General features: G+C 35.3%; 319 protein-coding genes, 26 tRNA genes, 9 rRNA genes, 1 other RNA gene, 5 pseudogenes, 3 riboswitches and 1 other annotated feature (2 of these 364 only partly in view). Of the genes and pseudogenes, 66 read left to right on the top strand and 294 right to left on the bottom strand.

Translation table 11 applies throughout. The features are described 5' to 3' along the window. The 6 genes from ACVPPR_RS03165 to ACVPPR_RS03140 all read right to left on the bottom strand — a co-directional run. Nucleotides 1–566, bottom strand: a 23S ribosomal RNA gene (locus ACVPPR_RS03165) (it extends 2,354 nt beyond the left edge of the window). Between the two features lie 141 nt (nt 567–707). Beyond that, nucleotides 708–780, bottom strand: a tRNA-Ala gene (locus ACVPPR_RS03160). 27 nt (nt 781–807) lie between these two features. Continuing rightward, nucleotides 808–882 (bottom strand) — tRNA-Ile (locus ACVPPR_RS03155). Nucleotides 883–960: 78 nt separating this feature from the next. Beyond that, nucleotides 961–2,521: ribosomal RNA gene (locus tag ACVPPR_RS03150) — 16S ribosomal RNA — on the bottom strand. The 16S and 23S rRNA genes sit together here with 2 tRNA genes alongside, the layout of an rRNA operon. A gap of 321 nt (nt 2,522–2,842) precedes the next feature. Next, on the bottom strand, nt 2,843–3,250 hold the full coding sequence (locus tag ACVPPR_RS03145) for a CvfD/Ygs/GSP13 family RNA-binding post-transcriptional regulator (protein ID WP_462297050.1): 408 nt from the start codon (nt 3,248–3,250) through the stop codon (nt 2,843–2,845). Nucleotides 3,251–3,301: 51 nt separating this feature from the next. Further along, nucleotides 3,302–3,886: a peptidylprolyl isomerase gene (locus ACVPPR_RS03140; RefSeq protein ID WP_462297051.1), complete on the bottom strand. Its 585-nt coding sequence runs from the start codon at nt 3,884–3,886 to the stop codon at nt 3,302–3,304. A gap of 131 nt (nt 3,887–4,017) precedes the next feature. Here ACVPPR_RS03140 and ACVPPR_RS03135 point away from each other — a divergent pair, with 131 nt between their 5' ends. Both ACVPPR_RS03135 and ACVPPR_RS03130 read left to right on the top strand, forming a co-directional pair. Continuing rightward, the gene (locus ACVPPR_RS03135; RefSeq protein ID WP_462304626.1) at nt 4,018–5,001 is read left to right on the top strand and encodes an NAD(P)/FAD-dependent oxidoreductase; all 984 of its coding nucleotides are present in this window, start codon (nt 4,018–4,020) and stop codon (nt 4,999–5,001) included. A gap of 33 nt (nt 5,002–5,034) precedes the next feature. Further along, a complete protein-coding gene (locus tag ACVPPR_RS03130; RefSeq protein ID WP_462297152.1) occupies nt 5,035–5,673 on the top strand; it encodes a VTT domain-containing protein in 639 nt (212 codons plus the stop codon). 78 nt (nt 5,674–5,751) lie between these two features. Here ACVPPR_RS03130 and ACVPPR_RS03125 read toward each other — a convergent pair whose 3' ends face one another. From ACVPPR_RS03125 to ccpA, 18 genes are all read right to left on the bottom strand, one after another. Then, nucleotides 5,752–6,993, bottom strand: a complete 1,242-nt coding sequence (locus ACVPPR_RS03125; protein WP_462303914.1) for an ISL3 family transposase — start codon at nt 6,991–6,993, stop codon at nt 5,752–5,754. A 172-nt stretch (nt 6,994–7,165) separates the two neighbouring features. Beyond that, nucleotides 7,166–7,798, bottom strand: coding sequence for a TIGR01906 family membrane protein (locus ACVPPR_RS03120; protein ID WP_462304625.1), 633 nt, complete (start codon nt 7,796–7,798; stop codon nt 7,166–7,168). After that, on the bottom strand, nt 7,782–8,567 hold the full coding sequence (locus ACVPPR_RS03115) for a TIGR01457 family HAD-type hydrolase (RefSeq protein ID WP_462297054.1): 786 nt from the start codon (nt 8,565–8,567) through the stop codon (nt 7,782–7,784). The genes ACVPPR_RS03120 and ACVPPR_RS03115 overlap by 17 nt, the downstream gene beginning before the upstream one ends. 23 nt (nt 8,568–8,590) lie before the next feature. Beyond that, the gene (locus tag ACVPPR_RS03110; RefSeq protein ID WP_462304624.1) at nt 8,591–9,217 is read right to left on the bottom strand and encodes a YutD family protein; all 627 of its coding nucleotides are present in this window, start codon (nt 9,215–9,217) and stop codon (nt 8,591–8,593) included. 37 nt (nt 9,218–9,254) lie between these two features. After that, nucleotides 9,255–10,625, bottom strand: a complete 1,371-nt coding sequence (locus ACVPPR_RS03105; protein ID WP_462304623.1) for a bifunctional metallophosphatase/5'-nucleotidase — start codon at nt 10,623–10,625, stop codon at nt 9,255–9,257. Between the two features lie 3 nt (nt 10,626–10,628). Beyond that, a complete protein-coding gene (locus ACVPPR_RS03100; RefSeq protein WP_462304622.1) occupies nt 10,629–11,240 on the bottom strand; it encodes a metallophosphoesterase in 612 nt (203 codons plus the stop codon). A gap of 91 nt (nt 11,241–11,331) precedes the next feature. Next, entirely contained in the window at nt 11,332–12,705 is a 1,374-nt protein-coding gene (locus ACVPPR_RS03095; protein ID WP_462304621.1) for an amino acid permease, read from the bottom strand. 105 nt (nt 12,706–12,810) lie between these two features. Continuing rightward, nucleotides 12,811–13,827 carry a class I SAM-dependent methyltransferase gene (locus ACVPPR_RS03090; protein WP_462304620.1) on the bottom strand — a complete coding sequence of 339 codons (1,017 nt, stop codon included), beginning with the start codon at nt 13,825–13,827 and terminating at the stop codon, nt 12,811–12,813. 78 nt (nt 13,828–13,905) lie between these two features. Further along, nucleotides 13,906–14,202, bottom strand: a complete 297-nt coding sequence (locus ACVPPR_RS03085) for a hypothetical protein (protein WP_462297060.1) — start codon at nt 14,200–14,202, stop codon at nt 13,906–13,908. Further along, complete coding sequence (locus ACVPPR_RS03080; protein WP_462304619.1) at nt 14,189–14,560, bottom strand: competence type IV pilus minor pilin ComGF; 372 nt, start codon at nt 14,558–14,560, stop codon at nt 14,189–14,191. Before ACVPPR_RS03080 ends, ACVPPR_RS03085 begins: the two co-directional genes overlap by 14 nt. A 62-nt stretch (nt 14,561–14,622) precedes the next feature. Continuing rightward, complete coding sequence (locus ACVPPR_RS03075) at nt 14,623–14,910, bottom strand: hypothetical protein (RefSeq protein ID WP_462297062.1); 288 nt, start codon at nt 14,908–14,910, stop codon at nt 14,623–14,625. Between the two features lies 1 nt (nt 14,911). Continuing rightward, entirely contained in the window at nt 14,912–15,346 is a 435-nt protein-coding gene (locus ACVPPR_RS03070) for a hypothetical protein (RefSeq protein WP_462304618.1), read from the bottom strand. Next, complete coding sequence (comGC, locus tag ACVPPR_RS03065) at nt 15,324–15,638, bottom strand: competence type IV pilus major pilin ComGC (protein ID WP_462297064.1); 315 nt, start codon at nt 15,636–15,638, stop codon at nt 15,324–15,326. Before comGC ends, ACVPPR_RS03070 begins: the two co-directional genes overlap by 23 nt. Next, a complete protein-coding gene (gene comGB, locus ACVPPR_RS03060; RefSeq protein ID WP_462304617.1) occupies nt 15,635–16,696 on the bottom strand; it encodes a competence type IV pilus assembly protein ComGB in 1,062 nt (353 codons plus the stop codon). The genes comGC and comGB overlap by 4 nt, the downstream gene beginning before the upstream one ends. After that, the gene (gene comGA, locus ACVPPR_RS03055; RefSeq protein WP_462304616.1) at nt 16,638–17,618 is read right to left on the bottom strand and encodes a competence type IV pilus ATPase ComGA; all 981 of its coding nucleotides are present in this window, start codon (nt 17,616–17,618) and stop codon (nt 16,638–16,640) included. The genes comGB and comGA overlap by 59 nt, the downstream gene beginning before the upstream one ends. A 116-nt stretch (nt 17,619–17,734) precedes the next feature. Then, nucleotides 17,735–18,469 (bottom strand): YebC/PmpR family DNA-binding transcriptional regulator, encoded by a 735-nt coding sequence (locus ACVPPR_RS03050; protein ID WP_462304615.1) that lies wholly within the window; start codon nt 18,467–18,469, stop codon nt 17,735–17,737. A 108-nt stretch (nt 18,470–18,577) separates the two neighbouring features. After that, nucleotides 18,578–19,081 carry a VanZ family protein gene (locus ACVPPR_RS03045; RefSeq protein WP_462304614.1) on the bottom strand — a complete coding sequence of 168 codons (504 nt, stop codon included), beginning with the start codon at nt 19,079–19,081 and terminating at the stop codon, nt 18,578–18,580. A 75-nt stretch (nt 19,082–19,156) separates the two neighbouring features. Then, nucleotides 19,157–20,158 (bottom strand): catabolite control protein A, encoded by a 1,002-nt coding sequence (gene ccpA, locus ACVPPR_RS03040; protein WP_462297069.1) that lies wholly within the window; start codon nt 20,156–20,158, stop codon nt 19,157–19,159. Between the two features lie 206 nt (nt 20,159–20,364). Between ccpA and ACVPPR_RS03035 the strand changes: the two genes are divergently transcribed. Continuing rightward, nucleotides 20,365–21,468, top strand: coding sequence for a M24 family metallopeptidase (locus tag ACVPPR_RS03035; protein WP_462297070.1), 1,104 nt, complete (start codon nt 20,365–20,367; stop codon nt 21,466–21,468). A gap of 50 nt (nt 21,469–21,518) precedes the next feature. Here the strand turns inward: ACVPPR_RS03035 and ACVPPR_RS03030 are convergent, their stop codons facing one another. Both ACVPPR_RS03030 and ACVPPR_RS03025 read right to left on the bottom strand, forming a co-directional pair. Then, nucleotides 21,519–22,028, bottom strand: coding sequence for a hypothetical protein (locus ACVPPR_RS03030; RefSeq protein WP_462304613.1), 510 nt, complete (start codon nt 22,026–22,028; stop codon nt 21,519–21,521). Between the two features lie 17 nt (nt 22,029–22,045). After that, on the bottom strand, nt 22,046–22,444 hold the full coding sequence (locus tag ACVPPR_RS03025) for a DUF948 domain-containing protein (protein WP_462297072.1): 399 nt from the start codon (nt 22,442–22,444) through the stop codon (nt 22,046–22,048). 190 nt (nt 22,445–22,634) lie between these two features. Here ACVPPR_RS03025 and ACVPPR_RS03020 point away from each other — a divergent pair, with 190 nt between their 5' ends. Continuing rightward, the gene (locus ACVPPR_RS03020) at nt 22,635–23,546 is read left to right on the top strand and encodes a mechanosensitive ion channel family protein (RefSeq protein ID WP_462304612.1); all 912 of its coding nucleotides are present in this window, start codon (nt 22,635–22,637) and stop codon (nt 23,544–23,546) included. A 54-nt stretch (nt 23,547–23,600) separates the two neighbouring features. Here the strand turns inward: ACVPPR_RS03020 and ACVPPR_RS03015 are convergent, their stop codons facing one another. From ACVPPR_RS03015 to cbpB, 3 genes are read right to left on the bottom strand one after another with little or no spacing between them, the layout of a single operon-like run. Then, nucleotides 23,601–24,746: an N-acetyldiaminopimelate deacetylase gene (locus ACVPPR_RS03015; protein WP_462304793.1), complete on the bottom strand. Its 1,146-nt coding sequence runs from the start codon at nt 24,744–24,746 to the stop codon at nt 23,601–23,603. 27 nt (nt 24,747–24,773) lie between these two features. Beyond that, complete coding sequence (gene dapD, locus ACVPPR_RS03010) at nt 24,774–25,481, bottom strand: 2,3,4,5-tetrahydropyridine-2,6-dicarboxylate N-acetyltransferase (RefSeq protein ID WP_462304611.1); 708 nt, start codon at nt 25,479–25,481, stop codon at nt 24,774–24,776. Between the two features lie 12 nt (nt 25,482–25,493). Then, nucleotides 25,494–25,979, bottom strand: a complete 486-nt coding sequence (gene cbpB / locus ACVPPR_RS03005; RefSeq protein ID WP_462297075.1) for a cyclic-di-AMP-binding protein CbpB — start codon at nt 25,977–25,979, stop codon at nt 25,494–25,496. 166 nt (nt 25,980–26,145) lie between these two features. Here cbpB and ACVPPR_RS03000 point away from each other — a divergent pair, with 166 nt between their 5' ends. Next, nucleotides 26,146–26,877, top strand: a complete 732-nt coding sequence (locus ACVPPR_RS03000; RefSeq protein WP_462304610.1) for an MIP/aquaporin family protein — start codon at nt 26,146–26,148, stop codon at nt 26,875–26,877. A gap of 55 nt (nt 26,878–26,932) precedes the next feature. On the opposite strand, the gene ACVPPR_RS02995 is transcribed toward ACVPPR_RS03000, so the two are convergent. Genes ACVPPR_RS02995 through racE form a run of 3 tightly spaced genes read right to left on the bottom strand, consistent with a single transcriptional unit; the run spans nt 26,933 to nt 29,508 of the window. Next, a complete protein-coding gene (locus ACVPPR_RS02995; protein ID WP_462304609.1) occupies nt 26,933–27,451 on the bottom strand; it encodes a metallophosphoesterase in 519 nt (172 codons plus the stop codon). Nucleotide 27,452: 1 nt separating this feature from the next. Then, nucleotides 27,453–28,697, bottom strand: a complete 1,245-nt coding sequence (locus ACVPPR_RS02990; RefSeq protein WP_462304608.1) for an XTP/dITP diphosphatase — start codon at nt 28,695–28,697, stop codon at nt 27,453–27,455. 1 nt (nt 28,698) lies between these two features. Beyond that, nucleotides 28,699–29,508 (bottom strand): glutamate racemase, encoded by an 810-nt coding sequence (racE, locus tag ACVPPR_RS02985; protein WP_462304607.1) that lies wholly within the window; start codon nt 29,506–29,508, stop codon nt 28,699–28,701. 161 nt (nt 29,509–29,669) lie between these two features. Here racE and ACVPPR_RS02980 point away from each other — a divergent pair, with 161 nt between their 5' ends. Continuing rightward, nucleotides 29,670–30,158, top strand: coding sequence for a YslB family protein (locus ACVPPR_RS02980; protein WP_462297080.1), 489 nt, complete (start codon nt 29,670–29,672; stop codon nt 30,156–30,158). A 229-nt stretch (nt 30,159–30,387) separates the two neighbouring features. On the opposite strand, the gene trxA is transcribed toward ACVPPR_RS02980, so the two are convergent. The 33 genes from trxA to ACVPPR_RS02815 all read right to left on the bottom strand — a co-directional run bounded on the left by trxA (nt 30,388) and on the right by ACVPPR_RS02815 (nt 67,095). Beyond that, complete coding sequence (gene trxA / locus ACVPPR_RS02975; protein ID WP_462297081.1) at nt 30,388–30,699, bottom strand: thioredoxin; 312 nt, start codon at nt 30,697–30,699, stop codon at nt 30,388–30,390. A gap of 84 nt (nt 30,700–30,783) precedes the next feature. Continuing rightward, on the bottom strand, nt 30,784–33,141 hold the full coding sequence (locus ACVPPR_RS02970; RefSeq protein ID WP_462304606.1) for an endonuclease MutS2: 2,358 nt from the start codon (nt 33,139–33,141) through the stop codon (nt 30,784–30,786). Nucleotides 33,142–33,160: 19 nt separating this feature from the next. After that, complete coding sequence (locus ACVPPR_RS02965; RefSeq protein ID WP_462304605.1) at nt 33,161–33,685, bottom strand: CvpA family protein; 525 nt, start codon at nt 33,683–33,685, stop codon at nt 33,161–33,163. A 4-nt stretch (nt 33,686–33,689) separates the two neighbouring features. Beyond that, on the bottom strand, nt 33,690–33,944 hold the full coding sequence (gene zapA, locus ACVPPR_RS02960; protein WP_462297084.1) for a cell division protein ZapA: 255 nt from the start codon (nt 33,942–33,944) through the stop codon (nt 33,690–33,692). A 144-nt stretch (nt 33,945–34,088) separates the two neighbouring features. After that, entirely contained in the window at nt 34,089–34,382 is a 294-nt protein-coding gene (locus tag ACVPPR_RS02955) for a DUF1292 domain-containing protein (RefSeq protein ID WP_462297085.1), read from the bottom strand. Between the two features lie 14 nt (nt 34,383–34,396). Continuing rightward, nucleotides 34,397–34,831, bottom strand: a complete 435-nt coding sequence (ruvX, locus tag ACVPPR_RS02950) for a Holliday junction resolvase RuvX (RefSeq protein WP_462297086.1) — start codon at nt 34,829–34,831, stop codon at nt 34,397–34,399. 8 nt (nt 34,832–34,839) lie between these two features. Next, entirely contained in the window at nt 34,840–35,100 is a 261-nt protein-coding gene (locus tag ACVPPR_RS02945) for an IreB family regulatory phosphoprotein (RefSeq protein ID WP_462297088.1), read from the bottom strand. A 147-nt stretch (nt 35,101–35,247) separates the two neighbouring features. Beyond that, nucleotides 35,248–37,905, bottom strand: a complete 2,658-nt coding sequence (alaS, locus tag ACVPPR_RS02940; protein WP_462304604.1) for an alanine--tRNA ligase — start codon at nt 37,903–37,905, stop codon at nt 35,248–35,250. Between the two features lie 275 nt (nt 37,906–38,180). Next, entirely contained in the window at nt 38,181–39,506 is a 1,326-nt protein-coding gene (locus ACVPPR_RS02935; protein ID WP_462297091.1) for a DEAD/DEAH box helicase, read from the bottom strand. A gap of 1 nt (nt 39,507) precedes the next feature. Beyond that, nucleotides 39,508–40,461 carry a DHH family phosphoesterase gene (locus ACVPPR_RS02930; RefSeq protein WP_462304603.1) on the bottom strand — a complete coding sequence of 318 codons (954 nt, stop codon included), beginning with the start codon at nt 40,459–40,461 and terminating at the stop codon, nt 39,508–39,510. A gap of 15 nt (nt 40,462–40,476) precedes the next feature. After that, entirely contained in the window at nt 40,477–41,157 is a 681-nt protein-coding gene (locus ACVPPR_RS02925; RefSeq protein ID WP_462304602.1) for a metal-dependent hydrolase, read from the bottom strand. 61 nt (nt 41,158–41,218) lie between these two features. Beyond that, nucleotides 41,219–42,361 carry a DNA polymerase IV gene (gene dinB / locus ACVPPR_RS02920; RefSeq protein ID WP_462304601.1) on the bottom strand — a complete coding sequence of 381 codons (1,143 nt, stop codon included), beginning with the start codon at nt 42,359–42,361 and terminating at the stop codon, nt 41,219–41,221. Between the two features lie 141 nt (nt 42,362–42,502). Beyond that, entirely contained in the window at nt 42,503–43,990 is a 1,488-nt protein-coding gene (gene zwf, locus ACVPPR_RS02915; RefSeq protein WP_462304792.1) for a glucose-6-phosphate dehydrogenase, read from the bottom strand. Between the two features lie 168 nt (nt 43,991–44,158). After that, entirely contained in the window at nt 44,159–44,518 is a 360-nt protein-coding gene (gene yajC / locus ACVPPR_RS02910; protein WP_462297097.1) for a preprotein translocase subunit YajC, read from the bottom strand. An 84-nt stretch (nt 44,519–44,602) separates the two neighbouring features. Continuing rightward, complete coding sequence (tgt, locus tag ACVPPR_RS02905; protein WP_462304600.1) at nt 44,603–45,748, bottom strand: tRNA guanosine(34) transglycosylase Tgt; 1,146 nt, start codon at nt 45,746–45,748, stop codon at nt 44,603–44,605. 16 nt (nt 45,749–45,764) lie between these two features. Next, the gene (gene queA, locus ACVPPR_RS02900; protein ID WP_462304599.1) at nt 45,765–46,805 is read right to left on the bottom strand and encodes a tRNA preQ1(34) S-adenosylmethionine ribosyltransferase-isomerase QueA; all 1,041 of its coding nucleotides are present in this window, start codon (nt 46,803–46,805) and stop codon (nt 45,765–45,767) included. Nucleotides 46,806–46,822: 17 nt separating this feature from the next. Further along, entirely contained in the window at nt 46,823–47,839 is a 1,017-nt protein-coding gene (ruvB, locus tag ACVPPR_RS02895) for a Holliday junction branch migration DNA helicase RuvB (protein ID WP_462297101.1), read from the bottom strand. Nucleotides 47,840–47,854: 15 nt separating this feature from the next. Next, nucleotides 47,855–48,469 carry a Holliday junction branch migration protein RuvA gene (gene ruvA / locus ACVPPR_RS02890; RefSeq protein ID WP_462297102.1) on the bottom strand — a complete coding sequence of 205 codons (615 nt, stop codon included), beginning with the start codon at nt 48,467–48,469 and terminating at the stop codon, nt 47,855–47,857. Nucleotides 48,470–48,605: 136 nt separating this feature from the next. Beyond that, complete coding sequence (mutL, locus tag ACVPPR_RS02885; protein WP_462304598.1) at nt 48,606–50,585, bottom strand: DNA mismatch repair endonuclease MutL; 1,980 nt, start codon at nt 50,583–50,585, stop codon at nt 48,606–48,608. Nucleotides 50,586–50,601: 16 nt separating this feature from the next. Beyond that, nucleotides 50,602–53,181: a DNA mismatch repair protein MutS gene (mutS, locus tag ACVPPR_RS02880; protein ID WP_462304597.1), complete on the bottom strand. Its 2,580-nt coding sequence runs from the start codon at nt 53,179–53,181 to the stop codon at nt 50,602–50,604. Between the two features lie 27 nt (nt 53,182–53,208). Next, nucleotides 53,209–54,009 carry a TIGR00282 family metallophosphoesterase gene (locus tag ACVPPR_RS02875; RefSeq protein WP_462297106.1) on the bottom strand — a complete coding sequence of 267 codons (801 nt, stop codon included), beginning with the start codon at nt 54,007–54,009 and terminating at the stop codon, nt 53,209–53,211. A gap of 129 nt (nt 54,010–54,138) precedes the next feature. Continuing rightward, nucleotides 54,139–55,713 (bottom strand): ribonuclease Y, encoded by a 1,575-nt coding sequence (gene rny, locus ACVPPR_RS02870; RefSeq protein WP_462297108.1) that lies wholly within the window; start codon nt 55,711–55,713, stop codon nt 54,139–54,141. Nucleotides 55,714–55,867: 154 nt separating this feature from the next. Further along, on the bottom strand, nt 55,868–57,112 hold the full coding sequence (locus ACVPPR_RS02865; RefSeq protein ID WP_462304596.1) for a competence/damage-inducible protein A: 1,245 nt from the start codon (nt 57,110–57,112) through the stop codon (nt 55,868–55,870). A 63-nt stretch (nt 57,113–57,175) separates the two neighbouring features. Further along, on the bottom strand, nt 57,176–57,763 hold the full coding sequence (pgsA, locus tag ACVPPR_RS02860) for a CDP-diacylglycerol--glycerol-3-phosphate 3-phosphatidyltransferase (protein ID WP_462297111.1): 588 nt from the start codon (nt 57,761–57,763) through the stop codon (nt 57,176–57,178). Between the two features lie 59 nt (nt 57,764–57,822). Next, complete coding sequence (locus ACVPPR_RS02855; RefSeq protein WP_462304595.1) at nt 57,823–58,680, bottom strand: helix-turn-helix domain-containing protein; 858 nt, start codon at nt 58,678–58,680, stop codon at nt 57,823–57,825. 88 nt (nt 58,681–58,768) lie between these two features. Continuing rightward, nucleotides 58,769–59,491 carry an elongation factor P 5-aminopentanone reductase gene (ymfI, locus tag ACVPPR_RS02850; RefSeq protein WP_462304594.1) on the bottom strand — a complete coding sequence of 241 codons (723 nt, stop codon included), beginning with the start codon at nt 59,489–59,491 and terminating at the stop codon, nt 58,769–58,771. Then, nucleotides 59,492–60,796, bottom strand: a complete 1,305-nt coding sequence (gene yfmH / locus ACVPPR_RS02845) for an EF-P 5-aminopentanol modification-associated protein YfmH (protein WP_462304593.1) — start codon at nt 60,794–60,796, stop codon at nt 59,492–59,494. Beyond that, nucleotides 60,796–62,049, bottom strand: coding sequence for an EF-P 5-aminopentanol modification-associated protein YfmF (gene yfmF, locus ACVPPR_RS02840; protein ID WP_462304592.1), 1,254 nt, complete (start codon nt 62,047–62,049; stop codon nt 60,796–60,798). Before yfmF ends, yfmH begins: the two co-directional genes overlap by 1 nt. Nucleotides 62,050–62,167: 118 nt before the next feature. Further along, nucleotides 62,168–64,444 carry a DNA translocase FtsK gene (locus tag ACVPPR_RS02835; RefSeq protein WP_462297118.1) on the bottom strand — a complete coding sequence of 759 codons (2,277 nt, stop codon included), beginning with the start codon at nt 64,442–64,444 and terminating at the stop codon, nt 62,168–62,170. 112 nt (nt 64,445–64,556) lie between these two features. Continuing rightward, on the bottom strand, nt 64,557–64,862 hold the full coding sequence (locus tag ACVPPR_RS02830) for a DUF1033 family protein (protein WP_462304591.1): 306 nt from the start codon (nt 64,860–64,862) through the stop codon (nt 64,557–64,559). A gap of 120 nt (nt 64,863–64,982) precedes the next feature. Next, nucleotides 64,983–65,495, bottom strand: coding sequence for a tRNA (uridine(34)/cytosine(34)/5-carboxymethylaminomethyluridine(34)-2'-O)-methyltransferase TrmL (gene trmL / locus ACVPPR_RS02825; protein WP_462297122.1), 513 nt, complete (start codon nt 65,493–65,495; stop codon nt 64,983–64,985). A gap of 196 nt (nt 65,496–65,691) precedes the next feature. Next, on the bottom strand, nt 65,692–66,546 hold the full coding sequence (locus ACVPPR_RS02820) for a methyltransferase domain-containing protein (protein WP_462304590.1): 855 nt from the start codon (nt 66,544–66,546) through the stop codon (nt 65,692–65,694). A gap of 36 nt (nt 66,547–66,582) precedes the next feature. Beyond that, complete coding sequence (locus ACVPPR_RS02815) at nt 66,583–67,095, bottom strand: aminoacyl-tRNA deacylase (RefSeq protein WP_462297158.1); 513 nt, start codon at nt 67,093–67,095, stop codon at nt 66,583–66,585. A 175-nt stretch (nt 67,096–67,270) separates the two neighbouring features. On the opposite strand from ACVPPR_RS02815, the gene guaC reads away from it, so the two are divergent. Next, complete coding sequence (gene guaC / locus ACVPPR_RS02810; protein WP_462297126.1) at nt 67,271–68,248, top strand: GMP reductase; 978 nt, start codon at nt 67,271–67,273, stop codon at nt 68,246–68,248. Nucleotides 68,249–68,279: 31 nt separating this feature from the next. Here the strand turns inward: guaC and ACVPPR_RS02805 are convergent, their stop codons facing one another. Further along, nucleotides 68,280–69,470 (bottom strand): AI-2E family transporter, encoded by a 1,191-nt coding sequence (locus tag ACVPPR_RS02805; RefSeq protein WP_462297127.1) that lies wholly within the window; start codon nt 69,468–69,470, stop codon nt 68,280–68,282. 14 nt (nt 69,471–69,484) lie between these two features. Beyond that, nucleotides 69,485–69,838, bottom strand: a complete 354-nt coding sequence (locus ACVPPR_RS02800) for a PTS glucitol/sorbitol transporter subunit IIA (protein ID WP_462304589.1) — start codon at nt 69,836–69,838, stop codon at nt 69,485–69,487. Nucleotides 69,839–69,962: 124 nt separating this feature from the next. On the opposite strand from ACVPPR_RS02800, the gene ACVPPR_RS02795 reads away from it, so the two are divergent. Beyond that, nucleotides 69,963–70,988: a lactonase family protein gene (locus ACVPPR_RS02795; protein ID WP_462304588.1), complete on the top strand. Its 1,026-nt coding sequence runs from the start codon at nt 69,963–69,965 to the stop codon at nt 70,986–70,988. Nucleotides 70,989–71,000: 12 nt separating this feature from the next. After that, entirely contained in the window at nt 71,001–71,639 is a 639-nt protein-coding gene (locus ACVPPR_RS02790; RefSeq protein ID WP_462297130.1) for a copper homeostasis protein CutC, read from the top strand. 60 nt (nt 71,640–71,699) lie between these two features. Here the strand turns inward: ACVPPR_RS02790 and mgtE are convergent, their stop codons facing one another. Genes mgtE through ACVPPR_RS02770 form a run of 4 tightly spaced genes read right to left on the bottom strand, consistent with a single transcriptional unit; the run spans nt 71,700 to nt 75,451 of the window. Beyond that, on the bottom strand, nt 71,700–73,067 hold the full coding sequence (mgtE, locus tag ACVPPR_RS02785) for a magnesium transporter (RefSeq protein WP_462297160.1): 1,368 nt from the start codon (nt 73,065–73,067) through the stop codon (nt 71,700–71,702). Nucleotides 73,068–73,084: 17 nt separating this feature from the next. Beyond that, a complete protein-coding gene (locus tag ACVPPR_RS02780) occupies nt 73,085–73,984 on the bottom strand; it encodes an RluA family pseudouridine synthase (RefSeq protein WP_462304791.1) in 900 nt (299 codons plus the stop codon). Continuing rightward, entirely contained in the window at nt 73,968–74,771 is an 804-nt protein-coding gene (locus tag ACVPPR_RS02775) for an NAD kinase (protein ID WP_462297131.1), read from the bottom strand. Before ACVPPR_RS02775 ends, ACVPPR_RS02780 begins: the two co-directional genes overlap by 17 nt. A gap of 32 nt (nt 74,772–74,803) precedes the next feature. After that, nucleotides 74,804–75,451, bottom strand: coding sequence for a GTP pyrophosphokinase (locus ACVPPR_RS02770; RefSeq protein ID WP_462297163.1), 648 nt, complete (start codon nt 75,449–75,451; stop codon nt 74,804–74,806). Between the two features lie 245 nt (nt 75,452–75,696). On the opposite strand from ACVPPR_RS02770, the gene ACVPPR_RS02765 reads away from it, so the two are divergent. After that, on the top strand, nt 75,697–76,317 hold the full coding sequence (locus ACVPPR_RS02765; protein ID WP_462297133.1) for a DsbA family protein: 621 nt from the start codon (nt 75,697–75,699) through the stop codon (nt 76,315–76,317). A gap of 48 nt (nt 76,318–76,365) precedes the next feature. Here the strand turns inward: ACVPPR_RS02765 and pepF are convergent, their stop codons facing one another. The 5 genes from pepF to ACVPPR_RS02740 form a co-directional block, all read right to left on the bottom strand. Beyond that, nucleotides 76,366–78,189: an oligoendopeptidase F gene (gene pepF / locus ACVPPR_RS02760; protein WP_462304587.1), complete on the bottom strand. Its 1,824-nt coding sequence runs from the start codon at nt 78,187–78,189 to the stop codon at nt 76,366–76,368. A gap of 48 nt (nt 78,190–78,237) precedes the next feature. Beyond that, nucleotides 78,238–79,380 (bottom strand): competence protein CoiA, encoded by a 1,143-nt coding sequence (locus ACVPPR_RS02755; RefSeq protein ID WP_462304586.1) that lies wholly within the window; start codon nt 79,378–79,380, stop codon nt 78,238–78,240. 68 nt (nt 79,381–79,448) lie between these two features. Then, entirely contained in the window at nt 79,449–80,126 is a 678-nt protein-coding gene (locus tag ACVPPR_RS02750) for an adaptor protein MecA (protein ID WP_462304585.1), read from the bottom strand. 165 nt (nt 80,127–80,291) lie between these two features. Next, nucleotides 80,292–80,690, bottom strand: coding sequence for a transcriptional regulator SpxA (gene spxA, locus ACVPPR_RS02745; RefSeq protein WP_462297139.1), 399 nt, complete (start codon nt 80,688–80,690; stop codon nt 80,292–80,294). A gap of 392 nt (nt 80,691–81,082) precedes the next feature. Continuing rightward, entirely contained in the window at nt 81,083–81,820 is a 738-nt protein-coding gene (locus tag ACVPPR_RS02740) for an MBL fold metallo-hydrolase (RefSeq protein ID WP_462304584.1), read from the bottom strand. Between the two features lie 92 nt (nt 81,821–81,912). Between ACVPPR_RS02740 and ACVPPR_RS02735 the strand changes: the two genes are divergently transcribed. Continuing rightward, nucleotides 81,913–82,422 (top strand): antibiotic biosynthesis monooxygenase, encoded by a 510-nt coding sequence (locus ACVPPR_RS02735; protein ID WP_462304583.1) that lies wholly within the window; start codon nt 81,913–81,915, stop codon nt 82,420–82,422. A gap of 27 nt (nt 82,423–82,449) precedes the next feature. Here ACVPPR_RS02735 and ACVPPR_RS02730 read toward each other — a convergent pair whose 3' ends face one another. Both ACVPPR_RS02730 and ACVPPR_RS02725 read right to left on the bottom strand, forming a co-directional pair. Beyond that, the gene (locus ACVPPR_RS02730; RefSeq protein ID WP_462304582.1) at nt 82,450–84,483 is read right to left on the bottom strand and encodes an ABC transporter permease; all 2,034 of its coding nucleotides are present in this window, start codon (nt 84,481–84,483) and stop codon (nt 82,450–82,452) included. Continuing rightward, the gene (locus ACVPPR_RS02725) at nt 84,480–85,235 is read right to left on the bottom strand and encodes an ABC transporter ATP-binding protein (RefSeq protein WP_462297165.1); all 756 of its coding nucleotides are present in this window, start codon (nt 85,233–85,235) and stop codon (nt 84,480–84,482) included. Before ACVPPR_RS02725 ends, ACVPPR_RS02730 begins: the two co-directional genes overlap by 4 nt. Nucleotides 85,236–85,376: 141 nt before the next feature. Here ACVPPR_RS02725 and ACVPPR_RS02720 point away from each other — a divergent pair, with 141 nt between their 5' ends. Next, a complete protein-coding gene (locus ACVPPR_RS02720; RefSeq protein WP_462297146.1) occupies nt 85,377–86,051 on the top strand; it encodes a response regulator transcription factor in 675 nt (224 codons plus the stop codon). A 9-nt stretch (nt 86,052–86,060) separates the two neighbouring features. Continuing rightward, nucleotides 86,061–87,107: a sensor histidine kinase gene (locus tag ACVPPR_RS02715; RefSeq protein WP_462304581.1), complete on the top strand. Its 1,047-nt coding sequence runs from the start codon at nt 86,061–86,063 to the stop codon at nt 87,105–87,107. A 49-nt stretch (nt 87,108–87,156) separates the two neighbouring features. On the opposite strand, the gene nrdG is transcribed toward ACVPPR_RS02715, so the two are convergent. Both nrdG and nrdD read right to left on the bottom strand, forming a co-directional pair. Beyond that, on the bottom strand, nt 87,157–87,744 hold the full coding sequence (gene nrdG, locus ACVPPR_RS02710; RefSeq protein WP_462304580.1) for an anaerobic ribonucleoside-triphosphate reductase activating protein: 588 nt from the start codon (nt 87,742–87,744) through the stop codon (nt 87,157–87,159). Beyond that, entirely contained in the window at nt 87,722–89,896 is a 2,175-nt protein-coding gene (gene nrdD / locus ACVPPR_RS02705) for an anaerobic ribonucleoside-triphosphate reductase (protein WP_462304579.1), read from the bottom strand. Before nrdD ends, nrdG begins: the two co-directional genes overlap by 23 nt. Before the next feature lie 226 nt (nt 89,897–90,122). Between nrdD and ACVPPR_RS02700 the strand changes: the two genes are divergently transcribed. Beyond that, on the top strand, nt 90,123–90,335 hold the full coding sequence (locus ACVPPR_RS02700) for a tyrosine-type recombinase/integrase (RefSeq protein WP_462304578.1): 213 nt from the start codon (nt 90,123–90,125) through the stop codon (nt 90,333–90,335). A gap of 249 nt (nt 90,336–90,584) precedes the next feature. Here ACVPPR_RS02700 and ACVPPR_RS02695 read toward each other — a convergent pair. The 32 genes from ACVPPR_RS02695 to ACVPPR_RS02540 all read right to left on the bottom strand — a co-directional run bounded on the left by ACVPPR_RS02695 (nt 90,585) and on the right by ACVPPR_RS02540 (nt 109,088). Next, a tRNA-Leu gene (locus tag ACVPPR_RS02695) sits at nt 90,585–90,668 on the bottom strand. Nucleotides 90,669–90,679: 11 nt separating this feature from the next. Continuing rightward, nucleotides 90,680–90,750: transfer RNA gene (locus ACVPPR_RS02690), tRNA-Cys, on the bottom strand. Between the two features lie 56 nt (nt 90,751–90,806). After that, nucleotides 90,807–90,879 (bottom strand) — tRNA-His (locus tag ACVPPR_RS02685). 12 nt (nt 90,880–90,891) lie between these two features. Next, nucleotides 90,892–90,965, bottom strand: a tRNA-Trp gene (locus ACVPPR_RS02680). An 8-nt stretch (nt 90,966–90,973) separates the two neighbouring features. Then, nucleotides 90,974–91,054 (bottom strand) — tRNA-Tyr (locus ACVPPR_RS02675). Between the two features lie 7 nt (nt 91,055–91,061). After that, nucleotides 91,062–91,134, bottom strand: a tRNA-Phe gene (locus tag ACVPPR_RS02670). A 6-nt stretch (nt 91,135–91,140) separates the two neighbouring features. Next, nucleotides 91,141–91,213 (bottom strand) — tRNA-Asp (locus ACVPPR_RS02665). Between the two features lie 2 nt (nt 91,214–91,215). Beyond that, nucleotides 91,216–91,289: transfer RNA gene (locus ACVPPR_RS02660), tRNA-Met, on the bottom strand. A gap of 14 nt (nt 91,290–91,303) precedes the next feature. Then, a tRNA-Ser gene (locus tag ACVPPR_RS02655) sits at nt 91,304–91,393 on the bottom strand. A gap of 35 nt (nt 91,394–91,428) precedes the next feature. Beyond that, nucleotides 91,429–91,502 (bottom strand) — tRNA-Ile (locus ACVPPR_RS02650). A 19-nt stretch (nt 91,503–91,521) separates the two neighbouring features. Further along, nucleotides 91,522–91,595, bottom strand: a tRNA-Met gene (locus ACVPPR_RS02645). 32 nt (nt 91,596–91,627) lie between these two features. Then, a tRNA-Pro gene (locus ACVPPR_RS02640) sits at nt 91,628–91,701 on the bottom strand. 6 nt (nt 91,702–91,707) lie between these two features. After that, nucleotides 91,708–91,781: transfer RNA gene (locus ACVPPR_RS02635), tRNA-Arg, on the bottom strand. A gap of 14 nt (nt 91,782–91,795) precedes the next feature. Then, a tRNA-Leu gene (locus tag ACVPPR_RS02630) sits at nt 91,796–91,884 on the bottom strand. 11 nt (nt 91,885–91,895) lie between these two features. Then, nucleotides 91,896–91,967 (bottom strand) — tRNA-Gly (locus tag ACVPPR_RS02625). Nucleotides 91,968–91,982: 15 nt separating this feature from the next. Then, a tRNA-Thr gene (locus tag ACVPPR_RS02620) sits at nt 91,983–92,058 on the bottom strand. Nucleotides 92,059–92,072: 14 nt separating this feature from the next. After that, nucleotides 92,073–92,154, bottom strand: a tRNA-Leu gene (locus tag ACVPPR_RS02615). A gap of 19 nt (nt 92,155–92,173) precedes the next feature. Next, a tRNA-Lys gene (locus ACVPPR_RS02610) sits at nt 92,174–92,246 on the bottom strand. Between the two features lie 3 nt (nt 92,247–92,249). Then, nucleotides 92,250–92,322, bottom strand: a tRNA-Val gene (locus ACVPPR_RS02605). A gap of 14 nt (nt 92,323–92,336) precedes the next feature. Beyond that, nucleotides 92,337–92,452, bottom strand: a 5S ribosomal RNA gene (gene rrf, locus ACVPPR_RS02600). Between the two features lie 85 nt (nt 92,453–92,537). Further along, nucleotides 92,538–95,457 (bottom strand): 23S ribosomal RNA (locus ACVPPR_RS02595). A 191-nt stretch (nt 95,458–95,648) separates the two neighbouring features. Beyond that, nucleotides 95,649–97,209: ribosomal RNA gene (locus tag ACVPPR_RS02590) — 16S ribosomal RNA — on the bottom strand. Between the two features lie 369 nt (nt 97,210–97,578). Then, entirely contained in the window at nt 97,579–98,916 is a 1,338-nt protein-coding gene (locus ACVPPR_RS02585; protein ID WP_462297249.1) for a sensor histidine kinase, read from the bottom strand. Further along, nucleotides 98,913–99,614: a response regulator transcription factor gene (locus tag ACVPPR_RS02580; RefSeq protein WP_462304577.1), complete on the bottom strand. Its 702-nt coding sequence runs from the start codon at nt 99,612–99,614 to the stop codon at nt 98,913–98,915. Before ACVPPR_RS02580 ends, ACVPPR_RS02585 begins: the two co-directional genes overlap by 4 nt. Nucleotides 99,615–99,636: 22 nt before the next feature. Beyond that, on the bottom strand, nt 99,637–100,818 hold the full coding sequence (locus ACVPPR_RS02575; protein WP_462304576.1) for a PDZ domain-containing protein: 1,182 nt from the start codon (nt 100,816–100,818) through the stop codon (nt 99,637–99,639). 87 nt (nt 100,819–100,905) lie between these two features. Then, entirely contained in the window at nt 100,906–101,793 is an 888-nt protein-coding gene (gene ftsX, locus ACVPPR_RS02570) for a permease-like cell division protein FtsX (RefSeq protein WP_462297252.1), read from the bottom strand. Continuing rightward, nucleotides 101,774–102,469 carry a cell division ATP-binding protein FtsE gene (gene ftsE / locus ACVPPR_RS02565; protein WP_462304575.1) on the bottom strand — a complete coding sequence of 232 codons (696 nt, stop codon included), beginning with the start codon at nt 102,467–102,469 and terminating at the stop codon, nt 101,774–101,776. The genes ftsX and ftsE overlap by 20 nt, the downstream gene beginning before the upstream one ends. Nucleotides 102,470–102,565: 96 nt before the next feature. After that, a protein-coding gene (gene prfB / locus ACVPPR_RS02560; RefSeq protein WP_462304574.1) for a peptide chain release factor 2 occupies nt 102,566–103,682 on the bottom strand; the annotation gives its coding sequence in 2 pieces (ribosomal slippage) (nt 102,566–103,609 and nt 103,611–103,682; 1,116 coding nt in all). A gap of 93 nt (nt 103,683–103,775) precedes the next feature. Then, on the bottom strand, nt 103,776–106,139 hold the full coding sequence (gene secA / locus ACVPPR_RS02555) for a preprotein translocase subunit SecA (protein ID WP_462297255.1): 2,364 nt from the start codon (nt 106,137–106,139) through the stop codon (nt 103,776–103,778). A 151-nt stretch (nt 106,140–106,290) separates the two neighbouring features. Next, nucleotides 106,291–106,854, bottom strand: a complete 564-nt coding sequence (gene hpf, locus ACVPPR_RS02550; RefSeq protein WP_462304573.1) for a ribosome hibernation-promoting factor, HPF/YfiA family — start codon at nt 106,852–106,854, stop codon at nt 106,291–106,293. A gap of 210 nt (nt 106,855–107,064) precedes the next feature. Further along, nucleotides 107,065–107,745, bottom strand: a complete 681-nt coding sequence (locus ACVPPR_RS02545; protein WP_462304572.1) for a ComF family protein — start codon at nt 107,743–107,745, stop codon at nt 107,065–107,067. Then, nucleotides 107,742–109,088 (bottom strand): DEAD/DEAH box helicase, encoded by a 1,347-nt coding sequence (locus tag ACVPPR_RS02540; protein WP_462304571.1) that lies wholly within the window; start codon nt 109,086–109,088, stop codon nt 107,742–107,744. The genes ACVPPR_RS02545 and ACVPPR_RS02540 overlap by 4 nt, the downstream gene beginning before the upstream one ends. Before the next feature lie 29 nt (nt 109,089–109,117). On the opposite strand from ACVPPR_RS02540, the gene ACVPPR_RS02535 reads away from it, so the two are divergent. Beyond that, nucleotides 109,118–109,753 carry a YigZ family protein gene (locus ACVPPR_RS02535; protein WP_462304570.1) on the top strand — a complete coding sequence of 212 codons (636 nt, stop codon included), beginning with the start codon at nt 109,118–109,120 and terminating at the stop codon, nt 109,751–109,753. A 36-nt stretch (nt 109,754–109,789) separates the two neighbouring features. On the opposite strand, the gene ACVPPR_RS02530 is transcribed toward ACVPPR_RS02535, so the two are convergent. From ACVPPR_RS02530 to groES, 4 genes are all read right to left on the bottom strand, one after another. Then, complete coding sequence (locus ACVPPR_RS02530; protein ID WP_462297260.1) at nt 109,790–110,875, bottom strand: glycosyltransferase family 4 protein; 1,086 nt, start codon at nt 110,873–110,875, stop codon at nt 109,790–109,792. Between the two features lie 109 nt (nt 110,876–110,984). Continuing rightward, a complete protein-coding gene (locus tag ACVPPR_RS02525; protein WP_462304569.1) occupies nt 110,985–112,814 on the bottom strand; it encodes an APC family permease in 1,830 nt (609 codons plus the stop codon). A 249-nt stretch (nt 112,815–113,063) separates the two neighbouring features. Then, nucleotides 113,064–114,689, bottom strand: coding sequence for a chaperonin GroEL (gene groL / locus ACVPPR_RS02520; RefSeq protein WP_462297262.1), 1,626 nt, complete (start codon nt 114,687–114,689; stop codon nt 113,064–113,066). Between the two features lie 36 nt (nt 114,690–114,725). Then, nucleotides 114,726–115,010: a co-chaperone GroES gene (groES, locus tag ACVPPR_RS02515; RefSeq protein WP_462297263.1), complete on the bottom strand. Its 285-nt coding sequence runs from the start codon at nt 115,008–115,010 to the stop codon at nt 114,726–114,728. Nucleotides 115,011–115,235: 225 nt separating this feature from the next. Between groES and ACVPPR_RS02510 the strand changes: the two genes are divergently transcribed. From ACVPPR_RS02510 to cytX, 6 genes are all read left to right on the top strand, one after another. Beyond that, nucleotides 115,236–115,874, top strand: coding sequence for a lysostaphin resistance A-like protein (locus ACVPPR_RS02510; protein WP_462304568.1), 639 nt, complete (start codon nt 115,236–115,238; stop codon nt 115,872–115,874). 21 nt (nt 115,875–115,895) lie between these two features. Continuing rightward, nucleotides 115,896–117,833, top strand: coding sequence for an ABC-F family ATP-binding cassette domain-containing protein (locus ACVPPR_RS02505; RefSeq protein WP_462304567.1), 1,938 nt, complete (start codon nt 115,896–115,898; stop codon nt 117,831–117,833). Between the two features lie 78 nt (nt 117,834–117,911). Continuing rightward, nucleotides 117,912–118,018, top strand: a riboswitch (TPP riboswitch). A 57-nt stretch (nt 118,019–118,075) separates the two neighbouring features. After that, nucleotides 118,076–118,867 carry a hydroxyethylthiazole kinase gene (thiM, locus tag ACVPPR_RS02500; protein WP_462304566.1) on the top strand — a complete coding sequence of 264 codons (792 nt, stop codon included), beginning with the start codon at nt 118,076–118,078 and terminating at the stop codon, nt 118,865–118,867. Nucleotides 118,868–118,872: 5 nt separating this feature from the next. Beyond that, complete coding sequence (gene thiD / locus ACVPPR_RS02495; RefSeq protein ID WP_462304565.1) at nt 118,873–119,694, top strand: bifunctional hydroxymethylpyrimidine kinase/phosphomethylpyrimidine kinase; 822 nt, start codon at nt 118,873–118,875, stop codon at nt 119,692–119,694. Beyond that, the gene (gene thiE, locus ACVPPR_RS02490; protein ID WP_462304564.1) at nt 119,681–120,340 is read left to right on the top strand and encodes a thiamine phosphate synthase; all 660 of its coding nucleotides are present in this window, start codon (nt 119,681–119,683) and stop codon (nt 120,338–120,340) included. Before thiD ends, thiE begins: the two co-directional genes overlap by 14 nt. A gap of 1 nt (nt 120,341) precedes the next feature. Beyond that, complete coding sequence (gene cytX, locus ACVPPR_RS02485; protein ID WP_462304563.1) at nt 120,342–121,529, top strand: putative hydroxymethylpyrimidine transporter CytX; 1,188 nt, start codon at nt 120,342–120,344, stop codon at nt 121,527–121,529. A 42-nt stretch (nt 121,530–121,571) separates the two neighbouring features. Here the strand turns inward: cytX and tsaD are convergent, their stop codons facing one another. The 6 genes from tsaD to brnQ all read right to left on the bottom strand — a co-directional run bounded on the left by tsaD (nt 121,572) and on the right by brnQ (nt 127,256). Then, nucleotides 121,572–122,600, bottom strand: a complete 1,029-nt coding sequence (gene tsaD / locus ACVPPR_RS02480; protein WP_462297270.1) for a tRNA (adenosine(37)-N6)-threonylcarbamoyltransferase complex transferase subunit TsaD — start codon at nt 122,598–122,600, stop codon at nt 121,572–121,574. 31 nt (nt 122,601–122,631) lie between these two features. Next, a complete protein-coding gene (gene rimI / locus ACVPPR_RS02475; protein WP_462297271.1) occupies nt 122,632–123,198 on the bottom strand; it encodes a ribosomal protein S18-alanine N-acetyltransferase in 567 nt (188 codons plus the stop codon). Next, a complete protein-coding gene (gene tsaB / locus ACVPPR_RS02470) occupies nt 123,182–123,904 on the bottom strand; it encodes a tRNA (adenosine(37)-N6)-threonylcarbamoyltransferase complex dimerization subunit type 1 TsaB (protein ID WP_462297272.1) in 723 nt (240 codons plus the stop codon). Before tsaB ends, rimI begins: the two co-directional genes overlap by 17 nt. A gap of 125 nt (nt 123,905–124,029) precedes the next feature. Next, entirely contained in the window at nt 124,030–125,019 is a 990-nt protein-coding gene (gene galE / locus ACVPPR_RS02465) for a UDP-glucose 4-epimerase GalE (protein ID WP_462297273.1), read from the bottom strand. Nucleotides 125,020–125,172: 153 nt separating this feature from the next. Beyond that, a complete protein-coding gene (locus tag ACVPPR_RS02460; RefSeq protein WP_462304562.1) occupies nt 125,173–125,694 on the bottom strand; it encodes a folate family ECF transporter S component in 522 nt (173 codons plus the stop codon). Nucleotides 125,695–125,734: 40 nt separating this feature from the next. Next, nucleotides 125,735–125,833: riboswitch (THF riboswitch) on the bottom strand. A 61-nt stretch (nt 125,834–125,894) separates the two neighbouring features. Further along, nucleotides 125,895–127,256, bottom strand: a complete 1,362-nt coding sequence (gene brnQ / locus ACVPPR_RS02455; RefSeq protein WP_462304561.1) for a branched-chain amino acid transport system II carrier protein — start codon at nt 127,254–127,256, stop codon at nt 125,895–125,897. A gap of 94 nt (nt 127,257–127,350) precedes the next feature. Between brnQ and ACVPPR_RS02450 the strand changes: the two genes are divergently transcribed. Then, complete coding sequence (locus tag ACVPPR_RS02450; RefSeq protein WP_462297276.1) at nt 127,351–128,328, top strand: asparaginase; 978 nt, start codon at nt 127,351–127,353, stop codon at nt 128,326–128,328. Nucleotides 128,329–128,555: 227 nt separating this feature from the next. On the opposite strand, the gene ACVPPR_RS02445 is transcribed toward ACVPPR_RS02450, so the two are convergent. The 14 genes from ACVPPR_RS02445 to ACVPPR_RS02380 all read right to left on the bottom strand — a co-directional run bounded on the left by ACVPPR_RS02445 (nt 128,556) and on the right by ACVPPR_RS02380 (nt 137,544). Then, on the bottom strand, nt 128,556–128,936 hold the full coding sequence (locus ACVPPR_RS02445) for a hypothetical protein (RefSeq protein WP_462304560.1): 381 nt from the start codon (nt 128,934–128,936) through the stop codon (nt 128,556–128,558). Between the two features lie 145 nt (nt 128,937–129,081). After that, nucleotides 129,082–129,837: an acyl-[acyl-carrier-protein] thioesterase gene (locus ACVPPR_RS02440; protein ID WP_462297278.1), complete on the bottom strand. Its 756-nt coding sequence runs from the start codon at nt 129,835–129,837 to the stop codon at nt 129,082–129,084. A gap of 12 nt (nt 129,838–129,849) precedes the next feature. Further along, nucleotides 129,850–130,731 (bottom strand): 16S rRNA (cytidine(1402)-2'-O)-methyltransferase, encoded by an 882-nt coding sequence (gene rsmI, locus ACVPPR_RS02435; RefSeq protein ID WP_462304559.1) that lies wholly within the window; start codon nt 130,729–130,731, stop codon nt 129,850–129,852. Then, nucleotides 130,728–131,084 (bottom strand): DNA replication initiation control protein YabA, encoded by a 357-nt coding sequence (locus ACVPPR_RS02430; protein WP_462297280.1) that lies wholly within the window; start codon nt 131,082–131,084, stop codon nt 130,728–130,730. Before ACVPPR_RS02430 ends, rsmI begins: the two co-directional genes overlap by 4 nt. Nucleotides 131,085–131,106: 22 nt before the next feature. After that, on the bottom strand, nt 131,107–132,114 hold the full coding sequence (gene holB, locus ACVPPR_RS02425; RefSeq protein WP_462304558.1) for a DNA polymerase III subunit delta': 1,008 nt from the start codon (nt 132,112–132,114) through the stop codon (nt 131,107–131,109). Between the two features lie 12 nt (nt 132,115–132,126). After that, nucleotides 132,127–132,456, bottom strand: coding sequence for a cyclic-di-AMP receptor (locus ACVPPR_RS02420; protein ID WP_462297282.1), 330 nt, complete (start codon nt 132,454–132,456; stop codon nt 132,127–132,129). 19 nt (nt 132,457–132,475) lie between these two features. Further along, nucleotides 132,476–133,117, bottom strand: coding sequence for a dTMP kinase (gene tmk, locus ACVPPR_RS02415; RefSeq protein ID WP_462304557.1), 642 nt, complete (start codon nt 133,115–133,117; stop codon nt 132,476–132,478). 163 nt (nt 133,118–133,280) lie between these two features. Then, nucleotides 133,281–133,523, bottom strand: coding sequence for a YaaL family protein (locus ACVPPR_RS02410; RefSeq protein ID WP_462297284.1), 243 nt, complete (start codon nt 133,521–133,523; stop codon nt 133,281–133,283). Between the two features lie 15 nt (nt 133,524–133,538). Continuing rightward, nucleotides 133,539–134,138 (bottom strand): recombination mediator RecR, encoded by a 600-nt coding sequence (gene recR / locus ACVPPR_RS02405; protein WP_409021522.1) that lies wholly within the window; start codon nt 134,136–134,138, stop codon nt 133,539–133,541. Nucleotides 134,139–134,165: 27 nt separating this feature from the next. Further along, nucleotides 134,166–134,480, bottom strand: coding sequence for a YbaB/EbfC family nucleoid-associated protein (locus ACVPPR_RS02400; RefSeq protein ID WP_462297285.1), 315 nt, complete (start codon nt 134,478–134,480; stop codon nt 134,166–134,168). A 17-nt stretch (nt 134,481–134,497) separates the two neighbouring features. Continuing rightward, nucleotides 134,498–136,225 carry a DNA polymerase III subunit gamma/tau gene (gene dnaX, locus ACVPPR_RS02395; protein WP_462304556.1) on the bottom strand — a complete coding sequence of 576 codons (1,728 nt, stop codon included), beginning with the start codon at nt 136,223–136,225 and terminating at the stop codon, nt 134,498–134,500. An 87-nt stretch (nt 136,226–136,312) separates the two neighbouring features. Beyond that, nucleotides 136,313–136,399, bottom strand: an RNA gene (ffs, locus tag ACVPPR_RS02390) — signal recognition particle sRNA small type. 41 nt (nt 136,400–136,440) lie between these two features. Then, nucleotides 136,441–136,941, bottom strand: a complete 501-nt coding sequence (tadA, locus tag ACVPPR_RS02385; RefSeq protein WP_462297287.1) for a tRNA adenosine(34) deaminase TadA — start codon at nt 136,939–136,941, stop codon at nt 136,441–136,443. Then, on the bottom strand, nt 136,942–137,544 hold the full coding sequence (locus ACVPPR_RS02380; RefSeq protein WP_462304555.1) for a class I SAM-dependent methyltransferase: 603 nt from the start codon (nt 137,542–137,544) through the stop codon (nt 136,942–136,944). Nucleotides 137,545–137,755: 211 nt separating this feature from the next. Between ACVPPR_RS02380 and nrdH the strand changes: the two genes are divergently transcribed. Genes nrdH through nrdF form a run of 4 tightly spaced genes read left to right on the top strand, consistent with a single transcriptional unit; the run spans nt 137,756 to nt 141,529 of the window. Next, on the top strand, nt 137,756–137,986 hold the full coding sequence (nrdH, locus tag ACVPPR_RS02375) for a glutaredoxin-like protein NrdH (RefSeq protein WP_462297289.1): 231 nt from the start codon (nt 137,756–137,758) through the stop codon (nt 137,984–137,986). Next, on the top strand, nt 137,986–138,366 hold the full coding sequence (gene nrdI / locus ACVPPR_RS02370; protein WP_462297290.1) for a class Ib ribonucleoside-diphosphate reductase assembly flavoprotein NrdI: 381 nt from the start codon (nt 137,986–137,988) through the stop codon (nt 138,364–138,366). The genes nrdH and nrdI overlap by 1 nt, the downstream gene beginning before the upstream one ends. Beyond that, the gene (gene nrdE, locus ACVPPR_RS02365) at nt 138,344–140,515 is read left to right on the top strand and encodes a class 1b ribonucleoside-diphosphate reductase subunit alpha (protein WP_462304790.1); all 2,172 of its coding nucleotides are present in this window, start codon (nt 138,344–138,346) and stop codon (nt 140,513–140,515) included. Before nrdI ends, nrdE begins: the two co-directional genes overlap by 23 nt. A gap of 21 nt (nt 140,516–140,536) precedes the next feature. Beyond that, the gene (gene nrdF, locus ACVPPR_RS02360; RefSeq protein WP_462297291.1) at nt 140,537–141,529 is read left to right on the top strand and encodes a class 1b ribonucleoside-diphosphate reductase subunit beta; all 993 of its coding nucleotides are present in this window, start codon (nt 140,537–140,539) and stop codon (nt 141,527–141,529) included. Between the two features lie 313 nt (nt 141,530–141,842). Here the strand turns inward: nrdF and ACVPPR_RS02355 are convergent, their stop codons facing one another. The 8 genes and pseudogenes from ACVPPR_RS02355 to mprF all read right to left on the bottom strand — a co-directional run bounded on the left by ACVPPR_RS02355 (nt 141,843) and on the right by mprF (nt 148,906). Further along, entirely contained in the window at nt 141,843–142,142 is a 300-nt protein-coding gene (locus tag ACVPPR_RS02355; RefSeq protein ID WP_462304554.1) for a hypothetical protein, read from the bottom strand. Then, complete coding sequence (locus tag ACVPPR_RS02350; protein ID WP_462297293.1) at nt 142,135–142,395, bottom strand: DUF2089 family protein; 261 nt, start codon at nt 142,393–142,395, stop codon at nt 142,135–142,137. Before ACVPPR_RS02350 ends, ACVPPR_RS02355 begins: the two co-directional genes overlap by 8 nt. 287 nt (nt 142,396–142,682) lie before the next feature. Beyond that, nucleotides 142,683–142,787, bottom strand: a pseudogene (locus tag ACVPPR_RS02345) (IS982 family transposase); the annotation flags it as partial. Nucleotides 142,788–142,884: 97 nt separating this feature from the next. Continuing rightward, a complete protein-coding gene (locus tag ACVPPR_RS02340; RefSeq protein ID WP_462304553.1) occupies nt 142,885–143,292 on the bottom strand; it encodes a hypothetical protein in 408 nt (135 codons plus the stop codon). 22 nt (nt 143,293–143,314) lie between these two features. Further along, nucleotides 143,315–143,851: a DUF1648 domain-containing protein gene (locus tag ACVPPR_RS02335; RefSeq protein ID WP_462304552.1), complete on the bottom strand. Its 537-nt coding sequence runs from the start codon at nt 143,849–143,851 to the stop codon at nt 143,315–143,317. After that, on the bottom strand, nt 143,841–144,119 hold the full coding sequence (locus ACVPPR_RS02330; protein ID WP_462304551.1) for an autorepressor SdpR family transcription factor: 279 nt from the start codon (nt 144,117–144,119) through the stop codon (nt 143,841–143,843). The genes ACVPPR_RS02335 and ACVPPR_RS02330 overlap by 11 nt, the downstream gene beginning before the upstream one ends. A gap of 417 nt (nt 144,120–144,536) precedes the next feature. Next, the gene (locus tag ACVPPR_RS02325; protein ID WP_462297297.1) at nt 144,537–145,880 is read right to left on the bottom strand and encodes a hemolysin family protein; all 1,344 of its coding nucleotides are present in this window, start codon (nt 145,878–145,880) and stop codon (nt 144,537–144,539) included. 416 nt (nt 145,881–146,296) lie between these two features. After that, nucleotides 146,297–148,906 (bottom strand): bifunctional lysylphosphatidylglycerol flippase/synthetase MprF, encoded by a 2,610-nt coding sequence (mprF, locus tag ACVPPR_RS02320; RefSeq protein ID WP_462304550.1) that lies wholly within the window; start codon nt 148,904–148,906, stop codon nt 146,297–146,299. 346 nt (nt 148,907–149,252) lie between these two features. On the opposite strand from mprF, the gene ACVPPR_RS02315 reads away from it, so the two are divergent. After that, the gene (locus ACVPPR_RS02315) at nt 149,253–149,960 is read left to right on the top strand and encodes a LytR/AlgR family response regulator transcription factor (protein ID WP_462304549.1); all 708 of its coding nucleotides are present in this window, start codon (nt 149,253–149,255) and stop codon (nt 149,958–149,960) included. After that, nucleotides 149,960–151,243, top strand: coding sequence for a sensor histidine kinase (locus ACVPPR_RS02310; RefSeq protein ID WP_462304548.1), 1,284 nt, complete (start codon nt 149,960–149,962; stop codon nt 151,241–151,243). Before ACVPPR_RS02315 ends, ACVPPR_RS02310 begins: the two co-directional genes overlap by 1 nt. Nucleotides 151,244–151,284: 41 nt before the next feature. On the opposite strand, the gene ACVPPR_RS02305 is transcribed toward ACVPPR_RS02310, so the two are convergent. Genes ACVPPR_RS02305 through ACVPPR_RS02275 form a run of 7 tightly spaced genes read right to left on the bottom strand, consistent with a single transcriptional unit; the run spans nt 151,285 to nt 157,363 of the window. After that, on the bottom strand, nt 151,285–152,142 hold the full coding sequence (locus ACVPPR_RS02305) for a lysostaphin resistance A-like protein (RefSeq protein ID WP_462304547.1): 858 nt from the start codon (nt 152,140–152,142) through the stop codon (nt 151,285–151,287). A gap of 45 nt (nt 152,143–152,187) precedes the next feature. Then, the gene (locus ACVPPR_RS02300; RefSeq protein ID WP_462304546.1) at nt 152,188–152,889 is read right to left on the bottom strand and encodes an ABC transporter permease; all 702 of its coding nucleotides are present in this window, start codon (nt 152,887–152,889) and stop codon (nt 152,188–152,190) included. Between the two features lie 25 nt (nt 152,890–152,914). Then, nucleotides 152,915–153,634, bottom strand: a complete 720-nt coding sequence (locus tag ACVPPR_RS02295) for an ATP-binding cassette domain-containing protein (RefSeq protein WP_462304545.1) — start codon at nt 153,632–153,634, stop codon at nt 152,915–152,917. A 6-nt stretch (nt 153,635–153,640) separates the two neighbouring features. Further along, nucleotides 153,641–154,411, bottom strand: coding sequence for an ABC transporter permease (locus ACVPPR_RS02290; protein WP_462304544.1), 771 nt, complete (start codon nt 154,409–154,411; stop codon nt 153,641–153,643). Beyond that, complete coding sequence (locus tag ACVPPR_RS02285) at nt 154,398–155,327, bottom strand: ABC transporter ATP-binding protein (RefSeq protein ID WP_462304543.1); 930 nt, start codon at nt 155,325–155,327, stop codon at nt 154,398–154,400. Before ACVPPR_RS02285 ends, ACVPPR_RS02290 begins: the two co-directional genes overlap by 14 nt. 25 nt (nt 155,328–155,352) lie before the next feature. Further along, complete coding sequence (locus ACVPPR_RS02280) at nt 155,353–156,228, bottom strand: hypothetical protein (protein WP_462304542.1); 876 nt, start codon at nt 156,226–156,228, stop codon at nt 155,353–155,355. Further along, entirely contained in the window at nt 156,221–157,363 is a 1,143-nt protein-coding gene (locus ACVPPR_RS02275; RefSeq protein WP_462304541.1) for a ThiF family adenylyltransferase, read from the bottom strand. Before ACVPPR_RS02275 ends, ACVPPR_RS02280 begins: the two co-directional genes overlap by 8 nt. Nucleotides 157,364–158,107: 744 nt before the next feature. Between ACVPPR_RS02275 and ACVPPR_RS02270 the strand changes: the two genes are divergently transcribed. Together ACVPPR_RS02270 and ACVPPR_RS02265 are read left to right on the top strand one after the other, a co-directional pair. Beyond that, on the top strand, nt 158,108–158,917 hold the full coding sequence (locus ACVPPR_RS02270) for a transposase (protein ID WP_462304540.1): 810 nt from the start codon (nt 158,108–158,110) through the stop codon (nt 158,915–158,917). Between the two features lie 14 nt (nt 158,918–158,931). Next, the gene (locus ACVPPR_RS02265; RefSeq protein WP_462304539.1) at nt 158,932–159,345 is read left to right on the top strand and encodes a transposase; all 414 of its coding nucleotides are present in this window, start codon (nt 158,932–158,934) and stop codon (nt 159,343–159,345) included. Here ACVPPR_RS02265 and ACVPPR_RS02260 read toward each other — a convergent pair. From ACVPPR_RS02260 to ACVPPR_RS02170, 19 genes are all read right to left on the bottom strand, one after another. Further along, the gene (locus ACVPPR_RS02260; RefSeq protein ID WP_462304538.1) at nt 159,316–159,693 is read right to left on the bottom strand and encodes a hypothetical protein; all 378 of its coding nucleotides are present in this window, start codon (nt 159,691–159,693) and stop codon (nt 159,316–159,318) included. The genes ACVPPR_RS02265 and ACVPPR_RS02260 overlap by 30 nt on opposite strands. 110 nt (nt 159,694–159,803) lie before the next feature. Beyond that, nucleotides 159,804–160,376: a TMEM175 family protein gene (locus ACVPPR_RS02255; RefSeq protein WP_462304537.1), complete on the bottom strand. Its 573-nt coding sequence runs from the start codon at nt 160,374–160,376 to the stop codon at nt 159,804–159,806. A 253-nt stretch (nt 160,377–160,629) separates the two neighbouring features. Further along, on the bottom strand, nt 160,630–160,998 hold the full coding sequence (gene rplL / locus ACVPPR_RS02250; RefSeq protein ID WP_462297299.1) for a 50S ribosomal protein L7/L12: 369 nt from the start codon (nt 160,996–160,998) through the stop codon (nt 160,630–160,632). A gap of 69 nt (nt 160,999–161,067) precedes the next feature. Next, nucleotides 161,068–161,574 (bottom strand): 50S ribosomal protein L10, encoded by a 507-nt coding sequence (gene rplJ / locus ACVPPR_RS02245; protein WP_462297300.1) that lies wholly within the window; start codon nt 161,572–161,574, stop codon nt 161,068–161,070. Nucleotides 161,575–161,608: 34 nt separating this feature from the next. Next, nucleotides 161,609–161,724 (bottom strand) — a sequence feature (ribosomal protein L10 leader region). A 63-nt stretch (nt 161,725–161,787) separates the two neighbouring features. Then, nucleotides 161,788–162,471: a 50S ribosomal protein L1 gene (gene rplA / locus ACVPPR_RS02240; protein WP_462297301.1), complete on the bottom strand. Its 684-nt coding sequence runs from the start codon at nt 162,469–162,471 to the stop codon at nt 161,788–161,790. 106 nt (nt 162,472–162,577) lie between these two features. Then, nucleotides 162,578–163,003: a 50S ribosomal protein L11 gene (rplK, locus tag ACVPPR_RS02235; RefSeq protein WP_409021537.1), complete on the bottom strand. Its 426-nt coding sequence runs from the start codon at nt 163,001–163,003 to the stop codon at nt 162,578–162,580. Between the two features lie 113 nt (nt 163,004–163,116). After that, the gene (locus tag ACVPPR_RS02230; protein WP_462304536.1) at nt 163,117–163,974 is read right to left on the bottom strand and encodes an alpha/beta hydrolase; all 858 of its coding nucleotides are present in this window, start codon (nt 163,972–163,974) and stop codon (nt 163,117–163,119) included. Nucleotides 163,975–164,001: 27 nt separating this feature from the next. Then, nucleotides 164,002–164,553 (bottom strand): transcription termination/antitermination protein NusG, encoded by a 552-nt coding sequence (gene nusG, locus ACVPPR_RS02225; protein WP_462297335.1) that lies wholly within the window; start codon nt 164,551–164,553, stop codon nt 164,002–164,004. Between the two features lie 115 nt (nt 164,554–164,668). After that, on the bottom strand, nt 164,669–164,848 hold the full coding sequence (secE, locus tag ACVPPR_RS02220; protein WP_462297303.1) for a preprotein translocase subunit SecE: 180 nt from the start codon (nt 164,846–164,848) through the stop codon (nt 164,669–164,671). 10 nt (nt 164,849–164,858) lie between these two features. Continuing rightward, nucleotides 164,859–165,008, bottom strand: a complete 150-nt coding sequence (gene rpmG / locus ACVPPR_RS02215; protein ID WP_057974231.1) for a 50S ribosomal protein L33 — start codon at nt 165,006–165,008, stop codon at nt 164,859–164,861. Between the two features lie 122 nt (nt 165,009–165,130). Then, on the bottom strand, nt 165,131–165,766 hold the full coding sequence (locus tag ACVPPR_RS02210) for an RNA polymerase sigma factor (RefSeq protein ID WP_462297304.1): 636 nt from the start codon (nt 165,764–165,766) through the stop codon (nt 165,131–165,133). Nucleotides 165,767–165,807: 41 nt separating this feature from the next. Then, nucleotides 165,808–166,332 (bottom strand): NYN domain-containing protein, encoded by a 525-nt coding sequence (locus ACVPPR_RS02205; protein ID WP_462297305.1) that lies wholly within the window; start codon nt 166,330–166,332, stop codon nt 165,808–165,810. A 2-nt stretch (nt 166,333–166,334) separates the two neighbouring features. Then, nucleotides 166,335–167,093: a 23S rRNA (guanosine(2251)-2'-O)-methyltransferase RlmB gene (gene rlmB / locus ACVPPR_RS02200; RefSeq protein ID WP_462297306.1), complete on the bottom strand. Its 759-nt coding sequence runs from the start codon at nt 167,091–167,093 to the stop codon at nt 166,335–166,337. Continuing rightward, entirely contained in the window at nt 167,074–167,496 is a 423-nt protein-coding gene (locus ACVPPR_RS02195) for a Mini-ribonuclease 3 (RefSeq protein ID WP_462297307.1), read from the bottom strand. The genes rlmB and ACVPPR_RS02195 overlap by 20 nt, the downstream gene beginning before the upstream one ends. Next, nucleotides 167,496–168,905 (bottom strand): cysteine--tRNA ligase, encoded by a 1,410-nt coding sequence (gene cysS / locus ACVPPR_RS02190; RefSeq protein ID WP_462304789.1) that lies wholly within the window; start codon nt 168,903–168,905, stop codon nt 167,496–167,498. The genes ACVPPR_RS02195 and cysS overlap by 1 nt, the downstream gene beginning before the upstream one ends. A 256-nt stretch (nt 168,906–169,161) precedes the next feature. Further along, nucleotides 169,162–170,655 carry a glutamate--tRNA ligase gene (gene gltX, locus ACVPPR_RS02185; protein WP_462304535.1) on the bottom strand — a complete coding sequence of 498 codons (1,494 nt, stop codon included), beginning with the start codon at nt 170,653–170,655 and terminating at the stop codon, nt 169,162–169,164. A 128-nt stretch (nt 170,656–170,783) separates the two neighbouring features. After that, on the bottom strand, nt 170,784–171,896 hold the full coding sequence (locus ACVPPR_RS02180; RefSeq protein WP_462297309.1) for a PIN domain-containing protein: 1,113 nt from the start codon (nt 171,894–171,896) through the stop codon (nt 170,784–170,786). Between the two features lie 15 nt (nt 171,897–171,911). Then, a complete protein-coding gene (gene radA / locus ACVPPR_RS02175; protein WP_462304534.1) occupies nt 171,912–173,282 on the bottom strand; it encodes a DNA repair protein RadA in 1,371 nt (456 codons plus the stop codon). Nucleotides 173,283–173,381: 99 nt separating this feature from the next. Next, nucleotides 173,382–173,918 (bottom strand): dCTP deaminase/dUTPase family protein, encoded by a 537-nt coding sequence (locus ACVPPR_RS02170; protein ID WP_462304533.1) that lies wholly within the window; start codon nt 173,916–173,918, stop codon nt 173,382–173,384. A gap of 134 nt (nt 173,919–174,052) precedes the next feature. Between ACVPPR_RS02170 and ACVPPR_RS02165 the strand changes: the two genes are divergently transcribed. The 3 genes from ACVPPR_RS02165 to ACVPPR_RS02155 all read left to right on the top strand — a co-directional run bounded on the left by ACVPPR_RS02165 (nt 174,053) and on the right by ACVPPR_RS02155 (nt 176,553). Then, on the top strand, nt 174,053–174,337 hold the full coding sequence (locus ACVPPR_RS02165) for a GNAT family N-acetyltransferase (RefSeq protein WP_462297312.1): 285 nt from the start codon (nt 174,053–174,055) through the stop codon (nt 174,335–174,337). A gap of 20 nt (nt 174,338–174,357) precedes the next feature. Beyond that, the gene (gene rpiA, locus ACVPPR_RS02160; protein ID WP_462304532.1) at nt 174,358–175,059 is read left to right on the top strand and encodes a ribose-5-phosphate isomerase RpiA; all 702 of its coding nucleotides are present in this window, start codon (nt 174,358–174,360) and stop codon (nt 175,057–175,059) included. 159 nt (nt 175,060–175,218) lie between these two features. Beyond that, a complete protein-coding gene (locus ACVPPR_RS02155) occupies nt 175,219–176,553 on the top strand; it encodes a C1 family peptidase (RefSeq protein ID WP_462297314.1) in 1,335 nt (444 codons plus the stop codon). Between the two features lie 33 nt (nt 176,554–176,586). Here ACVPPR_RS02155 and ACVPPR_RS02150 read toward each other — a convergent pair whose 3' ends face one another. Next, entirely contained in the window at nt 176,587–177,270 is a 684-nt protein-coding gene (locus ACVPPR_RS02150; RefSeq protein ID WP_462297315.1) for a 2,3-bisphosphoglycerate-dependent phosphoglycerate mutase, read from the bottom strand. 92 nt (nt 177,271–177,362) lie between these two features. Then, nucleotides 177,363–178,682, bottom strand: a complete 1,320-nt coding sequence (locus ACVPPR_RS02145) for a C40 family peptidase (RefSeq protein WP_462304531.1) — start codon at nt 178,680–178,682, stop codon at nt 177,363–177,365. Between the two features lie 436 nt (nt 178,683–179,118). On the opposite strand from ACVPPR_RS02145, the gene ACVPPR_RS02140 reads away from it, so the two are divergent. Beyond that, a complete protein-coding gene (locus tag ACVPPR_RS02140) occupies nt 179,119–180,153 on the top strand; it encodes an LCP family glycopolymer transferase (RefSeq protein ID WP_462304530.1) in 1,035 nt (344 codons plus the stop codon). A gap of 53 nt (nt 180,154–180,206) precedes the next feature. On the opposite strand, the gene accA is transcribed toward ACVPPR_RS02140, so the two are convergent. The 12 genes from accA to ACVPPR_RS02080 all read right to left on the bottom strand — a co-directional run bounded on the left by accA (nt 180,207) and on the right by ACVPPR_RS02080 (nt 193,143). Beyond that, a complete protein-coding gene (gene accA / locus ACVPPR_RS02135; protein WP_462297318.1) occupies nt 180,207–180,971 on the bottom strand; it encodes a carboxyltransferase subunit alpha in 765 nt (254 codons plus the stop codon). A gap of 12 nt (nt 180,972–180,983) precedes the next feature. After that, the gene (locus ACVPPR_RS02130) at nt 180,984–181,766 is read right to left on the bottom strand and encodes an acetyl-CoA carboxylase carboxyltransferase subunit beta (protein WP_462304529.1); all 783 of its coding nucleotides are present in this window, start codon (nt 181,764–181,766) and stop codon (nt 180,984–180,986) included. Between the two features lie 13 nt (nt 181,767–181,779). Further along, entirely contained in the window at nt 181,780–183,069 is a 1,290-nt protein-coding gene (locus ACVPPR_RS02125; protein WP_462304528.1) for an acetyl-CoA carboxylase biotin carboxylase subunit, read from the bottom strand. Nucleotides 183,070–183,078: 9 nt separating this feature from the next. Next, nucleotides 183,079–183,465 (bottom strand): acetyl-CoA carboxylase biotin carboxyl carrier protein, encoded by a 387-nt coding sequence (locus ACVPPR_RS02120; protein WP_462297321.1) that lies wholly within the window; start codon nt 183,463–183,465, stop codon nt 183,079–183,081. A 15-nt stretch (nt 183,466–183,480) separates the two neighbouring features. After that, a complete protein-coding gene (locus ACVPPR_RS02115) occupies nt 183,481–184,467 on the bottom strand; it encodes a beta-ketoacyl-ACP synthase III (RefSeq protein WP_462304527.1) in 987 nt (328 codons plus the stop codon). Between the two features lie 179 nt (nt 184,468–184,646). Then, nucleotides 184,647–184,731, bottom strand: a tRNA-Leu gene (locus ACVPPR_RS02110). A 60-nt stretch (nt 184,732–184,791) separates the two neighbouring features. Continuing rightward, the gene (locus ACVPPR_RS02105; RefSeq protein ID WP_462304526.1) at nt 184,792–185,244 is read right to left on the bottom strand and encodes a SprT family protein; all 453 of its coding nucleotides are present in this window, start codon (nt 185,242–185,244) and stop codon (nt 184,792–184,794) included. A gap of 1 nt (nt 185,245) precedes the next feature. Continuing rightward, nucleotides 185,246–187,420: a Tex family protein gene (locus ACVPPR_RS02100; RefSeq protein ID WP_462304525.1), complete on the bottom strand. Its 2,175-nt coding sequence runs from the start codon at nt 187,418–187,420 to the stop codon at nt 185,246–185,248. Nucleotides 187,421–187,517: 97 nt separating this feature from the next. Then, a complete protein-coding gene (locus ACVPPR_RS02095; protein ID WP_462297325.1) occupies nt 187,518–187,958 on the bottom strand; it encodes a hypothetical protein in 441 nt (146 codons plus the stop codon). Between the two features lie 15 nt (nt 187,959–187,973). Continuing rightward, entirely contained in the window at nt 187,974–190,628 is a 2,655-nt protein-coding gene (locus ACVPPR_RS02090; RefSeq protein WP_462304524.1) for a cation-translocating P-type ATPase, read from the bottom strand. A gap of 206 nt (nt 190,629–190,834) precedes the next feature. Beyond that, nucleotides 190,835–191,662, bottom strand: a complete 828-nt coding sequence (gene nadE / locus ACVPPR_RS02085; protein ID WP_462304523.1) for an ammonia-dependent NAD(+) synthetase — start codon at nt 191,660–191,662, stop codon at nt 190,835–190,837. Between the two features lie 17 nt (nt 191,663–191,679). After that, nucleotides 191,680–193,143: a nicotinate phosphoribosyltransferase gene (locus ACVPPR_RS02080; protein WP_462297328.1), complete on the bottom strand. Its 1,464-nt coding sequence runs from the start codon at nt 193,141–193,143 to the stop codon at nt 191,680–191,682. A 151-nt stretch (nt 193,144–193,294) separates the two neighbouring features. Between ACVPPR_RS02080 and ACVPPR_RS02075 the strand changes: the two genes are divergently transcribed. Beyond that, a complete protein-coding gene (locus ACVPPR_RS02075) occupies nt 193,295–194,041 on the top strand; it encodes a WecB/TagA/CpsF family glycosyltransferase (RefSeq protein WP_462304522.1) in 747 nt (248 codons plus the stop codon). A gap of 39 nt (nt 194,042–194,080) precedes the next feature. On the opposite strand, the gene ACVPPR_RS02070 is transcribed toward ACVPPR_RS02075, so the two are convergent. The 14 genes from ACVPPR_RS02070 to ACVPPR_RS02005 all read right to left on the bottom strand — a co-directional run bounded on the left by ACVPPR_RS02070 (nt 194,081) and on the right by ACVPPR_RS02005 (nt 206,362). Next, nucleotides 194,081–195,310 carry a NupC/NupG family nucleoside CNT transporter gene (locus ACVPPR_RS02070; protein ID WP_462304521.1) on the bottom strand — a complete coding sequence of 410 codons (1,230 nt, stop codon included), beginning with the start codon at nt 195,308–195,310 and terminating at the stop codon, nt 194,081–194,083. Between the two features lie 156 nt (nt 195,311–195,466). Continuing rightward, the gene (locus ACVPPR_RS02065) at nt 195,467–196,168 is read right to left on the bottom strand and encodes a GntR family transcriptional regulator (protein WP_462297331.1); all 702 of its coding nucleotides are present in this window, start codon (nt 196,166–196,168) and stop codon (nt 195,467–195,469) included. A gap of 25 nt (nt 196,169–196,193) precedes the next feature. Further along, complete coding sequence (nagA, locus tag ACVPPR_RS02060) at nt 196,194–197,321, bottom strand: N-acetylglucosamine-6-phosphate deacetylase (protein ID WP_462304520.1); 1,128 nt, start codon at nt 197,319–197,321, stop codon at nt 196,194–196,196. 74 nt (nt 197,322–197,395) lie between these two features. Then, complete coding sequence (proC, locus tag ACVPPR_RS02055; RefSeq protein WP_462304519.1) at nt 197,396–198,193, bottom strand: pyrroline-5-carboxylate reductase; 798 nt, start codon at nt 198,191–198,193, stop codon at nt 197,396–197,398. Between the two features lie 115 nt (nt 198,194–198,308). Then, a tRNA-Gln gene (locus ACVPPR_RS02050) sits at nt 198,309–198,380 on the bottom strand. Nucleotides 198,381–198,391: 11 nt separating this feature from the next. Further along, nucleotides 198,392–198,475: transfer RNA gene (locus ACVPPR_RS02045), tRNA-Tyr, on the bottom strand. A 66-nt stretch (nt 198,476–198,541) separates the two neighbouring features. After that, nucleotides 198,542–199,366: a metallophosphoesterase gene (locus ACVPPR_RS02040; protein ID WP_462304518.1), complete on the bottom strand. Its 825-nt coding sequence runs from the start codon at nt 199,364–199,366 to the stop codon at nt 198,542–198,544. 61 nt (nt 199,367–199,427) lie between these two features. After that, nucleotides 199,428–200,891, bottom strand: a complete 1,464-nt coding sequence (locus ACVPPR_RS02035; RefSeq protein WP_462296825.1) for a peptide MFS transporter — start codon at nt 200,889–200,891, stop codon at nt 199,428–199,430. Nucleotides 200,892–201,122: 231 nt separating this feature from the next. After that, a 5S ribosomal RNA gene (gene rrf / locus ACVPPR_RS02030) occupies nt 201,123–201,238 on the bottom strand. Nucleotides 201,239–201,282: 44 nt separating this feature from the next. Next, nucleotides 201,283–201,355, bottom strand: a tRNA-Thr gene (locus ACVPPR_RS02025). Between the two features lie 5 nt (nt 201,356–201,360). Then, nucleotides 201,361–201,432 (bottom strand) — tRNA-Glu (locus ACVPPR_RS02020). Nucleotides 201,433–201,489: 57 nt separating this feature from the next. Beyond that, a 5S ribosomal RNA gene (gene rrf, locus ACVPPR_RS02015) occupies nt 201,490–201,605 on the bottom strand. Nucleotides 201,606–201,690: 85 nt separating this feature from the next. Then, nucleotides 201,691–204,610, bottom strand: a 23S ribosomal RNA gene (locus ACVPPR_RS02010). Nucleotides 204,611–204,801: 191 nt separating this feature from the next. Continuing rightward, nucleotides 204,802–206,362, bottom strand: a 16S ribosomal RNA gene (locus tag ACVPPR_RS02005). Nucleotides 206,363–206,981: 619 nt separating this feature from the next. Between ACVPPR_RS02005 and ACVPPR_RS02000 the strand changes: the two genes are divergently transcribed. Together ACVPPR_RS02000 and ACVPPR_RS01995 are read left to right on the top strand one after the other, a co-directional pair. Then, the gene (locus ACVPPR_RS02000; protein WP_462296865.1) at nt 206,982–207,290 is read left to right on the top strand and encodes a transposase family protein; all 309 of its coding nucleotides are present in this window, start codon (nt 206,982–206,984) and stop codon (nt 207,288–207,290) included. A gap of 36 nt (nt 207,291–207,326) precedes the next feature. Further along, nucleotides 207,327–208,112 (top strand): annotated as a pseudogene (locus tag ACVPPR_RS01995) (ISL3 family transposase). 85 nt (nt 208,113–208,197) lie between these two features. Here the strand turns inward: ACVPPR_RS01995 and lysS are convergent. From lysS to pth, 12 genes are all read right to left on the bottom strand, one after another. Next, nucleotides 208,198–209,697, bottom strand: coding sequence for a lysine--tRNA ligase (gene lysS, locus ACVPPR_RS01990; protein WP_462298369.1), 1,500 nt, complete (start codon nt 209,695–209,697; stop codon nt 208,198–208,200). A 71-nt stretch (nt 209,698–209,768) separates the two neighbouring features. Beyond that, a complete protein-coding gene (dusB, locus tag ACVPPR_RS01985) occupies nt 209,769–210,779 on the bottom strand; it encodes a tRNA dihydrouridine synthase DusB (RefSeq protein WP_462298367.1) in 1,011 nt (336 codons plus the stop codon). Between the two features lie 77 nt (nt 210,780–210,856). Further along, complete coding sequence (gene hslO, locus ACVPPR_RS01980; protein WP_462304517.1) at nt 210,857–211,741, bottom strand: Hsp33 family molecular chaperone HslO; 885 nt, start codon at nt 211,739–211,741, stop codon at nt 210,857–210,859. A gap of 75 nt (nt 211,742–211,816) precedes the next feature. Beyond that, nucleotides 211,817–213,892 (bottom strand): ATP-dependent zinc metalloprotease FtsH, encoded by a 2,076-nt coding sequence (gene ftsH, locus ACVPPR_RS01975; protein ID WP_462304516.1) that lies wholly within the window; start codon nt 213,890–213,892, stop codon nt 211,817–211,819. A gap of 93 nt (nt 213,893–213,985) precedes the next feature. After that, nucleotides 213,986–214,525: a hypoxanthine phosphoribosyltransferase gene (gene hpt, locus ACVPPR_RS01970; protein WP_462298362.1), complete on the bottom strand. Its 540-nt coding sequence runs from the start codon at nt 214,523–214,525 to the stop codon at nt 213,986–213,988. Between the two features lie 5 nt (nt 214,526–214,530). Next, a complete protein-coding gene (gene tilS, locus ACVPPR_RS01965) occupies nt 214,531–215,898 on the bottom strand; it encodes a tRNA lysidine(34) synthetase TilS (protein WP_462304515.1) in 1,368 nt (455 codons plus the stop codon). A 75-nt stretch (nt 215,899–215,973) separates the two neighbouring features. Further along, nucleotides 215,974–216,453, bottom strand: coding sequence for a S1 domain-containing RNA-binding protein (locus ACVPPR_RS01960; RefSeq protein ID WP_462298358.1), 480 nt, complete (start codon nt 216,451–216,453; stop codon nt 215,974–215,976). A 73-nt stretch (nt 216,454–216,526) separates the two neighbouring features. Beyond that, nucleotides 216,527–216,913, bottom strand: a complete 387-nt coding sequence (locus ACVPPR_RS01955) for an FtsB family cell division protein (protein WP_462298356.1) — start codon at nt 216,911–216,913, stop codon at nt 216,527–216,529. Nucleotides 216,914–216,958: 45 nt separating this feature from the next. Beyond that, nucleotides 216,959–217,225 carry an RNA-binding S4 domain-containing protein gene (locus tag ACVPPR_RS01950; RefSeq protein WP_462298354.1) on the bottom strand — a complete coding sequence of 89 codons (267 nt, stop codon included), beginning with the start codon at nt 217,223–217,225 and terminating at the stop codon, nt 216,959–216,961. A gap of 17 nt (nt 217,226–217,242) precedes the next feature. Next, nucleotides 217,243–218,811 (bottom strand): putative polysaccharide biosynthesis protein, encoded by a 1,569-nt coding sequence (locus ACVPPR_RS01945; RefSeq protein ID WP_462304514.1) that lies wholly within the window; start codon nt 218,809–218,811, stop codon nt 217,243–217,245. 21 nt (nt 218,812–218,832) lie between these two features. Continuing rightward, nucleotides 218,833–222,354 carry a transcription-repair coupling factor gene (gene mfd / locus ACVPPR_RS01940; protein WP_462304513.1) on the bottom strand — a complete coding sequence of 1,174 codons (3,522 nt, stop codon included), beginning with the start codon at nt 222,352–222,354 and terminating at the stop codon, nt 218,833–218,835. 36 nt (nt 222,355–222,390) lie between these two features. Then, entirely contained in the window at nt 222,391–222,954 is a 564-nt protein-coding gene (pth, locus tag ACVPPR_RS01935; RefSeq protein ID WP_462304512.1) for an aminoacyl-tRNA hydrolase, read from the bottom strand. A 209-nt stretch (nt 222,955–223,163) separates the two neighbouring features. Between pth and ACVPPR_RS01930 the strand changes: the two genes are divergently transcribed. Both ACVPPR_RS01930 and cbpA read left to right on the top strand, forming a co-directional pair. Beyond that, the gene (locus tag ACVPPR_RS01930; protein ID WP_462304511.1) at nt 223,164–224,126 is read left to right on the top strand and encodes an L-lactate dehydrogenase; all 963 of its coding nucleotides are present in this window, start codon (nt 223,164–223,166) and stop codon (nt 224,124–224,126) included. A gap of 151 nt (nt 224,127–224,277) precedes the next feature. Beyond that, nucleotides 224,278–224,913, top strand: coding sequence for a cyclic di-AMP binding protein CbpA (cbpA, locus tag ACVPPR_RS01925; RefSeq protein WP_462298345.1), 636 nt, complete (start codon nt 224,278–224,280; stop codon nt 224,911–224,913). Nucleotides 224,914–224,944: 31 nt separating this feature from the next. Here the strand turns inward: cbpA and ACVPPR_RS01920 are convergent, their stop codons facing one another. The 11 genes from ACVPPR_RS01920 to ACVPPR_RS01870 all read right to left on the bottom strand — a co-directional run bounded on the left by ACVPPR_RS01920 (nt 224,945) and on the right by ACVPPR_RS01870 (nt 234,578). Further along, nucleotides 224,945–225,445, bottom strand: a complete 501-nt coding sequence (locus ACVPPR_RS01920) for a QueT transporter family protein (RefSeq protein WP_462298344.1) — start codon at nt 225,443–225,445, stop codon at nt 224,945–224,947. A gap of 13 nt (nt 225,446–225,458) precedes the next feature. Then, nucleotides 225,459–225,503, bottom strand: a riboswitch (PreQ1 riboswitch). Nucleotides 225,504–225,526: 23 nt separating this feature from the next. Further along, nucleotides 225,527–225,898 carry a type II toxin-antitoxin system PemK/MazF family toxin gene (locus tag ACVPPR_RS01915; protein ID WP_462304510.1) on the bottom strand — a complete coding sequence of 124 codons (372 nt, stop codon included), beginning with the start codon at nt 225,896–225,898 and terminating at the stop codon, nt 225,527–225,529. Between the two features lie 14 nt (nt 225,899–225,912). Then, complete coding sequence (locus ACVPPR_RS01910; protein ID WP_462298341.1) at nt 225,913–226,149, bottom strand: hypothetical protein; 237 nt, start codon at nt 226,147–226,149, stop codon at nt 225,913–225,915. Between the two features lie 64 nt (nt 226,150–226,213). Further along, on the bottom strand, nt 226,214–227,335 hold the full coding sequence (alr, locus tag ACVPPR_RS01905) for an alanine racemase (protein WP_462304509.1): 1,122 nt from the start codon (nt 227,333–227,335) through the stop codon (nt 226,214–226,216). An 11-nt stretch (nt 227,336–227,346) separates the two neighbouring features. After that, complete coding sequence (acpS, locus tag ACVPPR_RS01900) at nt 227,347–227,706, bottom strand: holo-ACP synthase (protein ID WP_462304508.1); 360 nt, start codon at nt 227,704–227,706, stop codon at nt 227,347–227,349. A gap of 202 nt (nt 227,707–227,908) precedes the next feature. Continuing rightward, entirely contained in the window at nt 227,909–229,552 is a 1,644-nt protein-coding gene (locus tag ACVPPR_RS01895; protein WP_462304507.1) for a DEAD/DEAH box helicase, read from the bottom strand. Nucleotides 229,553–229,714: 162 nt separating this feature from the next. Continuing rightward, nucleotides 229,715–231,091 (bottom strand): UDP-N-acetylmuramoyl-tripeptide--D-alanyl-D-alanine ligase, encoded by a 1,377-nt coding sequence (locus ACVPPR_RS01890; protein ID WP_462304506.1) that lies wholly within the window; start codon nt 231,089–231,091, stop codon nt 229,715–229,717. Between the two features lie 33 nt (nt 231,092–231,124). Beyond that, nucleotides 231,125–232,189, bottom strand: coding sequence for a D-alanine--D-alanine ligase family protein (locus ACVPPR_RS01885; RefSeq protein ID WP_462304505.1), 1,065 nt, complete (start codon nt 232,187–232,189; stop codon nt 231,125–231,127). A 91-nt stretch (nt 232,190–232,280) separates the two neighbouring features. Beyond that, nucleotides 232,281–233,069 carry a hypothetical protein gene (locus ACVPPR_RS01880; RefSeq protein ID WP_462304504.1) on the bottom strand — a complete coding sequence of 263 codons (789 nt, stop codon included), beginning with the start codon at nt 233,067–233,069 and terminating at the stop codon, nt 232,281–232,283. A 37-nt stretch (nt 233,070–233,106) separates the two neighbouring features. Continuing rightward, nucleotides 233,107–234,003 (bottom strand): zinc metalloprotease HtpX, encoded by an 897-nt coding sequence (htpX, locus tag ACVPPR_RS01875; protein WP_462298328.1) that lies wholly within the window; start codon nt 234,001–234,003, stop codon nt 233,107–233,109. Nucleotides 234,004–234,020: 17 nt separating this feature from the next. Next, nucleotides 234,021–234,578, bottom strand: coding sequence for a LemA family protein (locus ACVPPR_RS01870; RefSeq protein ID WP_462304503.1), 558 nt, complete (start codon nt 234,576–234,578; stop codon nt 234,021–234,023). Between the two features lie 188 nt (nt 234,579–234,766). Between ACVPPR_RS01870 and ACVPPR_RS01865 the strand changes: the two genes are divergently transcribed. Next, nucleotides 234,767–235,234 carry a low molecular weight protein-tyrosine-phosphatase gene (locus tag ACVPPR_RS01865; RefSeq protein WP_462304502.1) on the top strand — a complete coding sequence of 156 codons (468 nt, stop codon included), beginning with the start codon at nt 234,767–234,769 and terminating at the stop codon, nt 235,232–235,234. Between the two features lie 37 nt (nt 235,235–235,271). On the opposite strand, the gene ACVPPR_RS01860 is transcribed toward ACVPPR_RS01865, so the two are convergent. Then, nucleotides 235,272–235,985, bottom strand: a complete 714-nt coding sequence (locus ACVPPR_RS01860; protein ID WP_462298322.1) for a class A sortase — start codon at nt 235,983–235,985, stop codon at nt 235,272–235,274. A 101-nt stretch (nt 235,986–236,086) separates the two neighbouring features. Here ACVPPR_RS01860 and ACVPPR_RS01855 point away from each other — a divergent pair, with 101 nt between their 5' ends. Then, entirely contained in the window at nt 236,087–237,322 is a 1,236-nt protein-coding gene (locus tag ACVPPR_RS01855) for a multidrug efflux MFS transporter (RefSeq protein ID WP_462304501.1), read from the top strand. Nucleotides 237,323–237,409: 87 nt separating this feature from the next. On the opposite strand, the gene ACVPPR_RS01850 is transcribed toward ACVPPR_RS01855, so the two are convergent. The 6 genes and pseudogenes from ACVPPR_RS01850 to ACVPPR_RS01825 all read right to left on the bottom strand — a co-directional run bounded on the left by ACVPPR_RS01850 (nt 237,410) and on the right by ACVPPR_RS01825 (nt 243,831). Beyond that, nucleotides 237,410–237,673, bottom strand: a complete 264-nt coding sequence (locus tag ACVPPR_RS01850) for a type B 50S ribosomal protein L31 (protein ID WP_409021601.1) — start codon at nt 237,671–237,673, stop codon at nt 237,410–237,412. Between the two features lie 106 nt (nt 237,674–237,779). Beyond that, nucleotides 237,780–239,045 (bottom strand): transcription termination factor Rho, encoded by a 1,266-nt coding sequence (gene rho, locus ACVPPR_RS01845; protein WP_462298320.1) that lies wholly within the window; start codon nt 239,043–239,045, stop codon nt 237,780–237,782. 8 nt (nt 239,046–239,053) lie between these two features. Beyond that, nucleotides 239,054–240,319 (bottom strand): annotated as a pseudogene (locus ACVPPR_RS01840) (UDP-N-acetylglucosamine 1-carboxyvinyltransferase). Between the two features lie 122 nt (nt 240,320–240,441). Further along, the gene (locus ACVPPR_RS01835) at nt 240,442–241,320 is read right to left on the bottom strand and encodes an RluA family pseudouridine synthase (protein WP_462304500.1); all 879 of its coding nucleotides are present in this window, start codon (nt 241,318–241,320) and stop codon (nt 240,442–240,444) included. Nucleotides 241,321–241,582: 262 nt separating this feature from the next. Then, nucleotides 241,583–243,064: a helix-turn-helix domain-containing protein gene (locus ACVPPR_RS01830; RefSeq protein WP_462304499.1), complete on the bottom strand. Its 1,482-nt coding sequence runs from the start codon at nt 243,062–243,064 to the stop codon at nt 241,583–241,585. A gap of 218 nt (nt 243,065–243,282) precedes the next feature. After that, complete coding sequence (locus ACVPPR_RS01825) at nt 243,283–243,831, bottom strand: TetR/AcrR family transcriptional regulator (RefSeq protein WP_462304498.1); 549 nt, start codon at nt 243,829–243,831, stop codon at nt 243,283–243,285. Nucleotides 243,832–243,952: 121 nt separating this feature from the next. Here ACVPPR_RS01825 and ACVPPR_RS01820 point away from each other — a divergent pair, with 121 nt between their 5' ends. Next, the gene (locus ACVPPR_RS01820; protein ID WP_462304497.1) at nt 243,953–244,954 is read left to right on the top strand and encodes an NADP-dependent oxidoreductase; all 1,002 of its coding nucleotides are present in this window, start codon (nt 243,953–243,955) and stop codon (nt 244,952–244,954) included. A 31-nt stretch (nt 244,955–244,985) separates the two neighbouring features. After that, nucleotides 244,986–245,828, top strand: coding sequence for an alpha/beta fold hydrolase (locus ACVPPR_RS01815; protein WP_462304496.1), 843 nt, complete (start codon nt 244,986–244,988; stop codon nt 245,826–245,828). Nucleotides 245,829–245,911: 83 nt separating this feature from the next. Here the strand turns inward: ACVPPR_RS01815 and galT are convergent, their stop codons facing one another. Both galT and ACVPPR_RS01805 read right to left on the bottom strand, forming a co-directional pair. Beyond that, nucleotides 245,912–247,396, bottom strand: coding sequence for a UDP-glucose--hexose-1-phosphate uridylyltransferase (gene galT, locus ACVPPR_RS01810; RefSeq protein ID WP_462304495.1), 1,485 nt, complete (start codon nt 247,394–247,396; stop codon nt 245,912–245,914). A 24-nt stretch (nt 247,397–247,420) separates the two neighbouring features. Beyond that, on the bottom strand, nt 247,421–248,587 hold the full coding sequence (locus ACVPPR_RS01805; RefSeq protein ID WP_462304494.1) for a galactokinase: 1,167 nt from the start codon (nt 248,585–248,587) through the stop codon (nt 247,421–247,423). Nucleotides 248,588–248,715: 128 nt separating this feature from the next. On the opposite strand from ACVPPR_RS01805, the gene ACVPPR_RS01800 reads away from it, so the two are divergent. Then, entirely contained in the window at nt 248,716–249,708 is a 993-nt protein-coding gene (locus tag ACVPPR_RS01800; protein WP_462304493.1) for a LacI family DNA-binding transcriptional regulator, read from the top strand. 43 nt (nt 249,709–249,751) lie between these two features. Here ACVPPR_RS01800 and ACVPPR_RS01795 read toward each other — a convergent pair whose 3' ends face one another. From ACVPPR_RS01795 to ACVPPR_RS01775, 5 genes are all read right to left on the bottom strand, one after another. Further along, nucleotides 249,752–250,609: a hypothetical protein gene (locus tag ACVPPR_RS01795; protein ID WP_462304492.1), complete on the bottom strand. Its 858-nt coding sequence runs from the start codon at nt 250,607–250,609 to the stop codon at nt 249,752–249,754. 155 nt (nt 250,610–250,764) lie between these two features. Continuing rightward, nucleotides 250,765–252,225, bottom strand: a complete 1,461-nt coding sequence (locus ACVPPR_RS01790; protein WP_462304491.1) for a glycoside hydrolase family 1 protein — start codon at nt 252,223–252,225, stop codon at nt 250,765–250,767. Nucleotides 252,226–252,236: 11 nt separating this feature from the next. Beyond that, entirely contained in the window at nt 252,237–254,036 is a 1,800-nt protein-coding gene (locus tag ACVPPR_RS01785) for a beta-glucoside-specific PTS transporter subunit IIABC (RefSeq protein ID WP_462298297.1), read from the bottom strand. A gap of 152 nt (nt 254,037–254,188) precedes the next feature. Beyond that, complete coding sequence (locus ACVPPR_RS01780) at nt 254,189–255,940, bottom strand: BglG family transcription antiterminator (protein WP_462304490.1); 1,752 nt, start codon at nt 255,938–255,940, stop codon at nt 254,189–254,191. A 115-nt stretch (nt 255,941–256,055) separates the two neighbouring features. Continuing rightward, a complete protein-coding gene (locus ACVPPR_RS01775) occupies nt 256,056–257,546 on the bottom strand; it encodes a glycoside hydrolase family 1 protein (protein ID WP_462304489.1) in 1,491 nt (496 codons plus the stop codon). A gap of 190 nt (nt 257,547–257,736) precedes the next feature. On the opposite strand from ACVPPR_RS01775, the gene ACVPPR_RS01770 reads away from it, so the two are divergent. Beyond that, nucleotides 257,737–258,561, top strand: coding sequence for a helix-turn-helix domain-containing protein (locus ACVPPR_RS01770; RefSeq protein WP_462304488.1), 825 nt, complete (start codon nt 257,737–257,739; stop codon nt 258,559–258,561). Between the two features lie 76 nt (nt 258,562–258,637). Further along, the gene (locus ACVPPR_RS01765) at nt 258,638–259,054 is read left to right on the top strand and encodes an SRPBCC family protein (RefSeq protein ID WP_462304487.1); all 417 of its coding nucleotides are present in this window, start codon (nt 258,638–258,640) and stop codon (nt 259,052–259,054) included. A gap of 64 nt (nt 259,055–259,118) precedes the next feature. Here ACVPPR_RS01765 and ACVPPR_RS01760 read toward each other — a convergent pair whose 3' ends face one another. Next, on the bottom strand, nt 259,119–259,838 hold the full coding sequence (locus ACVPPR_RS01760) for a GntR family transcriptional regulator (RefSeq protein ID WP_462304788.1): 720 nt from the start codon (nt 259,836–259,838) through the stop codon (nt 259,119–259,121). A gap of 161 nt (nt 259,839–259,999) precedes the next feature. On the opposite strand from ACVPPR_RS01760, the gene ACVPPR_RS01755 reads away from it, so the two are divergent. Genes ACVPPR_RS01755 through ACVPPR_RS01745 form a run of 3 tightly spaced genes read left to right on the top strand, consistent with a single transcriptional unit; the run spans nt 260,000 to nt 265,327 of the window. After that, complete coding sequence (locus ACVPPR_RS01755; protein ID WP_462304486.1) at nt 260,000–261,349, top strand: PTS sugar transporter subunit IIC; 1,350 nt, start codon at nt 260,000–260,002, stop codon at nt 261,347–261,349. 36 nt (nt 261,350–261,385) lie between these two features. Then, nucleotides 261,386–264,019 (top strand): glycoside hydrolase family 38 N-terminal domain-containing protein, encoded by a 2,634-nt coding sequence (locus ACVPPR_RS01750; protein ID WP_462304485.1) that lies wholly within the window; start codon nt 261,386–261,388, stop codon nt 264,017–264,019. A 30-nt stretch (nt 264,020–264,049) separates the two neighbouring features. After that, entirely contained in the window at nt 264,050–265,327 is a 1,278-nt protein-coding gene (locus ACVPPR_RS01745) for a glycoside hydrolase family 125 protein (protein ID WP_462304484.1), read from the top strand. Nucleotides 265,328–265,380: 53 nt separating this feature from the next. Here the strand turns inward: ACVPPR_RS01745 and ACVPPR_RS01740 are convergent, their stop codons facing one another. Genes ACVPPR_RS01740 through ACVPPR_RS01730 form a run of 3 tightly spaced genes read right to left on the bottom strand, consistent with a single transcriptional unit; the run spans nt 265,381 to nt 269,019 of the window. Beyond that, nucleotides 265,381–266,643: a PTS sugar transporter subunit IIC gene (locus ACVPPR_RS01740; protein ID WP_462304483.1), complete on the bottom strand. Its 1,263-nt coding sequence runs from the start codon at nt 266,641–266,643 to the stop codon at nt 265,381–265,383. 11 nt (nt 266,644–266,654) lie between these two features. Continuing rightward, the gene (locus ACVPPR_RS01735; protein WP_462304482.1) at nt 266,655–267,617 is read right to left on the bottom strand and encodes a type I phosphomannose isomerase catalytic subunit; all 963 of its coding nucleotides are present in this window, start codon (nt 267,615–267,617) and stop codon (nt 266,655–266,657) included. After that, a complete protein-coding gene (locus ACVPPR_RS01730; protein WP_462304481.1) occupies nt 267,610–269,019 on the bottom strand; it encodes a glycoside hydrolase family 1 protein in 1,410 nt (469 codons plus the stop codon). The genes ACVPPR_RS01735 and ACVPPR_RS01730 overlap by 8 nt, the downstream gene beginning before the upstream one ends. 198 nt (nt 269,020–269,217) lie before the next feature. Here ACVPPR_RS01730 and ACVPPR_RS01725 point away from each other — a divergent pair, with 198 nt between their 5' ends. Both ACVPPR_RS01725 and ACVPPR_RS01720 read left to right on the top strand, forming a co-directional pair. After that, the gene (locus tag ACVPPR_RS01725; protein ID WP_462304480.1) at nt 269,218–269,919 is read left to right on the top strand and encodes a GntR family transcriptional regulator; all 702 of its coding nucleotides are present in this window, start codon (nt 269,218–269,220) and stop codon (nt 269,917–269,919) included. An 18-nt stretch (nt 269,920–269,937) separates the two neighbouring features. After that, a complete protein-coding gene (locus tag ACVPPR_RS01720) occupies nt 269,938–270,606 on the top strand; it encodes a ribulose-phosphate 3-epimerase (RefSeq protein WP_462304479.1) in 669 nt (222 codons plus the stop codon). 74 nt (nt 270,607–270,680) lie between these two features. On the opposite strand, the gene ACVPPR_RS01715 is transcribed toward ACVPPR_RS01720, so the two are convergent. The 3 genes from ACVPPR_RS01715 to ACVPPR_RS01705 form a co-directional block, all read right to left on the bottom strand. Next, on the bottom strand, nt 270,681–271,586 hold the full coding sequence (locus tag ACVPPR_RS01715) for a hypothetical protein (RefSeq protein ID WP_462304478.1): 906 nt from the start codon (nt 271,584–271,586) through the stop codon (nt 270,681–270,683). A 111-nt stretch (nt 271,587–271,697) separates the two neighbouring features. Next, on the bottom strand, nt 271,698–273,104 hold the full coding sequence (locus ACVPPR_RS01710) for a C69 family dipeptidase (protein ID WP_462298284.1): 1,407 nt from the start codon (nt 273,102–273,104) through the stop codon (nt 271,698–271,700). Between the two features lie 114 nt (nt 273,105–273,218). After that, entirely contained in the window at nt 273,219–274,271 is a 1,053-nt protein-coding gene (locus ACVPPR_RS01705) for a hypothetical protein (RefSeq protein WP_462304477.1), read from the bottom strand. A 217-nt stretch (nt 274,272–274,488) separates the two neighbouring features. On the opposite strand from ACVPPR_RS01705, the pseudogene ACVPPR_RS01700 reads away from it, so the two are divergent. Then, nucleotides 274,489–275,049, top strand: a pseudogene (locus ACVPPR_RS01700) (IS30 family transposase); the annotation flags it as partial. 129 nt (nt 275,050–275,178) lie between these two features. On the opposite strand, the gene ACVPPR_RS01695 reads toward ACVPPR_RS01700, so the two are convergent. From ACVPPR_RS01695 to ACVPPR_RS01645, 11 genes are all read right to left on the bottom strand, one after another. Then, nucleotides 275,179–275,337: a hypothetical protein gene (locus ACVPPR_RS01695; protein WP_462298281.1), complete on the bottom strand. Its 159-nt coding sequence runs from the start codon at nt 275,335–275,337 to the stop codon at nt 275,179–275,181. A 1-nt stretch (nt 275,338) separates the two neighbouring features. Then, nucleotides 275,339–275,671 (bottom strand): hypothetical protein, encoded by a 333-nt coding sequence (locus tag ACVPPR_RS01690; protein ID WP_462304476.1) that lies wholly within the window; start codon nt 275,669–275,671, stop codon nt 275,339–275,341. Next, nucleotides 275,664–276,266: a DUF1700 domain-containing protein gene (locus ACVPPR_RS01685; protein ID WP_462304475.1), complete on the bottom strand. Its 603-nt coding sequence runs from the start codon at nt 276,264–276,266 to the stop codon at nt 275,664–275,666. Before ACVPPR_RS01685 ends, ACVPPR_RS01690 begins: the two co-directional genes overlap by 8 nt. Next, nucleotides 276,266–276,574, bottom strand: coding sequence for a PadR family transcriptional regulator (locus ACVPPR_RS01680; protein WP_462304474.1), 309 nt, complete (start codon nt 276,572–276,574; stop codon nt 276,266–276,268). Before ACVPPR_RS01680 ends, ACVPPR_RS01685 begins: the two co-directional genes overlap by 1 nt. Before the next feature lie 134 nt (nt 276,575–276,708). Then, nucleotides 276,709–277,416: a hypothetical protein gene (locus tag ACVPPR_RS01675; RefSeq protein ID WP_462304473.1), complete on the bottom strand. Its 708-nt coding sequence runs from the start codon at nt 277,414–277,416 to the stop codon at nt 276,709–276,711. Then, a complete protein-coding gene (locus ACVPPR_RS01670) occupies nt 277,409–278,281 on the bottom strand; it encodes an ATP-binding cassette domain-containing protein (protein WP_462304472.1) in 873 nt (290 codons plus the stop codon). Before ACVPPR_RS01670 ends, ACVPPR_RS01675 begins: the two co-directional genes overlap by 8 nt. Further along, nucleotides 278,274–278,645 carry a GntR family transcriptional regulator gene (locus ACVPPR_RS01665; RefSeq protein WP_462298274.1) on the bottom strand — a complete coding sequence of 124 codons (372 nt, stop codon included), beginning with the start codon at nt 278,643–278,645 and terminating at the stop codon, nt 278,274–278,276. Before ACVPPR_RS01665 ends, ACVPPR_RS01670 begins: the two co-directional genes overlap by 8 nt. 153 nt (nt 278,646–278,798) lie before the next feature. Further along, nucleotides 278,799–279,932 carry a low temperature requirement protein A gene (locus ACVPPR_RS01660; RefSeq protein WP_462298273.1) on the bottom strand — a complete coding sequence of 378 codons (1,134 nt, stop codon included), beginning with the start codon at nt 279,930–279,932 and terminating at the stop codon, nt 278,799–278,801. A gap of 22 nt (nt 279,933–279,954) precedes the next feature. Then, nucleotides 279,955–280,377 carry a GNAT family N-acetyltransferase gene (locus ACVPPR_RS01655; protein WP_462304471.1) on the bottom strand — a complete coding sequence of 141 codons (423 nt, stop codon included), beginning with the start codon at nt 280,375–280,377 and terminating at the stop codon, nt 279,955–279,957. Then, nucleotides 280,358–281,167: a hypothetical protein gene (locus ACVPPR_RS01650; protein ID WP_462304470.1), complete on the bottom strand. Its 810-nt coding sequence runs from the start codon at nt 281,165–281,167 to the stop codon at nt 280,358–280,360. Before ACVPPR_RS01650 ends, ACVPPR_RS01655 begins: the two co-directional genes overlap by 20 nt. Nucleotides 281,168–281,188: 21 nt before the next feature. Next, the gene (locus tag ACVPPR_RS01645) at nt 281,189–281,965 is read right to left on the bottom strand and encodes a hypothetical protein (RefSeq protein ID WP_462304469.1); all 777 of its coding nucleotides are present in this window, start codon (nt 281,963–281,965) and stop codon (nt 281,189–281,191) included. A gap of 170 nt (nt 281,966–282,135) precedes the next feature. Here ACVPPR_RS01645 and ACVPPR_RS01640 point away from each other — a divergent pair, with 170 nt between their 5' ends. From ACVPPR_RS01640 to ACVPPR_RS01630, 3 genes are read left to right on the top strand one after another with little or no spacing between them, the layout of a single operon-like run. Beyond that, entirely contained in the window at nt 282,136–282,453 is a 318-nt protein-coding gene (locus ACVPPR_RS01640; protein WP_462298268.1) for a PadR family transcriptional regulator, read from the top strand. Next, nucleotides 282,443–282,973 (top strand): DUF1700 domain-containing protein, encoded by a 531-nt coding sequence (locus ACVPPR_RS01635; protein WP_462304468.1) that lies wholly within the window; start codon nt 282,443–282,445, stop codon nt 282,971–282,973. Before ACVPPR_RS01640 ends, ACVPPR_RS01635 begins: the two co-directional genes overlap by 11 nt. A gap of 12 nt (nt 282,974–282,985) precedes the next feature. Beyond that, nucleotides 282,986–283,675 carry an ATP-binding cassette domain-containing protein gene (locus ACVPPR_RS01630; protein WP_462304467.1) on the top strand — a complete coding sequence of 230 codons (690 nt, stop codon included), beginning with the start codon at nt 282,986–282,988 and terminating at the stop codon, nt 283,673–283,675. 842 nt (nt 283,676–284,517) lie between these two features. On the opposite strand, the gene ACVPPR_RS01625 is transcribed toward ACVPPR_RS01630, so the two are convergent. From ACVPPR_RS01625 to ACVPPR_RS01615, 3 genes are all read right to left on the bottom strand, one after another. After that, a complete protein-coding gene (locus tag ACVPPR_RS01625) occupies nt 284,518–285,675 on the bottom strand; it encodes a hypothetical protein (RefSeq protein WP_462304466.1) in 1,158 nt (385 codons plus the stop codon). Continuing rightward, entirely contained in the window at nt 285,675–286,286 is a 612-nt protein-coding gene (locus ACVPPR_RS01620) for an ATP-binding cassette domain-containing protein (protein WP_462304465.1), read from the bottom strand. The genes ACVPPR_RS01625 and ACVPPR_RS01620 overlap by 1 nt, the downstream gene beginning before the upstream one ends. Nucleotides 286,287–286,370: 84 nt before the next feature. Beyond that, the gene (locus ACVPPR_RS01615; protein WP_462304464.1) at nt 286,371–286,721 is read right to left on the bottom strand and encodes a DUF1516 family protein; all 351 of its coding nucleotides are present in this window, start codon (nt 286,719–286,721) and stop codon (nt 286,371–286,373) included. Nucleotides 286,722–287,082: 361 nt separating this feature from the next. On the opposite strand from ACVPPR_RS01615, the gene ACVPPR_RS01610 reads away from it, so the two are divergent. Further along, nucleotides 287,083–288,351: an ISL3 family transposase gene (locus ACVPPR_RS01610; protein WP_462296923.1), complete on the top strand. Its 1,269-nt coding sequence runs from the start codon at nt 287,083–287,085 to the stop codon at nt 288,349–288,351. 169 nt (nt 288,352–288,520) lie between these two features. On the opposite strand, the gene ACVPPR_RS01605 is transcribed toward ACVPPR_RS01610, so the two are convergent. The 5 genes from ACVPPR_RS01605 to ACVPPR_RS01585 all read right to left on the bottom strand — a co-directional run bounded on the left by ACVPPR_RS01605 (nt 288,521) and on the right by ACVPPR_RS01585 (nt 295,104). Further along, the gene (locus ACVPPR_RS01605; RefSeq protein WP_462304076.1) at nt 288,521–289,762 is read right to left on the bottom strand and encodes an ISL3 family transposase; all 1,242 of its coding nucleotides are present in this window, start codon (nt 289,760–289,762) and stop codon (nt 288,521–288,523) included. Between the two features lie 167 nt (nt 289,763–289,929). Then, a complete protein-coding gene (gene guaA / locus ACVPPR_RS01600; protein WP_462304787.1) occupies nt 289,930–291,471 on the bottom strand; it encodes a glutamine-hydrolyzing GMP synthase in 1,542 nt (513 codons plus the stop codon). Between the two features lie 133 nt (nt 291,472–291,604). Continuing rightward, nucleotides 291,605–292,525 (bottom strand): type I pantothenate kinase, encoded by a 921-nt coding sequence (gene coaA / locus ACVPPR_RS01595; protein ID WP_462298243.1) that lies wholly within the window; start codon nt 292,523–292,525, stop codon nt 291,605–291,607. Between the two features lie 62 nt (nt 292,526–292,587). After that, nucleotides 292,588–294,879: an RNA polymerase recycling motor HelD gene (helD, locus tag ACVPPR_RS01590; protein ID WP_462304463.1), complete on the bottom strand. Its 2,292-nt coding sequence runs from the start codon at nt 294,877–294,879 to the stop codon at nt 292,588–292,590. Nucleotides 294,880–294,966: 87 nt separating this feature from the next. After that, a complete protein-coding gene (locus ACVPPR_RS01585) occupies nt 294,967–295,104 on the bottom strand; it encodes a hypothetical protein (RefSeq protein ID WP_462304462.1) in 138 nt (45 codons plus the stop codon). Nucleotides 295,105–295,281: 177 nt separating this feature from the next. Here ACVPPR_RS01585 and ACVPPR_RS01580 point away from each other — a divergent pair, with 177 nt between their 5' ends. The 3 genes and pseudogenes from ACVPPR_RS01580 (at nt 295,282) to ACVPPR_RS01570 (ending at nt 297,380) form a co-directional block, all read left to right on the top strand. Beyond that, the gene (locus tag ACVPPR_RS01580) at nt 295,282–295,935 is read left to right on the top strand and encodes a VTT domain-containing protein (RefSeq protein ID WP_462304461.1); all 654 of its coding nucleotides are present in this window, start codon (nt 295,282–295,284) and stop codon (nt 295,933–295,935) included. 149 nt (nt 295,936–296,084) lie between these two features. Then, nucleotides 296,085–296,543, top strand: a pseudogene (locus ACVPPR_RS01575) (ISL3 family transposase); the annotation flags it as partial. Between the two features lie 174 nt (nt 296,544–296,717). Further along, nucleotides 296,718–297,380, top strand: a complete 663-nt coding sequence (locus tag ACVPPR_RS01570; RefSeq protein WP_462298235.1) for a histidine phosphatase family protein — start codon at nt 296,718–296,720, stop codon at nt 297,378–297,380. Nucleotides 297,381–297,584: 204 nt separating this feature from the next. On the opposite strand, the gene ACVPPR_RS01565 is transcribed toward ACVPPR_RS01570, so the two are convergent. From ACVPPR_RS01565 to ACVPPR_RS01535, 7 genes are all read right to left on the bottom strand, one after another. Beyond that, a complete protein-coding gene (locus ACVPPR_RS01565) occupies nt 297,585–298,535 on the bottom strand; it encodes a transketolase family protein (RefSeq protein ID WP_462304460.1) in 951 nt (316 codons plus the stop codon). After that, nucleotides 298,535–299,395, bottom strand: a complete 861-nt coding sequence (locus ACVPPR_RS01560; RefSeq protein WP_462304459.1) for a transketolase — start codon at nt 299,393–299,395, stop codon at nt 298,535–298,537. Before ACVPPR_RS01560 ends, ACVPPR_RS01565 begins: the two co-directional genes overlap by 1 nt. A gap of 31 nt (nt 299,396–299,426) precedes the next feature. Further along, nucleotides 299,427–300,791, bottom strand: coding sequence for a PTS ascorbate transporter subunit IIC (locus tag ACVPPR_RS01555; RefSeq protein WP_462304458.1), 1,365 nt, complete (start codon nt 300,789–300,791; stop codon nt 299,427–299,429). A 66-nt stretch (nt 300,792–300,857) separates the two neighbouring features. Continuing rightward, complete coding sequence (locus tag ACVPPR_RS01550) at nt 300,858–301,139, bottom strand: PTS sugar transporter subunit IIB (RefSeq protein WP_462304786.1); 282 nt, start codon at nt 301,137–301,139, stop codon at nt 300,858–300,860. Beyond that, complete coding sequence (locus tag ACVPPR_RS01545; RefSeq protein WP_462304457.1) at nt 301,139–303,190, bottom strand: BglG family transcription antiterminator; 2,052 nt, start codon at nt 303,188–303,190, stop codon at nt 301,139–301,141. The genes ACVPPR_RS01550 and ACVPPR_RS01545 overlap by 1 nt, the downstream gene beginning before the upstream one ends. A gap of 296 nt (nt 303,191–303,486) precedes the next feature. Then, nucleotides 303,487–303,678 (bottom strand): hypothetical protein, encoded by a 192-nt coding sequence (locus tag ACVPPR_RS01540; protein WP_462304456.1) that lies wholly within the window; start codon nt 303,676–303,678, stop codon nt 303,487–303,489. 321 nt (nt 303,679–303,999) lie between these two features. Next, on the bottom strand, nt 304,000–304,731 hold the full coding sequence (locus tag ACVPPR_RS01535; RefSeq protein WP_462298233.1) for a deoxynucleoside kinase: 732 nt from the start codon (nt 304,729–304,731) through the stop codon (nt 304,000–304,002). A gap of 271 nt (nt 304,732–305,002) precedes the next feature. Between ACVPPR_RS01535 and ACVPPR_RS01530 the strand changes: the two genes are divergently transcribed. Next, nucleotides 305,003–305,671 carry a histidine phosphatase family protein gene (locus ACVPPR_RS01530; protein ID WP_462304455.1) on the top strand — a complete coding sequence of 223 codons (669 nt, stop codon included), beginning with the start codon at nt 305,003–305,005 and terminating at the stop codon, nt 305,669–305,671. A gap of 58 nt (nt 305,672–305,729) precedes the next feature. Here ACVPPR_RS01530 and ACVPPR_RS01525 read toward each other — a convergent pair whose 3' ends face one another. Continuing rightward, a complete protein-coding gene (locus ACVPPR_RS01525) occupies nt 305,730–307,529 on the bottom strand; it encodes an FtsX-like permease family protein (RefSeq protein ID WP_462304454.1) in 1,800 nt (599 codons plus the stop codon). 23 nt (nt 307,530–307,552) lie between these two features. Next, on the bottom strand, nt 307,553–308,308 hold the full coding sequence (locus tag ACVPPR_RS01520) for an ABC transporter ATP-binding protein (RefSeq protein WP_462304453.1): 756 nt from the start codon (nt 308,306–308,308) through the stop codon (nt 307,553–307,555). A 220-nt stretch (nt 308,309–308,528) separates the two neighbouring features. Here ACVPPR_RS01520 and ACVPPR_RS01515 point away from each other — a divergent pair, with 220 nt between their 5' ends. After that, entirely contained in the window at nt 308,529–309,971 is a 1,443-nt protein-coding gene (locus ACVPPR_RS01515; RefSeq protein ID WP_462304452.1) for an APC family permease, read from the top strand. Nucleotides 309,972–310,028: 57 nt separating this feature from the next. Here the strand turns inward: ACVPPR_RS01515 and ACVPPR_RS01510 are convergent, their stop codons facing one another. From ACVPPR_RS01510 to ACVPPR_RS01485, 6 genes are all read right to left on the bottom strand, one after another. Continuing rightward, nucleotides 310,029–310,376, bottom strand: coding sequence for a hypothetical protein (locus tag ACVPPR_RS01510; protein WP_462298225.1), 348 nt, complete (start codon nt 310,374–310,376; stop codon nt 310,029–310,031). Between the two features lie 403 nt (nt 310,377–310,779). Then, nucleotides 310,780–311,739: an ABC transporter ATP-binding protein gene (locus ACVPPR_RS01505; protein WP_462298221.1), complete on the bottom strand. Its 960-nt coding sequence runs from the start codon at nt 311,737–311,739 to the stop codon at nt 310,780–310,782. 16 nt (nt 311,740–311,755) lie between these two features. Then, nucleotides 311,756–312,823, bottom strand: a complete 1,068-nt coding sequence (locus ACVPPR_RS01500) for an ABC transporter ATP-binding protein (RefSeq protein WP_462304451.1) — start codon at nt 312,821–312,823, stop codon at nt 311,756–311,758. Between the two features lie 10 nt (nt 312,824–312,833). Next, nucleotides 312,834–313,859: an oligopeptide ABC transporter permease gene (gene opp3C, locus ACVPPR_RS01495; protein WP_462298217.1), complete on the bottom strand. Its 1,026-nt coding sequence runs from the start codon at nt 313,857–313,859 to the stop codon at nt 312,834–312,836. Nucleotides 313,860–313,861: 2 nt separating this feature from the next. After that, nucleotides 313,862–314,791 (bottom strand): oligopeptide ABC transporter permease, encoded by a 930-nt coding sequence (opp3b, locus tag ACVPPR_RS01490; protein WP_462304450.1) that lies wholly within the window; start codon nt 314,789–314,791, stop codon nt 313,862–313,864. A gap of 99 nt (nt 314,792–314,890) precedes the next feature. Beyond that, entirely contained in the window at nt 314,891–316,537 is a 1,647-nt protein-coding gene (locus tag ACVPPR_RS01485; protein ID WP_462304449.1) for a peptide ABC transporter substrate-binding protein, read from the bottom strand. Nucleotides 316,538–316,849: 312 nt separating this feature from the next. Between ACVPPR_RS01485 and hflX the strand changes: the two genes are divergently transcribed. Continuing rightward, entirely contained in the window at nt 316,850–318,121 is a 1,272-nt protein-coding gene (gene hflX / locus ACVPPR_RS01480; protein WP_462304448.1) for a GTPase HflX, read from the top strand. Between the two features lie 146 nt (nt 318,122–318,267). Next, nucleotides 318,268–319,599: an APC family permease gene (locus ACVPPR_RS01475; RefSeq protein WP_462304785.1), complete on the top strand. Its 1,332-nt coding sequence runs from the start codon at nt 318,268–318,270 to the stop codon at nt 319,597–319,599. 75 nt (nt 319,600–319,674) lie between these two features. On the opposite strand, the gene ACVPPR_RS01470 is transcribed toward ACVPPR_RS01475, so the two are convergent. The 8 genes from ACVPPR_RS01470 to ACVPPR_RS01435 form a co-directional block, all read right to left on the bottom strand. Continuing rightward, nucleotides 319,675–320,328, bottom strand: coding sequence for an amino acid ABC transporter permease (locus ACVPPR_RS01470; protein ID WP_462298210.1), 654 nt, complete (start codon nt 320,326–320,328; stop codon nt 319,675–319,677). A gap of 17 nt (nt 320,329–320,345) precedes the next feature. Further along, nucleotides 320,346–320,984 carry an amino acid ABC transporter permease gene (locus ACVPPR_RS01465; protein WP_462298208.1) on the bottom strand — a complete coding sequence of 213 codons (639 nt, stop codon included), beginning with the start codon at nt 320,982–320,984 and terminating at the stop codon, nt 320,346–320,348. After that, the gene (locus tag ACVPPR_RS01460; RefSeq protein ID WP_462298207.1) at nt 320,981–321,808 is read right to left on the bottom strand and encodes a glutamate ABC transporter substrate-binding protein; all 828 of its coding nucleotides are present in this window, start codon (nt 321,806–321,808) and stop codon (nt 320,981–320,983) included. The genes ACVPPR_RS01465 and ACVPPR_RS01460 overlap by 4 nt, the downstream gene beginning before the upstream one ends. A 33-nt stretch (nt 321,809–321,841) precedes the next feature. Next, nucleotides 321,842–322,579: an amino acid ABC transporter ATP-binding protein gene (locus tag ACVPPR_RS01455; protein ID WP_462298205.1), complete on the bottom strand. Its 738-nt coding sequence runs from the start codon at nt 322,577–322,579 to the stop codon at nt 321,842–321,844. A gap of 155 nt (nt 322,580–322,734) precedes the next feature. Next, nucleotides 322,735–323,547 (bottom strand): DUF6681 family protein, encoded by an 813-nt coding sequence (locus ACVPPR_RS01450; RefSeq protein ID WP_462304447.1) that lies wholly within the window; start codon nt 323,545–323,547, stop codon nt 322,735–322,737. Nucleotides 323,548–323,564: 17 nt separating this feature from the next. Beyond that, on the bottom strand, nt 323,565–324,038 hold the full coding sequence (locus tag ACVPPR_RS01445; protein WP_462304446.1) for a hypothetical protein: 474 nt from the start codon (nt 324,036–324,038) through the stop codon (nt 323,565–323,567). A 69-nt stretch (nt 324,039–324,107) separates the two neighbouring features. Further along, nucleotides 324,108–324,548 carry a Fur family transcriptional regulator gene (locus ACVPPR_RS01440; RefSeq protein WP_462304445.1) on the bottom strand — a complete coding sequence of 147 codons (441 nt, stop codon included), beginning with the start codon at nt 324,546–324,548 and terminating at the stop codon, nt 324,108–324,110. Nucleotides 324,549–324,626: 78 nt separating this feature from the next. Next, the gene (locus ACVPPR_RS01435; RefSeq protein WP_462304444.1) at nt 324,627–325,184 is read right to left on the bottom strand and encodes a guanylate kinase; all 558 of its coding nucleotides are present in this window, start codon (nt 325,182–325,184) and stop codon (nt 324,627–324,629) included. 168 nt (nt 325,185–325,352) lie between these two features. Between ACVPPR_RS01435 and ACVPPR_RS01430 the strand changes: the two genes are divergently transcribed. Beyond that, nucleotides 325,353–325,532, top strand: coding sequence for a hypothetical protein (locus ACVPPR_RS01430; protein ID WP_409021673.1), 180 nt, complete (start codon nt 325,353–325,355; stop codon nt 325,530–325,532). A gap of 49 nt (nt 325,533–325,581) precedes the next feature. Here the strand turns inward: ACVPPR_RS01430 and ACVPPR_RS01425 are convergent, their stop codons facing one another. From ACVPPR_RS01425 to ACVPPR_RS01400, 6 genes are all read right to left on the bottom strand, one after another. After that, entirely contained in the window at nt 325,582–326,124 is a 543-nt protein-coding gene (locus ACVPPR_RS01425; protein WP_462298195.1) for an ECF transporter S component, read from the bottom strand. Between the two features lies 1 nt (nt 326,125). After that, the gene (locus ACVPPR_RS01420) at nt 326,126–326,965 is read right to left on the bottom strand and encodes a pyridoxamine kinase (RefSeq protein WP_462304443.1); all 840 of its coding nucleotides are present in this window, start codon (nt 326,963–326,965) and stop codon (nt 326,126–326,128) included. A 125-nt stretch (nt 326,966–327,090) separates the two neighbouring features. Further along, a complete protein-coding gene (locus ACVPPR_RS01415) occupies nt 327,091–328,257 on the bottom strand; it encodes a cation:proton antiporter (RefSeq protein WP_462304442.1) in 1,167 nt (388 codons plus the stop codon). 108 nt (nt 328,258–328,365) lie between these two features. Continuing rightward, a complete protein-coding gene (locus ACVPPR_RS01410) occupies nt 328,366–329,037 on the bottom strand; it encodes an MIP/aquaporin family protein (protein ID WP_462298191.1) in 672 nt (223 codons plus the stop codon). A gap of 60 nt (nt 329,038–329,097) precedes the next feature. Then, nucleotides 329,098–329,850, bottom strand: a complete 753-nt coding sequence (locus tag ACVPPR_RS01405) for a YibE/F family protein (RefSeq protein WP_462304441.1) — start codon at nt 329,848–329,850, stop codon at nt 329,098–329,100. Beyond that, nucleotides 329,847–330,950, bottom strand: coding sequence for a YibE/F family protein (locus ACVPPR_RS01400; RefSeq protein ID WP_462304440.1), 1,104 nt, complete (start codon nt 330,948–330,950; stop codon nt 329,847–329,849). The genes ACVPPR_RS01405 and ACVPPR_RS01400 overlap by 4 nt, the downstream gene beginning before the upstream one ends. A 178-nt stretch (nt 330,951–331,128) precedes the next feature. On the opposite strand from ACVPPR_RS01400, the gene ACVPPR_RS01395 reads away from it, so the two are divergent. Further along, nucleotides 331,129–333,537 (top strand): Xaa-Pro dipeptidyl-peptidase, encoded by a 2,409-nt coding sequence (locus ACVPPR_RS01395; protein ID WP_462304439.1) that lies wholly within the window; start codon nt 331,129–331,131, stop codon nt 333,535–333,537. A 49-nt stretch (nt 333,538–333,586) separates the two neighbouring features. On the opposite strand, the gene ACVPPR_RS01390 is transcribed toward ACVPPR_RS01395, so the two are convergent. From ACVPPR_RS01390 to ACVPPR_RS01380, 3 genes are all read right to left on the bottom strand, one after another. Further along, the gene (locus ACVPPR_RS01390) at nt 333,587–334,528 is read right to left on the bottom strand and encodes a hypothetical protein (protein ID WP_462304438.1); all 942 of its coding nucleotides are present in this window, start codon (nt 334,526–334,528) and stop codon (nt 333,587–333,589) included. Between the two features lie 89 nt (nt 334,529–334,617). Next, entirely contained in the window at nt 334,618–335,154 is a 537-nt protein-coding gene (locus ACVPPR_RS01385; RefSeq protein ID WP_462304437.1) for a biotin transporter BioY, read from the bottom strand. Continuing rightward, entirely contained in the window at nt 335,141–336,133 is a 993-nt protein-coding gene (locus ACVPPR_RS01380) for a biotin--[acetyl-CoA-carboxylase] ligase (protein WP_462304436.1), read from the bottom strand. The genes ACVPPR_RS01385 and ACVPPR_RS01380 overlap by 14 nt, the downstream gene beginning before the upstream one ends. Before the next feature lie 135 nt (nt 336,134–336,268). On the opposite strand from ACVPPR_RS01380, the gene ACVPPR_RS01375 reads away from it, so the two are divergent. Then, nucleotides 336,269–337,174: a proline iminopeptidase-family hydrolase gene (locus ACVPPR_RS01375; protein ID WP_462304435.1), complete on the top strand. Its 906-nt coding sequence runs from the start codon at nt 336,269–336,271 to the stop codon at nt 337,172–337,174. 93 nt (nt 337,175–337,267) lie between these two features. On the opposite strand, the gene ACVPPR_RS01370 is transcribed toward ACVPPR_RS01375, so the two are convergent. Next, nucleotides 337,268–339,143: the 3' end of an isopeptide-forming domain-containing fimbrial protein gene (locus ACVPPR_RS01370; protein ID WP_462304434.1), read on the bottom strand. It continues 4,079 nt past the right edge of the window; 1,876 of the gene's 5,955 nt are visible here — the last part of the coding sequence; the start codon falls outside the window, past its right edge; the stop codon is at nt 337,268–337,270.

The raw sequence follows: 339,143 nt of genomic DNA, 5'->3' as shown, positions 1-339,143 counted from the left end.
CACATGGTTTCAGGAACTATTTCACTCCCCTTCCGGGGTGCTTTTCACCTTTCCCTCACGGTACTGGTTCACTATCGGTCACTAGGGAGTATTTAGCCTTGGGAGATGGTCCTCCCGGATTCCGACGGAATTTCTCGTGTTCCGCCGTACTCAGGATACTGCTCTGAGAGATTTTCATTTAGCGTACGGGGCTATCACCCTCTACGGCGAGTCTTCCCAGACTCTTCTGCTATAAAAATCTTTGGTAACTCAAATGAGCAGTCCTACAACCCCAAGAAGCAAGCTTCTTGGTTTGGGCTCTTCCCTGTTCGCTCGCCGCTACTTAGGGAATCGATTTTTCTTTCTATTCCTGCAGGTAATTAGATGTTTCAGTTCCCTGCGTTTACCTCTATATAACCTATGTATTCAGTTAATAGTAACAGTCGATTAAAACTGCTGGGTTCCCCCATTCGGAAATCTCCGGATCAAAGCTTACTTACAGCTCCCCGAAGCATATCGGTGTTAGTCCCGTCCTTCATCGGCTCCTAGTGCCAAGGCATTCACCATGCGCCCTTGATAACTTAACCTAACTTTACATAAAGCAAAGTGGTTTTGTTAAGAACTACGTTCTTAACTAATAAAACGCGGTGTTTCTCGGCTTATTGCTTAAAAATTTAATAAATATTATCTAGTTTTCAAAGAACAAATTCGACAATTAAAATTGTCAATGGAGCCTAACGGGATCGAACCGATGACCTCCTGCGTGCAAGGCAGGCGCTCTCCCAGCTGAGCTAAGGCCCCATAATGGGTATTTTATTAATTGGTAAATGGGCCTAAATGGACTCGAACCATCGACCTCACGCTTATCAGGCGTGCGCTCTAAACCAGCTGAGCTATAGGCCCGTAAACGCTTTTGAGAGTGAATCTCTCAAAACTAAACAAATTTTCGACAAGTGTGTAGGTTTCCGTAATATTCCTTAGAAAGGAGGTGATCCAGCCGCAGGTTCTCCTACGGCTACCTTGTTACGACTTCACCCTAATCATCTGTCCCACCTTAGACGGCTGGCTCCTAAAAGGTTACCTCACCGGCTTTGGGTGTTACAAACTCTCATGGTGTGACGGGCGGTGTGTACAAGGCCCGGGAACGTATTCACCGCGGCATTCTGATCCGCGATTACTAGCGATTCCAACTTCATGTAGGCGAGTTGCAGCCTACAATCCGAACTGAGAACGGCTTTAAGAGATTAGCTTAACCTCGCGGTCTCGCAACTCGTTGTACCGTCCATTGTAGCACGTGTGTAGCCCAGGTCATAAGGGGCATGATGATTTGACGTCATCCCCACCTTCCTCCGGTTTGTCACCGGCAGTCTCATTAGAGTGCCCAACTTAATGCTGGCAACTAATAATAAGGGTTGCGCTCGTTGCGGGACTTAACCCAACATCTCACGACACGAGCTGACGACAACCATGCACCACCTGTCATTCTGTCCCCGAAGGGAACGGCCTATCTCTAGGTTTGTCAGAAGATGTCAAGACCTGGTAAGGTTCTTCGCGTTGCTTCGAATTAAACCACATGCTCCACCGCTTGTGCGGGCCCCCGTCAATTCCTTTGAGTTTCAACCTTGCGGTCGTACTCCCCAGGCGGAGTGCTTAATGCGTTAGCTGCAGCACTGAAGGGCGGAAACCCTCCAACACTTAGCACTCATCGTTTACGGCATGGACTACCAGGGTATCTAATCCTGTTTGCTACCCATGCTTTCGAACCTCAGCGTCAGTTACAGACCAGAGAGCCGCTTTCGCCACTGGTGTTCTACCATATATCTACGCATTTCACCGCTACACATGGTGTTCCACTCTCCTCTTCTGCACTCAAGTTATCCAGTTTCCAATGCATTTCTTCGGTTGAGCCGAAGGCTTTCACATCAGACTTAAAAAACCGCCTGCGTTCGCTTTACGCCCAATAAATCCGGATAACGCTTGCCACCTACGTATTACCGCGGCTGCTGGCACGTAGTTAGCCGTGGCTTTCTGGTTAGATACCGTCACTAGGTAAACAGTTACTCTTACCTACATTCTTCTCTAACAACAGAGCTTTACGATCCGAAAACCTTCTTCACTCACGCGGCGTTGCTCCATCAGACTTTCGTCCATTGTGGAAGATTCCCTACTGCTGCCTCCCGTAGGAGTTTGGGCCGTGTCTCAGTCCCAATGTGGCCGATCACCCTCTCAGGTCGGCTACGTATCATTGCCTTGGTGGGCCTTTACCTCACCAACTAGCTAATACGCCGCGGGTCCATCCAAAAGTGACAGCTTACGCCGTCTTTCATTATCAAACCATGCGGTTTAACAAATTATGCGGTATTAGCACCTGTTTCCAAGTGTTATCCCCCTCTTTTGGGCAGGTTACCCACGTGTTACTCACCCGTTCGCCACTCAATACCTTCGGTGAGTGCAAGCACTCGGTGAAGATATTGCGTTCGACTTGCATGTATTAGGCACGCCGCCAGCGTTCATCCTGAGCCAGGATCAAACTCTCATATAAAAATTTGATTGCTCTTATTGTTTTGTTGCTTTTTAAAACTAGCGAATTGACTTCGCAAATGTTTGCTCTTAACTCTTAGTTAAGAGACCCTACACATTTGATTTGTCGAAAATTTGTTCAGTTTTCAAAGATCTACTTGGTTGCTTTTGACAACTTTTACATCATATCAACCACGTCATGATTTGTCAAGATTTATTTTGAATAAATATTCATTTTGTCTCGCCGTATCAATCAGCTTTATTAATATACCATCTGGTATATCTCATGTCAATACTTTATTTATAATATTCATTGTCGCCTTAACAGCACTTATTTAATATATCAGCTTTCTTTTTCCTGGTCAAGCTTATTTCTTTTAATATCATCTAATTGCTGATCAATCCATAAGTCTATTTTGTCATCAATTGCTTTAAATCCAGTATCTACAGACCTATTTGTCCAATAATATTTATGTGCTATCTTAACCCCAAAGCTTTTAAAATCATTATTTATTCTATCTAAGTCTCTAATTGAAAAACTCATTTTACCGTTATATTCATCAATATCAATAATTTTAACCGTAATTTGTTCATTGATTTTTAAATAATTTAATATGTTATCCACATAACCATTATGACATTCCGAAATATGAATCAATCCCTGGACACCTTCCGAAATAGTTACAAAAGCCCCATATGGTTGAATACCTGTTACAATTCCTGATATTTCTTGCCCAATTCTATATTTCATTAAAACTCCTTTCAATAAATCGTGACAAAATAAAAAGGATTTTCATCCTCTTTATTTTGTTACTATCATATCTTTAATTACAATTGGTTCAATTGGTTTATCTTGCATAGCTGTTTTTGCATTTGCAATCTTGTCAACAACTTCCATTCCATTGATTACTTGTCCAAATACCGTATGATGAAAATCTAACCAAGGTGTTCCACCATTTCTATATTCTTCAATTGCTTCTTCGGGATACTTTGCATCCTTCAATTGAGTAATCATTTGTTCAGGAACATTTGAATTTTGAACAATGAAAAACTGACTACCATTTGTTGCTGGGCCCGAATTAGCCATTGATAAAGCTCCTCGTAAATTAAATAATTCTGGTGAGAACTCATCCTCAAACGAATTACCCCAAATACTTTCGCCACCCATTCCAGATCCAGTTGGATCTCCAGATTGAATCATAAAATCAGAAATCACTCGGTGAAAAATAACATCTTTATAGTAACCTTGTTCTGAAAGTCCCATAAAATTTTCTACCGTCTTAGGTGCTTGTTCAGGAAATAATTGAATTGTAATATCCCCATAATTTGTAACCATTTTAACTTTTGGTCCAACTACATGTTCTAAGTCTAATTGTGGATATGCCATAATTGTTGTTCCTCCTCTTCAAACTTTAATAATTTCATTGTACCCAACTTCACTCCATTTTACTATTACTTTATATTTTTTATGCGTTATACTACTATAATGTTATTAAGAAAGATTGTTAGGAGACAATTATGACAACAAATGAAATATTTGATATTACTATTATTGGTGCTGGTCCAATTGGGCTGTTCGCCTCAACCTACGCTCATATGCGGCAAGCTAAAACACAAATTATCGAAAGCCTCCCTACTGTTGGTGGACAAGTCGATACATTATATCCCGCAAAAAAAATCTATGATATTGCCGGATTTCCCAGTATATCTGGTGAACATTTAATTAAACAGCTCTCGGATCAAACAGCCGAATTCAATCCTGATATTAAATTAAATGAAACAGTCTTACATTTTGAAAAAGAAAATGATCTTTTCAAAATTCAAACTTCCAAACGAATTACATATAGTAGAACAATTATTATAACTGCTGGAATTGGGTCCTTTCAGCCCCGTAAATTAAAAGTTCCTACTGCATCCGCTTTGGAAAATGAATTTTTATTTTACAATATTAGTGACCTTTCAAAATTTGCTCATAAAACAATTGCAATTGCCGGTGGTGGTGACTCTGCTATCGACTGGGCAAATGAATTAGTTCCAATTACAAATCAGATTCATATGATTCATCGTCGGCCTAATTTTAGGGCATTGGAATATAGCGTCACAAAATTACAAAAAACTGATACTATTTTTGAAACGCCCTTTGTTATTGAATCACTTACTAAAAAAGATGGACGTCTTGCAATTTCATTGAAACATTCTAAAGATAATATTAATAAAACAATAACTGTTGATAATTTACTTGTGAATTATGGCTATTTATCCGATAATAAACTTATTCAAACATGGGGATTAGACATGGCTAAAAAACTAATTTCAGTAAATTCTGAAATGGCTACTTCAATTCCCGGTGTTTTTGCTGCAGGAGATATTGTCTCATATCCAGGCAAAGTAGCCCTGATTGCTGCGGGCTTTGGTGAAGCACCAACCGCTGTAACTAGTGCCTTAAGCTTCATTAATCCGAAGACCCATCGAACTATTCACAGTACTCAGCTAATAAAATAAAGAATTAAAGGGGTATTTATAATTATGTCCGTCATAAACTTCTTCATAGATTTTGTTTTACATATCGATACACACCTAATCAGCATTGTTCACAACTTTGGTAACTGGACCTATCTCATTTTATTCCTTATTATTTTTATTGAGACTGGTGCCGTCATTCTACCTTTCTTGCCAGGTGACTCACTTTTGTTTGCGGCCAGTGCCTTAGCCGCCAATCCAATTTATCATTTAAATATTTGGATATTCGTAGGACTTTTTATCATGGCTGCCTACACGGGCGACTCATTAAACTTTTTTATCGGTAAAAAAGTAGGAAGTTCCATTTCAGACCATCCCATGTTCAGTAAGTTAATTAGCCAGGATAGCCTTGATAGAACAGAACAATTCTTTAACAAACACGGTGGCCCAGCTATTATTTTAGCCAGATTTATGCCAATTATCCGTACGTTTGCCCCATTCATTGTTGGTGGTAGTGGGTTTAAATATTCTCGCTTCCTACATTTCAGTCTAATTGGTGGTTTCGCATGGGTATCCGTCTGTTGTGCTGCTGGATTTTTCTTTGGTAATATTGCAGTCGTTCAAGAACATTTTTCTTTTGTCGTACTAGGTATTATATTGATTTCATTAATTCCAGCTGTATTCAGTGGCCTAAAGGCAAAATTTAGTAAATAAAAATGGCTCTTCGTCAACTGTTGTTGGTGAAATTGTCATTGAGAAATCTGTTATTTGATAACAGGTTTCTTTTTTTGCTTAAAATTTAATTGTACTCAAAATACGTAAACGATACTGGCTAAAATTTTTAAACCCATAAGCATTGCGCTTAATTACTTTTAGTTTATTGTTAAGTCCTTCTAAAGGACCGTTAGAATAGGGATATCGTAGCGCATTTTTTAAATAATCTGGTTGTTTCATGAGTGATACAGTTACCTTTTGAAATTGTTCTGAAACGCCTTTGGCGTTAGTTAACTGATAATTAAGTTTTGACCAATCTTTATTACGGATGGCAGTTAAGCTATTTTGAAGACAATCATAGGTATTAGCTAAGATTGGATCAATAGCTAGTAGATTTTGAATTAGATCTGTTTCAGTTTGCCATTCTTTGAAGTAAGACCAATGACGAAAATTCTTATAATTTAATTGGCTCATTGGTTTTAATAACAATTTCCAATATCGTTTTAATTGTTTGTAGGATTGGGAACTTACTGTAAGTTTTTTCATAACTTGAATTCTAGTTTGATTGAAAGCTCTAGTCATAGATTGAACAATATGAAATCGATCATATACAACAATGGCATTAGGAAACAACGTTTCAGCTAGTTTAGGATAGGTATAATTCATATCTGTCACAATTATTTTGACGTTATCACGTGCAGTTTTAACATAACGATTAAAGTGTTTGGTAATCTGATAGATGGTTCGTGCCTCGATTAAATCAATTAATTCGTGAGTTTTGGCATCCATATATTCAAAGCTTAAGGCATCTTTTGTTGTTTTAATCTCATCGAAAAGAAGAACTTCTGGTAAATAATTTAAATTCACTTTGAAATCATGTTTGGTTAAAGCAAGCACACGACTAACGTAGTTAGTCGAAGTAGCGAGTTCTTTTGCGATATGGGTCATAGAACTCGTTTCTTTTAATTTTTCAATACATGCTTTACGGCAGTTAAGTGAAATGGAACAATGTTTTGTTGTGAGTGTTGTTTGTGCCAAAAAGTAACCGTGGCATGTTTTACAGTGGAAATTTTGTTTGCGTAATTTAAGAATAATAGTCCGTTCAAATGAACGAGGTAAGCGAACCGAAACAGTTCGCCAACCATAATTAATAATCTGATTGGTATTGATAACGCCACATTTTTGGCAAGCTTTAGGACGATAATTTAAAGTACCATAAATAAAAATAGTACTATCAGAATCAGACTGAATAGCTAAATTATTATCAATTATAATATTTGGGTCTTCTATTCCAAGTAAAACTTTAGTATGATTAATCATGAGGGAACCTCTTTCTTTTGGGCTGGCTGGCCATTAAAGGAAACGAAGTTCCCTTTTTTGTATTATTATATAAAAAAATTGCCGCCAGTGATAGATTTTCTATCACCAACAACAAATATTGTAGAGCCATAAAAATACGAGAATTGTGGGCTAACTCACAGTTCTCGTATTTTTATTTACTCTTCTTTATTTCTTTTTTTCCAATAAACATGCCTAAAAAGAAGCATAACTCAATTAGACAAAAAACTAATAAGAAACAAATCATAAAAAAATTTTCGGGTAATGCCAAAATAATAGGATCCAGTTGCGGATTAAATATCCAATCATTATTTCTAAACATCAGTTCATGAAACAATATAAAATAATGTTCAAAATTAAAAAACAATAAAAAAACACTTAGAAAAGGAATAGTCGCCGCCATCTGAAATGGTCTAATCAATTTCCATAGTTCCTTTTGCTTGATCATTTGGCGAATAAACAGGATCGCGATAAATCCAAAGATTAAAAAACAGGCATAATTAAACTGAAATAATTGTTTAACATCATGGTAATGCTCCATGCCATTGTATGATGATGGTAGCGTCATTTGTAATTTATTGACCCACGGATAATTAAAATAACTTAATAAACTTTTATAATCAGCTATTAATCCTGTCTGAGGTAACCCAACCAATTTTTCTAGATGTGATGTTTTCACAAAAATTTTATAAATAAATGTGCTGTTAATCACAATTATAATAGAAAAAGAGACAATCGCCAGGTATAAACTTAGCCACTGTCCCGTTTTTTTAATGCGCTCTATCATTATCAAAGTCCCAATCATCAAGTGAATCTATTTGAATAGTTGGTTTAATTGGTTTTGATGCCACTAATGCTTTCGTTGAAACACCTGTATAAACTAACATTGTATCAACACCAAAATTAATTCCAGCCATAATATCTGTCATATAGTTATCACCAACCATCACAACTTCATTTTTCTCTAAGCCCAATCTTAATAATGCTTCTTTCATAATAATTGTTTCTGGTTTACCAATATACGTCGCCTTTTGTTGCGTTGTACACTCAACCATCCGCACCAATGATCCAGCTCCAGGAAGAAGCCCACGTTCATTCGGGATATTAGTATCAGCATTCGTTCCGATAAATTTAGCACCACGCTTAATAGCCAATGTAGCCATTTCAAATTTGTGGTATGTGACATCAGAATCCAATCCCACGACCACGTAATCAGGTGTTGCTTCTTCAACCGTGAAATTTTTATCCATAATTGCTTGTTTTAAGCCATGTTCCCCAATAATATAGACACTTCTTTTATCGTGATCTAATGCTTCTAAATAGTCTGCAGTTGCAAGCGCCGCCGTATAAACTTCTTTTTCTGTCACGTGTATATCAAAATTATTGGCCAAATTAGCAACAACATCCACTGGCATTTTAGTTGTATTATTAGTCACAAACAAAAATGGTATTTTCCGAGCTTGCAAAGAATCAATGAATCTTTTTGCAGCTGCAATTTTTTCTTTGCCCCGATAGATTGTGCCATCTAAATCAATCATATAACCTTTATATGCCATTATTATTACCTTCTTTATTAAATTTAAGATTTATCTTTTTGTCTGATTACAAATTCATGTTTTTTTGTACGCTTTGGTATTGGTTTTACTACCGATTTTGAAACAGATTTTTTTGATTTAACTGGTTTAGGTTTGTTTAATTGTACTTTTGGTTTCTTATTTTTAATTTGATATTTTTTTTCAGCTGTATGTGCTTGTGCCGCTGGTTTTCTTCTTTTCTTAATTGGTTTAACTGTTTTTTTACGCTCTTTAGGATTAGAAATTGGTTCGGGCTTTTGAATTTCCAAATTATGTAAAACAAAATAAGAACATCCAAAATTACAGTATTCATACAAATAGTCTTCAAGTGTATCAATACATTGTGATCGATAGGCCTTTTTATTTTCAGTCTTATAAAACCCTCTTAATCGAAGTTGATCATATCCCCAATCCCCAACGATATAATCATATTTTGTTAAAATTTGACTGAATCTTTCAGTTAATTTTTCTATTTCAAAGCCATCTCTATAATTGGTAACAAGATCATATGGACGGTTATCGATTAACACTCTAGTCTCGCTCTGACGAACAACGTCGCTTGCATAAGCTTTAATTTTTTCTGCTTTTATAGCAAGCTGTTGTTCTCTTTTTTCTTTTTGTGCTTGATTCAACTCTCAAACCTCCTTTTACTACTTTAGTCATACTTCATTATACAGAAAATTCCGCTTTTAAATAGTCTCCAACGTAATCTCTTAAAAATTTCTTGCCATTTATTGAGATTTCTCCCGTTATTTCTATAGTCGGAAAGAACGGAATATACATAAAATGATCAACCGTTACGATGGTATAATGCGCGTCAGGATTAATCTTTTGACCATGATAAATTAATTCACCGTCTACTTCTACTAGTCCATCAATGATAACAGCACCAAATAATTGACCTCTAAAACCCATCCCTTTGATTGGAAATTTTTTGAGAAAGGGTCTATTTTTTTTAATTTCCTGAACCAACCGCCATAAATTATAGCCCGTTAATTTAACAGTAATAACCCGCATTGGATGTGGTAAGGCCTGATGTAAATCATTTCTAGTCACAACACCCTTTTGTAAATCTTTCAAAAGTAGCCCACCGTTTAGCATTGCAATATCTGTTTTTGTAGCTGCTTCAATGGCTTTTAACGTTGTTTGCATCAGTGTTGAATTTTCAGTCCATGATGCCTTTAAATCTTCAGGTAATTTTGCGATAACTTCTGAACTTAAAATTTTCTCGCCGCGTGCTCTATAATCTGTAATCTCAGATTGATCGCTAATAATTTCGGGCAGGCTTTCGGTTTTAATCACTTTAGCAGATTTTTTTACAATCTTATGATTCTCAAGTTCAATTGAAACTTCACCAATGTACATCCCCCATTTACCTGCGGCGGCCAATAATGATTGGTTTATATTTTCGCCAAATTCTAATAAATGATGGGTATGGCTGCCTAATATAATAGCTATCTGTGGGTATTTTTGAGCCACTTTTCTATCTACACCCAGTCCTAAATGTGACAATAAGACAATAACGTCCACATTATTCGTCAATTTTTTTAAAAGTGCTGGCAGAACAGTATCTATCCGATTGGCTTCCCAACCATTCATTTCATATGACATTGGAAATGGTGCAGTTAGTGCAATGACGCCAATTTTAGTACCAGCCATCGTTTCAATAATCTTATATTCATTCGCCCATGAAGGTCGGCTGCTAATTTCTTCGTCCACCACATTATCAATAATGACATCAAATTTTGCATCATCATATAAATGTTGTAACTGTTCTCGAGAATTACCAATGCCTTCGTTGTTACCAATTGTGACCGCATCATAATCTACTGCGTTCATTAATTCAATATTTGCTTTACCATTTGTTGCTTCAGATAACGGATGAACACGATCAATGGCATCTCCAATATCAAAAGTTAAGACAGTTTGATTTTGTTTTTCAAGTTTTATTTTTTCTGCTTGTAAAAACCGTCTCATTTTAGGCCAATTTTCTAAATGTGAATGCATATCATTTGTATGCAAAATCGTTATTTTTTCCATTAATTAATCCGCCTCATTCTGCTTTTTTAATGCATCTTTTTTACCATTAATCATAACTTCAATTTCATTCATCGTGAATGGTGCACCAAACTTTTTCTTATTTTTTAAATAACTACTTTCCGGCGAATCAATGCCAACATTAATGTTAGTCTCAGAATTCACACTATAATGATGGATATGACCGTGTAAATTAATACTGTTGTTTGTAATTCCCAACATCATAGGATAATGCGTCAAAAATAGTTGGTGATGATTCATTTTCAATAAAATACCAACATCATGAAATACAAATTTAGGCCTATCGTTGATTAAAATATTTTGTTTTTTTATATAATTAATAACTGAACGATTATCATGATTCCCTTTTATAAAGGTAATTCGACCATTCAATTGCATTAAAAGTTGAAAAATGGCATCATTTCCACCAGAATTAGCCATCAACACTGCAATATCTCCAAGATGATAAACTAAATCATTGTCGGTAACCACTTCATTCCAATTATTAATAATTGCTTGATCCATCTCATCAATATTTTTGAACGGTCTTGGTGCAAAATCACTGTTCCCAAGCAATTTTCCATGCATAAAATGTGTATCCGCTGTAAAAAATACCATAACCTTTCACCCTCTTCTTAACCATTTTATAATTTATATCCCAAATATACAAAAAAAGACCTTAACAAGTACTCGGTCTTCCAGTCAAACTTTAATTTGAAAATTTCATTTGAACACTTTTAATAACATATAACACGATTAACCAACCAATTGAAGCAATTAGTGCGATTAATGTGTCAGCTTTTAAACATAATACAATACCTACAAAAGCAAGAAATGCCAAAATTAAGTAATTTGTAATGGGAAAAAGAGGCATTTTAAACGTTAATGTTGCTTCCGCTTTTTCTAATTTAATTTTTCGTCGATATTTCAAATGTGCGATTACAATTGCGCCCCAAATGAACAAGAAACATGTCGTTGCAATACTTGAGATAAATGTAAACACAGATGCTGACATAAACATATTCAGCACAACTGAAATTGCAATCACAATTGTCGAAAATTTCAGTGCAAATGCCGGAACTTGATTATGTGATAATGTGCTAATTTTTTTAGAGAATTTATTTTTCTTATTGTAATTCAAGGAGAATAACATTCTGCCCGTACTGAATAAAGAGCCATTACAAGCGGATGCAGCAGCCGTAATAACAACGACATTAATAATACTAGCAGCCGATTTTATACCAATATTTTCAAATACTTGAACAAATGGACTTTGAGATTCTGAAATCATATTCCAAGGATAAATGGCAATGATTGCCAGCAATGAACCCATATAAAATAAAATAATTCTTAATGGTATTTCATTAATTGCCTCAGGAATAACCTTCATTGGATTTTCAGTTTCTGCAGCTGTTAATCCCACCATCTCAATACCCACAAAACTAAATAACACCATCTGGAATGATAGAATAAAGCCTTTAATTCCTTGGGGGAAAAAGCCACCATGACTGACTAAATTCGTCAAACTAGCATGTCCAGCTGTCGTTTTAAAATTCACGGCAACCATATAAATACCCACACAAATCAATGCAATTATAGCAACAATTTTAATAAGGGCGAACCAAAATTCTGTTTCGCCGAACAATCCTACCGTAACTAAATTGATTCCCAAAAGAATGAGTAACATTATCATACCGGGAATCCATTGCGGTAAGTTAGGAAACCAAAACTTCATATACAAACCAACTGCGGTAATTTCTGACATTGCAATTGTTACCCAGCAAATCCAATAAGTCCAGCCAGCTATAAAGCCTACTTTTTCACCTAAATATTCATAAATAAAATCAATAAACGAATGTGAATTCACATTTGATAATAAAAGTTCACCCAGCGAACGCATTAAAAGAAAACATGCAATCCCTGTAATGAGATAGGCTAGCAAAATAGATGGCCCAGCCAAATGAATAGATTGACCTGCTCCCAAGAATAATCCAGTCCCTATTGTTCCACCAATTGCGATTAGTTGAACATGACGGCTTTTTAATCCTCTAGAATGGTACTCGTCTGAACTTTTTTCTGTCATTGTTATTCAACTCCCTCTATGTAATTAGATAAATTATACACGACGTTTACCCATATCCAAAGAAAAATTTTAATAACAAAAAAGTAACTCACAATATGAGTTACTTTATTTGTTGTTAAAATTTGTTTGAATCCACTTATCTAGTGTCTTAACAAAACCTTGAAACTGCTCTTCATCTTTTAATGATGGAAAATCACCTAATAATACTTCATCAACTTGTGCACTATTGTTCCCGTGCTTTTGCAAAATTAAAATTGATTTACGTGAATTAGCTGAACTAAATAATTCAACTGGCAAATTAAGCATCCCTTGAAGATAGGCATTAGCCTGAATATAAGTTAATAATTTTTTAGCTTCTTCTGTTTCAAATAAGCCTGTTGGTACTAGATAGACCCCAAAGCCACCTTCATTCAAATAATTAATTGATTGTTCAATTAATAAGTGATGAACATATGAATGGCCTTCAGTCGCATGCGTAGCAAAATGAGTGACTCTTTCATCTAATGGATAATAACCAATCGGCAAGTCTGCTATAACGACGTCCGATTTTTTTACAATTAAATCATCAATTGCATCTTGGTGAAATAATTCAAGGTTCAGCCGTTGTAATTGACCGCTTAGTCCAGCAATTGATAGCATGGTGTCATCGTTATCAACACCATATGCTTTAGAAATTTTAAAGTGATCTGCAGTCATTTGATTTAAAACAGTTGTCAATAAATTACCTGAACCAACTGTAATATCCAATAGACTAAACGTTTTCTTTGAATTCATTAATTTTTCTAAAACAAATGCAGCCAAAAAGCCAATCGTGTCTGGCGTCATTTGATGATTAGGCTGAATTCTTTCTTTTCTTGTTGCTTTTAGTAAAATTAATTGCACAACTTTGCGTACATCTTCTGATGATAGCGTATCTAAATTCATTTTTTTATAAATTTGATTCAATAACTTTATATCTTGTTCGTTCGGTAACCCATCTTCTACATGCGTTGATTTATTGTCTAACAAATTATTGCTAGTCTCAATAAACGCATCCAAATAAGTGATTTCCAAACTTTTTTGTAAAATGTCAATTGTCTCGCTAATTTGATTAAAGTTCATTTCAATTTCTTCTAATGACATAAAATCACTCCTTGAATTTATTTACTCGTTTCAGTTTAACGATTTTCAATTCTCAATTCAAGTCAAGTTGCTTTTTTATCATTTTTCAGAAAAAGAATATTGGTTGCCATTCCTTAAAGTCACTCGATAAGTTTCTTTTTGGCATTCAACCACACCTAAATTATAGTCGTACTTTTCATTTGATTTTTTAGATTTTTGATTTAAAATAGTCATATTTTTCATCGTTTCTGCTTGATTATAATGACATATCTTTTGATAACTAGCAATTTTAGTATGAAAATATAATAACTGACCAAGTAATAAAATAATCATCATCATTAAACAAAATATGGCTGATACAACTAAATGTCCCTTCAATAATTTATTTTTGCGCATCTTGGTCCTTCTTTTCCATTGGAATTACCAATTTTAAAGTCCTATTTTGACGTTCTTGTTTAATTTTCAAGAATAAAATAGGCTCGTCATATTCAATTGAAAATGACTTTACATGATATAAAATGGGCACATGGCCTCCAGAAAACCCAACAAATTGAATCATTTCATCATGCTGACTCAGATAGTAACGCGCCCCTGTTTTGTCATTTTTCATTGAAATTGTATATTTACCCACATCTATTATCTTTAGATTTAGCTGATCTGATTCTAATAATCCGATGCATTGCTGTAATGAAAACTCACTATTCCCGGTGTTTTCTTGATATTGGTTCGCGCATATCTTCCAGCATGTCGTCATCAGACTAAGCGAAATGACAAAAATACCTAAAGCGACGATTGTTTCTAATAGTGAGAAACCTTTCAATTTAATTTAACACTGACTAATTCAGCCCCAGATTTAATTCGAATTTCAGATTTAGTCGCACTCTGTAACTCACCATCAACTATTTTGGCCAAATCGCCTGTTGGCTTAATTCTTAATAATTGACTAACTTCTCTTAAATTTCGCGTAGTCGTTACTTTATGATTCCAAGTATCTTCTTGTTTGCGTAATGTATGATTCGTTTGAACATATAGTCCAAATCCTGATGCCACAATTGTTAACGTCATAATAGCATCAGCTAGCACAATTCCTGACATTTTTCGCATTTTAATCCCCGTCCTTTCTAATAAATTGACCCCATCCAATTTGAAAAACCAATTTTTGATTTCTGTTTGGTAATGTTGATTTAAAATTAACTGTTTTCCCAGTAATTTGGCCACTTTTACTTATTTTTATGCTGACCCTTTTTTTAACGGTCACCGTCTCTGGATAATCTAATTTAATTTTTCCAGTTCCATTAATAATGGTCATTTTGTCATCATTAAAATTAATGACACTAGGTAATTTATTCATAGGTGCCTCGACTACTGCACTTTGCCAAAGCTGTTCAAAACTTTGCCAAAATTGTTTTTCTTTAGCTGTCGCCAATACTTGATCCATCGGCCCCATTAAAAGCAAACCGCATGCACTGGTAACTGCTAATGTTATAAGCATCTCAAATAAAGTAAATGCTTCAAATCTATTTTTCAGTTTTAACGACATTATTTGAAATAACAATATGATTTGATTGTGCTTCCTTTTCTTGCTTTTCAGTTAAATATTTTTCTGAAACTAAATCAGCAAAATTAATAGATTTATTGTGTGTTTCATTCTCATACAAATCAACTTGGGTTTGAACAACACTCACTAATGCTTCATCATTCACACGCTTGGCACTGGTTCTCTGATGCCCAATATTAGGTAATATAATTAACATTAAAAGTGAAATAATAAAAAGTACACATAACATTTCAACAAGCGTAAACGCCTTTAATTTTTTCTTATTTTTTTTCATTGAATTTCCTCCATAGTTTGATACATAGGTAACAGAATCGTTAAATATAAACCAACAATACAAGCCGCTACAATAATAAATGCGATTGGCTGAACATAAATCATGATTTTTTCAACAGATGACTCAAATTTTCGATAAGTTAATTCAGAATACATCAATAATTCCTGACTCATAACATCTAGCGTGTTGCCTTTTGCGATAAATATTGTTAATTCTTTTGGAAATAACGGATTTTTATCAATCAATTGTTTCGTATTACCACCATTTCCAAAATGGCGTGTTAATTGATTTCCCAACTGATACAGTAGCGATTTTTGATCGAATTGATTTAAGTAATCACATATTTCATTCAAGTTCAGTCCACTTGCTAAAAGTAGACCCAAATTAAAAGTTAAATAATAATGACAATAATCCCGATAAATTTTACCAATTATTGGCACCTGGCAATACCAAACATGTCGATTCATCGTACTTTGCTTTGAAACACGTACTGCAGTCTTAATCATGTAACAGACAATTAGACCCACAAAAATTGCGACGATACTTTTCAATAAAATTAGTTTAATACCAGAATTAGCTGGCGTACTTCCTAATTCACTATAATTAATTTCGGGTAAAATGAATCGTTGGATGCCAATATATAAAGCAACCAATAAACCCATCAAAATCATTGGATATTGCAGAAGCTGCTTTAATTGTCTCTTTTGTTTTACTCTGACTGCCATCAATTTACCCAGCTGTCCAATACTTTTATTTAATCCGCCATATTTTTCAGAAATCATAATTTGATAGTATGAACTTCTTGAAATATAGGGTTTAATCCCCGCTGAAAAAGGTTTCCCTTGCCTTAACTTTGCTTCAATTTTTTTAATATCTAACTGACCTGTCGAAAATAATCTTGTTGTTGTGGCTAAGGCTTGTCTCAGCGAAAATCCGGAATCTAGTAAATCTGCCAGGACTTCGAAAAATTCACTTTGTTTTTTAATTGCCCACTGTCGTCTATTGGTAACGATTTGCTGTTTCAGTCGTAATAATGTTGTTTTTAATACATTGATCAAGATTTTTATGCCACCTTTCCAAAGATGTTGCTTGATTAGATGTTTTTTCAAAAACTGTCTGCAGATGCTGACCCGCTAATATATCAAACAGAACTCCTTCTTTTCCTTGTGTTGTTTCAATTAGTCGTTGATAACTAACTGCCCGCAATGATTCAGTCAAATCCTTGCGACTAATACCGAGATTTTCAAGTCGCTTAATTGTTCCTTCCGCGTTTCTGGCATGCACCGTACTCAAAATTAAATGACCACTCATTGCTGCTTTAATGGCTGCATTAGCGGTTAACTCATCCCTAATTTCACCAATAATAAAAATGTCAGGATGATGTCTCAAGCCAACTTTCATTAATTCTGCATAAGTCATATTGGCTTTATCATTAACCTGCAACTGAATAAAATTAGGGTTGAGAATTTCAACAGGATCCTCAATGGTTAAAATGGTTCTTTGTTTCTGTATTATTTCGGCTAATTGATACATAGTTGTCGTTTTCCCTGAACCCATTGGACCTGAAAATAAAATTAACCCACTAGATTCGCATAAATCTGCTAACTGTTGAAATTGTTTGGGCAAAAGTCGGAATGCTGCCCCCTCAGTCTCTGAATAAATAAACCGAATAACAATTGATTCTCGACCTAAAAAATCGCCGACGCTTGAAATTCTACAGTTTACTTGTTCGAGTCCTACCTGCCACTGAAAAGCACCAAACTGAGGTCGTCTTGTTTCACTCAAAATCATATTTGCCTTAAATTTAAGAAAATTATTCATTTGCATCATCTTTTTTTCTGAACATGCATCAAGATTATAATACTTATTTAACACCCGATACTTGACCCAACACCCTTTAGCATTTGGAATGATATATAAATCACTTGCCCTATTTTCGACGCAAATTTTAAAAATAGCATCCATTTCTGTTTCAATCATTTCACTACTCCTCCTCTCCTTATATTGAAATACGCAAAAAAAGCCAGAATATTTAAATTCTGACTTTTTTTGCGTATTTTATTTTTTGACCATTTAATCGTTATTTTTAATACACTTTATTCTTCGTTTGATAAATCACCAGCATGGAATACTTCTGAAACATCATCATCGTCTTCCAATGCATCAATCATGTGATGGAATTGTTCAATTTTATCTTCAGGAACTGGTACAAGATTTTGAGGAACCATGACCAATTCGAATACATCTAATTTGTATCCTTTACCTTCTAATGAAGCACGGACTTCTGGTAAATCTTTAGAATCTGTGTAAATTTCAAATAATTCTTCTGATGTTTTTAAATCTTCAGCACCAGCATCAATAACGTCCTCGAACATTGTATCTTCATCAGTATCCAAGTCTTCACGAGAAATAACAATATATCCTTTACGATCAAACATGTAGTTAACTGAACCAGTTTCACCTAAGTTCCCACCATTACGGGTAAACGCAATACGAACTTCTGAAGCAGTCCGATTACGATTATCTGTCAATGTATGAACTAAAATAGCGACACCACCTGGTGCATAACCTTCATATGTGATTTCTTCATAATCTGCACCCTCTGAACCAGATGCTTTATCAATGGCACGTTTAATATTATCTTTAGGCATATTTGCAGCTTTAGCTTTATCAAGCATTAAGCGTAATGAGGGGTTCGAATCGGGATCAGGACCACCACTTTTTGCAGCCATGTAAATTTCTCTCGATAATTTTTGGAATATTTTACCACGCTTAGCATCTTGTGCATTTTTACGACCTTGGATGTTATTCCATTTTGAATGTCCTGACATAATTCCCTACCTCTTTCCGAAATGTTTCTGAATTTTTACTTTTAACCGTTTACTATAGTATCAAAATAACCATCTAATATCAACATGATTCGCGCAAAACAGCCTAATTTAGTTCTTTTGAGCCTTTCTACGTTGATAAAGTGTCAAAATTAATAGTGTCAATAAGACACCTATTGTTGCACCTATCGTATCAAGCACAACATCTTGAACTAAAGGCGTTCTTCCACCTGTGAGACTTTGATGAAATTCATCAAGTGATGCATAAACTGCTGCACAGGCAACTGCAATCAAGCCACTATAACGCCATTTTTTAATTTTATTTTTCAATCCTAAAAATAAAAAACTAGCCATAAGGAAATACGTTGTAAAGTGAGCACCCTTCCGAATAAAAAACTCCACTAATTTGAAGTAACCAACATTTTGAAAACTTTCATCTTCTCCCGCATAATTAAATGAAATATGCGATATCAAATTTTCAAACGGTTTATTAGCTAGATATTTTTCGAGGAAAGGAATCGACGTCTGCTGTTTATAAGTTTCTGATGAACTAATAAACAGAATGATAATAATTAATATTGCTAAAATAAAGTAAATATTGTTTTTATTTTTCATAAAAATTCCATCCAATTCTAATAAAAAAACTTGATTTACCCCAAATGAAATTTGGAAAATCAAGTTTTTATTAAATTATTTTGTTGAAGAACGTTTAATTAATCCATATGGTAATTGAATTGTTTTTTCACTAACTTCTTCTTTATCCATTAATTTTGTTAATAATCTCATTGATACAGCCCCTAAATCATATAAAGGTTGTGTAATTGACGATAATTTAGGTCGAACAATTTCAGTTAATTTTGAATCATTACTTGTAATAATTTCAAAATCTTCTGGTACTTGTAACCCAGCATCTCTGGCACCGTTCAAGACCCCAACAGCTAACTCATCGTCACCAACAAAAGCTGCAGTTGCATGACTTGAAGCAATTGCTGGCCATAATGTTTCACCAGCACGATAAGAATAATCCGTTTCAAAAATCAATTCTTTATCAAATTTTAGTCCTGCTTTTTCCAAAGCCATCTTGTAGCCTTTAAGACGATATTCACCATTAATCGGTTCATCCATTGAACCTGAAACGAAAGCAATACGTTTATTTCCATTATTAATCAAATCAGTCACTGATTCCATAACAGCTGCAACGTAATCAATATTTACACTACCTAATTCTCCAGTAGGATCAACTGATCCTGAAAGAACAACTGGTGTGCGACTTCTCTTAAGTTCAGCACGTAACTCATCCGTAATTTTATTACCCATGAAAATAATACCATCAACTTGTTTTGCTAATAATGTGTTTAAAACTTGCACTTCTTTTTGACCATTTTGATCAGAATTAGCTAAAATAATATTATATTTATACATTGTTGCAACATCATCAATTCCACGAGCTAATGATGAAAAGTAAATATTAGTCACATCAGGAATAATAACCCCAACTGTTGTCGTTTTCTTACTTGCCAATCCTCTGGCAACCGCATTAGGTCTGTAATCAAGACGATCAATGACTTCTAAAACTTTCTTTCTTGTTGCAGGTTTAACATTTGGGTTACCGTTAACCACACGTGAAACGGTAGCCATTGAAACAGCTGCTTCTCTTGCTACATCATAAATTGTAATTGTTTGTTTATCCATTAGTATTATTCCCTCTCATTACTTAAATATCAAGTTTTCATTCCGTTTTCAAGCACTAGAATAATTTAGCAAATTTTCAAGACAATTGCAAGCGTTTTTACCTTATTTTCATGAAAATAAATTTTATTTAATGAAAATCCCGATGTTTCTGCGTTATTCCTGACTTATGTTATAATGCAGTATACTATTGTAAAGGGAGAGATTTCATGTCACATATTGCATCTTTACAACAATGGCTTGCCAATAATGGTACAGACATTGCTTATATCAACGACCCTATGAGTATCCAATATTTTACCGGTTTTGAAAGTGATCCTATTGAGCGTGTTTTAGCACTCTTTGTATTCCCTGACCAAGACCCATTCTTATTTACACCAGCTCTTGAAGTTGAAGCTGCCAAAGATACTGGCTGGAAATATCCAGTCTATGGCTACCTTGACCATGAAGATGCCTTTGCAATCATTCAAGGTGAAATTAATAAACGTCAGAATTCACCAAAAAAATGGGCTATTGAAAAAGGTAGCTTAACTGTTGAACGTTATGACGCTATCCGTCGTATTTTCCCAAGTGCAGAATTCGTTGCTGATGCAACAGGCTTCATTGAAACCCTCAAAGTCATTAAAACACCCGACGAGATTGAAAAATTAAAAGTCGCCGGAAAATGGGCAGATGTTGCTTTTGAAGTTGGCTTCAAGGCCCTTCAAGAAAATAGAACTGAACAAGATATTGTTGCTGAAATTGAATACGCAATGATGAAACAAGGTGTCATGCACATGAGTTTTGATACAATTGTGCAAAGTGGCAAAAATGCTGCAGAACCTCATGGCTTTGCAAAAAAAGATTTGATTCAACCAAATGCCTTAACCTTGTTCGATTTAGGGGTTATCTCAGACGGTTATATTTCAGATGCTAGTCGTACCGTTGCTTTTGGTAAACCAAATGAAAAATCATTAGAAATTCATAAAGTTTGTCTTGAAGCTCAATTAACAGCACAAGCTGCCGCTAAACCCGGTATGATTGCTGAAGATTTAGATAAAATTGCTCGCGATATCATTGTTAAAGCTGGTTATGGTGACTACTTTATTCATCGACTAGGTCATGGTATGGGTCAAAGTGAACATGAATTCCCTTCAATTATGGAAGGGAATAAAATGGAACTTAAACCTGGTATGTGCTTCTCAATTGAACCGGGCATCTACATCCCAGGCGTTGCCGGTGTCCGTATTGAGGACTGTGTTCATATAACTGAAAATGGTAACGAAGCCTTCACATTTACACCAAAAACATTACAAACAATTGAACTTCATTAATCAAAAAAGACTCATTACAAATTGTAATGAGTCTTTTTCATCGCTATTTTCTATTTTTCGCCTGTCCATCCATCTGGATAAATTGTTTCAGCTTTTCCTTCTGCTTCATCGGCATCTTTAGCTTCACCAAATGCACTTTTACTATCAACATAAATATCTTCATCAGCTAAGTCTGAAAAATCATCTGTTAAATCAGTCATTTGTTCAAAAATACCGTCTGATTCCATAGCTAATTTATTTTTTAAATCATTTTTTGCTTTAATTAATGCCTCTTTAGCATTCACATAAGCATCTTGACTCATGATTAAATCACTTTTTTCAGAAATTTTATCACTCAGGTTATTTTTTATTTCATCCAAATTACTCAATCTACCTTTTAAATCATCGCTAGCATCTTCAGCGTAAGCTTTATACTCTAACACAAGATCGCGTGCATCCAAGGCTTTTTCTTCGATTTGATTTTTAATATCTTGTTTCGTTTTTTCAGAAACCAATTTAGAAGCCACGTATGCGGCAACCCCACCTGTAATTGCTAATCCTAATAAGAATTTTTTTGACATATTAAACCCTCCCTGACTTAAACTTTTCTATTTTTATAAAAATCAAATGCTTTTTTACCAACGTTAATGAAAGCTGATGAATTTCTGGCTTTTTTTGATGTCGATGAAACGTGCGATACCAAATCACGACTTGCATCATTCAAATCAGATACACTCTCACTTAAGTCAGCAACTGCTTGAAATAACGGATCAATCGTTGCCACTTTACCATTCACATCATCTAATAAAACATTTGATTTCACGAGTATACTTTCAACTTCTCCTGACAACCCATCAACATCATCAGTAATAGCTGAAATGCTTTTATTAACTTCTCCTAGTGTTCGCATCATTCGCATCAAAACGAATATAATAAATAGAACTAAAACCGCGAAAGCAATAGCGGCAATTAATCCTGCAATTTGTCCACCTGTCATAATAATTCCTCCTGTCTAAATCTAAAACTTATTTACTATATGTACAATAATACAAAATCTACTTATAGAATAGCATTCGAGCCTCTAAACTGCAATCGATAACATGCGCCTTTTCAGTATTTAAATTACACATTGCGTCATATGTTTGCTATGATAATACCAATAAATAAATTTAGGGGTGAGTAAAATTTTGAACAATCTTTTTTTAGAACACTTCTCAAAAAATAACTTGATTTTAGGTACCTTAACAAAGACTGTTACAAAACAAAGTAACTTTCTTTCGCGTTACATCGCTAACATTAATTGGGATTCAATTATTAGCCATTTAGTTGAACTAGCATCCTCACTTATTTTTTTCTCTTTCTTATTTATTCTCATTAATTGGATTGGAAAAAAAATTATTCGTCGCACTTTTACTCGATATCGAGAATCCGATAAATACTCGACAAATAGAGTTAGAACGATCAATTCATTAACATCAAATCTGTTTCATTACGTGATGTTATTCTTCTATTTCTACGCTATTCTTTCCGTACTTGGCGTTCCCGTAGGCACTTTAATCGCCGGTGCCGGAATTTTAAGTGTGGCTTTAGGCCTTGGTGCACAGGGATTTGTAACAGATGTCGTAACTGGCTTCTTTATTCTTTTAGAACAACAATTTGATGTCGGTGATATCGTTAGAATTGATACTATCGAAGGCCCTATCGTAGCCGTTGGATTACGGACAACTCAAATTGAAGATTATGATGGTATTTTACATTTTGTTCCAAATCGAAATATCACAATTGTCAGCAATTTATCACGCAACAATATGCGAGCAGTCATTGATATCAGAATTGATGTCGCCGATGACGTTGATAAAATTACTCAAATCGTCCAAAGTGTTAATGAAAAATTAGTCCCACTTCATCCAGAAATTAAAGATGGTCCAAATATTTTAGGCTTGGTGGACCTTGGAAAAGGAAATTTAGTCTTTAGAGTCGTTGTGTTCACTCTGAATGGGGAACAAGCACCTATCCAACGAACATTCCTAGCTGGTTACCTGACAGCGCTAAATGAAGCTCATATGCACATTTTAAATTCACCTATTACACTTAACTAAAAATGACCCAATTATGAGACACTTCTGAAGTGTTCGTAATTGAGTCATTTTTAGTTATTTAGCTATTTGTTGATTTCTATCCGTTAAAAAGTGAGTCATTGCAAGAACCCCTGCATCAATAGCAGATTCTTTTGGCGCCAGAAATTCAGAGTGAAGTGAATAAGGACTATCCACACCCAACCAAAACATAGTTCCAGGTATTTTTGACAATAAAAACCCAAAATCTTCGCCGGTCATTGCTGGCTGGGTTTCCACAAATGAAACTTCTGGGTCATTTTTCATAAAATTAATAAAGTTTTCAGTCTTGTTTTCATCATTTTCAACTGGTAAATAACCACCTTGAATTAAATTCAACTCTACTTCGCAACCGTACGTTAATGCGACACCTTCACAAATTATTTTTACTCGTTTTTGAATTAATACATTCATTTCTTGTGTTAATGCCCGAATTGTCCCGTTAATTTGTGCTTCACCAGCAATCACATTACCGGTAGTTCCTGCGGTAAATTGGCCTAACGTAACGACTCCAGATTGAATGGGGTCAACATTTCGACTGACAATTGTTTGCAATTGAGTCACTAACTGTGCCCCCGCAACAACCATATCGTTAGCTTGATGCGGATAGGCAGCATGCCCACTTTTACCCGTTAAATGCGCATGAATTTCACATGTTCCTGCAAATAAAGTGCCTAATCGCGTTCCAATTGTCCCAGCAGGTAACTGCGGATTATCATGAAAAGCATAAATCTCATCAGGCATCCACTCATCTAATAAGCCACTCTCATAGAGGCGTTTACCGCCACTAGCATTTTCTTCAGCTGGTTGAAAAATAAACGTCATATTTGCTGCCGGTTGATTTTCTGAAAAGTAATTCAGAATTCCTAATGCAACTGTCATATGAATATCATGTCCACAGGCATGCATTCTGCCCTCATTTCGTGATGCAAATGGCAGCCCAGTCTTCTCAGCAACTGGTAGCCCATCAATATCAGTTCGATATCCAATCGTATAATGCCCCGTCGAACCCGATAATCGCACTAAAATACCAGTTTCAACCGTTTTAATTGTCATAAAATCTTGATTGAATTTTGAAATTAAGTTCAATAAATAGGCTTGAGTTTCAAATTCTTCTAATCCAATTTCTGGAATCTGATGTAAATCCCGTCTAATTTTAATTAGTTCTTCAGTTGTTAAACTCATTTCCATCTATACCTCTCTAATTCATCTCTAGATATTACGTAACTCTGCTAAAATTTCTGTTTTATCTTTTGTTTTATCATCAATATCTTTAATTTTTTTGGCGGGCATCCCGACAACTACTGTATAAGGCGCAACATCTTTAGTCACAACAGCGCCAGCACCAACAACGGCACCTTTACCAACACGAACACCTTCAAGAACAACAACATTACCACCGATTAAAACATCATCTTCAATAATAACGGGTGTCGCTGAAGGTGGTTCAACAACTCCGGCAAGGACTGTTCCGGCACCAATATGACAGTTATCCCCAACAATTGCACGGCCACCTAGAACAGCACCCATATCAATCATTGTACCCTTACCAATTTCTGCACCAATATTAATGATAGCACCCATCATAATAACAGCATTGTCTCCAATTAAAACTTGGTCGCGAATCACTGCACCTGGTTCAATTCGAGCATTAAATTTTTTCAAATCCAATAATGGAACAGCTGAATTGCGTGTTTCATTTTCAATATGAGAACTTGTAATTTTTGATGTTGCCTTTAGGAAAGGTTCAACATCTGCCCAATCCCCAAATAAAACACCCGCTTTGTCATTTAAGTAGTCTTCAATTGTATCTGGTACTTTAATCCCTGCTAAATCACCTTTAACATAGACTTTCACTGGTGTTTTCTTTTTTGAATTACTAATAAAATTAATAATTTCGTGTGCATCTAAAGTTGCCATAATCATTCTCCTCTATATTTTAGTTTCTTTGTTTTCATTTTCTTGAACCGTATAATTTTTCTCAAATTCATGAGCAATATGATTCATACTTTTCATGAATTCACGTCGTGTCACGATTCCCGTAAAACTACCATCGCTAGCAACAACTGATAAAAAAGGATGATCAACAAGTAAATGTAAGACCATTTCAATATCATAAGGATCTTGAATAGTTGGGACATCCGTTTCCATAACATCTTTAACACAGATTTCATGTAACCGGCTGACGTCCAATTCATCCAGTCCTAACATTGTCTCAGTAATCATGGCTAAGGATAACAATCCCTTAAACTTATAGTCATTATCTAAAACCGGAATTTTAGCATAACGCACTTTTGTTAAAACTAATAATGCATGATCCAGAAAATTATTTTCTTGCACATTTGCAACAATTTCGGCTGGAATTAAAAAGTGTTCCTGGTTTTCGGATAACATTTTTTCAATAGACTTAGCTATCATTCAATAGATCCTCCTTCCAATCTTTTAGTACACTCTCTATTTTATAATAGATTGAACTCAGACACTAATTTTTTTCCAAAATTACTGCAATTATTAATAAATATTTACATTTGCTAACAATATTGGTATCATAATAAATATTGTCATCAAAAAATAGGAGGATACGATGGATTATTCATTAGCAACAAGATTGGCAGCAGAATTTATTGGAACAGCCATTATGGTCATTTTAGGTAACGGTTCAGTTGCCAACGTTGAACTTGGACAAACAAAAGGACATGGTAGTGATTGGGCTTTAATCGCCTTTGGTTACGGATTTGGTGTTATGATTCCCGCCTTAATTTTCGGTAGTATCTCAGGAAATCATATTAACCCTGCTTTCACATTAGGTTTAGCCGCTTCTGGTTTATTCCCATGGAGTGAAGTCCTTCCTTATATATCAGTACAATTGTTAGGTGCATTTGTTGGACAAGCCATTATCGTCGCAGCTTACAAACCTTACTATGATCAAACAACTGATCCTGATCGTATTTTAGGAACTTTCTCAACTATTGATGCCGCTCAAAGTAAATTAAATGGTTTCATTAATGAATTTATTGGTACTTTTATTTTAGTATTTGGTGCCGTTGGTATTACAAAAGCCCCATTCTTCGCTGATAACCTTGGAACAGCTAATATGGGTGTCGGATTCTTAGTTCTTGTATTAGTTGCCTCATTAGGTGGCGCAACTGGTCCAGCCTTGAACCCAGCACGTGATATTGCACCTCGTTTATTACATCAGCTATTACCTCTTAAAAATAAAGGAACGTCACAATGGAGTTACAGTTGGGTGCCAGTTGTTGCCCCAATTACAGCCGGAATTTGCGCAGTCTTCTTATATAAAACACTTTTCATGTAAACCTAAAAAGGTAATCTCAAAATGACAATATCATTTGAGATTACCTTTTTTTATTTTAGCGTTTAAATTCAAAAGTTAATTCAGGTACCATTTTATGTTGTCGCGTAAAATATGAAACATGAATAACTTTCTTATTTGTTTCGACAATTGCGTATGTTCCCCCAAGGTCACGATACTTTCCTCTAGGTAAACTAATGCTTCCAGGATTTAAAAGCAGCATTCCATCAGCCATTTCACACCCTAATTCATGCGTATGTCCAAAAAATGCAAATTTTGCGTGCTTAGCTTGTGCTTTTAATTTTAACGTCAACAAGCCTGTCTTCACACCTGTTAAATGCCCATGTGAGACATAAATTGTTTCATCGTTCACAACTTTAACTAATTCTTCAGGAAAATTCATATCAAAATCCATATTTCCAATAACGGCATTAAACTCATTAAAAAGAGTATCATCTGCCTCTAACTCTGAGTCACCACAATGAAAAAAGGCATCAACTTGATTTTGATTATGGTCCAAAATAGACTCTAATATATCACGATCTCCGTGACTATCACTCACAACTAAACATTTCATCCTACTTTTCCCACCAATCATTAAATTCTGCCATTAAATTAACTGTTGCACGACCACGATGACTGATTTCATTTTTTTCATCTTCAGTTAATTCAGCCATTGATCTGTCCAACTCAGGGACATAAAAAAGGGGATCATAACCAAACCCGTTATCTCCACGTGGAATTCCCAGAATCAAACCAGACACCTCACCATCCACAACCAGTGACTCACTACCAGGTTTTGCAAAAACTAAGGTTGTATGAAAAGTTGCTGTTCGTTGGTCTCTGGGAACATCCGTCAATTCATGTAATAGTTTCGCATTATTAGCGGCATCATCATGATCTCCAGCAAATCGAGCAGAAAAAATACCTGGTCGTCCATCTAAAGCATCTACCATCAAGCCCGAATCATCAGCTAGGACAGGCAGTTGCGTCAAATTTGAAATCGTCTCAGCTTTTAATCTAGCATTTTCTTCAAATGTTGTTCCCGTCTCTTCAACATCTGGTAATTCAGGATAATCTAATAACGTTGTAATTTTAAAACCTAATGGATTGAAAAAGCGTTTAAATTCAATTGCTTTTCCCTCATTTTTAGTTGCGATTAATATCACATCTTTTTGATTTTCAATATGCTCGTTTTGAATCATTATCGTCTGCTTTTGTGAAGAACCCATTAATTCTGATAATCCTTCCATTGCACCACCCAAGAGTTGTGTTAATTTATCACCAAGTAAATCAGCATTTGATTTCTCAAAACTTAGTTGTAAGAAAGCACCTGCTTCATTCTGGACAATGACTAAATGACTGTCCGCTTTTAATTCTTCTTCATTAGTTAAATCAGCAAATAATTCAAAGCCAATAAAGCCCACATTAATCGCTGAAAATGGGCTTAGCTTAGAGCCCTTACCACTCTGTAACATTAAATTTTGAATAGCAACGTAACTCGCATTAATCACTGCTGCAACAACATCCCCATCCGCTTGTATAAGCTGAACTTGTACTTCAAATCCGTTTTCCAACAATGGTTCTGCTAAGGCTATTTTAAGGGATGCGGATATTAAGCCACTATTAATATCCGATTGGGTCCCTAACCATTGACTAATTTCCACTTTTAAAATCCCTACGTCAGGTGTTTCGTTAACTAAAATTGTCACCTTAGTACGGCCAAGTTGGTAGTCAATCGCACTATCAACTTGTTTAAGATTTAATTTTTTAATTGAGACCGGTCTTACTTCTAAATTATCTCTATTCTCATATTTACGCATACTAGTCCTCTTGCCCTAAATGGATTGTTTTAGCGTTAATATTCTCTAAACCTAACCAGCCCGATGCAATTTCGTTAAAATCGCTCGAATCACCAGTTGTATAAAATTCATGTTCAGGTTTTCCGTCACGTTTCGCTGCAATATTAAAATAATCTAAGATTGTTGAAACATCATTAACCGTTTCAGCACCTGAATCAATCAACGTCACGTTATCCCCGACAGCCTTTTGAATAAACGGTCTGAGTAAGGGATAATGGGTACAACCCATAACCAAAGTATCAATATTTTTATCATCAAAGAAAGCCAATGTTTCATTAACAACTCGTTCAGCAATTTCTGATTCATATTGATCACTTTCGACAATTGGTACAAATTTGGGGCAAGGTAAACTGGTCACAAATAAATCAGGATTTTTTTCATGCAATGTATTTTTATAGGCACTACTTTTAATTGTTCCTTCTGTACCAATCACACCAACGCGCTGATTTTTAGATGATTTAATTGCAGCCCTACTCCCAGGCTTTATCACACCAATGACTGGAATCGCTAATTTTTCTCGTAAATCATCCAATGCAGCAGCCGTTGCTGTATTACAAGCAATCACTAACATTTTTATACCTTTACTCAACAAGAAAGAAGTCATCTCCCAAGTAAATTCTAAAACTTGTTCTGAAGGCCTAGGTCCGTATGGCATTCTAGCCGTATCACCTAAATAGTAAATTTTTTCATTGGGTAATTGTTTAAGCGCTTCTTTCACAACGGTTAGCCCACCAACCCCTGAATCGATAAATCCAATTGCTTGATTATTCATTATTATGACCTCTTTTTCAATTACTTATTACTCTTAATTATGACTTGTCTTTACTTAAAATTCAAGTCTAGTCGTTTATCTTTGATTTCTAAAAAATAATATCATCTAATCTCAAATAACGGTATAATGATTACATATAACATATTTAGAGGGAGATTCATATGAAGTCAAATCTAATCGAAAATCTATTATCTGCTGATACAAATGAACTGTTTGCATATGAACTTTTACGTGATAGTTTACTACCAGAAGTTATTGGCACAGATTCAACAATTTTATACTGGGCTGGTAAAAAAATGGCCCGTAATATTAATTTAGCCAACATTACGGATCTTGTGATCTTTTTTGAAAAAGCAAACTGGGGTAAGCTCGAAATTGTTAAAGGAAAAAAAGATAAACAAACATGGTTGCTCTCTGGTGATAGTGTTACTTTCAGACAGAATCAAGTGGAATCAGCAGATTTTAATCTTGAAGCTGGCTTCATTGCTGAAACGATTCAAATTCAAAGTGGCTTTACATCAGAAACGATTATTGAAAATCAAAATAATAAATCTGGTATCTCAATCATTGTTCAAACTGATTTAAAAGATCCTAACTCAGCTGAACCAACAAATCAATTTCATTTTGAATCACCAACTGAAAACGATTAAATTTTAACAATAACAGATAGCAAAAAACTAAATAAAGACCAAATACCGTTTTTTATGGGTATTTGGTCTTTATTTGTGTTTACATTATAAGACATTTCATTTCTTATCCACTTAGTCATAAAGCACCCTTTATATAATTTTGAAAAATTAATAGCCCTAAGGTTCAATGATCATTTGATAGCTATCAAAATAACTAAAAAGAAGACTGAAAAATTCAGTCTTCTTTAGCTTAAATATATTGTGCTAAAACTTCTTTAACTTGATCTTTTGAGTGATAACCGACGATTGTATCAACAACTTCGCCATCTTTTTTTATCATTAACGTTGGAATACTCATGATACCAAAAGATTGTGCCGTTGCAGGATTTTTATCAATATCCATTTTTGAAAATTTGACCGTATCGCCCATTTCTTGCTCTAACTCTTCAATTGCTGGAGATTGCATCCGACAAGGACCACACCAGGTTGCCCAAAAATCAGTTAATGTAACACCAGAATCGGTCACTGTTTCAAATTCTTTATCTGTAATTGCTTGTACCATTTGAATTCCTCCTTTATTACTTCTATAAATAGCATATCAGAGAAGTCGATACTGTGCCACATATTTGCTTACGAAAAGTAAACTTTATTTAAAGTGGACAATTGTTGCGCCATTACCGCCTGCATTAGGTGCCGCAAATTCAAATGATTTAATGTGTCGATTAGATTTTAAATAATCTGTTATCCCGGTTCTCAGTGCGCCAGTCCCCTTACCATGAACAATCGTAACGGAAGCATACCCAGCAAGTAACACGGAATCAATATATTGATCAACTTGGCTCATTGCATCATCATAACGTTGACCACGAAGATCAAGTGATGCTGAAACACTGGTTGAAGCTGCATTTTTAAAGACAGTGCGATCTTTTTTATCACTTTCAATGTGAACTTTTTGAAGGTCATCTTCGCTAATTTTCATTTTTAAAATGCCAAGTTGAACTTCCCATTCAGTTTTACTCATCTTTTTAACCAAGACACCTTGTTGCCCATATGTTTTGACTAAAACATCATCATTTACATGAAATTCTTGCTTATTTTTAGCACGTCGTAACACTTTATTTTTCTTTAAGGCATCCGTTGGTTGATGCATTTGTGATAATTGTGATTTTGCATCAATTAATTCATGTTCCTTAATCGCCTGTCCTTGAACCATTTGCATTTGACGAATTTCTTTGATAATTTTATCCGCATTCGTTTCAGCATCTGATACAATTTCATTCGCTTTTTCTTTTGCTTTATTCGTCATTGATTCTCTTTGCGTCACAAACTCGCCATATTCTTTAGCAAGATCATCATGCAATTTTGTTGATTCTTCTAGTTGTGTCTTCAAAGCCAAAGCTTCATCTTCTGCTTCTTTGCGTTTACTCATTAAATCTGAAATCATTTCATTTAAATCTTGACTGTCCTGATCTGTCAGGCTTTGTGCTTGATCAACAACAGCCGAATCTAATCCAATTTTACGAGAAATATCAAATGCATTACTACGACCAGGAATACCAATTAATAATCGATACGTTGGTTGTAGCGTTTCACTGTCAAATTCCATACTGGCATTGATTGTGCCAGCACGGTTGAATCCATAGGCTTTCAACTCAGGATAATGCGTTGTCGCAACTGTATAACTCCCTTTTGCACCAACAGCATCTAAAATCGAAATAGCTAAAGTAGCACCTTCTTGCGGATCCGTCCCAGCACCCAATTCATCAAATAAAACTAATGAACGTTCATTGATATTGGCTAATATAGAGACAATATTCGTCATATGTGCAGAAAATGTACTTAAACTTTGTTCAATAGATTGTTCATCCCCAATATCTGCAAAGATATCTTCGAAAATACCAATCCGACTACCTTCATTTGTAGGAATATTCAACCCAGACTGACCCATCATTTGGATTAATCCCAATGTTTTCAAGGTAATTGTTTTACCACCCGTATTTGGCCCAGTTACAACAATCGCTTGATAGTCTTTACCTAACATAATATCATTGGCAACCACTTTTTTTTCATCTAATAAAGGATGACGTGCTTGTCTTAAAAAAATATCATTTTCGACACTAATCGTTGGTTCTGTTGCCTTAATTGAGCTCGCATATTGTGCTTTTGCGTTGACGAAATCAAAATGGCCCAAAATATACGCATTTTCCAAAATTTCAGCCGTAAAAGGCGCCAGTAGTTCAGATAATTCTGCCAAAATGCGACGTTCTTCATCTGCTTGCGCAAGTTGCTGTTCACGTAAATGGTTATTCATTTCAACAATTGCTTGCGGTTCAATAAACAATGTTTGTCCTGTTGCACTTTGATCATGAACAGCACCACCAAATTGGCCACGATATTCAGCCTTAACAGGAATGACATAACGTTCATTTCTAATAGTAATCAACGTCTCACTTAAATATTTAGCACTTTTTCCACGTGTAAATTCTTGTAATTTTGCTCTAATAGCACTCTCTGAACGCAAAATATTTTGTCGAATACTATGCAATACTGGCGACGCCTCATCAGTAATATGACCATCATTTTCAATAGCTTGATTCAAGCTACGACTAATTTCAGGTAAGCTTTCAAGTTTCTCTATCCAATCATATAATCGCGTTAATTCAATTTCAGAATCATCTAAATCTTTGAAAAACAGTTTTACTTCATTTGTTGTTCGCAACACGCGACCAACTGCGGCTAATTCTTTACCATTCAAAGAAGCCCCCATATCAAGGCGTTTCATATGTGGTTTAACATTGACCAATTGTGGTAATGGAATACCACCACGTAACCGTAATATTTTTACGGCATCTTGCGTTTCATCTAACTCTTTTTGTATTTTTTCAAGGTCAGCCATCGGCTTCAATGCATTAACCTCATCTTGACCAGACTCAGTTGATATAAATACTTGAATTTGTTGCTTAACTTTTTGATATTCTAATGTTTTTAACCCTTTTTCGTTCATCTCTTAATCCTCCCAACAATTAATCCTTGGATTCATTTGTCACAATCATTTTTTTGGCCATTGTTGGCGTATTCGTTAATATTTTTTGAGCAACAACCGATTCTGAAACAGCTGCATTAATTTTTTCATTCGGCCAAACGGATAGAATGGTTAACCCAATAAAAATAAAAATGAACATCAACACAACCGATAAAAGGCCACCAATTAATGAATTTACTTGATGAATAATCGGTAATTTTGTGATTGAATTGATGACTCTAATGATACTTCTAACGAGTATGCCACCTACAAAGAATAAAACAGCAAATACAATCATCAAATAGAAATTAGTTTGAAGATGATTCGTAATCGTTGTATTATCTGTTGTTGAAAATTTTGGAAAATACCCACCAAGCCAATTAGTAACAGGACTTGTTAAAATACGAGCAAATAAATAGATAGCCACAAAGCCAACTATTCTCAAAAGGGTCAACACTAATCCTTTTTTATAACCACTGAAAAAGGATACGATTAATAAAAAAATAACGACTAAAGAAACGATCATAATATTACTCCTTTACTTGTGCTTCACCATTAATGCTATTTAATTTTTCTTGTAATTTAATTTGATCAGAGACCGCATTAATTGCTACTAACATTGCAGCCTGTTCATCATCAATTTCAGGTAGCATATCTTTCACTGATTGAAATTCATTTTTTACTAATGTTGCTACGGCGTCCATATGCAAGTCTGATTCCGATCCAACAATTGTATACATTTTTTTACCAATTTTTGTTTTATATCTATTTTTTGGTTTTTCCAACGAACACCCTCCTCACATTTAATCATTTAAAAATAATTTTACCACGAATACCGCAAAAGAGATATGCGTATCGCGGTACTAGCTGTATAATCTTAAGCAAAATAAAAAAGTTAAACCAATTGGTTCAACTTTTCAAATAACATCCTATTGCATACTTTCGTCTGAAAGGAAGGTATTTAAAACTTCTTCAACCATGTCCCATTCAGCATCATCTTCGATTGGTTCTAAATCACTTTCAGTTGCTTCACCGTTTTCATTAGGATTAAATGAGTAAGCTTGAATTTCAACTTCCTCATCAGCTTCTGAGCCAAGCGGATAAAGCATAATATATGATTTATTGTAATCTTCAGAATTAAATGTGAATAAAACTTCAAAAAGCGTTTCGTTACCATCATCATCTACTAATGTAATTTGTTGATTTTCTTCTTCGTTATCCATGTTGTGACCTCACTTTATTCTTTAGTTAATTTGCCTTTACCATCTAAATAGTTCTGTAAAATCAGGCTTGCAGCAACTTTATCAATAACTTTTTTTCTTTTTTTTCTTGATGTATCAGCCTGTTCAACAAGCATACGTTCTGCCTCAACTGTTGTCAACCGTTCATCTTGAAAATCGATTGGTAGGTCAAAAGTTTCAACCAATAACTCACCATACTTCTGTGCAGCTTCAGCACGGGGACCTAATGAGTTGTTCATATTTTTAGGTAATCCAAGCACAAATCCAGTCACTTCATACTCTGCGACCAATTCTTTAACGCGCTCAATTCCAAACTCACTTCTGTCCTCATTGATCCGAATAATCTCAACGCCTTGGGCAGTCCATCCTAACAAATCACTCATTGAAACGCCAACCGTTCTTGAACCAACATCCAAGCCCATTAATCTCATTTAGTTGCCTACTTTTCTTCTGTATTTAAGTAATTTTTAACTAACTCTTCAACAATTTCATCACGTTCATATTTTCTAATTAAGTTACGTGCATCATTAAATCTAGGAATATATGCGGGATCGCCTGATAACAAATAGCCAACAATCTGGTTAATAGGATTATACCCTTTTTCTTCCAGTGCTTGGTACACAGTTACCAAAGTATCATGGACATCTTTTTTATTATTTTCGTCGAAATTGAAGAACATTGTTTTATCTAATGAACTCATAAAGCGACACCCCCGTCTATTTATTACGTTACCTCTATTCTACTAAAAAAAAGCCCATCCGACAATCAAAATAGGCTGATGTAATCAAGCCGTAATATAACAAAAAAGTATTTGTCTATTCAATATAGATAAATACTCCTTTAATTTTTATTTTGTTTGATTTTCTAACCAATTTGTTGCTTCTTTAATTGCAGCAGCTAGACCTGCTGGATTTTTACCACCAGCTTGGGCTAAATCTGGTCGGCCACCACCGCCACCACCAACTAATGGTGCAATTGTCTTAATTAAATCACCGGCTTTTAAGCCTGATTTAATTCCAGCAGCACTAACAGCTGTGATTAAATTAACTTTACCATCATCACTCGTCGTTCCGATAGCTAAAACATCTGATAATTCTTGCGTTTTCCATTGATCAGCAAGTTGACGCAATTGAGACATCCCTGAAACAGAGACTTGTGCCGCAATCAACGTTTTACCATTAATTTCTTGTTTATTCTTAAAAACATCCCCAGCTTGTTGGCTGGCAATTTTATCTTCAAAAGCCTGAATTTGTTGTTCACTTGCCTTCAAAGCACTTTGTAAGTGTTTAATCTTTTTAGGCACTTCTACAACTTTGTTCGTTTTCACTTGTTGCGCAACTGCTTCCAAAAGCTCACTACGTCCATTTAAGAAGTCAAATGCTTCTTTAGACGTTACTGCTTCAATACGACGAACACCTGCACCAACACCAGATTCAGAAATGATTTTAAATAAGCCAATTTCACTGGTATTTGAAACATGCGTTCCACCACAGAATTCAATTGAATAGTCGCCAATTTTAACAACACGCACTACTTTTCCATATTTTTCTGAGAATAACGCAATCGCGCCCATCTTCTTAGCAGATTCAATATCTGTTTCAACCGTTTCGACAGCTAATTCAGCCCAAATTTTGTCATTAACAATTTTTTCAACTTGTTCTAACTGTTTTTCAGACACGGAACCAACATTTGTAAAATCAAAACGGAGATAAGTAGGTTCAACTAATGAGCCTGCTTGATGCGTATGTTCCCCCAAAACATCTCTTAATGCTTGATCAAGTAAATGCGTAGCGGTATGATTTTTTTCAACTTTTTTATGAAAATCTCGGTTAATTTCTAACTTAACCAATTGCTCTTTTTTCATTGGTGCAAGAACTTTAATTGCATGTAAATTTTGGCCATTTGGTGCATGTTGTACATCTTCTACTTCAGCAATCACATGACCTTCAGCGTCTTTAACAGTTCCTTTATCTGCAACTTGTCCACCCATTTCAGCATAAAAAGGTGTTTTAGAGAAAATAACCTGTGCATTATCACCTGGTTTGATAGCATCAACTAACGCGTTATCCACAATTAAATCAACAATTTTGGCATCGTCAACACTAAATTGTGTATAACCGACGTATTCGCTTACTGTTTTAATGTCTGTTAACAGGCCATTTTGAACACCCATTGATTTAGCGTTACCACGCGCAGCACGTGCCCGATCCTTCTGCTGTTTCATTTCAGCATCAAAGCCTGCTTGATCCACAGATAGCCCTTCATCTTCAGCGTATTCTTTTGTTAATTCAAATGGAAACCCATAAGTATCATATAACTTGAAGACACCGGCACCAGATAATTCTGATTTATGTTCTTCTTTCGTCGTTAAAATTAGGTTGTTCAATAACTGTAATCCGTCTTTTAATGTTTCATTGAAACGTTCTTCTTCAGAACGAACAATTTTAGAAATGTACTCAGATTGTTCCAAAACTTCTGGATAATAATCTTTCATTATATTTCCAACAACGGGCACAAGTTGTGTCAAAAATGAGCCTTCTATCCCTAATTTTTGTCCATGCATAACTGCACGACGAATTAAGCGACGGATAACATAACCACGTCCCTCATTTGAAGGTAAAGCACCATCACCAATTGCGAATGCAATGGCACGAGCATGGTCTGCAATAACTTTAAATGAAATATCATCTTGTGCGTTATCATCATACTTTTTATTATCACTCATTTTTTCAGTCGCATCAATTAATGGCAAAAATAAATCTGTTTCAAAGTTAGTTTTGGCATTTTGGAAAATCGAGACAACACGTTCTAAGCCCATCCCCGTATCAATATTTTGATGAGGTAGTGGTTCATACGTATTTTCAGGGGTGTGGTTAAACTCAGAGAAGACAATATTCCAGACTTCTAAATAGCGTTCATTTTCACCACCAGGATAATTCTCAGGATCATCTTCAGCCAAATTGTTAAAACTTTGTCCACGATCATAAAAAATTTCTGTATCTGGGCCACTAGGTCCTTGACCAATATCCCAAAAATTATCTTCAACTTCTACAAGATGATCTTTTGGTAATTTAACTTCTTCTAGCCAAATACGCTTTGCTTCTAAATCTTTTGGGTAAACGGTAACGTATAATTTTTCAGGATCAAATGCAAACCATTTATCACTTGTCAATAATTCCCAAGCCCAATTAATTGCTTCTGGTTTAAAGTAATCACCAATTGAAAAATTACCCAACATTTCAAATAAGGTATGATGACGCGCTGTTTTACCTACATTTTCAATATCATTTGTTCGAATACTTTTTTGAGCATTCGTTATTCTAGGATTTTCTGGTACAACTGATCCATCAAAATATTTTTTCAAAGTTGCAACGCCGGAATTAATCCAAAGTAAGGTTGGATCATCTACGGGTAGCAATGAGGCGCTAGGTTCAATTGTATGGCCTTTTTCTTTAAAGAAATCTAAATACATTTGGCGAATTTCAGTACTTGTCATTTTTTTCATAAGTGTGACTTCCCTTCTATTTTTAAGCAAAAAACACCGCTGCGAGTAAGGACGCTTATAGCGCGGTACCACCTTACTTGCAACGATGTTTTAGTCGTTTACCTCTTAAGCTCGATAACGTTGAGTAGACGCCATTCTTTTCATTCACATCACAAGGTAGCTTTTTTAAATAATCATTTCTCTCAGCAAATGAAATGTTTCTGTTAGGCTATTTAAAATTATCCTTGTTTCTAATAAAAATTATATTGAAACCAACTCAAATTGTCAAATTTTGCTTACGATTCTTTACGATTTTGCTTTCTATTAACGCGACGATCCATTTGATCTTTACGTTTGATTGCTTTTTGGATCTTTTTCTTATATCCAGGTTTACGTTTTTTCTTCTCTTTTTTAACCATTCCTTTAATCACAGGAGCTAAAGGATTTTTTGCTTGTTTACGATTTTCACGACGATTACGATCATAAGAATCAACGATTTCGCCTTTTTTAATATCTTTAGGCGCAAATTTAATACCCATTGCTTCTAATTCAGCAATTTTATTTTCTTCATTTGGTCCATACAATGTCATGGCAATCCCACTTAGGCCATTACGGCCAGTACGACCAACACGGTGAATAAAGAATTCCAAATCGTTTGGAATATCATCATTGATAACGTGTGAGACCCCTTCAATATCAATGCCTCGAGCAGCTAAATCAGTTGCTACAACGTATTGATAATCCAAGTTCTGAACTTCTTTCATCACACGTTTACGTTCACGAGCTGGCACGTCACCATGAATCTTGGCAACTTTTAAATCCTTACTACGTAAATAATCAACAATCTCATCCACTCGCGTTTTTGTATTCGCAAAAATAAGCGCAATATAAGGTTGACCCATCGTAATTAATTGATAAATAATTTCATTACGATCATGACTCTTTGTTGGAATAATCCAATTTTCAATGGTATCACTAATCACTGACTTAGCCGCAATTTCTTCGACAACTGGATTCTTCATGTATTTCTTTAAGAATGGTTGTAATTTTTGCGGAATCGTTGCTGAAAAGACCATCATTTGAAGATCAGAAGGTAATGCAGATGCAATTTGATCTGTTTCTTTTAAGAAACCTAAATCAAGAGTCATATCTGCTTCATCCACAACTAAAGTTGATGCATTATGAATATCTAAAGCATTACTACTCATTAAATCGGCAATACGTCCTGGTGTCCCAATAACAATTTGTGGCTGTCTTCTGCTTAGTTTATCAATTTGACGTTGTTTATCCGTTCCACCAACATAATTTTGAATATGAATGGGTTCAGGACTAAATTCTGCCAATTGTTTAGCAGCTTCATAAATTTGGTAAGCAAGTTCACGACTTGGTGTTGTGATAACTGCTTGAACCGTGTTGTTTGATACATCAATTTGGTTAAAAATTGGTAATAAGAAAGTATGTGTTTTACCACTACCTGTTTGAGATTGTCCCACAACGCTTTTTCCCTTTAAAATAACGGGAATCAAACGTTGCTGAACTTCTGTTGGTACATCGAAATGAATGGCTTCAATCGCTTTTAAAAGATACGATTGCAGTCCAAAATTTTTAAAATTTTCTGGCATCTTATTCTCCCGTATATGTTCTAGCTAAATCATCAAGTGATTTAACTATTTCTTCGTACTCTGCTTGGTCTTTGGCTCTTGCACCACTGGCCATGGGATGTCCACCGCCATCATGTGCTTTTGCTAATTGGTTGATTACTGGCCCTTTTGAGCGTAATCGAACACGGTAGCTACCATCCTTTTGCTGTACAAAAATTGCCCAGCATTGAACTTCAATTATTTTACCTGGTAACGGTACAATTTGAGATGAACCAGCATCGCCCAACTCTATTGAATCAAGATAGTCATGCGTTAATATCACGTATGCAGCCTTATGCTCTGTAATCACTAAATTATCATAGACATATCCTGATAATTTAGCGACACCCGCCGTAATATTATCCATCTTTTGGTTAATTTTAGTTGTTGAAAAATTATGTGTCATTAACTCAGAAACAACTTGCATCGTATGTGCTGTCGTTGCTGAATACATAAAACGACCCGTATCACCAACAATGCCAGCATATAACATTCTAGCTGCATCATCAGTAACCGTTAAGCCGCCATCAACTTGGTCAACTAAATCCATAACTAATTCGGAACTACTTGATGCATTGGTTTTTACCCAAACTAAGTCCCCATACACATCCTCATTTGGATGATGATCTAATTTAATCAGATAAGCACCTGATGTATAGCGATCATCTTCAATTCTTGGCCGATTAGCTGTATCGATGACAATTACAAGTGCCTCTTGATACGTTTCATCAGGAATTTCATCCTGATGACTAATCCATGCTAATCCAGCTGAAGGGGTTCCCACTTGATACACCTTTTTATCAGGAAAACTAGCACGAATAATTGCTGCTAGACCTGATTGAGAGCCAATTGCATCAGGGTCCGGACTTTGATGTCGATGAATAATAATCGTCTCAAACTGTTTGATTTTCTTTAAAATTTCTAGCTCAATTTTCACTTAAACGACTCCTTCTTAAAACTCGAATGGCACATCAATCTCGGGAATAATCCCAACACCATCATTCAATAATTGAACAAATTCAACAGGGTCTTGTTCAATCCTGACAAACGTATTGTAATGTATTGGGACAACTTTTTTTGCTTGAACGAATTCAGCTGCAATTGCTGCATCTTCTATCCCCATTGTGTATGAGTCACCAATAGGTAAAAATGCTAAATCAACAGGTTGCATGTGATTAACTAATTTCATGTCTGAAAATAAAGCGGTATCTCCGGCATGGTAAAGAACCTTACCATCAACATGCAATTCAAATCCTGCAGCAACACCTAATGTTCTAGGCTTCCCGTTGATTACGAGTGCAGCAGTATGCCACGCAGGGACAAGCTTCACTGAACCAAATGGTAGTTTAAGTTGCCCACCAAAATTCAAAGGTTCAACAGTTAAGCCTTCTCCTTTAAAATAAGTCGCTAAATCAGTAATTGCAATTACCGTAGCGTTTGATTTTTTAGCCAATTCAATTGTATCACCAACGTGGTCCGCATGTGCATGCGTCACCAAAATATAGTCTGGATTTAATTCTTCAACAGTCGTTTTAACTAATGGATTATCTTTAATAAATGGATCAATTAAAATCGTTATCTTGTCATTAGTAAGAATTTGAACACTTGATTGTCCAAGCCATGTTATTTTCATAATTAATTAGTCTTCTTTCGTTTCCAAAGCTGCTCTTAAGTATAACGGTTATTGTGGGCAATTACAAAGACTGATTTGGCACTTTTTTTTCAAATAATGGTAGCTTCATATTCTCAAAACCTATCGGTGCTAAATTTGTCATTGTTAAGCCAAGTAATCGAATCCCTTTTTCTGCACCCAAAATTTCGTCAAAAATCTGTCGGCCATAAAAATAAATGGTTGGTGCATCATTACGGATAAATTCATCGAGCGTTAATCTTTTAGTGAGCGTCGTAAAATCTTGATAGCGAACTTTAATAACTAATGTCTTGCCATGCTTTTGCTGCTTGTTCAAGGTTTCAGAAACCAAATGTGCAATAGTTCTAAGTTGCGTTTCAACCTCATCAGTTGTCATTAAGAGCTTGCCATATGTTCGTTCACTACCAATTGATTTTCGCTCTCGTTGCCACTCAACGGGCCGGTCATCCACGCCACGTACCCTTTTATATAAGAAATAACCTAATTTACCAAATTGTTGAATTAATTCAACTTCGGATTTTTCTAACAATTCTTTTCCAGTAAGAATCCCTTGATCAATCATTTTAGGTGCCGTTTTTTTCCCGACACCTCTAAATTTGCCAATTGGTAATTCAGATAAAAACGGAATGACATCTTCAGGCAGAATTAACGTCATACCTGCCGGTTTATTATAGTCTGATGCTAATTTAGCCAAAAATTTATTGTATGAAACACCTGTTGAACAGGTTAAACGTAATTTTTGATAGATTTCTCTTTGAATCATGTGTGCTGCTTGGATAGCGCTTTTTAGCCCCTTTTTATTTTGTGTAATATCAAGGTAAGCTTCATCAAAGGCAATTGGCTCAATCATTTCGGTATATTCATGAAATATTGCATGGAGTTGACTTGAAACTTCTTTGTATAAAGTAAAATTAGGTGATTGAAAAATGGCCTTAGGACAAATCTCATAGGCTTCTTGAGCTGCCATTGCGGAATGAATTCCTAGTTTTCTTGCCTCATAGTTTGCCGTAGCTACGACGCCACGACCACCATTTTTTCTTGGATCATGGGCGATAACTAATGGCTTTCCAATAAATTCAGGGTGTTCACGTTCTTCAATTGAGGCATAAAAAGCATCCATATCAACATGGATAATTTTCCTTTTTAATAATTTTTCGTCTATTGTAATACCGTTTAATTCAGCCATTAGTCTCACCCCTTTCTTAGTCCATTTTACACGAACGCACGTTCTTTTTCAATCTGATTATTTTTTATTATCTATCCACTAGTTTCAACCCCACCATATAAAAAAATAACGCCTCGATTAACATCGAAACGTTACCTCATTTTATTTTTTAGGATTATATATCCAGTAATTACCATCATCTGTCAACAATTTTTCTGATGCATCTGGTCCCATTGAACCACTCTTGTAATTAGGGAAAACAGATTTATCATCGTCATTATTGTGCCATGTATCTAAAATCACATCAGCAATATTCCATGCCTTAGCAACTTCATTCCAATGGGCAAAATTAATTGCGTTACCATTCAATGCATCCAAAATTAATTTTTCGTATGCTTCTGGTGTATTTGCTTTGGTTTCAGGTGAATTAACATAATCTAAATTAGTTTTATTTGTATTAAACCCTTGACCAATTTCTTTCGTATTAATCGTCAATCTAAAGCGTTCATCGGGTTCAACCGTAATGGTTAAGACATCTTTACCTAAATGTTCATGTTCAGCACCTGTTCCAAAAATATTTTTTTCAACATTTTTAAAGACAATATTGATTTCAGTATTTTTTTCAACAAGTCGTTTACCACTTCGAACATAAACGGGGACACCCGCCCAACGATCATTATCAATTGTCAAACGACCAGCAATAAATGTTTCAATCATTGAATCAGGGGCAATTTGTTCTTCATCGCGATAAGCTTTTTCAGTTCCAGCTTCATCAGCATCGTATTGGCCACGTACAAAGTTTGCATCAACTTCATCGGGTTTTAAAATATGAATTGCTTTCAAAGCCTTCAATTTTTCTTTACGAATTTCTGACGCAATAAACTCTTTTGGCATGTCCATCGTTAACAATGAAACAACTTGCATAATATGATTTTGGAACATATCACGCATAGCACCACTCGTTTCATAGTAACCACCACGTTCTTCAACACCCAATGATTCACTCAATGTCAATTGGATATTATCGATATACTGATTATTCCACAACGTTTGCGTAATAATATTACCAAAACGAATAGCTGGAATGTTTTGAATCATTTCTTTACCTAAGTAATGATCAATTCTAAATATTTGATCTTCTTTAAATGTGTTCCTAATTTCATCATTCAGGTCTTTGGCACTGTCAAAATCATGACCAAATGGTTTTTCAATAATTAAACGATTAAAGCCATTTTCAGTCACTAAATGTTGTGAGCCTAAATGAGTTGCAATTGTCCCGAAAAATTGAGGCGACATTGCTAAGTAAAACATCCGGTTACCTTCAATTTGATATTTAGCATCAAGTTTGTCAGCTAATTTTTTCAAAGTTACATAGTGTGCAACGTCAGTAACATCATGTGATTGATAATAAAAATGTGATGCAAAATCAGCTATTTTAACTTTATCTTCACTAATATCAATCAATGATTCAGTGACAACATTTTGATAAAAATCATCAGTCCAAGGACGTCGTGCCGTTCCAATAACAGCAAAATTATCATCCAAAAAGCCTTTTTCAAATAACTTAAAAAGAGAGGGGTACAATTTACGTTTTGCTAAGTCACCAGTACCACCAAATATAATAAACAATGCTTTTTGTTGCGTTTCTATCATTTCACACCACTCTCATTTCTTGAGGTCTCAGTCCTCTTTATTAATATCTAATTTAATAGTTTAAGTTTACATTTTATTAGTAAAATAAACAAGAATCTTGGACTTAAAAGACCCAATAAAAAAAGTATTAACTCTGATTACCTCAAAGTTAATACTTGAAAATGATTATTTTTCATCTGAAGAAAATTTATCTTCTTCAACAGTTGCTTCAACAGCAGCATCACTAGTTGTTGTTTCTTCTTTAGCGATATGATCTACTTCAACTGTCTTTGGCATAACACGTGCAATTGCTGAACGTTCGAATGTTAAGAAAATACCATCACAATCAAGCGTAACAGTTTTTGCTTCTTCATCAAAACTATCAATAACACCATGTAAACGACCAATAGTGACAACAGCATCCCCAGGTTTTAATTGGTTCATCATTTCTTGTTGTTTTTGTTGTTGTTTTTTTTGTGGACGAATCATCATGAAATACATCAAGACGAATAAAGCCACAATCATCAAAATACTAGTATATTGCATTAATTAGCCACCTCTATTTTCTTTTTTCTTACTAGACAAGGGTATCAAACTTTTTGACCGAACGCCATACCTATTCAAAAGAATTTAAAAATTCTTAGGATTTTTATCGTAAAATCCATATTGTTCGAAAAATGCTTCACGAAATTCCAATAAATTATCATCCATAATAGCTTGACGAACATCTGCCATCAAATGTGTTAAGAAATATAAATTATGGTAACTCGTTAAACGAATTCCAAACGTTTCATTTGCTTTAATCAAATGACGTAAATAAGCACGCGTATAATTTTTACATGTATAACAATCACAGTTTTCATCTAATGGTCTAAAATCACGTTCATATTTAGCATTTTTAACAACCACACGACCCATTGAAGTCATGGTTGTCCCATTTCTAGCAATCCGTGTTGGTAGTACACAATCGAACATATCAATGCCACGTAATACCCCATCAATCAAGGCATCAGCTGAGCCAACACCCATTAAATAACGTGGTTTGTCTTCTGGTAATAAAGGCGTCGTAAAATCTAAGACACGATTCATTTCAGCTTTTGATTCACCCACAGATAACCCACCAATTGAATAACCAGGAAAATCCATCGAAACTAAATCACGTGCACTACGTTCTCTTAAATTACGATGACCTCCACCTTGAACAATTCCAAACAAGGCTTGTTCTTTAGGATTTAAATGAGCTTTAAGACCACGTTCAGCCCAGCGACTCGTCCGATCAACTGATTTACTAATATAATCGTAACTTTCCATAAATGGAGGACACTCATCAAAACTCATCATAATATCAGCACCCAAAGCATTTTCAATGTGAATTGCTTTTTCTGGTGATAAGAATAATTTTTCACCATTTAAATGGCTTCTAAACTTAACACCTTCTTCACTAATATCACGCATTTTAGCTAATGAAAAGACTTGAAAGCCACCTGAATCAGTCAAAATACCCTTGTCCCAATTCATGAATTTGTGTAATCCACCGGCTTCTTGCACAATGTCTTCGCCAGGTCGTAACCATAAATGATACGTATTAGATAAAATAATATTAGCCCCTAATTCATCTAATTCTTCAGGCGCCATTGATTTAACTGAAGCCAATGTCCCAACGGGCATAAACATGGGTGTCGGAAATGTGCCATGAGGGGTAATAATTTCACCAAGTCTGGCACCAGTTCGTTTATCTTTTTTAATTAAACGATACTTAATTGCTGGTTCTACCATTTATTAATTCTCCATTCTATTTAATGTACATTGCATCGCCAAAACTAAAGAATCGATATTTAGCCTCAACCGCATGCTTGTACGCATTTAAAATATTTTCTCGTCCTGTAAATGCCGCAACTAACATAACTAATGTTGATTTTGGTAAATGGAAATTAGTGATAAATCCTTCAACAACTTTAAAGTTATATCCAGGTTTAATGAAAATTTCAGTCCAACCACTATCAGCTTGAATAGCGCCATCAAATTTTGACCCAACGGTCTCAAGTGTTCGGATTGATGTTGTTCCGGTTGCGATAATTTTACCACCTGACTTGCGGACATCATTCAACGTTTTAGCAGCATCTTCTGTTAACCGATAAAATTCACTATGCATTTTATGATCCATAATATTCGTTTCACTAACGGGTCTAAAGGTCCCTAATCCAACGTGCAAGGTTAAATAGACGAGGTGGACACCTTTAGCTTCAATCTTCTCTAATAGATCTGTTGTAAAATGTAATCCAGCTGTTGGTGCAGCCGCTGAGCCAACTTCTTTTGAATAAACCGTCTGATACATCTCTTGGTCTTCAAGCGTTTCTTTAATGTACGGTGGTAACGGCATTTCACCAAGTTCATTCAGAATCTCCATAAAAATACCCTGATAAGTAAATTGAATCATACGACCGCCATGTTCTAATTCTTTGGTAATCGTTGCCGTTAAGCGACCATCCCCAAAACTAATGATAGAACCGACTCTCATTTTCTTGGCAGGTTTCACCAATGTTTCCCAATTGTCGCCGTCAGTATTATTCAAAAGTAACACTTCAATATGACCACCCGTATCAGGTCTAATCCCATGAATCCTAGCTGGCATAACCCGTGAATCATTCATAACAAGCGCATCCCCAGCATGCAATTGATCAATCACATTATAGAAATAATCATCTTTCATTTCGCCTGTCTCATGATCCAAAACTAACATCCGCGATGCATCCCGTTTTTCTAATGGCGTTTGCGCAATTAATTCTTGTGGTAACTCATAATCAAAATCTTCTGTACTTAATTGTTTAGTCAAAATAGCGTCACCCTTCTCTATTTATTCTCGTCAAAATCATAAGGTCGATTTAAATGTTCATAGGCTTCCATTGTTGCGACTCGACCTCTCGGTGTTCGTTTGATAAACCCAATTTGCATTAAATAAGGTTCAACCATCTCTGCAATCGTTTCTGTTTCTTCACCAATATTAGCTGCCAACGTGCTTAAGCCAACGGGACCTCCCTGATAGAAGTCAATCATGGTTTCTAACAATTTTCGATCCGTTTCATCTAGTCCACGATTGTCCACAGCTAATAAATTCAGCGCATGGTCAGCTGTTGCTTGATTAATTTCACTTTGGTCGGCAACTTCTGCAAAATCACGAACTCGTTTTAATAAACGGTTCGCAATTCGTGGCGTTCCACGTGAGCGACGAGCTAATTCATGCGCACCACTTTCTTCAATTTTGGTATTGAAGATATCCGCTGAACGAATCACAATTTCTTGTAAATCAGACTGATTATAATAAGCCATGTGTTCAACAATCCCAAAACGATCTCGTAAAGGCGCTGATAAAAGCCCTGCTCGAGTGGTTGCCCCAATCAAGGTAAATGGAGGTAATGGAAAATGGACGGGATGGGCAGTTGGTCCTTGCCCAACAACAATATCCACAAAAAAATCTTCCATCGCTGAGTACAACATTTCCTCAACCATTTTGGGTAGACGATGAATTTCATCAATAAATAAAACATCCCCGGGTTGCAATTCGTTTAAAAGTGCAACAAGATCCCCTGCTTTTTCAATCGCTGGTCCACTCGTTGTCTTAATTGTCACTTGCATTTCGTTAGCAATGACCATCGCAAGTGTTGTCTTTCCTAAACCAGGTGGGCCATAAAGCAACACATGATCAAGCGCTTCTTCACGTTGTCTAGCAGCCTGAATATAGACGCTTAGTTCATTTTTAACTTTATCTTGACCGATGTATTGTGATAAAAATTGGGGGCGAAGCGACTTTTCAATGGATTCTTCTTGATTGTCTTCTGGTTCGTTTGAAACAATCCGTTGTTCTGTCATCTTATCGACCTCCTTTTATTTTTTCATTAATAATTTTAAACCTTCTCTAAGATAAGCATCTGTTGAGTCAGCTTCAAATGATTCCAAATTCTTACTAATCGCTTTAATCTCACGTTGAGAATACCCCAAAGCTGATAAAGCTTCAAGACTTTCTTTCAAGAATGGTGACGCTTGTAATGGAATAAAGTCTAGCGATTGTTGGCCTGGCATTGTCGTTACCTGTCCTTCAATATCATCTAATTTCCCTTTTAAATCAAGCACAATTTGTTGTGCCGTTTTTTTACCAACGCCTGGAAATTTAATTAAATAACTGACATCTTCCGTATTAATCGCATTCACTAACCCACGATGATCATCATTTGCTAAAATTGCGAGCGCACTTTTAGGCCCAATTCCTGAAACATTTAGTAATTTTTCGAATAATTTTTTTTCATCCAAATCATAAAAACCAAATAGTGTCATATCATTTTCACGAATGGCCTGATAGACGAAAACTTTAACCGCTTTTTCGGCATCCTCTTGGTATCTAAATGGATTCGCAGCAAAAATTTGATAGCCAATTCCATTCACTTCTAAAACAAGATAAAAAGGCGTTACCGCCGTTATTTGACCTATAAAATATTCATACATTTCGTTTACCCACTTTTCCTAATCTACATGAATCTGCTCTTAGTATTGTACCATAGACCACCCATTTATACAGACGCATCTGTTCTCACAAAAAAATCAATTATCACCAAATATTTGGCAATAATTGACTCTAATTCTAACCTTCATGACCCGTTTGATGAGACTCTTGAATACGTTTAAAGAAGTGTTCCATATCTTGATTGGAAAAATGAACCAAAACAGGTCGTCCATGTGGACAGTTAAATGGATTTTCAACATTTTTCAGATTTTCAATCAACGCTTTAGCTTGTCGATCATCGAGATGATGATTGGCCTTAATTGCTCGCTTACAGCTCATCATAATAGCTGCTTTTTCTCTAAAGTCAGCAACCGATAACTTCCCATCAGCAAGTAAATAATCAACCATTTCTCTGATTGTACTTTCTTCTTGACCCTCTTTGAACCAAGTTGGATGTTGTCGAATAATAAAACTATTTTGCCCAAAAGGTTCAAGAATCAGACCCACTTTTTCCAATATCTCAGCATGTTCCGTAATAATCATGGCCTCACTTGTCGTATATTCCAGAACGATGGGCACCAATAAATTTTGTAAATCATTGGAAACTTCACCAATTTGTTTACGATAAAACTCATAATTAATCCGTTCTTGCGCAGCATGCTGATCTAAAATGTACAAGCCATCTTCTGATTCCGTAAATAAATAGGTCCCATGCATTTGTCCAATATACTTTAAATCAGGAAATCGCTGTTCACTTTTTTTCGTTATAAATGCTTCTTCATTAATTGTTGATTGTTCAGCCACTGGGTCTTCAATCTGCTCATCAGCTGAAAATGGCGCTACATTCGATTCGTTGGCATATCGCGTTTCAAAATCATTAACGCGTTTTGAATCCAATTGTTCAGCTACTTGAATTGAAATAGGTTCGACAGCTTCTGCCATCTGGTTCAAATCCTCGCTGACAGCAACATCAACCTTAGGACTAACTACTACTGCGACTGGCGTCTGCACTGGCAAGCTAGATTTGGCTTGATATTTACTTGATGCTTCATTTAAGTCAAATTGTAATTGATCCGTGTCTATTTTTTCACGTTTCTTTGAACTTAAATTTTCCAATGCCTCTGGAATCAAGTTTTCTTTAGCAATTCGTTCATAAATAATTTTTGTAATAAGCTCCGTTAACTCTGGTTCTTTACTCAATCGAACTTCTTGTTTAGTTGGATGCACATTCACATCAACCAGCAAAGGGTCTAATTGAATATTCAAAACTGTAATGGGGTAGCGACCCACCATCAATTTTGACCCATAACCTTTGATAATGGCTTTATTCAAATTAACATTTTTAACATATCGACCATTAATTAAAATCGAAATAAAGTGACGTCCAGCACGAGTTAATTCTGGCAATGACGTATAGCCACTGACTTTAAAATCTAAATCATGCCCACTAAATGCAAGCATTTGGCGCGCACTTTTAACCCCATAAATAGCAGAAATGGTCTGTTGTAACTGTCCATTACCGGTTGTTTTCAGTAATTCTTTACCATCATGAGTTAAAGAAAATGAAATACTCGTGTGACTCATTGCCAACCGATTCATCATGTCACTAATAACTGACATTTCTGTTTGCAATGATTTAACATATTTTAACCGAGCAGGTGTATTAAAAAATAAGTCAGAGACGGTCATTTCCGTTCCTCTTCGACTAGCTGACGCTTTTTCATCAACTATCTCACCACCATTTACGGCAATCAAAGCACCAGACTGCCCTTCTACGGCTGTATTTAAGGTCACTTTAGCAACTGACGCAATACTAGGTAAAGCTTCACCACGGAAACCTAACGTCCTAATTTTAAATAAATCTTCTCTTGTCGTAATTTTACTGGTGGCATGTCGTTTGAATGCATTCTCGACCTGAGAGGCTTCGATGCCATCACCGTTATCAATTACCTTAATTGATTTAAGTCCAGCTTCCTCAACCATGACATCAATTTGCGTACTATTCGCATCAATCGCATTTTCAACTAATTCTTTCACAACAGATGCAGGTCTTTCAACCACTTCACCAGCCGCAATTTGGTCCGCTAAAATTGTAGGTAGTTCAATTATTTTCGCCATTTAATCACCTTCAGCTCTATTTGTTCAATTTTTCTTGCCAATCATATAAGACGTTCATGATATCTCTTGGCGTCATATTCATCAAGTTAAGTGCTTTAAGCTCATCCATAACCGCTGATTGCTCTTTTGAGAAGCCTTCAGCAGAAAACAAGGAGAGTTGCCCCTCATCTTCATTAATCGTCGATGGCGCCTCTGGTTCAACATCAACTTGCTGATTTTTCAATTCTAAATCAGCTAATATTAACGTTGCTCGACTCAATAATTCTGGTGGCATCCCCGCTAATTTAGCAACGTGAATCCCATAAGATTTATCTGCAGCGCCTTCTTGAATTTTGTGTAAGAAAACCAATTCGCCATTTTTCTCAATAGCACCGACATGGACATTTTTCAAAGAAGTAACTGTTTCTTCAAGCACTGTTAATTCATGATAATGCGTTGAAAAAAGGGTCTTAGCGTGAACATGTTTATCTACATACTCAATAATCGCTTGCGCAAGCGCCATCCCGTCATACGTTGCCGTCCCTCGACCGAGCTCATCGAATAAAATTAAACTATTTTCAGTCGCATTTTCGATTGCTTGATTGGCTTCTTTCATTTCAACCATAAACGTACTTTGTCCTGAAATTAAATCATCAGCTGCACCAATTCGTGTAAAAATTTGATCAAAGATTGGCATTTTAGCCGCTTCCGCAGGCACAAAACAGCCAATCTGAGCCATTACAACCGTTAAAGCTAACTGTCGCATGTACGTACTTTTACCGGACATATTAGGTCCCGTAATTAATAAGATATCCAGTGTTTCCGGCATCTTCACATCATTTGGAATGTAACTTTGTTTCCCCATCACTTTTTCGACAACCGGATGCCAGCCAGCCGTAATAGCCAGTTGATGACCTTCTTTTAATAATTGTGGTTTCACAAAATGAGACTCTTCACTGACAACAGCAAAACTTTGTAAGACATCTAAAGTCGCAATTCCTTGAGCTAATAGCTGTAAGCGCTCAATCGATTTTTTAACCGTTTCTCTAATTTCAACAAATAATTTATACTCTAAATCAACGGCTTTACTTTCAGCACCTAAAATAATACTTTCACGTTCTTTTAGTTCAGGAGTAATGTAGCGTTCAGCATTAGTTAACGTCTGTTTACGTTCATATCTATCCTTTGGCACTTGGGCAATATTAGACTTAGTCACTTCAATAAAATAACCAAAAACACGATTAAATCCAATTTTAAGATTTTTAATTCCTGTCAATTGACGTTCGTTAGCTTCCATTTCAGCTAGCCATTGTTTCCCATTTTTCATAGCATCTTGATAGACATCCAATTGATCATGATAGCCTGCTTTAATTAAATGCCCGTCGGTAACCGACAATGGCGGTTCATCAACAATGGCCCGTTCAATCAAATTAGCAACATCATCAACTGGATCTAATTTATCAATCACATCAGAAAAGGTACCATCATTAATTTCATCTAACACATATTTAATTTTTGGGACTTGTCTGAGCGATAATTTAAGTTGGACTAAGTCACGCCCATTAACGCTACCAAAAGCGACACGTCCTGCCAATCTTTCCAAATCATAAACTTTGACCAACTCTTCTTGTAACGTGCTTCGTTCAAAATAATGATTAATTAATAAATCAACTTTATTTTGACGATCCAAAATTTCAGCATAATTAATCAACGGTCTGTCAATCCACTGTTTAAGTAATCGACCACCCATCGCTGTTTTCGTCTCATCTAGCAACCATAATAAAGTCCCTTGTTTTTTACCCGTTCGGATATTTTGCATTAATTCTAAATTGTATTTTGAATAATGATCCATTTTCAAGAAGAACTCAGGTTCATAATGAACGGCTTTTTGTAAATGATCTAAACTTCTTTTTTGAGTCACCGAAAGATAGGTCAATAAATCAGTAACCACCGCAATTTCCAGAGAATCCGTTAGCTCTTGAACAGCATAACTTGATTCAGCACGGTTCTCACCAACTTCTTGCTTTGAAAGCATAATATTTAATTTTCCCAAAGTTTCAATTGTTTCATCAGATAAACTATTATTAATAACAATTTCTTTCGTTCTTAAACTCATTAATTCGTTAATTAAATTATCTAAATTACTCAAGCGACTCGTTTTTAATTCACCTGTTGATAAATCAACGTAAGCAAAGCCAAAGACACCTGCTTCTTCAATTACAGCCGTTAAATAGTTATTTTCTTTAGACTCATTCACACCATTATCCATCGTTGTTCCTGGTGTCACAAGCTGAACAACTTCACGTTTAACCATTCCTTGAGCTAATTTAGGATCTTCAACCTGTTCACAAATAGCGACTTTGTACCCTTTTTCAACCAAAATATCGATATAATTTTGAGCAGCATGATGGGGCACACCACACATTGGAATCGGATCGTCTGCTTTTTTATTCCGCGTTGTTAGCGTTAATTCAAGCAGTTGTGAGCCTTTAATGGCATCGTCATAAAATAATTCATAAAAATCACCAAGACGGTAAAACAAAAAAGCATCAGGATACTGTGCTTTAATGTCAAAATATTGAATCATCATTGGTGTCTGTTTTGTTTTTTGCGGCATAGTTTGAGATGCCTCCTATATTCTAATTTAGTCCATGAAGGGATGATCATCATTAATTAAAACAGGGAAAATTTTCTTTGCATGTCCCGTTTTGTCATCAATATCAATCACACAAGCAGATAATGTTTGACGCCCTGTTTCATCTACTTCAAAACGTGTAGGCATTTGTGATAAGAAACGTCCAATAACATTTTCACGTTTCATCCCTAAAATACCATCATAAGGTCCTGTCATACCAACATCTGACATGAACGCAGTCCCTTTAGGTAACACACGTGCATCATTTGTTGGGACATGGGTATGCGTGCCAACCACAGCTGAAACTTGTCCATCTAAGAACCAAGCAATCGCTTCTTTTTCACTCGTTGTTTCTGCATGAAAATCAATGAAAATAAAATCAGTTTCTTTTTTTACGTCTTCCAAAATATCTTGGACAACCGCAAATGGATCATCTGAAGGTGTCATGAAAACACGTCCCTGTAGATCAATCACAGCCAATTTTTGTTGGTTAATATTAATAATTGTATGACCAATTCCGGGAACTTGATTTGCTGAAAAGTTTGCCGGTCTAATGAGCTTTTTCGCACTACCAATAAAATCCTGAATATCTCGGTTATCCCAAGTATGATTACCCATTGTAACCACATCAGCACCTGATTGAAGAAAGGCTTTATAAACAGATTCATTAATACCACGGCCTTTTGTTGCATTTTCACCATTTACAATAGTCGCTTGTGGATGAAATTTTCTTTTTAATTTTGGTAAATACTCTTTAATCATTTGTTGGCCTGAATCGCCAACCACATCTCCGACAAATAATAAACGCATGGTTGTCCTCTTTTCTTATATATAGACCTAGTTTACCATTTTTTCATTTTAATAGACATGCGATTAAAAGGGTTACTAGCCAAAAAGTGGTGATTTAAGAAATTAATCTTAAATCACCACCATTTTTATTTATTTTGCGTACTCAATTGCTCTTGTTTCTCGAACAACAGTCACCTTAATGTGCCCTGGATATTCGAGTTCATCTTCAATTCTATTTTTAATATCTCTAGCTAAAACAGTTGCTTGAATATCATTAACTTCATTTGGCGTGACAATAACACGTACTTCACGACCAGCTTGAATAGCATAACTCTTCTGAACACCCTTAAATTCATGGGTAATATCTTCGAGTTTTTCAAGTCTATGAATATAATTTTCTAATGATTCACTTCGTGCACCCGGTCTTGCGGCTGAAACAGCATCAGCTGCTGCCACAAGAATAGCAATCGTATATTTAGCTTCAACATCACCATGATGTGAGGCAATGGTGTTAATCACAACATCATTTTCTTTATACTTCTTAGCTAATTCAAGACCAATTTCCACATGTGAACCATCAACTTCATGATCAACTGCTTTTCCAATATCATGTAATAATCCTGCGCGTTTTGCTAATGTCACATCTTCACCCAATTCAGCGGCTAACACACCTGCTATCTTGGCAACTTCAATAGAATGGGTCAATACATTTTGCCCATAACTTGTTCGATAATTCAATCGACCAATTGTTTTAATTAAGTCTGGATGAATTGTATGAAGTCCGAGATCAAAGGTTGTTTGTTCACCCAATTCACGAATCTTCTCATCCATTTCTTTACGTGATTTTTCAACCATTTCTTCGATTCGTGCCGGATGAATCCGACCATCTTGAATTAATTTTTCAAGGGTCATTTTGGCAATTTCACGACGAACTGGATCAAACCCACTTAAAACGACTGCTTCAGGCGTATCATCGATAATTAAATCAATCCCCGTTAAGGTCTCTAATGTTCGAATATTACGTCCTTCACGGCCAATGATACGACCCTTCATTTCATCATTTGGCAAGGTAACTAATGAAACAGTTGTTTCAGAAACCATGTCAGCTGCACTTCTTTGAATAGCTTGAGCAACTAAATCTTTAGCATTACGATCAGCTTCTGATTTAGCTTGCTTGTCACTTTCCTTAATCATGACAGCTCGTTCATGACTCAATGATTCTTTGGTATCGTCCATAATAATGGTTTGTGCTTGTGTTTGTGTTAGAGAAGCAACTCTTTCAAGTTCTTCTTGTTGTGCCTGAATAAGTGAAGTAGCTTCTTGTTGTTTTGTGTCAATCAGTTTTTGGTCAGACGTTACTTTTTTCTCTTTATTCTCTAGCGTTTGTTCGCGTTTATCTAGTGCGCCATCTTTACGATCTAAAGTTTCTTCACGTTGAATCACTCGATTTTCTTGCTTTTGAATCTCTGAACGTCGTTCCTTTAACTCATTGTCTATTTTATCACGATAACTTTGACTTTCTTCTTTAGCTTCTAGAACAGCTTCTTTTTTTTGAGTCTCAGCATCTTTCTTTGCACTTTGTAAAATACCTTCAGCCGTATGTGTTGCGACATCAAGTGTTTTTTCGAAATTTGACTTTCTATATGCAATTCCAATAAAAATTCCAACAACTAAAGCGATAATAGCGATGATAGCGATGATTAATACGGTTATTATAACTCCCATACAATTCCACCTCCGCATCATCAAATAATGATTAATTTAGCTAATCATAAATTTTTAGATGTTTTTTATTTTGTTCATATACACTTTAGTATTTTACGGTTAATTGCCCCCCGCTGTCAACAACAATCCATTTTCATTTTTAATAATTCACTCATTAATTTGCCAGAATTTCATCGAATATCCATTTAAGCCCGCTTAAAACACTTCTTTGTCTAATTGTTTCTCGATTACCAGCAAAATGAAATTGTTTTGCCATAACAGGATTTCCTTTGACAGCTAGTCCAATCCAAACCGTTCCGACTTTTTGGCCTTCAAGCTCGTCTGGACCTGCAACGCCAGTAAATGAAATTGCAATATCTGTTTTCATTTTACGTTGCGTTTGAGTCGCCATTTGCTTTGCAATTTCTTGGCTAACAACACCATCTTTTTCAATATCTGCAGCTTGAACACCTAAGAGTTCTGTTTTAGCTGCATCCGCATAAGTCACAAATCCACCAGGATAAATAGTTGAAACACCTGGTATTTCTGCCAATGTACTTTGAAATAAGCCTGCTGTTAAACTTTCTGCCGCAGAAACCGATAGCTTCTTTTCAATTAATTTAGTGACAACCACATTTTGTAAAGAATTCTGATCCCCATAGCCATAAAAATAGTCACCAACTCTAGATAAGACACGCTTTTCCATTTCGTTAATTAATTTTTCAGTCGATTGACCTTCCGCACCACTTGCCGTAATTCGTAAAGTGACTTCATTTGTTTTAGCATAAGGCGCAATTGTAGGATTTGTTTGTGATTCTATTATATCTTGCAATTCTGTCACTAATTTTGACTCACCTATTCCAAAGAAACGTAACACCTTTGATTCAAGATGATTATTCAAGTTGTATTCCCTCTCTAACAAAGGCACAACCTCTCTATTAAACATGGTTTTTAATTCCTTAGGTGGTCCGGGTAAAAGTAGAAAATCGCATGCAGCACCTTTATAAAAATCACCAACAGCCATACCAGCATGATTTTTAATTGGTTCTGATTTATCAATGTATAGCGCTTGTAATTTATTATTTTCAGTCATTTGTCGACCTGTTTGCGCAAAGTGTTCTTCAATTTTCGTCATGGCTTCAGTGTCTTCAATTAATGTTTCATTCAAAAACTTAGCGACCATTTGTTTCGTTAAATCATCTTCTGTTGGTCCAAGTCCTCCAGAAAGGATAACTAAATCATTACGTTTAGAAGCCATTTCAATGGCCTCTAGCATTCGTTCTTCATTATCACCAACAACTGTCTGGTAAAAGACATTAACGCCCAAATCAGCTAATTTTTCAGCCAAAAAAGCACTATTCGTATTCACAATTTGTCCTAATAATATTTCTGTTCCAACTGCAATTATCTCTGCATGCATGATGTTGCCTCCTAGTTTTAATTAAAAAAGACTAAAACCTTAATCGTTTTAGTCTAACTATTTTTATTTTTCAAATGAATCTGAGAAAATCGCTCTGTTTTGAACAAAGTAATCGATACCTGAATAAATGGTAAAGAATAAGCAAATATAGAGGAGAATTGCAGCCATTGGCACATTGATTGCTGCAAATAGAACATTATTTAAGAATAATAAAATAATGGCAAGCATTTGCGTTGTCGTTTTGATTTTACCTGGCATAGCAGCAGCCAGTACCTGTCCGTCGTTTTCAACAATAATCAAGCGTAAACCAGTCACAGCAAGTTCACGACATACAATAATTGCAGCAACCCATGAAGGCACTTGATTAAAGGCAACCAGGATAATAAATGCCGTCATCACAAGCATTTTATCTGCTAACGGATCAGCAAATTTACCAAAATTAGAAACTAAATGTTGACGACGTGCAATTTGACCGTCTAAAAAATCAGTTAATGAAGCGGCCGCAAAGATAATAGCGCCAACTAAATGTGTCACTTGAATCTGAGTGCCAACCCAAGTAACTGTTCCCCAATCAAGTGGGAGTAGTAACACCAACATAAAGATTGGAATAAGTATAATTCGCACAACCGTTAATTTATTTGGTAAATTCATCATTGATCCCCTTTTAAAAAATTGTCAACAACACGATATCTGTTGTTGACAATTTTGGCTTATTTAATATTTATAGTAACCGTTCTAACTTGTAAGGTTGCATTAGTTTTCATAAAATCAAGTGTTTTGCCATTAATTGTAATTTTCATGGCTGGTGCATTCCCAAAACTAAAGACAACTGCCTTTACCCCTGCTGGAATAGTTACATTAGCACTTGCGTCTGACACAAGTGTTGCTTGCCATAACTGTGTACCATCGGCTGTCACAGAACTCCATGCAGCACTACCAGAAGCCGTCAACTTAATTTTAGAAGTTGTTGGTGCATTTTCCATTGTATAAACACTGTTTGTACCAGAATCTGAAACATACGTTAATTTTTGTGTTTTCTTTACTTTCTTAGAAGAACTTGAGCTTGTTTTTGCTGACTCAGAACTTGACTGTTTAGCTTTGGCCTTTGAATCTGTTGATACAGACACTTTAGAGCTTGAGCTTTCAATTTGAGTATCTGTGTTTTTATTGTTCAACGTCACGCCATAAATGGTTCCTAAAATACCTAATACAATTACAACAATAATAATGGTTGGTAAGTATGACATAAACTTGTCAATCTTGCCGTCCTTAGGCATTTTAGCAGATTTTTCAGACCGTGATGCCTGTTCCTTTGCAACCATTTTTTCTTGCGCATCAGGAAGTGTTTCATTGAATTCTTTTAGTAAGTCATCAGCATCCAAATCAACGGTTTCCGCATACTGTTTAACAAATGCACGCACATAAAAATCTCCTGGTAAATCAGAAAATTTTTCATCTTCAATTGCAATCAAATAACGTTTTTGAATTTTCGTCATTTGTTGTAAATCATCTATCGTATAGCCTTTATTTATTCTTGCTTCTTGTAATGTTTTTCCAATTTCACTCATGTCTAATTCTCCACTTGATTTAATAGTTAACCTTCTAAATATTAGTATAACATAGTCAGTATAAGCAATTTATTAAAATTTTATTATTTTATTTCAACCATCCGCCAGAGACATAGATTGTTTGACCGGTGAGGTATCCTGCCTCTTTAGCCAACAATTGTTTTACCCAAAATCCAATTTCTTCGGGGTGAGCAAAGCGTCCCATGGGAATGTCACTTGAAATGGCTTCCCTTGCCTCTTCAGAGAATTGCTGATTCATTTTTGTATCAACCGCACCTGGTGCCACAACATTAACTGTGATCCCTAATGAAGCAACTTCCTTACTATATGCACTTGAAAAAGACGACAGCGCACCTTTGACCGTACTGTATAACACTTCCATCGGGCTACCAACGCCACCATAAATCGAACCAATAAAAACAATTCGACCAAAGTGATTTTGGGCTAACTTCGATTCCAATTGCTGAATAACTGCCAATGGTGTTTGTACTTGCATTTTCATCATTTTATCTAAATCAGCCATTGGGGCTTCATTAAATAAATGATACGAGGTTGTCCCCTCAGCAAATATTAAAGCATCAACGGAAAACAACTGCGAAGTAACGGTTTCAATATCATCCGCAGTCATGTCATATTGCAGCGTCAAAAAATCTTGCTTTGGATATTTTTGTGCGAGCTCTTGTGTCAATTTCGTCATGGCTTCTTCATTTCGATAATAATGCAACGTCAATGACCAACCAACATCAGCCAATTGTCGTGCAATCATTTGTCCAATATCACCAGACGCACCGAAAATAACTGCCCAACTCATTTATTTATCCTCTTTAGCCATAATTTGGTAAACACTCATGGCTTCAGAACGAATAAAGTCTTTAGCACCTTGTCGAACTTGATCCAACGTCATATTTTCAATAATTGGTGCTCTATCAAAGACAGTTGCATCAGCAAACAAGTCACCATCATATTGATTTGCAATACTTTCAAGCGAATTCATTGATTGAATTGATTGTCCTAACATTTCACGTTTAGCCAATTCAAACTGTTCATCAGCATCAGAAAGATAATCCGCTGCATTTTCTAAAATATGAATAATAGCATCTGATAATTTTTGTGGATCGTCAGTATCGCCACTAATGCTGGCAAAATGAAAGCCACGTTCAATTTCAAATTCATAACCAAATGAATCATCTAATATACCTTCATCATATAATTTCATATATTGCGGTGCCGTATCACCAAATAGAAGATAAAGAAGCATATGAATTGTTTCCTTATACTTCAAGCCATCACGACCTTCTGGTACGTCATCTAACCCTTTAATCCCCACGATTGTTTTAGCACGTTGGATAGTCATTTCAGCTGCACGATATGGCATAATATCCGAACCGTCAACTTGAATTTCAGGAATTGCTCGTTTAATTGATTCTGCTGCTTCTGGAAAACTTTTACGACTTTGATTAGCTTTAATTAAGGCTAATGTCTCTTCGGGATCCACATTACCAACAATAAATAAGTTCATATTGCTTGGATGATAAAAAGTTTCGTAACATTTATATAAATCATCTGCAGTAATCTTATCAATCGATTCAACGGTTCCTGCAATGTCACTACTGACAGGATGATTAGGATAAAGGTTACCCAAAATACCAAAGTATAAGCGCCAGTTAGGATCATCATCGTACATTTGAATTTCTTGTCCAATAATGCCTTTTTCTTTTTCAACCGTTTCAGGTGTGAAGTAAGGATCTTGTACAAAATCTAATAACGTTTCAATGTTTTCAGGAACATGATTAGCACTTGAGAATAAGTAGCTTGTACGTGTAAAACTCGTAAAGGCATTTGCACTAGCACCATATTCACCAAACAAATCAAAAGCATCATGATCCGCTTTTTCAAACATTTTATGTTCCAAGAAATGTGCAATACCGTCTGGCACATGCACCATGTCTTCTTCACCGATTGGAACGAAGACACTATCTACTGAACCATAATTAGTCGTAAAAATACCGTAAGTTTTATGAAATCCCTTACGAGGTAAAATATTTACTTTTAGCCCATTTTCTAACGTTTCTGTATACAATATTTCGTCAAACTGCGGATATTCTAATGATTGCATTACTTGATTTCTCCATTCAAAAAGAAGATTGCTTGTAACTTTACATCACGAGCGATGGCTTGAACGGCAGCTTTATCCACGCTATTAATGCCGTCTATCCATTCCGTTGTACTGACTTTTGTCTGTGTCAATTGATCAACCATCGATTGGTTGATTAATGCCATTTGTGAGTCAAGGCTACTTTGAAATTGATTAATCATCGTCATTTTTGTTTTATTTAATAACTCATCACTGATATCGCCAGCAATAATGTCATCTAATTGTTGTTGAACAATTTCGATAACTTTGTCTTTGTTTTGCGATTCAATCCCTGTTTGTACGGTTAAGATTCCTCTAAAAGTATCTAATGAGCTGCTTGCATAATAGGCCAAACTAGCTTTTTCACGGACATTTACAAATAATTTAGCTAATGGTGACCCACCAAAAACGCCATTAAAAATAAGGCCTGCATAATAACTGTTTTCTCTATAATAAACTGGCAATTGGTACGCCATATTTAATTTACCTTGAGTTACTGCTTGCGTTTCCGTTTTAGTCACAACTTCTTTGATTTCTTGGTGATAAAAAATAGGAATCATTTCAAATTCTCTAGGTGTAAATGGTAACAGGTTAACGGTTTCTTCAGTTTGCGCTTCATCCAATTCACCAAGCACAAAAATATCAATGCGGTTAGTTGCCAACATTTGTTTGTAATAATCAAATAAGCTTGTTGCCGTTATCTTTTCGATAGCTTCAACAGTGCCGTAACTTGGAACAGCTTGATCATTTTGGAAATAAAGTTTTTGTAATTCTAATCCAGCGTATGATTGTTTGTCATCACTAATACTTCTGATTGACATCATCAAATTTTCTTTTTGACGTTTAAATGTTTCTTCATCAAAATGACCATCTGTCACCATTGGATTAAAAATAATTTCTTTAATAAAATCAAAAATTTCTTTTAAACTATCTATTTTATGTTCTAAAAATTTATCATTTACGCCGTTAAAAATTAAACTAATAACATGGTAGTTTCCTTTTTTGCTAACGGTAATACCAAAACTTGCACCATAAAGTTCTGATAATTTTTCTGATAATTTTTGTTGAGACGGGTATTTTTCACTACTAATCTCTAATAAGTTAGCTAATAGCATACGTTCTGCTGAATTTTTTTCTGATAAAGGTGCAACAAAGTTAATCACAATTCTATTTGTTTTAAATTGATTATTTTCAATAACGGTTAAGTTAATCCCAGTTTTTAATTGTTTACGCACAAAAATGTGCCTCCTTTTAATCGGACGTTCTTCTACTATAATAATTGAAAGACTAATGAAACACAAATTTAATTATTTCGTAACAAGCTGTCTAAAATAAGCAAAAAAACTGATGACCCTAATTTGGGCTATCAGTTTCTTCGTTTATTAAAACTTTACGTGGCTTACTTCCTTCTGGTGGTCCAACAATTCCTTTAGCTTCCATCTCATCAACAATTCTAGCGGCTCGATTATAGCCAATTCTAAATCGTCTTTGTAACATAGAGACACTGCAAGATTGCTCATGTGCGACTAATTTAACAGCATCACCATATAATTCATCTTCTGAATCAGCAGATGCCCCTGAACTGGCCGTTTCTTCATCTGTCACAATCATTGTTTCATCGTATTGAGGGTCTTGTTGTTCTTTAATGAATGAAATAACACTTTCAACATCTTTATCTGAAATATACGCATCTTGTACACGGATAGGTTTGTTCATCCCCATTGGTAAGAACAGCATATCCCCACGTCCTAAGAGTTTTTCAGCCCCATTACTATCAATAATTGTTCTCGAATCAATCCCACTTGAAACAGCAAAAGCCATTCGTGATGGCACATTCGCTTTAATTAATCCCGTAATAACATCAACAGATGGCCGTTGTGTTGCCAAAATCATATGAATGCCAGCAGCTCTAGCCATTTGCGCCAAACGAATAATAGCATCTTCAACTTCATTTGAAGCAACCATCATCAAATCTGCCAATTCATCAACAATAACAACAATATAAGGTAACGTGGCCCTTTTCTGCCCGTCCTGCTCATTTTCTTGTATAATCATTTGATTATATCCTGAAATATTCCGTTGACTAGCATCCGCAAATAACTCATAACGTCTTTCCATTTCAGAAACAACTTTATGTAAAGCCCGTGATGCTTTCTTAGGATTAGTCACAACAGGCGTTAATAAATGGGGAATACCATTATAAACACCCAATTCAACTTTTTTAGGATCAATCAACATGAACTTAACCTGATTTGGTTTCGTGTTCATTAATAAACTCGTGATAATCCCGTTAATTGCGACTGATTTACCACTCCCTGTTGATCCAGCAATCAGTAAATGGGGCATTGTTGTTAAGTCTGCTGTCACTAATTGACCTGAAACATCCCGACCTAAAGGAACCTCAAGCACTTTGTCTGGTTTGGGATTCTTTTGTTGAGATTCAACAACATCCCTAAATGACACCATCGAAATTTTAGTATTGGGGACTTCAATCCCAATTAGTGCTTTACCAGGAATTGGGGCTTCAATTCGAATATCTTTAGCAGCAAGTGCCAAGGCTAAATCATCCGCCAAATTGACAATTTTGCTAACTTTCACACCAATTGCCGGATGCAATTCGTATTCGGTAACCGATGGCCCTAAACTCACACTTTTAATCTCGACGTCAACACCGAAGCTTTCAAACGTTTGTTTCAATATTTTGGTGTTTTTTTCAATTGTTTTATATTCACTACTTTGGTCTTCTTTTGGAATCTTGGTCAATAACGTTACTGGTGGCAACTGATAATCTTCATTATCATCAGCCATCCCGTTAGACACCAAAGGTTCATTATCAGATTCGACTATTTCTGAATCTGGTTCTTGTTGTGTAATAATTGGCGGTTGATCAATCGTCACTTCTGGTTCAATTTTTACTTTCTCAACTTTAGGTACCTGATCAGCTAATGGTTTTGGTTTGTCATCAACCTGATTCTCTTTTTCTTCCTGTCGTTCTTCTTTAAAATTATCAATTGCCACTTTAGTCCGGCGTAAGCCTTCTCTTGACCATGCAACAATGACATTAAAGTAACGATGTACCGTATACATGACTTCTGAAAAAGATAAATCAAAAATAATAAATAAGCCCGCTAAAATGAAAAGTGTGCTCACAATATAGGTTCCTGCTTGTGACACTAAAAAGTATGATAATTGGTATAAACTCGCCCCAATCATCCCGCCACCAACAGTTGAATTAACTGAGGACTGTTTAAAGTCAGACACAAGCGTCTGCCATGTGTATTGAATAAATTGACTATGTACAGATGAATGGCCGACAAACCAGGCTTCAAAGAAGACTAAGACGCCAATGTATAGCACAACGCCTCCCCAACTAATTCGTTTTTTAAATTTTGGTTCTTTACCCATAATCATTAAATAACTGCCATACACACCAAGAATTAATAACGCAAATTGATACGTATTTCCAACAAATAAGCGAAAGACGTTAGCGAATAAGTTCCCCAAATATCCCAGCGTTAGGACGCCAAGAATCCCAAATAATAAAAATATGACACCAATTATATTTTTAGAAAATTTGTATTGAACTGTTTTTTTGGTTGTTCTTTTTTTTGTTTTCTTTTTTTGAGCCAAAACAGTTCCTCCTTCTGTTAAAATGAATACTCAATTATACCATATCTTAGCTGGCCTACGTGGTTACCATTCAATCATTGACAGAAAAAAAGAGCTAATAACATAAGCGTTACTAACTCTCTGTTTCTGCAACTATTTCTTTACCATCTTTCACTAACAATAACCCTTGATATAATTGCAAGTCATCGCCACAATCTGAACAAAAATCTTTTTGTTCATCATCCCAAAAAGCTGTTAAATAGTGACGTTTACTTTTTTGATACTTAAATTCATCTGTAAACGTGCTCGACTGCTTTTCAAAAAATGCAACTGCATCATCCATTGAATCAAAATCAATGGTCTTTTGAATATGTGTTTTCCAATCATCGAAAAACCACCAAGGTTCATCGAATCCAAACATTGTTATTACTTGAAACAAACTAAATCACCCTCCCATTTTTACAAAATCATTATTAGCATAAACTTTTGGCCCTTTTTCTAACCCAAAATTAAGTATAGCTTATTTATGAATTTATAGTCTATAAAATGCTCAAGCTAGTTATTTCAACTTATCATTTTCATACGTATGTGTCTTATCAAGGTTTGGAAAATCTTGCTGTCTCAACGTTTCATAAATCACAATAGCAGCTGAATTAGACAAGTTTAAGGCACGAATATGTGTATCATCTTGTGGAATCCGAATAGCTTTTTCTTCGTTTTGACGCATAAAGTTTTCGGGTAGTCCCGTCGTTTCTTTACCAAATAAAAAGTAGTAATCTTTATTCACATCAGAATAATCAACTTGTGAATAAGTTTGTGGCGCAAATTTAGAAACCAAAAAAAGTTGTTTTTGATCTGGAACAGATGCCAAAAAATCCTGTAAGTTTTTATGGTACGTTATTTTCACTTTATCCCAATAATCTAAGCCTGCACGTTTTAAATATTTGTCGTCAGTTGAAAATCCTAGGGGTTCAATTAAATGTAGTTCAGTATCTGTTCCAGCACAAGTTCTCGCAATATTTCCTGTATTAGCAGGCATAAGTGGTTCAAAGAGCGCAATATGATTCGTCAAAATTAACATCCTTCCAAAAGGTTTTATTATTTTTAGGCAACAAAAAAACGCATCATTTCGGTGTGGGCACGGCGAAAAGATACGTTAATGAAGACCAATTTCCAGGAACTGACAACATCGTCGACAATTCCTAAACAACCGAATTCGTATATTCATAATAACACAGCATTTTTTACGTTACAACACCTAGTCTGACTTATTTTTTACGATATTTCAATAAGGTGACATCAACCGTAATTTGTTTCAAAGGATTTTCTTTTGCTTTAGCTTGATTATCTGATGTAGCACCCCAATGTAACGGCGTCATTTCAAGTAAAGCTGGAAATAAACCTTCCGGAATATCAAATTGATAGCTAATTGTGATTTGTTCAGAATCAGGATAATTTTCTTTAAATAGATTCAAAACTTTTTCGTTACTGTAACTTCTATTATGACTTTCTTCGTTATATAAAAGTTCACGTAACTCAACTAAATAATTTGAATTTGGGATGATTTTTAATAATTGTCCATCATCTTTCAAGACACGATCAAATTCCGCATAGGCAGACGGTGAAAAGATATCAATAATTGTCGAAAATGACTGATTATTAAATGGTAATTTTGCCAAATCAGCAATGCAATAAAAAGCGTCTGTCTCTTGCTGCGTGGCATAATTAATCGCATCTTTTGAAATATCAAATCCAACGTAAGTATCTTCCGCATTTTGACGGGTCACTTCAATATCGTGAAGTGGCGTCCCCTCTCCACAGCCTACATCCATGATTGTTTCTTTCTCATCAGAAAGTTGTTCAAGAATTTTGTCAGTGATTGGCCTAAATAACCCAGCCTGTAATAACTGTCGTCTTGCTAACCACATATCTAATTCATAATCACTTTTAACCCCATGATTCAAGAAAAAAAGGGTTCCTTTTTTTGATAGATCAATCTGGTGATTTTCAGGACAAAACATCGTCTGTCCCTCTACTTTGTTATAAGGTTGTAAGCAAACGGGACATCTAAACAACGCGATTTTATTTTTTAAAAAAACGGCACTTTTCTCAATTTTTTTCAATATACACTTATTCCTTTTTATCGTTTTAATAGCTACTTATTTTTCAATATTAATGTACTGACCTTTAACTAAAGCCACAAGTTCTTCACGTTTTACGCCAACAGACCGGCCGACTTTACCAGCTGAAACCCATATTTTATCAAATTCCTGAATACGTTCATCAAAATAGATAGGAAATCCTTTTCGGACATTAATGCCAATTGGGGTATTCGCACCATGGACATAGCCCGTAATATTAATTAGATTTTTATTGTCCGCTAAGTGTAATTGCTTTTCATTCAATTCACGCGCAACCAATTTCAAATCAATCTCAAACGTAATCGGTAAACAGACAACCACGTAATCTTTGTCGCCCTTACTTCCTTGTAAAACAATTGTTTTTAAAATACTGCGTTCATCGGTGCCAAGTTCTTTAGCTTCTTTACTTGAATCCATTTGTCGACCACCCAAGAAATCAAAAGTATAACTCTCAAATTCAATATGGTGTTGATCTAAAATACGTTCATCATTTGTTTTTTTTACTTTTTCTTTTTTTACGATGATAATCACTCCCAAAATAATTATAGCACGCCACCTATTATTTCACGTATTCTTATTTAATTTTCGATTAATTTCGTAAATAGGTTGACTTACGTCCCTCAATAGCGTAAATTATCCTTTGGTTACTGATATTAATTTAAAAATATAAAAAATAGTTCGTGTTTATAAGAAATGAGGAGACATTATGCCAGTTTTTGATTATGAAGATATTCAGCTTGTCCCTAATAAATGTATCGTTAACAGCCGTTCTGAGGTCGACACGTCTGTCCAATTCGGCCCTCGTCGTTTTAAATTGCCTGTTGTACCTGCAAATATGCAGACCATTATTGATGAACCATTGGCAGAATGGTTAGCAGCAAATGACTACTTCTACGTCATGCACCGTTTCGATGAAGCCAGTCGCCTACCCTTTGTTAAAAAAATGCACGAAAAAGGTTTATTTGCTTCTATCAGTGTCGGGGTTAAACCTAGAGAATGGCAATTGATTGAAGAACTTGCTGAAGCTAAGTTAATTCCAGAATATATTACAATTGATGTGGCACATGGTCACGCACAAAGTGTTATTGATTTAATCCACCATATTAAAAAATGGCTACCAGAATCATTCTTAATCGCTGGGAACGTCGGAACACCAGAAGGCGTTAGAGAACTTGAAAATGCCGGTGCTGATGCCACTAAAGTCGGCATTGGACCTGGAAAAGTCTGCATTACTAAAATTAAAACTGGCTTTGGTACTGGGGGTTGGCAATTAGCTGCTCTCCGCTTATGTGCTAAGGCAGCCAGTAAACCCATTATCACGGATGGTGGGATAAGAACACATGGCGATATCGCTAAATCAGTTAGATTCGGTGCTTCAATGTGTATGATTGGTTCACTCTTCGCTGGTCACAAACAAAGTCCTGGTGAGTTAATTGAAAAAGACGGTCATTTATTCAAAAGTTATTTTGGTTCAGCTTCTGAATACCAAAAAGGCAGTCACACGAACGTTGAAGGTAAAAAAATGTTGGTGCCTTTCAAAGGTGATATCCACGAAACTTTAATCGAAATGCAACAAGATTTACAATCTTCAATTTCTTATGCCGGTGGAAACAAACTTTCCGCTCTTGAAAAAGTTGATTATGTTATCGTTAAAAATTCAATTTTTAATGGCGACACATTATAAACCAAAAAAAGTTAGACAAAATAAAATTTGTCTAACTTTTTTCTTTATCTTCATTTGTTTTTGTAGATTCTGATTCAACATATAAGCCAGAATTTTCTTTATACGATGCAAAAAGTCGTGTCACAATAACTTTAAGAATCGCATATCCGGGGATTCCAAAAATGACCCCAACTAACCCAAAAACACGTCCAGATCCCAATAGAACAATTAAAATGGTCACAGGATGAATCGCCAAGCTACTACCCAAAATTAATGGTGAAATTAATCTTGCCTCAATAGTTTGCTCAATAGCAAAGACAATAATAACTTTCACTAGCATAATCGGTGACACTACTGCAGCAATCACAAGTGCTGGGACCATCGCTAAAAATGAACCCAAATAAGGAATTAAATTTAAGAATCCCGCTAAAATACCTAACGTTAAAGCAAATTTAAGTCCAACAACTGAGAATCCAATTACAAATAACACAGCTACAAAGAAAGCAACCGTTAATTGACCTCGGATATATTGACTCACTTGTAAATTAATTTCATCTAATAAGTCGATGGTTGCTTTTCGATACCTAACTGGAAAAAACTTCGCTAAATAACCAGGCAACTGATGACCATCTTTTAATAAATAGAACAAGATAAAAGGTGCTGTCACCAATCCAATAATGAACGTTGTCACAGTTCCAACGACACTACCTAACGAACCAACAGTTGAACTAACAACTGAACTGGCTTTTTTAGAAATGGTTCCCACAATATCTGCATTTATCTTTTCAATTGAATTTTTAATCGTATCGAATAAAGACGACGACATAATCGTATTGGTTTGATGAGTAATATTTGACCAATAAGTTGGCCAATTTTTAATAATACTCATTGTTTGCGTCTGAACAGCTGGGATTAAAACCACAATCCCCCATGCCAAAAGTCCAGCCATGACTAGAAAAATGAGCGTAATCAGCAAACTCCGATTCATTTTAAAATGTGCTTCACAAAAATCAATTAGCGGTGAAAGCAAATAGTATAAGACACCGGCTAACACAATTGGAAAACCGACAATACTTAGTAACTCACCAACCGGCGCAAAAATCCAAGCGACCTTTGCCAACATAAAGATAATCAACAAACTTAATAAAATAATTGATAGAACACTAACCGTCTTATTATTGACAACCCATTTCCAAAACCATGAGTGTTGTGCGGTCGATTTGTTATTTTCATTTGGGAGCATTCAAATCTACTCCTTTATTTATATGTGATTGTACTACCAACTTTAAAATCTGGTAATACGTGCGGTGTTAAATAAATACCGTTAGGTTGTGGATGTTCCGGAATAGCCATAAAGAATAATGTGGCATGACCAACTGATTTAAAATTGCTATCAACTAGTTCTCCAGCAAAATCTATCTTGTAAGTCTGATCATCAATCTGCATCTCATCCCCCGTTTTTGGCGAACTCATTTCTTGACCCACTTCAAACGATTGGATCACGGAGACTTGTCTTAAATCATCTGTTGCACTCTGATTAAAAAGAATAACAATAGGTTCCTTCTTCGAGATGGCATCTTTTCCAATTTCTTCAATTCTTGCTTTAATCATAATCTATCGTCTCCTTATCCCTTTTAGTTAACTACAATTATAGCATAGTCCCTCGTATAAATAATAACGTTTACAAAGAAATATGATATAATATTGACAATATAATAAGGAGGTTTTTGTAACTATGAAAGAATCAATTCTATTTGGTACCTATACAAAAAAAACAAGTACTGGTATCTACCGTGCACAATTAGATACCGTTGAAAAACAAGTTTCTAACGTGACACCTTACATTAAAGTTGATAATCCAACTTATCTCACAATATCTGATAAGAACACTTTATACACCGTTTCAAAAAGAGCTGGTTTAGGTGGTCTTTCTGCCTTTAACCTTGCGTCAGATGAACCAGTCTTTTTAAATGACGTTTCAGCTGAAGGTGCCCCACCTGCTTATGTTGCTGTTGATAATGCACGTCAATTAGTTTACAGTTCAAACTACCATAAAGGCCTTATTTCAATTTCTAAAATTGAAGCTGATGGCTCACTGTCACTCATTAGTGAAACGGCAAATGAAGGTCATGGTCCAAAACCTGAACAAACAAGTTCCCACATTCACTTCACTGATTTAACACCAGATAATCGTTTAGTTGTTTGTGATCTTGGAACTGACCAAGTGTTAACTTTTGACGTTACAGATAATGGTGCTATCAAACAAGTGGCAGAGTATCGCTCAGAACCTGGTTTTGGTTCTCGTCATATTGTTTTCCATAAAAATGGTCAATTAGCCTACTTAGCTGGTGAACTTTCAAGTGAAGTTTCATTACTTAGTTACAACCAAGAAGATGGCTCATTTAAAGAAATTCAAACATTATCTTCTATCCCTGCTGACTGGGATGCCCATAATGGCATTGCTGCTATCCGTATTTCTAAAGATAGCCGTTTCTTATATGTATCTAATCGTGGAAACAACTCAATTGCTTGTTATTCACTTGCCGATGATGGCAAAATGACCCTTATCCAATTGATTTCAACTGAAGGAGATTTCCCTCGTGATTTCAGTTTGAACAAGTCGGAACAATTTTTGGTTGTTGCCAACCAAAATACTGATAATGCAACTCTATTTGAACGTGATGCCGCATCTGGTATGTTAACTTTAATTCAAAAAGAGATTGCCGTTCCAGAATCAGTTTGCGTTTATTTTGAAAATTAGGAGAAATTAAATTTGTTAATTAAAGAAGTTGCAGTTGAAAATTTTACCGATATTCCAAAACAATTTGCTGCCGGAGCTAACCGCTTTGAGCTTTGTGATAATCTTGCTGTTGGTGGTACAACCGTCAGTAAAGGGGTTATGTCAGAGGCAATGCACTATGCTCAGGATAATCAAATACCCGTCATGGCAATGATTCGTCCTCGTGGTGGCAATTTTGTCTACAACGACACTGAGTTGAAAATAATGGAAGCCGATTTATTTCAGGCACAACAACTTGGCGTTGATGGTGTTGTCTTCGGTGCATTAACTCCCGATAACCAATTAGATATCGACGCAATGGAATTTTTAATTGCGGCAAGTGGCGGGATGCAAATCACCTTCCACATGGCTTTCGATGAAATTCCAAATGAATCACAACTCAATGCATTAGCTTGGTTAGCCGAACATGATATTGATCGTGTCTTAACTCACGGTGGCTCACTTGATAAGCCCATTGAAGAAACATTACCTCATCTACAAGAAATTATTGATTGGTCAAACGGTCTCATTAAAATTATCCCAGGTGGTGGTATTACCACTGATAATGTTGAGGCAATTGCTGATAAATTAAATGTTAAAGAACTTCACGGTACAAAAATTGTTTTAAAATAGCATGTTAAAAAGGTTCCAACACTTCAAATTTGAAGTTGCTGGAACCTTTTTAATACCTAATTAACTGGCGATAAAAAACTTTAAGAAGACTTGTGCAATACTAAAATAAATCAGAACAGACGTTAAATCACTCAATGTTGAGATAAAGGGGCCAGACGCAACAGCTGGATCAACCCCAATTTTATCCATTAAAATCGGAATAAAGCTCCCTGCTAAATTAGCAACGGTAATTGCACACATCATAGCGAGTCCAATTACCATCCCCAAAACAAAGTTACCTTTCCAAATACCAACAATTAAAGTAACCGCGATTCCTGTCACTACACCTATCACTAGTCCAGTGAAAACTTCACTGACAATAAGTCGCAATAAACTTTGTTCTTCATCATCTTTCACAGCCAAACGACGAACGGCAACAGCTAGACTTTGTGTCCCGGCGTTTCCGGCCGTCCCTGTGATTAATGAAATAAAAACGGCTAAAATACTTGCCTCGCTCAGTAATCCTTCAAAATGACTAACCAAACTTGCCGTTGACATCCCTAAGAATAACAACGTTATCAACCATGGTAACCGTTTTGACGCTGCTTTAAATGGGTTTTCTGTTTGTTCTTCAGTATCAACACCGGCCAAACCAGAGTAATCTTCAGCCGATTCTTCATCAATAACATCAATAATATCATCAACTGTTATGACCCCAATTAATTGCTCATCGTAATTTGTCACTGGCATTGCCAAAAAGTTATAATCACGAATCATCTTGGCAACATCCTCTTGATCGTCATCTGCTTTAACAGACATAACCGGTGTCGTCATAATATCACCAATTAACGCATCTTCATCACTCGTCAATAAATTACGTAAGGTCACAATTCCCATCAATCGTTGATCATCATTAACCACATAATCATAGTAAATGGTTTCCGCTTTGCTCGCTTCTTCTCTCAAAACGTGCATCGCCGAATTAACCGTTTGGTTAGACACAATTGACGCAAAATCAGTCGACATAATAGCCCCGGCTGTCTTATCTTCATAATGCAGTAAGCCTTTGATTTCATTAGCCTTATCTTTATCCATCAAGCCTAAATATCTAGCTAATTTATGCTTATCTAATTGCCCCAATAAATCGACTTCATTATCGGTATACATATTATCTAGCAACTCAGCCACGTATTTTAAGGGCATCTCATCGAAATATTTAACAACTTCTTCTGGGTCATCTTCGATAGCATCAAACGTATCACTTAATTCCTTAGGGGTTAAATAATGATAGATTTTTTGTCGTTGCTCTTTATCAAGCATTGTAAAAATTTCAGCTTGCTCATAAACATGCAAATCTGTAAATTCATTACGAAAATTATATTGCTGATTTTTTTTAAGTGACTCAATAATTTCTTCAGTTTTTATTTGGTTATATGCTTCTGTATCCACCATAATGAATACCTCGTTTATTTTTTATTTATAAATTTTTGCATGTCTAATGCGAGTGAGCTCTGAACCTTTACCAGCTTATGCGTAAAGGGATGATAAAACTCAATTTCACTACAATGCAATGCTTGTCGTTGCATTGGCATAGTAATATGCCCACCATATAAGGTATCGCCGACTAACGGGTGTCCTACTGACGCAAAATGAACACGAATTTGGTGGGTTCTTCCCGTATGCAATTGGATTTTATATTGTCCAATAGTTTGATTAGTCTTCTCCAACCAGTATTCAGTCGAAGCCGTTTGACTCTCTTCCCCGTGACCAACTTGTCGTTTAATAAAGGACTCTGGATCACGTTGAATTGGCCCATCAATAATCCCATGCTTGTACTCTAATTGCCCTTCAACAAATGCCGTATAGAACTTTTTAATTTGGTGATTCTGTAATTGCTGATCCAGTAAAGCATGCGCAAATCGATGCTTCGCAAATAGTACCAAGCCACTTGTATCACGATCAAGGCGCGTCGCAATATGTGGCACAAACTCATTTAGGTGTCGATTCTGATAATAACCTGCAACCCGATTAATCAACGTATCCTCTGAATGTAAGAATGATGGAATTGACGCGACATGGGCTGGTTTATTAAGAATCAAGAAATCGCGATCTTCAAATACGACATCAATTGGAACAAATGATTTTTTCAATTCATTTTTATTTTTTTCAGCTGGTAACACAATACTGACTTTATCATTTGTCTGAATAAAATCGATTGCCCACTGCTCATTATCGTTAACTAACAGCTTGCCGCCACGATATTTTAGCGTCGCCAATAAACGTCTAGACACACCTTCACTTTTCAAAAACGTCTTGACTTTTTGTGGAGATGTCCCCGTGTATTGCCAATCAATCTGCATAATCACTGCCAATGAATGCTTCGTTCACACGTTTCCAAAAATCATTGTGTCGGTATTTAGCAAAATAGATTCGTTCCTTGGCTATTTTATATTTAATTGCCTTAATTTGTCTATTATGATAAATTTCTTGGTCAATACTGAAAACAAAGTCACTACTTTGAGTTGGTTTAAGGGTAATCCAATCATTTGATGCCACAATAACGGGGGAACTCAGCGTTCTGAACACGCGGTTATTGATAGAAGCAATTTCTGCCATTTGAAGAGATTCTAGTCTTGGGTGAATCACCGCTCCACCAACCGATTTATTGTAAGCCGTTGACCCAGTTGGTGTCGAGATACATAAGCCATCTCCACGGAATTTTTCAAATAACTGGCCACCAATATAGACGTCCGTTACCATCGTATTATTAATCCGCTTTAATGTGGATTCGTTCAAAGCCAGAAATTTTTCTGATTGCGCATCAAAATAGTCCACTTTAACATCTAACAGTGGATAACTAATGGCTTGTTTATTATCTGATTGTAAACTAATAACTAAATCATCAATTTCATCATCTCGCCAATCTGTATAAAAGCCTAGATGGCCTGTATGTACACCCACAAATCTGATATTTTCAAGATTTTGTTGGTAATGTCTGAAGGCGGACAGGAGCGTCCCATCTCCACCAACTGTTATCACAATATCAGGATTATCATTATCGATTGGCACGTGTGCATCTGTTAGTTTTTGGTAAAGCTCTTGCCCAACCGTTTGCGATTTTTTCCCATCATTTTCAAAAATAGCAACTTTCATCTATACCCCTCTTTTCTGACACACTTAGCTCACTATTTATCTTCTTGCTCTTGATTCTTGTTCAGGCCTTTACCATAAAATAAATGTTGTGCTTCTTGAATTTCTTCTCTAATTTCAGACATTTCAGTATCTAATTTAAAAGCGGCCTCTGCTGCTCGTTCCAAGCGTGCATTCAATTGGATTGGGAATTCTCCCTGATATTTATAATTTAAAGAATGTTCAATGGTTGCCCAAAAATTCATAGCTAATGTTCGAATTTGAATTTCAACTAAGACATTTTTTTCACCATTAATCATTTGAACTGGGTACTTAAGTACCACATGGTATGAGCGGTAACCACTCGCTTTTTTGTTCGTGATATAATCACGCTCTTCTACAACAGTCATATCATTTCGCGCACGTAATAAATCGACAACTTGATAAATATCGTCAACAAATTGACACATAATTCGAATCCCTGCAATATCTTGCATATCCGTTTCAAGACGTTCTTCAGAAATTTGACGGCGTTCAATTTTTTCTAGAATACTATCAACTGTTTTAACCCGACTTGTCACGAATTCAATTGGTGAATGTTGACCAATGCCAGTAAACTGTTTTCGCAGTCCACGCATTTTAATTTTCATTTCTGAAACGGCCTGTTCATAAGGTCTAAAGAAATATTTCCAATCTTCTACCATTTTCATCACTCTATTCTATTTATCAATTTACTCATTTCATTTTAGCATAATTCAAGCAATCGGGACGAATTTGACCTCACAATATTAAAAAACAATGAATGAATGATCCGTAATAAGTGTTTATAATTGAAAAAAAAATATATATTGGTAAAGTAAGAATAGTTATTAAAACGGAAACAGACAGAACCCCACCCCACACTCGACAAAAAATTTTAAATTTAATCAATTAATTTGGAGGAATACTCTTGTTAGAAATCTATTTATTTGTTAACCCGTTAGGTACAAAATGTTTCAAATCTGAACAAAAAGTTTTGGATTATATTAATGTTTCCTCGAAAGAGGTCTCTTTCCAATTTATCCCTATGTTGAATATGCAAACAATTAACAATGTTATGGTTGAAAAAAATCTCGATACACGTGACTTAGCACTTCGTAATGACTTATTTGAATCTATTTATCAAGCTACACTCAATTACAAAGCCGCTCTTTTTCAAGGTAAGAAACGGGGTCGTGCCTTCCTAATGACTATTCAAGAATCCATAGTTCAAGATAATAACTGTTATTCAGAAGAACTTGTTCGCCAAGTTGCCGATGAAGTTGGTCTAAATTGGGATATGTTTGCCGAAGATCGTTATTCTGATTTAGCCAAACAATCATTTAAAAATGATCAAAAAATGGCTAATGAAATGAATGTTACCATGCATCCCACCATTGTTATCAACAATATCGATGGCCTTGATTGTGGCGTTTCATTTCCAGATGCCGACTTAGTCACTATCTCAGATGTTTGTAACGGTCATTTCAATACGCAAAATGGCTTACAACAAAATAATGTCGCACCATCAAATCAATTACGTGTCCTATAACAAAAACAGACGTTGCCTAGTTTAACCAACTAAGTAGCGTCTGTTTTTTTAATCTTCTGTTCCTATTTCAGCTAATAGTGCCTCTAATTCATTCAATCTTGTTTCAAAAACAGTAAATGCCTTAACTAAATAATCTGGTTTAGTCATATCGACACCCGCTTTTTTCATCACGTCAATTGGAAAATCTGAGCTACCCGCTTTTAAATAAGCTAAATAATTATCTAATGCACCTGGTTTACCACTTGTAATTCCTTCTGACAAAGTTGTTGCTGCAGCAAACCCTGTTGCATATTGGTAAACATAGTAATTGTAATAGAAATGTGGAATTCTTGACCATTCCATTGCAATTTCTGGATCACGTTCTAAACTGTCACCGTAATATCTCTGATTTAAATCAGCATAATAAGCAGATAATTTATCAGCCGTTAAGGGATGTCCGGCTGCATCTTCTTCATGAATCCAATGTTCAAATTCCGCAAATTGTGTTTGACGGAAGATGGTGCCTTTAAAACCGTCTAAGTAATAATTAAGTAAAAATGCCCGAACTTTAGGATCCGTTTGCGTTTTTAATAAATAATGCGTTAACGTATTTTCATTTGTTGTTGAAGCAATCTCCGCTAAGAATATGGGATAATCACCATACAAATATGGTTGATTATGGTGCGTATAGTAACTATGAATACTATGTCCCATCTCATGCACAAGTGTGTATAAGTTATTCACATTATTTTGCCAATTTAGTAACATATATGGCGCTGTATCATACATTCCTGAAGAATAGGCCCCACTTCTTTTTCCTTGGTTCTCAACAACATCAATCCAGCGCCCATCAAAGGCTTCTTGAACATGACTTAAATAATCAGGACCCATTTTATCTAAAGCTTTTAATGCTTCATCTTTGGCTTCATTATAGGTGTAACTCAATGCGGGTTCGCCAGTAATAGGTGTATATAAATCGTAAGAATGCAAGCTTTCAACTTTCAAAATTTTCTTACGTAATGCAACATAACGGTGTAACAAAGGCAAGTTTTTATTCACTTGCTCAACCAAGGTATGATAAACAATTTCAGGGATTTGGTTATTTGATAATGAGGCATCCCTAGCATTTTTATAATGTCTAATCGACGCACTATAATTATGCACTTTGACATGGCTTGAAAGTGTTGACGCCAAAGTATTTTGAAATTGACCGTAAACCTCGTACAATTTTTTAAAAGCCTGTTCTCTAACATCTCGGTTAGTTGACTCTAGAAGAACACCATAAACACCTTGTGATAATTGTATATCGTTTCCCTGTTCATCTTGAACAACTGGAAATTTTAAATCAGCATTATTCAATACTTCGAACGTTTTAGATGATGCACCAAAAATATCACTTGCACCCGCTAATAACGTTTCTTCAGCATGAGAAAGAACATGATCTTTTTCCAACAATAAGCTATCAAAAAAATGACGATAGCGACTTAATTCCTGATTATTAGCAAGAAAATCTTTTAAAGTTTCCTTTGGAATTGCAATAATTTCAGGTTCGACCCATGAAATAGCAGCTGAAACTTTAGCGGCCAATGCACTGGCTCTAGCATTCAAAGCTTGATACGTTGCGTTGCCAGTATCCTGATCATTTTTTAAATTAGCGTAAACATACACTTTTTCAAGCATGCGTTCGAGATTAAAAACAGTTTCCAACCCTTGCAACATGGTCTCACTATCTTGGCTTAACGTTCCTTGAAGGTCAGCGATACTCCGAATAGAAGCTTCAACCTGCTTATAATCTTCTTCAAATAATAAATCGGAACTGTAAATTTTTTGGACATCCCACGTTAGTTTTTCTGGTACGTCTTCACGTTTTGGTAATTGCTTAGCTGTTGTCATAAAATCCCTCCGATTATCATTTATTTACTCCTATAAGATATCATATTTTCAGTTAATTTTTTTAATAAACGCACGGTTTAATCGTAAATTTTCTTTTTTTAGCAACGCATCTTCAGTCCATCTGATTTGATTGTTAATCCGATAGTTTTTGGTTCCACTAATTGCGCTTAAAATTTGGTTTTCTAATAAACATTGCAAATAAGCTTGATTAACTTGTTCAATAGCTAGCTGACTAACAAGTGGCATTGCAAAAAATACGTTTGTCGCTATTTGTTGTGCTTCAAACAAGCATTCAAGGGCCTCTTTAGAAATTAGTTTAGTCGTCTCTTTTTGTAACTCTAAAACCACTCGAATTCGCCAAAAAATATCTGCATGTCGGTAGATTGGTGGCAGCCGTACACAACTCAAACAACATGCTGGAAACCCCATGAAATAATACCGTTGCCTGTAACAAAAATCAATTTGATCCTTCAAATAAGGATTTAAATAGTGACAATTTTTCTCCAATTTCGTCAATTGTCCAAGTAATTCTGACTGTGACAACGCTAACCCCTCATTTCTCTGGTTAGCTCGAATAAATACCATCAATGTCGTTGCATCGTTAACTACCTTTGTACGGTAACGAATACCCTGACAATTTTCAAAGCATAATTCATAATTTAAAATGAGACACTGCCGCTCAGCATCAAGAAATACTAAAAAATAGCCAATGTTTTTGTGAAAGTTGATAAACATCGCTTGTTGTTGCGTTAATCTTTGGTTCAGCATATGTCGCTTACCTAAAATCCAAAAAACACGGTAACCATATTTTTTGTACCCCTTAGTCCTTTTAGTAAAAGAACTAAGCGATAATGGACTACATTGGTACTCTATCACCAACTGACTATTTCTTAAAGTAACCAACACATCTGGCCTTTGTTTTAACTCGGGTAAATATTCTTCAATTTCAGCTTTTTTATGTCGTTTTTCTGCCCAGACTTTAATCAAATTTTTCCCAGTGACATGTGAGTTCGTCTCACCCTCTGAAAAAAAGTGACATGATTTTTTATAATGAGCAAAATGGGCTTGCTTTTGCGGCCCTTGCTTAAAGATGACGCGTTCTCCGCATCCAGGACAAAAATAAGTCTCATTTTGCTTAACATCTCTCGCACAAACTAATTCATCTTGGTGTTTCTTCTTTGCAAATATCATTTAAATTGCTCCTCGTTACAATTTAAATACGCAAAAAAAAACAAATCAACCGAAATCGGTCGATTTGCTTATTTAAAATATTTTCTTGCTTCCGAAAGAGCATCATCTGACATAATTTTTTTGCCACGTTCTTCCATGAATGACCCTGTTGAAGTAACAGACTGTGCATATTCTAATGCTACAGCAATATCATTTTCGATTGTTTCTTTAGTTGTATTGTCTTTGTCAAAAATTAATTCCAAGAAATACTTACCTTGCACTTTAAATAAATTACTTTGTGCACTAGTTGGTCTAAATATTTTGGCTAGTTGAATAAAATCTTCAAAATCACCAAATTCTACTGTTCTCGTTTGGGCTGCTTTTTGATAACCTGATCCCTTAATAGTCCCTTTTACTTCATCGTCATTATCTTCAATTTCAGATAATCTGTCTTTTATAAAACTACCTAAATCGTCATCCTCTGTTAAATCAGAGATATTTATTTCTTTAGGATCTTGCATATTTTCTGGTTTACCACGACTAATAAACAACTCTAGTCCATCACGATTAGGTAAAACTTGGAATGTCACTGCTTCATTATTTTCAAATTCATGTTCTGTATCTACTTCACGTAAAATACTGTAAAAGAAATCTTCAATCTGAGTCCTGTTTCCTAATAAATCTAAAATAGTAATACCTCTTTTAGATAAATCCTCATCTTCTACCAAAACACGAATTGTATTTTCATTTATTTTTTCCATTTTCATTGCTTATCACCTATCTTCCTGATACCTCGACCTTAATTTTAGCCAAAATATCCTATTTGTAAAGTATTTTAGTCTAAATAAAAAAATCCAGGAACGCTTATTCCTGAATTTTACCATGTTGCCTGATTAAAGGCTAATGTTCCAACGTTATTATTTTTAATTTAATTAAAATCCAGCAAGTAATTGTGCTTTTTGTAATTCCAAAGCACGTACATCTCTTGGTAAGAAACGACGAATTTCATCTTCATTGTACCCAACTTGTAGTCGCTTTTCATCTAAAATAATAGGACGACGTAACAAACCAGGGTTTGTTTGAATTAATGAAAATAATTCTTGAAGTGGTAAATCATCTAAATCCATATCTAATTCTTGATAAACTTTTGATCGTTTAGAAATAACCTCTTCTGTACCATTTTCAGTCATTCGCAAAATTGTTTTAATTTCATCAATGTTGAGAGGCTCAGAAAATATATTACGTTCTTGAAAGGGGATATTATTCTCCTTAAGCCATGCACGTGCTTTTCGACATGATGTACAACTTGGTGAAGTATATAAAGTTACCATATGCGCTCTCTCCTTTTAATAAAAAAATTATCAATTCCTATAAATATATTATAACTTATTATCAGAGCAATTGCTATCATTTTATTAAAAAAATTTACTTATTAACGCACTTATTAATCAGTAAATTTTCTAGTTTTTGCATAATTAAAGGCATTTATATTAATGCAGGTATATATTAAATGTTATTATTTATAAAAATCATTATAAATATTTTATGGATGTTATTATTTACAATATCTAAATAGACGATTTTTTGATCCTTATTATTTCAAAACACTTACTAAAAGTACGTAAACAAGCCTTAAACGCCCACTTATAAGCACCTTGTTATTTTATATTTATTTGGTTAAAAAAAGATACATTGTTAAATTTTTTTAGCAATATGTATGCGATTACACAGTTAGTCTCAAATACTTTTTCGCAAGTAAAACAGTTATGTTATTACCTGCCGTTACTTTAGCTTGCTCTTTTAATAATTCATGCGACCCATTTGCTGGTAAATGAGTTAATAACAATTTTTTAGCATGATTTAAACGAGCAAATTTGCCAGATTCAGCTGCCGTCATATGCCATTTTTTACCTAATTTATCATCGAAGAAATTAGTATCAGTCATTAATAAATCTGCATTTTGACTCATTTCATTTAATTTCTCATCGTATGCCGTATCCGCCGTAAAGACAAGTACCTTCCCCGTCGATCGTTCTGTAATTCTCATCGCATAAGCTGGTACTGGATGAATGGTTTCTAAAAACTCAAAATCAAAGGGTCCAATTGCCACAACATCTTTATTTTTGTAACCAATCCCAATCGTCGCATCCGTCCAAGTTAATTTTTGAAAAGCTTCTTGATCAATTGCTGGTCCATAAATGGGCAGTGGTTGTGTCACTTGATCCCGATTAATCTGCCAATCATATTGTAAAACGCCAATATCGGCAATATGGTCCTGATGATAATGAGATAAAACAACCGCATCTAACTTCAAAGGATCTAATTTTTGTTCCAAGCTGAGCATTGCCCCACTTCCGCAGTCCAATAATAACTGAAACCCATCACTTTGAATTAAATATGAACTTGTTCCAACTGCATGTGCTGGATAGCCTCCATAGAACCCTAAAATTGTCAACTCCATTATTAATCATCCTTCCCGTCGCTTTTGAATTTATTATACCCTTTTTTTAGACTATACTTAATAAGGAATTAAAACAGATTGGAGATGTATTTTTGTTAAATCATATATACACAGCACTAGGCGCAGAATATTTTTTAAAGTCTATTATCAGAAACAACCCATCTCGATCATTTATCTTACTCAATCCAACAATTAAGTACAATAATGCCTACCTATTAGACACGTCAGACGATACTTCCATTTTCTATTCTGGATTAGACTTTCGCGTTAACTATCATGTAGGCGCCGATTCATGGCGGGGTTTTTATCATTTTCAATATATCACTTTAAGTGATGAAGAAAGCAAAGTTTATTTAGCACAATTACAAAATTTTATCAACGAACGAACACGCCCTACTGGCATGACCGCTTACTACACTTTGCAATCCCTATCTAAAAGCTATAATTACGTCCTTTTGACAATTTGGGAGCATCAATCTGATATGCTTAATTGGCATAAAAGTGAGGCTTATAAGCAAATAAAAGCTTCCGAAAACGACTTTCAAAATACACCTGTCAACGCAACCTACTCTGTTAATAAATTTATCAATATAAAAGGTTAAGTTACTTTTTTAGTAACTTAACCTTTTTTAGTCCCTACTATTAATAATTCGGTTCAAACCATATACGGTAATTAAAAATAGCCCACCGTACATCGCATAAAATGTTCCCCAGAAAAAAATAATAACATTCATATTAGGGTGTGCAAATAAAGCAACGTAAATATTAAACGTAAAAACAGCTTCAATGGATCCCAATATCACTGGAATTAAAAATAAACTTATGGTTTGTTGAAAAATAATGCGTTTAATTTCTTGATGTGTCACACCTAAACTTTGCATCAATGAATACGTCTTTTTATTTTGTCTAAGGTCTATCATTTGCTGCAACATGATAATGCTGCAAGTTGCGAGTACTAAAATAATACTAATAAAACACGTTACATAAATGAAAAAACCAATTAGTTCATTTACATTTTCCGCAACTTGATTTCTCACACCTAGATTTTGATAATAATAATGTGCTTTCTGTTTTGAAAAAGTGTATCGCGTATCTGCTAGCGTCTTGCCAGTCTGTTGTAGATACGTTTGTTCTTTTGCTTCATCATCCAATTTATGGCCAAAATCGTTTCCCGATTGCACAAATGTCTGATAATTTTTAATATTAATAGCCGTCAAATTATATTGCCTATCACTTTTAACATTTCGATAAACAGTGTCTTTGACAATTAATAAATTACTGGCAAAATGCATTGCACCATATGGAAATGTACTTAAATAACTTTTAATCTTCAACTGATTCAATGATTTTTGCTTAAACTGAATGGTTTGATTGTCCTTATTAATTTGATATCGCGCCAATTTGTATAAAATCATAATTGATTCGTTTGATTTAATTTGAATGGGTTTTAGCCCACTTTGAATTTTACGGATACGATTATAATCTGTTTCCGACATTATTGTCACCGGAATAACCTTTTGTTTACTTCGATTTTCCGTCTTCAATTGAATTCTGCTTTTCATTGGGACAATTTTAAAATGCCCACTAACTTGTTGTTTCACTTTTAATTTATTTTGTTTCAATACTTTTTGTACCATTGCTAACTCATGCCCATCTGCAATAAAATGTGCTGGCGCTACTTGATCAATCGTTTTTTCCGAATATGAATACAAGGTAGCCATCCCAATAAACGCTGACAACGAAAACATAATTAACAAGGTCATTAAACTCAACATCAGTGTATTTTGTCTTAAGCTAACTTGTAAATTTGAAAAAGTTAGTAGTCTTCCACCTCGATACATAAACCGTCGCCATTTTTGCAATAAATGCAGCAAAACGGGTATCAGACAATAGAAAATAAGCAGTGTGCCTAAAATAACCATCACATCGATAGCCACTACAGCCAACAAATAATCATTTCTACGCAGCCAGACATTAAAAATGGAACCAAGTTCTTCAAAGTTCACCGCCATAAATAACGGTATACTCATCAAAAAGATGCTGAACACTGCCATGAATAATTTGAATGGTCCAAAACGCTTATTACTGGTATTATCATCATGTTTAAATAAAGAAATGAGCTGTTTACGATAAATCGCACTTGCATTAATAATCGACATAATTAGAAATATTATATTAAAAATGAACACGGTATTAACTAAACTTCGCCAAGATACAATAATATTTGTATCTGCCCTAATAAGCATCGCTCTCAATAAAATCATGGCAAATAATTTAGAAAAAATCGCACCCACTGCTAATCCAATGACCAATGAAATATTTCCTAAAATTAAATTTTCGATGAATAACATTAAGGCTATTTGACTTTTTTTGACGCCTAGAAGATGGTAAACCGCAATCTCTTTTTCTCGCCGTTTAGCAACGAAAAAGTTAGTATAGGCCATAAAACAAGCAATAAAAATTAAAATTAGAATGCTGCTAATCTGTAAAGTAACTGAAATTGGTAACTCTACTCGTGCATTTTGTGTTAATTCTTTATTAAATGACATCGATAAAAATGAAAAATAGACGGTTACTGCTATTGAACTAGCAATGATATAAATCAAATAATCCCAAAAACTACGTCGAACACTTTTAAGCACAATATTGGCTAATGGTTTCATTGTTCGCCTCCACCAATGGCTGCTTGCATATCAATTATTTTTTGAAAGAAAGCTTTTCTAGAACCATCACGCCTAATCTCAGCAAAAATATGACCATCTTTGATAAAAATAATTCGTTTACAATAACTCGCTGTAAAGGCATCATGAGTAACCATCATCAGGGTCATTTCTTGTGTCTCATTCACGTACGTTAAATATTTCAAAAGCTCGGTTGCCGCTTTTGAATCCAAGCTACCCGTTGGTTCATCTGCAAATAACATCTTAGGCGCTGTAATAATTGCCCTGGCAACTGCCACTCTCTGCTGTTGACCAATCGAAATTTCATTTGGAAAACGGTCTAAAATGGTATTCAGATTTAGCACAGTTGAAATGTCAGCAAGTTTTAACTCAATTGCTTCCATTTTTAATTTATCTAATGCGAGTGGCAAAATAATATTTTCTTTAATTGTTAAAGAATTTAGTAAATTAAAATCCTGAAAAATGAAACCTAGATTTTGTCTTCTAAATTTAGATAATTCTTGTTCGTTATACTCTGTAACGTCTTGATTATCTATTCTGATATGCCCAAAAGTTGGCTTATCAATCGTTGACATTATATTTAGCAAAGTGGTCTTCCCTGCACCAGAAGGTCCCATAATACCTACAAATTCTCCCGAATCAATCACAAATGAAATGTTATCAATTGCAGTCGATCGATTAAACTTCATGCCATAAATTTTCTTCACATGATCTACTTCAATGAATGTCATAATTTCAGTCCCCCGTTACTCAATATTATACCTAACTATGAATCAATTACGCCAATCTTTATTTACGATAGCCAGCTATTTGAATTTATCGTTTAAAAACGGTATTGTAATGTAAATAGACTACTAACTTAAAGGGGTGACAATATGTTTAGCATAATGATTGTTGAAGATGACAAAACAATTGCCGATATTACGGCAGATAGCTTAGCAAAATGGCGATTTGAGCCAATTTTAATTGACGATTTCAGTCAAATTGATGTTGAATTTATTGAAAAAAAACCACACTTAATCTTATTAGATATTAATTTACCAGAATTTGATGGTTTTTACTGGTGTCAAAAAATCCGTGAAACGTCAAATGTACCTATTATATTCATCTCAAGTCGCAATACCAATATGGATATGGTGATGGCAATGAATATGGGTGGGGATGATTTTGTCAACAAACCTTACTCAATGGAAGTTTTAGTTGCCAAAATTTCTGCCTTATTACGTCGGACTTATAATTATGCAGAAATGGGTCCAGAAGCACTAGAACATAATGGTCTTTTTTTGAATTTACAAAATGGGTCTGCAAAATACAACGATGACACAATCGATTTATCAAAAAATGAATATCAATTACTTCAATATATGATGCGCCAAACAGGAAAAGTTATCAGTCGCGAAAAATTACTTCGTGAACTTTGGGAAGATGAACATTTTGTTGACGATAATACGTTAACCGTTAATATCAACCGTTTACGTAAAAAAATTGCACACGCTGGATTACCCGACTTCATTGAAACAAGGGTTGGTCAAGGTTATATCATCCCTTAGGAGGCACTTATGACATTTTTTAAATACCTTTCAGATAAAATCGTCTCGATTATATTTTTCATGCTAGATATCCTATTAATCAACCTTGTATTATGGTTCGATCCTTTCCATAATATCATTTTGTCTTCATTATTATATCTAGATATTTTGATGTTAATCACATCAACTGTTTTTATCGTAATCCGTTACTGGGTTGACCGTCAATGGTATCAAAAATTTAGTTTACCAACTGACCTTTCAACAACAAACTTATCACTGCCCATTACTGATGCGCATTCAAATGAACAACAGTTATACCAAAGTTACATCAATGCCCTATTAAGCAGTCATCAAACGCAATTAAATGATGTCTTGTCCAAACAGCAAGAACAAGAAGACTTCTTAAACGCATGGATTCATGATATCAAAGTCCCACTAACTGCCATTCAGTTGCTAATTGAAACATCAGATGGTCAACTTTCTGAAAAACAAGTGATGCAAACTGAAATTGAATTAAAAAAAATTGAGAATTTTGTTGAACAAGTCATTTACTATTCTCGTCTAGACAGTTTTTCAAATGATTATTTAATCCAAGATTATTCGCTGAAAAAAATTATCCATCACGTTGTTCGAGACAACATGAATTTATTTTTTTCAAAACATATTAGCTTCACTTTTGAGAGTGATGACAGCTCCGTCTTAACCGATTCAAAATGGTTACGTTTCATTTTAAATCAAGTCATTACTAATTCACTAAAATATACGCCTGATAACGGTAAAATTACCGTATTTATTTCAAACAACACAAAAGAAACACTATTATCTATTAAAGATACCGGAATTGGTATTCCAAAAGTTGATTTAGCCCGCGTTTTTGATAAAGGATTTACCGGAGACAATGGCCGTAAATACAATCAAAATGCAACCGGATTAGGTCTTTATCTAGCAAATAATCTAAGTCAAAAATTGGGTCATCGTTTAGAGATTGACTCCTCGATCGATCAAGGCACAACTGTAAAAATAATTTTTCCTAAACTAACTTATTATAATGATGAAACGGGCGATATTTTCCGCTAAAAAAGTCTGTTGTGACAACTCTTATGGAGGTTGTCATAACAGACTTTTTTTATCTTAATAACTTATCCCAGAGAATAACTTCCCCGGTAGCTAATGATTTTTGAACATCAATAATTCTTTGATTTGAACTTCCTCTAAATTGTAAGGTCAAATCTTTTTTTGCTAACTCAAATCGACCATCAACCAAAATATCAATTTTTGACAGCAACTCAAGCTTATCTTCAGATTCAAGCATTAATTCATCCCAAGTATAGCCAGTCCAAGACCAAACATCTTTCGTCCATCCATAAGTAGCACGAATACGGTCTACCAAGCCCAAACAAACCTGTGTATTAACAAAAGGCTCACCACCAAGCAACGTTAACCCTTGGCAATAATCTTCACTTAAGTCTGTAATAATTTGATTTTCAAGATTTTCCGTATAAGGCGTCCCATATCTAAAATTCTGAGCCGCTTTATTATAGCAACCAGGACAGGCAAATAAACAGCCACTAACATATAAACTACACCGCACACCTTCGCCATCTACAAAATTAAATGGCTTATATGATGCAATATATTGTTGACTTAAATCACTGGCCAACCATTCTTTGGGTGCTGGATTTCGTGGAGCCCTAACTCTCTTTTGTCGTTCCATTCTCAACCATTCCTAAACTCATATTTTTAACACGAGAAGCAATTTCTTTATGGCGACCATGAACCATTGGACGCTGTTGTGGATTACCTAAATAACCACATGTTCGCTTAACAACATCACAAGTTTTAGGATCATGGTTCTGACATTTAGGACATTCAAAACCACGTTCAGTCGGATTAAATTCGCCATCAAAGCCACATTTATAACAATGATCAATTGGCGTATTTGTTCCCAAATAACCAATTTTATCGTAAGCCCAATCCCAAACAGCTTCCAAAGCTTTAGGATTTTGACGTAAATTAGGATATTCACAATAATGAATAAAACCACCTGACGCATATTTAGGATATGCCATCTCAAACGTCAATTTTTCAAATGGTGTTGGATTTTTTCTAACATCATAATGGAAACTATTTGTATAATATTCTTTTTCCGTAATATCTTTAATTTTACCAAATTTTTCAGTATCCAAAACACAAAAACGATCCGTTAAAGATTCACTAGGCGTTGAATAAACACTAAAATGATAATCATATTCATCTGACCAATCACTACAATAAGCTTTAAGACGCTTAACAATATCGACTGTAAAGTTATGAGCCTCTTCATTTTTTTCCCACTCAGGTCCAAAAAAGACAGTTCCAACCTCATACAATCCGATATAACCTAACGAAATAGTTGCACGGCGATGCTTAAATAAATCATCAACATTACCATCTGGCTTCAATCTTTTGCCAAAAGCACCGTGTTGATATAAAATTGGCGCATTCTCAGGAATAGCTTCTTTGACACGGTTAACCTTAAAAACTAATGCTTCTTTACAAATCTGCATTCTTTCTTTAAAAATATCCCAGAATAAATCAATATCACCAGCAGATTCTAAAGCAATTCGTGGCAAATTAACGGTCACAACACCCAAATTCATACGACCAGAATTAACTTCATTACCTTCTTCATCTTTCCAACCTTGTAGGAAGCTACGACAACCCATAGGCACCTTAAAACTACCCGTAAGCTCTTTTATCTTGTCATACATCAAGATATCAGGATACATTCGTTTCGTAGCACAGTCGACAGCCAGTGCCTTAATATCATAATTAGGATCACCCGGTTTCAAATTTAACTCTTTTTTAATTGTAAACACTAACTTAGGAAAAATAGCGGTCCGATGCTCACGACCAAGCCCTTTAATTCTAATTTTTAAAATGGCAATTTGAATTTCACGTTCAATCCAACTTTCACCTAATCCAAAACCTAATGTCGTAAATGGCGTTTGGCCCTGAGAAGAAAATAAAGTATTGATTTCATATTCTAATCCTTGCATGGCATCATAAATATCTTTGCTCGTTTTAATTTTGGCAAATGCCGTCTGCTTACTAGGATTGTCAATCCATTCTTTTGCATCCACTAAATGTTTTTGATAATTTAATTCAGCAAATGGTGCTAATAACTCATCCACTCGATCTGCAGAACACCCACCGTATTGGCTTGAAGCCACATTAGCAATAATCTGTGCCATTTGAGCAGTGGCCGTCTGAATTGAATGTGGACTTTCAACCTCAGCATTTCCTATTTTAAACCCATTCGTTAGCATTTCTTTAAAATCAATTAGGCAACAATTTGTCATAGGACTCCAGGGCGTATAATCTAAATCGTGATAATGAATTGAACCACGTAAATGGGCTTTAGCAATTGATTCAGGCATTAATCTTAGACCTAAAGTTTTACCAACTGTCCCCGCAGTTAAATCGCGTTGCGTATTAAAAACGTTACTATCTTTATTAGCATTTTCATGAATAATTGAATCATCTTTATTTAATAATTTGTTCAAACGTCCTGCTGGATCAGTTTGCTCAAGCCAATGTAACTCATCTTGCTTTCTATACTCTTGGTAGGCATATAGTGCATCAGTGTAATCCAATGTACGATATGTATCAGCGACCAAATTAGACATTGTTTGTGCATCAATTTTTCGATAGCTCTCAAGTTTGCTTAATAATAACGACTTAAATTTTTCTTGTGCTTGTGAATTATCTAACCCTTTCATTGTGCTACTCATAACTTTACGCAATGAAAATAAAACCTTTCGGCCATCACGTTTTACAAATATGTTAGGTACTTTTGTATTCAATGTTATCTCAATATTTTTCATAAGTCGATTTCCTTTTCTTCAAGCGAATAAATACATACTACTTTATTATTCTCCTCAAAACAACAATATATAGTGTACAACAAAATATTAAAATCTATATATTGTCTAAAAAGATTTCTTACTTTTTACGAATCTACACTGTTTTTGCCAATTATTAACATTTAAAAAAGTCTAAAACTTAAATTAGTCTTCTATAATCAACAATTACGTTCACTTTATAATTTTTTTGGAAATTAATAAAACGAAAGTAACCTTTCACAGCTTACGTCATTCACACATATCGTATCTACTCGCTAATGGAGTAGACACCCAATATATCTCTGAACGATCTGGACATGATTCAATAGCTACTACCCTTAAGACTTATTCACACATTCTTAGTCGAGCTAAAAAAGAACAAGTTGCAAAGACAATATCACTATTTGAAGAAATCTGTTAAATCAAGCTTTTTCATTGTTTTAGTTCGATACCGTAAAGACCCTAATAACGCAAATACAGACCGATATAATAGCTTTTTGCTGTTGTCCCTATGGCATATATACCGTAAATCATGGTACTTACAAACTTAAAAGGGACAACAAAAGTTCAACAATCTATAATTCTATATCATTTCCTATAATTTAGGGTACAAAAAAAGCCTATATAATAGGCTTTCATGTTTTATAATACTCTCTATAATGCTTAATAATACCGGTGATCGGGGTCGAACCGATACTCCATTGCTGGAACTGGATTTTGAGTCCAGCGCGTCTGCCAATTCCGCCACACCGGCATAATCGTGTAAGGCGGTAACCGGATTTGAACCGGTGATGAAGGTTTTGCAGACCTCTGCCTTACCACTTGGCTATACCGCCATATTAATTAGTGATGTCTAGACTTAAATCATCACCTGATATAACCCTTTATAAAGGGCGATATGTGGGAATCGAACCCACGCGTGCCGGAGCCACAATCCGGTGCGTTAACCACTTCGCCAATATCGCCAAAACAAAAAATGGCAGGGGTAGTAGGAATTGAACCCACACTGACGGTTTTGGAGACCGTAGTTCTACCTTTAAACTATACCCCTATAAAAAATGGAAGAGAGTGGATTCGAACCACCGAACCCGAAGGAGCGGATTTACAGTCCGCCGCGTTTAGCCTCTTCGCTACTCTTCCAAAAAAATGGCGCAGGACAGAATCGAACTGCCGACACATGGAGCTTCAATCCATTGCTCTACCAACTGAGCTACTGAGCCATTAAACGGTCCTAACCGGATTTGAACCGGTGATCTTCCGCGTGACAGGCGGACGTAATAACCCCTATACCATAGGACCAATTGCGGGAGTAGGATTTGGACCTACGACCTTCGGGTTATGAGCCCGACGAGCTACCAGACTGCTCCATCCCGCGATAATATTAAAAAAAGGAGGATAAGAGATTCGAACTCTTGCGTGGTTTGACCCACCTGACGGTTTTCAAGACCGTTCCCTTCAGCCAGACTTGGGTAATCCTCCATAAACAAATATCTACTTGAATCATCTACAAGTAATGGACCTTGTAGGACTCGAACCTACGACCGGGCGGTTATGAGCCGTCTGCTCTAACCAACTGAGCTAAAGGTCCAAGCTTCTTACGTAGAAAATAGCGGTGAAGGGGATCGAACCCCTGACCTCCCGGGTATGAACCGGACGCTCTAGCCAGCTGAGCTACGCCGCCATGAAATAATAATAAATTTTGGAATTTATTAATCGGGAAAACAGGATTCGAACCTGCGACCCCCTGGTCCCAAACCAGGTGCTCTACCAAGCTGAGCCATTTCCCGAAAATATGCACCCAGTAGGAGTCGAACCTACAACCTTCTGATTCGTAGTCAGACACTCTATCCAGTTGCGCTATGGGTGCATTAAAACAATAAATGGTGCCGAGGACCGGAATCGAACCGGTACGGTGATCACTCACCGCAGGATTTTAAGTCCTGTGCGTCTGCCAGTTCCGCCACCCCGGCATTTATTGAAAAGCGGAAGACGGGATTCGAACCCGCGACCCCCACCTTGGCAAGGTGATGCTCTACCACTGAGCTACTTCCGCAAAAAAATTAAAAAATGGTGCCGACTAGACGATTCGAACGCCCGACCCCCTGATTACAAATCAGGTGCTCTACCAACTGAGCTAAGTCGGCATAATTGAAAATGATGCGGGTGAAGGGACTTGAACCCCCACGTCTTACGACGCTAGATCCTAAATCTAGTGCGTCTGCCAATTCCGCCACACCCGCAAAAATGTGGAATTGAAAATGAGCCGTGACAGGCTCGAACTGTCGACCCTCTGATTAAAAGTCAGATGCTCTACCAACTGAGCTAACGGCTCAAATGGAGGTTACAGGGCTTGAACCTGTGACCCTCTGCTTGTAAGGCAGACGCTCTCCCAACTGAGCTAAACCTCCAAATAATAAAAAAAGCATGGCAACGTCCTACCCTCGCAGGGGGCGACCCCCAACTACTCTTGGCGCTAAGAAGCTTAACTTCTGTGTTCGACATGGGAACAGGTGTATCCTTCTTGCTATCGCCACCACACTCTTTTTTTGAGAAAACTTATTCTCTCAAAACTAGCTAATATTTATCATTGATTTTTAAGCCGTACACCGATACACATCACTTTGTGGTTAAGTCCTCGACCGATTAGTATTGGTCCGCTCCATACATCACTGTACTTCCACTTCCAACCTATCTACCTGATAATCTTTCAGGGGTCTTACTTCCATAAAGGAATGGGAAATCTAATCTCGAGGTGAGCTTCACACTTAGATGCTTTCAGCGTTTATCTCATCCATACATAGCTACCCAGCGATGCCCTTGGCAGAACAACTGGTACACCAGAGGTATGTCCATCCCGGTCCTCTCGTACTAAGGACAGCTCCTCTCAAATTTCCTACGCCCGCGACGGATAGGGACCGAACTGTCTCACGACGTTCTGAACCCAGCTCGCGTACCGCTTTAATGGGCGAACAGCCCAACCCTTGGGACCGACTACAGCCCCAGGATGCGATGAGCCGACATCGAGGTGCCAAACCTCCCCGTCGATGTGGACTCTTGGGGGAGATAAGCCTGTTATCCCCAGGGTAGCTTTTATCCGTTGAGCGATGGCCCTTCCATACGGAACCACCGGATCACTAAGCCCGACTTTCGTCCCTGCTCGACCTGTAAGTCTCGCAGTCAAGCTCCCTTGTGCCTTTACACTCTGCGAATGATTTCCAACCATTCTGAGGGAACCTTTGGGCGCCTCCGTTACCTTTTAGGAGGCGACCGCCCCAGTCAAACTGCCCACCTGACACTGTCTCCCACCACGATTAGTGGCGAGGGTTAGAGTGTTCATACAACGAGGGTAGTATCCCACCAATGCCTCCTCCGAAACTAGCGTTCCGGTCTCTACGGCTCCTACCTATCCTGTACAAGTTATACAAACACTCAATATCAAGCTACAGTAAAGCTCCATGGGGTCTTTCCGTCCTGTCGCGGGTAACCCGCATCTTCACGGGTATTATAATTTCACCGAGTCTCTCGTTGAGACAGTGCCCAAATCGTTACGCCTTTCGTGCGGGTCGGAACTTACCCGACAAGGAATTTCGCTACCTTAGGACCGTTATAGTTACGGCCGCCGTTTACTGGGGCTTCAATTCTGGGCTTCGCCGAAGCTAACTCATCCTCTTAACCTTCCAGCACCGGGCAGGCGTCAGCCCCTATACGTCATCTTACGATTTTGCAGAAACCTGTGTTTTTGATAAACAGTCGTTTGGGCCTATTCACTGCGGCTGACCTTTCGGTCAGCACCCCTTCTCCCGAAGTTACGGGGTCATTTTGCCGAGTTCCTTAACGAGAGTTCTCTCGCACACCTTAGGATACTCTCCTCGACTACCTGTGTCGGTTTGCGGTACGGGTAGTTATATTCTAACTAGAAGCTTTTCTTGGCAGTGTGACATCAGTTACTTCGCTACTTAATTTCGCTCCCCATCACAACTTGTCCTTAAAGTTAAGCATTTAACTCAACTTCAAACTTGTTGCTTGGACGCACATATCCATCAGTGCGCTTTCTTAGCCTGCTGCGTCCCTCCATCGTTCAAACAAATATAACTAGTACAGGAATCTCAACCTGTTATCCATCGTCTACGCCTCTCGGCCTCGACTTAGGTCCCGACTAACCCTGGGAGGACGAGCCTTCCCCAGGAAACCTTAGTCATTCGGTGGACAGGATTCTCACCTGTCTTTCGCTACTCATACCGGCATTCTCACTTCTAAGCGCTCCACTAGTCCTTACGGTCTAGCTTCGTTGCCCTTAGAACGCTCTCCTACCACGGAACCCTAATGGGTTCCATCCACAATTTCGGTAACATGTTTAGCCCCGGTACATTTTCGGCGCAGAATCACTCGACTAGTGAGCTATTACGCACTCTTTAAATGGTGGCTGCTTCTGAGCCAACATCCTAGTTGTCTATGCAATTCCACATCCTTTTCCACTTAACATGTATTTTGGGACCTTAATTGGTGGTCTGGGCTGTTTCCCTTTCGACTACGGATCTTATCACTCGCAGTCTGACTCCCGGATATAAATCAATGGCATTCGGAGTTTATCTGAATTCAGTAACCCTAGATGGGCCCCTAGTCCAAACAGTGGCTCTACCTCCATGATTCTTAATTCCGAGGCTAGCCCTAAAGCTATTTCGGAGAGAACCAGCTATCTCCAAGTTCGTTTGGAATTTCTCCGCTACCCACACCTCATCTCAGCATTTTTCAACATACATGAGTTCGGTCCTCCAGTGCGTTTTACCGCACCTTCAACCTGGACATGGGTAGGTCACTTGGTTTCGGGTCTACGTCTACTTACTATGGCGCCCTATTCAGACTCGCTTTCGCTACGGCTCCGTCTTATCAACTTAACCTCGCAAGCAAACGTAACTCGCCGGTTCATTCTACAAAAGGCACGCTATCACCCATTAACGGGCTCTAACTATTTGTAGGCACATGGTTTCAGGAACTATTTCACTCCCCTTCCGGGGTGCTTTTCACCTTTCCCTCACGGTACTGGTTCACTATCGGTCACTAGGGAGTATTTAGCCTTGGGAGATGGTCCTCCCGGATTCCGACGGAATTTCTCGTGTTCCGCCGTACTCAGGATACTGCTCTGAGAGATTTTCATTTAGCGTACGGGGCTATCACCCTCTACGGCGAGTCTTCCCAGACTCTTCTGCTATAAAAATCTTTGGTAACTCAAATGAGCAGTCCTACAACCCCAAGAAGCAAGCTTCTTGGTTTGGGCTCTTCCCTGTTCGCTCGCCGCTACTTAGGGAATCGATTTTTCTTTCTATTCCTGCAGGTAATTAGATGTTTCAGTTCCCTGCGTTTACCTCTATATAACCTATGTATTCAGTTAATAGTAACAGTCGATTAAAACTGCTGGGTTCCCCCATTCGGAAATCTCCGGATCAAAGCTTACTTACAGCTCCCCGAAGCATATCGGTGTTAGTCCCGTCCTTCATCGGCTCCTAGTGCCAAGGCATTCACCATGCGCCCTTGATAACTTAACCTAACTTTACATAAAGCAAAGTGGTTTTGTTAAGAACTACGTTCTTAACTAATAAAACGCGGTGTTTCTCGGCTTATTGCTTAAAAATTTAATAAATATTATCTAGTTTTCAAAGAACAAATTTTTGAGAGTAAACCCCTCAAAACTAAACAAATTTTCGACAAGTGTGTAGGTTTCCGTAATATTCCTTAGAAAGGAGGTGATCCAGCCGCAGGTTCTCCTACGGCTACCTTGTTACGACTTCACCCTAATCATCTGTCCCACCTTAGACGGCTGGCTCCTAAAAGGTTACCTCACCGGCTTTGGGTGTTACAAACTCTCATGGTGTGACGGGCGGTGTGTACAAGGCCCGGGAACGTATTCACCGCGGCATTCTGATCCGCGATTACTAGCGATTCCAACTTCATGTAGGCGAGTTGCAGCCTACAATCCGAACTGAGAACGGCTTTAAGAGATTAGCTTAACCTCGCGGTCTCGCAACTCGTTGTACCGTCCATTGTAGCACGTGTGTAGCCCAGGTCATAAGGGGCATGATGATTTGACGTCATCCCCACCTTCCTCCGGTTTGTCACCGGCAGTCTCATTAGAGTGCCCAACTTAATGCTGGCAACTAATAATAAGGGTTGCGCTCGTTGCGGGACTTAACCCAACATCTCACGACACGAGCTGACGACAACCATGCACCACCTGTCATTCTGTCCCCGAAGGGAACGGCCTATCTCTAGGTTTGTCAGAAGATGTCAAGACCTGGTAAGGTTCTTCGCGTTGCTTCGAATTAAACCACATGCTCCACCGCTTGTGCGGGCCCCCGTCAATTCCTTTGAGTTTCAACCTTGCGGTCGTACTCCCCAGGCGGAGTGCTTAATGCGTTAGCTGCAGCACTGAAGGGCGGAAACCCTCCAACACTTAGCACTCATCGTTTACGGCATGGACTACCAGGGTATCTAATCCTGTTTGCTACCCATGCTTTCGAACCTCAGCGTCAGTTACAGACCAGAGAGCCGCTTTCGCCACTGGTGTTCTACCATATATCTACGCATTTCACCGCTACACATGGTGTTCCACTCTCCTCTTCTGCACTCAAGTTATCCAGTTTCCAATGCATTTCTTCGGTTGAGCCGAAGGCTTTCACATCAGACTTAAAAAACCGCCTGCGTTCGCTTTACGCCCAATAAATCCGGATAACGCTTGCCACCTACGTATTACCGCGGCTGCTGGCACGTAGTTAGCCGTGGCTTTCTGGTTAGATACCGTCACTAGGTAAACAGTTACTCTTACCTACATTCTTCTCTAACAACAGAGCTTTACGATCCGAAAACCTTCTTCACTCACGCGGCGTTGCTCCATCAGACTTTCGTCCATTGTGGAAGATTCCCTACTGCTGCCTCCCGTAGGAGTTTGGGCCGTGTCTCAGTCCCAATGTGGCCGATCACCCTCTCAGGTCGGCTACGTATCATTGCCTTGGTGGGCCTTTACCTCACCAACTAGCTAATACGCCGCGGGTCCATCCAAAAGTGACAGCTTACGCCGTCTTTCATTATCAAACCATGCGGTTTAACAAATTATGCGGTATTAGCACCTGTTTCCAAGTGTTATCCCCCTCTTTTGGGCAGGTTACCCACGTGTTACTCACCCGTTCGCCACTCAATACCTTCGGTGAGTGCAAGCACTCGGTGAAGATATTGCGTTCGACTTGCATGTATTAGGCACGCCGCCAGCGTTCATCCTGAGCCAGGATCAAACTCTCATATAAAAATTTGATTGCTCTTATTGTTTTGTTGCTTTTTAAAACTAGCGAATTGACTTCGCAAATGTTTGCTCTTAACTCTTAGTTAAGAGACCCTACACATTTGATTTGTCGAAAATTTGTTCAGTTTTCAAAGATCTACTTGGTTGCTTTTGACAACTTTTATATCATATCAACCACGTCATGATTTGTCAAGATTTATTTTGAATAAATATTCATTTCATCTCGCCGTATCAATCAGCTTTATTAATATACCATCTGGTATATCTCATGTCAATACTTTATTTATAATATTCATTGTCACCTTAACAGCACTTATTTAATATATCAGCTTTCTTTTTCCTGGTCAAGCTTATTTTTAAATATCCTTTAAATTTACAAATAAACAGTAATTTGAGTCCCGCCACCTTTTACATCCTCAACATTAATTTTGCCACCAATCGATGTCACCAATTCCTGCACAATAGCAAGGCCAAGACCATTACCCTCTATTTGTTTATTTCTAGATGGGTCAACCCTGTAGAAACGTTCAAATATTCTCTTTTTATCTTCATTTGAAATACCAATACCTGTATCTGACACTGAAATAAAAATTTTTGACTCTCTTATACCTGCTTGAATTACTACAAAACCTTTATCTAAATTATATTTAACAGCATTTTGTAACAAGTTTTCTATAATAGTTACTATTTTACTTTTATCAAACTCAATAAAAAGATCTTTCTCCATCTTTTTCTCTACTGTTAAATTTTTATTTTTAATTTTGTTACTCAATAACTCTAACTCATGATCTATTACGGCTCCTAAATCGAAAGATGAAATAGCTTCTTCCTTTTTTTTGCCTTTTGCCAATTTCAATATTTCTTGAATCAACGCTTCTAACTTTTCACTTTCATCATAAATAATAGTCAAAAATTTATTAGCTGTTTCAGGATCCACAGGTCCTGCTAACAGCGTTTCCGTGAAACCTTTTATTGCAGTAACTGGTGTTTTTAATTCATGACTAACATTACCAACAAACTCGTTTTGCATTCTTTCAAGCTGCTTCAACTCTGTTATATCATACAAAATAACAATCACTTGAAATTCTAAATTTTCATTTTCAACGTATACAACTGTAACATCTACTACCCTATTGGTATTTTCAATCTCGATTTCGCCCCGTTGTTTTTCCCTCGATTTGATTGTCTTTTCAACTAATCGACTTAATTGATATGTTTTAATATCATCAATATATGAATGTCGCTGATCACGAACATGATGTCCCAAAAAGGTATCCATTGTCTTGTTTGCCATTAAAACTTGTCTCTTATGATCAATTTGCATAATTCCAACTGTTAAATGTTCAATTAAATGCAAATAATTTTTATTTTGAATTTGGTAACGGACATTTCTTTCCTTTTGATAACTTTCAACGCGATTAACCGCTTTTGATAGTTCAAAATTCGGACTATCTGAATCCAATAATACGTGAAAAGAGGTTCCTTGATTTACTAAACTATCTAGTCTACTAGCCATTAATCTTGATTCAGCTTTTAATTTTGATACTATTTTATAAGCTATGAACATCTCAACAAGGCTCAAGACAACTACCCCGCTGACCCCTGTTTTATTGAAAAAGTGCCCCGTTGTACACCATAGTAGTGTCATACCAAATATTGCATTCATCACTACTATTAAGATTGCCATTATACTTTTCATTTTTCGATTCATTTGTTTCCCTCAAATTTATATCCAAATCCGCGAACCGTTTTTAAATATGCTGGTTTTTTTGCATCCACTTCCAATTTTTCACGCAAATGACTGACATGCATATCAATCATCCTCGTTTGTCCTTCATAATCATATCCCCAGACACCACTTAATAATTTTTCACGACTCAAGACACGTCCTGTTCGTTTAACAAAATACACCAAAAGTTCAAATTCTTTTGGCGTCAATGCTACTTTTTCATCATTTTTGTAAACTGAATAATTAGATAAATCAACTTTGAAATCTTTAAATTCTTTAGTTTCATTAACATCCTGTTCACTTCCTGATGATTCTTGTTCGGTACGTCTCAAAATAGCTTTAATTCTTGCCACTACCTCTCTTGGACTGAACGGTTTGGTCATATAATCATCTGCACCAATTTCTAAACCAATGATTTTATTCAATTCATCATCTTTAGCCGTCAGAATAATTATTGGTGTCTTTACTTTTTCTTGTCTTAACTTTTTAGTCACCTCAATACCATCGTAACCCGGTAACATTAAATCCAAAATAATAAAATCAAAATTTCGTTCTGTTGCCTTTTTAAACGCACTTGGCCCATCTGTCGCCACTTGGACTTCATAATTTGCATTTTCTAAATTGTACGTTAACAATGTAACAATTGCTGGTTCATCATCCACAACTAAAATCTTTTTCATTATTTATTTCCCCCGCTTAGCATTATTTAATTAAGACCAACCCTATTTCATATGGTGAATCTGAAAAAATAGCACTCTCTGTTATTTTTGTATCCCCACTAAACGTTTTAATTTTTAATCGACAATATGTTGGACTACTTTCTAAGGCATTATACAAGTCGTCTTCAGTTTTAACATCAATCCCATTACATTGAATGACGACATCGCCCACGTCAACATCCATTTTAGCTGCTGGGGTATTAGGTCGCACTCCTACAATTAAAATACCCTCACCAGATTCCACAAACCATTTTTCTTGTTGATTATCATGACGTTTAACCATGTAGCGACTAACAAGATACGTTATCAATAAAACGATTAACCCGATTTCCCCAATAATTGGTAAAAATACCGATACTATCGTTAAACAAACGCCCAAAAGTGATAAATATAAGTATTGCTTTTTTATCAAATTAAGGGCTATTTTTGGCAATTCTTTATACACTTGCAACGATAATCCAATAATTAATGGCAATATCATCACACCATAATCCGTACCTGCAATATGGATTATAGGCCACCAAGAAAGAGCACTATAGAATTGGTTTCCCGGTATTAAAACAACAAGTGGCACAAGATACAACTCTTTCATTTTAAACGACGATATATTTCGACCTCGTTTCCCAACTTGCGTATTGGGCGACAATTGTCTATTTCTGAATAAATAAAGCGCAGCTCCAGTAATAAACAACATTAGTGTGCCCAACATAAGGATTCCCGTTAAAAACTCTGGTCGAAATTTCTCACGCCCAACTATTATGAAATCAATCGGTTGCAGTTTAGTGGCACTGTATATTAGTCCAGATATAAGAAATAGTGGGAAAATAGTATCAACTAGCGGATACCATAAAAGTCCAAAAATCATTAAAATGGCATAGATAATTACCCAATTAATGGGTACCATGATGCCTAAGCCAAATAGTATTATTGAGCCTACTACTCCAAAAAGCAGTCCTACTTTGATGGCATGACGTCCCTCATAAAAATCGCTATCAACTGCTGTTCTAAATGTCTGTCTCTCTTTTTTTATTCTTTGTATGTAAACAATGTAGATTAATACAATTGTTAACCAGGCCGTTGGTTGCATGAAAAAGGCCCCTACTATTTTAAGTGCTGCCATGAATCCACCCATTTTCTTTAAGATATAGTAATTATAGTATATCATGCTTTATTACGATTCAAAAAGATAATCAAAATAGCAAAAAAGGACTGCTTTCTGCTTTCAGCAGACCTCAGTCCTTCAAAATTTTAATTAAATTTTCAAGAATCGACGCATTGAAACAAATGATCCTAATGCACCAATAATAATACCAATTGACACTAATAAAATATCAATTTCTGCCAAGAAAGTTCCCGGCGTTAATAATCGATAACTGGTTGATGCCAATGAAGCTTGTAATCCGTTGTAAATCCAAATGTACCCAAAATCAACTAAGATAATTGGCATGATTGCTCCTAAAAGACCAGTCCATGCACCTTCAAGTAAGAATGGCCATCTAATAAACCCATTCGTTGCACCAACTAATCGCATAATTCCAATTTCATTTCTACGAGATAAAATTGTGATTCTGATTGTATTAGAAATCAAGAATACCGCAACGAAAAGAAGTAATGCACTAATAATCATACCCCATTTTTGAATACTACCAACTACTTTAAATAGTTTTTTAGCAGATGTCCCACCAAAACTAGCATCATTAACGTAATCTAAAGTTTTAGCACGTTTTGCAATCGTTTCAGTTTGCTTTGGCTGGCTTGTTTGAACATCAAATGTATCATACAGAGGATTGTCATCCCCACCAAATAATTTAAATTCACTACCGTAACTACCGACTACCTGTTTCAATTGTTCTTTTTTACTTGAGAACGTCACTTTTTTGACTTCAGAATAGCTTTCAAGTTTCTTTTTCAATGCAGCCTGTTCATTTTTCGTTGTTTTACGTTCAACGAACACGCGGACCTGAACATCATTTTCAACATCAGATGCTAATTTGTTCACGTTCATTAAAATTGAAAGTAACACACCAACCAAAATCAATGTTACGGTAACCGCACTAATAGCAGCAACAGACATCCATCCGTTACGACGTAAACTCTTCACACTTTCACTTAAATGACGCTTAATTGTTCTCATTTTCATAACCGTATTTTCCTCCTTCTTCATCTCGGGCAATACGGCCATCTTCGATAGCCAACAAACGATGTGGATATTTGTTCACAATAATACTATTATGAGTTGCCATGATAACAGTTGTTCCTTGTGCGTTAACTTTTTCTAAAATTGCCATAATATCATCTGACGTTTCAGGATCTAAATTCCCCGTTGGTTCATCAGCGATTAAAACTTCTGGCTTATTTGCAACTGCACGTGCAATCGCAATTCTTTGTTGTTCCCCACCAGACAATTCTTCAGGAAATTTATCTGCTTTGTCAGATAAGTCAACAAGTTCCAATACATAATCAACACGTTCTTTGATTTCTGCTGGTTCTTTTTCAATCACTTCTAAAGCATAGGCAATGTTCTCAAAAATGGTTAATCGAGGTAATAACTTGAAATCTTGGAAAACAATTCCTAAATCTCTCCGTAAAAATGGCACTTCTTTTGGTTTCATTGTTTCTAAATGGAATTCATTTACTGTAATTTCACCAGACGTTGCTTTTTCTTCATGATACATCATTTTGATAAATGTCGACTTACCAGCCCCACTAGGGCCAACGACATAGACAAATTCGCCTTGGTCAATTCGAATATTGATATCATTGCTTGCGATAATATCATCGGAATATTGTTTAAATACATTTTTAAATTCTATCAATCGGTGAATCCTCCTATGTTTCTTTTCAGAATGCTTTCATTATAACATGATTATCTTTTCATACATTGCAATAGTCTTACAATTAAATTTCATTTATTAACTTGGATTTTCATTTTTTAGTTTCCATTGTAAATAAGCGTTAATAAACCCATCTAAATCGCCATCCATAACTGCTTGAACATTTCCAGTTTCAAACTCTGAACGGTGATCTTTGACCATGGAATAAGGATGGAACACGTATGATCGAATTTGTGAGCCCCATCCGATATCCATCTGCTCACCCTGAATTGCCGCACGTTCTTTTTCTTTTTCTTCCATTTCAAGTTGATACAACTTAGATTTCATCATACTTTCAGCTGTAGCCCTATTTTGAAATTGTGACCGTTGCGCTTGACTCGACGTTACAATCCCCGTTGGAATATGAATCAATCTTACGGCTGAAGACGTTTTATTAATATGTTGTCCACCAGCACCGGATGATCTGAAAACTTCCATACGAATATCATCTTGATTCAATTCAATTTCAACAGAATCGTCCAATTCTGGCATCACATCAACAGATGCAAATGACGTATGACGGCGTCCTGCAGCATCAAATGGTGAAATACGTACTAATCGATGGACCCCTTTTTCACTTTTAAGATAACCATATGCATTTACCCCTTTAATAAGGAGTGTCACACTCTTCAAGCCAGCCTCATCCCCAGATTGATAATCAACCGTTTCAACGGTTAGACCACTTTTTTCAGCCCATCTCGTATACATTCTGAGTAACATCAATCCCCAGTCTTGAGATTCTGTCCCACCAGCACCTGGATGGATTTCTAAAATAGCATTACGGCTATCGTATGGCTCATTCAATAATAAACGTAACTGATATTTATCAAGTGCCTTTTGCGTTGCGCTAAATAACTCATTAAATTCGGCAAGCATTTCTTCATCATTTTCTTCTTGTAATAATTCAAGCATGACTTGTAGTTCTGAGACCTTACTCTCCAAATCATGGAACGAATCATATTTACCTTTTAATTGATTAGTTTCATCAATCATTTTTTGTGCTTCTTCTTGATGATTCCAAAAATCAGGATTAGCCATTCGTTCTTCATTTTCAGAAATTCGTTCATTCAGTGTCTCTAAGTCAAAGAGACCCCCTGAAGTTAGTTATTTGTTGATCCATATCATTAATTTGTTTTCTATAATCGCTTAATTCCATTAATATTCTCCTTAATCTACTAAAAAGAGTCACCTTCAAACTCTATCGAATTCGGAAGTGACTCTTTATTAACATTCTCTTGTTACCTTTTGATTAACGTTTAATATTTTGTCTGATTTCAGCTTTCATGAATAAACGCGTCACTTCAAATTCAATTGTACCAACGACTTCTTCAAACATTCTGAACCCATCTGATTGGTATTCAACTAGTGGGTTCAATTGTCCGTAACCACGTAGTCCAATTGACTGGCGAAGTTGATCCATTGCATCAATATGAGCTGTCCATTTATCATCAACGACACGTAACACAACGACTTTTTCAAATTCAAGCATTTGAGCTGCATCGACTAATTGATCTTCTTTCATCTCATAATTCTTCTCAGCACGGCCTACTAAGTAGGTTTCAATTTCTTTAGCATCCTTACTTTCTAAATCTGCCAATGAAATACTATCTTCATTAACCATTGAAGATACCGCAAAATCTATAATAGCTTGTAAGTTCCATTCGGCTTGGTCACCTTGTGTATGCATTTGAACAATATGATTAATCGTTCGTTGAATCATAGGCATAATAACAGGCTTCAATGTTTTTTCTTCCATGATGACTTGTTGTCTCTGGCTATAAATAACCTCACGTTGTTCACGCATAACATCATCATATTGTAAAACATTTTTACGTGTATCGTAGTTATTACCTTCAACACGTTTTTGAGCAGATTCAACTTGTTTTGTAATCATACGACTTTGGATAACAGCATCATCTTCAGTAATATTCATACGTTCCAAGAAATTCTTGATACGTTCTGAACCAAATCGTAACATTAAATCATCTTCCAAAGAAAGATAGAATTGTGTCATCCCATCATCCCCTTGACGGCCAGCACGGCCACGAAGTTGATTATCAATACGACGAGATTCATGACGTTCTGTCCCGATAACAGCCAACCCACCAATTTCTTTAACGCCAGGTCCTAATTTAATATCAGTCCCACGTCCAGCCATATTTGTCGCAATTGTAACAGCACCACGTTGTCCGGCATTCAAAATAATCTCAGCTTCACGTTCATGGTTTTTGGCATTTAAAACAGCATGTGGAATTTCAGCTTCATCTAACAGCTGTGCTAATAATTCTGATGTTTCAACCGCAACCGTCCCAATTAACATTGGTTGTCCAGCTTCATGACGTGTTTTAATATCAGCGATAACGGCTTTAAATTTACTTTTCAATGATGGGTACAATAAATCTGCTTTATCATCACGAATAATTGGTTTATTCGTTGGAATTTGAACAACTTCCATATTGTAAATTTCACGGAATTCTTCTTCTTCCGTTTTAGCAGTACCTGTCATACCAGACAATTTCTTGTACATTCTAAAGAAATTTTGATACGTAATGTTAGCCATTGTTTTTGTTTCATCTTCAATTTCAACATGTTCTTTCGCTTCAATTGCTTGATGAACACCATCAGAATAACGACGGCCTTCCATAATACGACCCGTAAATTGATCAACAATCATAACTTCATTATCTTGCACAACATAATCTTTATCACGCAACATTACAAAGTTAGCGCGTAATGCATTATCCAAATGGTGAGTCAAAATGGTGTTATCTGTATCAAATAAATTATCTAAACCAAAATATTTTTCACCTTTACGAATACCTTCTTCGGTTAAAGAAATTGATTTTGATTCAAGATCAATTTTGTAATCCTCTTCTTCAGTCAATGTTTTAGCAAAACGATCGGCACGAACATACATAGCCGTTGTTTTTTCAGCTTGACCAGAAATAATCAAGGGTGTTCTAGCTTCATCAATCAAAATTGAATCAACTTCATCGACAATAACGTAGTTCAAAGGTCGTTGTACCATATCTTCACGGTAAACAACCATGTTATCACGCAAATAATCGAAACCTAATTCACTATTTGTTGAATAAGTGATATCAGCAGCATAAGCTTCACGTTTTTCTTCAGCTGTTTTTGAGTTAATATTCAACCCAACAGTTAAATCCAACCATGAGTATAATTCACCCATCTCGGTTGCATCACGACTTGATAAGTACTCATTAACAGTAACAACATGAACGCCCAAGCCAGAAATTGCATTTAAATACACAGGCATAGTAGCTGTCAAAGTTTTACCTTCACCAGTTTTCATTTCTGCAATATTACCATCATTTAAAACCATTCCACCAATCATTTGAACACGGAATGGATATAAGCCTAATACACGTTTTGCAGCTTCACGTACAACTGCAAATGCTTCAGGCAAAAGGTCATCAAGTGTTTCTCCTTCTTTATATCTTGCTTTAAAAGCAGGTGTTTTAGCTTTCAGTTCATCATCAGATAATGCGGCCATTTCATCGGCCATATTTTCAATAGTATCGGCTATTTTACCCAGTTTACGTAATTCGCGGGTATCACTTTCAACCCATTGTCTTAATACATTTGCCATTTAGCTTTCCCCTTATACGAACACATTTGTTAAATTATTTTTAATTATAATATTATTTTTCATAATATCACTAAATCAACAAATTTTAAACCAAAAATCACAAAAAAAGCCCTGAGCAGGCGAACTACCCAAAAGGCTTTCCTTAAAAATCTTAATCTTCCGCTTCAATTAAACCGTAGCGACCATCTTTTCGTTTGTAAACAATATTAGTACCTTCTGTGTCAGCATCTTCATAAATAAAGAAATTATGGCTCAACATATCCATTTGTAAAATAGCTTCTTCACTACTCATTGGTTTCAAAGAAACATGTTTTGTACGAACAACATCAAACATGCTTACTTCGTCGTCATTAGAGTCAGATTCTTCATCAGAAATTTCATTACGAATTTCAATATCTTTAATCCCTTTGCCTCTTGATTGACGATTAATTTTAGTTTTATATTTACGAATTTGACGTTCTAGTTTATCAGTCACAAGATCAACACTTGATAATAAATCTTGTGATGTTTCTTCAGCTCGAAGGACGAGAGAAGGCATTGGTACAGTGACTTCCACTTTGGCTGATTTGTCTGAATAGACTTTTAAATTGACATGTGCCGTTGAATTAGATGTATCAGTAAAATATTTTTCTAATTTAAATAATTTCTTTTCAACGTAATCTCTAGTAACATCTGTAACTTCAACATTTTCACCGCGAATATTGTATTTTAACATAATAAACTCTCCCTTCAATCTATAGCAAGGTCTAAAATTTTACTTAAATTTATGACCCTTACCGCTTAATCTAATTATAAGCGAATATGACTAAATATACAAATAATATTCCTCAATAAATCTACTTAATACGCCATTGTAATCGTTAACAGCTTTCATTTAGCTTTTTCATATTTTTATCATAATTATTTTTAAATAAAGCGTTACCTTCTATCTTGCAAGTGTCAGACTTTTAACGCATTTAGCATTTGGCGCCAACAAGGCAATTGCATAAAATAACGTTCGACCGGTCGTATAAATGTCATCAACTACCAATACAACTTTATCTGACAAATCTGGACAATTTGAACTAAGCGCAAAAGGCTGTACTAATTCAAGCCGTTGCTTTCTATTTTTATGTGACTGTCTTTCTTTTACCGTATCATTTCGTTCCAAAAAGTGACTATGCTCAATAGCTAACAGCCCGCAAACCTGATTAAATCCCCGCTTATTTAATGTGCCAGAATCCACTGGTATCACAATAAGAAAATCAAAATCAAGGGTTGCTAGTTTCTTTTTCAATGCGGTTTGAAAAACAGTCCTGAGACGATAATCACCATTAAATTTATAGTTTTGCATAAATGCCTTCATGAAATCATTGTAAACATATAAAGCTTGATTTTGAAATTTCAAACCAGGATAAATCAGTTGCCATTTTTTACAATCCACACAAAGTTCTGGTGTGGCTTGCGCTCGGCCACACCCTTGACAAGCCGTTTTACCATCAATTAACTGTAATCGTGTCTGGCATTCACTACAAATTAATTGCTTTTCATAAGGTTTCAGTGACACAAGAAAGGCTAACGTTAATTTCTGACTGAACACATTTTGGCAGATTTTACAGTTTTTCATCTATTTAATTTCCTAGCTTTCCCATTCATCGTTTTTATTTGTCCAACTGCTTTCTTAATCGTGACCGTGTAATGGCAACATAAAAAAATAACATCGCCAAACGGTCGATTACCATTGCGTCCAACCCTACCTGCTATCTGAACTAACGCTGCTGTTGAAAAGGTTTTGTCATCAGCACCTAACACAAATACATCCAAGTTAGCAAAGGTCACACCCCGCTCCAAGATTGTCGTTGTAATTAAATACCGTAACTCGCCTGATCTGATGGCCTTAACTTTATCTAATCTATCTGGATCTTCAGAATAAACTGTTGCCCCTTTTAAATTAGGAAACTTCTTTTTAAACGCATCAAAAACGGGTTCCAACAGCCAAATTTTTGGCACAAAAATGAGAAACGGATCATCTCTCTGCATCCATTGCGTCATTTTAACTGTCAGTTTTCTTGGCAAACGCCCCTTTTTAAGTTGCTTTTCCCATGATTTTTCAAACTTTATTTTAATTTCAGGTAATAAGTGCCCATGGAATCGCATGGGTAAATAACTCACGGTTAATTGTTTTAACCGAACTTCTTTCAAGAGTGACTCACTGGGCGTTGCGGTTAAAAATAAACTTGCGCCTTTTAGTTTAGTGGCTTGTTTCGTTGCCCGTAATAATAAGTCATTTTGTGCATAAGGAAACGCATCTACTTCATCAACTATCATGACATCAAACGCCTTATGGAATCGTAATAATTGGTGTGTTGTACAAATGACAAGCTGCGTATAATGATAAGGCTCCGTTGATTTCCCGTGTAATAAACAAATAGCAATATCTTTAAATGCAGCTTGTAAGCGCGGGAATAGCTCAATACACACGTCAACACGTGGTGATGCCAGACAAACACGCTTATTATTCATTAACGCAGCCTCGATACCCGGAAACAACATTTCCGTTTTACCAGCACCCGTCACTGCCCATAGTAAATGTCGTGCCCCTGGATTTTCAAAAACTTGTTTCACTTCGTTAGCACAAATTTCTTGGCTAGCCGTTAATTGCCCTTTCCACGTCAAGGGTCTTTTCTTATGAGTTGAAAACAAGTTAGGTTCAGGTATAGTATAAAGTGTCGTTGCCGTTGAGATACGACCTAATATCAGACAATAGGGACAATAATACTGATCACCTTGTAATCGATCTGTCACCAAATTCAGTTTTGAGTGGCATCTTTGACAAATTATTTGATTATTCTCAGTGAAAATGCCTGGATATGCAGTTATTCCTTCTAAATTGCTATCATCATCAATTTCCAAATTGGTGACTAGGCGACCATAAAAATCTGCCATTAACATGCGCTTCAATCCCTTCATAAATTTAAATACGCAAAGGAATCATAATAATGTCAAAAAATTATTTAACCATCAAAGAATCTGGTTCAGCCACATTAATTGAAAAAAAATCTGCTTTTATTTGTCGGATTACCAGAATTACAACTGAAAATGAAGCCGTGGCTTTCATTGAATCAGTTAAGAAATTAGAACCTAAGGCCAGACATCACTGTTTTGCGTACACTTTTGGCCTTGAGTCCGAAATTCAACGTCAAAGTGATGACGGCGAGCCCTCTGGAACAGCCGGAACACCAATTCTAGAAGTTATTAAGACCAATCATCTTAAAAATACCTGTATCGTTGTCAGTCGGAAATTTGGTGGGATAAAATTAGGTGCTGGTGGCTTAATTCGGGCTTACAGTAATGCTACTTCACAAGCAATTGAACAAATTGGCATCATTAAACGCGTTTTACAAACGGAACTCCTTTGTCAAATTGCTTACTCTAATGTTGGAAAATTTGAAAACTATCTTGAGAAAAATAACATTACCATTCAACAAAGTACTTATCTTGAAACTGTTGAATTTACTTTAGCAGTCGATAAAAAGGCACTGAACACTCTACAAGACCAGCTAATTAACCTACTCAGTAATCAGATTACCTTTAAATTAGGTCAAGATTTATACCATGAAATTCCAGCCAACTAAAAAAGGATGCCCCTAATTGGGCATCCTTTTTATTAATTATTTTTTCGAAGTCATTGTTTTAACAATTTTTTTAATCCAATTTAATAACGGCTTTCGTTTGGAACCAACTAATCCAATAGATTCGACGAATAGCTCCAATCCAATTAAGGTCGCAATTGACATTAATATTGACCCCCAAATTGATGAAATGGGATAAAGTAATGAGATAAACGAAAAAATTAACGCAAGCCCGTAAATAACCAATACCGTCTGACGATGCGTTAATCCCATTTGCATTAAGCGATGATGTAAATGATGTTTATCTGCTTGAGAAATTGGTTTTTTATTTAAAATCCGACGTAACATGGCGTAAACTGTATCTGTAATAGGAACCCCTAGTATCAGGACCGGGACAATAATTGAGATGAAAGTAGCATTTTTTAACCCAGATAATGAAAAAACTGATATCATAAATCCAATAAATAACGCACCCGTATCCCCTAAATAAATTCTAGCCGGGAAAAAATTATACGGTAAAAATCCAATCAAAGCGGCAACCAACGTAAACATCATGATGGCAATGTAACTATTTGTATTAACTAAAAAGAAATAGCCCACTAACCCACTTGTAAACAAGGCAATAATTGAAACCCCTGTGGCCAGTCCATCTAACCCATCAATTAAATTAATTGCATTTGTAATAGCCAAAATCCAAATAACCGTAATAGGCAAACTCAACCAGCCCAGATTAACAATCCCAAAATAAGGAATCGTCAATGTTGTCATTCGCATATTTGAGAAAAAATATACAATCAAGGCGGCAACTGTAATACCAAACATCTTTTGACGTGGATTTAATTCAAATTTATCATCTAAGACCCCTGTGACAATAATTACCAATTCAGCAATAAATAACGTCACTAACATTTTAATGGGATATTGATTTCGTAAAACAAAAAAGTTCGTAAAACTAAAGGCGATAAAAATAGCTAAACCACCCATTGTGGGCATTGCAACTTTATTTACTCGTCGCTTATTGGGAACATCAACTGCCCCAATTTTAAGTGAAAAAAATCTAACCACTGGCGTTAACAACGCGGAGATAAGCGCTGTTGCGAAAAATGCTACGATAATTGGAAACATGATAGTATCTCTCCTTATAGTATTGTCTAGTAATATCTTTATAACTATACCACGTTGTTAAATAAATTCAAAAAAACATCAATTAAAATTAATCGATGTTTTTTAGTCATTATTTTTTCAAATGATAGTTAAATGTTGCAACAATAATATTTTCACGAGAGTTTAAAACTGATCTTAATCTTAAACTTGTTTGGTTATGCAAAATATTTTGCCATGGTTTTCTTGGTACAAATTGTGGCACTAAAACTGTTGTCGTAAAATTACGAGCAGCAGCATTCTTAGCAATCACATCTGTAAATTTCACAACGGGTGACGCAATTGATCGGTATGACGAATGCAAATCAACAAAACGGACACCAGGGAAACGCTCTTTAAATTCACGTTCCGTTTCATGTTCTTTTTCAGGATTTGTATCGAAAGACACATGCATTGCAATCACATAGTCACCAATTGAACGCGCATAATTGATGGCACCAGTTGTCACATGGGTCACAGAACTTACTAACACAATAACCGTAGAACCATCGTAATCGTGAATTTCTGCTTCCTCTGTCAATCGTAATTGTTCAGCAACTTTATTGTAATGATCATTAATTTTATAGAATATCCCGTACATAACTGGCATAATCACAAAGAATGGCCATACAGTTGATAGACGGTATCTAAAGAGAATCAATAAAATACTTAGTGAAATAAAAGCACCTAAGAAGTTATAGAAGGCCTTCATCAACCAGCCTTTTGGACGTTCATGATACCATTTTACAATCATCCCTGTTTGAGACAACGTAAATGGAATAAACACACCCACCGCATATAACGGAATTAATAAGGCTGTTGACCCATTAAAAATGAACGTTAAAATAATTGAACCAGCTGCCAACGTGATAATTCCGTTAGAGTAACCTAAACGATCACCTTTATCCATATATAAATGGGGCATAAATTTATCTTTAGCTAAATTAAAGGCCAAAATTGGGAAAGCTGAGAATCCAGTATTCGCAGCTAATACCAAAATTAACACGGTTGAAAATTGGAAAATATAATATAAAATACCTTGTCCAAATGTTGTCTGTGCAATTTGAGAAAGAACCGTTACTTTTTCAGTAGGTACAATCCCATACCAGTAGTTTAATAGTGTAATACCACCAAAGAAGACAGCTAAAAGAGTTGCCATAATGGTTAAAGTAGCCGCTGCATTTTTAGCATGTGGTTTTTTGAAGAAAGGCACTGCATTACTAATCGCTTCGACACCAGTTAATGAAGATGACCCTGATGAGAATGCTTTTAAAAGTAAGGCCATTGTGATACCAGGAACGGCAGTCCCAACAGCAGCTGTTGCATGATAAGGCACTTGACCAGTCATAATATTATAACCACCAACAAGTAACATTAAAATAATCATCACAACGAACAGATAAACGGGTACCGTTAAGAATGAAGCAGATTCACGTAACCCACGTAAATTCATTGCCATAACTAAAATAATAATAATCACTGAAATAACCACTTGATGCCCATACAATGATGGCACCGCAGAAATTAACGCTTCAGTCCCTGCGGACACACTAACCGCAACAGTTAGCATATAATCAATTAAAAGTGAGCCACCGGAAATTAAACCTGCTTTTTCACCTAAATTTTTGCTTGAGACGACATAAGCGCCCCCACCTTTAGGATAAGCATGGATAATTTGACGGTAAGAAATGGTGATTGATGCCAATAAAATTAAAACTAATAACGCAATCGGTAATGAATACCAAATTGCCATCGCAGAAAAACCAACCAAAACGGTCACAATTTGTTCAGTCCCGTACGCCACAGATGACAATGCATCTGATGATAAAAGAGCTAATGCCTTAAACTTTGATAATTGTTGATTTCCCTCTTCAGAAGATTTCAATGGTTTCCCAATTAACAATCTCTTTAAATAACGCCACATTTCATCTTTACCCCTTATGTTCTAAATTTAAAAAAATTATTCATAAACGTTGCCCTGACGGTACGTTCATCTTACCGAATAGTTATTTTATTCACTAATTCCTATCCACCGAATTCACTCTATTTTACCCGTTTATATTTAAATATACAACACCATAAATGAACTTTATTCCCCACAAAAAAAGAGTTACCACTCGCAATTAGCGCAGAGTGATAACTCTTTAAATTTTATTATTTTATGAAACTTGGGTTACATCATACCGCCCATGCCACCAGGCATTTGTTGTGGGTCAGCTGCAGATTCTGGTTCTGGTTTGTCGGCAACAACTGCTTCAGTTGTTAACAATAAAGCAGAAACACTGGCTGCATTTTGCAATGCTGAACGAGTCACTTTAGTTGGATCAACAATTCCAGCTTCAATCATATCTTGCCATTCATTAGTTGCGGCATTGAAACCAATACCTATTTTTTCTGATTTTAATTTTTCAACAATAACGGAACCTTCAAGACCCGCATTTTTAGCGATTTGACGTACAGGTTCTTCCAAAGCACGTTGCACAATCTTGATACCCGTTAATTCATCACCAGTTGCTTCGAGTGCAGCAACTTTTCCAATAACGTTAACGAATGCTGTCCCACCACCGGCAACGAAACCTTCTTCAACTGCGGCACGTGTGGCATTCAAAGCATCTTCAATGCGGTATTTACGTTCTTTTAATTCTGTTTCAGTTGCAGCACCGACTTTGATGACAGCAACCCCACCAGATAATTTAGCCAAACGTTCTTGTAATTTTTCGCGATCAAATTCAGAAGTTGTTTCATCGATTTGTTTTTTAATCAAACCAACACGTTCTGTAATTTTAGCTTTATCACCAGAACCTTCAACAATCACTGTGTTTTCTTTTGTGATATTGACTTTACCAGCTGAACCTAATTGTTCAATGGTTGTATCTTTCAATTGTAAGCCAAGTTCATCAGTAATCACTGTAGCACCCGTTACAATAGCGATATCTTCAAGCATTGCTTTACGACGATCACCAAATCCAGGTGCCTTAACAGCAACAACGTTGAATGTCCCACGAATTTTATTCAAGACTAAGGTTGGTAAAGCTTCGCCATCAACATCATCAGCGATGATTAATAATGGACGACCTTGTTCAACAATAGATTGTAATAAAGGTAATACTTCTTGAATGTTAGAAATTTTCTTATCAGTCACCAAGATATATGGTGTTTCTAAGTTAGCTTCCATTTTATCGTTATCAGTTACCATGTATTGTGACAAGTAACCACGATCAAATTGCATCCCTTCAACAACATCTAATGAGGTATCAATACTTTTTGATTCTTCAATTGTAATTACGCCATCATTACCGACTTTTTCCATAGCGTCAGCAATCAAAGCACCAATCTCATCATTAGCTGAAGAAACAGAAGCGATTTGCGCGATGTCTTCTTTTGTTTCAACTTTGTGTGATAATTCATGTAATTCAGCAACTGCAGCTTTTGTAGCAGCTTCAATTCCACGACGAATACCAACAGGGTTAGCACCAGCCGTCACATTTTTCATACCTTCAGTCACGATAGCTTGTGTTAAAACAGTTGCAGTTGTTGTCCCATCCCCAGCAATATCGTTGGTTTTTGAAGCAACTTCTGACACTAATTTAGCACCCATATTTTCAAAATGGTCTTCTAATTCAATAGCGCGAGCAATTGTCACACCATCATTTGTAATTGTTGGTGAGCCATATGATTCTTCCAAAACAACATTACGGCCTTTTGGTCCTAAAGTTGATTTAACCGTATTGGCTAATTGGTCAACACCTCTAAGCATTGCTGAACGAGCATCTTCAGAAAATTTTAATTCCTTTGACATAATTAATCCACCTCATCTTTAAATTTAAAATTTAACTTAATCTACAGTTGCGACGATATCTTTTTCGTGCACAATCAAGTAGTCTTTACCTTCAAATGAAACTTCTGATCCGGCATATTTATCAAATAAAACGGTTTGTCCGACGTTGACAGTAACGGCAATCTTCTCACCATTATCCATTGTACGGCCATCACCCACCGCAATAACTTTACCTGTTTGTGGTTTTTCTTGTACATTACTTGCCAAGACAATACCACCTACCGTTGTTTCTTCTTCTTTAGTTACTTCTAAAATAACTCGATCTGCTAATGGTTTTAACACGTTCTATCCCTCCAACACTATTATTTAGCACTCTATCTTCCTAAGTGCTAATCACAAAATTAACTATAATCAATTTTACGGACAATTGCAAGTATTTCAGCTCTTATTTGATAGAAGTTTTCATATGAATTAAATTCGTTATCCGACCAATTATGCTATACTTATCATACGAATTTGTTCGACAAAATAATGCACGACTAACTAATTATATTTAAAGGAGTTTTCATGTCAAAATCAACTAGTAAAAATTCAATTGCCATTTTATTAGGCTATCTCGTCATCTTTGTTCTACCAACGGTTCTGAATCAACTATTTTCTCTAAAATCGATTATCTATCCGGTTATGACAGCTGACTATGCCTTAGGTGCGATCCTCTTAGTTTGGCTAAATTATTACTTCAGTACTAAAAATTCAATTAGTGGTCATTCTAATTGGACACAAATTATTTTGTGGGGATTTCTCGGATTCATTTTAACGTTAATTATTCAGTCCGTTATTCAAACGATTTATTACTCACTTTTAAAAACGACTGTGCCTTCACAGAATACAAGTGAAATCATGACGATTGTTACAAAATATCCCTATTATATGTTGGCAATCTCATTTGGCGCCCCTATTATGGAAGAACTTGTTTTCAGAAAAGTTTTCTTCGGTAACTTAGCCAGTTTTATACCACCAATGTTCGCCGCAATTATTTCCAGTTTACTATTCAGTCTAGCGCACAATGATGGACATCTAGCCATCTACTTTTTAATTGGTTTACTTTTTTGTTACCTTTATAAACGAACTGGTAGTATTAAAACGTCAATGATTGCACACATTCTCATGAACAGTTTCGTATTAATCATTCAAGTATCACTTTAAAAAAGAAAGGTGGGATTCGTTTTGATCCTGTTACAAGTCCAACAAGCAGCCCGCTATTTCGGTGCTGACGTTCTATTCGAAAATGTTAATATGGATATTAAAGACGATGCCAGAATTGCCTTAGTTGGCCGGAATGGTGCCGGTAAATCAACATTAATTAAAATGATCATTGATCAAGAAGCCACTGATGCCGGTCAAATCATTAAACATAAAGGGATGACTATTGGCTACTTAGCACAAACAACCATTGTTTCTTCCGAACGTTCAATCTGGGAAGAAATGAGTCATGTCTTTGATTATCTCAAGAAAATGGAAACGCAAATTCATGCATTAGAAGCCCAAATTGCTGATCCAAAAAATGCAGAAGATTCTGAAAAATTCGACAAACTATTATCAACTTATGATCAACTGTCACATGATTTTAGTGAAAAAAATGGTTATGGTTACGAATCAGAAATTCGTTCCGTCTTACATGGCTTTAGATTTTATGAAGAAGATTTTGATCGTGATATCAGAACCCTTTCTGGGGGCCAAAAAACACGTTTAGCATTAGCTAAATTACTTTTAGAAAAACGTGATTTATTGATTTTAGATGAACCGACTAACCATTTAGATATTGAAACCTTAACATGGTTAGAAGGTTATTTGAAAACTTATACGGGAGCCCTCTTAATTGTCTCTCATGACCGTTACTTCTTGGATAAAATCGTCACAGAAGTTTACGATATGAGTCATCATGAAACAACCCACTATAATGGTAATTATTCCCAATTTATTGTCAAAAAAGAAGCTAACTTAAAACAAGAATGGAAAGTTTTTGAAAAACAACAAGATAAAATTGAAAAACTTGAAGATTTTGTTAATAAAAATATTGTTCGTGCATCAACAACCAAACGAGCACAAAGTCGGCGTAAACAGCTTGAAAAAATGGACAAAGTTGATCGCCCAGATGGTGACGAAAAAGCACCCCGCTTTAGTTTTAAAGCAGCCGATGAAAGTGGTAATATCGTTCTAACAGTTGCTAATGCAGCTGTTGGGTACGACAATACTGTTTTATCTGAACCCGTCTCAATCGATTTACATAAACATCAAGTGCAAGCAATTGTCGGTCCGAACGGTGTTGGTAAATCAACCTTGCTTAAAAGTGTCTTAGGTCAGATTCCCTTCATTCGCGGCGAAGCTTTCTTCGGTGCCAATGTCCATATCGGTTACTATGATCAGGAACAAAATCAATTAACAGATAAAAATACTGTTCTAGATGAACTCTGGAATGATCATCCAACAACACCTGAAACAGACATACGCTCATTATTAGGTAGCTTTCTATTTTCAGGTGACGATGTTTTGAAACGTGTTTCAAATTTAAGTGGTGGCGAAAAAGCACGTCTGGCTTTAACTAAGCTGGCTATGGATAAAGATAACTTTTTAATCTTTGATGAACCCACTAACCATTTGGATATTGATAGTAAAGAAGTTCTTGAAAAAGCCATTTCTAACTTTGACGGTACAGTCCTACTCGTTTCCCATGACCGTTACTTTATTAATAAAGTTGCAGAAAGTATTATTGAAGTTTCAAAAGAAGGTTCTACTTACTACATGGGTGATTACGATTACTATGTTGATAAAAAAGAAGAACTAGAAGCTATTGAAGCTGAAAAAGAGGCCCTTGAAACTGCTTCTAATCCGACAGCTCCTGAAGTTAAACCAGCAACTAACTATCAACAAAACAAAGAAACCCAAAAAGAACAACGCAAATTAACTCGTAAAATTGAACGTTTAGAAACTGAACTAAGTACTTTAGAAACACATAAAACAGAACTTGAAGAAAAAATGTCACAGCCTGATATTTTCAGTGATGCTGACAAACTCCAAGAACTTCAAACTGAATTACAAACAGTTCAAACAGCAATTGAAACAACAGAAAATGACTGGGAAGAAGCTAGCTTAGCTCTGGAATAAGTTAGTTTCTTTTTTTATTTTCTGTTGACATAACAATAATGAAAGCCTATTCTCTATTAGTAACCTAAAAATTAAATATAAGTACACTAGGGGTGTTCTTTAGAAGAACTGAGATAAGTTTTTACAACTTAATCCCTTCGAACCTGTAAGTCAAAACTTGCGTAGGAAAGTGTGAAGAAGGACCCCACTCTACGATTTTTTTGTCAAAGAGTGGGGTTTTTGTGTGCTTAAGAGGAGAAACTATGAAACTAGAATTACTCAATAAGATTCGTGCAGAAAACCCAGTCATTTTTAACCTTTCAAATTATATTACGGTGCAAGACGTTGCTAACGGACTTAACGCAATTGGTGCCTCACCTATTATGCCTAGTGCAATTGAAGAAACCAAAGAGATGTTACAAATTTCTTCCGGCGCAGCAATTAATATGGGATCATTCAGAAGTACTGAATTGCCTTATATTGAAAAAATTAGTCAAACCGCCAATGAATTAGGGGTTCCTCTCGTCATGGATCCCGTTGCTGTTGCAATGCCTTATCGTCAAAAAGTAATTACAGACTTACTAACTCGTTTTAAATTTGATTTCATTCGAGGTAATGCGGGTGAAATTGCAGCATTAGCTGGGATTGAATGGCAGGCTAAAGGCATTGACGCAGGTGATGGCTCTGCAAATCTAGCAGAAGTCGCAAAAATTGCAGCCCAACGTTACAATTGTACGGTTGTTTTAAGTGGTCCAACTGATTATATTTCTGATGGTGTCCGTGCAGCAACAGTGACACATGGCACACCCCTTTTCCAAATTCACGTGGGTTCAGGTGATATGCTTTCAAGTCTAATCGCTGCATTTGCGGCCGTTTCTAAAGAAGATTACTTTGAAGCAGCTAGAATGGCCTGCCTTGTTTTTGCAATAACTGGCGAACTTGTTGCGCAAGAATTAGACGCTGAACAACCTGGTAGTTTCATTGTTAATTTATTAGATAAATTACATTTGATAACGCCAAAAGAAATCGCTGAACAAATTGCTATGGGGGACTGAATAAAATGACTAATTTCCCACAAGTTCTTTCGATTGCTGGATCTGACAGCAGTGGTGGTGCTGGCATGCAGGCTGATTTAAAAACGATACAGGAACGCCACGTCTATGCCGCAACCGTTCTCGTTGCCATTACTGCCCAAAATACGTTAGGTGTGCAAGACAGCTTCCCCTTACCGGCTCAAATTATTAATGAACAATTTAATTCAATTGCAGCTGATTTAGCTATTAAAGCATGTAAAACGGGGATGCTTGCTGATTCAGAGCACGTTGAGATTGTCGTTGAAAATCTCAAAAAATATGACTTTGGCCCCTTAATAGTTGACCCTGTTATGGTTGCCAAAGGTGGCGCAACACTACTTACTGAAGATGCAGTGGCCACCATCAAAGAAAAATTAATTCCCTTAGCGACCGTAGTCACACCCAATATTCCTGAAGCTGAAGTCATTACTGGTTTCACTATTAACTCTAAAAAAGACATGATTGCGGCTAGTCAAAAAATAAGCGCATTAGGTGCCAAAAATGTCATCATTAAAGGCGGCCATCAAAATTCTGAAAATACAGCAAGTGACTTTGTCTTACTAGAAAATGGTCATTCATTCTGGATGACCTCTGACCGCGTGGCTACAATTCGCACTCACGGAACGGGTGATACCCTTTCAGCCTGTATTGCAGCGGAATTAGCAAAAGGGCAACCTATCGATGCGGCGATTATAACTGCTAAAAAGTATGTTGAAGCCGCCATTAAAAATGGCATTATTGTCGGGCATGGACATGGACCATTAAATCATTGGGCCTATCGTGAGGAGGAACAACATGCAAAACTTTAATCGATCATGGTTAGCCAGTTACTTTATCGCAGGCACGCAGGACGTTGCCAAGAACCAATTATTACCCACTCTGGAAAAAGCCTTACAAGCTGGGATTTCTTGTTTTCAATTTAGAGAAAAAAACCCTTTGAATCCTTTAAATAAAACACAAAAAAAGGCACTTGCACTTAACTGTCAGCAACTATGTGCAGACTACAAGGTCCCCTTTTTTATTGATGACGATCTCCCACTAGCACTTGAAATCCAAGCCGATGGCATTCATGTTGGGCAAAGTGATCAAGCAATTCAAGACGTTATTGAACTAGCAATGGGTAAATTAGCCATTGGCCTTTCTTGTCATACGCTCGAACAAGTAGAACGTGCAAATCAATTACCAGCTATTGCTTATATTGGCAGTGGGCCTATTTTCCCAACCCATTCAAAAACAGATGCTGATGCACCACTCGGAATTGCTAACCTAAAGCAATTAGTAACCGCCAGTCGTCACCCAATTGTCGCCATTGGTGGTATTTCAGAAACTCATTTAGCCGAACTAGCTGAATCAGCCGTTTCAGGCGTTGCCGTCATCTCTTTAATTGCGCAAAGTCCTAATATTGAAAAAACGGTCCAATCCATCAATCATTATTTCAAATTGGAGGCCAATTAGGATGTCGGAACCTAAAGAATTACGGAGTCAATTTTTAATTTGGTTAGGCGCTGCCATTTCAATTGCTGAAATTATGACTGGTATGTTATTAGCGCCACTTGGTTTCTTAAATGGATTTTGGGCCATCCTAATAGGTCATTTAATCGGTTGTGGTCTCTTCTTATTACCTGCTGGCTACATTGGTGCGAAAAGACATCAAACAGCTATCCAATCAACAAAAATTGCTTTTGGATCGACAGGTGTTCTCTTATTCTCACTGATTAATCTCGTTCAATTAATCGGTTGGACAGCTGTCATGATTGTGAACGCCATTTCAGCCATGAACGGCGTTTCAAATGCGCTATTCAGTTTTAAAAATACAATTATCATGGGACTCATCATGGCTATTGGCATCATCATTTGGCTATTAGTTGGTAAAAGCAACTTATATCGCATCAATTTAATTGTTGTTAGCTTGTTAGTCATAGGTGCGGCCGTTATGCTCTTTTTAATTTTTAAAACACCCGTTTCAACTTCATCTCATCTTGGTCAAATGACATTTGGATCCGCTGTTGAATTAAATATCACAATGGCATTATCTTGGTTACCTTTAATTGGCGATTATACAAAAGCAACCAAATATCCAATTGCATTGTCTTCAATTAGTTCATTGGGCTACTTCGCTGGTAGCTTAATCATGTTTACAATCGGATTATTTTTAACCACTAGAACTGGCTTTACTGACTTCACATCATTTTTAGCAACTTCAGGTTTAGGTATTATTGCTTTATTTATCATCATCTTTTCAACTGTCACAACAACTTTTTTAGATGTCCTATCAGCAACCATTAATATTCAAAATATACATCCCATTAAAAGGGTCAAATTAATGAGTATCCTGATTGTCATTATGGGCTTACTGATTGCGTGGTTAGTTCCTATCGATCGTTATCAAACCTTTTTATATTTCATCGCATCAGTATTCACGCCACTCTATACGATTGTCTTTGTCACTTACTTCGTTACGAAAAAGACGTTACCTTACTGGTTGAATCTTATTTGGTGGGTCATCGGAATTTTTGCCTACTACCCATTACAACAATTGGACTTTAGCTTAGGCACAACTGTGATTATTTTATTTGGACTAGGCTTATTCATTTACTTAACACAACTTATTTTACCAGACCATTATCTTAAAAAGATTGATTAAAAAGACGCCTAACTTCAATGAGTTAGGCGTCTTTTAGTCCTACTAAGCAATCCAATCAAATTCCAAACTAGGATCAGCATTCAAATCCAATCCAGCACGTTGACCTTTAAGAAATTCAACGTAGCCAGCCGCACCAATCATTGCAGCATTATCGCCACATAAATTGATAGGTGCTTTAACAAATTCAACACCATTCAATTTTTTCATATCAGATTCAAGTCTAGCGCGTAGCCCTTTATTAGCTGCCACACCACCAGCAAGAATTAATTGTTTAATATCATATTCATGACAAGCACGAATTGTTTTTTCAGCAAGAACATCAACAACACTTTGTTGAAAACTAGTTGCTAAATCAGCCTGATTCAACGATTCACCTAATTGATCCGCATGATGAACCGTATTAATAAAGGCACTCTTTAAGCCACTAAAACTGAAGTCATAATTATCATCTTTGAGCATTGCGCGTGGAAAATGAAACGTATCTTGTCCCGTGTGAGCAAGCTCATCGATTTTTTTACCTGATGGATAAGTCATCCCTAGAACACGCCCAACTTTATCATAAGCTTCACCAGCTGCATCATCACGTGTCTCACCAATAATTTCAAATTGACCTTCTTCAGGCATATAAACCAATTCAGTATGCCCTCCTGAAACAAGTAAAGCCATTGATGGATAAACTAGCTCAGCTTTATAACGTGCTGCGAAAATATGTCCAGCCATATGATTGACCGGAATTAAGGGCAATTCGTGCGCAAATGCGATAGCCTTAGCAGCAGAAACACCCACTAATAAGGCGCCGACTAATCCGGGGCCATAAGTTACCGCAACAGCATCCAAATCTTCATAAGTGACATTAGCTTCTGTCATCGCGTCTTTGATACAACTCGTAATTTGTTCAATATGGTGACGGCTAGCCACTTCAGGCACAACCCCACCAAAACGCTTATGACTATTTACTTGTGTCGCAACAATATTCGATAAAATAAGATGACCATCTTCGACAACTGCAACACTCGTCTCATCACAACTTGATTCAAATGCTAAAATTAAATTTCTTTTTTCTGTGTTCATCGGGACTCCTTTCAGTTTACTCCGTATTGTTCTATCTTAATTTAAGTAACATATCAACGGCATCTTGGCCGTCTTCAACGTAATAATTTTCTTGTATGCCGACTTTATTAAAGCCTAATTGATGATACAAATTCAATGCCGTCTGATTATCACGACGGACCTCTAGACTAACCGTTTTAAATTTCATTAATCGCGCACGTTTTGTGATTGCCGTAACCAAAAAATTACCCATTCCTCTTCCTTGGCATTCGGGTAAAACGGCAATATTCGCAATATGCACATCCCCTGTTTTGGCATTCGTTGAACAACCAACAAATCCTAACATTTTATCTTCTTTACGCAATACAAGGTAAAGTGTTTTGCCTTTTTGGCTAATCTCACCTTCGAATATTTTAGCACTCCATGGTGATTTTCCACCATAAACGGCCTTTTCAATCTCAAGTAATTCGGGAATATCAGGAACGACAGCACGCGTCATAAAATAAGCTTCATTTCTAATTTGAATCCGATGATTTTGAAAAACTAATGTTCTTGCTGGTTCATTTAACCCTAATTCTGGGATAATACGTCTTACTCGTGCTCTAAATTTTTTCAACATAGGTATTATGATCCTTATCTGAATGAGTTTCTAACCATTGTGTTTCTGCTTGCGTCAAACGTAGATAATGAGGAATAAAATCTTCCTGCTCAACGGGCGCCATATCTTTACCAATAAGTCCCAAAATAAAAGCTTGTGGGACATTCAAAAATGCCGCTGGAAATTGTGCTTGTTCGCCTAAAATAGCAACGATTTGTGTTTTAAACAAAGCAACATCAGTCCCAACAAAAATTTGTGGGCGTTGACGATTTTTTAATTCAGTTACCCAAGTCACAAGTTCTCGATGCTGATCAGGTAACTCATTTATCATTTTGTCGTCATTGGTATATAAGCCTGAAAAAACATAATTTCTACGTGCATCAAATAATGGCACAATATCTGCTTCACCATTTGTGGTAATACCCGCAGCTAATAAAGCTAAACTAGACACTCCCACTAATTCACAATCTAACGTGAAAGCGAGTGTCTTGGCCGTTGCAACACCAATTCTGAGTCCTGTAAAAGAGCCTGGACCTTGTGCAACCACAATTCGATCTAATTCAGCAGGTTTGACACCAGCTAATTTCATGACATCAGCGATTGCAGGCATCAATGTTATACTATGATTTTTTTTTATGTTCGTTGTTATTGTCGCTAACAACGTGCTATCTTCTAAAACAGCGACGCTCAGCGGTATATTCGATGTATCAATTGCCAAAAGTTTCATTCATATCTTCCTTTATTTCTACTTTGTTCATATTTTAGCACAAAAATAGTCTAACACATTTTTTATAAGAGAAAATTAACAAAAAAAATAGGACAAATCAGTTTGCCCTATCGTCATTAATCACTCTATTTTGAAAAACCATTTGGATGTTTTTGTTCGAAAGCCCATGCTGTCTTAATAATGTCTTCCATATTTTCATATTTAGGTGCCCATCCTAACACTTCATGCGCTTTTTCACTTGCCGCAATTAAAGTTGAAGGGTCGCCGGCACGTCTTGGTGCAATTTCAGCAGGAATTTCTTTACCTGTTGCGCGACGAGCGGCTTCTAAGATTTCCATATTTGAAAAGCCATTAGATGACCCTAAGTTAAAGGCATTACTTTCATTTCCTGCAAGCAAGTAATCTAATGCACGAATATGTGCATCTGCTAAATCAAGAACGTGCACATAATCACGGACGTTTGTACCATCTTTTGTCTCATAGTCATCACCAAAAATTTGTAATTTTTCGCGTTCACCATTAGCAACTTGTAAAATAATTGGAATTAAATGCGTTTCTGGATTATGGTCTTCTCCAATACTACCATCTGGTTTAGCACCAGCGACATTGAAGTAACGTAAAGCAACAAACTTAACCCCGTTTGCAACATCAGTCCAGTGCATGATTTTTTCCATGGCTAATTTACTTTCACCATATGGGTTCGTTGGTATTTGAGGATCGTCTTCATGAATTGGGACAACTTTTGGTTCGCCGTATGTTGCAGCTGTTGAAGAAAAAACAATTTTCTTAACGCCAACTTCAGTCATGACTTCAAGTAAATGAACCATTCCTGCTGTATTGTTATCAAAATATTTTAATGGTTTTTCCATTGATTCACCAACAAGTGATGAGGCTGCAAAATGGACAACTGCTTCAATATCTTCATTTTTGAAAACATTACGCATGAAATCTTTATCCGCAATATTACCTTGATAAAATTTAGCAGCTTTATTAACAGCCTCTAAATGACCTGTCACTAAATTATCAACCACGACTACGTCACGGTTGTTTGCTACCAATTGATCAACAGTATGTGAACCGATATAACCTGCGCCACCCAAAACTAAAATTGACATTTTATATTCCTCCAAATGTTTTATGTAGTTTCATTATAACTTATTTTAGCCAATTTATCAGGAATTAGCTTGTTTTTAAACAAATAAATAGACGGCGAAATAAATTCACCGTCTTGTTACTTTTCATTTACTAAGCCTTAACGCACATAAGTCTTATAAACGTTGACCTAATCTTTGAATTTGTTTATTATTACCAACAATGTATAGCAAAATAATTTGGATCGGAATTAAGAATAAATCTTTGATGCCACGTGCATAAATAATTGTCCAAGGTGAATGATACATGAGTACCAACCAGAACGTATTTAGCAATAAATCAATCACAATCACATTGATTAACACGGCAATGATAATGCGTGTCAGTGTAAATGGCTTTTTGTAAAACACAAGTCCATAGAAAAACGCACCCAAGAAAGCAGATAGCGAAAATCCCCAGAAAAATGTCCCTCCTTTACTGAATAATACAGTTCCCAGTAAATCTGATAAAACAGAACCAATACCGCCCAGTAATGGGCCAAACCACGTTGCTAACAGATAAGTGACGATAAACGTAAAACTAATCCGCAACGTTAATACCTGATACGATAAAAAATTGGTTAGAATAATTTGATCGGCTAATAATAAACCCATCACTGCTATATTCTTTGCAGTCAATCGCTTTGTTAAACTTTCCATGATCCAGACATCTCCTCGTTGGAGTTGCCACATTGTGGTATGCGGCGAATGCGAGAACACAACCGCAGCTATCCCTAGCCTTCGTCCAAAAGACACATTCCGTCCTTTTGGCACTTAACGCTGTATTCTCTACCCCGAAATTTTGTATTTGACTACTTTTACAGTATAGCACTAAAAGTAAGTAAATACGGTAATTATTTTTATTTGGCTCGTTTTTCTCGAACCATAAAAATTAAACCCATAACTAATCCCAATGCAACAGGCACCATCCAACTCAAACCGATATTAAATAAAGGCAAATAATTATCGGCAAAAGATAACATCCTTTTTGCACCTGCTAAATTTTTAATTGACGTTGGCATTGCGTTTAAGCCGTCAAAAATAGCACTAAAGAAAGTTAAAACAGTTAACCACTGATACATAATACTAACTTTAAAATCAAACTTATTTAAAACAGGTTCCAAACAAGCGACAATCATTAACACAATCGCAAGAGGATACAATAACATTAAAACGGGTGTTGATAATGAGATTAATTGGTCTAACCCAACGTTTGCGATTAAACAACTGACCACACAACCCAACGTTAAATATAAAATATAGCTACCGCGTCCAATGATTTCAACGCATATTTTAGCGAACGCACTGGTCACACCAATTGCCGTCTTAATACAAGCCACTACAATAATTGCGGCAAGAAACAGGCTTCCAAATTTGCCAAAGTAATGTTCTGTTACTTGAGCTAAAATAGCCCCACCATTATCCGAATGCGAAAATAGCCCTAAACTGGTTGCCCCTAAATAGGCCAGACAAGTATAGATAATACCCATCAAAATAACACTTATACTACCAGAACGAACAATTCCCTTAGTTATCGATTTAGAATCTGTAACCCCTAAATCGTGAATCGTATCCACAATGATAATCCCAAAGGCTAAACCGGCTAAAGCATCCATCGTATAATACCCTTGTCCAAAGGCAGACATAAAAGCGCCTTTTTGATAAGCACTTGTTGCCGCAAAATCAGTATAATTCCCCATAGGATTTATCAGAACAAACAATAATAAAATAGCTAATGCACATAAAAAGATGGGATTTAAATATTTACCAACATAAACTAATATTTTAGTTGGTTTAACTGCCAATAACCAAACCGTTGTAAAAAATAAAATTGAAAAAAGCAATAACCAACCCGGTTCTTGACTTGCTTTAATATGAGGCGCAAATCCAATTTCAAATGGAATTGTGGCCGCTCTAGGCCCAGCAAATAATGGCCCAATGGTTAAATAAAGTAACATCGTAAAAATAATACCGTATACACGATTAACTTTAGAAGCTAATTCGAAAACACCTCTACTTTTAGATAATCCAATAGAAATAACACCTAAAAATGGTAACCCAACACCAGCAACTAAGAACCCCAAATTACTAATCCAGACATTTTGTCCTGATTGTTGACCTACAAAAACAGGAAAAATTAAATTTCCTGCACCGAAAAATAACCCAAACAGCATTGAACTTATAAATATATAATCTTTTTTACTTAATTGCTTTTCTTTCATCTTCTAGACCACCTTATCTTTCATATACCGTAACAAATTCATAGTCAAAGTACAATATAATCTGTATAATCTAAGTGTCAGCAAGGAGGAAACTATGAAAAAAATATTAATTTTACATACTGGTGGCACAATTGCCATGTCTGAAAATCAAGAAACAGGTGCCGTTGCACCTGGTGCCGAAAACCCTTTAAATCAAGTCGCAAATCCATTTAGTGACCGATTTGATTTAATCACTGAAAATGTCTTTAACCTACCCTCTCCACATATTGGTCCTAAAGAAATGTTAATCATTCAAAAAAGAATTATGCGTGCGCTAGATGAAGCTATCGATGGCGTCGTCGTTACCCATGGTACAGATACTTTGGAAGAAACAGCTTATTTCTTAGATCTCACCTTACCTAACCATCTACCTGTCGTTTTAACAGGGGCCATGCGCTCAGCAAATGAAATTGGATCAGATGGTTTACACAACTTTCAAACGGCTATTTTAACCGCAGCAAGTGACGATGCAGTCGACAAAGGTGTCTTGGTTGTCATGAATGATGAAATTCATACTGCTCGCTATGTGACAAAAACCCACACAACAAATGTGGCAACATTCAGAACACCCACCTTTGGTCCTATTGGTAGCATCGCCAAAAATAGTGTTAATTTCTTTGCTGAATTACTTAGCCAGACTTGCCTAGCAATTGACGAAGTCGTTGATCATGTTTATTTAATCAAAGCTTATGCTGGAATGGACGCTGATTTACTTGGCTTCCTTGATAACGACCAAACAAACGGTGTTGTTATTGAAGCACTTGGTGCCGGAAATCTTCCCCCACAAGTTTTAGCTAATCTTCAAAAATTAATTGATCGTGATATTCCCATAGTCATTGTGTCACGTTGCTTTAACGGCGTCGCACAAGATGTTTATGACTACGAAGGTGGCGGTGTTCAACTTAAGAAAATGGGCGGCATCTTCTGCCGTGGCCTAAATGGTCAGAAAGCCCGCATTAAATTATTAGTTGGTTTAAGTAATGGACTCGAAAAAGAAGAACTTGCGATTTATGTTGCAGACGCCTTGTCATAAGAAACAGTTCAATAGGGCTTAACCCGATTGATCTTAATGCGAACTCATAACTTATTTTTAAAATAATTCCCTTATTAAACTTGAAAGAACCGTTATCTTTGGCAAGATAACGGTTCTTTTTTGTTGTTTTCAAGTAAAAATCACTATTGGTTTTATGCTGTCTCATTTAGATCATCCCAAAACTTTGAATAACTAAGTTAAGTCAGAACTAACTTCAGCTTATTTAACTATATACTAGTCTTTTTCCCGTTAGTATAAGTGACTTCAACCTTTCCTTTTGTTACTCCCTTATCACTATTGTTATCTTCCAACTCATATATCCTGTTAGTCTTTACGTTATAATTAAACTGGGACGATCCATAGTCAGAATTTAATGTAATATCCATAGTATAAGCACTTATCCACGAATTATAAAATATTTTATTAAATTTTATTGACTTAATCTCAGGAACTCTTTTCTTCAACTCTACTACAAATTTGTGTTCCACCTTAATTTGAACAAGTTCATTTTTTTCTTCTACCTTTTTTTCGTGAACCTTATACAAGTTACCACCGATAACTGAAACTGTTATAAACGTCAGTAAAATAATCCAGCCTTTTCTTCCCACATGAACGCCTCCAAATCGTTAGATTTATTATTAGTTGATTATACATCTAGTTTGCAACCTTCTCTACCTATCAACTAGGATCACGCATTATTGTAAATTTATCACATAAAAAAGGCATCATCACAAAGTGACAACACCCTTTATATCATTCATTTTCACGTTCCGTCCATTCACAATCAGCATCACAATAAACGACATCATTAATTTTAATCTGATGGAAAGTCTTTAAGCCCGCCTCAGCAATCGAGACAACACTATCAATTTTATGACCATAACGAATTTCTTTTTCATATTTAATATTCATATGTTTTAAGTTGTGTGACATTAAAAATTCTTCTGATAACGAATCCAATAACCAATCAAAATATTTTGAATTGTTGACATGTTGATTAGGATCGATATCAAAGAATCGAACGTCATATGATTTTTTAGAAGCTATCATATCCGTTTCTGAAATACCAACGGGTTTCTCTAGTCGTTCAATTCTTCGCGTATATTCAGCACCAAATGGTTCAATAACTTCAGGCAATACACGCGTCATTTTACGAGTTTCATGATCCATTAAAACAAAAACCCCATGAATATGCGCACACTCGTTACCTGCTTCATCATGCACCCAAAAATCTCGATAACAGAAGAAACGATTATATGACACAGCCTCTGTGGTTAAGGTTAATTTTTCATCAACGTGTGGCATTCTCGCAATATCAATCAGATATTGTGTAATAACCCAACCCAATCCCAAATCTGTCAGGTGTTTTTCGGTAATTCCTAAACGATCACTTTGATCTGTTGAGACCAAAATAATCATATTAATTAACATCGCCATTGTCACACGACCACTTTTGTCGCCTTCATAATAAACCGCACGATGCGATTCACTAAATTTATTGTCTGCCAATACATTCGCTCCTTAAATGTGATGATAAAGATTATAAACTTCTTGTTTTTTCATTTCTTGTTTTTTAGCAATTTCTTTAATCGCATCGTTCGTTTTCATACCTGTTTCAATTAAATAAGCCACTTGCTCTTCAATAGACATACCAGCCAAATGGTCAACTTCAGTTGCTTCTGGTGACTCATTACCTTCAACAATTACACAAAATTCACCACGAATTTGGTCTGAACTAGCCCATTCAATGGCTTCGTCCAAAGTACCACGTAAAAATTCTTCATAACGCTTAGTTAGTTCACGGCACAGCACGACTTTACGCTGACCACCAAAACTAGCAGCTAAGTGCGTTAATGTTTTTTTTAAACGATGTGGTGCTTCATAAAAAATGACCGTCATTGTTTGATTCTTTAACGTCGCTAACTCTTCTTTTTGGTCTTTTGGTTTACGTGACAAAAAGCCATAAAATAAAAAGGGTTGTGGCGCTAATCCAGATGCAATTAATGCTGTAATACCAGCATTGGCACCGGGCAGTGGGACAACCGGAATATTGGCTTCAATACATGCTTTCACTAAATCATGCCCAGGATCACTAATTGAAGGCATCCCTGCATCACTAACTTGTGCAATTGATTGACCAGCCAAAATTTTTTCAATAAATTGTGGAATCCGCTCCTGCGTATTATGTTCATGAAAACTCAATTGGCTCGTTTCAATATCAAAATGATTTAACAATTTTTGGGTATTCCGCGTATCTTCTGCTGCTATGTAATCGACCTCTTTTAAAATGTCGATTGCTCTAAACGTCATATCAGATAAATTACCAATTGGCGTTGGCACTAAATACAAAGAACCCGTCGTTTTTTCACCTTGAAAACTACTTTGTGCAGCTATTTCACTCATGATTCACGCTCCCCATAAATTAAATCTAAACAGAAGGCACAAGGTTCATCATCTACTCGACGTGAACCATACATCCCCTCAATATTACAAACATGGAAGCCTTGATCATATAATTTTTCTAAATTTTGACGCGATTTTGACAGATTTGCATCAGAAGATTTATTGAAATCCTTAGATGTTTGTCGTTCTATCTCACTTAGTCTTTCTCTAAGATGTTGGTTTTCAATTTCCAATTCAGCGTTGTTTTCAAGAACACCAGTCATATCAGATTTTATTGTTTCAAAACTCGACAACATTCGCTTCATTTCTTCTTCGATAGCTACAAAATTATCATATAGTTGACGCTTATCCACAAAATCACCTTCATTTCATATTTTATAATGCTATTAATTCTAACGTCGTTGCTTCAATAACACTCTGAAACGCGATATTCATTTGAAGCATCGTTTTAATTTGTAAAAAATCATTTAATATATCGACTAATTTTTTATCGCTAATTACTTGAATGGCTTTTTCAATCTCTATTAATCGGCCAGAAAAACTAACTCGCTCTTTACGATCATAACGAACCAATAAACAATCGCGTGCCAATAACGTCATCAAATCAACCATTAAGGTTTGTTGCGCCTTTTCTTTCGCAAGTGGCACTAATTTCGTCTGAACTAAAATAAAACTTTCAGCATCATTCTTCAATAACTTACTGAACCAATGCCATACTTGATTCGTCATCTCGACAAAGGTTTCATCCTGTGCTAACGCTTCAGCCCGACTAAGACTTTCAGTAACGTGCACAAGTAGATTAGCTTGGTCTTTTAAGACCCCTTTACTTAATAAACTTTGAATCAGCTTATCTTGAGAAAGTGCCGCAAAATTAACTAATTGACAACGTGATTGAATCGTTGGTAATATCTGATTTTTATTTTCAGTTAATAAGAAAGCTGTCACATTTCCAACAGGCTCTTCCAAAAATTTAAGTAAGCTATTAGCGGCACTAGCCGTCATACTTTCAGCCTTTTCAATAATAAAAGCCTTTTTATTACCTTCAACCCCACTTTTTGAAAATTCTGATTTCAAAAAGCGAATTTGATCAACTTTAATTGACTGACCTTCAGGTTTTACAACCACAACATCAGGGTGGTTACCTGATAGAATCCGTTGACATTCTGCGCAGATACCACAAGGCTTCTGGCTCTCATCAGCGGTACAAAAAAGTCGCATTGCAATCCATTGCGCCAACTCAGTCTTACCAACACCTTCTTGACCCGCAAATAGATACGCATGGGCCAATTGATTAGTAGTTGTTAATTTTTTAAAATGTTCAATTAATAGTGGTTGTAACGTCTGAACCGTCATATTACTGGCTTCAGTACTTATTTCTGCCATTACTATTTACTCCTAAAATTGATGGAACTGTTCTACTGGCAAGACAAATACTGTTGCACCACCGACTTGAACTTCTAAAGGAAATGGCACTTGTGCATCCATTGAAACATCCAAGTTAACAGGAGGTGCCATAAATTGTTCACGGCTTGATGACGTTTCTTTAATCAATTGTAAGACATCATCAACCCGTTCATCTTCAATCCCAATTAAGAAAGTTGTATTACCAGATTTTAAAAAGCCACCTGTTGTCGACAATTTTGTTGCACGAACATTGGCATCGATAAAGACATTACTCAATCGGTTACTATCTTTATCTTGAACAATCGCTGTAATTAATTTCATTTGAATTCCCTCATTTCATTTATTTAAAAGACTCGGGTAATTTTCCCATCAGTACTTTGACACAATCTGCAATAACTTTGTCTAAAGGCTGTGTGGCATCAATAGTAACAATCCGTTCTGGATTTTCTACTGCTAACTGCTGATAAGCTCTACGGACTTTTTGATGAAAAGCTAATTTCTCATCATCCAATCGGTTTACTTCATTTTGACGATACTCAAAAATTCGTTTCAAGCCAATTTCTGATGGAACATCAAAATATAAAGTTAAATCAGGTTTTGTCCCATTTGTTGCAAATAAATTCATATCAGCAACTGCCTGAGTCCCAATATCTCTCCCCGCACCTTGATAAGCAATTGAGCTATCAACGTAACGATCACAAATAACTAATTTGTCGGCTTCAAGTGCCGGTAAAATCGTTTCAACAATATGTTGACGTCTTGATGCCGCAAATAATAAAGCCTCTGTTCGCTTATCCATTTCTGGGTAATCTTGATTTAAGACAATACCACGAACAGCTTCGGAAATTGGATTTCCACCTGGTTCACGGGTTACAACCAATTCTCTCGCTAAATTCAATTGAATTTTTTCTATAATGCCTTTTAAAGCACTCGTTTTTCCAGACCCATCTGGTCCTTCAATCGTTACAAATTTGCCAGTCATATTAACGACCCCAATACTTATTATTATTGTACTTGAATCTTAAAAACCTGTCCATAAGATAAACCTGTTACTAGTATACTATCTCTCGTTTAATAAATCTAATCGCCAACTTACAAAAAAACGCCGAGACAAGTTATTCAATTGTCCCAACGTTCTTTCTTATTTAATGTGCAATAACTGATGCTTGCATATGACCTTTAACAGCACGAACACGTGCTTCGTTATAGAGAAAGAAATATCTCGCTCTCGCCATCTGGGTTTCATTGCTTAATTCCGCATCAACTTCATAAATAGCTTCTTCCGTTTGCTTTGCTTGATCCCAAGTTAACTTAGCTCGATCAATCGCGTCTAACAACTTAGCATCATATTCTTTACGTAATTTAAGTTTTGGTTTTTTATTAAACATTATATGAGCTCATTTCTATATTTCAGTCCGGCCTTCAATGGCTTTGAACAACGTCATTTCATCCGCGTATTCAATATCACTACCCACAGATAATCCATGAGCTAATCGTGTCACTTTAATGCCAGCTGGCTTAATCAATCGAGATAGGTACATCGATGTTGCTTCACCTTCTGGCGTTGCATTTGTCGCAATAATCACTTCTTGCATATCAGGATGTGATTGCAATCGGGTTAACAAACTTGTGATATTAATATCTTCAGGCCCTTTGCCTTCAATTGGTGATAAAACCCCATGAAGTACATGGTATAAGCCATGATATTCTTTCATTTTTTCCAAAGACATGACATCTTTGGGTTCTTCTACAACAATTACTTTCGTTTGATCACGTGATGAATCCGAACAAATCTGGCAAGGATCTTCTTCAGTAATATTGCCACAAATACTACAATAATGTAGATCTCGTTTGGCAGATATCAATGATTTGGCAAAGTCCGTGACATCATCTTCATCCATATCAATTGTAAAAAAAGCTAATCTTGTAGCAGTTTTGCCACCAATACCTGGTAATTTCATATAACTTTCAATCAATTTTGCGATAGGTTCAGGATATTGCATTTTCTTTAGCCTTCTTTAACTTTAAGTTTATAGTCCGGGCATTCCTTGAGAATATTTACCCATCTTGTCTGCTGTTGTTGTTTCAATTTTTGTCATGGCATCATTAACAGCCATAATCACTAAATCTTGCAACATATCAACATCGTCAGGATCAACAGCTTCTTCTTTAATCACAATATCAGTCATTTTTTTGTCACCGGTAAAGGTTACTTTGACTAAATCATTGGAAGCTTCACCAACAAATTCAGTTGCATTCAAAGCCTCTTGATCCTTTGTCATCTCTTTTTGTAGTTTTTGCATTTGTTTCATCATACCTTGCATATTTCCATTTCCACGCATCATTATAAATTACTCCCTTTCTAATCTTGTTTAATTTCTATATTTTCTGTTCCGAAAATTTCTTCGGCTTTTGAGATAATTGGTTCAACTACTTCAGGAACTGGTTCAATGATTGTTTCTGTTCCTTCATGGTTACTTTGTTGAATGTACGATTTACGTACTTCCGGCCATTGCTCCGCTGTAATACAAATCAACTGTGGCACATTGTGCAGTAACCGATCCAACCCATTACCGAGTGCGTCAAGCAATTCTGTATCACCCGATGCCTTCGTTGCTAAAAAGTCATAGTTAAAACTAACCAAGACACTGTCAGGACTAGCCGCAACAGGTTCGCTGGCTTGCATAATAGCACGTTGTGTTACTGATAGTTGTTGTAACAGCTCTGGCCAAACCTGTTTTAATTGTACCAAACTTTCCTTCGTTGCGTGATCTAAAACCGGATAAATTTGAGATAAATTTAATGTGGTTTTCTTTCGATTTGAGGCAACTTTTTTTGGTTTAACTGGTGCTGAAGCCTGGTGTTGACTCGCATTTTTACTTAAATCAGCAAGCTCTTTTTTCAAAGTAGCAACCGTTTTTGTTAAACGATCTATTTGTTCAGAAGCATCTGAACTGAGACTTGATTGCCCGATTTCTTGCTTATCATTACGACTTGTTTCAACAGCACTAAACTGAGATAAACGAATCGTCAAGACTTCTAAGTAGACATCTGGATGCGTCGTAAATCGCATTTGTTGCTGAATCTCATTTAAAATATTAATCATTTGATATAAAAAATCAGCAGAAATCGTTTGCGATAGCGCTTTAAACGTATCGTTAACCATCCCTAATTCAAGTTGATTAATGAGCTCGGGAGCTTGCTGGTATAACAATAAGTCACGACCATAAGTAATTAAATCTTCTATTAATCGCGTTGAATCTTTACCTTCATCAATAATTTCTTGAATGGTTTCTAATGCTTTAGTGGTTTCTTTTTGGCTAACTTCTGTCACATATTTTTGAATTTTATCTTGCGTCACACTACCCGTAACTATCAAAGCATTATTTAAAGTGACTTTATTATCACCAAACGAAATGACTTGATCTAAAATACTCAAGGCATCACGCATCCCACCTTCAGCAGCTTTCGCAATAACCTTAAGCGCTGATTCTTCATATTCGATTTCTTTTTCTGTCAGAATATAAACCATCCGTGCGTAACTATCGGCTGGTGTAATCCGCTTAAAATCAAATTTCTGGGTCCGTGAAATAATCGTAGCTGGAATCTTATGTGGCTCTGTTGTAGCAAGGATAAAAATAACATTTTCAGGTGGTTCTTCAAGTGTCTTCAATAAAGCATTAAAGGCCCCCGTAGACAACATATGAACTTCATCAATAATATAGATTTTAAAATCGGCTTGTGTGGGTGCGTACTTTACTTTATCACGAATATCGCGAATTTCTTCAACGCCATTATTAGATGCAGCATCAATCTCGATGACATCATTTAACTGACCATTCGTAATAGCAACACAGGTTTCACATTTATTACACGGTTCGCCATTTTCTTGAAAGCGGCAATTAACCGCCTTGGCAAAAATTTTGGCTGCGGAGGTTTTCCCTGTTCCACGTGGGCCATTAAAAATGTAAGCATGACTTGTTTGATGTGTCATAATTGCATTTTTCAATGTCTGAGTAATCATATCTTGCCCAACTAAATCACTAAATCGTTGTGGACGCCAGACACGGTATAAAGCTTGGTAACTCATCACAATCTCCCCTTTCAAAATCTATAAATAGTTTTTTAAATAAAAAAATCTCTTAGCCATTTCTGACTAAGAGTCTTAAATAATCATAATTACTTAAGGCACAAAGTGAATCAAACTTAGTGCTGCTTCCTTCCGGACCTGACACAATTCGTAAGCACACCATTGCCTTAAGGCCTTGCGGCAACTATTATAATACCTTAAATTCTAATAAAAAGCTACCCTTGTGCTCGTTTTTTTTCTTTTCTTTTACGTCGCACTTCTCTAAAGAACGATTGGAGTAGGTCTTTAGACTCTTCTAATAATAAACCAGACTCAACTTTCGCTTGGTGATTAAAGCGTTCATCGGTTAATAGGTTGCCAATGCTACCTGCCGTCCCCGCTTTTGGATCAAATGCACCAAAGTAAACTTCTGGAATTCTGGCATTAATAATTGCACCACTACACATTGGACACGGTTCTAATGTCACAAATAATTGTGTGTCTACTAAACGCCAACTATGCACCGTTGCACACGCTTCTTGAATGGCTAAGATTTCAGCATGTAACGTTGCATCTTGCACATGTTCTCGAATATTATGCCCACGTCCAATAATCTCACCATTTTGTACAACAACACAACCAATTGGGACTTCACCAATGATTTTTGCATTTCTTGCTTCATATAAAGCTTCACGCATAAAAAATTCTTTTTGTTGTTCAGTTAATTTTTCTGGCATCTACTTCACACTCATCAAAATATAGTACCCTTTGTCTTTTAAAATAATCTCACAATTACCAAAAACATCAGTCATTTTCTTTTGTGCTGAACCAGCACCTTGTTTCTTTTGTAGTACAGCCAATAATTGACCGCCTGATTTTAAATGATCAAACGCGCCACCTAAAATGGCATGAACGACATCTTTGCCTGCTCTAATAGGAGGGTTGGTTATAATTGCAGCGTAATCTGTCTTCGTTACATTGTCATAAGCCGCCGATTCGAAAATATTTACATTACTAATATGATTAATTGTGGCATTTTTCTTTGCTAATTCTAATGCCAATTCGTTTACATCTGTCATATCAACTTTTCGTTCCGGTTGACTCTTGGCTATAGCAAGTCCTATTGGACCGTACCCACATCCCACATCTAATAAACTGCCAGCAGTTATTTCTTGTTGCTCAAATGCATTTAATAAAACTCTTGAACCAAAATCGACTGTTTTTTTTGAAAATACACCGTTATCTGTGGTAAACTTAAATTCGTTGTTCATCAGTTCAAATGTCCATTCCTTTTCATCATGAATGACATCTGGATTTTTCGTAAAATAATAATTAGTCATCTTTTTCCCTACTTTCTCAATAGTTTCTATAATACGGAGAAATTTAACTTTTCGCAATCTAAATTTAATATAAACAATTCAAGCCTTTCAGCGCTACATATTGTGTAATGCAACTTAATATCATACAATATGTAGCGCTTTTTTGATTGATTTTTACTTTTTGTGCTGTATACTTATCTTATTAACAAAATGCTAAAGGAGATTTTATATCATGAAAAAAATTACTGTATTTACAAAAAATAACTGCATCCAATGCAAAATGACAAAACGTTTCTTAGAAGAAAATAACGTCGACTTTGACGAACGTAATATTTCTGAAGATGATAACGCAATTGACTACTTGAAAGGCCAAGGATTCCAAGCTGTTCCAGTTGTAGAAGCTCCTGGATTCGATACAATCGCTGGATTTCGTCCTGATATGCTTAAAAAGTTGGCAGTCTAATGAAAATTGTTTTCTTTAGCATTACCGGTCAAACACGTCGTTTCATCAATAAAATTGGTTACCCTTCATTTGAAATTGACCCAACGGACCCATTCGTTGAATTGAATGAACCCTACCTATTGGTTATTCCAACCTATGAGATTGGGCTCACTGAATCAGTCAATGACTTCATTGAATACAAATCAAATCGAGAAAACATACTGGGTGTTGTTGGCGGTGGAAACCGTAACTTCGCCCAACTTTTTATTTTTACAGCAAAAGACATCGCAACCGATTATAACGTTCCTTTATTATACGAATTTGAATTCAATGGCACTGAAGAAGATGTCACTAATATGAAGAAAGTAGTTGATGAAATTGACATTAAAAACGTTAAATAGTGATAAAGTCACTTATTATGATTTAAATAATGAAATCAATATTCCTGTAGACGGTCAAATTCCACTTCAAAAAGATCAAGAAGCCTTGACCGCCTTTTTGAAAGAAAATGTTGCCGAAAATACAATGCAATTTGATTCACTACAGGCTCGTTTTGATTACTTAATTGATAACAATTATATTGAAACTAACTTTTACAATAAATATGAGTTCTCATTTATCGAAAAGGTCTACGCTTATTTAGCAGCTCAAAAATTCCATTTTGGCACATTTATGGCTGCCTACAAATTCTATGCCCAATATGCGCTTAAAACAGATAATAATGCTTATTATCTTGAAAATTATATTGATCGTATTGCCATGAACGTCCTTTATTTTGCTGACGGTGATACAGATTTAGCCATGAATTTAGCTGATGAAATGATCCACCAACGTTACCAACCTGCTACACCTAGTTTTTTAAATGCAGGTCGTAAACGTCGTGGCGAATTAGTATCTTGTTTCTTAATTCAAATTACTGATGATATGAATGGGATTGGTCGCGGCATTAATTCAGCACTTCAATTGTCACGAATTGGTGGCGGCGTTGGTATTACGCTTAGTAACTTACGTGGCGCTGGTGCTCCAATTAAGGGCATTGAAGGCGCTGCTTCTGGTGTCCTCCCCGTTATGAAATTGTTAGAAGATAGTTTTTCATACTCTAACCAATTGGGTCAACGTCAAGGTGCTGGAGTTGTTTATTTAGATGTCTTCCATCCAGATATTGTGGCTTTCCTTTCAGCAAAGAAGGAAAATGCTGATGAAAAAATCCGAGTTAAAACCTTATCATTAGGCGTTACTGTCCCTGATAAATTTTATGAACTCATTAAAGAAAATGCAACGATGTACCTCTTTGATCCTTACAGTGTCGAACGAGAATACGGTGTGCCTTACTCATATGTTAATATTACAAAAGAATATGACAATATGGTTGCCAACGAAAATATTATTAAGAAAACCATTCGTGCTCGTGAACTAGAAACTGAAATTTCAAAATTACAACAAGAATCTGGTTACCCTTATATCGTTAATATTGATACTGCTAATCGTGCTAATCCAATTGACGGTAAAATTATCATGAGTAATCTTTGTTCAGAAATTATGCAAGTTCAAACACCTTCAGTTGTGAATAACGCGCAAGGCTATGACGTTATGGGAACTGATATTTCATGTAACCTAGGTTCAACTAACATTGTCAATATGATGGCTTCTCCAGACTTCGGTCGTTCAGTTGATTCAATGGTTCGTGCCTTAACTTTTGTAACTGATAATTCAGATATTGATGTTGTGCCTCCTATTCAAAATGGTAACAAATTGGCACATACGATTGGTTTAGGCGCAATGGGCCTACATGCCTACTTCGCTAAGAATCATATGCATTATGGTTCTGAAGACTCAATTGATTTCACTAATGTCTACTTCATGATGCTTAACTACTATTCATTGAAATCATCAAATACGATCGCAAAAGAAAAGCATGAAACATTCCATAACTTTGAAAAAAGTAGCTACGCAACAGGTGCCTACTTTGACAAGTACATCAATGAAGATTGGGGTCCTGCTTCTGATAAAGTCGCTGCTCTATTTGACGGTATCGACATCCCTAATCAAGAAGACTGGGCTGCTTTAAAAGCTGACATTCAAGCAGATGGCCTTTACCATCAAAATAGACTTGCCGTTGCACCCAATGGTTCTATTTCATACATTAATGATACAACTGCTAGTCTCCACCCTATCATTAACCGAATTGAAGAACGTCAAGAAAAGAAAATTGGCAAAATTTATTATCCAGCTCCTTACCTTTCAAATGACACAATTCCATACTACACATCAGCCTACGACATGGATATGCGTAAAGTAATCGACGTTTATGCTGCTGCTCAAGAACATATCGATCAATCACTTAGTTTAACTTTATTCATGCGTTCAACTATTCCTGAAGGTCTCTATGAATGGAAAAATGGCCGGACAGATAAAATGACTACCCGTGACTTAAACATCTTACGTAATTATGCGTATAATAAAGGTATCAAATCAATTTACTACATTAGAACCTTTACTGATGATCAAGAAGAAGTTGGCGCAAATGCATGTGAGAGTTGTGTTATCTAAACTGTAACGGAGGAAAATTAAATGAATAATGATAGTTATAAGGCAATTAATTGGAATGAAGTTGAAGATCAAGTTGATAAAGCAACTTGGGAAAAATTAACCGAACAATTTTGGTTAGATACCCGTATCCCACTCTCAAATGATTTAGATGATTGGCGGACATTAAGTCCTGCAGAAAAAACATTAGTTGGTCATGATTTTGGTGGGTTAACTTTGTTGGATACTGTCCAATCTCAAGACGGGATGGAATCATTACGTCATGATACACGGACGGCACATGAAGAAGCCGTTTTGAATAATATTCAATTTATGGAATCGGTTCATGCTAAAAGTTATTCATCAATCTTTTCAACATTGAATACAGCTTCGGAAATCACTGAGATTTTTGAATGGACTGATAAAAATGAATTTTTACAAAAAAAGGCTCAACGGATTAATGGTATTTACCATTCTGGAACGCCTTTAGAAAAGAAAGTAGCTTCTGTCTTTCTTGAAACATTCTTATTCTACTCTGGCTTCTATACGCCACTCTATTATCTAGGTCATAATAAATTAGCTAACGTTGCTGAAATTATCAAATTAATTTTACGTGATGAATCTGTTCATGGTACCTTCATTGGTTACAAATTCCAATTAGGCTTCAATGAACTTTCTGAAGAAGAACAAGGAAAAATGAAGACATGGATGTACGATCTTCTTTTTGAATTATACGAAAATGAAGAAAAATACACTCACGAACTTTACGATGAAGTTGGTTGGACTGAGGAAGTTTTAACTTTCTTACGTTATAACGCCAACAAAGCCTTGATGAATTTAGGCCAAGATCCTTTATTTCCTGACACGGCTTCGGATGTTAATCCTGTCGTTATGAACGGTATTTCAACCTCAACCTCAAACCATGATTTCTTCTCTCAAGTTGGTAATGGTTACTTACTTGGTAGCGTTGAATCAATGAATGATTCAGATTACGAAATTGGCGAAAGCGGACAAATGAAGCGTCGTCCTAAACGCTAGACAAATAGCCTACACAATTGGATTTCAGCCTAATTGTGTAGGCTATTTTATTGGATCTATACTATCGTCGTTGATGGAAATCATTTTATTCATTAGTTAACAATACCGGAAGTTGTACTGAAAAGCGGAGTAGACGTACTAACTGTTGTTTTAATTGTCTTTATACCACTGATAATTGTAAGAATGGCTACCAATAATATGCAAAAGGCTTTTCCTTTCCTAAAATGGGGTTATCAGCAAATATTTTTAAAATTTAGTTATATTTCAACAATATTTTTGTCCGGATATTTGGCATAGGAATGCATCAGCTTTTTTATTTATTCTTCTTTTGACTCAAATCCTTACTTAACATCTTATTTTTTTCTTTTAAAGTTCTTTTAGTATAACGATCATGCCCATCACCCCAAAAAACCAATAAAACAATAATTCCAATAGCTGCCATTATAAAATCTTTAAAAACTAAATGTTGACTTTCAACCATTACCAAAACAATACCAATTGTACCTAACAGGGGTATTATTCCACCAAGCCAAAAATATTTTGTGTTTGCCAACCAATATGTCTCAATCAAAATTAAAAGTATCACTATTACGAAAAATGTTAACTCATTCATTTTTTTCTCCTTCATGGAATTCTATAATTTTTTTTGCTGCACTATAACTAATTTGATCATCCGTTACTAGACGCATAAGATTCACTATAAATGGTTCACTATCTTTCTCATCAATTAGTCCAATTTTAGTTATAACATCATTTAGTCTATTCCGTACTGTCGGATATGAAACTGAATATTCTTTTGCTACTTGCTTTAGCGACCCCGACGATAGTGTAAACCGCTTAATAAAATTCATATCTTCATCCGTCATATTCTCGTACCATGTATTAATAATAATTTCCTCTTTTCTTACTTATATATAATAACTTTAACATTGTTAAATAATATATCAACATTATTTAATAATATATAATTTATGCGTGGTTCTAGTTGATTTTTAACCAAGTATTAATCACTATTCTAATCGCGATTGAAAGACACCAAAGGATCAAACACGATTATGTTCAATATCAAATAAGTGACATAACCTGGAAAATACGGTCTTAATCCGCCGTTGGTGGTTTAACAGTCGTTCATTTGCTTGTCATTCTCGCATATTTTTACGCCGTAGCGTCTAAAACCACATTTTTTAGTAACGTTATAGCCAATATTGGCACTTGCTTTAAAAACTTTAGCCTGATGATTCCGTATTGTTTGGCATAGTTAAATTACCTATTATTTAACCTCTTTTACTCAAGTATTTTATGTCTAACAAAAAGAAGACCTTTTTAGGATCTTCTTCTAAAGTAGAAAATAATTACTATTTTTCTACATATTCAGTTTCAATCTTAAATTTTTTGGCAGAAACAAACAACCGATAATCCTCATGTGTATATAACGAAACCATAAACTTCTTGCGCACATAATCAACACGAATATCGTCCATCTGTCCTAACCCATCGTCAAACACTGGCCCATTTGTTTCTTCATATCTAAGTGTATCTAAATCCATCGAATAATTAACTCGCCAAACTTCTTCAAACATCAACTTTATTTTTAAATTCTGATCTTCATAATCAGTCATATTTATAACTAAATTAATATTACTCTTGACATCACTATCTCCTGTATTTATATAATTCATTGAATTAATATAACAATCATGTAGCCCATATTCACGGTTTAATATCTCATATGTCTGTTTATCTAAAATATGTTTTAATTCCATTTTCATTCTCCTTTTAATATGATTACCAATACATTCCTACTACTCCGGCACAAAATATGATAACTCCTAAAATAACCATCCACATACCTGATAATCGATTTAACTTTTGCCAATGTTCTGGATTATTTAAAGTTTTTTTCGTTCTAAAACCAACATATTTATTAGGTACCGTTTTGGGAATATAATTACCAATCACGATGAGCAAGGCCCCCACTATTAAAGCCACACTACTTATGATATTAATTTGATAACCAAGCGCATTAGTATATATAATTGTTGATAGAATTACTGAAAGTACTGGAAAAATCCAAATCAAGATTGTGTTTAACTTCTTATTTTGATGATTAAATCTACTGATCACCATCATTATCACGCTAATTAAGATCATAAACAGTGGAAATCCAATAATAACCAATGCTTTATTACCATACTGATTAATATTGCCACTTATATTCCAGTGAATCGGCATTTCATTTGGTAATTTTTTATACAGCAAAAATCCTGTAATCATTGGTATAAGTCCAAATAAAACGGCACTCATATTTCTTTTATTTTTCATTATTTTCTCCTTTCGTTAAATCCTGCAGCCACAACATCGCATCTTCAAACACACTTAAATTTAACTCATAATAAATAAAATTTTTATACTTAGTTTCCCTAATCAAATCACCTTGTCTTAACACCTTCAAATGATTTGAAATAGTTGCTTGGCTCAAAGTAAACTGTTCACTAATTTCTCCCGCCGATAATCTTTTTTTCTTTAATAACATTAAAATATCCCGTCTAACTGGGTTAGACAATGCTTTTAGCGTATTTTGTAAACTCATTTATTGTCTCCTTTCTATTTAGAACTATCTCTAAATAGAATATATCATCTATTTAGATTAAAGTCAATATAGACCTCCATACCATTAAAGTATTGCCCTTATTCCTTGTAAACCAACTTTTAAATTAGAAAATGAAAAAGTTAAAGCCTGCATAAATGATGCCTTACCCTCTTTAGGTTTGCTATTTTTAATTTTAATAATCTTATCATTTTTTATTCAAGATAGTTCATACTTTTATAACGGCCGGATTTTCTTAATAGTGCTCTTTTTAGGTAGAATTCTTGTGCAATATTTCTTCATTTCACATACTAAAAAACCATAGGGAATTCAATCCCTATGGTTTTTTTGATTAGTTACTAGATTTTTAATTTTTAGAAATTATTTAACTTTATACGATTAAAATCTTGAAAACTATTTTTATTTACTTATTTCATCATTATTGGCCTTTTTCTCTACCGGTAATACGGTAACTTCAAATTCAGAAATATAGGCATTTTCATAATCTAACGCTTTAATTTTAAAATTAGAAATGTTCATTTCATCATTAGCCCGAAATTTAGAATTTTTATTAAGGATAAGTCCCGTAAGTGTGACTGCATCGCTCTCTTCTGTCTCTTTGAGCGTTGTATCAAAGTAGCGTTCAAAATCGTATAAGGTCACTTTACCTGAAACCTTGTATCGATTATTACCCAAATCTACTATATTATCATCATTCGTATCATCAAATTCTTCCCTAACAACACCGAATAATTCTTCATAAATATCTTTATCTGTAATAATTCCTGAAGTGCCACCATACTCATTAACAACAATAACAATTGGCGTACGCCTAGATACCATGACATCCATAATACTATGAACCTCGGCATTTTCCTGAACAGCCGGAATATCACGCATAATTGTTGAAATTAAATTCGATTTATTTATTTTTTCCTGTCGTAATAAATCATAACTATAAACATAACCGATAACTTTGTCTTTATCATTATTAGCAATGACTGGGAATCTTGAATATCTCGTTTTCCAGTATAAGTTAACAACATTTTTAATGGTTGCGTCTACATCTACTGCAACCATTGATGTCCGGTCAATCATAATATCTTCCGCTACTTTATCATTCATATCAAATGCGCGTTGCATAAAGGTTAAATCTTCTTCATCAAGTTCACCAGCATTCGCAGATAAACGGGATAATGACAGAATTTCAGTTTGCGAATAAATATCTTCTTCATTTTCAACTTCATACCCTAATAAATGTGTAATCCAATTTGCCGATCGATCTAAAATCCATATTAGCGGATATAAAACGATATGGAAAAAGAGAATAGGTCGGACAATAAATAATAATACTGGTAATGGATCTGCAATCGCAATATTTTTAGGAACTAAATCAGTAAAAACAGCATGAATAACCGTAAAAATAAGAATTGCAGCAACCGATGCAATAGCATTTGCCATAGCCGCAGGTAATATATTGGATTGAATAATCGCATCCGCAATTGTTTTTTCACCAATCCAACCAAGAATCAAACTGGTTGAGGTTATTCCAACCTGGGCTGTTGACAGGTATTCCGTTAAGTTTTCCGTCATGTGAATAGCTCGCTTAATATTTTTAAGTGGCTTTTTTTCATACATATCTTTTAATGCACTAACCCGTACCCGAACCAGCGCATACTCAGTAAGCGTAAATAACACAGACAACAGTAATATCGCAATGATAACAATGATATTCAATAAATAACTTTCCGGACCAGAATCCAAGGTAACACCCTACTTTCAATTTGTCATAATTTTTATTATTAATCCTTATTGTATCAAAAATTGTATCCATAAACTAGTGAGTACCCATTGACTCTTTAAAATATGCTATAATTCATGTATCATATTACGTATTTACAAAAAAACTGAATTAAATAGTTCAATCGTGTTTTTAATAAAAAATCGGGGGTAACGATATGCGTAGCCACTTAAAAGTGCCATTCATCTTGCTTTTATCAACAGTTATCGGTTTAATTTTAATATACTTTGGACAAGGATTTTTAGGCTGGTCTATTGGTTTTATCGCTATTATTTATTGCATGATTTGGATTCCTAAAAAGCACTGACTAATTAGCACCTTTAAAAATAAATAGCAAAAGCGCAGAATCACATTAAACCTGATTCTGCGCTTTTATCATTTATTTAGCATTTCTCAAGAAAAATTTCACAATAAAACTAGATCCCTTAACTTTTCTATCTGTCGGCCTTTTCTGATTAACAACCGTTAAAATCTGCAACAACGTAAACGCAATTGAGCTACGTTTCCTAAATGAAATATACTTTGAATGCCATTCTGTTACATATTTATCCTTATATTGCTTCAAGCCCTGGAAACCATAAAAACGGTATCCATACTTATAAATCATATGGGCAATTTTTTCTTCAACAAAACTAAATTTAGATTCACCCACATTCGATAATGGTGCCATACCCATATCAAATAATTCATAACCCTCTTCTGTCGCTTGTTGAAATAAACTAATGAAAATTTTATCCATTATACCAGATGGTGCCATTTCTCGACTATATCTCATCAAATCAATCGATAAAACCCTATGATTTCCAGTTGGCATCATTGTCGCAAACGCAACCTTACGCCCTTCAGAATCGTTAATAACGGCAATCGGTGCTTGATTAAGATAATAATCATCAAAGAATCCTAAAGAAAATCCTTTTTCAGATTGTCCACCTAGCCAACTGTCAGAAATATCTTTTAATTCTTGAATCGTTTCTTTTGAATAGGGCGGTTCAATCATCGCAAATGAATAATTTTCTCGGTCAAATTTATTCATTAAAGCACGCTCTGAACGTCGTTTTTTACCAGACAACACCACTTCAGAAACTTTAACGAAACCTTCTTCACCAATTTTAATAAAATCAAATCCAACTTCATGCAACATCATCGTTAATTGTGCATCAACTTCATAAAAGACTAACTCTAATCCCTCAACATCTGCATCAATAATAAATTGATTAATAGCGGCACGAATAAACTCAGGATTTCCAACTGGCTCACCCATAACAACTAATTTATTCGACTTTTTCTGATAAAGGAAAAAGACTTCATCCTGCCCTTCATTTTGATAAAAATAGACATTCTTATCCCTTAAAAAGGCAAGATGACTGACTTCATTTCCACCATAAGTATCAACCACGTTTTTAACACGATCTGCTGGAAACTCTTGCTCACCAAATCGTTGATCCTTACGAGATAGGTACGTAAATGTGACCCACACAACAATGACCGCAAAAAGTAACCCTAAAAAGCCAGATAACCAAATTTTCTCTGATGGAAATAAGAAAACATCTGGGACCTTACCCGTATGATGAAATTGTGGTGCATTATAGAACCCAACTATTGTATAAAGAATAAAAGTTCCCGCAAATATGCCTCCATCAATTAGCAAGCGTCCCCACGAATATTCAAATCTTTCACGATAAAATATTTGTTTAGACAACAACGCACAAATTAATATAACGGCTAAGAAAATGAGTAAGGTAATTGAAAAATCATGCCAGAGAGTATTAATAATCCCCATGACAACAAAAAGAACCATTGGCCAATAGGCACGTTTAACCTTAGATTCAATGCCTCGACCAATTCCAATCATTAAAAAGGCAATAAAAATATTGCTCATCTGATGAATAAAGTAGAAGGTATATGGATATAAGTAACTAATAATCGGATTAGTAAACGTAAATTCTGGGACCGTTGAAGCCAATAACAGAATAACTCCTGTCACATAGAAAAATAAAACAAGGATAAAATGCGCAACTCTTCTAAGTAACACAACAGGTAATCCATTCAAATACTCATTAAATCGACCACCTGAATCTTTAATAAATAAAATGACTCCCACTAAGAACGGGAATATATAATAAAATAATCGATAGAATAACAACCAAATAACAGCCGTACTATTATGTACACCTAGTGTCTGTAGTCCTAATATCATAAAGACATCAAATGACCCTAATCCACCAGGAATCATTGATATAACACCAATAATTGATGCGATAACGAACAACGGGAACACAGCCACTAAATGAGATGGATCAACATTCATCATGTATCCAATAAATATGAAGAATAGTCCAGCAGAACCCCATTCTAAAGATGACCCCAGAATGAGTGTTAATTCACGACCAATTGTTAAATCCGCAAAAAATTCTGAATCTCTGGTTTTTGTAATAATGAAAACAATTGGAAAATATAACCCACCCAATAATAACCAAATCCAATACTGTCCGAACTGTGAGCCAATATTTAAGCCAAAAATTAAAATTAAAGACACCCAACAATACAGTGATAGACCAGCAACTAAAAATAATGCTACCTTTGAAATAGCGAATAGGACTTGTTTTTTAGATGCATTCTTACTATAGAAGTTAGCTCTCAACGAAGCCCCTAGTAAGCCACCGAATCCCGCAATATTAGTCATTGTGTTGGTTATCCAACCACTTTGTAGAATATATCGCCATGAATATTTCTCTGGCAAAAATTTAACCATCACAAAATCATAAATCATCATAGGTAAAACGGCAATAAACCCAATTACCAGCATTAATAAAATGGATCCAACCGACTGTGACTCAAAGCTTCTTTGAACTTGGGCACCATTAATATCTCTAAAGATACGTCCAACTTGGATAATAACAAAAATTAAAACTGATAAAATAAATAGGAGTTTCAAAACTGTTAATCTTTTTTTGATAAATTCATTACCTGCATTAATTATTTTTTTCATTTTTGAATCTCCCGGCTTATTATTGTTTATTCATACTTTCATTCAGATATATAACACCATAATTTTGTTCTTTTACCTATCTTACCATTTATAGCTTACTACTCACGTAAAATATAAATAAACAGTACCAAAAACTAATTAAATATAATTATATTTTAGTCGGTTCCATTTTTCCAGTCATTAGATTATTTTGTTTTCTAACTCTTAGATAAGCGCTACGCTTTACTTCTATAAATTAAATTCCAAAAACTTAAAATAAAAGACATTGAATTGCCGAAAGAAACATTTATAATGAACTTAACTACAGACAACATCTAAATAATCTATGAAGAGGTGACTTAACTAAATGATCAATGTTGCAATATGTGATGATTTGCCTAAAATGACAGCAACCGTTGAAAAAACGTTAATGAATTTTGACACGACGTTATTCGATATATCCGTTTTTTTTAATCCTCAAAAATTATTGACTGATATTACTGAACACCATTATGATTTGTTCATATTAGATATTGAATTCCCAAATTATTCTGGAATAGATATTGCAAAAAAAATACGTGAAAATGACTTAAATGTACCAATTATCTTTTTAACTAGTTTCAATGAATATATGGAAGAAGTTTTCAAAGTACAAACTTTTGATTATATTATTAAGCCGATTTCTAACGAAAACTTTTTTCCCGTCCTACAAAAAGTTATCCAATATCTCGATATAGACACCAAATCATTTTCCTTTACATATAACAGAGTTTCTTACAACCTTAAATTTAACGACATTATCTATTTTGAAAAGCAAAAAAGAATGGTCATTATTCATGATAGACATAAAGTATATAAAATGAATATGCCTACCCTTAAATTACTTTCCGCTCTAAATAATAATTTTGTACAGACACAAGCATCCTATATCGTAAATATTCGATTTATCAAAGAAATTGGAAGTACTTATGTTATTCTGTCCTACAATTCTAAAACGATTGAAATTCCAATTAGTCGTAAATTTAAACATAACGCCCACGATGCTATTCTAATGAAGCTAAGGAGTACTCTATAATGGTAGACGCTTTAATACGTATATCTAGTTTTATCATTTACCTATTTATGTTAAACTTCTTTTTTTCAAGTTGGTCTTCAAATACTAGAATCTCTGTAAAATATTTAATAACTTTATTTTTTTTAGCCCTTATCGTATTAATTAATTCATACTTTATTCCTACTAATATTGAACCGTTCATCAATATAGCTGTGACCATATCTGCAATGATAATTCTTGCCAAGCACCACAGTATTCCAACTAAAGAATCTGTTTTTTTAATCATAATATTACTTACTATCAACTTTATTTGTGAATCACTGTCTCTCACTGTTTTTGATAGTATTCTATCTCCAATGTACGATTCAAAAAATCTAGTATTCGTTATAATAACAACAAGTATTACTATGTCAATTGAAATACTTTTATTCCTCATGCTAAAATTATTCTTTTTCAGAAATAAAATTTACACTGATACATTAACTTATCCTGTTTTACTATCATTGACTTCAATTCCAATTATCTCAATAATTGTTTTGTTCAGCTTTCTACTATCGAATTTAAATATTAGCGTACATTCAATATTTTTTGCATTATTAATAGCATTTGGCATCCTATATATGAATATTTGTGTCTTATATTTATACAACAGTCTTACAAAACACTTAAGAAAAATCAATCAAATCACACTCCAAAATCGTGCATTATCTTCAGAAATGAAATATATTTTTGAAGTAAAAAAATCTCAAGTTCAACTCAAATCAATGCGTCACGATTTAAAAAATCAATTTCTTGTATTACTCGGTCTAATTGAAGAAAATCAAATAAATGAAGCAAAAAAATATCTTCAAAACTCAATTAGTCAAGTCTCCTTGCATCAACATTTTTATACTCATGATATTGTTCTGAATTACCTTTTAACCGAAAAAGTAGAATTTGCAAAAAAATCTAATATCTCATTTAATATCAAAGTATTAATAAGCAAAAAAATTAAAATTGATAACGACATTTTATCAATTTTAATTGGCAATCTTATTGATAATGCTATCAAGGCAACTAACAGATTACCTAATAATCATCCTCGCAAAATTTCTCTAGTCATTAAACAATTTGATGATAAATTATTAATCGATATTAAAAATACATTCGACTCAACCGAAAAGAAAACTCGTTACCAAAGACAAAATGACGGTCTCGGTATAAACAATGTTAAACGAATTGTGCATAATTATAATGGGCTTTACAAGCAATGGGATGAAAATGGTCACTATTTAGTTAGTATCGTATTACTTAATATCATTTAAAAAAAATAAGACTAAGATTTATTAGATGATAAACCTTAGTCTTATTTTTTTGATTTTGTATTCTGTCTAATAAAATAATAACTCGCACAACTTGCACATAATATAAATGTTGTTACTACACTACTTTCTAGACCAAATTGATTTCCCAACAAGTACCTATGATCATCAGAAACATTCATTTTTAATATTGAAATTTTTAAACTAATATTACTGATATCACCACCAAATATAATACCTAAAGTAAAATTCCATGCTCCGTGTAAAAAACCAACCACCCAAATATTTTGCCGTTTATAAAATAGTAACCCTAAAACAACCCCTAAGAGCATCAAGTTAATAAAGCTCCATACAGAATTATTTCCATTAATTACATGGACACTACTAAATATAATTGAGCTAAGTAAAATAGCAGTTAATGGTGTAAACTTTACCACTAATCCATTCATTAGGTACCCACGAAAAATAATTTCTTCACTCAATCCCTGAAATAAAAATCCTAAAAAATACACAAGTAACATGATAAAATTTAAACTTTGTTGCAAATAAAATTGACTATTTGTCAATACCAATACCAGTATACCAATTATTCCTGTTAATATAGAGCCTAAAATCCAACCTCTAAGACATTCTGAAATTATGGATTTATTTGTTAATCCCAGTGACAACATGCTTCGTTTTTCAAAAAAATGACTATACGTAACAAAAATAAAAATAGTAATTATTGTACTAAATAATTCCCCTATTAAAAATAGCTGCCCTGTAAGATCTATTGGAACATTTACACCATTAAATAAGCTAAACATTCCAATATATATTATCTGGAAAGTACTTTGTAATACAATAATCATTGGAAATTGTAACCAAAACCAAGTCTTACGTTCCCTTTTTGTAATAGTCATTACTCTGTTCAATAACAATTATTTTGCACCCCATTAATTAAATTTCTATATTGCTTCACTCTTTTCAATATATTTTCCCATACTCCGACTAACCAAAATTATTATTATTATTATTAATACAGAAATAAATAATGATAATATTAAAAATGAACTTAATAATATTGCTGATAAATTTGAAAGAAATACGACAAAAATAATACTTGTAATTATTACCTTAACCGTTGAGTTCATTAGAATACCAATAAAGCTTGAAAACAAGATAATTAATAATGTCAAACAAATACAAATAATTACTGATACAATCATATTCCCTATATGATTAATCGGATTATCAATCGTAAGCGGAATAAATATTCCCAACGTATTATAAATAATATTCGAAAATAGTAATCCCATAACTTCAGATACAGAAATAATTGAAGAAAGCACAGCTACCTTAGTGTAGAACAATTTTTTTCGATCTGTCGGTAATAAATATGTTTTGCTCTTATTCATTCCAACATAATCACGTACTAATAATTGACTTGCCAAAATTGATCCATAAATAGCCAATACACACATTGTTCCCGTTGTAGCTAGTCCAAGTACTGCCATATATCCAGTTAACATACTATCATTTTCACTTGTATCAAAACGACCTACTAAAGCAAAAAAATACAAAAAAAGTAACTGTAAACTTCCTGTTATTACAGTACACGAAATCAATATTTTTTTCATTCGGTTAAATTCAAATCTAAAATGTTTCATAATAATCTCCTTAAAAAATACATTCTTAATGTGCTTTTTGTTCAATAAAGTTATGATAAAATCCCATTAATCCATCTGAAAATAATTGACTTATTTCTGATAAAGATTTTATATCACTAGTTTGACCATTTGTCATTACAAGTGCATCTGTAATGATATCCATTAAATCAGCAAAAGAATGACTCGTAATGATGACAACTTTATCTTCAGCTAACCGCTGAATAAATTGTTTTGTCATAACCACACCATCTGGATCCAACCCATTAAAAGGTTCATCAAGTATCAATATTTCCGGATTATGGGAAATAGCAACAGCTAATAATAAACGTTGCCTCATCCCTAACGATAAGCTACCAATTTTTTGATTTGGTGAAACATCAAGTCCAACATTTTTTAGTACTGAACGCCACTCTTTGGGCTCACTTAAGTTAAAATAATAATAATGTTCTTCCAATAGCTCTTTAATTGATAAATCAAATATACTATCTGATTGAGCAAAAACTGATCCAATTTTTTTCAAAAAAGTCTCACGGTTATTTTTATTTAGTTCTAATTGATCAATACAAATCTTGCCATTTTCTGGAAATAATAACCCACAAATACATTTTAGGAACGTTGTTTTACCAGCGCCATTAGGACCAACTAAACCATAAATACCACTATTTTCAAAATTTAAATGGCTGACGTTCAATATTTTTTGTCCCTCTATTTCTTTTGTCACCTTAAATACCTCTAAACGTGTCATGTTAAATTACCCCCGTTTTGTTAATGCAAATAATGAAAGTCCAAATGCAATTAATGCCCATGCAATAATAGTAACTAAATTGAGATACGAAAATACCCCAAAATGAAATAAAGTTGACCTAATTAAGTTACCCGTTGGAACAAAAGGTAAAAAATTATAAAAGCCCTCAATCCAATCTGGTAACCTTGTAGCAGGATAAGTAATAGGAGAAAATAGAAGTCCACCAATCATAATAAGCTGCGTCACCAAGGCCATAATATTTATTGATAACCAATAAGCTAAAGAGAAACCTATTAAAATCATCGTGAACTGGGACAAAATTATAACAATAATACTTATTGGATTAACATATAGTACAACGTGGAATCGCATAACAGCAGCAATACAAGACATAATGATTCCTGGTAATGAAGCTAAGCTCCATATAATCACATCAGCAAAGATAATTCCCGCTCGTTCCACTGGCAATGTTTTTTGATATGCTATAATACCATCTTTTTTTGCAGTACCAACTATTTGTGCAGCAAGTACGCAACCAACTGCAATAATACCAATAGTTATTGCCCCAGATGATAAATAAATAGAATCCTGATACGTTAACTCTGGCATTAATAAAGCAAGACCATAGACAATTGCCAATGCTAACACAACTTGAGTTAAACTAAAAGTTGGCAATAAAAATTTATATCTGATTAAACTCCACCAAATCAATCCACTAAATTTCTTAAAACGCATTTTAATAGATGTATCGATTGAATAATTATTACTCCTTTCCATCCGTTAGTCCTCCATATAATGAGTTAAGTGAATACGGTGTCAAACTATAATTTTGAATTTCATTATTATTAATTTTTTTCTGTAACCAATAAATAGCACCCATCACTTGATTTGCATCAAGAAAAATTTCGTATTCTTGATTATCATTTATCGTCACTATTTTTTTTGCTTCTGGTAATTCTGAGTCTAAAAATAAATTATGCACCGTCACATTTAATACACTCGATTTTAAAAGTTCACTTTTAAGCAAATCTGTTGATGAATCACTAATCACTTTACCATGGTCCAATAATAAGTACCGATCAGCATATTGGTCAACTTCAAGTAAATTATGTGTTACGACAATCACAATATGTCTATTTTCAGCTAACTGGCGTAAACATTTCCAAATTAATTTTCTTCTTACTGGATCAACATCATTAGTGGGTTCATCAAATAATAATATTGGTGATGGTTCAACAATAGTCATTGCAAAAGAAGTTAATCTTTGTAAACCTCCTGATAATTTTTCCCCTGGTATATTTGCCCATTCTTCTATTTTAAGATCATATAAAACCTTATTAATCTGGTTTTGTAACTCATTTCCTGACTTTCCTTTAATACGCAATACAGCCTCAATAGATTGTTTTAAAGTTACTCCTACTAACGGGGCATGAAATTGTGGCATCATCGATATCATATTTCTTGCTCGACTAGGGTTTTGCACGAAGGAATCACCGTCAAAAGTTATTGATCCACTATCTGGTTTTATTATACCCATGATTTGATTCAACAATGTTGTCTTTCCGGCACCATTATGCCCTGTTAGAGCAGTTATTTGTCCTGTAGAAAACTGTGTTGAGATATTGTCATTTGCTACTATTTTTCCATTACTAAAGCCTTTAGTAATAGAATGGATACCTAAATTTGTGTTCAAATAATAATCCTCCATTTCTTAATATTTAAATAAATCGCTGAAATAAACAAATTAATAGTGGTATTAACCAAAATAAGATTATTATAAATGTAATAAAATAGCCAACTGCCTTAAAATAAATAACGTCTGGTTTTCTCCCTTCATTAATTTCTTGATTTAAGAAAGGATTATCCCTAATCATTGCAATTAAAAGTTGTCCATCATATCTCTTATGAATTCTAAATTGCCATATAATTCTTATCCACAAAATTGAGCATGCTGCAGCCAAAATCCATGTACTAATTATAATTTGTAAACTAGATAAAACTAATAATTCAAACAAATCTAAAATAATACCTGCACTGATTGCAGTTATTCTGCCAAGTTTTGTCCAAACCCACACGTGTGAAAGAGAAACTTTTGCGACTGCTTGCTTTAATGATACTTTAAAATCTAGGGGCATTAATTGTGTTTGTCCAAAAATCATATGCATTATTTCATGTCCTATTGTCGTTAAAAGTGAAAAAAACAATAAAAATCCTAAATTTTTAAAAATATTTACTTTATCACTAATTAACATATTTCCAGTGGGAATTCCTAAAAAAAAGGTCAAAATTACAATCCCTATTACTGATATCATTCCTATAATGAGTAATGTCCACCTTACAAAATACCAACCGAAAGAGTTATTTTCTTCAGTCAAACTCAAATTTTCAAGTCTATCTTCTGTAAAGAAACCACTACTCTGTAAAATATTCATAAGTTGTTTATCTGAACTTAATTTATTAATATTACCTAATATCAGATCGTTTTTTATTTTTTCATTCACTATAATTGGATCATTTTTCCATGTTAATAAAACCCAATCCCCTCCATTTAACTTTCTAAATAATATTTTATTCAATTTCTTTGACTCAGTCATATTTAACATCTTTGTTTTGATAATACTGAAATATCTCCCACTCTTCAGCTTTACCAATCCCACAAGTTGGGCATTCATTTTCAAATCTCGGCCACGTATGATGAGTAAATGAAGACCCATCTTCATAATTAATTTCATATTGCGTCCCAAGACTTCTTGGCTCTGCATAATTTGTAAGAACTCTAACCGTTTCATCAACGATTTCTGCCGTTAACTGAAACATACCAGGTCCATATGCAATTGAAGGAGGATTAAAATTAATTTCTCTAAACCCTACAAACTGCTTCAAAAATTTAGGATCATTTTTACTGAAATTTAAATTTAGGCAATCAAAACACCCTGTAACAAAAGGAATAACTGTATATACTCTTCCTCGGCTAACTTGTGATGCCCCAAAAACACAAGGTAAGTTTGCTTGAACAATTGCTTTATTTACTACTCTATGAATAATAAATGGTGGCTCATCAATTGCACAAATTACTAAATCAACACCATTTGTATATTGAAGTACATCTTCTGGTTTTTTTATTTTTTTATTATGAGTTTCAATATCAACATCCGAATTCATCTCATTAATTGCTTTTTTTGCAACTTCAGTTTTCAATTGACCAATATCAGCTTCACGAAATAAAAATTGACGGCCTAAATTCCCCATTTCGACACGATCATAATCTACTATAATAATTTTTTTAGGCCCTAATCCTGACAATAAAGTTAGTATATTAGAACCTCCCCCTCCTAAACCTAATAGTAAAATTGTACTTTCATGAATTTTATTTTGTATTTCAAATCTATTTCCCTTAGTATTAACAAACCTACTAAAATAATTTACATTTGGTACGTACCGCTCTTTTTCGTATTCATTAGATAATGTTTCTTCAAGGACACCCTCATCATCCAATAACTTAATACCATAATAAATGTCGTCTTCTGTAAGTTCCGAAAACTCTTCTTTCATTTCTAAAATAATTTGCTTAATATCACGTCCATCAAGTTTTAAAGCAAGACTCCAAAGTTGTCCTTCGGGATCTCCAAATTCAGCCGTAATCCCTAATTGTGCTCCAATTCTAAAACAATCATCACTTAACTGATATAACGGATAGATTGGTTTTATACGTGGTCTACTATACATCAAGGTGAACCTCCTGTATGAATAAAAAATAGGGCAAGATTACCTTTTAGATAATCTTGCCAATAAAAAAGTTTATTTATTAAATAACAATCCACCAAGCTGTTGCATCAACCTTATCTGCTTTTCGTACAGTAATGTTTTTCATGTTATCCCCCTCCTTTCAAGAAAATTAATAGAATTTACACCCAAAACTATAATTTCACTTAAAAAATAAGTAATAAATATTTAGTACACTTTTATAATAACTAAATATACTAAAATAATTACCTATATGTCATAATTGACTAAATTAAAGTAATAAATGACACTTTAATTTATCTTGCGTTAAATATCTACATGTTTTATTGACTATAATTAAACAAATTCCAATAAACTCTTTAATTATTTACCCAACACAATTTGAATAGATGCAATATACATTTTACCTTATCATTTCAATTTCGAATTTGTATTTTAATATTTTAAATTGCGTTTCTTTGATTATATCTATATACACTTAAAACAATAGTTATTAGCAATTCCTAACCTGAATTAAACGTATAATTATTTAAAAAAAAGAAACTCGTTATTAAATAACAAGTTTCTCAATACATTTTCGTCAATACAGTTAACAAAAAAAGGCTCTACAATATTTGTTGTTGGTGATAGAAAATCTATCACTGGCGGCAATTTTTTTATATAATAATACAAAAAAGGGAACTTCGTTTCCTTTAATGGCCAGCCAGCCCAAAAGAAAGAGGTTCCCTCATGATTAATCATACTAAAGTTTTACTTGGAATAGAAGACCCAAATATTATAATTGATAATAATTTAGCTATTCAGTCTGATTCTGATAGTACTATTTTTATTTATGGTACTTTAAATTATCGTCCTAAAGCTTGCCAAAAATGTGGCGTTATCAATACCAATCAGATTATTAATTATGGTTGGCGAACTGTTTCGGTTCGCTTACCTCGTTCATTTGAACGGACTATTATTCTTAAATTACGCAAACAAAATTTCCACTGTAAAACATGCCATGGTTACTTTTTGGCACAAACAACGCTCACAACAAAACATTGTTCTATTTCACTTAACTGCCGTAAAGCTTGTATTGAAAAGTTAAAAGAAACGAGTTCTATGACCCATATCGCAAAAGAACTCGCTACTTCGACTAACTACGTTAGTCGTGTGCTTGCTTTAACCAAACATGATTTCAAAGTAAATTTAAATTATTTACCAGAAGTTCTTCTTTTTGATGATATTAAAACAACAAAAGATGCCTTAAGCTTTGAATATACGGATGCCAAAACTCACGAATTAATTGATTTAATCGATGCACGAACCATCTATCAGATTACCAAACACTTTAATCGTTATGTTAAAACTGCACGTGATAACGTCAAAATAATTGTGACAGATATGAATTATACCTATCCTAAACTAGCTGAAACGTTGTTTCCTAATGCCATTGTTGCATATGATCGATTTCATATTGTTCAATCTATGACTAGAGCTTTCAATCAAACTAGGATTCAAGTTATGAAAAAACTTACAGTAAGTTCCCAATCCTACTAACAATTAAAACGATATTGGAAATTGTTATTAAAACCAATGACGAAAATTATAAAAATTTTCGTCATTGGTCTTACTTCAAAGAATGGCAAACTGAAACAGATCTAATTCAAAATCTACTAGCTATTGATCCAATCTTAGCTAATACCTATGATTGTCTTCAAAATAACTTAACTGCTATCCGTAATAAAGATTGGTCAAAACTTAATTATCAGTTAACTAACGCCAAAGGCGTTTCAGAACAATTTCAAAAGGTAACTGTATCACTCATGAAACAACCAGATTATTTAAAAAATGCGCTACGATATCCCTATTCTAACGGTCCTTTAGAAGGACTTAACAATAAACTAAAAGTAATTAAGCGCAATGCTTATGGGTTTAAAAATTTTAGCCAGTATCGTTTACGTATTTTGAGTACAATTAAATTTTAAGCAAAATAGGACTTGTTTTTTAGATGCATTCTTACTATAGAAGTTAGCTCTCAACGAAGCCCCTAGTAAGCCACCGAATCCCGCAATATTAGTCATTGTGTTGGTTATCCAACCACTTTGTAGAATATATCGCCATGAATATTTCTCTGGCAAAAATTTAACCATCACAAAATCATAAATCATCATAGGTAAAACGGCAATAAACCCAATTACCAGCATTAATAAAATGGATCCAACCGACTGTGATTCAAAGCTTCTTTGAACTTGGGCACCATTAATATCTCTAAAGATACGTCCAACTTGGATAATAACAAAAATTAAAACTGATAAAATAAATAGGAGTTTCAAAACTGTTAATCTTTTTTTGATAAATTCATTACCTGCATTAATTATTTTTTTTCATTTTTTAAATCCCTCAATTTATTATTAGGTAATTATATTTTCCCGTAATATATAGACTACTCTTTCACATATCCTCTATTAAAAAATATTGTCCATACTGTAAGTACTATTAACGCAATCCACGTAAAAATAGGAACAAAATAACTAATAATAAACCCTGAAACTAACGTCCCCTCGAATATAATTAAACCACTACCATTTAAAAAGCCAATCTGTCTTAAATGACTTGCCATTTCTGGGTTAACCCTTATAAGAGTTTTAGACAAAATAATATAGCTAATTGTCCACATAAATAAAATTCCTAAATATAATAATGACGCCCCGCGATAATTTGGAAATTTACCAGCAAATGATGTTGCATATGGTATGACTGATAACCAAAATAACCAAAATGCATTTGCCCAATAAGCTCTTTTATCTACATGCTTAGCTATTTTAAATAAATCATGATGATCGTACCAAACTGTAAATATTAGTAAAAAACTAATAATATACACTACAAAGCTCTGCCATTCATCCAAAACTAATCGAATGTCTGGCTTAGAAGGCGCTTTAAATTCCAATATTAAAATAGTCACAACGATTGCCACTATGGCATCTGTAAATGCTTCCAGTCTTGCTTTATTCATATCTAATCCCCTTCATTCATTATATATGTTAATCAGCACCTTTTTCCGTTATAATTTAATTTTTATTTATCACTTAGACAACATTAAATACTGTATCACGTTTTATTAGTATAACCAAATATTTTTATATAAACTATTAAATTATGTCTCATTTTATCCATTTAAATACTCTTTTATGGAACCAAAAAAACAGCCCCGTTCTATCCTTTTGACAGGATAGAACGGGGCTGAAATGTATTAAATAAGAGATTTATTATTTAAGAGTAACTACGGCACCGACTGCTTCTAAATTAGCTTTCATTTCTTCAGCTTCATCTTTAGAAACGCCTTCTTTGATAACTGATGGAATGTTATCAACTAAACCTTTAGCGTCTTTAAGGCCTAAACCTGTAATTTCGCGAACAGCTTTGATAGCTTTAACTTTTTGGTCGCCAGCTTCTGTTAATTCAACAGTAAATTCTGACTTTTCACCAGCATCTTCGCCAGCAGCAGCACCAGCAGCAGCTACAGGAGCTGCAGCTGAAACACCGAATTCTTCTTCGATTGCTTTAACTAAGTCGTTTAAATCTAAAATGCTTGCTTCTTTTAAATCAGCAATGATTTTTTCTGTATCTAATGACATGTGTGTATCCTCCATTTTATGTGTACGATTTTTTGTGTACAATTAAGTACCGATCATAAATGCTAAGCATTAAGCAGCAGGTTCTTCGTCCTTGCTTTCTGCAACAGCGTTAAGCGCATAAGCAACGTTGCGAACAGGTGCTTGTAATACTGAAAGTAACATTGAAAGTAAGCCATCACGACTTGGTAATGTAGCAAGAGCGTTAATTTCTTCTAACGTTGCAACTTTACCTTCGATAACGCCACCTTTAATGTTAAGTGCTTCAGCAGTCTTAGCAAAATTAGCCATAATACGTGCAGGTGCAACAACATCTTCGCTAGAAAATGCGACTGCAGTAGGTCCAGAAAATACTTCTTCCATACCTTCATACCCTGCTTTTTCAGCAGCACGTACTAAAATCTTGTTTTTAATAACTTTCATTTCAACGCCTGCTTCACGTAATTCCTTACGTAATGCAGTCACTTGGTCAACCGTTAAACCACGGTAATCAACAACAACTGCAGATGCAGCGTTATTAAATTTTTCAGTTATTTCATCCACGATTAATGCTTTTTGTGCGATAAATTCTTTACTCATAATTGATTCACCTCCTGTAGTCGTGTCAGAGCTTTTTTACAATAAAAAAACTCCGTGTCCACCAAGACACAGAGAGAGTAATACTTCACTCCTCGGCAGGTAAATTAAGGCTTGCGCCACCTGAGTCTTCGGTAGAATCATAAATTAATTGACTTCTATAAATCTAACATAGTTAAATTTATAGGTCAACTAAAGAAATTTAATTATCTAATATTAGTTTTGAGCCAAGTTTAAGCTTGGACCAAATGTTGTTGCAACTGATAAATGTTTGATGTAGCCACCCTTAACTGATGATGGGCGAGCTTTAACAATAACATCGTTGATAACATCAAAGTTACCAATTAATGCTGCATCATCAAATGATACTTTACCAATTGGAACATGAACATTTCCATCTCTATCAGTACGGTAAGTTACCTTGCCGGCTTTAGATTCTGAAACTGCTTTTTCAACGTCCATTGTAACAGTACCTGTTTTAGGGTTAGGCATTAAACCTTTAGGTCCTAAGACACGGCCTAAACGTCCAACTTGGGCCATCATATCTGGTGTTGCAATAGCAACATCAAAGTCTAACCAGCCACCAGAAATACGTTCAACCAAGTCATCGTCACCAACAACGTCAGCACCGGCTGCAAGTGCAGCTTTAGCTTTTTCGCCTTTAGCAAATACAACAACAGTTTGGTCTTTACCAGTACCATTTGGAAGTACAACAGCCCCACGTAATTGTTGGTCTGCTTGTTTTGTATCTAAGTTTAAGTTGTAAGCAAGTTCAACTGTTGCATCAAACTTAGCAAAATCCATTTTCTTAGCTAATGCGATTGCATCAGCAATTGAATAGTTTTTACCTTCTTCAACTTGTTTTAGTGCGTCTTGATAGTTTTTACCTTTTTTAGCCATCTTGAATTTTCCTCCTTGCAATATGTGGTCTAACGGATAAACCTCCCACTTGATACATCTACTTTCATAGAGTATCCGACCGAGAAGCGTGTTTGTAGTTTAGGAATTAACCTTCTACAACGAATCCCATGCTTCGTGCAGTTCCTTCGATCATGCGCATTGCAGATTCAACACCTGAAGCGTTTAGATCTTGCATTTTAGTTTCAGCGATTTGTTGAACTTGAGCACTAGTTACGGTTGCAACTTTTTTAGTGTTAGGTTCGCCAGAACCACTTTCAACGCCTGCAGCTTTCTTTAAAAGAACTGCTGCGGGTGGTGTTTTTGTAACGAAATCGAATGAACGATCTTCGTAAACACTAATTACAACGGGAATCAACATACCAGCTTGATCAGCTGTACGTGCATTGAATTCCTTTGTAAAGCCCATAATATTAATACCAGCTTGTCCTAATGCAGGACCAACCGGTGGAGCAGGAGTTGCTTTACCTGCTGGAATTTGTAATTTAACGACGTTTGCTACTGTTTTAGCCACGTGACATACCTCCTTGTAAAGTCCGTGCGTGGTAAATGGAGATATAAATTTCTCCTCCCACTGTATGCAGAACATACTAATATAATATAACACCCAGATGGGTTCCACGCAATCTATTTATGCTTTTTCCATAAAAATTTATAAATTGATTCATCAACTCGCTTATTCTCATGCAATAAACTGTGCGCAGCTTTTCGACCACTCACAATTAATTCATGATAATTAAGTTGATTTTTAACTAGGTACCGAAGCGATAGTGCACTGTTAACAGAAACGGCACCATCATTTCCATCCTTCAAATCACCAGCAATATTTAGAAATTGTAAGTTTTTTGGTAGATGTTGCATTGCTTTGTCAAAATATTGGTAAAGTGGTGTTGTTTCAACTGGACCATCATCTGTTAAAAATAAATCTTCAATTTTTGGTGTTGTCCGTGCAACATTATGATCATTATAAGGCGCACCAATTGAAATAGCATGCGCTACTGTTGGCGCATCAAGTGCATCCCGGTATTCCGTCAAGTAACGTAAGATACTAACGCTGCCCATTGAATGCCCAACAAAATCAACTTTTTTAATAGCATAAGCACCATATAAGAATTGCATAATCCGGTACAGCCATGCACTCTGCTTTTCAACAGAAGCGACATTATTTTTAAATAATATTTGAACAAAAGGCTGTGCAGATCTTAACTGCCCTTCAACGTGTAAGCTACCATCAAGATCGACTATAATGACCATATCTTTTCGCCCATAACCTACTCGTTCAAACCGATTAATCATTGATCCAAAAGATAAACGATTACCACCATAGCCATGAACAAACAACGTCGGTACCATCTTATCACTAGGTACAATGGGATCAGAAGCATCAATTGTGACATGTCCTAATCGTCTGAATTTATTTCCGATAAAGAAACTTGTACCGGCACCCAGACCTAATAAGCCCATTTGTAAGAGTCTCTTAGTCATTCAATCACCTTCTACTTTTGCGAATCTTTACTTTAATAATTTATCAACTTGATCAAAGTTTAATTCAGTACTTGTTTCGCGACCAAACATATCGATATCAACTTTAAGTTTTAATTTTTCGTTATCAATTTCAGTCACTTTACCGATAAGGTTAGCAAATGCACCTTCAACGATTGTGACAGATTCGCCAATTTCGATATCTAATTCTTGATGACGTGCACTCATTCCTAAACGACGTAGAATTAATTCTACTTCTTCAGGTAATAATGGCGCTGGTTTACTTCCGGCACCATGAGAGCCAACGAATCCAGTTACACCTGGTGTATTACGAACAACATACCATGATTCATCTGACATACCCATTTCAACTAAAACATATCCAGGGAACGTTTTCTTCATGTCTGTTTTTTCTTTACCGTTTTTAACTTCACGTTCTTCTTCTTCAGGGACAACTACACGGAAAATAAAATCTTCCATACCCATTGATTGTGCACGTGATTCAATATTTGTTTTAACTTTATTTTCGTAACCAGAGTAAGTATGTAGAACATACCAACTTTTTTCGATTGATTCCATTATCGCTATCTCTCCTTAAATTATCAGGTTTATTTTTCTCAAACAAAAAAAACTCCGCATCAACGAAGTTTTCTCACTGATATTAGTATATCAAAATATCAGTTAAATAGCTATTCTTCTATGAAAATAGGGAAACGAATGCAGAAGCACCTGAATCAACAATCCAAAAGAAAATTGCGAATAAGATAGCAGTTACCACAACCGTTGTTGTATCACGGCGAAGTTCTTTACCTGTTGGCCAGGTTGTTGCTTTAATTTCTACAATCACACTTTTAAGAAATGCATTAATTTTTCTCATCATTATCCCCCTATTTTGTTTCACGATGTAACGTATGTTTATTGCAATATTTACAAAATTTATTTACTTCTAGGCGTTCGGTTCTGCTCGGTTTTGCAGCAACAATATAGTTACGTGAGCCACAAACGATACAAGCCAATGCTACTTTTCTTTGTGCCATGACTTTTTCTCCTTAATGTAAAGCTAGCTAACACTAACTTCGACTAACATTTTTAAAGAATACACTTATTTTACATTAAAAGAAAGAAAAAAGGAACCACCCTCTTTTCTTTCTCATCAAAATTATCGATTTTCTTTAAAGAATAACCCAAGCTTACTCTTGCACCTTGCGATAGATCCCAACACTTTTTTGAGATCACAATCTAAAATAAGCATAATTTCTTCTGGTGTTTTCATTTGATAATAAAGTAAAACAAACGTACTTCTTTCTAATTCTGATAATTTTAATTCAAAAGCATCCAACTTTTCTTGAAGGATAATCCTGTCATCTGCCAGTATTTCGCAATAAAAAGAGGGCCGTTCACATTCGCCATAAGTTTCTTCATAACACTCTAAAGAATGTGAATTCACGTCAGACAATCGTTTGGCAGCTGATTGTTTACGAATTAAACTAAATATACAATTGGATAAGCTCGTTTTAAAATATTGACCAAATGTAATTCCTTTATCTGGTTGGTAATTTTTCAAAGCTCTAAAACAAACAGCCCTAGCTTCCTGTAAAAAATCTTCGGTGTCCCATAATTTTAAATAGTATTTACGAATCACGCAATAGACCATTGGCCGATAACGATCAAATAACGGTTCAAATTTATGTTCTGCGCCTGATTTAATTTGGCAAATCAATTGAAAATCTGTTTCTTTTTCAGTACTCCGGTAAGTTTCATCTAACAAGTAGATACTCCACATCCGGGTCTCCATTTTTCAATATAACAAAGATACTGATTGATTACAACAAGCAATCATTTATGTGATAAGTCATCACGTAGCTTAGCCAAATTATTTAGCTGATCAGTATCCCAAGGCGAGCGACGAACTAATGCCTCAGTTTGATATTGTTTAGCTTGTTGGGCCACTTCTTTTTTGGATTCATTAATATTTTTATAGAGTTCCCAGGCCGGAATTCTTAATGCTCCTTGTGAAAAAATTGTCCATTGTTCTGCTTGATCACTTGTTGCAACCGTTACCTGCGTCAGCTTCGTTTGCAGGTCACCAATCATGGCTTCAATATAACTATCAGCTGTTTGGCCCTCTGCTGTCCAGATAATCTCTAAGCCATACTTTGTATAACTCTTCGATAATCCTGGAACATACATTGCATCAAAAACAACAATTAAACGTGAATCAATTTGTTTATGGTAATTTGATAATTTGTGCAGTAATAAATCACGTGCTTCATCAAGTCGCTCAGATTGTTTCAATCGATTTAATTCTGGCCAATTACCAATCATATTATAGGCATCTACAACCAAAATTTGTTTTTTCATTATTATTTGCCTCTTGAGGTAAAACCTTGATAAATGAGCAAACTAGCTGCAACACTGGCATTTAAGCTTTGAACATGTCCAACCATCGGAATCGTTAGCATCCCGTCACAAGCTTTTTTCAATAATGGTGAAATTCCTTTACCTTCATTACCAATCACAAGTGCCGTTGGTCCTTTAGCATCCCATTCACGGTAATCTTGACCGTCCATATCTGTTCCAAAGACCCATAAACCAGCCTTTTTCAATTCATTAACAGTATTCACCAAATTAGTGACACGCGCAACTGGCATGTATTCAATAGCACCCGTTGATGTTTTAGCAACTGTTGATGTTAGCCCAACTGCACGACGTTTAGGAATAATAATCCCATGTACACCAGCTGCATCGGCTGTTCTCATAATTGAGCCCAAGTTATGTGGATCTTCAACGTTATCTAAAATAAGGAAAAAGGGTGGTTCATCTTTATCAGCGGCACTTTTAAAGAGGTCATCAATTGTTGCATATTCAAATGCAGCGACTGCAACAATCACCCCTTGATGATTTTGTTGGTCTGATAATAAATCGAGCTTACTTTTAGGTACAAGTTGTGTGATAATCCCCTTTTTCTTAGCTAGTTGTTCAATCCCATTTAAAACATCTGATTTTAAACCAGATTGTAAGAATAATTTGTTAATTGATTGATTACTTTTTAATGCTGCTTCTACGGGATGACGGCCAATAATAAAATCGCCCGCTTCTTCGCTACTTCTTGGTTGTCCCATTTAAATTCTCCTTTTCAACAGTGTCAATGCACCATTTTGCCAATTCGGCCAATCTATCGTTTTGATTACTCAAAAATAAGTATCCAAATAATGCTTCAAATCCAGTTGAGATACGGTACGTTATAACTGATGTATTTTTAGCTGAAGTGTGACTTTTAGCATTACGGCCACGTTTAAAATAATCTAATTCTTCTTCAGTTAAAATAGCCATTTCTGTCATTTTGTCGATCAAGAAAGCTTGTGCTTTGGCTGACACATAGTGTGTCGCATGATGATGTAATTGCGTAGGTCGTGTAAGTCCCTGAACGAGTAAATGTTTACGAACAAAAACTTCGTAAATACCATCACCCATATAAGCCAACGCAATTCCATTCATTTGTTGATAATCTGCATTATTTTCCATTAGTTTTTTCTCCATCTTGTTCCTTGCGGTGTGTCTTCCAATAGGATACCTTCAGCCGCAAGTTGATTACGAATATCATCGCTTTTTTGAAAATCTTTTTGTTTCTTAGCTTCTAATCGTTGTGCAATCAAAGCTTCCACCCTAGCATCGATATCATCAGATTCTTGGTCAAATGTGAGGCCAAAAACTGAAGTCATTCCTTTAAAGGCCTCTAACAAATGCTTAATCGAAACTAGTTCAACTTGATTACTTTCAGAATAAACATTCATTTTCTTAGCCATATCATACACAACTGCGATACCGTTTTGTGCATTAAAATCTTCATCCATAACCGTTTTGAATTGCGTTAAACTTGCAGCAATTTGCTCTTCAATTACTTGATTTGAACCTGCCACTGCATCATTCAAGCGATACGTTAAATTGTCAAAAGCCGTTTTCAACTTATTCAAATTGTTAGTTGCTTCATCAATATTCGTTTGACTATATTGAATAGGGCGACGGTAATGTGTCGTTGCCATGAAGAAACGAACCACTTGAGGATCAACTTCCTTAATCATATCATGAACAGTCACAAAATTACCTAATGATTTACTCATTTTTTCATCATCTTCACCAATTGTGACAAAGCCATTATGCATCCAATAATTTGCAAATTTTTGACCCGTTTTGGCTTCACTTTGAGCAATTTCATTTTCATGATGTGGGAACATTAAATCTTGTCCGCCACCATGAATATCTATTGTTGGACCTAAATACTTAGTTGCCATAACGGAACATTCAATATGCCAGCCTGGGCGTCCCTTGCCAAATGGTGAATCCCAAGACAGGTCATCATTTCTAACTGATTTCCAAAGCGCAAAATCAATCTCATCTTCTTTACGTGCCGTTTCTTCAGTATCAACGTGTTGACTGGCACCTTGTTCTAATTCATCAATATTTTGATCAGATAATTGACCATAATCTGGGAATTTACGTGTTCTAAAGTAAACATCTCCATCAGATTCATAAGCATACCCTTTATCAATTAAATCTAAGATAAATTGAATAATATCCGCAATATTTTCTGTTGCTTTAGGATTTTTAGTTGCCGGTTCAATCGCTAATGCCTTTGTATCTTCCATGAAAGCCGCAATGAACTTATCAGCTAATTGTTGAACTGTGATGTGCTCTTCTTTGGCCGCTTTAATCATTTTGTCATCAACATCTGTAAAATTAGACACATAGTTCACTTTAAAATCACGATATTCAAAATATCGGCGAATGGTATCAAACGCAATGGCACTACGCGCATTACCGATATGAATATAGTTATAAACCGTTGGCCCACAGACATACATACTGACTTGGTTAGGAATAAGTGGTTTAAATGTTTCTTTTTGATTCGTTAATGTGTTGTAAATTGAAATCATATTATCACCCGCCATTTAATCTTTTTGTTAAAAAAAGACGTCTTTTATATCTCTATAAAAGACGTCTTGAACGTTATTCCACTCTTGAAAATACAGTTCGCCTGTATCCAACAATGAGTTAACGTTCATTACACGACTATCATTACTTTGTTCATCATAGCATTTCAAAGAGGCACTTCACAACTAGCATCTGTTTCCTCACATCCCCGAAAACTTTCTGAAAAACACAAAGTTGTTACTCTCTCTTATCAAAAAATTATTTTGTATTCATTTCTTCTAATGTTTTATTTAAATGAGCTAATGCTTTTTCACGACCAAGTAACTCAATTGAAGCTGGTAATTCAGGCCCATGCATTTCACGTGTCGTTGCGATACGGATAGGCATGTACAATTGACGTCCTTTAATCTTCGTGTCTTTTTGAATTGATTTGATTGTTGCTTGAATAGCAACAGCATCAAAAATATCAATTGCTTGAATACGTTCAGCAAATTCCTTTAAAACAGTTGGGGCTGTTTCAACAGCCAATTCTGCTTTAGCTTCATCATCAAGAACAGGTGGTTCGCTCACAAAGACTTCAGCCATCTCAGTAATTTGACCAGTGTAAGACATTTGTTGTTTGTATAGGCTAATTAATTTACGAGCCCATTCAATTTTTTCAGCACTTGGATCAGCTTCAATTTTGCCATCTTGAATTAGTTGACGTAAAGCTAAATCCATTACCTTATCTTCATCAGCTGATTTGATGTATTGGTTATTGATCCATTCCAATTTTTTACCATCAAATGAAGCTGGTGATTTGCTCAAACGTTTAGGATCAAACATTTTAATCAATTCTTGACGAGAGAAAATTTCACTTTCACCAACTGGTGACCACCCTAATAATGTAATAAAGTTCAACATTGCTTCTGGTAAGTAACCCAATTCACGATATTGTTCAATAAATTGAAGCACATTTTCATCACGTTTACTTAATTTTTTACCTGTTTCTGTATTAATGATTAATGTCATATGTCCGAAAATAGGGGCATCCCAGCCAAATGCTTCATAAATCATTAATTGTTTAGGTGTGTTTGCAATATGATCGTCACCACGAAGCACATGTGTGATTTCCATCAAGTGGTCATCAACAACAACGGCAAAGTTGTAAGTTGGCATTCCATCACGTTTTTGAATGACAAAATCGCCACCGATTGTATTAGAATCAAACGTAATATCACCTTTAACAATATCTTTAAATTCATATTTTTTGTTTGTTGGTACACGGAAACGAATAACTGGTGTTAGACCTGCAGCTTTTGATTCAGCAATCTTAGCAGCAATTTCATCATCAGACATCCCTGCATATTCATATTCATAATGAGGCATTTCGTTACGGGCTTTTTGCGCATCACGATCTGCTTCAAGTTCGTCTTCAGTTTTGTATGATTCGTAAGCTAAATTTTTATCTACTAATTCTTGAATAAGTGGTAAATAAATAGCTTTACGTTCTGATTGACGATATGGGCCGAAATCGCCTGGTTTATCAGGACCTTCATCCCAGTCCATTCCTAACCACTTCAAGTTATCTAACTGACTACGTTCGCCATCAGCAATATTTCTTTTTGTATCCGTATCTTCAATACGAATAATAAAAGTTCCTTTTTGACTTCTAGCAAACAAGTAATTAAATAACGCTGTACGCGCATTTCCAATGTGTAAATGTCCAGTTGGACTTGGTGCATATCTGACACGAATTTTATTTTTAGCCATGATAACGCCTCTTTCTTTTTTCTGTATTTGTTTATGACGATTCAAATCGCCTATTTAAGGCTTTAATCAACTCATCTAGTTTACAATGAATTACATAAAAAATAAAGCCAATAATCTAAGTATTGCCTTTATTTCTTGTCGTTTATTTTTTTCATTGAATGTAATGGTTTCGCAAAAATCATTCTTCCAGCATCCGTTTGAAGCGCACTTGTCACAACAACATCAATCGTTTTGTTCAAGAAGTATTTTCCTTCTTCAACAACAACCATTGTGCCATCATCCAAATAAGCAACCCCTTGTTGACGTTCCGAACCATTTTTTATAACAACTACCCGTAATTGTTCACCTGGAATAACACGTGGTTTTAATGATTTAGCTAATGCATTCACATTTAAGATTTGAACATTTTGAAATTCACTTACTTTGTTCAAGTTGAAATCATTGGTCACAATGACCCCATCAATTGTTTTAGCTAATTTAATTAATTTACTATCAACCTCTTCAATATCTGCAAAATCACCCTCATACATTTCAATTGGAATAATTTTCTCATCTTGCAGTTTATTTAAAATATCTAATCCACGACGCCCACGGACCCGTTTGATACTGTCCGCTGAATCAGCAATATATTGAAGTTCATATAAAACAAAGTTGGGCACCAATAACGTTCCTTCTATAAAACCTGTTTTAATCAAATCATAAATTCGGCCATCAATTAAGATATTTGTATCCAAAATTTTGTATTCATGATAGTTATCATTGGCATTTCGATCTAACAAACTACTTTCAACGACATCATTTTTCTTATTTTTTGACGTAAATAATTTACGCCAATCTTCCAATCGGTTGGTTCCAATAACGAAACCAAAGTATCCCAACAAGAAAAGTAAAAGAACTGGCACAATTGTATTCAATAACCAAATTTCTGAACGATAAAATGGTGTTGATACCAAAATAGCGATGACCATCCCGACAATAGTAGATACACTAGCCGTTAATAACATCATGGGACTTTGATTTGTTAAATAACTTTCAATATTAGTCAGTAATTTTTCTAGTGGCGTAATTAAGAAAAAGGATAATATAAAGGCTAAAACAACACCCACCAAAAAATTAACGACCCCATTATTTAACCAACCAATTCTTGCAATATCGACTAACTTCCAAAGAAGTGGCAATAAACTAACGCCAATACCACCACCAACTAACGCAATCACACCTTTAATAATATTTCTACGCATACTTAAATCTCCTCTCTAGCTAAACACGACTTTGAGTGCTTCGCTTAATGTTGCAACACCAACTACTTTAATACCTTTAGGTGGTGTCCATCCTGATAAATTATTTTTTGGAATAAAGATTCGCTTGAAGCCTAATTTTTGTGCTTCAGCAACGCGTTGTTCGATTCGGTTAACCCGCCGAATTTCGCCGGTTAATCCAATTTCACCGACAAAACTATCTGCGGGATCTGTTTCTTTATCTCGATAACTTGATGCTATACTAACGGCAATTGCCAAATCAATTGCGGGTTCATCTAACTTCACACCACCAGCTGCCTTAAGATAAGCATCTTGATTTTGTAACAACAAACTTGCTCGTTTTTCAAGTACAGCCATAATTAATGAGACTCGATTATGATCAAGTCCCGTTGTTGTTCGCTTAGCTGTTCCGTAAACGGTTGGTGTAATCAGCGCCTGAACTTCCACCAAGATGGGACGTGTTCCTTCCATAGATACCACGATAGCTGAGCCTGTTGCACCAGCCAACCGTTCCTCTAAGAAAATTTCAGACGGATTAGCAACTTCAAATAGACCACCTTCACGCATATCAAAAATTCCAATTTCATTTGTTGACCCAAAGCGATTTTTAACCGCACGTAGAATACGGAATGTATGATGCATATCTCCCTCAAAATAAAGAACGGTATCAACCATATGTTCCAAAATTTTGGGTCCAGCAATTGCACCACCCTTGGTCACATGTCCCACAATGAAAATTGTAATGCCATTGGTTTTGGCAATCTGCAATAACTCAGCCGTTACTTCTCGAATTTGAGAAACACTACCGACTGCTGCGGACATCTCCGGTTCTTGCATCGTTTGGATCGAATCAATCACTACATAATCTGGATTCAATGTTTCAATATTTTGACGAATGTTACCCATATCCGTTTCAGGATAAAGATAAAATTTCTTACCACCAACGCCAAGACGCTGGGCACGCATTTTAATTTGAACAGCACTTTCTTCACCGGAAACATATAAAACAGTTCCACCCGTTTGACTTAACTGTCCAGAAACCTGTAAAAGGAGGGTTGATTTACCAATTCCGGGATCACCACCAATTAAAACTAGCGATCCCGGTACAACGCCACCACCAAGAACACGATTCAACTCACCTAGATTTGTTTCAACGCGTTCCTGTTCTGCCATTGAGACATCATCTAACAACTCTGGTTTAACAGCATTACCAGTAAAACTCACCCGGGCTTTACGATCTGCTTTTTGTGATTGTTCACGTTCTTCAACCAACGTATTCCATTCACCACAGTTAGGACAGCGTCCCAAATATTTTGGTGAGGTGTAGCCACAGTTTTGACATACAAATTGTGTTTTTACTTTTGCCATACAAATCCCCACCCTTTTTTATACTTTCTATTGCTAATATTTTATCACATAAAACGCAACCTGTAATTGGTGTCAGTATTCTTAACTATTCCATAATAATTATTTACCCGATGATCCAAAACCACCAACCCGTTTTGTTGCAGTCACTTTTTCATTATCAACCATCAAATAAGGCATGAAGATACCTTGTCCAACACGATCACCTTTTTTTATAACTTGATCTTTCAAACTAAAATTAACCGTCTGAATAAAAATTTCACCTTCATTTTTTTCATTACCATAATAATCAGAGTCAATGACACCAATTCCATTTGGTAAAATTAAACCACGTTTCAATGGACTACTTGACCGATTTGCCAGTAATAAAAATTCGTTATCTTGCATATATGCCTTAATTCCTGTAGGAATCAGATAAGGTTTCAAAATAGCATGTGCTTGAGCCAATTCATCCTCGTTAACTGTTTTACTGTGACGAATTAACCATAATACCTTTAAAAAACCACTTTTCCAAATTGATGGTAGCACAAAATCTTCAGCAGCAGCTAAATCGTACCCTGCAGAATTGGCTGTCGAACGAACAGGTAACTTAATTTTACCTACATATTTAGTAACAATTTCAAATCCTCTAGTTTTCATTTTTATATCCTCTAGTTTTCATTTTTATATCCTCATTATTTGTTTACTTTTTATCTTACCTCATTCATGACATAAATGGCTAGTTTTTGGCCGTTTTTTAATGTTATAATTAGTTTTGAAGGTGAGGTGCTCGAATGGCTTTTCAACTAAATGAAACCGATTTACGTGAGTATAACGCTAATAACCAGTTAATCGGTCGAATTAGTTTTACATTAATTAACGATAATCAGACAATGGTATTTGAACATACTTGGGTAGATGATGCGCACCAGCATCAAGGGATTGCTCAAAAAATGACCGATTATTTAATCAAACAGGTTATTGCGAATAATCAGACTATTTTGCCATTATGTCCTTATACAAAGGTCTATATGAGTAAACATCCAGAACTTTCAAAATTAATTTATGCACCTCAATAAAAACTAGGAGCGTGACTCAAATGAATCAAGATGACTTAAAGAAATTAGTTGGACAAAAAGCGGTTGAATTTATTAAAGACGGTATGGTTGTTGGACTTGGTACCGGTTCAACAGTGAAATTTATGGTCGATGCGCTAGGAAAACGTGTTAAAGAAGAAAACTTATCAATCGTTGGTGTTTCAACGTCAATCCGAACAGAAGAACAAGCTAAATCACTTGGTATTTCAGTTAAATCGGTTGACGAAGTTGATCATATTGATTTAACAATTGATGGTGCAGATGAAATTGACGATCACTTCCAAGGAATTAAAGGCGGTGGCGCTGCTCATTTATTTGAAAAAATTGTTGCCATCAACTCAACTAAAAATATGTGGATTGTTGATGAAAGTAAACTTGTCCACACTTTGGGTAAGTTTCCGCTTCCTGTTGAAGTGATTCCTTATGGTAGTCACCAATTATTCAAAAAGTTAGCAGCTAAAGGACTTAATCCTGAGTTCAGAACTGTAAATGGTGAAAACGTCTTAACAGATTCTAAAAATTTTGTCATTGATTTACATTTAGGCGAAATAACTGATCCAGCTGGCTTACAAGATTACTTAGTCAAACAAGTTGGTGTCGTTGAACAAGGTCTATTTTTAGACTGCGTGAATACTGTTATCGTAGGACGTCAAGCAGGTCCTGAAGTCTTAGATGCACACTCTGATACATTTACAATTAAATAATTTAAAGAAAGAGTTAATTTCGATTGACTCTTTTTAAATACGCAAATTTCTCTTTATTTTAAATGAGAATTCTCTTTTCTTTTTAACATTGTTTACTAATCTAATTGAATGCATTATACTAAATGTAGTACTTAAATCTTATGTAGGAGTGTGATTTTTTTGACACAATCAATTAGTTCAGAACAACTCGCAAAATTTCAAAAAAACTTACATGCACGTGAAAGCCACACCGTTATTGAGCGCGCAGTTACAAAAAATGGTATTTTAGCCAATAGTTACGATTTAAAAGCACAAGCTAAAATGGACCCTGTTTTCTCAATCGATCTCGACGTTGGTCAAGTTTCTAACCAGAAACAATCAGGTCGTTGTTGGATGTTCGCCGCATTAAATACAATGCGCCATGATATGAAAACAAATTTCAAATTTGCTAAAGATTTTGAATTGTCACAAAATTTCACCTACTTCTGGGATAAACTTGAAAAAGCAAATTACTTCTACCAAAATGTCCTCGAAACAGCTGATAAACCAACCAGTGATCGGACCGTTTCTTGGTTAATGACAACACCTCAACAAGATGGTGGCCAATGGGATATGATCGTTGCCATTATCGAAAAATATGGTGTTGTTCCTCAATCTGTTATGCCTGAAACGTACAATAGCTCTAAATCAAGCGAAATTAACGCCACTTTAAACTTAAAATTAAGAAAAGATGCCGTTGATTTACGTGAACTTGTCGCTGCTGGAACAAGTTCAGAAGAGATTGAAGCAGTTAAAGAAACTAAATTAACTGAAATCTATCGTTTATTGGCATATAGTTTTGGCGAACCACCTGCTACATTTGATTTTGAATATCGTGATTCTGATAATAACTATCATATTGATCAAGATTTAACACCAAAAACATTCTACGAAAAATTTATCGGCTGGGACTTAAGTGACTATGTCTCAATCATTAATGGCCCAACAGATGACAAACCATACAACAAGATGTACACAGTTGATCGTCTCGGTAATGTCGTCGATGGTCGTCCTATTCGTCATTTAAATGTTGATATGGCTGATTTTAGAGAAGTTGCCATTAAGCAATTACAATCAGGCGAAAGTGTTTGGTTCGGCTGTGATGTCGGTCAATCATCTGAACGTCAAAAAGGGATTATGGATACGGAACTTTACCATAAAGATGAACTATTCAATATTGATTTAGCTTTATCAAAAGCAGAACGTCTTGATTATGGCGAAAGTTTGATGACACATGCCATGGTCTTAACGGGTGTCGATTTGGTCAATGATCAAGCAACTAAATGGAAAGTTGAAAACTCATGGGGCGAAAAAGTTGGTAAAAAAGGCTTCTTCGTTATGAGTGATGACTGGATGGAAGAATACTGTTACCAAGTTGTTGTTAACAAGAAATTCTTACCAGAAAAATTACAAGCTATTCTAAAAGAAGAACCTAAAGTTCTTGCTCCTTGGGATCCAATGGGTGCTTTAGCCTAATTAAAAAAGTAACAACAAAATAAAAATTTGTTGTTACTTTTTTTGTGTCAAAATTTGTTTACTTTTAATAGTCAAATCATCATTTAATGTATATAGAATGGGCTCCCCATTTGGCACTTCAACCCCATCAATATCTGAATCTGAAATGTTTTCCAAATATTTAATTAAGGCTCTAAGTGTACTACCATGTGCGACAACTAGCTGGTTCTTACCTTGACGTAACTCTGGCGCAATAACATCTTGCCAGTACGGTAAAATACGTTCAAACGCCATTTTTAAGCTTTCTGCGGTTGGCAAACTTCTTTCAAGTTGATAACTGTATCGCCTATCACTATCAGGCACTGACAAACTTGGCGGCACTGAAGTATAACTACGACGCCACTGAGCAACCTGCTCAACACCATAATTACGTTTAGTATCCTCTTTATTTAAGCCACGTAATGCCCCATAATGGCGTTCATTTAATCGCCAATTTTTTTGTATTGGCAACCAAAGTTGATTAGTTTCTTCCATTATAATATTACTGGTTATAATCGCACGCTTCAAAACAGATGTATGTACCTGTGAAAAATGAATCCCCGTATCTCGAATGATTACGCCTGCAGCTTTAGCCTCATTAATTCCCTTAGTTGTCAAAGGAACATCGGACCAACCAGTATATTCATTATTTTTATTTGCTAAGCTCTCACCATGCCTTACTAGAACCAATTCAACCATTGTTCAAACCCTCTTCGCTATTCATTACTATTCATTATAACAAAAAAGACTTAAAACAACGATGTTGTTTTAAGTCTTTTCAGATTTTATCTTTAGATGCGACCAGCTGAATCTGGGCCCCACCATTTACTTATTGTCGTAACATGAACATTTTGTCCTTCAGTTGGTGCTTCAGCAAATTGATTGTTACCTAAGTAGATAGCAACATGATATGCTGGGCCACCTTGATGCCAGAATAATAAATCACCAGGTTTAGCTTGTGACACTGAAATTTTTGATGATTGTGATTCTTGTGAAGCAGCTGTACGGCTTAATGAGCCACCACCAGCATGTGCATAAACGTATTGTGTAAATCCAGAACAATCAAAGCCACTCAATGAAGTGCCACCATATTTATATGGAATTCCTTTTGAAGCTAATGATCGTGCTAAAGCAACAATACTACTTGTATCAAGATTTGAAGCACTCACAGAACTTGAGTTACTTGAACTTGTATTACTTGAACTTGTATTACTTGAACTTGTATTATTTGAACTTACGTTATTTGCAGTTGATTTGTTTGAGCTTACAGGACTTGATTTTGTGTCATTTGAGTTTGATTTGCTTGAACTCGTATCACTTGAATTTGATTTACTTATATCATTTGAACTTGCTGCTGCCTTAGTTGCTTTTGCTGCTGCTACATCTGCTGCTTCTGCATCATTCTTAGCATTAGCTGCTTTTGTTTCAGCTGCTGCTTTTTCAGCTGCTGCCTCTGCTTCTTTTGCTTTATCAATAGATGATTGTGCATCTGATTTTTTTGAATCAATTTGTGCTTTTAATGTATTTGCATTTGCTTGTTTAACAGCTAAATCAGCTTGTTTATTTGTGTATTCTTTAACTGTTTTTTCTTGAGCTACTGCTTTCTTATCTAATTGAACTTTATCAGATTTAACTTCAGCTTTAGCCTCTTTTTGTTGTTTAGCAGCCTTTTGACCAGCACTAACTAAGGTTGTAACTGTCCCAACACGTTTAAAGGCGTCGACAACATTTTTTGAATCCGAGACAAATTGCACCATGCTTGTCGTACTTCCATCAACTTGTAATGCACGTGTTTGGTTAGCTAGTTGTGAATCTCTCTGTGTAATTTCAACATTTAAACGACTAATTTTTTTGCCTAAATTATATTGATCTGCTTCAAGTTTTGCAGCACTATCTTTAGCACTCTTAACCTCAGCTTTAGTTGAAGTGATTTCACTATTAATTGTTGCTAATTTTGCAGTTACTTTTGTGCTCTTGCTATTTAATTTAGTAATTGTGCTTGTTAAGTCAGTTATACTATCTGAAGCACTCACTTGTTTTACAGCTGCGCTCATTCCAACAAGTGTTGCTGTCATCATCATTACTTTAGCGATTTTACTATTAATTTTCAAAAGGCACTCTCCTATTAATTTTCATTGTATTTCTTATTTATTTAAACGTTATTTAATTTCAGGTTGTTCTTTTCTCAACTAGAATAGAATATCACGATTCTTAGGTACATACCATTACGGTTCGTTTACATTCGAATTCAATTAACGTCATTTGATTTCAATAACATTACACGAATGTTACAATTCTTATTTTCATTACTTCTAATGGCATGTATCGGCTAATAAGTAACCATTCTTTATTTTAATAAAAATGACATAACCGTAATATAATAATTTCTTTTTATTGGTGCAATAGCCACCTTAGCCTAAAATAACACCCATCCCTTGCTTTGAAATTTATCCTAATTCCTTAATAATCCCTTAAGACCAATCGCTTTTTATTTTTATTTATCGTATACTCTCTTTAATTGAATGAAAGGTAAGGTACAGGACAACCATGTCTAAAAATAACGATTCGGGGATTACACCTTCAGTAAGAAGTGACTCTCAAGGTAAAAGAAATAAGCATCCATTATTATGGGGGTTATTAATTTTATTACTTTTGGGAATTGGATTTGGAGGCGTATACGCTTATTCGGCAATTACCCATACCGAAAAAACGGTCGCAAAAACCTATAAAAAAACGAAAGCAAAAAAATTACGAAATGTTTCAAGTATTTTAAGTCAGAAAAAACCATTTTCAATCTTATTAATGGGGACAGATACCGGTGCGTTAGGTAGAGATGATGCTGGCCGGACAGATACACTAATTGTCGCAACCGTTAATCCAGCAACGAAACAAACCACTTTAATAAGTATCCCTCGTGATACTGAAGTTAAAATTGATGGCAGCAACGAAAGTGCTTCAAAAATTAACAGTGCTTATACCTATGGTGGCCGTGATGGTTCAACATCAGCCGTCAACACTGTCCAAAATTTATTAGATGTTCCCATCGATTATTACATGGTCATTAATATGGGTGGTTTAAAGAAAATTGTTGATGCCGTCGGCGGTGTTGATGTTAAACCACTACTCTCGTTCAACTATGGGGGAACACATTACAAAAAAGGTGAAAAAATCCACTTAACTGGTAAACAAGCATTGGGCTATACAAGAATGCGCCACTCAGATCCATTAGGTGATTATGGCCGTCAAAAGCGTCAAAAACAGATTATTACCGCAATTGCTGGTAAAGCAGAATCTGTCAGTTCTCTTACAAACTACAAAAAATTGTTAAAAACAATTGATGGTAATATGGTAACTGATCTCAGTTTCAATGATATGATTACAATTGAAACTAGTTACAGAGATGCCGCTGAATCAATTAAATCTGATCTTTTGCAAGGAACAAGTACCGATGTAGATGGGCTTTCATTTGAAGTACCATCTACAAATGAGAAAAAACGTGTTTCAAATGCGATTCGTTCTCAATTAGGTTTAAAAAACTCAACACAAAGTTTTACTCGTTTAGACCAAAAACTTTCAGAATAACTAAACAATCAAAAAGAAGTTGCCCTCAAAATAACTTGAGGACAACTTCTTTTTTACCAATTTTTCAAAAAAGTTTGATATTTCATTTCGCGTTGTTCAATGAGATCAGCGCCTGAACTAGCAACTAGTACGTTCACTAATTTGCTTAATTCGCTATCCATCGCCTTTATTGTTGCTGCCGAATTCTTTTCTGGTAATATGACATCAACTAACCCTCTATCAAAAAGTTCGGTTGCCATCATTGGCAAACTCGTTTCGATCTCGTTTGGATTAGACTTTTTCAAGATGGCGTTAACTGCTTCTGGAGAGGCTACTGAAAACAAACTATTTTCAACCATCATAATTGCATTTGCATTCGCTAAAGCCAAAGCACCTCCACTTTGTCCTTCTCCTAAAAAGATAGCTATGTTAGGAACCTGCAACGCACCCATTTTTAAAATCATTTCAGAAATAACATAACTTTGACCCATCTGCTCAGATTTAACACTAGCATCTGCTCCTGGCATATTGATTAATGTCACAACAGGTCGCTTAAATTTCTCAGCTTGATCCAATAAACGTATCGCTTTTCGATACCCGCTTGGTTTTACAGCACCAAAATTATACGCTAACCGTTCTTCTAATGTTTCTCCACGATTAATGCCAATAATGGTCACTGGACGACCATGAAATAATCCAATACCACCAGTAATTGAAGCGTCTTCTTCGCCAACGCGATCACCATGATTTTCGAAGAATTCAGCAAATAGACTAGCAATAACAAATTTAGTACTTAATCTGTCATTTGAGCGCACTTTTTTTAAAAAATCTGAGTCCATTTCATTTTCTCCTTATACATGTAACGTTAATAGCTGACTAAGCACTTGCTTTATTCTTTGACGATCGACAACTTGATCAACAAAACCATTTTCATACAGGCCTTCTGCCGTTTGAAAATTAGCAGGCAACTTTTCATTTGCTGTCTTTTTAATGACCCGCTCACCAGCAAATCCAATCTTCGCTTGTTTCTCTGCCAGTACAATATCATTATTCAACGCAAAACTAGCACTAACGCCACCCATGGTTGGATCTGTCAATAATGAGATGACTAACAACCCAGCATCGTCTAACTTTTTTTTCATATACAAAATGGTATTCATTTGTAATAAAGAATAAATTCCCTCTTGCATTCTAGCACCACCAGAAGCTGTCACAATCACGAATGGCAAACGTTGCTCTAATGCAACTTGCATCCCCATTTTAATTCTGGCTCCTGCTGTTGTATTCAAAGAACCCATCATAAAAAAACTATCCATTACTGCCAAAACTAATGGTCGCTTATCAATGCTAGCTTTTCCCACGACGACAGCTTCATCTGACGTTGTCGCGCGCTTAGCCCGTTCCAATTTTTCTGAATAACCTGGAAATTGTGCTTTATTTTCTGTTTGATTTTCTACATTAATTATTTCAAAACTAGTTTTATCCGTCAAAATAGCAATTCTTTCCATCGCAGTCAAGCGTTTATAAGTTTGGCAATTGGGGCAAATAAAATAAGGCGCCCATTCACTTTCATGCAAATGTGTGCCACAATGCTGACATTTTTGCCATTGATTGTGCTCTGGATAATGACTCATTTAACCCACCACCTTAGATTTTGCTATCGATTGAAATTGTGTTTGCCCTAAAGGCTTGTGACCTTATAATTGCTTTTAACTGTACTAAATTAGTTTCAACACCAGAAATATTGATTGCTTCCAATACCTTTTGCATTTTTAAAATAGCTAATTCTCTTGTTTCAGCATGACAAATAATTTTGGCTAATAAGCCATCATAAAAAGCAGAAATCACATCACCAACACGATATCCCGTTTCAATTCGACTCTCTGCTGGAAAATCAAAGCGTGTAATTTGATCCGTTAGACTTGGTATTAACGTTAACCGACATTCTATCGCATGACCGTTCATGGATAGATTATCATTGGTCACTTTTCCGCCATCTGCAACTCGTAATTGTTGTTGAACCACATCCAAATTGATAGTTTCTTCAGTAACGCCATGTTCAACTTGTAACCGCGTGTTCATTTCCAAAAAATAGAATTGATTATCAGCAAATAAAAATTCCACTGTACCCAACCCTACATAATGTAAATTAGCCATCAATTGACGAGCATAACGGTATCCTTTATTACGCTGTTCAACAGTCAAAATAGTTGACGGACTTTCCTCAATCACCTTTTGTCGATGCTTTTGTAAGCTGCAGTCACGATCGCCCAACACTTGAATATGTTGACCGTCACCAATAATCTGAACTTCAATATGTCGCGCATGGACCAACTTTTTTTCAAGATAAAAACTGCCTGCGGCAAAAGAAGATTTAGCTTCTTGCTGGACAATTTCAGCACCAGGCAACAGATCAGACTCTTTTTCAATTAATCGAATTCCTTTACCACCACCACCATGTGCAGCTTTAATGAGTAACGGAAACCCAAGCTTATTTGCTTCTGCAATAAGTTCAGCATCAGACGTAATCAAGTCGGAGCCGGGGATAACGGGGACGCCTTTTTCAATCGCCAATAACCGAGATTTATCCTTATCCGCTAATTGTTGTATCAGCGCAGCACTGGGACCAATAAAAGTCAGCCCACATTCAGCGCACATTTGTGCAAAGTGCGCATCTTCAGATAAAAATCCATAACCTGGATGAATGGCATCAACATTCATATTTAATGCTGCCATTAATAAACTTTCACGATTTAAATAAGAATCCTTAGCTAAAGCTGAGCCTATACAAATTTTTTCATCAGCAAGTTCAACAAATCGACTTTGTGCATCCACCGTTGAATACACCGCAACCGTTTGTATTTTTAATTTTAGACAAGCCCGAATAATTCGTTCGGCAACTTCGCCACGATTTGCGATTAAAATTTTTCGAAACAAATGACTCACCTATCCATCTATTCTAATTTTAAATAAATCTTGATTAAATTCAACTAACTCGCCATCATCAACTAATCGTTCAAGAATGACCCCTGTCACTGAGGATTGAATATCATTATACAATTTCATACTTTCAATTTGAGCAATAACTTCTTTTTTAGTTACTTGAGTTCCGACTTCACCCATTTTATCAAAATGAATTAGGCCAACAAGTGGGCTTTTAACCACAAAAATAGTTTCATTTACATCCGTTTGTACCTTTATTTTTGAAACTGGCTTCTCGGCTAATTGTTCCTGATCAATAACGACTTTAAACTCGCCATCTTTTATCTCAACATGAGAAAAGGGCATCGTTGCAATTTTATCTAATAATTGACTTATTTCATTATATTTCATTAATTCGCACACACCTTAAATTTTTATTAGTAAACTTCCATAGGCTAAACCTGCGCCAAATCCAGTCAATAAGACTGTGCCACCTGTAAATCCTTGTTCAATTGCTTCATCGAGAGCCATAGGAATTCCTGCCGAAGACGTATTTCCATGATGAACAACACTCGTCGCAAATTTCTCAATTGGCATCTCTAATTCAGCAGCAATTGTTTCAATGATTCGTAAATTAGCCTGATGACATACAACCAAATCAATATCACTTGTTTTCAACTGGTTATCTGCGAGTAATCGTTTCATCTGAACAGGCACAACTGTTGTCGCAAATTCAAAAACATCTCGACCTTCTTGGAAAAAAGCATCCATTGTTGGATAATTATCACCATTAATTTCACTTAAAGGCGCAATTCGGCCACTATGAATCACTTCTTTTTTGAGGCCATTTGTTTCAATTTTTTCAGCAATAAAACTTTCATCTATCGGCTTTTCTGATGCTTCAATAAGGGCGCCACCAGCTCCATCCCCAAAGAAAACCGCACTTGTACGGTCCTTAAAGTCCATCATTTTTGAGTTAACTTCTGCACTAATGACAATAGCTCGTTGGTATTGTCCCGTACGCAAAAATTTTTCTGCAGTACTCATCGCAAATACAAATCCAGCACAAGCAGCACTAATATCAAAAGCAAACGCATTTGTTGCCCCAATATTGCCCTGAACAATTGCCGCCGTTGATGGCGTTATAGCATCTGGTGAAATAGTTGATACAATAATTAAATCAATCTCTGATGCTGCATATCCAGATTTACGCAAAAGGTCATTTGCCACTTTTGTACTTAGATCTGATGTATTTTCATTAATAGCGTAATGCCGTGTTTGAATCCCAGTATGTGCCACAATCCATTCATCAGATGTAGGCATAAATGCAGCTAGTTCATCATTCGTCACGATTCGTTCTGGCACAAAATGTGCCGTCGTTTTTATTTTGACATAATTATTCAATTTACCCATTCTCCCAGTCGTTAAGTCTCATTCATTCTATTTTATCAATAATAGTGACATTAAGACACAAAATTGATTAACGCTTAATAATTATTTAACCTCATAATACGCCAGCCTGCCCATTATTCATTAAAAAAAGCACCGAACCCTGTAGTAACAGGCTCAAGTGCTTTTTGGTAAATCTATGATGCGAGTAAATGGATTCGAACCATCACGGGATATTATCCCACCAGATCCTTAGTCTGACGCGTCTGCCAATTCCGCCATACTCGCAAGAACAATCATAATTGTAGCAAAAATTGTCCTTTGTTACAAGCCTCATTTTAAAAAAAGTTAATTTTCCACTAAAATTAACTTACCTCGACACTTTGAACAAACATACCGCGATAAATTAATTTTCCTTTGTCGATTATACTGTTGTCCACAATTAGCACATTGATAATGAATCACTTTTTTTATTTTAACTACTTTTGGACTAGCAGGTGCGAACCGACTCCCACCAACTGCTGCCAATAATTGTTTAAAGTCACGATCACGATGTTGATACCCTTGACGTGAAAGGTGCAAATGATAATGACACAACTCATGTTTGATAACACCGATTAAAACAGCCTCGTGATGCTCTGTTAACATTTTAGGATTAATTTCAATATTGTGATCATTTAACCGATAGCGTCCACCCGTCGTCCGTAATCTTCTATTAAATAACGCCTTGTGTCTAAAGGGTTGCTTAAAAAAGGTTGTTGATATGTTTTTTACCAGTGTTGTTAATTCAAAATCCGTCATCTTATTTATCTGCAGGTCGTTTCATCGTTAATTGGACACGGTGTCGATTCAAATCAACTTCCATTACCCAAACGGTGACAATATCCCCAACTGCGACGACTTCACTTGGTTTTTTAACAAACTTATCCGTTAACTGTGAAATGTGGACAAGTCCATCCTGTTTAACACCGATATCCACAAAGGCACCAAAATCAATGACATTTCTAACTGTCCCTTGTAAGGACATCCCTGGTTTCAAATCTTCAATTGTTAAAACATCATGACGTAACAATGGTGCCGGCATATCATCACGTAAATCACGACCTGGTTTTTGTAAACTCGTTAAAATATCTGTGACCGTTTCAACGCCGCTATCCACAGCCTGTGCTAAATTTTCAGCATTTGCCTGTGCTAAGCGGTCATTAGTTTCCGTTTTACCCAGTTCCGTTACCTTTATCCCCAACTCTTTCAACAAAAGTTTGGTTAGTGGATAACTTTCAGGATGAATATCGGTATTATCTAAAATATTATCCCCAGAAACAATCCGTAAGAACCCGATTGCTTGTTCATAAGCCTTAGGTCCTAGGCGAGGCACCTTTTTAAGTTGTTGACGTTTCGTAAATTTACCATTCTCATCACGATACATAACCACATTTTTAGCAATTGTTAAATTTAATCCAGAGATTTTTGTTAATAACTCTGAGCTAGCTGTGTTTAAGTTAACGCCGACGTTATTAACTGCATCTTCAATCACAACATCTAACTGTGCATCTAATTTTTTTTCAGCGACATCATGTTGATATTGACCAACACCTACCGACTTAGGATCAATTTTAATTAATTCAGCCAACGGATCTTGCAAGCGACGACCAATACTAATCGCTGATCGTTCTTCAACATGTAAGTCTGGGAATTCGTCACGAGCGGCTTGGCTAGCTGAATAGACTGATGCACCGGCTTCATTGACAATAACATAAAAAATAGGTCGCTCGATTTCTTTTAAAATATCTGAAACAAATTGTTCAGATTCACGACTTGCCGTTCCATTTCCAATCGCAATCATTTCAACTTGATATTTCTCAAGAAAATCTTTGAATTGTCCAGCAGCGGCCGCACGTTTTTCACCATTCGCAGGTTTGTGTGGATAAATCACCAATTTATCTAAGAATTTACCTGTTCCATCAACAATCGCTAATTTACACCCTGTTCGATAAGCTGGATCAAAGCCTAAAACAATTTTACCTTTCAAAGGTGCCTGCATAAGTAAGTGATACAAGTTATCCCCAAAAACATTGATAGCTTGTTCTTCAGCAACTTCTGTCATGCCTTTACGAATTTCACGTTCAATTGCTGGTTTAATAAATCGTTTATAACTATCTTGGTACGCCTCTTCAATGATTGCAACTGCGTCACCACTATTTCTACCAATAATTCTAAAATGCATAAATGTCATAATAGCTTGTTCTGGCGCTACAACGGACGCTTTTAAAATTCCCTCTTTTTCACCACGATTAATAGCGAGAACACGATGCGGAACCACTGATTTTAGTGCTTCACTAAAGTCATAATAATCACGATAAATACCTTTTTCATCTTTTTCTTCAGCCTTAACCTTAGCTTCAAATAGGCCTTCTTTTTGCGTTGCCTTCCGAATCCATTCACGATATTCAGCACTTTCACCAAAGGCCTCAGCCAGAATTTCATGAGCCCCGGCAAAAACATCTTCTTCAGTTAAAATGGCGGCATCACTGTTAATAAAGGCTTCTGATTTTTGTTTGATTTCAGTCAAGGTCTGAGGGAACGATAATAACCATTTAGCAAATGGTTCCAATCCTGCTTCTTTGGCAATTGTGGCTTTAGTTCGACGCTTTTGTTTGAAAGGCAGGTAGTAATCTTCAATTTGTTGTAACTTTTGGGCAGCCATAATTTTTTTATTTAAAGCTTCCGTCAAATAACCTTGTTCATCAATGATGTGGATAACTTCTGACTTACGCTTTTCTAAACTTTCAACATGTTTATAAGTCGATTCGATTTCACGAATTTGAACTTCATCCAAACTGTCTGTTCTTTCTTTTCGATATCGTGCAATAAAGGGCACTGTATTCCCTTCATCGAGCATCCCTAAAACGGCATTAACTTGTTTTTCTCTATATTGCTTTAACTCTTTTAACACTAACGGCATGATTGCTTTTTCCATAATAATGACCTCAATTCAAATATTTTTTGTTCATAAAAAAGAGACTAATAATAGGCGTCAGCACAACCATTCCTAATATCAATCTCTTTAGTTAAAATTAACCTAAAATTTGTTGCATAATACGTTGCATCATATCTGTTGTTTGTGTCATTCCTTGATCTTGTTTCTCTTCTGAGCCTTTAAAAGCAGCCACTTCAACAAGATGTTTTTCAACGTTGATACTGTTTGTCATTTCGTCACAGCCTTCAACGAAAGTACGGTAGCCACTAATCAATTTTTTATGTTTTCCTAAAACAGGGATTGGCACTTGTAAATCATCTAATTTACTCAAATTTTCTTGATAACTTGCAGTACCTTCGACAAATTTTTCTTTAGTTGTCGTAAATTCATCATCTGAAACAGTTGAAAAATCATCAGCATTGATTGCTTTTTCCATGATTTCATAATGCTCATTTAACGAATTACCCATTTCTTCAGTTGCTTGTGCAACATCATTTAGTGCATTGATATAATAATTAACATTAACTCTTTTTTTCAAGATACATACTTCCTTTTATTTATTTTTTTTGACTAATCGTTGAACAAATTTCACGATTTCAACAATCACAATGATTGAGAACGAGCCTGCTAAGACAATTCCCCATTGATACATGTCCAAATGGCTCACATGAAACATTTTATTTAATCCAGGAATTAAAATTGTCGCTGCAAGCATCGCAAATGAGGCCAAAATTGACCAGTTAAATGTCACATTTTTAAAGATATTACGGTTGAAAATTGATCCATGAATTGATTTAACATTAAAGGCATGAAATAACTGAATTAATCCCAATGTTGCAAAAGCCATTGTTAAAGCATCTGCATGAATCAATTTAGCACCCATATGAACAGGATACGTTAAAGCCAACCAATAAACAAATAATGTTATGACCCCTTCTAAGATACCTTGATAAATAATACTTGGCATCACACCACCTGAGAAAAAGTTTGCTCTACGGCCACGGGGCTTATGATTCATCAACCCTTTTTCGGCAGGTTCAACACCCAAGGCGATGGCAGGAAAAGTATCTGTCACCAAGTTAATCCACAAAATATGCACAGGCGCCAAAATACTCCAACCCATCATCGTCATAACGAATAACGTAAGAACTTCACCTAAGTTTGCAGAGAGTAAATATTGAATTGATTTTTGAATATTAGAAAAGACCTTACGACCTTCTTTAACCGCAAAAACAATTGTCGCAAAATTATCATCGGCAAGCACCATGTCTGAAGCCCCTTTTGATACCTCAGTCCCGGTGATTCCCATACCAATCCCAATATCAGCTGATTTTAAAGCGGGGGCATCATTGACACCATCACCAGTCATTGCGACTACCTGATTCTTTTTCTGCCATGCTTTAACAATCCGAACCTTATGTTCAGGCGATACTCGTGCATACACTGAATATTGCGCCACTTGCTTTTCAAATGCGGCATCCGATAATTCATCTAACTCAGCACCAGAAATAATAGCTTCATGCTGACCTGCTTCAACAATACCTAATCGAACAGCAATTGCTTCAGCCGTATCACGATGATCGCCCGTAATCATTAATGGTCGAATACCTGCTTTTTTAGCTTCACGTACTGCGGCTGCAGCTTCAGGTCTCTCCGGATCAATCATACCAACTAATCCAGCGAAAATTAAATCATTTTCCACTGTCTCTGAAGTCACTATTTCTGGGAGGGTCTCTATTTCACGATAAGCAAAAGCTAACACACGTAATGCTTGCGTTGCCATATCGTGATTATTGGCCATAATGATGGCTAACTGTGCATCAGTCATTGTTTTAATCTCACCATTTTCAACGTAACGTGTCACACGTTTCAACAATTGATCAGGGGCCCCTTTAACGGCAACAAAAAATAGTTTGTCAGTAACTTTTTGAATGGTTGACATTAATTTACGTTCAGAATCAAAAGGCACTTCAGCCACTCGCGGTTCCTTCGCTAATAATGCCGTCACGTCTAAGCCATGATCTAAATGATATTGAATAAGAGCCGTTTCTGTTGGATCACCAAGTAACTGACCCTCAGACGTTTGTTTCGTGTCATTGCTAAATGTCATCACTTGATATAACGGGTTATCCCAATTAGGTGTTACTTCATCAGCCTCTAATAACTGATTGTTGATAACTATTTTTTCAACAGTCATCTGATTCAACGTTAACGTTCCCGTCTTATCTGATGCAATAATATCAGTGCTACCTAGCGTTTCAACTGCTGGTAATTTTCTAACAATCGCATTTCTTTTGGCCATTTTTTGCGTACCAAGCGCCAAAATAATGGTAACAATTGCGGGTAATCCCTCTGGAATAGCAGCAACGGCCAACGAAATCGCAATTAATAACATATCAATCACACTGTTATCCCCATTTTGTAAACCTACAAAAAAGACAATAACGGCGATAATTAAGATTAAAATAGTTAAGGTTTTACCTAATTGATTTAAATTTTCTTGAAGTGGCGTTTTCATTTCATCTGCGGAGTTAAGCATCCCTGCAATACGGCCAACTTCGGTATTCATTCCCGTACCAACAACGATTCCTTCACCACGACCATAAGTGACATTACTATTCATAAAGGCCATATTATGGCGATCACCAATCCCGGCATCTTCATCTTTTAATAAAATCAGACTTTTATCTACCGGAACTGATTCACCAGTTAAGGCGGATTCCTCAATTTTAAGTGAGGCAATCTGCGTTAACCGTAAATCAGCTGGAATGACGTCACCCGCTTCAAGCAAGACAATATCGCCAGGTACCAAATTTTCACTTTTAATAATTTCAATTTGACCATTTCGTTTGACATTGGCATTAGGCGTCGACATTTCTTTTAATGCATTAATTGCCTCTTCAGCCTTGGATTCTTGAAAAACACCAAAAATCGCATTTAAAATGACAACTATCATGATAATAATTGCATCAACAACTTCACCTGATGAAGCCGCAATGACGGCCGCAATAATTAAGACAATAATCATAAAATCTTTGAATTGATCAAAGAATTTTTGCAGTAATGATTTACGTTTACCTTCTGATAATTGATTCAAACCGTATTTTTCCGTTCGTTCCATTACTTCTTGCGTTGTTAGCCCTGCCAAATCTGTCTTTTGATCTATTAGAACGTCTTCAACTGATTGTGCATAAATCCTTTTTGTCATAGTGAGCCTCCTTAATATAGTCGTCCACAAGATACAAAAAAAGACCTATGTATGTTGCGGAACTTTAAACATACATAAGTCTCACTATTTAAGGCAATACCAGAAAAAGAACTTTCTTGTTGGTGACATTGCCGCGGATAATCCGCTAGTTACTCCCCTATGATTTCTTTAAGTATAACTGAAATCAAATGGGTTACGCAACTATTTTACTTCCAAAAAGAATCATAAACAGTAATTGCCATGTGACGTTTATGTTCCGTCTTCAAATACCAATTTTCGATCTTGTCACTCACTTCTTTTGAAACGGTCTTACCTTCAAGATAATCATCAATATTATCATAAGTAACACCCAATGCAACTTCATCGGGCAGCGCTGGACGATCTTCTTCTAAATCGGCTGTTGGTACTTTTAAATAAAGATGTTCAGGTGCATTGAGCAGCGCTAACATAGCCCTTCCTTGACGTTTATCTAAGCGCCAAAGTGGCGTAATATCAGCGCCACCATCACCATATTTTGTATAAAATCCAGTAATAGCTTCAGCAGCATGATCAGTCCCTACAACCGCACCAGCTTTTGCACCAGCAATCCCATATTGCGCAATCATCCGTTGACGCGCTTTCACATTTCCTTTGTTAAAATCAGAAACGTCAAGATCATTTTCAATTAAGCTTTTGACCATTTCATCTGTGGCACCCTTAATGTCTACGCGTGCTACTTGATCTGCTTGAATAAACGTAATGGCATCCAATGCGTCAGATTCATCAACTTGACTCCCATAAGGTAATCGAACAGCAATAAATTGATAACTGTCATCCCCGGTCTCTTTGCGTAATTCATTAACCGCTTGTTGGGCCAAATACCCAGCGAGTGTTGAATCTTGTCCACCAGAAATCCCTAAAACCAATGATTTCAAAAAGGGATATTTTATTAAATAAGCCTTCATAAAATCAATACTGACACGAATTTCTTCAGCAGGATCAACGCTTGGTTTCACCTTTAAAGTTTCAATAATTTGTTTTTGCAGGTTAGTCAAAATGAACACTCCCTCATTTATTTGATATTATTCATATCATTTCTAATTTTTTGGATAATCGCCATTTTATTATCATAATTTTTTTGCGATAAATCAACTGGATAATCTTGTGGATTTAATTCACGTTTGTATTCTTCCCACAAACCGTCCAATTGAATTCTTGAATATTCTCTAATGGCATCCAATTCAGGTTGATCATAAACTAATTCACCATCAACAAAAATGTCTTGTAAAATTGGTCGTGCATCATAATCAGTTACCAATTTATTAATATACGTATATTGTTGGTGGAACATGTAAAGTGAATCTTGTTTTTGAGGTTCTTCATCCCATAATGAGATGTAATCCCCTTCACTTTTTCCATCTGATTTTTTCGTAATCCGCCAAACCTGCTTTTTACCTGGTGTTGACACTTTTTCTGCATTATTACTTAGCTTGATGGTATCAACCATTTGGCCATCATCACCTTCAATAGCAACTAATTTATACACGGCCCCCAACGCTGGTTGATCATAAGCCGTGATTAATTTTGTGCCAACGCCCCAAACATCAATCTTAGCACCCTGCATTTTTAAATTAGTAATTGTTTTTTCATCTAAATCATTAGAAGCATAAATCTTAGCTTCCGTAAATCCAGCTTCATCTAATTGTTCACGAACGCGCTTAGAGATATATGCCATATCGCCACTATCAATTCGGACCCCTAGGAAGTTAATCTTATCGCCTAATTCTTTAGCCACTCTGATTGCACTGGGTACACCACCCTTTAACGTATCGTATGTATCCACTAAAAATACACAATCGTAATGAGTTGTGCCATAGGCCATAAAGGCTTCATAGTCGTCTCTATAGGCTTGAACTAACGAATGAGCATGTGTACCACTAATAGGAATCCCAAAAATTTTACCAGCTCGAACGTTACTTGTTGCATCAAATCCACCAATATAAGCGGCACGGGTGCCCCAAATCGCTGCATCAAATTCTTGAGCACGTCTTGTCCCAAATTCCAACACGCCATCGTTACCGGCAACTGCTTTAATACGAGCTGATTTCGTCGCAATTAACGTTTGGTAATTAATAATATTTAATAAGGCTGTTTCTACTAACTGACAGTCTGCCAAAGGACCTTCAACTTGTAGAATAGGTTCACCGTTAAAGACAACTTCACCTTCAACAGCTGCGCGAATTGTGCCACGAAAATGAAAATCTTTCAAATAAGCAAGAAAATCATCTGGATATTCTGCTACTTCTCTTAAATACGCAATATCTGTCTCTGAAAATTCTAAATTTTGAATATAATTAATAGCTCTTTCTAAACCAGCAAAAATAGCATAACCATTAGAAAAAGGTAAATTTCTAAAAAACACTTCAAATACAGCATTTTTATTGTGAATATTTTTTTCCCAATAAGTTTGAATCATATTGATTTGGTAAGCGTCCGTATGCAAAGTATAACTATCATCTGGGTATTTTTTTACCATGATGTTTCTCCTTTAAAGTGAATGCATTACTGGAAAATGCTCCAGCACACAAATTATAAGTTACATTCTACCATTTTTTAAGTAATCCGTCATATTCACAGTTTATCTTCTGTTATAATAAGACAAAGTTTAAAAAGCGAGGGTCAAATTTATGCCAAATAATTTTAAAAAAACAACCATATTAAATATTGAATTTATAAATACTACAAATAATGCCTTTTTAACTCAAATTGAAATGGATTCATTAGCCCATGCAAATCGCTTCATTGTGACAGCCAATCCAGAAATTGTGCTGTTTGCGCGCCAACATGCTGATTATAAGGAAATTCTCACACAAGCTGACTATATCACGCCAGATGGTATTGGCATTGTTAAAGGTAGTGCCATTTTAGGCACACCAATGCCCGAACGCATTACAGGCTTTGATACCTTAATAAGCTTGCTTAAATGGGCTGATAATCAGCAAAAATCAATCTATTTAGTTGGGGCAGCTGAATCAGTCATTCAAAAAGTCGTTAAAACGATTAGTGCCGATTATCCTAATATTAATCTAGCAGGCTTCCATAACGGCTACTTCAAAGATGATCAAGCAATTGTTGACGCAATTAAGAAAAGTCAGCCTGATTTCATTTTCGTCGCTACAGGTTTCCCAAATCAGGAAAAATTCATTCAGCGTAATCGTCAAGTATCTGACAGCATCTGGATGGGGGTTGGTGGTAGTTTCGATGTGTTAGCTGGAACGGTAAACCGCGCCCCTCAATTTTGGCAGAATCATCATATTGAATGGCTGTATCGTCTATTCCAAGAACCCTCTCGTTTCATCAGAATGCTAGCCATTCCGCATTACTTAATTTTAATTTACAAAGAGAAATTCTTTGGCCATAAAAAAAAGAACTGAGAAAATAAAATTTCTCGGTTCTTTTTACGTATCTTTAGATTACCAAACGAAAATACCGACCATACCAGCTGATAATAATGATACTAAAATACCAGATAGGAGCATGTAACCCACGTTTTTTGCGATAACATCATTTTTCTCTTTATTAACAATTCCCTTGAAACAACCAATAATCATTCCGATTGTTGAGAAGTTTGCAAACGACGTAACGAAAACAGTTAAAACTGCTTTGTAATGTGGTGCGAATGAATTAATTGTACTTGATACTTGGCCCATAACAACAAATTCGTTTGTTACTAACTTTGTACCCATGTAACGTGCTAACTCGAACGCATCCGAAGGATTGAATCCCATCAACCAAGCAAATGGGAACATGATAACCCCTAAAATATTTTCAAGTGATAAGTTTGTATTTACTAAGCCAAGAAGATTATCAATCAATGCTGCTAAAGCAACGAATGCAATCACATTTGCGGCAATAATTAAAACTAACTTACCCGCACCTAAGATTGAATCACCTAAGAAAGCAAAGAAAGGTTCTTTTTTTCCATCTGATTCAGAAACTTCTAAATCATTTGAATTACTACCCGTCATTTCAGCAATTGTATCTTCTTCCTCAGTCACTTGAACCGGATTCAAGATACTTGTAACAATAATAGCATTAATAATATTAATTGGCACAGCAGTCAAGATGTATTGTCCTGGCATCATTGTAGTATAGGCACCAATAATCGAAGCCGTCACACAACTCATAGACATCATTGCCAACGTTAAGTTCCGTTCAGATTTCATTAATTTCAATTGAAGACTTGAAACAGCAAGTGCTTCAGTATTTCCTAAAAACATCATTTCAACGGCAAAAAATGATTCAAATTTTGGTTGACCCGTAATCTTTGATAAACCGCGACCAATCCATTTGATAATCCATGGAAGAACACCAATATAAGTTAAAATATCAAATAATGGCACAATCATAATAACGGGTAACAAGACACTCATAAAGAATCCTAAATCAGTTACTTTAGGCGCTGCAGGTACCATAAATTGAATACCTTGATATGCAGCACTCATTAACCAGTTAAACCCATTAGCAGCGCCTTCTACAATATTACGACCTAATGAAAATTCTGTTAAAAACCAAGCTAAAAATAAATTAATAACGACCATAATTCCAATTGAATTCCAATTAATTTCTCGCTTCTTTTTGGAAAATACAAATGCAACTAAAATAAAAATGGCAACACCGAAAATATTAACTAATAAATACATATAGATTAAAACTCCTTCAGATAATTTATTTTTGCTCCTAAAATAATATAGCTTTATCTCAATTTGATGTCAATCGAACAGAATTCTCTCAAAAAAAATTACTCTATCTCATCCACTGATATGGTTGAAAAAGAGCAATTAATATTTTTTTGAACTTTATTTTTCTAGATAAAATTCGAAGCGATTCCCTACATATTGTGTCCGAACATATTCGAACGGCTCACCATTTTTCAAAAAGCTGACCTGACGAAGCCTCAAAATAGCTTCACCACGCTTGATTGAGAGATAGTCAGCAATATTTTCAGCTGCAGACATTGCAGACACTGTCTGTTGTGCCCCTCCCAATGTTAACCCAGCTTTTTCTTCCAATGTTCGATATAAAGAACTCGTAATTTCAATTTTACTGTAGCCATCAACTAATTTATTAGGGACCGTTGCAACCTCAAAACAAATTGGCAAGCCATCGGCGTACCGAATTCGTTCCATCCGTAAGACAAGTTCACCGTCGGCTAATTGTAATTTTTCAATCTCACTTAACGAAGGCGTTGTCACATGGTAAGTGACCGTTTTGCTTGAAGCAACTTTCCCCTGTTCAGCCATCAAATCAGTAAAACTAGTTACACCCGACATTTTTTCCTGAACTTTCTTACGAGCGACGTACGTCCCGTCACCAACATGGCGCTCTAAAATCCCCTCATCAACTAAAGTTTGAATGGCCTGTCTGAGGGTCATTCTACTAACACCGAATACAACGGCGAGTTCACGTTCTGCAGGAATGCGATTACCAACTTCCCATTCACCAGATTCAATTGTTTTTTTCATTTCATTGTGAATTTGAATATATATGGGAGACCCCATCAGCAATTACCTTCCTAAACTTTTATTAAAATTTGCGTCCTAAACTATATGTGCTTTCTAATTGCATATCAGCATCAAATAAGTTCATATCAGCATCTTTCCCAATTTCAATGGCACCTTTTGATGTTAAATTAAATTCTCTAGCTTGGTTAACGGAAGTCATCAATACAACTTCTGCAATACCACAACCAGTAAATTTCATCATATTTCTAAATGCATCTTGGTATTGTAAAACAGATCCAGCTAAATTACCAGATTCTAATCTTGCTTGCTTATCTTTAACGATGACTTTTTGTCCACCAAGTTCACTTAAACCTTCTGGCATTCCCTTAGCACGCATTGAATCCGTAATCAATTCAATTCGTTCTGGTCCTTTTAAATCGTACGCTAATTTAATCATATCTGGTACGATATGGAACCCATCAGCAATAATTTCTGCATAGATATTGTCTTCTAAAAAAGCATGCCCAGTAACACCTGGTTCACGATGCTTAAATTCGCGTTGTGCATTATATAGATGAGTCACATGACTTGCTCGAGAATGTTTCATTTCTTCACGTGTCGCATTACTATGACCCACTGAAGGCACAATATCATGTTCAATACAGTAAGCTTCAAATTCAGGAGATGTCTTATGTTCTGGTGCATAAGTAACTAATTTAATCATATGACCAGATAATTCATTCCATTTGTCAAATAATTTTGTATCAGGGGCTTCAATGTATTTTTCAGGCTGTGCGCCTTTGAAAACGGGAGAAATAAAGGGGCCTTCAAGATGGATACCTTGAATAACCGGATTCATTTCTGCGGCTTTTTTAATACCAACCATGGCTTTAGCAATATTTTCATGTGATTGTGTCATTGTTGTTGCAAAATAAGTTGTAACACCTTCATGAATCATATCTGTAACCATTTCGTTAATTTGATCAGCATCGCCATCCATTGCATCGAAACTGTAGCCACCATGACTATGAATATCAATAAATCCAGGAACAATAACTTGCCCCTCAACATCTCTAACTTCATCAGATGCCAAAGCTTTATAATCACTCATTGGTCCTATTGCACTAATTTGTTTATCAAATCGAACATAAGCATCTTCGATTTTTTCTGAACCCGTGTAGATAACTGCATGTTTTAAAACAATACTCATTTTATCCGCCATCCCTTCAATTTATACACTTAGTATAATCGGTATAGACCAAAAAAACAAGGCTATATCAGGATTTAGTTTTGATCTTTAGCAACTGTTGCATCAACAGCTTTAATAATTGAATTCATAAATCCAGCTTCTTCCATCGCAAGTAATCCCGCAACAGTTGTCCCACCTGGAGATGAAACTTCATCAATCAGTTTCCAAGGTACTTCATCAGTCGATAATACTTTTTTTGCACTACCTAATACGGCTTGAGCGGCAATTTTAGTGGCTTTATCTTTTGGTAATCCATATTTAACACCAGCACGTGCTAGCGTATCAATAAATAAGTAGATAAATGCGGGTGAACTACCAGCAAGCGCAACAAACGTACTAAAATCACGTTCAGCAATCTGCATTGTTTCACCAACAGTATCAAATAAATCAATTCCCTGTTGCATTTGTGCATCTGTCAAAACATCATTACCAACCAATGCCGTCATACTTGCAGACACGGTTGCATTAACGTTTGGCATTGTTCTTAGAATACCAACTGAATGATTATCCAATTCTGTTTCAATTTCTGCAACCGAAACACCCGATACAATAGAAATTAGCATAGGATTATGTTTTTTTACTGAATCTTTAATTTCTGCTAAAACTTTACCTAGCACAATTGGCTTTACAGCAAGAAAAACAACATCTGCTTCACTAACTACTCGAGCGTTGCTATCCAACGCTGTAAGGCCATTTTTTTTAGCATATGGCACATAACTAACTTCTCTAGCACTATGAACCAAAATTTCTGTCGACGTTACAAAATTTACTTTTAATAAACCTTCAATAATTGCTCGAGCCATATTACCAGCTCCAATAAATCCAATTTTCATTATTTCCTCATTTCAACCATCATATTTAAGTCCTAACACCATAATACCTCAAAAAAATTTAAAGTGACACGTAAAACAAAAAAGCAGATACCTAAGTATCTGCTTTTTTAGCTAGTTGGGTTAGATGGATTCGAACCATCGCATGACAGGATCAAAACCTGTTGCCTTACCGCTTGGCTATAACCCAATATTATAAAATGGTGGAAGAGAGTGGATTCGAACCACCGAACCCGAAGGAGCGGATTTACAGTCCGCCGCGTTTAGCCTCTTCGCTACTCTTCCATATCAGCTTTATCCGACTTAATTATCATACAAAAAAATACAATAAATATCAAGCTTTTTTTTCAATTATTTTAAATTAATTTTTTGTAAGGCAAATTTCCATTCTTCCATGAACGTATTTTTAGTCCATTCATTATATTTTTTTCGCCCATATCCCACTGGTTTCGTGTAATACATCGTTTTTTTTATTTGAATAGGTTCATGCTTAATGTGTAAATGTCCAAACAAAACTTTTTCAACTTGATAGTGTTCTAATAAGTCTCCCATTTTTTGACTTCCCAACATTCCATTAACGACATTCCAAAAACGATTATCATCATTAATTTTGATATATGTTTTACTGGGAACAAAATGCGTCATAAATAAAATTTTTTTATTGAGTTGCTTTGCATCGCTTAACAATTTATCAGTTTGCGCTAAACTTAATTTAAATCTATCAACATCTAACATAGGTTGATTAATTTTACGATCAATCCAATAATTATTTTTCCAACGCAACATTTCCTCATTAGACCGTTTTAGCTGTTTTGAGTAACTATAATCATACCACCCATTATTTCCAATGATTCGCCATACAGTGCCAGGAACATCAATATATCGATTATGAAGATAAGAATCATTGGATAGACTCTCTAATTCATCAAATGTTACATTTTTAACCATATCATGATTACCAGCAATAAATAATACAATAATTCGATTACTCAACTTCTTTTTTAATCCGGCCACATATTTAACTGCTTCATTAAAATCATTAAATAAGTCACCTGCAATAAGATAATAGTCAACATGCATTTCTAACAAATATTTTGCTTGCTGATCAATAACTTCATCTACATTCACTTTATTAATATCAAAATGATTATCACTACTAGTTGCAACAATTGTCATATTTTCCTCCAAAAAAAAGATACGTTAATTAAAATTAACATATCTTTCATTAAAAATCTATTTAATTGACGCCTTCCATTAACTTGTGAATTTTTGGAATAAAGAAACTCAACATAATACCAAAGGCAACGGTAATTCCACCAACTACTGCAAAGTACATTGATTCAGTACCAGGTGTGTATAAGCGAACAATTTGTGAATTTAAAGCCTGAGCAACAGCGTCACTCAAGAACCAAACACTCATCATTTGAGATTGAAAACTCTTCGGTGCAAGTTTAGTCGTAATAGATAATCCGACTGGAGAAACCAAAACTTCACCAAGCATAACCATCATCCAACTAACAACTAGCCACAATGGGCCAACTTTAGTATCTGTACCGAAAAGAATCCCAGGTAACATCATCCAAAGGAATGAAGCACCAGCAAATACTAACCCTATTGAAAATTTAGCTGGAGAACTAGGTTGTTTTGAACCTAATTTAACCCACAACCAAGCAAATATTGGAACATAAATTAAAATAAACAATGGATTCATACTTTGGAAGAAACTAGCTGGGAAAGTAAATCCAAAAGCACTTAATCGAGTTCTAGTTGATGCAAACATTGCTAAAACAACTGAGCCTTGCTCTTCAATTGACCAAAATAAAATACTAGCAATAAATAATGGAATATAAGCTGTTAATCTTGATCGTTCAATTTTTGTTGTTTTCTTACTTACAAGCATCATTGTAAAGTAGTAAACAGGAATAATAACTGCAAGAATGGTAATTAAAAGAATAACATTCGTAATATTCAATGCCTTAAACAAGAACATAATAACTAAAATTAAAGCTAAAGCAATAACTCCAAGTGAAGACTTTTTTACAACAGATGACAATTCATTAGGTTGAATTGGATCATTAGGGTACAAGCTATCTTTTGTTAAGTATTTTCTACCGTCAAAATAGTATTGAACCAACCCGAAGAACATACCGATTGCCGCCAGTGAGAATCCAACATGATAATTGTATTCCTGACCAACCCATCCAACAAGTAATGGCGCAATCAAAGCACCAATATTAATCCCAGAAACAAAGATACTAAATCCAGAATCACGTCTTGGATCTTTACTACTGTATAAGCCACCAACCATTTCAGAAACATTTGGTTTTAACAAACCAGTTCCCAATACAATTAATGCAATAGAAATAAATAAAGCAACTGATTTAAATGGTGTTGCAAGAACAATATGTCCTAACATTATAAGTATTCCACCAAAGAACACCGTTTTCCTACTACCCCAAAGACGATCACTAACAAATCCACCAATAACACCAGATAAATAAATTAATGATCCATAAATTGACATAATTGACATAGCCGTTGCTTGATTATAACCAAGCCCATCCACTTTTGAAATCATGTAGTATAAAAGAATTGCTCGCATTCCGTAATAACTAAATCGTTCCCACATTTCTGTAAAGAACAGCGTTGATAAGCCTCTAGGATGACCAAAAAAGGCCGTATCTGTATTTTTATTCTGCATGGACTTCCTCCGATATAAATCTAATATATGTATTTTTAATGCATTACACATTATACAATGTTAATATATCAACAGTCAAATCAAATTTTTACTTTCATCTAATCAATTACTACTTGTTTTATCATTTTTAATATTAATTTAAATAAATTTATCAAAAAAGGAGATCTGTCAAATGACAAATCTCCTTCCTAACAACGGTCGTAAAAATCTTCTGATTTATTCTTTTATTTCGCATGGCAACGTCCTACCCTCGCAGGGGGCGACCCCCAACTACTCTTGGCGCTAAGAAGCTTAACTTCTGTGTTCGACATGGGAACAGGTGTATCCTTCTTGCTATCGCCACCACACTCTTTACTACTGAACAAACCAAAATCATTGCAACCATTAAAAATGCCGGCTGCAGGAGTCGAACCTGTGACCCTCGGTTTACGATACCGATGCTCTACCAACTGAGCTAAGCCGGCGAAAATGACCCGTACGGGATTTGAACCCATGTTACCGCCGTGAAAGGGCGGTGTCTTAACCACTTGACCAACGGGTCATATACATAAAAATGTGTTAATCAATTCGATTAGCACATTTTTAAATTTATTATTTAGCATGGCAACGTCCTACCCTCGCAGGGGGCGACCCCCAACTACTCTTGGCGCTAAGAAGCTTAACTTCTGTGTTCGACATGGGAACAGGTGTATCCTTCTTGCTATCGCCACCACACTCTTTTTTTGAGAAAACTTATTCTCTCAAAACTAGCTAATATTTATCATTGATTTTTAAGCCGTACACCGATACACATCACTTTGTGGTTAAGTCCTCGACCGATTAGTATTGGTCCGCTCCATACATCACTGTACTTCCACTTCCAACCTATCTACCTGATAATCTTTCAGGGGTCTTACTTCCATAAAGGAATGGGAAATCTAATCTCGAGGTGAGCTTCACACTTAGATGCTTTCAGCGTTTATCTCATCCATACATAGCTACCCAGCGATGCCCTTGGCAGAACAACTGGTACACCAGAGGTATGTCCATCCCGGTCCTCTCGTACTAAGGACAGCTCCTCTCAAATTTCCTACGCCCGCGACGGATAGGGACCGAACTGTCTCACGACGTTCTGAACCCAGCTCGCGTACCGCTTTAATGGGCGAACAGCCCAACCCTTGGGACCGACTACAGCCCCAGGATGCGATGAGCCGACATCGAGGTGCCAAACCTCCCCGTCGATGTGGACTCTTGGGGGAGATAAGCCTGTTATCCCCAGGGTAGCTTTTATCCGTTGAGCGATGGCCCTTCCATACGGAACCACCGGATCACTAAGCCCGACTTTCGTCCCTGCTCGACCTGTAAGTCTCGCAGTCAAGCTCCCTTGTGCCTTTACACTCTGCGAATGATTTCCAACCATTCTGAGGGAACCTTTGGGCGCCTCCGTTACCTTTTAGGAGGCGACCGCCCCAGTCAAACTGCCCACCTGACACTGTCTCCCACCACGATTAGTGGCGAGGGTTAGAGTGTTCATACAACGAGGGTAGTATCCCACCAATGCCTCCTCCGAAACTAGCGTTCCGGTCTCTACGGCTCCTACCTATCCTGTACAAGTTATACAAACACTCAATATCAAGCTACAGTAAAGCTCCATGGGGTCTTTCCGTCCTGTCGCGGGTAACCCGCATCTTCACGGGTATTATAATTTCACCGAGTCTCTCGTTGAGACAGTGCCCAAATCGTTACGCCTTTCGTGCGGGTCGGAACTTACCCGACAAGGAATTTCGCTACCTTAGGACCGTTATAGTTACGGCCGCCGTTTACTGGGGCTTCAATTCTGGGCTTCGCCGAAGCTAACTCATCCTCTTAACCTTCCAGCACCGGGCAGGCGTCAGCCCCTATACGTCATCTTACGATTTTGCAGAAACCTGTGTTTTTGATAAACAGTCGTTTGGGCCTATTCACTGCGGCTGACCTTTCGGTCAGCACCCCTTCTCCCGAAGTTACGGGGTCATTTTGCCGAGTTCCTTAACGAGAGTTCTCTCGCACACCTTAGGATACTCTCCTCGACTACCTGTGTCGGTTTGCGGTACGGGTAGTTATATTCTAACTAGAAGCTTTTCTTGGCAGTGTGACATCAGTTACTTCGCTACTTAATTTCGCTCCCCATCACAACTTGTCCTTAAAGTTAAGCATTTAACTCAACTTCAAACTTGTTGCTTGGACGCACATATCCATCAGTGCGCTTTCTTAGCCTGCTGCGTCCCTCCATCGTTCAAACAAATATAACTAGTACAGGAATCTCAACCTGTTATCCATCGTCTACGCCTCTCGGCCTCGACTTAGGTCCCGACTAACCCTGGGAGGACGAGCCTTCCCCAGGAAACCTTAGTCATTCGGTGGACAGGATTCTCACCTGTCTTTCGCTACTCATACCGGCATTCTCACTTCTAAGCGCTCCACTAGTCCTTACGGTCTAGCTTCGTTGCCCTTAGAACGCTCTCCTACCACGGAACCCTAATGGGTTCCATCCACAATTTCGGTAACATGTTTAGCCCCGGTACATTTTCGGCGCAGAATCACTCGACTAGTGAGCTATTACGCACTCTTTAAATGGTGGCTGCTTCTGAGCCAACATCCTAGTTGTCTATGCAATTCCACATCCTTTTCCACTTAACATGTATTTTGGGACCTTAATTGGTGGTCTGGGCTGTTTCCCTTTCGACTACGGATCTTATCACTCGCAGTCTGACTCCCGGATATAAATCAATGGCATTCGGAGTTTATCTGAATTCAGTAACCCTAGATGGGCCCCTAGTCCAAACAGTGGCTCTACCTCCATGATTCTTAATTCCGAGGCTAGCCCTAAAGCTATTTCGGAGAGAACCAGCTATCTCCAAGTTCGTTTGGAATTTCTCCGCTACCCACACCTCATCTCAGCATTTTTCAACATACATGAGTTCGGTCCTCCAGTGCGTTTTACCGCACCTTCAACCTGGACATGGGTAGGTCACTTGGTTTCGGGTCTACGTCTACTTACTATGGCGCCCTATTCAGACTCGCTTTCGCTACGGCTCCGTCTTATCAACTTAACCTCGCAAGCAAACGTAACTCGCCGGTTCATTCTACAAAAGGCACGCTATCACCCATTAACGGGCTCTAACTATTTGTAGGCACATGGTTTCAGGAACTATTTCACTCCCCTTCCGGGGTGCTTTTCACCTTTCCCTCACGGTACTGGTTCACTATCGGTCACTAGGGAGTATTTAGCCTTGGGAGATGGTCCTCCCGGATTCCGACGGAATTTCTCGTGTTCCGCCGTACTCAGGATACTGCTCTGAGAGATTTTCATTTAGCGTACGGGGCTATCACCCTCTACGGCGAGTCTTCCCAGACTCTTCTGCTATAAAAATCTTTGGTAACTCAAATGAGCAGTCCTACAACCCCAAGAAGCAAGCTTCTTGGTTTGGGCTCTTCCCTGTTCGCTCGCCGCTACTTAGGGAATCGATTTTTCTTTCTATTCCTGCAGGTAATTAGATGTTTCAGTTCCCTGCGTTTACCTCTATATAACCTATGTATTCAGTTAATAGTAACAGTCGATTAAAACTGCTGGGTTCCCCCATTCGGAAATCTCCGGATCAAAGCTTACTTACAGCTCCCCGAAGCATATCGGTGTTAGTCCCGTCCTTCATCGGCTCCTAGTGCCAAGGCATTCACCATGCGCCCTTGATAACTTAACCTAACTTTACATAAAGCAAAGTGGTTTTGTTAAGAACTACGTTCTTAACTAATAAAACGCGGTGTTTCTCGGCTTATTGCTTAAAAATTTAATAAATATTATCTAGTTTTCAAAGAACAAATTTTTGAGAGTAAACCCCTCAAAACTAAACAAATTTTCGACAAGTGTGTAGGTTTCCGTAATATTCCTTAGAAAGGAGGTGATCCAGCCGCAGGTTCTCCTACGGCTACCTTGTTACGACTTCACCCTAATCATCTGTCCCACCTTAGACGGCTGGCTCCTAAAAGGTTACCTCACCGGCTTTGGGTGTTACAAACTCTCATGGTGTGACGGGCGGTGTGTACAAGGCCCGGGAACGTATTCACCGCGGCATTCTGATCCGCGATTACTAGCGATTCCAACTTCATGTAGGCGAGTTGCAGCCTACAATCCGAACTGAGAACGGCTTTAAGAGATTAGCTTAACCTCGCGGTCTCGCAACTCGTTGTACCGTCCATTGTAGCACGTGTGTAGCCCAGGTCATAAGGGGCATGATGATTTGACGTCATCCCCACCTTCCTCCGGTTTGTCACCGGCAGTCTCATTAGAGTGCCCAACTTAATGCTGGCAACTAATAATAAGGGTTGCGCTCGTTGCGGGACTTAACCCAACATCTCACGACACGAGCTGACGACAACCATGCACCACCTGTCATTCTGTCCCCGAAGGGAACGGCCTATCTCTAGGTTTGTCAGAAGATGTCAAGACCTGGTAAGGTTCTTCGCGTTGCTTCGAATTAAACCACATGCTCCACCGCTTGTGCGGGCCCCCGTCAATTCCTTTGAGTTTCAACCTTGCGGTCGTACTCCCCAGGCGGAGTGCTTAATGCGTTAGCTGCAGCACTGAAGGGCGGAAACCCTCCAACACTTAGCACTCATCGTTTACGGCATGGACTACCAGGGTATCTAATCCTGTTTGCTACCCATGCTTTCGAACCTCAGCGTCAGTTACAGACCAGAGAGCCGCTTTCGCCACTGGTGTTCTACCATATATCTACGCATTTCACCGCTACACATGGTGTTCCACTCTCCTCTTCTGCACTCAAGTTATCCAGTTTCCAATGCATTTCTTCGGTTGAGCCGAAGGCTTTCACATCAGACTTAAAAAACCGCCTGCGTTCGCTTTACGCCCAATAAATCCGGATAACGCTTGCCACCTACGTATTACCGCGGCTGCTGGCACGTAGTTAGCCGTGGCTTTCTGGTTAGATACCGTCACTAGGTAAACAGTTACTCTTACCTACATTCTTCTCTAACAACAGAGCTTTACGATCCGAAAACCTTCTTCACTCACGCGGCGTTGCTCCATCAGACTTTCGTCCATTGTGGAAGATTCCCTACTGCTGCCTCCCGTAGGAGTTTGGGCCGTGTCTCAGTCCCAATGTGGCCGATCACCCTCTCAGGTCGGCTACGTATCATTGCCTTGGTGGGCCTTTACCTCACCAACTAGCTAATACGCCGCGGGTCCATCCAAAAGTGACAGCTTACGCCGTCTTTCATTATCAAACCATGCGGTTTAACAAATTATGCGGTATTAGCACCTGTTTCCAAGTGTTATCCCCCTCTTTTGGGCAGGTTACCCACGTGTTACTCACCCGTTCGCCACTCAATACCTTCGGTGAGTGCAAGCACTCGGTGAAGATATTGCGTTCGACTTGCATGTATTAGGCACGCCGCCAGCGTTCATCCTGAGCCAGGATCAAACTCTCATATAAAAATTTGATTGCTCTTATTGTTTTGTTGCTTTTTAAAACTAGCGAATTGACTTCGCAAATGTTTGCTCTTAACTCTTAGTTAAGAGACCCTACACATTTGATTTGTCGAAAATTTGTTCAGTTTTCAAAGATCTACTTGGTTGCTTTTGACAACTTTTATATCATATCAATTTTCACATTGTTTGTCAAGAACTTTTTTATTCTTAATTAAATGTTCATTTTGAATTAGTTGTTTACTGCTGAAGCAACGTTTATTACTTTACCAAGAATAATGTCCTTCGTCAAGCTTTTATTTACAATAAATCGAAATTTATGAATGTAACCGAAAACATTCATGGAAATCAGCCATTTTTATTAATTAAATGGTTCTATACTTATGAGTGTTGATGAGAAATCATCGACACTCTTTTTTCGCAAAAAAAGAACATAAAGTTCTCACATGATAAAATTAAAGCGTCTAAACCACAATTTTAGAAGTGTGAACTTCATGTCCACTAATAATGATATACGAAATTTACTTGATATCCAAGATGAAATTATTTTATTTTGTGAGAATGCCGTCACGGCAGTGACTTACCATCAAAGAAAAATCAAACAGGTTGATGTTACTCTCACTTAGATGCCGAAATGCTGCGAAAGATGTGGCGTTATCAATACTAATTTCACAGTTGTCAAAAATGGAATGAAAACAACTATGATTCTCTTACCACGAACAAGCCATTTTGACACCTATCTTAAATTAAAGAAACAACGTTTCTTCTGTAAGGCTTGTCAGGAAACATTTACCGCAAGGACAACTATCATTGAAACTGGATGTCATCTTTCAACCGCTATTAAACGTTTAGCGCTTCTTTACTTATCAGATATTTCTTCTATCAAGACCATTTCAAAGCGTGTTAGTATTTCTCAACAACACTTCGTGTTTTAAATACGCTTGAAAATCAACATCAGACAGATTTGATACATCTGCCTGAAGGTACTCTGTTTTGATGAAGTCCATCTCACAAGTAACGTTTTAGGTGGTTTAAGTTTCATATATTTAGATCAAAAAAATGGGAAAATCTTTGATATCTTACCAGATCGTAGACAACCAACCTTAAAATCACATTTTCTCCATTATCCTAAAGAAGTCAGAGATAAAGTGAAGTATATTGTGATTGATATGAACGCCTCTTACGAGACGGTTATTAAAATGGTTTTTCCAAATGCCGCTATCATCTTAGATCGATTTCACATTGTTCAACTTTTCCAAAGATCCTTATCTAGTACACGTGTGAACGCCTCTAAACAATTATCTCGTAAAAAAGATACGCTAATATTAAAACGTTATTGGAAAAAATTTAACAAGTATTCCGATAAATTCGATTATAAAAATTACCAACATTTTTCTTTATTTAAAGAACTTTTTACTGAACAAGACTTAATGGACCGATTGTTAGCCTATTCACCTGATCTTTCTGATGCCTATCATATTTATTAAACTATTATTCGTATCATTAAATACAAAAAGACAGAAGAATTTCTTCCCTTTCTTAAGGAACTAGAAGAAAAAGGAACACCGAATGATCTTTTTAAAACTTCAGTTCAATCAATAATCAAGCACAAAGAACATATACTAAATACCATTTCTCATCCATATTCCAACGCGACACTTGAAGGTATAAATAATAAAACCAAGGTGATTAAACGTGTATCCTTCGGTTACAGAACTTTCAGTTCATTCAGAAACAGAATCTTCATAACGACATAAAAAAAGCTGAAGAATCTTACGATTCTTCAGCTTTAGTTTTATCATTTTTTTGCTTCATCAACACTATTTGACATAGAGCCTAAATTTATTGGTTATCGTCCGGTCTCATAGTTGGAAATAATAAGACATCTCTGATAGATTGGGCATCTGTCATTAACATAACTAACCTATCTATCCCAATTCCTAAACCACCTGTTGGTGGCATACCATATTCGAGAGCTTCGATGAAATCTTCATCAATTCCTTCTGCCTCATCGTTACCATCTTCACGTTCCTCAACCTGAGCTTCAAATCGCTCTCTTTGATCAATTGGATCATTTAACTCAGTAAATGCATTAGCATATTCTGTACCCAAAATATACATTTCAAACCGATCTGTAAATCTAGGATCATCTGCATTTTTCTTAGCCAAAGGTGAAATTTCTAAAGGATGGCCGTATATAAAGGTTGGATCAACAATTGTATTCTCAACAAATTTTTCGAAAAATTCATTAATAATATGTCCAACTTTCCAATATGATTCATACTTAACATGATGTTCATCTGCCAATTTTTGCGCTTCTTCAATTGACATTTCTTTCCAAAAATCTACCCCAGTTACAGATTTAATTGCATCTACCATATGTACTCTGGCAAATTTCTTATTAAAATCTACTTTTTTGCCATCATATTCAATAATGCCGTCATCTGAAACCACGTCAGCAACTGCCTTGAAAATACCTTCAGTTTCGTCCATTACATCATGAAAATCATAGTATGCGACATATGTTTCAAGCATTGTAAATTCTGGATTATGTTTAGTATCAATTCCCTCGTTACGGAACACTCGTCCAATTTCGTATACTTTTTCCATACCACCAACAATTAATCGCTTTAAATGTAATTCAAGCGCAATTCGTAGATATAATTCAATATCTAATGCGTTGTGATGTGTTTTAAATGGTTTAGCAGATGCGCCACCGGCTTGATTATGCAATACTGGCGTTTCAACTTCAGCATAGCCATTGCCATCTAAATAACGTCTCACAGCCGAAATAATTTGACTACGTTTCATAAAACGATCAAAACTTTCACGATTTGTGATTAAATCAAGATATCTTTGTCTGTAGATTTGTTCCACATTTTGTAAACCATGAAATTTATCTGGAAGTGGACGCAATGCTTTTGACAAAAAAGTAACTTCTGTTGGGCGAATTGTTAACTCACCCATATCCGTTTTCATTACATCACCAGTTATTCCAACAAAATCGCCAATATCTGAACGTTTGAAAACATGGTATGTTTCTTCACCTACAATATCTTTACGGACGTATAGTTGTAAACGACCATCTTTATCTTGAATATCAGCAAAGCTAACTTTACCTTTGCCACGTTTAGACATTAGTCTACCCGCAATAGTTGCTTGAATATCCATACCATCAAGTTCTTCTTTAGTAAATTCATCGTACTTGTCATGTAGTGCTTTAGTCATATCCTTACGTTCAAAACGGTGGCCAAATGGATCCACCCCTGCTTCACGAAGTTCTACAACTTTTTCGCGACGTACTTTTAATTGATCATTCATGCTTTGTTCTTGCTTTGCCATATTATATCCCTCACTTAATTACAGATTTCACTTACTATCATGCCAATTAACCCATGAAAATGCAACCATTTCTAGGCTTCTTTTTGCATTAATTTAAATTCACGTTCTTTTGTATCTTCTAAAAATTTATCAAATATTGTAATCATTGAAGCTTCCGAGTTTGCTTCATTCAATGCTGCCTTTGCTCTTGCTGAACGTGAAATCCCCTTTAAGTAGTATGCAGCTTGGCTTCTAAACTCTTTAGGCCCAATCACTTCACCCTTAATTTGACAGAGTGCATGCAAATGTTCTTTAGCAACTAATATTTTTTCAGCTGCTGATGGTTCAGCAATAAGTTCACCTGTTTCAAGGTAAGTCGTCGTTTGCTTAATCATCCAAGGATTTCCTAGCGCAGCACGGCCAATCATAACCGCATCAGCCCCAACTTCGTCCAACATTTTTTTAGCATCTTGTGGCGTTTTAATATCCCCATTACCCATAAAAGGAATTGTTTTTAAATTACTTTTTACTTCATGTAAAATATTCCAATCTGCTTTACCATTGTACATTTGGAAACGTGTTCTACCGTGCATTGCAAGCGCAGCAGCACCACCTTGTTCAGCAGCCAATGCGTTTTCAACTGCTAAAATGTGATCTTCATCCCAACCTGTTCTCATTTTAACGGTTACTGGAATAGATAGTTCATTCGTAACCGCATTAACCATCTCATAGACTTTATCTGGATCTAGTAACCAACGCGCACCTGCATCTGTTTTCGTCACTTTAGGTACGGGACATCCCATATTAATATCAACGATATCAGCTGAGGTATGTTCTTCAACAAACTTAGCGGCAGCAACCAACGTTTCTTTATCGCCACCAAAAATTTGGACACTAACTGGATGTTCTCTTGGATCAACAAACAGCATACTCAATGTTTTTTTATTTCTAAATTGGATTCCTTTATCAGAAATCATTTCACAAACCACTAATCCAGCACCAAAATCTTTACAAATCATTCTGAATGCCGCATTTGTTACACCTGCCATAGGCGCAACAACGACTTGATTAGGGATCAATATGTCACCAATTTTCCATTCCATTCTATTCACCTCATCATTTTTTACACTTACTATTGTTTAGTATCATATCACAAATCATGTTTTGATATGAATAAATTTTATTCAGCTGAGCTATCTAATAACTGCATTAATTCGCTTTCAGAGTAATGGTACTTGTTCCCACAAAAACGACAAACTGCTTCTGCACCATGATCTAATTCAATCATCTCAGTAATATCACTTTTAGGTAAAGTAGCTAATGATCCGTAAAATTTATCTTTTGAACAATCACATTCAAATGCAACTGGCATTTTGTCCAAGATATTCACATTTTCTTCACCAAACATGAGATAAATAATTTCTTCTGGTGTTTTACCATCTCTAAGTAACTCAGAAACCATTGGCATTTCTGCTAATTTTTTTTCTAATGCATCTAGAACTTCATCAGTGGCACCTGGCATAACTTGAATCATAAATCCACCTGCTACTTCAATTGTATTATCTGTATTCACAAAAACTGATAACTCAACTGAAGAAGGAATTTGTTCTGATTTTGCTAAATAGTAGGTAAAATCTTCACCTAGTTCGCCTGAAACTAATGGTACTTGACCCGTAAATGGTTCTTTCATTCCCATGTCTTTAGTGACAGCCATTGAACCTTGAGTACCAACAGCACCTTTAACATCAATTTTATGTTTTTCATTTAATGGTAAATGAATATGTGGTTCACCCAAATAACCTTTGACTGTCCCATTAGCATTTCCATCAATCACAATTGCACCAACAGGTCCGTTCCCATTAATTTTAACTGTCATTTTTTCATCACCTGATAACGTTGACGTACTCAACAACAATGTCCCTACCAAACTACGCCCGAGTGCAGCTGATGCCGCACTCCATGTATCATGTCTTCTTTGTGCCTCAGCAACCGTATTTGTTGCCGTAACTGCGTATACTCTCAATTGACCCTCAAAGGCCAAACTTTTTACAAGATAATCTTCCATTATTTCTCCTTAATAATTCATTTTAGACCAGCAAGAACTCCGACAGATAAGTCCATCGGAGTTCTTGAGTGACGATTATTTGTCGTCTTTATTTACTTTTGGATGGAAAACAACTGTTTTAGTCAAATCGACTTTATTTGTTTCTTCAGCCATTTTTTTTGCATCATTTCGTTCTAATTCTTTTTTCGTTGCTTCAAAAGAACCATCTTTTTCACTTGGAAATTCATTTGCATTGTCTTTTTCTGGCATTTTACCATCTTCAAACAAGCTCAAGATTTCTTTTTCATCAAGTGTTTCAAATTCTAATAATTTATCTGCAATTAATTTATGTTGTTCTCTATGATCTTCAATGATTTTTTTAGCAAGCGCCATACCTTCTTCAGATAGACGACGAACTTCAGCATCAATGATGTCAGCTGTGTTACTTGAATATGCCGCATTTGGTTGACCTGAGCCACCTGCAAACATTTGGCTATCACCCTCTAGTTGAACAGGTCCAAGTTTTTCACTCATACCATATTCAGTAACCATTGAGCGAGCCATTTGCGTTGCTTGTTGGAAATCGTTTGATGCCCCTGAAGATTGTTCATTGTAGATAATTTCTTCAGCAGCACGTCCACCCATTAACCCAGCAATTTGTTCGTTCATATCTTTTTTAGATAATAACATTTGGTCTTCTTTGGGTAGCATAATGGCATAACCGCCAGCACGACCTCGAGGTACGATTGTTACTTTATGAACAACTCTAGCTTCATTTAAAACTAAACCAACAATTGTATGTCCAGCTTCATGGAAAGCAACTGTTCGACGTTCTTTTTCATTAATAACACGATCACGTTTTGCTGGTCCCGCAATAACACGGTCTTCAGCTTCATCCATATCACTTGCATCTATTTTTGATTTATTACGACGAGCAGCCAATAATGCAGCTTCATTTAAAAGATTTTCCAAGTCAGCACCCACGAAACCTGGTGTTTGTTTTGCAATCATTTTTAAATCAACATCAGCTGCTAATGGTTTGTTTTTCGCATGAACGTTTAATATGGCTTCACGGCCCTTAACATCTGGACGACCAACTAAGACCTTACGATCAAATCGACCCGGACGTAAAAGTGCTGGATCAAGCACATCAGAACGGTTAGTAGCTGCAATCACAATCACACCTTCTGTACCCGTAAATCCATCCATTTCAACAAGCAATTGATTCAATGTTTGTTCACGTTCATCATTACCGCCACCAGTACCTGAACCACGACGACGTCCAACAGCATCAATTTCATCAATAAAGATGATTGAAGGTGCTGTTTTCTTAGCATTTTCAAACAAATCACGTACACGACTTGCACCAACACCGACGAACATTTCAACGAAATCAGAACCTGAAATTGAGTAGAATGGAACTTCAGCTTCACCAGCGACAGCTTTTGCAAGCAATGTTTTACCAGTACCTGGAGGTCCCTCAAGAAGAACACCTGATGGAATTCGTGCACCCAGATTGGCAAACTTGCGTGGTGCTTTTAAGAATTCAACAACTTCAACAAGTTCTTGTTTTTCTTCTTCCGCACCGGCAACGTCAGCAAAACGGACTTTATTATCTTTTTTGTCAGAAGGTTTTGTCTTTGATTTACCAAAGTTCATCACCTTACCACCACCGCCACCTTGTCCTGCTTGTCCCATCATAAGATAGAAAAAGCCGACTACTAACACAAGTGGAATAACAGTAATGGCCAATTGCACCCAAATGCTGTTTGATTGCTCTTCTTTTGTATCCATTTTTGTCTTTGTTGCTTCAGATGATTTCAAAATTTGAGCCATATTTGAATCATTTTGAAGCACTGTTGACGTAAAGTTCTTAACTTTTGTTGTTTTCTTTGAGGCCGGAATTAATGAGAACCCAGTATTTTTGCTCTTTTCTGTTTGAGCTTTTGTATAGGTACCCGTTATTTTGTAGACACCACCTGATGGTTGAATATCAAATGATTTTACTTTGTTTGATTGTAAGTTTGAGACAAATTCACTTGATTGAATTTCTTGTGACTTCGTTTCATTGCTACCATCGAAAAAGAAGTACATTACACCCATTATTCCAAGCATAATAACTATGTAAAATAAACTATTTTTAAAAAGTCCATTTTTAGGATTGTTTTTCATATCTACTCTCCTGCCCGTTTTTCTTTATTTTTAATTCAATTATCGCTTGAATAGGATACACTATATCACAATTGACATTCTTTGACCATTATTTTAATCTAAATAAATCTCAGGTTTTAAGATACCTATATATGGCAAGTTTCGATATTTTTCAGCATAATCTAATCCATACCCCACTACAAATTCATTTGGCACTTCAAATCCTGCGTAATCAACATTAACGTCTACTTTGCGTCCTTCAGGTTTATCTAACAATGAACACACTTTAACGGAATTCACATTTCTACCTTTAAATAAATCAACTAAGTACGCTAATGTTTGACCTGTATCCACAATATCTTCAACAATAATCACGTCTCTACCTTTAACATCAATATCTAAATCCTTAATAATTTTGACATTTCCGGTTGAAACAACACCATCTCCGTAACTTGAAACATTCATAAAATCAACTTCTGCATAATCCGAAACATTTTTCGCAATGTCAGCCATAAAAAGATAAGCACCTTTTAAAATACAAACAAGCAATGGATTTTTGCCTCGATAGTCAGCTGTAATTTGCTGTCCTAATTGTCGAGTTACATCTTTAATTTCTTGTTCACTGTAAAGAACTTTTTTAATATCTGCATCCATGCACTTTAGCCTCTTCCCTGCCTCTGGTTTTTTAAAACGATTATGTCTTGTATTTTATCAGTTTCAACGGTATCTGACAATTGAGATTTCTTATAATTTATCAACCAAACAATCTGTTTGGCATTGGTTTCTAAGACCCATGCCTTATTTCGGTCATCCCTACCTATCTTTTGATCGATAAATATTTTTTTAATTTTTTGTTTACCGCCATTTTCAATCGTTATATAATCCCCTGGTAATCGATGTCGGAGACTAAGCCCATTACCTGAAATCGAATGATTAACCAAAATATAATCTATTATATCTGTATCTTCTAAATTAATTTTCCCTTGTTCAAATACGCCAATTTTTTCATTTTCATTTAAATTAATCCATGCATTCATGCGTAACATCATTTTATCAGAATTTATTTCAACTGGTTTTTCTTTTTGAACAAACGCCATATACTCATATTTTTTACTAAATAATTGATTATTACCTAAATCAATCTCACTTTGTGGCTTTTTACGATTCATTAACAACTGATCAATTTGACGTATTTGCTCAGTTTTTAAAAACCATCCCTGCTCTTCCGCCATTTTTTTCAATACCGGTTTCCGCCATTTCATTGGTAGCGCTTGCCATTTTGCAATTAAAAAGCCAGATTCATTTTTAATTAATGCCATTTTGTCACCAATAGCTTCATCCGCTAAATCTAGGAGGTTCGACAGCTGATCTACATAACTCTGCGCATGTTCAAGTGCCTGATTATTATTTTCGAGCATTCTTGGTATAATTTCTTTTCTAACACGATTTCTAAAAAAATCTGTTGATTGATTTGTTTCATCTTCAAAAAACGTTACCTTTTGTTTTTGCGCATAATCACGAATTTCTTGTTTTGAAAATACCAATAATGGTCTAACCAACTGACCAGGTCCAAATGATCGCATTCGATCAATGCCTGTCAATTGTTCTATATCGCCACCACGAATGCTTTTCATAACTAAGGTTTCAATTTGATCATTAGCATGATGAGCCGTCATTAATAGCTCATAATTTTCTGAAAGCATTGTCTGTTCAAAAAAAAGATAACGCATTTCACGGGCTGCGTTTTCAATTCCTTTCAGCCCATGCTCAGCTACTGGCCACACTTTTTGATATAATTTCAGCTTATTTTCATGACAATACTTTTCAACAAACTCAGTTTCAACTTGGCTTTGCTCCCTAAGCTGATGATCAACGTATGCCACACCTATTTCAGGCCGAATGTCTCTTGGTAATTGCTGTAATAAATCAAGCAAAACCATCGAATCAACACCTGTTGAGGCCGCAACTAGAACTTTTTTGGGCCCGCCAATCAACCGGTATTGAGCCTCAAACTTTGTATTCAGCACAACTTTTCTCCTTTTTAAATTAAAAAAGAGCGGTTTAAAATTTTCATTTCAACCACTCTTCTTTAAAATTTGTTATTAATTGCGTCGGCCACCACGACCACCACGTTTACCTTCAGTACTTCTCTTTAATGAAACTAAGCGATCTTCACTATCCTTTAAAAAGCCAGATAATAATGAATCGAAGTCATCTTTTTGAGGTTCAACTTTTTTTGTCTGATAACGATTCTTTCCACCATTTGAGGGGCGTGAACCAGTCGATGCACGAGAATCCTTATTAAACGTTTTTTGTGGACGAGATTTTGTTTCTGCTACTTGTGGTTTATCAACTGCTTTACGGATTGATAAACTAATTTTGCCATCATCACCGATGGCTAAAACCTTAACTGTGACTTCATCCCCAACGGTCAAGACATCATGAATATCCTTGATGAATCCATCAGAAACTTCACTGATATGTACTAATCCCGTTTTTCTGTCACCCAAATCAATAAATGCACCAAAATTTGTAATTCCTGAAACTTTACCTGAGACTTTCTCTCCGACTTCAATAGACATAAAAAAGTTGCTCCTCCTTAGATATATATACTAAATTAGTATACCACGCTATATACCACGATACCATGCTCAATTAGTTTATTAAATTAGTTTTATCGCTAGGAAAACTGTAGACAGTTTCACCTTTTTTAGAAAAATAATATTTTTCGCGAATTAATTTTAGTAAATAGTCATTGTCATTTAATTGTTTAACCTTAAATTTAAGCTCTTTTTGATGTGCTTTAGCTTTTTTTAATTTTATTTGTTTAGCTGTTGTTTCTTGTTGATAGTGCCCAATTTTGACTTTCGTTGAAATCAACTGGACACTAAAAAAAATAATGATAAGGCCTAAAATAACGGTCAATCCGATTAAACGTCGACGATGAATATGTGTCAATCGTTGATCCTTTTTTCGTTCCGTTTTATTAGCTCTCGTGAAATCATTATCTAAGAATTTAATTTTCGATTTATTATCGGCCATATTTGTCTCCTAACCCAATAAAGGTATCCAATCAAAAATCGATGATTATCGACTTTCTTCAGCATAAACTTCAGAAACAACTTCATATAGATCAATTGATTCTGCTTTTTTTGTTGTTTCTTTAAGTGCCATAACCCTAACAGTCAGTGTCTTGTTACCGAATTGAATCGTTAATTCATCCCCTACGACAACATCTGTTGATGATTTTGCAATTTTATCATTAATCGCAATGCGACCTTTGTCAGCAATTTCTTTTGCGACTGTACGGCGCTTAATAATCCGTGATACTTTTAAAAATTTGTCTAATCTCATTAGTTAGTCTCCTTATTTTATCTTATAAATTTTTTTAAAATGCTTTTCCCAAACGGAAAACTCAACCACTCTCGAATGGAAAATAATCGCCACTTAATCGCTAAAATACCGAATATACCAGCTCCAATAACTCCTGAAGCGAGTACAGTAATTCCACTCAATAATCGGCCACCATTTATCCAGGCCATTAACTGATTACCTACTAAATAAACCACAATTCCCATGATTACACAAACTAATATTAATTTTATCATAAAATTAGGATCAATCAGTAATTGGCGTATCATACTTGGCGACATCAACCACATGGCTATCAATACAGCCAATAAGCTCAGAATCGTTGCAATACTTGCCCCAATTGTCCCCATCAGAGAAACAAAATAAAAATTAATTCCCATTTTGAGTAATAATCCAATAACCAAAGCCACAACCGCTGTTCGATATAAGCTCAGACTTTGTAAGACACTATTGTACGTACCAATAATTGCGGCCAACAAAATGCTAATCATATAAACAGATAACGTGCCATTTTGTAATTGGTCACCAAACAAAAATTGATTGATTAATGGCATTAGTGCTACTAATCCGATTGTTGCGGCTAACGATAATGCCACAGTTATGTGGACTAACATTTTGGCATAACGTTGAAAATCTCGTTCTCGATTCTCACGACGCGCTAGTGCCAGTGATGGTAATAACATCGATGAAAAACCGACTGAAATGACCAACCCCAGTTGAACCAATGGCTGAGCCCGGTCATAAATTCCCTTTAACGATTTTGCAGCAGCATTTGAATACCCAAAATGGACCAAACCATTTTTTACTGTAAATGAATCAATTAATTGAAGCAAAACCATCATTGCCGCAAATAGACAGATAACAAGACCTTCAGAAAATAACTTTCTAGCGACAATCATTAATCTTTGCCTGTTTATTTTAATATGGATTTGTCTAAAATCCACTCTAAAAAAATGAGTGAATGACAAACTCGCTCCAATTGCTCCAATCGAAGCCCCAATCATGGACCATGCGCCCATTGAATACAGTGACGTTTTATTTTTAGCCGCGATATATGCCGCTAAAATAATAATCCCAACGCGCAATAATTGTTCAACAACTTGTGAAACAGCCGTTTTATTCATTTCGAAAATACCTTGGTAATAACCACGTCCAACTGCTAAAATCGGCAAAAATAAGAACATGAACGCCACACTTCGAATCAGAATATCTAATTGACCATCACCCATTGCCGTTGCAATCCAAGCTGCCCCTAATTGTAACCCAGAAAAAATCACCAAGCTAAAGAGACTTAAAACAATGAAAATATCATGGGACAACTCTATTTTATCTTCTTCCAAAGGTTCCTCAGCAATTAACTTACTAATATAAACCGGAAACCCGGTTAAAGCAAAAGTCATCCCTATCCCATAAATCGGATAGACCTGTTGATAAATATAAAAACCAGTATCACCAACTAAGTTTTGTAACGGTACTCGATAAATGGCGCTCAAAATTTTGGCAATTAACGAGGCAATTGATAAAATCATCGCCCCTCGCATCAAATGTCTAAGTTGCTTATTTCCCATATCATTTCGATTCCTTTTTTATTAGTTAGCGACGGTCAATTCTCCAACAGACTCACTCAGTGCTTGAACAAAGTTCTGTAATTCAATCAACCAATCCGATTCAGTCATCTTAGGCTGAATCACTAAAACGACACGCATTTGTTTACCTTGAGGTTTCAATGTTGCTTTTAATTTTGTAGCTGACAGCGCCTTAAAGATAGCTTCCGCTCCCAACAATGTGGTGCCTTTTTCTGAAACAAAAACACTTAATTGATCTTTATCTTTTTTTATTTTTTCAACTAGCGCCCTATCAGCAAATAATTTGAGTAGCCCAATTTCCATTAGGTTGTTGACTTCTGTCGGAAATTCGCCGAAACGATCAATTAAATCACCTTGCACTTCTAAATATTGATCATAATTATCAAATTGTCGAATTCGTTTATAGATTTCTATTTTTTGACGTTGATCATCAATATAAGTTGAAGGTAAGTAGGCTTCAATATTAATTTCAATTTCAGAATCAGACTTAGGATCAACTTTTTTACCTTGTTTTTTATTCACAGCTTCTGTCAACATCTGTGTATATAAATCGTACCCAACAGAATCAATGAAGCCATGTTGTTGACGCCCTAATAAGTTTCCTGCTCCACGAATAGATAAATCACGCATAGCAATTTTAAACCCTGAACCCAATTCAGTAAAATCTTTAATGGCTTCCAAACGTTTTTCACTAACCTCAGTTAACACCTTATTAGGCTTGTACATGAAATAAGAGTACGCGATTCGGCTACTTCGACCAACACGACCACGTAATTGATATAATTGTGCCAATCCCATGTGATCCGCATTTTCGACAAATAACGTATTCGCATTAGAAATATCCACACCCGTCTCAATAATAGTCGTCGTCACCAATACATCATACACACCCTGAATAAAATCATATAAAACATTTTCTAATTGATTTTCAGTCATTTGCCCATGAATATAGGCGACACTGGCTTCCGGCACCATTATTTCAATTTCTGAAACAACTTTTTCGATATCTTCAACCCGGTTATGCAAGTAAAAAACTTGTCCACCGCGTTGCAGCTCACGTTGAATTCCATCTCGAATGGTGCCCCCATTTTGTTCCATCACGTACGTTTGAATAGGATAACGGTTCAATGGCGCTGTCTCAATCACTGACAAATCACGCACACCAAGCATCGACATATTCAATGTTCTTGGGATTGGGGTCGCCGTTAACGTTAAAACATCCACTTGTGATTTAAATTGTTTAAGCCGTTCTTTATGTTTCACACCAAATCGTTGTTCTTCATCCACAATTAACAGCCCTAAATCAGCAAATTGAACATCTTTCGATAAAATCCGATGTGTTCCAACAACAATATCCAAAGCACCACTAGCCATTTTATCGGTTGTTTCTTTGAGTTGTTTCTTCGTTCTAAATCGAGATAAAATGCCAATTTCAACTGGGAAACCTTCAAAACGGTTAATCATCGTTTCATAATGTTGCTGCGCCAAAACAGTTGTTGGCACTAACAACGCCACTTGTTTATGGTCTTGAATGGCTTTGAACGCCGCACGTAAAGCCACTTCCGTTTTACCAAAGCCAACATCCCCAATTAACAAACGATCCATTGGTTTCTTTTGTTCCATATCATGCTTGATTTCATTGGAACTTCTAATTTGATCTTCCGTTTCAGAATAAGGAAACGCATTTTCAAATTCCATTTGGTAATCATTGTCCTCTGAAAATTGAAAACCAACCTCAGCTTCGCGTTCCGCGTATAGTGCAACCAAATCATCAGCAATATCTTCAATTTTAGCAGCAACTTTATTTTTGGTTTTAGTCCATTCAGTGCCACCTAATTTATTAATTCTTGGTGACTTAGATTCAGACGACACATATTTTTGAACCATATTTAATTGGGTAACTGGAATAAATAATTTTGCGTCATCTCGATAAGCAATTGTCATATAATCTTGATGTCTACCATCAACTTCCAGCGTTTCCATACCCATAAACTGACCTATCCCATGATTCACATGAACCACGTAATCACCAGGCTTTAAATCTTGATAACTTTTCAGCCGTTCAGCATTAGCTAACGTTTGTCGTTTGGGTCGTTTTTTGGCAACTTTATTGAACATTTCGTGCTCGGTCACAACAACCAAGTTCGCTGTTGGCAATTCAAATCCTGCTTGTAAATTTCCTTCTACAACTTGAACTTTATTTGCTTGCAGGCTATCTAACGTATTCATAATAGAAGGAATCTCAAAATCATCCAATGTTTGCGAGACTTTATTGAGTCGTTCTTTATCCTGAACCATGACGATAATCGTTTGTTTCTTCTTTAACCAACGATCCATTTCTGTTTTAAGTAATGGCATTTGACTGAAAAATTGTTGCATGGCATGCCCTGGTACATCAATCAATTGATTGAATTTTAAATGTCCCATCCCTTTTTGAAAATGAGCCATAAATAATTCAGCATGTGTCTCTTTTTTCAATAAGTCGCGTAATTCAAATCCAAAAGTGCTCGTAGATAAAACTTGATGCGTTTTCAGCTTATCTGCCATCCAGTTATCTTCGTCTAATTTAAGGGATTTTTCGGATTCTAATAGGCGTGGATAATCATCCATGACAACTAGTCCATCCCCGCCTAAATAATCTAACAGGCTCGTTTTTCCCTGATAAATGATATCGCCAAATAATAAGTGTTCCGGAGCTAATCGGCCTTTTTCAAAATCACTCATAAGGGGCATGATGTTGGATTCTAAGCGTTCTTGATCATCACTATCTAACCGTTTATATTCAACACCATAAGCCTTTTTTAACGTTTTACTAGCTTGTAATAACATCTCGTCAGTCGCAATAAAATCAGTTGCCGGGATGACTTGAATCTGATCCACATTTTCTAAACTACGTTGATTAGTCACATCAAAATAACGTAGTGAATCTATTTCCGTATCAAATAAATCCAATCGAATTGGATTTTCAACCGTTAAAGGATAAATATCTAAAATAGAGCCTCGCACAGCGAAATCACCAGGACGTTCAACTAGTTTTTGACGCTGATAGCCCATCGTAAAAAGTTGTGTTTCAGTTGCTTTTAAATCAATATCTTTTCCAACGGCTAAGTCTAACGTTGCTTGTTTCCACGTTGAAACAGGTGCTAAAAAACGTCGTAATCCTGATATTGACGTCACAACCAGCTTAGGTGTCTCCTCTAATAAAGCTTGGAGTGTTTGAACGCGTTCACCTTTAAATTCAGGTGAACTTGTTGCCAACTCTGCAGCCAATAATTCTTCAACTGGAAACGTTAGGACCTGGTCTTCAGCGATAAAATTAGTTAAGTCTTCATTCAACTGTGTCGCATGAAATAAATTATCCGTCACAACCAGCATAGATCTTTTTTTATTTTTAAAAATAGTCGCTAACATCAACGTTTTAGCTGAACCTGTTAGACCAGTTAACAATTGTCTCGTATTCGGTTCAATAGCCGTTAACCAGTTATCCACACCAGGGACAGCTTGCATCATTGTTTCTAAATTCATTATTCTACCTTTTACCCTTTTCTAAGCGGCCTTCTCTTATTTATGATTATATTTATTCATTGTATTCATAAAATCATCCGTTTCTAACCAATCTTCAATAGCCAAAATTGCTGTATTAATGGCATCCCCTAAAGCCTTCTCTTGATTTTTAGAAAATTTCGTTAACACCCAATCGACAACGGAAACTTTATCTGGATGATCAATACCAATTTTAATGCGTTTAAATTCTTGTGTACCCGTATGTGCAATAATACTTTTCAAACCATTATGTCCACCAGCAGAGCCTTTTTGACGTAAACGAATGCGCCCAACTTCTAAATCAAGATCATCATTCACAATAAGAATATCTGCGATGGCAATTTTATAAAAATCCATCAAAGGTCTAACTGCTCGACCAGATTCATTCATATAGGTAGATGGTTTAACCAGCAAGATTTTTTCACCCGCTAAATTAAATGATGCGACTTGCGCTTCATATTTACTTGATCCAAAATTAGCATCATGTTGTTTTGCAAATGTGTCCACTGTGGCGAACCCAACATTATGTCTTGTACCATCATACTTTTCACCAATATTACCTAACCCAACTATCATTTTCATTTCATTTTCTCCTTTAGATAAACGCAAACATCTGGGCAAGTTTAGATAACTTACCCAGCAATTCAATCCTATTCTTTTCTATCAACTATTATACCATACTCGATTTCTGAAAATTTTGTGAAAGAACTCGTTCATCTAGTATGTTTTTTCATAAAAAAACATGTTATAATTACTCAGTAATAATTATAGCTCTGAAAGGATGAATTATTTTGACAAAAACACAAAATCATCAAAAAGTTATCTTAGTCGGCGATGGCGCCGTAGGTTCTAGTTACGCATTCGCAATGACACTCCAAGGTGTCGGCGAAGAATTCGGTATCATCGATGTTGCGAAAGATCGCACTGTCGGAGATGCTTTAGATTTAGAAGATGCTACACCATTCGCATTTCCTAAACGTATCTACTCAGCAGAATACTCTGACTGTGAAGATGCAGATCTTGTCGTTATCACTGCTGGTGCACCACAAAAACCAGGTGAAACACGTCTTGACCTTGTAAACAAAAACTTAAACATCTTGAAAAGTATCGTAACTCCAATCGTTGAATCTGGATTTAAAGGTATTTTCTTAGTTGCTGCTAATCCAGTTGATATTTTAACTTACGCAACAATGAAATTCTCTGGTTTCCCTAAAGATCGTGTTATTGGTTCAGGTACTTCACTTGATACTTCACGTTTACGTGTTGCTTTAAGCAAATTAACTGACATCAACGATCCTCGTTCAATCCATGCTTACATGATGGGTGAACATGGTGATACAGAATTTGCTGCTTACTCAGCTGCAACTATCGGTGGTCTTCCATTCTTAGATTGGGTAAAAGCAAACAACATTTCTGATGACCAACTTGCTAAAATTGAAGATGACGTCCGTAACAAAGCTTACGAAATCATCAACAAAAAAGGCGCAACATTCTACGGTATTGGTACAGCATTAGCTCGTCTTTCAAAAGCAATTTTGCGTGACGAAAATGCCGTATTACCTGTTAGTGCTTACATGGACGGACAATATGGTTTGAACGATATTTATATCGGTACACCAGCTGTTGTTAATGGCCAAGGTCTTGCACAAATCATCGAAGTACCTTTAAGTGATGTTGAATCTAAACGTATGACTGATTCAGCTGCTACTTTAAAACAAGTATTAACTGATGGTCTTAAAAAATTAGGTGAATAATTTTTTAATTATTTCCTACTAAAAAGGAACGGAAGATATTCTTCCGTTCCTTTTTTAATACAATTTTAATAATCAATTTACTGTTAAAGTGCTTTTTTTATGGTATTATAAACATGTAAATGAGAAAAACTTAATCTTTGGAGGCGCCTGTATGCTATTAAATACTTTAGTTAAACCGTTAAAAGAACTAACAACCGTTCGTGAAAGTGTCACACTCGAAGAAGCACTCACAATCTTAGAAGATTCTGGATTCCGTTGTGTTCCAATTTTGGATGAAACGGGCCAAATCTTCCGCGGTAATATCTATAAGATGCATATTTACCGTCATAAATCACAGGGTGGAGACATGTCACTTCCTGTCACTTATCTTTTAAAAAATGCGACTAAATTTATTTCTTCTGATTCAGCATTTTTTAACGTTTTCTTTTCAATCAAAGATTTACCTTACATTGCTGTTCTAAATGAAAATAATTATTTTGAAGGCATTTTAACACATACACGCCTTCTTGATATGTTATCTCAATCATGGAATTTTGACGTTGGTAGTTACGTCTTAACTGTCGTCTCTGCCGGAGAACGTGGTGATTTAGTTGAAATGGCTAAGATCATTACTAAATATTCTTCAATCGCAAGTTGTATGACTTTAGACGTTAAAGAAGGCGAATTATTACGTCGTACATTATTCACATTACCAGCTGGTGTCACACAAGAAAAAGTTGATAAGATTGTTGATAACTTAGGACGCAAAGAATTTATTGTTTCCGAAATTGAAGATTTACGTAGCTAAACAAAAAACAGACCCTTTCAGGTCTGTTTTTTTAGTGCATTCTTTTATCAAAATGAATAGCGCGATCTAACACGAGCATAATTGGTGCTGTAATTGTCATAATGATAAATTCAGATAACGCTGTCGTACCATATGTAGGCCAGAATGGTAACTTCGCTGTAACGTTCAACATAATTGCAATTAAAAACATGGTAAATGAGAAAACCACAATATTTAAAAGCATTTTTTGCCACATTGATTTAAATTTTGGACTAACAAAAATGACAATCAGAAGACCCATAATTGTTTGTCCACCGCCAAAAAGAACATCTAAAGGTGAACTGTAAAAGAGATTAAATAAAATAACCCCTAATGAGACACCCCAGATATATTTCTTATTAAACAAAACCAGATGATTCAATCCTTCTGATATGCGAAATTGAATGGCCCCACTGGCCATACTGAACATACCTGGAACAACTGCCAATACGATATAAAGTGCAGCGATTAAACCATTAATAATTACCTGGTTTACACGATTATTTTTTGTCATTATTTATTCATAGACTCCCTTAGTTTTTTTGCGTGGGATGGTTACGAACCACGTTTTTTATTTTCCTATGTTATTTAATGCCTATTTTACTTTATGTATCGCTGAAACAAGTCCAATACTCGTTCTAAGCGCGTTATCAACCTCAAGCATACTTTCTTTCGATAAATGTGCAATACGGTCTTTCAAACGTTGCTTATCAATCGTACGAATTTGTTCCATTAGTATAACTGAATCTTTTTCAATACCTACTTTACTAGCTAAAAGACCAACATGAGTTGGCATTTTAGGCTTTTGGATACGTGTCGTAATAGCGGCAACGATGACCGTTGGACTATAGCGATTACCAATATTATTTTGGATAATGAGAACTGGTCTCATACCGCCTTGTTCAGAACCAACAACGGGAGATAAATCCGCATAGAAAATATCTCCACGAATAATACTATCAACCATTTTACCCCAACTCTCTACATAATTTGAAGATGCAATAACACTTCATCTTCAGATCCTTTAAAATCGTGACATATCTCACTGTTCAATTGCCCCATCTCTGAGTAACCACTGATTAACTCATCCATTGCCTCTTGATGGCTCAAAACCAAATTCAATATGTCTTTGTCCTTCAACAATGCCTCATTGGTGATCGAATAATACGCACAATAATCGGCTATGTGATTCATGACTACTTTCTCATTTTTATCCATTTATACTTCCCCCATAAATGATACGCTATCGCCATTTTACCATAGCGACATAAGCAAATAAACATTAATTTAGGTACATACGTGGGATTCGTTCTGAAAGTGCACAAGTAACTTCATAATGAATCGTATCAATATACGTCGCAATCTCCTGAGCCGTGATTACTTTATCACCATCTTGACCAATTAAAGTTACTTTTGTCCCATTCATCATGTCATAGGGTAACCGAATCATTATTTGATCCATACAAATTCGACCAATTATTTCACAGAATTGACCATCGACCAATAATTTAAATCCTTGCATTTGACGCATTAAACCATCTGCATAACCGATTGGCACTGTACCAACCCACTCATCTTCTGTCGCCTGATAAGTAATGCCGTAACCAACAGAATCGCCTGCCTGAATTTTTTTCACGAAACTCAACTCAGAGGTTAAGCTCATAGCGGGTTTCAAATCATAAGGCAATGTTAATTCACCACCAGATGGGTTCAATCCATACATTGAAATGCCCATTCTAATCATGTTACCGTTACAAGCCGCATGCCATAAACTCGTTGCTGAATTGGAAACATGCACATAACGTGGCCTATTAACAACAACTGCCATTAACGCATTAAATTTTGCCAATTGTTTTTTAAAGTAAGTTTCATCAGCAGAATCTGCTGTAGCAAAATGAGTGAAAATCCCTTCAAAATCAAACATTTTTTTATGACTTTCTAGAAAATCAATTGCCTCTAACAACGGATCTGTATTTCTAAATCCAATTCGACCCATACCAGTATCCAATGCCAAATGAATAGCTAACGGAGCCAATTTTTCTTGGTTGAGCAACGCATTCGCTTCCTGCAACCAACTCAGTTCTGACACAGTTGCAGATATTTTATTTTTAGCTAATAGTGGTGCATATTTACTTTCCGTTAAGCCCAAAATGAGAATAGGTTCGACAAATCCGGCTTCTCTTAAAGCTAAAGCTTCATCAATTATTGCAACACAAAATCCCTTTGCACCAGCTTCTTTAGCGGCTTTAGCAACTTCAACTAAGCCATGTCCATATGCATTAGCTTTAACAACAGCAAATATAACCGTTGCATCAGTTAATGTTCTTTTTTCAGCAGCAATATTATTCTTGATAGCTGCTCTATCCACTAAAATTTGAGTTGGGCGATGCTTTCCTACAACCATATTGTTATCTCCTAGTCTTTATTTTCTAAAATAACTTCAGTCATCACTAAATTATCTGTATGAGAAATGGAAATGAATCCATTGCCATTGAACGGTTGACGTGTGATAACTGGTTTCCCCGATTTATCATTCAATATTTCAATATCCAAAAAGCCAACTTTGTCACCTATTCCAGTTCCAAAAGCCTTGCTATACGATTCTTTCGCTGAAAATCTTCCAGCAATGAATTCATCTTTATGACTCCCTTTTAATGCAGCAAATTGGTTACGCTCGTTTGTTGTAAGAATTTTAGTTATAAATTGTTCATGCTGTTTAGCCATCTCTGCTACTCGACTAATATCAGATAAATCAACACCAATTCCGTAAATCACATTATCACCTATTTCTTATTTTCATTCATACTTTCAAATCCACTAATAAGTAATTATAATCAGTTCTACTTCTAATCAGTTTATCAAATTTCCGCACTAAAATCACTTATATTCCATCTATCAATATTGTAAGGTCTCTCTCACTGTTAATTAAAGACAAAAAAAGAGGCCTAAATAATTAGGTCTCTTTTCGATCTTCAAATTAATCTTTTGTTCTGATTGTAAAGTTACGTTTTGGTGCGCTGCTTCCGTTTGAACGATTGTCATTCGAACGTCCACCATTGCTACGGTTATCGCTTGAGCGGTTACCTTTGTAACCTCCGCCACCATTACCATTGCTACGACGGTCTGAGCTTCCGCCATTACTACGGCGATCGCTACTACTTCCGTTACGACGATCTGAACTTCCACCGTTACTACGGCTTCCGCCACCCTTACGGTTTCCTTGGTAGCCACCACCACGACGATTACCGCCGCCATTGCCGCCGCGACGGTTGTTACCGCCACCACCGCCACCCTTACGTCTAGGTAATGGGCGTTCTGGTGTAATCTTAACAGGTACTTGTGATGAATCATTCTTAATAACATCACTAAGCAATGCTGCAACTAAATCAGCAACATCAAACTTAGCCATTAATTCAGTAGCTTGTTTTGCATATTTTTTAGTATCAGTTTTGTTAACTAAGGCTGTAACATCAGCAATTGCTGTTTCAATTTGACCAGCAAATGCTTCGTCATCTGTAGGTGGTGTTAAAGCTACCATACGTTTCTTAGTTAATTTTTCGATTTGACGTAAGTAATCCATTTCATTTGGTGAAACAAATGTTAATGAAGTACCCTTATGTCCGGCACGACCAGTACGGCCAATACGATGGACATAACTTTCAGGATCTTGAGGAATATCGTAGTTAAAGACATGGGTAACCCCAGAAATATCTAAACCACGAGCAGCAACATCAGTTGCCACTAAAATATCAAGTTTACCTGATTTAAATTCACGTAAAATACTCATACGACGTTGTTGTGATAAATCACCATGAATTCCTTTAGCGTTGTATCCACGCATTTCGAAACCTTTAGCTAATTCATCAACACGACGTTTTGTACGACCAAAAACGATTGTTTGTGTTGGGTTTTGAGCATCATACATACGTGTCATAACATCAAATTTTTCGAAATCTTTTGAGATAACGTAGTATTGATCAACTAAGTCAGTTGTTAATTCTTTTGCTTTAACAGCTACCAAAGTTGGATCTGTCATGAATTTTTCACCAATGTGACGAATAGCATTTGGCATTGTAGCAGAGAATAACAATGTTTGACGTTCGTCAGGAACTGTTGTTAAGATACTTTCGATATCTTCAACGAATCCCATATCTAACATTTCATCAGCTTCATCTAAAACTAACGTTTTAACATGACCTAATTTAACGGTACGACGACGAATATGATCTAATAAACGTCCAGGTGTTCCAACTAAAATTTGAGGTGCGCGGCTAAGACTCTTGATTTGACGACGAATATCAGATCCACCATAAACAACTTGAACTTTAGCATGTTTTTCTTTACCTAAACGGTAAAGTTCTTCTTGCGTTTGGATAGCAAGTTCACGTGTTGGTGAAATGATAAGTGCTTGAACTTCATCCTTTGTTGTATCAATTGTATCTAAGATTGGTAAACCAAATGCAGCAGTTTTACCAGTACCTGTTTGTGCTTGTCCAATAACATCTTTTCCTTCTAAAGCCATGGGAATAGTTTGAGATTGGATAGGTGTTGCTTCTTCAAAACCGCTACGTTGAACGGCCTTTAGTAGTTCATCGGATAGTCCTAATTCTGTAAATTTCAAGTATAAATTCCTCCTAATGTGTTTGCAAACTAACATGCTTCACAACACAGTTAAGAGTTCGTCGTCAATTACTGTCTTGTAAAGTTAAATTAATTTAATTCTGACCCTTCATGAGTCACTATTTAAACTATAATAACACCTTAAATAATATTAAGCAAATGCCTAATGAGTTTGTAAAGCCGATAAAACGGTTTCTAAATGAACACCATGGCTTCCTTTAATCAAAATAGCATCTTTTTCGGTGCGTACTTCTAGTAAATCTTGAATCATAGCCTCTTTTTGATCTAAATCATAATAATGAATATGTTGATCATCATATTTTGATTTTAACGACTTTGCTAATGAATCAATTTGATTTCCATAGAGGTAAACACTTTGAATTTTTTTATTATCAAAACTATCAGCTAAACTGATGTGCATATCACTAGATTGCTTCCCTAATTCAAGCATATCGCCCAAGACAACAATTCGGTTACCAACAACATCACTATTTGAAAATGCTTTGATAACCGCTTTTGCAGCCGTTGGGTTTGAATTATAAACATCACTTAAAATAGCTTCGCCCAAATGACCTTTCAACCATTCCGTCCGATTTTTGGTTAAATCAAAATCACTGAGTGCTTTCACAATATTCTCAGTTGATACGCGGTAACGACGACCAACTGAAATAGCAGCCATCGCATTATCCACGTTATATGTACCAATCATTGGAATTGTAAAATTAGCATCAGGTATTTCTCTCACCTTAAAGCTCGTCATTGTCTGATTACCAACAACATTTGTAACACTTAAATCGGCACTCTCACCATGGCCAAAACCAAATGATTGTTGCTCAATATTGGCAATTCGTTCTCTTAATAACGGTTCATCCGCATTATAAATTAATAAACCGTCTTCTTTTAAGCCATTCACAATTTCCATTTTTGCATCCGCAATTTTATCACGAGTACCAAAAAATTCAATATGTGCTTCACCAATCATTGTTATTACAGCGACATCAGGCTGTGCGATACGACTTAAAAAGTCTAACTCACCAGGATGATCCATCCCCATTTCGACAACAACCACTTCAGTATTAGGTTCCATACTTAATAACGTCATTGGCACGCCTAAATGATTATTGAAGTTAGCTTCCGTTTTACAAACATTGTATTGTTGACTCAAAATTTCTGTAATCATATCTTTAGTCGTTGTTTTACCATTACTACCAGTAACTGCAACCACTTTGGGATTGATTTTATTCAAGTAATATTTTGCCAACTCTTGATAAGCTTTAAGGGTATCATCTACCAAAATAACCGGAATTTTTGTCGGCATTGTCTCTTGGTGGTCAACTGCCCATAAAGTTGCCGTTGCCCCATTATCTATCGCATCTTGGATATAGTCATGACCGTCATTTTCGGCCACAATCGGAACAAACAAACTTCCAGCAGTTAATTGGCGACTATCAAATAAGACACTTGAGATATTAACTGGTTCACTACTCATTTCATTTTTGGCACCAACTGCACCTGCAATTTCAGTTAATTGCATTTTCATTATCTAAACCCTCACATTCGTATGACCATTAAATCAATTGTTGGCCTGATTCTTTTTCAACGCCAACTGTAATAATTCTTCAATTAAATTACTATAACTAAGCCCAACAGCTTCCCATAATCTTGGATACATTGCGTTTTTATAAAAACCTGGCATAGTTGTGATTTCATTTATATAAATATCTTTATTGGCACTAATAAAGAAATCGCATCGTGCAAGCCCGGAACCATCAATAACTGCGAAAGCCCTTTTAGCAAAATCAACTACCTTAGCGAGCAATTCCTCATCAAGTTCAACCGGAATTTCAGCATCGTGATCTTCTCTCATTGTCAATTTACGATCGTAGATATGATCAAATGACAAGACTTCACCTGGAACACTTGTTGCGATTTCTTCATTACCCAATAATCCAATTTCAATTTCACGCGCAACAATGCCACGTTCTACAATCACACGCGACCCAAACTCAAAGGCTTTATCAATTGCTTTTCGCAATTCTAAACTATCAGTTGCTTTTGTCACACCAATTCCTGAGCCTAAGCTCGCTGGTTTCACATACATCGGGTAAAGTAATTCACCCTCACACCGTGCAATCACACTAGATGCATTGTTTTTCCAAGCTTGTGCATCAATCGCTTCGAATGGCACAACAGGAATACCAGCTTGTTTAAAGAGTAATTTACTCATAATTTTATCATTACCAATAGCTGATGCTAGCACACTATTGCCAACATAAGGAATATCCAATGTTTCAAGTAACCCTTGAACCGTCCCATCTTCACCATTTGGACCATGTAAGACGGGAAAAACGACACTGTCTTCAGGATTAAATCCATTTGGTAAAAAGGCCGTTCCTTTTGAATTTTCATGTTCATTGGTTGCTTGATTTTTTTCATCTGCTTCTTCAAGGCGCAAATTATCAGCAAACTTAACAGGTTCTGTCAGCGTCTGACCTTTCAGCCATTTTCCTGTTCTCGTAATATAAACGGGAACCACTGAATAGTATTGGTAATAGATAGCTTGTGTTATTTGAAAAGCGGTCGAAAGCGAAACCTCATGTTCCGCACTCTTACCACCATAAAGTAAATAAACGCGCATTAGTATTATCCTCCATTTTTTGCAACTCTCATTGTATCATGCTTTTGAAATTCAACAAAAAAGATAACATGAATTAATCCCCGTTATCTTTTTAAAACGCTATGCTATCTTCAAAAGCAGCTTGATTTAAAATGACAAAGTGCCAACTTTGATCGACAAAGTAATAATCCAAACTAGCAACTAATTTTGATCCTTCAGTCACTAATGTTGGTTCATGCCATTTCATTTGGTACACGTTATCAATCATCACATAAATAGGCACTGATATTTTCGTGTTATTCACAGTCATTACTGAAAAATCCAATGCGACACCTTCAATAAACAATGGCATTAATTCTTCAATAATATGTTTCGACACTTTTTTTAACGTCATTGGACGCCTTCTAAACAAGCCATTTTTTTCGCGATATGATCGATTAACATGTCTAATAACTGATTTAGAAAAAACATTATAAAATTGGTTCAAATAACGATAATAGATTTTCAATGCATCATTTGGCAATGTCAAAAAAACATAATCATTTTGTAATTTGTAATAAAATGGTGATTGAATATGTGAAAAAGTGTGTCCTAAATATAAGAACTCTGATATTTCTCTTGGTGTGATTAATTCTAAATCGTCTTGACTATCAAAATCAATCCAATTTTGTTTCACCCCGACAGTCCCCTTATTCAAGTAACGTGCAATATCTTCTTCCCCAGTAACCGTGTTAAATCCCGTCGCGATGTCAATCTCATTTTCATAATCCACTGGATTTAATGACAAAATATTGGTTGGCAATTTGGGAATGCTTGTTATGAAATCTGCCCTGGAAATCCCATAAGATAAAATCAAATGAGAAACCGTTTCAATATGAATATAGACTAAATTGTCTCTCATTAACTATCATCCCCATTTTATAAAATAGTGACTCTACTTACATTGCTTCTAGTCGTGCAATTCTATCTGCCATTGGTGGATGCGTCTGAAATAATCCAGACGTTTTTTTCTTCAATGGATTTGAAATATAAAGTGCGGCACTACTTGGATCAGCACGCTTCATTGGTTCACTATCAGAGATTTTTTCCAAAGCATGGATGAGCCCTAATGGATTACGAGTCAATTCCACAGCTGAAGCGTCAGCTAAATATTCTCTATTTCGAGAAAGTGCAAGCTGAGCAATAGTTGCCGCAATTGGCCCTAAAATAACCAATAGTAAAGATAAAACCATCAAAATAATTTCTAATGATCCGCCACCTTCTCGATCATTACTACTGCGACGACGACCGCCACCCCACCAAAATGAGTTCATCCCAATATTAACTAGCAGTGAAATAGCTGCTGATAAAGCTAAAGCAATTGTTGATAACCGAATATCATAGTTACGCACATGCGAAATTTCATGAGCCATAACGCCTTCTAATTCTTCTCGGTTTAACCGGTTAAGTAACCCAGTTGTTGCAGCGACAGCCGCATGTTCTGGGTTATTTCCAGTCGCAAATGCATTAGGACTGGCATCTTCAATAATAAAGACTTTTGGCATAGGAACTTCTCCAACAAGCGCCATGTCTTCAACAACATGCCATAATTCTGGCGCATCATCGACTGATTTAATTTCAGTCGCATGGTTCATGCTCATGACCACACTGGTTGACTGTGAAATCATCAAGCCCATATAAACACCAGCAATGACCACAGCCATGATTAATCCAGAAAGCGCACTATTAAAAAAGGCGTAACCAACCGCACTACCAATCGCAATCATTAATAATACAAAGCCAATTAAAACGTAAATCGTTTTGCGCTTATTTTGCGCTATTTGATCATATAACATAGTTATCTCCTAATTCCTTAATCAAATGAAACGTTAGGTACAGCCTTTTCAGCTTCTGGCACTTCAAGATAAGCCACTTTTGTAAAGTGATGAATGCCTGCAACAATATTTGATGGGAATGATTGAATTTTAGCATTCAAACTTGCAGCAGTTGAGTTGAAAAGTTGACGTGAATAAGAAATTTTATTTTCTGTATTTGATAATTCTTCCATTAACTTAGTGAATTCTGTATTAGCTTTCAAATCTGGGTAACTTTCAGATAATGCAAAGATACTCTTCAATGATTGACTTAATTGATTAGAAACTTCCATGGTTGTTTCATGTGAATCAGTTGGCGTTTGTGTCAATTGATTCCGCAATTCAACAACTTTAGCGAAAGTTTCTTTTTCATGAGTAGCGTACCCTTTAACTGTTGAAACCAAATTAGGAATTAAATCATTACGACGTTTTAATTGCACATCGATTTGACTCCATGACTCCTCAGTGCGAACCTTTGCTTTAACCAAACCGTTGTATCCACTAACGTACATAATAATTAAAACAACTACGATAATACCAATAATAATCATTGTCATAAATTTCAGTCTCCTCTTTAATATAAGCTATCTAATTTTTGTTCTTATCCTCATTCATCATACCAAAGTTAGCCCCTTTTAGAAAGCAACTAAGCTAACGTTTTCATCAATTCAATCAACTGATTTTATTTAATCTGAATATTATGGCATAATAGCCTTATTGAGAAGTTTGTAAAGGAGAGTATTAAATGATGAACGTATTATTTGTATGTATGGGAAACATCTGTCGATCACCTATGGCTGAGGCTATGTTAAGAAATGAATTAGATAAATTGGGACTTTCTGATCAAGTGACGGTTGATTCTGCTGGGACAAGTTCTGCACAAGAGGGCAATGGTGCCCACGAAGGGACTATCGCAAAATTAGCTGAACATAATATTCCAACTGATGGTCTCATTTCACGTCCAGTTAGTTATTTAGATTTCATCAACAGTGATTTAATCATTGCCATGGATGATATCAATGTTGAACGCCTTGAAAAAGGCGCACCAGCATCTAAGAAAAAAAATATTGTTAACTTTCTTTCTATCGTCCCTGGTAAAGAAAATGACTCCGTACCTGATCCTTGGATTACAGGCGACTTTGACGAAACATATGATTTAATTAGTCTTGGCATGCCTTATTGGATTGCTAAAATCAAAGCTCAAGTTCAATAAAAAAAGGACCAACAATTAAATTGTTGGTCCTTTTTTGCTAAACATTATTATGAATCATTTTAAAATACGCTTGAACTGTTTTTGGTGCAGATTTATATGTCCATTTTTGTAGATACTTTCCCTGAACCATTAAACGCCCAGCACCAGTATCATCACAAGTAATTAAGGTAACTAGCGTTTTGCCCGGAACATCGTCAATCACTTGAACATCTGTTGCTTTAATATATTTCATCTTTGATGTGGTATATTCATAAATATTTTTTGCATCCGTTAAATAGATTTTTTGCCCAATCTCCATTCGAACTAACGGACTAAATAATAAGTCTTTGCGAATCATATGATGTCCAGCAAGGGCATAATTGCCCTCGCCCATTTTCTCATCTTCTTTTAAAGTCCCAGCTGAAAGTGCTAGTGTATTGGTACTAACACCTTTAGCGATAGGTAAATTCAATGAGACGCTTGGAATACTAATTTCACCAAGCAAGACTAAACTTTTTTCATTCGCTTTAGCTTTCAAAACATCCGCAGTATTTAAACTTTTAACTTCACTAAAATCAAAAGATGCTTTTTTATTCTTATTTTTATCAACCAGTGCAGTATCAATATTAGGCTTGGTTTTGCCAACCAAGAAATCTTTAATTTGTTCATTAAAAATTAACGAAAGACCTAACAATAATAACAATATTAATAATAGAGTCGTTAGCCGCTTCTTCCAACGACCTTTTTTAGCTTCTTTATTTTTTTTCATCATTACCCCACTTTTCCATTAACCATATTTTACCATATAACTTTTATTCTTGTTTAGTGTTATGATTGTAATTATCGAAACTATTTTTAGGAGGACTTTTTAATTTGTTGACTTCACTAAAATCGACATTTTTCCGTCCTAGACAACCTTGGGAACAAAATTTATTTGTATTATGGTTTGGTACATTCATGGCCGGCGTCGCATTTAGTTTAATTATGCCGTTCATGTCACTCTACATTGATACGTTAGGTGACTTCAGTAAAACCCAATTAAATTTTTATAGTGGTATTACCTACTCATCTACATTTTTAATTACCGCCATTGTTTCCCCACTATGGGGTCGTTTAGCTGATCGAAAAGGTCGTAAATTAATGATTCTAAGAGCTTCATTCGGAATGGCCATCGTCATTGGCTTAATGGGACTTGTCAGTAACGTTTATCAATTAATTGCGTTACGTTTATTACAAGGTGTTTTTTCTGGTTACATTAGTAACTCGCAAGCACTGATTGCAACAGAAACACCTAAGCGGCAAAGTGGTAAAGCACTTGGCATTTTAGTTACAGGTAGCGTGACCGGAACTTTATTCGGGCCACTTATCGGAGGCGCAATAGCTGGTATTTTCGGTTATCGAATCACGTTCTTCATTACAGCTATCATTTTATTCATTGTTTTCTTACTCAGTTATTTCTTTGTTCATGAACATTTCACGCCTATTGAAAAGGGTGACATGCAGACATCAAAAGAAATTTTCAAAGGTCTACATCATCCTAAATTAATTATTGGGATGTTCGTAACCACCTTAATCATTCAAGCGTCAAATTACTCAATCAGTCCTATTCTAAGTTTGTACGTTCGCGAGCTCCTTCACGACGTCGGAAACATCACGTTCATTAGTGGCTGTGTGGCTTCCATTCCAGGAATAGCGACATTGATTGCAGCCCCTCGCTTAGGTACTTTAGGCGATAAGATTGGTACGGAACGCATTTTAAAGATTGCATTAGTTGCTGCCATCTTTATTTTCATTCCAATGTCGTTAGTTACCAACGTTTGGCAGCTTGGTGGCTTACGTTTCCTTATTGGGATAACCGACGCTGCGATGCTACCCGCCGTTCAAACGATTTTAACGAAAAATACCCCTGCAGCATTTACAGGCCGTGTCTTCAGTTATAATCAGTCGTTCCAAGCCATGGGATCCGTTGTTGGTCCTATGATTGGATCAACTGTTTCTGGTGTCTTTGATTACAAAGGTGTGTTCGTTTCAACTGCTATTTTGGTAGGTATCAACCTTATCTGGGTGATGTATGTGACAAAAGACATGTATATAAAGAAAGCAAAATAGGAACGCTCACAATCAAATGAGCGCTCCTATTTTTTTGCATAAAAAAAGGAACGAAACTTAATAGCTTCATCCCTTTTGAAATAGTTCTTATTTTGCAGCGTTTGCGTCTGTAAGACCATATTTCTTGTTGAAACGATCCACACGGCCATCGGCTTGTGTAAATTTTTGACGTCCAGTATAGAATGGATGTGAATCCGATGAAATTTCGACACGAATCAATGGGTATGATTTGCCATCTTCCATTTCAATTGTTTCTTCTGAATGTTTTGTTGAACCTGAGATAAATTTGTAACCTGAAGTAGTATCCATAAATACAACTTCATGGTAATCTGGATGGATTTCTTTTTTCATAAGTAAGTACTCTCCTTTGCCCTAATCCATCTGCTGGATTAGAGTTATTCTTTATATTACAACATGCACAAGCTTACCACGAATACGTTAATTTTACAATTAAATTTTATTTGCTTGCTTTTGTTAAACCCTTTAAAAATTCGACATTATTTTTAGTTTTCTTCATTTTTTGAATGACTCGTTCTGTGGCAGCAAGTGAATCACCAGACATTGTCTTTCTAATCTGCCATAGTTCCTCAATTGTTTTTTTAGGTAGAAGGAGTTCTTCCTTCCGTGTACTTGATTTTTTCAAATCAACGGCAGGAAAAATACGGCGTTCAGCAAGGTCTCTTGAAAGTTGCAATTCCATATTTCCAGTTCCTTTGAATTCTTCATAAATAACATCATCCATTCGACTACCCGTATCAACCAAAGCAGTCCCTAGAATCGTTAGACTTCCGCCTTCTTCAATGTTACGTGCTGCACCAAAGAATTTTTTAGGCCGATAAAAGGCAGCTGGATCAATCCCACCTGACAATGTCCGTCCACTTGGCGGAATCGTTAAATTATAGGCCCTAGCCAATCGTGTAATTGAATCCATTAAAATAACAACATCTTGCTTATCTTCAACTAATCGCATTGCACGTTCCAAAACCAATTCAGAAACACGCGCATGATTCTCAGGTTGTTGGTCAAATGTCGATGACACAACATCCCCTTTAATTGAACGTTCTAAGTCAGTCACTTCTTCAGGACGTTCATCAATCAATAACACAATTAATTTTACTTCAGGATGATTTTCAGTAATTCCTTGCGCAATTTCCTTAAGCAAAGTTGTTTTCCCTGCTTTAGGTGGTGCTACAATCATCCCTCGCTGTCCAAACCCAATGGGTGCAAATAAATCAGTTAACCGTGTTGATAAATTTTGGCTAGTTGTTTCTAATTTTAATTGTCGATCAGGATATAGCGGCGTAAGCGCTGGAAAATGCGGACGTTCTTTGGCTTCTTCCGGATTCTTACCATTAACCGTATCCACATGCATCAGTCCATAATAACGTTCATTAGGCTTAGGTGGTCGGGCTTTCCCGCCAACTAAATCACCATTCCTCAAATTAAACCGATTGATTTGAGAAGCTGAAATATAAATATCTTCTTGTGATGGTCCATAGTTAATTGAACGCAAAAAGCCGAACCCATCCTGATTGGGAATGATGTCTAAGACACCTTCCATCAAAATAAAGCCTTGTTTCTTTGCTTGTGTTCTTAAAATTGCCAAAGACAATTCTTTTTTATTCATTTGGCTATAATATTTTATTTTATACTCTTGTGCATAACCATAAATTTCTTTAAGCGTTTTATCTTTTAATTCATCCATTGTTAAAAAATCGCTCATTTGATCACCTAATCTTCATCGATAATTTCAACATCAGCAGATAAGTTTGTCATTTTTTGGACAACACAATCATACCCACGCAAAATATTCTCAGCTTTCTCAATTATGGTTGTTCCATTAGTCATCAGCGCAACTTCTAATAATGCGGCACCAGCCCGAATTTCATCAGCGTAAACCGTTTGACCGGTTAGTTCAGTTGATTGGTTAATTCAAATAATGCCCTCTTTTGATTCAATTTTAACGCCCATTCGTTGCATTTCGGGAATGTGCTTAACACGTTCAGGATAGAGCGTGTCAATGATGCGACTTTCTCCTGCTGCTTTAAGCATCACTGCAGTAATAGGTTGTTGTAAATCAGTTGCAAAACCAGGATAAGGTGAGGTTGTCACTTCAATTGGCACAATCTTATCGCCACCAGGAACAAAAATACTATCTTCATTGACTGTAAAAGTAACACCCATTTCACTAAGTTTAGCTAAAAATGAATCTAAATGTTCAGTGATGACATTTTTAACCAATACGCCTTCACCCATTGCAGCTGCCAATGATAAATAAGTGCCCGCTTCGATACGATCTGGAATAATCGTATGCGTATTAACGGCCTTCAAACTATCAACACCTTGAATTCTAATTTCACCGGTACCCGCACCACGAATATGTGCACCCATGTTATTTAAGAACGTCGCAATATCTATAATTTCAGGTTCTTTGGCAGCATTTTCAATAACGGTTGTTCCTTTTGCACGAACAGCGGCCAATAAAATATTGATTGTTGCCCCCACTGAAACAAGGTCCATAAAAATACGGGCACCCTTTAATCCTTCAGGGCCACTCGTGATAATGACGGCATCATCTTCTTCAATCACTTCAGCTCCAAGCGCTTTAAATCCCTTAATGTGTTGATCAATCGGACGTGGTCCAATATTATCACCACCAGGAAATCCGACAACTGCACGACCAAATCGACCCAATAAGGCACCCATAAAGTAATAAGAAGCTCTTAAACTTTTAATTGCACCACCAGGTAATGGTTCGTCTTTAATCATGGTTGGATCTACCATTAAGTTGCCTGCATTAAATTCAGATTTAACATTCATTTGATCTAATATTTTCATTAAGTTATGCACATCTAAAATATCGGGGACACTGTCAAAATGCACAGGTGTATCCGCAAGAATAGCTGCAGGAATCAATGCAACCGTGCTATTCTTCGCGCCACCGATTATTACTTCGCCGGACAGTTTTTTACCGCCTCGAATAATCATCTTTTTCATTTATTATTTCCTCACTTAAAATACTCTCACAAATTAATTATAACTATAATTAATAATAAAGAAAAAGCTTGCGAAATACAATACATATTCATCACTTTATCCAAATAATCAATCTTACATTACTATTTTAGTAAACGTGCCATGTCTTCTGGAAGTTCTGACTCAAAAGCTAATTTTTTACCAGTAAATGGATCTTCAAAACTTAACTTAGCTGCATGCAAGGCTTGTCTTTCAATGCCTTTGTCCATAGGGCCGTCATATAAAGCATCCCCCACCAAAGCATGGTGAATAAAATCAAAATGAACACGAATCTGGTGCGTCCGTCCCGTCACTAATTTTACATCAACTAATGTGTACTCTGGGAATCTCGTCACAACTTTATAGGTTGTTTCTGATGGTTTCCCTTCAGCCATAACAGAACGACGAATTTCGCCTTCCTTTTTACCGATTGGTTCTTTAATGTCGCCTTGATCACTTTTAACATTACCTGTAACAATTGCCAAGTATGATTTTTCTAACTGACCATTGCTCAACTGAGTCGCAATTAAGCTGTGAGCAAAACCATGTTTAGCTAATAAAACTAATCCGCTTGTAAAGCGGTCTAAACGCGTAATGACATGTGGCACCAAGCTACTTGAGCCCGTTGCAATCAAATGGCCCTTAACTCGGTTAACTAATGTTGTGTCTTCATTTGATGGACCTGGCACAGTTACCATTCCAGCTGGTTTATCAATAACTAACCAGTTTTCATCTTCAAAAACAATCGTTAATGGCTCATTACTTGTATGAATAACATCATTGTTGGGTTCTTCTGGTAACGTCAACACAACTTCATCACCATCAATCAGTTGATAATCCCAATATTCATTCTTTTGATTAACACGCACTTGGCCTTCGCCTTGTTTAATTCTAGCGATTAATCGTTTACTAACGCCAACCTCAATTAAAAATTTTTTTAAACTAATTGTACCTTCACCATTATTTGTCAGCGTAAATTGCATGTTGTCATCCTTCATTTCTCGTCATAGCGTTTATTCTCTATCTTATCATACTTAGCAGCACATAAAAAAAAGGTGATTATAATCGTTAAATTATAATCGCCTTTTTATTTTGTAATAAATAATTGTTTTACCACTTTTCGACACTGTGTAACAACGTTCCAAAAAGAAATCCCCCACGAATATCTCTTATTAATACTCTATGTTATATATTATACCGAAAATACCGTGGGTTGTACTATCAAAAAAAAACATACCATCATTTTTAATGATTGTGCTTTCTAGTCATGTCTAATAATTTTTTTTCAATCTCCAATGTATCACTGTCCCGACCCAATGCTGTAATCACATACTTATCAAGTGCATTATTTTTATAGCTTTTATCCATAAAATTAGTCACAACCATATCGTATTGATGCATAGAGTCATAAGTGCTTACATTAACGCGTAAATTAACGTTCAAATTCTGACTGGTATTTCTAACAAATAACTCTTTAATTCGTTCATTCGCATTTAAATCAATACCAACCGTTAACATTCTTTCTTTTTCGAGTAATTTGGCACTAAAGATTTCAACAATTTCTTCAATAAATTCCTGACGGTAACGTCGATAAAAATCAGACCACTTTTTATCTAATTCTACGTTATCAATCAATTCATCCATAGCTGTTTCAACACGGTGTCGAACCAAATCATTAGAATATTTTTTCCGGAAACTATTCATCATATAGGTTCCTACCGTATCCATGATGCCCCGAAAACAAAATGCTTCGGTACAGAGTGGGTATAATGATTCACTAACGTCTCCACCAATAATTTTAATATCTAATTTAGATTCAAGGCCTTGTTCTAAATATTCAACAACTTGTTGAAGTTCCGTATTATTCGCACGGTTAACTGCAATGAAATCACGAGATAGGTATGCACTTGAAGGAATTGGAATAAACGCCGTCGTCCAAGCGTAGAACGCCGCACTCTCAAAATAAATATCAATTTTATTGGTAAATTGTGCATAAATATCAGTCATTTTTTCTTCTACTTGATCAAATAATGAATTATTTATAATCATGTTTGCTAAAACTTCAGGCACTGTCAGATTATCTTGCGGCTTACTTGTCATTCGATGGACGCTGACTTTCACCCAGATTTTTGCTCTCATCAAATTACCATCATTCGCATTGAAATCAAAATAGTCTTCAAATATTTTGATAAAATCAAGAATAACGCCTGCTTCTGCTGCGTCATCGTATTTAAAATCAGTTGCTAAAAACAATGAATAATAAAAGAATCTAATTTGCATTTCAGCGCCAACTATCTCACCATGTGCGATTTGAATATCAAACTCAGACAATAAATTATTTAATTGTTTAATTCGTCTAAAGATAGAAGATTCACTAACATTTAAACTCAGACTTAAACGTTCAACACTATTACTTTCATTATGATAAAAAGCCATCAGGATTTGGTAATTAATTGATTTTTTAACGTACCGATAAACAGCCTCGTAAAAATTCATTTTACCTCTACCCACAAATTGAACACTATTCTTTTTTATAATCATAAATGCTTCGTCGCCTGAATTGAATTCATTATCTAATTGTTGCAACGCGAATCGTAGCGCTGTATCCGAGACATTTAATTGGTCACAAATTGCTTTTCTTGATAAACCACGTTCATTTAACGATAACAATTCAATAATTTCACATATTAAAAGCTCTTGTCGATCTAATATATCTTTTTTGTACATTTATGCCTCCGAGAATTTTCCAGCAATATCAACATGTCAGCTTTTAGTTAGAATAACATACCTCTTATTTTAACATAAAACCCCCAACATAGAATTTCCCCTTTTATCCCCAAGAATTAATCTTAATCCATTAGAATAGCTTAACAAACATAATTTTATTTGTCACTGAATTATTAAATTAAGATTAAAAAATTTATCTTAATTTAATAATTCATTCTTTAAATGCCTTTTTCAATTAATTGCCACATTTGCTCAAAACGTGCTTGATAATTAGGCAAATTCCACGTTTCCTTGAAGTTAGGTAACATAAAAACAGAGAATGCCGCAAGAATGGTTTCCGCTCTTTCCAAATGAGCATCATGATAATCCATCAGCTCATCAATCATTTGCAAGATATCAAAAAGAACCTCTCGAAGAACTAGCGGATTTGAATCTACATAGCGTGTGTTTATTTCAAACATATGCGGATTTTCATTAAATGCTGTCTTTTTAGCATTTGTAAAAGCCCATAACTTGTCATGTAAGACTTGTTCCTTATCCATTCCAGTTTCGATATCAAGCGTCATTTGACTTAAAATAGTTCGTTTAAACCAAGCTTTTGCCACAGCTACCAACAAGTCTTCCTTATTATTAAAATGTTTATATAAGGCACTATGAGAAACACTCAGTGCATCTGCAATTTGTGTCATTTTAATTTCTGATGTATCCATTTGTGCCACTAAAAGTTCAGTCATATTCACAATCATGTCATTGGTTAATTTAGCCATTTGAACTACCTCCATTATGTCTTTATTATATCCTAACATAGCCATAAGTTACATTAATTGATTTTTGTTACTTATTATTTTATACTCAGTTTATTAACATAGACAAAGGAGACAAATAATTATGAAAGCCGCTAAAATCAACCAATATTCAAAAGAAATAAAAGCAGAAGTGACTAACATCCCAGTTCCAACTATTAACGAAAACGAAGTCTTAATTAAAGTTAAAACAGCTGCCGTTAACCCATTAGAACTACTCATTATGACAGGTAGCGTCAAATTAATTCAAGCTTATAAATTTCCCTTAACAATCGGTAATGAATTAACCGGAACTATCGAATCAGTGGGCGCAAATGTTACTAATTTTAAACCCGGGGATGCCGTTTATTCACGACTTCCACTTGAAAAAATTGGCGCAATCGCTGAATATGCTGCAGTAGCTTCTAACGCAATTGCACCATTACCCACAAATCTTGATTTTGATCACGGTGCAGCTGCGCCACTAACCGGTCTTACGGCTTACCAAGGATTGCATGAAGAATTAGACGCACAACCTGGTGAAACACTTTTCATCCCTGGTGGCTCTGGTTCATTTGGTCAAATGGCAATTCCAATTGCTAAAGCAGCCGGCTTAACCGTTATCGTCAGTGGTGGCTCACGTTCAAAAGAAGCAACATTAGCAATCGGTGCCGATCAATACTTAGATTATAAAACAGAAGATTACTGGAAAGTTCTATCAAATGTCGATTATGTTATCGATACACTTGGGCCGAATGAGTTCGAACACGAATTAGCAATCATTAAACCAGGTGGCCGTTTATTGTCACTTGTATCCGGACCTAACAAAAGATTTGCCGTTGACCGCAACTTACCTTACTGGAAACAATTATTATTCACACTAGCTGGTGCTAAATTGGATCGATTAGCAAAGGCAAAAGACGTCGAATATCACTTCATCTTTGTCCGCTCAGATGCTGAACAATTAAGAGAATTGACAAAAATTATTGAAACAAATAACATCGTCCCACAAGTTGACCCAACAGTTTTCTCAATTGATGCTATCAATGAAGCGTTACAACTCGTTTCATCAGGTCATCCTACCGGCAAAGTATTAATTAAATTTTAACTTAAAATTATAGAATGGAGATTGATTCATTATGACTAATTATTCATATATTGATGCACCAAACCTATCCGTAACGACACAAGATGGCACGACATTTGCTTATCGAGAAATGGGCGAAAAAACAGGTATTCCCGTTGTCCTATTAACTCATTTATCAGCAAACTTAGATAACTGGGATCCTCGTTTAATGGATTCATTAGCTAAGAAACACTGGCTAGTTGCCTTTGACAATAAAGGTGTGGGTCTATCTAGCGGTAAAGTCCCTGATACCATTCAAGAAATGGCAACAGATGCCCTCACGTTTATCCATGCGATGGGCTTCTCAAAAGTTGATATCTTATCACTTTCAATGGGTGGCATGGTCGCTCAAGAATTAGTTGCACAAGAACCTGGATTAGTTAGAAAATTAGTCTTAACCGGCACAGGTCCTCGTGGTGGAAAAGGTATCGATCAAGTCAGCAAGCTAACAAATATCGATATATTGCACGGATTAGTAACCTTTAAAGATAGTAAAACTTATCTTTTCTTCACACGTACAAAAAACGGTAAAATGGCTGCTAAAACTTTCTTAAAACAACTTAAATTACGTAAAGTTGATCGCGATAAATCAATTAGTATTTCTGCCTACCTTCCACAGTTAAAAGCAATTAACCGTTGGGGCAAAGAGGCTCCAGCTGATTTATCTCAAATTACACAACCAACGTTAATCGCAAATGGTGATAATGATCGAATGGTTCCAACACCTAATTCATACGACTTAGCTGCGCGTATTCCTGGCAGCAAATTAGTTATTTATAAAGATGCTGGTCACGTTGGTATCTTCCAACATTATGCTGAATTCAGTGACACACTAACTGCATTCTTAGAAAAATAGTTGTCCCCCATTCTTATGTAGAAACTAAAAAAAGAGTACCGGAATTGGCTTTTAATCGCCAATTTCGATACTCTTTTTTAGTTTTAAACTTGTTCCATAAATTTAACGAAGGCTTGTTGTCCGTGGTCATCTTGCTTATAGACCCCAGCATCTTCAAGTACTCGCATGAAGACTTTCCCAACTTCATTTTGCACAAGCGCGTTGACTGTCTCTTTAGAGATTGTCCCGTTATCTCGCTTAATCTTATCAGCCCAAGTTTGATGATAAGCTGCTATTGTATTCGGTTGATCAATCAAATAATTCTCAACCTCTGCCATTTCAGTTTTCAAACGGGGTGGTAAGATGGCTAATCCCATGACTTCAATGAGCCCAATGTTTTCTTTTTTGATATGTTGAACATCAGCATGTGGATGATAAATCCCATCTGAAAATTCAGCAGAAGTTTGATTATCACGTAACACTAAATCTAATTCATAGCGCCCATCATGCATTCGAGCAATTGGCGTTACCGTGTGATGTGGTGTGCCATCAGCATCTTTCGCTAAAATTTGGGCATCAGCATCACTGTAATCTTGCCATGACGTCAAAATCTTGGCTGCTAAATCAACTAATCGTTCTGAGTCTTCACCGTTCAATCGAATAACGGACATTGGCCATTTCACAATTCCCGCTTGAATATCATCAAACCCGACAAAATGCATTTCTTGACTAATTGGTGCTTTAGCCATTGGAAAATCATGACGACCACCTTGATAATGTTCATGCGTTAAAATTGATCCACCAACAATCGGTAAATCAGCGTTACTACCCGCAAAATAACCGGGGAATTGCTTTACAATTTGTAGTAAATCTTCGAATGTTTTTTTATTAATGACCATAGGTTCATGCTTTTCATCCAAGAAAATTGAATGTTCATTGAAATAAGCATATGGCGAATATTGGAAACCCCATGTTGCTTCGCCCAAATTAAATCGGATAATACGATGGTTGCGACGAGCTGGAAAATCTAAACGTCCAGCATACCCTTCGTTTTCCATACATAATTGGCATTTAGGATAACCCGTTTGTTTCATTGTTTTAGCTAGCGCAATTTGTTTTGGATCCTTCTCAGGTTTAGATAAATTAATGGTAATCTCTAAATCACCATAATTAGTTGGCACCTGATAAGCAATATTTTTCGCAATTGCGGCAACCTTAATATAGTCGTTAGCTTGACTCAATTCATAAAAATAAGCTAATGCGCGCTCTGGATTTTTGGCGTACAAATCCCAAAATCTTTTATTAACATGACTTGGAATCGGCGTAACTAAATCCATTAATTTAGCACCCAAAATATCTTGTTCTGCGACTAAATCATTAATTTTTTCAGTCTTAACCGCTAAATCAAGTAAGGCATCTTTAGCAGCAATCACCGTATTGTCAACTGGTTCAGAAACTTGCATCTCTGACTCGCCAACCAAGTCTAAAACAACGTTCACTAAATAATTTTTATCATCTGTCGAATAAGTTGTTGGATCAAATTGAATGACTTTATCGACAAACTTGGCAATTAATTGATTAGAATCCATATTTTTCCCTCTATCTCTTTATGCTTAATCTAATTTTTTGGCGCCATCAGAAATTTCTGCTAAATAGAAACTTGGTGCATACCCAATTTTTTCTTCGTAAATTTTACCAACTTCTTTTTCAAATGCGTCAACTTGATCTTTAGCAACGATGGCAATCGCACATCCACCAAATCCAGCACCAGTCATTCGTGCACCAAGTACCCCAGGTTGTTTCCAAGCTGCATGAGCAAGTGTATCCAATTCAATCCCAGTTACTTCATAATCAAATTGTAATGACACATGTGATGCATTGACTAACTTACCAAAACGAACTAAATCTTCATCTTTCAAAGCTTCTTGAGCCATGATTGTTCGTTCATTTTCTGAAACCGCATGACGAGCACGTTTTAAGAGATTTTCTTTTTGAATTAAGTAAGTTTGTAAATCGAAACTTGCATTATCTAAATCACCTAATGACTTAATATCGTTTTTCTCTTGTAATAATGCTAATGCTGCTTCACATTCACTACGACGTTCGTTATATTTAGAGTCTGCCAATTCACGACGTTTATTCGTATTCATAATAATAATAACATTATCTTTTAAATCAATTGGCACTAACTCATAATCAAGCGTATTTGTATCTAACAGGATCGCATGATTTGCTTTACTCATACCAACAGCAAATTGATCCATAATTCCTGAATTGACACCAATAAATTTATTTTCTACCATCATCCCTGTTTTAACAAGGTCTACACGGTCAATCTCTAAGTTAAATTGATCTTCTAAAATAACCCCCATCAACAATTCAATTGATGCAGATGATGATAAGCCAGCGCCATTAGGAATATTACCTTCAAGGCAAATATCTAGACCCTTATCAATCACATAGCCTTGTTCTTGCAAATAAACAATCATCCCTTTTGGATAATTTGCCCAATTATGTTCTTTTTGGTATGACAAATCACTTAAATCAAATGAGACAACACCATCATCTTTAAAATTATTAGACATGATATTAATGGTTGTATCGTCACGTTTTGTTGCAACTGCATATGTTCCCAAAGTAATTGCTGTTGGAAAGACATGTCCACCATTGTAATCTGTATGTTCACCAATTAAATTAATCCGACCTGGTGAGAAGTAACTTGCATCTGCATCGACACCATAGACATCTTTAAATTCACTCTTTAAATTATTAATATTCATTATATTTTTCCTCCAATTTATTAACCGCTTTCATTTTACTAAATATTTACTAAAATTACAATCTTTTTACGTTATTCTTTTTTATTATGTTAAACTAATAAGCATAATCACCTATTTAGGAGGCAATTATGGCAACACTTAAAGACATTGCACAGCTCGCTAAAGTTTCCAATGCAACGGTTTCTCGTGTATTAAATTACGATCAAACACTATCCGTTGGTAATGAAACACGTAAACGAATTTTCGAGGCAGCTGAACGGTTAAATTACTCAAAAAACAAAAAAAAATCACATACAGCCCAAGGTAAAATTGCTATTATTGAATGGTATACCGAAAAAGAAGAACTAGATGATTTATACTATCTTTCTATTCGAATTGGGATTGAACGTAAATTACTTGAGCTCGGTTATGAAATTACACGCTTTTTTCAAAATGATCAATTTGATTCACTAACTGACGCACTTGGCGCCATCATTATTGGTAAATACAGTCCTGCTCAAATTAATGAACTTAAACAAATGAATTCAAACTTAGTTTTTGTTGATATGAATACACTAGACGCTGGTATTAGTTGCGTTATGACTGATTTCAAAACGCCTGTTAAAGCCGTTATTGACCATTTCAACGCACAAGGTCTAACAAAAATCGGGATGATTACAGGGGAAGAAAGTACGTTTGACGCTGTTAATCTAGGCCCTGATTCTCGCTTCACTCATTTTAAAGCGTACTTAGAAAGTGCTCATAATTATCATCCTGAATGGATTTACACGGGCGATTTCACACCAGAATCTGGTTACCAATTAGCTTTAAAATTATTAGCTGAACAATCAGACAATCTGCCAAACGCCTTATTCATCGCCAACGATGCAATGGCTGTTGGTGCCCTACGTGCCTTGAATGAATCTACAATTAAAGTTCCTGAGCAACTGAGTTTAATTAGTTTTAATGATACCTCGATTGCTGAATACACCTTCCCAACACTCAGTTCCGTCAAAGTATATACCGAACAAATGGGAAAATCTGCTGCAGAACTATTAATCAATCAACTGGCAATGACTGATATTATCCCTCAGGTCATTACGATTGGGACAACCTTAACGCTTAGAAATAGTTCTAAATAAAAATAGGCCATTTCAGAAATAAATTCTGAGATGACCTATTTATTTACCTATTTTTATTACGACCAATTAACCAGGCTATCAATCCAACGACAACCATGATTAAACTACCCATTAGCATTGTATTGAATGTCGCACTAATATAGTTATTCACAATATCAGTAAAGACTGATGCTCGATCAGAAACGAGACCAATCAAGCCACTATATAAAGCAATTGCTGCTCCAATTGCAACTAAGATACCACTCCAAATTGCGCTAGATCCCACATATTTAAGAGGAATAAAGAACGCACGATTAATAACTAATAAAAGTAACACAAAAATAACTGACGCAATTAAACTATCTAAAAAGAATGTTTGAACCGTTGCTTTCGTAGAACTAAACATTGTGGAAACCTTTGATAGATAGGGTGTTTGAATTTGATTCGTTAAATACCGACTGAGATTACTTTTAAATACAGCAATAAGATTAGTGGCTTCTGCCTTAGCCGTTAGATTTGATGTATCTGTTTTTTTCATAACGTTACTAGCAACTTGTTGCGTAATCTCATTTGCATTAATGATCGTTTTTTTACCCGCATAAACATTGCTAATACTTGTTTTTGCGATATCTTTAGCTTGTTGATCCGTTAACGCATTTTTCACAGTTGACGCTGGTATATTATTGTAAGCTGCGATATTTGAAATTTCATCATTCATCTCTGTTGCCACAAGTGAAACATTGGCATCCGTTAAAACTTTATCCTCCGTATATTTTTGATTCAAGACTGTCATTTTCAAGACACTTGTCACAAACAAAACGATAAGACTAAGACTTAAGAAAAACGATAACCAACTATTAAGACCTCTGTGATTGTCCCGACGATTAGTTCCGTTATTTTGACTTTGGAATTCTTCCCGCATTTTTATATCCCCTTTGATAAATTCTGATATTTTAATAATTACTTTAGTAAATCCAATTATACTCGACGTAATTGAATAATAATAGGCTATAAAAATAAAGCCTCTCATAACCTTTTGGCTACAAAATGCTTTAAATTAAAGTAAGTAGTAATTTATTATAATTTAGATCCATTTGATTTTATTACATCATGATACCAATCAAATGATTTCTTTTTCGTCCGTTTTAACGTTCCTTGATTAACATCATCTAAATCTACATAAATGAAACCATATCTTTTACTCATTTGCGACGTTGAAGCGCTAACTAAATCAATACATCCCCATGAGGTATATCCTCTAACATCAACCCCATCTTCAATGGCATCGGAAATAGCTTGAAAATGGTTACGAAAATATTCAATTCGATAATCATCTTGAACTGAACCATCCACTTCAACTTTATCATTATATCCTAATCCATTTTCAACAATCCATAATGGTTTATTGTACCTATCATATAAATCAATTAATGATATTTGTAGCCCTTTAGGATCAACTTGCCAACCCCAATCTGTAATAGGTAAATAAGGGTTTTTCACACCTGTTGTTAAATTACCGCCCACTTTTTTTCTTTGATCAGCCTCTGAACTTTGAACTATTGACATATAATAACTGAATGAAATAAAATCAACTGTATTTTCTTCCAACACTTTTAAATCATTCAAGCCCATCTTAATATCAAAATAATTATCTTTCCAATATTTAAGAATAAATATTGGATAAATTCCTTTTACTTGTACGTCAGTGAAGAAAAAATTCATTCGATTATCTTTCTGTGCTAAATAGATATCTTCTGGCTTACACGTTTCGGGATACGTCATCGTTTTGGTTACCATACAACCTAATTCACTAGTTGGATAATTTTCTTTTAGATACCTAGTAATTAAAGCACTTGCTAAAAACTGATGATGCAGAGATTGATAAATTGCTTCTTCAGCTTTTATTTTACTTGAATAATTTTCTTCAATAATACCCACAGTTGTGAACGCATGTCTGAATGCACTATCAATTTCGTTAAAACTCAACCAGTAACGAACAGTATGACTAAACCGATTAATACAGACCTTCGAGTAATGAACAAAAAATTCCACTAATCGTCGGTTTGCCCAGCCGCCATACTCTTCAACTAGATGCAATGGCATTTCATAATGAGATAGTGTCACAATAGGCTCAATGTTATATTTTTTTAACGTAGCAAATACCTTATCATAATAAGCCAATCCAAGTTCATTAGGTTCTTCCTCATCACCATTTGGAAAGATTCGTGACCACGCTATCGATAATCGATAGCATTTAAAACCCATTTCTGCAAATAAAGCAATATCTTCTTCAAAATGATGATAAAAATCAATTCCATGCCTTTTAGGATACAATTGTTCATCATCAGTATTTCTTGCCGCAATAACATCTTCTGGATAAGTATGCCATTGTGACACATAATCTGCTTTATCAACATTTGGCTTAAATTTAGCTACATCTGCTACACTCATTCCTTTTCCATCAATATTCCAAGCACCCTCTACTTGATTAGCAGCTGTTGCGCCACCCCACATAAAGCCTTCTGGAAATTTACTCATAGCAATCCCTCCTAGTTTGTAGCAACTACATTATCATCACTAATGGTTATATCAGATACTCTGTTACTATTTGTGACGATAACCATAATTGTTGGATCATAACCATTTTCTTTCAGTGCCTCCAAATCAAACGTCGTCAATAAGTCCCCTGCATTAATCTTTTGACCATCTTGGACCTTTGATTCGAAATATTTACCATTCAAATTAACAGTATCAATTCCAATATGGACAAGAATTTCTGCTCCGTTGTCACCAACTATTCCTATTGCATGTTTTGTCGGAAAAACTGAAATAATTTCTCCACTAATTGGACTGTAAACATTACCTTCTGTTGGTTCGACAGCAAATCCATCTCCTAATGCTCCGCTTGCAAAAGTTGCATCATTAACATTCATTAAATCAATAATCTTTCCTTTAGCTGGTGAATGTAATTCAACTGGCTTCTTTTCAATTTTATCTTCAGTTACTACGACTTCATCTTTATATCCAAATAAATAAGTCAAAATACATGAAGTTATCATAGCCAAGAAATAACAAGCTACTAACCAAGCAAATCCTTTACCAATATAAATTGGGAACGATAGGACACTTCTTGTGGCTACAGATACTGCAGCGGAACCTGCAGCTCCTGCAACTCCTCCAAAAACTGCTCCGGTTAAACAAGCAATGATGAATGGCTTTTTATATTTTAATGTAACCCCGTAAACTGCTGGCTCTGTAATTCCAAACAGAGCACTTATAAACGAAGATAAGCTCAACGACTTTAATTTTGTATCTTTTGTCTTTAAAAATACTGCGAATACGGCTCCTGCTTGAGCAGCAACAGCTGTCATACATCCGGGTCCCAAAGTATCTCGACCATAAAAAGAAATATTATTTGTCATAACAGGTACGAGTCCCCAATGTAGCCCAAAGATAACTAATACTTGCCATAATCCACCAATTGCGGCTCCTGAAAGAATTGGACTAAAATTATAAATAGCCGAGTAGCCACTGGCAATTAATTGACTTGCATAATCGGCAATTGGCCCAACTACCATTAATGTCAAAGGAACCATAATAATCAAACTGAAAAATGGCGTTAATAAATTTACAACACTCTCATGTAAATGTCTTCGAATAAATCTCTCCAAATATGACAGTACCCAAACTGCTAAAATTGCCGGAATTACTGTACTTGTGTATTTTGCTAAAATTACTGGAATACCTACAAAATCTAGACTCATTTTATCTGTATAGGCAGCAACAATTGTTGGATAAATTAAAGAGGCACCTAACGTCATTGCAATAAACGGATCTGTTTTGAATTTCTTAGCAGCTGTATAAGCTAAGAATACTGGTAGAAAATAAAAGAAGGTATCTGCTGCCGCATTTAGTACGATATACGTCCCAGACTTATCTGTTAAGACCCCTAAACTTGTTAGCAGTACTAACACACCTTTAATTAATCCACTACCTGCTAACACACCAAGAGTTGGAGCAAAGACACCAGCAATCATATCTAAAAATGAATTTAGTAGTCCTTGTTTCTTTTTAGGCTCATCGTTTCGTTGATCTGAGTTCCCTAAACTTGAATTATCAACCATTGCTTCATAAACATTATTAACATTATTTCCAATAACAACTTGGAACATCCCTCCAGACTCTACAACTGTAATAACACCCTCTAATGCTTCGATACCGTCTTTATTCGCTAACTTATCATCTTTAAGAGTAAAACGTAACCGCGTAGCACAATGATAAACATTGTCTACATTAGCTTCTCCCCCGACACCTTTAAGAATTGATGCTGAAATTTTTTTATTATCCATTATACGATCTCCTTTTTGTTAGAAAATTAATAAAAAGAATGCGCTTTCTTTATGTATTAAGTATATGTTCTGCACATATCGAAAACAATTCAATTGATATCTCTTCTACAAGGTAGATTTATTGAATAATTAATCAAAAATATTCTTATTTTTTATTTTAAAATTTCTACAATACAATAAAAAAATAACAAGCTATTATTTTGAGTAGTATCATATTCAGCATAAATAATTCTTTTAATCTTTTTTTGATGATAATTAATATATTCATGTAAATTAAATTGTAAAATTTTGGTTGTCGCTTTTTCTTCAACTAAACATATTAATAGCGTTTCATCGCCTATTAATTGAGTTGTTGTCTCTTTAATTTTTGGTAACAAATCTTGATAATTACTAATTTTTTTATATACTTCTATTTTATTGTCATCAACAAAATACTTATCCAAAAGTTGCTTTTTTTTATACTCTCTTAATATTTGAATTCTCTCTACCAATAAATTAGAAAGATTATCCATTTCATTTTCGTCCAACACACTACTTAAAAATATAAACCGTGAATTTTCAAAAATAATTTCTTGCTCTGTTGTTAAAATAACGTCATAATCATCTATATTTTCTGATTGAATTTCATAAAGATAAACCGGTTCTATATTAAATTTTTGCCCTTGATGACCCAAAAGTTCATTAATTTGTACATTTAATGTATTTAAAATGCTAAACGGTTGATTACTAATAATTAACCCTGTCACAGTTTTTTTATATTGTTCTAAAGCTGCTGCTAAATATAAAACGAGATACGCTGTTTCTGCATTATTAGGTTTAATCATAAAATAAGTTGGAAAATATTTTTTTATCAAATGTGTTTCTAATGGATAATTTTGCGCCGTTTTCTTTGCAAAATGATTCATTGCATTATGCCCAGAAGCAATTCTAATTTTCATCTGTTTAATATGAGAAACCAAAAATTCAGATTCTTGAAATAAACTATTAGTTGGTAAATTTAATGTTGAAATTATTTTTTGTTCAAATAATCGAAGTTCAGAATCAATTTGTTCATTTGTATCACCATCACCATAAAGATAGTTGAAGTCCAATAATCGATTTGCTAATGCTTTTTTTTCTAAGCTATCAAAAGATATATCTAATTCATCTTCCATCGCATGAACCAAATAGGTCACAAGAGGTAGATTTTCTGACATCTTAATTTCTTCCGTAATTTTCCATCCAGCGTCTTGTCGTACAATACTGATAATAATGTATCTATTAATTCTCTTAAAATCTTCTCCTGAAACAACATATTTATATCGAATCAAGGTCTCTCTAACAACTTTTTTAATAATTGGAACTAGCTTTATATATAACTGCACTTCATTTTTTTCTAAATGGGCTTCTTCCATAACTTTCTCTGTTCCTACCATTGAGCCAAAAATTCGTTTCATATTTTCTGTAGCAATCATTTTTAACCCATCATTACCAGAAATATCAATACTAATTTCAGAATTCCGGGCCATCCATCTTTGAATTGTTTTTATCTCAATTGAAACTGCAGTCTTAGATAAGAAAAAAATATCAGCTACATATTGCATACTGACATATGCTTTTTGAAACAGTAAAAATATAATAATTGCAGACGCTCTAGCATTCATACTGGAATAACTTTCATATGTTTTAACTTCTTCAATAATATATTTTTTAAAATCATCAGAAATAGATTCGATTCGGTACCCAGTCCTTTTATTGCTTTGAAGAACAACGTATTTATCAAACTCATTAGTTAATATTTTCATTTCAAATTGAATTGTTTTCTTACTAGTTCCAATATTTTTAGCAATCTTTTCACTAGTTAACCAACCATGTTCATTTACTAATTGCGTCACAATTTGAATTTGCCGTTTACTCATTTCCATAATGTTACCTCCACATTAACCACAGTGTGCTCATTATAACAATAACGACTTGTAATTAAAAAGCCTCTCAATTTTATCTTATAACAAAGTACAAAGTTAAAATTAAGAGACCTATTTATATATTTATTTCAATTTCAGTACCATTAGATGCAATAACTTGCTTGTAATAATTGAAACTATCTTTCTTTTGTCGATGTAAGTCACCAGTTCCATCATTATGTCGATCTACGTAAATGAAACCATAACGCTTCTTCATCTCACCTGTTCCAGCTGACACAATATCAATAGGTCCCCACCACAAGTATCCTAACAAAATACAGCCATCTTTTATCGCCTCTGCCATTTCTCGAACATGCATTTGCAAATAACGACATCTTTCAATATCACTAATTTCATTATTATTATCTGGTGTTTCTGCAAGTCCTAACCCATTTTCAACAATAAACAAAGGTAATTCATAACGATCAGTTAGTTCATTCATAACAAATCTTAGTCCCTTTGGATCGATAGGCCAGCTCCATGGTTCCGGCGATTTTTCTTTTAAAAATGGATTGTCGAATCCATTCGCACCACCAGTATCAACGCGCATTTTTGCTGACTTATCGTAAACTGCACTTCTGTAATAACTAAACGCAATATAATTTGCGGTATTCTCTTTTAAAAGGTCAAGATCACCTGCCAAGATTTCTGGAGCCACATCTTCTTCATCCCAAATTCTATGAATATAACTTGGGTAATGCCCTCTACACATAACATCAGTAAAAAACCAAGATTTCCTACGAAATTCCATTGTGCCAAAAACATTTTCTGGATCTGAATTAGATGAATACGTTGCTAATGCTGAAAAACTACACATGACTCCCATTTTTGCTTCCGAATCAATTTCCGCTAATCTTTTTGTTGCAATAGCATTCGCTAAAAAAAGATGATGACAAGCCTGATAAATTGCTTTATCATCAATATCTCCAAAAGGTTTTTGTGGATCTGTTGGCGGAAATGATATAATTCCAGCTGAAACATAAGGCATTCTAAAGGCGTTATTTATTTCATTAAATGTCATCCAATATTTAACTTTACCTTTATATCTTTCAAAAACCGTTATTGCATATTTTTCAAAGAAATCAACTAATAAGCGATTTGTCCAGCCACCATATTCACCAACCAGTGCAAGTGGTGTTTCATAATGACTTAGTGTAATAACAGGGGCCATTCCATAATCTAATAATGTATCAAATAGTCTATCGTAAAATGCTAGTCCTAATTCATTTGGTTCATTTTCATCTCCACGAGGAAAAATTCGTGACCATGAAATACTTGTCCGGAATGAATTAAATCCCATCTCACTCATCATCTTAATGTCTTCTTCAAATCGATGATAAAAATCAATAGCTTCATGTGATAAGTATGCCATATCGTCTTTTAAATCAAGTTCCCAAATACTTTTTTCCTTATTCCATTTAATACTTGGATTTTTCGACATAATACCAACAACCGTATCTGTAACATTAGGTAATTTACCATCTTCCAACCAAGCACCTTCTGCCTGGTTGGCTGCAATTGCACCACCCCATAAAAAGTTTTTTGGAAATACGTTTTCTGCTTGCATAGTGTCTAACTCCTCCTTGAAATAGATATTTTATGATAAGTTAAATATAACGCTTTCATTCTGATTATTCTATCCAATAAATTTCTCCACCAAAGCTAACTATTTATGTACAAAGTATTTTCTAAGATTAAAAGTATGTTACCATCCTAATTAAACAACACATGTAAAATTAAACTGAAAGGAGTTTAGTATGCAAAATACACTTGGCTCAATCTTAAAAGAAACTCGCAAAACACAACACTTATCTCAAAAAGAAGTTTCCAGAGATATTTGTGCACAATCAATGCTTAGTGCTATTGAAAATAATAAATACATGCCCAATGCACAATTATTAATTCATTTATGTCAGAAACTTTCCATCGATTTAAATCAGATAAGCCTTTTAGAAAACTTTGCTATTAGCTCAGAAAATCAATTTAATAAACGCGTTAATACTTTATGTAATCAGCACCAATACGCCAAATTACGTAATTTTCTCAATAAAAAATCTGTCATTAGTGATTTAAAAACGGATCAACAATTACAGGCTTACTATTATTATCTCGGTGTTGCCTCCCTACACACTGAAGCCACATTTGCTAATGCCGAAAATGCCATCAAACTATCTCTCGCTTCTAGCAATCATCATTTACCTAATACGCTCGCTCGACTTGGCACAATTTCTTTAGCTTTTATCTATGCAAAACAATCTTTTAAAGAAATGACTCAGAACTATATTGAGCAAACTTTTAAAAATTTTGCTCAATTACCTTATGAAGAAAATCAAAATATTTTGTTTTATTTAACCTCACTTATTTATTTTGAACGCGCTGATTACACCACATCCCTTAATTGGATAGAAAAAACAATTACCTTTGCCACCGAACACAACTCTCATTATATGCTGGCAAACTCTTTTTATTTAATGGCACAGATTGCCAAAAAAGCTGAAGATAATAATAAACTTTTGGCAGCTACTCAGCGACAACAATTATTAACTGATCTTTTTAACGAAAAAATCTATAAAGAAATTTAAATTATCAGAATACTGATTTTAAATTTCTTTATAGATTAGATAAACTGAAGCCATCAAATAAAGGAGGCTTCAATTTATGAATGAATCATTATTCTCAACTATTATTTCAATCGAAGCAAGCAAAGAAAAAGTTGCTTTATTTTTACAAAATCCGAAGTTTTTACTCAAATGGGTACCGGATATTATTCAAGTTGATCCACTTGCTGATAAAAAATTTAGTATTCACAGAACGGATTCTGCTTTAAATAAAAATGAACAAATTTCTGTTAATATTGAAAATGATACAATCTCTTACCAAAGCACAGGAGACAAACTAGAATATACATTAAGTTTCATTTTAACAAGTGAAGGCACTAAAACATTGGTCGAAGAGCGTCTTTATCTATCGAAAAATAATAACACTCACCTACCCTTAAAATTACTCACACCAATTGCCAAACATGCCTTTAATACAAACTTACAAAGACTGAAAAAAGTCCTCGAAAATAATTAAGTAAAAGGTTCCTGCAAAATTAAAATTGCAGGAACCTTTTACACTTTTTTAGAATAATCACCATTTAATCTGTTTTATTCAAATGTACATCTAATACAAATTTGTTATGATCACTCACAAATCTTGACGTTGAATATTCAAAGGCACGCCCCTTTTGATCATAAGCAATTTGATCAATCACAAAAATTGGACTGTTCACAGATACCTCTAAAGCTTGACTCGTTTCAGCATTCGCTGGTTCAGCATAAACAACTCGACGTGCATCAGTTAATTGTAGATTTGCATGACTCCCTAAATAATCATACACGGATCCTGCCAAAATTTTTTCATCAATTGGCGCAATTGCAACTGGCATTACTGAGTGTTCAAAACTATAGACTTGATGATTAATTAGTCGAATTCTTTTAATTTCATATACCGGATCATTAGACAATATTTGTAGATTCTTTTGCTCTAATTCCGTTGGTAACCGCGCATTAAAGTATAATAATTTACTGGTTATTTTTTGATCTCGGTGAGAATAGGTGACACCAATTGGTAAATCTAAAGGAAGTGTTTCAGCAGATTGACTGTCCATCCTTGGTCGGACATATGTCCCTGATCCTTGCTTACTATAAATTAACCCTTCATCACTTAATAAATTTAATGATTTTTTTAATGTTAATCTCGAAACTTCATATTTTTCAGTTAATATCTCTTGCGTTGGCAACAAAGCCCCTGCACGATAGTGATTTGTTAAAATATCTCGTTTAATATCTGAATATATTTCTCGATATCTGTACATTTGTCTACCTCGTTTCATTGCATTTGTATATACATATTATAACATAATGCACAATTTGTAAACTTTTATATTTTAAATATGTGTTTACAAATTATACATTAATAGTTATACTCAGTTTATGGAAAGCGCTTCCTAAAATTAAACTAAAAGGAGTTTTTATTATGCATTTTAACCTAGAAAAAATCCAGGGACCACTCTTAAAAGTTTCAGCATGGGTAGAAAAAAATACCATCTTGCAAGCTATTAAGAATGCATTTGTTAGAACAATTCCGTTTACTGTTGTTGGATCCTTCTCAAACCTTATCAAAATGGAACTTGATGCGTTAATTAAAGCAAAAGATATTCATAATGTCATTTTAACAAGCACTAGTGACTTATTCGGTTACATTGGTACTGCAACTCTTGGTATTGTTGCACTAATTGTTGTTTTCTCATCAGCTTATTCATACGCAATGGAACTAAAAAAAGACGAAAAAAACAAAGGCTTAAATCCAATCATTGCAACACTATTGGCATTTGCAGCATACTTTGTCATGATTCCTAATAACGTTAACTTTTTAGATAGCAAGGCTAAAGTTGTCGAAGGTTTTTCAACTTCATTCTTTAGTTACGAAGGTATGTTTACTGCTTTAATTGTTGGTATGCTTGCCGTTTCATTATTTGCTCGATTTGCAAGAAGTAAATTTACGATTAAAATGCCCGGCAACGTACCTCAAAATGTTTTCGATTCATTCTTCTCATTAATTCCAATTTCTGAAGTTTTAATTATTTTCGGAATTGTCCGAATTATCATTCAATCACTTGGCTATGTTTCATTAGTCCAAATGATTTCTGACATCGTTATCTCGCCAATGTTAAGTGTTGGTGTTGGACTTCCTGCTATTATTGTCGTTATTTTATTAGAACAAATCCTTTGGTTCCTCGGTTTACATGGTTTCAATATTGTTTGGGGCGTTATCTCAGCATTCTGGTTACCACTCTTTCTTAAAAATGTTGCAAAATTTGCTGAAACTCAAAGTTTTGCTGATATTTCAATTTCTCCAAACACAATGACAAACGTCTACGCTATGATTGGTGGGTCTGGTGCCACATTTGGTTTAATTATTGCCATGTTAATCTTCACTAATAAAGGTGAAAAAGAACGAGAAGTTGCAAAATTAGGCTTCATTCCTAGTTGCTTTGGTATCAATGAGCCCGTTATTTTTGGTTTACCTATTGTTTTAAATCCATTAATGTTTATTCCATGGATTGTTGTTCCTGTTACAAATGCAGTGATTGCTTACGTTGTCACTTCAATTGGCTGGGTTGTACCACTTGTCGTTCTAAACTCTGGCAATGAACCTATCTTCATTAGTACTTGGGTATTAGGTGCTTTCCACCTAAGTCCAGTCGTCTTAACTGCTGTTCTAGTTATCTTAGATACTGCGCTATACGCACCATTCGTAATTATCAATCAACGCCATGAACGCGCAGAAGCAATACAAATAGAGTCAGAAACAGTTACAGAATAATTATTTTTAAACTTAAGAGAAAAAGGAGTGTTTCATTTGAAAAAGATTCACGCAATCGCACATACTCACTGGGATTTCGAGTGGTACTTCACTCGCCAAGAAGCCCAAGTCCAATTTGCTTTCCATATGGACGAAGTTTTTGAAGCATTAAATAATAACGAATTAGATTATTATCTATTAGATGGCCAGCTTTCGATTATTGATGATTATCTAGATACCTGTCCTGAAAAAGAAATTCTTATCAAAAAATTTGTTGCCGCTGGGCGATTACTTATAGGCCCTTGGTATACTCAAATCGATGAAATGGTTACATCTGGTGAATCAATTGTTCGTAACATTAGGATAGGCTCTAAGTTAGCTAATAATTTGGGTGGTGTGATGAAGGTCGGCTATCTTCCTGATTCATTCGGTCAAGGACAAGACATGCCAAAAATATACAATGGATTTGGCATTGATAGCACTGTTTTCTGGCGTGGATTCCCTTCAGAAAATGATTCGCGCTATTTCTACTGGACAAGCAATGATTCCTCAAAGGTTTTAGTCGCAAATATTAAAAATGGCTACTATGCTGGAGTTGACTTAGTTGAAAATGATAATTTCTTAAACTTATCAGAAACAATCTCAACGAATACAGATGCTGATAATCTGGCGTTGCCCATTGGTGGTGATCAACGGGCCATCGATCACAAACTAAAAGATAGACTTAAGATTGCAAATGAGGCCCTTAAAGAATCTGATTACACTATTCAAGAAAGTACGTATCCTAAATTTTTCTCAGCGTTAGCTAAAGAATCTAATTTGTCTTCATTTAAAGGTGAGTTCATTGACCCATCAGATTCGAAAATACATCGAGGAATCTACTCTTCTCGCTATGATTTAAAGCAACTTTATGATCGATTAGAACGACGAATGACTTATGAAGTCGAACCATTAATGGCAATTGCTGTACATCAAGGTATTCCTGAAAAGCAAGGATTAATTGATACTATTTGGAAAACAATTGCTCGAGGACAAGCCCATGATAGCTCCGGTGGCTGTAACAGTGATAAGACAAACCAAGATATTCTACACCGTGGTATTGTTGCTGATCAACTATCCGTCTCATTGAAAGATTATCTTCTTCGCAAATTAAGTATCTCAATTTCAAATAAGAATCAATTAAACTTATTTGCGTGGAATCCACTTCCTTTGGCAATTAACGAAATTCGAGAATTCGAAGTTAGTACTACTGGAGCCATCTTTACCCTATCAACAATCGATGGGACCAATGTTCCCTTTGATATTATCTATCAAAGGCAAGAAAATGCAGCCGTTTTACGCCGTAACTCAGACGAAATGACTAATGATTTTTATTTTGTAACTAAAATTGCATTTAAAACATCCGTAGCAGCAACTGATTGGACTGGCTACTTACTAGAATCAGCTTCATCAAATGAATCAGCACACACGTTACAAACATCTAAGAATATTCAAAATGACTTTTATAAAATTTCTTTTGAAAATAATCGATTAAATCTTCTAACAAAATTCGATAATCAATCATACTCTAATTTTATAACATTCGAAGATAGTGGTGATGAGGGCGATACTTACGATTATTCCCCAGCATTCAAGGATTGGTTATTGACTTTAGACTTTTCAGCGGCTGATTCAATCACTTTTAAATCGGGACATTTCAACCAACTAATGTCTATCAACGGTTCTTGGACTTTACCAAAAAACTTAGAAGAGCGTGCCTTAAAAACTAAAACAGGCAAAATTAATTATCAATTGGCGCTTAAATTAAGTCAAAATTCAAATGTCATTAAATTTAAACTACAAATTGATAACACTATTTTTGATCATCGTATGCGCCTTGTTTTAGATACACACTTAACAGACATCGTTGACTCTTTCGCAGATACACCATTTGGTGTCATTGCACGCCCAACTGAAGACAAACATCTTAAAGACTGGGAAACAATAGGTTACCATGAAGAACCAACAAGTATGCGACCAATGATTCATTTTGCTAACGCGCACAATAAACTAGCAAGTTGGTCATTCCTAACCTTAGGTACCAAAGATTTCCAATTAATTGGCGAAGACTTTAATAAATTAGCGATCACACTATTCAGAGGTGTCGGTTTCTTAGGCCGACCTGACTTAATGCGCCGACCTTCAGATGCTTCAGGTTTACAAACCAAAGTTGTTCCAACTCCTGATAGTCAATTAAACCAAGAACTAACATTTGAAGGTGGGTTGGTTATTGCTGCTAAATTCAATCCAGTTGAGCTTCAAAAACAACATCTCCAATTAAGTCAAAATGAACTTTTCTACCAAGACCAAACAATAAATCGTTTCTCAACACCTTTACAATATTTCATGATGAATCCAACAAAATCTGCCATTAATCATAATCCAATCATATCCATCAAAGATTTAAAGGTAGTCATGAGTAGTTTCTCACTTTCAGATGATAAAACTGGTTTTGAACTCCGTCTTTATAATCCAACTGACGAAAAAATTGATCAACCTGGTCGTTTTTCATTAAATACTGTCTGTAATGTAGCCGAACTTGATTTAAATGGAACCCTTAATCAATTCATTGAATCAAAAACTGATATTATTGACATATTAGCATTTGGCCCCGGAGAAATTAGAACTTATGGTATCTTCCCAATTAAATAAATAGAATAACTTACAAGTTGAGGTATTTAAATGATAAATCAAGAAAAATTAATTGAACGAGTCAAAGCGTGTTCGATGACGTTATCACTTTTTTCAAAAAAGTCAGATGCATTATTTCACAACGTATTTATTGATACTCTAACAAATACTGTTAAAATACAAAACGACTCCAAAATTTTTGTTGCTACAGGAGATATCCCTGCTATGTGGCTCAGAGACTCCACATTTCAAGTTTTGCCTTACCTCTCACTAATAAAAGAAATTCCCGAAATAACGCAATTGATTCATGGCGTTATTAACCAACAGTTAACATACATCCGCCACGACCCTTACGCGAATGCTTTTAATGAAACAAGTTCTGGTGCGCATTACACGATTGATCAATCAAATATTCCAATATCCGATTTAGTTTGGGAAAGAAAATTCGAAATTGATTCATTATGTGCCCCCATTCACTTGGCTTCAGAACTTTATCAAAAATCCGGTTATTCAAAACATTTAGATATAAATTTTTGGCAAACAATTAACTTAATTGTGGACACCTTTATTAAAGAGCAGCATCATGAAACATCTGATTATATTTTCAAGCGCTCTGACGGTCCTGCCACCGATACATTAAGCCACAAGGGAAAAGGTTCCCCAATCGGCTACACGGGAATGGTTTGGAGCGGTTTTAGGCCAAGCGATGATGCATGCCAATATGGTTATCATATTCCAGGAAACAGTTATATTGTCTGTGTTCTAGATGAATTACTTACATTATCGAAAACGCACGCCATACCAAATGAATTAATAAAAAAAATAATCCGTCTTCGTTCAGAAGTCGCTGCTGGTATCGAAAATTTTGGCATTGTTCCACAACCGAATTCTAATGAAACCATCTTTGCCTATGAAGTTGATGGTTTAGGTCATGTTAATTTAATGGACGACGCGAATGTTCCAAGCCTTTTATCCCTACCATTTTTAGGCTATGTTTCATCAGATAACGCTCTATATCAAAGAACTCGTACATTTATTTTGAGTAATCAAAATCCTTTTTATTACTCAGGTAGTTATTTGAAAGGCATCGGCAGCCCACATACACCGAAAAACTATATTTGGCCAATTTCATTAGCAATGGAAGGTTTAACATCAAATAATCCAGAAGTTATGAAAAGTAAACTAGATATTATCAGCCAATCAGATAATGATACTTTACAATGTCACGAAGGTATTGACGTTAACGATCCAAGTAATTTCACTAGAGACTGGTTTTCTTGGGCCAATATGACTTATTGTCAGCTAGCTCTGCGTTATTTAAATAAATAATACAATAAAAGGACGGCTCAGTAGAGTCGTCCTTTTATTGTATTATTTGTAGTTTATGATTCAGATGAGACTTTTTCTGAATTTGAAATATCCATCTTAATAAATGGATAATACGTTACAACTCCAAAAATCAAAACAATCAATTGAACAATTAATATTTTCCAGTCACCTGTAATCATCACCCCACTAATAGGTGCTGGCGTTGCCCAAGGAACTTCCGCAAACGGCCGTGCTACAAAACCAATCATTACAGAAATATATCCAATTGCACATCCAACAACACCATTAAAGATAAACGGAATCATTAAAATTGGATTCATAGAAATCGGTGCGCCAAACATACTAGGTTCTACAATATTAAAAAATAAAGCTGGTGCAGAAGCGATTCCTAGTGCTTTTTTACCTTTATTTTTCGATATTATATACCAAATAACAACTGGAAAAACACTACCAACCCATATGAAACTATATTGAAAAGAATTCGTCCAAATATGAGGTAAAGCATTACCTGCTACCTTTGCAGCAGCATTAGCTGTTAAATTAGCAGTTGTAATAGGTGTGATAATTGCCGCTAACATTCCTGGCCCATTCAATCCAATTGACCATAGCAACACGACCAGCAATGTTATAAATGAATAGCCCCATAAATTATCAGTTGCACCCAATAACGGTGTCAAGAATGTCGATAAAAACTCAGGAAAATCAAATCCAATAACGCTTCGTATAACCCAACAAATTGATATGACAACTGTCATTGGTACTAAGGAAGCAAACGCATTTCCAACATTTGGTGGTACACTTTTTGGTAAACGAATTGTAAAATTATTTTTTACAAATAGAGAGTAAATTTTGATTGATATTAAACTAACAATCATTGCAACAAATAATCCATTTGTACCAAAATAAGTAGTTGAAATCATTGCAGATTTATCTGCTCCATTAAATGTTATAAAAAAGAATCCTAATAAACCCATTAACCCCGATTGAGTAGTATCTAATTTTAAATGTTTTCCATAAGCTTTAGAAATACAAAAAGAGGCATACAGTCCTACAAAACCTAATGTCATTGTATTCACAATAGCAAACTTACTTGCTAAGGGTTCTAAAAATGGAAGTATCGCACTCCCAGAATCACCAATACTTGGAGTTCCTAACAAAGATAATATTAAAAAAATACTACCTATCAAAATAGGAGCCATTGTTGCAATCATACCATCCTGTATTGCCTTTATTGCCGGTATTTCTGATACCTTTGCTACAACGCCTGCAAATTTCATCATTTTATCCATTATGCTACTTTTGTTATTTTTAGACATACCATCGCCTCCTATTTGATTACACTATGTTCTGATGTGATCATTAACGTAAATTCACCTTCTAAACTGAGCTCTTCTAAATTAGCAGGCACTATAAAATTATCGCTAAATTTGACTTGTTGATTATTTATTAGACCGTTACCTTCAGTAACTGAAGTTAACCAATAACCGTTCTTTTTCAATGTTGTTAACCCACTTACTTGTATTTTAGTAATCGAGAACGAATCATTATTAATATATTCTAAAATTTTAAGATTCTCATTTGAAATTAGTTCTGTTTCTTTTGGTTTCACATAATTCAATGTAGTATTATATTCTGGATTTGCATCTTTAACACTTTCAATTGCACCAGAAAGTTGTAAAGGTCTTGGTCCATCGTTATCAACTCTATCATAGTCATATATTCGGTAAGTGACATCTGTAGATTGCTGTACTTCATATGCAATATTTCCTTTACCCAAAGCATGCACCGTTCCCGCAGGTATGTAGAAAAATTCACCAGTCGTCGTAGAGACAGTTCTAAATGTATTTTTAAAATCATTAGATTCCAAATGTGTAATTAGCTCTTCGAATCCTAGTACACTACCATAAATTAGAGAACTTTTATCATTCGTATGCAGCATAACCCACGCTTCATTTTTTCCCATGTTATATCCATGTTTATGAGCAACATTTTTTGTAGGATGTACTTGAATACTTAGGTCAGCAATTGGAGCAACTAAAGAAATAATATAAGGAAACGTTTCAAATTGACTTTTAAACAACTCGGGATTAGAATTCCACAAATCAAGTAGTGACATCCCCATATAATCTCCATTTTGACAAAATGTACTCGCAGATTTTTCAGCAGAAAAAGCCCAAACTTGACCTGTTTTATTAGGTACATCATATCCAAAATATGTTGTTATTTCTTTACCACCCCATACTGCATGCCGTGGTATCATTTTAAAAAACAAGATTTCATTTTCAGTCATAAACTACTCCTCCTTGAGTTTCAATCACTTTTTTATACCAATAAAATGATTTTTTAGGGATTCTTTTCATCGTTCCATTTTTCATTTCATCAATATAAACTAACCCATATCTTTTTTCCATTTCTTTATGACTACTTAAAATATCAATAGGTGACCATAGTAGGTATCCCATAATAACAACCCCATCTACGTTCATAGCGTCAATCATCGCTTTAATATACTGTTTATGATAGTCAATCCGATCCAAATCATTTAATGTTTCTTCTAGTGTTGCTCCTTCTTGTAATCCAATTCCATTTTCAACAATAAACAAAGGCAATTGATAGCGTGAATATAAATCATCTAATTCCTGTCTAAAACCGATAGGATCAATTGTCCATCCCCAATGATTAGCAGCTAATTCCTCACTTGCTTCAGTTACAGTATGAAATAATAACTCATTAATTTCTTCAATTGAATCTAATTTTGTCTTAGCTTCAATTACACGGGTTTGATATCCACTAATCGGTAGATAAGTAACCTTTTTTGCTGCAGATTTAAATTCAGAAAGATCATCATTCAAATAATTAATACCATTTAATGATAAAAAATTTTGATAAAAAGATGTATACTCTCCTTTACATATTAAATCTGCAAACAAATAAAAGTTAAATTCATTATACATAGTAGCTGCCAAATGATTCTTAGGATCTCCATCTTTTGCTTTCGCATAATTAACAGTAATCATCCCTGATACTTTGGCATCTTCAACAGTATCTGTAATAAAATTAATGGCTCTAGCAGAAGCTAAATTTGTATTGTAAGTAATTTCATGAAAAAATTCTACTTCACTCATGTCAATCGGCCTTTGCGCACCAGCAACTAGATAACTATGTGCATCAAATGGTGCCGTATTAATTTCGTTATACGTAATCCAATATTTAACTCGATCCTTAAAATGTTCAACAACTTGTTCAACGTGCCTGCTATATAAATCAATAACTTCAGTGCTCAAAAAGCCATTATATTTTTCAGCAAGATGAGTTGGCATATCAAAATGAACTAGAGAAACAATTGGTTCAATTCCTTTCGAAAGAAGATCATTAATCATGTCATCATAAAATGCTAAGCCTGCCTCATTTGGTGTTTCTTCTTCTCCCGTAGGATGAATTCTCGACCAAACAATAGCTATTCTGTATGCGCTAAATCCTAGTTCCTTAAACAATTGAAGATCCTCTTTATATTGACGATAATGATTTGATGCAATATTTGTACTACCTTGTGAGATTTGTCCTTTTTCGGGAATAACTACTAAATCATCATAAACATTATGTCCTTTACCATAAACTTCAGTACTTCCTTCTGCTTGAACATTACTAACCGCTCCGCCCCATAAAAAATTACTTGCTACTTTTTTTTCCATTTTTACCCCTCCACTTTTTGATAACGTTATCATGTTTCACGATTAAGTATAAAACAAGTTTTTTTATTAGTAAACCTTTATTTTTAAATTAAGCTATATTAATTATTAATGTAGCATGTCATATTAATTTATGTTACAATTATTTTGTTAAAGTTGAAAAGCTTAATCAAGAATCCAATTTTAAAGGATGTGTTAATTTTGAAATATATAAAAGTTGCGACCTATATTAAAGAGAAAATAAATAACGGTGAATACAGCTATGGTAAAAAAATGCCAACAATTGCAGAACTAAGTGCTACGCTTGAAGTTAGTACAATGACAGTAAAAAAAGCTTTAGATCTCTTATCCTCTCAAGGTTACATTGAACGCCGACGAGGCAGTGGCATCTTTGTCAAAATGAACGCTGATTCTAAAAAGAAAAGAATTCCTTTAACAGGAAATTCTTCTCGCTTCCCTCAAGGTAAACTAGAAACTAAAGTATTGAAATTTGGTGTAAATAATCCATCATCCGAAGTAGCCAATAAGTTACAAATAAAAACAACAGATTTTATCTACACAGTTCAACGTGTTCGATTATTAAATAACAAGCCAACTATTATGGAATATGTTCATATGCCCATAGATATTGTGCCTGGAATTAATATGGATATTCTTGAAAATTCAATTTATGATTACATTAGAAATAATCTAAACAGAAAAATATCTAGCTCAGATTTTGAAATTACTGGCGTACGCCCAAATGATGAAGAAAAAGATATTTTAAAGTTAGATGATTCTTCATTTTTAATGCAAATTACTCAAACAGTTTATTTCGACGATGGTACCGCTTTTGAATATTCGGTAAATAAGCATTTACCTGAAGAATTTGCATATGCTTCAGTTACCACTGACTTCATATAAAAAGAAGGGATGATAATAATGTCAAAAAAAATACTATGTCCATCTATGATGTGCGCTGATTTCACAAAATTAACTTCAGAAGTAAATTCTCTCGAGGATTCAGGAATTGATATTTTCCATATGGACATAATGGATGGTAGTTTTGTTTCAAACATGGCACTAGGTATTCAAGATTTTAAGGCTATTCGCTCATTAACTTCAAAAAAAATAGATGCCCACTTAATGGTTCAAAATCCCAAAAACTTTATCAATTTATTTGCTGATTTAGGCGCAGATATTATTTACATTCATCCAGAAGCTGATCAAATACCAACTGCTACTATTAAACAAATTACTGATTTAGGTGTCTCTCCAGGAATTGCTATCAATCCAGGAACATCTCTTTCCTCTATTGAACCATTATTATCAATGGTTGATTACGTCTTAATTATGACTGTTAATCCAGGATTTGCTGGCCAAACATATATTGATTTTGTTGATGACAAACTAAGAGAACTTATCAAATCAAAAAATAAATATGGTTATAAATTAATAGTTGATGGTGCAATCTCACCTATTAAAGTTCAAAATTTATCAGATTTAGGCGTAGATGGTTTTGTATTAGGGACGTCTGCATTATTTGATAAACAAGATAGTTACAGCGCCATTGTTAATCAATTGCAGAATGACAATATACCTGCTGTATAAATAAAAAAGTTACACAAAAAGTCTAAAAAAGCAGATTATATCTGTTTTTTTAGACTTTTTGTGTAATCTATATACTATTTTAAGGTATTTCCTTTGGGCTTAATAAATTTATGATACAAATACGCCGTCCCAAAGAAGTAACAGCTCGCAAAAAATGTAGCTAACGGCAACGATTGGAACATAGCGTATGGCAGAATGACTGCCAATAATGGAAAAGCATAGGCAGCTGGAATTTTAACTTTGAGTAATTGTAAAATGATAAAAACAATTGGCAACATGATGAGTATCACAATTAAGCGTGACTCAATATACGTATATGCCACAACACTAAGTGCCGCTACGGCTGTCAACGCAATTATTTGTTTAATCGCCATTTTACCAGGATACATTGGTTTTTGTAAGACCTCGAAAAAGACAACGAATACTGGTGGAATGGCAGCCATTTGTGGGTGTCCTAAAATCGTCACAATAAGCACCCAAATAACCGCTAACATCAAAAATATAAACATATTTAACTTATTAATGACTGGTTTTACAGCAACTTTAGGTGATATTCCTCGCAAACGAACGACTACCATTAAAATAAAAGTGAAGATTAAAATCGATATCATAAACGAATAGTGCGTTGCGTTAACAATAATTGGTAAAAGTCCGGTCGCAAAAGCTGGTGCGAGCACACTTTTAGCAACAATCAACAAGATAACCATCAATAAAAGTAACATTAAAATCTTAAAACTATAGGGTAATAACAATCGATTAAGTCCAAATCCAATCAAGGCAGTTAAAGATGGAATGAAGAAAATTTTCTTCGGTTCATTCACCCAATTTTGCTCCTTATAAATCCATAAGCCAACTGTCAACGCCCCGATTTCCGGTAAAATAACTTCCGAATCATGTAGAACAGTTGCGGATCCCACCATAATTAAAATAAATATGTAGCCAATTAAATAGTCTATTACTAATTTTTTCGTTGATTTCAAAAGTTAGCCCTCTCCTTAAACATCTTTGAATAACAATCAGTAAACTATACACTAATTTTTGCATAAAAAAAAGTCATATTATTTTGACATAATATGACTTAAATCCATGATTTAATCGTTCAAATTATAACGTAATTTCATTTGTTCAGAACCAGAAATAACCATCTCACCTAACAATTGTGTTTGACGTTTTAATGATTCAGCAGCCAGTTTAGCATTAGCTGCTTCTAGGAATGTCGAACTATTTGATTGCGTAGCAAGTGCTTTATCAGTTGCATTTTGAATTTCATGGTAAGCACTCATTGCTTCCAATTCAAATGTATTTCGCATATCCACGTAGAAATCGTAATTCGTATCGCCTAATAATGCTGTCGTACAACTAAGCCAATACATATTGTTTAAATCGAATTCGCCAGTCGCATTTTTGTATGAGGCTGGTGTGTCATTAACGTTCGCGTAAAATGGCACAATTGTATTAAACGTATTAGCGCCATAAGCTAACCAATGAATCCCAGCAATTTCATCAGGGACATCATTACGAACTTGTAATAAATGAACATTATGATTACGGTTAATACCGATGGGACGGAAACGTGTTTTAATCGCCTCAGGTGCACTCCCATAAGGATCATAATCTGTGTTTTCAAAATGAGCACTCAAGACAAATTTTACATCTTCAATTGTGATTTTACGGTTCGCACGACAAATGAATGGTAAGTCTTGATCCATTGGATCTTGTTTAATTTCAGGATTGAAATATTGTTGACCATACCATGTGCGAGGATTGTTATAAACGGTATCTTTAATTGATGAACTACCAAAGATATGACGTAAATTATAACCATCAAAATCAGGATTCAAATGATTATTATCAATCAAAACTTGTAAGTCTTCAGAACAAAGAGTATCTTCTGAATCGAAATCAAACGTATCGATATTTCGACGGTTAGGTGCAACCACGTAAGCATCATCTGGAATACGAACAGCAGCCCAATGATGACCACCAATTGTTTCAAGCCACCAGATACTGTCGTTATCAGAAAATGCGATACCATTAGGTTCATAAGTACCATGTGTTAAAAGTAAATCGCCTAAACGTTCTACCCCTTCTTTAGCACTATGAATGTAAGGTAAAACAAGTGTTACAAGGTCTTCTTCACCAATTCCACCAGCAACATAGGGATCAAGTCCTTGGATTCGGGGATTAGTCGTAATTGTTTCCGTTGCAGACATGGTTACGTTATCACTATTAATACCAGCTGCAGGCCAGATACCATTCGTTAAAAGTGAGTTTGGAATTGATGTGTAGCGCATTGGATTATCTGGTAATTCCACCTTCACACCACTAATAACAGCTTGGTAATTACGAGGTTGGTCTTCGGGTTGTACCACGACAAAACGTTGTGGATCTAAGGCTTCATGCCCGTCATCATTTCGAGAAATCATTGTTGATCCGTCGATTGAAGCCTTCTTACCAACTAAAATTGATGTACAAGAACCTTGAATTCTATTTTTCATTTTCCAAACACTCCTTATCGATTTAATACTAATAGTATAGCGGTTTTGACTGGAAAATAACAGTTTCTATCTACCACCTTAGTTATTACCCCGTTTCTCTTTTCTTCTCATTCATTATTGATCCATTTTGTGCCGAGTTTCACTTTGCCACTGATTCAATAATTCATTTAGCGAATTCAGATAAGCTTCCGATGAATCTATCGCCACTAATTTATACTTTTTAGAAGCCAGCTTAACAGATAACTGTCGTCTATCAACCAGCTTCCTCATTCCTGCCATAGGAATGAACTGATTTTTTTTGATGTCTTTCTTTAAAATAACTTGTTCAACTTTATTAATAATAAGTTTAAAATGAATAGCATCTACGTCTATCATTTGAACATTTTTACGCCAAAATCGAATAATGATTATGCTAATTATTAGATAATTAACATAGGGGCCAATTATTAAAATATATGCAGCAATGCGTAACTTGAGTTGAAATGGAAACAAAAAATCATCAATCACCAACTCAACTAATAACATTAAAATGGCTAAAAAAATAAGCATTATAAAAAATAATTGATTGTGCCGTATCACAGTTAATCTGTGCTCTGGGTTTCTTTCTTCACTTTTAGCAATTCCTTCAAGTGTCGGTTTTATCAACTCAATAGTGTCCATATTTTGAAGTTGTTTATGCATATATTCAAGCTGACCATCGTTTGATTGAATTGATTGAAAAAAATATTGTTGCTTATCTAACTTGAATTTTAAATTTTCTTTTTTTCGAATAAGACCTTTAGTTTTAAATTTAATATCCGTCAGCTTTTCTGCGTGTACGGGAATCTCTTCGCTATCCCCTATTTTGAGTACACCATATACATCACTATATACCGCTAAATTAATATTTTTTGTGAATAATTGACGTTTTATTTTCAGCAACACCCATACGCCAAACCAAGAAAAAAGAATCTCCCCTAGCAGCCACACTAAATACCAATTTGCGTATGAATATTTTATAATTACATTTACCATTATTGAAAAAATCAGTCCTGGCAGAGTTGCCACCACAATTACGCCCATACTAAGTATTAAAAATAGACTATTTACAAAAAAAGGATGTCTTAAACTATATAATTTACTTTTAACATTACCTTTTAATTGACTGGTGCCATATTGATTTTGCATCCTAATCCCCCTTATTTAAAGTCCTCCATACATACGATTTTACCATTTAATATCGGCAAGTTCTAAAATTAATTCGAACAGAAATTAAAAAAACTCAAAGTAATCTCGTAAAATGGTAGTAGCTTAATCCAACCAAAAAAGGAGATATTACTTTGAGTACTTTTACTTTAACACAATTTCAACGTGGACAACTAGACCAGCTTATTTCTGAAGGCACAACCGTAATATTTATCAGAAGCGTTCTAACGAATCCCGTGAAACCTTTGTCACAGGTAAATCAATTGAAGAACATCCAATCAGCATTAATAATCGTTCAGAATTTGACCATCGGGAAGTGGATACCGTTCTTTCAAGTCGTGGTGAGTCTAAAAGGCTTGGTGACTTTTGTTGAACGTCAATCACGATTATTATGGGTACTTAAAGTCCCAAATCGAACTGCTTTAGCTTTAAATAATGCCTTTAGGAGTTTTATTAAAACCTTCGGTTCACAAGTAAAGTCAATTACAGTTGATCATGGTAAAGAATTCTCAAAATATCGAGCTCTTGAAAAGAACCATAAAATTGATGTTTATTTTTGTCATCCTTATTCACCATGGGAACCATGGCAGTAACGAATATTTTAACCACAGGTTACGATGGTTCTTTCTTAAAAAGACTAATTTCAATCAAATTACAAACGATGATTTAGTTAGAAGCTCTAGATTTAATTAATCATCGGCCACTAAAAGTTCCATATTTTCAAACTGCCATTGATTATTTTAGAGTTTGTTCGAATTAAACTTGTAATTTGCCACGTATTAATCAATATTCAGAAAAATATTAAAAGTACTTAAATCTTAAAATTCTAGATTTAAGTACTTTTAATTAATAAATATCTTTTAAATCCATAATTTAATATTAGTCATTTTTAGAAATAAAATGTCCTGCCCCAACTATGAATGCCCGTATAGTCAAATACTGATAAATTAAACCCTGATAAAGCATAGCTACTAAACATAACTATTGCACCAAACCAAATCATAAATAGACTAATTTTTAACCAATTATGTCGTATATATTCAAACATTTTATACGCCCTCCTTTAATCTTCTTTTTAGAAATTTACCTAATAAACGCATTAACCCTACTGAGAATCTCATTAAATATCTGACTGAATACCAGGCAATCGGCACTACTAAACTGCCAATACCCAGCATCAAAAAGCCTAACCCAAATTGCATTAACCCAATCATAAATCCCTGATGGATGCCCACAAATGGTGATAACACTAAGCTACGGCTACCATCCCAGACAAATAATGCGGTAAAAATACTTAACCCTACTGGAACTAACCAGATAAGCGAATATCCCATAACCATTAAACTAATTTTGCTTAATTTATGCCATATAAACCTAATCATTTGATGCAACGACCTTTGATTCTCTTCTAAATAACCGATTTAACCAATGTGTCAACCTAACTGAAACTTTAATTAAATACTTGGTTGAAGACCAAGCCATTGCTGCGCAAAGAATACCAACGCCCGACATCACAAATCCAAGTCCGAATTGCATCAATCCAATCACAAATCCCTGATTAAAAACCACAAATGCTGATAGGACCAAACTAAGACTACCTCCAAGAACAAATGAAAAAGCGAAAATACCCGCAAGTGTCGGCACTAACCAAATTAAAAAATAACCCGTAGCAATTAAAATGCCAGCCGTCAGTACAAGACTCCCCCATAATGGTGATCCTAAAATAAGTAAAACAACAATAAATGTTTTCGATAAGGACGAGAACTTTTTTTGTATCTCAGGTTGTTCTGTTTGCCCTAAACTCATCGCAATTTGACTTGGCTTTTCCAAACTAGCCATAATGTCAGCTTCAGATTCACCAGCTTCCACACGGTCATCAATCATTTCATCGTAATAAGCAATCGTCTTAACAATATCCGTTGCCTGATAATACTTAAGTTCTTCCCCTAGCTCTTTAATAAATTTACTTTTATTCATTAGTTAGCTCCTTTTATGTAATTATAGACAGTCATGACCTGTTGCCAATCATCCAAAAATGTTTTAATATCGATTAACCCTATTTCAGTTAAATGATAATATTTTCGTAATCGTCCATTATGTTCGACACTGTAACTTTCAATAGCACCCTGCTTTTCTAAACGCTTTAAAATAGGATAAAGAGTTGAATCTGAAAGTTCAATCACGCCTGATGTATCTTTAATAATCTGATAACCATACGAATCTGATGTCCTTAATGTCGCTAGCACACAAAATTCTAACAGTCCTTTTTTTAACTGACTATTCATCAACTCACTCCTTTCAAAATTAATACTATACGTTACATAGCATAATGTCAAGCATTGTATTTGTTTCCAGACAAAAAAAGCCTCAAAAGTAGACACTTTCAAGACTTTCTATCACTTAAAATTATTTTATATCTTTATTTAAACCGTTTAAAACTAAGCGTAATTCGTTTCGTTTGCATGAAGTATTGGCACACGCCTGCAATTAAGAGCGGTAAAACGATTTGAGTTAATAATATAATAGGTATAGTATATAGCTGGTTAAAATTAAATTTCCCATCATTTCCTAAATTAACAAAGTCCATAAATTTTCCCCATGTAGGTGCTATAATCATCCACACAATAAAAAGTAACCACCAAATTTTGTGTTCAAATAATGTCACAAAGCTACTAATTTCAATTGCTCCAGCCATTACACTCCAAATCACAGCCAAAATTACAGCTACCAATTGAAAATCAAACATATTCATATCAATATTAGGCCGAGCCATCTTTACGATAAGTCCCACAAGTGGATAAAAAATAGCAAATGTCACTAATTGACTCCCAAAAAGACTAATCAATTGTGTCGTATAGCTGACTTTTCTAGAAATACCGTTTAGAATACCAAAATTAAATGGCTTACGCGTTGTTGTAAATGACAGAATCATTAAAGTTATCTGCGTCACAATTAAACCACCAGCCGCCAAACTAATACCTAAAGTACTCGTTAGCACTGAAACATCAGCAATTTTAATACTTAAAATAACCTCAGTAATAATCATAGCCCCTTCTACAATCAGATATGCAATAATCAAATTCCGCCAGATAGTTGCCAATCGATATTTTAACATTGCTTTAAACATGTTCCTCACGCTCCTCTTCAGTTAATTTAATAAAGCTATCTTGTAAGTCACTATGCTTAATCACAACGTTATCAGGAATCACGCGATCTGCGGGAAGTTCAGTATAAACGTAACACGTATATAACGTTCCAATTTGGTCATCATCCAAAATATGAAGTCCCTCACAATACGTCTGAACTAATTCTTTAGGACCACTAATTTGGTAACTTTTAGCCAGTAAGCTTTCTAAATCAGTATCAACAATGATTTTTGCGCCTTTTAAAATGAGCACGTGCTCGACTAAATTAGCAATTTCTTCAATCAAATGTGTTGAAAGGACAACCGTTCTTGGGCGATTGTCATAAGCTTTTAAAATAAAGCGATACAACATGACACGGTGATTAGCATCTAGTCCTAGAATAGGTTCATCTAAGAAAACATATTCTGCTGGCACACTGAGCGCAACAATTGTTTTGAAAATAGTCCGATACCCCGTTGATAATTGTGTTACTTTTTTCTTGGGATTTAATTTAAAGGCCTTCAACATCTCGTCAGCAAGTTCTTGATCAAAATTGCCTTGTAATAAAGCCGTCTTTTTCATAATTGATTTCAGGCTATCTGACTTATCGAAAAGATTATGTTCTGACATTAAGTAAAAGGCTTGCACAGGATGATCATAATCAGTTAATTCTTTATCTTGCCAAACAACCGATCCACTAGAAGCGAAAATATGATTAGCTAAGATACTCAGTAATGTACTTTTACCCGCACCATTTCGACCTAATAACGCATATATCGTGTTGGGCTTTAGACGCAAATTAATATCATCCAATACCATTTGATTACCAAATCTTTTTTTGAGATGGTTCGTTTCTAAATTACTCATTGTCATAACTCCTTTCGATAAGTGCCATTAATTCTGATTTAGTTAATTTTAATTGTTGTGCTTCTTTAATGAATGTATCAACATAATGATTAAAAAATTCTTCCTGTCGTTTAGCCGTAATCTGCTCTTGTGCCGTTTTAGTTACAAACATCCCAAGTCCCCTTTTCTTTTCAATTAACCCATTAGCTACCAGTTGATTCATCCCTTTTAAAACTGTTGCCGGGTTAATATTGAATTGTCGTGAGATTTCAGTTGTTGACGGTACTTGGCTCTCAGACGGGAAAATACCAGTAAAAATACCTTCTTCAATCTGTTCAGCAATTTGCCGATACAGAGGTGTTTCATTATCAAATTCAAAAAACAAAATATCACCACTTCCGTTAATTTGTTTATTAGTTAATTACTTATGTAGTTAACCTTACCATTTCTTATTTTTAAATGCAACTACTATCTTTTTAATAACTTAAATACAAAAAAATCTCTCATGTTGTCTAGCAACATGAGAGATTCAATGTGATCAAGCTTTTCTTCCAATCTGGTTTGTTCGTTTAATCATGTAGTACACATACATAGCGGAGTTAGCAACCGTTATAAAACTCGTTGCTATCACAATGTCTGAAAAGTGATTAAATTGTAAGCTTATTAATAAGCCTACGATGGTTGTCGTTGTAAAAAAGCCAATGACTTCCTTCCCCAATCGTAAATGTTTTTTATTATATGGGCTAGTTAAAAATAGCCCCAGATAAAATAATCCTATCCCAAAATATAAACATAATACTGCAAATTTTTCTGGAATCTGAACTTCATTAATAAAACCTAATGCAATAGTCACTAAACTTAGTCCAAACAGAATAAAATAATGAACATAAATTAAGCGAATACCTGTTTCACCAGAGCGATTCTCTTCTATATAATGATCTATTTGCGTAATGTACGTCATGAAAAGGGCTCCCACAATGATAAAAATGAGCAGCGAGTAAAAATTAAACGTTTTAACAGTAAAATATGAGGCAATACTAAGAATCGTTTCGCCAAAAGTAATAATGGTCAATAAAGTTAGCCGCTCTAATATGTGTGGAAAATTAAGTGGGTGAAGCTGCAACACTGAGCCAACAAGAGCAGGGACTACCCAACTCACCGCAATCCCAATCAAGAACACCACAATCCCCATATTAAGCGGTAAAAATGCACTAATAAACACTAATATTGTCCGCACTGCAACAATCATCATCATCAATTTAGCAATTTTTTTATCAGTGCTTTTGGCAGCCGTGCTATATACCGTGCCGTATTGAACGACTAACACGACTGATAGTAAGCCTGTTGCGATTGAAAAAGGTTGGAACCAATTCTGAATATCTCCTTCAAATGCATTAGACATATAAAGTAAAATTGCCATATCAATCATAAAAAGAATAATATCAGTAATCGAATTCGTCCCATAACGATTAATAAAGACACTTTTAATCATCCATGTATTGATAAATACAATCATAACCACTGAAAAGATGATAAATGCTTTAATAATATCCGCTGTGCTTCCCTGAAAATGATGAAGCAAATTGGTTGCCTGTGAAATTGCATAAGCAAAAACCAAATCATAAAATAATTCTGGTAATTCAACTTTCTTTTTTTCCATCTTCTCTGCCATACTGATCCTCCTGAAAGATAATTTATTTTTTCCACACCATTAGGTAGTCTTTTTCATTATTAACTGTATCCATAGATTCTGATTTAATTTTGAAATTTTCTCTTAAATAAAAATTTATCGCCCGTTTATTTTTTTGGTAAACGGTCAAACTTAATTCTGTTTTCTTCTTTTTAACCTCATCCAATAGCTGTTTTCCAATTCCGTTAGACTGTGCATTGGAAGAAACAAATATGCCTGAAATATAAGTGTTATCAAGCCCAACAAAACCAACTATTTTGCCTTTTTGCTCATAAACATATAGTTCTGCAAGAGGCAGCATTTTTTTAACGTCATCAAAATGACTTGTCCAATAATCTTTGGCAATAAAATAATGTGCCTCAATATTTACCTCATACCATAATTGAATAATTTCTTCTATATCAGCATTAGTTGCTTGTCTTATCACTTCTTTTATCCTCTCTTTTCCTTTTCCAAATAGATCCACACACATAGATCATAACAATTAACCAACTAAACATGGTCACCCGAATAGCCCATTTTTGAATAAAAGTCTTCTTATAAAGTACCTGATAGGTCACTTTACCGGGCATTATTTTTGCCGCTACAAACCCATGACTTGCATATGTCGGAATCTCTTGATTTTTATTTGTCCGCACCACATACCCTTTATAATAAATTTTTGGAAAAACAACACTGGTTGCTCGTTTAAAATTAAAGGTTCCTGAACTTTTTTGTTCATGTAAAGCTTTATAATCGACGCCTTTTGGTAAATAATCTAATCCACCACCAATGCCTGACTTATATTTTTGAACGATCGTTTTATTTGTCAGTGTTAAATTATTATTCGCTTGAAAATTATTTAAAACAGAAAAATTAAACGAAATAGCTAGCGATAAAATTAAAAAAATGACTAACTTAAAGTGCCTATGGCTACTAGCTTCAGACAGTTTTGCCAAAAGTAAACTGCCAAACAAGGTCGCAAAAATCAAGAGTCGCCATTCAAATTGAATGTTAGCGAACCACGTATTTTTAAGAAGCGGCCACAATAATAAATTAGTTGAGCTAACCAAAAAAATGATTGTGATAATGAGTAGTCGTTTGATTAAGAGTGAACTCTTTTGATACATAAATAGCGTCATCACCACGACCACTAACAGAAGTGGCCCAACATTAGGTGAACTATTATTCCAGACCCCTGCCGAATTTTCCATTGAACCATAAATTAATTTAGACAAAGAAAAATTTAAACCTACACCCTATAATGAACTATGCACCATAAAATTATATTTTTCATGTGCCATTTGTTCTAATATTGGTAACACTGTCGCACACGACAAAATGATTGCGAATAGGTAAGCATCAAATTGTCTTTTCATAAAAGCAATCGTACTTCTCTTTTTTATTATTAAATAAATATTAGTAATCCCTATGATATAGACACAAATCAAGGTTGTCATAGGATGAATGCCAGTTATTAATCCCAAGCCAATCGCTAATACTAAGATGCCTTTTTTCTCATTTTTGTAAACCATATGGAAACCCAATACGACTAAAGGCAGAAAAATAAAAGCACCAATTTCCCCCAGATCGCCACGAATAAATAGATCCATTAACCGATAGGTGCCGCAAGTGTAAGCAATTGTCGCCAATAACGCCGTTCGCCTATTTTTAAAGAAATGTTGTGCAGTATAAAATCCTATAATTAAAGTGGCTAACGTATATGTCGCTAGCAATAAATAATAGGCTTTTATAAAGCCAAATCCTAGATAGTAGAAAAAGACAAAAGGCAACAAAATATAAGAAGGGTAAAATAAATCAGCCGCATATCCATATCCTTTAGCCATACTTCCAAAAATCATAGGATGTAAATCCTTATTCACCACAACTGAATGATAATAAGCCAGTAGTCTATTTTTATGAAATAAAAAATCATCATTAACATAAATTTTATTGGATAAAACAAACGGTAGTATAACAAGTATTGAAATACCTAAAAATAACAGTATCATCAAAATTTTATTTTTACGTGACATAAAAGCTCCTTTAAAATTTAAGTCTAACAATTAACATTATTCTTAAAGTATATTATACATTCAAAATTAAGACAAAAAAATCAAATAAATACTATTCAAAAAATAGTATTTATTGTATACTGTCTGTGCAGTTAAAATAGGCACACTAGAAATGGAGCGAACTAAAATTAATGAACTCTCAACTTAATAAAGGTGTTTTAGATCTAATTTTATTACTTCAACTTCAATCACAAGACGATTACGCCTACACTATGTCAAAATTTGTCACAAAATCAATTGGGGTTACTGAAGGTGCTGTGTATCCCGTTCTTAGACGCTTAGAGTCCAAAGATATGATTTCTTCTTATGATATTCCAAATGGAAAACGTAGTCGAAAATATTTCCATCTCCTGCCTGAAGGAGAAAAATATCTAAAAACTTTACTTGAACAATGGCAGGATATTTCAACTATTATTAATAAACTGGAGGCTTCACAAGATGCTGACTAAAGAAAAATATTTACAATCACTAAAAAATAACTTACTAACTTTTGGGATAAATAAACAACAAGTTAGCACCATTATTGCAGACTATGATGATTATTTTGAAGCAGCTTATGATAATAACGAAGTAGATACTGACATCATTAAACATTTAGGCCCTACCAAAGCACTTGCAGAACAACTATCAAATAAGGAATCAAACACTAATAACAATATCCCTACTATTCAATTAAGTGGCATCCTACTTTTTCAGCATCCTTCACTTATTCTACCGATATTTTTATATGCTTGTTTACTTTTAATCATTTATTTATTGCAAGCCTTTGAAATATTCTTTATCTTTTCACCTTTAATTTTATTAATTGGCTTACTACTAAGGTTTCCCGTTCAAGGTGGCGTGCTACTTCAATTACTAATTTCAATAGCCATGATGGTGACTGCCTTAGCAGCATTCAAATATACACAAAAAGGAAAATTAGCATTAAATCTTATTTTTAAAAAGAATTTATGGCATAAAATTTCGTAAGGAGGAAATAACGTGGAATTAAAAAATATAACAGTTAAATATGGGAAAAGAACCGCTTTAAAATCTATTACTATTTCCTTAGCTGAAAAGGGTAAAATAATCGGTTTTCTCGGTCCTAATGGTGCAGGTAAAACAACTTTAATTAACTTATTAGTTGGCAACATTAATACCTATTCTGGAAACATTAATCTTTCAGAAAATACAATTGCATATTGCCCCGATAACTCTTTTTTGTATGAAGGAATGACCATACAAAATTCTATTGATTTATATTCATCTGTCTATCCTGATTTTGATAAAGCTAAAGCTAAAACCATTTTTTCAAAATTAGCATTAGATTTAAACATGAAAATTCATGATGGTTCTAAAGGAATGCATGAACAAATTCATATTGTATTAACATTAGCTAGAAAAGTCGGTTTTTACATTTTTGATGAACCTTTAGCAGCTGTTGATCCATTAACACGTGATATTTTATTAAAAATTATATTAGAAAATCGACCCAAAGATAGCAATATTCTAATGAGCACACACTTAATTCAAGATATTGACTACATTTTTGATTCCGTTATTTTCATTAATCAAGGCCGTATTTTATTGCATGAATCTGTTAGCGACTTAAAAGAAAAATACAACGAACCATTAGAAAAAATATTTAAGGAGGTAATGAGCAATGACTCGGCTCATTTATATAATAACTAAAAAAACAGCATTTAAAGTTTCTATTCCCTTTTTCATTGAACTCATTTTTCTAATTATCTCATTGTTTTATACTTCTCAAAATATAAGTTTAGTCCATTCACTTTGGTTTACTGTATCAGTCACAATTTTGACGTTATATTTAGCTTATGACTGCCTAAATTTTTACTATCTAGGAAATGATTCTTTACTGCATATTATGCCTTTTTCAAACGAACGGTTATTAGCCATTAAAAGTTGTATTGCCTTAATTATTCTTTGGTTATACTCATTTGTTGGTTTTCTAGAAATTAATCTTGGAAATAATCAATCCGCTTTTACCCATTTTTCTTATTTTGGCATACCTAAGTTGGTCTCACTTGCATCCTTTTTTATGCTTTTTAGTTTATCTCTTCTATTGATAAAGCCACTCAGAACAGCCAAGGTAGGTCTCATCCTATGCCTTCTAATTCATTTAACCTTTATGTTCATTACTTTTTTCTCATTTATGTCAATCTACGGTAATAAAATTCAACACTGGATTATCGGTCTTAGCTCTTCACATTTAGTGATCCCGATATATACTAATATTTTACAAATTGAATTATTTACCCATATGAATATCTTTGTTTTATATACGACACTATTCAACTTTTCTAGCTTCATTATGTGTTTATTACTTTTCATCATTATTTACAAAAAAAGCACCATCAATTATTTAACATTAACTTTAGACTAAATGATAATTGAACTCGTTCTCCTATTATGAAATCACAAAAAAGGTGTTGTCCTCTTATGACAACACCTTTTTACATATCTTTAATTTAGGAGTAGTTATCTTCCCAAAATCTTCATTACAGAATCCTTTATATCTTTAGAAAAATATCTTTTTTCCTAATTAATACTGTTAAAAATGAGAATATAATTACTACTACTATCATTAATAGTATTCCATTATCGAACGTTATCAAACTATTATTGTAACTCACCCTAGATTCCCCTGACACAACAGAGAGACTGTACAAATAAGTGGTTGGTAATAGATTGGCTACTGCCTGTAATGGTTCAACTATTGTCGTTAATATTTCCGTCCCAAGTATGACTAAAATAGATACTAATAGAGCACCCATTTTATTTCTTAATAAACTAACTAAAAAATAAGTAATAATAGTTATATTTGATAAACATAGCCAAAATAAAATAACTGATTTTAAAAGAACTATCCATATTGGTACATAAACCATCGAATTATTAGCTCCATATTCAAAAATAGGAAAATTAGGACTATCAAACCCTGATGCTATTCCTGCAATTAAAAATGATGCAGCAACCGTTATCACTAACAAAATGGAAAGAGCACTAAATCCAGCTTTTATTTCAGTTGTCGCATTAATTACACTAGAACCAGGTAACAATTTACTTTTATCTAATTTATTATAAAATGTTTTTGAAAAATTCTGTACTAGCAAGAAAAGACTTATTAATACAAATAAAATTGGAATGATATATTTAAATAATTCCGTTGTAAATGAAAAACTTTTAGTGGGATATGATTCTGGTTCGTAGTTTATCCTTGCTTTTTTAAACGCTTTAAGGCGAATTCCTTCTTTTTTTATGGCAGTCATTGTTTCTTTATCACCACTGTCTGTATTCTTGAAAGAAGCAAGCATCACTTTATTTTGTTTTGTTAATATACGGTAAAGCTCATCAATTTTATTATTTCTTTTTGCTTTTAACAAAGTTTGATCTTCTTTAAATTGAAGCTTAGCCGATTTTAAATCAATTTTGGCGGATTTCACATCTGCTAACGAACTTTTAGAACTATTAATTATTTTTTTATTCCCAGTTATCGTTTTTTTGACAGTATTCATATCAGAAGATACTGTATTTTCTAAAGAGACCGAAGGCTTTGTTCTTACATTTTGAACAAATACAAAAAACACCGTAATCAGCATAATTAAAATCATGCTAATGGTCAACTTATCTTTTATTATCTTTTTTATTAAAAATTTAAAATAATTCATTATTTATATTCCTTTAATTTAAAATTTTCTATTGTCACTATTTCATCAGCAATAGCTTCCATCTCACTTTTATAATGAGTTGTAACTAAAATAGTCTTGTTTTTTTTCACTCTATTCAAAAAAGAATATAAAATATTTCTAGATTCTTCATCTAAACCATTATTTATCTCGTCCATTAAAAAATATGTTGCATCACTTATTTCATACATCGCAATTAATACTCTTTGTTTCATGCCTAAAGAATACTTTTTAATAGGTTTATTATAATAATCATCCATTTTGAATTCTTGAATAACATGCATTATATCAATAGATGACTGCCACTTTTTCTTAGTGAATTCTAAATAGTCCATTGCTGTTAAGTTTTTATCAAACCAATCAGTATTCTCATAAAAGAATATAGCATTTTTATTTTTTGTTAAGTTCTTCCCGTCAAATAAAATTTCATCATTCGTTGACGGTATTAAATTAAGCAATGCCCTTAATAAAGTTGTCTTACCAAGACCATTTTGCGCCACAATCAAATTCAACCCATCATTAAAAGTATAATCAGTCGAGTCTAATATTTTTAAAGTTTCAGTACGTATAGATAAATTTTTAATCGTTATCATTTTTCCTCCAAATAAAAAAACAGAAAACCACACTAATAGAGTAGCCTTCTGCTTTATAAAATTAATCACCGCTCAAAATACTAATTAAATAAAAGGTCTTCCACCTGCAAGGATAAGTCCTAAAATTCCTACAACTATGCAGCAAATAACAACTGCGTAGATAATCCCCTTGTTTAATTGATTTCTATTCTTTCGAGCAAAAGTCATTTCAACTAACCCAATAAATACGAGGGCCCCAATCAATTTAATGGCTGTCAAAATTGGATTATCCTGCCATGCATATCCTAGTAGCATAATCCCACTAGCAATCGAAACCAGATAACCTAGGCGTGTAATCATTTGATAAATTTTTGTATTAGAATTTGTAAAGACTGTAAGTAACACTAAAATTGCTATCACAACCCATGTAATAAGATGTATCCATAACCAAATCATAATGAGCCTCCTTATATATTAATAACAGTATTAGCATATCATTATTTGTTATTAAAGCAAGAAGCCAAAAAAATCAAAATGAGTCAGCATTTAATCTAAGACTATTACTAAAAAATTAAATAATCTGTGAACTATTAAGTGTAGTAAATTTGTATATTCCAAATAAAAAAGCTTAGAATCCTTTATTTGGGTCTACAATATCTGTTGTTGGTAATAGAAATTAATTCTATTACTAATAACAGTTTTTTTGTATAATGACAAAAAAAGACCCAAAAGCCATAAGACTTTTGGGTACGGTTTATCCAAATCCATTATCGTTCAACCACCACAGATGAATTAATAAGAAAGAAGGAATCTCCGCATGTCTAATCATACTAAATTTTGGCTTGGAATAGAAGACAATAATCTAATGATTATTGATTATGAGACATCTAATGATGGTGTCACCAGGTTTAACGGTATTCTCGATTACCAGCCGAAGGCTTGTCCCAACTGCGGTATTAAGCACGAAGGTCAGATAATTAAGTATGGTTGGCGTCAAACAACCATTCGTTATCCTAAAGTATTAGGAAAAAATATTATTTTGTCTCTCAAACGCAGATATTTTAAATGTAACGAGTGTCAATCATACTTTTTAGCTCAAACTAGTGCAGTCCCTAAGAACTGTACGATTTCCAATACTTCTAGAAAACTCTGTTTAACTAAATTGACAGAACCCGTTTCTTTAACTCACATTGCTGATGAAATTTCGACTTCTGATTCCTTTGTAGGTCGTATTCTCATGGCCTCTGAACGGGATTTTAAACCTAATTATAAATTTTTACCCAATGTTCTACTCCTTGACGAAGTCAAGAGTACTAAATCTGCTACAGATGCCATGAGTTTTGAATTTATGGATGCTAGTAATCATGAATTAATCGATTTTTTATCTTGTCGACGACTCTACCAAATACAACGCTATTTTTATCGTTATTCAGCTACAGCTAGAAAAAACGTGAAGATTATTGTGACTGATATGAATTATACCTATCCTAAACTAGCCAAAGAAATCTTTCCTAATGCGATTGTTATTATCGATAAATTTCATATTATCAATTCAGTGAATCGTGGATTCACCAAAACTAGAATCAAACTTATGAAAGAACTGCCAACATCATCACAAGACTATAAGGCCCTAAAACGTTACTGGAAGCTCCTATTAAAACCGGCTGAAAATCTGGATTACAAGAATTTTAAAAAATGGACCTACTTTCCATACTTAACAACAGAAATTGATATCATTGACCATTTACTAAGTTTAAATCCAGAATTGAAAAAGGCATATGAACTCATGAACCAAATTAGATCAGCCCTTCACCTAAAAGATTGGAAGTCCTATGATTCAGCAATTAAAAACACCGAAGGTTGTTCCGAAGAAATGACTAAAAGTATTGAAACGTTGTTTCTTCACCATTTTGAAATTAAAAATACCTTTAATCATCATTATTCTAACGGTCCTTTAGAAGGCACAAATAATAAAATAAAGGTCATTAAACGCGTTAGTTTTGGTTTTAGAAACTTTTATAGATTTCGCATCAGAATATTTTATACCCTTAAGATTCATACAAAAAAAGGCCTAATCACTAAGTGATTAGAACCTTCATAATATCATTCACCAACAACAGTTGACGAAGAACCAGTAAATTTGTATATTCCAAATAAAAAAGCTTAGAATCCTTTATTTCAGGCTCTTTGTCAACTGTTGTTGGTGAAATTGTCATTGAGAAATCTGTTATTTGATAACAGGTTTCTTTTTTTGCTTAAAATTTAATTGTACTCAAAATACGTAAACGATACTGGCTAAAATTTTTAAACCCATAAGCATTGCGCTTAATTACTTTTAGTTTATTGTTAAGTCCTTCTAAAGGACCGTTAGAATAGGGATATCGTAGCGCATTTTTTAAATAATCTGGTTGTTTCATGAGTGATACAGTTACCTTTTGAAATTGTTCTGAAACGCCTTTGGCGTTAGTTAACTGATAATTAAGTTTTGACCAATCTTTATTACGGATGGCAGTTAAGCTATTTTGAAGACAATCATAGGTATTAGCTAAGATTGGATCAATAGCTAGTAGATTTTGAATTAGATCTGTTTCAGTTTGCCATTCTTTGAAGTAAGACCAATGACGAAAATTCTTATAATTTAATTGGCTCATTGGTTTTAATAACAATTTCCAATATCGTTTTAATTGTTTGTAGGATTGGGAACTTACTGTAAGTTTTTTCATAACTTGAATTCTAGTTTGATTGAAAGCTCTAGTCATAGATTGAACAATATGAAATCGATCATATACAACAATGGCATTAGGAAACAACGTTTCAGCTAGTTTAGGATAGGTATAATTCATATCTGTCACAATTATTTTGACGTTATCACGTGCAGTTTTAACATAACGATTAAAGTGTTTGGTAATCTGATAGATGGTTCGTGCCTCGATTAAATCAATTAATTCGTGAGTTTTGGCATCCATATATTCAAAGCTTAAGGCATCTTTTGTTGTTTTAATCTCATCGAAAAGAAGAACTTCTGGTAAATAATTTAAATTCACTTTGAAATCATGTTTGGTTAAAGCAAGCACACGACTAACGTAGTTAGTCGAAGTAGCGAGTTCTTTTGCGATATGGGTCATAGAACTCGTTTCTTTTAATTTTTCAATACATGCTTTACGGCAGTTAAGTGAAATGGAACAATGTTTTGTTGTGAGCGTTGTTTGTGCCAAAAAGTAACCATGGCATGTTTTACAGTGAAAATTTTGTTTGCGTAATTTAAGAATAATAGTCCGTTCAAATGAACGAGGTAAGCGAACCGAAACAGTTCGCCAACCATAATTAATAATCTGATTGGTATTGATAACGCCACATTTTTGGCAAGCTTTAGGACGATAATTTAAAGTACCATAAATAAAAATAGTACTATCAGAATTAGACTGAATAGCTAAATTATTATCAATTATAATATTTGGGTCTTCTATTCCAAGTAAAACTTTAGTATGATTAATCATGAGGGGACCTCTTTCTTTTGGGCTGGCTGGCCATTAAAGGAAACGAAGTTCCCTTTTTTGTATTATTATATAAAAAAATTGCCGCCAGTGATAGATTTTCTATCACCAACAACAAATATTGTAGAGCCTTATTTCAAGGGTTCTAAGCTTTTTCACTTTATTTATTTCTATTCCCATTCAATTGTTGAAGGCGGCTTGCTCGTAATATCATACACGATACGGTTAACGTGTGCGACTTCATTTACGATACGTACTGAAATATTTTGTAAGACATCCCAAGGGATTCTAGCAAAATCAGCAGTCATACCATCAATTGATGTCACACCACGAATACCAACGGTGTAGTCATAAGTCCGGCCATCACCCATCACACCAACACTTTTAATGCCTGGTAAGACAGTAAAGTACTGCCAGATTTCACGATCAAGACCAGCTTTTTTAATTTCTTCACGTAAAATTAAATCACTATCTCTAACAATCGTTAATTTTTCTTCAGTAATTTCACCAAGAACACGAATTCCAAGACCAGGACCTGGGAATGGTTGACGCCAAACTAATTCATCACTCATGCCCATTTTTGCGCCAAGTTCACGCACTTCATCTTTAAATAAGGTTCTTAATGGTTCAATTAAACTAAATTGCATATCATCAGGAAGGCCACCAACGTTATGATGAGATTTAATCGTTTGGGCAGTATCTGTCCCTGATTCAATCACATCAGTGTAAAGTGTTCCTTGTGCCAAGAAATCAATACCTTCTAATTTAGTTGCTTCATCATCAAACACACGGATGAATTCATTACCAATAGTTTTACGTTTCGTCTCAGGATCAGAAATACCTTCTAATTTACCTAAGAAACGTTCTTGGGCATCAACTTTAATGATATTCAAACCAAATTTACCACCAAGCATTTCCATGACTTGGTCAGCTTCATTCTTACGAAGTAAACCATGATCAACGAAGATACTTGTTAGTTGGTTACCAATTGCTTTGTGTAATAAAACACCAACAACTGAAGAATCAACCCCACCGGATAAACCAAGAAGGACTTTCTTGTCACCGACAGTTTCGCGGATTTTAGCAATTTGTAAGTCGATAAAATCATCCATTGACCAATTACTTTCAGCTTTACAAACATCAAATGCGAATCGACGTAAAATGTCATCCCCAAATTCAGTATTGCGAACTTCTGTATGGAATTGAAGACCATAGAAATTTTTATCAAGATTCTGCATAGCAGAAATAGGACAGTTAGCTGAAGTCGCAACTGATGTGAAACCATCAGGAACTTCTGTTACTAAGTCACCATGACTCATCCAAACCGTTTGTTCCGTTGGTAACCCTTTAAATAAAGTTGCTTCTGAATCGGTAACTTCAATAACAGCTTTACCGTATTCTTTATTGTTTGCGTTCTCAACTTTACCACCAGGCATACAGTATGCCATCAATTGCATCCCGTAACAGATACCTAAAATAGGAATACCTAATTCAAATATTTCAGGATCAACTCTGAAAGCATCTTCATCATAAACACTATTTGGGCCACCAGAAAAGATGATTCCTTTAGGGGCAATCTCTTTGATTTCAGCAGCGCTAATCTTGTGTGATAATAATTCAGAATAAACACCGAATTCACGTACACGACGAGTAATTAATTGATTATATTGACTACCAAAATCAAGAACGATAATTTTGTCGAAATCTTGCATGTTAACGTTGGCCAAAAATAGTCACCTCTTCATAATTTTTAATTTCTTATTATATCCATTCTACTGATTGAAACCCACTTGGTCAATCGTTTGATTTAATTTTCATGAAAATCTGTGAAAATAGCTCATTTTTCTAATATTTACGTAAATAAACTGTATTAATTCGATGCTCATCTGTCTTCTCTAAAATGAGATCAGCACGATTTCGCGTCGGTAAAATAAACGCATTCAAATTCTTTAAATTCACGGTTTTCCAAACATTACGAGCCAGCTTAAAAGCCTCATCATGATTACCAATTGCGTAATCATAATAGTAATTTCCCGGTTTCTGAAAAGAAGTGTTCAACAGAACCCCAAATCGTTCTAAATACCATTTTTCAATTAAGTCAGCATTGGCATCCACATAAATAGCGTAGTCAAAGAAATCACTGACATACAATTGTTGATTACTTGGCAACTGTAACACATTAATCCCTTCAACGATTAAAATATCCGGTTGATCAATTGTTTGTACTTCTCCTGGTACAATATCATAACTATCATGTGAATAGACAGGTGCTTCCGTTTTCAAGCCACTTTTCACATCATTTAAAAATAGAATTAATTTCTCCATGTCATAACTTTCTGGGAATCCTTTTCGATCCAAAATATCTTGACGCATTAACTCTGCATTCGGGTATAAAAAACCATCTGTCGTAATTGATTGCACTTTTTTCGTTGGATATAACGCTGTGAGTAACAACTGTAACAAACGTGCTGTTGTACTTTTACCAACCGCCACACTACCTGTAATACCAATCACAAAAGGCCATTTTTGCTCTTTAATGCCCAAAAAATCAGCTTTTTTTGACTGTAAATCTTGTTTACCAGTCAATGTCATATTCAATAAATGAACCAACGGCATATAAATTTCCTGCACATCTTGAACTGATATTTTATCATTGACGGATTGAATTTGATTTAATTCTTGTTGTGACAAAGAAACTCGCTCCGCTTTATAGAAGTTTCGCCACTCATCCCTCGGAATTTTATAATAATTCATCTGTTTATCCATTTTAATAATCCTCTAATAAAAATTACCTAGCCATTAATACAGTAGGTAATTTCTTCCACAACTTATTTTAAAACATATAAAGCTTTTGATACATGATCAAATAATGGTGATAGTTCAGTTTCAGCATAAACTGTTAGTCGATGCATTGCTCTTGAGCAAATCGTGTAAACTAACTGACGTTCATCTTCTTCATGGTAATTAATCTTTGAAGCGCCCCACATGACAACTGCATCGAATTCTAACCCTTTAGCTAAGAAAGCAGGCACAATAATTGTTCCATCAGCTAAACGTTGATTCTCTGTCTTAATCAAAGTAACAGCTACGCCATCAGCTTGTAACTGTTCATACAATGCTGTACATTCAGCCAATGATTTGGCAATAATGGCCGTGGTTAAATGGTCATCCGCATTTTGTGTTAACTGTTCTTCTAAATCTTGAACTAATTTAGCCGAATTGTTATCCACAGTCATTGTGGGTAAGTCACCTTGTCGGTTAAATGAAGTAACTGATTCACCATCTATCAACACTTCTTTTGTGAAATCTGTGATTTGTTGCGTTGACCGGTAAGATTTCGTTAATTGTACAACTTTTGTCTTATCCGCTGGGAATAAATGACCTAATTCTGACAACAATCTCTTACTATTTTCTTTTGTAAAAATAGCTTGGTTTAAATCACCTAGTAAAGTGAACTTCGCTCTTGGGAAGCCTTCCTTCAAGAAAGCTAACTGGAATGCTGTATAATCTTGAATTTCATCGATAAAGACATAACGGACATCTGTTTCACCATGTTTACCCGTCATCCGATCAAATAAGTAAAGGTAAGGCGTCACATCATGCATTGAAATTTGACGTGTTTTCAAACGTGCCACAACATCTGCGACGTCTGCTTGCCATTCTTCTAAAGTCACACCATACTCACTTAAATTAATGTACTTAGGCACATTGTGCAAAAAGTTCACGTATTGTGAATTAATATTCAAGAAACGATTACGTACAATTGCTTTATGCACACTTGTGAATTGACGCATCACTAATGTTCGCGTCAAGAAACGCATTTCTTTATCACCACTTGCGAATTCTCGATCTTGATCCCCATATAAATCATTCAATTGCTCTTTAGACATATCTTGAATAGCTTTTTCGACCCATTCTAATTTAGCTTCAGCCGCAATACGACGATTCAATAATTTAACCAACGATTCACGCGTTGCTTCTAATCTTGTACGTAAATGATAATTTTCGTTATATTTATAGTAGATATCTTTTATTTTATCTTTTGAAATGAAGACTTCATTATTAAATTTAATATCTCTGAACTTCATGTCTGCCTGTTCCAAATGTTCTGAGTAAGCTGTTGACGCATTGAAAAAGGCCAAACTATTTTTCAAAACTTGAATATACTTTTTAACTAGCGTGTTGTCTTCTTCAAATCGTTCTTGCAAGGTTTCCACTTGCATATTAGGTAAGCGTCTTGAGGCATATTGGAAATAAGTCATTTGAACCATGTTTTGTTCACCAAGTTCTGGCAACACTTGGTCAATATAATCATTAAACAACTGATTAGGCGAGAACAAGACAACTTGACTAGCCGTTAAGTTTCCACGATATCGGTACAATAAATAAGCAACACGTTGTAAGACAGCTGACGTTTTACCTGAACCTGCTGCCCCTTGGACGAACAATAACTCTGCTTTAACATCCCGAATAATTTGATTCTGTTCCTTTTGGATCGTTGTCACAATACTCTTCATTTTGGTATCAGCAGAATCATTTAAGACATCCAATAACATTTGATCACCAACAGCTTCGTCAGTATCAAAAATAGTCTCAATCTGACCGTCTTCAATTACGAACTGGCGTTTTAACGAAACATCTACCGTCTGATCACCATCAGGCGTCTGATACGTCACATCCCCTAATCCACCATCATAGTAAACACTTGAGATAGGCGCACGCCAGTCATAGACCATAAAATGTTCAGGACGATCCGCAAAAGAACCCAATCCAATATAGAGGGTTTCTTTTTTGTTAGTTCCTTCTTGAATATTCAATCGTGCAAAATAAGGTTTCTTTTCTAATTTTTTTAATATATCCAAACGAGATGTTGCATTCTTCCAACTCGTTTCACGTTCAGCCAACAGTTGTTGTTGTTGACGAACAGACATTGCGGTATCAATCATTCCGGTATAAGTTGTTGTATTAATATGCACGTCACTCGTAAATTCACCGTTGATTGATCGTGCTTCATTTTCAGCATACTTAATTTCATTCTGACGCTTCACTTCAGCATCTTTAATTTTAACAATCACGTCATCAAGATGTGCTTGTTCTTCTATTTTAATTTTATCAGCCACTTCTTAATACCTCACTTTACATGATTTTCTTAGGCTTAATAGTTTATCACTTTTACATAATCAACTCAAATACGGCCTAGTTGGTTTTTATTTTGGCAAAAATTGATTTACTGTAATACCCACAGCCAATCCGATTAATGTTGCAACAGCGATTTTGCCCATCATAATGCCAGCAATTAGACCCATTAATGTTGTCATTCCTGCAATTAAAGCGCGTCTAGTCATGTTGACCTCCAAAAATTTAATATATCCAGTATACCAGTATCGAAACCCGTTTGACACTGACGCACCTTAATAGTGCTGCAAATCTTAATAAAAGCTAAATATCGACGAAATTAATAGTTTTTTCTCTGTTTTCGGTTTAAGATAATGGTAAGAATTCAATGATTGGAGGTCCAAATAATGTTTGAACAAGCTTGGTTTATCTTTACCCATTTTGAAAATTACTTAGGACCTCTCTTTCAGTTTTTAGGTAATTGGAGTTACTTAACGCTTTTCGTTCTCATTTTTGCCGAAACAGGCCTTGTTATTTTCCCCTTCTTACCTGGTGAGTCATTACTTTTTTTCACCAGTTCAATCGCTGCCTACTCGACACAAACTTTAGATATTCGCGTATTAGTGCCCGTCTTCTTTGTGGCAGCACTTTTTGGCGATACTGTTAATTTTGAAATTGGTCGACATTTAAATAAATTACCTTTCTTCAAAAAAAGGGTTGCCTCAGCCAAAATTGGTGCCGCAAATACTTTTTTCGCTAAACACGGCGCAAAAACAGTCATGTTTGGCCGTTTCGTCCCATTAATTAGAACCTTTGTCCCCCTTATTTCTGGTAGTGTGCGCATGGACTATCGCCGCTTTAGTCTTTATAATTTAATCGGCGTTACACTTTGGGTCGCCTTCGGGTCTAGTGTAGGTTATTATTTTGGTTCTTTACCTTTTGTTAAAGACCATTTTTCATTAATCTTCCTGTCAATTGCCGGAATTGCGCTGATTCCATCAATTTTGATTGGTTTACTACATTTATTCAAACGATTCGCTGCCAAAACGGCGCATTCTTAAATCTAAGAAGAATGTGTTCTATACTTTTGAGTGTTGATGAGAAATCATTGGCACTATTTTTTCGCAAAAAAAAGAACATAAAGTTCTCACATGGTAAAATTAAAGCGTCTAAACCACAATTTTAGGAGTGTGAACGGTCTTCTAAACAGTTATCTCGTAAAAAAGATGTGCTAGTATTAAAGCGTTATTGGAAAAAATTTAACAAGTATTCCGATAAACTCGATTATAAAAATTACCAACATTTTTCTTTATTTAAAGGCCTTTTTACTGAACAAGACTTAATGGACCGATTGTTAGCCTATTCACCTGAACTTTCTGATGCCTATCATATTTATCAAACTATTATTCGTATCATTAAATACAAAAAAACAGAAGAATTTCTTCCCTTTCTTGAGGAACTAGAAGAAAAAGGAACACCGAATGATCTTTTTAAAACTTCAGTTCAATCAATAATCAAGCACAAAGAACATATACTAAATGCCATTTCTCATTCATATTCCAACGCAACACTTGAGGGTATAAATAATAAAATCAAGGTTATTAAACGCGTGTCCTTCGGTTACAGAACCTTCAATTCATTCAGAAACAGAATCTTTATAACGGCATAAAAAAACCAAAGAATCGTAAGATTCTTTGGTTTTAGTTTTATCATTTTTTGCTTCATCAACACTATTTGACATAGAGACCTAAGAATTAGCTGTTTTGGTATTCATAAATTTTTAGATTAATCATTTTCTTTAGCGTATAATAAAACTTATCACACAACTTTCAGGAGGTTCACAATGTCATTTACAGTCTATCTCGTTCGTCATGGACAAACGCTCTTCAACAAGTACAATCGGATGCAAGGTTGGTCTGATTCACCACTTACAGAAAAAGGCATTAACGATGGTCACACTACTGGTAAAAAATTAGCTAAGATTCCTTTTGCTAGTGCTTTCAGTAGTGACACAACCCGCGCACATCGTACAGCTAATTACATCTTATCTGAAAATGAAACAGCTTCAGACTTAACGGTTACAACCTCAGAATTCCTTAGGGAACAAGGTTATGGTTATTACGAAGGTGCTGATTCTTCTCAAGCTTGGTTTGTTGTCGGTAAACCACATGGTGCTGCTAATTTTACTGAAATTTTACAACAATTCTCAATTGAAGAAGCTCGTGACTTTTTCAAAGAAGTAGATCCTTTCCACGACGCCGAAGACAATGCTGATTTTTGGGCACGTCGTGATAAAGGCTTTGATTTATTACGTCAAAATGCTAAAGATGGCGACAACGTTTTAGTTGTTAGCCATGGCACAACAATTCGAAGTATCGTTTCGCGTTTCGCACCAGAAATTGATATTTTAATAAGTCCTGAAAACGGTAGTGTCACTAAATTAATCATTGATAATGATTCAGTTAAAGTTGAATACTTTAATCACCACGATGATGATAAAATCTAAATTGAAAAATGAATTTAGCCCATACCCTTAAAGTGAAAATTAAATAATTTAAAAATTTTAGGCAATTAATTGCTACTCGAATTTGAGTGGTGATTATTTGCCTAATTTTACTTATATCCGTATTTTATTGTCATAATTAATCTATTTTATCAGAAATTTATGTCACAACCTCTTTATAAGAAATATTCACCAACAATATTTCCCCTAAAAATTCAAAATTTTTTCTTTAATTTTTATAGCTGTTAATCCAAATTCATCCTGTAAAAACTTTGGCGATCCAACTTGCCCAAAACGTTCGTCTACTCCGATACGTTTAAGAGGTATATTTTGTCCTTTATCTGCTAAAACTTCAGCTACAGCACTTCCTAAACCACCAGTAATTGAATGGTTTTCAACAGTAATAACTTCTTTTTTGCCCACTACTTCTTTTAAAACCAATTCTTTATCAATCGGTTTAACTGTGAACATATCAATAACTTCACAAGAAATACCTTCATTTTCTAGTTCCTTGGCTATTGCCAAACATTCAGAAATCAATTGCCCACATGCAATAAGAAGAATATCTTCTCCCATTTTTAGAATATTTCCATGCCCTAATTTAAATGTGGAGCCTTCTTTATAAACATCAGCTACACCTTTCCTATTACCACGTACATAATGAATCCCTTCAGTCTTACTAAATTCTTTTATTATCCATTCCATTTGAACTGCGTCTGCCGCATCACAGACAACTGCATCTGGGATTGAACGCATCAATGCCATATCCTCCCAAGTAGTATGGGTTCCACCATTAACCCCAACAGTAAATCCAGGATCAGATCCATAAATATTCACTGTATTTTTTGAATAAGCACCAGATAAAAATAATTGGTCGAAAACACGTCGCGTCGCAAATGGCCCAAATGTATGAATAAATGGAGTACAATCTGTTAAACTTAATCCGGCCGCTACTCCTACCATATTGGCTTCTGCAATTCCCACGTTAATGAATTGTTCAGGATTACTTTTAGCCATCCCTGTCCAACCACTTGCTCCACCTAAATCTGCATCTAAAGCAACTATTTTTTTACTGCCTGCCATTAGCTCTTTCAATGTATCTACGACACACATACGTAACTCTTTACCTACTTCTTTTTTTTCATTTAACGTAAACATTATGCCATCTCCTCAATGATTTGCTTTAATTCCCTGATTGCTTCATTGGCTGCCTGATTCACTTCATCTGTATTGAATTTAACAGAATGATTGGCTTTCATTTTTTCAAAATAAGTAACTCCTTGTCCTTTGATTGAATCTAAGACGATGCAGACTGCTTGATCCTTTACTTCTTTACAACAATTAATGGCTTGATTAATTCCTGAAATATCATCGCCTTTTACTTTTAAAGTTTTGAAGCCAAATGCTTCCATTTTTTTTTGAATGTCGAATGGATTAAGAATTTCTTCCGTGGTTCCGTCCAATTGTTTTTTATTCTCATCGATAATTACAATACAATGATTTAATTTGAAATGAGCAATGTATTGAAAAGCCTCCCAACATTGCCCTTCATTCAATTCCCCATCACCAACAATCAAATATACATAATTTTCTTTTTGTGCCATTCGTAATCCGGTTGCAACACCTGCCGCGACAGATGTTCCTTGACCTAGAGAACCCGTTGTGACATCTACACCAGGAGTTTTCATCCGATCCGGATGTGAAGGCAAATTTGTTCCACCCTGATTAACCGTTTTCAAAAGTTCATTATCAAAATATCCTACATTAGCAAGCGCACTATAAAGCCCTGTTCCTGCATGTCCTTTAGACAATACCAACCAATCACGATCTTCCCATTGTGGATTTTTCGGATTAAATTTCATTTGTTTCCCGTATAATACAGCCAATAATTCTACAATAGAAAAAGAACCTCCTAAATGACCTTGTCCCATATTTTTAATTGTTTCCAGAGTGGTTAATCTAATCTTTGTAGCTAATAATTCCAATTTTTTTATGTCATCTACTTGAGAATTTATCATCGTATGCACTCTCCTAATTTATTTGTAGAAGCTAATTTGCAACTGTTTTTATTGCTTTTTTCTTTCCCAAAATAGTCAATCCTATTAATACAATAAGAACAGCAATAACTCCTGAAATAATAAATACTTTACCACCCATATTGGCTAAGTTTCCTAAAAAAATACCAACAATGCCATAATCAGTATCAGAAAATGTGGATCCTTGGAATCCTAATTCACCCATAACTGGCATCAATAGGAGTGGCATGAAACTGATAATAACTCCGTGAACAAAAGAACCTATTACTGCTCCTCTTACACCACCCGTAGCATTCCCATAAACTCCAGCAGTTGCACCACAGAAGAAATGAGGAACAACACCTGGAATAACCACCGTTGTACCTGCTAATACCATAATTACTAAGCTAACAATACCACCAACAAAACTAGTCAAGAAACCAATCAATACTGCATTAGGTGCGTATGGAAAAACAATCGGACAATCCAATGCCGGAATTGAATTTGGTACCAGTTTCTCTGAAATCCCTTTAAAAGCAGGCACAATTTCAGCTAAAATCAAACGTACACCTGCTAAGATAACGAAAACGCCTGCTGCAAATAGTCCGGCTTGTTGTAGAGAAAAAACAATATAGTTTGTACCATCACTAAGTTTTTCAGTGACAAATTTGTTGCCTGCAAATAATGCAACAATAACATAAACCGTTGCCATCGTAATTGTAATACTTACAGTTGAGTCGCGTAAAAAGGATAGTCCTTTTGGAAAATTGATATCTTCAGTAGATTTTTTCTTATTTCCAACATATTTACCGATTAGTCCACTGAGTAAATAGCCAAAATTACCTGTATGGCCCAAGGCAACAGAATCGTTTTTGGTAATTTGTCTTGTAAAAGGTTGAACAATTGCTGGGAAAATTGTATTTGCGAGGCCCAGCGCTAACCCACCAAAAAAAACTACTGAGAATGTATTCATTCCAGTAACACTAAAAATCACCGAAATCATACATGCCATATACAATGTTGCATGACCTGTTAGATAAATATATTTAAAGCGCGTTATTCGTGCAATAATAATATTAAATACCATACCTGCTAACATAGTAAGCGCCGTTAAGGTGCCATATGTTGTCAGAGCTACTGCAACAATGGCTTCATTACTTGGGACAACCCCCTGCATATTAAAAGCAGCTTGAAACATTTTGCCGAAGGGGGCTAAGGAACCTTCGATAACCCCTGCACCAGCAGTTACAACTAAGAATCCAACAAATGTTTTAATCCCACCCTTGACGGTAGATGCCAAATCCTTCTTTTGTAGTACATTCCCCAGAATTGCAATCAATGCAACCAATAAAGCTGGTGTACTAGAAATATCTACTAAAATATCTAAAATGCCATTCATTTTTCTTATCCTCCTTGTACCTAATAGCTTTTCTAATAGAATTTCTAATAAATTTCATAAAATTTATTAGAAAAGTCCTTTTTCCTCACAAACTGTTCGAACCTTTGCTTTTAATTCATCCATATCTATAATACTGTCAAGAACAATAACATGACCTAAATGCGTTGCACTATCTGCTAAGTCACCACCTACAAAGAACACATCAGCCATTTCCGGTGAAGCACTGCCCAAATCATAATGTGCAACTTCAACCCCATCAACAGCCAAATCTTTCAATACAGTATTGATATTCATTTCAACCATAAAACTTGATCCTAATCCAGACCCACAAACTGCTGCAAATTTCATCATTCATTCTCCCCTTTATTTATAATATTCAAAATTTCTTCTTTTGATTTTGCTTCTAATAAGTCTTCCAACCTATCTTTATTAGACAGTATTTTAGTTAAACTAGCTAACGCTTTCAAATGATTCTCATTGTCAATTGCTGCTAAACAAATAAAAACTTTTATTGGATGCCTTTCATCATCTAATAAAAAAACAGGCTCTTTTACTTTTAACATCGACATTCCTAATTCATTAACACCATCTTCTGGACGAGCATGAGGTAAAGCTACACCCTTTCCTATATGAATAAAAGGTCCGTAATCTTTAACTTTATTAATCATTGCTTCTACATAAGTAGATTCAATTTTTCCTTCATTTTTTAAGGGTTCAGCCGCGTAACTAATTGCTTCTTCCCATTTCATTTTTGAATCTGATAATTGAATCATATCTTCCGTTAATAATTCTGATAACATTGGTCGATCATCTTCCCTTCTTTTCATTTCTTTATTTATTCTTCTTTGAACTATTTTGTTGAGTTTTTCTTTAGTAACTCCTTTTTTCAAGTTAATATGCGGAATAAGGTAATCAATAATCTCATCTACAGAAGGAATTAAGACTTTAGGAAATAAAAAATCTTCTTGAACTTCTCGCATCAATTGGTGCTTTTCTAATGTTGACATAATTGGATTAATTACATAAAGTTTTTTATCTGTACTAATAGAGACACTTGAAAAAATCAAATCAAAATCGCTACTAATTGCTTCATTTTTGTATTCATCAAATGAACTAATTTCTGAAAAAATTATTTGCGGAAATAATTCTTGTAACTCTGATTTCATAATTAAAGAAGAACTAATACCACTTGGACAAAGAACTAGTGCCTTGGGATGAAAATATTGTTTTTTTTCCTTTTCATTTTTAATTGCTCCACCAAATAAAATTGTAAAGTACCCAATTTCTTCATCTGGGATTACTTTTTGTGTCAGCATTCTGAGAGGGAGTAGGCCAACTTTTGTGATTTCAAAAATTTCATGATATTGAAGCTTAATTTCCTCTATCAAAACATTATTCAGTGGGAAATTAAATTTGATACGAAAATAGGCTGGTACCAAATGATAAAAAAGATCCAATAATAAACTTCGATAGTTTTGAAATTCAATACCTGCTAGACGTTCTACTTCATGGATAGTTTTACTAGCACATTCTAAAAGAAATTCTAAAGATGTATCTCGTATTTCTCCTTGTAAAATAGTCATAAAAAGAATTGTAAAGTATAAACATTCCATCAGCCTATTTTTAATATTAGGAAAGTTATCCAGAAATTTTCCACTTGCACGATAGGCAATCAATGTTTGGAGTAATTGTTGATTTTCTTTTAAAAAGTTAGTTTCGTGAAATTCACACCGACATATTAAATAGGATATAAAATATGTCATTTCCTCAAACCGACTTGGAACAAATACTAAATCAAAATTTTCAATCGTCATTGAAAATTTTGTACGAACATCCGTATAAATATTCATTGATTTCAATAATAGTCCCTTATAAAGCAATCTTTTACCATTAGGGCTAGAATGGAGATTCCCTAATAAAATATAAGCAGTTGTTCGTAATTCTGACTCATTTCCAATCAACAAGTAACCTTTTTTTCTAGAATATTCTAAAATAATATCCTTGTTGTTAAGAAACCCTTTGATTTTTCTTAAATCACTTAGAATTGTGTTCCTACTTACTGAAAAAAATTCTTGAAAATGAAATACCGAAAATTCATTAAAATCTCCAAAAATCAGCAAGTAAATCATTGCTTGTCTTTCGTTTTCTAAATAGAGTACCTCCGTTTCTCTTTTCATAAACAAGATATCTACCCATTTTGTTAAACTAATCTGAGGAATAAATATCTTATTTTTATCAATTGTAAAACTGCAATTAAACAGATCGGCCGTTATTTTTTTTACCTTTTGCAATTCTACAAGCAATTTATCTTTCGGTAACCCAGTAACTATTGACGCATTTTCTAATGAAAAATTTCTATCTTGATTTGAAATAAGATAACTAATTCTATAATCTATCACTTTCCTACCCCCAACATTAACTATATATTCATTGTAATCATTTATCTAGCGTAATTGAGCACAACCGATAACCACCTTTTTTTTTTGACTGGACTGAAGTCCTTAACATAATACCCATCCATATTTCAATCACAATAAAGCATTATATTGAAATATAAAATTTAAGCAGTAAAACTATATAATTATGATAAAAATTGCATCATAGCTATAATCTATTGCATAAAATAAAACTAGCTAATAAAACCAAAATTTGGTTTTATTAGCTAGTTTTATTTTTAGAAATCACCTATCATTTTTTAACACCAGACCACGCATGAATTAAATAAATCATCAGTAAAAGCAATGTGTGCAAATGTGTGCAATATCCGTTTTTGAATCATAGATGAATTATTAATAGTAGCATCGTCAACAACAATAGCTTCAAAATTATTTTTCTCGACACCTATTAATGCTTTTTCAATACCATTATCTGGTTTAACCCCAGTCAAGAACGCTTATTGGAGGGTTACTTTATGCAATTTAGGTACTAGACCTGTCTGATTATTGCGGTTAAATCCGTCAATAAGTGCTTGATTTTTTTTGCAAAACAGCTTTAGTTTTAACCGGAGTTTGAACTTCCCCTGTAAAAAGTATTTAAGAATGAATTTAACAACAGACTGAAGATTGATGACTACAAGACCAGTCTTTTTCGTATCAATTGATAAGATCTTAATCATAAGTTTTTTTCTCTCTTAGCATCTCATCAAAATTTATTGTCGTCGTTATAAATAATGATAAATTAAAAGGACCTGAATTAAGGTCCTTTTGATTTAGATTGCTTTACGTTGTTCCTTGTAATCAATAACTTCTTTTTCAGATAAATTACCTAATTCTTGTAATTTGTCTTCAATAATATTTAAAACAGTGTTACGATCAGCTTCGTTTTCAACAAAATCATATTTATCGCCATCAATGACTAAGAATTCTGAGACATCATATTCTTTTTCCCAATCTTCATAGTAACGCAATAATGTTTTGTAGTATTCCACTAAAGAATGATCTGTTTCAATTTGTTCATAATCACGGCCACGTTTTTGAATACGTCTAACCATTGTTTCGTAAGAAACTTTAATCATAATCATCAAATCTGGTGATTTTTTATGTGCTGCATATGGTAATTCTTCAAGCATGTTATCTAATAAATCTTGATAAATGTCATATTCAACATTTGTTGCATTACCCATTTCTGTATTCATCTTCATAAAGATAGCATCTTCATAGATTGAACGATCGAGGACATTGTTATCTTCTTGCATTGCTGCTTTAATCATTCTAAAACGACGATTTAAAAAGAAAGTTTGTAATAAGTAAGCATATGGATTCGTTGCTTCCTTGTCTCCTGCTTCACGTTTTTTTGCAGCGATTTCGTTACCCTTGTAGAATAAAGGCAATACGGGATTATCTGTAACGGGTTCGTAGAAAGCTTCTACCCCAAGTTCTTCAGATAAAATTTTTGTCATACTAGATTTTCCTGAACCAATAATACCAGCCAACGTGATCAAAATAATAAACACTCCTTCTTAATGATGTAGTCAAAAATAATCAAACCTAGACTTGTAATTAACACCTCATTCGGTATTATCTTACTAGTAGCTATAAATAAATAATCTCATATTTTTAATTCTCCGTCTATTTAGTATACATTGGTTTAAATAAAATAAAAGACTTTTATTTTTTCAAATTCGTGATTTGTGCGCAACTTTTTATCAGAAGCTAGACAGCTCTAAGTACCTTTTATTTACAAAATAAATATTTATTTACGAAAGGATTTTTATGTCATTTACCGTTTATATGGTTCGTCATGGCCAAACATTATTTAACTCATTTCAAAGAATGCAGGGCTGGTGTGATTCACCACTTACAGATAAAGGAATCAATGATGCGACTCATGCAGGACAATTACTCCAAGACCACTCTTTTGATGCCATTTATCGAAGTGATACAATACGGACAGAAAAAACACTCGATACTATTTTAAAAGAATCACATATTGCCCAAAATGCACAGTTAATCCCAGTTGAAACGGCCCTTTTTAGAGAAGAATACTATGGTTTTTTTGAAGGTCAAGACACCGAAGAAGTCATGGAAACTGTTGGGGCACCTTATAACTGCCAAACATTTCTTGAAATCCTCGAAAACTATTCAATTGAAGACTCTCGTGATTTTATAAAAAAAGCCGACCCCTTTTCTTTAGCCGAAGATAACCAAGAATTCTGGAACCGGTATGATCAGGCTTTTGATTTTTTACGTGCCAGACAAAATGACAATGACCAAGTACTGTTAGTAGGTCATGGTACCGCAATCAGAAGTATCGTCTCACGTTACGCACCTGATATTGATATTTTAACGAGTCCTAAAAATGGTAGTGTCACCAAATTAATCATTCATCCCGATACAATTGAAGTGAGCTATTATGGTAACTTAGGCGAACAACCAATTTAGAAATAAAGAAGGCCTAATATTCAGTTTTTTAGCTAACTGAATATTAGGCCTTCTTTATTTATTTTTTCAAGACAATCCCTTTATACAAACTAACCGTTATCCAATAATAACCTAGATAAAGAACTGCAAAAATGATAAATGGAATCGCAATATGGTCATAAGGTTCAGGAATCAACATTTTAAACATCTGTAACCCAAACAAGACATGAATGGCGCCAACAATACCTGGCAATAAGAACAAAATCCCAATTTCACGATTAATTGATTTTTTCATCAATTGTCGTCTAGCCCCTATTTGATTCAATAAATCATAACGTTTTTTATCAGTTGCCGCACTTGATAAAATTTTGAACATCAACATGCTTGCTAGCATGGCCAACATCGCAACTCCTAAGAAGAAGCCCATAAATTCCATACCGCCATAAATGACGTTAACCATTTGATAAACAACATACGTATTCACTAGATAAGATGACATATCTATCTGGCTCTGAGGAATCCCTTTGCTTAATGCTTTTAAACTGTCTTTGTTGGCATTAAACGAAGCCAATCTAACTGTATAAATGCGCTGTGTCTTAGCTGAAATCGCAGAAAATGATTTATCTGAAACAACTACTGGCGCTAACATCTCCGATTCTAAAGTTGATCGAACAGCGCCTTCCCAATTGTTATCCTCATTTTTAGCGGTCATTTTAGCTGGATTAATTTTAACCAACTGACTAGAAGTCATACTGGTTTTCTTAGACTCATCGTACATATAAAGTGGTGACTTTTCAAAATCTGATTTTTTAAAGTAACGTGTTTTACCCACTTTTTTAGTCGCATAAATGGCTTCTTTTTTATCAGTCAATTGGCCCAGTAAATGCTGTTCCTTTGCTGATGGATCCTGCAGAACAACAGAATAGGGAGAAGTTGCCGCAACTGTTTCATCAACAATACTAGAGAAGCCCATCCCCACTGTTATAGCGCCTAATGCTAGTGCAAATAGCATCGCAACCATCGTTAATACGCGATTCAATTCTCCTAATCGGAAACTCAATTGACCCAGTAAGAATGTGTTTAATTGTTTTTCTGAGAAACCTTTACTCCGTTTCAACAACTGAACTAATCCACTAAATAACGAATTAAAGATTAAAAAGGTCCCAATAAAAATGGCAGCAATTGAACCAAAAAGGCCTGCTACTTGGTATTGTGCCATGTGACTTAATAAATAATAACCACTTCCAATTAGCACTAATCCTAATACACTTTGAAACAAAATAGCGTTAGGTTTCATTGTTTTACCTTGTGGTTGTTCTGCTTCATTTAATAATTTTAAAATAGGCGTGTTTAATAAAGCACGACGGTTAAACACGGCAGCCAGCATAAAGAGAACAACGAAGAAAAGTAATGTTATCAGAATGGCTGGAAAATAAAAGGGTTGAAAAGATTGTGCTGAAATATCCATCTTATTGATTAATAAATGACCAACTCCAGCAGTTAAGCCAATTCCCACTAACGTACCAACAACTGTCGCAATCAAACCTACAATCAGTGTTTCCATAAAAATTAAACGGCCAATTTTACGTTTTTTGGCCCCCAACATCATAAACATGCCATAATCTCTTTGCCGCATACTCATTAAAAAAGTATTAGCATAGATGATATAAAATAACGTAATAATCGCTAATAAAACGGACCCCATTTGGAAAATGATTGCCGAATACTTAACCATAACATTTTGTTTAATAAACGATTGGTTAGTCGCTAAAGCCTCGAACATATAGAAAATAGCCGAGGCCATGATTAATCCTGATAATAAAATTAAATAGTCTTTAAAACGACTCTTAATTCCCGTTAAAGATAATTTTAATAACATTTAGTCCCTCTCCTTTCTTAATATTATTGTTCCACTTTAGCTAATTCATTTAAAATATCTTGATAAAATTCCGTTCGACTTTTCGATCCTTGGATTAGTTCTTGCCCAATCTTGCCATCTTTAATAAAGAGAATTCGTTGGCAATAACTGGCACTGACAGCATCATGCGTCACCATCAAGATAGAAACTTGGTCCTTTTTATTTAAGCTTTCCATAGTTGACAATAGTGACTTAGCACTCTTAGAATCCAAAGCACCAGTTGGTTCATCTGCTAATAAAATAGCTGGATTATGAACTAAGGCACGCACTGCTGCAACTCGTTGCTTTTGACCACCAGACAATTCAGTTGGATATTGTCCTAAGACGTCATCGATACCTAATGTTTTGGTTAAATCGTCAATCCGTTCTTGGTATTTTGCAACAGATGCATTCTGTAATGACAATGGTAAGGTAATATTTTCAGCTGCTGTTAAATTATCTAATAAATTAAAACTTTGAAAAATAAAGCCAATTTGTTGGGCTCTAAAATCAGATAATTTATCTCCACGTATCTTCGAAATATCTTGATGATTAATTTCAATATGACCTGAAGTGGGTAAGTCTAGCGTTGACAACAGGTTCAACAATGTTGACTTACCTGAACCCGAAGCCCCCATGATACCAATGAATTCGCCCTGTTCAACAGAGAAGCTAATCCCTTTTAAAGCTTCCGTTTTTTTCTCTTTATTTTTACCATAAACTTTTTTTACATTTTTTGCACTTACAACTATTTCTTTCATTTTATTCAGCCTCCATTAATATTCATCATTAAGTTCCATGTGTACCATTATACATAGTACACACGATAAATCAATTGTTTCGCTTATTAACATTCCTAATTTAATTCTCATTAAACCGATTACATTAACTATTAATTGGATTTACCATGGAAATTGACTACATAGTTCACTATACTTATAAATTGTTAGTTTAATTTACATATTTATTCGGGAGGCACTTATGGAAAACGAGAAAAAAACATTTATATCATGGCCCGTCCTGGCATTAATGTCATTTGTGACAGTCATTGGCTTTGACGATATCGTCTATAACTTTCAAAATCAAGGTATGGGCGTTATTACATCTTGGATTATTTTATTGCTATTATACGTGATTCCCTACTCTTTAATGGTAGGTCAATTAGGTTCTGTCTTTAATTCAGAGGGTGGTGGCTTAAGTTCATGGGTTCGTGGAACTCGTGGCGAAAAATTGGGTTATTTCACGGCTTGGACTTACTGGGCTGCTTCAATTCCTTACGTCGTTGATACAGCTAACACAGTTGTTGTTGGCTTCGGTTGGTTAATCAATGGAAGTAATGCCCTTGAAGACAGTTTATCGACCGCTATGTTTGCCTCGATAACACTGGTTATCTTCATCGGTTTTATCTTTATCCAACGTTTCTTCAAAGGTTCATTAGAATTCTTAGGTTTAATTGGTGGTGGTGCCATGTTCGTCCTCACGATTTTATACGTGTTCATGGCATTTGGCTCATTATTAACGCCATCTGGTCATATTGCTACAACCAACATGAGTTGGCACACCTTAATTCCTAAATTTAATTTACATTACTTCACAACAATTGGACTTTTAATTTATGCGATTAATGGTGCAGAATTGATTGCCCCTTATGTAACAAAAATGAAAAAGCCTAAAAAAGATTTTCCTAAAGCTATGATCATGTTAACGGTTATGACCATTTTCTTAACTGTATTCGGCTCATTCGCACTTGGTATTTTCTTCAATGCGCATAACATCCCTAACGATTTCAAAATGAATGGTTCCTACTATGCGTTCCTTCGTTTAGGTGATCAGTTCCACATGGGTAGTTGGTTAATGTATGCCTTCGCTGTTACCCAAATTGTGTACATGTGTGCGCTTCTAGCTGTTCTTCTTGACGCTATGACTCGTATGCTCATTTCCGATACAGGCGCCCGTTATATGCCTAAAAAATTACTTAAAGTTAACAAAGATGGCCTACCTATTAATGGGTACATTTTAACGTGTGCTTTGAGTGCTTTCATCCTCTTCTTGGGTGTCTTCTTACCAGATATGAATACCATTTTTAATTGGTTACTTAACTTAAACGGAATCATCTCACCAGGTGTCACTTGTTGGATTTTCTTCGCCTTCATGCAAATCCGTAAAAATAGTGACAAATATCCATCAGAGTATGTCTTCATTAAGAATGATAAACTCGCTTATGCTGTTGGTTTATGGTGTTTAGTAGTCACTGTTTTGGCAACAATCTTCGGGATTATTCCTCAAGATGTCAAAATGGGTAGCTCATTATTCTACTATCAATTAGCAATCAATATTATTAGTATCGTTGTTCTGATTGGTCTTGGTTTCATTATGCCAATACTTGCTGAACGTGAACGTAAAAGAGACGGCATTAAAGATTAAATTAAAAGCACTATGATTACTTTATTAAAAAGTAACCATAGTGCTTTTTTAATTATCCTATAAAATAAGGCCTACATCTTCATTTGCTAACTTGCAAATCGTCAAAAAGCTAACATTCTGTAATTTTTCAAAATAATTCTTATACATTTCAAACCACTCACGGTATTCCTTGTAAATCTTTATTATTTGGCTTGCTTCACGTTTATCTTTTTTTAACTCCTTAAATAAGGCTTTACGATTCTCATTAAATCCATAAAATTCTGCAAAAGTAGCGATACTTTCAAGAAATAAATCAATAATGACTCCCCAGTTCATTTGATTTTCTGCAATGTTTCTTTCTTCTAACAATAAACGAACATCATATGGTAGTGCGCTTACAACTTTTACTTCTTCACCTAAAATCATTCGATTACCCCCCGATAATTTCATTTACCATAACACACCTTTCCTGTCGCTGACAAGCACTTCGTTTATCAGTCATTTTAACGGTCTAAACGTCTTATACAACGATTAAAAAATTCTAAAATAACGTTAAATTTCTCCTCTATTATAACTTCGCATTAAACTTTAAATTAGATCATTAATTTCAATTTAATAAATAATCATCATCGAGCAATCTCTAATTTTTCTAATTGCACGATATAAGTCGCGTTGATGCCCCTTAATTCATGCTCTACAATAACTGTTGTTAGTGATAGAAATTCTATCACTGGCAGTAGTTTTTTATTCCCCAATTAAAATCACACACAATTTTAGAACACAAAAAAGCCCTTTTCAATTACTCGAAAAGGGCTTCCATGATTTCATTCTAGGCTTCTTGCGCCTGTATTTTTGCGGCACGTTCTTTGTACATCTCAACTTCGTCATCACTTGCTAGAACAAAATGTTCTGGCGAAATTTCGACCATTCGACGTTGCTTGCCATCCGCTTCAACTGATGAATCGTACGGAACCTGAATACGATTACGTTCAAACTCAGGATCAGGCACAGGTACTGCAGAAATCAAACTAGCCGTGTAGTCATGCAAGGGATGCGTATAAATTTCATCCGCTGGTGCAATTTCTAACAACTTACCATAATGCATCACACCGATTCGATCACTGATATATTTAACCATTGATAAATCATGCGCAATAAACAAATACGTTAAGTTATGCTCAATTTGTAATTCTTTCAACAGGTTAACAACCTGTGCTTGAATGGAAACATCCAAAGCTGAAATGGGTTCATCAGCAATAATAAACTTAGGTTCAACAGCTAAAGCACGGGCAATCCCGATTCGTTGGCGTTGCCCACCTGAGAATTCATGTGGATAACGACTAGAATGATCTTTATTCAAACCAACCGTCTCCAATAATTCCTCAACCCGTTTTGCGCGTGCCTCATCATTTGCTGCCAGATGATGAATATCAATCCCTTCAGCCACAATATCTTTCACTTTCATTCGTGGATTCAAAGAAGCATAAGGATCTTGAAAAATCATCTGCATATCACGTCGAAATTGCAATTTATCTTTTTTTGATTTAATTTTACGAATATCCACGCCATCGAAATCAATTTTACCATCCGTTGGTTCATATAAATTGATGATACTACGTCCCGTTGTCGTTTTACCAGACCCTGACTCGCCCACCAAGCCAAACGTCTCGCCTTCATAAATATCAAATGAAATATCATCGATAGCTTTCACTTCGTCCAGTTTGCCAACATTGAAATATTGTTTTAAATGACGTACTTTTAAAATTTTGTTTTTCTTTTTTTCAACCACGTTCAGCGCCCCTTTCTTAGTTTTCTACCAAATTTTGATCCGCTTTAATTTTTGTTTCTTGTTGCTCTGCAAAAATCTTGTAACGTCTTTGAATTTCAACTGGCGGTGTCACTTTAGGTGCATTTGGATGTAACAACCAAGTCGCTGCTGCATGCGTTGGTGACACATCGAAAAATGGTGGTTGTTGTTCTGTATCAATCTTCATTGCATAGTCATTACGAGCAGCAAAAGCATCCCCTTTTGGTGGATCCAATAAATCTGGAGGTGTTCCTGGAATCGCATATAAGTGTTCACTATCAAGGGTTGGCATTGAATTCAATAAGCCCCAAGTATAAGGATGTTGTGGATTATAAAAGACTTCATCAACCGTCCCATATTCAACAATTCGACCCGCGTACATGACCGCTACACGATCCGCCATTCCAGCTACAACACCCAAATCATGCGTAATAAAAATGATTGACGTTTCAATTTTTGACTGTAATTCTTTCATTAATGCCAAAATTTGAGCTTGAATGGTCACATCTAAAGCCGTCGTTGGTTCATCAGCAATCAAAATTTCTGGGTAACAAACAAGCGAAATTGCAATAACGATTCGTTGACGTTGACCACCAGAGAATTGATGAGGATAATCTTTAAATCGTCTTTCAGCATCTGTAATCCCAACTAATTTTAAAATTTCTAAGGCTTGCGCCATCGCTTTTTCTTTTTTTACATGTTTGTGTTTCATTAAAGGTTCAGCAATTTGTTTACCAATTCTCATTGTTGGATCTAAAGACGTCATTGGATCTTGGAAAATCATCGCGATATCCTTACCACGAATCCCTTCCATCTGCTTCTCTGACTTTTTAAGTAAATCTTCACCATGATACAGAATTTCGCCACCCATTACTTCTGCATTATTAGCTAACAAACCCATCAAACTTTTTGTTGTCACAGATTTACCGGAACCCGATTCACCAACGATTGCTAAAGTTTCACCTTTAGCCAGATGAAAACTAACATCACGTATGGCTTTAACATCTCCGGCATACGTATGAAAATTAATTTCTAGATGATTAACTTCTAAAATATTTTCTGTCATTTTTCAACACCTACTCTTTCGTTTTTGGATCAAAGGCATCACGGAGTCCATCACCCAATAAGTTAAAGGCAACCATGATAATACATAAGACAATTGCCGGATACCACATTTGGTATGGCAAGAATTGGAAGTTCTTTTGACCATCATTCAATAATGAGCCCAATGAAGCTTGAGGGGCACTAATCCCAATCCCAATAAAACTTAAGAAGGCTTCGAAGAAAATAGCACTTGGAATCGTGAACATCGTTTGAATAATAATGACACTCGATAAGTTAGGTAATAAATGTTTCACCGCAATTTTAACCGGTGATTCACCTAACGTTCGAGCTGCAAGAATGTATTCTTGATCTTTTAATTTCAATGTCTGTGCTCGAATTAGTCGAGCCATGGTTGTCCAACCTGTTACCGCAATTGCCAAAATAATTGACGTTAAACCTGGTTTGAAAACTAATAACATTAAAACAATCACAACCAAGTTAGGGACAGATGAAATAATTTCGATGATTCGTTGCATGACTGTATCAACACGGCCTCCGCGCCAACCGGACAAAATCCCGTAAGCAACCCCAACACCTAAATCAACTAATGCGGCAACTAATGCCACAATTAAAGAAATCTTAGTCCCATACATAATTCTTGATAATAAATCACGACCAAAAACATCTGTTCCTAAAATAAAGTATTTATCTTTTGGAATATTATTTTGTTTATACGCGTCATACCAGTCACCTGATGACGTTTTTAATTTACCGTTGATGCCATTAATGTCAACACCTGGAATTTTAGGTGGTAAATTAGTGTACTCAACATTTTGTTTCGTCGCACTGTGTGGCGCTAAAATGGGTGAACCAAAAGCCAAAATAAAGATGGCAACAAGAACCCAAAGTGAGATAAAAGCCCCTTTATTTTTCTTTAATCGACGCCAAGCATCCTGAACGAAAGTCAACGACGGTGCAGCAATTTTTTCATTATCAATAGTGTTATTTTTATCTAACGGTTCAAATGCATCTACTGGTAGGTCAATTTTATCTGCCATCGTTAATTTCTCCTTCCAGTTAATCGAATTCTTGGATCAATAATACCGTAAATGATATCTGTTAATAAAATAACAACAACTAGTCCAGCTGAATACAGCATAGTAACGCCCATGATTGTTGGGAAATCATTCGTTAAAATTGATTTAACGAATTGCTCCCCAATACCAGGAATTGAGAAAATGTTCTCAACAACCATTGAACCAGTCATTAATGCGACCGTGTAAGGACCAATTAATGTCACTAATGGAATTAAACTATTACGTAAAGCATGATGGAAAACCACCCCGAACTTCGTTAATCCTTTAGCCTTAGCAAGTTCAATGTAATCACTACTCAAGACATCGACCATTTCTGTTCGAATGAACCTAGCCGTCTCCGCCAGTGGTCCAACACCCAAAGCAATTGTTGGTAGAATCGTGTAACTGAATCCACCCCAATCGGCAATAGGTAACCACCCTAACTTCAATCCAACATAGTACTGTAATAAAACAGCTAATACGAAGGAAGGAATTGAAATACCCAAGATTGATAAAATAGTTGAAGAGGTATCAATCCAAGTATTTTTGTTAATGGCACCAATAGCACCAATCACAATTCCAATGAGCAATCCGAAGATAATGGCTTGCAGTCCAAGTTGCCCAGATGGTCCAATACGACTTGAAATTAAGTATGAAACAGGCTGATTACTGTATTGGAATGATGTTCCTAAATCACCCTTGATCAAGCCCAATAAGTAAATGGCATATTGTTGCCAAACAGGCTTATTCAATCCGTATTGTTCATTCATAATGTGTAATTGTTCCGTTGTCATTTTTTGTTGATTCGCATAAGGTGATCCAGGCATTAACTTCATTAAAAAGAAGGTAATGGTTGCGACTAAAAACAACGTCAGTAGCATATAAAAAATTCGTTTAACTAGGTATTTACCCATAATTCTGACCCTCACTTTTGCTTTATTATGTAATTAAAACAAGTCAGAGCCAACCATAATGGCTAGCTCTCACTTGTTAAATTTTAATCCACAGCTTATTTATTTAGTAACGTAAGCATCTTTGAAATTGTAGTTAACACCGGCTGCATTGTAGATAACACCCTTAACAGTTGTTCTTAGTAACTGTGCTTGTGCTTGTTGATAAATTGGTGAAATACCTTGATCCTTCATTAGGATTTTTTCAGCTTTAACTAAATCATCCCAACGTTTTTCTGTATTACCAGCATCAGTTGATTTCGAAGCTTTAATTAAGGCATCATATTCACTGTTCTTCCATTTTCCGTTGTTTTGTGTATTGTCAGAAGTGAATAAATCTAAGAATGAGATTGGGTCAGAGAAATCAGCTGCCCATGCCGTAATAACAACATCGAAATTACCACTAGTTGATCTTGCCAAACGTGACTTAAATGGAATATTTGTTAATGTCACTTTTGATCCAGATAAGTTTTTCTCAACAGCATTTTGCAAGAATTCATTTGTTTTCTTAGCGCCATCTGTATCATCACTCATGATTGAGAAGTTAGCCGTCTTAACGCCTTCTTCTTTCAATCCAGCTTTCCATAATTTCTTAGCTTGTGTAATATCTGTACTTGTTGCTGAACTTACAGTTGCTTCTTTAGCAAAATCAGTTCCCGTTTTAGGATTTAATGCTAACCCTGTTGAAACTAAGCCTGTTGAAACAGTTGATCCATCACCCAATATTTTATCCACAAATTGTTTTCTGTTGATAACCATTGAAATGGCTTGACGAATTTTTTGATTTTTAAATAGTTTATTTTTTTGATTAAATTCTAAATAGAACGTTGATGATTTTTTACGTGTAATATAAGCTGGATCTGATTTTAATGTTTTAGCTTGTTCTGCGGATAAGTTTGTCATATCCAATTTTTTACTTTGATATAAGTTGTAACTTGTCGTTGTATCTTTAGATACTTGGTTAGTAACTTGTGTTAACTTAACTGCTTTTTTATCCCAGTATGTTTTACTCTTATCTAAATTCCAAGTTAAGTTTGTTCCTGTCCAACCCGTTAAATTAAATGGGCCGTTATAAACCATGTATTTACTTTGTGTCCCATATTTTGAACCATATTTTTCAACAACTTTTTGGTTTTGAGGGAAGAAGGTTGGGAAACTCATCAATAATTTGAAATAAGGTAATTTTTTATCAAGCGTTACGACCAACGTATGTTTATCAGTTGCTTTGATTCCCAATGTTGATGGTGCCATCTTACCAGTGCTGATAGCATCATAGTTTTTGATTCCTGAGAAGAGGTATGCATATTGTGAAGCTGTTTTAGGATTAACTGTTCGTTGCCATGAATAAACGAAATCTTGCGCCGTGACATCATCCCCATTACTCCATTTAGAATCACGAAGTTTGAAGGTATATGCCATACCATCTTTAGAAACAGTTGTTTTAGTAGCAAGCGCATTTTCCATTTTGCTATTTTTACCAGCGCGATATAGTCCCTCATTTGTATTATTCAACGTATTAATACTAATTGTATCTGTCACCGTTGAGATATCCATTGAAGGTAACTCTGCTGATTGCGACCAGTTCAGAACTTGTTTATCAGCCAGCTCCTTGCTACTACCTGAAGATGACGACTTAGATCCACATGCTGCCAAGACGATGACAGACAATGCAAGTACACCACTTAATTTCAACACTGACTTTAACTTCATAATATGACCTCTCCTTTTTTATTTACCTTTTTTTAACGTAAATTCATCTTACATGAGAATAAGATTAAAATCAACTGTAAATTCTCATTTATTTTAAATAAAGTCAAATTAATCTATTAAATAGGCATTCACACATCTTTTTAACCCTTTAAAACTCATTTTTAAGCATGCTACAAAAATATATAAATGAGAAAACGGCCATTATTTGTTTAAAATTCTCATTTAATTAATATTCTGACTTTCGCGGGTCGAATATTATTCTCGATAAATGTTATACTTAAGCTATTAATTAAGTTCCACGAGGAGGTTCTCATGAAAGAAACTTATTCTACAGAAATACCAGTCATTAATGTTTTTATTGCCGGTATCGAAAAACAACGCGAAAATTTAGACTATACAATGTCAGAATTAGCAGCATTAGTTGAAGCAAACAATATGCATGCAGTTGAAGATATTCGTCAAAAATTGGATCGACCTACTGCTGCTCTCTACTTTGGTAAAGGTAAAGCAGAAGAATTCAAGACCGCCAGTGAAGAACAAGGCGTTAAAATTTTAATTGTCAATGATGAACTATCACCCACTCAAATTCGTAACCTTGAAGCTGCTTCAGGTATGGAAGTTATGGATCGTACGGGATTAATCTTGGCTATTTTCGCTTCTAGAGCACAATCACGCGAAGCAAAACTCCAAGTTCAGATGGCTCAGCTTCAATACCAATTACCTCGTTTAAGAGGGATGCAAGATAAATTAGATCAACAATCTGGTGGTGGACTTGCTAACCGTGGTGCTGGTGAAACAAAGATTGAATTAGACCGTCGTGTTATTGAAAATCGGATTAACCACATCAAAAAAGACCTAGCTGAAATGGACAAGGAAGAAACTACTAGACGTAAACAACGTGATAAATCTGGTATTCCTACGGTTGCATTAGTTGGTTATACTAACTCAGGTAAATCAACAACAATGAACGGCTTGTTGCGTTTAATTGGACAAGATGAAGACAAACAAGTTTTTGAAAAAAATATGTTGTTTGCCACATTAGATACAAGCGTTCGTAACATTCAATTTGAAGATAAAAAACAAATCTTATTAAGTGATACTGTTGGATTTGTTAGCAAATTACCTCATCAGCTAGTTAAGGCCTTCCGTACAACCTTAGCTGAAGCAGCTCAAGCTGACCTACTCATTCAAGTAATTGATGTTGCTGACAAGCATGCTAAAGAAATGATTCAAACAACCGAAGAGACCTTAAAAGCTATCGGTGTTGAAAATATTCCAATGATTTATGCTTACAATAAAGCTGATTTGGCTGATATTGCTTATCCGACTTTCTCTGATGATAACTTCACTTATAGTGCTCGTGATGAAAAATCGCTTAACCAATTAGTTGATATTATCAAAAAAAATGTTTTTAAAGACAATGAAGTCATGACTGTCCTTATTCCATTCGATAAAGGACAGCTTGTTGATTTAATTAACGAAAAAACAACAATCTTGGAAACAGATTATGAAGAATTAGGGACGAAATTAAAAATTGATGCCCCTAAAATCATCGCAAATCAGTTACAAGATTACATCATTTAACACAATATAAAGGCATTACTAAATTTGGTAGAAAATACTTAATTTAGTAATGCCTTTTTTGATGTCATTCTAGTTATTAGATTAATTGCGCGATCCTCGGCGTTATGCTAAGATTCTAGTATTCATTTTATAAAAAGGGGGATTCAATTTTGGAAAAAAAACCAGCAGTTGAACTAAACAGATCGTTAGGTTTATGGTCAGCATTATCATTAGTCATTGGAACTGTCATTGGTTCCGGCATCTTTTTTAAACAAGCTTCGGTGCTTGATTATACCGGCTCTACTACAAACGCTTTACTTGCGTGGCTATGTGGTGGCGTCATAACCTTAACCGCTGGATTAACTGTTGCTGAAATTGGATCCCAGATTCCACAAACTGGTGGCCTATATATCTATATGGAGAAAATTTACGGCAAGATTTGGGGATTTTTAGCTGGTTGGATGCAAGTGATTGTTTACGGACCAGCCATGATTGCTGCGTTAGGTGCCTATCTCGCTATTTTAATCGTTGATTTTTTTAGTCTCCCAACTGGTTATTCACATCTAGTTGCATTGATTGCAATTATTTTTATTGGCTCACTCAATATGCTATCGAATCGTTACGGGGCTTCATTTCAAATTGTCACAACTATTTGTAAATTATTTCCAATTGCTGCAATTATTATTTTCGGTTTATTTTTCGGTAATTCAAATGCGCTTGGCCAATCACTTACAACTATTAATCACTCTACTAGTAACTTTGGCGTTGGTATTCTAGCTACATTATTTGCCTATGATGGCTGGATTCTGATTGCCAATATGGGGGATGAAATTAAAAATCCTAAAAAAACATTACCTAGAGCCATCGTTTTAGGAATCTCAATTGTCCTTATCGTTTACGTTCTCGTTTCATTCAGTATTATGCGTGTCATGCCTGCTAACCAAATTCATCAACTAGGTGAAAATGCCACACCACAATTTGCCAAGATTGCTTTTGGTCAAATTGGTGGCAAAATCATGAACATCGGGGTGATTATTTCTATCCTTGGTTGTATGAACGGGAAAATTATGACTTTTCCTCGAATCATGTGGGCAATGGGTAAAAATAAACAACTACCTTTCCATAAACAGCTATCTTACTTACATCCAAAATCACATTCACCCGTTATTGCTACGTGCGTCGCATTGAGTATTGCGGCTATCATGATTTTATTTTTTGATGCTGACCGCTTATCTGAAATCTGTATTTTTACGGTATATTGCTTCTACGTTATGACTTTCATTGGCGTCTTTATCCTACGCCATCGGAACAAAGGAACTCAGTTAAAACGTGTTTTTTCTGTACCTCTATATCCAATCACACCTATCATCGCTATCTTAGGCGCCGCATTTGTCCTAATTAGCGAAATCCAATCAGACATTGTCGGTGTCTTAACTTCATTTACAATTGTTGCGATTGGTATTCCTGTTTATCTCTATGAAACACATAAAAATTTATAATAAAAAAGCCGTAATGACGATATTGTCATTACGGCTTTACTATTGGTCTATATCTTTTCCCGAGAAATTTACTTTTTAAGCTAACCGTCTTTCTAAGTACCTTGAAACCAAAGATAGCGCATAACAAACAACAAAGTACATTACTGCTAAGGCTAAGAACATTGGAATGACATAATTAGTATTTTGACCGTAAACTAATTGCGCATGGTATAGCAACTCTGGTAAAACAATAATTGTTGCTAACGACGTATCCTTAATCAATGAGATAAATTGACTAACCAATGGTGGAATCATTTTCTTTAGTGCTTGTGGTAAGACGATAACACGCAATCCTTGCCAATAAGTTAATCCATTAGCGCGAGCACCTTCCATTTGACCCGGTTCAACGGCTTGAATCCCACTTCGAATAATTTCAGCTAGCATTGCTGATTCAAAAACCGTCATTGCTAACGTTGCTGACCAGAAGATTGATAAGCGAATGCCCACATTAGATAGACCAAAGTAGACGAAAAATAGTATTAAAAGTAATGGCAAATTACGAATTAAATCAATTACAAATCCAACTATCGCAGATAACCGTTTCACTTTAATGTACCGTGTTAGGCCTAGAATAGCGCCAATAATAAAACTAAAAATAATTGAAATGACTGAAACTTCAATTGTTACTAATAACCCCTGTAACAAGTAATGAATGTTGTCCCAACTATATGCTGCAATAAAATCTGACATAACCTTCTAGACCTCCTTTACCCTAATTTCTTTTCTAAATGTCTCATGTAGTAACTCAATGGCATTGTGATAATTAAATATAAAACCCCAACGATAATATACGTGTTAAACGTATCAAATGTTGTTGATGCAATAATATCACCCTGGTACATCAAATCAAATCCAGCAACGAATGCCAAAACAGATGAATTCTTTACCAAGTTAATGAATTGGTTACCTAATGGTGGAATGACATATTTAAAGGCTTGTGGCAAAATAATATAAACCATTGATTGCATGAACGTTAAGCCATTTGAACGAGCGCCTTCCATTTGTCCTGGGTCGACAGCTCGAATACCTGCTCGAACAGTTTCTGCAATAAAAGCAGATGTATAAATCGTTAACCCAATCGTTCCAGCCGTAAACCCATTAATATTTGTGACATACATAGGGACCACAACATAGAAGAACATTGCGACAACCAGTAATGGAATATTTCTGAAAACTTCGATATAAATACGTGCAATAATTTTTAAAATTCGGTATGGCATTTCTTCTAATATTGCAAAGAAAGAACCAATAATTAAACTAAAAAGCAATGCGAGTACACTTGAGAACAGCGTGTAACAAAGCCCTGTTAGTAACGCTTGCCAATTTTCTACAAAAATCGTAATCATTGTTGACTCGCCTCCTTCACGCTAAAGCCTGGAATAGTTCCAAACCATTTATTTAGTAATTTTTCATATGAACCATCGGCACGCATTTCAGCTAAAGCCTTGTTGATTTGCTTCTTGAACGGATCTTGTCCTTTATCAATTGCAATCCCATAAGGTTCATGTGTAAAGGTCCCACCGACAACGGAAAATTCAGGGTTTTCTTTAACCATCCCGTATAAAATACCATTATCAGTTGTTAAGGCATCACCTTGTCCTGATTTCAATGCAGTTAACGCTTGCGCATAATCATCAAGTTCCAGCACTTTAGCCTTAGGCGCATACTTTTTCATATTGATTACTGATGTTGATCCTTTAACCCCTAACACAATCATGCCGTTTTTATTCAAATCTTTAACTGATTTAATTGAACTTGTTTTCTTAACTAAAATTGATTGTCCGGCAGCAAAATAAGACTTAGAAAAATCAACTTGTTTTTCACGTTCTTTAGAAATTGACATTGTCGCAATAATGGCATCAATATTTCCATTTTTTAAAAGTGGAATTCTTGTTTTACTTGTTACTTGAACAAAATTTGCCTTAGCATCTTTGCCAAGTACTTTCTTTGTCACAGCATTGGCAACATCAATATCAAATCCTTGAATCTTATCCGTTTTGATATTCATTAAGCCAAATAATTTTGTATCTGCTTTAACACCCCAGTTAATTGTTTTTGCTTTTTTGGTTGTCGTTAAAACATCGGTTTTACTTTTTGCACCACAACCTGCGATAACTAATACCATTATTAAGCTTATAAACAATAAACTAATTTTTCTTAATCGTTTCATCATTTAATCCCCATTCTCACAGCCTTAATTTTCTTAATGTTTAATAATTTTACTCAAGAATTTTTTAGCACGTTCTTCTTTTGGATTATCGAAAAATTCTGACGTTGTATCATCTTCAAGAATTTGACCATCAGCCATAAAAATAACACGATCAGCAACTTCACGAGCAAAACCCATTTCATGAGTCACAACAATCATTGTAATACCGTCATTTTTGGCAATATCTTTCATAACTTTCAAGACATCATCAATCGTTTCAGGATCCAATGCAGATGTTGGTTCATCAAATAACAATGCTTTAGGTTTCATCGCTAAACTACGTGCAATAGCAATTCTCTGTGATTGCCCACCTGATAACATGCGAGGATATGATTCTGCTTTATCTGCAAGACCTACCGTTTTTAATAAATCTAATGCAATTTTTTTATTTTCAGCTTCGTCACGTTTTAAAACTAACCGTGGTGCAAGCATAATATTTTCTAAAACCGTTTTATTTTCGTATAAGTTAAAATGTTGAAACACCATCCCAACATTTTTTCTAATTTTATCAATATTGGTCTTTTTGTCTGCTAAATCAAAGTTATCCACTAATAATTGTCCCTCATTAACTTGTTCCAATCCGTTAATCGTTCTAATTAGTGTACTTTTCCCCGATCCAGATGGTCCAATAATAACGACCACTTCACCTGCTTCAACCTTTAAATTAATATTCTTCAATGCGTGAAATTTATCATAGTATTTCTCCACATTTTTAAATTCGATCATTGCCATACTATCCAGCCCCTTCTCTTAACTCTTTTATACTTTTTTTGTGATGTCTTAATTATACTACCAAATGAGCATTTAGTTACGTTGTTTTTTTATTGTCCACATAATCACAAAAAAAAAGTGATAACAATTTATTTCATTTGCCATCACTTTTATTATTAATCTGCTTTTTCTTTATATGCAATTTGAACTTTAACATGGAATTTATGCGTTTCTTCAATCACCGATGATCGCCCAGCAATCTTCTGATTTCCACCATGGACCGTTAGTGTTGCTAGATAAATATCATATTGATTTTTAGCTGTTTTGATATCAGATAAGCCAGCATGTGTTAAATGACCAATCAATTGTTGATCAATCTGATTCATCCCAGCATAAATATTCATCTTGTCACCTTCTGTTTTTAATTCAAAAAATGGAAAGGCAACAGGTTGCGCCAATTCTGATACCGGTTTACCCGTATTTTTAATTTCTTTCATGATGGCTTCATCTGATAATCCTGCGTAATCAAAATCTGAATAATTAAATGTCTTCATTTGATGTGCTATTTTTTGAATCGCTACTTTTTCATTTCTAGTTGACTTAATCGTAGCTGGCATCATCATTTTAGAATCAAATAACCCATTCGTTTGAACATAGCCAGGTTGCGTACGATGACGCCGATTTTCTTCAAGTGCTTGCTTAGGTGGGCCACCTAATAATTTTTCAATCTTCGGAGATGGATCAAACTTAGTTGTTTTATTCGTAAAGTAATAAATAACATTCAAAACGACAAAATATAACAAAATAAAAAATACAAGAATGAATAAACTTCCTCGAGCATAATAGCCATTTATAAAATATCGAGAAGCAATATACAATAAATACCAGTTACCCATGAAGCCTAAGACAGTATAAATTCTATTTTTCAATTTTAAATTAACGTTAAAAAAGCCCAAATAGTGATTTGCTAAATCTAATAAACTAAACATTTTTTTACCTCCAATCCTTAATCTGCATCTGTCGCCGTACTTGCTTGAACCTTTGTCACCGCTTTAGTCGTCTTAGGATCAGTCTTAGTTGTTACATTCGCACTTGACGTGTCTGCATCTGAACTTGCGTCATCAGCTGTACTTGAACTGCTTTCTGTCGTCGTATCATCTGCACTCGAACTGGATGCCTTATCTGATGACGTTGTTTCATCATTCGCACTTGAACGACTTGGTTCAGGCTCTGAACTTTCCGATGAAGATTCTGAGTCTGCAGAACTTGTTTCTGCAGAAGATTGGACTTTTTTTGAACTCGAATTATCGTCCACTTTAGGTGCCATTGACGATGAAGATGATGAAACTACCGAAGAGACGACTTCTGCCCCTTCGTTTGTATGCGTTGTTTTATTAACAACGACGTTAGTTGCTCCCAATGCAAGAACCATAGAGACAATCGCAAAAGGTGTAATAAATGGTGGCGTTCTATAAGCCATTAACTTTCACTCCAATTTTATGCTTCTTCCATTAAAACATACGCTGTTGAATTTTATTCGAAGATAATCTTAATTTTTCACTAATTTTTCTTGGCACTCATCACAAATTCCGTGTAATTCAAATTTATGCTCTTCTATTTTATAACCGGGTAATTGCTTTTCAAAGTAACCTAGCGGACAACTGTCAAGTTCAACAACTTTACTACAAGATGTGCAAATAAAATGATGATGATGTTTATGACTAAAATCGCATTGATACTTCACACAGGCCCTTTCACCATTCATTCGTTGTTCAACAAGTCCCATTTCTTTAAAAGCTTTAATATTCCGATAAATCGTATTATGACTCATCCCTGGATATTGATTTCTCATGTAATCATCTACAATGGTTACATCAACATAAGCTTCCTCATATTGACTTAAGTAGGTTAACAAACTTTTTCTTTGTTTCGTAATTTTATAGTTATTTTCTTTTAATATATGCAATGCGTCGTTAATTAATTCAGTCAAAAGGTTAGTCTCCATTTCTAAATAATAATGATTACTCTTTAAAAAGAATACCATATCAAATAAAAAAAGCAATCAGGCTCAATCTAATGATCGTATCAACGTATCAATTTGTTTTTTCGCATCAACCAAATGATCATTAATAATCACATGCGCAATCCCTTCAAGAGCTGCCGGCAATTTCATGTCTCGTTTAGCTTCGCCAGAATCTAATCGTAAACTTTGATTTTGAACAGTATCACCACGTTTAGCTAAACGGTCTTTCAGTATCTGGTTATCAGACACGCATAAATATAAAATAACTGTTTCCTTTGATAATTCTTTCGAATACGTGATAGCACCAGCAGTATCTAGAACAATCGTCGCATTTTTTGACTCAGCCCAAACAGCATCTAACGCTTCCCTTGACGAGCCATAATAATGGCGATCGTATGCAACATGTTCCAAATAATGAAAATTAAAAAAAGTATCGTTTGATTCAAAATAATAATCGCGACCATCTATTTCATTAACTCTTGGTTGCCTCGTAGTATGCGTAATCACCTTTTTAGCGTCATATCGCTCAGTCAAGTAATCTCTAATTGTTGTTTTACCTGTTCCAGGAGCTCCTGTGATCACAAATATTCGCTTTTTCATCAAATCATTCCTTTATCTTTTTTACACTGCTTTATTCATTTCAAAAATTTTCAATTAATATAAACTAAATGACTTGCATTCTTTTTACATACGTAATATACTAATCTTCTACTACGAAATCCAGAATGCGCTTTCATAGTAGTAAGATATAGAAATACGGAGGATACACTTATGAAATTTGGAACATTTAGTAAAAACTGGTATACGATTTCTTTAGATACTGAAAAACAAATCTTTATTGCTAGTTCAAAAAATAATCCAGCCATTTCAGGTTCTGGGGTAACAATCGAAACAGCCGTTTCCAACTTATCAACAGAAATGAAATATGTTCAATCTGGACAATTTGTATAGAGGGTAAATGTGAGCTCACGCACATCAACCCTTTTTTATTTGCCCTTTTTTAACGATTAAATCGGGCCATCAGTTTCTTAATGGGGACATATAATAAACTCACAATAATAATTGTGGAAATTGAATTTACCACAGTTGCTGGCAAACTCAGAAAAGCTTGAACAATCGCAACCTTTAAGCTAACACCCTTAATCATTGCCTCGCCAATAGATACTAAATACGACGTCCCAATTTTACCAATTCCTGCAGTTGCAGCCACAATAATAATCCAGTATTTACCCTGATAATTTTTTAATAACTTCATCATACCGGTCACTAATAACGCAATCGCAATCACCTCAAGTACGGTAAAATACGACGTATCAGCATATCCATTCAGTACATCAAACAAACCAAGACCAATTGCGCCTGCAATTGTGCCATAGCTAAAACCTAAAAAAATAACGGCTAATGCTGCTAATGAATTACCAAAATGAATAAAAGGTTTACCCACCATTGCTGGAATTGGAATTCTAAAAACTGAAATACCAATATAAATAATTGCCGCGAATAATCCCGCCAAAATAATCTTTCTTAATCGTTCATTTCTCATTTTATTTTTCCATCCTTTGATTAATATCAGGTAAAATACTCATAAAATTCACGCCTAATCTCACATCAAGCTTTTCATTATCAGAAATACCCATAGCCTTCCAAGTTTCTTCCACCGCAAATTTTAGTGCTTCTTTTAACGGTCTACCCGTCATTAATTCCCCTACCACACAACTTGCAAGTAAGTCCCCTGTACCAAAATAATGCGACTCACGTTTTTCTTTCAATACCCAACCAGATTCACCATTTTCTGTTCGAAAAGCGACCCCAATTTGTTTTCGTTCATTAGTAACACCTGTAATCACAATCGCTTTTAAATTTAATTTTTCCAATAAATATTTTAATAACCGATTAACTTCTGTTTCATCAGGCTTTTTTTGATACCGTTCGTCTGCTAACAAATAGGCTTCCGTTAAATTGGGTAAAATCAAATCCGCTTGTGTTAGACACAACTCTCTCAAATCATTAACGTAATCGTTAGTCATCCCAGAATAAAGCTCTCCATGATCAGCCATAACTGGATCAATGACGGTCAATTTTTCATCATTGGATAACTCAGCCAACAAACTTTGCATCGCTTTGACGCTCTCTCTTGTTCCTAAATAACCGAGATATGCACCTGTGAATTGAACTGGAATCCTTGCCCACTGCGCTTTAAAAGCCTGAATTGACTGTGACACATCTAATTTAACCGGTGTCCCAAATCCACCAGTATGACTACTTAACAACATCGTTGGTAAAATGGTCGTTCGTTGCTGATAACTTGCCAAAATAGGAATTGCAATCCCTAATGAGACACCACCAACGCTAGATAAATCTTGTGCAATAAGTAATTGTTTCACTATTTCACCTACTTCTTTTAAAGTTATTCATTTCATTATAAAATGAATACGCCAGAATAGCGATATTTAATGACTATTCTCAAAATAAAAAACCTGCTGATTCTTTCTATCAACAGGTTCACTCTCTATTCAGTTATCTTTTGTCGCCCAATAGCATGCTTCAACATAAATGGTGCTAAGATTGTTGATACAATAATCACCATAATCACCGCAGAATAATATTCCGTTGATAACAGATGTGCTTCATACCCTATTTGAACAATAATCAATGCCATTTCACCACGAGAAATCATCCCCGCACCAATCACATAAGCACTATTTAAATTAAATCCAAGTAATTTGGCACCAAGCCCACCACCAAGTAATTTAGTGAGCACTGCTAGAATCGTTAAAATAACAATAAACCAGATACTGTCCATAAATCCATCAAATGACATATTTAACCCAATACTTGTGAAAAACATGGGTATGAACACTGCATATCCAATTGGTTCAATATTAGCATCAATCTCTTTTTTATAAGGCGTTTGGGCCACTGCAATTCCAGCAAAGAACGCTCCAATTACTGCACTTAGCCCCACTAAGTCAGCCAAATATGCCATACCCAAACAAATAACCAATGACATAATGGTAACCGATGAACCCACCAATAATCGTTCACTCAGCCTCATTAAGAAAGGCGCCACCCATTTGAATAAAATGAAAATACCGATAAAATAAATAAATTCCAATAAGAAACCAAACCAGATATTCGTCTGTACGCCGTCCCCAGTATTAGTAATATTACCAAACATACTGATTAAAATACTCAAGATAACGACAGCCAAAATATCATCAACAACTGCGGCACCTAAGATTGTCGCGCCTTCTTTTGAATCTAATCGTTTCAATTCTTTCAATACTTCAACTGAGATACTGACTGAAGTTGCCGCAAATATAACGCCTAAGAACAGCGCTGACTCAAAGCCAAAATGATACATTCGACCAAAGTAATACACAACTACAATAGGAAAAATAACACCTAAAGTCGCAACTGACAAAGCTGGTTTTAAATATTTTTTTAATAACGTCAAGTCACTTTCTAGTCCTGCCATAAACATCAAAATAATCACACCAATTTCTGCAAACATCGCAAATAAATGATCTGAATGAACCCAGCCTAACATTGCTGGGCCAAGTAAAACACCAACCAATAACTGACCGATAACACTTGGTACACCAATTCGTGTACTTAAATGACCCGCAATCGATGTCGCAACCAATACCAAACAAATTGTTCCTAAAAATGCCATTGTTTCTCCTCTCGTTCGTTACTATCCTTATTAACCATAACATACATTTAAAATAAAAAGCAGCAAATCCCTTTGCGGAATTTACTGCTATCATTCACTTAATTAAAATTAAGCTTCTTCACTGTTAAAGACATATTTTGCTACAAATGCAGCAATAGCACCACCAACTAATGGGGCAAAAATAAATACCCAAAGTTGTGAAAGTGCATCGCCACCAGCATAAAGTGCAGGTCCGATACTACGAGCAGGGTTAACTGAAACCCCTGTAAGTGGTAAACCGACAAAAATAAGAACTGTCAATGTTAGCCCAATAACAAACCCAGCAATATTACTGTTACCGAATTTTTCACTCGTTACCATCAAAATAATTAAGATGAATAAGAATGAGAATAAGGCTTCAACGAAAAATGCCATTCCACCAGGAATAGTTGAATAGCTATTTGAGCCAAAGCCATCAGGAACTTTTGTTGTGTCTGACATTGATGAAATAATCATTTTAACAACGCTTGATGCAACAATAGCCCCTAAAATTTGGCTAATCCAGTAAGCAAACATATCAGTCAATGACATGCGCTTGTTGATGTACATTGCCAATGAAACAGCAGGATTTATGTGTCCACCTGAAACAGGCCCAATAGCATAAACCATCAACGTAATTGCTAATCCGAATGCAAATGCAATAACGATTGGGCTACCGTTACCTAATGTAACTGCCCCTGTACCAAATAATACCAAGAAAAATGTGCCGATAAACTCAGCAATATAATTTTTATAATTCAATTTTAAATCCCCCTTTATTAGTATTCTTTAATTATACACATAACCTTAAAGCCATTTCAATTATTTTCTTTTTTTTAATTTTTGAATTAAAACCCATGCTGTGATTGGAACTGCCAGAATAACGCCTATGATAGAAAATAAAATCATAATTAATTCTGCAACAAAAATTTTATCATTTATCACATCAGCGAACGTAACATGCGTCTGTACCAACAAAATAAATAAAGCTAAAAAACCACCGAAGAAGCCAAAAAACAACGTATTAAAGGTCGTGCCAATAATATGCTTACCTATACTAATACCAGCAGCATACAATTTTTTCAAATCAATCGTTGGCGTTTGTTCAACAATTTCATTTAACCCTGCAGAAATGGCAATAGCCCCTTCAGCGATGGCACCCAACGTACTAAAAATAGCCGTTGAAATCGCAATTTGCATAAAATGAACACCTACTAATAATGAAAATGCTTCGATTTCTTCACTATCCTCTGTTCCAAAGCCTTGGACTGCTGCCAAATGTTCGACTGGAACAATCAAAAAAACTAAGACAACAAGAACAATTAATGAGGCATAAAAAGCTGTTTCAGTCACTTGCGTATTATCGTCACCAAGGAAAATCGTAATCGCTAAAATAATAATTCCATTAACCAAAGTCACCACAACTGGTGGAAAACCACCCGTAATTAAGATAATCGTGAAAAATAACATTATAAAATTAAAAAACAAACTTAAAAATGAACGAACCCCATTCATCCCACCAACAATGACCATTAAACCAAACAAAATAGCACTCAACCAACCAATTGTCATCATAACGTGTCAGCTCCTTTTATCAAACGGCTCGCAAAGAAACTTGCAACCGGAATTGCAATCACAATGCCGATACCGCTGATTAATGTTTGGACAACACCTAAAGCCATAGTCCACGAGAACGTATAGCCAATCGTATTCGTCGTTCTAAAGTAAAGTACCGCAAGTGGAAAAATATCTGCGATAAAAATTAAAAATAACACATTAATTAATGGCCCCATAATTGATTGACCAACTTCTCGTCCAGACTTGAACAGTTCTCTCGGCGAAATTGTTGGTTGTTCCTCTTTCAATTGGAATAACGTTGCGACAATATCTGTTGATTCGTCCATAACCGCTCCCAAAGAACCCAGTAACGTTGCAGCAAGGAACAGTTCTTTTGGCGCTTGTGTCGCATAAGACAAAGCCTCATAATGCATCCCCTGATCATTAGTTAATTTTAAAACGATCACACTAATTATCAACGACAGACTTGTCCCTGTTAAAGTTGCCAACAACGTAACCAACATTTGCCGATTAAAGCCAATTACCAGACTTAAGGTAAGCACCGCAAATATTAATGCAACACCTGCAAAAATCCAGAAGAAATTCGTGATGTTAATCAAAATTTCAAATTTAATAGCTAAAAAGAAAATAATCATATTTAAAACAATACTCAAGACAGCAATCATCCCATTGAATTGCATAAATCCAACTAACAGACTAACAGCGACCCAAATTAATACAGCCACCACCACATCACGTTTAAAGCCATCGATAACACCAGTCAGCCCTTTTTTATGAGGATTAACCGTCACAAATACCTGATCATTTTTCTGATATTTTTGATCATTTGCTCGTGATGACGAATACATATTTGGCAAACTTATTTTTTGTCCTTTATCTTTACCATTCATGACAATTCCGGACAATTTTTGGGTTGTCTGTGTATCTTTATTTTCAAATTCGTCTGTGACTTTTTCCGTTTTTCCATCCTTAACCTGTGTTATCTTGACAATTGTATCTGAATACAATTCTTGATCATATTTAACACCCATAACAAGTATTCCGCCGATAATAATTGTTAAAATTAAGCTAATATTCTTACGAAATAACTGTTTCATTGATTCTGACCTCACTTAACTATTACGTCTATTTCTCCCAGTTTAACATTTTCCAACAAGAATAGTCTGACAAACAGGCATTTATCCCTTAGAAAAGGCGTTTTATTTCAACCTTATTTCCATTTAAGTTATACTCAAATAAGTGTTTCAATCCATTTTGAAAGGAAGTTTTTAACTGATGAAAAATAATCAATTTGCTAACTATATGCCTACTTTTGAGACACAAATTAAAGAACTTAAAGCCATGAAATTTTACATAGCATCTGAAACTAACCCCACTCATTTATTTGAACAATTACTCAGTACTGTTTTCCCTGAATATAAAACGGTTAGTGCACAACAACAAAAATATAAAATGTTATTAGCCACTGAAAAAATTTCTGTCTACGATTTTTTCATAACAAAAAAAGAATTAACGCCCGTTATCTTCTATAATATTGTACTGCAATTATTAGGATTCGAAGTCGCAATCGATTTTAAAATTGATGACCCCTTTACAGCAATGACTAAAATACAATTACCTGCTATGAAGGTTATTACGTCAGTAGATGACTTTTGGTCAGCCTGGTATCTCTTACTAACAACACATACAAAAAATGGCCAAGTTTTTACTGATTTATTAGCGAATAAAGGCTACTTTGTTTCGTTTTACAATGATGCCAAACCACTATTTTTCAACGGAAAAGCGCAACCCGTTTTTGATACAACAAAACTCATCCGTGAAGTTGTCTACGTTGAAGCGCCCTTAGATACTGATCAAGATGGCAAGCGTGATTTATTAAAAACAGAAATTTTAAGACCAACCGTTGCACCTGGTTTAAAAGTGCCTGTCCTTTATACAGCCAGTCCATACAATCAAGGCACAAATGATGACTCAGAATTAATGCACAACGTTACCCTTCCACTTGTGGAAAAGCCGATTACTCAGGTAACTGAATCAGCGATTACCTATCACTATCAGGAACCAACTTTACCTGAACAACGTCCAATCCGCTCAGAATCAGCTGAAACTGAACAAACGTTTAGTCGTGAATTTTCTTATACTTTCAACGATTATATGCTTGCCAGAGGATTCGCCGTTGTCTATGCTGCCGGCATTGGCACGCGTGAATCAGACGGTATTCGGACTTGCGGTAGTGTCGAAGAAACAGTTTCAACCGTCGCCATTATTGAATGGCTAACGGGTCACCGCCATGCCTTCACAAATAAACAAGATAATCAGTCCATTAAAGCAACTTGGAGTAATGGCAATGTCGCAATGACCGGAAAATCTTACCTTGGTACACTCGCAACTGCGGCGGCAACAACTGGCGTATCTGGTTTGAAAACAATTATTTCAGAAGCTGCAATCTCAAGTTGGTACGATTATTATCGTGAAAATGGGTTAGTTGTTGCCCCTGAAGCTTGCCAAGGTGAAGATGCAGATGTTTTGGCTGCGCTTTGTTTAAGTCGTGAGAAAGATGCCGCGGACTACGCAACTATTCAAGCCTACTTTGGCAAAGTCATGGATCAACTAGCCATTGGTCAGGACCGCGAATCAGGTAATTACAATAAATTTTGGGATGAACGTAATTACTTAAATAACGTTCAAAATATTAAAGCAAACATTGTCATGGTTCATGGCTTAAATGACTGGAATGTTAAGCCACGTCAAGTGGAACAACTTTGGCAAGCGCTACGTCCTTTGCCTATTGTTAAAAAATTATTCCTACATCAAGGTAAACATATCTACATCAACAATTTTCGTTCACTAGATTTCACAGATATGATGAACTTATGGCTATCAAACCAGCTTTATGCTATTGAAAATGGTGCTGAGACACTCATCCCTAATGTGACGATTCAAGATAACTTAGAAGCAGAAACATGGCACACTTACGATGATTGGGCAGAACCAGATTTAGCAACGCAATCTTACCATTTTCAACAAGATAAACTGACACAATCTATCACATCAGATGAACAACAGGCAGTCACTTTCAAGGATGATTTACCAGATACAATTTTTAACAACTATGTAAAAAATACGCAACTCTGGGAACACGATTTAATTTCAACCAGGGAGACAGAAATGTCAGAGAATCGCGTCCAACTGATAACAGTCCCATTAACTGAACGACTTTTCATCTCTGGTTCAGCACATGTTAAATTATCTATCGCAGCTGGCCAAACTAAAGGGCTCATTAGTTGTATGCTTATCGATTATGGTAACGCAAATCGACTAAATCAAGTGCCAACTATTCTTGGTCGAAAAGCCTTAGATACAGGCTTTCATTGGCGTGAAGATGACTTAGTCGAATTCACTAAAAATCAGACGACAACCCCCTGGAAAATGATTTCAAAAGGCCACATTAACCTACAAAATAGAACAAATCGTTATCAAAATGATCTTGTCCTTCCAGACACCTTCAATAAAGTAGAATTCGACTTACAACCAACAGCTTATCAAGTTGAAAAAGGCCATCAACTTGGACTTATTGTTTACGCAACTGACTTTGGTATGACGTTACGGAATAATGAATCAGCTATTTATACCCTTAACCTAGCTAATTCTCAACTTGAGGTACCATACAAATCAAAAAATTAATAAAATAAAAAATCAGGAATACCTATTTAAAGGCATTCCTGATTTTTTATTACCGTGTTATCGTAGAATTGGTTGTATCTACTGATTTATCAAAATTTTCAGCTTCTAATTTCAATGAGACTGTCGTACTATTTCGATCAGGAACCATATACCACGTATTCAATGTAATACCCTGTGTATTTAGCGCCGTTATCTTCCAGCCACCATTCCCATAAGGTTCATAACTTAACCTTCCAGTAAATGTAGTTCCATGTACTTGACCCATCGTTTTATAAACCATTTCGCCTGTATTATCTTCACCTTTTTTTAAAATTGTTACTGGAGTATCCTTCTTATCAGCATCATTTATCTTAAAAATTTTATTATTTAGGATACCTAGGGCTTCCTTAATAGATATTGCTTGCTCATATGTAAATGTCTTTTCTTTAGAACTTTGCGTATCCTCATTCTCACCAATAGTCACATTATTTACTATTTCATTTCTAGCATCATCAGATAATTTTTTATTGACAAAGCTAACGATTGTACTCATATTGGATTTTTGAAGCCTATTATCTGAACTATCGTAATAATTAACCGTATTATGTGTGCCACCTACCAAGCGATAGTAAGGTTCATTTCCTTTTTGAACATAATATTTAACTGTACTGGCATTAGGTGTTTCAATTGAAACGTTAAATCCATCTGCTAATTCTCCCGATAAACTATCCCATGAATGATAGGCCCCATAATAAGCGATTGCAACCGCAGATTGTTTAGGGTTGTCCTTCATTTGTTGAACCGTTAGTGTCCCTAAAATTTTATTATCTTTTTTCGTTTCCTTAATTGATGACGTTTCACTACTTGCGGTATTTTCTGATTTTACTTTCTTTGTCGATTCAGATTTAACTGATGAACTGCTATTCTTTGTATTCATTGAAGTTCCTTTTGAACAGCCAACTAATACTAACAATAACCCTAATCCCCAAATGCCTAACTTTATTTTCTTCATTATCTTGTATACCCTCCAAGTATTTTTTACCGGTACAATTTTCTCATATCCTTTAATAATTCGCTAACTATCCCAATATCTCATTTTTCTCAACCATTTATTTGATATCTACCTATTAAATAATGAGCTAATTCGCTAACAAAAATCACTTTCATAATACCAACTAATATAAATGGTAAAACACCTATTAAAAAGGCTTCTTGAATCGTTGTTTGCTGATAAATCATTAGCCAGCCTGCACCAAAGAGTAACTGTACACCAGCACCTAATAAGTTAGCGACATATAATTGCCAACGGCCTTTTCCATGTCCTTTTAAAAATAATCCAGCTAAAATAATGTAAGCTAGAAAGCCAAATAGATAGCCACCTGTTGGTCCAATTAATGAAAAAAGTCCCGAATGGAAGCCAGCAAAAACTGGTATCCCTATTAATCCCAATAAAAGATAAATACCGATAACTTTCACGCCTTCTCTTATTGGCATTAAGCTTGCCAATAAGCCAATGAAAATCGTTTGTAGCGTTAATGGTATCGAACCTAAAGGTATCACCAGTTGAGATAAGACACCTAACACAGCCGCTAGTTCAGCCACAACAATTAATGATTTCAATTGATTATTCTTGCCCATTTACCAAACCCTCCACGTTGACTTTTATAATTTCACCTGCCATATAGGTCGTAATATTACCTGCCTCATCTCGTAAAACTAACTGTCCATCATTATCAATCGTTTCGATAACGCCCGTTATTTCTCGATGACCACTCTTTAAAGCCACTGTTTTTCCAATTACTAAAGACCGTACACGATAATCATCCATGAAATCACCAGATTGATAATGCTGATAAATTTTCATAAATTGATTCGTTATTTCTGCAATTAATTCATTTCGTGTCATATTTCCTGCTTCATCAACTAACGACCCTACTTTAGTTTGTAAATCGGGTGATAGTTTTGCAAGATCTGTTTTAAAATCTAACCCAATCCCAATCACTAAACTCGTAACTTGTTGCGTCTCAATATCTGTAACAGCCTCAGTTAAAATGCCACAAATTTTTTTATTTTGATAATAAAGATCATTGACCCACTTTATCTGTGGTTGAATGTGTAATTTAGTTTCTAAAGCATAACTAACGGCCATTGCCGTCGCCGTCGTTAATTGGCCAACATCTTTAATTGGCTGATCAATTCGCAGTAAATAACTCAGATAAATACCAGTATTTTCTGGTGATTCAAACGTTCGACCAAATCGACCGTATCCACCCGTTTGACTGTTAGCCACAATTAACAGTGGTTTATCACCCATTTGTTGGTTCACCCGTTCTTTTGCTAATTGATTTGTCGAAATAAGTTCATCAAATGTTTCAATTTGAATATCTTGAACATCTAAATAAGACTGAATCATCGGTGCGGACAATTGATTACTATCATTTAAAATGTAACCTTTTTGCGCAACAGTCTCAATTTCAAACCCTTTTCCCTGCAAATTTTTAATCGCCTTCCAAATGGCTGTTCTTGAAACACCAATCATTTCAGCTAACACTTCTCCAGAGACAATTTCATTTTGTTGTTCAGATAAAATTTTAAGAATACTATCTTTTGTTTTCATCCTTCACCGTCAACCTTTCTATTTTATAAGTTAACATAGATTTTAAACTAAATCATAAAATTATGCAAACATCGTTCTTAAATACTGCTAAAAGTGCTATGATTAGTCTATTCTTAAGAAATTAGGTGGATTAATATGGCATACGGAACAAAAATTATTACGTTAGATAATGGGTATCATCTCTGGACACATACTGAAGGACAAGGCGATATCCAATTACTTTGTCTCCATGGTGGCCCTGGTGGCACACATGAATATTACGAAAATTTTGCTGAAAAATTAGCACCTCTTGGCGTTCAAGTTTCAATGTATGACCAACTCGGTTCATGGTATTCTGATCAACCAGATTTTACCAAACAAGAAAATGTTGATAAATTTCTTAACATCGATTACTTCATTGACGAAGTTGAAGAAGTCCGTCTTAAATTAGGCTTAGATAACTTCTACTTAATCGGTCAATCATGGGGTGGCGCTCTTGTTCAAGAATATGCATTGAAATATGGCGATCATTTAAAAGGCGCTATCATCTCAAGTATGACTGATGATATTAACGAATACTTAACTAACGTTAACGCTATTCGTGCCAAAGAATTGGACGCTGATGCACTTGCCTACATGCAAGAATGTGAAAAAAATAATGATCTTGATAACGACCGTTACCAAGGGTACGTGACTATTTTAAATGATGGTTACGTTGATCGTAAAAAACCAGCCCAAATTGCTCATTTAGTAAGCACAATGGCTGAACCCGTTTATAATTATTTCCAAGGTAACAATGAATTCGTTGTGACTGGTAAATTAAAAGATTGGTCAACTCGTGATCGTATCAAAAACATCAATGTTCCAACATTGATCACATTTGGTGAACATGAAACAATGCCTTTAGCAACAGCCAAAAGAATGGCAGAAACAATTCCTAACGCCCGTCTTACGACAACCCCTGAAGGTGGTCATCATCATATGATTGATAACGCACCCGTTTACTTTGATCATTTAAGTACTTTCTTATCAGATGTTGAAAACGATAATTTTAAAGACTAACACTAGATTGTTACAAAAAAATAGGCATTCTCAAAATCGTATGATTTTGAGAATGCCTATTTTTATAGAATCTACTTTAAAAATTGTTACAAGTTAATTTTTTACTTTTTTACGACGTAACATACCAAAGCCTGCTAGTCCTATCAATCCAGTCCCAATAACACTTAATGTTATTCCGTCAGCATCGTTTGTTTGTGGTAATTCTTTTTGTCCAGTTGCTGATACCACATTTTGTTTTGTTGGTAGTGCTACATCCGGTTTCATCGGTGTTACTGAACCTGATTTGTTTGGTAGCGTCGTACTTGGTTTTATCGGTAATACTGGTTTTGTCGATGGTGTTACACCTGGTTTTACTGGTGTTTCAGGATTCTTAACTGCTGGTACCTCTACAGTTGATTCCGGTGGCGTAACTTTATCACCATCTTTATCTTCTCCCGAACCTTTAGCTGTGTTTTCAATTTTTCCACTTTCTGGAATTGAAATTACTTTAGCTTTGAAGGTTATCACCTTAGACTCATCAGCACGTAAATCTCCGATTGACGCCGTCAATACACTATTTTTCCAAACATCTTTATCAGAAACTTTCTTACCATTAACCACAGTTGTCTCTGCGACTAATTCTAGATGTTTCGTATCTAATGCATCGCTGATCATCGCATTATGCCATGTACTTGCATCGGCTGCGTTTCTGGCCGTAATAGTATAGGTAAATGTATCACCTAACTTCAATTCTGATTGACTTGCTGTTTTCTTTAATGTTGGATCTGGTTTTGTTGGATTTTCTGTTCCTGGTGTTGGCGTTTCTGGCACTTCACCACCTGGTGTTGTTCCCGTCCCTACCGCAACATTATCTAACTTACCATCTGCATCTTTACTTACTGTGACATCAAAACCAACAACGACTTTGTCGTTACCTTTTAAATCACCAATATTAATTTTTAAATTTTGACCTTCAAAATACTTATCTTCTGTTGCTTTTCCGTTAACTGTTAAAGTACCTGCCTTGTATTCTAGGCCTTTAACTAAACTATCTTTAACAATTACGTTATACAACATCCCAAATTCATTTGTATTTTCAGCCGTAATATTGTAGTGCAATGTATCACCAATTTTTACTTCTTGGTTATTCAAATTATTACCTTTGGCATCTGAAACGGTTTTATCCATTTTCAATTTACCGTCTTGATAATCTGTTGGCACATTTACAGATGCGTCCGGTGGTGTTACCACTTTTCCTTTGCTATCCGTTCCGGTAGCTTGCGTAACATTATGGACGATACCATTTTCTGGAACAGCAATTACTTTTACTTTGAATGTAACTGTTACATTTTTACCTGTTCCTACATCTCCAATTTTAACATCCAGCTTATTGTCTGACCAAGCTTGTGTATCTAAAATAGCTTGTCCATCAACTTTTGTCGTATTTGCAACATAAGTTAAATAACGTGCATCCAAATTATCTTTAATAACTGCATCTTGCCATTTAGCAGCATCTTTAGCGTTACTTGCCTTAATCGTATATTCAAAAGTTTCACCTAGATGTGTTTTTTTCACACTAGCTGTTTTTTCTAATTTAGGATCAGGATTTGCACCATTATTTGTTTCAGGAGTTGTTGTTGGTGGAATTTCCCCTCCTGGCGTATTCCCTTCAACTACAGCAATATTTTTCATTTCAGAAGTTGCTTGATCATTAACAGTAACATCAAAACTGAGAACGGCTTCTTCATCATATTTCAAATCACCTACATTAGCGCTAATATTTTGTCCCTTAACATTATTATCGCTAATTGTATTCGCATTTACTTTGAGTGATCCTTCTTTATAAGTGAATCCTTTTTCTAGCGTATCTTTAATTAAGACGTTTGTTACAATACTATCTTTAACAACATTCTTAACATTAATTTCAAAATGTAACGTATCACCAACCTTAACTTCTTTTCCATTTAAACTATTTCCATCTGCATCTGAA

The organism is Dellaglioa sp. L3N (genome assembly GCF_054941095.1).
The sequence above is the reverse complement of the archived record's forward strand: the minus strand, read 5'-3'. Positions and strand labels throughout refer to the sequence as shown.

Excerpts from the sequence above, each read along its gene's own strand:
- ACVPPR_RS01775 (WP_462304489.1), bottom strand. The coding sequence starts at position 257,546 with ATGCAAGCAGAAAACGTATTTCCAAAAAACTTTTTATGGGGTGGTGCA.
- ACVPPR_RS02105 (WP_462304526.1), bottom strand. The coding sequence starts at position 185,244 with ATGACGGATTTTGAATTAACAACACTGGTAAAAAACATATCAACAACC.
- rpiA (WP_462304532.1), top strand. The coding sequence starts at position 174,358 with ATGAATCAAGATGACTTAAAGAAATTAGTTGGACAAAAAGCGGTTGAA.
- ACVPPR_RS01645 (WP_462304469.1), bottom strand. The coding sequence starts at position 281,965 with ATGTCACGTAAAAATAAAATTTTGATGATACTGTTATTTTTAGGTATT.
- ACVPPR_RS01710 (WP_462298284.1), bottom strand. The coding sequence starts at position 273,104 with ATGAAAAATAGAATTCAAGGTTCTTGTACATCAATTTTAGTTGGTAAG.
- ACVPPR_RS01660 (WP_462298273.1), bottom strand. The coding sequence starts at position 279,932 with ATGGCAGAGAAGATGGAAAAAAAGAAAGTTGAATTACCAGAATTATTT.
- tsaD (WP_462297270.1), bottom strand. The coding sequence starts at position 122,600 with ATGAACACAGAAAAAAGAAATTTAATTTTAGCATTTGAATCAAGTTGT.
- ACVPPR_RS01390 (WP_462304438.1), bottom strand. The coding sequence starts at position 334,528 with ATGAAGAAAATAAAGTTAGGCATTTGGGGATTAGGGTTATTGTTAGTA.
- yfmH (WP_462304593.1), bottom strand. The coding sequence starts at position 60,796 with ATGCAATCATTAGAATATCCGCAGTTTGACGAAATATTGTATACAGAA.
- ACVPPR_RS03015 (WP_462304793.1), bottom strand. The coding sequence starts at position 24,746 with ATGAGTTTAACAACTGAAGAACTAATTAAAATTAGACGGGATTTACAT.
- ACVPPR_RS01815 (WP_462304496.1), top strand. The coding sequence starts at position 244,986 with ATGACTAATTATTCATATATTGATGCACCAAACCTATCCGTAACGACA.
- recR (WP_409021522.1), bottom strand. The coding sequence starts at position 134,138 with ATGCAATATCCTGAACCTATCGCAAAATTGATTGAAAGTTATATGAAA.
- ACVPPR_RS03080 (WP_462304619.1), bottom strand. The coding sequence starts at position 14,560 with ATGACGACATGCTGGAAGATATGCGCGAACCAATATCAAGAAAACACC.
- groL (WP_462297262.1), bottom strand. The coding sequence starts at position 114,689 with ATGTCAAAGGAATTAAAATTTTCTGAAGATGCTCGTTCAGCAATGCTT.
- ACVPPR_RS02195 (WP_462297307.1), bottom strand. The coding sequence starts at position 167,496 with ATGGAAAATAATGCAGATTATCAACAAATGAATGGAATTGCGTTGGCT.
- ACVPPR_RS03075 (WP_462297062.1), bottom strand. The coding sequence starts at position 14,910 with ATGCGAAAAATGTCAGGAATTGTGCTAGCTGATGCTATTATGACGTTA.
- ACVPPR_RS02965 (WP_462304605.1), bottom strand. The coding sequence starts at position 33,685 with ATGATCGTTTCTTTAGTCGTTATTTTTTTATTAATCGTATCCTTTTTC.
- brnQ (WP_462304561.1), bottom strand. The coding sequence starts at position 127,256 with ATGAAAGAAAAGCAATTAAGTAAAAAAGATTATATATTTATAAGTTCA.
- proC (WP_462304519.1), bottom strand. The coding sequence starts at position 198,193 with ATGAAAATTGGATTTATTGGAGCTGGTAATATGGCTCGAGCAATTATT.
- guaA (WP_462304787.1), bottom strand. The coding sequence starts at position 291,471 with ATGCAAGATTTCGACAAAATTATCGTTCTTGATTTTGGTAGTCAATAT.
- hflX (WP_462304448.1), top strand. The coding sequence starts at position 316,850 with ATGAAAGAAACTTATTCTACAGAAATACCAGTCATTAATGTTTTTATT.
- ACVPPR_RS03145 (WP_462297050.1), bottom strand. The coding sequence starts at position 3,250 with ATGAAATATAGAATTGGGCAAGAAATATCAGGAATTGTAACAGGTATT.
- ACVPPR_RS02715 (WP_462304581.1), top strand. The coding sequence starts at position 86,061 with ATGACATTTTTTAAATACCTTTCAGATAAAATCGTCTCGATTATATTT.
- ACVPPR_RS02355 (WP_462304554.1), bottom strand. The coding sequence starts at position 142,142 with ATGAATGAGTTAACATTTTTCGTAATAGTGATACTTTTAATTTTGATT.
- ACVPPR_RS03105 (WP_462304623.1), bottom strand. The coding sequence starts at position 10,625 with ATGGAAAAAATAACGATTTTGCATACAAATGATATGCATTCACATTTA.
- ACVPPR_RS02585 (WP_462297249.1), bottom strand. The coding sequence starts at position 98,916 with ATGAATCGAAAAATGAAAAGTATAATGGCAATCTTAATAGTAGTGATG.
- mprF (WP_462304550.1), bottom strand. The coding sequence starts at position 148,906 with ATGAAAAAAATAATTAATGCAGGTAATGAATTTATCAAAAAAAGATTA.
- ACVPPR_RS01395 (WP_462304439.1), top strand. The coding sequence starts at position 331,129 with ATGAAAAATAATCAATTTGCTAACTATATGCCTACTTTTGAGACACAA.
- ACVPPR_RS01705 (WP_462304477.1), bottom strand. The coding sequence starts at position 274,271 with ATGCAAAATCAATATGGCACCAGTCAATTAAAAGGTAATGTTAAAAGT.
- ACVPPR_RS01755 (WP_462304486.1), top strand. The coding sequence starts at position 260,000 with ATGCATTTTAACCTAGAAAAAATCCAGGGACCACTCTTAAAAGTTTCA.
- rimI (WP_462297271.1), bottom strand. The coding sequence starts at position 123,198 with ATGTTGAAAAAATTTAGAGCACGAGTAAGACGTATTATCCCAGAATTA.
- ACVPPR_RS02180 (WP_462297309.1), bottom strand. The coding sequence starts at position 171,896 with ATGCGTAGAAATATTATTAAAGGTGTGATTGCGTTAGTTGGTGGTGGT.
- ACVPPR_RS01790 (WP_462304491.1), bottom strand. The coding sequence starts at position 252,225 with ATGAGTAAATTTCCAGAAGGCTTTATGTGGGGTGGCGCAACAGCTGCT.
- ACVPPR_RS02795 (WP_462304588.1), top strand. The coding sequence starts at position 69,963 with ATGAAAGAATCAATTCTATTTGGTACCTATACAAAAAAAACAAGTACT.
- ACVPPR_RS02800 (WP_462304589.1), bottom strand. The coding sequence starts at position 69,838 with ATGATTAAAGCAAGAATTGAAGAAATTGGAAAAGATGCCATCTCGAAG.
- guaC (WP_462297126.1), top strand. The coding sequence starts at position 67,271 with ATGCCAGTTTTTGATTATGAAGATATTCAGCTTGTCCCTAATAAATGT.
- ACVPPR_RS02990 (WP_462304608.1), bottom strand. The coding sequence starts at position 28,697 with ATGCGTAAATATGAGAATAGAGATAATTTAGAAGTAAGACCGGTCTCA.
- ACVPPR_RS03070 (WP_462304618.1), bottom strand. The coding sequence starts at position 15,346 with ATGTCGTTAAAACTGAAAAATAGATTTGAAGCATTTACTTTATTTGAG.
- ACVPPR_RS03035 (WP_462297070.1), top strand. The coding sequence starts at position 20,365 with ATGTCACATATTGCATCTTTACAACAATGGCTTGCCAATAATGGTACA.
- ACVPPR_RS02080 (WP_462297328.1), bottom strand. The coding sequence starts at position 193,143 with ATGGTAAAAAAATACCCAGATGATAGTTATACTTTGCATACGGACGCT.
- ACVPPR_RS01430 (WP_409021673.1), top strand. The coding sequence starts at position 325,353 with ATGAAATTTGGAACATTTAGTAAAAACTGGTATACGATTTCTTTAGAT.
- ACVPPR_RS03030 (WP_462304613.1), bottom strand. The coding sequence starts at position 22,028 with ATGTCAAAAAAATTCTTATTAGGATTAGCAATTACAGGTGGGGTTGCC.
- ACVPPR_RS01670 (WP_462304472.1), bottom strand. The coding sequence starts at position 278,281 with ATGAGTAATTTAGAAACGAACCATCTCAAAAAAAGATTTGGTAATCAA.
- ACVPPR_RS01870 (WP_462304503.1), bottom strand. The coding sequence starts at position 234,578 with ATGACAATGATTATTATTGGTATTATCGTAGTTGTTTTAATTATTATG.
- thiM (WP_462304566.1), top strand. The coding sequence starts at position 118,076 with ATGAAACTAGAATTACTCAATAAGATTCGTGCAGAAAACCCAGTCATT.
- ACVPPR_RS01920 (WP_462298344.1), bottom strand. The coding sequence starts at position 225,445 with ATGACAAAAAATAATCGTGTAAACCAGGTAATTATTAATGGTTTAATC.
- ACVPPR_RS02350 (WP_462297293.1), bottom strand. The coding sequence starts at position 142,395 with ATGACGGATGAAGATATGAATTTTATTAAGCGGTTTACACTATCGTCG.
- ACVPPR_RS01565 (WP_462304460.1), bottom strand. The coding sequence starts at position 298,535 with ATGTTTACGTTAAATGAAAAAAAAGAAGTAGGTAAAGAGTTACGTATG.
- ruvX (WP_462297086.1), bottom strand. The coding sequence starts at position 34,831 with ATGAGATTAATGGGCTTGGATGTTGGTTCAAGAACGGTTGGCGTTTCA.
- ACVPPR_RS02545 (WP_462304572.1), bottom strand. The coding sequence starts at position 107,745 with ATGAAAAACTGTAAAATCTGCCAAAATGTGTTCAGTCAGAAATTAACG.
- cytX (WP_462304563.1), top strand. The coding sequence starts at position 120,342 with ATGTCGGAACCTAAAGAATTACGGAGTCAATTTTTAATTTGGTTAGGC.
- galE (WP_462297273.1), bottom strand. The coding sequence starts at position 125,019 with ATGTCAATTTTAGTTTTGGGTGGCGCAGGTTATATCGGTTCACATACT.
- ACVPPR_RS02075 (WP_462304522.1), top strand. The coding sequence starts at position 193,295 with ATGCCAAATAATTTTAAAAAAACAACCATATTAAATATTGAATTTATA.
- coaA (WP_462298243.1), bottom strand. The coding sequence starts at position 292,525 with ATGGATAAACAGATGAATTATTATAAAATTCCGAGGGATGAGTGGCGA.
- ACVPPR_RS02955 (WP_462297085.1), bottom strand. The coding sequence starts at position 34,382 with ATGGATAACGAAGAAGAAAATCAACAAATTACATTAGTAGATGATGAT.
- opp3C (WP_462298217.1), bottom strand. The coding sequence starts at position 313,859 with ATGGCAGATAAAATTGACCTACCAGTAGATGCATTTGAACCGTTAGAT.
- dnaX (WP_462304556.1), bottom strand. The coding sequence starts at position 136,225 with ATGAGTTACCAAGCTTTATACCGTGTCTGGCGTCCACAACGATTTAGT.
- ACVPPR_RS02315 (WP_462304549.1), top strand. The coding sequence starts at position 149,253 with ATGATCAATGTTGCAATATGTGATGATTTGCCTAAAATGACAGCAACC.
- ACVPPR_RS01885 (WP_462304505.1), bottom strand. The coding sequence starts at position 232,189 with ATGCGCGTTTATTTACTTTATGGTGGTAAGAGTGCGGAACATGAGGTT.
- ACVPPR_RS02335 (WP_462304552.1), bottom strand. The coding sequence starts at position 143,851 with ATGAAAAATAAAAGAAATATGAGTGCCGTTTTATTTGGACTTATACCA.
- ACVPPR_RS01485 (WP_462304449.1), bottom strand. The coding sequence starts at position 316,537 with ATGAAGTTAAAGTCAGTGTTGAAATTAAGTGGTGTACTTGCATTGTCT.
- mutL (WP_462304598.1), bottom strand. The coding sequence starts at position 50,585 with ATGGCGAAAATAATTGAACTACCTACAATTTTAGCGGACCAAATTGCG.
- ACVPPR_RS01890 (WP_462304506.1), bottom strand. The coding sequence starts at position 231,091 with ATGAAAATGCAATTAACTGAAATTGCAGGTGCAGTTGGTGCCAAAAAT.
- ACVPPR_RS02580 (WP_462304577.1), bottom strand. The coding sequence starts at position 99,614 with ATGAAAAAGATTTTAGTTGTGGATGATGAACCAGCAATTGTTACATTG.
- ACVPPR_RS02070 (WP_462304521.1), bottom strand. The coding sequence starts at position 195,310 with ATGTATTTATTAGTTAATATTTTCGGTGTTGCCATTTTTATTTTAGTT.
- ACVPPR_RS03090 (WP_462304620.1), bottom strand. The coding sequence starts at position 13,827 with ATGTCATTAGAAGAAATTGAAATGAACTTTAATCAAATTAGCGAGACA.
- ACVPPR_RS01445 (WP_462304446.1), bottom strand. The coding sequence starts at position 324,038 with ATGGCTTATAGAACGCCACCATTTATTACACCTTTTGCGATTGTCTCT.
- ACVPPR_RS02775 (WP_462297131.1), bottom strand. The coding sequence starts at position 74,771 with ATGAAAGTTGCTATTTTTGAAAATGATGGGAAAAAATCGCAAACGGTT.
- ACVPPR_RS01800 (WP_462304493.1), top strand. The coding sequence starts at position 248,716 with ATGGCAACACTTAAAGACATTGCACAGCTCGCTAAAGTTTCCAATGCA.
- ACVPPR_RS01530 (WP_462304455.1), top strand. The coding sequence starts at position 305,003 with ATGTCATTTACCGTTTATATGGTTCGTCATGGCCAAACATTATTTAAC.
- ACVPPR_RS03045 (WP_462304614.1), bottom strand. The coding sequence starts at position 19,081 with ATGAAAAATAAAAACAATATTTACTTTATTTTAGCAATATTAATTATT.
- ACVPPR_RS02770 (WP_462297163.1), bottom strand. The coding sequence starts at position 75,451 with ATGGTAGAAGATTGGAAATATTTCTTTAGACCTTATGAACAGGCCGTT.
- ACVPPR_RS02400 (WP_462297285.1), bottom strand. The coding sequence starts at position 134,480 with ATGATGCGTGGAAATGGAAATATGCAAGGTATGATGAAACAAATGCAA.
- trxA (WP_462297081.1), bottom strand. The coding sequence starts at position 30,699 with ATGGTACAAGCAATTACAGATAAAGAATTTGAAACAGTGACCGATTCT.
- gltX (WP_462304535.1), bottom strand. The coding sequence starts at position 170,655 with ATGGCTAAAAATAAAATTCGTGTCAGATATGCACCAAGTCCAACTGGA.
- ACVPPR_RS02035 (WP_462296825.1), bottom strand. The coding sequence starts at position 200,891 with ATGCAGAATAAAAATACAGATACGGCCTTTTTTGGTCATCCTAGAGGC.
- ACVPPR_RS02970 (WP_462304606.1), bottom strand. The coding sequence starts at position 33,141 with ATGAACGAAAAAGGGTTAAAAACATTAGAATATCAAAAAGTTAAGCAA.
- ACVPPR_RS02305 (WP_462304547.1), bottom strand. The coding sequence starts at position 152,142 with ATGACTATTACAAAAAGGGAACGTAAGACTTGGTTTTGGTTACAATTT.
- ACVPPR_RS02000 (WP_462296865.1), top strand. The coding sequence starts at position 206,982 with ATGCCGAAATGCTGCGAAAGATGTGGCGTTATCAATACTAATTTCACA.
- ruvB (WP_462297101.1), bottom strand. The coding sequence starts at position 47,839 with ATGACAGAACAACGGATTGTTTCAAACGAACCAGAAGACAATCAAGAA.
- ACVPPR_RS02120 (WP_462297321.1), bottom strand. The coding sequence starts at position 183,465 with ATGAAATATAATGAAATAAGTCAATTATTAGATAAAATTGCAACGATG.
- ACVPPR_RS01880 (WP_462304504.1), bottom strand. The coding sequence starts at position 233,069 with ATGAGAGACAATTTAGTCTATATTCATATTGAAACGGTTTCTCATTTG.
- ACVPPR_RS02995 (WP_462304609.1), bottom strand. The coding sequence starts at position 27,451 with ATGAAATGTTTAGTTGTGAGTGATAGTCACGGAGATCGTGATATATTA.
- ACVPPR_RS02875 (WP_462297106.1), bottom strand. The coding sequence starts at position 54,009 with ATGCGTTTATTATTTGTCGGAGATGTGGTTGGCGATTCAGGCCAACAA.
- galT (WP_462304495.1), bottom strand. The coding sequence starts at position 247,396 with ATGGATTCTAATCAATTAATTGCCAAGTTTGTCGATAAAGTCATTCAA.
- tmk (WP_462304557.1), bottom strand. The coding sequence starts at position 133,117 with ATGACTGGCAAATTTGTAACGATTGAAGGACCAGATGGGTCTGGAAAA.
- ACVPPR_RS02150 (WP_462297315.1), bottom strand. The coding sequence starts at position 177,270 with ATGGTTGAATTGGTTCTAGTAAGGCATGGTGAGAGCTTAGCAAATAAA.
- ACVPPR_RS01465 (WP_462298208.1), bottom strand. The coding sequence starts at position 320,984 with ATGATTACGATTTTTGTAGAAAATTGGCAAGCGTTACTAACAGGGCTT.
- ACVPPR_RS02280 (WP_462304542.1), bottom strand. The coding sequence starts at position 156,228 with ATGACTGAGTCAAAGAAATTGAATAAAATATTATTTAGAAAGTTAAAT.
- ACVPPR_RS02165 (WP_462297312.1), top strand. The coding sequence starts at position 174,053 with ATGGCTTTTCAACTAAATGAAACCGATTTACGTGAGTATAACGCTAAT.
- ACVPPR_RS02130 (WP_462304529.1), bottom strand. The coding sequence starts at position 181,766 with ATGAGTCATTATCCAGAGCACAATCAATGGCAAAAATGTCAGCATTGT.
- ACVPPR_RS01910 (WP_462298341.1), bottom strand. The coding sequence starts at position 226,149 with ATGGATAAAAATGAGAAAGTAGTCATGAATCACATAGCCGATTATTGT.
- accA (WP_462297318.1), bottom strand. The coding sequence starts at position 180,971 with ATGGACTCAGATTTTTTAAAAAAAGTGCGCTCAAATGACAGATTAAGT.
- rpmG (WP_057974231.1), bottom strand. The coding sequence starts at position 165,008 with ATGGCACAAAGAAAAGTAGCATTGGCTTGTATCGTTTGTGGCTCACGT.
- ACVPPR_RS02945 (WP_462297088.1), bottom strand. The coding sequence starts at position 35,100 with ATGAGTTCATTAGATAAAACAATGTTCTTCAATTTCGACGAAAATAAT.
- ACVPPR_RS02730 (WP_462304582.1), bottom strand. The coding sequence starts at position 84,483 with ATGAAACCATTAGCCAATATTGTGCTTAAAAGTGTTCGACGTAGTTTT.
- ACVPPR_RS01680 (WP_462304474.1), bottom strand. The coding sequence starts at position 276,574 with ATGAATAGTCAGTTAAAAAAAGGACTGTTAGAATTTTGTGTGCTAGCG.
- rsmI (WP_462304559.1), bottom strand. The coding sequence starts at position 130,731 with ATGAGTGAAATAGCTGCACAAAGTAGTTTTCAAGGTGAAAAAACGACG.
- ACVPPR_RS02210 (WP_462297304.1), bottom strand. The coding sequence starts at position 165,766 with ATGGAGACCCGGATGTGGAGTATCTACTTGTTAGATGAAACTTACCGG.
- lysS (WP_462298369.1), bottom strand. The coding sequence starts at position 209,697 with ATGGCAAAGCAAGAACAAAGCATGAATGATCAATTAAAAGTACGTCGC.
- mfd (WP_462304513.1), bottom strand. The coding sequence starts at position 222,354 with ATGAATTTAGAAACAATGATGCAAGCTGTCCCTGGTGTGGATAACTGG.
- ACVPPR_RS02460 (WP_462304562.1), bottom strand. The coding sequence starts at position 125,694 with ATGGAAAGTTTAACAAAGCGATTGACTGCAAAGAATATAGCAGTGATG.
- ACVPPR_RS03140 (WP_462297051.1), bottom strand. The coding sequence starts at position 3,886 with ATGGCATATCCACAATTAGACTTAGAACATGTAGTTGGACCAAAAGTT.
- ruvA (WP_462297102.1), bottom strand. The coding sequence starts at position 48,469 with ATGTATGAATATTTTATAGGTCAAATAACGGCGGTAACGCCTTTTTAT.
- ACVPPR_RS02935 (WP_462297091.1), bottom strand. The coding sequence starts at position 39,506 with ATGCCAGAAAATTTTAAAAATTTTGGACTGCAATCGTATCTTTTAAAA.
- ACVPPR_RS01915 (WP_462304510.1), bottom strand. The coding sequence starts at position 225,898 with ATGGTTGATAGTATTATTCGTGGAGATATTTTCTATGCGGATTTATCT.
- ACVPPR_RS01605 (WP_462304076.1), bottom strand. The coding sequence starts at position 289,762 with ATGATTAATCATACTAAAGTTTTACTTGGAATAGAAGACCCAAATATT.
- ACVPPR_RS01805 (WP_462304494.1), bottom strand. The coding sequence starts at position 248,587 with ATGAATATTAATAATTTAAAGAGTGAATTTAAAGATGTCTATGGTGTC.
- ACVPPR_RS01425 (WP_462298195.1), bottom strand. The coding sequence starts at position 326,124 with ATGAGAAATGAACGATTAAGAAAGATTATTTTGGCGGGATTATTCGCG.
- ACVPPR_RS02855 (WP_462304595.1), bottom strand. The coding sequence starts at position 58,680 with ATGAGTGAAATTGGAAAAACATTACAAGAAGCAAGAATAAATAAAGGC.
- ACVPPR_RS01835 (WP_462304500.1), bottom strand. The coding sequence starts at position 241,320 with ATGCAATTTACGCTGACAAATAATGGTGAAGGTACAATTAGTTTAAAA.
- ACVPPR_RS02575 (WP_462304576.1), bottom strand. The coding sequence starts at position 100,818 with ATGATATACTATAATTACTATATCTTAAAGAAAATGGGTGGATTCATG.
- ACVPPR_RS01625 (WP_462304466.1), bottom strand. The coding sequence starts at position 285,675 with ATGAATTATTTTAAATTTTTAATAAAAAAGATAATAAAAGATAAGTTG.
- ACVPPR_RS01570 (WP_462298235.1), top strand. The coding sequence starts at position 296,718 with ATGTCATTTACAGTCTATCTCGTTCGTCATGGACAAACGCTCTTCAAC.
- ACVPPR_RS01795 (WP_462304492.1), bottom strand. The coding sequence starts at position 250,609 with ATGCGGGAAGAATTCCAAAGTCAAAATAACGGAACTAATCGTCGGGAC.
- ACVPPR_RS03120 (WP_462304625.1), bottom strand. The coding sequence starts at position 7,798 with ATGATAGAGCGCATTAAAAAAACGGGACAGTGGCTAAGTTTATACCTG.
- tsaB (WP_462297272.1), bottom strand. The coding sequence starts at position 123,904 with ATGAAACTTTTGGCAATTGATACATCGAATATACCGCTGAGCGTCGCT.
- ACVPPR_RS01765 (WP_462304487.1), top strand. The coding sequence starts at position 258,638 with ATGAATGAATCATTATTCTCAACTATTATTTCAATCGAAGCAAGCAAA.
- ACVPPR_RS01955 (WP_462298356.1), bottom strand. The coding sequence starts at position 216,913 with ATGGCCGATAATAAATCGAAAATTAAATTCTTAGATAATGATTTCACG.
- nrdF (WP_462297291.1), top strand. The coding sequence starts at position 140,537 with ATGAATAATGATAGTTATAAGGCAATTAATTGGAATGAAGTTGAAGAT.
- ACVPPR_RS01550 (WP_462304786.1), bottom strand. The coding sequence starts at position 301,139 with ATGAAATTTGCAGCAGTTTGTGGGTCTGGATTAGGATCAAGTTTTATG.
- ymfI (WP_462304594.1), bottom strand. The coding sequence starts at position 59,491 with ATGAGTTGGGCAGTTATTTTCGGTGCGTCTGGTGATATTGGACAAATG.
- ACVPPR_RS01460 (WP_462298207.1), bottom strand. The coding sequence starts at position 321,808 with ATGAAACGATTAAGAAAAATTAGTTTATTGTTTATAAGCTTAATAATG.
- ACVPPR_RS02420 (WP_462297282.1), bottom strand. The coding sequence starts at position 132,456 with ATGAAATTAATTACAGCGATTGTTCAAGATAAAGATAGTAACCGATTG.
- ACVPPR_RS01950 (WP_462298354.1), bottom strand. The coding sequence starts at position 217,225 with ATGAGATTAGACAAATTTTTAAAAGTATCACGGATTATTAAGCGCCGT.
- ACVPPR_RS02750 (WP_462304585.1), bottom strand. The coding sequence starts at position 80,126 with ATGAAAATGGAAAAAATAAATGAAAATACAATTCGTGTTTTGGTAGAA.
- ACVPPR_RS01685 (WP_462304475.1), bottom strand. The coding sequence starts at position 276,266 with ATGAATAAAAGTAAATTTATTAAAGAGCTAGGGGAAGAACTTAAGTAT.
- ACVPPR_RS02300 (WP_462304546.1), bottom strand. The coding sequence starts at position 152,889 with ATGAAACATTTTAGATTTGAATTTAACCGAATGAAAAAAATATTGATT.
- hpt (WP_462298362.1), bottom strand. The coding sequence starts at position 214,525 with ATGGATGCAGATATTAAAAAAGTTCTTTACAGTGAACAAGAAATTAAA.
- ACVPPR_RS02170 (WP_462304533.1), bottom strand. The coding sequence starts at position 173,918 with ATGAAAACTAGAGGATTTGAAATTGTTACTAAATATGTAGGTAAAATT.
- ACVPPR_RS03100 (WP_462304622.1), bottom strand. The coding sequence starts at position 11,240 with ATGGTATTTTTTACAGCGGATACACATTTTATGCATGGAAAATTGCTT.
- ACVPPR_RS01380 (WP_462304436.1), bottom strand. The coding sequence starts at position 336,133 with ATGAAAACAAAAGATAGTATTCTTAAAATTTTATCTGAACAACAAAAT.
- ACVPPR_RS03135 (WP_462304626.1), top strand. The coding sequence starts at position 4,018 with ATGACAACAAATGAAATATTTGATATTACTATTATTGGTGCTGGTCCA.
- ACVPPR_RS02535 (WP_462304570.1), top strand. The coding sequence starts at position 109,118 with ATGTCAAAAAATTATTTAACCATCAAAGAATCTGGTTCAGCCACATTA.
- ACVPPR_RS02865 (WP_462304596.1), bottom strand. The coding sequence starts at position 57,112 with ATGCATGCAGAGATAATTGCAGTTGGAACAGAAATATTATTAGGACAA.
- hpf (WP_462304573.1), bottom strand. The coding sequence starts at position 106,854 with ATGTTAAAATACAATATTCGCGGTGAAAATGTTGAAGTTACAGATGTT.
- pgsA (WP_462297111.1), bottom strand. The coding sequence starts at position 57,763 with ATGAATTTACCAAATAAATTAACGGTTGTGCGAATTATACTTATTCCA.
- thiE (WP_462304564.1), top strand. The coding sequence starts at position 119,681 with ATGCAAAACTTTAATCGATCATGGTTAGCCAGTTACTTTATCGCAGGC.
- yajC (WP_462297097.1), bottom strand. The coding sequence starts at position 44,518 with ATGCAATATACTAGTATTTTGATGATTGTGGCTTTATTCGTCTTGATG.
- ACVPPR_RS02805 (WP_462297127.1), bottom strand. The coding sequence starts at position 69,470 with ATGCTCCCAAATGAAAATAACAAATCGACCGCACAACACTCATGGTTT.
- alr (WP_462304509.1), bottom strand. The coding sequence starts at position 227,335 with ATGGTTGTAGGAAAGCATCGCCCAACTCAAATTTTAGTGGATAGAGCA.
- ACVPPR_RS02525 (WP_462304569.1), bottom strand. The coding sequence starts at position 112,814 with ATGTGGCGTTATTTAAAGAGATTGTTAATTGGGAAACCATTGAAATCT.
- ACVPPR_RS01405 (WP_462304441.1), bottom strand. The coding sequence starts at position 329,850 with ATGATGACAATTGGTTGGTTGAGTGCTATTTTGTTTGGTTTAATGGTC.
- ACVPPR_RS01615 (WP_462304464.1), bottom strand. The coding sequence starts at position 286,721 with ATGATTTGGTTATGGATACATCTTATTACATGGGTTGTGATAGCAATT.
- ACVPPR_RS01690 (WP_462304476.1), bottom strand. The coding sequence starts at position 275,671 with ATGATTAGGTTTATATGGCATAAATTAAGCAAAATTAGTTTAATGGTT.
- ACVPPR_RS02295 (WP_462304545.1), bottom strand. The coding sequence starts at position 153,634 with ATGACACGTTTAGAGGTATTTAAGGTGACAAAAGAAATAGAGGGACAA.
- ACVPPR_RS01695 (WP_462298281.1), bottom strand. The coding sequence starts at position 275,337 with ATGTTTGAATATATACGACATAATTGGTTAAAAATTAGTCTATTTATG.
- dusB (WP_462298367.1), bottom strand. The coding sequence starts at position 210,779 with ATGGAATGGAAAATTGGTGACATATTGATCCCTAATCAAGTCGTTGTT.
- rplL (WP_462297299.1), bottom strand. The coding sequence starts at position 160,998 with ATGTCATTAGATACAGAAAAAATCATTGCTGATTTAAAAGAAGCAAGC.
- ccpA (WP_462297069.1), bottom strand. The coding sequence starts at position 20,158 with ATGGATAAACAAACAATTACAATTTATGATGTAGCAAGAGAAGCAGCT.
- ACVPPR_RS01850 (WP_409021601.1), bottom strand. The coding sequence starts at position 237,673 with ATGAAAAAAGAAATCCATCCAGATTACCATGAAGTTGTATTTATGGAT.
- ACVPPR_RS03125 (WP_462303914.1), bottom strand. The coding sequence starts at position 6,993 with ATGATTAATCATACTAAAGTTTTACTTGGAATAGAAGACCCAAATATT.
- rny (WP_462297108.1), bottom strand. The coding sequence starts at position 55,713 with ATGGGAGTTATAATAACCGTATTAATCATCGCTATCATCGCTATTATC.
- ACVPPR_RS01820 (WP_462304497.1), top strand. The coding sequence starts at position 243,953 with ATGAAAGCCGCTAAAATCAACCAATATTCAAAAGAAATAAAAGCAGAA.
- cysS (WP_462304789.1), bottom strand. The coding sequence starts at position 168,905 with ATGATTTCAATTTACAACACATTAACGAATCAAAAAGAAACATTTAAA.
- ACVPPR_RS02720 (WP_462297146.1), top strand. The coding sequence starts at position 85,377 with ATGTTTAGCATAATGATTGTTGAAGATGACAAAACAATTGCCGATATT.
- secE (WP_462297303.1), bottom strand. The coding sequence starts at position 164,848 with ATGAGAAAAATTAATGCATTTCTTAAAAGTGTGATTGTAGAAATTAAA.
- ACVPPR_RS01780 (WP_462304490.1), bottom strand. The coding sequence starts at position 255,940 with ATGGAAATGAGTAAACGGCAAATTCAAATTGTGACGCAATTAGTAAAT.
- ACVPPR_RS01675 (WP_462304473.1), bottom strand. The coding sequence starts at position 277,416 with ATGTTTAAAGCAATGTTAAAATATCGATTGGCAACTATCTGGCGGAAT.
- ACVPPR_RS01560 (WP_462304459.1), bottom strand. The coding sequence starts at position 299,395 with ATGATAAATTCTCAAGTAGATGACATAAAAAAATTGGAATTATTAGCT.
- ACVPPR_RS01555 (WP_462304458.1), bottom strand. The coding sequence starts at position 300,791 with ATGAATGGCATTTTAGATATTTTAGTAGATATTTCTAGTACACCAGCT.
- ACVPPR_RS02450 (WP_462297276.1), top strand. The coding sequence starts at position 127,351 with ATGAAAAAAATATTAATTTTACATACTGGTGGCACAATTGCCATGTCT.
- ACVPPR_RS01470 (WP_462298210.1), bottom strand. The coding sequence starts at position 320,328 with ATGTCAGATTTTATTGCAGCATATAGTTGGGACAACATTCATTACTTG.
- ACVPPR_RS02540 (WP_462304571.1), bottom strand. The coding sequence starts at position 109,088 with ATGAAGGGATTGAAGCGCATGTTAATGGCAGATTTTTATGGTCGCCTA.
- rplJ (WP_462297300.1), bottom strand. The coding sequence starts at position 161,574 with ATGAGTAAAGAATTTATCGCACAAAAAGCATTAATCGTGGATGAAATA.
- ACVPPR_RS02310 (WP_462304548.1), top strand. The coding sequence starts at position 149,960 with ATGGTAGACGCTTTAATACGTATATCTAGTTTTATCATTTACCTATTT.
- ACVPPR_RS03000 (WP_462304610.1), top strand. The coding sequence starts at position 26,146 with ATGGATTATTCATTAGCAACAAGATTGGCAGCAGAATTTATTGGAACA.
- ACVPPR_RS03095 (WP_462304621.1), bottom strand. The coding sequence starts at position 12,705 with ATGACAGAAAAAAGTTCAGACGAGTACCATTCTAGAGGATTAAAAAGC.
- ACVPPR_RS01585 (WP_462304462.1), bottom strand. The coding sequence starts at position 295,104 with ATGACTAGACGCGCTTTAATTGCAGGAATGACAACATTAATGGGTCTA.
- ACVPPR_RS02380 (WP_462304555.1), bottom strand. The coding sequence starts at position 137,544 with ATGACTAATTATTATTTTACGAAAAATCCAGATGTCATTCATGATGAA.
- ACVPPR_RS01415 (WP_462304442.1), bottom strand. The coding sequence starts at position 328,257 with ATGGCATTTTTAGGAACAATTTGTTTGGTATTGGTTGCGACATCGATT.
- ACVPPR_RS01640 (WP_462298268.1), top strand. The coding sequence starts at position 282,136 with ATGAACTCTCAACTTAATAAAGGTGTTTTAGATCTAATTTTATTACTT.
- ACVPPR_RS01860 (WP_462298322.1), bottom strand. The coding sequence starts at position 235,985 with ATGATGAAAAAAAATAAAGAAGCTAAAAAAGGTCGTTGGAAGAAGCGG.
- ACVPPR_RS01945 (WP_462304514.1), bottom strand. The coding sequence starts at position 218,811 with ATGGGAAATAAGCAACTTAGACATTTGATGCGAGGGGCGATGATTTTA.
- ACVPPR_RS01635 (WP_462304468.1), top strand. The coding sequence starts at position 282,443 with ATGCTGACTAAAGAAAAATATTTACAATCACTAAAAAATAACTTACTA.
- ACVPPR_RS02740 (WP_462304584.1), bottom strand. The coding sequence starts at position 81,820 with ATGGAGTTGACAATTTTAGGGTTCTATGGAGGCTATCCAGCACATGCA.
- htpX (WP_462298328.1), bottom strand. The coding sequence starts at position 234,003 with ATGTTATATGATCAAATAGCGCAAAATAAGCGCAAAACGATTTACGTT.
- opp3b (WP_462304450.1), bottom strand. The coding sequence starts at position 314,791 with ATGGGTAAATACCTAGTTAAACGAATTTTTTATATGCTACTGACGTTG.
- ACVPPR_RS01740 (WP_462304483.1), bottom strand. The coding sequence starts at position 266,643 with ATGTCTAAAAATAACAAAAGTAGCATAATGGATAAAATGATGAAATTT.
- cbpA (WP_462298345.1), top strand. The coding sequence starts at position 224,278 with ATGCTATTAAATACTTTAGTTAAACCGTTAAAAGAACTAACAACCGTT.
- ACVPPR_RS03025 (WP_462297072.1), bottom strand. The coding sequence starts at position 22,444 with ATGACAGGTGGACAAATTGCAGGATTAATTGCCGCTATTGCTTTCGCG.
- ACVPPR_RS02410 (WP_462297284.1), bottom strand. The coding sequence starts at position 133,523 with ATGTTTAATAAAAAACCAAAACTTAAATTACGTAAAGAATATGATGCT.
- ACVPPR_RS01580 (WP_462304461.1), top strand. The coding sequence starts at position 295,282 with ATGTTTGAACAAGCTTGGTTTATCTTTACCCATTTTGAAAATTACTTA.
- ACVPPR_RS01735 (WP_462304482.1), bottom strand. The coding sequence starts at position 267,617 with ATGACTGAAAATGAAATCTTGTTTTTTAAAATGATACCACGGCATGCA.
- ACVPPR_RS01385 (WP_462304437.1), bottom strand. The coding sequence starts at position 335,154 with ATGGGCAAGAATAATCAATTGAAATCATTAATTGTTGTGGCTGAACTA.
- hslO (WP_462304517.1), bottom strand. The coding sequence starts at position 211,741 with ATGGAAGATTATCTTGTAAAAAGTTTGGCCTTTGAGGGTCAATTGAGA.
- ftsX (WP_462297252.1), bottom strand. The coding sequence starts at position 101,793 with ATGAAAATGAGAACAATTAAGCGTCATTTAAGTGAAAGTGTGAAGAGT.
- ACVPPR_RS01720 (WP_462304479.1), top strand. The coding sequence starts at position 269,938 with ATGTCAAAAAAAATACTATGTCCATCTATGATGTGCGCTGATTTCACA.
- comGC (WP_462297064.1), bottom strand. The coding sequence starts at position 15,638 with ATGAAAAAAAATAAGAAAAAATTAAAGGCGTTTACGCTTGTTGAAATG.
- secA (WP_462297255.1), bottom strand. The coding sequence starts at position 106,139 with ATGGCAAATGTATTAAGACAATGGGTTGAAAGTGATACCCGCGAATTA.
- nagA (WP_462304520.1), bottom strand. The coding sequence starts at position 197,321 with ATGAGTATTGTTTTAAAACATGCAGTTATCTACACGGGTTCAGAAAAA.
- ACVPPR_RS02100 (WP_462304525.1), bottom strand. The coding sequence starts at position 187,420 with ATGGAAAAAGCAATCATGCCGTTAGTGTTAAAAGAGTTAAAGCAATAT.
- ACVPPR_RS01785 (WP_462298297.1), bottom strand. The coding sequence starts at position 254,036 with ATGGATAATAAAAAAATTTCAGCATCAATTCTTAAAGGTGTCGGGGGA.
- ACVPPR_RS02980 (WP_462297080.1), top strand. The coding sequence starts at position 29,670 with ATGAAGTCAAATCTAATCGAAAATCTATTATCTGCTGATACAAATGAA.
- ACVPPR_RS01960 (WP_462298358.1), bottom strand. The coding sequence starts at position 216,453 with ATGTCTATTGAAGTCGGAGAGAAAGTCTCAGGTAAAGTTTCAGGAATT.
- ACVPPR_RS01745 (WP_462304484.1), top strand. The coding sequence starts at position 264,050 with ATGATAAATCAAGAAAAATTAATTGAACGAGTCAAAGCGTGTTCGATG.
- ftsH (WP_462304516.1), bottom strand. The coding sequence starts at position 213,892 with ATGAAAAACAATCCTAAAAATGGACTTTTTAAAAATAGTTTATTTTAC.
- ACVPPR_RS02290 (WP_462304544.1), bottom strand. The coding sequence starts at position 154,411 with ATGGAAAGGAGTAATAATTATTCAATCGATACATCTATTAAAATGCGT.
- ACVPPR_RS01455 (WP_462298205.1), bottom strand. The coding sequence starts at position 322,579 with ATGGCAATGATCGAATTTAAAAATGTGGAGAAATACTATGATAAATTT.
- ACVPPR_RS01620 (WP_462304465.1), bottom strand. The coding sequence starts at position 286,286 with ATGATAACGATTAAAAATTTATCTATACGTACTGAAACTTTAAAAATA.
- nrdD (WP_462304579.1), bottom strand. The coding sequence starts at position 89,896 with ATGAAAAATATTGAGATAACATTGAATACAAAAGTACCTAACATATTT.
- ACVPPR_RS01770 (WP_462304488.1), top strand. The coding sequence starts at position 257,737 with ATGCAAAATACACTTGGCTCAATCTTAAAAGAAACTCGCAAAACACAA.
- holB (WP_462304558.1), bottom strand. The coding sequence starts at position 132,114 with ATGGCAGAAATAAGTACTGAAGCCAGTAATATGACGGTTCAGACGTTA.
- alaS (WP_462304604.1), bottom strand. The coding sequence starts at position 37,905 with ATGAAAAAAATGACAAGTACTGAAATTCGCCAAATGTATTTAGATTTC.
- ACVPPR_RS01865 (WP_462304502.1), top strand. The coding sequence starts at position 234,767 with ATGATGAACGTATTATTTGTATGTATGGGAAACATCTGTCGATCACCT.
- ACVPPR_RS02230 (WP_462304536.1), bottom strand. The coding sequence starts at position 163,974 with ATGACTAAGAGACTCTTACAAATGGGCTTATTAGGTCTGGGTGCCGGT.
- ACVPPR_RS03050 (WP_462304615.1), bottom strand. The coding sequence starts at position 18,469 with ATGTCAGGACATTCAAAATGGAATAACATCCAAGGTCGTAAAAATGCA.
- tadA (WP_462297287.1), bottom strand. The coding sequence starts at position 136,941 with ATGCCAGAAAAATTAACTGAACAACAAAAAGAATTTTTTATGCGTGAA.
- ACVPPR_RS01610 (WP_462296923.1), top strand. The coding sequence starts at position 287,083 with ATGTCTAATCATACTAAATTTTGGCTTGGAATAGAAGACAATAATCTA.
- rplA (WP_462297301.1), bottom strand. The coding sequence starts at position 162,471 with ATGGCTAAAAAAGGTAAAAACTATCAAGACGCACTAAAACAAGTTGAA.
- ACVPPR_RS01375 (WP_462304435.1), top strand. The coding sequence starts at position 336,269 with ATGGCATACGGAACAAAAATTATTACGTTAGATAATGGGTATCATCTC.
- ACVPPR_RS02065 (WP_462297331.1), bottom strand. The coding sequence starts at position 196,168 with ATGGGGTCTCCCATATATATTCAAATTCACAATGAAATGAAAAAAACA.
- cbpB (WP_462297075.1), bottom strand. The coding sequence starts at position 25,979 with ATGATAGCTAAGTCTATTGAAAAAATGTTATCCGAAAACCAGGAACAC.
- radA (WP_462304534.1), bottom strand. The coding sequence starts at position 173,282 with ATGGCAAAAGTAAAAACACAATTTGTATGTCAAAACTGTGGCTACACC.
- rho (WP_462298320.1), bottom strand. The coding sequence starts at position 239,045 with ATGAGCGATTTTTTAACAATGGATGAATTAAAAGATAAAACGCTTAAA.
- ACVPPR_RS01520 (WP_462304453.1), bottom strand. The coding sequence starts at position 308,308 with ATGAAAGAAATAGTTGTAAGTGCAAAAAATGTAAAAAAAGTTTATGGT.
- ACVPPR_RS01825 (WP_462304498.1), bottom strand. The coding sequence starts at position 243,831 with ATGGCTAAATTAACCAATGACATGATTGTGAATATGACTGAACTTTTA.
- ACVPPR_RS03115 (WP_462297054.1), bottom strand. The coding sequence starts at position 8,567 with ATGGCATATAAAGGTTATATGATTGATTTAGATGGCACAATCTATCGG.
- ACVPPR_RS02115 (WP_462304527.1), bottom strand. The coding sequence starts at position 184,467 with ATGGGTAAATTGAATAATTATGTCAAAATAAAAACGACGGCACATTTT.
- ACVPPR_RS01730 (WP_462304481.1), bottom strand. The coding sequence starts at position 269,019 with ATGGAAAAAAAAGTAGCAAGTAATTTTTTATGGGGCGGAGCGGTTAGT.
- nrdI (WP_462297290.1), top strand. The coding sequence starts at position 137,986 with ATGAAAATTGTTTTCTTTAGCATTACCGGTCAAACACGTCGTTTCATC.
- ACVPPR_RS02255 (WP_462304537.1), bottom strand. The coding sequence starts at position 160,376 with ATGAATAAAGCAAGACTGGAAGCATTTACAGATGCCATAGTGGCAATC.
- mutS (WP_462304597.1), bottom strand. The coding sequence starts at position 53,181 with ATGCCGCAAAAAACAAAACAGACACCAATGATGATTCAATATTTTGAC.
- ACVPPR_RS02510 (WP_462304568.1), top strand. The coding sequence starts at position 115,236 with ATGTCAAAATCAACTAGTAAAAATTCAATTGCCATTTTATTAGGCTAT.
- ACVPPR_RS01510 (WP_462298225.1), bottom strand. The coding sequence starts at position 310,376 with ATGATTTTAGGTGAAGAAGTAAAAGTTGTAAGCGCACTACCATATGAT.
- racE (WP_462304607.1), bottom strand. The coding sequence starts at position 29,508 with ATGAATAATCAAGCAATTGGATTTATCGATTCAGGGGTTGGTGGGCTA.
- ACVPPR_RS01515 (WP_462304452.1), top strand. The coding sequence starts at position 308,529 with ATGGAAAACGAGAAAAAAACATTTATATCATGGCCCGTCCTGGCATTA.
- ACVPPR_RS02530 (WP_462297260.1), bottom strand. The coding sequence starts at position 110,875 with ATGTTTCCAATTATCGTAGCATTTTTCGCAACAGCGCTTATCTCCGCG.
- ACVPPR_RS02925 (WP_462304602.1), bottom strand. The coding sequence starts at position 41,157 with ATGAAAATAACATGGCTTGGACAATCAAGTGTTCAAATTCTTACTAAT.
- ACVPPR_RS01500 (WP_462304451.1), bottom strand. The coding sequence starts at position 312,823 with ATGACAGAAAATATTTTAGAAGTTAATCATCTAGAAATTAATTTTCAT.
- spxA (WP_462297139.1), bottom strand. The coding sequence starts at position 80,690 with ATGGTAACTTTATATACTTCACCAAGTTGTACATCATGTCGAAAAGCA.
- ACVPPR_RS01830 (WP_462304499.1), bottom strand. The coding sequence starts at position 243,064 with ATGTACAAAAAAGATATATTAGATCGACAAGAGCTTTTAATATGTGAA.
- dapD (WP_462304611.1), bottom strand. The coding sequence starts at position 25,481 with ATGGCAACTTTAGATGCACACGAAATTATTAATTTTATTAGTAATTCA.
- dinB (WP_462304601.1), bottom strand. The coding sequence starts at position 42,361 with ATGGCTGAATTAAACGGTATTACAATAGACGAAAAATTATTAAAAAGG.
- ACVPPR_RS01400 (WP_462304440.1), bottom strand. The coding sequence starts at position 330,950 with ATGAAACAGTTATTTCGTAAGAATATTAGCTTAATTTTAACAATTATT.
- comGA (WP_462304616.1), bottom strand. The coding sequence starts at position 17,618 with ATGATTGAAACAGAAATGGATGCTATTTTTAAAATTTGCGTCGAAAAT.
- thiD (WP_462304565.1), top strand. The coding sequence starts at position 118,873 with ATGACTAATTTCCCACAAGTTCTTTCGATTGCTGGATCTGACAGCAGT.
- ACVPPR_RS02755 (WP_462304586.1), bottom strand. The coding sequence starts at position 79,380 with ATGATATTTGCAAAGAAGAAACACCAAGATGAATTAGTTTGTGCGAGA.
- ACVPPR_RS02205 (WP_462297305.1), bottom strand. The coding sequence starts at position 166,332 with ATGAAAAAACAAATTTTGGTTGTAGATGCCTATAATATGATTGGTAAT.
- ACVPPR_RS01760 (WP_462304788.1), bottom strand. The coding sequence starts at position 259,838 with ATGTACAGATATCGAGAAATATATTCAGATATTAAACGAGATATTTTA.
- ACVPPR_RS01450 (WP_462304447.1), bottom strand. The coding sequence starts at position 323,547 with ATGTTTAGTTTATTAGATTTAGCAAATCACTATTTGGGCTTTTTTAAC.
- tgt (WP_462304600.1), bottom strand. The coding sequence starts at position 45,748 with ATGGTAGAACCAGCAATTAAGTATCGTTTAATTAAAAAAGATAAACGA.
- ACVPPR_RS02330 (WP_462304551.1), bottom strand. The coding sequence starts at position 144,119 with ATGAGTTTACAAAATACGCTAAAAGCATTGTCTAACCCAGTTAGACGG.
- ACVPPR_RS03085 (WP_462297060.1), bottom strand. The coding sequence starts at position 14,202 with ATGCGCAAAAATAAATTATTGAAGGGACATTTAGTTGTATCAGCCATA.
- ACVPPR_RS02040 (WP_462304518.1), bottom strand. The coding sequence starts at position 199,366 with ATGACAATTGTTGCAACTAGTAGTGATAATCATTTTGATATTAATAAA.
- ACVPPR_RS02140 (WP_462304530.1), top strand. The coding sequence starts at position 179,119 with ATGTCTAAAAATAACGATTCGGGGATTACACCTTCAGTAAGAAGTGAC.
- pth (WP_462304512.1), bottom strand. The coding sequence starts at position 222,954 with ATGAAAATGATAGTTGGGTTAGGTAATATTGGTGAAAAGTATGATGGT.
- nrdH (WP_462297289.1), top strand. The coding sequence starts at position 137,756 with ATGAAAAAAATTACTGTATTTACAAAAAATAACTGCATCCAATGCAAA.
- ACVPPR_RS02270 (WP_462304540.1), top strand. The coding sequence starts at position 158,108 with ATGATTAATCATACTAAAGTTTTACTTGGAATAGAAGACCCAAATATT.
- rlmB (WP_462297306.1), bottom strand. The coding sequence starts at position 167,093 with ATGGGACAACCAAGAAGTAGCGAAGAAGCGGGCGATTTTATTATTGGC.
- nrdG (WP_462304580.1), bottom strand. The coding sequence starts at position 87,744 with ATGGAACGACAAAAGAGAGTTAGGGCTCCACGAAATCCAGCACCCAAA.
- ACVPPR_RS02340 (WP_462304553.1), bottom strand. The coding sequence starts at position 143,292 with ATGGAATTAAAACATATTTTAGATAAACAGACATATGAGATATTAAAC.
- pepF (WP_462304587.1), bottom strand. The coding sequence starts at position 78,189 with ATGACAACAGCTAAGCAATTACCAAAACGTGAAGACGTACCAGAAAAA.
- ACVPPR_RS01525 (WP_462304454.1), bottom strand. The coding sequence starts at position 307,529 with ATGTTATTAAAATTATCTTTAACGGGAATTAAGAGTCGTTTTAAAGAC.
- ACVPPR_RS02090 (WP_462304524.1), bottom strand. The coding sequence starts at position 190,628 with ATGACAAAAAGGATTTATGCACAATCAGTTGAAGACGTTCTAATAGAT.